This is a genomic window from Ruegeria sp. P10, from assembly GCF_056534925.1.
Genome location: NZ_JBQERJ010000001.1, coordinates 57,672 through 508,161, shown reverse-complemented (window position 1 = coordinate 508,161; position 450,490 = coordinate 57,672). Strand labels below are relative to the sequence as shown.

At 58.2% G+C, this 450,490-nt stretch carries 448 protein-coding genes, 11 tRNA genes and 1 other RNA gene (2 of these 460 only partly in view); 232 read left to right on the top strand and 228 right to left on the bottom strand.

Going from position 1 to position 450,490, the window contains the following annotated elements:
* Nucleotides 1-398: the 3' portion of a GNAT family N-acetyltransferase gene (locus ACR0FB_RS02545; protein ID WP_171631937.1), read on the top strand. The gene continues 142 nt to the left of window position 1, outside the view; 398 of the gene's 540 nt are visible here — the last part of the coding sequence; its start codon lies off the left edge, out of view; the stop codon is at nt 396-398.
* A gap of 140 nt (nt 399-538) precedes the next feature.
* Complete coding sequence (locus ACR0FB_RS02540) at nt 539-703, top strand: hypothetical protein (RefSeq protein WP_171631940.1); 165 nt, start codon at nt 539-541, stop codon at nt 701-703.
* Here the strand turns inward: ACR0FB_RS02540 and ACR0FB_RS02535 are convergent.
* The 3 genes from ACR0FB_RS02535 to mazG are packed head-to-tail and all read right to left on the bottom strand — an operon-like array spanning nt 700 to nt 3,008.
* Nucleotides 700-1,149 (bottom strand): GNAT family N-acetyltransferase, encoded by a 450-nt coding sequence (locus ACR0FB_RS02535; protein ID WP_480619578.1) that lies wholly within the window; start codon nt 1,147-1,149, stop codon nt 700-702. The two genes, ACR0FB_RS02540 and ACR0FB_RS02535, sit on opposite strands and share 4 nt — an antisense overlap.
* Nucleotides 1,146-2,087 carry a nucleoside hydrolase gene (locus ACR0FB_RS02530; protein ID WP_480619576.1) on the bottom strand — a complete coding sequence of 314 codons (942 nt, stop codon included), beginning with the start codon at nt 2,085-2,087 and terminating at the stop codon, nt 1,146-1,148. Before ACR0FB_RS02530 ends, ACR0FB_RS02535 begins: the two co-directional genes overlap by 4 nt.
* A 54-nt stretch (nt 2,088-2,141) precedes the next feature.
* Nucleotides 2,142-3,008 (bottom strand): nucleoside triphosphate pyrophosphohydrolase, encoded by an 867-nt coding sequence (gene mazG, locus ACR0FB_RS02525; protein ID WP_480619574.1) that lies wholly within the window; start codon nt 3,006-3,008, stop codon nt 2,142-2,144.
* A gap of 66 nt (nt 3,009-3,074) precedes the next feature.
* Here mazG and ACR0FB_RS02520 point away from each other — a divergent pair, with 66 nt between their 5' ends.
* The 5 genes from ACR0FB_RS02520 to ACR0FB_RS02500 all read left to right on the top strand — a co-directional run bounded on the left by ACR0FB_RS02520 (nt 3,075) and on the right by ACR0FB_RS02500 (nt 7,216).
* Nucleotides 3,075-4,238 (top strand): M20 aminoacylase family protein, encoded by a 1,164-nt coding sequence (locus ACR0FB_RS02520; protein ID WP_171631950.1) that lies wholly within the window; start codon nt 3,075-3,077, stop codon nt 4,236-4,238.
* 12 nt (nt 4,239-4,250) lie between these two features.
* Entirely contained in the window at nt 4,251-5,213 is a 963-nt protein-coding gene (speB, locus tag ACR0FB_RS02515) for an agmatinase (RefSeq protein WP_171723130.1), read from the top strand.
* Nucleotides 5,210-5,767, top strand: a complete 558-nt coding sequence (locus tag ACR0FB_RS02510; protein ID WP_480619572.1) for a hypothetical protein — start codon at nt 5,210-5,212, stop codon at nt 5,765-5,767. The genes speB (ACR0FB_RS02515) and ACR0FB_RS02510 overlap by 4 nt, the downstream gene beginning before the upstream one ends.
* Nucleotides 5,768-5,800: 33 nt before the next feature.
* On the top strand, nt 5,801-6,748 hold the full coding sequence (speB, locus tag ACR0FB_RS02505; protein WP_171631958.1) for an agmatinase: 948 nt from the start codon (nt 5,801-5,803) through the stop codon (nt 6,746-6,748).
* Between the two features lie 75 nt (nt 6,749-6,823).
* Nucleotides 6,824-7,216, top strand: coding sequence for a DUF1499 domain-containing protein (locus ACR0FB_RS02500; protein ID WP_480619570.1), 393 nt, complete (start codon nt 6,824-6,826; stop codon nt 7,214-7,216).
* A gap of 15 nt (nt 7,217-7,231) precedes the next feature.
* Here ACR0FB_RS02500 and ACR0FB_RS02495 read toward each other — a convergent pair whose 3' ends face one another.
* Nucleotides 7,232-7,513, bottom strand: a complete 282-nt coding sequence (locus ACR0FB_RS02495) for a hypothetical protein (RefSeq protein WP_209832879.1) — start codon at nt 7,511-7,513, stop codon at nt 7,232-7,234.
* Between the two features lie 62 nt (nt 7,514-7,575).
* On the opposite strand from ACR0FB_RS02495, the gene prfA reads away from it, so the two are divergent.
* The 3 genes from prfA to ACR0FB_RS02480 all read left to right on the top strand — a co-directional run bounded on the left by prfA (nt 7,576) and on the right by ACR0FB_RS02480 (nt 10,293).
* Nucleotides 7,576-8,631, top strand: coding sequence for a peptide chain release factor 1 (gene prfA / locus ACR0FB_RS02490; RefSeq protein ID WP_171633802.1), 1,056 nt, complete (start codon nt 7,576-7,578; stop codon nt 8,629-8,631).
* Entirely contained in the window at nt 8,628-9,473 is an 846-nt protein-coding gene (gene prmC / locus ACR0FB_RS02485) for a peptide chain release factor N(5)-glutamine methyltransferase (protein ID WP_209832881.1), read from the top strand. The genes prfA and prmC overlap by 4 nt, the downstream gene beginning before the upstream one ends.
* A gap of 241 nt (nt 9,474-9,714) precedes the next feature.
* The gene (locus ACR0FB_RS02480; RefSeq protein ID WP_170344043.1) at nt 9,715-10,293 is read left to right on the top strand and encodes a DUF4167 domain-containing protein; all 579 of its coding nucleotides are present in this window, start codon (nt 9,715-9,717) and stop codon (nt 10,291-10,293) included.
* 54 nt (nt 10,294-10,347) lie between these two features.
* Here the strand turns inward: ACR0FB_RS02480 and rsmA are convergent, their stop codons facing one another.
* The 5 genes from rsmA to lptG form a co-directional block, all read right to left on the bottom strand.
* Nucleotides 10,348-11,190: a 16S rRNA (adenine(1518)-N(6)/adenine(1519)-N(6))-dimethyltransferase RsmA gene (gene rsmA, locus ACR0FB_RS02475; RefSeq protein WP_209832883.1), complete on the bottom strand. Its 843-nt coding sequence runs from the start codon at nt 11,188-11,190 to the stop codon at nt 10,348-10,350.
* Nucleotides 11,191-11,274: 84 nt separating this feature from the next.
* Nucleotides 11,275-12,240 carry a 4-hydroxythreonine-4-phosphate dehydrogenase PdxA gene (pdxA, locus tag ACR0FB_RS02470; RefSeq protein WP_171723135.1) on the bottom strand — a complete coding sequence of 322 codons (966 nt, stop codon included), beginning with the start codon at nt 12,238-12,240 and terminating at the stop codon, nt 11,275-11,277.
* Nucleotides 12,237-13,490 (bottom strand): peptidylprolyl isomerase, encoded by a 1,254-nt coding sequence (locus tag ACR0FB_RS02465; protein WP_171723136.1) that lies wholly within the window; start codon nt 13,488-13,490, stop codon nt 12,237-12,239. Before ACR0FB_RS02465 ends, pdxA begins: the two co-directional genes overlap by 4 nt.
* Complete coding sequence (locus tag ACR0FB_RS02460; RefSeq protein WP_480619567.1) at nt 13,481-15,643, bottom strand: LPS-assembly protein LptD; 2,163 nt, start codon at nt 15,641-15,643, stop codon at nt 13,481-13,483. The genes ACR0FB_RS02465 and ACR0FB_RS02460 overlap by 10 nt, the downstream gene beginning before the upstream one ends.
* Nucleotides 15,643-16,743, bottom strand: coding sequence for an LPS export ABC transporter permease LptG (lptG, locus tag ACR0FB_RS02455; protein WP_171723637.1), 1,101 nt, complete (start codon nt 16,741-16,743; stop codon nt 15,643-15,645). Before lptG ends, ACR0FB_RS02460 begins: the two co-directional genes overlap by 1 nt.
* A 229-nt stretch (nt 16,744-16,972) precedes the next feature.
* Between lptG and ACR0FB_RS02450 the strand changes: the two genes are divergently transcribed.
* From ACR0FB_RS02450 to ACR0FB_RS02440, 3 genes are read left to right on the top strand one after another with little or no spacing between them, the layout of a single operon-like run.
* Nucleotides 16,973-18,439, top strand: coding sequence for a leucyl aminopeptidase (locus tag ACR0FB_RS02450; RefSeq protein ID WP_480619565.1), 1,467 nt, complete (start codon nt 16,973-16,975; stop codon nt 18,437-18,439).
* A 4-nt stretch (nt 18,440-18,443) separates the two neighbouring features.
* Entirely contained in the window at nt 18,444-18,902 is a 459-nt protein-coding gene (locus ACR0FB_RS02445) for a DNA polymerase III subunit chi (RefSeq protein ID WP_480619563.1), read from the top strand.
* Nucleotides 18,903-18,933: 31 nt separating this feature from the next.
* The gene (locus ACR0FB_RS02440) at nt 18,934-19,980 is read left to right on the top strand and encodes an aldo/keto reductase (RefSeq protein WP_210092454.1); all 1,047 of its coding nucleotides are present in this window, start codon (nt 18,934-18,936) and stop codon (nt 19,978-19,980) included.
* Between the two features lie 76 nt (nt 19,981-20,056).
* Here the strand turns inward: ACR0FB_RS02440 and ACR0FB_RS02435 are convergent, their stop codons facing one another.
* Nucleotides 20,057-21,043: a GlxA family transcriptional regulator gene (locus ACR0FB_RS02435; protein ID WP_171723141.1), complete on the bottom strand. Its 987-nt coding sequence runs from the start codon at nt 21,041-21,043 to the stop codon at nt 20,057-20,059.
* Between the two features lie 133 nt (nt 21,044-21,176).
* Here ACR0FB_RS02435 and bcoG point away from each other — a divergent pair, with 133 nt between their 5' ends.
* The 4 genes from bcoG (at nt 21,177) to ACR0FB_RS02415 (ending at nt 24,700) form a co-directional block, all read left to right on the top strand.
* Nucleotides 21,177-22,091, top strand: a complete 915-nt coding sequence (gene bcoG / locus ACR0FB_RS02430) for a 3-dehydrocarnitine:acetyl-CoA trimethylamine transferase BcoG (protein WP_480619561.1) — start codon at nt 21,177-21,179, stop codon at nt 22,089-22,091.
* Between the two features lie 61 nt (nt 22,092-22,152).
* Nucleotides 22,153-22,470: a hypothetical protein gene (locus ACR0FB_RS02425; RefSeq protein WP_171632002.1), complete on the top strand. Its 318-nt coding sequence runs from the start codon at nt 22,153-22,155 to the stop codon at nt 22,468-22,470.
* Nucleotides 22,471-22,478: 8 nt separating this feature from the next.
* A complete protein-coding gene (locus ACR0FB_RS02420) occupies nt 22,479-23,945 on the top strand; it encodes a carnitine 3-dehydrogenase (RefSeq protein WP_480619559.1) in 1,467 nt (488 codons plus the stop codon).
* Nucleotides 23,942-24,700, top strand: coding sequence for an SDR family oxidoreductase (locus tag ACR0FB_RS02415; protein WP_480619557.1), 759 nt, complete (start codon nt 23,942-23,944; stop codon nt 24,698-24,700). The genes ACR0FB_RS02420 and ACR0FB_RS02415 overlap by 4 nt, the downstream gene beginning before the upstream one ends.
* Before the next feature lies 1 nt (nt 24,701).
* Here ACR0FB_RS02415 and ACR0FB_RS02410 read toward each other — a convergent pair whose 3' ends face one another.
* Together ACR0FB_RS02410 and ACR0FB_RS02405 are read right to left on the bottom strand one after the other, a co-directional pair.
* Nucleotides 24,702-24,884 (bottom strand): hypothetical protein, encoded by a 183-nt coding sequence (locus ACR0FB_RS02410; protein WP_117868740.1) that lies wholly within the window; start codon nt 24,882-24,884, stop codon nt 24,702-24,704.
* Nucleotides 24,885-24,963: 79 nt separating this feature from the next.
* Nucleotides 24,964-25,833, bottom strand: coding sequence for a helix-turn-helix domain-containing protein (locus ACR0FB_RS02405; RefSeq protein ID WP_171632011.1), 870 nt, complete (start codon nt 25,831-25,833; stop codon nt 24,964-24,966).
* A 108-nt stretch (nt 25,834-25,941) separates the two neighbouring features.
* Between ACR0FB_RS02405 and ACR0FB_RS02400 the strand changes: the two genes are divergently transcribed.
* From ACR0FB_RS02400 to ACR0FB_RS02390, 3 genes are read left to right on the top strand one after another with little or no spacing between them, the layout of a single operon-like run.
* A complete protein-coding gene (locus ACR0FB_RS02400; RefSeq protein ID WP_171167827.1) occupies nt 25,942-26,145 on the top strand; it encodes a DUF2061 domain-containing protein in 204 nt (67 codons plus the stop codon).
* A complete protein-coding gene (locus ACR0FB_RS02395; RefSeq protein ID WP_480487770.1) occupies nt 26,138-27,040 on the top strand; it encodes a fatty acid desaturase in 903 nt (300 codons plus the stop codon). The genes ACR0FB_RS02400 and ACR0FB_RS02395 overlap by 8 nt, the downstream gene beginning before the upstream one ends.
* Before the next feature lie 21 nt (nt 27,041-27,061).
* Entirely contained in the window at nt 27,062-27,964 is a 903-nt protein-coding gene (locus ACR0FB_RS02390) for an EamA family transporter (RefSeq protein ID WP_480619555.1), read from the top strand.
* On the opposite strand, the gene ACR0FB_RS02385 is transcribed toward ACR0FB_RS02390, so the two are convergent.
* The 4 genes from ACR0FB_RS02385 to ACR0FB_RS02370 all read right to left on the bottom strand — a co-directional run bounded on the left by ACR0FB_RS02385 (nt 27,961) and on the right by ACR0FB_RS02370 (nt 32,816).
* Nucleotides 27,961-29,307 carry a DEAD/DEAH box helicase gene (locus ACR0FB_RS02385; RefSeq protein WP_171632019.1) on the bottom strand — a complete coding sequence of 449 codons (1,347 nt, stop codon included), beginning with the start codon at nt 29,305-29,307 and terminating at the stop codon, nt 27,961-27,963. The two genes, ACR0FB_RS02390 and ACR0FB_RS02385, sit on opposite strands and share 4 nt — an antisense overlap.
* A 185-nt stretch (nt 29,308-29,492) precedes the next feature.
* Nucleotides 29,493-30,422, bottom strand: coding sequence for a glycosyltransferase family 2 protein (locus ACR0FB_RS02380; RefSeq protein ID WP_245223405.1), 930 nt, complete (start codon nt 30,420-30,422; stop codon nt 29,493-29,495).
* Nucleotides 30,419-31,162, bottom strand: a complete 744-nt coding sequence (locus ACR0FB_RS02375) for a hypothetical protein (RefSeq protein WP_480619553.1) — start codon at nt 31,160-31,162, stop codon at nt 30,419-30,421. The genes ACR0FB_RS02380 and ACR0FB_RS02375 overlap by 4 nt, the downstream gene beginning before the upstream one ends.
* Before the next feature lie 49 nt (nt 31,163-31,211).
* On the bottom strand, nt 31,212-32,816 hold the full coding sequence (locus ACR0FB_RS02370) for a peptide chain release factor 3 (protein ID WP_480619551.1): 1,605 nt from the start codon (nt 32,814-32,816) through the stop codon (nt 31,212-31,214).
* Nucleotides 32,817-32,925: 109 nt separating this feature from the next.
* Here ACR0FB_RS02370 and ACR0FB_RS02365 point away from each other — a divergent pair, with 109 nt between their 5' ends.
* The 8 genes from ACR0FB_RS02365 (at nt 32,926) to ACR0FB_RS02330 (ending at nt 40,361) form a co-directional block, all read left to right on the top strand.
* Entirely contained in the window at nt 32,926-33,288 is a 363-nt protein-coding gene (locus ACR0FB_RS02365; protein ID WP_171362741.1) for a nuclear transport factor 2 family protein, read from the top strand.
* 73 nt (nt 33,289-33,361) lie between these two features.
* Nucleotides 33,362-34,141: an SDR family oxidoreductase gene (locus ACR0FB_RS02360; protein ID WP_480619549.1), complete on the top strand. Its 780-nt coding sequence runs from the start codon at nt 33,362-33,364 to the stop codon at nt 34,139-34,141.
* 2 nt (nt 34,142-34,143) lie between these two features.
* Entirely contained in the window at nt 34,144-35,256 is a 1,113-nt protein-coding gene (locus ACR0FB_RS02355) for a hypothetical protein (RefSeq protein ID WP_480619547.1), read from the top strand.
* 106 nt (nt 35,257-35,362) lie between these two features.
* Complete coding sequence (locus ACR0FB_RS02350) at nt 35,363-36,412, top strand: methyltransferase domain-containing protein (RefSeq protein ID WP_480619545.1); 1,050 nt, start codon at nt 35,363-35,365, stop codon at nt 36,410-36,412.
* Nucleotides 36,413-36,492: 80 nt separating this feature from the next.
* Nucleotides 36,493-37,587, top strand: coding sequence for an ABC transporter ATP-binding protein (locus ACR0FB_RS02345; protein ID WP_171115602.1), 1,095 nt, complete (start codon nt 36,493-36,495; stop codon nt 37,585-37,587).
* A gap of 114 nt (nt 37,588-37,701) precedes the next feature.
* A complete protein-coding gene (gene surE / locus ACR0FB_RS02340) occupies nt 37,702-38,484 on the top strand; it encodes a 5'/3'-nucleotidase SurE (protein WP_171632035.1) in 783 nt (260 codons plus the stop codon).
* A complete protein-coding gene (locus ACR0FB_RS02335; RefSeq protein ID WP_480490340.1) occupies nt 38,481-39,131 on the top strand; it encodes a protein-L-isoaspartate(D-aspartate) O-methyltransferase in 651 nt (216 codons plus the stop codon). The genes surE and ACR0FB_RS02335 overlap by 4 nt, the downstream gene beginning before the upstream one ends.
* A 63-nt stretch (nt 39,132-39,194) precedes the next feature.
* Entirely contained in the window at nt 39,195-40,361 is a 1,167-nt protein-coding gene (locus ACR0FB_RS02330; RefSeq protein WP_480619543.1) for a LysM peptidoglycan-binding domain-containing protein, read from the top strand.
* 58 nt (nt 40,362-40,419) lie between these two features.
* Here the strand turns inward: ACR0FB_RS02330 and ACR0FB_RS02325 are convergent, their stop codons facing one another.
* Complete coding sequence (locus ACR0FB_RS02325) at nt 40,420-41,091, bottom strand: helix-turn-helix transcriptional regulator (RefSeq protein ID WP_171228194.1); 672 nt, start codon at nt 41,089-41,091, stop codon at nt 40,420-40,422.
* A gap of 21 nt (nt 41,092-41,112) precedes the next feature.
* Nucleotides 41,113-41,418, bottom strand: coding sequence for a hypothetical protein (locus ACR0FB_RS02320; protein WP_171231525.1), 306 nt, complete (start codon nt 41,416-41,418; stop codon nt 41,113-41,115).
* A 222-nt stretch (nt 41,419-41,640) separates the two neighbouring features.
* On the opposite strand from ACR0FB_RS02320, the gene ACR0FB_RS02315 reads away from it, so the two are divergent.
* The 4 genes from ACR0FB_RS02315 (at nt 41,641) to ACR0FB_RS02300 (ending at nt 44,158) form a co-directional block, all read left to right on the top strand.
* Nucleotides 41,641-41,856: a twin-arginine translocase TatA/TatE family subunit gene (locus ACR0FB_RS02315; protein WP_152458176.1), complete on the top strand. Its 216-nt coding sequence runs from the start codon at nt 41,641-41,643 to the stop codon at nt 41,854-41,856.
* 6 nt (nt 41,857-41,862) lie between these two features.
* Entirely contained in the window at nt 41,863-42,321 is a 459-nt protein-coding gene (gene tatB / locus ACR0FB_RS02310; protein WP_152458175.1) for a Sec-independent protein translocase protein TatB, read from the top strand.
* Nucleotides 42,318-43,199 (top strand): twin-arginine translocase subunit TatC, encoded by an 882-nt coding sequence (gene tatC, locus ACR0FB_RS02305; protein WP_480619541.1) that lies wholly within the window; start codon nt 42,318-42,320, stop codon nt 43,197-43,199. Before tatB ends, tatC begins: the two co-directional genes overlap by 4 nt.
* 116 nt (nt 43,200-43,315) lie before the next feature.
* Nucleotides 43,316-44,158, top strand: a complete 843-nt coding sequence (locus tag ACR0FB_RS02300) for an ATP-binding protein (protein WP_171723150.1) — start codon at nt 43,316-43,318, stop codon at nt 44,156-44,158.
* Between the two features lie 60 nt (nt 44,159-44,218).
* Here ACR0FB_RS02300 and ACR0FB_RS02295 read toward each other — a convergent pair whose 3' ends face one another.
* From ACR0FB_RS02295 to ACR0FB_RS02265, 7 genes are all read right to left on the bottom strand, one after another.
* Nucleotides 44,219-44,863, bottom strand: a complete 645-nt coding sequence (locus ACR0FB_RS02295) for an SDR family NAD(P)-dependent oxidoreductase (RefSeq protein ID WP_480619539.1) — start codon at nt 44,861-44,863, stop codon at nt 44,219-44,221.
* A gap of 42 nt (nt 44,864-44,905) precedes the next feature.
* Nucleotides 44,906-45,154: a hypothetical protein gene (locus ACR0FB_RS02290; protein WP_152458171.1), complete on the bottom strand. Its 249-nt coding sequence runs from the start codon at nt 45,152-45,154 to the stop codon at nt 44,906-44,908.
* A 297-nt stretch (nt 45,155-45,451) separates the two neighbouring features.
* Nucleotides 45,452-46,975 (bottom strand): amidophosphoribosyltransferase, encoded by a 1,524-nt coding sequence (gene purF / locus ACR0FB_RS02285; protein WP_480619538.1) that lies wholly within the window; start codon nt 46,973-46,975, stop codon nt 45,452-45,454.
* 642 nt (nt 46,976-47,617) lie between these two features.
* A complete protein-coding gene (locus ACR0FB_RS02280) occupies nt 47,618-48,211 on the bottom strand; it encodes a CvpA family protein (protein ID WP_480619537.1) in 594 nt (197 codons plus the stop codon).
* A gap of 40 nt (nt 48,212-48,251) precedes the next feature.
* Nucleotides 48,252-49,616, bottom strand: coding sequence for a DNA repair protein RadA (gene radA / locus ACR0FB_RS02275; protein WP_152458168.1), 1,365 nt, complete (start codon nt 49,614-49,616; stop codon nt 48,252-48,254).
* A gap of 121 nt (nt 49,617-49,737) precedes the next feature.
* Nucleotides 49,738-50,520, bottom strand: coding sequence for a DNA repair protein (locus tag ACR0FB_RS02270; protein ID WP_480619535.1), 783 nt, complete (start codon nt 50,518-50,520; stop codon nt 49,738-49,740).
* Nucleotides 50,521-50,670: 150 nt separating this feature from the next.
* Entirely contained in the window at nt 50,671-51,123 is a 453-nt protein-coding gene (locus tag ACR0FB_RS02265) for a paraquat-inducible protein A (RefSeq protein WP_209832921.1), read from the bottom strand.
* Nucleotides 51,124-51,225: 102 nt separating this feature from the next.
* Here ACR0FB_RS02265 and ACR0FB_RS02260 point away from each other — a divergent pair, with 102 nt between their 5' ends.
* Nucleotides 51,226-51,654 (top strand): acyl-CoA thioesterase, encoded by a 429-nt coding sequence (locus tag ACR0FB_RS02260; protein ID WP_152458165.1) that lies wholly within the window; start codon nt 51,226-51,228, stop codon nt 51,652-51,654.
* Here ACR0FB_RS02260 and ACR0FB_RS02255 read toward each other — a convergent pair.
* Genes ACR0FB_RS02255 through alr form a run of 3 tightly spaced genes read right to left on the bottom strand, consistent with a single transcriptional unit; the run spans nt 51,651 to nt 54,207 of the window.
* Nucleotides 51,651-52,397 carry an ABC transporter ATP-binding protein gene (locus tag ACR0FB_RS02255; RefSeq protein WP_171362753.1) on the bottom strand — a complete coding sequence of 249 codons (747 nt, stop codon included), beginning with the start codon at nt 52,395-52,397 and terminating at the stop codon, nt 51,651-51,653. The two genes, ACR0FB_RS02260 and ACR0FB_RS02255, sit on opposite strands and share 4 nt — an antisense overlap.
* The gene (locus ACR0FB_RS02250; protein ID WP_171723157.1) at nt 52,394-53,176 is read right to left on the bottom strand and encodes an MlaE family ABC transporter permease; all 783 of its coding nucleotides are present in this window, start codon (nt 53,174-53,176) and stop codon (nt 52,394-52,396) included. Before ACR0FB_RS02250 ends, ACR0FB_RS02255 begins: the two co-directional genes overlap by 4 nt.
* Nucleotides 53,173-54,207 (bottom strand): alanine racemase, encoded by a 1,035-nt coding sequence (gene alr / locus ACR0FB_RS02245; protein WP_480619532.1) that lies wholly within the window; start codon nt 54,205-54,207, stop codon nt 53,173-53,175. The genes ACR0FB_RS02250 and alr overlap by 4 nt, the downstream gene beginning before the upstream one ends.
* Here alr and ACR0FB_RS02240 point away from each other — a divergent pair.
* Nucleotides 54,206-54,469, top strand: a complete 264-nt coding sequence (locus ACR0FB_RS02240; protein WP_209832927.1) for a hypothetical protein — start codon at nt 54,206-54,208, stop codon at nt 54,467-54,469. The two genes, alr and ACR0FB_RS02240, sit on opposite strands and share 2 nt — an antisense overlap.
* The gene (locus tag ACR0FB_RS02235; RefSeq protein ID WP_480619530.1) at nt 54,448-54,987 is read left to right on the top strand and encodes a GNAT family N-acetyltransferase; all 540 of its coding nucleotides are present in this window, start codon (nt 54,448-54,450) and stop codon (nt 54,985-54,987) included. The genes ACR0FB_RS02240 and ACR0FB_RS02235 overlap by 22 nt, the downstream gene beginning before the upstream one ends.
* A 46-nt stretch (nt 54,988-55,033) precedes the next feature.
* On the opposite strand, the gene ACR0FB_RS02230 is transcribed toward ACR0FB_RS02235, so the two are convergent.
* The 7 genes from ACR0FB_RS02230 to ACR0FB_RS02200 form a co-directional block, all read right to left on the bottom strand.
* Nucleotides 55,034-56,080, bottom strand: a complete 1,047-nt coding sequence (locus ACR0FB_RS02230) for a Hint domain-containing protein (protein ID WP_480619528.1) — start codon at nt 56,078-56,080, stop codon at nt 55,034-55,036.
* A gap of 122 nt (nt 56,081-56,202) precedes the next feature.
* The gene (locus ACR0FB_RS02225) at nt 56,203-57,693 is read right to left on the bottom strand and encodes a replicative DNA helicase (RefSeq protein WP_152458159.1); all 1,491 of its coding nucleotides are present in this window, start codon (nt 57,691-57,693) and stop codon (nt 56,203-56,205) included.
* 225 nt (nt 57,694-57,918) lie between these two features.
* Nucleotides 57,919-58,599 carry an orotate phosphoribosyltransferase gene (locus tag ACR0FB_RS02220; RefSeq protein ID WP_209832930.1) on the bottom strand — a complete coding sequence of 227 codons (681 nt, stop codon included), beginning with the start codon at nt 58,597-58,599 and terminating at the stop codon, nt 57,919-57,921.
* A gap of 142 nt (nt 58,600-58,741) precedes the next feature.
* Entirely contained in the window at nt 58,742-59,923 is a 1,182-nt protein-coding gene (locus ACR0FB_RS02215) for an ammonium transporter (RefSeq protein ID WP_171632079.1), read from the bottom strand.
* Nucleotides 59,924-60,120: 197 nt separating this feature from the next.
* Nucleotides 60,121-60,597, bottom strand: coding sequence for a CinA family protein (locus ACR0FB_RS02210; protein ID WP_171632082.1), 477 nt, complete (start codon nt 60,595-60,597; stop codon nt 60,121-60,123).
* On the bottom strand, nt 60,594-61,091 hold the full coding sequence (locus tag ACR0FB_RS02205; protein WP_480619526.1) for a phosphatidylglycerophosphatase A family protein: 498 nt from the start codon (nt 61,089-61,091) through the stop codon (nt 60,594-60,596). Before ACR0FB_RS02205 ends, ACR0FB_RS02210 begins: the two co-directional genes overlap by 4 nt.
* Nucleotides 61,088-62,218 (bottom strand): bifunctional 2-C-methyl-D-erythritol 4-phosphate cytidylyltransferase/2-C-methyl-D-erythritol 2,4-cyclodiphosphate synthase, encoded by a 1,131-nt coding sequence (locus tag ACR0FB_RS02200; protein ID WP_480619524.1) that lies wholly within the window; start codon nt 62,216-62,218, stop codon nt 61,088-61,090. Before ACR0FB_RS02200 ends, ACR0FB_RS02205 begins: the two co-directional genes overlap by 4 nt.
* Nucleotides 62,219-62,400: 182 nt before the next feature.
* Between ACR0FB_RS02200 and dusB the strand changes: the two genes are divergently transcribed.
* The 5 genes from dusB to ntrX all read left to right on the top strand — a co-directional run bounded on the left by dusB (nt 62,401) and on the right by ntrX (nt 69,630).
* Entirely contained in the window at nt 62,401-63,384 is a 984-nt protein-coding gene (dusB, locus tag ACR0FB_RS02195; protein ID WP_480619522.1) for a tRNA dihydrouridine synthase DusB, read from the top strand.
* The gene (locus tag ACR0FB_RS02190; protein ID WP_152458153.1) at nt 63,381-64,469 is read left to right on the top strand and encodes a two-component system sensor histidine kinase NtrB; all 1,089 of its coding nucleotides are present in this window, start codon (nt 63,381-63,383) and stop codon (nt 64,467-64,469) included. Before dusB ends, ACR0FB_RS02190 begins: the two co-directional genes overlap by 4 nt.
* Nucleotides 64,469-65,836, top strand: coding sequence for a response regulator (locus tag ACR0FB_RS02185; protein WP_480619520.1), 1,368 nt, complete (start codon nt 64,469-64,471; stop codon nt 65,834-65,836). Before ACR0FB_RS02190 ends, ACR0FB_RS02185 begins: the two co-directional genes overlap by 1 nt.
* A gap of 123 nt (nt 65,837-65,959) precedes the next feature.
* Nucleotides 65,960-68,224 (top strand): sensor histidine kinase NtrY-like, encoded by a 2,265-nt coding sequence (locus ACR0FB_RS02180; protein WP_480620001.1) that lies wholly within the window; start codon nt 65,960-65,962, stop codon nt 68,222-68,224.
* On the top strand, nt 68,221-69,630 hold the full coding sequence (gene ntrX, locus ACR0FB_RS02175; protein ID WP_152458151.1) for a nitrogen assimilation response regulator NtrX: 1,410 nt from the start codon (nt 68,221-68,223) through the stop codon (nt 69,628-69,630). Before ACR0FB_RS02180 ends, ntrX begins: the two co-directional genes overlap by 4 nt.
* Nucleotides 69,631-69,648: 18 nt before the next feature.
* Here the strand turns inward: ntrX and ACR0FB_RS02170 are convergent, their stop codons facing one another.
* Nucleotides 69,649-70,128 (bottom strand): hypothetical protein, encoded by a 480-nt coding sequence (locus tag ACR0FB_RS02170; RefSeq protein ID WP_171632096.1) that lies wholly within the window; start codon nt 70,126-70,128, stop codon nt 69,649-69,651.
* 96 nt (nt 70,129-70,224) lie between these two features.
* Here ACR0FB_RS02170 and trkA point away from each other — a divergent pair, with 96 nt between their 5' ends.
* The 5 genes from trkA to ACR0FB_RS02145 all read left to right on the top strand — a co-directional run bounded on the left by trkA (nt 70,225) and on the right by ACR0FB_RS02145 (nt 75,108).
* Nucleotides 70,225-71,601: a Trk system potassium transporter TrkA gene (gene trkA / locus ACR0FB_RS02165; protein WP_152458149.1), complete on the top strand. Its 1,377-nt coding sequence runs from the start codon at nt 70,225-70,227 to the stop codon at nt 71,599-71,601.
* Entirely contained in the window at nt 71,601-73,139 is a 1,539-nt protein-coding gene (locus ACR0FB_RS02160; protein WP_171723168.1) for a TrkH family potassium uptake protein, read from the top strand. The genes trkA and ACR0FB_RS02160 overlap by 1 nt, the downstream gene beginning before the upstream one ends.
* 132 nt (nt 73,140-73,271) lie before the next feature.
* Complete coding sequence (gene hfq / locus ACR0FB_RS02155) at nt 73,272-73,511, top strand: RNA chaperone Hfq (protein WP_005982826.1); 240 nt, start codon at nt 73,272-73,274, stop codon at nt 73,509-73,511.
* On the top strand, nt 73,511-74,788 hold the full coding sequence (gene hflX / locus ACR0FB_RS02150) for a GTPase HflX (RefSeq protein WP_480619519.1): 1,278 nt from the start codon (nt 73,511-73,513) through the stop codon (nt 74,786-74,788). Before hfq ends, hflX begins: the two co-directional genes overlap by 1 nt.
* Nucleotides 74,789-74,802: 14 nt before the next feature.
* Entirely contained in the window at nt 74,803-75,108 is a 306-nt protein-coding gene (locus ACR0FB_RS02145) for a putative quinol monooxygenase (protein WP_480619517.1), read from the top strand.
* A gap of 1 nt (nt 75,109) precedes the next feature.
* Here ACR0FB_RS02145 and ACR0FB_RS02140 read toward each other — a convergent pair whose 3' ends face one another.
* The 4 genes from ACR0FB_RS02140 to hemB all read right to left on the bottom strand — a co-directional run bounded on the left by ACR0FB_RS02140 (nt 75,110) and on the right by hemB (nt 79,962).
* Entirely contained in the window at nt 75,110-75,505 is a 396-nt protein-coding gene (locus tag ACR0FB_RS02140) for a nuclear transport factor 2 family protein (protein ID WP_171632108.1), read from the bottom strand.
* Nucleotides 75,506-75,614: 109 nt separating this feature from the next.
* Complete coding sequence (locus ACR0FB_RS02135) at nt 75,615-78,077, bottom strand: penicillin acylase family protein (RefSeq protein WP_480619515.1); 2,463 nt, start codon at nt 78,075-78,077, stop codon at nt 75,615-75,617.
* Between the two features lie 168 nt (nt 78,078-78,245).
* Nucleotides 78,246-78,821, bottom strand: coding sequence for a lipid-binding SYLF domain-containing protein (locus ACR0FB_RS02130; protein WP_171362765.1), 576 nt, complete (start codon nt 78,819-78,821; stop codon nt 78,246-78,248).
* A 142-nt stretch (nt 78,822-78,963) separates the two neighbouring features.
* Nucleotides 78,964-79,962: a porphobilinogen synthase gene (gene hemB / locus ACR0FB_RS02125; protein WP_171723173.1), complete on the bottom strand. Its 999-nt coding sequence runs from the start codon at nt 79,960-79,962 to the stop codon at nt 78,964-78,966.
* A 120-nt stretch (nt 79,963-80,082) separates the two neighbouring features.
* Here hemB and ACR0FB_RS02120 point away from each other — a divergent pair, with 120 nt between their 5' ends.
* On the top strand, nt 80,083-80,607 hold the full coding sequence (locus ACR0FB_RS02120; protein ID WP_152458141.1) for a component of SufBCD complex: 525 nt from the start codon (nt 80,083-80,085) through the stop codon (nt 80,605-80,607).
* A gap of 21 nt (nt 80,608-80,628) precedes the next feature.
* Nucleotides 80,629-84,087: a transcription-repair coupling factor gene (gene mfd, locus ACR0FB_RS02115; protein WP_480619513.1), complete on the top strand. Its 3,459-nt coding sequence runs from the start codon at nt 80,629-80,631 to the stop codon at nt 84,085-84,087.
* A 141-nt stretch (nt 84,088-84,228) separates the two neighbouring features.
* Here mfd and ACR0FB_RS02110 read toward each other — a convergent pair whose 3' ends face one another.
* From ACR0FB_RS02110 to ACR0FB_RS02095, 4 genes are all read right to left on the bottom strand, one after another.
* Entirely contained in the window at nt 84,229-85,887 is a 1,659-nt protein-coding gene (locus ACR0FB_RS02110; RefSeq protein ID WP_480619511.1) for a tetratricopeptide repeat protein, read from the bottom strand.
* 58 nt (nt 85,888-85,945) lie between these two features.
* Nucleotides 85,946-87,154, bottom strand: coding sequence for a multidrug effflux MFS transporter (locus ACR0FB_RS02105; protein WP_171723176.1), 1,209 nt, complete (start codon nt 87,152-87,154; stop codon nt 85,946-85,948).
* A gap of 76 nt (nt 87,155-87,230) precedes the next feature.
* A complete protein-coding gene (locus ACR0FB_RS02100) occupies nt 87,231-87,890 on the bottom strand; it encodes a DsbA family oxidoreductase (RefSeq protein WP_171632123.1) in 660 nt (219 codons plus the stop codon).
* Nucleotides 87,887-89,404: a class I adenylate-forming enzyme family protein gene (locus tag ACR0FB_RS02095; RefSeq protein WP_480619509.1), complete on the bottom strand. Its 1,518-nt coding sequence runs from the start codon at nt 89,402-89,404 to the stop codon at nt 87,887-87,889. Before ACR0FB_RS02095 ends, ACR0FB_RS02100 begins: the two co-directional genes overlap by 4 nt.
* Nucleotides 89,405-89,468: 64 nt before the next feature.
* Between ACR0FB_RS02095 and ACR0FB_RS02090 the strand changes: the two genes are divergently transcribed.
* Nucleotides 89,469-90,092 carry a helix-turn-helix domain-containing protein gene (locus ACR0FB_RS02090; protein WP_171167898.1) on the top strand — a complete coding sequence of 208 codons (624 nt, stop codon included), beginning with the start codon at nt 89,469-89,471 and terminating at the stop codon, nt 90,090-90,092.
* Here the strand turns inward: ACR0FB_RS02090 and ACR0FB_RS02085 are convergent.
* Entirely contained in the window at nt 90,081-90,320 is a 240-nt protein-coding gene (locus ACR0FB_RS02085; protein ID WP_170344111.1) for a hypothetical protein, read from the bottom strand. The genes ACR0FB_RS02090 and ACR0FB_RS02085 overlap by 12 nt on opposite strands.
* 85 nt (nt 90,321-90,405) lie before the next feature.
* On the opposite strand from ACR0FB_RS02085, the gene ACR0FB_RS02080 reads away from it, so the two are divergent.
* Nucleotides 90,406-90,933 (top strand): hypothetical protein, encoded by a 528-nt coding sequence (locus tag ACR0FB_RS02080; protein ID WP_480619507.1) that lies wholly within the window; start codon nt 90,406-90,408, stop codon nt 90,931-90,933.
* Here ACR0FB_RS02080 and ACR0FB_RS02075 read toward each other — a convergent pair.
* The gene (locus ACR0FB_RS02075) at nt 90,879-92,696 is read right to left on the bottom strand and encodes an extracellular solute-binding protein (RefSeq protein WP_480619505.1); all 1,818 of its coding nucleotides are present in this window, start codon (nt 92,694-92,696) and stop codon (nt 90,879-90,881) included. The two genes, ACR0FB_RS02080 and ACR0FB_RS02075, sit on opposite strands and share 55 nt — an antisense overlap.
* A gap of 297 nt (nt 92,697-92,993) precedes the next feature.
* On the opposite strand from ACR0FB_RS02075, the gene ACR0FB_RS02070 reads away from it, so the two are divergent.
* Nucleotides 92,994-93,767 (top strand): 3-hydroxybutyrate dehydrogenase, encoded by a 774-nt coding sequence (locus ACR0FB_RS02070; RefSeq protein ID WP_480619503.1) that lies wholly within the window; start codon nt 92,994-92,996, stop codon nt 93,765-93,767.
* Nucleotides 93,768-93,831: 64 nt separating this feature from the next.
* Nucleotides 93,832-94,857: a patatin-like phospholipase family protein gene (locus tag ACR0FB_RS02065; RefSeq protein WP_480619501.1), complete on the top strand. Its 1,026-nt coding sequence runs from the start codon at nt 93,832-93,834 to the stop codon at nt 94,855-94,857.
* On the opposite strand, the gene ACR0FB_RS02060 is transcribed toward ACR0FB_RS02065, so the two are convergent.
* The 3 genes from ACR0FB_RS02060 to ACR0FB_RS02050 form a co-directional block, all read right to left on the bottom strand.
* Nucleotides 94,858-95,535, bottom strand: a complete 678-nt coding sequence (locus ACR0FB_RS02060) for a DUF502 domain-containing protein (protein ID WP_152458130.1) — start codon at nt 95,533-95,535, stop codon at nt 94,858-94,860. It abuts the gene before it with no gap.
* Nucleotides 95,536-95,599: 64 nt separating this feature from the next.
* A complete protein-coding gene (locus tag ACR0FB_RS02055) occupies nt 95,600-96,511 on the bottom strand; it encodes a pseudouridine-5'-phosphate glycosidase (RefSeq protein ID WP_171632139.1) in 912 nt (303 codons plus the stop codon).
* The gene (locus ACR0FB_RS02050) at nt 96,508-97,401 is read right to left on the bottom strand and encodes a PfkB family carbohydrate kinase (RefSeq protein ID WP_152458128.1); all 894 of its coding nucleotides are present in this window, start codon (nt 97,399-97,401) and stop codon (nt 96,508-96,510) included. Before ACR0FB_RS02050 ends, ACR0FB_RS02055 begins: the two co-directional genes overlap by 4 nt.
* 171 nt (nt 97,402-97,572) lie before the next feature.
* Between ACR0FB_RS02050 and ACR0FB_RS02045 the strand changes: the two genes are divergently transcribed.
* Entirely contained in the window at nt 97,573-98,715 is a 1,143-nt protein-coding gene (locus ACR0FB_RS02045) for a HupE/UreJ family protein (RefSeq protein WP_480619499.1), read from the top strand.
* Here the strand turns inward: ACR0FB_RS02045 and ACR0FB_RS02040 are convergent.
* Nucleotides 98,712-99,332 carry a thiamine phosphate synthase gene (locus ACR0FB_RS02040; protein WP_480619497.1) on the bottom strand — a complete coding sequence of 207 codons (621 nt, stop codon included), beginning with the start codon at nt 99,330-99,332 and terminating at the stop codon, nt 98,712-98,714. The two genes, ACR0FB_RS02045 and ACR0FB_RS02040, sit on opposite strands and share 4 nt — an antisense overlap.
* A gap of 155 nt (nt 99,333-99,487) precedes the next feature.
* Here ACR0FB_RS02040 and ACR0FB_RS02035 point away from each other — a divergent pair, with 155 nt between their 5' ends.
* The 3 genes from ACR0FB_RS02035 to ACR0FB_RS02025 are packed head-to-tail and all read left to right on the top strand — an operon-like array spanning nt 99,488 to nt 102,910.
* On the top strand, nt 99,488-100,231 hold the full coding sequence (locus tag ACR0FB_RS02035; protein WP_480619495.1) for an RNA methyltransferase: 744 nt from the start codon (nt 99,488-99,490) through the stop codon (nt 100,229-100,231).
* Nucleotides 100,232-100,290: 59 nt separating this feature from the next.
* Complete coding sequence (ctaA, locus tag ACR0FB_RS02030) at nt 100,291-101,439, top strand: heme A synthase (RefSeq protein ID WP_480487703.1); 1,149 nt, start codon at nt 100,291-100,293, stop codon at nt 101,437-101,439.
* A gap of 1 nt (nt 101,440) precedes the next feature.
* Entirely contained in the window at nt 101,441-102,910 is a 1,470-nt protein-coding gene (locus ACR0FB_RS02025; protein WP_480619493.1) for a carboxypeptidase M32, read from the top strand.
* A gap of 321 nt (nt 102,911-103,231) precedes the next feature.
* Here the strand turns inward: ACR0FB_RS02025 and trhA are convergent, their stop codons facing one another.
* On the bottom strand, nt 103,232-103,894 hold the full coding sequence (trhA, locus tag ACR0FB_RS02020; protein ID WP_171632157.1) for a PAQR family membrane homeostasis protein TrhA: 663 nt from the start codon (nt 103,892-103,894) through the stop codon (nt 103,232-103,234).
* A gap of 131 nt (nt 103,895-104,025) precedes the next feature.
* The gene (gene gyrA / locus ACR0FB_RS02015) at nt 104,026-106,752 is read right to left on the bottom strand and encodes a DNA gyrase subunit A (RefSeq protein ID WP_171632161.1); all 2,727 of its coding nucleotides are present in this window, start codon (nt 106,750-106,752) and stop codon (nt 104,026-104,028) included.
* A 193-nt stretch (nt 106,753-106,945) separates the two neighbouring features.
* Here gyrA and ACR0FB_RS02010 point away from each other — a divergent pair, with 193 nt between their 5' ends.
* Nucleotides 106,946-107,215, top strand: coding sequence for an usg protein (locus ACR0FB_RS02010; protein ID WP_152458119.1), 270 nt, complete (start codon nt 106,946-106,948; stop codon nt 107,213-107,215).
* Between the two features lie 99 nt (nt 107,216-107,314).
* Entirely contained in the window at nt 107,315-107,977 is a 663-nt protein-coding gene (locus ACR0FB_RS02005; protein ID WP_171723187.1) for a lipid-binding SYLF domain-containing protein, read from the top strand.
* Here ACR0FB_RS02005 and ACR0FB_RS02000 read toward each other — a convergent pair whose 3' ends face one another.
* Nucleotides 107,978-108,931, bottom strand: a complete 954-nt coding sequence (locus ACR0FB_RS02000; protein WP_480619492.1) for a radical SAM protein — start codon at nt 108,929-108,931, stop codon at nt 107,978-107,980.
* Nucleotides 108,932-109,094: 163 nt separating this feature from the next.
* Between ACR0FB_RS02000 and zwf the strand changes: the two genes are divergently transcribed.
* From zwf to ACR0FB_RS01980, 4 genes are all read left to right on the top strand, one after another.
* Nucleotides 109,095-110,549: a glucose-6-phosphate dehydrogenase gene (gene zwf / locus ACR0FB_RS01995; RefSeq protein WP_480619490.1), complete on the top strand. Its 1,455-nt coding sequence runs from the start codon at nt 109,095-109,097 to the stop codon at nt 110,547-110,549.
* Entirely contained in the window at nt 110,546-111,217 is a 672-nt protein-coding gene (gene pgl / locus ACR0FB_RS01990) for a 6-phosphogluconolactonase (RefSeq protein WP_209832976.1), read from the top strand. The genes zwf and pgl overlap by 4 nt, the downstream gene beginning before the upstream one ends.
* 4 nt (nt 111,218-111,221) lie before the next feature.
* Nucleotides 111,222-112,832 (top strand): glucose-6-phosphate isomerase, encoded by a 1,611-nt coding sequence (pgi, locus tag ACR0FB_RS01985; protein WP_480619488.1) that lies wholly within the window; start codon nt 111,222-111,224, stop codon nt 112,830-112,832.
* A gap of 180 nt (nt 112,833-113,012) precedes the next feature.
* Nucleotides 113,013-114,632 (top strand): long-chain-fatty-acid--CoA ligase, encoded by a 1,620-nt coding sequence (locus ACR0FB_RS01980; protein ID WP_480619486.1) that lies wholly within the window; start codon nt 113,013-113,015, stop codon nt 114,630-114,632.
* A 21-nt stretch (nt 114,633-114,653) separates the two neighbouring features.
* Here the strand turns inward: ACR0FB_RS01980 and ACR0FB_RS01975 are convergent.
* From ACR0FB_RS01975 to ACR0FB_RS01965, 3 genes are all read right to left on the bottom strand, one after another.
* Nucleotides 114,654-114,728 (bottom strand) — tRNA-Asn (locus ACR0FB_RS01975).
* A gap of 127 nt (nt 114,729-114,855) precedes the next feature.
* Nucleotides 114,856-114,930 (bottom strand) — tRNA-Asn (locus ACR0FB_RS01970).
* 76 nt (nt 114,931-115,006) lie between these two features.
* A complete protein-coding gene (locus ACR0FB_RS01965; RefSeq protein ID WP_480619484.1) occupies nt 115,007-115,921 on the bottom strand; it encodes an MBL fold metallo-hydrolase in 915 nt (304 codons plus the stop codon).
* Between the two features lie 44 nt (nt 115,922-115,965).
* Between ACR0FB_RS01965 and ACR0FB_RS01960 the strand changes: the two genes are divergently transcribed.
* On the top strand, nt 115,966-117,285 hold the full coding sequence (locus ACR0FB_RS01960; RefSeq protein WP_480619482.1) for an ATP-binding protein: 1,320 nt from the start codon (nt 115,966-115,968) through the stop codon (nt 117,283-117,285).
* 98 nt (nt 117,286-117,383) lie between these two features.
* A complete protein-coding gene (locus ACR0FB_RS01955) occupies nt 117,384-117,941 on the top strand; it encodes a hypothetical protein (protein WP_171115717.1) in 558 nt (185 codons plus the stop codon).
* Nucleotides 117,942-117,994: 53 nt separating this feature from the next.
* On the opposite strand, the gene ACR0FB_RS01950 is transcribed toward ACR0FB_RS01955, so the two are convergent.
* A tRNA-Ile gene (locus ACR0FB_RS01950) sits at nt 117,995-118,071 on the bottom strand.
* Nucleotides 118,072-118,177: 106 nt separating this feature from the next.
* Between ACR0FB_RS01950 and purM the strand changes: the two genes are divergently transcribed.
* The 3 genes from purM to rnd all read left to right on the top strand — a co-directional run bounded on the left by purM (nt 118,178) and on the right by rnd (nt 121,089).
* Complete coding sequence (purM, locus tag ACR0FB_RS01945; RefSeq protein WP_209832986.1) at nt 118,178-119,224, top strand: phosphoribosylformylglycinamidine cyclo-ligase; 1,047 nt, start codon at nt 118,178-118,180, stop codon at nt 119,222-119,224.
* A complete protein-coding gene (purN, locus tag ACR0FB_RS01940) occupies nt 119,221-119,817 on the top strand; it encodes a phosphoribosylglycinamide formyltransferase (protein WP_171632189.1) in 597 nt (198 codons plus the stop codon). Before purM ends, purN begins: the two co-directional genes overlap by 4 nt.
* Nucleotides 119,818-119,931: 114 nt before the next feature.
* Nucleotides 119,932-121,089, top strand: coding sequence for a ribonuclease D (rnd, locus tag ACR0FB_RS01935; protein WP_171632192.1), 1,158 nt, complete (start codon nt 119,932-119,934; stop codon nt 121,087-121,089).
* Nucleotides 121,090-121,095: 6 nt separating this feature from the next.
* Here the strand turns inward: rnd and ACR0FB_RS01930 are convergent, their stop codons facing one another.
* A complete protein-coding gene (locus ACR0FB_RS01930; RefSeq protein ID WP_209832992.1) occupies nt 121,096-121,626 on the bottom strand; it encodes a hypothetical protein in 531 nt (176 codons plus the stop codon).
* 139 nt (nt 121,627-121,765) lie between these two features.
* On the opposite strand from ACR0FB_RS01930, the gene ACR0FB_RS01925 reads away from it, so the two are divergent.
* Nucleotides 121,766-122,176, top strand: a complete 411-nt coding sequence (locus ACR0FB_RS01925) for a SufE family protein (protein ID WP_117868838.1) — start codon at nt 121,766-121,768, stop codon at nt 122,174-122,176.
* A gap of 2 nt (nt 122,177-122,178) precedes the next feature.
* Here ACR0FB_RS01925 and ACR0FB_RS01920 read toward each other — a convergent pair whose 3' ends face one another.
* The 3 genes from ACR0FB_RS01920 to ACR0FB_RS01910 form a co-directional block, all read right to left on the bottom strand.
* The gene (locus ACR0FB_RS01920) at nt 122,179-122,838 is read right to left on the bottom strand and encodes a DUF1638 domain-containing protein (protein WP_480490271.1); all 660 of its coding nucleotides are present in this window, start codon (nt 122,836-122,838) and stop codon (nt 122,179-122,181) included.
* 76 nt (nt 122,839-122,914) lie between these two features.
* Nucleotides 122,915-123,952 carry a Hint domain-containing protein gene (locus ACR0FB_RS01915; RefSeq protein ID WP_480619480.1) on the bottom strand — a complete coding sequence of 346 codons (1,038 nt, stop codon included), beginning with the start codon at nt 123,950-123,952 and terminating at the stop codon, nt 122,915-122,917.
* A gap of 146 nt (nt 123,953-124,098) precedes the next feature.
* The gene (locus ACR0FB_RS01910; protein ID WP_171632198.1) at nt 124,099-124,797 is read right to left on the bottom strand and encodes a corrinoid protein; all 699 of its coding nucleotides are present in this window, start codon (nt 124,795-124,797) and stop codon (nt 124,099-124,101) included.
* 270 nt (nt 124,798-125,067) lie between these two features.
* Between ACR0FB_RS01910 and ACR0FB_RS01905 the strand changes: the two genes are divergently transcribed.
* On the top strand, nt 125,068-126,135 hold the full coding sequence (locus tag ACR0FB_RS01905; RefSeq protein ID WP_480619478.1) for a PA0069 family radical SAM protein: 1,068 nt from the start codon (nt 125,068-125,070) through the stop codon (nt 126,133-126,135).
* A 137-nt stretch (nt 126,136-126,272) separates the two neighbouring features.
* Here ACR0FB_RS01905 and gltA read toward each other — a convergent pair whose 3' ends face one another.
* A complete protein-coding gene (gltA, locus tag ACR0FB_RS01900) occupies nt 126,273-127,568 on the bottom strand; it encodes a citrate synthase (RefSeq protein WP_171632203.1) in 1,296 nt (431 codons plus the stop codon).
* Nucleotides 127,569-127,689: 121 nt separating this feature from the next.
* Complete coding sequence (gene gltX, locus ACR0FB_RS01895; protein WP_480619476.1) at nt 127,690-129,090, bottom strand: glutamate--tRNA ligase; 1,401 nt, start codon at nt 129,088-129,090, stop codon at nt 127,690-127,692.
* Nucleotides 129,091-129,168: 78 nt separating this feature from the next.
* Between gltX and ACR0FB_RS01890 the strand changes: the two genes are divergently transcribed.
* Nucleotides 129,169-131,217: a ComEC/Rec2 family competence protein gene (locus tag ACR0FB_RS01890; RefSeq protein WP_480619474.1), complete on the top strand. Its 2,049-nt coding sequence runs from the start codon at nt 129,169-129,171 to the stop codon at nt 131,215-131,217.
* Here the strand turns inward: ACR0FB_RS01890 and lexA are convergent.
* The 6 genes from lexA to ACR0FB_RS01860 all read right to left on the bottom strand — a co-directional run bounded on the left by lexA (nt 131,211) and on the right by ACR0FB_RS01860 (nt 136,036).
* Nucleotides 131,211-131,909, bottom strand: a complete 699-nt coding sequence (gene lexA / locus ACR0FB_RS01885; RefSeq protein ID WP_171632210.1) for a transcriptional repressor LexA — start codon at nt 131,907-131,909, stop codon at nt 131,211-131,213. The genes ACR0FB_RS01890 and lexA overlap by 7 nt on opposite strands.
* Nucleotides 131,910-131,987: 78 nt before the next feature.
* On the bottom strand, nt 131,988-133,160 hold the full coding sequence (locus ACR0FB_RS01880) for a molybdopterin molybdotransferase MoeA (protein WP_480619472.1): 1,173 nt from the start codon (nt 133,158-133,160) through the stop codon (nt 131,988-131,990).
* On the bottom strand, nt 133,157-133,630 hold the full coding sequence (gene moaC / locus ACR0FB_RS01875) for a cyclic pyranopterin monophosphate synthase MoaC (RefSeq protein ID WP_171328258.1): 474 nt from the start codon (nt 133,628-133,630) through the stop codon (nt 133,157-133,159). Before moaC ends, ACR0FB_RS01880 begins: the two co-directional genes overlap by 4 nt.
* Nucleotides 133,630-134,442, bottom strand: a complete 813-nt coding sequence (trpC, locus tag ACR0FB_RS01870) for an indole-3-glycerol phosphate synthase TrpC (protein ID WP_171632216.1) — start codon at nt 134,440-134,442, stop codon at nt 133,630-133,632. Before trpC ends, moaC begins: the two co-directional genes overlap by 1 nt.
* Complete coding sequence (gene trpD, locus ACR0FB_RS01865; RefSeq protein WP_171632218.1) at nt 134,439-135,458, bottom strand: anthranilate phosphoribosyltransferase; 1,020 nt, start codon at nt 135,456-135,458, stop codon at nt 134,439-134,441. The genes trpC and trpD overlap by 4 nt, the downstream gene beginning before the upstream one ends.
* Complete coding sequence (locus ACR0FB_RS01860) at nt 135,455-136,036, bottom strand: anthranilate synthase component II (protein WP_171632221.1); 582 nt, start codon at nt 136,034-136,036, stop codon at nt 135,455-135,457. The genes trpD and ACR0FB_RS01860 overlap by 4 nt, the downstream gene beginning before the upstream one ends.
* 198 nt (nt 136,037-136,234) lie before the next feature.
* Between ACR0FB_RS01860 and ACR0FB_RS01855 the strand changes: the two genes are divergently transcribed.
* On the top strand, nt 136,235-137,668 hold the full coding sequence (locus tag ACR0FB_RS01855; protein ID WP_480619470.1) for a divergent polysaccharide deacetylase family protein: 1,434 nt from the start codon (nt 136,235-136,237) through the stop codon (nt 137,666-137,668).
* Nucleotides 137,669-137,723: 55 nt separating this feature from the next.
* On the opposite strand, the gene trpE is transcribed toward ACR0FB_RS01855, so the two are convergent.
* The 5 genes from trpE to fabI form a co-directional block, all read right to left on the bottom strand.
* Complete coding sequence (trpE, locus tag ACR0FB_RS01850; RefSeq protein WP_210092403.1) at nt 137,724-139,235, bottom strand: anthranilate synthase component I; 1,512 nt, start codon at nt 139,233-139,235, stop codon at nt 137,724-137,726.
* Between the two features lie 11 nt (nt 139,236-139,246).
* The gene (locus ACR0FB_RS01845; protein ID WP_480619468.1) at nt 139,247-141,088 is read right to left on the bottom strand and encodes a peptidylprolyl isomerase; all 1,842 of its coding nucleotides are present in this window, start codon (nt 141,086-141,088) and stop codon (nt 139,247-139,249) included.
* An 80-nt stretch (nt 141,089-141,168) separates the two neighbouring features.
* Entirely contained in the window at nt 141,169-142,344 is a 1,176-nt protein-coding gene (locus ACR0FB_RS01840) for an aminotransferase (protein WP_480619467.1), read from the bottom strand.
* A 21-nt stretch (nt 142,345-142,365) separates the two neighbouring features.
* Entirely contained in the window at nt 142,366-142,875 is a 510-nt protein-coding gene (gene gpt / locus ACR0FB_RS01835; RefSeq protein ID WP_152458089.1) for a xanthine phosphoribosyltransferase, read from the bottom strand.
* 4 nt (nt 142,876-142,879) lie between these two features.
* Nucleotides 142,880-143,686 (bottom strand): enoyl-ACP reductase FabI, encoded by an 807-nt coding sequence (gene fabI / locus ACR0FB_RS01830; RefSeq protein ID WP_171228263.1) that lies wholly within the window; start codon nt 143,684-143,686, stop codon nt 142,880-142,882.
* 135 nt (nt 143,687-143,821) lie between these two features.
* On the opposite strand from fabI, the gene pdxH reads away from it, so the two are divergent.
* From pdxH to ACR0FB_RS01810, 4 genes are all read left to right on the top strand, one after another.
* Nucleotides 143,822-144,427: a pyridoxamine 5'-phosphate oxidase gene (gene pdxH, locus ACR0FB_RS01825; protein ID WP_480619999.1), complete on the top strand. Its 606-nt coding sequence runs from the start codon at nt 143,822-143,824 to the stop codon at nt 144,425-144,427.
* A 142-nt stretch (nt 144,428-144,569) separates the two neighbouring features.
* On the top strand, nt 144,570-145,076 hold the full coding sequence (locus ACR0FB_RS01820) for a cold-shock protein (protein ID WP_216598188.1): 507 nt from the start codon (nt 144,570-144,572) through the stop codon (nt 145,074-145,076).
* Between the two features lie 5 nt (nt 145,077-145,081).
* Nucleotides 145,082-145,549 (top strand): DUF192 domain-containing protein, encoded by a 468-nt coding sequence (locus tag ACR0FB_RS01815; protein WP_171632240.1) that lies wholly within the window; start codon nt 145,082-145,084, stop codon nt 145,547-145,549.
* Nucleotides 145,550-145,592: 43 nt separating this feature from the next.
* A tRNA-Pro gene (locus ACR0FB_RS01810) sits at nt 145,593-145,669 on the top strand.
* 11 nt (nt 145,670-145,680) lie between these two features.
* On the opposite strand, the gene ACR0FB_RS01805 is transcribed toward ACR0FB_RS01810, so the two are convergent.
* The gene (locus ACR0FB_RS01805) at nt 145,681-146,115 is read right to left on the bottom strand and encodes a hypothetical protein (RefSeq protein WP_209833022.1); all 435 of its coding nucleotides are present in this window, start codon (nt 146,113-146,115) and stop codon (nt 145,681-145,683) included.
* Nucleotides 146,116-146,657: 542 nt separating this feature from the next.
* Here ACR0FB_RS01805 and ACR0FB_RS01800 point away from each other — a divergent pair.
* Nucleotides 146,658-150,278, top strand: a complete 3,621-nt coding sequence (locus ACR0FB_RS01800) for a vitamin B12-dependent ribonucleotide reductase (RefSeq protein WP_480619464.1) — start codon at nt 146,658-146,660, stop codon at nt 150,276-150,278.
* A 542-nt stretch (nt 150,279-150,820) separates the two neighbouring features.
* A complete protein-coding gene (locus ACR0FB_RS01795; RefSeq protein ID WP_117868858.1) occupies nt 150,821-151,066 on the top strand; it encodes an EF-hand domain-containing protein in 246 nt (81 codons plus the stop codon).
* A gap of 45 nt (nt 151,067-151,111) precedes the next feature.
* Here ACR0FB_RS01795 and ACR0FB_RS01790 read toward each other — a convergent pair whose 3' ends face one another.
* Nucleotides 151,112-152,656, bottom strand: coding sequence for a trimethylamine methyltransferase family protein (locus tag ACR0FB_RS01790; RefSeq protein WP_209833026.1), 1,545 nt, complete (start codon nt 152,654-152,656; stop codon nt 151,112-151,114).
* 401 nt (nt 152,657-153,057) lie between these two features.
* Between ACR0FB_RS01790 and ACR0FB_RS01785 the strand changes: the two genes are divergently transcribed.
* A complete protein-coding gene (locus ACR0FB_RS01785) occupies nt 153,058-153,588 on the top strand; it encodes an outer membrane protein (protein WP_245217972.1) in 531 nt (176 codons plus the stop codon).
* A gap of 8 nt (nt 153,589-153,596) precedes the next feature.
* Here the strand turns inward: ACR0FB_RS01785 and ACR0FB_RS01780 are convergent, their stop codons facing one another.
* Both ACR0FB_RS01780 and ACR0FB_RS01775 read right to left on the bottom strand, forming a co-directional pair.
* Nucleotides 153,597-154,784, bottom strand: coding sequence for a pyridoxal phosphate-dependent aminotransferase (locus ACR0FB_RS01780; protein ID WP_480619462.1), 1,188 nt, complete (start codon nt 154,782-154,784; stop codon nt 153,597-153,599).
* A 56-nt stretch (nt 154,785-154,840) separates the two neighbouring features.
* The gene (locus tag ACR0FB_RS01775) at nt 154,841-155,185 is read right to left on the bottom strand and encodes an MmcQ/YjbR family DNA-binding protein (RefSeq protein ID WP_480619460.1); all 345 of its coding nucleotides are present in this window, start codon (nt 155,183-155,185) and stop codon (nt 154,841-154,843) included.
* A 218-nt stretch (nt 155,186-155,403) separates the two neighbouring features.
* Between ACR0FB_RS01775 and cysS the strand changes: the two genes are divergently transcribed.
* Genes cysS through ACR0FB_RS01760 form a run of 3 tightly spaced genes read left to right on the top strand, consistent with a single transcriptional unit; the run spans nt 155,404 to nt 159,214 of the window.
* Complete coding sequence (gene cysS, locus ACR0FB_RS01770; protein ID WP_480619458.1) at nt 155,404-156,801, top strand: cysteine--tRNA ligase; 1,398 nt, start codon at nt 155,404-155,406, stop codon at nt 156,799-156,801.
* On the top strand, nt 156,801-158,435 hold the full coding sequence (gene cimA / locus ACR0FB_RS01765; protein WP_480619456.1) for a citramalate synthase: 1,635 nt from the start codon (nt 156,801-156,803) through the stop codon (nt 158,433-158,435). The genes cysS and cimA overlap by 1 nt, the downstream gene beginning before the upstream one ends.
* On the top strand, nt 158,432-159,214 hold the full coding sequence (locus tag ACR0FB_RS01760; RefSeq protein WP_480619454.1) for a squalene/phytoene synthase family protein: 783 nt from the start codon (nt 158,432-158,434) through the stop codon (nt 159,212-159,214). Before cimA ends, ACR0FB_RS01760 begins: the two co-directional genes overlap by 4 nt.
* Here the strand turns inward: ACR0FB_RS01760 and ACR0FB_RS01755 are convergent, their stop codons facing one another.
* Nucleotides 159,215-160,441 carry an MFS transporter gene (locus ACR0FB_RS01755; protein WP_171632265.1) on the bottom strand — a complete coding sequence of 409 codons (1,227 nt, stop codon included), beginning with the start codon at nt 160,439-160,441 and terminating at the stop codon, nt 159,215-159,217.
* A gap of 97 nt (nt 160,442-160,538) precedes the next feature.
* Between ACR0FB_RS01755 and ACR0FB_RS01750 the strand changes: the two genes are divergently transcribed.
* Both ACR0FB_RS01750 and ACR0FB_RS01745 read left to right on the top strand, forming a co-directional pair.
* Complete coding sequence (locus ACR0FB_RS01750; protein WP_480619453.1) at nt 160,539-161,171, top strand: DNA-3-methyladenine glycosylase family protein; 633 nt, start codon at nt 160,539-160,541, stop codon at nt 161,169-161,171.
* Complete coding sequence (locus tag ACR0FB_RS01745; protein ID WP_152458076.1) at nt 161,168-161,833, top strand: alpha/beta hydrolase; 666 nt, start codon at nt 161,168-161,170, stop codon at nt 161,831-161,833. Before ACR0FB_RS01750 ends, ACR0FB_RS01745 begins: the two co-directional genes overlap by 4 nt.
* A 45-nt stretch (nt 161,834-161,878) precedes the next feature.
* On the opposite strand, the gene ACR0FB_RS01740 is transcribed toward ACR0FB_RS01745, so the two are convergent.
* Together ACR0FB_RS01740 and ACR0FB_RS01735 are read right to left on the bottom strand one after the other, a co-directional pair.
* Nucleotides 161,879-162,304: a VOC family protein gene (locus ACR0FB_RS01740; protein WP_171632270.1), complete on the bottom strand. Its 426-nt coding sequence runs from the start codon at nt 162,302-162,304 to the stop codon at nt 161,879-161,881.
* A gap of 32 nt (nt 162,305-162,336) precedes the next feature.
* Complete coding sequence (locus ACR0FB_RS01735; protein ID WP_171632272.1) at nt 162,337-162,942, bottom strand: rRNA large subunit pseudouridine synthase E; 606 nt, start codon at nt 162,940-162,942, stop codon at nt 162,337-162,339.
* A 213-nt stretch (nt 162,943-163,155) separates the two neighbouring features.
* Here ACR0FB_RS01735 and ACR0FB_RS01730 point away from each other — a divergent pair, with 213 nt between their 5' ends.
* Nucleotides 163,156-163,743 carry an HNH endonuclease gene (locus tag ACR0FB_RS01730; RefSeq protein WP_152458073.1) on the top strand — a complete coding sequence of 196 codons (588 nt, stop codon included), beginning with the start codon at nt 163,156-163,158 and terminating at the stop codon, nt 163,741-163,743.
* Here the strand turns inward: ACR0FB_RS01730 and ACR0FB_RS01725 are convergent.
* Nucleotides 163,740-164,210: a disulfide bond formation protein B gene (locus ACR0FB_RS01725; protein WP_171723218.1), complete on the bottom strand. Its 471-nt coding sequence runs from the start codon at nt 164,208-164,210 to the stop codon at nt 163,740-163,742. The genes ACR0FB_RS01730 and ACR0FB_RS01725 overlap by 4 nt on opposite strands.
* On the bottom strand, nt 164,207-164,785 hold the full coding sequence (locus tag ACR0FB_RS01720) for a YqaA family protein (protein ID WP_152458071.1): 579 nt from the start codon (nt 164,783-164,785) through the stop codon (nt 164,207-164,209). The genes ACR0FB_RS01725 and ACR0FB_RS01720 overlap by 4 nt, the downstream gene beginning before the upstream one ends.
* 147 nt (nt 164,786-164,932) lie before the next feature.
* On the opposite strand from ACR0FB_RS01720, the gene ACR0FB_RS01715 reads away from it, so the two are divergent.
* The 4 genes from ACR0FB_RS01715 (at nt 164,933) to ACR0FB_RS01700 (ending at nt 169,715) form a co-directional block, all read left to right on the top strand.
* A tRNA-Leu gene (locus tag ACR0FB_RS01715) sits at nt 164,933-165,018 on the top strand.
* Between the two features lie 591 nt (nt 165,019-165,609).
* Entirely contained in the window at nt 165,610-166,578 is a 969-nt protein-coding gene (locus ACR0FB_RS01710) for a TAXI family TRAP transporter solute-binding subunit (RefSeq protein ID WP_152458069.1), read from the top strand.
* A gap of 99 nt (nt 166,579-166,677) precedes the next feature.
* Nucleotides 166,678-169,287 carry a TRAP transporter permease gene (locus ACR0FB_RS01705; RefSeq protein ID WP_480619450.1) on the top strand — a complete coding sequence of 870 codons (2,610 nt, stop codon included), beginning with the start codon at nt 166,678-166,680 and terminating at the stop codon, nt 169,285-169,287.
* Entirely contained in the window at nt 169,284-169,715 is a 432-nt protein-coding gene (locus ACR0FB_RS01700; protein WP_171632280.1) for a universal stress protein, read from the top strand. Before ACR0FB_RS01705 ends, ACR0FB_RS01700 begins: the two co-directional genes overlap by 4 nt.
* Nucleotides 169,716-169,793: 78 nt before the next feature.
* Here the strand turns inward: ACR0FB_RS01700 and ACR0FB_RS01695 are convergent, their stop codons facing one another.
* Genes ACR0FB_RS01695 through ACR0FB_RS01685 form a run of 3 tightly spaced genes read right to left on the bottom strand, consistent with a single transcriptional unit; the run spans nt 169,794 to nt 173,882 of the window.
* A complete protein-coding gene (locus tag ACR0FB_RS01695; RefSeq protein WP_480619448.1) occupies nt 169,794-170,834 on the bottom strand; it encodes a lipocalin-like domain-containing protein in 1,041 nt (346 codons plus the stop codon).
* Entirely contained in the window at nt 170,824-173,238 is a 2,415-nt protein-coding gene (locus tag ACR0FB_RS01690; protein WP_480619446.1) for an ABC transporter permease, read from the bottom strand. The genes ACR0FB_RS01695 and ACR0FB_RS01690 overlap by 11 nt, the downstream gene beginning before the upstream one ends.
* Entirely contained in the window at nt 173,235-173,882 is a 648-nt protein-coding gene (locus ACR0FB_RS01685; RefSeq protein ID WP_209833037.1) for an ABC transporter ATP-binding protein, read from the bottom strand. The genes ACR0FB_RS01690 and ACR0FB_RS01685 overlap by 4 nt, the downstream gene beginning before the upstream one ends.
* A gap of 173 nt (nt 173,883-174,055) precedes the next feature.
* Here ACR0FB_RS01685 and ACR0FB_RS01680 point away from each other — a divergent pair, with 173 nt between their 5' ends.
* Nucleotides 174,056-174,490: a potassium channel family protein gene (locus tag ACR0FB_RS01680; RefSeq protein WP_171723222.1), complete on the top strand. Its 435-nt coding sequence runs from the start codon at nt 174,056-174,058 to the stop codon at nt 174,488-174,490.
* On the opposite strand, the gene cls is transcribed toward ACR0FB_RS01680, so the two are convergent.
* The 3 genes from cls to ACR0FB_RS01665 form a co-directional block, all read right to left on the bottom strand.
* Nucleotides 174,487-175,899: a cardiolipin synthase gene (gene cls, locus ACR0FB_RS01675; RefSeq protein WP_480619444.1), complete on the bottom strand. Its 1,413-nt coding sequence runs from the start codon at nt 175,897-175,899 to the stop codon at nt 174,487-174,489. The two genes, ACR0FB_RS01680 and cls, sit on opposite strands and share 4 nt — an antisense overlap.
* A gap of 23 nt (nt 175,900-175,922) precedes the next feature.
* Entirely contained in the window at nt 175,923-176,897 is a 975-nt protein-coding gene (locus tag ACR0FB_RS01670) for an HAD family hydrolase (RefSeq protein ID WP_480619442.1), read from the bottom strand.
* A 74-nt stretch (nt 176,898-176,971) separates the two neighbouring features.
* Nucleotides 176,972-178,582, bottom strand: a complete 1,611-nt coding sequence (locus tag ACR0FB_RS01665; RefSeq protein WP_245217974.1) for an arylsulfatase — start codon at nt 178,580-178,582, stop codon at nt 176,972-176,974.
* 197 nt (nt 178,583-178,779) lie between these two features.
* Here ACR0FB_RS01665 and ACR0FB_RS01660 point away from each other — a divergent pair, with 197 nt between their 5' ends.
* The gene (locus tag ACR0FB_RS01660; RefSeq protein WP_171632296.1) at nt 178,780-179,460 is read left to right on the top strand and encodes a Crp/Fnr family transcriptional regulator; all 681 of its coding nucleotides are present in this window, start codon (nt 178,780-178,782) and stop codon (nt 179,458-179,460) included.
* Between the two features lie 3 nt (nt 179,461-179,463).
* Here ACR0FB_RS01660 and ACR0FB_RS01655 read toward each other — a convergent pair whose 3' ends face one another.
* The 8 genes from ACR0FB_RS01655 to ACR0FB_RS01620 form a co-directional block, all read right to left on the bottom strand.
* Nucleotides 179,464-180,693 (bottom strand): hypothetical protein, encoded by a 1,230-nt coding sequence (locus ACR0FB_RS01655; protein ID WP_480619440.1) that lies wholly within the window; start codon nt 180,691-180,693, stop codon nt 179,464-179,466.
* Nucleotides 180,690-182,093, bottom strand: a complete 1,404-nt coding sequence (locus ACR0FB_RS01650) for a VWA domain-containing protein (RefSeq protein WP_480619438.1) — start codon at nt 182,091-182,093, stop codon at nt 180,690-180,692. The genes ACR0FB_RS01655 and ACR0FB_RS01650 overlap by 4 nt, the downstream gene beginning before the upstream one ends.
* Nucleotides 182,094-182,188: 95 nt before the next feature.
* Complete coding sequence (locus ACR0FB_RS01645) at nt 182,189-183,172, bottom strand: VWA domain-containing protein (RefSeq protein ID WP_480619436.1); 984 nt, start codon at nt 183,170-183,172, stop codon at nt 182,189-182,191.
* Nucleotides 183,172-183,645 (bottom strand): DUF4381 domain-containing protein, encoded by a 474-nt coding sequence (locus ACR0FB_RS01640; protein ID WP_480619434.1) that lies wholly within the window; start codon nt 183,643-183,645, stop codon nt 183,172-183,174. Before ACR0FB_RS01640 ends, ACR0FB_RS01645 begins: the two co-directional genes overlap by 1 nt.
* Nucleotides 183,642-184,589 (bottom strand): DUF58 domain-containing protein, encoded by a 948-nt coding sequence (locus tag ACR0FB_RS01635; protein WP_480619432.1) that lies wholly within the window; start codon nt 184,587-184,589, stop codon nt 183,642-183,644. The genes ACR0FB_RS01640 and ACR0FB_RS01635 overlap by 4 nt, the downstream gene beginning before the upstream one ends.
* 17 nt (nt 184,590-184,606) lie before the next feature.
* Nucleotides 184,607-185,584 carry an AAA family ATPase gene (locus ACR0FB_RS01630; protein WP_480619430.1) on the bottom strand — a complete coding sequence of 326 codons (978 nt, stop codon included), beginning with the start codon at nt 185,582-185,584 and terminating at the stop codon, nt 184,607-184,609.
* Nucleotides 185,585-185,700: 116 nt separating this feature from the next.
* Nucleotides 185,701-186,813: an acetoin utilization protein AcuC gene (locus ACR0FB_RS01625; protein ID WP_210092385.1), complete on the bottom strand. Its 1,113-nt coding sequence runs from the start codon at nt 186,811-186,813 to the stop codon at nt 185,701-185,703.
* 3 nt (nt 186,814-186,816) lie between these two features.
* A complete protein-coding gene (locus ACR0FB_RS01620; RefSeq protein WP_480619428.1) occupies nt 186,817-187,902 on the bottom strand; it encodes an AI-2E family transporter in 1,086 nt (361 codons plus the stop codon).
* A gap of 159 nt (nt 187,903-188,061) precedes the next feature.
* On the opposite strand from ACR0FB_RS01620, the gene ACR0FB_RS01615 reads away from it, so the two are divergent.
* The 3 genes from ACR0FB_RS01615 to ACR0FB_RS01605 all read left to right on the top strand — a co-directional run bounded on the left by ACR0FB_RS01615 (nt 188,062) and on the right by ACR0FB_RS01605 (nt 191,105).
* On the top strand, nt 188,062-188,928 hold the full coding sequence (locus ACR0FB_RS01615) for a YihY/virulence factor BrkB family protein (RefSeq protein WP_171723234.1): 867 nt from the start codon (nt 188,062-188,064) through the stop codon (nt 188,926-188,928).
* Entirely contained in the window at nt 188,925-190,826 is a 1,902-nt protein-coding gene (locus ACR0FB_RS01610; protein ID WP_480619426.1) for a cytochrome c3 family protein, read from the top strand. The genes ACR0FB_RS01615 and ACR0FB_RS01610 overlap by 4 nt, the downstream gene beginning before the upstream one ends.
* A gap of 87 nt (nt 190,827-190,913) precedes the next feature.
* Nucleotides 190,914-191,105, top strand: coding sequence for a hypothetical protein (locus ACR0FB_RS01605; protein ID WP_171723236.1), 192 nt, complete (start codon nt 190,914-190,916; stop codon nt 191,103-191,105).
* Here ACR0FB_RS01605 and ACR0FB_RS01600 read toward each other — a convergent pair.
* Nucleotides 191,102-191,824, bottom strand: coding sequence for an RlmE family RNA methyltransferase (locus ACR0FB_RS01600; RefSeq protein WP_171632325.1), 723 nt, complete (start codon nt 191,822-191,824; stop codon nt 191,102-191,104). The genes ACR0FB_RS01605 and ACR0FB_RS01600 overlap by 4 nt on opposite strands.
* Nucleotides 191,824-192,936, bottom strand: a complete 1,113-nt coding sequence (locus tag ACR0FB_RS01595; RefSeq protein ID WP_171115826.1) for a Ppx/GppA phosphatase family protein — start codon at nt 192,934-192,936, stop codon at nt 191,824-191,826. The genes ACR0FB_RS01600 and ACR0FB_RS01595 overlap by 1 nt, the downstream gene beginning before the upstream one ends.
* Before the next feature lie 180 nt (nt 192,937-193,116).
* Between ACR0FB_RS01595 and ACR0FB_RS01590 the strand changes: the two genes are divergently transcribed.
* The 6 genes from ACR0FB_RS01590 to ACR0FB_RS01565 all read left to right on the top strand — a co-directional run bounded on the left by ACR0FB_RS01590 (nt 193,117) and on the right by ACR0FB_RS01565 (nt 198,669).
* On the top strand, nt 193,117-195,003 hold the full coding sequence (locus tag ACR0FB_RS01590) for a PhoX family protein (RefSeq protein WP_210092382.1): 1,887 nt from the start codon (nt 193,117-193,119) through the stop codon (nt 195,001-195,003).
* 248 nt (nt 195,004-195,251) lie between these two features.
* Entirely contained in the window at nt 195,252-195,548 is a 297-nt protein-coding gene (locus ACR0FB_RS01585; protein WP_171632330.1) for a virulence factor, read from the top strand.
* 25 nt (nt 195,549-195,573) lie between these two features.
* On the top strand, nt 195,574-196,500 hold the full coding sequence (locus ACR0FB_RS01580; protein WP_171328330.1) for a methylenetetrahydrofolate reductase: 927 nt from the start codon (nt 195,574-195,576) through the stop codon (nt 196,498-196,500).
* A gap of 9 nt (nt 196,501-196,509) precedes the next feature.
* Nucleotides 196,510-197,571, top strand: coding sequence for a methyltetrahydrofolate cobalamin methyltransferase (locus ACR0FB_RS01575; protein WP_171632332.1), 1,062 nt, complete (start codon nt 196,510-196,512; stop codon nt 197,569-197,571).
* Between the two features lie 126 nt (nt 197,572-197,697).
* Nucleotides 197,698-198,525: a polyphosphate kinase 2 family protein gene (locus ACR0FB_RS01570; RefSeq protein ID WP_480619424.1), complete on the top strand. Its 828-nt coding sequence runs from the start codon at nt 197,698-197,700 to the stop codon at nt 198,523-198,525.
* Between the two features lie 70 nt (nt 198,526-198,595).
* Nucleotides 198,596-198,669 (top strand) — tRNA-Gly (locus ACR0FB_RS01565).
* Between the two features lie 124 nt (nt 198,670-198,793).
* On the opposite strand, the gene ACR0FB_RS01560 is transcribed toward ACR0FB_RS01565, so the two are convergent.
* A complete protein-coding gene (locus tag ACR0FB_RS01560; RefSeq protein ID WP_171632337.1) occupies nt 198,794-199,816 on the bottom strand; it encodes a LacI family DNA-binding transcriptional regulator in 1,023 nt (340 codons plus the stop codon).
* A gap of 134 nt (nt 199,817-199,950) precedes the next feature.
* Between ACR0FB_RS01560 and ACR0FB_RS01555 the strand changes: the two genes are divergently transcribed.
* From ACR0FB_RS01555 to ACR0FB_RS01505, 11 genes are all read left to right on the top strand, one after another.
* The gene (locus ACR0FB_RS01555; RefSeq protein WP_171115836.1) at nt 199,951-200,136 is read left to right on the top strand and encodes a hypothetical protein; all 186 of its coding nucleotides are present in this window, start codon (nt 199,951-199,953) and stop codon (nt 200,134-200,136) included.
* Between the two features lie 23 nt (nt 200,137-200,159).
* Complete coding sequence (locus tag ACR0FB_RS01550; protein ID WP_171632341.1) at nt 200,160-201,305, top strand: TRAP transporter substrate-binding protein; 1,146 nt, start codon at nt 200,160-200,162, stop codon at nt 201,303-201,305.
* Nucleotides 201,306-201,416: 111 nt separating this feature from the next.
* Nucleotides 201,417-201,929 (top strand): TRAP transporter small permease, encoded by a 513-nt coding sequence (locus ACR0FB_RS01545; RefSeq protein ID WP_171115839.1) that lies wholly within the window; start codon nt 201,417-201,419, stop codon nt 201,927-201,929.
* Between the two features lie 11 nt (nt 201,930-201,940).
* Nucleotides 201,941-203,269, top strand: a complete 1,329-nt coding sequence (locus tag ACR0FB_RS01540) for a TRAP transporter large permease (RefSeq protein WP_152458037.1) — start codon at nt 201,941-201,943, stop codon at nt 203,267-203,269.
* A 12-nt stretch (nt 203,270-203,281) separates the two neighbouring features.
* Nucleotides 203,282-204,589 (top strand): histidinol dehydrogenase, encoded by a 1,308-nt coding sequence (gene hisD / locus ACR0FB_RS01535; protein ID WP_171632344.1) that lies wholly within the window; start codon nt 203,282-203,284, stop codon nt 204,587-204,589.
* Nucleotides 204,582-205,343, top strand: coding sequence for an SDR family NAD(P)-dependent oxidoreductase (locus ACR0FB_RS01530; protein ID WP_171723241.1), 762 nt, complete (start codon nt 204,582-204,584; stop codon nt 205,341-205,343). The genes hisD and ACR0FB_RS01530 overlap by 8 nt, the downstream gene beginning before the upstream one ends.
* The gene (locus ACR0FB_RS01525) at nt 205,340-206,320 is read left to right on the top strand and encodes a zinc-dependent alcohol dehydrogenase (RefSeq protein ID WP_209833072.1); all 981 of its coding nucleotides are present in this window, start codon (nt 205,340-205,342) and stop codon (nt 206,318-206,320) included. Before ACR0FB_RS01530 ends, ACR0FB_RS01525 begins: the two co-directional genes overlap by 4 nt.
* A gap of 23 nt (nt 206,321-206,343) precedes the next feature.
* On the top strand, nt 206,344-206,754 hold the full coding sequence (locus ACR0FB_RS01520; RefSeq protein WP_171632352.1) for a universal stress protein: 411 nt from the start codon (nt 206,344-206,346) through the stop codon (nt 206,752-206,754).
* 49 nt (nt 206,755-206,803) lie between these two features.
* Nucleotides 206,804-207,310, top strand: coding sequence for a sulfopyruvate decarboxylase subunit alpha (comD, locus tag ACR0FB_RS01515; RefSeq protein WP_171632355.1), 507 nt, complete (start codon nt 206,804-206,806; stop codon nt 207,308-207,310).
* Nucleotides 207,307-207,861: a sulfopyruvate decarboxylase subunit beta gene (gene comE, locus ACR0FB_RS01510; RefSeq protein WP_171228302.1), complete on the top strand. Its 555-nt coding sequence runs from the start codon at nt 207,307-207,309 to the stop codon at nt 207,859-207,861. The genes comD and comE overlap by 4 nt, the downstream gene beginning before the upstream one ends.
* Nucleotides 207,861-208,967 (top strand): alpha-hydroxy acid oxidase, encoded by a 1,107-nt coding sequence (locus ACR0FB_RS01505; RefSeq protein WP_480619422.1) that lies wholly within the window; start codon nt 207,861-207,863, stop codon nt 208,965-208,967. The genes comE and ACR0FB_RS01505 overlap by 1 nt, the downstream gene beginning before the upstream one ends.
* Before the next feature lie 52 nt (nt 208,968-209,019).
* Here the strand turns inward: ACR0FB_RS01505 and ACR0FB_RS01500 are convergent, their stop codons facing one another.
* Nucleotides 209,020-211,065, bottom strand: coding sequence for an ASKHA domain-containing protein (locus ACR0FB_RS01500; protein ID WP_480619420.1), 2,046 nt, complete (start codon nt 211,063-211,065; stop codon nt 209,020-209,022).
* 216 nt (nt 211,066-211,281) lie between these two features.
* Here ACR0FB_RS01500 and guaB point away from each other — a divergent pair, with 216 nt between their 5' ends.
* The 3 genes from guaB to ACR0FB_RS01485 all read left to right on the top strand — a co-directional run bounded on the left by guaB (nt 211,282) and on the right by ACR0FB_RS01485 (nt 216,381).
* Complete coding sequence (gene guaB, locus ACR0FB_RS01495) at nt 211,282-212,730, top strand: IMP dehydrogenase (RefSeq protein ID WP_171632362.1); 1,449 nt, start codon at nt 211,282-211,284, stop codon at nt 212,728-212,730.
* A 92-nt stretch (nt 212,731-212,822) separates the two neighbouring features.
* Nucleotides 212,823-213,980 (top strand): RsmB/NOP family class I SAM-dependent RNA methyltransferase, encoded by a 1,158-nt coding sequence (locus ACR0FB_RS01490; RefSeq protein ID WP_480619418.1) that lies wholly within the window; start codon nt 212,823-212,825, stop codon nt 213,978-213,980.
* A 109-nt stretch (nt 213,981-214,089) separates the two neighbouring features.
* Nucleotides 214,090-216,381: an ATP-binding protein gene (locus ACR0FB_RS01485; protein ID WP_480619416.1), complete on the top strand. Its 2,292-nt coding sequence runs from the start codon at nt 214,090-214,092 to the stop codon at nt 216,379-216,381.
* Between the two features lie 5 nt (nt 216,382-216,386).
* On the opposite strand, the gene ACR0FB_RS01480 is transcribed toward ACR0FB_RS01485, so the two are convergent.
* A complete protein-coding gene (locus ACR0FB_RS01480; RefSeq protein ID WP_480619414.1) occupies nt 216,387-216,980 on the bottom strand; it encodes a gamma-glutamyl kinase in 594 nt (197 codons plus the stop codon).
* A 192-nt stretch (nt 216,981-217,172) separates the two neighbouring features.
* On the opposite strand from ACR0FB_RS01480, the gene recA reads away from it, so the two are divergent.
* From recA to ACR0FB_RS01460, 4 genes are all read left to right on the top strand, one after another.
* Complete coding sequence (recA, locus tag ACR0FB_RS01475; RefSeq protein ID WP_171632372.1) at nt 217,173-218,240, top strand: recombinase RecA; 1,068 nt, start codon at nt 217,173-217,175, stop codon at nt 218,238-218,240.
* A 176-nt stretch (nt 218,241-218,416) separates the two neighbouring features.
* Complete coding sequence (gene alaS / locus ACR0FB_RS01470; RefSeq protein WP_480619412.1) at nt 218,417-221,089, top strand: alanine--tRNA ligase; 2,673 nt, start codon at nt 218,417-218,419, stop codon at nt 221,087-221,089.
* Between the two features lies 1 nt (nt 221,090).
* On the top strand, nt 221,091-221,378 hold the full coding sequence (locus tag ACR0FB_RS01465) for a DUF1330 domain-containing protein (RefSeq protein ID WP_152458023.1): 288 nt from the start codon (nt 221,091-221,093) through the stop codon (nt 221,376-221,378).
* Nucleotides 221,379-221,749: 371 nt separating this feature from the next.
* Nucleotides 221,750-222,373, top strand: a complete 624-nt coding sequence (locus tag ACR0FB_RS01460; RefSeq protein WP_209833089.1) for a transglutaminase-like cysteine peptidase — start codon at nt 221,750-221,752, stop codon at nt 222,371-222,373.
* Nucleotides 222,374-222,447: 74 nt separating this feature from the next.
* Here the strand turns inward: ACR0FB_RS01460 and ACR0FB_RS01455 are convergent, their stop codons facing one another.
* The 6 genes from ACR0FB_RS01455 to ACR0FB_RS01430 form a co-directional block, all read right to left on the bottom strand.
* Nucleotides 222,448-222,819 carry a hypothetical protein gene (locus ACR0FB_RS01455; RefSeq protein WP_480619410.1) on the bottom strand — a complete coding sequence of 124 codons (372 nt, stop codon included), beginning with the start codon at nt 222,817-222,819 and terminating at the stop codon, nt 222,448-222,450.
* A 463-nt stretch (nt 222,820-223,282) separates the two neighbouring features.
* Nucleotides 223,283-225,100 carry a translational GTPase TypA gene (gene typA, locus ACR0FB_RS01450; RefSeq protein ID WP_480619409.1) on the bottom strand — a complete coding sequence of 606 codons (1,818 nt, stop codon included), beginning with the start codon at nt 225,098-225,100 and terminating at the stop codon, nt 223,283-223,285.
* 76 nt (nt 225,101-225,176) lie between these two features.
* Nucleotides 225,177-225,512, bottom strand: coding sequence for a DMT family transporter (locus tag ACR0FB_RS01445; protein WP_171632384.1), 336 nt, complete (start codon nt 225,510-225,512; stop codon nt 225,177-225,179).
* 376 nt (nt 225,513-225,888) lie between these two features.
* Nucleotides 225,889-227,052, bottom strand: a complete 1,164-nt coding sequence (locus ACR0FB_RS01440) for an HD domain-containing protein (protein ID WP_171723252.1) — start codon at nt 227,050-227,052, stop codon at nt 225,889-225,891.
* A complete protein-coding gene (locus ACR0FB_RS01435; RefSeq protein WP_152458018.1) occupies nt 227,049-227,294 on the bottom strand; it encodes a hypothetical protein in 246 nt (81 codons plus the stop codon). Before ACR0FB_RS01435 ends, ACR0FB_RS01440 begins: the two co-directional genes overlap by 4 nt.
* Nucleotides 227,294-227,947, bottom strand: a complete 654-nt coding sequence (locus tag ACR0FB_RS01430; protein ID WP_152458017.1) for an alpha/beta hydrolase — start codon at nt 227,945-227,947, stop codon at nt 227,294-227,296. The genes ACR0FB_RS01435 and ACR0FB_RS01430 overlap by 1 nt, the downstream gene beginning before the upstream one ends.
* A gap of 181 nt (nt 227,948-228,128) precedes the next feature.
* Between ACR0FB_RS01430 and iscR the strand changes: the two genes are divergently transcribed.
* The 11 genes from iscR (at nt 228,129) to ACR0FB_RS01375 (ending at nt 236,744) form a co-directional block, all read left to right on the top strand.
* A complete protein-coding gene (gene iscR, locus ACR0FB_RS01425; RefSeq protein ID WP_152458016.1) occupies nt 228,129-228,587 on the top strand; it encodes a Fe-S cluster assembly transcriptional regulator IscR in 459 nt (152 codons plus the stop codon).
* 50 nt (nt 228,588-228,637) lie between these two features.
* The gene (locus ACR0FB_RS01420) at nt 228,638-229,681 is read left to right on the top strand and encodes a cysteine desulfurase family protein (protein ID WP_480619407.1); all 1,044 of its coding nucleotides are present in this window, start codon (nt 228,638-228,640) and stop codon (nt 229,679-229,681) included.
* Between the two features lie 18 nt (nt 229,682-229,699).
* Nucleotides 229,700-231,220: a Fe-S cluster assembly protein SufB gene (sufB, locus tag ACR0FB_RS01415; protein WP_480619405.1), complete on the top strand. Its 1,521-nt coding sequence runs from the start codon at nt 229,700-229,702 to the stop codon at nt 231,218-231,220.
* On the top strand, nt 231,220-231,423 hold the full coding sequence (locus ACR0FB_RS01410) for a hypothetical protein (RefSeq protein WP_171362846.1): 204 nt from the start codon (nt 231,220-231,222) through the stop codon (nt 231,421-231,423). The genes sufB and ACR0FB_RS01410 overlap by 1 nt, the downstream gene beginning before the upstream one ends.
* Nucleotides 231,424-231,472: 49 nt before the next feature.
* The gene (sufC, locus tag ACR0FB_RS01405) at nt 231,473-232,228 is read left to right on the top strand and encodes a Fe-S cluster assembly ATPase SufC (RefSeq protein ID WP_152458012.1); all 756 of its coding nucleotides are present in this window, start codon (nt 231,473-231,475) and stop codon (nt 232,226-232,228) included.
* Nucleotides 232,228-233,508, top strand: a complete 1,281-nt coding sequence (locus ACR0FB_RS01400; RefSeq protein ID WP_171723256.1) for a SufB/SufD family protein — start codon at nt 232,228-232,230, stop codon at nt 233,506-233,508. The genes sufC and ACR0FB_RS01400 overlap by 1 nt, the downstream gene beginning before the upstream one ends.
* Nucleotides 233,508-233,993 carry a YIP1 family protein gene (locus tag ACR0FB_RS01395; protein ID WP_171723257.1) on the top strand — a complete coding sequence of 162 codons (486 nt, stop codon included), beginning with the start codon at nt 233,508-233,510 and terminating at the stop codon, nt 233,991-233,993. Before ACR0FB_RS01400 ends, ACR0FB_RS01395 begins: the two co-directional genes overlap by 1 nt.
* Nucleotides 233,990-234,556 carry a YIP1 family protein gene (locus tag ACR0FB_RS01390; protein ID WP_171632402.1) on the top strand — a complete coding sequence of 189 codons (567 nt, stop codon included), beginning with the start codon at nt 233,990-233,992 and terminating at the stop codon, nt 234,554-234,556. The genes ACR0FB_RS01395 and ACR0FB_RS01390 overlap by 4 nt, the downstream gene beginning before the upstream one ends.
* A gap of 12 nt (nt 234,557-234,568) precedes the next feature.
* Nucleotides 234,569-235,789, top strand: coding sequence for a cysteine desulfurase (locus ACR0FB_RS01385; protein WP_152458008.1), 1,221 nt, complete (start codon nt 234,569-234,571; stop codon nt 235,787-235,789).
* Nucleotides 235,790-235,866: 77 nt separating this feature from the next.
* Nucleotides 235,867-235,943: transfer RNA gene (locus tag ACR0FB_RS01380), tRNA-Arg, on the top strand.
* Between the two features lie 468 nt (nt 235,944-236,411).
* On the top strand, nt 236,412-236,744 hold the full coding sequence (locus tag ACR0FB_RS01375; RefSeq protein WP_480619402.1) for a hypothetical protein: 333 nt from the start codon (nt 236,412-236,414) through the stop codon (nt 236,742-236,744).
* Nucleotides 236,745-236,799: 55 nt separating this feature from the next.
* On the opposite strand, the gene mepK is transcribed toward ACR0FB_RS01375, so the two are convergent.
* Nucleotides 236,800-237,369, bottom strand: coding sequence for a peptidoglycan L,D-endopeptidase MepK (gene mepK, locus ACR0FB_RS01370; RefSeq protein ID WP_171632409.1), 570 nt, complete (start codon nt 237,367-237,369; stop codon nt 236,800-236,802).
* A 417-nt stretch (nt 237,370-237,786) separates the two neighbouring features.
* Between mepK and ACR0FB_RS01365 the strand changes: the two genes are divergently transcribed.
* The 4 genes from ACR0FB_RS01365 to ACR0FB_RS01350 are packed head-to-tail and all read left to right on the top strand — an operon-like array spanning nt 237,787 to nt 241,962.
* Entirely contained in the window at nt 237,787-239,328 is a 1,542-nt protein-coding gene (locus tag ACR0FB_RS01365) for a L,D-transpeptidase family protein (RefSeq protein WP_480619400.1), read from the top strand.
* A 34-nt stretch (nt 239,329-239,362) separates the two neighbouring features.
* On the top strand, nt 239,363-240,454 hold the full coding sequence (gene lpxD, locus ACR0FB_RS01360; protein ID WP_171632414.1) for a UDP-3-O-(3-hydroxymyristoyl)glucosamine N-acyltransferase: 1,092 nt from the start codon (nt 239,363-239,365) through the stop codon (nt 240,452-240,454).
* A 32-nt stretch (nt 240,455-240,486) separates the two neighbouring features.
* Entirely contained in the window at nt 240,487-240,744 is a 258-nt protein-coding gene (locus ACR0FB_RS01355) for an acyl carrier protein (RefSeq protein ID WP_171723262.1), read from the top strand.
* 9 nt (nt 240,745-240,753) lie between these two features.
* The gene (locus ACR0FB_RS01350; protein ID WP_480490193.1) at nt 240,754-241,962 is read left to right on the top strand and encodes a beta-ketoacyl-[acyl-carrier-protein] synthase family protein; all 1,209 of its coding nucleotides are present in this window, start codon (nt 240,754-240,756) and stop codon (nt 241,960-241,962) included.
* Nucleotides 241,963-242,018: 56 nt separating this feature from the next.
* Here the strand turns inward: ACR0FB_RS01350 and ACR0FB_RS01345 are convergent, their stop codons facing one another.
* Nucleotides 242,019-242,627 carry an invasion associated locus B family protein gene (locus ACR0FB_RS01345; protein ID WP_480619399.1) on the bottom strand — a complete coding sequence of 203 codons (609 nt, stop codon included), beginning with the start codon at nt 242,625-242,627 and terminating at the stop codon, nt 242,019-242,021.
* A gap of 448 nt (nt 242,628-243,075) precedes the next feature.
* Here ACR0FB_RS01345 and ACR0FB_RS01340 point away from each other — a divergent pair, with 448 nt between their 5' ends.
* Entirely contained in the window at nt 243,076-244,623 is a 1,548-nt protein-coding gene (locus tag ACR0FB_RS01340) for a helicase HerA-like domain-containing protein (RefSeq protein WP_480619398.1), read from the top strand.
* 32 nt (nt 244,624-244,655) lie between these two features.
* On the opposite strand, the gene ACR0FB_RS01335 is transcribed toward ACR0FB_RS01340, so the two are convergent.
* The 8 genes from ACR0FB_RS01335 to ACR0FB_RS01300 all read right to left on the bottom strand — a co-directional run bounded on the left by ACR0FB_RS01335 (nt 244,656) and on the right by ACR0FB_RS01300 (nt 251,578).
* The gene (locus ACR0FB_RS01335; RefSeq protein ID WP_171115893.1) at nt 244,656-244,910 is read right to left on the bottom strand and encodes a hypothetical protein; all 255 of its coding nucleotides are present in this window, start codon (nt 244,908-244,910) and stop codon (nt 244,656-244,658) included.
* 181 nt (nt 244,911-245,091) lie between these two features.
* Entirely contained in the window at nt 245,092-246,405 is a 1,314-nt protein-coding gene (locus tag ACR0FB_RS01330; protein WP_480619396.1) for a branched-chain amino acid ABC transporter permease, read from the bottom strand.
* The gene (locus ACR0FB_RS01325) at nt 246,402-247,412 is read right to left on the bottom strand and encodes a branched-chain amino acid ABC transporter permease (RefSeq protein ID WP_480490187.1); all 1,011 of its coding nucleotides are present in this window, start codon (nt 247,410-247,412) and stop codon (nt 246,402-246,404) included. The genes ACR0FB_RS01330 and ACR0FB_RS01325 overlap by 4 nt, the downstream gene beginning before the upstream one ends.
* A 208-nt stretch (nt 247,413-247,620) precedes the next feature.
* Nucleotides 247,621-247,950 (bottom strand): hypothetical protein, encoded by a 330-nt coding sequence (locus tag ACR0FB_RS01320; protein ID WP_170344260.1) that lies wholly within the window; start codon nt 247,948-247,950, stop codon nt 247,621-247,623.
* 277 nt (nt 247,951-248,227) lie between these two features.
* Nucleotides 248,228-248,650, bottom strand: a complete 423-nt coding sequence (locus tag ACR0FB_RS01315; RefSeq protein ID WP_480619394.1) for a hypothetical protein — start codon at nt 248,648-248,650, stop codon at nt 248,228-248,230.
* A 5-nt stretch (nt 248,651-248,655) separates the two neighbouring features.
* Nucleotides 248,656-249,486, bottom strand: coding sequence for an ABC transporter ATP-binding protein (locus ACR0FB_RS01310; protein WP_170344264.1), 831 nt, complete (start codon nt 249,484-249,486; stop codon nt 248,656-248,658).
* Nucleotides 249,483-250,271: an ABC transporter ATP-binding protein gene (locus ACR0FB_RS01305; RefSeq protein WP_152457994.1), complete on the bottom strand. Its 789-nt coding sequence runs from the start codon at nt 250,269-250,271 to the stop codon at nt 249,483-249,485. The genes ACR0FB_RS01310 and ACR0FB_RS01305 overlap by 4 nt, the downstream gene beginning before the upstream one ends.
* Nucleotides 250,272-250,396: 125 nt before the next feature.
* A complete protein-coding gene (locus tag ACR0FB_RS01300; protein WP_152457993.1) occupies nt 250,397-251,578 on the bottom strand; it encodes an ABC transporter substrate-binding protein in 1,182 nt (393 codons plus the stop codon).
* Between the two features lie 153 nt (nt 251,579-251,731).
* Here ACR0FB_RS01300 and ACR0FB_RS01295 point away from each other — a divergent pair, with 153 nt between their 5' ends.
* Together ACR0FB_RS01295 and ACR0FB_RS01290 are read left to right on the top strand one after the other, a co-directional pair.
* The gene (locus ACR0FB_RS01295) at nt 251,732-252,829 is read left to right on the top strand and encodes a PQQ-dependent sugar dehydrogenase (protein WP_171632449.1); all 1,098 of its coding nucleotides are present in this window, start codon (nt 251,732-251,734) and stop codon (nt 252,827-252,829) included.
* A gap of 96 nt (nt 252,830-252,925) precedes the next feature.
* Entirely contained in the window at nt 252,926-253,453 is a 528-nt protein-coding gene (locus ACR0FB_RS01290) for a GNAT family N-acetyltransferase (protein ID WP_171632451.1), read from the top strand.
* A 9-nt stretch (nt 253,454-253,462) separates the two neighbouring features.
* Here ACR0FB_RS01290 and ACR0FB_RS01285 read toward each other — a convergent pair whose 3' ends face one another.
* Complete coding sequence (locus tag ACR0FB_RS01285; protein ID WP_171632453.1) at nt 253,463-254,467, bottom strand: GlxA family transcriptional regulator; 1,005 nt, start codon at nt 254,465-254,467, stop codon at nt 253,463-253,465.
* A 169-nt stretch (nt 254,468-254,636) separates the two neighbouring features.
* On the opposite strand from ACR0FB_RS01285, the gene ACR0FB_RS01280 reads away from it, so the two are divergent.
* A complete protein-coding gene (locus ACR0FB_RS01280) occupies nt 254,637-256,007 on the top strand; it encodes a class II 3-deoxy-7-phosphoheptulonate synthase (RefSeq protein WP_171115908.1) in 1,371 nt (456 codons plus the stop codon).
* Nucleotides 256,008-256,075: 68 nt separating this feature from the next.
* Here ACR0FB_RS01280 and ACR0FB_RS01275 read toward each other — a convergent pair whose 3' ends face one another.
* Nucleotides 256,076-256,750: a PAS domain-containing protein gene (locus tag ACR0FB_RS01275; protein WP_480619393.1), complete on the bottom strand. Its 675-nt coding sequence runs from the start codon at nt 256,748-256,750 to the stop codon at nt 256,076-256,078.
* Between the two features lie 244 nt (nt 256,751-256,994).
* Between ACR0FB_RS01275 and ACR0FB_RS01270 the strand changes: the two genes are divergently transcribed.
* From ACR0FB_RS01270 to ACR0FB_RS01220, 11 genes are all read left to right on the top strand, one after another.
* Nucleotides 256,995-257,885 (top strand): YicC/YloC family endoribonuclease, encoded by an 891-nt coding sequence (locus tag ACR0FB_RS01270; RefSeq protein WP_480619391.1) that lies wholly within the window; start codon nt 256,995-256,997, stop codon nt 257,883-257,885.
* A gap of 17 nt (nt 257,886-257,902) precedes the next feature.
* The gene (gene gmk / locus ACR0FB_RS01265) at nt 257,903-258,544 is read left to right on the top strand and encodes a guanylate kinase (RefSeq protein ID WP_171328399.1); all 642 of its coding nucleotides are present in this window, start codon (nt 257,903-257,905) and stop codon (nt 258,542-258,544) included.
* Nucleotides 258,541-259,065, top strand: a complete 525-nt coding sequence (locus tag ACR0FB_RS01260; RefSeq protein WP_171632463.1) for a gamma carbonic anhydrase family protein — start codon at nt 258,541-258,543, stop codon at nt 259,063-259,065. The genes gmk and ACR0FB_RS01260 overlap by 4 nt, the downstream gene beginning before the upstream one ends.
* Nucleotides 259,066-259,092: 27 nt before the next feature.
* Complete coding sequence (locus tag ACR0FB_RS01255; protein ID WP_480619389.1) at nt 259,093-260,133, top strand: sensor histidine kinase; 1,041 nt, start codon at nt 259,093-259,095, stop codon at nt 260,131-260,133.
* A gap of 193 nt (nt 260,134-260,326) precedes the next feature.
* Entirely contained in the window at nt 260,327-261,367 is a 1,041-nt protein-coding gene (locus ACR0FB_RS01250; RefSeq protein ID WP_171632468.1) for a substrate-binding domain-containing protein, read from the top strand.
* A 92-nt stretch (nt 261,368-261,459) separates the two neighbouring features.
* Nucleotides 261,460-262,932, top strand: a complete 1,473-nt coding sequence (pstC, locus tag ACR0FB_RS01245) for a phosphate ABC transporter permease subunit PstC (RefSeq protein ID WP_480619387.1) — start codon at nt 261,460-261,462, stop codon at nt 262,930-262,932.
* On the top strand, nt 262,929-264,260 hold the full coding sequence (gene pstA, locus ACR0FB_RS01240; RefSeq protein ID WP_480619385.1) for a phosphate ABC transporter permease PstA: 1,332 nt from the start codon (nt 262,929-262,931) through the stop codon (nt 264,258-264,260). Before pstC ends, pstA begins: the two co-directional genes overlap by 4 nt.
* Before the next feature lie 12 nt (nt 264,261-264,272).
* Nucleotides 264,273-265,070 (top strand): phosphate ABC transporter ATP-binding protein PstB, encoded by a 798-nt coding sequence (pstB, locus tag ACR0FB_RS01235; protein WP_152457980.1) that lies wholly within the window; start codon nt 264,273-264,275, stop codon nt 265,068-265,070.
* Nucleotides 265,071-265,086: 16 nt separating this feature from the next.
* A complete protein-coding gene (gene phoU / locus ACR0FB_RS01230; protein ID WP_171632476.1) occupies nt 265,087-265,788 on the top strand; it encodes a phosphate signaling complex protein PhoU in 702 nt (233 codons plus the stop codon).
* 12 nt (nt 265,789-265,800) lie between these two features.
* Complete coding sequence (phoB, locus tag ACR0FB_RS01225; protein WP_152457978.1) at nt 265,801-266,490, top strand: phosphate regulon transcriptional regulator PhoB; 690 nt, start codon at nt 265,801-265,803, stop codon at nt 266,488-266,490.
* Nucleotides 266,491-266,676: 186 nt separating this feature from the next.
* A complete protein-coding gene (locus tag ACR0FB_RS01220) occupies nt 266,677-267,444 on the top strand; it encodes an SDR family oxidoreductase (protein ID WP_480487558.1) in 768 nt (255 codons plus the stop codon).
* Here ACR0FB_RS01220 and ACR0FB_RS01215 read toward each other — a convergent pair.
* Nucleotides 267,420-268,310 (bottom strand): acyl-CoA thioesterase, encoded by an 891-nt coding sequence (locus ACR0FB_RS01215; protein WP_171632482.1) that lies wholly within the window; start codon nt 268,308-268,310, stop codon nt 267,420-267,422. The two genes, ACR0FB_RS01220 and ACR0FB_RS01215, sit on opposite strands and share 25 nt — an antisense overlap.
* A gap of 51 nt (nt 268,311-268,361) precedes the next feature.
* Entirely contained in the window at nt 268,362-269,594 is a 1,233-nt protein-coding gene (locus ACR0FB_RS01210) for a serine hydrolase domain-containing protein (RefSeq protein WP_480608860.1), read from the bottom strand.
* Between the two features lie 197 nt (nt 269,595-269,791).
* On the opposite strand from ACR0FB_RS01210, the gene ACR0FB_RS01205 reads away from it, so the two are divergent.
* Entirely contained in the window at nt 269,792-270,421 is a 630-nt protein-coding gene (locus tag ACR0FB_RS01205; protein ID WP_171632488.1) for a 2-hydroxychromene-2-carboxylate isomerase, read from the top strand.
* 28 nt (nt 270,422-270,449) lie between these two features.
* On the opposite strand, the gene ACR0FB_RS01200 is transcribed toward ACR0FB_RS01205, so the two are convergent.
* Entirely contained in the window at nt 270,450-271,268 is an 819-nt protein-coding gene (locus ACR0FB_RS01200; protein ID WP_171632490.1) for an SDR family NAD(P)-dependent oxidoreductase, read from the bottom strand.
* A gap of 456 nt (nt 271,269-271,724) precedes the next feature.
* Here ACR0FB_RS01200 and aroQ point away from each other — a divergent pair, with 456 nt between their 5' ends.
* Both aroQ and ACR0FB_RS01190 read left to right on the top strand, forming a co-directional pair.
* Nucleotides 271,725-272,174, top strand: coding sequence for a type II 3-dehydroquinate dehydratase (aroQ, locus tag ACR0FB_RS01195; RefSeq protein ID WP_171632493.1), 450 nt, complete (start codon nt 271,725-271,727; stop codon nt 272,172-272,174).
* The gene (locus ACR0FB_RS01190) at nt 272,171-272,926 is read left to right on the top strand and encodes an autoinducer binding domain-containing protein (protein WP_171632496.1); all 756 of its coding nucleotides are present in this window, start codon (nt 272,171-272,173) and stop codon (nt 272,924-272,926) included. The genes aroQ and ACR0FB_RS01190 overlap by 4 nt, the downstream gene beginning before the upstream one ends.
* A 366-nt stretch (nt 272,927-273,292) precedes the next feature.
* Here the strand turns inward: ACR0FB_RS01190 and tsf are convergent, their stop codons facing one another.
* The 5 genes from tsf to ACR0FB_RS01165 form a co-directional block, all read right to left on the bottom strand.
* Entirely contained in the window at nt 273,293-274,168 is an 876-nt protein-coding gene (tsf, locus tag ACR0FB_RS01185) for a translation elongation factor Ts (RefSeq protein ID WP_171723283.1), read from the bottom strand.
* A 77-nt stretch (nt 274,169-274,245) separates the two neighbouring features.
* Complete coding sequence (rpsB, locus tag ACR0FB_RS01180) at nt 274,246-275,049, bottom strand: 30S ribosomal protein S2 (RefSeq protein ID WP_171723284.1); 804 nt, start codon at nt 275,047-275,049, stop codon at nt 274,246-274,248.
* A 166-nt stretch (nt 275,050-275,215) separates the two neighbouring features.
* Entirely contained in the window at nt 275,216-276,070 is an 855-nt protein-coding gene (gene olsA / locus ACR0FB_RS01175) for a lyso-ornithine lipid O-acyltransferase (protein WP_480619382.1), read from the bottom strand.
* Entirely contained in the window at nt 276,057-276,812 is a 756-nt protein-coding gene (olsB, locus tag ACR0FB_RS01170) for an L-ornithine N(alpha)-acyltransferase (protein WP_171632503.1), read from the bottom strand. Before olsB ends, olsA begins: the two co-directional genes overlap by 14 nt.
* A gap of 108 nt (nt 276,813-276,920) precedes the next feature.
* Complete coding sequence (locus ACR0FB_RS01165) at nt 276,921-277,103, bottom strand: DUF3553 domain-containing protein (protein WP_050602459.1); 183 nt, start codon at nt 277,101-277,103, stop codon at nt 276,921-276,923.
* Nucleotides 277,104-277,146: 43 nt separating this feature from the next.
* On the opposite strand from ACR0FB_RS01165, the gene ACR0FB_RS01160 reads away from it, so the two are divergent.
* Nucleotides 277,147-277,743, top strand: a complete 597-nt coding sequence (locus ACR0FB_RS01160) for a histidine phosphotransferase family protein (RefSeq protein WP_480487550.1) — start codon at nt 277,147-277,149, stop codon at nt 277,741-277,743.
* Here the strand turns inward: ACR0FB_RS01160 and ACR0FB_RS01155 are convergent.
* From ACR0FB_RS01155 to ACR0FB_RS01115, 9 genes are all read right to left on the bottom strand, one after another.
* Entirely contained in the window at nt 277,740-279,002 is a 1,263-nt protein-coding gene (locus ACR0FB_RS01155; protein WP_480619380.1) for a glutamate-5-semialdehyde dehydrogenase, read from the bottom strand. The two genes, ACR0FB_RS01160 and ACR0FB_RS01155, sit on opposite strands and share 4 nt — an antisense overlap.
* Before the next feature lie 32 nt (nt 279,003-279,034).
* The gene (proB, locus tag ACR0FB_RS01150; RefSeq protein WP_171632507.1) at nt 279,035-280,141 is read right to left on the bottom strand and encodes a glutamate 5-kinase; all 1,107 of its coding nucleotides are present in this window, start codon (nt 280,139-280,141) and stop codon (nt 279,035-279,037) included.
* Nucleotides 280,129-281,163 (bottom strand): GTPase ObgE, encoded by a 1,035-nt coding sequence (gene obgE, locus ACR0FB_RS01145; RefSeq protein ID WP_480619378.1) that lies wholly within the window; start codon nt 281,161-281,163, stop codon nt 280,129-280,131. The genes proB and obgE overlap by 13 nt, the downstream gene beginning before the upstream one ends.
* A gap of 38 nt (nt 281,164-281,201) precedes the next feature.
* Entirely contained in the window at nt 281,202-281,738 is a 537-nt protein-coding gene (locus ACR0FB_RS01140) for a GNAT family N-acetyltransferase (RefSeq protein ID WP_152457964.1), read from the bottom strand.
* Nucleotides 281,735-282,343: a LysE family translocator gene (locus ACR0FB_RS01135; RefSeq protein WP_480487545.1), complete on the bottom strand. Its 609-nt coding sequence runs from the start codon at nt 282,341-282,343 to the stop codon at nt 281,735-281,737. Before ACR0FB_RS01135 ends, ACR0FB_RS01140 begins: the two co-directional genes overlap by 4 nt.
* Nucleotides 282,344-282,438: 95 nt before the next feature.
* A complete protein-coding gene (gene rpmA, locus ACR0FB_RS01130; protein ID WP_058271644.1) occupies nt 282,439-282,708 on the bottom strand; it encodes a 50S ribosomal protein L27 in 270 nt (89 codons plus the stop codon).
* 11 nt (nt 282,709-282,719) lie between these two features.
* Nucleotides 282,720-283,331 (bottom strand): 50S ribosomal protein L21, encoded by a 612-nt coding sequence (locus ACR0FB_RS01125; protein WP_171632514.1) that lies wholly within the window; start codon nt 283,329-283,331, stop codon nt 282,720-282,722.
* Between the two features lie 219 nt (nt 283,332-283,550).
* On the bottom strand, nt 283,551-284,351 hold the full coding sequence (locus ACR0FB_RS01120) for a DUF2059 domain-containing protein (RefSeq protein ID WP_171723293.1): 801 nt from the start codon (nt 284,349-284,351) through the stop codon (nt 283,551-283,553).
* Nucleotides 284,351-285,193, bottom strand: a complete 843-nt coding sequence (locus tag ACR0FB_RS01115) for a DUF2059 domain-containing protein (RefSeq protein ID WP_480619375.1) — start codon at nt 285,191-285,193, stop codon at nt 284,351-284,353. The genes ACR0FB_RS01120 and ACR0FB_RS01115 overlap by 1 nt, the downstream gene beginning before the upstream one ends.
* 123 nt (nt 285,194-285,316) lie before the next feature.
* On the opposite strand from ACR0FB_RS01115, the gene ACR0FB_RS01110 reads away from it, so the two are divergent.
* The 9 genes from ACR0FB_RS01110 (at nt 285,317) to ACR0FB_RS01070 (ending at nt 294,114) form a co-directional block, all read left to right on the top strand.
* A tRNA-Ser gene (locus ACR0FB_RS01110) sits at nt 285,317-285,406 on the top strand.
* A gap of 259 nt (nt 285,407-285,665) precedes the next feature.
* Nucleotides 285,666-286,223 (top strand): hypothetical protein, encoded by a 558-nt coding sequence (locus ACR0FB_RS01105; protein WP_480619373.1) that lies wholly within the window; start codon nt 285,666-285,668, stop codon nt 286,221-286,223.
* A gap of 201 nt (nt 286,224-286,424) precedes the next feature.
* Nucleotides 286,425-287,453 (top strand): alcohol dehydrogenase catalytic domain-containing protein, encoded by a 1,029-nt coding sequence (locus tag ACR0FB_RS01100; RefSeq protein WP_480490161.1) that lies wholly within the window; start codon nt 286,425-286,427, stop codon nt 287,451-287,453.
* A 75-nt stretch (nt 287,454-287,528) separates the two neighbouring features.
* Nucleotides 287,529-288,404 (top strand): branched-chain amino acid ABC transporter permease, encoded by an 876-nt coding sequence (locus ACR0FB_RS01095; protein WP_171168199.1) that lies wholly within the window; start codon nt 287,529-287,531, stop codon nt 288,402-288,404.
* A 3-nt stretch (nt 288,405-288,407) separates the two neighbouring features.
* Entirely contained in the window at nt 288,408-289,505 is a 1,098-nt protein-coding gene (locus ACR0FB_RS01090; protein ID WP_480619371.1) for a branched-chain amino acid ABC transporter permease, read from the top strand.
* Nucleotides 289,502-290,266 (top strand): ABC transporter ATP-binding protein, encoded by a 765-nt coding sequence (locus tag ACR0FB_RS01085; protein WP_171632529.1) that lies wholly within the window; start codon nt 289,502-289,504, stop codon nt 290,264-290,266. Before ACR0FB_RS01090 ends, ACR0FB_RS01085 begins: the two co-directional genes overlap by 4 nt.
* Nucleotides 290,263-291,036, top strand: a complete 774-nt coding sequence (locus tag ACR0FB_RS01080; RefSeq protein WP_171723298.1) for an ABC transporter ATP-binding protein — start codon at nt 290,263-290,265, stop codon at nt 291,034-291,036. The genes ACR0FB_RS01085 and ACR0FB_RS01080 overlap by 4 nt, the downstream gene beginning before the upstream one ends.
* Nucleotides 291,037-291,041: 5 nt before the next feature.
* Nucleotides 291,042-292,928, top strand: a complete 1,887-nt coding sequence (locus ACR0FB_RS01075) for an AMP-dependent synthetase/ligase (RefSeq protein WP_480490156.1) — start codon at nt 291,042-291,044, stop codon at nt 292,926-292,928.
* A gap of 25 nt (nt 292,929-292,953) precedes the next feature.
* Nucleotides 292,954-294,114, top strand: a complete 1,161-nt coding sequence (locus ACR0FB_RS01070) for an ABC transporter substrate-binding protein (protein WP_480619368.1) — start codon at nt 292,954-292,956, stop codon at nt 294,112-294,114.
* 70 nt (nt 294,115-294,184) lie between these two features.
* On the opposite strand, the gene rpsI is transcribed toward ACR0FB_RS01070, so the two are convergent.
* Nucleotides 294,185-294,670, bottom strand: coding sequence for a 30S ribosomal protein S9 (rpsI, locus tag ACR0FB_RS01065; RefSeq protein WP_152457951.1), 486 nt, complete (start codon nt 294,668-294,670; stop codon nt 294,185-294,187).
* Nucleotides 294,671-294,676: 6 nt separating this feature from the next.
* Nucleotides 294,677-295,135, bottom strand: a complete 459-nt coding sequence (gene rplM / locus ACR0FB_RS01060) for a 50S ribosomal protein L13 (RefSeq protein WP_152457950.1) — start codon at nt 295,133-295,135, stop codon at nt 294,677-294,679.
* Nucleotides 295,136-295,378: 243 nt separating this feature from the next.
* Between rplM and ACR0FB_RS01055 the strand changes: the two genes are divergently transcribed.
* Nucleotides 295,379-295,744 (top strand): nuclear transport factor 2 family protein, encoded by a 366-nt coding sequence (locus tag ACR0FB_RS01055; protein WP_171632540.1) that lies wholly within the window; start codon nt 295,379-295,381, stop codon nt 295,742-295,744.
* Nucleotides 295,745-295,747: 3 nt separating this feature from the next.
* On the opposite strand, the gene ACR0FB_RS01050 is transcribed toward ACR0FB_RS01055, so the two are convergent.
* Entirely contained in the window at nt 295,748-297,151 is a 1,404-nt protein-coding gene (locus tag ACR0FB_RS01050; RefSeq protein ID WP_171723301.1) for an aminotransferase-like domain-containing protein, read from the bottom strand.
* Between the two features lie 99 nt (nt 297,152-297,250).
* Here ACR0FB_RS01050 and ACR0FB_RS01045 point away from each other — a divergent pair, with 99 nt between their 5' ends.
* On the top strand, nt 297,251-297,478 hold the full coding sequence (locus tag ACR0FB_RS01045; RefSeq protein WP_171632546.1) for a DUF1127 domain-containing protein: 228 nt from the start codon (nt 297,251-297,253) through the stop codon (nt 297,476-297,478).
* Between the two features lie 61 nt (nt 297,479-297,539).
* On the opposite strand, the gene ACR0FB_RS01040 is transcribed toward ACR0FB_RS01045, so the two are convergent.
* Entirely contained in the window at nt 297,540-297,983 is a 444-nt protein-coding gene (locus tag ACR0FB_RS01040; RefSeq protein ID WP_480619366.1) for a PaaI family thioesterase, read from the bottom strand.
* Between the two features lie 58 nt (nt 297,984-298,041).
* Between ACR0FB_RS01040 and ACR0FB_RS01035 the strand changes: the two genes are divergently transcribed.
* The 4 genes from ACR0FB_RS01035 to gluQRS all read left to right on the top strand — a co-directional run bounded on the left by ACR0FB_RS01035 (nt 298,042) and on the right by gluQRS (nt 301,951).
* Nucleotides 298,042-298,827 carry an enoyl-CoA hydratase gene (locus ACR0FB_RS01035; RefSeq protein ID WP_480619364.1) on the top strand — a complete coding sequence of 262 codons (786 nt, stop codon included), beginning with the start codon at nt 298,042-298,044 and terminating at the stop codon, nt 298,825-298,827.
* Nucleotides 298,828-299,080: 253 nt separating this feature from the next.
* Nucleotides 299,081-300,421 carry a methylenetetrahydrofolate--tRNA-(uracil(54)-C(5))-methyltransferase (FADH(2)-oxidizing) TrmFO gene (gene trmFO, locus ACR0FB_RS01030; protein ID WP_480619362.1) on the top strand — a complete coding sequence of 447 codons (1,341 nt, stop codon included), beginning with the start codon at nt 299,081-299,083 and terminating at the stop codon, nt 300,419-300,421.
* Nucleotides 300,422-300,458: 37 nt separating this feature from the next.
* Nucleotides 300,459-301,073 (top strand): class I SAM-dependent DNA methyltransferase, encoded by a 615-nt coding sequence (locus ACR0FB_RS01025; protein WP_480619360.1) that lies wholly within the window; start codon nt 300,459-300,461, stop codon nt 301,071-301,073.
* Entirely contained in the window at nt 301,070-301,951 is an 882-nt protein-coding gene (gluQRS, locus tag ACR0FB_RS01020; protein WP_171723306.1) for a tRNA glutamyl-Q(34) synthetase GluQRS, read from the top strand. The genes ACR0FB_RS01025 and gluQRS overlap by 4 nt, the downstream gene beginning before the upstream one ends.
* A gap of 10 nt (nt 301,952-301,961) precedes the next feature.
* On the opposite strand, the gene hisI is transcribed toward gluQRS, so the two are convergent.
* Nucleotides 301,962-302,351, bottom strand: coding sequence for a phosphoribosyl-AMP cyclohydrolase (hisI, locus tag ACR0FB_RS01015; protein ID WP_480619358.1), 390 nt, complete (start codon nt 302,349-302,351; stop codon nt 301,962-301,964).
* Between the two features lie 48 nt (nt 302,352-302,399).
* Between hisI and ACR0FB_RS01010 the strand changes: the two genes are divergently transcribed.
* Complete coding sequence (locus ACR0FB_RS01010; RefSeq protein ID WP_171723307.1) at nt 302,400-302,852, top strand: iron-sulfur cluster assembly scaffold protein; 453 nt, start codon at nt 302,400-302,402, stop codon at nt 302,850-302,852.
* A 59-nt stretch (nt 302,853-302,911) separates the two neighbouring features.
* Nucleotides 302,912-303,550 carry a MarC family protein gene (locus ACR0FB_RS01005; protein WP_171632566.1) on the top strand — a complete coding sequence of 213 codons (639 nt, stop codon included), beginning with the start codon at nt 302,912-302,914 and terminating at the stop codon, nt 303,548-303,550.
* Between the two features lie 183 nt (nt 303,551-303,733).
* Here ACR0FB_RS01005 and ACR0FB_RS01000 read toward each other — a convergent pair whose 3' ends face one another.
* From ACR0FB_RS01000 to sciP, 5 genes are all read right to left on the bottom strand, one after another.
* On the bottom strand, nt 303,734-303,856 hold the full coding sequence (locus ACR0FB_RS01000) for a hypothetical protein (protein ID WP_480619356.1): 123 nt from the start codon (nt 303,854-303,856) through the stop codon (nt 303,734-303,736).
* A 112-nt stretch (nt 303,857-303,968) separates the two neighbouring features.
* Nucleotides 303,969-306,059 carry an ATP-dependent DNA helicase RecG gene (recG, locus tag ACR0FB_RS00995; RefSeq protein WP_480619354.1) on the bottom strand — a complete coding sequence of 697 codons (2,091 nt, stop codon included), beginning with the start codon at nt 306,057-306,059 and terminating at the stop codon, nt 303,969-303,971.
* Nucleotides 306,056-308,308: an NAD-dependent DNA ligase LigA gene (gene ligA / locus ACR0FB_RS00990; protein ID WP_480619352.1), complete on the bottom strand. Its 2,253-nt coding sequence runs from the start codon at nt 308,306-308,308 to the stop codon at nt 306,056-306,058. The genes recG and ligA overlap by 4 nt, the downstream gene beginning before the upstream one ends.
* A gap of 123 nt (nt 308,309-308,431) precedes the next feature.
* A complete protein-coding gene (gene ctrA, locus ACR0FB_RS00985) occupies nt 308,432-309,148 on the bottom strand; it encodes a response regulator transcription factor CtrA (RefSeq protein WP_152457936.1) in 717 nt (238 codons plus the stop codon).
* A gap of 86 nt (nt 309,149-309,234) precedes the next feature.
* Entirely contained in the window at nt 309,235-309,528 is a 294-nt protein-coding gene (gene sciP / locus ACR0FB_RS00980) for a CtrA inhibitor SciP (protein ID WP_171632574.1), read from the bottom strand.
* 128 nt (nt 309,529-309,656) lie between these two features.
* Between sciP and mnmA the strand changes: the two genes are divergently transcribed.
* Complete coding sequence (gene mnmA, locus ACR0FB_RS00975) at nt 309,657-310,802, top strand: tRNA 2-thiouridine(34) synthase MnmA (RefSeq protein WP_171632577.1); 1,146 nt, start codon at nt 309,657-309,659, stop codon at nt 310,800-310,802.
* Here mnmA and ACR0FB_RS00970 read toward each other — a convergent pair.
* The 19 genes from ACR0FB_RS00970 to ACR0FB_RS00880 form a co-directional block, all read right to left on the bottom strand.
* Nucleotides 310,799-311,344, bottom strand: coding sequence for a carboxymuconolactone decarboxylase family protein (locus ACR0FB_RS00970; RefSeq protein ID WP_480487513.1), 546 nt, complete (start codon nt 311,342-311,344; stop codon nt 310,799-310,801). The two genes, mnmA and ACR0FB_RS00970, sit on opposite strands and share 4 nt — an antisense overlap.
* A gap of 100 nt (nt 311,345-311,444) precedes the next feature.
* Entirely contained in the window at nt 311,445-312,020 is a 576-nt protein-coding gene (locus tag ACR0FB_RS00965; RefSeq protein ID WP_210092338.1) for a hypothetical protein, read from the bottom strand.
* Nucleotides 312,013-313,179 (bottom strand): lipid-A-disaccharide synthase, encoded by a 1,167-nt coding sequence (lpxB, locus tag ACR0FB_RS00960; RefSeq protein WP_480619349.1) that lies wholly within the window; start codon nt 313,177-313,179, stop codon nt 312,013-312,015. The genes ACR0FB_RS00965 and lpxB overlap by 8 nt, the downstream gene beginning before the upstream one ends.
* On the bottom strand, nt 313,179-313,973 hold the full coding sequence (locus tag ACR0FB_RS00955; protein ID WP_480487509.1) for an LpxI family protein: 795 nt from the start codon (nt 313,971-313,973) through the stop codon (nt 313,179-313,181). The genes lpxB and ACR0FB_RS00955 overlap by 1 nt, the downstream gene beginning before the upstream one ends.
* Nucleotides 313,974-313,977: 4 nt before the next feature.
* Nucleotides 313,978-314,763 carry an acyl-ACP--UDP-N-acetylglucosamine O-acyltransferase gene (gene lpxA / locus ACR0FB_RS00950; protein WP_171168239.1) on the bottom strand — a complete coding sequence of 262 codons (786 nt, stop codon included), beginning with the start codon at nt 314,761-314,763 and terminating at the stop codon, nt 313,978-313,980.
* On the bottom strand, nt 314,760-315,233 hold the full coding sequence (gene fabZ / locus ACR0FB_RS00945; RefSeq protein WP_152457928.1) for a 3-hydroxyacyl-ACP dehydratase FabZ: 474 nt from the start codon (nt 315,231-315,233) through the stop codon (nt 314,760-314,762). The genes lpxA and fabZ overlap by 4 nt, the downstream gene beginning before the upstream one ends.
* 73 nt (nt 315,234-315,306) lie before the next feature.
* Nucleotides 315,307-315,828 carry an OmpH/Skp family outer membrane protein gene (locus tag ACR0FB_RS00940; RefSeq protein ID WP_171632589.1) on the bottom strand — a complete coding sequence of 174 codons (522 nt, stop codon included), beginning with the start codon at nt 315,826-315,828 and terminating at the stop codon, nt 315,307-315,309.
* A gap of 63 nt (nt 315,829-315,891) precedes the next feature.
* Complete coding sequence (gene bamA, locus ACR0FB_RS00935; protein ID WP_480619347.1) at nt 315,892-318,252, bottom strand: outer membrane protein assembly factor BamA; 2,361 nt, start codon at nt 318,250-318,252, stop codon at nt 315,892-315,894.
* Nucleotides 318,253-318,379: 127 nt separating this feature from the next.
* Nucleotides 318,380-318,508, bottom strand: a complete 129-nt coding sequence (locus ACR0FB_RS00930) for a hypothetical protein (RefSeq protein WP_480619345.1) — start codon at nt 318,506-318,508, stop codon at nt 318,380-318,382.
* A gap of 78 nt (nt 318,509-318,586) precedes the next feature.
* Complete coding sequence (gene rseP, locus ACR0FB_RS00925) at nt 318,587-319,939, bottom strand: RIP metalloprotease RseP (RefSeq protein ID WP_171632595.1); 1,353 nt, start codon at nt 319,937-319,939, stop codon at nt 318,587-318,589.
* 4 nt (nt 319,940-319,943) lie between these two features.
* Nucleotides 319,944-321,116, bottom strand: a complete 1,173-nt coding sequence (dxr, locus tag ACR0FB_RS00920) for a 1-deoxy-D-xylulose-5-phosphate reductoisomerase (RefSeq protein ID WP_480619343.1) — start codon at nt 321,114-321,116, stop codon at nt 319,944-319,946.
* Nucleotides 321,116-321,898 (bottom strand): phosphatidate cytidylyltransferase, encoded by a 783-nt coding sequence (locus ACR0FB_RS00915; RefSeq protein ID WP_480619341.1) that lies wholly within the window; start codon nt 321,896-321,898, stop codon nt 321,116-321,118. Before ACR0FB_RS00915 ends, dxr begins: the two co-directional genes overlap by 1 nt.
* Complete coding sequence (locus tag ACR0FB_RS00910) at nt 321,895-322,626, bottom strand: isoprenyl transferase (RefSeq protein ID WP_171116012.1); 732 nt, start codon at nt 322,624-322,626, stop codon at nt 321,895-321,897. The genes ACR0FB_RS00915 and ACR0FB_RS00910 overlap by 4 nt, the downstream gene beginning before the upstream one ends.
* A 9-nt stretch (nt 322,627-322,635) precedes the next feature.
* Nucleotides 322,636-323,199, bottom strand: coding sequence for a ribosome recycling factor (gene frr, locus ACR0FB_RS00905; protein ID WP_171632603.1), 564 nt, complete (start codon nt 323,197-323,199; stop codon nt 322,636-322,638).
* Nucleotides 323,200-323,381: 182 nt separating this feature from the next.
* Nucleotides 323,382-324,377 (bottom strand): acryloyl-CoA reductase, encoded by a 996-nt coding sequence (acuI, locus tag ACR0FB_RS00900; RefSeq protein ID WP_152457920.1) that lies wholly within the window; start codon nt 324,375-324,377, stop codon nt 323,382-323,384.
* Nucleotides 324,378-324,466: 89 nt separating this feature from the next.
* Nucleotides 324,467-325,570 (bottom strand): dimethylsulfoniopropionate demethylase, encoded by a 1,104-nt coding sequence (locus ACR0FB_RS00895; RefSeq protein ID WP_480619338.1) that lies wholly within the window; start codon nt 325,568-325,570, stop codon nt 324,467-324,469.
* Nucleotides 325,571-326,101 carry a DinB family protein gene (locus ACR0FB_RS00890; protein ID WP_480619336.1) on the bottom strand — a complete coding sequence of 177 codons (531 nt, stop codon included), beginning with the start codon at nt 326,099-326,101 and terminating at the stop codon, nt 325,571-325,573. It lies immediately after the preceding gene.
* Nucleotides 326,098-326,802 (bottom strand): DUF1326 domain-containing protein, encoded by a 705-nt coding sequence (locus tag ACR0FB_RS00885; RefSeq protein WP_152457918.1) that lies wholly within the window; start codon nt 326,800-326,802, stop codon nt 326,098-326,100. Before ACR0FB_RS00885 ends, ACR0FB_RS00890 begins: the two co-directional genes overlap by 4 nt.
* A gap of 4 nt (nt 326,803-326,806) precedes the next feature.
* Nucleotides 326,807-327,571 (bottom strand): DUF2182 domain-containing protein, encoded by a 765-nt coding sequence (locus ACR0FB_RS00880; RefSeq protein WP_480619997.1) that lies wholly within the window; start codon nt 327,569-327,571, stop codon nt 326,807-326,809.
* Between the two features lie 115 nt (nt 327,572-327,686).
* Between ACR0FB_RS00880 and ACR0FB_RS00875 the strand changes: the two genes are divergently transcribed.
* The 10 genes from ACR0FB_RS00875 to ACR0FB_RS00830 all read left to right on the top strand — a co-directional run bounded on the left by ACR0FB_RS00875 (nt 327,687) and on the right by ACR0FB_RS00830 (nt 335,336).
* Nucleotides 327,687-328,418 (top strand): FadR/GntR family transcriptional regulator, encoded by a 732-nt coding sequence (locus ACR0FB_RS00875; protein ID WP_171723319.1) that lies wholly within the window; start codon nt 327,687-327,689, stop codon nt 328,416-328,418.
* Nucleotides 328,419-328,535: 117 nt separating this feature from the next.
* Nucleotides 328,536-329,936, top strand: coding sequence for a selenium-binding protein SBP56-related protein (locus ACR0FB_RS00870; protein ID WP_152457916.1), 1,401 nt, complete (start codon nt 328,536-328,538; stop codon nt 329,934-329,936).
* 13 nt (nt 329,937-329,949) lie between these two features.
* Nucleotides 329,950-330,603, top strand: a complete 654-nt coding sequence (locus ACR0FB_RS00865; protein ID WP_480619334.1) for a hypothetical protein — start codon at nt 329,950-329,952, stop codon at nt 330,601-330,603.
* Nucleotides 330,604-330,662: 59 nt separating this feature from the next.
* Nucleotides 330,663-331,313, top strand: coding sequence for a TenA family protein (locus ACR0FB_RS00860; RefSeq protein ID WP_480619332.1), 651 nt, complete (start codon nt 330,663-330,665; stop codon nt 331,311-331,313).
* Between the two features lie 17 nt (nt 331,314-331,330).
* Nucleotides 331,331-331,693 carry a DUF4345 family protein gene (locus ACR0FB_RS00855; RefSeq protein ID WP_152457913.1) on the top strand — a complete coding sequence of 121 codons (363 nt, stop codon included), beginning with the start codon at nt 331,331-331,333 and terminating at the stop codon, nt 331,691-331,693.
* A gap of 36 nt (nt 331,694-331,729) precedes the next feature.
* Nucleotides 331,730-332,077, top strand: a transfer-messenger RNA (tmRNA) gene (ssrA, locus tag ACR0FB_RS00850).
* A gap of 101 nt (nt 332,078-332,178) precedes the next feature.
* Nucleotides 332,179-332,610: an ester cyclase gene (locus ACR0FB_RS00845; protein ID WP_480619330.1), complete on the top strand. Its 432-nt coding sequence runs from the start codon at nt 332,179-332,181 to the stop codon at nt 332,608-332,610.
* Nucleotides 332,611-332,735: 125 nt separating this feature from the next.
* Nucleotides 332,736-333,551 (top strand): chromate resistance protein ChrB domain-containing protein, encoded by an 816-nt coding sequence (locus ACR0FB_RS00840; RefSeq protein ID WP_480619328.1) that lies wholly within the window; start codon nt 332,736-332,738, stop codon nt 333,549-333,551.
* Complete coding sequence (chrA, locus tag ACR0FB_RS00835; RefSeq protein ID WP_171632627.1) at nt 333,548-334,801, top strand: chromate efflux transporter; 1,254 nt, start codon at nt 333,548-333,550, stop codon at nt 334,799-334,801. The genes ACR0FB_RS00840 and chrA overlap by 4 nt, the downstream gene beginning before the upstream one ends.
* Before the next feature lie 76 nt (nt 334,802-334,877).
* Nucleotides 334,878-335,336, top strand: coding sequence for an SspB family protein (locus ACR0FB_RS00830; protein WP_171632630.1), 459 nt, complete (start codon nt 334,878-334,880; stop codon nt 335,334-335,336).
* Nucleotides 335,337-335,363: 27 nt separating this feature from the next.
* Here ACR0FB_RS00830 and ACR0FB_RS00825 read toward each other — a convergent pair whose 3' ends face one another.
* On the bottom strand, nt 335,364-335,927 hold the full coding sequence (locus ACR0FB_RS00825) for a hypothetical protein (protein ID WP_171632634.1): 564 nt from the start codon (nt 335,925-335,927) through the stop codon (nt 335,364-335,366).
* Nucleotides 335,928-336,132: 205 nt separating this feature from the next.
* Between ACR0FB_RS00825 and fumC the strand changes: the two genes are divergently transcribed.
* Genes fumC through ACR0FB_RS00805 form a run of 4 tightly spaced genes read left to right on the top strand, consistent with a single transcriptional unit; the run spans nt 336,133 to nt 338,582 of the window.
* Entirely contained in the window at nt 336,133-337,527 is a 1,395-nt protein-coding gene (gene fumC, locus ACR0FB_RS00820; protein ID WP_480619325.1) for a class II fumarate hydratase, read from the top strand.
* Nucleotides 337,527-337,703: a DUF4169 family protein gene (locus ACR0FB_RS00815; protein ID WP_480619324.1), complete on the top strand. Its 177-nt coding sequence runs from the start codon at nt 337,527-337,529 to the stop codon at nt 337,701-337,703. The genes fumC and ACR0FB_RS00815 overlap by 1 nt, the downstream gene beginning before the upstream one ends.
* Nucleotides 337,700-337,921: a ribbon-helix-helix domain-containing protein gene (locus ACR0FB_RS00810; RefSeq protein WP_152457905.1), complete on the top strand. Its 222-nt coding sequence runs from the start codon at nt 337,700-337,702 to the stop codon at nt 337,919-337,921. The genes ACR0FB_RS00815 and ACR0FB_RS00810 overlap by 4 nt, the downstream gene beginning before the upstream one ends.
* Nucleotides 337,922-337,979: 58 nt before the next feature.
* Nucleotides 337,980-338,582: a DNA-3-methyladenine glycosylase I gene (locus tag ACR0FB_RS00805; RefSeq protein ID WP_480619322.1), complete on the top strand. Its 603-nt coding sequence runs from the start codon at nt 337,980-337,982 to the stop codon at nt 338,580-338,582.
* A gap of 4 nt (nt 338,583-338,586) precedes the next feature.
* Here the strand turns inward: ACR0FB_RS00805 and ACR0FB_RS00800 are convergent, their stop codons facing one another.
* The 4 genes from ACR0FB_RS00800 to ACR0FB_RS00785 all read right to left on the bottom strand — a co-directional run bounded on the left by ACR0FB_RS00800 (nt 338,587) and on the right by ACR0FB_RS00785 (nt 342,911).
* The gene (locus ACR0FB_RS00800; RefSeq protein ID WP_480619320.1) at nt 338,587-339,468 is read right to left on the bottom strand and encodes a fructose bisphosphate aldolase; all 882 of its coding nucleotides are present in this window, start codon (nt 339,466-339,468) and stop codon (nt 338,587-338,589) included.
* Nucleotides 339,469-339,541: 73 nt separating this feature from the next.
* A complete protein-coding gene (locus ACR0FB_RS00795) occupies nt 339,542-340,891 on the bottom strand; it encodes a cytochrome P450 (protein ID WP_480619996.1) in 1,350 nt (449 codons plus the stop codon).
* Nucleotides 340,892-340,893: 2 nt separating this feature from the next.
* Nucleotides 340,894-342,096 (bottom strand): hypothetical protein, encoded by a 1,203-nt coding sequence (locus tag ACR0FB_RS00790; protein WP_480619318.1) that lies wholly within the window; start codon nt 342,094-342,096, stop codon nt 340,894-340,896.
* A gap of 62 nt (nt 342,097-342,158) precedes the next feature.
* A complete protein-coding gene (locus tag ACR0FB_RS00785) occupies nt 342,159-342,911 on the bottom strand; it encodes a cytochrome c biogenesis CcdA family protein (RefSeq protein ID WP_171723327.1) in 753 nt (250 codons plus the stop codon).
* Between the two features lie 106 nt (nt 342,912-343,017).
* Between ACR0FB_RS00785 and ACR0FB_RS00780 the strand changes: the two genes are divergently transcribed.
* Nucleotides 343,018-343,251 carry a sulfurtransferase TusA family protein gene (locus ACR0FB_RS00780; RefSeq protein WP_171632649.1) on the top strand — a complete coding sequence of 78 codons (234 nt, stop codon included), beginning with the start codon at nt 343,018-343,020 and terminating at the stop codon, nt 343,249-343,251.
* A gap of 48 nt (nt 343,252-343,299) precedes the next feature.
* Here ACR0FB_RS00780 and ACR0FB_RS00775 read toward each other — a convergent pair whose 3' ends face one another.
* From ACR0FB_RS00775 to purC, 8 genes are all read right to left on the bottom strand, one after another.
* Nucleotides 343,300-346,170, bottom strand: a complete 2,871-nt coding sequence (locus ACR0FB_RS00775) for an Rne/Rng family ribonuclease (RefSeq protein ID WP_480619316.1) — start codon at nt 346,168-346,170, stop codon at nt 343,300-343,302.
* Between the two features lie 508 nt (nt 346,171-346,678).
* Nucleotides 346,679-348,013 (bottom strand): sigma-54-dependent transcriptional regulator, encoded by a 1,335-nt coding sequence (locus ACR0FB_RS00770; RefSeq protein WP_050603452.1) that lies wholly within the window; start codon nt 348,011-348,013, stop codon nt 346,679-346,681.
* A gap of 12 nt (nt 348,014-348,025) precedes the next feature.
* Nucleotides 348,026-349,708 (bottom strand): sensor histidine kinase, encoded by a 1,683-nt coding sequence (locus ACR0FB_RS00765; RefSeq protein ID WP_480619994.1) that lies wholly within the window; start codon nt 349,706-349,708, stop codon nt 348,026-348,028.
* A gap of 132 nt (nt 349,709-349,840) precedes the next feature.
* Nucleotides 349,841-350,509: a phosphoribosylformylglycinamidine synthase subunit PurQ gene (purQ, locus tag ACR0FB_RS00760; RefSeq protein ID WP_152457897.1), complete on the bottom strand. Its 669-nt coding sequence runs from the start codon at nt 350,507-350,509 to the stop codon at nt 349,841-349,843.
* An 11-nt stretch (nt 350,510-350,520) separates the two neighbouring features.
* Entirely contained in the window at nt 350,521-351,564 is a 1,044-nt protein-coding gene (locus ACR0FB_RS00755) for a zinc-dependent alcohol dehydrogenase family protein (RefSeq protein ID WP_480619314.1), read from the bottom strand.
* A gap of 4 nt (nt 351,565-351,568) precedes the next feature.
* Nucleotides 351,569-351,799: a phosphoribosylformylglycinamidine synthase subunit PurS gene (purS, locus tag ACR0FB_RS00750; RefSeq protein ID WP_480619312.1), complete on the bottom strand. Its 231-nt coding sequence runs from the start codon at nt 351,797-351,799 to the stop codon at nt 351,569-351,571.
* Between the two features lie 115 nt (nt 351,800-351,914).
* Nucleotides 351,915-352,580: a MarC family protein gene (locus tag ACR0FB_RS00745; protein ID WP_210092316.1), complete on the bottom strand. Its 666-nt coding sequence runs from the start codon at nt 352,578-352,580 to the stop codon at nt 351,915-351,917.
* Nucleotides 352,581-352,719: 139 nt separating this feature from the next.
* Nucleotides 352,720-353,475 carry a phosphoribosylaminoimidazolesuccinocarboxamide synthase gene (gene purC / locus ACR0FB_RS00740; RefSeq protein WP_209833217.1) on the bottom strand — a complete coding sequence of 252 codons (756 nt, stop codon included), beginning with the start codon at nt 353,473-353,475 and terminating at the stop codon, nt 352,720-352,722.
* 187 nt (nt 353,476-353,662) lie between these two features.
* On the opposite strand from purC, the gene ACR0FB_RS00735 reads away from it, so the two are divergent.
* Together ACR0FB_RS00735 and bmt are read left to right on the top strand one after the other, a co-directional pair.
* On the top strand, nt 353,663-353,980 hold the full coding sequence (locus ACR0FB_RS00735; protein ID WP_171632670.1) for a DUF1476 domain-containing protein: 318 nt from the start codon (nt 353,663-353,665) through the stop codon (nt 353,978-353,980).
* Between the two features lie 121 nt (nt 353,981-354,101).
* A complete protein-coding gene (gene bmt, locus ACR0FB_RS00730; RefSeq protein WP_171632672.1) occupies nt 354,102-355,115 on the top strand; it encodes a betaine--homocysteine S-methyltransferase in 1,014 nt (337 codons plus the stop codon).
* An 11-nt stretch (nt 355,116-355,126) separates the two neighbouring features.
* Here bmt and ACR0FB_RS00725 read toward each other — a convergent pair whose 3' ends face one another.
* The 10 genes from ACR0FB_RS00725 to ACR0FB_RS00680 all read right to left on the bottom strand — a co-directional run bounded on the left by ACR0FB_RS00725 (nt 355,127) and on the right by ACR0FB_RS00680 (nt 366,541).
* Nucleotides 355,127-355,903, bottom strand: coding sequence for an enoyl-CoA hydratase-related protein (locus tag ACR0FB_RS00725; RefSeq protein ID WP_480487472.1), 777 nt, complete (start codon nt 355,901-355,903; stop codon nt 355,127-355,129).
* A 75-nt stretch (nt 355,904-355,978) separates the two neighbouring features.
* Nucleotides 355,979-356,434, bottom strand: a complete 456-nt coding sequence (locus ACR0FB_RS00720) for a cytochrome c-type biogenesis protein (RefSeq protein ID WP_480490111.1) — start codon at nt 356,432-356,434, stop codon at nt 355,979-355,981.
* Nucleotides 356,431-358,395, bottom strand: coding sequence for a heme lyase CcmF/NrfE family subunit (locus tag ACR0FB_RS00715; protein ID WP_171116071.1), 1,965 nt, complete (start codon nt 358,393-358,395; stop codon nt 356,431-356,433). Before ACR0FB_RS00715 ends, ACR0FB_RS00720 begins: the two co-directional genes overlap by 4 nt.
* A 75-nt stretch (nt 358,396-358,470) precedes the next feature.
* A complete protein-coding gene (locus ACR0FB_RS00710) occupies nt 358,471-359,049 on the bottom strand; it encodes a holin family protein (RefSeq protein WP_171632686.1) in 579 nt (192 codons plus the stop codon).
* Nucleotides 359,040-359,651 carry a holin-associated N-acetylmuramidase gene (locus tag ACR0FB_RS00705; RefSeq protein ID WP_209833223.1) on the bottom strand — a complete coding sequence of 204 codons (612 nt, stop codon included), beginning with the start codon at nt 359,649-359,651 and terminating at the stop codon, nt 359,040-359,042. The genes ACR0FB_RS00710 and ACR0FB_RS00705 overlap by 10 nt, the downstream gene beginning before the upstream one ends.
* Nucleotides 359,652-359,769: 118 nt before the next feature.
* Nucleotides 359,770-360,216 (bottom strand): cytochrome c maturation protein CcmE, encoded by a 447-nt coding sequence (gene ccmE, locus ACR0FB_RS00700; protein ID WP_171116077.1) that lies wholly within the window; start codon nt 360,214-360,216, stop codon nt 359,770-359,772.
* A 7-nt stretch (nt 360,217-360,223) separates the two neighbouring features.
* Entirely contained in the window at nt 360,224-361,252 is a 1,029-nt protein-coding gene (argC, locus tag ACR0FB_RS00695; RefSeq protein WP_480619309.1) for an N-acetyl-gamma-glutamyl-phosphate reductase, read from the bottom strand.
* Nucleotides 361,253-361,346: 94 nt separating this feature from the next.
* Complete coding sequence (locus ACR0FB_RS00690) at nt 361,347-362,156, bottom strand: glutamate racemase (RefSeq protein ID WP_171632695.1); 810 nt, start codon at nt 362,154-362,156, stop codon at nt 361,347-361,349.
* Nucleotides 362,157-362,164: 8 nt separating this feature from the next.
* The gene (locus ACR0FB_RS00685) at nt 362,165-363,043 is read right to left on the bottom strand and encodes a lysophospholipid acyltransferase family protein (protein WP_171632698.1); all 879 of its coding nucleotides are present in this window, start codon (nt 363,041-363,043) and stop codon (nt 362,165-362,167) included.
* A 78-nt stretch (nt 363,044-363,121) separates the two neighbouring features.
* Entirely contained in the window at nt 363,122-366,541 is a 3,420-nt protein-coding gene (locus ACR0FB_RS00680; protein ID WP_480619306.1) for an indolepyruvate ferredoxin oxidoreductase family protein, read from the bottom strand.
* 169 nt (nt 366,542-366,710) lie between these two features.
* Here ACR0FB_RS00680 and ACR0FB_RS00675 point away from each other — a divergent pair, with 169 nt between their 5' ends.
* From ACR0FB_RS00675 to grxD, 5 genes are all read left to right on the top strand, one after another.
* Nucleotides 366,711-367,619: a LysR family transcriptional regulator gene (locus ACR0FB_RS00675; RefSeq protein ID WP_171116088.1), complete on the top strand. Its 909-nt coding sequence runs from the start codon at nt 366,711-366,713 to the stop codon at nt 367,617-367,619.
* 269 nt (nt 367,620-367,888) lie between these two features.
* Nucleotides 367,889-370,135, top strand: coding sequence for a mechanosensitive ion channel domain-containing protein (locus ACR0FB_RS00670; RefSeq protein WP_480619304.1), 2,247 nt, complete (start codon nt 367,889-367,891; stop codon nt 370,133-370,135).
* A gap of 180 nt (nt 370,136-370,315) precedes the next feature.
* Complete coding sequence (purL, locus tag ACR0FB_RS00665) at nt 370,316-372,475, top strand: phosphoribosylformylglycinamidine synthase subunit PurL (protein ID WP_171632705.1); 2,160 nt, start codon at nt 370,316-370,318, stop codon at nt 372,473-372,475.
* A gap of 135 nt (nt 372,476-372,610) precedes the next feature.
* The gene (locus tag ACR0FB_RS00660; RefSeq protein ID WP_152457878.1) at nt 372,611-372,847 is read left to right on the top strand and encodes a BolA/IbaG family iron-sulfur metabolism protein; all 237 of its coding nucleotides are present in this window, start codon (nt 372,611-372,613) and stop codon (nt 372,845-372,847) included.
* A 66-nt stretch (nt 372,848-372,913) separates the two neighbouring features.
* Nucleotides 372,914-373,276, top strand: coding sequence for a Grx4 family monothiol glutaredoxin (gene grxD, locus ACR0FB_RS00655; protein ID WP_171632707.1), 363 nt, complete (start codon nt 372,914-372,916; stop codon nt 373,274-373,276).
* Between the two features lie 6 nt (nt 373,277-373,282).
* Here grxD and ACR0FB_RS00650 read toward each other — a convergent pair whose 3' ends face one another.
* Genes ACR0FB_RS00650 through ACR0FB_RS00640 form a run of 3 tightly spaced genes read right to left on the bottom strand, consistent with a single transcriptional unit; the run spans nt 373,283 to nt 374,876 of the window.
* Nucleotides 373,283-373,630, bottom strand: coding sequence for an MliC family protein (locus ACR0FB_RS00650; RefSeq protein WP_480619301.1), 348 nt, complete (start codon nt 373,628-373,630; stop codon nt 373,283-373,285).
* Nucleotides 373,627-374,022, bottom strand: a complete 396-nt coding sequence (locus ACR0FB_RS00645) for a cell division protein ZapA (protein WP_480619299.1) — start codon at nt 374,020-374,022, stop codon at nt 373,627-373,629. Before ACR0FB_RS00645 ends, ACR0FB_RS00650 begins: the two co-directional genes overlap by 4 nt.
* Nucleotides 374,022-374,876, bottom strand: coding sequence for a hypothetical protein (locus tag ACR0FB_RS00640; protein WP_480619297.1), 855 nt, complete (start codon nt 374,874-374,876; stop codon nt 374,022-374,024). The genes ACR0FB_RS00645 and ACR0FB_RS00640 overlap by 1 nt, the downstream gene beginning before the upstream one ends.
* A 236-nt stretch (nt 374,877-375,112) precedes the next feature.
* Between ACR0FB_RS00640 and tkt the strand changes: the two genes are divergently transcribed.
* Nucleotides 375,113-377,137, top strand: coding sequence for a transketolase (gene tkt / locus ACR0FB_RS00635; RefSeq protein ID WP_171723343.1), 2,025 nt, complete (start codon nt 375,113-375,115; stop codon nt 377,135-377,137).
* A gap of 56 nt (nt 377,138-377,193) precedes the next feature.
* Here the strand turns inward: tkt and ACR0FB_RS00630 are convergent, their stop codons facing one another.
* Entirely contained in the window at nt 377,194-378,153 is a 960-nt protein-coding gene (locus ACR0FB_RS00630) for a DUF808 domain-containing protein (RefSeq protein WP_209833237.1), read from the bottom strand.
* 181 nt (nt 378,154-378,334) lie between these two features.
* Between ACR0FB_RS00630 and gap (ACR0FB_RS00625) the strand changes: the two genes are divergently transcribed.
* The 3 genes from gap (ACR0FB_RS00625) (at nt 378,335) to gap (ACR0FB_RS00615) (ending at nt 380,639) form a co-directional block, all read left to right on the top strand.
* On the top strand, nt 378,335-379,336 hold the full coding sequence (gap, locus tag ACR0FB_RS00625) for a type I glyceraldehyde-3-phosphate dehydrogenase (RefSeq protein WP_152457871.1): 1,002 nt from the start codon (nt 378,335-378,337) through the stop codon (nt 379,334-379,336).
* 72 nt (nt 379,337-379,408) lie between these two features.
* Nucleotides 379,409-379,552: a hypothetical protein gene (locus ACR0FB_RS00620; RefSeq protein WP_480619295.1), complete on the top strand. Its 144-nt coding sequence runs from the start codon at nt 379,409-379,411 to the stop codon at nt 379,550-379,552.
* 82 nt (nt 379,553-379,634) lie between these two features.
* Nucleotides 379,635-380,639 (top strand): type I glyceraldehyde-3-phosphate dehydrogenase, encoded by a 1,005-nt coding sequence (gene gap, locus ACR0FB_RS00615; RefSeq protein ID WP_480619293.1) that lies wholly within the window; start codon nt 379,635-379,637, stop codon nt 380,637-380,639.
* Here gap (ACR0FB_RS00615) and coaD read toward each other — a convergent pair.
* The 3 genes from coaD to ACR0FB_RS00600 all read right to left on the bottom strand — a co-directional run bounded on the left by coaD (nt 380,631) and on the right by ACR0FB_RS00600 (nt 382,608).
* On the bottom strand, nt 380,631-381,122 hold the full coding sequence (coaD, locus tag ACR0FB_RS00610) for a pantetheine-phosphate adenylyltransferase (RefSeq protein WP_152457869.1): 492 nt from the start codon (nt 381,120-381,122) through the stop codon (nt 380,631-380,633). The genes gap (ACR0FB_RS00615) and coaD overlap by 9 nt on opposite strands.
* Before the next feature lie 85 nt (nt 381,123-381,207).
* Nucleotides 381,208-381,645, bottom strand: a complete 438-nt coding sequence (locus tag ACR0FB_RS00605; RefSeq protein WP_171632726.1) for a CBS domain-containing protein — start codon at nt 381,643-381,645, stop codon at nt 381,208-381,210.
* Nucleotides 381,646-381,705: 60 nt separating this feature from the next.
* The gene (locus tag ACR0FB_RS00600; protein WP_152457867.1) at nt 381,706-382,608 is read right to left on the bottom strand and encodes a LysR family transcriptional regulator; all 903 of its coding nucleotides are present in this window, start codon (nt 382,606-382,608) and stop codon (nt 381,706-381,708) included.
* 104 nt (nt 382,609-382,712) lie between these two features.
* On the opposite strand from ACR0FB_RS00600, the gene ACR0FB_RS00595 reads away from it, so the two are divergent.
* The gene (locus ACR0FB_RS00595; protein ID WP_480619291.1) at nt 382,713-384,212 is read left to right on the top strand and encodes a CoA-acylating methylmalonate-semialdehyde dehydrogenase; all 1,500 of its coding nucleotides are present in this window, start codon (nt 382,713-382,715) and stop codon (nt 384,210-384,212) included.
* A 189-nt stretch (nt 384,213-384,401) separates the two neighbouring features.
* Nucleotides 384,402-385,001 carry a L,D-transpeptidase gene (locus ACR0FB_RS00590; protein WP_171632735.1) on the top strand — a complete coding sequence of 200 codons (600 nt, stop codon included), beginning with the start codon at nt 384,402-384,404 and terminating at the stop codon, nt 384,999-385,001.
* A 68-nt stretch (nt 385,002-385,069) separates the two neighbouring features.
* Here the strand turns inward: ACR0FB_RS00590 and ACR0FB_RS00585 are convergent, their stop codons facing one another.
* Both ACR0FB_RS00585 and ACR0FB_RS00580 read right to left on the bottom strand, forming a co-directional pair.
* Entirely contained in the window at nt 385,070-385,546 is a 477-nt protein-coding gene (locus ACR0FB_RS00585) for a fasciclin domain-containing protein (RefSeq protein WP_152457864.1), read from the bottom strand.
* A gap of 71 nt (nt 385,547-385,617) precedes the next feature.
* A complete protein-coding gene (locus ACR0FB_RS00580) occupies nt 385,618-386,469 on the bottom strand; it encodes a class I SAM-dependent methyltransferase (protein WP_480619289.1) in 852 nt (283 codons plus the stop codon).
* Nucleotides 386,470-386,606: 137 nt separating this feature from the next.
* On the opposite strand from ACR0FB_RS00580, the gene ACR0FB_RS00575 reads away from it, so the two are divergent.
* The 5 genes from ACR0FB_RS00575 to ACR0FB_RS00555 all read left to right on the top strand — a co-directional run bounded on the left by ACR0FB_RS00575 (nt 386,607) and on the right by ACR0FB_RS00555 (nt 391,333).
* Entirely contained in the window at nt 386,607-387,722 is a 1,116-nt protein-coding gene (locus tag ACR0FB_RS00575; protein ID WP_480619287.1) for a carboxylate-amine ligase, read from the top strand.
* 112 nt (nt 387,723-387,834) lie between these two features.
* A complete protein-coding gene (locus ACR0FB_RS00570; RefSeq protein WP_171632745.1) occupies nt 387,835-388,977 on the top strand; it encodes an acyl-CoA dehydrogenase family protein in 1,143 nt (380 codons plus the stop codon).
* Nucleotides 388,978-388,984: 7 nt separating this feature from the next.
* Nucleotides 388,985-390,025: an enoyl-CoA hydratase/isomerase family protein gene (locus ACR0FB_RS00565; RefSeq protein WP_209833244.1), complete on the top strand. Its 1,041-nt coding sequence runs from the start codon at nt 388,985-388,987 to the stop codon at nt 390,023-390,025.
* A gap of 3 nt (nt 390,026-390,028) precedes the next feature.
* Entirely contained in the window at nt 390,029-390,901 is an 873-nt protein-coding gene (mmsB, locus tag ACR0FB_RS00560; RefSeq protein WP_480619285.1) for a 3-hydroxyisobutyrate dehydrogenase, read from the top strand.
* A gap of 108 nt (nt 390,902-391,009) precedes the next feature.
* Complete coding sequence (locus ACR0FB_RS00555; RefSeq protein ID WP_171632755.1) at nt 391,010-391,333, top strand: hypothetical protein; 324 nt, start codon at nt 391,010-391,012, stop codon at nt 391,331-391,333.
* A 16-nt stretch (nt 391,334-391,349) separates the two neighbouring features.
* Here the strand turns inward: ACR0FB_RS00555 and uvrA are convergent, their stop codons facing one another.
* From uvrA to ACR0FB_RS00540, 3 genes are all read right to left on the bottom strand, one after another.
* Nucleotides 391,350-394,208 carry an excinuclease ABC subunit UvrA gene (uvrA, locus tag ACR0FB_RS00550; RefSeq protein WP_480619283.1) on the bottom strand — a complete coding sequence of 953 codons (2,859 nt, stop codon included), beginning with the start codon at nt 394,206-394,208 and terminating at the stop codon, nt 391,350-391,352.
* A 177-nt stretch (nt 394,209-394,385) separates the two neighbouring features.
* A tRNA-Asp gene (locus ACR0FB_RS00545) sits at nt 394,386-394,462 on the bottom strand.
* 44 nt (nt 394,463-394,506) lie between these two features.
* Nucleotides 394,507-394,583, bottom strand: a tRNA-Asp gene (locus ACR0FB_RS00540).
* 180 nt (nt 394,584-394,763) lie between these two features.
* On the opposite strand from ACR0FB_RS00540, the gene ACR0FB_RS00535 reads away from it, so the two are divergent.
* Both ACR0FB_RS00535 and ACR0FB_RS00530 read left to right on the top strand, forming a co-directional pair.
* A tRNA-Val gene (locus tag ACR0FB_RS00535) sits at nt 394,764-394,838 on the top strand.
* A 112-nt stretch (nt 394,839-394,950) separates the two neighbouring features.
* A complete protein-coding gene (locus ACR0FB_RS00530) occupies nt 394,951-396,537 on the top strand; it encodes an APC family permease (protein WP_480619281.1) in 1,587 nt (528 codons plus the stop codon).
* Between the two features lie 45 nt (nt 396,538-396,582).
* Here the strand turns inward: ACR0FB_RS00530 and lon are convergent, their stop codons facing one another.
* From lon to ACR0FB_RS00510, 4 genes are all read right to left on the bottom strand, one after another.
* The gene (lon, locus tag ACR0FB_RS00525; protein ID WP_171723349.1) at nt 396,583-398,991 is read right to left on the bottom strand and encodes an endopeptidase La; all 2,409 of its coding nucleotides are present in this window, start codon (nt 398,989-398,991) and stop codon (nt 396,583-396,585) included.
* Nucleotides 398,992-399,214: 223 nt separating this feature from the next.
* Nucleotides 399,215-399,409, bottom strand: a complete 195-nt coding sequence (locus ACR0FB_RS00520) for a DUF6636 domain-containing protein (RefSeq protein WP_480619279.1) — start codon at nt 399,407-399,409, stop codon at nt 399,215-399,217.
* A 307-nt stretch (nt 399,410-399,716) separates the two neighbouring features.
* On the bottom strand, nt 399,717-400,847 hold the full coding sequence (gene tgt, locus ACR0FB_RS00515) for a tRNA guanosine(34) transglycosylase Tgt (RefSeq protein WP_480490085.1): 1,131 nt from the start codon (nt 400,845-400,847) through the stop codon (nt 399,717-399,719).
* A gap of 63 nt (nt 400,848-400,910) precedes the next feature.
* Nucleotides 400,911-401,822 carry a nucleoside hydrolase gene (locus ACR0FB_RS00510; protein ID WP_480619277.1) on the bottom strand — a complete coding sequence of 304 codons (912 nt, stop codon included), beginning with the start codon at nt 401,820-401,822 and terminating at the stop codon, nt 400,911-400,913.
* 174 nt (nt 401,823-401,996) lie between these two features.
* Between ACR0FB_RS00510 and ACR0FB_RS00505 the strand changes: the two genes are divergently transcribed.
* The 3 genes from ACR0FB_RS00505 to ACR0FB_RS00495 all read left to right on the top strand — a co-directional run bounded on the left by ACR0FB_RS00505 (nt 401,997) and on the right by ACR0FB_RS00495 (nt 403,622).
* Nucleotides 401,997-402,887, top strand: a complete 891-nt coding sequence (locus ACR0FB_RS00505) for an SPFH domain-containing protein (RefSeq protein ID WP_171723352.1) — start codon at nt 401,997-401,999, stop codon at nt 402,885-402,887.
* A complete protein-coding gene (locus tag ACR0FB_RS00500; protein WP_171168340.1) occupies nt 402,887-403,165 on the top strand; it encodes an NfeD family protein in 279 nt (92 codons plus the stop codon). Before ACR0FB_RS00505 ends, ACR0FB_RS00500 begins: the two co-directional genes overlap by 1 nt.
* Nucleotides 403,166-403,259: 94 nt before the next feature.
* On the top strand, nt 403,260-403,622 hold the full coding sequence (locus ACR0FB_RS00495; RefSeq protein WP_152457849.1) for an SUF system Fe-S cluster assembly protein: 363 nt from the start codon (nt 403,260-403,262) through the stop codon (nt 403,620-403,622).
* Between the two features lie 218 nt (nt 403,623-403,840).
* Here ACR0FB_RS00495 and ACR0FB_RS00490 read toward each other — a convergent pair whose 3' ends face one another.
* Nucleotides 403,841-404,110, bottom strand: coding sequence for a hypothetical protein (locus ACR0FB_RS00490; protein WP_245217979.1), 270 nt, complete (start codon nt 404,108-404,110; stop codon nt 403,841-403,843).
* 289 nt (nt 404,111-404,399) lie between these two features.
* Here ACR0FB_RS00490 and ACR0FB_RS00485 point away from each other — a divergent pair, with 289 nt between their 5' ends.
* Together ACR0FB_RS00485 and tpiA are read left to right on the top strand one after the other, a co-directional pair.
* Complete coding sequence (locus ACR0FB_RS00485) at nt 404,400-404,765, top strand: HesB/IscA family protein (protein ID WP_171632773.1); 366 nt, start codon at nt 404,400-404,402, stop codon at nt 404,763-404,765.
* Between the two features lie 148 nt (nt 404,766-404,913).
* Nucleotides 404,914-405,663 carry a triose-phosphate isomerase gene (tpiA, locus tag ACR0FB_RS00480; RefSeq protein WP_480619275.1) on the top strand — a complete coding sequence of 250 codons (750 nt, stop codon included), beginning with the start codon at nt 404,914-404,916 and terminating at the stop codon, nt 405,661-405,663.
* A gap of 503 nt (nt 405,664-406,166) precedes the next feature.
* Here the strand turns inward: tpiA and ACR0FB_RS00475 are convergent.
* The 6 genes from ACR0FB_RS00475 to ACR0FB_RS00450 all read right to left on the bottom strand — a co-directional run bounded on the left by ACR0FB_RS00475 (nt 406,167) and on the right by ACR0FB_RS00450 (nt 413,171).
* The gene (locus tag ACR0FB_RS00475; protein WP_480490082.1) at nt 406,167-406,478 is read right to left on the bottom strand and encodes a DMT family transporter; all 312 of its coding nucleotides are present in this window, start codon (nt 406,476-406,478) and stop codon (nt 406,167-406,169) included.
* 154 nt (nt 406,479-406,632) lie between these two features.
* Complete coding sequence (locus ACR0FB_RS00470) at nt 406,633-408,009, bottom strand: TRAP transporter large permease (protein WP_171632781.1); 1,377 nt, start codon at nt 408,007-408,009, stop codon at nt 406,633-406,635.
* Nucleotides 408,009-408,686: a TRAP transporter small permease gene (locus tag ACR0FB_RS00465; protein ID WP_152457843.1), complete on the bottom strand. Its 678-nt coding sequence runs from the start codon at nt 408,684-408,686 to the stop codon at nt 408,009-408,011. The genes ACR0FB_RS00470 and ACR0FB_RS00465 overlap by 1 nt, the downstream gene beginning before the upstream one ends.
* Nucleotides 408,687-408,799: 113 nt before the next feature.
* A complete protein-coding gene (locus ACR0FB_RS00460) occupies nt 408,800-409,801 on the bottom strand; it encodes a DctP family TRAP transporter solute-binding subunit (protein ID WP_171632783.1) in 1,002 nt (333 codons plus the stop codon).
* A 362-nt stretch (nt 409,802-410,163) separates the two neighbouring features.
* Nucleotides 410,164-411,393 carry a sigma-54-dependent transcriptional regulator gene (locus ACR0FB_RS00455; protein ID WP_171723357.1) on the bottom strand — a complete coding sequence of 410 codons (1,230 nt, stop codon included), beginning with the start codon at nt 411,391-411,393 and terminating at the stop codon, nt 410,164-410,166.
* Nucleotides 411,390-413,171: a sensor histidine kinase gene (locus ACR0FB_RS00450; protein WP_480619272.1), complete on the bottom strand. Its 1,782-nt coding sequence runs from the start codon at nt 413,169-413,171 to the stop codon at nt 411,390-411,392. The genes ACR0FB_RS00455 and ACR0FB_RS00450 overlap by 4 nt, the downstream gene beginning before the upstream one ends.
* Here ACR0FB_RS00450 and ACR0FB_RS00445 point away from each other — a divergent pair.
* Nucleotides 413,170-414,351 carry a cytochrome P450 gene (locus ACR0FB_RS00445; RefSeq protein ID WP_480619270.1) on the top strand — a complete coding sequence of 394 codons (1,182 nt, stop codon included), beginning with the start codon at nt 413,170-413,172 and terminating at the stop codon, nt 414,349-414,351. The genes ACR0FB_RS00450 and ACR0FB_RS00445 overlap by 2 nt on opposite strands.
* 128 nt (nt 414,352-414,479) lie before the next feature.
* On the opposite strand, the gene ACR0FB_RS00440 is transcribed toward ACR0FB_RS00445, so the two are convergent.
* Nucleotides 414,480-414,962 carry an Lrp/AsnC family transcriptional regulator gene (locus ACR0FB_RS00440; protein WP_117869097.1) on the bottom strand — a complete coding sequence of 161 codons (483 nt, stop codon included), beginning with the start codon at nt 414,960-414,962 and terminating at the stop codon, nt 414,480-414,482.
* A gap of 144 nt (nt 414,963-415,106) precedes the next feature.
* Between ACR0FB_RS00440 and cobA the strand changes: the two genes are divergently transcribed.
* The 7 genes from cobA (at nt 415,107) to infC (ending at nt 420,732) form a co-directional block, all read left to right on the top strand.
* Nucleotides 415,107-415,883 (top strand): uroporphyrinogen-III C-methyltransferase, encoded by a 777-nt coding sequence (cobA, locus tag ACR0FB_RS00435; RefSeq protein ID WP_171632792.1) that lies wholly within the window; start codon nt 415,107-415,109, stop codon nt 415,881-415,883.
* On the top strand, nt 415,883-416,197 hold the full coding sequence (locus ACR0FB_RS00430; protein WP_480619268.1) for a DUF2849 domain-containing protein: 315 nt from the start codon (nt 415,883-415,885) through the stop codon (nt 416,195-416,197). The genes cobA and ACR0FB_RS00430 overlap by 1 nt, the downstream gene beginning before the upstream one ends.
* Before the next feature lie 65 nt (nt 416,198-416,262).
* Complete coding sequence (locus tag ACR0FB_RS00425) at nt 416,263-417,927, top strand: nitrite/sulfite reductase (protein WP_209833262.1); 1,665 nt, start codon at nt 416,263-416,265, stop codon at nt 417,925-417,927.
* On the top strand, nt 417,917-418,678 hold the full coding sequence (locus tag ACR0FB_RS00420; RefSeq protein WP_480619266.1) for a phosphoadenylyl-sulfate reductase: 762 nt from the start codon (nt 417,917-417,919) through the stop codon (nt 418,676-418,678). The genes ACR0FB_RS00425 and ACR0FB_RS00420 overlap by 11 nt, the downstream gene beginning before the upstream one ends.
* Nucleotides 418,675-419,082: a DUF934 domain-containing protein gene (locus tag ACR0FB_RS00415; RefSeq protein ID WP_171116164.1), complete on the top strand. Its 408-nt coding sequence runs from the start codon at nt 418,675-418,677 to the stop codon at nt 419,080-419,082. The genes ACR0FB_RS00420 and ACR0FB_RS00415 overlap by 4 nt, the downstream gene beginning before the upstream one ends.
* A 109-nt stretch (nt 419,083-419,191) precedes the next feature.
* Nucleotides 419,192-420,025, top strand: a complete 834-nt coding sequence (locus tag ACR0FB_RS00410; RefSeq protein WP_152457833.1) for a ferredoxin--NADP reductase — start codon at nt 419,192-419,194, stop codon at nt 420,023-420,025.
* Nucleotides 420,026-420,141: 116 nt separating this feature from the next.
* Nucleotides 420,142-420,732, top strand: coding sequence for a translation initiation factor IF-3 (gene infC, locus ACR0FB_RS00405; RefSeq protein ID WP_480488138.1), 591 nt, complete (start codon nt 420,142-420,144; stop codon nt 420,730-420,732).
* Nucleotides 420,733-420,789: 57 nt separating this feature from the next.
* On the opposite strand, the gene ACR0FB_RS00400 is transcribed toward infC, so the two are convergent.
* Genes ACR0FB_RS00400 through ACR0FB_RS00390 form a run of 3 tightly spaced genes read right to left on the bottom strand, consistent with a single transcriptional unit; the run spans nt 420,790 to nt 423,344 of the window.
* Nucleotides 420,790-421,203, bottom strand: coding sequence for a hypothetical protein (locus ACR0FB_RS00400; RefSeq protein ID WP_171723362.1), 414 nt, complete (start codon nt 421,201-421,203; stop codon nt 420,790-420,792).
* Nucleotides 421,204-421,257: 54 nt separating this feature from the next.
* Nucleotides 421,258-422,574, bottom strand: coding sequence for an aspartate aminotransferase family protein (locus ACR0FB_RS00395; RefSeq protein ID WP_480619264.1), 1,317 nt, complete (start codon nt 422,572-422,574; stop codon nt 421,258-421,260).
* Entirely contained in the window at nt 422,571-423,344 is a 774-nt protein-coding gene (locus ACR0FB_RS00390; RefSeq protein ID WP_480619262.1) for a beta-keto acid cleavage family enzyme, read from the bottom strand. Before ACR0FB_RS00390 ends, ACR0FB_RS00395 begins: the two co-directional genes overlap by 4 nt.
* Nucleotides 423,345-423,432: 88 nt before the next feature.
* Between ACR0FB_RS00390 and ACR0FB_RS00385 the strand changes: the two genes are divergently transcribed.
* Nucleotides 423,433-424,332 carry a MurR/RpiR family transcriptional regulator gene (locus tag ACR0FB_RS00385; RefSeq protein ID WP_209833266.1) on the top strand — a complete coding sequence of 300 codons (900 nt, stop codon included), beginning with the start codon at nt 423,433-423,435 and terminating at the stop codon, nt 424,330-424,332.
* A 65-nt stretch (nt 424,333-424,397) separates the two neighbouring features.
* Here the strand turns inward: ACR0FB_RS00385 and ACR0FB_RS00380 are convergent, their stop codons facing one another.
* Together ACR0FB_RS00380 and ACR0FB_RS00375 are read right to left on the bottom strand one after the other, a co-directional pair.
* Complete coding sequence (locus tag ACR0FB_RS00380) at nt 424,398-425,399, bottom strand: molybdopterin-binding protein (protein WP_480619261.1); 1,002 nt, start codon at nt 425,397-425,399, stop codon at nt 424,398-424,400.
* Nucleotides 425,396-426,364, bottom strand: coding sequence for an XdhC family protein (locus tag ACR0FB_RS00375; protein ID WP_480619260.1), 969 nt, complete (start codon nt 426,362-426,364; stop codon nt 425,396-425,398). The genes ACR0FB_RS00380 and ACR0FB_RS00375 overlap by 4 nt, the downstream gene beginning before the upstream one ends.
* A gap of 228 nt (nt 426,365-426,592) precedes the next feature.
* Between ACR0FB_RS00375 and ACR0FB_RS00370 the strand changes: the two genes are divergently transcribed.
* Entirely contained in the window at nt 426,593-427,093 is a 501-nt protein-coding gene (locus tag ACR0FB_RS00370; protein ID WP_171632817.1) for a hypothetical protein, read from the top strand.
* A gap of 4 nt (nt 427,094-427,097) precedes the next feature.
* Here the strand turns inward: ACR0FB_RS00370 and ACR0FB_RS00365 are convergent, their stop codons facing one another.
* Together ACR0FB_RS00365 and ACR0FB_RS00360 are read right to left on the bottom strand one after the other, a co-directional pair.
* On the bottom strand, nt 427,098-428,357 hold the full coding sequence (locus ACR0FB_RS00365; protein WP_480619259.1) for a vWA domain-containing protein: 1,260 nt from the start codon (nt 428,355-428,357) through the stop codon (nt 427,098-427,100).
* 6 nt (nt 428,358-428,363) lie between these two features.
* On the bottom strand, nt 428,364-429,272 hold the full coding sequence (locus tag ACR0FB_RS00360; protein WP_171632821.1) for an AAA family ATPase: 909 nt from the start codon (nt 429,270-429,272) through the stop codon (nt 428,364-428,366).
* A 162-nt stretch (nt 429,273-429,434) separates the two neighbouring features.
* Here ACR0FB_RS00360 and pyrC point away from each other — a divergent pair, with 162 nt between their 5' ends.
* The gene (gene pyrC / locus ACR0FB_RS00355) at nt 429,435-430,472 is read left to right on the top strand and encodes a dihydroorotase (protein ID WP_480619258.1); all 1,038 of its coding nucleotides are present in this window, start codon (nt 429,435-429,437) and stop codon (nt 430,470-430,472) included.
* Here pyrC and ACR0FB_RS00350 read toward each other — a convergent pair.
* Complete coding sequence (locus ACR0FB_RS00350) at nt 430,469-431,761, bottom strand: MmgE/PrpD family protein (protein ID WP_480619256.1); 1,293 nt, start codon at nt 431,759-431,761, stop codon at nt 430,469-430,471. The genes pyrC and ACR0FB_RS00350 overlap by 4 nt on opposite strands.
* A gap of 37 nt (nt 431,762-431,798) precedes the next feature.
* Nucleotides 431,799-432,245 carry a type II toxin-antitoxin system RatA family toxin gene (locus ACR0FB_RS00345; protein ID WP_480619992.1) on the bottom strand — a complete coding sequence of 149 codons (447 nt, stop codon included), beginning with the start codon at nt 432,243-432,245 and terminating at the stop codon, nt 431,799-431,801.
* A 72-nt stretch (nt 432,246-432,317) separates the two neighbouring features.
* Here ACR0FB_RS00345 and hpt point away from each other — a divergent pair, with 72 nt between their 5' ends.
* Both hpt and ACR0FB_RS00335 read left to right on the top strand, forming a co-directional pair.
* Entirely contained in the window at nt 432,318-432,860 is a 543-nt protein-coding gene (hpt, locus tag ACR0FB_RS00340; protein ID WP_171632829.1) for a hypoxanthine phosphoribosyltransferase, read from the top strand.
* A gap of 120 nt (nt 432,861-432,980) precedes the next feature.
* Nucleotides 432,981-433,337, top strand: coding sequence for a hypothetical protein (locus ACR0FB_RS00335; protein ID WP_171632832.1), 357 nt, complete (start codon nt 432,981-432,983; stop codon nt 433,335-433,337).
* Nucleotides 433,338-433,348: 11 nt separating this feature from the next.
* Here ACR0FB_RS00335 and ACR0FB_RS00330 read toward each other — a convergent pair whose 3' ends face one another.
* Nucleotides 433,349-434,500: an amidohydrolase gene (locus ACR0FB_RS00330; RefSeq protein ID WP_480619254.1), complete on the bottom strand. Its 1,152-nt coding sequence runs from the start codon at nt 434,498-434,500 to the stop codon at nt 433,349-433,351.
* On the bottom strand, nt 434,497-435,447 hold the full coding sequence (gene lipA, locus ACR0FB_RS00325; RefSeq protein WP_152457817.1) for a lipoyl synthase: 951 nt from the start codon (nt 435,445-435,447) through the stop codon (nt 434,497-434,499). The genes ACR0FB_RS00330 and lipA overlap by 4 nt, the downstream gene beginning before the upstream one ends.
* 263 nt (nt 435,448-435,710) lie before the next feature.
* Between lipA and ACR0FB_RS00320 the strand changes: the two genes are divergently transcribed.
* Nucleotides 435,711-436,259, top strand: a complete 549-nt coding sequence (locus ACR0FB_RS00320; protein WP_171168387.1) for a peroxiredoxin — start codon at nt 435,711-435,713, stop codon at nt 436,257-436,259.
* Between the two features lie 48 nt (nt 436,260-436,307).
* On the opposite strand, the gene ACR0FB_RS00315 is transcribed toward ACR0FB_RS00320, so the two are convergent.
* Complete coding sequence (locus ACR0FB_RS00315) at nt 436,308-437,387, bottom strand: DUF6456 domain-containing protein (protein ID WP_210092281.1); 1,080 nt, start codon at nt 437,385-437,387, stop codon at nt 436,308-436,310.
* Between the two features lie 241 nt (nt 437,388-437,628).
* Between ACR0FB_RS00315 and ACR0FB_RS00310 the strand changes: the two genes are divergently transcribed.
* Nucleotides 437,629-437,928, top strand: coding sequence for a DUF6477 family protein (locus ACR0FB_RS00310; RefSeq protein ID WP_210092280.1), 300 nt, complete (start codon nt 437,629-437,631; stop codon nt 437,926-437,928).
* On the opposite strand, the gene ACR0FB_RS00305 is transcribed toward ACR0FB_RS00310, so the two are convergent.
* Both ACR0FB_RS00305 and ACR0FB_RS00300 read right to left on the bottom strand, forming a co-directional pair.
* Nucleotides 437,929-439,473 (bottom strand): trimethylamine methyltransferase family protein, encoded by a 1,545-nt coding sequence (locus tag ACR0FB_RS00305; RefSeq protein WP_171632846.1) that lies wholly within the window; start codon nt 439,471-439,473, stop codon nt 437,929-437,931.
* Nucleotides 439,474-439,596: 123 nt separating this feature from the next.
* The gene (locus ACR0FB_RS00300; protein WP_209833274.1) at nt 439,597-440,046 is read right to left on the bottom strand and encodes a GNAT family N-acetyltransferase; all 450 of its coding nucleotides are present in this window, start codon (nt 440,044-440,046) and stop codon (nt 439,597-439,599) included.
* A 93-nt stretch (nt 440,047-440,139) separates the two neighbouring features.
* On the opposite strand from ACR0FB_RS00300, the gene guaA reads away from it, so the two are divergent.
* From guaA to ACR0FB_RS00255, 9 genes are all read left to right on the top strand, one after another.
* Nucleotides 440,140-441,699, top strand: a complete 1,560-nt coding sequence (gene guaA / locus ACR0FB_RS00295) for a glutamine-hydrolyzing GMP synthase (RefSeq protein WP_171723377.1) — start codon at nt 440,140-440,142, stop codon at nt 441,697-441,699.
* Nucleotides 441,700-441,902: 203 nt separating this feature from the next.
* Entirely contained in the window at nt 441,903-442,808 is a 906-nt protein-coding gene (locus ACR0FB_RS00290) for a DMT family transporter (RefSeq protein ID WP_480619251.1), read from the top strand.
* A 129-nt stretch (nt 442,809-442,937) separates the two neighbouring features.
* A complete protein-coding gene (locus tag ACR0FB_RS00285) occupies nt 442,938-444,098 on the top strand; it encodes an OmpP1/FadL family transporter (RefSeq protein WP_152457810.1) in 1,161 nt (386 codons plus the stop codon).
* A gap of 101 nt (nt 444,099-444,199) precedes the next feature.
* Nucleotides 444,200-445,096 (top strand): DMT family transporter, encoded by an 897-nt coding sequence (locus ACR0FB_RS00280; protein WP_480619249.1) that lies wholly within the window; start codon nt 444,200-444,202, stop codon nt 445,094-445,096.
* 48 nt (nt 445,097-445,144) lie between these two features.
* Entirely contained in the window at nt 445,145-446,017 is an 873-nt protein-coding gene (locus ACR0FB_RS00275) for an ATPase (protein ID WP_171613846.1), read from the top strand.
* 36 nt (nt 446,018-446,053) lie between these two features.
* A complete protein-coding gene (gene metA / locus ACR0FB_RS00270; protein ID WP_171632856.1) occupies nt 446,054-446,971 on the top strand; it encodes a homoserine O-acetyltransferase MetA in 918 nt (305 codons plus the stop codon).
* Nucleotides 446,961-447,914: an alpha/beta fold hydrolase gene (locus ACR0FB_RS00265; protein WP_209833276.1), complete on the top strand. Its 954-nt coding sequence runs from the start codon at nt 446,961-446,963 to the stop codon at nt 447,912-447,914. Before metA ends, ACR0FB_RS00265 begins: the two co-directional genes overlap by 11 nt.
* A 49-nt stretch (nt 447,915-447,963) precedes the next feature.
* Nucleotides 447,964-448,833 (top strand): polyphosphate kinase 2, encoded by an 870-nt coding sequence (gene ppk2 / locus ACR0FB_RS00260; protein WP_171632860.1) that lies wholly within the window; start codon nt 447,964-447,966, stop codon nt 448,831-448,833.
* Nucleotides 448,834-448,946: 113 nt separating this feature from the next.
* The gene (locus ACR0FB_RS00255; protein WP_152457804.1) at nt 448,947-449,561 is read left to right on the top strand and encodes a TetR/AcrR family transcriptional regulator; all 615 of its coding nucleotides are present in this window, start codon (nt 448,947-448,949) and stop codon (nt 449,559-449,561) included.
* 5 nt (nt 449,562-449,566) lie between these two features.
* On the opposite strand, the gene ACR0FB_RS00250 is transcribed toward ACR0FB_RS00255, so the two are convergent.
* Nucleotides 449,567-450,490, bottom strand: the 3' portion of a protein-coding gene (locus ACR0FB_RS00250) for an adenylate/guanylate cyclase domain-containing protein (protein WP_171632863.1). Its footprint extends 135 nt past the window's final position; 924 of the gene's 1,059 nt are visible here — the last part of the coding sequence; its start codon lies off the right edge, out of view; its stop codon occupies nt 449,567-449,569.

Genomic DNA, 450,490 nt, shown 5'->3' with positions numbered 1-450,490 from the left:
CCCGTGTAATGGACAACATTGACGCGGAACACGCACCGCCGAACGGTGGGATCAAACTGGCATTGCTGCATGGGGAACCGGTCGGCTGCGGCATGTTTCACACCTACGAGCCCGGTGTGGCTGAAATCAAACGCGTATTTGTAACCGACGCAGCAAGGGGGACCGGCGCAGGCTGTGCCATCATGCTTTCGCTGATCGAAATGTGCCGAGATCTTGGGTTCGACTATATTCGAATGGACACCGGCAAACCCCTGGAAGTGGCGACTCGGTTATACCTGTCTTTGGGCTTTCACCTGCGCGACGCCTATTACGAAACTCCTGAAATCGCACGCGATCACCTGCTTTTTTTCGAGATGCCGCTTTTTGAAGAAGACATTGGCGTGCCAGAAAAAAGATAAAATTCTCAGGGGCATGGTCGTCTTAGACGTGGAAATTTGATAATATTTAAGTGGCTTAATTATTCTTATGTGTGAACTTGTTACTTATCGCGTTCACTCCAAATGCCGTAGTCTTTCTTCATTGCAGAAAGGAGACCACGATGTCTGTATCCAAATTCCTTCTGATAATCGTCACAGCGTCCATCACAGTATTGTCCGCCTGCGCGGGTCCGGGAACGTATCCGATAACCGGAGAAGAAGTTTCGTCGAATGACCCGGTACAGGACATGAACCCGGCCAATATCTTCCGCGGCGAGTCTCGTTAAAGCGACTTGCTCATCAGCATATATCTGTCGCGAGGTTTGAACCCGGTACGCAGATAGATTTTCTGTGCGGCCTCGTTGTGCCGGTCGACTTCCAGATGAAGGGCAGTCAGCCCCGCTTCGGACAAAGCTTTGGGCAGCGCCAGTAGAACTTCGGTTGCGATGCCGCGGCCGCGAACAGCGGGCCGGATATAGATTTCGTCCACGAAACCGTCCATGCCGCCGAATTCGACGGACCAGCCGAAGGTCAGGATGATGTAGCCCAACGGCGCGCGTCCGGGGCCGATCAGATAGACACAGCCATGGGGAATACCCTCGAGCAGGGGTGTCAGAGCGTTTCGGGTCTGGTCCGGGTCTTGCGTCAATCCGGCTTCGGTATGGAAGGCGGTGACCAGTGCCATCAGACGATCCAGGTCCTTGGGGCGCGCCAGGCGCAGGGCGGCGCTCATAATCTGGCCAGCCTTTCCGTCAAAAGATTGAAGAAGCCGTCGGCGTCGATTTCCCCCATGAACAGCGCATTGGGCGCGCGGTCGGTTACGCCCCACCAATCGGCGACCGTCATGCCCATTGTCAGCTCGGACTGGGTTTCAATCTCGACATTCACATGACGGCCCGAAAACAGCTCGGGCCGGATCAGATAGGCGGTCACGCAAGGGTCGTGCAAAGGCGCACCTGCGCTGCCGTATTTTTCCTTGTCGAACCTTTCGAAGAAATCGGTCATCTCGGCGACGGCGATTCCGACTTTGTTTCCCAGCGCACGGAACGCATCATTGCGGGGTTTGGTGACCAGCGCCTTGTGCGTGACATCCAGCGACATGACCACGATAGGACTGCCGGATTTGAAAACGATATCAGCAGCTTCTGGATCGACGTGAATGTTGAACTCAGCTGTCGGGGTGATGTTGCCGACCTCGAAATACGCTCCGCCCATCAGAACGATTTCCTGTACCCGGTCCACAATGTCCGGAGCCTTGCTGAACGCGGTCGCGATATTTGTCAGTGGCCCCAGCGGGCAAAGGGTTACCGTGCCCGGTTCTTCAGCGCGCAGGGTGTCGATGATGAAATCCACCGCATGCCCTTTGGTCAGCGGCATCTGCGGATCGGGCAGGTCCGGGCCATCCAGACCTGTCTTGCCATGCACATGCTCGGCCGTGACCAGCGGGCGGTTCAACGGTCTGTCGCAGCCCGCATAAACAGGTATATCGGTCCGGCCCGCCAGTTCGCACACGATCCGAGCGTTCTTGGCGGTCAATTCCAGGGGCACGTTGCCTGCGACCGCCGTGATGCCAAGAACCTCGATATCCTCCGGGCTGGCCAGCGCCAGCAGGATGGCGACGGCATCGTCCTGTCCGGGATCGGTGTCGATGATGATCTTGCGAGGGGGCATGGGCGTCTCCGGTGGTCGTGAAGGTGGGACACTCGCAAGTGTCGGGTGCCTTGTCTACCCGTTTCTGGGTGCGGCCATGGCTTCAACCGGCGGGAGTTTGCCGTTGGCGCGATGCTCTTCGGTTTTGACCTCGTCCCACAGCGCATCCATCTCGGCCAGATCGCTTTGCGAGGGGGTCTTTCCCCGTTCGGCCAGCCGGGTCTCGACCTGTTCAAAGCGACGGGTGAACTTGGCATTGGTGCGGCGCAACGCGGCCTCGGGTTCGATGCCAAGATGACGACCCAGATTGACCATCACGAACAGCAGATCCCCAAACTCATCCTCAAGCGCATCCGCGTCCATCTTGTCACGCGCCTCTTCCAGTTCGGTGGCTTCTTCGGTGATCTTGGCCAGAACGTGGCTGGCGTCGGGCCAGTCGAACCCTACGCGCGCGGCCCGTTTTTGCAGCTTATGCGCCCGCAGCAGGGCTGGCAGGTTGGCGGCCACCCCGTCCAACGCGCCTTTCTGTTCCTTGCCCGCACGTTCGGCGGCCTTGATGGCTTCCCAGTCCTTGGTCTGCTGTTCGGCGGATTTATCGCGGGATTCGTCACCGAAGACATGCGGATGCCGGGCCACCATCTTGTCGGACATGGTGCGAACCACGTCCTGAAAGGTGAAATATCCCGCTTCTTCCGCCATTTGAGCGTGAAATACGGATTGGAACAGCAGATCGCCCAGCTCTCCCTTCAGCTCGTCCCAGGCCTCACGCTCGATGGCGTCGGCGACCTCATAGGCCTCTTCGATCGTATAGGGCGCGATGGTGGCGAAATCCTGTTCGATATCCCACGGGCAGCCGGTTTGCGGATCACGCAGGCGGCGCATGATTTCCAGCAGGCGTTCGATCCCTGCGTCACTGTCATGGATCAGAGGATTATCGGCCATTGCGAACCCTTTCATTCCGGTGTCAGATGCATCCATCCCGCAGTCCCGATCAGGAGTCCACCCCAGATGCCCGTCGTCAACCGAATTGCCGATTTCTCTGCCGATATGACCAGATGGCGCCAATATCTGCACACGATACCCGAGTTGGAGTTCGAGTGCTTTGAGACTGCCGCGTTTGTGGCCGAGCGTCTGCGTGAATTCGGGGTTGATGAATTGCATGAAGGGATCGCAAAAACCGGGATGGTCGCGATCATCAACGGGCAGGGCGACGGCCCGACCATTGGCCTGCGCGCCGATATGGATGCATTGCCGATCACCGAAGAAACAGGCGTCGACTATGCATCGAAGAATCCTGGAAAGATGCATGCCTGCGGGCATGACGGGCACACCACAATGCTGCTGGGCGCGGCGCGGTATCTGGCCGAGACGCGAAATTTCCGCGGCCGTGTGGCCCTGATCTTTCAACCGGCCGAGGAAGAAGGTGGCGGTGCGGGTGTCATGGTCGAAGAAGGCATCATGGAGCGGTTCGATATCTCTGAGGTCTATGGAATACACAACGATCCGGGAAACCCGGAAGGTACGTTCCATACAACGCCGGGGCCGATCATGGCGGCGGTCGATACGTTCGATATTCATATCCAAGGCGTCGGCGGCCATGGCGCCATGCCGCATCAGACCCGCGACCCGGTCATGGCGGCCTGCGGCATTGCACAGGCGATCCAGACCATCGTCAGCCGCAACCACTATGCAGTGGAAGACCTGGTTGTTTCGGTCACTCAGATCCACGCCGGAACGGTGAACAACGTGATCCCGGACACCGCCTATCTGAACGGCACGGTTCGTACATTCGATCCTTCGGTGCAGAAAATGGTGATGGACCGGATGGAGCAGATCGTTCAGGGGCAGGCCGCGTCTTACGGTGTCGAGGCACGGCTTGAATATCAGGTGGGATACCCGGCGACGATCAACGATGCTGAAAAGGCAGCCTTTGCCGCGGCCGTCGCGCGCGAAGTGTCGGGGGCTGAACGGGTGATCGACACAATGGGGCGCGACATGGGGGCCGAGGATTTTTCGTACATGCTTCAGTCGCGACCAGGGGCTTATCTGTTCCTTGGGCAGGGTGATGGTGCCGGGCTGCATCATCCGAAATACAACTTCAATGATGATATCGCGCCGGTGGGGGCATCGTTCTTCGCACGGATCGTGGAAAAGGCGCAGCCGTTGGGCTGATGGGGGAGCGAAATGGCACTGGAAGACGCAAAAAACCAGGTGGACGAGGCATTCACCAACCCGGATCTCAAAGGCCTGTCCTATGAAAACACCTTTGGCGGGGCGACCTCGTTTCTGCGGCGGCTGTATACCAAGAACCTGACCGGCGTCGACATCGCCGTGACCGGCGTGCCGTTTGATCAGGCGGTGACCAACCGCCCGGGCACCCGCCTTGGCCCGCGTGCAATCCGCGAGGCCAGCGCGCTGCAATCGCCCGATGCACCTTATGGCTGGCCCTTCGATGCGCTCAGCGAGCTGGCTATCATCGACTACGGCGATATGGCCTATGACTATGCCAACATTCCCGCCTTTCCCGACACGCTGACCGACCATATCCGCACCATTCTGACGGCGGATGTGGCCTCGGTCGCGCTGGGGGGCGACCACTATATCAGCTTTCCGATCCTCAAGGCCTATGCCGAGAAATACGGGCCGATGTCGCTGTTGCAGTTCGACGCCCATACCGACACCTGGGCCGATGACGACATGAGCCGGGTGGACCACGGCACCATGTTCTACAAGGCGGTGAAGTCGGGGATCGTGGATCCGAAACGTTCGGTTCAGGTGGGGATCCGCACCACCAACGAGGACACGCTGGGCGTCAACATCATCGACGCGCGCGAGGTCTACGAATCTGGCCCCGCCGCCGTGGCGCAGAAGATCAAGGGCATTCTGGGCGACAGCCCGGTCTACCTAAGCTTTGATATCGACGGTCTGGACCCGGCCTTTGCACCGGGTACGGGGACACCGGTCTGGGGTGGTTTGAGTTCCATTCAGGCGCAGATCATCCTGCGCGACATTGCGGGGATCAACATCAAGGGCGGCGACGTGGTCGAAGTGTCTCCGCCGTTCGATACATCCGGCGCGACGGCGATTGCGGGGGCGCATGTGGCGACGCAGATCGTCTGCCTGTTGGGGTGGAATAAACTCGCATGACTAAACGAAAAGCTCTGATCTGGGCGTGCATTGTTCTCCTTGGGTTGCCGCTCGGGTATTTTGCGCGTGATCGCCTGCATCAGCCAACTGCTCGCGAGCATTCAGCAATGACTTTGTTTGAGACATACTGCGTACCATTTGCCGACGGTCAGGTCGTTGCTCCAGAAAAACGTCTAGTGCGCCTCGAGCGGGCTGACGGGCTGGCTTGGGTTGATCCCGAAACAGTAATGATGCTTCGATATAGTGATAGAAGGTGCTCTGTTTCTGATGCCTTGCGACCGATGAACGCAAGCGAACACCACGCACTGGACACAGGTGTCATCGGGTTGATCGAAAGAGAATTGCCTGCACTGAGGCCCGACAACAATCACGGATTGGACACTTGGGACGCGTTTCTCGTATGGGAAAGCCATCCCCGAGGGGATGATAGGCGCTGGGGTGCGACGTACACCCGTTTTTCATCGGACGCAGATTTTGAGACGTCATTAAGTGTTTCTTATCCAATTAATGATGATGTTTCGGAAAATTTGCGCGAACTTCGAAACAGTTCGTAAAGCAAAATACTCTGGGGCTTGTCGAGAAAGAAAATGACACAATTCAACCAACCCATCAGCGGTAATGATCTGGCGCGGTTTTCGGGGCCGAATACGTTTATGCGCCTGTCCCAGGCAGCCTCGCTGGCGGGGCTGGATGTGGCGGTTTTGGGGATTCCGATGGATATCGGCACCTCGTGGCGATCGGGCACCCGGTTCGGACCCAAACAGATCCGCAGCGAAAGCGCGATGATAAGGCCCTACAACATGGCTACCTCGGCGGCTCCGTTCGACAGCTTGCAAATCGCCGACATCGGGGATCTGGCGATCAACACCTTCTCGCTTGCGGACAGCCTGAGGATCATCAGGGAAAGCTATGACGCGATCCTCGCAAAGAACGTGACCCCGGTGGCGATGGGGGGCGATCATTCGATCACCCTGCCGATCCTGCGGGCCATTGCGGCAAAGTATGGGCCGGTGGCTCTGGTGCATGTGGATGCCCATGCGGATGTGAATGACGAGATGTTCGGCGAGAAAGAGACCCACGGAACCGTCTTCCGCCGCGCCTATGAAGAGGGGCTGATTGTCCCCGACAAGACCTTTCAGATCGGCATTCGCGGATCGGGCTATGCGGCTTCGGATTTCACCGAAGCCAGGGATTGGGGCTTCCGCCAGTTCCCGGCCTGGGAGTTGTGGCAGCAGAACCTGACGCAGATCGGCTCTCAGATCCGCAAGATCATCGGGGATCATCCGGTCTATGTCACCTATGACATCGACAGCCTGGACCCGGCCTTTGCACCGGGCACGGGTACACCAGAGATTGCCGGGCTGACCACGCCGCAGGCGCTGCAACTGATCCACGCGTTGCAGGGTGTGAATGTGGTGGGGTGTGATCTGGTCGAGGTTTCACCTCCGTATGACCCATCCGGCAACACGGCCCTGACGGCAGCCAACCTGATCTACGAGATGCTGTGTATCCTGCCGGGTGTGACGTCGCGGTAAACCGGCCCGGAACGGCTTGCCCCGGCGCCTGATCCGCATAGGGTTTCTGCAAGAGGGCAAAGCGGGATGAAAAAGATGGTTTTGTGGGCAGTGATCGCGCTGGTGCTTGGGCTGGTCGCTTACGTCCGGTTGGCCCCGTCAGCTCTGGCGCAATGGCATATTGCACCGGTTGCAGAGGTTGATCAGGACTTGCCGGGTGGCGTTCTGCGCGTTGTTGCAACCGGCCCGGAAGGGTTGGAGAACCTCGATCGGATCGCCCGCGCCACGCCGCGCACCTCGGTTTTGGCAGGTTCGGTCGATGAGGGCATGATCACCTATGTCACCCGCACGATATGGATTGGTTTCCCCGACTATACCACTGTTCAGCAGGACGGCGACACGCTGCGCATCCATGGCCGTTTGCGGTTCGGTCGCAGGGATTTCGGTGTGAACAAGGCACGGGTTGATGGGTGGTTAGAGCAGATGTAACTGTTCTACCGGCGCTCAGGACGCCTCATCCTGTTCAAAGTGATCAACAGGATCGCTCTGCAACCCGGATGACAAACATCCTTCCTGCACCTCGCGCCACATGGGCACGTTCAGGGACATCTGGCATTGTGCCGTGAACATGCGGCCGTCGACTTGCAGGCAGATCATCTCACCCAGTTCGATGCGGGACCCGGACGTGTCGGTGCAATAGCAATCGCGGGTCTTGCCGTCAGGGCCGACGTAATCGGCGTAAACCGGCGTGGACGTCAGCAAAAGGGCAAGCAAAAACCGTTTCATGACAGCAAGCTTAGCACGACGTGGCCCTTGACCAAAGCCCCCGGATGATAGACACCGCCGGGATGATCCCCGAAGAACGTCTTGAACAGATCACCCAGCGTTTCCAATACCTCGAAGCAGCCATGGCGGATGGCGCATCGGGCGGCGATATTGCGGCGTTGGCCAAGGAATATTCCGACCTCAAACCCGTGGTCGATCAGATCATGGCCTGGCGCCAGCTGGTGGCAGACCTGGCTGAGGCCGAGGCGATGCTGGCCGACCCGGATATGAAGGAGTTGGCCGAAGAGGAAATTCCGGACCTGCAATCGCGCATCCCCGAGGCGGAACACGCGCTGCAACTGGCGCTGCTGCCGAAGGATGCGGCGGATGCGCGTCCGGCGATGCTGGAAATTCGCCCGGGTACCGGCGGGGACGAGGCCGCTTTGTTCGCGGGCGATCTGTTGCGTATGTATCAACGCTATGCCGAGGCCCGCGGGTGGCAGTTCGAGATCATCGAAGAACAGGCTTCTGATCTGGGCGGGATCAAAGAGGTGGTGGCCCATATCAAGGGCGACAACGTCTTTGCCCGGCTGAAATACGAATCCGGCGTGCACCGTGTGCAGCGCGTGCCCGAAACCGAAAGCGGCGGGCGCATCCACACCTCGGCGGCGACGGTGGCGGTACTGCCCGAGGCCGAGGATGTCGACATCCAGGTAGACGCCAATGACATCCGTATCGACACGATGCGCAGTTCCGGCGCGGGCGGGCAGCACGTGAACACCACTGACTCGGCGGTGCGGATCACCCATATTCCGACGGGCTTGGTGGTCACAAGTTCCGAGAAGTCCCAGCATCGCAACCGCGAGATCGCCATGCAGGTGCTGAAAACGCGGCTTTATGACCTCGAGCGGCAGCGGATCGACAGCGAACGTTCCGCCGACCGGGCCAGCCAGGTGGGGTCAGGGGATCGTTCGGAACGCATTCGCACCTATAATTTCCCACAGGGGCGGATGACGGATCACCGGATCAACCTGACGCTCTATAAACTGGATCAGGTGATGCAGGGGGATCTGGACGAAGTGATTGACGCTCTGACGGCGGATGATCAGGCCCGGTTGTTGGCCGAGATGGCGCAATGACGGGCCTGCAAACAGCAGCGCAGGCCATGGTGGCCGCAACCGCGCGCTTGAGGGCCGCGGGCGTGGATGACCCGGCGCGGGATGCGCGCCTGTTGTTGGCCCATGCCGCACGGATAGAGGCCAGCCGAGTGACGCTGATTGCCCCGGAAGAGTTGCAGCCCGAGATCGCTGAACGCTATGACCAGTTGGTTTCTTTGCGTGCCATTCGGGTGCCGGTGTCTCATCTGCTGGGCGAACGCGAGTTCTATGGGCGCAGGTTTCGTGTCAGCTCCGATGTTCTGGATCCACGCCCCGAGACTGAAACCCTGATCGAGGCCGCGCTGAGCGAACCCTTCGACCATGTTTTGGACCTCGGGGTCGGGTCTGGCTGTATTCTGGTTACACTGCTTGCGGAACGAACCAGCGCTTCGGGTCTTGGGGTCGACCTGAGTGAAGCCGCCTGTCTTCAGGCCAGCGCCAATGCCGTGCTCCACCAGGTGCAGGGACGAGCCGAGATTGCGCAGTCAAACTGGTTTGAAGGCATTGAAGGCCGGTTTGACCTGATTGTTTCCAACCCGCCGTATATTTCCGTAACCGAAATGGAGGACCTTTCGCCCGAAGTGCGGGAGCACGAGCCGCGCATGGCGCTGACCGATGAAGGGGACGGGCTGGGCGCGTATCGGCAGATTGCGGCCTCGGCCCCGGATTTTCTGTTGCCAGGCGGGCGATTACTTGTGGAAATTGGCCCGAAACAGGCAAATCTGGTGTCTGCCTTGTTTGATGCGGCGGGTTTGGCGGATATTCGCGTAATCCCCGATCTGGACGGGCGTGACCGGGTTGTCGGCGCAAAGATGCCGGGTTGAAACTGGTGTCTGAGGCCAAAAAACGCTGCCCCGAGTAAAAAAGCGTGTGAAAATTCGAGATTCCTCTTGTCTGCACGGTCAGGACATGTTTACTCAGGATTAGTCGGCGAGGTTGACGCTGTTGCAGCGCACCCCTGACGCCAAGCCCAAAAAAGTCGACATCCCGTCACGGCAAACGCCTCAGAGCAGTGCAAAACACGGGTTGAGCGACAGCGCATTGATAAGGCTGACGTAAAGTAAAATGAGATCTTCCAAATCCCGCTCGCGGGCCAAGAACAACCGCAATCGTCCTTCCGGCGGTAACGTCGTAAACCGGGTATTTGACAGCTCGGGCCCTGAAGGCAAGGTGCGTGGCACGCCGCAGCAAATCATTGATAAGTACAATCAGCTGGCGCGTGACGCTCAACTGTCAAACGACCGCGTTGCGGCGGAAAACTTCCAACAGCACGCAGAACATTATCTGCGCATGCTGAGTGAGGCGCAGCGCGAGATTGAAGCGCGCCGCGAAGAGCAGGAGCGCCAGAACCGCGAACGCCAGGCCGAGCGTGACCGTGAGCGCGCCGAGCGCCAAGAACGTGAAGCGGCCCGGCAGGCCGATCCTGCCGAAGCCCCGCAGCCGGACGTAATGGATTTCGCCGCACCGGACGCTGCTCCGGAAAGCGGTCTGGTCGAGACACCGGAAAGCAAGGGGGCCGAAGCCCCGGCGCCGGAAAAGAAGGAAAAGCCTGCGCGCAAACCGCGGGCACGCAAACCCAAACCGGCGCCAGCGGCTGAAGATGCGCCCAAAACGGATGGCGACGCACCGGAAGCGGCTGAATAAAGCCGGCATCAGAAACCGCAAAGCCCCGAGGTCAAGCCTCGGGGCTTTTTTTGATCAGGGTGTCTGGATTTCGCGCGCCAAGGCACAGAACGCTTCAAGCGGAACCTGCTCGGCCCGTTCAGTGGGCTGGATACCTGCGGCCTGCAAGCGATCCTCGATATCCGGGGCAACGCCTTTGAGCGAGGCCCGCAGCATTTTGCGGCGTTGATTGAAGGCGGAGGCCACCACACGCGACAGGGTCGCGGCGTCAGCAGGATAGCGCGGTTCGGGCAGGGCGGTCAGGTGGACCACCGCGCTGGAGACTTTGGGCGGAGGGGTGAAGGCGCCGGGGGGAAGGGACATGGCGATGCGCGCCTCGGCCCGCCATTGGGCAAGGATGGCGAGGCGGCCATACGCCTTGCTACCGGGCTGGGCCACGATGCGTTCGGCCACTTCGCGTTGGAACATCAGCGTCAGGCTCTGCCAGAAGGGGGGCCATTCAGGGGGTGTCAGCCAGCGCACAAGCAGTTCGGTGCCGACGTTGTATGGAAGGTTGGCTGCGATGCGGATTGGCGGGGTCAGATGTTCCAGCGGGTTGATCTCGAGCGCGTCACCATTGATGACCTCCAGCCTTCCGGGATAGGCGGCGGCGATATCGTTCAGGGCGGCAATGCAGCGGGTATCTTTTTCCACCGCCACGACCTTGCGTGCGCCTTCGGACAGGAGCCCTCGGGTGAGGCCGCCAGGACCGGGGCCGATTTCCAGTACGTCGCAGTCTGCAAGATCGCCAGCCTGACGGGCGATTTTGGCGGTCAGGTTGAGATCCAGCAGGAAGTTCTGACCCAGGGATTTGCGCGCCGAGAGTTGATGTGTGGCGATGACCTCGCGCAGAGGGGGGAGATTGTCGATTGCACTCATGATCCGATTACCGTGACGCAGGCCGCAGGGGCAGCGCCAGAAGTTTTTTGCCTCTGGCGGGGATATTTTCAGCCAGATGAAGGATCAAGAGCCTTGCGCCATGCGTTGGGCAAGCTTCAGAGCTTCGATCAGGCTGGTTGGATTGGCGATGCCTTTCCCGGCGATATCCAGTGCAGTGCCGTGATCTGGCGACGTGCGGATGAAGGGCAGGCCAAGGGTGACGTTCACACCCCGGTCGAAATCCAGTGTCTTGATCGGGATCAGGGCCTGATCATGATACATTGCGATCGCCGCGTCATAGCGGGCGCGGGCAGCGGCATGGAACAGTGTATCCGCAGGGTGCGGGCCCGTCAGGGTCGCATCTTCCGGGTTCAGATCGGCCAGCATTGGGGCGATCCAGTCAAGCTCCTCGCGGCCCATTTTACCGCCTTCGCCGGCATGGGGGTTCAGGCCGGTTATGGCGATGCGGGGGTGTTGTATGCCGAACTGGTCGCGCAGACCGCGCGTGGTGATTTCGATCGTCTCGCGCAGCAGGTCCGGCGTCAGCGCGGCGGGAACCTGCGCCAGGGGAATGTGGATTGTCGCCGGGACAACCCGCAACTGGTCGCTGGCCAGCATCATGACAACCCGGCGGGTGCCCGACAGCGCGGCCAGAAACTCGGTATGGCCGGGATAGGTAAACCCGGCCCCGTCGATCAGGGCCTTCTTGTGAATGGGCGCGGTGCACAGAGCGGCCGCTGCCCCCTCTTTCACAAAGTCGACGCCGGTTTCGATGGCATCGATCACCGATGGGGCATTGGCCGGGTCTGGCTGACCGGGCATGTTCGCAGCAGGAAAGTTCAGTTGCAGCACGGGCAAGGCCTGATCACAGACTGCAACGGCATCCGAAGGGGTTTGGATTTTCACAACGGGGGTGCCAGCAGGCAGGTGGCTGGCATCGCCGATAAAGAAAAACGGGCAGGTTTGGCGCAGCTCTGCCCATGCTTTGGCCGCGATTTCAGGGCCGATCCCGGCCGGTTCACCGCAGCTGAGCGCAATCGGGCGTGTCATTCCTGAACAATGGTGGCGTCAGCCCGCAGCTGCTCTACCAGGCTGGCCGCAAAGGCCTGTAGCCGCTGTTGCGCCAGTGCATTCGCGACATCCGCCCGCGAGGTGTTTTCGCCCAGGTTGCGGGTGCGGTTGCACAGCATCAGGAACACCAGCGTCTGCCCGTTGTTGCGGGTCAGGTTTGTTGACACTTCGAAGCGATCCAGCTTGGCCAGTTCCACGGCGAAATCGCGTGGTACTTCTGACGGGCTGGCTTCGATACGGTCCAGGACTTCGACGGGTTGATCCTTGGCGATTCCGTACAAGTCGTCGCAGGTGTCGATCTCTTCCCTTAGGGCAGCAGCCTGTGCCAGAGCCTCGGCGCTGCGGCCGCCCGGCAGGTAATAGGCCGCATAGTCAAGTTTGGAGATAGCCGGCGCAGCGGTCGCCACCTCGCGCAATCCGCGCAATTGAAACAGGGCGACGGCGTTTGGCAGGCTGATGGGATCGGTGATCTCACCGTTCTGGAGCCCAAGAATAACCGGTTGCAAGGCAGGAGGCAGGTTGGAGATATTCAGCCAGTCCAGACGTCCGCCTTCGTTGCGGGTGGCCGCTCCGGAATATTGCGCCGCTGCGGCTGAAAACGCTTCGATAGTTTCAAGTCGCGAAATCTCTTCCGCCAGCAACTCGGTCTGTGCAACGGTTTGCGGGTTCACCGGGATGATGATCTCGGACAGCAGGACCTGAAGACCGCCGCCACCGGTTTGTCCCAGCGCGCGATCAATCTCGTCTTCGGTCGGTCGGGCCTGCGACAGGTAGCGCGAGCTGATATAGTCGCGCCAGGCCAGCTGATCTGCAACATAATCACGGACAGTTTCCGGGTCGACGCCTGCCTCACCCAAAAGTTGCAGGAACTGTTCGGTGGACAATTGCCCGCGCGAGGCGAACTCGTCGATCCCCAGTTGTACGGCTTCCGGGGCAGCTTGCACGCCTGCTTCGCGCATGGCCTGCTTGCGCAATTTTTCTTCGATCAGGGCTTCCCTGACGTCAGCCTCATTGCCGCCGGGCAAACCCAAAACATTCAGGAATTGCAGGCGTTGTTCCAGCTCGTACCAGGTGACGATGTCCTGATTCACGCGGATCGCTGGCGAGAACAGGCTTTGGGCGCTGACCTGCGGCGCCGATAAAGCGAGGAAAACGGCGGCCAGTGCCGGCGTGACCGGTTTGTGCCAACCGGAACGGAGAAACCTGGAGAAACCTGATATCAACTGCATTTTCTCTTGTATGTGTTACCACCGCCTTCAAGGGCGTATCCTGTCAGCGATAGGGTAAAGCCGAATTCTGTCGAAGGCTCAATAGTGGATGTTGAAGTAAAGCGTCTGCTTACGGACATGTTAACCTGAACACATTCATTCTGGTATGTTACACCAAGCCCAAGCCGGATTGGCTCTGACTGGTTCAGATCATAGCGTGCCTCGGCATTTGTAAGCCAGTTCTGGTCGACCTGATAGCGGCCCAGAAGCCAGATTTCCGAAATTTCTTCCGCAATGTTTTCCGCCGGATCCGGTTCCTGCCAGATATAGCTTCCGGACAGGCCGGCAAATTCAGAAGCCCAGGCCCCGCGCAATTCAGCTTTGACGAAACTGAAATCGCTGTCGATCAGACCGCGCCCGCCAAGCGACCAACCGTTGGCCGTGGTGACTTGTCCCGCCACCAGCAAGTCGGACGTGGTGCCCTGCAACCCGGATGTCAGGGTGAAATTCGGGTCGGCATCCGCCCGAAACACCTGACCCACCGTTACGAGCGCCTGCTGTCCGTCCGCACCATAGCGCGCCCAGTTCAGGCCGATGACCCCTGTGGCACCGTCTTCGCGCTGATCTTCGGCAGGGAAACGAGACAGGGCCAGCAGGTTTCCCTGATCGAATTCCTGAAACGTGCTTTCATCATCTGGCGCATCAGTGTCCGAGACATGGGTCCATCCCAACTGCGCGATCGGTTCCAGAAGCTGAACCGCGCCGGTTTTTTCGCGACGGGTCATCGGATAGCGAAGCGTCAACGCCGCGCGCGGGGTCGAGCGGGTCACATTGCTGGGAAAATTGCTGTCATGGCGAATATTGAACGTATCCACCGATGCGCCCAGCGTCGCGTCCGCGCGCAGCCCCGATGCAAATGTCCAGCTTCGCAACCATTCGGCATCAACAGTTGCCCTTGCTATGTCACGGCCAACGATATCGGCGTCGCTGGTGCGTTCATGTGCGTGGCCGATAAAAGCCAGCCGAACCTCGCCGCCAAGCGCGCCCGGAAAGAATTGCTTTTCATAGTTCAGGTCGAAGACGCGGGATGGGATTTCGTCCTGATTTTCACTTTCACGCAGAGTTTTGTAATGGATCAGGCTTGTTTTAAATGCGGTGTCTCGTTTGATCCGTTCCAGCGCTATCTCGCTGCGCAAACGGTCCAGATCCGGCAGCCCGTAGTCAACCAGATAGGCGTCGTCCGAGGTGGTTTGCAGATCGAATGTCAGCCGGAAATCATTCTTCAGGTTGAACCAACCGCCGGCGAACAGATAACCGCGATCCTGATCGGGCTGGACATCATCTCGGGTATAGGCCCCTTCAAGCTGAATGCGCCCATTCACGAACGCCTGGCGATACCGATATCCCAGCGTCGTGGTCTTGGCCGACAGATACGGCGTCAAGGTCAGATCCTTGTGGTCCCCCAGCTTGAAGAAATAGGGAACCTGTACCCCCGTTCCCAGTTGCGAGGTGCTGCGGATCGATGGCACCAGAAAGCCGGTTGCGCGCTCTAATGTCGGATCCGGCAAGCGCAGATAGGGGAAATAGAATACCGGATAATCAAGCACTCGAAGCTGCGCGCCCTCAAAGTACAATTGCCGTTCCAACTGGTCATGGGTGACCTTGCGGGCCCGAATCTGCCAAAGCGGTGGCTTACCGTTGGTGCAGACATGGCAGGAAGTGGCCGAGACCTTGCTGAACTGCGTATAGCGACCCGCGGCCCGTTTCGCCTGAACCGAGGCAATCTGGATCTGCTGATCGAAAACCATTCGGGCACCGATCAACAGACCGTTCTGGATGCCGCTGTCCAGCTGTCCGGAATCGGCCAGAAGGGTCGACTGCCCCCCCTGATCAATGCGAATGGGCCCCTCCAGTGTCAGCTCACCCGTTTCCCGGTCATAGGTGACACGTTGGGCCGACAGCTTGGTATCGCCCTGAAAGGCTTCGACATTGCCTTCGGCCACCAGTTTTCTGTCGGGTGTGATAAAGACCTTGTCGGCAACCAGAAGGGCGGGTTCGGCCTGTGACTGCGCAGCTTGCGGGTCAGGCTCAGCCGAGGTGGTTTGCGCCGCCAGAACCGTCGGTGCCGACAAAGCGATTGCGCTGGTCAGCAGTAGGGAAATCATGTTCCGCATCAGCCGTCCTCCGCGTGAAGAAGCAGGCCAAGGGACAGCAGGATGGCGGCGAAGGGCGGCGCCCAGGCCGCGATATAGATGGGCAATTGTCCGTTTTCCCCGAGGATTTGCGCAAAATTGCGGACGAAATAGATGGCAAAGCCAAGTAGTACGGCCGTCAGAACGGCGATTCCGGTACCGCCGAACCGAACGTGACGCATGGTGAACGCAGCCCCGATCAGCACCATCGAAACCAGAAAGAACGGCCTGGCCAGTTGCACCTGCAACCAGACTTCATATTGCTTGGTCGAAAACCCGGCTTCGCGCAGATCCTTGATCAGTTGCGGCAGGTCAAAAACCGACACTGAATCCTGTTGCCCCAGCGTGTCCAGAATCCGCTGCCGCGTCAGCGAGGTTGGCAACTCCAGCCGTTCATGTTCCACCGAGCTGGTTTCGGGGTTCTGCCCATTCTGCAAATTCCAGATCTTGGCCCGGGACAAGACCCAGTTTTCGTCTTCCAGCACGGCCCTGTCGGCGACGATCTGCTGGGTGGGTTTGCCGTCGCGCGCGAAGGTGATGATGGTCACGCCGTCCAGGCCAAGAGCATCCCCGTTCGAGGTGCCCCGGGCGTGGATGACAGCCTGACCGTTTTCCGCCGACTGACGCAGCCAAAGGCCTTCGCTGCTGATCGAAAGCGCTGAACTGCCGTTGTTGCGATAGGAATCAGACAGGCGTTGGAATTCCTGGGATGTGGCCGCCGCGATGGGGTTCAGCAATGCCACTGCAAGCGCACCGATGATCAGGGCCAGAGCCGCTGGCGCGACCAGTGCGCGGATACCCGAGCGACCCGTGGCGCGGGTCACCACGAGTTCAGAGGTCCGTGCCAGCCCGACGAACAAGGCAATGGTGGACAGAATGACCAGCAGGGGCAGCATTTCACTGATGGCCGCCGGTGTGTTCAGAAGCGTCAGGTGCAGCAATTGGCCGAAGGACAGGTCGACTTGGTCAAATCGGCGGATCTGTTCGATCAGATCGATGAGAATCATTAAGGTCAGAAAAATACCGCCGATGACCAGAAAGCTTTGTAGAAAGCGGCGGGCGAAATAGCGGTCGAGGATCACAAGACTGCCCCCGCCAAGCCTTTTGCGCCGGAAAACGGGCCGAAATCGCGCATGCATGTCTTCCTGCGCGACGGCGTATGCCTGCCCTCTCGTGTCACGTCTTTCTCCCCCGAGCCTGCCGGTTATTTTTGCGGGACCTTACTGCAATTGAAACGCGGGGAAAACTGCTATCTGGTCAAGTCGGGCGGCGCGGGCTAGGTCTTGGGGAACAGAATTCGAGGAGTTTGCAATGAGCAGTCTGATACCGGTCCGCTTTCAGGAGTTTGACTTGGATGCGATGGCGCAGGCCGAAGGGCGGGTGGCCATCATCATTTCGTCGGACGGAAAAATGAACCCTGCGGCGCGCCGGGCCAATCGCCTGACGAAAGGCGCTGTGGCGCGGCTTGTCGAAAGTGAGAAATTCGGAAAGTCCAAGACCGGCGATGTTATCTCGATGGCCTGGCCGGCTGGGATGGCGGCCGAAGCGCTGGACGTCGTGGTGCTGCCGCGCCGCCCGGAAGCCGATGAGGCCCGCAAGGCTGGTGCCGCGTTGGTCAAATCAGCGGGTGGCAAGGACATGCTGGTGATGATCGGCAATCAGGCGCAGACCGAAAACCTGGCCCTTGGCATGGTGCTGCGCAGTTATGATTTCAACGCGCACAAAACCAAGGACAGCGAAGGCAGCGGTTCGATTACGATAGGACATTCGAAACCCAAGGAAGCCGAAGCAGAGTTTGCACCGCTATACGCGATTGCCGACGGTGTGCGGATGACGCGTGATCTGACCAACGAACCTGCAAATGTTCTGACGACCACGGAATTTGCCGATCGTCTTGTCGAGATGCAGGAGCTGGGCCTGGAAGTCGAAGTTCTGGAAGAGGACAAGCTGGCTGAACTGGGCATGCGCACTTTGTTGAGCGTCGGGCAGGGCTCTGCCAGCCCGTCCAAAGTCGTCGTGATGCATTGGAATGGTGGCGACAAGGACGATGCGCCCTTGGCTTTGGTGGGCAAGGGCGTGGTTTTCGACACAGGTGGCATTTCGCTGAAACCGGCCGGTGGCATGGAAGACATGACCATGGACATGGGCGGCGCGGGCGTTGTCGCGGGCACGATGCGTGCGCTGGCCAAGCGCAAGGCCAAGGCCAATGTGGTGGGCCTTGTCGGGCTGGTCGAGAACATGCCTTCGGGCAATGCCACCCGTCCGGGCGATGTGGTCAAGTCGATGAAAGGCGACACGGTCGAGATCATCAACACCGATGCCGAAGGCCGTTTGGTTCTGTGCGACGTGATGTGGTACGCGCAGGAGCGGTTCAATCCGGTGGGCATGATCGATCTGGCCACCCTGACCGGAGCGATCATCATCGGGCTGGGTCATGAGAATGCAGGTGTGTTTTCCAACAATGACACATTCTGTGACGCCTTCCTGAAATCGGCCCGGGCCGAGGATGAAGGCGCGTGGCGGATGCCGTTGGGCGATGCCTATGACAAGCTGCTCAAATCGCGCATCGCCGACATGAAAAACGTCGGTGGCCGTCCGGCGGGCTCGATCACGGCGGCGCAGTTTCTGCAACGTTTCGTGAAAGAGGATACACCCTGGATCCATCTGGATATCGCGGGTGTGGCCTCGGTGGCGTCCGAGACATCCTATGCGCCCAAAGGTGCTACGGGCTGGGGTGTGCGCGCGCTGAGCCGGTTCGTGCAGGACAATTTCGAGTAAGCGAATGGGTGCTGTCTATTTCTACCATCTGACCCGCAAGCCGCTGGAGCACACCTTGCCTGTGCTGCTGGACAAGGCGCGACAGGCCGGGTGGAAGATTGCCGTGCGGGGCACCGAACCCGCACGGATGGACTGGCTGGATGAAAAGCTGTGGCTGGGCCCCGAGGACGGGTTCCTGCCGCATGGTCGCGAAGGCGGCCCGCATGACGCCGAGCAGCCGATCCTTCTGACCTCCAGCGCCGAGGCCCCCAACGGCGCGGTGTGTGTCATGGCGGTGGACGGCGCGCCGGTCGAACCCGAAGAAGTGTCGGCTCTGGAGCGGGTTTGCATTCTGTTCGACGGCAATGACGACATGGCCGTGCAGCACGCGCGCGGGCAGTGGAAGGCGCTGACCGGCGCCGGATGCGCCGCGCAATACTGGTCGGAGGAGTCCGGGCGGTGGGAAAAGAAGGCCGAAGCCTGACGGGCTGTGCCATTTATCAGGAGATTTGAGGATGCAGATGAAGCCTCTGGGCCGCACCGGGATTGTCGTGAGCGATCTTTGCCTCGGGACGATGACGTTCGGGACGCAGACCTCGGAATCGGATGCGCACCGGCAGATGGACATGGCGCTGGACGCGGGGATCAACTTTGTGGATGCCGCCGAGATGTATCCGGTGAATCCTGTCGCCAAAGAGACAATTGGTCGTACCGAAGAAATTCTTGGAAACTGGAACGCCGCAAATTCGTCGCGCCGGGCGGATTTCGTATTGGCGACCAAGCATTCGGGTGAGGGGTTGTCATATGTTCGCGACGGTGCGCCGATCACGGCCAAGACCATTCCTGAGGCCATCGAAGGGTCTTTGCGGCGTTTGCAGACGGATTACATCGATCTCTACCAGTTCCACTGGCCCAATCGCGGCAGCTATATGTTCCGTCAAAACTGGGATTATGCGCCTTCGGGCCACAATACTGCGGACGTTCTGGAAAATATGCAGGAGTGTCTGGGGGCCTTGCAGGTTCAGGTGGACAAAGGCAACATCTGCGCTTTTGGTCTGTCGAATGAAAGCGCATGGGGTACGGCGCAGTGGCTGAGACTGGCCGAACAGACGGGCACACCGCGAGCGGCGTCCGTGCAGAATGAGTATTCGTTGCTGTGCCGTCTGTTCGATACCGACATGGCCGAGCTGAGCGTACATGAAGATGTCGGCCTGATGGCGTTTTCACCCCTGGGCACCGGGCTGCTGACCGGGAAATATCAGGGCGGGGCCGTGCCGGACGGCTCTCGTATGTCGCTTTCGCCTCAATTGGGCGGGCGCAAGTCTGACCGGGTTTTTGATGCGGTCGCGGCCTATATGGATGTTGCCGCGCGACATGGCCTGAATCCGACCCATATGGCGCTGGCCTGGTGCCGCTCGCGACCATTCATGATGTCGGCGATTTTTGGCGCGACCACGGTCGCGCAGCTTGAACACGTATTGGCCGGTGCGGATTTGACGTTGTCAAACGAGGTGCTGGCCGAGTTGGACGCTGTCCACAAGGCGCACCCGATGCCGTACTGAGGCGAGGGGGCTCTGCCCCCGGCACGCTGCGCGTGCCTCCCCCGGGATATTTCTGGCCAGATGAAGTTGGATCCGGTCAGTGGTGGGTGGGGTGCGCGCGCTCTTGCCTGAGGTCGCGTGCCGATTGACCGTGGGCGGTGCGGAAAGCGCGGGCAAAGCTGGATTGCGAGGAAAAACCGGTGGCCAGCGCGACATCCATCAGTGGAAGGTCGGTGTCGGTGACCAGACGGCGGGCCTCGGCCAGGCGCAGTTGCAGATAGTGATCCTGCGGCGTGGTGTTCAGGCGAAGGCGGAACTGTTGTTGCAGGGTGCGCGGGCTGGTGCCCAGCTGGTCAGCGATATGGGCCAGTGGCAGGGGGTCATCCAGGGATGCCTGCATCAGCGAATTCGCCTTTGACGTCAGCGCGGTGTGGCGGTGTGGTACGCCGGTGCGGCTTTGCGGTGTGCCCGGGTCCGGCGCGCCATCATAGAGGAACAGGCCCGAGACACGGGATGCGAAACCCGCGCCATGACGGGCGGCGATGATGTGCAGCATCATCTCGACAGCGGGAATCGCGCCGCCAGAGGTCAGGCGACCGTCCGAGACAGTAAAGCGGTCGGGGCGCACGTCGACGTCGGGGAAGCGGGAAGCGAAATTTTGCAGGTCTTCCCAGTGGGTCGTCGCAGGGTGACCGTCCAGCAGCCCTGCCTCGGCCAGCAGCCAGGGGCCGCCGTCAATCCCGGCCATCGTCGCCCCGGTACCGGCAATGCGGCGCAGCCCGGCCAGCAGGCTGGGAGTGGCGTGGCGGGCCAGTTGGAAGCCCGCGACGACAATCATAAGGTCGCAGCCTTGCAGGCGAGAGAGCGGGATGCCGGGCACTTGCAGGGCGCTTGTCAGCATCGCGGGTTCGGCTGTGGCGGTCACATAATCCCAGTCAAAGGCGGGCCGGTCCGCCAGACGGTTGGCAGCGCGCATCGGATCGACCGCCGAGGCGAAGCTGAGCGTGTTGCATTCATCCAGCACCAGAACGGCGGTTTTCAGGGCCCGATGTTCGGGTTGCAGTATGTTTTTTGCGGATTGCATCAAGTTCGATTCGCATTCTGCCAAGTGGTTTTCCCAAAGCTGCGCCAGAGTCGGGGCAGAACGCAAATCGGAATCCGGGGAGAAGCCTGGGGAAAACCCAAGGCAAAACCGGGTATAACTTGGGGAAAACGCCATGCCTCTGGAAATGAACCGCGAAGTCTTCATCACCTGCGCCGTGACCGGCTCGGGCGGGACACAGGATCGCAGCCCTCATGTGCCACGTTCACCGAAGCAAATTGCCGACAGTGCGATTGCCGCCGCGAAGGCAGGTGCGGCCGTGGTGCACTGCCATGTGCGCGACCCCGAAACAGGCGCCCCGTCGCGCGATCTGGCGCTGTATCGTGAGGTGACCGATCGGATTCGGGATGCCGAGGTGGACGCAGTGCTGAACCTTACGGCTGGCATGGGCGGAGACATGGTGTTCGGCGGCATCGAAAACCCGCTGCCACTGGCCCAGGCAGGAACAGATCTGGTTGGCGCGACCGAGCGTGTGGCGCATGTGGCCGAATGTCTGCCCGAAATCTGCACGCTGGATTGCGGCACGATGAACTTTGCCGAGGCGGATTACGTCATGACCAACACGCCCGGCGCGTTGCGGGCTATGGGGCAGACGATGACCGATTTGGGCGTGAAACCCGAGATAGAGGCCTTTGACACCGGCCATCTGTGGTTTGCCAAGCAACTGGTTAAAGAGGGAATTCTGGAACCCAACGCCCTGGTTCAACTGTGCATGGGCGTGCCGTGGGGCGCGCCGGATGATCTGAACACCTTCATGGCGATGGTAAACAACGTGCCCGATGACTGGATCTTCAGCGCGTTCTCGCTGGGGCGGCATCAGATGGCCTATGTGGCGGCCTCGGTGCTGGCGGGCGGCAATGTGCGCGTGGGGCTCGAGGACAACCTGTGGCTGGACAAGGGTGTGCTGGCCGAAAACTGGCAACTGGTCGAACGCGCAGGCACCATCATCGAGAACATGGGCGCGCGGGTGATCGGGCCGCAGGAAGTGCGTGAGAAGCTGGGGCTGGTCAAACGGGCGCCCAAAGGTTGACCTGTTTGCGTCCCTTGCCATGACCGGTAAGTGCAGGGGTGCCAGCAAAAGGAAGTGAGCAATGCGATCGGTGCTTGTAATCTGCGCGACGGTTCTGGCCGTATGTCTGCCCCGGGTCGGGGTGGCACAGACCGCGGAAGACCCTTTGGCCCGCAAGAACTGCGAAGCCAAAGGGGGAAGCTATGAGATGGGCGGGCGGATACGGCAGTTTATCTGCTTTGAACCTTTGCCCGACGCTGGAAGCTCCTGTGAAAAAGCCTCTGACTGCGCAGGGTTCTGCCTGTCGGACACCAAACAATGCAGCGCGGTGACACCGCAATTCGGATGCATTCCGCATCTGGATGAGGCGGGGCGCGCGCAGGTAATCTGTATCGATTAGAGGACAGCATGACAAAGACGGCAGCAATTATCGGGGGCGGTGTCATCGGCGGCGGATGGGCCGCACGGTTCCTGCTCAATGGCTGGGACGTTCGGGTGTTCGACCCGGACCCTGAAGCAGAACGCAAAATAGGCGAAGTGCTGGACAATGCGCGGCGATCCCTGCCGGGGCTGAGTGACGTTCCATTACCGGCCGAGGGCGCGCTGAGCTTTCATGGCGACATGGCCGACGCCGTACAGGGCGCGACGTGGATCCAGGAAAGCGTGCCAGAGCGGCTGGACTTGAAGCTGAAGGTTTACAAGGGCTTGCAAGAGGACTGTGATCCAGATGCGATCATCGGGTCATCGACCAGCGGGTTCAAACCATCCGAGCTTCAGGACGGTGCTTTGCGGCCCGAACAGATCGTCGTGACGCACCCGTTCAACCCAGTCTATCTGCTGCCGCTGATCGAGCTGGTGCCGACCGACAAAAACCCACCGGAGATGATTGAACGGGCCAGGGAATTGCTGACCTCGGTTGGTTTCTTTCCGCTGCATGTCAAGAAAGAGATCGACGCGCATATCGCCGACCGCTTTCTGGAAGCCGTCTGGCGCGAGGCGCTCTGGCTGGTCAAGGATGGCATTGCCACCACCGAAGAAATCGACGAGGCGATCCGAATGGGCTTTGGCATCCGCTGGGCACAGATGGGATTGTTCGAAACCTACCGCGTGGCCGGAGGTGAAGCGGGAATGCGGCACTTCATGGCTCAGTTCGGGCCAGCCTTGAAATGGCCCTGGACCAAACTGATGGACGTGCCGGAATTCACCGATGAACTGGTCGACCTGATCGCCGATCAGTCAGACGCGCAATCCGGAATGCATTCAATCCGGGAACTGGAACGCATTCGCGACAACAATCTTGTTGGCATGATGCGGGCCCTCAAGGCGCAGAATTATGGTGCGGGGGCGGTGCTGAACCAGCATGATGCGCTGTTGAAACCGGGTGCCCTGCCGTCGCTGGATCAGGCGGATCTGAGCCAGCCGATCCTGACCCTGTCCCGCGCCGTTCCATTGGACTGGACGGATTACAACGGCCACATGAACGAAGCCAAGTATCTGGAAGCCTTTGCGGCCGCCACGGACCGTTTCATGGAGATCATCGGTTGCGATATGGAGTATATCGCGTCGGGTGGCAGCTATTTCACTGCCGAGAACCACATCCGTTACATCGACGAGGTCCATGCAGGGGCGAAGATCGACGTGCGCACGCAGATGCTGTTGGGGCAGGGCAAGAAGCTGCATGTCTTTCACAGCATGTATGAAGGCGACAAGCTGTTGGCCACGGGCGAGAGCTTTCTGCTGCACGTCAGCCTTGAAACCCGCCGTCCCAGCCCGCCGTCGCCCAGGATCGAAGCCGCGATGGCGCGGATTGCCGAGGCACAGGCCGGTTTGCCTTACCCTGAAGGGGCGGGTGCAGCCATTCGGAAGCCATCGTGACCCGGCGCGTATTGGTAACAGCCGGGGCATCGGGTGTCGGTCGAGCCTTGGCCGCGGCGTTTGACGCCGCCGGTTATGATGTCTGGGTGACGGATATTGACCAGTCAGCCCTGGATATCTTGCCCGACCATTGGGTGGCGCAAAGGGCTAATGTGACAAATGAGGCCGACATGAGCGCGGTGTTTCAGGCTGTCGGGGCCGCAGGCGGGCTGGATGTTCTGTGCGCAAATGCCGGAATCGCCGGGCCGACCAGCGCGATCGAGGATATCGATCTGGATGCATGGCGCGCCTGCGTCGCGGTCAATCTGGACGGGGCCTTTTTGGCCGCCAAGCACGCAGCCCCTATGATGAAGTCGGCGCGGGCGGGCAGCATCATTCTGACCTCTTCGACCGCCGGTCAGTACGGCTATCCGTTCCGAGCGCCTTATGCCTCGGCCAAATGGGCGGTCATAGGGTTGATGAAAACGCTGGCGATGGAACTTGGGCCGCTGGGCATTCGCGCAAACGCCATATGCCCGGGTGCCGTGGAGGGCCCGCGCATGGAAGGTGTCTTGGCCCGAGAGGCAGCCGCCAAAGGCATGACCCGCGATGAGGTCTATCAGGGCTATGCCTCGGGCACCTCTATGGGGCGCTTCGTGGAAGCGCAGGATATCGCCAATATGGCCGTCTTTCTGGCTTCGGACGCAGCGCGGCTGGTGTCTGGGCAGGTGATTGCGGTGGATGGGCACACGGTCAATCCCGACCCAAAACTGTAGGTCAGCCCTGATTTGGTCCTCGGATCTGGCGGATGGTCTGACGGACCGCCTGCCAATCCTGCGCCTCTTTCTGGTTTCCGGCGGCTTCGCATTCACGCATTTTCTGCGCGGCTTCCGCCTCGGCCCGGTCTCCGTGCGCGGCATACAGCGCGCGCGCGTATTGAGCGGTTTGAATTGCGTCCATTCCTGTGGTCCTCCGTTTGTGATCGGAATGCCCGTTGGTTCGCGCCAAGGGACGATAGCACAGGTTTTGCGCCGCTGCATCAATTCTTGCCGGATACAGCCGTTCTGAGTTGTCGCAAGTGGTCCGGGAAATCGCGGGCGGCCACATCGGCCTCGCGCACTAGTGTGTCGAAGTGCCGTGAAAACGTCTCGATCCGGTCCCGGTCTCGGAACGCCATATAGTGACTGCCTGCATAAAAAACGCACAGCAGCGGCCCGAAAATCGTTACAGGGGCTGAATAAAGCCGTTTGGCATCGAACAGATAGACACGCATTCGGGGATAAAGCTGTTCACACAGCTCCAGCAGATGATCGATCTGCTCCTGGCGAATTTCCGGGCAAAGGCCATGGTAATACCCCGTGCCGCTTGCAAAGCTTTCAATCTCGAACAATGGCATTGCAATTTCGTAATCAGACTGCGCACTGCGCATCCAGGCCAACCTGTCTTCGGACGCACCGATGGCCTGATCCGCCGTGCGCCCCAAATGGGGGGCATATTCCCACTCCAGCACCGCGCGCGTCTTGAGCATGTCGGGCAGGGTGGCCGGAACATAGCGGATCTTGTACCCGGCGGCTTCTTTGTGCCAGTCGAAAATCCGCTCATCGACCAGGGCGCGGGGCGCTTCGGTAATGGACAGGGAACTGGCCAGAATCTCTGCCGCGCTTTCCGGCCTGTCGGACAGGCCCAGCAACCAGTCGGCCGAAACGCCCAGTGCCGCGGCGCAGCCACCCACAACATGCGCATTGGGAAGACGCGCGCCATGATCGGTCAACAACTGAGATACGGTTGATCGGTCCACGCCGATATGGCGCGCAAGCGCGCTTTGGCTGACGTGACGGTCCTCCATCGCGCGGGCAAGGCGTAGGCGGAATTGAGCGGCGCGGTCGCGTTTGTCGATATTTTCCTGCATAAGATGAAAAATATCACAAGTGATGAGTTTTGTTAATCATATACAGAATTTTCAGCACGCGCACTGAACGGTAACCCCTTTGTAAAAGCAAAAAGAATGGGGTTCGAAATGGAAACGCGGCGAAGATCTGTCGTGAAAGCAATCGTGTGGAATGTCATGGGGCTGGCGACCATGACGCTGGTGGGCCTGATCGCCACAGGCTCGGCCGCCGTCGGCGGGGCATTGGCGCTGGTGAATACCGCCATCGGCCTGACGCTTTACATTGTCTATGAAAGAATTTGGGCCGGAGTTTCGTGGGGGCGCAATGGCTGAGCCCTCGACACCCAAGTCGCCCGAATGGGGTACATTTGCCCTGATCGTCGGCTGCTATGCCGCATGGCTGGTCGGGCTGTTCTGGTTGGCGGATGTTTCGCTGTGGTTGACGGCGCTGGTTTTGGGCTTTGTTGCCGCCCTGCATTCGTCTTTGACACACGAAGCCCTGCATGGGCACCCGTTCCGAGCCAAATGGCTGAATGAGGCGCTGATGGCGCTGCCGCTGACCTTGGCCATTCCGTATAACCGTTTTCGCGATCTGCATTTGGCGCATCATCAGGATGCCACTTTGACCGACCCGTATGACGACCCCGAATCCAACTATCTGGATCCCAAGGTTTGGGCGGACCTGCCGCGCGGCGTGCAGGCTGTGCTGGCCCTGAACAACACGCTTCTGGGGCGGATGGTTCTGGGTCCGGCCATTGGGCAGGTGCTGTTTCTGCGCGACGAATGGCGGGGGCTGCGGCGCGGCGACAGGGCGATCCTGCTGGCCTGGACTTTGCACATCCCCGGCGCGGTTGCGGTGCTGTGGATCGTTGCACAATCGGCCATGCCGATCTGGGCCTATCTGATTTCGGCCTATATCGGGCTGGCGTTGCTGAAGATCCGCACGTTTCTGGAACACCGCGCGCACGAGAAGTCCCGCGCGCGGACCGTTATTATCGAAGACAGCGGGCCGTTGGCGTTTCTGTTTCTGAACAACAACCTGCATGTTGTACATCATATGAATCCCGCCGCGCCATGGTATCGGCTGCCGTCGTTGTATCGGGATGGCAAAGACAGGTATCTGGCCTGCAATGAGGCGTATGTTTACCGCTCTTATGCACAGATCTTCCGGCAGTACCTTCTACGCGCCAAGGACCCGGTGCCGCATCCGCTCTGGCCAAAGTCTTGATTTGACGACACAACAGGTGACATGAGTCTCTGGATCCCTGTCACCATCGCCGCCGCCAGTTTTCAGACTGTGCGGTTCATGCTGCAAAAATCCTTGAGCAGAGTGAAACTGTCCGCCGCCGGCGCGACCTTTGCGCGATTTGCGTATTCCATGCCGCTGGCCGTTGCTGGGCTGTTTGTGGCGATGCTGACAACGGGCGCCAGCTTGCCTCTGATTGGCGGAGTGTTCTGGCTGTACGCTGTCATCGGAGGCACGGCGCAAATCCTGGCGACGATCTGTGTTGTGGCGTTGTTCAAACAACGAAACTTTGCGGTCGGGATCACCTTCAAGAAAACCGAAGTCATTCAGACCGCGATCGTCGGATTTCTGGTTTTGGGGGACAGCGTTTCCAGCGGCGCGCTGGTTGCGATCTTGTTGGGGTTGATGGCGGTGCTTTTGCTGTCGAAAACCCCCGGAGGAGGCGGCGCCTGGTGGCGGCATCTGACCAACCGCGCGTCCCAATTGGGGCTTGGATCAGGGGTTTTGTTTGCGTTCTCCGCCGTCAGCTATCGCGGGGCCTCGTTGCAATTGGGTGATGTCGACGCCTGGTTCCGGGCATTGATCACCCTGGCCGCCGTCGTGACGTTTCAGTTCGTCAGCATGGGCCTGTGGCTGTTGTGGCGCGACCGGGCCGAACTGCGCGCGGTGTGGCAGACCCGATCCACCGGCGTGTTTGTCGGCCTGACCAGTCTGGGCGGTTCGTTTTGTTGGTTCTGGGCCTTCACCCTGCAAAACGCAGCCTATGTCAAAGCGCTGGGGCAGGTAGAGCTGATCTTCAGCCTGATGGCCTCGATCCTGTTTTTCCGCGAGACGATCACCCGGCGAGAAATCGCCGGGATGTTGCTGTTGGGTGTCTCGATACTGGCCATGGTGCTGGCGATTTAGCCGGCACGACGCTCGTCAAAGCTCAGGGCAATAAAGCTGGGCAGGTGATCGCCCATACCCACCACGGCCCGGCCATTGTCTTCCTTGCGCCCACGGCCACGCCCTTTGGGCTCTCGCTCTTTCCGGGTGTCTTTCCTGGCTTCGGAGTCCCGGGCTTTTTTCTCGGGCTTCGGCTTTTCTGGCTTGGGCTCTTCCTTGACCGGATTGTCGATGCGCGGGATGTCCTTCTGGATCAGCTTTTCGATCGCAGCCAGGGCTTTTTCATCGCGGACCGAGCAGATCGTGATGGCCTTGCCTTCGCGCCCGGCGCGACCGGTGCGGCCGATACGGTGCACGTAATCTTCGGGGTGGCCGGGGACGTCGAAATTGAACACGTGGCTGACGGCTGGAACATCCAGACCGCGCGCAGCGACGTCGGACGCAACCAGCAGACGCAATGATCCGTCGCGGAACCCGTCCAGCGTCTTCATCCGCTGCGATTGGTCCAGATCGCCATGGATCGCCGCAGCGTCATAGCCGTATTTCTTCAGCGATTTCGCGCAGATATCAACATCTGTCTTGCGGTTGCAGAAGATGATTGCATTGGTGCACTTTTCGCCCTCTGCGTCGATCAAGGCGCGCAGCACGTTGCGTTTCTGGCTTGCTTCACGGTCCCGACGGCCGCCTTTGAACATGACAACGCCCTGTTCGATCGTCTCGGATGCGGTCGCTTGCCGGGCGACTTCAACCCGGGCAGGGGCGGACAGGAAAGTATCCGTGATGCGCTCGATCTCGGAAGCCATGGTCGCCGAGAAGAACAATGTCTGCCGCGTGAACGGCGTCAGCGAGAAGATGCGTTCGATATCAGGAATAAAGCCCATATCCAGCATCCGGTCGGCTTCGTCCACCACCATGATCTGAACACCGGTCAGCAGCAGCTTGCCACGTTCGAAATGGTCCAGCAGGCGGCCCGGAGTTGCGATCAGAACGTCGACGCCGCGGTCGATCAGCGCCTCTTGCTCTTTGAAGCTGACACCGCCGATCAACAACGCCTTGGTCAGTTTCAGGTGCTTTGTATAGGTGTCGAAATTCTCGGCCACCTGAGCAGCCAGTTCCCGCGTCGGACACAGGACCAGCGAGCGCGGCATGCGCGCGCGGGCGCGGCCACGGGCCAGCAGGGTGATCATCGGCAGTGTGAAGCTGGCGGTCTTGCCAGTGCCGGTCTGGGCAATCCCCAAGACATCACGGCCTTCCAGAGCGGGCGGAATCGCGCCTTCCTGGATCGGAGTGGGGGATTCGTATCCGGCCTCTTCAATGGCTTTGAGGACCTTCGGGTTCAGGTTCAGTTCGTTGAATTTTGTCATGTATGTCCGGTTTTTGCGGACACTTGACCAGGCCCGCGCGTCAAAGATGTGCCGGGCCCGGATGGCCATGCGCGTAATGCGACATTTCGGCTTGTACGCGGACATAACAAAAACGTTGATCGGGGTCAAATGAAGAGAATTTCACCTGTCCCTGCCTGTTGTCTGCGGTGAATTTCAGCAACAATTCAGCAGCTTCCGGGAAAGTGTTTCTGTAGTTTTTCGTCCAGGTTCAAAGGGCGGTGGCGCAGCAGGCCGTGGCGTTCCAGGTTGGCGCGCACCTCTGCGTCCGCGCCGCTCATTTCATTGTAGAACGCGCGCAGCCCGTCCATGCCCTGTTCGGCCTCGATCCAGTTGAGCAGTTCATTCTTGTTCAGCCCGCCCTGTTCGCGCGGAACATTCGGAGCCATGCCGGCCTGATACGAGCCACGATCCATACGGAACTGGTAATGTGCTATCCAGTGGTTCCAGTCCGGCGCATGACGATGGCACAGATCGATCTGGGCAAGCTCGAATTTGCAGGGCAGCAGCACCTTGTTCTGAAACAGGTTGTGGATGCGGATGCTTAGGTTTTTCAAGCCGGTGCGCACGAACAGCTTTCCCTGAACGTGACTCAGGAAACCGCCCATGACGAAGGCGCCGTAATTCGGGTAAATGGTCTCGACCAGCGCTTCGCGGTTCGGGCCACGCGGGATATGAGCTTTGTACAGGTCATCGCCCCCGGCCAAGGCCTCCAACGGGCGGACACGCACCGCGGGAACCGTGTCTGGAACATCGCGCAGAACATCAGAAATGGGGGCCGCCGGCCAAAGAAACTCATCCACATCGATATGTGTCAACCAATCCAGCCGGGTGTTTCGATAGGCAAAAGTGGCGTGAACCGACTGGCGCACCTGATGCTTTTCCGGTCGTGCGCGTCCGCGTTTTTCCCAAAAGGCGTCATCACAGTTACGGACCCGGACCTTGGGATGCATTCTCAGAGCCCTGAACGTGCGGCGGTTGGGTTCGTCCATGTAGATATACATGAAATCCGCCCCCAGTTCGAGGTGATGGGCCACGAACCGAAGGACGTCTTCGGTTGGTCCCCGGACCATGGACACAATGCCCCAGGTGGTCATTTGTGCGGTGCGCGGGCGTCGCGCATGCGTTTCAGGCGTCGAAAAATTCCACCTGGGTCCTTGTTCAATTGGATCATCAGGTGATCCACCAGCGGCGCAATCGTGGGATCATTCATCGCCTTGGTCCAGATCGGAGCGATGAGATTGACGTCAAGCCCGCCTTTTTCAAAGGAAAAGCCTTTCATCTGATAGGGCAGCGGGACGTGGTTCCTGTCCTTGAACTGAAACGGCGTTTCCGGGGCCAGCCCCGAGAAGAGCCGCTCGAACTCATACAGCTTCATCATGCTGAAGAACACGCGCAAGGCATGTCCGACCTCGCGCTGTGTCGGCGTTTGACCGTGATCCGCAAAAGTCTGAACAGACGACACCAGCCAACGCAGGTCGAGGGCGGAAAGAAGATGGTCGGATTGTTCGTCCCACAACCGGCAGAACAGCGCAGGGGCCTGACGCGGAAAGGAGCGTTTTCTGAGGTTCGAGATCAGCTGGGCGTTCAGGAAGGCAAGCTCTGACTTTCCGACGAATTCCCGCGCGATCTGAACGCGTTTGCGATCCCAGTTGGTGCTGCGCCCGGGCGGCAATTCGGTGGCGGTGTTGGGCACGGTGAGCTTGGCCAGTCCTTCCAGATTGACGTCAAGCTCGGGCAGGGTCAGGGTGCCGAACTGAAACGGGCTGCGCCGGTTCTCATAGCTGTCCAGCATGTCGGGCAGGCCACCGGAATAGGTCAGTTTGTCGTCACTCATGCGCGCAGGATTGCACAGCCAAACCTGCCTGTGCAATCAGACAGTTGCCTCAGGTCATCATCTCTTTTGTCGCGGTCAGGTTCAGCGCGGGATAGTCACGGACCACCCGATCGATATCCCATTGCAGGCGGGTCAGATAGACGACGTCGCCGTCATGATCATGCGCGATGTGCTGCTTGTTGGCGTTGACGAACTTTTCGACCTCGGCCTTGTCACCACTTACCCAGCGGGCCGAGGTGAACTGCGATGCTTCGAACCGTACCGGCAGGCCATATTCCATCTCGATCCGGCTGGCGAGCACTTCGAACTGCAACGCGCCCACGACCCCCACTATAAAGCCCGAGCCGATCGAAGGCTTGAACACCTTGGCCGCACCTTCCTCGGCGAATTGCATCAGGGCTTTTTCCAGATGCTTGGCTTTCATCGGGTCGCCCGCGCGGACGCCTTGCAGAAGCTCCGGCGCGAACGACGGAATGCCGGTCACCCGCAGCGCTTCGCCTTCGGTCAGCGTGTCACCGATGCGCAGCTGCCCGTGGTTGGGAATGCCGATGATGTCACCGGCCCAGGCCTCTTCCGCCAACTCGCGGTCAGAGGCCAGGAACAATACGGGGTTCGAGATCGCCATCGGTTTCTTGCTGCGCACATGGGTCAGCTTCATGCCGCGCTTGAAGTGGCCGCTGGCCATGCGGACAAAGGCCACCCGGTCGCGGTGCTTGGGGTCCATGTTGGCCTGAACCTTGAAGACAAAGCCTGCAACTTTCTTTTCATCTGGGGAAATCTGGCGGGGTTCAGCGGATTGAACCTGTGGCTGCGGGCCATAGGCGCCGATGCCTTCCATCAGTTCCTTGACGCCGAACGAGTTGATGGCGGAGCCGAACCAGATCGGGGTCATGTGGCCTTCCAGAACCGCCTGCGGGTCAAGCGCAGGCAGCAATTCGCGCGCCATCTCGACCTCTTCCAGCAGTTTGTCCAGCAGATGCTCGGGGACGTGTTCGGCCAGTTTGGGGTCGTCCAGCCCGTTGATCTCGATGCTTTCGGCCACCTTGTTGCGGTCGGCGCGGTCCATCAGTTCCAGCCGGTCGCGCAGCATGTCATAGCAGCCGATGAAGTCGCGCCCCACGCCGATGGGCCAGGCGGCGGGCGTGACGTCGATGGCCAACATTTCCTGAATTTCGTCGATGATCTCGAACGTGTCGCGGCTTTCGCGGTCCATCTTGTTACAGAAGGTCAGGATCGGCAGATCGCGCAGGCGGCAGACCTCGAACAGTTTCTGCGTCTGGCTTTCCACACCTTTCGCGCCGTCGATCACCATGACGGCCGCGTCCACGGCTGTCAGCGTGCGATAGGTGTCTTCCGAGAAATCGCTGTGGCCGGGTGTATCCACCAGGTTGAACCGGAAGTTCCCATAGTCGAACGACATCGCTGAGGCCGAGACCGAGATGCCGCGATCCTTTTCCATCTGCATGAAGTCCGACCGGGTCCGCCGCGCCTCGCCCTTGGCACGCACCTGACCGGCCATCTGAATCGCGCCCCCGTACAGCAGGAACTTTTCCGTCAGCGTAGTCTTTCCCGCATCAGGGTGCGAGATGATGGCGAATGTCCGGCGCCGGGCGATCTCGGGCGGCAGGGTGGGTTGGTTCGAGGTATCAAGCATGAGCGCGCGTATATGCGGGGAATCCTGCCGAAGCAAGACAAAGGGTCTGGTACGAATCATGGGTCTGTGGCAAAAAGAACATATAGTGAACAAATGATGGAGTGGATCAATGAATTTGAAAGAGATTGCCGATGAACTCGTGGCTGGTTGCCGGGAAGACCGGGCCAAAGAAAACCTGTCCAAGCTGTATGCGCCGGATGCGGTGTCGGTCGAAGGGCAGGATTTTCAGGGAATGGGTCGGGAAACCAAAGGAATCGACGCCATCCGTGGCAAGCATGAGTGGTGGGAAAGCGCGCATGAAGTGTCTGGTGCGTCTGTCAGCGATCCGCTTCCTCATGGCGACGACCGTTTTGCCGTGATTTTCGAAGTGCAGGGCACCGTGAAGGAAACCGGCGAAGCGTTCGATATGCGCGAAGTGGGTGTTTATCACGTCGCCGACGGCAAGATCATCCGGGAAGAGTTCTTCTATTGATCGACGATCCGTTTCTGGTCTTCCCTGTCTGGCCGGTGCTAGACATGCGGCGATGACTGACAGGGAGGATCCGATGGATCTGGGAATTCAAGGAAAACGCGCGCTGGTCTGTGCCAGCAGCAAAGGATTGGGTCTTGGCTGCGCCGAGGCGCTTGCCGCGGCTGGCGTGAGTCTGGTGATGAACGCACGCGGCCCCGAGGTGTTGGAGGCTGAAGCCGCACGCCTGCGGTCAGAGCACGGCGTCGAGGTGCAGACCGTGGCCTGCGACGTGACCACGCCCGACGGTCAGGCGCAGGTGATCGAGGCCGCGCAGGGCGTTGATATACTTGTGACAAATGCCGGCGGACCGCCGCCCGGATCGTGGTCGGACTGGGAGCGTGATGATTTCATCAAGGCGCTGGATGCCAACATGTTGACGCCGATTGCATTTATGAAGGCCCTGCTTCCCGGAATGATGGAAAAGGGTTGGGGCCGGGTGGTGAATATCACCTCGCAATCCGTGCGTGCGCCAATTGCGGTTCTGGGCCTGTCAAACGCGGCGCGTACAGGTCTGACGGGCTATGTGGCCGGAACCTCGCGTCAGGTGGCGCTACACGGGGTGACCATCAACAACCTGCTTCCGGGCATCCATGCCACGGACCGAGCGGATTCTCTGGACAGCGGTGTGGCGGCGCAACAGGGTATTTCAATTGACGAAGCGCGTTCCAACCGAGCGGCGACGATCCCGGTCAGGCGCTATGGTTCGCGGCAGGAGTTTGGTGCGACCTGCGCGTTTCTGTGTTCGCAACATGCGGGCTTCATCGTTGGCCAGAATATCCTGCTGGACGGCGGTGCGACCAACCTGACGATGTGATCATGGCGCAGGGGTTTTCGTTGAAAGATCAGTTGTTCAACGCTGAGAAAGTCCGCTTTCTCAGCGACTTGTTCTTGGATGCTGAACCGGGCTTCGACGCCTCTGCGTTTCAGGCACAGGTCATGTCGCGCCTGCCTGAACTGGAACTGAAACAGCGTATGAGCTGGATCGCGACATGCCTGCAACAGGCCGTGCCGGGCGACTTGCCGACAGTCGCCCCGGTGATTTTACGGTCTTTGCCGCCTCCGCTGGACCCTGCCAGATCGGATGATGATTTTGGCGATTTCATTTTCGCGCCGCTGGGTGAATGGGTCGCGGCCATCGGGCTGGATCACGTCGATCTGTCTCTGGATGTGTTGGAGGAGCTGACGCAGCGGTTTTCGATGGAATGGGCCATTCGGCCTTTCCTGAACCATGCCCCAGACAGGGTGCTTGGGCGGATGCAGGACTGGTGTACCCACGGCAGCTATCACGTGCGCCGATTGGTCAGCGAGGGAACGCGGCCCCGTCTGCCATGGGGGCAGGGCATTGATCTGGGTCTGACGGACCCGTTGCCGCTGTTGGACAGGTTGCACGGCGATCCAACCCGGTATGTGACGCGGTCGGTGGCCAACCATTTGAATGATATCACCAAGAAAGACCCGAGCCTGGTGCTGGGGCGTCTGGACAAGTGGCGCACCGAGGCGCGACAGACCGCGGCAGAGCTGGAGTGGATGACCTCTCATACGCTGCGCGGATTGGTCAAGGCCGGGCACCCTGAGGCGATGAAGATGCTGGGATATGACCCTGATGCGGATATCGCCGTGACAATTGATCTGAGTTCCGAGGCCCGTATCGGCGAAGCGCTGGAGTTTTCCGTTGATCTGACCGGGGCAGGGAAACAACCGGTTCTGGTGGATTATATTATCTATTTTCAGCGCCCTGCGGGAAAAACATCACCCAAGGTGTACAAGCTGAAACAGGCGGCTTTGAACAACGGCAGGCTCACGTTGGCCAAGCGTCACAGGCTGAAGGGTGATGCGTCTACCTTCAGGCTGATCCCCGGCGCGCATCGGCTTGAGGTTCAGGTGAACGGCGTAGTCCGTGCCGGTGTGGACTTTGAGTTGCTGGAGTAGTTGGGTGCAGGAAAACTCACGCTTTCGTCAGAACGACCGTGGCCGGATTGCGAATGCAAGGCCACTGCACTAGCTGCGTACAGGCTAGCATGACGGGGAAGCTGCGATGAAACACGATTCGGTACGGAATTATTATGGTGAAGTCCTGCAAAGCAGTGCGGACTTACAGACCAACGCCTGTTGCACGCCTGACGACATGCCGGATCATCTCAAGCGGATTTTGTCCAGGATTCATGACGATGTGCTGACCCGATATTACGGGTGCGGTCTGATCGCGCCTCTGGATCTCGAGGGCATGTCGATCCTCGATCTTGGCTGTGGGGCGGGGCGCGACGTCTATGCGCTGTCTGCCATGGTTGGTGAAAAGGGCCGGGTCGTCGGTGTGGACATGACGCCCGAACAACTGGACGTTGCCCGCGCGCATCAGGACTATCACGTCCAAGCCTTTGGGCACGCCAAAAGCAATGTGGAATTCCATCACGGCTATATCGAGACGCTGGAGGAACTGGATCTGGAACCCGGATCGTTCGACATCATCGTCTCGAACTGCGTCATCAACCTGGCGACCGACAAGGATGCCGTGCTGCGCGGCGCGCATCGGTTGCTGAAAGAAGGCGGCGAGATGTATTTCTCGGACGTCTATGCCGACCGCCGTGTCCCGCACGCGATGGCCGCGGATGAGGTTCTGTATGGCGAATGTCTGTCGGGTGCATTGTACTGGAATGACTTTCTGTCGATGGCGCGCAAGGCAGGTTTCGGTGATCCGCGCCGGGTGACGCACCGCCCGCTGACCATCGAGAATCCTGCGCTGGAGGATCGTGTTGCCCCGCTCAGATTCCTGTCGGCGACCTACCGTCTGTTCAAGCTGCCGGAGCTGGAACCGGCCTGCGAGGATTACGGCCAGGCGGTGGTCTACAAAGGCACCGTTCCCAACGCGCCGCATGCGTTTGTTCTGGACGATCACCATGTCATCGAAGCCGGCAAGGTCTTTCCGGTCTGCGGCAATACCTGGATGATGCTGCGGGACACGCGGTTTGCCCGCCATTTCGACTTTATCGGCGATTTTTCCACCCATTTCGGCATTTTCGAAGGCTGCGGCGGCGAAAGCCCGTTCGAGGCAACAGGCGAAACCGCATCATCCGGCGGTTGCTGCTGATCTCTTGCACCTGAAGGGCGGGGTTGCTATCCCCGCCCAAGCCCGATGGATTTGATCGGGAAAGGCAATGGGGTCCATCGGTGACAGGTAACGCAACTCCTCCGCGTCTGGAAATTCGCAACATTGTTCGCCGGTTCGAAGGGCGGGTCGTTGTGGATGACGTGTCTTTGACGGTGCAGGCCGGCAAGGTGACCTGTTTGCTGGGGCCGTCAGGTTGCGGGAAATCCACCACCCTGCGCATGATTGCCGGGGTCGAGATGCAGGACTCGGGCGAGATTTACGTCGATGGCAAACTGATCTGCGACACCGTGTTTCGGGTACCCCCGGAACGGCGCGAGATCGGGTTGATGTTTCAGGACTTTGCGCTGTTTCCTCATCTGAGCGTGGCCAACAACGTGGCCTTTGGCCTGAAAGGCAGCAAGGACGAAAAACGAGCCCGGGTCGAAGAGCTTTTGCGCAAAGTGGACCTGATGCGGTTCATCGACGGGTTCCCACATCAGCTGTCTGGCGGCGAGCAACAACGTGTGGCCCTGGCCCGCGCTTTGGCGCCACGGCCCCGGATCATGCTGATGGACGAGCCCTTTTCGGGCCTCGACAACCGTCTGCGCGACGGTATTCGGGATGAGACGCTGTCCATTCTCAAGGAAGAGGATGCGGCCGTTCTGCTGGTCACGCATGAACCGGAAGAGGCGATGCGGATGGCGGATGAGATCGCGCTGATGCGGCGCGGCAAGATCGTCCAGCAGGGCGCGCCATACAATGTCTATACCCGGCCGGCGGACAAGGCTGCCGTGGCCTTTTTCAGTGATGTCAACGTGTTGCGGGCGCAGGTGAACGGAGCGCTGGCAGACACGCCGTTCGGCCAGTTTCTGGCACCGGGTATTCCGGATGGAACGGATGTCGAGATCGTATTTCGCCCCCAGCATGTCAAACTGGATTTCGACCGTAACGGCAAGGGCCCGCTGCCGACCGCAACTGATGGCGTTGCCGCGCGGGGCGTGGTCGAGCGCGCGCGTTTTCTGGGAAACGAAAGCCTGGTCGAGTTTCGCATGGACTACGACGGCTCGATCCTCAGGGCGACGGTCCCCAATGTCTTTGTGCCCAATCCGGGCCGTGTCATGTGGCTGACCATTCGTCGCGACAAATGTTTCGTTTTCCCCGAGGCGCAGAGTTAACCTCGCGATTTCCGTGCAAGTGGTGCGCGAAAGCCTCAGATTGCAGGGTCGCGTCGCTTGCCGCATTGCGGGGCTGGGTCTATCAAGGGCCAAACGCGGGGGTAAATCGGGCACATGCGTATTCTTCTGACCAATGATGACGGGATCAACGCTCCGGGCTTGATCACGCTGGAAGCGATCGCTGCCGAACTGGCAGGTCCGGATGGTGAGGTCTGGGTGGTCGCGCCCGCCTTTGAACAATCGGGTGTTGGGCATTGCATCAGCTATACCCATCCCACGATGATCGCCAAGTTGGGCGAACGGCGTTATGCGGCGGAAGGGTCGCCTGCGGATTGTGTGTTGGCGGGGCTGCATGACGTGATGTCAGACTGCCCGCCGGATCTGGTCCTGTCCGGCGTGAACCGGGGCAACAACTCGGCCGAGAACACGCTTTATTCGGGCACTATCGGCGGCGCGATGGAAGCGGCGCTGCAGGGGGTTCCTGCGATTGCTCTGTCACAGTATTTCGGCCCGCAAAATCTGGGGCTGGACGACCCGTTCGAGGCTGCCGCGCGGTTCGGGGCCGATCTGGTCCGGCGTATTCTGGATGCAACCCCGGTCGAGCAGGGCGATTACCGCCTGTTTTACAACGTGAACTTCCCCCCTGTTCCGGCAGATGAAGTGCGCGGTACGCGCGTTGCCGCGCAGGGGTTCCGGCGCGACACGCATTTTACGGTCGAGCCGCACAGCTCGCCCTCGGGGCGGCGGTTCCTGTGGATCAAGGGTGGCTATCAGCATAACCCGACTGCGCCGGGAACGGATGCTGCGGTCAATCTGGAAGGCTATATCTCGGTTACACCGATGCGCGCCGACTTGACCGCATATGACATGCTGGAGGCATTGAAGGCGGTCGAATGAGCGGACTGGACCCGGAAATCGTGATGCAGTTCCTGTTTGCCCTGCGCAAACGGGGGGTCACGGATGCGCGCGTTCTGGAGGCAATGGAACAGGTTGACCGGGGCCGCTTTGTCACCGGCCTGTTCGCAGATCGCGCTTACGAGGACATGCCATTGCCGATCTCCTGCGGTCAGACGATCAGTCAGCCGTCGGTCGTTGGTCTCATGACGCAGGCGCTGGACGTTCGGCCGCGCGATACCGTGCTCGAGATCGGAACCGGGTCAGGTTACCAGGCCGCAATCCTGTCGAAACTGGCGCGCAGGGTCTATACGGTCGAACGCCATCGGCGGCTGGTCAGCGAGACAGGGAAGCTTTTTGCCGATCTGGGGCTTACGAATATCACGGCCATGTTGTCGGATGGATCCTTTGGCTTGCCGGAACAGGCTCCGTTTGATCGGATCATCGTGACGGCCGCAGCCGAAGACCCTCCGGGACCGCTCTTGGCGCAGCTGAAAATCGGGGGTATTATGGTATTACCCGTGGGTCAGTCGGACACGGTGCAGCAGTTGATCAAAGTAACGCGCACCGAGGCCGGCCTGGACTATGAAGAATTGACGTCGGTCCGTTTCGTGCCCCTGCTTGAGGGGCTTGGCAAGGACGAGGCGTAACAGGCTTGATAAATTTGGTCGCCGGAACCCCGGACAACAGGGGCGGGCGTTGAGGACAGTATTATGAGTGCAGTATCCAAATCAGCTATGCGTCGCTGCGCGACCGGAGTGGCCGCTCTGGCCATTCTGGCCGGGTGTGAGGGGCCACTGGATTACGACCTGCGCGGTCAGGTCGGCGGATTTTCGACCACTGATGCAGTGCAGTCGGCAACAACGTCGCGCCCGTCGCCCGACAGCCGGGGGGTGATAACCTATCCGAACTACCAGGTTGTCGTGGCCCGACGCGGCGACACGGTGCGCGATGTTGCCGCGCGTGTCGGCCTGCCCGAGGGTGAGCTGTCGCGGTTCAACGGCCTTCAGACAACCGATACCCTGCGAGAGGGCGAAGTTCTGGCCTTGCCGCGTTCGGTAGGTGCAGGCAGTGGCGTAGATATCGCATCAGTTGCCGGAGCCGCCATTGATCAGGCCCCTGAAACGGGGGGTGTCCGGACGACGACGCTGGAGCCCGCCAAGCCAGCCCCGGCGCCCGTCGCAAGCGGGCCGGAACCTGTCCGCCACAAGGTCAAGCGCGGCGAAACGGCGTACACAATTTCGCGCCTCTATCAGGTTCCGGTGGAATCGCTGGCGGAATGGAACGGCCTGGGGTCCGACTTCACCGTGCGTGAAGGTCAGTTTCTGTTGATCCCGGTCAAGAACCAATCCGCGCCACGTCAAAGCGCTGCTGCAACGGCACCGGTTGCGGCCACCGAGGTAACGGAGCCGGGGCAGGGGTCGCCGACGCCGACGCCTCCAAGTGCCACGCAGCCCTTGCCCGACGAAAAGGTCGCGCCGCGCGCTGAAGCCCCTGATGTGACGGCCGAAGCCCCGACAAACACGCGATCTACGGCCCTGTCCCTGCCGGTCAGCGGCACCATCATCCGCGGCTATAAAAAGGGCAAGAACGAAGGTATCGACATCGCTGCGGCCCCCGGCACAGCCGTCACCGCGGCTGAGGCCGGAACCGTAGCGGCGATTACCGCGGACGCGGATCAGGTTCCGATCATCGTGGTCAAACACAAAAACGATCTGCTGACGGTCTATGCCAATGTTGATGGCATCACCGTCAAGAAAGGGGATCGTGTACGCCGTGGACAAAAGCTGGCGCAGTTGAGGGGCGGAGACGATGCCTATGTGCATTTCGAGGTGCGCAAAGGGTTTGAATCGGTGGATCCAGATCCCTACCTGAAATGATACATCGCTCGTTTCGGGCTGTGCCTCTGCCCGAAACACTTCTGAATACGGCTGCCTGTCAGGCGTTTGGGTGGTAGTCGCTCAGGCGTTTTCCTGGCTCGTCTGCGAAGATCTCTGGCAGCGGCGAGACGGATTCGATCAGGTCGATACGGAAGACACGGAAACCGTTTCGCAATTCGCACCATGCGGTAAGTGTCCAGACCCGTCCCCAGTATTCCATATGCAAGGGACGGATTGTGCGTTCAGTCAGAACGCCGTCAATGCGGCGGTAGGACAGCCGAAGCTTTTGGCGTGATTTGATGGCCGCGCGGATCGGAGCCATATGTGCAAGCCCGCGGGCTGCATCTGCAAAAGGGTAGACCGCGAATTTCCAGCTATCGGCTTCGGCCACAACCTGTGTGGGCAGGACTGCATCGATCTTGTCTGCCAGAGAGTTCGCGGCGGCTTTCAGGTCTGGATCTGCGGCTTCGGCCACGATCGCCATGCCGAGGTTCAGGGCCTCAAGCTCGGCCGGGGTCAGATTCAGCGGCGGCAGGGTGATCTGCTCGCGCACCATGTAACCCACACCCCGCTCTCCTTCGACAGGAACACCCGAGGCGACCAGCGTGTCCATGTCGCGATAGATGGTACGGACCGACACCTCGAGCCGGTCCGCGATGTCCTGCGCGCGGTGCAGTTTTCCGTCGCGCAGGATCTGGATGATATCGAACAGGCGGTCAGTTCGGCGCATGACACGCCGTCCGGACCGCGCCTAGGCAGTCATGTTCCATAAAACAGCCTCATGGCGCATCTGAACGCTTTCAGGGTTGATGGCCGCCATCATGCCTGCTGCACATTCCTGTTGCGGGAACTGTGCCGCAGCGTCCTGCGCGGCCTTCATGTCCGTCCAGACGACATAGTCGGTCCAGCGACCGTCTGCGCCTTGGCTGAGCTGTCGATGGGCAAAGCCAGGTGCGCTGCGAACAAAGGCTTCGGATGCCTTGCTGAGCTTTACAAACTCTTCAGGGGTGGTGCCGTTGGCAAGAGTGAAGGTGACGATTTCAGCAACATGGGTCATGTGAGTCTCCGTTGACCAGGTTTCGATGCCATCGTTCTAGCCACTTCCAACTGACATAAACCTGTCAGTTGGAAAATGCGAGCCCATAGTTTTTTGCAGATGAGGTCAATTTTCGCCCTCAATCTGTGCCGGATCCCTTTTGGGACAGGGCCTGGGGGCGTAAACACGGACCCAGTTCATATTCCCGGCGCACAAGGGCGCCGATGAAAAAGGAGAAATGAGATGCTGAACAATATTGGCCTTCCCGGTCTTCTGCTGATCGCCGTTGTGGTTCTGGTTCTGTTTGGTCGCGGCAAGATCAGCTCGCTGATGGGCGAAGTCGGCAAAGGCATCACCGCGTTCAAGAAGGGCGTGAAGGACGGTTCGGAAGAACTGGAACAGGACGCGTCGGAACTGGCCAAGGACGTGACGCCTGAAACCGAGAAAGACAAGGCGTAAGCGCAGATGTTTGATCTGGGCTGGACCGAACTTCTGGTCATCGGCATTGTCGCCCTGATCGTTGTCGGGCCGAAGGACCTGCCGGTTTTGTTCCGCAATGTCGGGCGGTTTGTCGGCAAGGCCCGTGGCATGGCACGCGAATTCAGCAGCGCCATGAACGAGGCCGCCGATCAGGCCGGTGTGAACGAGATCAAGAAAGGTCTCAACGCCGCCGCGAATCCGGTTGGTTCGGCCATGGACGGCGTGAAACAAGCCGCGCAGGATATGGCAAAAAGCATGGATCCCACCAAGTTCGATCCTGACAGCGAAACCGGTAAACTGGCAGCCGAGCGAGCCGAACAGGCCAAGAAAATTCAGGCCTCAACGGCCCGCGCTGCCGCCGAGCGCAAGGCCAAGGAAGCTGCCGAGGCACTGGCCAAGGCCGAAGAAGCCGAAGCGGCGCTGAAGACTGAAGGCGAAACATGACCAAGACCGACGAGATCGAAGATACCTCGGCCCCATTGATCGAGCACCTGGCCGAGCTGCGTGCGCGGTTGATCCACTGCGTCGTGGCTTTTCTGGTCGGGATGATCATCTGCTTTACGGTGGCCACGCCGATCTTCAATTTTCTGACCAACCCTTTGTGTGAGGTCCTGACCGAGCGCGGACAGGATTGCGGCCTGATCTTCATCTCGCCGCAGGAAGGGTTCTTTGTCGCGATCAAGGTTTCGCTTTTGGGGGGCTTCATTCTGGCGTTTCCCTATATCGGGATGCAGATGTGGCGCTTTGTGGCTCCGGGCCTCTACAAGTCAGAGAAGAATGCGTTTCTGCCCTTCATGCTGGCTTCGCCCTTCATGTTCCTTCTGGGCGCCAGCTTTGCTTTCTATGTCGTCACGCCCCTGGCCTATGACTTCTTCCTTGGGTTCCAGCAATTCGGCGCTGAAGGCGAGGCCGTGGCCGATGGCGCGACGGCCGCGCCGCTGAGCGTGGTGTTTCAGGGTTCGGCACAGGAATACCTGAACCTGACGATCAAGTTCATCGTGGCCTTTGGGCTGTGCTTCCAATTGCCGGTTCTTCTGACCCTCATGGGCAAGGCAGGTCTGGTCAGCGCCGAGGGTCTGGGGGCCGTGCGCAAATATGCGGTGGTCGGCATTCTGGTGCTGGCGGCGATCGTGACGCCTCCTGACGTGATCACGCAGATTATCCTTTTTGTGGTGGTTTATGGCCTTTATGAGATTTCGATCTTCCTGGTGGCCCGGGTTGAAAGGAAGCGGGAAGAGCAGTTGCGGGCTGAAGGTTACTACGACGATGAAGAAGCCGAAGCGGACGAAGATCTGATGCGGGAATTCGAAGACGACAAGTAACCTGCTGAAACAACAGCCGAGGCGCGCCCCGTTCGGGCGCGCCTTTTTCGTTCGCGGGCCTTGTTGCGCCAATCAGAACATGCTTTGAACCGATCCGTATCTGACCGGAGAAGCCGATGGACGACCAAGCCCTGAACCGTATTGCTGCCGCGTTGGAGCGCATGGCGCCGGCGCCTTTGGCCACACCGGATTTCAATGCGGCCCCGGCCTTTGTCTGGCATGTGGAACCGGAACGCCTGGAACCGGTCGAACAGATCAATCGCGTCGATCTGGATCTGCTGGTCGGCATAAATCGGTCGCGCGACACGTTACTTGACAACACCCGCCGCTTCGCGGCCGGCTACAAGGCAAACAATGCACTGTTGTGGGGCGCGCGCGGGATGGGCAAATCCAGCCTCGTAAAGGCCGTCCACGGCACGCTGAGCGCAGATCATCCTGACCTGAAGCTTGTGGAACTACAGCGCGAGGATATGGCCTCGGTCGCGCGTCTGCTGAACCACCTGCGCGCGGCGCCTTATCGGTTCATCCTGTTTTGCGACGACCTTTCGTTCAGTCACGATGACCAGCATTACAAATCGCTCAAGGCCGTTCTGGATGGCGGTATCGAAGGTCGCCCGGAAAACGTGGTGTTCTACGCGACCTCGAACCGCCGTCACCTGATGCCGCGGGACATGATTGAAAATGAACGTTCCAGCGCCATCAACCCGTCAGAGGCGGTCGAGGAAAAGGTATCACTGTCCGACCGCTTCGGTCTGTGGCTGGGATTCCACCCCTGCGATCAGGACGAATATCTTGCCATGATCGACCGCTATTGTGCCGCCTATGGCGTTTCGGTCGATGCCGAAATCCTGCGCGCCGAAGCAATTGAATGGCAGGCCACGCGCGGATCGCGTTCAGGCCGTGTCGCGTGGCAGTTCTTCGTCGATCTGGCCGGGCGGAACGGCGTTCATATCGCCTGATTCCAGCTTCATCTGGCTAAAAATATCCCCGCCGGAGGCATGGCCCGTCAGGGCCATTTCCTAAAGCAGCGCCAGGATCCGCGCAGCTTCATCTGCGGTGCTCGTCAGTGCATCGCGATCTTCGCCCGGGTGGAACCGGGCACGCACGGCGGTCGGCATCGGTGCTGGTTCCGCGATCGAAACGCGCGGACCGGTGCGTTCGGTCTCGGCCGCCCAACTGCGGGCCAGCGCCATTTGCGCGGCCTTGGTGGCACCATAGATGCCATAGAACTTGTGACCGGCTTTCGGGTCATCGAAAAACACCGCGTGGCCGTTTTCACCCAGCAGCGGCGCGACATATGGGATCAGGACCGAGGTTGCGTTTGCATTCGTGTTGACTGCCTTGGTCCATTCCTTGGGGTCAACGAAATGTACCGGTGTCAGCGCCGAAGTGTGAATGGCCGTATGCAGCCACAAATCCACCTTGCCCCAACGGTCATGGATCCCGCGACACAGGGTTGCCATCGCGTTCGGATCAGTGATGTCCATCGGTGCCAGCGTGGCAGAGCCACCCTTGGCCTTGATGCGATCGTCCAGTTCTTCCAGCCCGCCAGTGGTCCGGGCGACGGCGACAATGTGGTATTCGGGCGCCAGCGCTTCGGCCAGGGCAGCGCCCAGCCCGCGCGAGGCCCCGGTTATCAGGGCGATTTTGGTCGTATCGGTCATGCCTGCGGTTTGAACCCCCGCGCGCGGGGCGTCAAGATGTGATCAGCCGCCGGGGATGGCGATACGCCGGGTCTGGCCGCTTTGTCGCAGCATTATGCCATGCTCATCAATCGCGATAACTGTGCCCGAGGCAACGCGGCTTCCGGGTTTTACTTCTTTCACGCGGCCTGATGACAGGCGCATCAGGGCGCGCATATCCGCTTTCGGCCCGAATACGCCCAGAACCGAGACGGAATTCTTCTTCAGCGCGCCCCGCTGTGTGGCCGCGCTTTGGACTTTGGCGTTTGACATGATCCGCGGACCGGGCTGTGGCCCGGACCCCTTTTTGAGTGAGTGGTCGCGGCCAGATAGCAAAACGCTCAAGCGAACAAAAGCGCTGCACGGACAGGTGTCATCACGATTTGGCGCCCTTGAAAAAAGCCCTTGTGATTGCGTGGAATTCGCCGACTGGTTGTGGCAGATTTCCACTCATTCACATCCCATGACAGCAATCAGGCGGTCGACAGCTATCGGTTGGCCGGGATGTTCCGCCGTTTTGATTCGCTTTTCAGAACGGAAAACTGACTGTGTCAGTCCCGTTTCGTCCGCTCAGCCCGAGACCAGTTTCGCCGCGTTCCAAGACTCGCCCGGAACCTGCATGTCGGCGCGCTTCTGGCTGACACGGCTGCTGTTCTCCAGATTGTCCAGATAACCTTCGCTGACGCTGCCCGTGATGTACTTGCCGTCAAAACAGGAACAGTCGAAGGCTTCGATCTCGGGATTGCCCTCCTTGGCGGCCCAGATCAGATCTTCCAGGTGCTGATAGAACAGGGCGTCGGCACCCAGTTCTTCGCGGATCTCTTCGATTTCCTTGCCGTTCGCGATCAGTTCGGCCTTGGTTGGCATGTCTATACCGTAGACATTGGGGTATTTCACCGGCGGCGAGGCGCTGGCGACATAGACCTTCTTGGCCCCGGCATCGCGGCACATCTGAACGATCTTCTTGATGGTGTTGCCCCGTACGATGGAATCGTCGATCAGCAGAACACTATGGCCGTCGAATTCCAGCGGCACGGCATTCAGCTTGCGGCGAACGGATTTCTGCCGTTCCGCCTGACCCGGCATGATGAACGTACGCCCGACATAGCGGTTTTTCACCAGCCCTTCGCGATAGGGGATGCCGGTGATCTTTGCGGCTTCCAGGGCCACGGGGCGGGCGCTGTCGGGCACCGGGATGATCCGATCGATTTCCAGCCCCGAGTCCTGAATCTGTTTCGCCAGCGTCTGGCCCATGCGCATCTGCGTCTTGTAAACCGAAACACCGTCCAGCAAAGAATCCGGGCGCGCCAGGTAGACATACTCGAATATGCAGGGTGTCAGCTTGCCTTCGACCGCCTGAAACTCGTGCATATTGCCGTCCAGATCGATCAGGATCGCCTCACCCGGGCGAAGATCACGCAGCTTTTCAAAGCCGTTGATGCCAAAGGCCACGTCTTCCGAGGCAAAGGCGTAATCATCACCGTCTCCGTCCACTTCGCGTTTGGCGACCGAAAGTGGGCGAATACCAAACGGATCGCGGAAGGCCAACATACCGACACCCGCGACCAGACAGATCACGGAATAGGCGCCCTGAACGCGTTCCATCGTCATCTTCACACCGGCAAACAGATTGCGGATGGGTTCGCCGTTGCCATTCACCTTGATCGCGTCCGCCACTTTGTCGGCCAGCACGTTCAGAAGGATTTCAGAGTCTGACGTGGTGCGCAGGTGACGGCTGTATTTGCCGGTAACCTTTTCGCGCTGTTCGGCGGTGTTGGTGATGTTGCCGTTGTGAACCAGATAGATGCCGTAAGGGGCGTTCACGAAAAAGGGCTGCGCCTCGGCCGCGCTGAGGGACCCCGCCGTCGGATAGCGCACATGCCCCATGCCCACACGACCCAACAGGGTTTCTGCATCCTGGGCGTTGAACACATCCTTTACCAGACCGTTGGCCTTCTTTTCCCGGAAGAATTCGCCGTTGTAGGTCACGATCCCTGAGGCATCCTGACCCCGGTGCTGCAACATCAGCAGCCCGTCATAGATTTCGGCAAACACATCATGTGTCCGGCTTGCGATTCCCAAAATCCCACACATTTAAGGGGCTCCAACTTCTATGACGATTTGACCTGAGGGTTGACCGCCGTTCGGCATCGGATCCTCTGCAAGGCGCGTGCGGTCGGTTTGGTGGCAGGCGACAAAGACGCCAATAGGGCGACCATCACAACGACCAGCGCGCATTCGAACAGAAAGAACAAGATCGGTGGCTCCGATTCCGTGGCGGGTTGGCCTCCACATAATGCCTAATAGCGTGGCTGTCATCAAAGGATCACACTCACCTATTGCCGCAGGTCGGGATTTCGCGGATCGGGGCAGGGTCAGGAAGAAGATGACATGTGCAATCAAATGTGCTGTCATGCCAATTAATATGTGCAAAACAGGATGGGTGAAGCACGCAAAGGGCCGGAATGTGGCAACATAAACCTCAAAAGAAGCAGGACCGGATCAAACAACGGTGCCACAGGTGCCGGGGAATGGGCCGGGCGCCCTGTCAGATCTGCAACGGGGCGGGCGAAGTTGTCAAAAGCCGGGATATTCTTGGCAAACCGATCTCCAGCCGATGCGACGGGTGTTTTGGGCTGAAAACGATCCGCTGCACGGTCTGTGGCGGGGAAGGGTATGTTTGAATCGAAAAAGCCCGGACAGTGCCGGGCTTTCATTACGCAATGCACCCCATGATTACCCGTCAGTTGGTGCTGTGGTTTCAAGTTGTTCGTTTCCTGCCGTGCAGCTGGCGACCAGTTCTTCGTATTGTGCAGTCACCCAACCCAGAGCGGCTTCGGGGTTTTGCTCTTCAATCTGGCTGCTGAACTGCTCGAACACTTTGGCCGAGCGGCTTTCGTCCACGATTGTATAGGACTGGCCGGTCATGACCGTATCATAGACAAAGAAGGCGATTGCAACCAGCAGAATGCCGCGCGCGATGCCGAAGAACAGCCCCAGCGCCTGATCCAGACCGCCCAATGCCGAGCGCTGCACCAGCGATGAAAACAGCGGTGTGAAGATACTGACCACAATCAAAGCCACGGCAAAGACGGCTGCAAAGCCGGTGATCACCGACAGTTCACAACTGTCGCGCAGGAAATCTCCGACCACAGGGATTTCTTTGACCAGCGGCACAGCCTGTGGGGCAAAGATGAATGCCAGAACGGCCGCCGCGACCCAGCCTGCAATGGCCAGAACTTCGCGCATGAAGCCACGTGAGTAGGCCAGCAAGCCCGACAGCACGATGATCAGGGCGACGACCCCGTCAATTATAGTAAAACCTTCCATGGCCCTCGCCTGTTCTTTTTCTGCCCCTCGGGGCGCGACTTTAACCTGCTCCGAAGGTTTCGCCAACAAACCCCACCAAATCAGAGGGTCGGGTGAGTGTCAGACCTGCCACAGTGCCGGTTTTGCCACCAGCCGGAGCAATTGCCGCCGTGAAACCAAGTTTTTGCGCTTCTTTCAACCTGTTTTCGGTCTGTGGGGCCGGTCTAAGTGCTCCGGACAGCGAGATTTCTCCGAATACGACCGTGTCGGCGGGCAATGCTGTGTCTTCTCGGGCACTGAGAAGGGCGGCAGCCACAGCCAGATCGGCGGCGGGTTCGCTCACTTTCAAACCTCCGGCAACGTTGAGATAGACGTCGAGCCCGGCAAAGGGTATGCCGCAGCGGGCCTCGAGCACCGCAAGGATCATTGCCAACCGCCCGCTGTCCCACCCAACAACGGTGCGGCGGGGCTGTGAGTGGGGCGAGGGTGCGACCAGAGCCTGCAATTCGACCAGCACGGGTCGGGTGCCTTCAATGCCCGCAAAAACAGCAGAGCCGGGGCTTGGCCTGCCACGTTCGGACAGGAACAGGGCCGAGGGGTTGGTCACTTGCGCCAGACCCTTGCCGGTCATTTCGAACACGCCGATTTCGTCCGCTGGCCCAAAGCGGTTCTTAACCGCGCGCAGGATGCGGAACTGATGGCCGCGCTCGCCCTCGAAATATAGGACGGTATCAACCATGTGTTCGACCACGCGAGGGCCCGCGATCTGGCCTTCCTTGGTGACGTGGCCAACCATGATGATCGAAACACCGTGCCGTTTCGCAAACGTGGTCAGTTCATGGGCCGCGGCCCGGACTTGTGATACGGAACCGGGTGCGCTGTCGACATTGTCTGCCCACATCGTCTGAATCGAATCGATGATGGCCAGGCCTGGTTTTTCGGCTTCCAACGTCGTGAGGATGTCGCGCAGGTTGGTTTCGGCGGCAAGTTGAACGGGGGCGTCCTCAAGCCCAAGACGGCGGGCGCGCATACGCACCTGTGCGCTGGCTTCTTCGCCCGAGACATAGATGGTTTTCACGCCCGCACGCGCGAAACGCGCTGCGGCTTGCAGCAGCAGGGTCGATTTCCCGATGCCGGGGTCTCCTCCCACCAACAGGGCGGAGGCCGGGACCAGCCCGCCGCCCAGAACACGGTCCAACTCCTCGACCCCGCAGAGGGTGCGGGGCGGCGGTGTTTCCTCGGTGGACAAATCCGTGAGTGCGATGGACTGGCCGCGTTTGCCGCCGAGGGATTTTCTGGCCGGGCCAGTCGATATGGGCGCGTCCTGAACGATGGTGTTCCATTCGCCGCAACCGTCGCAGCGTCCGGACCATCGTGTATGCGTCGCACCGCAGGCCGAGCAGGAGAAGGATGTCGTCTTTGCCATGACGCACTTGGTGCCCGAGCTTGGGCGGTTCTTCAAGCCCTTGCGGGCGTTCCTCACCGCCGATGGCGCGCTGCGGCCTCAGGCCCGGTTGGGCCATCGTCCGCAGCGGGCGCTGACGCGCCTATTCCGCCGGTCGAAGGGGCGACATTGCAACCACGCTGGACGCCTTTGAGGCGCCCTTGTTGCGCGGTGTGTGCAGTTGGGTCGACAATTCGGGCAGAAGCTCGAACAGTTCATCCCGCAAGCGGGTAAGTTGCGACCTGGCGATCGTCTCTTCCATTTCCACATCCCGCGTCCATTGGCGCAATTCGTTCTGGATGACCTGCGCCTCTTCCAGCCGCTGTTGAAACAGTTCGATCTCTTCCTGTCGCTGTTGCAGGAACATCCGCGCGCGTTCGACCTGCGCATCGCCATAGGTCCGGGCCAGTTCCTGACTGATCTGGCTCATCTGCGCGGCCAGTTCCAGAATCTCGGGCTCGAGTGATTGCAGGTCGGGGTGCTGGCGCAGAAACCCCATGCGTTCCTTGACGGCGTCAAACTCGGACGACATCATGAACAGCCCGCCGCGATCGGCGGCATGTGCCATTTGATACGCGTCCGCGATGTCATGCATATTGAGCGCAAATTTGCGGTGGTTGTTTTCCAGCGCCATCATTCGGGCATTTGCCGGCAGGTAAAACGCCAGCATGAGAATCAGCGCTGTCAGGCCAATCTGGATGAACATGCCGGCATCCTTTGCCGGTGCCTCGCCAAATCCGGCCTGCATCGAGAGCCAGGGCAATACGCCCAAAGCGGATAACAATGTGGCTGAAACGGCCAACAAGGCCGCCAAACAGATCAGGAAAAAAGTCAGTCTTAAAAAGGCATTCTGAAATTGCAATGTGATACTGTGGAGGGCGGCCATGATCGTCGTACTCCTTCTTCAAACCGGTACACACCGGGCCGAAGCGGAAGGTAATCAAACGATTGCGTACGATCCGCTGCGGACCCGAAAACTACAAAACACTGCTGCTCGAAATATAAGGATGATACTTAGATTTGTGTTTTCAATCAATTAGGTCTGAGCTTTTCGTGAAGTGGATGTCATCTCTGTAATATGACCCAGTGCGATCGAAGCCAAAATGCAGGCCGTGAACAGGTAGAGACCCCATGCCGTCTCAATGGTGGCGTATGAGATGCCCTTGGCCAAAGTGATGTAAAGCGCGATCAGGAAGATGTCGGCCATGGCCAGTTTGCCAAGGATATTGAGCGCAGGTTGGACGCGGGCATCCAGCAGGTTCCATTGGATCAACGCGGTGCCGATGGTTTTTATGTAAGGGGCGAACAGGGCGAATATGGTGACGATCAGCGCAAGGAAGACGTCGGATTTCCACAAGGATTGCAGCCCGGTGATGACACTGATTTCGCTGAGGCCGAAGATCGGCAGGAACCCCGCACGCATTAGCGGGGCGAACCATGCGATGGGGTAGAGGATCAGGAGGGAGAGGGTGGCGAGGCGGAGGGGCATGACTGGGCGTCTAGGTAAGATTTCGAAATTTGCGGCGATGATTTGATATGGTTACCTTAAACCAGCACTCGCCACTGAGTTATTTTTAGACGGGGAGGAATGATGTCGGGTTTTGTGGCCTTCAAGTCAATTGTCGATCCATCGGACTGTGATTTTCTGGGGCATATGAACGTGTCCAAGTATTTTGCGGCATGTTCGGATTCCGTTTTTGCGTTGCAGGCAGAGTTGGGGCTGACGTCCGAAGACATGCGGTCAGGAAGAAAGCTATCCTTTGCGGTGGTCCATGCAGAAAGCAATTTCCTTGCGGAATTGAGTGCTGGCGAGGCGATCCAAATGGAAAGCGAAATCCTGAAAGTAGGAACGAAGTCCATGACTTTCAGCCACAAATTAGTTCGAGTGATGGACGGTGAAACGACATTTTCGACGGTTTTTAAATGCGTCTTGCTCAACCTGCAGACAAGGCGCGCCGAAGCTATTCCTCAGGACGTTATCGAACGCTCGGCAAAGTGGCTGGCAAAGAGCGAAGATTAACGCACCGCCTCAATCGGCCCCTCTGCGCTCCCGCTGATGAACTGCTCTACATAAGGATCACCCGATGCATCCATCTGCCCAACGGGGCCGGTCCACTGGATTACGCCTCCGTGCAGCATGGCGACGTTGTCGGCAATCGCGCGGACGGAACTCATGTCGTGGGTGATGGTCATCGCGGTGGCACCCATCTCGGTCACGATTTCGCGGATCAGATCGTTGATGACGCCGGACATGATCGGGTCGAGGCCGGTGGTGGGTTCGTCGAAAAAGATGATTTCGGGCTCGGCGGCGATGGCGCGGGCAAGGCCCACGCGTTTTTGCATGCCGCCTGACAGTTCCGCCGGAAAGCGGTCGGCCACGTCGGATTTCAGACCTACGCGGCGCAGTTTGTCGATGGCGATTTCGCGGGCTTCCTCGGTTGGACGTTTCAGAGAACCACGCAGCAGGCGGAAGGCGACGTTCTGCCAGACGGTCAGTGAATCAAACAGCGCCGCGCCCTGAAACAGCATACCGAACCGGGCCAGAAAGGCATCACGGTCGCCCTTGCTGGCGTCTTTGCCGTCCACATAGATCATGCCGCTGTCGGGCTTGATCAGGCCCAGAATGCATTTCAGGGCGACCGATTTGCCGGTGCCCGAACCGCCGATGATGACCATCGAGGTGCCCTTGGGGATCTCAAGGTTCATGCCTTGCAGCACGTGGTTGTCGCCAAAGGCCTTGTGTACGTTCTCCATCCGGATCATAGCGAGAAGAATACCCCTGTGAGAACGAAGTTTGCGGCCAGGATCAGCACAGCCGCGGCCTCGACGGAGCCTTTGGTTGCGCGGCCGACGCCTTGTGCGCCACGGCCGGAATTCATGCCGTAGTAACAGCCCATAATCGCCGCGATCAGGCCAAAGGCCGCGCCTTTGACTAGCGACGAGACGATGTCGCGGGTTTCAAGGAAATCGACCGTGTTTTTCAGATAGGCGGCCGGGTTGAAGCCCAGATTTTGCGTGGCGACGGTGTAGCCGCCGGCAATTCCGATGATGTCACCCACTGCCACCAAAGCCGGCACAGTGATCAGGGCGGCCAGAACGCGCGGGGCGGTGAGATATTTCATCGGGTGGGTCGACAGCGTGACCAGCGCGTCGATCTGTTCGGTCACTTTCATCGTGGCGATTTCGGCCGCGATGGATGAGGTCACGCGCGCAGCAATCATCAGGCCGACCAGAACCGGGCCAAGCTCTCGCACCATGCCGATGGCGACGATCTGGGGCACCACGGCTTCGGCGTTGAAACGCGCGCCGCCGGCGTAGATCTGCAACGCCAGCGCACCGCCGGTGAAAATCGCGGTCAGGCCGACGACCGGCAGAGACAGCCAGCCGATGTTCAGCAGGGCCATGCCAAATTCGCGCGGATAGAAGGGGGGGCGCAGAATGTGCGAGATCGCATCAAGCGCGAACAGTGCCACCCGGCCAAAGGCCGCAAGCAGGCTCAGAACCGTGCGGCCCAGACCTTCGAGCGCGGTGAGAGGGTTCATTCCACATAGCCCCGCGAGTAGCGATTGCCCATTGATGTGAGGATCTCATAGCCAATTGTCCCGGCAGCTTCAGCCAGATCATCGACGGTCTGATGGCCATTCAGGATACGCAGGCGTTCCGGGTCTTTGGGCAGGTCCGTGACATCCACCGTGATCAGGTCCATCGAGATACGGCCAACAACCGGGCAGGGCTGATTGCCGGCGAAGGTGTCTATGCCGCCGCCGATGGCGCGATGCAGACCGTCTGCATACCCCGCCGCGACTGTGGCAATACGAGAGGGTCGGCGCGCAACCCAGCTGTTGCCGTAACCAACAGTTTCGCCCACGGCCACCTTGCGCACCTGGATGACAGGCAGATCGACCGTGACAACGGGTTTGGCATCCGCAAAGGGCAGGCCGCCATACAGGCCGATGCCCGGGCGGCAGAAATCGAAATGGAACTCGGGCCCCAAAAGCAAACCGCCGGTCGCAGCCAGAGAACGCGGCGCGGCCATACCGTCGGTCATCTCGCGGAAGGTTTTCAGCTGCTGCCGGCTCATCGGGTGGTCTGGCTCGTCCGAGCAGGCCAGATGAGACATGACAACGGCTGGGTTCAGGGCCTCGGCCCTTGGGCGCAGTTCGGCCCAGTCGGCGGGTTCCAGCCCCAGCCGGTTCATGCCGCTGTCCAGCTGAATGCCAAAGGGATGGTCGGGCAGGGCCTCCATATGGCGCTGATACTGCTCGCCCGAATTGATCAGCGGCGTCAGATCATTGGCGCGCAGAAGGTCTGTGTCGCCCTCCATATGGCCGGAAAAGACAAAGATCATCGGGCCGGGGCCAACCGCATTGCGGACAGCGGCGCCTTCTTCTGCGGCCGCCACAAAAAACTTGCGAACGCCTTCCTCGGCCAGCGTATCGCTGACGGGCCCGGCACCCAGCCCATAGGCATCGGCCTTGACCACGGCGCCGGTTTCGACCCCGGTTTTCGCGTCGAGCGCCCGCCAATTCCTGGCGAGCGCCTGAAGATTGATCGTCAAACGTGCAGTACTCATGGCACTGTTCATGACATTGCGCCGCTTAAGGTCAAGAGGGAATGGCGCATTTACCTGTCGGTTTATGTTGGTGTTTGGTCTGTTGTTACGGAAAACACCAAAAAACCAGAAGAAATGGCAGCATTCCGCCATGGTTGCAGGTTTTTGGGATTGTCTTCACGTCAAGGTTAAAGCGATCCTGAGAGCCGGATCGTTCGGTTCCGGTAAAGACCGGGCGCAACGTCAACTCATGAGGGAGCCATGGATTTTTCTACCGGTTTGACCCGGGACCCGTCAGAGATCATCCGTCTTTTTGCCGACGTTTTTTCCGCATCGGAAGGGCCAGAGGAAGGGGCGGCAATAGGTGCATTCGTACGTGAATTGCTCAACACCACGCCGCCTGAAGATATCCTTGTGTGCACGGCTCAACAGGATCACGAGCTGCTTGGCTGTGCCATCTTTTCCCGGATGACGTTTTCGCAGGATACGCGCAATGTGTTCATCCTGTCGCCGATGGCCGTGCGAACGGGCAGGCAAAAAACAGGTATTGGACAGGCGCTGATTACCTATGGTCTGGATCGCTTGCGGGCGGCAGGTGTGGACGTGGCACTGACCTATGGCGACCCGGCCTATTATTGCAAAACGGGTTTTGTGCAGATCACCGAGGATACTGCTCAGCCACCGCTGAAACTCAGCCATCCGCACGGCTGGTTGGGACAGGCGCTAGACGGTTTTGACCTGAAACCGCTGAAAGGCCCGTCGGGATGCGTTTCCGCGCTGAACAATCCATTGCTGTGGTAGGCGGGATCGGTTTATTCGCTTTGGTCGATGGCCTTGGTTCCACAGCCTAGAACAGGGCCTGATCTATGATCGCCTTGCTGTTCCAGACATGTCGGGCCACCAGCTTTTTCTGTCGCCTGCCGCTGGGGATATAAAAGGCAGGGTCCATATCCTTATTGCAGTCGAGACCCGGAAAAATCTGCAACAGCTCTTGCAACGCTTCGGGCGGAAGGGATTTGAGGGCTTCCGGGCCGGTGAGCAGGCTTTCACTTGGCGCGCCTTCGGCAAGAAGAACCACGTGACGGTCACAGACAACGTGATGATAAACCACCTGCGTCGCATCGTAATCCACGTAAACGCCCGGCAGGTCTGTTAGTCGGATGGCCGAGACCAAAACGTCTCTTGTGTCGAACATGCGCTGCGCGATGTCCGATCGGACCAGCATTCTGTGCTGTCGCGAAACCGTCAGGTCTCGGCGGGGCAGGCCGTGCCCCAGGGCGCCGGCCGTAATGCGGACTGGGCGCAGTTCGGGTGATTTCAACAGATCGGCCTGGCGCAGGGACCGGGATAGAACAAGCCGAACGGTTGCCGAGCTGCGTTCGGTCGTCATCACCTTGTCACCGGGGCGGATATCCTGAACGCTGATTTCGCCACGGTCCGTCAGGATCAGGGTGTCCGAAACGAAACAGGGGGCGCCGGGGCTGGGATTGGGATCCTCAACAAAGTTGACCCCGTCCTTCGATGACAGAGACGCGGTATCGTCCGTGCCGTTGCTGCCGATCTGGGTCGAAGTCTGGCCACTGGCCGGCCCCTGTGTCGCAGTTACCAGCGAGTCGAAGGATACAAAGCTGAGAACCGAACCATTGTCCGAAAGAGAAACCGCCCCAAACCGGTTGATGCGCGCCGAAATCACGTAATAGTCGAACCCGCCCACGGTGGTCATCGTTCCGTTGTCGACATCCGTCGAACTGCGCACCGAGCCATTGGGGTTGTAAACATCGACCTGCAAGCCGGTAACGTCGGTTCCGGTCGGAACCCGGATTTCAATGAAATCTCCGTCCGGAGCAAAGTTCGGGCCGTTGCGATATCTTATTTCCGATATGATCGCGGGCAAATCAGTGGGTCTCCGGGCGGGTTTGGCGCGTTGGGTTGAACGTCACCGTCACGTTAACACCGGGCAGGAAAAACACCAAAGGACTTGGCGTTCAATATCTGGGGCAGGTGTTCTGCCCGCGATCAATAACCCTCGATTTCACCACCCTGTTGCCAAGGCTTGACCAGATTGCCAAAGCGGGTGAATTGGGCCTCGAACGACAACTCGACCGTGCCGATTGGGCCATGACGTTGCTTGCCGACGATGACCTCGGCCTTGCCGTGCAGACGTTCCATCGCCTGCTTCCACTCTTCCATCTTTTCCAGTTCGTGATCACCGGGCTTTTCGCGCTCTTTGTAGTATTCCTCGCGGAACACAAACATCACAACGTCGGCGTCCTGCTCGATCGAGCCGGATTCACGTAGGTCGGACAGCTGCGGGCGCTTGTCGTCGCGGTTTTCCACCTGGCGCGACAGCTGTGAAAGAGCAATGACCGGGATGTTCAGTTCCTTGGCGATAGCTTTCATGCCCATCGAAATCTCGGCGATTTCGTTCACCCGGTTGTCGGCCATGCCGCGGCACAGCTGTAGATAGTCGATGACCAGCAAGTCCAGCCCGTGGGTCCGTTTCAACCGTCGTGCACGGGCGGCAAGTTGCGAGATCGGCAAGGCAGGAGTGTCGTCAATAAACAGGGGACAGGCCTCAAGCTCTTTGGCCGCATCCACAAATCGACGGAACTCGGCCTCGGTCATGTCGCCCTGACGGATTTTGTGGCTGGAAATCTCCGAGGCTTCCGCCAGAACCCGGCCCGCAAGCTGTTCCGCGCTCATTTCGAGTGAGAAGAAGCCTACAACACCGCCATCGATCGCGCCTTCGCTGCCGTCGGGCTTTGTGCCACGCTTGTAGGCCTTGGCAACGTTGAAGGCGATGTTGGTCGCCAGCGAGGTTTTACCCATGGATGGACGGCCGGCCAGAATGATCAGGTCGGACGGGTGCAACCCACCCAATTGCTTGTCCAGATCGGCCAGACCGGTGGAAATCCCGGCCATGCCGCCGCCGCGCTGGTAGGCCTCGTTGGTGACGTTGACGGCTTCGGTGACGGCCTTGAGGAAGGACTGAAAGCCTTGCTCGGTCTGGCCCTGCTCGGACAGCTGATAAAGCTGCTGCTCGGCCTCGACGATCTGTTCTTTCGGCTCGCTCGAAACATCGACCCGCGCCGCCTTGTCCGAGATGTCGCGACCCAGCCGGATCAGCTCGCGCCGGATGGCAAGGTCATAGATCATCTGGGCATAGTCGTGCACCGCGAATGCGCTGATCGAAGCGCCCGCCAGTTTGACCAGATAAGCGGGACCGCCCAGTTCTTTCAGGCCCTCATCCTCGGCCATGAATGATTTGAGCGTCACGGGCGAGGCAAGCGCGTTCTTTGCAATACGGGCCGAGGCCACCTCGTAAATCCGGGCATGGACCGGATCATAGAAATGTTCAGCCCCGATGATCGAGGCGACCCGGTCGTACAGGTCGTTATTGGTCAGAATCGCGCCCAGCAATTGCTGCTCGGCCTCGATGGAATGCGGCATGGTTTCGGCATTCTGAATCTGTGCCGCTGCCTGCTCGATACTGCTGATCTCGTTCATTTTATCCCCGCTGCCCGTTCCGAGGTTCTACACGCGAAACGTCACCGCAAGCTATCTGGAAATACCTGTGGCTAACTTGGGGTAAAGCCTAGGGATAACTTTCCAGACCGCTTGGATGCCTGCATATGCATCGCTTATTATGTAGGAATTGTCGGAAAAGTCACCATATATCGTGGCGAACTGCCCGATTCTTCCGGGTTTATCCCCAATCCTTCCACAAGAGGTTTACGCTGGTTTATTGGCCTCTTGCCATCCGCGCGGGTCGTTCAGGAAAGCTTCGACAGCCTCAAGTGTTTCCTGATCAAAGGCTTTCTGTGCCTTGGCCTCGGCCAGAACATCCCACCACGTGCAGAGCGAGTGCAGCTTGACGCCATGATCACCCAGCGTTTTCTCGGTCTCGGGGAAGATGCCGTAGTAGAAGATGACGGCGGTGTGCCCGCAGGTAGCACCGGTTTCGCGGATCGCATCGACAAAGGACAGTTTCGAGCCACCATCAGTGGTCAGGTCTTCAACCAGCAACACACGCTCGCCTTCGCTCATCGCCCCCTCGATTCGGGCGTTGCGGCCATAGCCCTTGGGTTTCTTGCGCACGTAGGTCATGGGCAGAGCCATACGCTCGGCGACCATGGCGGCAAAGGGGATGCCTGCCGTTTCCCCGCCTGCGATGTTGTCGAATGCCTCAAAGCCAGCATCACGCATCACCGTGACGGTCAGGAAATCCATAAGTGTCGAGCGGATACGCGGATACGAGATCAGTTTGCGGCAGTCGATATAGGTCGGGCTAGGCAACCCGCTGGCCAGCGTGAACGGTTCCCGCGAGTTGAAATGCACGGCCTTGATCTCCAGCAGCATCCGTGCAGTCAGGCGGGCGATTTCGGTGCTGTCGGGAAAAGAACTGGGGATCATGGCGCAAACCTCGGGGCTGAAAACACGTTGCGGGCTGATAGCCCGACCCTTGGGCTGGAGTCGAGAGGGATTGGGCAAAAGAAAAGCGGACCCCCAAGAGGTCCGCTTTTGCCCTTACGGGCGATGGGCAGCCAAGGTGGGCTTAACTGCTCATGTCATAGGCCCGCTCGCCATGTACCGAGAGGTCGAGGCCATTTGTCTCGGTCTCGGCGTCTACGCGAAGTGGCGTGATCTGTGCAACCAGTTTGACCAACACAAACGTGACAACTGCCGTAAAGGCACCCACGACAATCAGCCCGCCCAACTGAGCGGTCCAGGTTCCAAGGCCAAAAAGGGCGATCATGAGCGTGCCAAAGATACCGCCGACACCATGCACGGCGAAGACATCCAGCGTGTCGTCGATATTCAGTTTGTTACGCACGACGCTGACGGCTTCCTGACACAGAACACCGGCCACCGCGCCAATGATCAGGGCCTGAACCGGACCGACGAAACCCGATGCAGGCGTGATCGAGGCCAGACCCGCGATTGTGCCGGTGACCAGACCGACCATCGAGGCCTTGCCAAAGCGGATACGCTCCCACAGGGCCCAGCTTAGCGATGCCGTAGCCGCGGACAGGTGCGTGACGGTCAGGGCCATCGCCGCTCCGCCATCGGCGGCCAGTTGCGAACCACCGTTGAAACCGAACCAGCCGACCCACAGCATTGCTGCGCCGACCATGACGTAACCGGGGTTGTGCGGCGGAGTGGTGCGGTTGCGACGCGGCCCGAGGATGACCGCGACAATCAGCGCTGCCAGACCAGCGGTTTCATGCACCACGATGCCACCCGCAAAGTCGCGAACGCCGATCTCGCCCAGAATGCCGCCATCAGCCAGCATCCCGCCGCCCCAGATCCAGTGCACCACGGGCGCATAGCACAGCAGCATCCACAGCGCCGAAAAGGTCAGGACAAAGCCAAAGCCCACACGTTCGACATAAGCGCCAACGATCAACGCAGGGGTTATGATGGCAAAGGTCATCTGGAAAGCAAAGAACAGGATCTCGGGCAGGGTTCCGGCAAGGCTGTCAACATCGACGCCGTTGAGGAAGGCCTTGCCCAAACCACCCCAAAGCCCGCTTTCACCGGGTCCGAACGCGATGGAATACCCTGCGACCAGCCACAGGACGCTCATCAAACAGGCAATGGCAAAGCAATGCATGAAAACGCTGAGTACATTTCGGGCACGCACGAGCCCGCCATAGAACAGGGCGAGGCCCGGCACTGTCATGAAAAGGACCAACGCGGTTGCAACGATGATCCAGGCTGTATCGGCTCCGTTCATGGGCCATTCTCCCTTCCGAATGAGTGCGCGGATCCGTGGAAACTGGGCGCGGATCGGCGCTGCGTGAGCGGTGTGGGCTGTTTCAAGCCACCGTCGGTTGGAGAAAAAAGAGGCATGGCAAAAAAAAGCGCCTGTTTTGGCGGCCTTTTTTCAACTGACTTTAAAAGCAGCGGTTCTATTGGTCAGGTGCTGAAAGATTAGGCACCTGCGGAAAGGGCCGTATACAGCAGGGCCAAGGCGTGGTCACGCGCCGCGCGACGCACGGCATCGCGACCGGGTGCGCCGAATTCGACGGTTTCCACATGCGTCGGCCGCCCCTCGGCGGCCAACCCGAAACACACACGCCCTTCAGGTTTGAATTCGGACCCGCCCGGCCCGGCAATACCGGTGATCGCGACGGCAAGTTGCGCCAGTGAATTGCGCAGCGCACCTTCTGCCATTTCGCGGGCCACCTGTTCGGAAACCGCACCGTGCGCGTTCAGCGTTTCGGCCTGAACGCCCAGCATGTCCTGTTTGGCCTCGTTGGTGTAGGTGACGAAACCCCGATCCACGACGGCAGAGCTGCCGGGAATATCGGTCAGGGCCGCAGCGACCATGCCGCCGGTGCAGCTTTCGGCGGTGGCGATCATCACGCCCTGCGCCTTGGCGCGGTCCAGCAGGTCTGTCACGTTCATAGCCCCAGAACTCCGTGTGCGATACCTGCCAGAACCATCACTCCGATGGCTGCAAATATACCTGCAATCACGTCATCCAGCATCACGCCCATCGGATCGCCACGCCGATCGGCCCAGCCGACAGGGCCGGGTTTGGTGATGTCGAACAGACGAAAAAGGATGAACCCGGCAACCCAGCCGGGCCAGAGCGCGGTAATGTCGATTCCATGCGCCCAGGACGGATAGGAAATTGCCCAAAGCGCGATGAACTGGCCTGCGACCTCATCAATGACGATTTCGGATGGGTCGTGGTCATCCTGACCTTCGGTCATCACGCGTGTGGCCCAGAGGCCGCCGACAAAAACCGCAACCGATGCAAGGGCCAGCAACGGGAAACCACCCAGCATGTGCAATACCCAGGCCATCGGCAGGGCCACCAGCGATCCCCAGGTGCCCGGGGCAGGGCGCAAATAGCCAACGCCGCCGACAGTCCCGATCATCTGTGCCGCGTTCATGCTTTCACCAGACATGCCGTGGCGAGCGAGGCGATGCCTTCGCTGCGGCCGGTGAAGCCCAGACGCTCGGACGTTGTCGCCTTGACTGAAACCTGATCTGCACGCAGACCCATGATTTCAGACATCCTTTCTCGCATGGCCACTGCGTGCGGGCCAATCTTTGGATATTCGCAGACCAGCGTGCAATCGACATTCGAGATGCGGTATCCCATCTGCCCTGCCAGCTCGACCGCGTGGCGCAGGAAAATCTCGCTGGCGGCGCCTTTCCATTGCGGGTCCGAAGGCGGGAAATGCTGCCCGATATCGCCCTGTGCCAGAGCGCCATAGATCGCATCGGTGACCGCGTGCATTCCGACATCGGCATCCGAATGGCCTTGCAGTCCGCGGTCATGCGGCACTTTCACACCGCAAAGGATCACATGATCCCCATCGCCAAAACGGTGCACATCGTACCCGTTGCCCAGCCTTACATCCATTTCCGTTCCCATTATGCGTTCCGCCCGGGCAAAATCCTCGGGTCGGGTGATCTTCAGATTGTCCGCGTCGCCCGGTACGATGCAGACATCAAGGCCGGCGGCGCGGGCCACTTCGACATCATCCGCAGCTTCGCCCGGATGGGCGGCGTGGGCGGCGATGATCGCGTCATAGTGAAACCCCTGCGGAGTTTGCGCGGCGAACAGTTTGCTGCGATCCTGCGTGCCGGTCACGGCCTGTTCATGCCCAACCCACAGCGCATCCGTCACCGCCAGCCCGGGCGCCGCCGCCGGACATGTTTCCAGGGCATTCAGAACGTCGGTGATGATGCGGGGTGTGACGCAAGGCCTTGCAACGTCATGGATCAAAACGCGCTGTACGTTCCGGCCAGCCAGTGCAGCCAATCCATTGCGCACCGATCCCGCGCGATCCGTTCCGCCCGAAGCCAGGATCAGGTCGGTTTCACGGAATTCTTCCCATGCGACGCTGTCTTCGTCGGACAACACCAGAACAATGTGATCCACCTGTCCGCGAAAGCGCTCGATCGTCCAATCGGCCACCCGCCGGCCCGCAAGGCTGCGCCATTGTTTTGGCACGCCACCCCCGGCGCGCGACCCGCGACCGGCGGCAACTATGATGGCAGCGGTTGTCATATGTGCGCGCTCTCCTCGTGATGGGCATTGTTTAGGCGGCGGTGAATGCAGAGGCAATCACCCATGGTCATGAGATTAATAATTAGGCAAATGATGATTTTGCGGGCTTGCTGCATGCCGATTTGTTGTTCATATGCGCAGAAAACGATATCAAATCCACAACTGCCCAAGGATTAAGCACGTTGACACTGCACCTTGCCGACAAAGAAATAACACCGCCTGTTTTGCTGGCCCCCATGGCCGGAATCACCGACCGCCCGTTTCGCGATCTGGTGATGCGTTTCGGTGCGGGTATGGTCGTCAGTGAAATGGTCGCCAGTCAAGAGATGGTGCAGGCCAAGCCCGGTGTGCGGGAACGGGCGGAACTGTCCGCGGATGTGGAAAACACCGCCGTGCAACTGGCCGGGCGTGAGGCCCATTGGATGGCCGAGGCGGCCCGTCAGGTGGCCGACCGTGGCGCGCGGGTGATCGACATCAACATGGGGTGCCCCGCCAAGAAGGTAACAAACGGTTATTCCGGCTCGGCCCTTCTGAAAACACCGGATCACGCGCTGGCACTGATCGAGGCCGTGGTGGGAGCGGTCGATCTGCCGGTGACGCTGAAAACCCGGCTGGGATGGGACGACACTCTGTTGAACGCGCCCGACGTGGCACGCCGCGCTCAGGACGCGGGTATTCAGATGGTCACGATCCATGGCCGCACACGCTGTCAGTTCTACAAGGGTCACGCCGATTGGCGGGCAATCCGGGCGGTGAAAGAGGCCGTATCGATCCCGGTCATCGCGAACGGAGATATCGTGAACACTGACGCCGCCCGATCCGCGTTGCGCCAATCCGGCGCGGATGGGGTGATGGTCGGTCGTGGCGCCCAGGGCAAGCCTTGGGTGTTGGCGCAAATCTGTCACGACCTGTACGGGGCCGAGGCGCCCGAGATTCCGACCGGCCATGATCTGGTTGATTTGGTTTGCGCGCATTATCAAGCGATGCTGGATTTCTACGGCGCCGATCTGGGTTTGCGTGTCGCCCGAAAGCATCTGGGATGGTACATGGACGAAGCCGCAACGCCCGCGCCCTTGCGTCGGGCTGTGCTGACGTCACGTGATCCCGCGGAAGTTCTGCGCCTGTTGGCGGATGCACTCAGCGACACGGACGAGGTGGCGGCATGAATTCCGATGCCAGCATCTGGAACTCGCTGCCGGTTCCGGCGTTCATTATTGATGAACAGGATCGGATATCCGATGTGAATGCTGCGGGTGAGGGGTTTCTGAATGCGTCGCGCAAATCGGTGATCGGCCATCCGGTGTGGGATCAGATCGCCGTGGACGCGCCGTTGGAAGAGGCGTTCGAGCGCGCCCGCTGGCAGGGCACGCCATTGTTCGTGAATGATGTGGATGTGGGGTCGGGTAGCCGAGCGCCGCTGCAATGCGCGTTGCAGATTGCGCCTTTGGTCGGGCATCCGGGCTCCATGATCATGATCATCTCGCCTCGTGAACTGGCAGGTCGGATGACGCGGGGGAATACGGTCAAATCCGCGGCACAATCCGCCATCGGCATGGCGGAAATGCTGGCGCACGAGATCAAGAACCCGCTGGCCGGGATCACTGGTGCGGCGCAGTTGCTCAGCATGAATATACCGCCGCAAGATCTTGAACTAACGGATCTTATTGTTGCCGAAAGCCGCCGGATCGTGAAGTTGCTGGAACAGGTCGAGCAATTCGGGAACCTTCAGAAACCTGACTTCAAGCCAGTCAACATCCACGATGTGCTGGATCGCGCAAGACGGTCGGCATTGTTGGGATTTGGCGCTGACATGACGATCGTCGAAGACTATGACCCGTCGCTGCCGCTGGCTTACGGAGACCCGGATCAGATCCTGCAGGTGATCCTGAACCTGCTCAGGAATGCGTCCGAAGCGGCAGGACCGCAGGGCGGAACGATCCGCCTGCGGACCTATTTCGAACATTCCTTCCGGTTGCGTCGCAGTGACGGGTCAGGGCATTCGCTGCCCTTGCAGATTGAGATCATCGATGATGGTCCGGGCCTGCCAGAAGACATCCGCGGCGATATTTTTGATCCCTTCGTATCCGGCAAGGAAAACGGCACCGGCCTGGGGCTGGCGCTGGTCAGCAAGATAATCTCGGACCATGACGGCTGGATTTCGGCCGAATCCGTGCCCGGGCGAACGGTATTCAAACTGTCGCTGCGCCGCGCGCCGCGAGACGCAATCGAGGACAAGAAGGAGAGCACCTGATGGATGGCACCGTACTGGTCGCGGACGACGATCGCACGATCCGCACTGTTCTGACACAGGCCCTGACGCGTGCCGGGTGCAAGGTGCATGCGACCTCGTCGCTGACCACGTTGATGCGTTGGGTCAGCGAGGGAAAAGGGGACGTGGTGATTTCGGACGTGGTCATGCCCGATGGAAACGGGCTTGAGATGCTGCCGAAGATTGCCGAAGACCGCCCCGGTTTGCCGGTGATCGTGATCTCCGCACAAAACACCATCATGACGGCGATTCAGGCGACAGAGGCGGATGCCTATGACTATCTGCCAAAACCCTTCGACCTGCCGGACCTGATGAAACGGACGGCGCGGGCGCTGGATCAGAAACAACGTGCCCAGCCAGTGCCTGCCGAAGGCACAAGCGAGCGCCCCGAAGAACTGCCTCTGGTCGGGCGTACACCGGTGATGCAGGCCCTGTACCGGTTGGTCGCGCGGGTAATGAACACGGATCTCTCGGTCATGATCTCCGGCGAAAGCGGCACGGGCAAGTCATTGATTGCGCGGGCCATTCACGATTTCTCCGACCGTCGAACCTTGCCCTTTGTCACTGTCACCGCTGCCGAATTGCGCGATCTGGAGGGCCCGGCGCGCGTGATGGCGCGGGTTCGCGGCGGCACATTGTTGATAGACGAAATCGCAGATATCGAGGATGAGCTTCAGGCGCGTATCGTCCGCATGATGGATACTCCGGGCGATCACGTTCCCCGTTTCATGGCCACCAGCCAATCAGACCTGACCGAAGGGATGGAGAACGGGCGCATCCGTCAGGACCTTTATTATCGTTTGTGCGGGGCGACGATCCACGTTCCATCACTGCGTGAAAGGGTGGATGACATTCCGCTGCTGGCCGAGCACTTTCTGGCTCGGGAAGAGCGGGAAAACGGCACCAAACGCTGGCTCAGCCCCGAGGCGGTGGAACTGGTGCGGCGCTATTCCTGGCCCGGGAACGTGCGGCAACTGGAAAATGCCGTGCGCCGGTTGGGTCTGACCAGCCGGGCCGATGAAATCACCAAAGCCGAAGTGGAAATGGTGCTGGGCAGCCAGCCAGAGGCGGAACCGGTCCTGAGCGGCGGCGAACGCGAAAAGCTTTCGACCTCGGTCGAGCGGCATCTGCGGAGATATTTTGACCTGCACGGCAACATTTTGCCGCCCCCGGGCCTGTATCAGCGCATTTTACGGGAAGTTGAGGCCCCGCTGATCGAAATCGCGCTGGATGCAACTGGCGGAAATCAGGCGAAATGTGCCGATTTGCTGGGAATCAACCGAAATACGTTGCGAAAAAAGATTACGGATCTCGATATTCAGGTGACACGTCGACGCAAACTGATGTAATATCGCCACACAAACCGTGGCATCCCGGCATCTGTTGGGAAAAGATCACGATATATGGCGGTAAGCCGCGCAAGCGGCACATCAGGATGAGGGCAGACAGTGGCAACCCGAGCACAGAGCGGGATGATCCCATCGATCAGTCGATGGCGTAAATCACGGAAACTGCGCAACTTTGGCACGTTTGGCCTGGTTCTCATGGGGCCTGTTCTGGCGCTGGCCACTTATCTTGTCATCGGTCCTTTCGATCTTGGCGCGACGGCACCGACTTTGCGGCTGATTCTGTTGGCCGATCTCGTATACGTTCTGGTTGTTGCTGCACTTGTGCTTGGGCAGGTTGGCAGCTTGATTGCCGCACGTCGGGCCAAGTCGGCGGGTTCGCGCCTGCATTTGCGCCTGATCGGGGCGTTTACTCTGCTGGCGCTGGTTCCAACCGTGACCGTGGCGATTTTTGCCGGATTGACCGTCAATATCGGCCTTGAGGGCTGGTTTTCCGACCGCGTGCGTCAGGTCGTGGGATCTTCGCTGACCGCGGCAGAAGCGTATGAACAGGAACACCGTCGGGGGTTGACGCAAGACGCGTCTGTTCTTGCGCGATATCTGGATAATGCGCGATCGCTGGACTTCTATATCTCGGACGCTGAACTGCGCGAAGTTTTGGCGCAGGGGCAGGCTCAGATTCAACGGGGGCTGCGCGAAGCCTATGTCATCGACGGTGGTGGCGAAATCAAATCGCGCGGGGACCGGTCCTACTTGTTCAACTACGAAGCCCCAACCCCCGAGCAGATTGCAGAAGCCACGGACAAGGGCCTGCTGATCATCGCCGACTGGCCCAACAATGAGTTCCGGGCGCTGGTCCCTCTGAAGGCTTATCTGGATCGCTATCTCTATGTCAGCCGCGAGGTGGATGGGCAGTTGTTGACGCTGCTGGACGATACCAAGGAAACGGCACAGTTCTATCAGCAACTGGAAAGCGAACGGGGCAGGGTGCTGTTCGAGTTCGGCCTGTTGTATCTGGGCTTTGCGTTGATCCTGATCCTTGCGGCTATGTCCCTGGGCATGTGGTTTGCCGAGCGGTTGTCGCGTCCCGTGGGGCGGTTGACCACCGCGGCGCAGCGGGTTGGGGCCGGTGATCTGAGCGTCCAGGTGATTGAAGAGGCCAGCGACGACGAAATCGCGATGCTGGGCCGGTATTTCAACCAGATGACCCGGCAGTTGAAAGGACAGCGCGATACGCTGTTGGAGAACACGCGGCAAATTGAAAGCCGGCGCCGTCTGTTCGATTCGGTGCTCAGTTCGGTCACTTCGGGTGTCGTTGGAGTGGACCCGGAAGGATGCATTACATTCGTGAACCGTTCGGCCGAGCGGTTGCTGGATTGGACCGGGGGCGAGCAGCATCTGGCCATCGGCATTGCGGTGCCGGAATTTCTGCCCCTGTTTGAAAGTCTGAAGGACAGCGGGCAAGAGGCCGTTCAGGGTGAAATCAAAGTGACCCGCAAGGGACGGCTTGAGAACCTGTTGGTCCGCATGGCCATCCGTCGCGGAGAAGATGGCGGCCTGGAAGGTTATGTGGTTGCCTTCGATGACGTCACCGATCTGGTCAGCGCCCAACGGATGGCGGCCTGGGGTGACGTGGCCCGCCGCATCGCGCATGAGATCAAGAACCCTCTGACCCCGATCCAGCTGAGCGCGGAACGGATCAAGCGCAAGTTCTCGCGCAAACTGGACGAGGAAGACAGCAGCAGCCTGGATTCGATGACGAACGTGATTGTGCGTCAGACCAACGATCTGCGTCGCATCGTGGATGAATTCTCGAAATTTGCACGGATGCCTGAACCTGAACGCAGGGAAGAAAACCTTGTTGATCTGGTGCACGAGGCTGTGCTGCTGCAACAGGCCGGGCAGCCGGATGTGCAGATTGATGCCGATCTGCCGCAACAGCCCATCATGGCCGATGTGGATGCAACCATGCTGAACCAGGCGCTTACCAACCTCATCAAGAATGCCGGGGAAGCCATTGCAACCCTTAAGGAAAAAGGGGCGCTCGACAACCTTCAGCCCCAGATCAAAGTGGCGGTCACCAGTGATGATGCGGGTACGGTCATAACCATTGCAGACAACGGGATCGGCCTGCCCGAGGATCGGGCACGGCTGTTTGAGCCCTATGTAACGACACGTGACGAAGGGACCGGGCTGGGCCTGCCCATCGTCAAGAAGATCATTGAAGAGCATGGCGGCGCGCTGACCCTCGAGGATGCGCCCGTATTTGACGGACAGGACCATTTTGGCGCGATGGCCGTGATCCGATTGCCGGGGGTTACTGGGTCCCAAGCGGCAGCGCCACAGAAGCAGGCAATTAGAACCAACAAACTGAAAGCAGGCCAAAGATGAGTGACATTCTGATCGTAGATGATGAGCGCGATATTCGCGAGCTGGTGTCCGACATTCTGGAGGACGAAGGCTATTCAACCCGGCTGGCGGCCAACTCGGACGAGTGCATGGCGTCGATCAACTCTGAACCGCCGGGGTTGTTGATCCTGGATATCTGGCTGAAAGACAGCCGAATGGATGGCATCGATATCCTGAAAGCGGTGAAACGCGACAACCCGGATGTGCCGGTGGTGATCATTTCCGGCCACGGCAACATTGAAATTGCCGTCGCCGCAATCAAGCAGGGCGCCTATGATTTTATCGAAAAGCCGTTCAACATAGACCAGTTGATGGTGGTGATCCGCCGCGCGATGGAGACCTCTCGCCTGCGTCGCGAGAATGCGTCTCTAAAGCGGAAAGAAGTCAACAATTCCGACATGATCGGCAAATCCGCCGCGTTCCGCGCCATGCAGGGGCAGTTGGACAAGGTGACCAAGTCGAATGGCCGCGTGATGCTCAGCGGCCCAGCTGGGTCCGGCAAAGAGATCGCAGCACGGTATATCCATGCCCACTCCAATCGCGCCAACGCGCCATTTGTCACGGTAAACTGCGCCGGGATCGAACCCGAACGTGTGGAAGAGGTGCTGTTTGGCCGGGAATCGGCGGAACGCGGCGTGGAATCGGGTTTGCTGGAAGAGGCGCATGGAGGCGTGGTCTATTTTGACGAAGTCGCCGACATGCCCCTTGGGACACAGTCAAAAATCCTGCGGGTGCTGGTGGATCAGCAGTTCCAGCGTGTCGGTGGCAGTGACAAGGTGCGCGTGGACCTTCGCGTGATCTCGTCAACAAGCAAGGATCTTGACGAAGAAATCGCGGCTGAACGGTTCCGGGAAGAGCTGTACCACCGTCTGAACGTCGTCCCGATTGCCGTGCCGTCACTGGAAGATCGGCGCGAAGATATCCCGGTTCTGGCGCAGCACTTTATTGAGATGTGCAACGAAACCCAGGGTTTGCCGATCAGGGAATTGTCGGAAGAGGCTGTTGCCCTGTTGCAGACGATGACATGGCCCGGCAACGTGCGCCAGCTCAAAAACCTGATCGAGCGGGTTCTGATCCTTGGCGATGGCTCCGGCCCGATTGAGGCGCGTGAGTTGCCCAACGAAGAAGAAAAGGCAGAAGATTCAGGTCGTGTCGTGTTGTCTGGCGCACTGGCCACCTTGCCGTTGCGCGAAGCCCGCGAGGCGTTCGAGCGAGAGTATCTGCTGACACAGATTAACCGGTTTGGCGGCAATATCAGCCGTACGGCCAGCTTTGTGGGCATGGAACGCAGCGCCCTGCATCGGAAATTGAAATCGCTGGGCGTAGTGACTTCGAACAAATCCGGCGCGCGCGTGGCGCAAATCGATGAACCCGAACCGGCAGAATAATCTGCCGGTCGCACGGCCTCAGCCGGCCTGACCGGGCGTTATGATCTGAAATGAGCCGTCATCGAATTTCACAAAGCACGACGCGCTGTTGAGCGGTGGCAAAGTGGTTGTTCGCGTTGCGGGCACGCGTGATTTCACGTTCTGTTTGCACGGCGGCAGGCTTACGGGTCGAAACCCTTTCTGTGCCATGCATTGCGCTTCGACCGTGTTGCGCAGGCCCTGATTCACATCCACGGTATAAACACGGCCGGGCTGCCACCAGCCGGGTGATTGATAGCAACGACCCCTGCCATCGCAATATGTGCGCCCCGGCCAATAGGTTGGCGGGCTTTGGCGGATCTGATTGGCTACCGGCACTTCCTTGACCGCCTTCAGCTGGCACTGAGTGGTCTCTTTTTGCAGGCGCGATACGGTTTCACCTTCGCGGTAGTACAGCGAAAGTGGTCCGCAAGAAGACAGCACCATCAAAGGTAACAGCATAGGAAACAGCGTTTTCATATGCTTATCATGCCGCAGCCGGGCTGCGATGACAATTCAATTGACCGCTCTGGGGGCATCTGTCATTCAATCCTTTCAGGCAGAAGGGCCAGAAGCATGAAGGTCATTATTTGCGGTGCGGGTCAGGTCGGCTGGCAGATCGCGCGGCATCTTTCGGGCGAGCTGAACGATGTTACCGTCGTGGACAACAATCCCGACCTTGTAAGGCGGGCGACTGAAACGCTTGATGTGCAGGGGATCGCCGGGTTTGCAAGTTATCCGGACGTGCTGGAACGGGCAGGGGCCCGTGACGCTGACATGATCATTGCCGCCACCCATTCGGATGAGGTGAACATGGTCACCTGCCAGATGGCGCACTCGGTCTTTTCGATCCAGCGCAAGATCGCGCGCCTGCGGTCGAAATCCTATCTCGAGGCGATCCACTCGGATCTGTACCGTCGTGATCATCTGCCGATTGATGTGGTGATTAGCCCCGAACGGGAAGTTGCCGCCGCCGCAATGCGCCGCCTGTCTGCCCCATCCGCCTTTGACACCGAGATTTTCATGGACGGCAAGGCGCAGCTGCTTGGAGTGCGGGTGGAAGAGGATTGCCCGATCGTCAATACACCGTTGCGGCAGCTGACGGATCTGTTCTCGACCCTCAGTTCCATCGTGGTTGGGGTGCGGCGCGAAGGCACGCTGTTCGCTCCCGAATCCGAGGATCAGCTGTTCGTGGGCGATGAATGCTATGTCTTCACCAACGTCAAGGACGTGGATCGCACCATGGAGGTGTTCGGCAAGGCGCAGAAGCGGCAGGATCGCGTGGTGATCGTGGGCGGCGGAAATGTCGGGCTGGAAGTGGCCAGAACGCTGGAAGAACGCGAAAGCCGCGTGCGGGCCAAGATCATCGAGCGCGACCGCCATTGCGCTGAACTCGCCGCCGAAGCTCTGGAACGGACGATCGTGCTGCATGGCGACGGGCTGGATGCCGGGTTGCTGAGCGAGGCGGGGATCGAACGGGCCGATGCGATGCTGGCAGTTACGGATGACGACCGTACGAACATGCTGGCTGCGGTGCGTGCCAAGGCCGAAGGGTGCGCTCTGGCGATTGCATTGATCAACGACCCCAGCATGGTGGCCCTGATGGGGCCTTTGGGGATCGATGCTTATATCAATCCGCGGGCCACGACCGTCAGCTCGATCCTGCGGCACATCCGGCATGGACGGGTGCGTCAGGTCTATTCAATCGGGGACGCCGAGGCCGAAGTGATCGAGGCCGAGGTTCTGTCGACCTCGCCTATGGCCGGGCAACGTCTGCGCGATATCGACTTCCCCGAGGGGGTGCTTGTGGGCGCGGTCCGCAAGGGAGACGAGGTTCTGCGACCGACAGGCAGCCTGCGGATCGATGAAAAAGATGTGGTCGCAATCTTTGCCATGGCCAAGGACGTGCCAGAGGTTGAACGACTGATGCAGGTTTCAATCGATTTCTTCTGATGGCGCATGCAGGGACACAACAGGTTGGATTGTTGCGGCGGTTGCCGTTGTTCCTGCTGATCTGGGGCATTGCATCCCTGACCATGTGGATTCCGGCGATCTATGCGTTGGCTCTGGACGATCACGACACGTCACGATCCTTTCTGTATTCCGGGATTCTCGGCTTGTTTCTGGTAGCCACCATCGCGATGGCGTCCTCCAACCGCATACCCCGGCGCGGCACGTTGGGGCAACTGGCGGTGATGCTGGCCTGTTTCACGCTGCTGCCCATATTTCTTGCGATCCCATTTCACGACGCGCTTGGTACGACCACCTTTCTGAACGCCTATTTCGATATGGTCAGCTCTCTTACGACCACGGGGGCGGACCTGTTTCCGGATCCGGCCCGCCTGACGGCCCCGTTGCATTTGTGGCGCGCCATGGTCGGTTGGATGGGCGGCCTGCTGATGTGGATCGCCGCTGCGGCTATCCTTGCGCCGCTGTCGCTTGGCGGGTTCGAGGTCACTGCCAAAGGCCAGCCGGGGCGCCCGGTGTCAGGGGTGGCGCAGAGCGAACGCGTGGACCCGCGTGGCCGTCTGATCCGTGTCGCCAGGACCCTGACGCCAGTCTATGTCGGGCTGACGACCGTGATCTGGGTTCTTCTGTTGATCGCCGGTGAAGTCGGTCTGACGGCGGTGTGCCATGCGATGGCAGTGATGGCCACGTCCGGCATCTCCCCGGTCGGGGGCATGGAAGGGGCGCAGGCCGGGTTTACGGGCGAAGCCATCCTGTTTCTGTTCCTGTTCTTTGCTCTCTCGCGTCTGACTTTTTCGAAGGATACCGCGACAACAGGCTATTCCCGTCTGGATACGGACCCCGAGTTTCGTATTGGTCTGATGATTGTCCTGGGCGTCGCAATCCTGTTGTTCTTCCGGGTTGTTGCGGGCGTGACGGAAATCGGTGGTCAAATGGAACCATTGCAGGCCTTGCAGGTCATCTGGGGGATGCTGTTCACCGTTCTGGCTTTCCTGACGACGGCCGGATTCGAAAGCGCGAACTGGAACGACGCACAGCAACTGTCGGGTTTGGGAACGCCCGGTTTGCTTTTGATGGGGCTGGCATTGATCGGCGGCGGGGTCGCGACGACAGCCGGAGGGGTCAAGCTGTTGCGGGTCTTCGCGCTGTATCTGAATGGCGCACGAGAGATCGACCGCCTGATCTATCCCTCATCCGTCAGCGGTGCAGGGGGGGGCAATCGCCGCATTCAAAGCGATGGTGCGTTCATCGCCTGGATCTTTCTGATGCTCTTTGCGCTGACCCTTGCGGTCTTCAACCTTCTGCTTGCGGCGATGGGGTCCGGATTCGAACAGGCCATGGTGCTCAGCGTGGCCACGCTCAGCACGACGGGGCCGTTGATCGAGTTGGCCACCGACGTACCAATTCGCCTGATCGATCTTTCTGCCAGCGCCAAGCTGACGCTGTGCGCGGCCATGGTCATCGGGCGTCTGGAAACGCTGGCGATCATCGCCCTGATCACCCCGTCGCTTTGGCGGGATTGAGCCGGGCACATCGTGCGGCGGCTAACGCCTGATTTTTCATCTGGAATATCTGTGCGTAGCACTCCATACTCTGCCGGAGGGAGCGCGTTGGTCCGCAGCGCGTAGCAAGAACAATGGCGAGATTATAAAAATATGGCTTCGGACAGACAGAATCTTCAGGATGCCTTCCTGAACAATGTACGGAAAGCTAAGGTTCCGGTCACGATTTTCCTGATCAACGGTGTGAAATTGCAGGGTGTCATCACCTGGTTCGACAATTTCTGCGTATTGTTGCGCCGCGACGGACAGTCGCAGCTGGTCTACAAACACGCGATTTCGACCATCATGCCGTCACAGCCGATTAACCTGTATGAGGGCGAAGACGCCTCTTGATGGAACATGAGCGGGCGCGCACCCGGGCCTGGGTGCTGCATCCCGAAATCAAATCAGACGAACAGCGCCGTGTCCCCGAACCGGCGCTGGAAGAGGCGGTGGCACTGGCTGCCGCTTTGCCCGATCTGGACGTGATCGGGTCAGAAGTCGTGCGACTTCAACGCGCGCAGGCCGGGTATTTGTTCGGCAGCGGCAAGATTGAAGAACTTGGTGCGCGTTTTCGCGACAACGAGGTTGAGCTGGTTCTGATCGACGGGCCGGTGACCCCGGTGCAGCAGCGCAATCTGGAAAAGGCTTGGAAGGTCAAGATCCTCGATCGGACCGGGTTGATCCTTGAGATTTTCAGCGATCGCGCCCGCACGCGGGAAGGGGTGTTGCAGGTCGAGATGGCCGCGCTCAGCTATCAGCGGACGCGGCTGGTACGGGCGTGGACTCACCTTGAACGTCAGCGCGGTGGTTTGGGATTTGTCGGCGGACCCGGCGAAACCCAGATCGAAGCCGACCGCCGCGCCATTGACGAGCAACTGGTGCGCTTGCGGCGGCAGTTGCAGAAGGTGGTCAAGACCCGGACACTGCACCGGGCCGCCCGGGCCAAGGTGCCTTATCCAATCGTCGCACTCGTCGGGTATACGAACGCAGGGAAATCGACGCTGTTCAATCACCTGACCGGGGCCGAAGTGATGGCCAAGGACATGCTGTTCGCCACACTGGATCCGACCATGCGCCGCGTACAGTTGCCCGACGGCCCCGAAGTGATCCTGTCGGACACGGTGGGCTTTATCTCGAACCTCCCGACCGAGCTTGTGGCGGCTTTCCGGGCGACGCTGGAAGAAGTCCTGGGGGCCGACCTGATCGTCCATGTGCGTGATATCAGCCACGAGGAAACCGAGGCGCAGGCGCAGGATGTCGAGGCGATCCTGACCTCGCTGGGCGTCGACGAAGAGAGGCCCCGGCTTGAGGTCTGGAACAAGATAGATCTGCTGAGCGCTGATGAACGCGAGGCGACATTAGCGCGGGCGGACCGAGATCCTGAGATATTTGCGATTTCGGCTGTAACCGGGGAAGGCATCGCACCTTTGCTGTCCGAGATCGCGATGCATCTGCAAGGTGCACGGCGTGAGGCGGTGTTGGATCTGTCTTTCTCGGACGGGGACAAGCGGGCCTGGTTGTTCCGGCAGGATGTGGTGCGCACAGAAGAACAGACCGATGACGGTTTCCGCATCACGGTATTGTGGACCGATAAACAGGCGGCTCAGTTCGAGGCGCTGAAGAATTAGCGATGGGGCCGGATATGTCCGACAAGCCGGACCAAAGAGTGTTCCTGACCGGCCATATCGATGTGCCTGTGGACCGGCTGGAAGAGGTGCGCGCGGCGTTGCCGGACCATGTGAAACTGACCCGTGCGGAACAGGGCTGCGTATCCTTTGACGTGATCGAGGATCAGACCTGTCCGGGTCGGTTCAACGTGTCAGAAGTATTTGCAGATCAGCAGGCTTTCGATGCACATCAGGCCCGGACACGGGCGTCTGACTGGTCGCGGGTCACTCAGGGGATACCGCGGGACTACAGGATAGAACGCGCATCCAGTGGACGTTGAGTCAGGCCCCGTCAATCTGCCGTTGATGGTCATCGGCGTCGAACCAGCCCGATGATGATTGTACAAGGTAATCTGACGTCAGTTCCCACTCTTCCCAGCCGCGCGCTATGACGTGATTGCCGGTTACGGAATGGTGCCCTTCGCGGGTCCAGACAAATATGGCATGAGATCCGGCCCATCGCATCATGTCGCAACGCAGCTCGAGATCCGGAAAATCCGCGTAAAAACTCCGGGCCATGTCGGCGATCGCCACGCGCCCCTCGATCGGGTCGCCCCGGTTGATGGTGACCTGCCCGTTTGACGCGAAGAAGCCGGCAACCGCGTCGGGGTCACCCGAGCTCCAGGCTATTGCGTAGTCTCGCGCGAGGTTATTCAGAGTATCCCGAATGCTGGCCATACTCGCCCCCTTTTGGTCCCACATGATCGGTGCCGTTATGTTAGGCGAATAAAGCTGTCGGTGCCACGATGCCCCCGCGCACAGGGCGGGGACTTGCCGAATAGGCGGATTATCGCGGGATCAGATTGGTAACCCCGACAGCCGCAGCGCGGGCCAGATCAAGATCCAGTGACATGGGTATGTATTCGCCACGCCGCCACAGCTGCGCCTGATCGTCATAGTAACGCGACAGGAAATGACCCGATTGCCCGGTCGCCGTAATGAAGACCGAGCTGTTGGGGTCGGCAAAGTCATAAACCCCGCGATACCCGGCGCCGTGCACATTCTGGAACGGATCAGGCCCTTCGCCCGATGTTCGGCCACGCAGCAATGTGTTGTCGCCGCCGCTGGTCGATTGGCGAATGTTCACAAAAAAACGCAATATAGGGACAGAGCCCAGCACGGGGTGATCATGCGTTGCCTGATGCGCGTCGCCCCAACGCAGGGATTCAAGTGCGCTGCCATATCGTTCAGAGATCCAGATCAGCGCGTCGTCCAGCGCAAGCCGTGCCATCTCGGTGCATGTCTCGACCGGTGCGCTTTGGATCACGTCGCACCAGACACCCGCGCCGTCAATGTCGCGGTAGACCCGTTCGATGAACAGCGGTTCGACATGTTTGTATTCACTGGCCAAAGGCCCAAGCTCGTCCGAGATCAGCCGGATTTGCAGCGCACGCAGCCAGGCCGCATAGATCAACGGCTCGGGCAGGTGTTCGTTCATCTCACCGTTCCAGTCCGCCAGCAGCGACAGCGCGATCTGGCGTTGGCGTTCCGGCGTTCCTTCGGGGGCCGAAGCCCCGGTGAACCACAGATCGGCACCGATCAGCGGCAGCAGAGACCGTGCGGTAAAGCTGACCGTGTCCAGCTGTGCCTCGATAAAGCTGTCGCGGGTATGCACCTCGCGCGATTGCATCAGGCGCTCCCAGCGATGCACGCGCTGCGTATCGCCCCATTCATACGAAACGTGATCCGGGAACGGGCGGTCTATGATCTTGTTGTTCGTGTTGCCCAGAACACCGCCGACGGGGGCCACGAATTCGGGGTTGTCGGCATAGGGCAGGCGGCCTTGCCAGCGATTGGTCTCGATCCAGCCGGGCGAGGGGATACGTCCCCGGCTTTGGTTTTGCGGATCACGCCGAGGCATGGCGCCGATCAGCTTCATCCCGATGGTCGTCTTGTCGACCAGCGACAGGTTTTGAGAAGGCGCGGTGAACTGCTCACCGACCGCGATGGCCTGCTCCACGTTGTCGGCGTTCATCAGCGCCATGGACGCCGACATCGACGTGTCCCGCGGGCTGAGCGCCGTCCAGGACAGCGACGCCACATGGCCCGGCGGTGTGATCGTTTCCAGCTTGTAATCCGTGCCCGGCAGCACTGGCCCATTGTCTGTCCAGCGCAGGGTCAGCGTAACCGGAGCTTCCCCCTTGATCTCGATGATCGAAGGGCGGGTCTGGAATTCCTTGAAGCCGGTCGGGGTCAGGTATTCCTCGGGGTTGCCAGGATTCAGTTGCTCGATATGTACGTCCTGATCGTCAAGATACGAGGATGTAAGCCCCCATCCCAGCCGGTCGCTGCGTCCGGTCATGATGGCGGGCACACCGGGGATCGAGGCCCCGATGACACCGCCTTTTTCCAATCCGAGATGTGCCAGGTACCAAATCCCGGGCGCAGTGAAACCCAAATGAGGGTCGTTGGCCAACAGGGTTCCGCCACTTGCAGAACGTGACGGCGCGGCGGTCCAGGCGTTTGAAGCTCCGGCCAGACCACGTTTGGGAAGGGGCGAAAGAGGTGTGTCGGGAATGTCCGTTCCCGCCGCATACCTCGGAAGATTTGGGAACAGGGTGGCATATTCCGGCAACGCCGCGATCCCGGGCCCGGGAACGTCGGGCAGGATATCGGCCAGACGTTCGGGGTTGTTCAGCATCAGGGACGTGCGCGCACGCAGAACTTCATCGGTCAGGTGGCCTGACAGTTGCAGCGCCATCAGCTTGATCATCGCGATACTGTCACCCGGTTGCCAGGGTGAGACCGGGGCGTTGAACAGGAACATCTCGGGTGCGCCGCGACCCAGCGCCTCTTCGTTGATCTCGGTCAGGCGGGCATTGACCCCGGCGGAATAGGCACGCAAGGCGGCCTTGGTATAATCGTCCTGCACCTCGACCGAGCGGTGGGCCAGCCCGTAAAGGTCCAACCTGCGCAGCAGCTTGTCGATGTGAAGCGTGCGCGGGCCAAAGACCTCGGACAGTCGGCCTTGCGCGGTACGGCGCATGACGGTCATCTGCCACAGTCGGTCCTGAGCATGGGCATATCCCAATCCAAAGAACACATCGGGATCGGTCTGACCCAGAATATGCGGCACGTTGGCGGTGTCGCGTACGATTTCAACCGGGGCGGTCAGACCGTCGACCTCAAGCGTTTGGTCATAGTCCGGCAGGGATTGGCTGGCCAGAAAATAGACAAGGCCCATGGCGGCGAGGATCAGGATGATCAGACCCGACGCGATGCGCACCAGCCAGCGGAAAACAAGACCCATTACTGCCCCAGATTCTTATTCAGATGAAGGTTGGACAAAGACTAGAGGATGGTGGGTCTGACCGAAAGAGGAACGCGGCAAGAACCTGCGTGGAAAGGGTTAAAACGAATGCCCCGCCGCAGTTTTACGCTGCGACGGGGCCGTTTGAGGGGGAAGTGGTAATCCGGGTTAGGGAATGATGCGGGTGTATTTCGTACCTTCGACGGTCGCGCCGAATTTAAGACCGGCCTGGCCAAAGACCACCGCCAGCACCGGTGAACGCAGTGTTGTCGTGTCCGTGGACAAGGAATTCCCGGTTGCGTCAACCACATATCCAATATCGGCGCCGGCTGTCCATCCGCTGGAACGGCGGAAATCGTTCAGCGCATCTTCGGTCATGAAGAACAGGATATGCGCATATTGCTGCGCACCGATTTGCAGACCTGCGGTTCCGGAAATTGCAGAATAGTAATCGACCGTGGCGCCGTTGATGCGCAGCGCGCCTTGGCCGTAGGCACCGCCAAAGAAGATCAATCCGGCGTCGGTGATCAGGGGCATAACCAACATGCCGTTGGCTTTGTTCGCGATTTCCACGGTGTTGGGGTACCGGCTGTACATTTCGGTCAGCGTGGCATCGACGCGGGCATCGATCGTGGCCGAGTTTGAGTTGCCGACGCCGTTGCCACAGGCAGCGGTCAGGGACAGGCCTGCCATGCCCAAGGCAAAGCCGCGACGGTTCAGTCGGGGGGAGTTGGAACTGCTCATGGTTTTTTTCTCTGTAACTGTGCCTGATGTGTCGGGTGATCCCGATCTTGCCGGCAAGGATACGCCGATTAGGGCGTTGTGTCACGGGAAAGCTGCCCGCTCAAGGGGGCTTGTCGGCGAAAAGTTGCGACTCTTCGGGGTTTTAGCCCTGCAGGATCCGGGCAACCTGAGGCGAGAAATAGGTCAGAATACCGTCGCACCCGGCGCGCTTGAAGGCCAGCAGGCTTTCCAGCATCGCCTTTTCTCCGTCGATCCAGCCATTCTGGGCGGCCGCCTGGATCATCGCGTATTCCCCCGATACCTGATAGGCATAGGTGGGCGCACCAAAGCAGTCTTTCACACGACGGCAGATATCCAGATAGGGCATTCCGGGTTTGATCATCACCATGTCCGCGCCTTCGGTCAGATCGCGTTCGATCAGGCGCAGGGCTTCGTTCGAGTTGGCCGGGTCCATCTGATAGGTTTTCTTGTCGCCGGTCAGCGCGCCCGAGGCGCCGACGGCGTCGCGGAAGGGGCCGTAAAAAGCGCTGGCGTATTTCGCGGCATAGCTGAGGATCATCACGTTGTGATGCCCGGCGCCTTCCAATGCGCGGCGCATTTCCCCGATCCGGCCGTCCATCATATCCGACGGTCCGATGATGTCGGCACCGGCATCGGCCTGGGCAAGGGTCATCTTGACCAACGCTTCGATGGTCTGATCATTCACGATCTCGCCGTCGACGACATAACCGTCATGACCATTGATATTGTACGGGTCCAGCGCCACGTCCGTCATCACCGCGATGTCGGGGGCTGCCGCCTTGATCGCCCGGATGGCCCGGTTCGACAGGTTGTCGGGGTTCCAGGCTTCGGCGCAGTCTTCGGTCTTGAGCGCGGAATCCGTGTAGGGAAAGATGCATATCGCCGGGATTCCAAGCGCTTGCGCTTCGACGGCCGCTTTTGCAATCAGATCCACCGACCGGCGAACCACGCCCGGCATCGAGGGAACGGGTTCTTCAACCCCTTCGCCGTCGCGGACGAAAACGGGCCAGATCAGGTCGTCCGTGGTCAAGACATTCTCGCGCACAAGTCCGCGGATTGCCCGGGATTGACGGGCACGCCGAAAGCGGGTCATGGGATAGGGGGCAACGGTCGGTTTCATGGCGCGTTCTCCTTGAACATTCGTGCATTGGGTGGCATGAATTCACAAAGGTCTCAAGGGTATCAATGGACGCGGCAGCGTGGCCGAACCTCCCTGAGTGGTTTGAATAAAGGGTTGGGTTTGGACTGGTACTCTTCGATCTTTGAAGTCATCGACATGCGCAGCTTTTCGAATCTCTGGTTCTGGATCGTGCTGGCGGTTGTCTGGTCTTCGGCGAGTCACTGGGTAATGGGCATTCCCTACGATCTGGTGGTACGTGCCCGACGCATTGGCGGGCAGGTCGAGATCGACCTTCTGGACATCGTTCGCATACACACCAACCGGATCCTGTTGATCGTCGACATGTCAGGCACCATCCTGTTGGCATTCGGGTGTTTTCTGTTCACCGGGCTGGCCACGCTTGGATTCTATTACGGTGTCGAGTTCGCGCAGGCCGTGTTCCTTCTTCTGTTTCCACTGACGCTTGTTCTGGTGGTGAACATCGTGCACGCGCGACGATTGCGGCGGCAGGAACTGACGCTCGAGTCTGTTTCGAAAACCATTGCGCGCTGCCGGCTCTATACCCAGATCATAGGCATGATCTCGATACTGGTCACTTCGTTCTGGGGCATGTATCAGAACATCTCGATTGGCGTTCTGGGATAGCAAAATCTGAAAGGCGAGGCGATGAAGGCTCCGAACCACGTGACAGTTGGCGGCGCCCCCGAAGGGTTTGACGCGCAGCTTGTGCTGAACGAAATCGCCCGCAGCAACGGGCCGGTGGCCCATGTCGCACGTGACGACAAGCGGATGGAGGCGATGCGCGCGGCACTGGCCTTCTTTGCCCCCGACATGCCGGTCTTCGTGTTTCCGGGCTGGGATTGTCTGCCCTATGACCGGGTGTCACCCAACGCCGACATTTCAGCGGCCCGCGTTGCCACGCTGGCGGCTCTGGTTCACCAGATGCCGCAGAAATTCGTGTTGTTGACGACATTGAATGCGGCAACCCAACGCGTCCCGGCGCGAGACGTGCTGCGCGAGGCGGCGTTTACCGCCCGTGTCGATCAGCGCATTGATGAGGCCGCGCTGCGTAACTTCCTGGTGCGCATGGGCTTCACGCAAAGCCCCACCGTGATGGAGCCGGGTGATTATGCAATTCGCGGCGGTATCATCGACATCTTCCCGCCGGGTGAATCGGGCCCCGTCCGTCTGGACCTGTTCGGAGACGTACTGGACGGCGCGCGCCGTTTTGATCCCGTGTCTCAGCGCACGACCGAAAAACTGGACATGGTTGAACTTGCGCCGGTGTCCGAGGTCATTCTGGATGATGCGGCCATCACGCGGTTCCGCCAGAACTATCGCATCGAATTCGGCGCCGCGGGCACGGATGATCCGCTATACGAAGCGGTAAGCGCCGGTCGCAAGCATCAGGGTATCGAACATTGGCTGCCCTTCTTCCACGAGAAGCTTGAAATACTGTTTGATTATCTGCCGGATGCCACGATCACCGTCGATGATCAGGTTACACCGGCCAGATTGGCCCGATGGGAGACGATTGCCGATCAATACGAAACCCGGCGTCTGGCGCTGGAAAACCGATCCCGCATGGATACGGTCTATAAACCCACACCTCCGGGGTTGCTGTATCTGGATGATGCCGCGTGGGAGGCGGCTGTCGCGGATCGGCGTGTCATGCAGTTCAGCCCCTTGCCGCAGGCCTCGGGTCCCGGTGTCATCGATGCGGGCGGGCGGATCGGGCGCAATTTTGCTCCGGAACGTCAGCAGGAAAGCATCAGCCTGTTCGGTGCTTTGGCCAGCCACATCAGCGCCAAGCTTGACAAAGGTCCGGTGCTGATCGCGTCCTATTCAGAAGGTGCGCGCGAACGTCTGACCGGCCTGATCGAGGATGAAGGTCTGGCAGAGGCGATTCCCATTGCCAATGGAACGCGCATCGGAAAGCGCGGCTTGCACCTTGCCGTCTGGGCGTTGGAGCACGGGTTCGAAACTCCTGATCTAACGGTGATCGCTGAACAGGACGTACTGGGCGACCGCTTGATCCGGCAACCCAAGAAGCGCCGCAAGGCCGAGAATTTCCTGACCGAGACCCAGTCGCTCAGCCCCGGCGATCTGGTGGTGCATGTGGATCACGGCATTGGTCGTTATATGGGGATGGAGGTCGTCACGGCCGCCGGTGCCGCCCATGAATGCCTGCTGCTGGAATATGCCGAGCAGGCAAAGCTGTACCTACCGGTCGAAAACATCGAACTGCTGTCGAAATACGGCCATGACGAAGGGCTTTTGGATCGACTCGGCGGTGGCGCTTGGCAGGCCAAGAAAGCCAAGCTGAAAGAGCGCATTCGCGAGATGGCGGACAAGCTGATCCGCATCGCGGCGGAACGTGCGCTGCGTAAAGCCCCCGTGATGGATCCACCGCCGCACGCGTGGGAGGAATTCAGCGCGCGTTTCCCCTATCAGGAAACCGATGATCAGTTGCGCGCCATCGCCGAGGTGATGGAGGATATGCACTCGGGCGCGCCGATGGACAGGCTGATCTGCGGTGACGTCGGCTTTGGCAAGACCGAGGTGGCGATGCGCGCCGCCTTTGTCGCCGCCATGTCCGGCGTGCAGGTTGCGGTGGTGGCACCGACAACACTGCTTGCCCGACAGCATGCCGCAAGCTTCAGGGAACGGTTTCGCGGCTTCCCTCTGGAAGTGCGGCAATTGTCGCGTTTCGTCTCGGCCAAAGAGGCGCAGCAGACACGTGACGGGCTGGCCAAGGGCACGGTCGATATCGTGATCGGGACCCATGCGCTGTTGGCCAAGAACATACGGTTTCACAATCTGGGTCTGCTGGTCATCGACGAAGAACAGCATTTCGGTGTTGGACACAAGGAACGGCTGAAGCAACTACGCAGTGACATCCATGTTCTTACCCTGACCGCAACCCCGATTCCGCGAACCTTGCAATTGTCACTGACAGGGGTGCGCGATCTGTCGATCATCGGCACACCGCCCATCGACCGTCTGGCGATCAGAACCTATGTCAGCGAATTCGACGCGGTCACGATCCGAGAGGCGCTGCTGCGCGAACACTATCGCGGCGGGCAGAGTTTCTACGTGGTTCCGCGCATCTCGGACCTGCCCGAGATCGAGGAGTTCCTGAAAAGCCAGCTGCCCGAACTGACCTGTGTGGTTGCACACGGCCAGATGGCGGCAGGTGAACTCGATGACCGAATGAACGCGTTTTATGACGGAAAGTATGATGTGCTGTTGGCCACAACTATTGTGGAAAGTGGTTTGGACATTCCAACGGCGAACACGATGGTCGTGCACCGCGCCGATATGTTCGGTCTTGCGCAGCTTTATCAGATCCGGGGCCGGGTGGGCCGGTCCAAAACCCGCGCCTATGCCTATCTGACCACCAAGCCACGACAGAAACTGACCGCCACTGCCGAGAAACGCCTGCGGGTTCTGGGCTCGCTGGACACGCTGGGTGCCGGGTTTACTTTGGCCAGTCAGGACCTCGACATTCGGGGCGCTGGCAATCTGCTGGGCGAAGAACAGTCTGGCCAGATGCGCGATGTGGGCTATGAGCTTTATCAATCCATGCTGGAAGAAGCGATTGCCAAGATCAAGGCCGGCGAGATGGAGGGCCTGTCAGATGCCGACGACCAATGGGCCCCACAGATCAATCTGGGCGTGCCGGTTCTGATACCCGATGATTACGTACCCGATCTGGATGTTCGTCTCGGCCTCTACCGCCGCTTGTCGTCGCTGTCGACCAAGGTCGAGCTGGAAGGTTTTGCCGCGGAATTGATCGACCGTTTTGGCAAATTGCCGAAAGAGGTGAATACTCTGATGCTGGTCGTGCGCATCAAGGCCATGTGCAAACGGGCAGGCATCGCCAAGCTGGACGGAGGCCCGAAAGGCGCGACGATCCAGTTCCACAATGACAAGTTCGCATCCCCTCAGGGATTGGTCGAATTCATTCAGAACCAGCGCGGCATGACCAAGGTCAAGGATAACAAGATCGTCGTGCGCCGGGATTGGAAGAAAGACAGCGACAAGATCAAAGGGGCCTTTGCGATTGCCCGCGACCTTGCTGAAAAAGTGGTCGCGGAAAAGAAAAAGACCAAGGCTGGCTGATGGGCAAGATGGGGCTCTGCCCCCGCTGCGCGCGCCGCGCATCTCCCCCGGGATATTTGCGGCCAGATGAAGTCACGGATCCCAGCTTCATCTGGCTGAAAATATCCCCGCCGGAGGCATCGCGCGGCAGCGCGATCCCGCCTATACTCGCATTGCAGCCTGCGCGCAGAAGCAAGACGCTGCAACCGCCCGATCAGCACGGGCCAGAGCCAGATCCAGGCGTTGTTTGACCTGTCGCATTTCAACATCTTCCCCGCGGGCTTTGAGACAATCGTACAGTCCCTTCAGGCTCCAGACGTTGTCGGGATGGATCGAAGCGCGGCTGAGCGAGCCGCCAAGGCCAAGATCTTCGCGATAGACGGCTTCTGCTTCTGCCGCATGACCTTGTTCGAACAGCAATGCGCCAAGCGCGTGGCGGGTGGGCTGCATCCAGCCCCAGGGTTCGTCATAGGGCAGGGTGTCGTCCAGTTCGACCGAGCGGCGCAGATGGGCAAAGGCGATTTCGAAATTGCCTTTTCGGTACTCGATCTCACCGCGCAGCATCTCCCCCGCGATTTCCAGCAGGTCGATCACACGATTGTTGTGCAACCTGCGTGTTTCCGGAACGCATTCCCTAGCTGCCAGAAACAGGTTCTCTTCCGCTTCGGCATGGACAACATCACCCGTTGCGGCATGCGCGATGGCGCGGGCGTAGTGGGTCGTGGCCGTCAGGGTCCGGTAGAGATCCGGATCGGAGGGCAGCTCCAGCGTCTTGGCCTCTTCCCAGCGGCCAAAGCGGATCAGGATGTGCGGCCCCATGGACATGTAGCTTTCGAAGTAATCCGCCATTGGGGGACTTTCGATGCGCAGCATCTCCTCTGGCGTTGTATCCCACAAACCCTGATTGGCGCGTAGGGCAGGTTCGATCTGACCCAGAAACAGCGCGCCGTAGATGGCGAAGTGATAATTGTGTTGACGGTAGCCGGTGTAGATATTGAACGCGCCTTCGCGTTCGTAATACTTCAGATCCGCATTCGAGGCTTTTTCGTTCCACTGCACCACATTGTGATAATGGCCGCACAGCACGTCAATATGTGTCGGCATATGCACCAGGTGCCCCGCATCGGGCACCAATGTGCGCAGGACATCACCGGCTTTCAGAGCTTTTTCCGGCGTGGGCGACATCTCCATCAGGTGAACATAAAGATGCAGCAGGCCGGGATGTGACATGGCGGCCGGATCGTTGGCCATGGCCCATTCCAACGCCTCTTGCGCTTCAAGCGTTGCAGCGCCTTGTGCCGGTTGGCCGGTTTTCAGGTCCCACATTTTCCAGGGTGTCAGGTTCAAAAGCGCCTCGACGTAGATCGCGCGCAGGTCCGCATGATCGCGGTGCGCAGCGAAGGCTGCGCGCATCGCTTCGGCAAAATCGTGATCCCACCGATGCATGTCCTCTGCCGGATCTCGTTGCGGATAGCGCGCAGGGAGGGCTCGGATCAGAGCTTGCTCGACAGGCGTACAGCCGTCTGCCAATCGAAGGGCGTTTTGCATGGCATCATAAGCCAGCGCCAGCGCCTTGCGGCGTCCCCGCTCGTCCTGCAAGTCCCATGGCAGGTTGTAATTCGGCCCCGCCGCGTAGGCGACGCCCCAATATGCCATGGCGCATTGGGGGTCGTGTTCAGCTGCGCGCTGGAAACAAACCACGGCTTCTTCGTGATTGTACCCATAGGTCCAGTTCAGGCCGCGGTCGAACCACAGCTGAGCCTCGGGAACGGAGGTCGTTACCGGACAGGAATAGCTGCCCAGATCATAATATTCACGCATCAGAAGCCCTCCGCTTGGTTCACGTCGAGGGTAGCGTGTTTCTGACGAGTCGCACAGATCAGGCTGGCAGACGTTCTTCAACGCGGCCCATATGCAGCATAAGCCCGAAGGCCAGAATGCACATGCTCAGGATACCAAAGGTCAAAGGCGTGATCGAACCGTCGAACAACAGCCCGATCGGGGCGGCGATGGCAGCGGCCAGCACCGTCGAAATCGATCCGATGACCGAGGCTGCCATTCCGGCAATATGCCCCATCGGCTCCATCGCGATGGCGTTCAGGTTGCCCAGCGTCACGCCGGCCATGAAAAACACCATGGTTTGCCAGAACACGAACAATGCGAACGAGGCGTCTGGCGAAAGATGCGCGGCGTTCAGGGTCATGACAAAGGTGGTAATCAGGATTTGCCCCCCCAGCGCCCATGTCACCATCCGGCGCATGCCCACACGCACCACTAGTGCCGCGTTCAGCAAACTGGCCGACCCGGACATCAGCGCCACGAACCCGAACCAGAACGGAAAGCTTTCGGCGCGGTCATGGATAACGTCATAAACGGGCTGAACCATTGTCAGCATGGTGAACAGCACCCCCATGCACAGGGTCTGAACCATGATCGAAAGGCGCACGGTCGGATGCGAGAACATTTCCTTCGTGGCCGAGAACATCAACGGAATGCGAAAGGGGCGACGGTTTTCCCGGGCCAGAGATTCCGGCAACCGAACGCCCATCCAGGAAATGATGATCAAAGCAAACAGAATGAAAGACACAAAGATCCCGCGCCATCCGAACAAAGCGATTACTCCGGCGCCCAGCATCGGTGCCGCCGCGGGTATCAACGTGAAAATCATCATCGCGATTGAGATGATCCGCGCCATTTCGCGGCCTGAATACAAGTCGCGGATGATCGCCATGGCCACCACGCGCGGACCTGCGGCGCCCAGGCCTTGAACCACACGTGCAATCAAGACCAGTTCCAGTGAAGAACTGGCCCATGCGACTGCAGACGCCGCAATGTACAAAGCCGCGCCGCCGTAAATGACCGGCTTGCGTCCCAGCGCATCCGAAAGCGGGCCGGTGAAAAACGTGCCGATCCCCATGCCCAACACAAATGACGTCAGGATCAGTTGGGCACGGTTAACGTCATCGGGGCTGAGCTGCGCGCCGATCTCGGGCAACGCAGGCAGCATCGAATCGATCGAAAAGGCTATGGTGGCGAACATCATTGCAATCAGTGCAATGAATTCCGCCTTCGACATGCGATTGGCCATGAAGACCTCCTAACCCGTTCGCGCTATCACGGCGGGTCGGCATAGGCCAGACTGGAAATTTGCACAGACCTCTGTGCTATTCTGCAGGGGAAGCCTCAAGTTGAGACATGATTTCAGCGATCACTTTCTCCCACATTTCAGGAGGTTGGGCGCCGGGAACCGCATGTTGATTGGCGACAATGAAGGTCGGGACCGAGCTCACACCCATTTTGCGGGAATGAGCATCGCGATTGCGGATATCCTCGCGGTCGGCGTCTGATTTCAGCAGCTTCATGACCACGGCGGCGTCCATTCCGGCGCTGTCCGCGATATCGGCCAAGACTTCGTGGTCGCCGATGTCGCGACCCTGCACGAAATAGGCGTCAAACAGCGCATCGACGACGGCATTCTGCTTGCCTTCGATGCCAGCCCAATGGATCAGGCGATGCGCATCCAGCGTGTTGGGGGTACGTTTCATGGCCTCGAAGTTGATGTTCAGACCGGCCTTTTCGGCGTGTTCCACCACCGGCGCATAGGCGCGAACCGCGCCGTCCTTGCCGCCGAACTTGCGCTCGAGATACTCGCGCCGATCCATTCCCGCATCCGTCATGTCAGGATTCAACTGGAACGGATGCCATTCAATGACAAAGGGGTGGTCGGGTACGTTGGCCAGTGCCTTGTCCAGTTGAGTCTTGCCGATATAGCACCACGGGCAGATCGGATCGGACAGGATGTCGAGCTTGACGGTCTGGGTCATTTTGTTGGTGCCTCGAAATAGGCCGGCAGCGCCCGGCGCAGGAGTTTGCCGTTTCCGCCGGTCGGCAGGGCGGGCAGATGGATGAAGGCGCGTGGTTGTTTGTAACGCGCCAGGTTGGCTTCGACATAGGTGCGCAAGGCCGCATCGTCCAGCTTTTCCGGGCCCGTATAGAAGGCCGCTATCACAAATGTGTCCGGTTTGACCTCGACCGCGGCGGCGCCGACCTGAGTGATGCCCGGAAAGCGGGACAGGGCGGCTTCGACCTCGACCGGGGACACGCGATAGCCACCCGCGTTCATCATATCGTCGTCGCGGCCCAGATAGCTGATCTGACCATCCACGGCCATGACGCCCTGGTCGCCGGTCAGAAACCACTCTCCCTGCATCCGCGTTTCAACCTCATCGGGTGCGTTGAGATAGGTCAGCATCAAACCGGGGTCAGAGCGGTGAATGGCGATGGTGCCTTCTTGGCCCTTTGGCACCGGACCGTCCGGACCAAGGATCGCCACACGACGCCCGGGTTGCGGTTGTCCTAATGCGTCGCTGCGCGCGGGGTGATCCGGGCTGGAGGAAATGAAGGTAGAGCATTCGGACATGCCATAGGCTTCGAACAACTCGGTGCCGGTGGCCTTTCGCCATTGTTCGTGCAGCGCGCGCGACAGTTTCTCACCCGCGCACAAGCCGTGGCGCAGGTCAGGCAGCTCCACCCGATCGCACCCTTGCACCATCTTGCGAAAGACCCCGGGGGCCGCTGCAAAGATCGTTGCGCCATGCTGGCGCAGCAGGGCAGGCAGGGCCGTGATTTCCGTGCCGGGCGCGGGGATCAGGGCAGTTGCGCCCATGGTCCATGGATCCATCAGGCCGGTGCCCAGCGTATAGGTCCAGTTGAATGCTCCGGCGTGACACAGCCGGTCGGTCTCGCGCAGACCATACCAGCCATCGACCATCATCTGCCGCGCCCAGATTGCTCGGTGGGCATGGGCCACGGCACGAGGCTTGCCCGAGGTTCCAGAGGTATAGACGACATAGGCCATACGTTCCGGATCGCCCATGTCAAATTCTGCCGGGGGCAGGTTTCGCATGGCTTCCAACGCGTCCAGCCCGATCTGTTTGGAATGCGAGGCGCAGGCGACGCCCGGATCACGCAGAATCACCGCCGGAGAAAGCTCGTCGATCATCTTGGCGGTTTCGGGTTCCGTCAGTTGTGACGATGTCGGCACCGGTACGATGCCCACGGCAATTGCCCCCAGATAGGCAATCGGGAAATCCACCGTGTTTCCCAGCCGCATCAGCGCGATATCACCAGGTTTCAACCCGGCCCGCAGCAACCCCATGCCTGTGCCCAGCACAGCCGCTTTCAGATCGCGATAGGTCCAGTCTTGCGCGCCGTTCGGGCGCAATATCGACAAAGCCACTTTATCCGGCGCGTGATCGGCGCGGCCCAGAACATGGGCCGCCAGATTGAATGGCGTGGGGCAGGGTGCGGGCGACCCCTGATCGAAGATTGACAACATGGCCTCTGGCTATCGCGCCGCCTGCCGCGTTGCAAGCATGGCTGGCCGGGCCTATAGAAGGGTCATGAGCACTCAAGATCCCAAATCTCTGATCCGAATTGCCCGCGATTCTGGCGACCATACCGAAGTCGAACCCTTGGACCTTGGCGCCCGTGTGCGAGAGCTGCGCAAAGCGCGGGAATGGACATTGGAACAGGCCGCCAGTCAGGCCGGATTGGCACGCTCGACCCTCAGCAAGATTGAAAACGGGCAGATGTCGCCGACTTACGACGCGCTCAAGAAGCTTGCGACCGGGCTGGAGATTTCTGTTCCGCAACTGTTTACGCCGCCCCAGCGCGATCAGGTGATCGGACGCATGGCGATCACCCGTGTGGGCGACGGCACGGCTCATGCCACCACCACCTATGAGCATGAGCTGCTGGCCGAAACCCTGACCAAGAAACAGATGCTGCCCTATCGTGCGCGGGTCCGCGCAAGATCAATGGATGAATTTGACGGCTGGGTGCGCCATGACGGCGAAGAATTCATGTATGTGCTGACCGGTGTCGTCAAGCTTTACACCGAGTTTTACGAGCCGGTTGAGATGCGCAGAGGGGACAGCGCGTATTACGACGGCAGCATGGGCCACAACGTGATTTCCGTCAGTGACGAAGACGCGACGATCCTTTGGGTTACATCACTTGCCTAAAGCGGTTCTGCTGAATTCCCGGTTCAGCCCTTCGGTGAACAGGAAATCTTCGACCTCTTCATGCGCCTCATTCATCGTAAGTTGGTGACGTTCGGCCAAATAGGCTTCAAACCCTTTTCGATCCTTCAACACGCGCATCATGTCCTTGTCACGCAGGTTCGGAAAACGCCGCTTTGCGCGTTCGCATGCCGCATTCCAGTCGTTTGTAAGATCGGTCCAGTTCATCATCAATGAGCTTCCCTTAGCAACGATTAGGACTGCTCTCCCCCACACCAGAGTACGGACAGGGTGCCGCCACGTAAGACATGACAAAATGTCGCAGCGCTGGACCGCGCTTTTTTCAGGGGGATTTGTGCCCGCTGCGAAGTTTCCGCAACGGGCCGACGGGCCTACATTTGGTGTGAGTGGTGGCGGGCCCGGTTGTTCTGTAATCCGCAGCGCCATATTGTCCCGGCAGGCAGAGAGGCGGGGTCATCGCCAGCTCGCTATTAAGCCTAAATGCCCAATTTATATGCATATTTTCCAGAAAAGTAAAATTGTCTGTGGGTGTTTCTTTCCGGATCGCTTGCATGTGACGATGCTGGACGCTGATTACGATGCTTCCAATGCGGCCAAACGATATCTTGTGTGGGATGATAATGTGCTGAAATTTGCCGATTGGTGGAAATTTCCCGAGCGCTGTTTGTATGAAATTGCTGGCACTTTGAGCTTCCGTCTTTCGGAAACTTCAGTTGGAAAGACCAGCCGGATTCACATGTACAACGGCTGGTCTTGGGTTTGCGCCTTTTACTGGGCGTCGTACCACCAGATTTCGGGCATGTATTGCGGACCGTCGCCATAGATGGGCAGAGTTTCCGGGTGCTTCAGCTCTTTGACATGCGCGATGCGCCCGATGTCAAAGCTCCAGATCGGGATGACATAGCGGCCTGCGGTCAGTACCCGGTCCAGCGCGCGGGTGGCCGCGGTAAAGTCATCGCGGGTTTTTGAGGCCAGCATGGCATCGATAATGGCATCAACTGCGGGCGAAGATACGCCCATCAGGTTACGAGTGCCGGGGGCATCAGCAGTTTCGCTGCCCCAATAAAGACGCTGCTCATTGCCAGGAGACAGGGAAAGCGCCCGGCGGAACGTCGTGACGTCAAAGTCCAGCTCAGACGTGCGCCCGACATATTGGGCATTGTCGACCTGTTCCGTCGTGACCCCGATGCCGAGACGTTCCAGCGCGCGGGAATAGATCTCGACCACGGTTGCCATCTCGCTGTCACCCTGTTGCAGCAGGAAAGTCATCTGAAAGGCATCACCATTTGCATTGCGCAGCACGCCTTCCTGAACGGTCCAGCCTGCCTCGGCCAATAGTCCCGCGGCCTTGCGGAGGTTTGCCCGGTTCCGGGCCGATCCGTCGCCTTTCGGCAGTTCATACCCTTCCAGCGTGCCGGGCAACAGGATGTCAGCATAAGGAAGCAACAGATCTTTTACCCGCCCCTGGGCCGGGCCGGGCTGCATGGCAAGGTCGGACCCCGAGAAATAAGACGCGATCCTTGGTTGCGCACCACCGGTTACCGTGTCGTTGATGAATTCGAAGTTGAACGCAAGCGTCAGCGCTTCGCGCACGCGCCAGTCGTCGAACGGAGCCTTCCTTGTGTTCATCACGAACCCGGTCATTCCCGAAGGTTTTCCATGCGGAATTTCGGTCTTGATGACATCGCCGCGCTGCACGGCGGGAAAGTTGTATTGCGTGTCCCATTTGTCGGCGTTGAATTCACGCACGGCTGAAAGCTCTCCGGCTTTGAACGCTTCGAACAAGACGCTGCCGTCGCCGTAGAATTCGATCCGCAGCTCATCAAGGTTCATGGTGCCGCGGCGAAACGGGATGTCGTACCCCCAATAGTCCGGATTGCGTCGCAGATTCACAAAGCGTCCCGCTTCGTAGCTTTCAATCACGTAGGGGCCGGTTCCAATCGGCACATCATGCAGTTGTGCATCCGCGAAATTCTTGCCCTCCCATTGCGCTTTTTTCAGGATCGGGCGCATCCCGGCCAGCAGCGCAAGCTCTCGGTCGGGTTCATTGAACGTGATACGCACCGAACGCGGGCCGGTTTGTTCGATACTGTCGATCTTGCCCCATAGACCGCGATAGCGCAGATGCCCCTGCGTGCCCAACGTTTCGTAAGACCAGATAACATCATCGATCGTGACCGGACTACCGTCGGAAAACCGCGCCTCCTCCCGCAGGGTGAATTCGACCCAGGACCGGGCTGGATCGGTCTCAACTGATTCGGCTAACAGCCCATAAAGTGTGAAAGGTTCGTCCCATGACCGCCCCATCAGGCTTTCATGGGTCCAGAAAGGCAATTGCCAAGGCGAGGTGCCTTTTTGCAAAAACGGGTTCAGGCTGTTAAAGCCGCCAGTGTTTCCGAACACGGCGTTGCCGCCTTTGGGCGCATCCGGGTTGGCGTATGGGAGGGACACAAAATCCGGTGGTAGGGCCGGGTCCCCATACATAGCTATGCCATGAGACGATTCTGCATGGGCGACAGAGATCACGAAAATGGTGGCGATTCCTGCCACAAGTGATCGAAACGGACGGAGAAAATCCGGGCTCATTTTGGAAACAATCCTGCTCTGGCCTTATTTTGTTGGTATTCACCGTAGTGATGATTTTTCTTATTATCAAACTTTTAGCTTGGACCAAGGCGCAGAATTGCTTATAAAGGTTGCACTGCTCGATAGGTTTCTTGCCTGTATGAAACCTGCCTCAATAACTTAACGCCCGCTTCGTGCGGGCGTTTTTTTTGCCTGTGGAAGTCTCAGACCGGTATTCCAATCCCACATGTTTCCCCGTTTTCTTTGCAGGTGCAGCATGGCATGGTGCGCCTGATCAACGCTTGAGGGAGAATGGACATGAGCCTGTCCGGCAAAACGGCAATCATCACGGGATCAAATTCGGGCATTGGCCTGGGCGTCGCACGCGAGCTGGCCAAGGCCGGTGCCGATGTGGTTCTGAATTCCTTTACCGATCGCGATGAAGATCACGCGCTTGCCGCGCAGATTGCGAAAGAGACCGGAACCAATGCGCGCTACATCAAGGCCGACATGTCCAAGGGCGAGGAATGCCGATCCTTGATCGAACAGGCGGGGTCTTGTGACATTCTGGTGAACAATGCCGGGATTCAGCATGTCTCACCGATTGACAAATTCCCGGTTGATAAATGGGATGCGATTATCGCAATCAACATGAACTCGGCCTTTCACACCACGGCGGCCGCGTTGCCGATGATGCGCAAGGCAGGTTGGGGACGTGTGGTGAACATCGCCTCGGCCCACGGTCTGACGGCATCCCCTTTCAAGGCGGCATATGTTGCGGCCAAGCACGGCGTGGTGGGAATGACCAAGACCGTAGCGCTGGAAACTGCGCAGGAACCGATCACCTGCAATGCCATCTGCCCGGGATATGTGCTGACGCCGCTGGTCGAGTCCCAGATTCCCGACACGATGAAAGAATACAACATGAGCCGTGAGGACGTTGTGAAGAACGTTCTTTTGGAACGGCAACCGTCCAAGGAATTCGCCACGGTCGAACAACTGGGTGGAACGGCTATCTTCCTGTGTTCGGACGCGGCCGCTCAGATCACCGGAACCACAATTTCCGTCGATGGTGGCTGGACCGCGCTTTGAGGTTTTGCGGGGGCGCTGCCCCCACACCCCCAGAGTATTTTGGAAATGATGAAGGGGTTGCGGCATGAAGCGGATCAATCTGGCTTTGCAGGGGGGTGGGGCGCATGGGGCGTTCACCTGGGGTGTGCTCGACCGGCTGCTGGACGAGGACGACATCGTGGTCGCTGCCATTACCGGAACTTCCGCAGGGGCGCTGAACGGTGCGGCCTACAAATCTGGTATGGTTCATTCCGGGCGCGACGGCGCGCGGGCGAGCCTGGACGGGTTGTGGAAGCGCATGGGCGCTATTGGCGACATGCGCTTTGCCAACTGGTTTCGCGGCCTTGAACCGGCGGCCATTGCGCAGGCGATGGAATATTCGGTGCCGTTTTCGATTGGGGATGCCTGGTCGCGGATGGTGTCGCCCTATGCGTACGGGCCGTTCTACAGCAACCCTTTGAAGCCGGTGGTGGACAGGTTCAATTTTGACGAGGTGTGCGCAGATGAAGGCCCGCGACTGTTTGTGTGTGCCACCTGCGTACGCAGCGGCAAGATCCGCGTCTTTACCGGCGACGAAATCAGCACCGACGCCATCCTGGCCTCGGCCTGTTTGCCGACCCTGTTCAAGGCGGTTGAGATTTTCGACCCGAAGACAAACCGGACCGAAGCCTATTGGGACGGAGGGTATACCGGCAATCCGGCGCTCTATCCGCTGTTCAACGATGATTTGCCGGATGACGTGGTGATCGTGAACATCAATCCGCTGGAGCGTGACGAAGTTCCGATCACGCCGCAGCAAATCCAGAACCGGATCAACGAGATCAGCTTCAACTCATCCCTGTTTCGCGAGTTGCGGGCGATCAGCTTTGTCCAGCGGTTGTTGAAAGAAGGCAAGCTGACAGCCGGAGAGATGAGCCGCGTTCTGGTTCACATGATTGCAGATAACGACTTGATGAACAGCCTGTCTGTTGCCACCAAAACCGTGCCCAATCCGGTCATTCTGCACAAGCTGAAACAGGCCGGACGGAACGCCGCAGACGGTTTTCTTGCCAACCACAAGAAGGATTTGGGCCAGACCAGCACAATTGATCTGCCTGCGATGTTCAGCTGATCACTCGGGCGGCTGTGTCGGATCTTTTCCATTCGGATAGACAAGCCCCGCCGAAATCACCAGTTTGGCGGCGTCTTCGATGCTCATGTCCAGCAGGATCACGTCTTCTGCGGGGAAGAACAACAGAAACCCCGATGTCGGGTTGGGTGTCGTGGGTACGAACACGCTCAGCAGTTCGCCACCGGTTTCGGCGCGTTGGCTGACCTCACCCTTGGCGCTGGTCGAGACAAAGCCGATGGCCCAGATCCCGCGACGCGGGTACTGGATCAGGCAGGCTTTTTCGAAAGAACGCTCGGTCTGGGCAAACACCGTTTCCGAAATTTGCTTGATCCCGGAATAGACAGAGCGCACGACGGGCATCCGGTCAACAACGCTTTCGGCGAAGTGGATCAGGGAACGGCCCAGAATGCCCTTGGCGATCCAGCCGACCAGAACGGTGAAGATCAGGAAGATCACCACGCCCACGCCGCGCAGGTTGATGCCCACGTATTGTTCGGGCTGGAATTGTTGGGGCACCAGCGGCAGAACCGCACTGTCTATCCAGCCGACCACCGACCAGATCAGCCAGACCGTCAACCAGACAGGCGCAATGACCACGATGCCCGTCAGAAAGGACGCGCGCAGCCGTGAAAGCATGCCCGGGCGGCGGTGAGGCTCTTCGTCGAAGGGTGTATTCATTGCGGTTCCGAATGGTTTCCGGATTTAGGTAGTCAATCCACGGCCTTGGTACAATAGGTTAACGTCACCTCTGTTTGACGAGCGCTTGCGCGATCTTGGCCGCCAAACGCGCATTGTTTCGAACAAGGGCGATGTTGGCGACCAATGACCGGCCTTCGGTCTTTTCAAAGATACGTTGCAGCAGATAGGGGGTCACGGCTTTGCCGGTGATGCGATGGGCATCTGCATCTGACTGGGCTTCGGCGATGATGGGGGCCAATTCCTCGGCCGGGATTTGATCGGCGGCTGGAATCGGGTTCGCCACCAACTGCCCGCCGGGCAGACCCAGCGCGCGGCGGGTCGTGTGGGCTTTGGCGATGGCATCGGCACTGTCCATGCGCAGGGGCGCGTTAAAGGGCGACTTTGCTGACCAGAACGCAGGAAACTCGTCCTGGCCATGTGAGATCACAGGCACGCCCAGCGTTTCCAGAACCTCAAGCGTTTTGGCGAGGTCCAGGATGGCTTTCGCCCCGGCTGCGACGACGGTCACGGGCGTATGGCCAAGCTCGTGCAGATCGGCAGAGATGTCGAAGGTGGTCTCGGCCCCCTGATGCACGCCGCCGATACCGCCGGTGGCAAAAACCTCGATCCCGGCATAATGCGCGGCGATCATCGTGGCGGCAACGGTGGTGGCCCCGGTGCCACCGGTCGAGATGCATGCCGCCATGTCCGCGCGCGAAATCTTGGCAACGCCTTGGGCCTGACCCAGCCATTGCAGCTGATCCTGCTCCAGCCCGACATGCAATTTGCCTTCGATCACGGCCATGGTTGCAGGAACCGCACCCGCATCGCGGATGTCCTGTTCGACCTGAGCCGCGACTTCGATGTTCTGCGGATAGGGCATCCCATGGGTGATGATGGTGCTTTCCAGCGCAACGATGGGCAGGCCCGCGTCCTTGGCGGCGCGAACCTCGGCAGAGTATTTGATGTCGATCACAGTGGGGTTTCTCCGGAAACGTAGGTTGCAGCGGCGTGCAGGGCGCGGGTCAGGGCCTCGTCACTGGATGCACCGCCGGATTCTGAGGCGATATGGGCCGCCATGAAAGTATCCCCGGCACCGGTCACGCGGGTGACCAGAACGGCAGGGGGTGTTTGCGTCAGGATTTCTGTCGAGCTGCCGATGGTTGCCGAATTGCCGCCGTCGGTGACCAGCACCCGCAGCGCGCCGCGATCCAGAAGGCCTTTGGCCGCGGATTCGGAATCGGTGAATTCACGCTGGCACAGGATACCGGCCTCTTCGAGGTTTACATAGAGCGTGGCGCGAGCATGTTTCAGGAACGGCAGCAGACGTTCGGCCTTGCCCGGCGATGCCGGGGCCACGCGCAGATCCGCACGCGCAAAAGCAGGGCTTTGGGCAATTTCTTCCAGCAGGTCCAGTGTCAGGTTGCCATCCAGTGCGATCGGGCCCTCAAATGGGGCGTTCTCATAACCCAGAGGTCCGTGCATCAAAGGGTGCAGTATCTTTGCGCCCGCGGCCTCCAGCGAATGCGCGTCGGCAATCGCCGCGATCAACCCGTTCGCACCTTCGACGGCCATATAGCGGTCAGTCGGCAAATCCTGCGACCGATAGATGTGATCCGTCACCATGCCGAGGCGCGAACAGGCATGGACAAGCTCGTCGCCTTCCGGATCGCGGCCAATGGCGGTCAGCAGGGTGGGTGTCATGCCGAAACGTACCAGTGTCATGGCAATGTTCATCGCAACGCCACCTGGCAGGCGGGTGATCCGGCCCGGCACGTCCGAGCCCTGTCGCATGGCGCTGGCCGATCGGCCGATCACGTCCCACAGGACCGAGCCGATGCACAGGATATTGGTGTTCTGAGTCATACGGGACGTCATGCCGCAGCGGTGTTGCCCGTGCAAGCCGGAACGTCATCGCAACAAGAGATTCCCGACCGGCCTGGGCCGATATGGCCTTTGGGCTTGCGATCCGTGGCCTTCGCGGGAACAATCAAAAGCAATGATTGGTGATTTGATTTTCCTGTTGGAGCGTTTCGTATGAATGGCCCCGTCTTCCGTGCCATCCTCCGAGCCCTCAATACCTGCGCCCTGAGTATTATCCTTCTTCTGACTTTGCATCCGGGACCCGTAAAAGCGCAAACTGCCCCGTCGACGGTCATTGATTTCTGGGTCAAGGATGACACTCTGTTTCTCGAGGTGAAACTGAACGCCGAGGCCATGCTGGTCGGTGCCGATCCGACACAACCCGACGCTTATTCCGGCAATTCAAAGTACAGATCTCTGCGGCGCATGGTGTCGTCGGAACTGGAACCCCAGATCAGAAATTTCGTTCAGGTCTGGAAGCAAAGCCTTGTGGTCGAAGCGCCTGATCGCCTGGACCTGTCTTATGAAGGTGTGCGTATACCGGTGGTGGGCGACACGGAAAAAGTGCGTGTTTCCAGGTTGTTGTTGACTGCACGTTTGCCGGATCACGCATCGAATCTGCGCCTGACCTGGCCGCAGTACAGCGGGTCAGTCGTTCTTCGTCAGCAAAACGTGATAGCCCCGTATACAGGGTTTCTGACTGCCGGAGAAATCAGCCCACTGATCCCGTTGCAGGGTGGGGCATCGCTGACGACCGAGCAGACACTGCAGACGTATTTCGCAAAGGGGATCAGCCGATTTGTTCAAAGCCCCCTCAAGCCATCCATCCTTGTTCTGACACTCGTGATGCTGACGCTGAGCCTGCGGCCTGTGATGTCTCAGGTGGCGTTTTTGGCAGCAGGGGTTTTTGTCGGGCTCGGGTTGGGCATGTACGGCGTGCTGGACGTACCAGAAAACATGCAGGATCAGGCCTTGGTGGCTGCGATCATCATTCTGGCGCTATGGAACCTGGTGGCCCGGCACTTGCAGGTCTGGCGCCTGTTGGCCGTGCTTGCCGCAGGCTGTGTTTACGGATTGGCACTGGCTTCGGATTTGACAAAGATCGGGGTGCCGCCCGATCATCTGGCCCCGGCTGTTTTGGGGTTTGGTGTCGGGAATCTAGTTCCTGTCGTCTTTGTGGCTGTTCTGGCCTTTGCCTGCGCGCTTTTGCTTGCAGGCGGGTCACACAGAAAACGAGGCCGGATTTCGGTTCTGACCTCGATGCTGATCGCCGGGATCGGCGTGTATTGGATGGCTGAACCCTGGTTGCTGGCTTAAGATATTGCCGCCAGCAGCTTGTTCAGCGCACCCAGCGGGTCGTCATCGCCCCAGATCTCGTCCCCGATGCCGAAGAAATCGGTGCAGGGGGCCAGATCGCCGATCAATTCGGGCGTCAGGCCGCCTTCGGCCACGACCGGGACTTCGATCATCTCGGACCACCATTTGAACAGATCTTTTTCGGCGCGGGTTCCGTCGCCCAACGTGGCGGTGCCAACGGGGCCGAAGGCCACATAATCTGCGCCGTGTTCGCCCGCCGTCATGCCGTCATGGCTGGACGCGCCGCAAAAGCTTCCGACGATCGCATCCGGACCCAGCTCCTTGCGCGCGGCGCGGACCGAACGTGCGCCGTCATCCAGATGCACCCCATCCAGCCCCAGACGTTGCGCCAGCAGCACGTGGTTTGAAATAACGATGGCCACGTCACGGGCGTGGGCCACTTCGCGGCAGGCATCAGCGGCACGGGCGATGGTGTCTTCGTCGTTGCCAGCCAGCGCCAGGCGGATGCAGGCGATCTCGGCCCCGTCCAGAACCGATGCCAGTTTGGCCGGAAACGTGCTCAGCTCGATGGTCGGAGGCGTTATCAGGTAAATCTGCGGCTGCTCGGGGGTGTCCATGGGCGCGTCCTTCGGCTTTTGGTCTTTGGCGCGGTTTAGCGGATTGCGGCGGGGAAGCAAACTTTTATGGCCGAGACCACGCAATTTCCAGCCCCAGCGCCTTGCCCTGCAAGAGCCTGCCGATTACAGCAGGCCAAGTTTTTACAAGGTGAACCATGCCCAGCGACAAATCCCAGCCTTCCTTCGTGCTTGTTCGCCCGCAGATGGGTGAGAATATCGGTGCCGCCGCCCGGGCGATGTGGAACTTTGGACTGGACCGGATGCGCATCGTGGCGCCCCGCGACGGCTGGCCAAACCCCAAGGCGGTGGCCATGTCCAGCGGTGCCGGCCGGTTGCTGGACGAAGCGCAGCTGTTTGACGATCTGGCCGGATCGCTGGCCGACAGCACTTTTGTCTTCGCCACCACTGCACGGCAACGCGGGCTGACAAAACCCGTCTACAGCCCCGAGCGCGCCATGCAGATCGCCGCTGAAAAGGTCGCGGCGGGCGAAAAGGTTGCGGTTCTGTTCGGCCCCGAACGCGCGGGGTTGGAGAACGAAGACATCGCCAAGGCAAATGCAATCATCTCGGTGCCCGTGAACCCGGAATACGCGTCGCTGAACCTGGGCCAATGCGTCTTGCTGACCGCTTATGAGTGGATGCGCCAGACCGGCGACGTGGCGCATGAATCCACCGATTTGGGCAAGGGGGACTGGGCCACGGGGATTGAAGTTGAGAAACTGGTGGAACACTACGAGGACCGGCTGGAAGAGGCCGGGTTCTTCTATCCCCCTGAAAAGGCCGAGGGCATGAAAACCAACCTGCGCAACCTGTGGTCGCGGATGCGGATGACGCGGGCCGACGTGCAGATGCTGCATGGGATCATGCGGCAGATGGTCCGCTGGAAAGACAAAGGCTGAGGCTGGACCTATCTTCCACCAAGCCCTAGCTTGCGACGAAATCAGGACATGAGGACAGCATGAGCGGTAAGCGCAGCATCTTCGAAGAGGTCTCGGACACCGAAAAACAACAGGCCGTTCAACCCGGTATGATCGACCGGGGGCGTGGCGGTGCGCGTAAGGCAATCCGTGCCTGGCTGATGATCCTGTTCGCTTTGGTCGTGGTGATGATCGCTGTCGGCGGTCTGACGCGGCTGACTGACAGCGGGCTGTCGATCACTGAATGGCGTCCGATTACAGGGGCGATCCCGCCGATGTCCGAGGCCGACTGGCAGGCCGAGTTCGACAAGTACAAGCAGATTGACCAGTGGCGCATTCAGAACCAGTGGATGCAGTTGAGCGACTTCAAAACCATCTATTGGTGGGAATGGGGGCATCGCCAACTGGGCCGCGTGATCGGGCTGGTCTGGGCCACCGGTTTCCTGGGCTTCCTCGTGACCCGCAAGATACCCACGGGTTGGACCGGCAAGCTGCTGATCCCCGGCCTTCTGGGCGGTGTGCAGGGGGCTGTCGGCTGGTGGATGGTCGCCTCGGGTGTGACGCAGGGCGAGGGGATGACCGCCGTCGCCAGCTATCGCCTGGCCACCCATCTGGGACTGGCATTCGTCATTCTCGGGTTCCTCGCCTGGTATATATTCGAGCTTGGCCGGGAAGAACGTGACCTGATGCAGGCGCGTCGCATGAAGGAAGCGAAACTGTTCTCGTTGTCCACCGGCCTGATGCATTTCGCCTTTTTGCAAATACTTATTGGCGCGCTTGTCGCCGGGATCGACGCTGGTCGGTCTTATACCGACTGGCCGCTGATCGGCGGGCAGCTGTTGCCGCCGGATGCCACCGCGTTGGAGCCGATGTGGCGCAATTTCTTCGAAAGCCCGGGGCTTGTGCAGTTCATTCACCGCTGCGCAGGTTACCTGTTGTTCATCTTTGCGATTGTCGTATGGCGCCGCGGCGGCGCCAGCGCGCATCCTCAGACGCGCTTCGCCTTCAACGCGGCTTTCGCAGCCCTGTCGGTGCAAGTTGTCGTCGGTATCGTGACCGTCGTCTACGGAGCGCCGTGGCAGATCGCCATCTTCCACCAGTTCATGGCCGTTGTCGTCTGGACCCTGATCCTGCGCGCGCGGTTCCTGACTGCATATCCAATCGCAACATCTGTACGCGGAGTAAATTAACATGACCGCTTTCGACGAACTGATGGCTTTTCAGCGTGAAACCTCGGCATTGGGCCAGATTGCCGGACGATTGGGTTGGGATCAGGAAACCGTCATGCCGCGCGGGGCCGCGCCTCAACGCGCCGAGGAAATGGCAGCGATCGAGGCCGTCCTGCACGCGCGCCGATCGGATCCGCGCGTGGCAGAGTGGCTGGATCAGGCCGCGCCACAGGATGAAGTCGGAAAGGCGCAGCTTCGGGAAATCCGGCGCGCCTATGATCGGGCGGTCAAGGTGCCCGCTGATCTGGCCACGGCGATTGCCCGGACCACGTCCGCCGCACAGGGAACATGGGCACAGGCGCGCGCGGATGAAGATGTCTCGGCCTTCGTTCCCGTGCTGGAAGAGGTCGTATCGCTGAAGCGTCAGGAAGGCGAGGCGCTGGCACAGGGCGGAGACGTCTATGACGCCATGGTCGAGGATTATGAACCCTATACGACCGGCGCTCAGATCGCGGCCATTTTTGATGAAATGCGCCCACGTCTTGTGGCCTTGCGTGCGGCCGTTCTGGAACGCCCGGAACCTGCCGCGCTGACCGGAAGCTTTGACGAGCTGACCCAGATGCGGCTTACGCAAAAACTGGCGGTCGCCTTCGGCTATGACCTCAATAACGGCCGAGTCGACAAGGCGGTTCACCCGTTCAGCTCGGGTTCGGGCCTGGATGTGCGCATCACCACGCGAACCAGCGAAACGGACCCGTTCAACTGCTTTTATTCCACCATTCACGAGGTCGGCCACGCGGCTTACGAACAGGGGATCGACCGCGACTACCTGCTGACGCCGCTGGGGCGCGGCGTGTCCATGGGTGTGCATGAAAGCCAAAGCCGGATCTATGAAAACCAGCTTGGCCGTTCGCGTGCGTTTACGGGATGGTTGTTCGATCAGATGAAAGACGCATTCGGCGATTTCGGAATTGCCGATGCAGATGCTTTCTACGCTACCGTCAACCGGGTTCATAACGGTTATATCCGGACCGAAGCCGATGAAGTGCAATACAATCTGCACATCATGCTTCGCTTCGATCTTGAGCGAGCTCTGATGGCCGGGGACTTGCAGGTCAGCGAGCTGGAAGCGGCGTGGAATGACCGGTTCAAGGCCGACTTCGGTTATGCGGTCGACAAACCGTCGAACGGCTGTTTGCAGGATGTGCATTGGTCGGTTGGACTGTTCGGTTATTTCCCGACCTATTCGCTGGGCAATGTCTATGCAGGATGTCTGTATCAGGCACTGCGCGGCGCAGTTCCTGAACTGGATGCCCAACTGGCAGACGGCGACACATCTGGCGCAACTGCTTGGCTGCGCGAACACGTCCAGCAGCACGGCGGGCTTTATGCCCCGCGCGAGATTATCCGACGGGCGAGTGGAGTAGAGCCGGGACCCGAACCTTTGCTGGACTATCTGGAACAGAAGTTCAGCGGATTGTACGGGCTGTGACAGCATGAATCGGTAGCCGATTGGTAAGGTTTCTCGCCATTTGCGTTGCAACATTGGCTTTGGCTTGACCATTTCGGTGATCGGTTATGAGGCCGGGCATGGCGTTCCAAGTGGCTGGAGCGATCTGATGCTTGACTGGTTTGAGACGGTGAATGCCTTGGAATAGGGGCTTCCAACACAAAACTGGACTGGTGAAGACGGAGAGATGGTCGCGGGACATGCCGCGCAATTTGTCTTCGGCTTCACGCGGAACCCTTTATTGGGCGACGCCAACTCTCGTTTTGCGCAAGCTTTTTCCCTGACAAACACGAACAGGTTATCCTAAACGACCTGAACCAGTTCGATTCGGGCCGCGACGGCTGCAAAGAACAAAACGCTGCCGACCAACACAAATACGTGCCAGATCGTATTGTGGAACGGCAGCCAGTCCAGCAGGTAGAAGGCGACCCCGGCCGTGTACACGAGCCCTCCGGCAATCATCAGCGTGACGATTGTGGGGGACAGGTCTGCCAACATGGATTGCCCGGCCCAGACCACCGCCCAACCCATCAATAGGTATAACGCAAGCCCGAACCAGCGGAACCGGTTTGGGTCTAACATCTTGAGAACTGACCCAAGCGTTGCCGAGGACCACAACCCGAGCAACAGCCCGGGGGACTGAGCACCGGACAACAGTAAAAACGGCGTATACGTCCCCGCGATCTTGACGTAGATGCCGGAATGATCGAGCCGTTGCAGAAACCCGCGCCATTCCTTGCTTTCGATCATGTTGTACAACGCAGAAAACGTCAGCATGAGTATCAACGTCACCCCGTAAATCGAGGCACCCAGTACCGCAGATTGATCATACCGGTAATTGATGGTCATCGTGATCAGCAGGGGAACCGCAATCAACGCACTCGAGACACCGAGCACATGGACCACCCCGTCGCTGATACGTTCTGTGCGGCTGTAAGCTGGTCGGATATGTGCAAATGACCACATATGAAAAAGCTAGGCGTCAGAATGGCTTCGGGCAAGCGGATCATCCCGAGAGCTATCGATATCGTGATCCAGAATGACAAAACGCCCGCAGAGCGAGCGTTTTGTTTCATATCCGTAATTAAGCGTGAGGATTATTCTTCGGTTTCCTCATCACCCTGATCGGCGATCCGGGCGACGCTGACGACCTCTTCGCCCTTGCCGGTGTTGAACACTTTGACCCCGCCGGCGCTGCGCGAGCGGAAAGAGATGCCGTCGACCGGAACCCGGATCGACTGTCCCTTAGAGGTGGCCAGCATGATCTGATCGTCGATTTCGACCGGGAACGAGGCCACCAGCGGGCCGCCCCGCATCGCCTTGTCCATCGCCATCACGCCCATGCCACCACGGCCGCGCACCGGATAGTCATGCGACGAGCTGAGCTTGCCGGACCCCTTGGCCGTGATGGTCAGGATCAGGTTCTCGGCCGCCGACATCTCGGCATAGCGTTCCTGCGGCAGGATGCTGTCGGCATTGCCGCCATCCTCGTCGGCGTCGGTGTCGTCGGTCACGCCGGCCATCAGGCGGCGCATTTTCAGATAGGCGGCGCGCTCGTCGGGGGTGGCCTCGAAATGACGGATCACCGACATCGAGACCACGCGGTCGCCCGCGTTCAGTCGGATGCCCCGCACGCCGGTCGATTTGCGCCCCTTGAACACCCGCACGTCTGTTGTGGAGAAACGGATCGCCCGGCCGGAATTGGTGACCAGCATCACATCGTCATCGTCCGAGCAGATGCGCGCGTTGACCAGTTCCACGCCCTCGGGCAGGTCCATCGCGATCTTGCCGTTGCGCTTGACGTTAGTGAAGTCGCTCAGCGCGTTGCGACGCACGTCTCCGGCGCTGGTGGCGAAGACGATCTGAAGGTTTTCCCATTCTTCATCCGGCACATCGACCGGCATGATCGCCGCAATGGAAACGCCAGTGGGAATCGGCAGGATGTTGACGATCGCCTTACCCTTGCCGGTGCGCCCCGACTGGGGCAGGCGCCAGGTCTTGAGCTTGTAGACCATCCCGTCGGTGGTGAAGAACAGAAGCTGGGTGTGCGTATTGGCCACGAAGAGGGTGGTGACCACGTCCTCTTCCTTGGTCTGCATGCCCGACAGCCCCTTGCCACCCCGCTTTTGCGCGCGGAAATCGGCCAGCGGCGTGCGCTTGATATAGCCGCCCGAAGTCACGGTCACGACCATGTCTTCGCGCTCGATCAGGTCCTCGTCTTCCATGTCGCCCGACCAGTCGACGATCTCGGTGCGGCGCGGTACCGCGAATTGTTCGCGGACGCTGCGCAGTTCATCAGCGATGATGCCCATTATGCGTTCGCGCGAGGACAGGATATCCAGGTATTCCTTGATCTTTGCGGCCAGGTCTTCCAGCTCGTCCGTGACCTCTTTGACGCCCAGTTGCGTCAGGCGTTGCAGGCGCAGGTCAAGGATGGCGCGGGCCTGAACCTCGGTCAGGTTATAGGTCCCGTCGTCGTTCATCTTGGACAGCGGATCGTCGATCAGGCGCAGATAGTCCGCGATGTCGGCGGCCGGCCAGCGCCGGGTCATCAGCTTTTCGCGTGCCTCGGCCGCGTCGGCCGAAGACCGGATCGTGGCCACGACCTCGTCAACGTTCGATACCGCCACGGCCAGACCGCACAGGATATGGCTGCGTTCCCGCGCCTTGCGCAGGTCAAAGGCGGTGCGGCGGGCAACGACATCTTCGCGGAAATCGATGAAGCTGGTCAGGAAACGGCGCAGAGTCAGCTGCTCGGGGCGGCCGCCGTTCAGCGCCAGCATGTTGCAGCCGAACGAGGTTTGCATAGGCGTGAACCGGTACAGCTGGTTCAGCACCACCTCGGGCGTTGCGTCGCGTTTCAGCTCGACCACCACCCGTACGCCGTTGCGGTCGGATTCGTCCTGAACATGGCTGACGCCTTCGATGCGCTTTTCGCGCACGGCTTCGGCGATCTTCTCGATCATCGAAGCCTTGTTCACCTGATAGGGGATCTCATCCACGATGATGGCATAGCGATCCTTGCGCAGCTCTTCAACGCGGGTCTTGGCGCGGATGATTACGCTGCCGCGGCCTTCCAGATAGGCCTTGCGCGCGCCGGATCGGCCCAGCATCACGCCGCCGGTCGGGAAATCGGGGCCGGGAACGTATTCGATCAGTTGCTCGGACGTCAGGTCCGGGTCGTCGATCAGGGCCAGCGTCGCGTTAACCACTTCGCCCAGGTTGTGCGGCGGGATGTTGGTGGCCATGCCCACGGCGATACCGCCGGCGCCGTTGACCAGCATGTTGGGGAAACGGGCGGGAAGGACAGTCGGTTCCTTGTCCTTGCCGTCGTAGTTGTCCTGGAAATCGACCGTCTCTTTCTCGATATCCGCCAGCAGGGCTGCGGCGGGCTTGTCCATCCGCACTTCGGTGTAACGCATGGCCGCCGGATTGTCGCCGTCCATCGAGCCGAAGTTGCCTTGACCATCCAGCAGCGGCAGCGACATCGAGAAATCCTGCGCCATCCGCACCAGCGCATCATAGATCGCGCTGTCACCGTGGGGGTGATACTTACCCATCACGTCACCCACCGGACGGGCCGATTTGCGATAGGCCTTGTCATGGGTATTTCCGGTCTCGTGCATCGCATAGAGGATGCGCCGATGCACCGGTTTCAAACCGTCGCGCAGATCGGGGATCGCGCGGCTGACGATGACCGACATCGCATAGTCCAGATAGGACGTGCGCATCTCGGATTCGATCGAGACCGTCGGGCCGTCATAGACAGGGCGCTCGGGCGGGGTTTCATCCATGTTTTCGGGGATTTCTGGCGTATCGCTCACGTAAACTGCCCGTATTTTGTGCTGGGTCTATATCTTGTGGATGCACCTTATCAGACCCGGCACATAAGGTGCAAGCAAGCAGCGCTCCCCAAGGTTCGAATCCTCGGTAACACCCAAGTAACATATTGTTATCTAAGTATTAGGGGGTTTTCGTGCTAGCCTGAGAATACCGTGCAACAAACCGGAGGTCTGCATGAAGACAAGTGAAACCGAATTGATGCTCAAGGGCTATGGCCTGACAACGGCCGAATTTTTCTATCACATGCCCGATTACGTCCACGTCCTGAATACCTTCATCTGGCAGGAATATGACCTTGCGCCGGATCATCCGAAACTCTTCGAATTCATCGAGTTTTGGCAACGAGAAATAGAAGGGCCGCTGCATTCCGTGAAATTCACGCACCGCAAGATGATCGCACCGGGCGAGTGGCGCAACATGGTTGGTGAGTTTCGCGTGAACTGAGTGATCGGCCAGGTCCGCGTGTGCGTCGGAATTCCTGTTCTCATTTGAGGCAAGTCGCGTATGGTGACTGCCAATCTAATGGCGTCACAGGAAAAAACAATGATCAGAGCCGTTCTCTTTGTTGCAGCGCTTTGCATGAGCAGCCCCGTTTTTGCCGAGGGTGTTCTGGACAAGATCAAGAAAGGTGCCGAGAGCGTCGGGAAGACGATCGACAAAGGTGCCGAAGCGGTTGACGATACGATCACGTCCACTTCGGAGCTGCTGTCCAACGAGGCAACACCTGAAGAAACGCGCGCAAAGCTTGACGCGATGGCAGGTGAGATTTTGGATCAGCTTCTGGCGGAAAACCCCGATGCGCGGCCACTTTATGACGTCAGTGCCGGGTATGCGGTGTTCGACTCCCGTAAGGTTACGGTATTCCCTGTGTCGGCGGGCTATGGCCGGGGCGTGGCGGTGTCGAAAGACACCGGGCAACACACATATATGAACATGGGAACGGGCGGCGTTGGCGGCGCCATCGGCATCGGTGGTTTCGAGACCAAATTCGTAATCCTGTTCGAAACCCCTGCTGATCTGGATAAGTTTATAAACCAGGGCTATGACGCGACCGCAGAAACGGGGGCCATGTATGGCGAGGATAAAACGGGCGAAACCCTGCGTTTCACTGATGGACGCTCGTTTTTTGTTCTCAACAAAAAGGGCTGGCGCGTATCGGCCGGCGCGTCCGGCACCAAGTTCTGGAAATCGCCCGAGCTGAATTGATCAGCCAGAACAGCTGGCCCCGCCCAAAACGCAGAATTTGGCGCAATGAGGGTGGTTCAGATGCACGTCCGCCTCGGCCTGGGCCAGGGTATGGCCCATCTCGAACTCGGGCTCATAGGGCAGCAGGGTGCAGGCCAGGACAGCAGGTTTTTCGGCCCCTTTGCGCTTGACCACCATACGGGCGCTGGCGCACATGACGTCGTTGGGGGATTTGTCAAGAATTCCCCAGCATGCGGTGGTGATTTCTGGAACCTCGACAGTTTCGTCCATTTCGGGAAACAGAACGGTCTGAGCCGGGTTCTGCGGGTCAATGTCAAATCCGTGCCTGGCAAAGAACCTGGCATAGCCCGCACGGCTTTCCGCGTCTGACTCCCCCCAGACCGTACGCCCGGCGATGGCCATGTTGAAACCGTGGTCGCGCAACCATTCCATACCGGCCAGGGTTTTGTCGAAACTGCCGTCACCGCGTTCTTCGTCATGCAGGGCCGGGCGGAAGTGATCGACCGAAACGCGCAGAGTCAACATGTGGTTGAATTCCTTTTGCAATCCCAGCAACCCGTCGCGCATTTTGCGGCGCATCATCGGCGCCATTGCGTTGGTCAGAATCAGAACCTTGTACCCTCGTTCCAGCGCGGCGCGTGTCATGTCGATCATGTCCGGGTTCATGAACGGCTCACCGCCCGTGAACCCGATCTCGTGCACGGGCCAGTTACGAGCTTCGATCTGATCAAGGTAGTTCCGGACCTCGTCAGCGGTGATGTAAACCAAAGCGTCATTGGTCGGGCTGCTGGCGATATAGCAGTTCACGCATTCGATATTGCACAAAGTGCCCGTATTGAACCAAAGGGTCTCGGGCCGTGTCAGGGAAACCTTTGCGCGGGTCTGGCCGTCAGCTGTCACCGATTTGTTTTGAAACTTGCCGATATTGGCGAGCTGTGGGGCGTTGTCTTTCATTCCCGCATCCGGTTCTTAAAGGTCATCAATCCGATCTAGCCCTTTGTCACGGATTTGGTAAGGGTGACGCAGCGGTTCTGACAGAGTTTTGAACAGAGTGATTTATTGCCGTATGGTTGCGCTAACATTGGACATGCCGGAAGGGGCGGGGTAAGGACAATTCATGGTTTCACGCGTCATACCTGTTGATCCCTTTGATCTGATCATTTTCGGCGGCACCGGCGATCTGGCGCAGCGCAAGATTCTGCCCGCGCTTTACCGTCGGTTTTGCGCCGGGCAATGGTATGAGGATGCCAGGATTATCGCAGCAGCGCGTGCGGGCCATTCCGCAGAAGATTTCCGGCAGATGGTCGCAGAATCGCTGCACCGGCATGCTGCGGTCCGCGCTTCGGAGTCCCAGAGAGTGTCCCGTTTTCTACAGCGGGTCGATTATGTCCCGCTGGATGCAGTATCAGCCGAAGGATGGGACCTGCTGGGTGAAAAACTGTTGCCTAACCGCGTGCGCGCGTTCTATTTCTCGGTCGGCCCAAGCCTGTTCGGCCCTTTGGCCGAGCGGGTCCGGGCCTATGATCTGGCGACCGAAGATACGCGCATCGTGGTGGAAAAACCGTTCGGGCATGATCTGGGCAGCGCGCGAGAGCTGAATGCCACACTGGCTGCGCATTTTGATGAAAGCCAGATCTACCGAATCGATCATTACCTGGGCAAGGAAACCGTCCAGAACCTGATGGCCGTACGGTTTGGCAATATGCTGTTCGAACCGCTGTGGAACAGCCAGTATGTCGACCATATCCAGATCACCGTTGCCGAAACCGTCGGTATCGATGGGCGCGAAGAATACTATGAACGCGCCGGCGCGATGCGGGACATGGTGCAAAATCACCTGATGCAGCTGCTGTGCCTGATTGCGATGGAACCCCCGGCAAAGTTCGATCCGGACGCGGTGCGAGATGAAAAGCTCAAGGTGATCCGGGCGCTTGATCCGGTGGAGCCGCATCACATCGTGCGCGGCCAGTTTTCGGCAGGGCCGGACGGGGCGGGATACCGCGAATGTGTCGGCAACCCACGCTCGACCACTGAAAGCTATGTGGCGCTGAAGGCGCATGTCAGCAATTGGCGATGGGCAGGCACGCCGTTTTATCTGCGTACGGGCAAACGGCTGGTGGCGCGTTCGTCGATTATCAATGTGATGTTCAAGGACGCGCCGCATTCGATTTTCGGGGAAGAGGCCGGGCGTCACGCCAATGCGCTATCGATCCGGTTGCAACCCAACGAGGGGATCACGCTGAAAGTGACGATCAAGGAACCGGGGCCAGGCGGGATGCGGCTGATCGACGTGCCATTGGACATGAGTTTCGCCGAAGCGCTGGGGCCCGAGAATCAAGACCCGCCAGATGCTTACGAGCGCCTCGTCATGGACGTGATACGGGGCAACCAAACGCTGTTCATGCGTGGGGACGAGGTCGAGGCCGCATGGGCCTGGACCGATCCGATCATCGCCGGATGGCTGGCGCGCGGGGACGTGCCCAAACCTTATGACAGTGGCAGCACAGGGCCGGGCGACGCCGAGCTGCTGATGAAACGGGATGGTCGCCGCTGGCAGGGAATAAAGCCATGAACATTCAAGAATATGCCGACCGAGAAATGCTGGCCATCGATGTGGCAAACGCGTTGGCGGGTGAGCTTGAGACCGCTTTGTTGCACAATGACACGGTTGCATTGGCCGTCCCCGGCGGGACGACACCGGGGCCGGTTTTTGACAGCCTGTGTGCTGCCGATCTCGAGTGGGACCGTGTGCGGGTTCTGCCTACGGACGAACGCTGCGTGCCGGCTGATCACGAACGTTCGAACGAACGCCTGATCCGGGAAAGACTGCTGACCAACCGGGCATCCGTGGCACAGTATATCCCACTTTATGTTCCGGGCGCAGAGCCTGAATCGGCTTTGCCGGAAGTTGAATCGCTGATCGCGCCGGTGCTGCCTTTGTCGGTTCTTGTCCTTGGGATGGGGGAAGACATGCACACGGCTTCGTTGTTCCCCGGAATGGATGGGCTGGACAAGGCCCTCGACAGCCAGGCGCCGACCTTGATCGTCGCCCGGACCGATGTGCAGCCAGAGCCCCGGATTTCTTTGACGGCCCCTGTGCTGGACGGGGCTTTGTCGAAACATCTGATCATCTACGGGCAGGCAAAACGAGACGTATTGGACAAGGCCATGTCGATGCCACCGGAAGAGGCACCGATCGCCGCGGTCCTCAGCGGCATGACGGTTCATTGGGCGGAGTGAGGCAATGCAGTTGGATGCTTTAAAGGCGCTTGCAGCGGCTGACCGCCGTATCGTCGACCTGTTTGCAAAGGATGCAACCCGGGCCGCGGCGTTTTCAGCCTCGACCGGGGATTTGCTGTTCGATTATTCAAAAACGCAGATTGATGAAGACGTGCGCGCTGCGCTGCTGCAATTGTGTGAAGATGCCGGGCTTGCGACGCGGCGCGACGCCATGTTTACCGGGAAGAAGATCAACGAAACCGAAGGGCGCGCGGTGCTGCACACGGCGTTGCGCAATCTGGACGGTGGCCCGGTCGAAGTGGATGGTCAGGACGTCATGCCCGGGGTTCTGGACACGCTGCAACGAATGCGGGTCTTTGCCGAAGAAGTCCGCGGTGGTGCGATTGCCGGGGCAGGGGGCAGCTTTACCGATGTGGTCAATATCGGCATCGGTGGGTCGGATCTTGGCCCGGTCATGGCCACTCATGCGCTGGCTCCGTATCATGACGGGCCGCGCCTGCATTATGTCTCGAACGTGGATGGGGCCCACATCGCGGATACGTTGCGCCCATTGGATCCTGCACGGACGCTTGTGATTGTCGCGTCCAAGACATTCACCACGATCGAAACGATGACCAATGCGCGCACGGCCCGCGCCTGGATGTCCGAGGGCGGAGGTGATCCGTCCCGCCAGTTCGCCGCCGTATCCAGCGCGCTGGACAAGACGCAGGCTTTCGGCATCCCCGAGGCGCATGTATTTGGTTTCGCTGATTGGGTGGGTGGGCGTTATTCGGTCTGGGGGCCGGTCGGATTGCCGGTCATGATTGCCGTCGGTTCAAATGCATTTGATGCGTTTCTGCGAGGCGGGCAGGCGATGGATCTGCATTTCCGCTCGGCGGATTGGGTGGAAAACATGCCTGTGATGCTGGCGCTGGTCGGCATCTGGCACCGTCAGGTTCTGGGTTGCACCAGCCGCGCTGTGCTGCCCTATGATCAGCGGCTGCTGCGCCTGCCGGCCTATCTCCAGCAGTTGGAAATGGAATCGAATGGCAAATCTGTCGCGATGGACGGATCTGCGGTGGCTGCCCCTTCCGGGCCGGTGGTCTGGGGAGAGCCGGGCACCAACGGCCAGCATGCGTTCTATCAGCTGATCCATCAGGGGACGGATGTCATTCCCTGCGAATTCATGGTCGCCGCCGAAGGGCACGAACCCGAGTTGACCCACCATCACCGCCTGCTTTTGGCCAACTGTCTGGCCCAGTCAGAGGCTTTGATGCGTGGCCGGTCTTTGGATGAAGCCCGTGAACGCATGGCGGAAAAAGGCCTTGATGGCGACGAACTTGACCGGCAGGCGCGACACCGCGTGTTCCCGGGCAACCGCCCTTCCACGACGCTGATCCATCCGAAGCTTACACCGTTCGTTCTGGGGCAGATTATCGCGCTGTACGAGCATCGTGTGTTCGTTGAAGGTGTTCTGCTGGGCATCAATTCCTTTGATCAGTGGGGTGTGGAATTGGGCAAAGAACTTGCCAACTCGCTCGGACCTGTCGTGGATGGTGTTGCCAGTGCTGACGGTAAAGACGGATCAACCGCCGCATTGGTCGCCTACGCGCTGAAACACCGAAACCAAGAGTGAAAAAATGCCGCCCACGACCGTGTTGGGCTGCATTCTTTTATTGTCAGACAATTAAATGATTGGCAGGGTTCCTCCGTAGGAAACGACTGTATTGACGCATCGGGTCACGCCCCAAGCCGTCAATGCCAGATGGACAAGGCAGAGGCCATCCAAGGTCTCGCCAAGGACGGGAGGATGTCCATGCTAGGACAGATGATGACGCAGCCCTTGCTGGTTTCGTCGCTGATCGATCACGCAGACCGCTATCACGGCCAGACCGAGATTGTTTCGGTTGAAACGGATGGAACGGTCACTGAAACCAACTGGTCCGAGATTGCGGTGAATGCCCGACGGATGGCGTCGGCCTTGACGAATCTGGGGCTGGAACCGCAGGACAGGATCGGGACACTGGCCTGGAACAATCGGCGGCATCTTGAGATCTATTTTGCCACGTCGGGCGCGGGCTATGTCTGTCACACGGTCAATCCCCGCCTGTTCCCCGAGCAGCTGACCTTTATCATCAACCATGCTCAGGACAGGGTTCTGTTCTTTGATGCGACGTTCATTCCGCTGGTCGCCGCGCTGCATGACGCTTTGTCCGAGGTTCAGCATTTTGTTGTGATGGGGCCTCGCAATGAAGAGGCTGCGGCTCAGGTTCCTGATCTGAAGTTCTATGACGAGTTGCTGGAGACCGGGGATGCAGGTTTCCAATGGCCCGACCTGGATGAAAAGACGGCCTGCGGTCTGTGCTATACGTCGGGAACCACGGGCAATCCAAAGGGCGTGTTGTATTCTCATCGGTCAACACTGCTGCACAGCTTTGCATCGAACACACGGGATGTGATCGGGTATTCAGCGATGGATGTTGTTATGCCGGTTGTGCCGATGTTCCACGTCAACGCCTGGGGATCGCCCTACGCCTGCGCCATGTCGGGATCGCGGCTTGTGTTGCCCGGGCCGGATTTGCACGGCGAGGCACTGGTCAATCTGATCGACACCTATGGCGTGACTTTGGCCATGGGTGTGCCGACCATCTGGCAGGGCTTGTTGGCCCATGCCGCAGCATGCGGAACCGAACTCAAAAGCCTTGAACGTACGGTTATCGGCGGCGCCGCGTGCCCTCCGTCGATGATCGAAACCTTCCGCGAAACCTATGGCGTTGACACGGTCCACGCCTGGGGCATGAGCGAGATGAGCCCGCTGGGCACGACGAATTATCCATTGGCCAAACACCTGAAGCTGCCACCGGAAGACCAGCACAAGATCCGCCTGAGCCAGGGAAGACCACCCTTTGGGGTTGAGTTGAAAATCGTGGACGAAGATGGGAATGATCTGCCGCATGACGGCGAAACCCAGGGCGATTTGATGGTGCGGGGTCACTGGGTTCTGGACAGCTACTTCCAGTTGCAGGATCAGGATCTGTTGCAGGATGGCTGGTTCGCCACCGGAGATGTGGCCACTTTGGACCCGGATGGCTACATGACCATTCGCGACAGATCCAAGGACATCATCAAATCCGGTGGGGAATGGATCAGTTCGGTCGAGCTTGAGAACATCGCCGTGGCCCACCCCCAGCTTGCGACGGCCGCCGTGGTCGGTGTTCCGCATCCGAAATGGGATGAACGCCCCTTGCTGGTTGCTGTCAAAGCCGATGGTGAAAATCCCGGCGAAGAGGATTTGCTTGCCTTTTTCGAAGGCAAAATCGCCAAGTGGCAGATCCCGGACAAGGTTGTCTTTGTCGACGCATTGCCGCTGAGCGCGACCGGAAAGGTATTGAAACGCAAGCTTCGGGCCGAGTTCGGCGACGCCCTGACAGGGTAGGTCTGCTGCGTTTTGGGGAATTGGCTCCGGCGGTAGGGATCGAACCTACGACCAATTGATTAACAGTCAACTGCTCTACCGCTGAGCTACGCCGGAACGGTTCGCGCCGTATAGCAATCCGGTTTCCAGACGTCCAGAGGGTGCGTGTGTTTTTCGACGAAAAAAACCGGCATAAATCGATGTGTTTTCTGACGCCAATGCAGGTCTGAACGAAGGGGGATTTTGGCTCCGGCGGTAGGGATCGAACCTACGACCAATTGATTAACAGTCAACTGCTCTACCGCTGAGCTACGCCGGAACTGAGGCGCATATAGCAACCCCGATTCCGGACGTCCAGTGGTTAAGTACGAGAACCTTCAAAAAATTTTACTGTTCTAGCGAAGCCGCCGAAAAACAGATGAAACTGAAAGTGGGCCAATGGGCGTCACTCTGTTTTTTCCAGTCAGATCAACGAGATGAGCGAAAACGTTGCGCTCGGCTGCGGGCAGCAATGCCGCTGGCGTATCCGTATAGATGCGCCCAGCCAGATCCCGCGCTGTCCCGTCTTCTTTTTCCAATGCGCTCAGAATCTGCGCCTCGCGGGTCTGGCGATGTGCAATCAGCCAGTCCAAACGTTGGGCAGGGCTGGTAATCGGTGCGCCATGGCCGGCGTGGAAAACCGACCAGTCGCGCGCGCGCAGCCGATGGCAGGCAGCCATGAAGTCGGTCAGATCACCATCCGGAGGGGACACCAACGAGCTGGCCCACCCCATGACATGATCCGCCGTAAAACAGATGTTCTGCCAGGCCAGAGCAATGTGATTGCCCAGATGGCCCGGTGTGTGAATGACCTCAAGCTGCCACCCGTCGCCATTGATGGTCTCACTATCCGCCACTTCGACATCAGGGCGAAACGCGGTGTCGATGCCTTCGCCGCCGCCGGTCAGCCCCTGCGCGGCAAGATCGGTCATGACGGCGCTGCGCCCCGCCTCGGGCCCGCCATAAGCATAAATCGTCGCCCCTGTGCGCGCCGCCAGCGGAGCCGCCAGGGGTGAATGGTCCACATGCGTATGTGTGACAATGATATGGCTGATCCTTTGACCCGGCGCCAAGGAATCCAGAATTGCGCCCAGATGTGCCTCGCTTGCGGGGCCTGGATCGATGACGGCAATGTCGCGTTCACCCAGCAGATACGTGTTGGTGCCACGATAGGTCATCGGAGAGGGATTCGGGGCCAGAATACGCCGCAAACCCGGATGCAGTTCCTCTGGCTGGCCGACGGGCGGATCGAAATCATCTGGTGCCTGCATTCTGTGCTCTTTCTCTTGTCCGGTCAGCCCGTTAGGTTTAGCGCATGTCTTCGCACTGGCTCAAACCTTATATGCCTCGCAGTCTTTACGCCCGGGCAGCGCTGATCCTGGTTTTACCTGTGATCGTGCTGTTGCTGGTCGTGGGAATCGCGTTCCTTCAAAAGCATCTTGAGGATGTCACCGGCCAGATGACACGCGCGGCATCCCGCGAGGTGATGCTGATTTCGACAATGATCGAGGACGCGGAAACGCAACAACAGGCGCTGGCGTCGATTCGTCCCGATTTGCAGGCCCTTGAGATGAAGGCCAGGTTTCTGGGCGTCAACGAACAGCCTGAGATTGGCGCGCGGCGATGGTACGATTTCATCGCCCCGCAGGTCGAATCCGAACTGTATGCCAGGTTGCCCAATCTTGCCGCCGTGGCGTTACCCAGCAGCAAAGAGGCGCGGGTTTATCTGAATACGCATCTGGGAGTGCTGCAATTGACGTTCGATCGGCGCAGGTTGTCGCCCGCGGCCCCGCATCAATTGATCGTCACCATGGTGTTCTTTGCGGTCATCATGACGACGATCTCGTTTCTTTACATGCGGAATCAATTGCGTCCCATTACGCGCCTCGCTGATGCAGCGCAGGCCTTCGGGCGGGGACGAATCGTTCCGTATTCACCCGGTGGAGCCATCGAGGTTCGTGCGGCGGGAAATGCGTTTCTGGATATGCGGTCCCGTATCGAACGCCAGATCGAGCAACGGACGTTGATGCTGTCGGGTGTCAGCCACGATCTGCGCACCCCGTTGACGCGCCTGAAGCTTGGACTGTCGATGTTGCCGGAAGAAGAGGCCGCACCGTTGCAAAAGGATGTCACGGAAATGCAGTCCTTGCTGGATGCGTTTCTGGACTTTTCGCGTGGGGCTGCCGAGGGATCGGCGGAAGAGGTCCAACCGGATGAATTTCTCCGCCAGATCGTGGATGATGCAAAACGGGCTGGTCATCAGGCAGAGCTGATCGCGGTCGAGGGGCAGGGGACGGTCATGATACGCCCCTTGGCTGTACGCCGGGCGGTGGAAAACCTGATTGGAAATGCCATGCGCTATGGCAGCCGGGCCGAGCTCAGCCTGTTTCTGAACGCGAAATCGATGCGCATCCGTGTTGAGGATGACGGCCCCGGTATACCTGCGGACCAACGTACAGAGGCGGTAAAGCCTTTCACGCGGCTCGACCCGGCTCGCAATCAGAATCAGGGCAGTGGCGTTGGCCTTGGTCTTGCGATTGTGGCGGATGTCGCGCGCGCGCATGGTGGAGCTTTGCGCTTGTCGAAAAGCGAACGTCTCGGAGGGCTCTGCGCGGACATAATAATCGGGCGATAGACCCCCTGTTATGTCTGCGCTTGGGGTTCAATTTTGTTAATTTGTCTGGCCATGGCATCCTGTCCCCATAGTTTTTTGCTTTTTTGGGGGCGCATAGGATGGTTATCGCAGGATTCGTGAAATTGGCCGAAAAGGGGTTTGTCGGGTGCGCGACACTTGCGGCCTTGCTGCCTCTTTGGCAGTGGTATGACGAAACCGATGAAAGGCGGGTGGAACGTTTGACCGGTTTTATCGGGGCAGGCGATACATGTCTGAAATGGTTGCGGTCCGACCTGATCGAATCGTTGGCATCCGAGTTGTGGCATGCGTCGCAGCAGGACGTGGTGGATGGCGACGAGGATCTTGCACCACTTCCGGTTCAGGTGCGTGCCAATATGGCGATATTTTGCGCTGAAATGCTGGACTATTTGCAGAATGACTTCGGCAAGTTCGACGAGCCTCTCGCCTATGATTATTACATGATGATCATGGATGCGTCGTTCTGGGTCGATCCTGATGAATTCGAGACCTATTTGGAGGCGGTGCATCAAGATCCGAGCCTGTCCGGCAGTCACGAGGATTACAGCTTTGGTGGGCGCGACGGCTATTCCTATGAATGGCAAGTAACCCAAGAGGAGCTCGACGCCTATTTTGGGTTCGAAGATTCGGACGGATGAGCCAGCGCATCAACGTCCAGACGGCAACAACCCACCTGGATGTCTCGGCGAAATGGTAGGCCCGGAGGGACTCGAACCCCCAACCAAAGCGTTATGAGCGCTCTGCTCTAACCAATTGAGCTACAGGCCCGCCTAGGCGCTTGGGTATCACGGTGAACGGCCGCGTCAAGCCTGACCGTTGCAACAAACGCCACAATCGACTAACCCGCCCGCAAAGCTTTCTTGAGGGACCGGACATGACAGCGGGTAAAAACGGAATCACCTATGCCGATGCAGGTGTGGATATCGACGCGGGCAACGCCCTGGTCGATCGGATCAAACCCGCCGCCAAGCGGACCAACCGCCCCGGTGTGATGAGCGGCCTGGGTGGATTTGGCGCGCTATTCGATCTGAAGGCTGCCGGGTACCAGGACCCGATTCTGGTCGGTGCGACGGATGGCGTGGGCACCAAGCTGCGGATTGCGATTGATACCGGCGTCGTGGACGGGGTCGGCGTCGATCTGGTGGCCATGTGCGTGAATGACCTGATCTGTCAGGGGGCCGAGCCGCTGTTCTTCCTCGATTATTTCGCGACCGGCAGGCTGGATACCGATACGGCGGCGCGGATCATCGAAGGGATTGCCGAAGGATGTGCGCAGTCTGGCTGTGCCCTGATCGGTGGTGAAACCGCCGAGATGCCGGGAATGTATCCCGATGGCGATTTTGATCTGGCCGGGTTTGCGGTCGGTGCGATGGAACGCGGCGCAGATCTACCTGCGGGCGTTCAAGCCGGTGACGTCCTTTTGGGTCTGGCCTCGAACGGGGTGCATTCCAACGGTTATTCGCTTGTGCGCAAGCTGGTCGAACTGTCCGGTCTGGGCTGGGATTCGCCGTCGCCCTTTGGAGAGGGCAATCTGGGTGAGGCACTTCTGACGCCCACACGCCTTTACGTAAAACCGGCTTTGGCTGCGGTTCGCGCAGGTGGTGTGCATGCGCTGGCGCATATCACCGGCGGCGGGTTGACCGAAAATCTTCCGCGCGTGCTGCCCCAAGGGCTTGGGGCCCGGATCGATCTGGGTAGCTGGCAACTGCCCCCTGTCTTCGGCTGGATGGCGAAGACCGGCAGTATCGTTGAGGCGGAAATGCTCAAGACTTTCAATTGCGGCATCGGCCTTATTGTCGTGTGCGCCGCAGACAAGGCGGATGAGCTGTCAGCCCTGCTGGCCGATGCCGGTGAAACCGTCGCTCGGATCGGTGCCGTCACGGAAACGCCCGGCGTTGCCTATTCGGGCAAACTGCTGTGAGCCAGAAGCGCGTCGCGATCCTGATCTCCGGGGGCGGGTCGAACATGGTGTCGCTTGTTGACAGCATGACCAAAGATCATCCGGCGCGGCCCTGTTTGGTGTTGTCCAATGATGCGCAGGCAGGCGGGCTGAAAAAAGCTGCGGACCGTGGCATTCCGACCGCAGTGGTTGATCATCGCCCTTTCAAGGGGGACCGCAGCGCCTTTGAAGCCGAGCTTTTGAAGCCCCTGCAAGAGGCGCACCCCGACATTGTCTGTCTGGCCGGCTTTATGCGGGTTCTGACAGCGGATTTCGTGTCTCGGTTTCAAGGCCGGATGCTGAATATCCACCCTTCATTATTGCCAAAATACAAAGGGTTACACACCCATGCCCGCGCGATTCAAGCCAGAGATTCCGAACACGGCTGCTCGGTGCATGAGGTGACGGCGGCACTGGATGATGGCCCGATTCTGGGTCAGGCACGGGTCCCGATCAAAGCCGATGATACACCGGAATCGCTGGCTGCGCGGGTGCTGGTGTGGGAGCATAAACTCTACCCCGAAGTGCTGCGGCGCTTTGCAGAAGGCAACAGGTCGCCCGTCCTGTTGCCGTGAAGGCTCTGTGGGTGATTTACACCCGTGTAATAATCGGCCTATGGTCGTCGACGACGCTCGGGACGAGGACAAAAACGGGCAGGCACAAAAACAAGAGCGATACTAATACGGCGCATGAAAACCCTGACGACGACGCAAGAGCTGGCCGATTTCTGCAAGGCCGCCGAAGGCTATCCCTATATCACGGTCGACACCGAATTTCTGCGTGAGCGGACGTACTACTCCAAGCTGTGTCTGGTGCAATTGGCTGTCCCGTCCGAGGATGAAGACAGCGCGGTTCTGGTCGATCCGCTTGGCGATGGCTTGTCGCTTGACCCGCTTTACGATCTTTTCCGGAATGAAAGCGTGGTCAAGGTGTTCCATGCCGCCCGCCAGGATCTTGAGATCTTCTGGGTCGAAGCCGGTGTGTTCCCCAAACCGCTGTTCGACACACAGGTCGCAGCGATGGTGTGTGGCTTTGGCGAACAGGTTGGCTATGAAACTCTGGTTCGGAAAATCTGCAAGCAGGGCGTCGACAAGACCTCTCGGTTCACCGACTGGTCCCGGCGCCCGCTGACCGATGCTCAGAAAAACTATGCTCTTGCGGATGTGACCCATTTGCGCGGGATCTACGAGCGTCTGGCCGCAGAACTTGAAAAGACGCAGCGCAGCCACTGGGTTGCCGAAGAATTGCGGACGCTGACACAGCCTGCCACATATGACATCCGCCCCGAAGACGCATGGAAGCGGGTGAAAACGCGCACGAACTCGGCCAAGTTTCTGGCTGTGGTTCGTGAATTGGCGCAGTTTCGCGAATCCTATGCGCAGGAAAACAACGTGCCCCGGAACCGCGTATTCAAAGACGACGCGCTGATCGAGCTGGCATCGACCAAACCCAAAACACATTCGGATTTGGGCGGATCCCGCCTGTTGCTGCGCGAAGCCCGCAAAGGGGCGGTCGCCGAAGGTATTCTGGCAGCGGTCAAGCGCGGCGTGAATTGCCCGCCCGACAAATTGCCCAAGGTCGACACTTCGCGCGACAAGCTCAAGGTCAATCCGGCGCTGGCTGACCTGCTAAGGGTTCTGCTGAAGTCCAAAACCGAAAGTTCAGGTGTGGCGGCGAAATTGATCGCCACAAGCTCGGACCTGGATCAGATTGCAGCCGGCGAGCGGGATGTTCCAGCCTTGTCGGGATGGCGGTTCGAAGTCTTTGGCGAGGATGCTCTCAAGCTGTGCGAGGGAAAGATTGCCCTGGCGGCCAAAGGGCAGTCGGTCAAGGTCGTGTCCCTGTAACGGCGCTTACCGGCGCCGTGATTCCAGTGCGTTCTGTTGTCCGACCACGCGGACCAGCCGAATACCTTCCAGTTCCTGTTTCGAGATATTGATGGCGTCCGATACCATCCGAGTACGTTCCGACCCTTGCGGCGTCTCATAGCTAGGGTAGTTCACACGGAACACAAATTCCAAAGTTCCGTTCTTCTGGTTTTCTTCCTTTTCAACAGGAACCAGACGCGCGTTGAATGCCCCCTGCCGGACAGCCGTGCCAGACGCATAGATGATCGCGCCAGAGGGGGTCGGGTCAATGCGCAATTCGTCGATCTGACCAATTGGAATGCTGGTGTCTTCAGCATCGGGGCGGGAAAACAGGCCGGTTCCTCCGCCTTGCTTCGGAACCAATGCGTCGGCGGCATTTGGGTCGGGCGGTGTTTCGGCTTCGACAGATCTGCTGGATCCGAACCAGTTTGACGGGTTCACCCGAGAGTCACGCCAGCTGCTGCATGCAGTCAGGGTCAGCGTGGCGATGATGAGAACGGACAGAGATTTTTGCATGGACCCACAGACTTTCACACGAGTTCAGGCAATGGGTTAGCGCAATTTCTTCGCGTTGAAAAGCCACCGCGGGGGCTGGACAGTGGCGGGTCACCGGCTTAGGTCACAATTGTGAATGCAAACAAAGGACCACCGCATCATGGCCACGCCCGCCTTTGAAGAGATTGTCGAGGATTTCGAGTTTCTCGAGGATTGGGAAGACCGGTATCGCCATGTCATCGAGCAGGGCAAGGCGATGGAGCCGTTGGACGACGCATTCAAGGTTCCGGCGACAAAAGTCCATGGATGCGCCAGCCAGGTCTGGCTGCATCCGATGATTGAATCCGGCGTCTTCAAGTTCGATGGTGACAGCGATGCACTGATCGTGCGCGGCCTGATCGCTGTTCTTCGGTCCTTGTACAACGGTTTGCCCGTGGCCGAAGTTCCCAAAGTCGATGCGGGGGCTGAACTGGCACGCCTTGGGCTGAACGACCACCTGTCCGCTCAGCGCTCGAACGGCCTGCGGTCGATGATCGAACGCATCCGGCAGGTCGCACAGGAAAACGCCTGATCTCATCTTGGGCGGTTTGCCCAGTCCGACAGCGTGTTTTCCAGATCGCCGTAACCGGTGAACCGGCGTTCGAATTCAAGCCCCATCCGGTCTGCGCATTCGCGCGCGCGTTCCGTCAGCTCTGGGCTGTCGATCTGGGCCTGATAGACAAGTTTGGTGTAATTGCCGAAATACATGTCACGCAGTTCCGGGTGGCGGTCCAGGCCCAGTGGTTTCCAGACAAAGGCGTCGAATTGCCGGGCCAGGAAATCTGTCAGATAGAACGCGGTTGTTTCGTCTTCTCCGCGGTCCTGAAAAGCCTGATTTCCTTCGAAGAAGGAATAGCAATGGGGCCCCTTCACCATTTCGACCCCAAGCTTTTCGCAGGCGGCCTGAAGCAGGCCCCCGGTGCCGCAATCGGCGTAAACGATGTAGATCTTGTCATAATTGCGCTGATGCTTGGCCACGGCGTCTTCCACAGCCTGGGTGATCCGTTCTGGGTGAACGTGCAGGATCGCAGGCAGGCAGGTCAAAGCCATGTGATCCCAGCCATTCCGTGTTTTGATGTCCAGTATTTCGCGCGCAAGAGCGCCGCAGGCAATCAACAGGATGCTTCCCTTGCCCGTATCCTCATAGCCCTTCGTGGTCAGGGCTGCATCATCTGGCAGGGATTCGTTTGACATCGCTTGGCATCCTCCGGGGCTGCTGCATAGGAGGATGATTGAGGCCGTTGGGCAAGCCCCGATCCGACATCTCATGTCAGGCCGCCGACGCATGCGCTTCGAACGCGGTCAGCAGCGGCCGGGCCAGCGGGCCGTACGCGGCAACACCGTTCAGCGACAGTTCCGGAAACAGCGACAGGATTTCTTGCCGTGCGGCAGACCCGAGACTGTCCCAGATATGCGCGCCGGGATGAAAGCTCTCGCTCAGGCAATCTTCGGACCAGAGCAGCTCATGCCGGTCGAACAGCAAGTGGATGTAGGTCACCAGCCCTCCGGGCCGCAGTATGATGTCGGACCCGTTCACGAGATGTTTGGCAGGCGCCAGGGCTTCGCAATGTCCGGTGTACAGCTCGAGACGCCAATCCCCAATCAGTATGCGGTGCTGTTGCGACACCAGAAGGTCGCGCGTGTTTCCGATGGCGCCTGCTTTGAAGAGAATTGGCGTATGCGGACCCGTTGCCTTGACGGTTCGCCGCCCCATCCAACGCAGGGGTTGCAGCCCATGATCATAGGTTTCAATCCGGTCACCGACGGACAGGGTTTCAATCGGTCGCACGCCTTGCTCGGTGCGGATCATCGTTCCGGGGGTAAAGCAGGGCACCAGATCCCAATCTTCACGGCGGGATGTCAGGCCTGAATACCGGTTTCCGGCAAGGCTGTTGAGCGTGATCGAGCGGACAGGGCCAGCCTCCAAGGCGGACTGGTCCGAATTGTCCGAGAATTCCGGCATCAGATAGGTGTTGCCATCCACATCCTGCGCCAAAACTGCGGAAATCCTGGCAGTTGATCCGTCAAAATAGATGATCGTGGCGTTGTAGACCGAAGTGCCATCGAATGTCTGAGGCGGTCCGCCATTGATCGAAAGCCGATCATTGGCCGACATGTTGTTCATGTTGTAGTACGAACCCGGATTGCCGACCGGGCTCCAGGTGACGCTGTTATGAGCCAGCGGATCGTCGGACCCGCCAAAGGTTTTTCCCACAAGCACCGAAGCGTTTTCAGCTGTGTTGTTGCCTTCGAAACTGTCGATATCGGCAAGTTTGCCGAGCGAGATGGCTGTGAACGTAGTCGGCACGAGACCCCCTGGGGATGTGGATGCCTCGTTCTTTTAGACCTGCTTTGGTTTAGAATTGGATAATCCGGATTTTCCGGTGACAAAGCGCTTCGGAATCGAAAAGGCCGCCCGGATCGGACGGCCTTTCAATCAGTATTATTCGGGTCTTAGCCAGCCAGTTGATTGTGCTTGCGGCCCACGAATTCCTTGGCGGTTTCCACTGCAACAGCTGCGTCACGGCAATAGGCATCCGCGCCGATGGCTTTGCCGAACTCTTCATTCAGGGGCGCGCCGCCGACCAGAACGATGTAATCGTCGCGGACGCCCTGTTCGACCATCGTGTCGATGACCACTTTCATGTAAGGCATCGTAGTGGTCAGCAGGGCCGACATACCCAGAATGTCGGGTTGTTCGTTTTCCAGCGCTTCCAGGTAGTTTTCGACCGGGTTGTTGATGCCCAGATCGACAACTTCGAAGCCAGCGCCTTCCATCATCATCGAAACAAGGTTCTTGCCGATGTCGTGGATGTCGCCCTTCACGGTGCCGATGACCATCTTGCCGACGCGCGGTGCACCGGTTTCGGCCAACAGCGGCTTGAGAATGGACATGCCGCCCTTCATGGCGTTTGCGGCCAGCAGAACCTCGGGGACAAACAGGATGCCGTCGCGGAAGTCATGGCCCACGATGGTCATACCGCCAACCAGAGCCTTGGTCAGGATGTCATAAGGTGTCCATCCGCGTTCCAGCAGGATATTGGTGGCTTCTTCGATCTCTTCCTTCAGGCCGTCATAGAGATCGTCGAACATCTGCTCGACCAGTTCGTCGTCATTCAATTCGGACAGGACGATGTCTTCTTCGTCGGACATGGGGTATTCCCTGTGCTGGGCGGGCCATCGGCCCGTGGTGGCATTTTTTCCGTTTTGGCCAAAACGTCGCATCGTGACTGTGACGATTGCGACGTCGGTCGTTTCGGGACCGACCTATAGGGCAAAAAATGGGGGGGCTCGATAGAAAAGTCTGCAAGATCATCCTGCGGAGATTTCATCTCGCTTCAATCCATCTGTGATTTGGCGGGGCTTGCGCCAAATTGGCGACAAGCCTATGTTTGCGTTAGAACAAAAAGAGAACAAAATGACATGAGTATCGCGCGGACGATCAAGGCAAGAGGAACAACGACGAACGAAGCTGGTCGGTTTGAATGCTTTGCCACCACGGCCACCGAAGACGGGTGGGACATTGAGGAAGAATTGCCGCCGCTGCGTACCGAGACACGCGAAGAGGTTGCGCGCAGCGCTATTACTTACAACCGATCCCCCGACTTGCCCTTCGATCGGTCGATCAACCCGTACCGGGGATGTGAACATGGTTGCGTTTACTGTTTTGCGCGGCCCAGCCACGCGTATCTTGGGCTATCGGCAGGATTGGATTTCGAAACCCGCCTGATCGCTCGACCCAACATGGGGCGTGTTCTGCGCAAGGAATTGTCCGCCAGATCCTACAAAGTCGCGCCGATTGCAATTGGTACGAATACAGACCCGTATCAGCCGATTGAGAAAAAGCACATGATTACAAGGTCATGCCTTGAGGTTTTGAGTGAGTTCAACCACCCGGTCGCGATCGTCACCAAGGGTACTTTGATAGAGCGGGATCTGGAGTTGCTTGCCGACATGGCAGGCCGGGGACTGGTGCGGGTTGGTATTTCGCTGACCACGTTGGATGCGGAATTGTCCCGCCGAATGGAACCACGGGCGCCGTCGCCCATTCGTCGGTTGCGCGTGATCCGAACGCTGACGGAAGCGGGCGTTCCGGTGCGTGTCATGACGTCACCCATCGTGCCGGGGCTGACGGATCATGAACTGGAAAGCCTTCTGGAGGCCGGGAAAGAGGCTGGAGCGGATGCCGCAAGCTGGATCATGTTGCGCCTGCCGCGCGAAGTATCGCAGCTTTGGCAGGGCTGGCTAGCCGATCATGAGCCATCGCGGTCGGAAAAGGTCATGTCCAAACTGCGGGAAATGCATGGGGGTCGGGACTACGATCCGCGTTGGGGACACAGAATGCGGGGCGAGGGTGAGTATGCCGGGATTATCGCTCAAAGGTTCTTGAAGACCTGCAAACGTCTGGGGCTGTCCATAAAATCGGCCCCGTTGCGTTGCGATTTGTTTGCGGTCCCGCCGCAGCCCGGGGATCAGCTGAGCCTGTTCTGAGGTCATGCGCCCCGGCTTGTTCGGTGCTGTCTTGCGCGGGAAAACACCGGGTCTTCGCGCTCTCATTGCTTCAGCCCAAACAAAAAAAGACCCCGGCAGTGCCGGGGCCTTCGAAACAGATTGCCGTAAGGCGCGTATCAGCGATTTTCGATATCCACGTAATCGCGCAGCGTTTCGCCCAGGTACAGCTGACGCGGGCGGCCGATCTTGTTTTGCGGATCGGCGATCATCTCTTTCCACTGGCTTACCCAACCAACAGTGCGTGACAGGGCGAAGATCGGCGTGAACATCGAGGTCGGGAAACCCATCGCTTCGAGGATGATGCCCGAATAGAAGTCGACATTCGGGAACAGCTTCTTTTCGGCGAAATACGGGTCTTCCAGCGCTTCGCGTTCCAGTTCCTTGGCGACCTGCAGTTTTGGGTTGTTTTCAATGCCCAGCAGATCCAGAACCTCGTCTGCCGATTGCTTCATCACTTTGGCGCGCGGGTCGAAGTTCTTGTAGACGCGGTGGCCAAAGCCCATCAGGCGGAACGGATCGTCTTTGTCCTTGGCCCGGGCGATGTATTCGGGAATGCGATCGACGGTGCCGATCTCTTCCAGCATTTCCAGGCAGGCTTGGTTTGCGCCACCGTGGGCAGGGCCCCAGAGGCAAGCAACACCGGCTGCGATACAGGCAAACGGGTTCGCACCTGAAGATGAGGCCAGACGCACGGTAGATGTCGAGGCGTTTTGCTCATGATCCGCGTGCAGGGTCAAAATCCGGTCCATCGCTCGGCTAAGGATCGGGTTGACCTCATATTCCTCGGCAGGAACGCTGAAACACATGCGCAGGAAGTTCGACGCATAGTCCAGATCGTTGCGCGGATACACGAAAGGCTGACCGGTGTGGTACTTATAGGCCCATGCAGCAATAGTCGGCATCTTGGCGATCAGACGATGCGATGCGATTTCACGCTGCTGCGGGTCCGAGATATCCGTTGAATCGTGATAGAAGGCCGACATCGCGCCGACAACGCCGACCATAATGGCCATTGGGTGCGCGTCGCGGCGGAAACCGCGATAGAAATACTGCATCTGCTCGTGCAGCATGGTGTGGCGTGTGATCGTGGTCTCGAATTTCTCAAGATCCTTTGCCGCCGGCAGTTCTCCGTACAGCAGAAGATAGCAGACTTCGAGGAAATGCGATTTCTCGGCCAGTTGGTCGATCGGATAGCCGCGGTGCAGCAGTTCGCCTTTTTCGCCGTCGATATAGGTGATGGTGCTGTCGCAGCTTGCGGTCGAAGTGAACCCAGGATCGTAGGTGAAGACGCCGGCCTGACCATAAAGCTTGCGGATATCAATGACATCCGGACCAGCAGTCGGAGAATGAACAGGCAACTCATACTCTTTGCCGTGAACGGTCAGAGTGGCTGTTTTGTTGCTATCAGTCATGGTTGTCCCTTCTTCATTCATGCGCACGCCAGAGATACCTCCGGTGATACGGGCAATGACTGCGCGTGGACGCGCAGTCCGGGTGTTAGCGGAGCAGCGTTACCCGTTTATGAAGCTTGGGTTATTTCGCTGCTTCAGAAAGCCGCGCCAGGGTTTCTTCCCGTCCCAGCACAAGCATCATGTCAAAAACCGAAGGCGTAACGGCCCGACCTGCCAGGGCGGCCCTCAGCGGACCGGCCAGCTTGCCGAACTTGAGCTCCTTTGACTCGGCAAAGGAATTCAGTGCCTCCTCCAGTTCGTTCCGCGACCAGCTAGCATTTTGCAGATGCGGCGTCAATTCCGTCAGTATACCATCGGATACAGTTGCCAATGCCTTTGCTGCCTTTTCATCCGGAACGATAGGGCGGCTTGTCAATGCAAAATGAGCCTTTTCAAGCAGTTCCGGGAAGGTGCGCGCCCGGTCCTTGAGGCAATACATCGCACGTTCCAGATCACTGGATTGTGTTTCAGTAAGGGGCGTAAGGTCTGCTGCGGCCAGATACGCCTCGATCTCTTGCCGCAGCGCAGCATCGTCCGAGATTGCGATATGCTGTCCACACAGGTTTTCAAGCTTCTTCAGATCAAACCGCGCAGGGCTTTTGCCGATCCCGTCCAGATCGAACCATTCCTTTGCCTGCGCGTCCGTGAAAAACTCATCGTCGCCATGACTCCAGCCTAGCCGGGCCAGGTAATTGCGCATCCCGGCTGCGGGATAGCCCATGGCCTGATATTCCTGCGCTCCAAGAGCACCATGGCGCTTGGACAGCTTCTTGCCGTCCGGCCCGTGAATCAGCGGGATATGCGCCCAGACCGGAACGTCCCAGCCCATGGCTTCGTAGATCATCATTTGCCGCGCGGCGTTGTTGAGGTGATCGTCGCCGCGGATGACATGGGTGACACCCATGTCGTGATCGTCGACAACGACTGCCAGCATGTAGACGGGTGTTCCGTCCGAGCGCAGAAGAATCATGTCGTCCAACTGGTCATTGCGGATGCTCACATCGCCCTGAACCTGATCGTGGATCACGGTCACCCCGTCCTGAGGCGCCTTGATGCGTATGGCAAAAGGTGCATCCGGATGCGTCGCAGGATCGGCATCTCGCCATGGGCTGCGGAACAGAGTTGATTTCCCTTCGCTGCGCGCCTGGTCCCGGAAAGCCGCGATTTCTTCCTGGGTCGAGAAACACTTGTAGGCCTTGCCCTCGGCCAGCAACTGATGCGCGACCTCGGCGTGACGGGCGGCCCCTTCGAACTGGCTGATCACGTCACCGTCGTGATCAAGGCCAAGCCAGGCCATGCCCTGAAGGATCGCGGCGGTCGCCTCGCGTGTCGAACGTTCGCGATCGGTGTCTTCGATCCGCAGCAGGAATTTGCCGCCCCGACCACGCGCATACAGCCAATTGAACAATGCAGTGCGCGCGCCGCCTATATGCAGGAAACCGGTGGGCGAGGGGGCAAAACGAGTGACGACCTGTTCAGTCATGGTGGGGATTAACCTTTTGGTAACCGTATCTGGCATAGTTTGAAGCCTGTCTAACGAGCCCGAAGGACGGGGGCAACCATGCGTGTTCTTGCACGGGTCGAGGCCGCGCTGCTGCGCCAGACAGGCTACCTTTTCCCTTGGGCGCCGGTTTTGCTGGCGACGGGGATTGGTCTTTATTTCGGCGTCCGCGTCGAGCCGGATTGGTCAGTTTATGCCGGTCTTGTCTGTCTTGGAATCGCTCTTGTCGCCTTGCGCCGCCGGCTGCCACCGGGGGTGGGAACTTTGGCAATCGGGGGGGCGCTGATCGCTGCCGGTTTCATTCTGGCAGGCGTTCGCGCCCATATGGTGGCAGAACCGGTACTGTCGTGGCGATATTATGGCCCTGTCGAGGGGAGGGTCGTCGCCATGGATCGGTCTGCCTCGGATGCGTTGCGGTTGACGCTTGATCAGGTACGCATAGGGGATGTACCTCAAGAGCGCAGGCCGCAGCGCATCCGTCTTTCCGTTCATGTTTCAACGGGCGCAATCGCACCGGGGCAGCGTATTATGACCACAGGTCATCTTTCGCCGCCGCAGGGCCCGGTCGAGCCCGGAGGTTTCGACTTTCGCCGTCATGCCTGGTTTCAACGATTGGGCGCGGTCGGCTATACCCGCGTCCCGATCATGACCATCGCACCAGCGACCGAGGGGATCGACGGCATTCGGATCACTGCGATCCGCATGGCCATTTCGCAGCGGGTCAGGCAGATCCTGCCCGGTGAAATCGGTGGATTTGCCGCCGCCGTCACCACCGGAGATCGCAGCGGGATGGGGCAGGAGACGCTATCATCCTTGCGGGCGTCCAATCTGGCGCACCTGCTGGCCATTTCCGGGCTTCATATGGGGCTTCTGACAGGCTTCGTATTCGTGGCGTGTCGGTTGGGGCTGTCGTTGTGCCCCCCTGTTGCGTTGCGACTTCCGGTTCGGAAGGTGGCTACTGTTCTCGCGCTTTGTGCCGCAACCCTTTATCTGTTGTTGTCCGGCGGCAACGTTGCAACCGAACGGGCCTTTGTCATGGTCAGCGTCATGCTGGGGGCCGTGTTGATCGACCGACGCGCGATTTCGCTGCGTGCGGTTGCTGTTGCCGCCGTAATCGTGCTGGTTCTTCGGCCCGAGTCGCTGCTGAGCCCCGGATTTCAAATGTCTTTCGCCGCAACCACAGCGTTGGTTGCCGTCTTCGGAGCGTTGCGAGAGATGCGCCCGATGCCCGGCCCAAACTGGTTGAAGCCCGTCGTCGGCGTGGTGATGTCATCGGCAATTGCAGGCCTTGCAACAGCCCCCATAGGTGCCGCGCATTTCAATACGATGTCCCATTTCGGTCTGCTTGCCAACCTGCTTTCCGTTCCTGTTATGGGCCTTTTTGTCGTGCCCTCCGCCGTCGTAGCGGCGCTTCTGGCCCCGTTTGGACTGGAGGCAATTGCCCTGACCGTCATGGGGTGGGCGTTGCATTGGATCCTTACGGTTTCGGACTGGGTGTCGCACCTTGATGGCGCGCAGGGTTTTGTGGTCAGCCCGCCTTGGTACATCCTGCCCTTGGTCGCACTCGGCGCCTTGTGGATGGCCTTGTGGCAGGGACAAGCACGGTGGGCCGGAGCAGTGCCTGTTGTCCTGGCATTTCTGCTTTGGAACTCGGGGCACAGACCGGATGTCCTGATTGCTGAAAACGGCGGATTGGTAGGGGTCATGACCGACAAGGGGCGGGCCCTCAGCAAAAGCAAAGGCAGCGGGTTTGTCGCCGGTGTTTGGCTTGAAAATGACGGAGATGGCGTTGATCAGATCGAGGCGGCGCTCAGATGGCCGGACAGCGACATCGTGCAACGATACCCGTTGAATGACTTTGAGATCATCCATATCACCGGAAAACGGGCGGCGCGGGTGTTTGATGAATGTCAGGAAAACCAGATCATCATCTCGGCCGTTGCGCTTGCCCTGCAAGGTTCGTGCGGGGTGTTCGATCCGGAACGGTTGTACGAAACCGGCAGCCTGTCGGTTTCGAACGGAAAGTTGACCTCGAGCGCGGACATGACAGGTCATCGGCTTTGGTCCCCGAAACCTGCCGGGGACCGTCATTCCAATCAGGCTCAATAGGTGCGGATCAGTCCGACCAACCGGCCCTGAACCTTGACCTTTTCTTCGGGCAGGACGCGCGTTTCATAAGCCGGGTTTGCAGCCTCAAGCGCGATTGCGTTGCCACGGCGGAAGTACCGCTTGAGGGTCGCTTCCTGATCCTCGACCAAGGCAACCACGATGTCGCCGTTATCCGCGGTCGAGGTTTCCCGGATGACGACCACATCACCGTCATTGATGCCAGCGTCGATCATCGAGTCGCCGCGAACTTCCAATGCATAGTGCTGACCCTGTCCCGAAACCATGGGGCCGGGGACGGCCACGTGATGCGATACATGGCTGATTGCTTCGATGGGAACACCGGCTGCGATCCGGCCCATGACCGGCAGCTCGAGCGCGTCCACCGATACAGGCTCCATATTCGCAGGGCGGGGGCCCTTGGGCCGGTCGCCTTCGATCACACGTGGCGTAAAGCCGGCCGTCGGCTCGCCGCCAAGGCTTTCGGGCAATTTCACGATCTCAATGGCCCGAGCGCGATGGGCAAGGCGGCGGATAAACCCGCGTTCCTCCAGTGCGGTGATCAACCGGTGAATGCCGGATTTCGACCGCAGGTCGAGAGCAGCCTTCATTTCATCAAAACTGGGCGGAACACCATCCGCCTGCACGCGTTTGTGGATGAATTCCAGCAAATCCAATTGCTTCTTGGTCAGCATCGCTCACACCTCGTCGCTCATGCGTTTTCTTTTGTTCTACGCATGTTCACGTTTTGTGTCAACGAATTTGAGGTTACATCAGATTGGCAGATATTCGACCATTTCCCCGATGTCGCGCGCCGGATCGTGTGGGGCGCGGACCAAAAGCGCGTTGGACTGAGCCAATACGCTGAGCAGGGAACTGTCCTGATCTGCGCAAGCTTCGATACCGGCATCCGTCACCACGGCGCGCATATAATGCTCGCGCGGGCCATTCTCGGGCAAATGACCACTCAGCCGGGCCGTGAGGAAGGGCGGCAGCACCTGTTCAAGCCCCAGCATCCGGCGCACCATCGGGGCCAGAAACAGATAGCCGCAGACCATGGCACTGACCGGATTGCCCGGCAACCCGACCATCGCCGCGTTGCCGATACGACCGGCCATCAGAGGTTTTCCGGGGCGCATTCGGATCTTGTAGAAGGATTGCTTCATCCCCAACCCCTGCGAGACGTCCGACACGAGGTCATAATCGCCAACCGACGCTCCGCCGATCGTCACGACCAGATCCGCCCCCTGCGCAAGGCCAAAGGCCGTTTCAAGCGACGAAACAGTATCCCGCGCGATCGGAAGCACGCGCACCACAGCCCCCAATCCTTCGAGCATTGCCTTCAGGCCAAATGTGTTCGATGCAATGATCTGATCCGGGCCGGGTTCTTCCCCGGGCATGACCAACTCATCACCAGTCGAGATGAGGGCGATCACGGGTTTGCGCGACACAGGGACGCGAGGGATGTTCATCGCGGCCATCAAGGCCACATCTTCAGCGCGGATCAATCGCGGGGCCGATATGGACATGCCAGCCTTGAAATCCACGCCAGCGGGTCGGATGTTCGTTTTGGCGCCGGGTGTGTCCGTGATCGTCAGAAGATCACCGCGGCGGTCCGTATCCTCTTGAATCACAACGAAATCCGCGCCCTCGGGCACAGGGGCGCCGGTATAGATGCGAACGGCCTGTCCGGGGCCTACAGCGCCCTCAAAACGACGCCCGGCCGCTGACTCGCCCACGACTTTGAACATGGCGTGCAGTTCGACCTCGTCAGATTTGACTGCATAGCCATCCATGGAAGAGGCGGCAAAAGGCGGCTGATCCCGCGTGGCCGTGACATCCCGCGAAAGCACGCGCCCTGCGGACTGGGCCAGTGGTACCAATTCGGCCGGCAAAGGCCCCACGAGATCGAACAACAGGGCGCGCGCCTCTTCGACAGTAATCATTTCGCCTCGTAACGCCCTGATTTACCGCCATCTTTAAGCAGAACGCGAATGCCGCCTATCTCCATCGCCTTATCGACGGCCTTGGTCATGTCGTATACGGTCAAGGCGGCCGTCGATACGGCGGTCAGCGCTTCCATCTCTACCCCGGTCTGGCCCGAGGTCTTGACGGTGGCCTGGATCCGAACACCCGGCAGGTCCGGGTCAAGAGTCAGCTCGACGGCCACTTTGGTCACCGGCAAAGGATGACACAGCGGAATAAGGTCCGGCGTTTTCTTTGCGCCCATGATGCCAGCCAAGCGGGCAATGCCCAGAACATCGCCTTTCTTGGCGCGACCTTCGGAAATGATTTCAAAAGTTTCCGGCGCCATCCTGATGTGACCTTCGGCAATGGCGACGCGATCTGTCACCTCCTTGTCCGAGACATCGACCATATGTGCCTGACCTTGGGCATCGAAATGGGTCAGTGGCATCACATCACTCCGGGGATCAGCGGGTTTGACAGGATATGGCGCGTTGCCGCTTCCACATCGTCCTGGCGCATCAGGCTTTCTCCGATCAAGAAGCAGCGGGCCCCATAGCGTGCAATGTCCTTCAGGTCGTCTGGTGTACCCAGACCGCTTTCGCACACGATGGTGCGATCGGCGGGCACCAGCTTGGACAGGCGGCGCGTCGTGTCGAGCGTTGTCTCGAAGGTCTTCAGATTGCGGTTGTTGATACCGATCAGCGGACTTTTCAGCTGTGCCGCGCGTTCAAGCTCTGCCTCGTCGTGTACTTCGATCAGAACATCCATATCCCAATCGAATGCAGTGTCTTCCAGTTCAGCCGCCTGATCATCGCTGACCGAGGCCATGATGATCAGAATGCAATCCGCCCCCAGGGCGCGTGCTTCGACCACCTGATACGGGTCGTACATGAAATCCTTGCGCAAGGCGGGCAGGGATGTCGCCTCGCGCGCCTGCGTCAGATACTCTTTTTGACCCTGAAAACTGGGGGTGTCGGTCAGGACGGACAAACATGTCGCGCCACCATCTTCATAAGCCTTTGCAAGAACCGGCGGGTCGAAATCCGGCCGGATCAGTCCTTTGGACGGGCTGGCTTTCTTGACCTCTGCGATCAGGCCATAGCCTTGCCGCGAGGCGTGTTGCAGCGCATTGGCAAAGCCACGAGGTTCCGAGGCGGACCGGGCCTCACTTTCCAGTGTTTCCAGGGATTTCTGCGCTTTGTCCGCCGCGACTTCTTCCAGTTTGTAGGCTTTGATTCTATCCAGAACGGTGTCGGTCATGCGGCTTCCTGTGTCTTGGCGGCCAAGGCCGTAATTTTAATTTTGGCATTGCCACTGTCAATGCTTTCAGCAGCCATGGCCACGCCTTCGCGCAGATCTTTTGCCGCTTCGGCGACGACCAGAGCGGCGGCCGAATTCAGCAGCACCGCGTCACGATACGCAGACGGGGCACCTTCCAGCAAAGCCCGGAACGCAACGGCGTTTTCCTCGGGCGAGCCACCGATGATGTCCTCGAACGGATGCACCGGAAGACCTGCGTCTTCGGGGTGCAGTTCGACCTCTTTCACAATCCCGTCTTCCAGAGCGGCGACCCAGCTGATGCCGGTGATCGTAAGCTCGTCGGTCCCGTCCGAACCATGCACCAGCCAGGCCCGGTCCGAGCCCAGCAGGCCAAGCGTTTCGGCCATCGGGTGGATCAGGTCGCGGCTGAAGGCGCCGGTCAATTGCCGTTTGACGCCGGCAGGGTTGGTCAGGGGGCCAAGAATATTGAAGATCGTGCGCGTTCCCAATTCTTGCCGGGACGGCATCACATGGGCGATGGCAGGGTGGTGCATTGGCGCCATCATGAAGCCGATTCCAACGTCTTTCAGCGCATTTTCAACAACTTGCGGGCCGACCATTACGTTGATACCCATCTGGCCCAATGCGTCCGCCGCGCCGGATTTGGAGCTCAGGTTGCGATTGCCGTGTTTCGCGACCGTGACTCCGGCACCGGCCACGACAAAAGCGGTCGCGGTCGAGATGTTCAGGGTGCCTTTGCCGTCGCCGCCGGTGCCGACGATATCCATCGCCCCCTCGGGTGCGTTCACGGCATTGCATTTCGAACGCATCACGGCGGCTGCCGCGGCGTATTCATCGACCGTCTCACCGCGTGTCCGCATGGCCATCAGCAATCCGCCGATCTGGCTGGGCGTGGCTTCGCCATCGAACAGTATGGCAAAGGCTTTTTCAGCCTCGGCACGTGTCAAAGGACGATCGGCAGCGGCTCCGATCAGCGGTTTCAGCGCGTCGCTCATGCCGGGACTTTCAGTTCTTGCAGGAAGTTTTTGAGAAGGGCGTGACCGTGCTCGGATGCGATGGATTCCGGATGGAACTGCACACCGTGGATCGGCAATTCCTTGTGCTGCAATCCCATGATCGTGCCGTCGTCCAGCTGGGCCGTGATCTCCAGGCAATCGGGCAGGGTCTCGCGCTCGACCACCAGCGAATGGTAGCGCGTTGCCTCAAAGGGTGAGGGCAGCCCGGCAAACAACCCCTTGCCGGTGTGCTTCACCGTGCCCATCTTGCCATGAACGATCTCGTGGCACCGAACCACCTTGCCGCCAAACACCTGGCCTATGGTCTGATGGCCCAGGCAAACCCCCATTAGCGGCGTTTTGGTTTCTGCGGCGGCTTCCGTCAGTGCCAGGCAAATCCCCGCCTGATCCGGGTCGCAGGGGCCGGGGCTCAGCAGTATGCCGGCGGGGTTCATGGCCATCGCTTCCTGCACGTCCAGCGCATCATTTCGGCGAATGACCATTTCGGCACCAAGTTCGCCTAAATAATGTACCAAATTGTAGGTAAACGAGTCGTAGTTGTCGATCAGCAGCAGCATTTGGGCACTTATCTTCGCTTGGGCATTTCGGGCTGGCGATGCAGCCCCGGGCCACGGTATAATGTCCGCACATACATGCTCAGGCTTGAGCGGCAGCGTCAAGAGGACATCCCGTTTCTGGCGCGTTCAATTGGCCGAGCGCCACACCAGATGGCGCAGAGCTGAACGAGGCAGAGGAAAGAGGCGAAAGGCAGGAAAATGGGCGGATTTTTCGGAGGAATGGTCGCGGGCGCGATCGTTGTTTTGATCTTGGGTGCGGTTGTGTCACTCAAGACGCCGATGGTGAATACCCCGGTTGTTGCAACCGAAGCACCGGCGCCGACGATTTCTGAGACTCCCGAGGCTCCGGCTGAAGTGGCAGACGCCGGTTCTGACGCCGATCTGGTGGAACTTGCCCCGCGTGCGCCAGAAGCCGCCGATGACGCAGGCGAGGATCTGGCCGATCTGTCGGGGCTGGAAACGTCAATCGATTCCCAGCCGGTTGTCGGCGCGGCAACGGACGCGCTGAACCAACCGGAAGCGGCAGGTGCAAATGAAGTGTCATTCGTGATCGAAGCGCCCGCCGCCCTGCCAGAGCCAAGTCAGGTTCCCGCGATTCAGCCAGACGATGCGCTGCCTGCCGTCATTGATGAAACACCGGCCCCGCCAACAGAGCCCGAGAACACCGAGGTGGCCGCGCTTGCGCCCGAGCCAGACCCTCTGCCACGGGCGGTTCCAGAACCGGAGCCAGAGTCGACAGAAGCCGAAGAACAGAACCCCTTTGAAAACAGCCCGATTGCCGTGGAGGGGGATGAAGACACCATGCCTCGGGAACTGCCGCGCATCGCTGCGCTGCCCCAGATCGGGGGTGAGCTGAAAGCAAGTGCCAGCTCGATCATCGGAAAACGCGTCGTTCCGCTGACAGAACGGGATGATGAGCCCGTAGTGGAACAGGCCTCGGCTGAACCGGCGAAATCGGCCAAGCCGATCGAGCGTTTTGCGGCAAAGTTCGAAAACCCCGAATCCAAGCCGCTGATGTCCATCATTCTGATCGATGACGAGGGTGCATTCGGGTCCGAGGCTTTGCAGGACTTTCCCTATCCGATCAGCTTTGCCGTGAACCCATCGGATCCTGACGCGGCAGAAAAGATGGCCCGTCACCGCAACGCCGGGTTCGAGGTGCTGGCCCTGGCGGATCTGCCCGAGGCGGCAAGCGCGCAGGACGCCGAGGTGTCGCTGTCGGTGTGGCTGGATACCCTGCCGGAAACGGTTGGTATTCTGGAAGGCGTGAACAGCGGGATTCAGGGCAATCGCAAACTGGCTGATCAGGTTGCTGCGATTGCTGCGGGAACCGGCCGGGGGCTGATTACGCAGGACAATGGGCTCAACACCGTGCAGAAACTGGCGGCGCGAAACGGAATTCCGTCCAGTGTCGTTTTCCGCGATATCGACGGCGCACGGCAGGATCCCAAAATCATGCGCAGATTCCTGGATCAGGCCGCGTTCCGTGCGGGGCAGGAAGGGACAGTGGTCATGCTAGGGCGCGTGCGTCCCGAGACGATTTCAGCCCTGTTGCTGTGGGGGCTGGAAGATCGGGGCAACCGCGTGGCAATGGCTCCGATCTCGGCTGTCATGATGAAACAGGTGCAGTGACCCGCACAGACAGCAACGAAAAGAGGCGGTGATCATCTGATCGGCCGCCCCTTTTTTAGCCGTTTCCGTTGCCGGTGAACCGGGCGGCGTCAGCTGCCGCGCGCCGTATGGCGTTGGATTTATGAACAGTTTCCATGAACTCGGCTTCGGGGTCGCTGTCGTAAACAACACCACCCCCAGCTTGGATATAGAGTTTCTGATCTTTCACGATGGCGGTGCGCAGGGCAATACACATGTCCATGTCTCCGCCCGCGCTGAAATAGCCGACGCCGCCGCCGTAAACGCCGCGTTTTTCAGGCTCCAGCTCGTCGATGATCTCCATCGCGCGCACTTTGGGCGCGCCCGAAACCGTACCTGCCGGCATACCGGCAAAAAAGGCATCCAAAGCGTCTTTGTCTTCGGCCAATTCGCCTACAACGTTTGATACGATATGCATCACGTGGCTGTAGCGTTCGATGATGAACTCTTCTGTCGGACGCACGGTTCCGATCTTTGACACACGACCGGTATCGTTGCGACCCAGATCCAGCAGCATCAGATGCTCGGCCAGTTCTTTCTTGTCGGCCAGCAGATCCAGCTCGTTCGCCTTGTCTTCTTCGGGCGTCGCGCCACGTGGGCGCGTGCCTGCGATGGGGCGAATGGTGACTTCATTGCCAAACACACGCACCAGGATTTCGGGGCTTGCGCCCACCACCTGAAAACCGCCGAAGTTGAAGTAGAACATGAAGGGTGACGGGTTGGTGCGCCGCAAGGATCGGTAGAGAGCAAAAGGCGGCAGCGGAAAATCCTGCGTCCAGCGCTGTGCCGGGACAACCTGAAAGATGTCACCCGCGCGGATGTATTCCTTGGCCTTTTCAACCGCCTCCATATAGCCGGACTTGGTAAAGTTCGACACCGGCGCGGCGACCTCGCGCGCGTCGCCCAGATCGCGGGTTTCCGCGGGCATGGCACGTTCCAGGTCGCGGACCGCATCCATCACACGCTCAGCCGCCTGCGCATAGGCCGCCTTGGCCGATTGACCGTCGCTGGCCCAGGCGGGTGAAACCACCGTCACCTCTCCCTTGACCCCATCCAGCACTGCGATGACAGACGGGCGCAGCATGATCGCATCGGGCAAACCCAGCGGATCAGGGTTCACATCCGGAAGGTGTTCCACCAGCCGAACCATGTCATAACCCAGATACCCGAACAGCCCGGCAGCGGCCTGTGGCAGGTCATCGGGCAATTCCATGCGGCTCTCGGCAAGAAGCGCACGCAGGTTGTCCATCGGGTTGCCATCTTGGGGCGAGAACGCCTCGGCATCGAACCGAGCCGAGCGATTCAGTTCCGAGGTTTCCCCGTGACAGCGCCAGACCAGATCAGGTTTCATGCCAATGATCGAATAGCGGCCACGAACCTCTCCGCCTGTAACCGATTCCAGCATGAACGCATCTTTCTGCGCGCCCGTCAGCTTGAGCATCAGTGACACAGGTGTGTCCAGATCGGCGGCCAGACGCGTATATACAGCCTGGTTTTCGCCCGCATCATAGGCGCGCGCGAAGGTTTCGAAATCGGGTGTCAGGGCCATATCGGTCTCGTTTAAAAGCTCGCCTGCACGGCGTTCAGCGCCTGTTGATCCACCACGGGGCGCGCCCGGGTCTGGGCGTCACGTACGTAGGCGTTAAAGATATTCTGTGCCAAAGCCTGATCCATCTGCGAGCTCAGGGCATCACGCAACTGACGCAGTTCATCCGTATCCGCCGGCGGCAGGGTTTCATCCAGACGCACTATCCAAGCCGCACCATTGCCCTCAACAACGCGCATCTCGCCCGGTTCCATCGCGAAAACTTCGTTCATGAAACTGGCCGGAACATCATCCAGAAACGCTGTGCGGGTCAGGGCGTTTTCGACGCGGAAGGGCAGGCCGGTCGCTGCGAAATCACCGTCAGGTGTCAGTTGGTTCAGAATGGCATCCGCCTTTTCGCGTAAGGCTTTGTTGATCTCGGCCTGTTGCCAGGCCTCGGCGACACGGTCGCGCGCGCTCTCCAGCGGTTCCGGGCGACGCGGCAGAACCTCGTCCAGGCGCAGGGCAAAAATTGACCCATCTTCCAGGAATGCGATTTCAGGGAAATCTCCTTCCTGCACGGCTTCTGCGGCCGCTCGGAACCCGTCATAGGCCGCAACACCTTCGTCGCTGTCACGAGTCCAGTCGATCTGACCCAGTTCCATTTCGGTTTCTTCCGCCAGTTCTTCCAGCGTGGCACCGCCTGCCAGCATGTCGTTGATATCTTCGGATTGCGCTTCGATCAGACGGCGGGCGCGTTCAGTCGCCAACTCTTCGCGAAGTGCCGGCTCGGCCTCTTCAAATGGAACAGTGTTCGCAGCCAGTGATCCGTTGACGCGGAACAGGGCCGGACCAAACACCGAAGGCAACGGGCCCACGACAGTGTCAAGCTCGGCCGCAAAAACGGCGTCCGCAGCTTCGCCCAGATCCTCACGCGTCACGTCGCCCAGATCGATGTCATTCAGTTCCAGATCGCGATCCCGAACCAACTGTTCGAACGTTGTGCCGCCAACCTCAAGCTGCGCCAAAGCGTCCTTGGCGGCCTGTTCGCTTGGGAAGTTCAGACGTTCGACCAAACGGCGTTCAGGCTGGTTGTATTCGTCGTTTCGTTCTTCATAAAGCTTGCGCAGAGCGTCTTCGTCGATTTCGACCGTATCCACAAACATTGCTGGCGACAGAATCGCGTAAGTCAGCTGCTTGGTGCGGGGCAGCATGAACTGGTCCCCATTGTCATCATAGAATGCCTGGATCTGTGCGTCCGTTGGATCGGCCACAGGTGTATCCAGCGCTTCCGTTCCAACAGTTGCAACAGCAAAGCTGCGCCGCGCGCCGATATAATCGATCATCGTGTCCGTCAGCGTTGCCGGCATTTTCACGCCGCCCATGATTGCGCCCTGTACGATGGTTCGGGCGGATTCCTTGCGCAGATCGGATTCGAATTCGGAGTCGGTCATGCCGACCTGTTCCAGCTGAAAGCGATAGGATTCACGGTCAAAAGTTCCGTTGACACCCTGAAATGCCGGGATCGAGATGATCTCTTGCTGAAGGTTCTCATCGCCGATGGAAATCCCAAGCTGACCGACCTCGTTGTCCAGCGCCGCCAAAGCGGTCAGGCGGGCAAGGGCGTTTCGGTCCAGACCCAGATCGCGGGCTTGCGACATCTGCAAAGGTTGCCCGGATTGTGCCTCCACCGCTCGAATCTCGCGCTGCAATTCGCGCACGTAGTCATCGACCGAGATGCTTTCGTCGCCGACTGTCGCAACTGTGCGGATCGTCCCGCTGAGGTTGACCGCGCCAAATCCCGCAAGGCCCAGCATCAGCAGGCCCATCAGAATCCAGACAAAGGTTTTCGAAAGACTTTTAGCGCCTGCGGCCATGATGCCCTCTTGTTTTTTCGGCAGAGTTCTGCCCTGTCGGTTGCGGCCCTGAATACGACGCACACCGCCGAGGGGCAAGCTTAGAAGGACAGGGCCTGCAACCGGTCGAACAATTGGCCCAGCCCGGCCCGATCCAGATTGGCAAAAGCAATGCGCACCTGCCGTTTTCCAGCCGGGTCATGATCCGGCATGAACATGGTTCCGGGCAACAGCAGCACGCCAGCTTCGCTGACCAGACGGCGCGCGAGCTCGTCTGAGGGCATATCAAACGGATGTTCGAGATAGGCAAAATAGGCGCCAAGTCCCAAAAGCCGCCACCCCCGTGCTTCAAGCGCCGGCATCCCTTCTGCAATGGCTGCGCGGCGGTCAAGAATTTCGTCACGCTCGCCGGCCAGCCATTGCGACAGGTTTTTCATACCCCACAACGCTGCGAACTGGCCGATCTGTCCCGGGCAAATGGCGACCGTATCCAGAAATTTCTCGACCTCGGCCAACAACGCCGGGTTTGTTGCGATGGCACCCACCCTGTGGCCCGTCAGACGATAAGCCTTGGAGAAAGAGTAAAGGTGGACAAGCGTTTCGTCCCACCCGGGTTGCTGAAACAGATCATGCGGGGGGCCGCTGCGGCTGTCGAAATCGCGATAGGTTTCATCGACGATCAGGCGGATCCCGGTTTTACGGGCCAGGTTGAAAAAGGCCTTGACCAATTCGGTAGGGTATTCGACGCCGCCCGGATTGTTGGGCGTGACCAGCGCAATGGCGCGTGTCTTGTCGGTAATCAATCCGCGCGCACGCTCTGGATCGGGCAAAAGATCCTCCCCGGTCGGCAGGTCCACGGCCTGTACTCCGGCCATGTCCAGCCACATTTTGTGGTTGAAATACCAGGGGGTTGGCAGAATGACCTCATCCGCTTCGCCGGTAATCGCCGATATCACGGCCGAAAACGCCTGATTGCAGCCCGAGGTGATGGCGATCCGAGGTGCATCTACCTGCGCCGCATAGTGAGAACTGATCTGCGCCGCCAGTTCGGCGCGCAGATCGTCATTGCCCAATACCGGGCCGTAAAGATGTGCGCTGTCTTCGCGAACGGCGAAGTCGGCCATAGCCTGCCGCAAGGCCAGCGGCGGCGGATCGACCGGGGCCGCCTGGCTTACGTTGATCAACGGGCGGTCGGATGGGAAGGCAACGCCCTCGACCCATCGGCGCGCCTCCATCACCGGAGGGGCGAATGTTGCGGCGGTGCGGCTGAGCGTCATGAGCGGTCTACTGTTCAGAAATCAATCGGTGCCGCGATACGGCTCGACATATTGAAGGGCCATATCCCATGGGAAGAAGATCCATGTGTCCTGGCTGACTTCGGTGATGAAGGTATCCACCATCGGGCGGCCCTTGGGTTTGGCGTAAACCGTCGCGAAATGCGCGTTTGGGTACATGTCCCGAACCAGTTCCAACGTCTTTCCGCTGTCGACCAGGTCGTCGATGATCAGAATACCGGTTCCGTCACCCATCAGGTCGGCGTCCGGAGATTTCAACACCTCTGCTTCACCCTGTTCCTGGTGGTGGTATGAACGCACGCTGATCGTATCGACCGTACGGATGTCCAGTTCTCGGCTGACGATCATCGCAGGCGCCATGCCGCCGCGCGTGATCGCGACAACACCCCGCCAGTTGCCATCATCGGGACCTTGCCCGTCAAGACGCCAGGCCAGTGCACGCGAATCGCGATGAATCTGGTCCCAGCTGATGTGAAAGCCTTTTTCGTGGGGCAGGCGGTCCTTGGCGCTCATGTTCTTAACCTTTTTCAACGTCCGGGGCGTCAACGGCCTTCATGCCGACAATGTGATACCCCGAATCCACATGCAGATTCTCACCGGTTACGCCGCTGGACAGATCCGACAACAGGTACAGCGCCGAGTTGCCGACGTCATCGATCGTCACGTTGCGGCGCAGGGGCGAGTTATATTCGTTCCACTTCATGATATAGCGGAAATCGCCGATGCCGCTGGCGGCCAGCGTCTTGATCGGGCCGGCCGAGATCGAGTTCACGCGGATGCCATCCTTGCCCAGATCCTCGGCCAGGTATTTGACCGACGCCTCCAGCGCGGCCTTGGCGACGCCCATGACATTATAATGCGGCATGACCTGCTCGGCGCCGTAATAGGTCAGGGTCACAGCGCTGCCGCCTTCTGACATCATCTTTTCGGCACGCTGCATCACGGCTGTGAAGGAATATACCGACACATCCATCGTCAGTTTGAAATTCGCGCGGCTGGTGTCGACATAGCGACCGCGCAGCTCGTTCTTGTCGGAAAAGCCGATGGCGTGGACGACGAAGTCCAGCTTGCCCCATTTCTCTTCCAGCGCTGCAAACAGCGCGTCGATGGACGCTTCGTCACTGACGTCGCAGGGCAGAACGATTTCGCTGCCCAATTGCGCCGCCAGCGGGTCGACGCGCTTTTTCAAAGCCTCGCCCTGATAGGAAAAGGCCAGCTCGGCCCCGGCGTTCGACAAGGCGCGGGCGATTCCCCATGCGATTGATTTGTCATTGGCCAGTCCCATGATGAGGCCGCGCTTGCCGGCCATCAACTGATTTGACATGTTCGGTTCTCCGCCTGTCTTCGCGTTATGTTGAGTTGGTTTATGCCATTGGTTGCGTTGCATCAAGGCCGTGCGCTCTTGCCCGCAGCGGGTTCTCGCCTTAGGTTCGTCGTTAGTACTTTCCAGGGGATGGAAATGACCGAGCGTGATGGCATCTTTGCTGGCTCCGATCCGTTTGAAATAGCGGCCCGGTGGCTTGCCGAGGCTGAAGAAACCGAATTGAACGACCCGAATGCGATTGCGCTTGCAACCGTTGATCCAGATGGCATGCCAAATGCTCGCATGGTGTTGCTCAAGGAAATCGAAGCGGACTCGTTTGTTTTTTATACGAACTACGAAAGCGCCAAGGCCAAGGAACTGGATGCAGCCGGAAAAGCTGCATTTGTGATGCATTGGAAATCTTTGCGGCGTCAGCTTCGTGTTCGTGGTATAATACGTCGTGAAAATGGGCCCCAGGCTGATGAATATTATGCATCAAGGTCATTGAAAAGCCGCCTGGGCGCGTGGGCTTCAAAGCAGTCGCAACCGCTTTCAAGCCGGGCAGCTTTGATGGCAGAGGTCGCGAAAGTGACGGCGAAACTTGGGCCAAATCCACCGCGTCCGCCGTATTGGGGCGGGTACAGATTGACGCCCACCGAGATTGAGTTCTGGGCCGATGGTGCATTCCGCTTGCATGACCGGTTCAGATGGCAACGAATTGAGCCGGGATCGGCATGGCATGTTGAAAGGTTGAATCCATGACGTTCACGTGTCGTGAAATGCAACAGGCAGAAAACAAACAATCTTTTCAGCTTGAATTTGTCTGCCATTCCCCTAAACAACAAACCCTTAACGAACTGCTGAAATTCGCGATGGGAAAACCGTGCCAGAAGACCTGAACAACATGTACCGCGTCCGTGGACACGTAAAATGGTTCGACCCCGCCAAGGGGTTTGGCTTTGTTGTGTCCGAAGAGGGCGGCCCGGATATTCTGTTGCATGTGAATGTTCTGCGCAACTACGGCCAGAGCTCGGTTGCGGATGGCGCCAGCATTGAAATCATGACTCACCGCACGGACCGAGGGGTTCAGGCGGTCGAGGTCGTTGCGATTGATCCGCCGGCGCGGACCGACTCGATGATGCTAGCTGATTTTGCCGAGTTGGATCCGGAGGTCATTGCAAAAGCGCCGCTGGAAGCCGCGCGGGTGAAATGGTTCGACAAGGGCAAAGGTTTCGGATTCGCCAATGTGTTTGGGCGCAACGAAGACGTATTCCTTCATATCGAGGTGCTGCGCCGCTCGGGGCTTGCCGATCTGCAACCTGGTGAAGCGCTGGCCATGAGGGTGATCGACGGCAAGCGGGGTCGGATGGCCGCGCAGGTTCTGGCCTGGGAAGCGGCTTTGGATAGCTGAACCGAATGAAACGGCTTCGGATACTCTTGACCATTTTCGTAACTTTGTGGACAGGAGTTGCCGCTGCCGCATGCAGATCGGACCGTGTCACGCTCAGAAATGACAGTGCGACGGTGCAATTTAACGTGGAAGTCGCCGTTACTCCGCAAGAGCGATCCCGCGGTTTGATGTTTCGCGAATCGTTGCCGGCTCGATCCGGTATGCTGTTCGTCTTTGATCCGCCGCAGCCCGTTGCGTTCTGGATGAAGAACACCCTGATCCCGCTCGATATGGTATTTCTGGATCGCACCGGTTTGGTGACGCGTGTGCATGAAGAGGCGATTCCGGGTGATCTTACGCCGATTGAAGGGGGCGATTCCGTATTTGCGGTGCTGGAAATCAATGCAGGATTGTCCGCGCGCTACTCTATCGGGCCCGGGACACAGATGAAGCACGAAATTTTTTCGCAAGGACCTGCAATTTGGCCCTGTTAGGGCTTTTCAAATCAGATCGGCGTCGTTAGGAAGGCGCACGGTCCGGGGCGTGGCGCAGTCTGGTAGCGCACCTGTTTTGGGTACAGGGGGTCGTAGGTTCGAATCCTGCCGCCCCGACCACTTCCATCAAGCTAATTCGGCGAGCCACCCATTGTCTGGTAGAGCTCGCTGATGGCTTGGTTCAGAACCTTGCTTTCAACCGGAACTTCAACTGCCGCACCGGATTTTTGCGGGACGCGGAAGAAAACACGCGCGTCCACGCGATACCCTGCGTTTGTTTTTGTTGACGTAAGGCGCATGACGCTTTGCGGCAGCTCCTGCGGATGGCCGTCATAGTTCAGAATCAGATAAGCTGTCGCCTTGGGGGGCAGGAACTCGCTGCATTCAAAGATTTGATTCCCGGTTTTCCTGAAAGACTCGCCAGGGCCCGAGCAGCTGGTTTCAAACGTGTCGAACAGTCGTTGAGGGAAGGAGTCGAACTGTGCGCTGCGTGACGGGATGGGCACATCCTGTGGTGCGCAGGCCACGATGCAGGCTGTGGCCGGGATAAAATGAAACAACTTCATTCGCTTGAGCTCCCTCGCTCGTGGGTAGACCGTTCGGCACATGGCGCGGGACAGTCCGCCCGGACAGCATTGATTCCGTTTCAGCGTAACCAGCATGTCGTTAGTTGATCAAATGCAGATAACTATGCTGGTAAAAACGGGAATTCATTTTGAGAGTTCAAAATATCGGCGGAAATACGCCGTGGATGAAGTTGTGGAGGAATCGCGACCTGCACGCAGAAGGCTTCACGCAACCATCAGGTCAACAAAAAAGATTTGGAAAATGACCGAAAAAGGGCGTTGACCTTCTATGGGAACATACGTCAAATTGTATGGGCCAACGAGATTGCCACAATATCTGGTGTATAATCCGGAAAAGGCAGCGGGCGAGGGTCGGAAAAGCACAATCGTTTTACGTGCGGTCGCATTTGCGGCTTTGCGCTGTTTCAGACAGCGAACAGTACCTTTTTGCGCGCGTCTCAGGGCGTTGTGGGCGACACCCTGCAACACAAGATTTGGTGTCGGGAATCGGAAATTGAGCTGTATTAACCAGGGCTGCGGACATGAAGATTGAAAGAAAATTCACCAAACCGGATCAGGACGCCTATGCGGAACTGAATTTTGTGTCTGCAACATCTGAAATCCGAAATCCGGACGGTACAATCGTTTTTCGTCTGGATGACATCGAAGTCCCCTCGAGCTGGTCGCAGGTCGCAAGTGATGTGATTGCGCAGAAATACTTCCGCAAGGCGGGGGTGCCCACCAAGCTTAAGAAAGTGAAAGAAAAAGACGTTCCTGAATTCCTGTGGCGATCGGTTCCCGCGGACGGCGCAGAGTTCGAAGGAGAAACATCCTCCAAGCAAGTGTTCGACCGTCTGGCCGGTGCCTGGGCCTATTGGGGCTGGAAGGGCGGCTATTTCTCGACCGAGGAAGACGCGCGCGCCTATTTCGACGAGATGCGATATATGCTGGCAACCCAGCGCGCGGCGCCGAATTCGCCGCAGTGGTTCAACACGGGCCTGCACTGGGCGTATGGAATCGATGGCCCGGCGCAGGGGCACCACTATGTCGATTACAAGACCGGCAAGCTGACCAAGTCGAAATCGGCCTATGAGCATCCTCAGCCGCACGCGTGCTTCATCCAGTCAGTCGATGATGATCTGGTGAATGAAGGCGGCATCATGGATCTGTGGGTGCGCGAGGCGCGCCTGTTCAAATACGGGAGCGGAACAGGCACCAACTTCAGCCATCTGCGGGCCGAAGGCGAGGCACTGTCGGGTGGTGGCAAATCCTCGGGCCTTATGGGCTTTCTCAAGATCGGCGACCGCGCCGCTGGCGCGATCAAATCAGGCGGGACAACCCGTCGGGCAGCAAAGATGGTGATCGTCGATGCAGATCACCCGGACATCGAGCAATTCATCGAATGGAAGGTGATTGAAGAACAGAAGGTGGCCTCGATCGTTGCCGGATCGAAGATGCACGAGAAGATGCTGAACGGCATTTTCGAGGCCATCCGGTCTTGGGATGGATCTGCCGATGACGCCTATGATCCGAACAAGAACGACGCGCTGAAAAAGGCGGTTCGTGAAGCGAAAAAGGTCGCAATCCCGGAAACTTACATCAAGCGTGTCTTGGATTATGCCAAGCAGGGCCACGACAGCATCGAGTTCCCAACCTACGACACAGACTGGGATTCGGAAGCTTACAGCTCGGTTTCGGGTCAGAACTCGAACAACTCCATCCGTGTGACCAACGCGTTCTTGACCGCCGTTGAAAAAGACGCCGATTGGGAGTTGATCAACCGCACCGATGGTAAGGTTGCCCGCACCGTCAAGGCGCGTGATCTTTGGGAAAAGGTCGGCCACGCCGCGTGGGCTTGCGCCGATCCGGGCATCCAGTTCCACGATACCGTCAATGAATGGCACACATGCCCCGAAGATGGTGAGATCCGCGGCTCGAACCCGTGCTCGGAATACATGTTCCTGGATGACACGGCCTGTAACCTGGCCTCGATGAACCTGCTGACCTTCCTGAAGGATGGTGAGTTCCAGGCGGCGGACTACATGCATGCCTCACGCCTGTGGACACTGACGCTGGAAATCTCGGTGACAATGGCGCAGTTCCCGTCGAAGGAAATCGCGCAACTGTCCTATGACTTTCGCACGCTGGGTCTGGGTTATGCCAATATCGGCGGTCTGCTGATGAACATGGGCTATAGCTACGACTCGGACGAAGGCCGGGCGATCTGCGGTGCGCTGACCGCGATCATGACCGGCGTGGCCTATGCGACATCGGCTGAAATTGCCGGAGAGCTTGGCCCGTTCAAAGGCTATGAGCGCAACGCCGAGCATATGCTGCGTGTCATCCGCAACCACCGCCGCGCGGCGCAGGGTGTGACGGAAGGCTACGAGAAACTGGCCGTCAAACCGGTGCCGCTGGATCACGGCAACTGCCCGGACAAGCGCCTGGTCGATCTGGCCATGTCCGCCTGGGACGAGGCGCTGAGCCTTGGTGAGAAGAACGGTTATCGCAACGCGCAAGCCACCGTGATCGCGCCCACCGGCACCATCGGTCTGGTGATGGATTGCGACACCACCGGGATCGAGCCTGATTTTGCGCTGGTGAAGTTCAAGAAGCTGGCCGGTGGCGGGTATTTCAAGATCATCAACCGCTCGGTGCCATCGGCGCTGGAAAAGCTGGGCTATTCCTCGTCGCAGATCGAAGAGATCGTATCCTACGCAGTTGGTCACGGCACCATCGGCAATGCGCCGGGGATCAACCACACCTCGCTGACCGGTCATGGCTTTGGCCCGAATGAACTGGCCAAGGTGGACGCCGCGCTGGAAAGCGCGTTCGACATCCGGTTTGTCTTCAACCAGTGGACACTGGGCGAGGATTTCTGCACCGGTGTTCTGGGCATCCCGGCGACCAAGCTGAATGATCCGACCTTCGATCTGCTGCGCCATCTGGGCTTTACCAGGGCGGATATCGACGCGGCCAACGACCATGTCTGCGGAACCATGACGCTGGAAGGTGCGCCGCATCTGAAGGAAGAGCATTATTCGATCTTCGACTGCGCCAACCCGTGCGGGAAAAAAGGCAAGCGTTTCCTTGGAGTTGAAAGCCATATCACCATGATGGCGGCGGCACAGAGCTTCATCTCGGGTGCGATCTCGAAGACGATTAACATGCCGAATGACGCGACCATCGAGGATTGCCAGAAAGCCTATGAACTCAGCTGGTCGCTGGGTGTGAAGGCCAACGCGCTCTATCGTGACGGTTCGAAACTGTCTCAACCGCTGGCGGCAGCACTGGTCGAGGATGACGATGAGGCGGCAGAGGTGCTGGAGAGCGGCTCGGCGCAGGAAAAGGCTGTCGTTCTGGCCGAAAAGGTGGTCGAGAAGGTTGTGGTCAAAGAGGTCATCCGCAGCCATCGTGAGAAACTGCCGCATCGCCGCAAGGGCTATACCCAGAAGGCAATCGTTGGTGGCCACAAGGTCTATCTGCGCACCGGTGAGTTCGAAGACGGCCAGCTGGGCGAGATTTTCATCGACATGCACAAGGAAGGCGCTGGCTTCCGTGCGATGATGAACAACTTTGCCATCGCCGTGTCGGTCGGTCTGCAATACGGCGTGCCGCTGGAAGAATTCGTGGACGCCTTCACCTTCACCAAGTTCGAACCCGCGGGGATGGTGCAGGGCAACGACTCGATCAAGAACGCAACGTCGATCCTGGATTACATCTTCCGCGAACTGGCCGTGTCCTATCTGGACCGCACCGATCTGGCCCACGTGAAACCCGAAGGCGCAACCTTTGACGATTTGGGTCGGGGCGAGGACGAGGGTGTCTCGAATGTATCGGAAATCAGCGATACAGCCGCGTCCAAGTCGTTGGAAGTGCTGAAACAAATCAGCTCCACCGGCTATCTGCGCAAGCGCTTGCCGCAAGATCTGGCTGTGTTCAACGCGGGTCAGGTCGAGGTGAACGGTATGGCTGAACCAGCGGCTTCCTTCGAAGCACCGGCAGCCGAAACGGCGGTGGCCACCGGAATGGACGCCCGCACAAAGGCCAAGATGCAGGGGTACGAGGGCGATCCCTGCGGCGAATGCGGAAACTACACGCTGGTGCGCAACGGCACCTGCATGAAATGCAACACCTGTGGCGCGACAAGCGGGTGTAGCTGAGTTTAGCGCCCCGGCAACCCGGGGTGCAGGGGTCGGATGGCTGCCACAGGTACCGACCCCGACGAATACGGAGCAAGGCACTGAGACTTACCGTTGATGCCTTGGTCCACTCGGCCGACATGCCCGTGTTGGCCGGAAACAGGGTGGGGCGGAATATTTGCTCCCTCCCACTCTTTCACGGAACGGGTGCGCTCGTTCCATGCGACGTCCAGGCCGCAGGCAAAAAAAACACCGGGCGGTCAACGAAATGAGCCTGGATGGCGAAACTGACAGGGGGCTTCGGCCCCCTTTCTTTTTTGCGACTGGTTGCTCGGATAAGCGCGGTCTTGCCGGATCGGACCATGCCTGTCGGGCAAGTTCTGCCGAAACGGGTCTGGCAAGGTTTTGCCCGGCGGTGTGTCGCAACACCGACTCGGGCAAACACGCAAAGATTGGCGCGATTTCCCGGAAATCACGTAAAACGGGTGACGCCTGCGGCTGTTCCGGTGTTTCTGGGGCCTGTCCGGACGAAGACATAATCAACTTATCCAGGAGGCACGAAAATGAAACCGCAGTACTTGATTGGGATTTCCATTGCTGCACTGACCTTGCCGGGAGTGCTCTCGGCGCAGTCCTCAACCGACGCCAATGGCGATGGCGTTCTGACCATCGAAGAAATTCAGGCCGTGTTGCCCGACGTTGACGCCGATACATTTTCGGCGATGGACGCAAATGGCGACGGGGCGCTGGATGCTGATGAAGTGGCCGTTGCACAAGAGGCAGGTTTGCTTCCACCCAGCAACGGGTAGACAAGAAAGGGCGGCCCGACACTCATCGGGCCGCTTTTTCAGATGCTATAACGGCAAGTGAATGTTGAATTTTTCCCGAATCTCAGCATCCAGAAGCGGGTCGAACCGGGCCGCCGACGGGGTGGACAGGATCTCATTCTTTCGGGCCACTGCCTTTTCAACCAGATCCGGCTTGCCAAGCTCCACCCATTCCTTGGGGGAAGAGCGGTCACCAAAGGTCGGATAGACATAGTCGGCCTGCATCCGGCTGAGGGTCGCATCGGTGCCCAGATAATGACCGGGGCCGCCCATGCATACGGATGCGATCTGATCCAACGCCAGGGTTTCATCGGTCACTTCGATCCCGCGCACACAGCGCTGCGCCTGACCGATCAGGTCGTCGCTGAGGATGAGACTTTCAAAGCAGAATCCCAGCAGCGAGGCGTGCATGCCAGCGGCTTCATATACCATGTTCAGACCGGACAGCCCGGCCATCACGTTCGAGCACATCTGTTCCCACCCGGCCTGCATGTCGGGCAGCTTCGAATCTGATGCGCCTGCTGCCGCGCCCCCCGGCAAGTCGTAGAAACGGTGCATCTGGGCGCAGCCTGCCGTCAGCAGGGCTTGTTCGCCGGAACCGATGGACATTGCGCCGGTCCGTAGATCAAGACCAAAGGGCCAGGTGCCGAAAACTGCGGGCGCGCCGGGACTTACGGCGTTTACATAAACCAATCCCGCAAGGCATTCCGCCGTGGCCTGGGCGATTGCTCCGGCGATGGTTGATGGCGCGGTGGCGCCGGCCATTCCGGCTGACAGCAACAGAACCGGCATTCCGGCCTTGATGCATTCCTCCATCACTTCGCAGCTTTCAGTGGCGAATTTCATCGGTGGGACGACGAAGCAGTTCGAGTTCGACACAAATGGTCGCTCGCGATATTTATCTTCGCCGCCCGCGATCATATAGATCATCTCCATCGCAGGGGCGACGTGGCTGGGTTCCGTGAAGGATGTGCCGACGTGTTTGAATGTTCCTGAACAGCTGGCGTAGATCGTGTTCAGGTCCATTTCCAGGTTGTCCGTGATGTCGCGACAGACCATGGGGCGCTGAACAAAGTGAATATTGTCAAGCTGTTGGCAGATACGTGCGGCATCGTGCAAATCCTGAACGGTTGAATCGCGATACTCGCGACCATGCACGTCGACCATTGAAACGGCTGCACCAGCCGTGCCGTAATGTACTTTTGTACCTGTCAGGTCCAGATCGGTTTTCCCGTCACGGCTGTACAAAGTGACATTGCGGTTCGCCTTTGCGATCGTGTCTTCGACAAGCGCACGGGGAAAGCGGACGCGGCCATCGTCGCCCAATGCGCAGCCTGCACCAACCAGATAGTCGATCCCGCTTTGCGGCGCGTCCGCCAGACCAATTGTTTCCAATGCGGTCAGGGCGGCCTCGTGGATACGTTCGATCTGTGCTTGGGTCAGGACATTCAGGACACCGCCTTCCATACCGGGGCGCACGGGGCGCAGATGTTCAGGCAATGCGGTTGCACGGGCAGCGCGACGCGCAGCGCGACCGCCGCTGCGCGATGTGTTGCGGGATTGGTCGTTCATTTCTATTTCCGATCTGTGAGAGATGTTTGGGGAACTGGCAAATGGCCGCTTACGGCCGTCCTCTCGCTGCACGTCCCCGGTCCGCACCAATGGTGCGGCTGATCAGGCTGATTTTCCAGTCGTGGTCAGTCATTCCGCCTCTCAACGTTTGGCGCAACAATTCCAAAACACGGCGACGCAATCTGTTCTGTTTGCGACCTCAACGGAATTTACTTCAGCAAATATCTGCCCAACAAACCTCTGACGGAATTCTGAGGCAGATTTTCTCCCTCGAGGACAGAAATCTGTTATACTGCATTCACTTACTCTTGAGCTTTGCGTGCAAGGAATTGAACTCTGACAAAAGCGATCCCAGTTGAATTGTAAGTTAACACATGATCTGAAGCCCGAGTGAAATCGCGTTGAAACAGACTTTTGAACTTTTTTCTGTCCTGATTGTCGTGGCTCTGACGGCCAACGCCAGCCCGGTTTTGGCAGAGGATTGGACAGGGGGGTACGTTGGGCTCAGCTTTGGGTATGGCGATGCGGATGGACCGGGTGGATCAAGCGGGGACGACACCGCCTTTGGTGCGCATGTAGGCTATGATCGGGATTTCGGGGCTTTCGTTCTGGGCGGTGAACTTGAATACAACCGCCTTTCCCTGAACCTCAGCCAGTCTCAGGGCAGTCTGGACAGCATGACCCGATTGAAACTGCGTGGCGGGTACGATTTCGGCAGCGCGCTGGGGTATGTCGTCGTTGGCGCGGCACGGGCCGAAACATCCGTCGACAGCGATACCGCCGCTGTTTACGGGATAGGCATCGCTTATCCGATTGGCGACAATTTTGTCATAAGTGGCGAGGCGTTGCGGCAAGATTTCGATGATGTTACCCGATCCACCGGTGGTTTGGATTCCAACGTCTTCAACCTGCGCACAACGTTCCGTTTCTGACAACGGGCTTATTCAGCTGCGTGCTTCCTCGCAAGTTGCGACGCGAGTTCGCACAGCGTTTTCAGCGCATCCGCAAAACGTTCATCCGCCACGGTCATGGCCACCCGTATGTGCCCGGCAGCGGCCTTGCCGAAGCTTTCGCCGGGCATGACGGCAATCTTGTGTGCGTCCAGCAGCGCGTTGGCAAACGCGTCCCCCGACATCCCGGTCGCGCGGATATCCAGCATCAGATACATGGCGCCCTGCGCGGGGACGAGGCCGACGATGTTTTGCGAGGCTAGAATATCCATGGCCAAGGATCGGCGGCGGCGGAACGGAGCGGCGATTTTTTCTTCAAGTTCAACACCCGCGGTCAGCGCAAAACTCGACGCGTCCTGCACGAACCCGGGAACGCCGTAGGTGGTGTGGGTCGCCAGATTGATCAGATGGGCGATGACCTCCTCGGGGCCGACGACCCATCCACACCGAGACCCCGTCATGGCGTGGGACTTGGACATGGATCCAACCACAAGCGTTCGCTCTGCCATGTCGGGCAGCGCACGCGGAGAAAGATGTTCACCGTCCCAGACCTGCGTGTCGTATACCTCATCCGAGATCAGCCAAAGATCGCGTCGCTTGCACACGTCAGCGACCGCCTCGAGCGATTGACGGGAATAGACCACGCCGGTCGGATTGTTCGGCGTGTTGATCAACAGCGAAACCGCGCTTTCAGCAGCGGCATCGATCCGCTCGGCCTGGGGCTGGAAAGCGTCGTCAGCGGCGGTTTGAACTGCGCGGGCGACGGCGCCAACACCCCGAATCGTGCCGGGGTAGGTGGCGTAGTACGGGTCGAGATACAATCCGACATCACCGGGATCGCAAACGGCCATATGTGCCGCGAACAGGGCGGCTTGCCCGCCGGGGGTGATCAGAACATTGTTCCGAGAGGTCGGAACGCCAGTGCGGGTCTGAACCCGCGCGGCGACCGTGTCGCGCAGCAGGTCCGTGCCGGGTACCATCGCGTAACCTGTATGGCCGTTGCGGGTCGACAGCTCCATCGCCCGAAGAATCGAAGGGTCGGTTCGGGTGTCATGTTCACCGATCGTCAATTCGGTTACGGCTTGTCCTTCGCTCAACATCCGGCGGGCGCGATAGAACACGTCCCAGCCATCGCTGCCGCCGCCGGTGATCTGCGTGATGCGTTCAGACAATCTCATGAAATCGCCTCTGGTTGCTTTGCGCTGAATGGGGCAGAGCAGTGGCCGTTTGTCAATCAGCTTCGCGGCGCCAGCGTTGCCTGAAGCTTTTTTGTCAGCGATGGGCGCACGAGGTCATAGGAGGCCGTCAAACGATGGCGCAGCTCCTCGGTCTCGGCATCAAACGGCAGGCGGACCCAGCTGCGGTGAAAATAGGGGGCTTTCACCGCGATACCGGCATCAATCAGCATCTGAGCCGTTTCCACGTCGGGCGTTTTGACGGAAACACCGTCATTTGCAATTCCGATACAGGCAAACATCTTGCCGCCAACTTTCCACGCGTCATGACCGCCGCCCCATGGGTCTGACAGTTCTGCACCGGGAAATTCCTTGCAGATGGAATTGATGACGTCTCGGTCCATGACGGGCACTCTGCCGGACCGGGTGATCAAACTCAACGCTTGGCTTGGCGGGAATCCCGTGCTAACCGAGGGGCATGAACCCGGTGACCTGCATCATTATCTGCTGCATTACCTGCTGATTTATCAAGCGGGCCGGTTTCTTTCGTTTTCATCCCTGAGACAAGTTGCTAAGCCCGCGCCAACGCGCAAGCCTTTGCTGTTTTCTAGGAGCCCGACCGATGACGACGATCAAGCTGCACAACACGCGGACGCGGACGAAGGAAGATTTCGTACCGATCGACCCTGACAACGTGCGGATGTATGTCTGTGGTCCGACGGTCTATGACCGCGCCCATCTGGGCAATGCCCGCCCGGTGGTCGTGTTCGACGTTCTTTATCGTCTGTTGCGCCACGTCTATGGCGCAGAGCACGTGACCTATGTGCGCAATTTCACCGACGTGGACGACAAGATCAACGCCACCGCGCTGGCCCGCAAACAGGCGGGCGCGGAAGGCACGCTGGAGCAATTGGTGCAGCAACGGTCGGATGAAACCATCGGCTGGTACCTGCATGATATGGGCGCTTTGGGCACGTTGGAGCCGAACGAGATGCCGCGTGCGACCCAGTTCATCGCACAGATGATTGCGATGATCGAAGACCTGATCGCCAAGGGCCATGCCTATGCCGCCGAAGGTCATGTTCTGTTTGCGGTGGATAGCTGGAAAGAAAGCTATGGCAAGCTATCGGGGCGCTCGGTGGATGACATGATCGCCGGCGCGCGGGTCGAGGTGGCGCCCTACAAGAAGAACCCGATGGATTTCGTTCTGTGGAAACCCTCGACCGATGAACTGCCGGGCTGGGACAGCCCATGGGGGCGGGGACGTCCGGGCTGGCACATCGAATGCTCGGCCATGAGCTATGAGTTGCTGGGTGAGAGTTTTGATATCCATGGTGGCGGCAACGACCTGATGTTCCCGCACCACGAGAATGAGATTGCCCAGAGCTGCTGCGCGCACCCGGAAGGTGAGTTCGCTCGATACTGGTTGCACAATGAGATGCTGCAGGTCGAAGGTAAGAAAATGTCCAAATCTCTGGGCAATTTCTTCACAGTGCACGATCTGTTGGAGCAAGGCGTGCCGGGTGAAGTGATCCGGTTTGTCTTTTTGCAGACGCATTACCGCAAGCCGATGGATTGGACTGAAAAAAAGGCCCGTGAAGCGGAGCGAACCTTGCGCAAATTCTACGCGCAGGCCGCGCAAGGGGTTGGTTATGGCGAGCCGCATCCTCAAGTCGTTAACTTTTTGGCCGATGACCTGAACACAGCCGGTGCCATCGCCGAACTCCACCAGTTATCCATCGCTGACGATGTCGTGGGGTTGCGGCATTCGCTGCAATTTTTGGGATTGTTGGGCAACGATGTCCCGTCGTGGGCTCAGACGCCGCAGGTCGATCTGTCGGCCCATGCAGATCGCTTGGCAAAGGCGCGCGTATCTGCAATGGAAAACAAGGATTTCTCGGAGGTCGATCGCCTCAAGGCGGCGTATGTTGCGGCGGGGCTTGAGGTGCGAATGAGCAAGGAAGGTGTTGAACTGGTGCCGGGCGCCGGTTTTGATGCTGCCAAGCTGGAGGAGGTCTGATGACCAAAGAACGCCTCTACCTCTACGACACGACCCTGCGTGACGGGCAGCAGACGCAGGGCGTGCAGTTTTCAACCGCTGAAAAAGTGCAGATCGCACAGGCGCTGGACGCATTGGGGGTGGATTACATCGAAGGCGGTTGGCCCGGTGCCAACCCCACCGACAGCGCGTTTTTCGAGGCGGCGCCAAAGACCGCGGCCCGGTTGACGGCCTTTGGCATGACCAAGCGGGCAGGGCGCTCGGCCGAGAATGACGATGTGCTGGCTGCGGTGATGAATGCGGGTACGCAGGCCGTTTGTCTGGTTGGCAAGTCACATGATTATCACGTGACCCATGCGCTTGGCATTTCGCTTGAAGAGAACACGGAAAACGTTCGTGCTTCGGTCGCGCATATCGTGGCGCAAGGGCGCGAGGCGTTGTTCGATGCCGAACATTTCTTTGACGGGTACAAGGACAACCCTGAATACGCGACACAAGTTTGCCGGGCCGCGCTGGAGGCGGGCGCGCGATGGGTTGTGCTGTGTGACACCAACGGCGGCGGGTTGCCGTCCGAGGTCGGGCGGATCGTGTCCGAAGTGATCGCGGCCGGCCTGCCGGGTGAACGGTTGGGTATTCACACCCATAACGATACCGAGAACGCAGTGGCCTGTTCTCTGGCGGCGGTCGAAGCAGGTGCGCGGCAAATTCAGGGAACGCTGAATGGTCTGGGGGAACGCTGCGGCAACGCAAACCTGACGGCGCTGATCCCGACATTGCTGCTGAAAGAACCCTACGCCTCGCAGTTCGAAACCGGCGTCAGCCTTGATGCGCTGGCCAGGCTGACCCGCATCAGCCGCATGTTGGACGATGTCCTGAACCGCGTTCCCAGCAAGCAGGCGGCGTATGTGGGCGCGTCGGCTTTTGCGCATAAGGCGGGGTTGCACGCCAGCGCGATCCTGAAGGACCCGTCGACTTACGAACATGTGGACCCTGCGAGCATAGGCAATGAACGTATCATTCCGATGTCGAACCAGGCGGGTCAGTCGAACCTGCGCAAACGCCTGACCGAGGCGGGGCTGAGCGTCAAAGCCGGTGATCCCGCATTGGGCCGCATCCTTGAGCGGATCAAGGATCGTGAAGCGGTTGGGTATTCCTACGACACCGCGCAGGCCAGTTTCGAACTGTTGGCGCGGGATGAACTGGGGCAACTGCCTGAGTTCTTCGAGGTCAAACGCTACAAGGTCACTGTTGAGCGTCGGAAGAACAAATACAACAAGATGGTCAGCCTGTCCGAGGCTGTCGTCGTGGTCAAAGTGGACGGTGAAAAGAAACTGTCGGTCAGCGAGTCCATGGACGACTCCGGAAACGACAGGGGGCCTGTGAACGCGCTGGCCAAGGCGCTGGCGAAGGATTTGGGACAATACTCGCAGGTTTTGTCAGACATGCGCCTTGTCGATTTCAAGGTCCGTATCACCCAGGGCGGGACCGAAGCGGTGACCCGCGTCATCATCGACAGCGAAGACGGTCAGGGGCGGCGTTGGTCGACGGTGGGTGTTAGTGCGAACATAGTTGATGCGTCCTTTGAGGCGCTGCTGGATGCGATCCAGTGGAAACTGGTCCGTGATTGCGATCCGCAAAAGGCAGCGGCCGAGTGAGCGGGACCTTCGACGATGATGTCAAAGCCTGCGCCGCGCTGGTACAGCGTGCGGATCCTGATCGGTTCCGCGCGACGATGGCTGCTCCGGTCGCGGCCCGCGTGGTTTTGTTTCCGATCTATGCGTTGAATGTCGAAGTCGCCCGCGCGCCATGGGTGACGCAAGAGGCCATGATTGCCGAAATGCGGCTGCAATGGTGGCGCGACGCGTTGCAGGAGATTGCAGAAGGGGCCGCGGTGCGGCGGCACGAGGTGGTGACGCCTTTGTCGCGGGTCCTGTCGTCGCATCTGGCAGGCGTTCTGGATGAATTTGTTGCCGTAAGACGTTGGGATATATACCGGGATCCGTTCGAGGATCAGGAACATTTTGACGCCTATATCAACCACAGTTCCGGATCTCTTTTCGTCGCCTCGGCGCAGGCGCTGGGTGCGGCGGATGAAAGCGTGTTGCGCGATTTCGGGTACGGAGTCGGTGTGGCAAATTGGTTCCGCGCCATTCCCGAACTGGAAAAGCGGGGTCGCGTACCTTTGCTTAATGGGTCGACGGGTGGCGTTCAGCAACTGGCCCAATCCGCTTTGGACCGATTGCGCAAGGCGCGATCAAACCGGGCCGACATCGCACCTGAGGCGCGTCCCGCGCTGTATGCAGGTTGGTTGGCGGAACGGGTGCTTAAGCAGGCCATCGCCCAACCCAAGCGGGTGGCGGCTGGAGCGCTGGAACCAGGCGAAATGCGTCAGCGACTGTCCCTGATGTGGACCGTCGGCAGCGGGCGCTGGTGATCAGACCCTTTCGGGGTCGGCCGGGCGCAAAACCAGCCACAGCAATGCGCCACCTGCCAGTGTCAGCAAGGGGATCATGGCAAGGTTGACGGCGTTCCACCCCTCGATCGCGGATCCGCCCGAGCAGTTCATCAACCCGCCCGAGGCCAGCGATGCCAATGTCACACCGCCAAACACCAGCAGGTCGTTGAGGCCCTGCATCCGCCCGCGTTCATGCGGTTCATGCGACGCGGCCAGCATCGTGGTCGCGCCGATGAATCCGAAATTCCAACCAATGCCCAGAAGAACAAGAGCGACAAAAAAGTTACCCAATTCAACGCCTTGCAGCGCAACCACCCCTGATGCAGCAAGTATGGCCAAACCCAGAGCGACGATCTTCTCAACGCCAAACCGGGCAATCAGGTGCCCGGTGAAGAAGCTGGGGACATACATTGCCAGCACGTGACTGGTCACGATATCCGCTGCGTCATTGGCGGAAAATCCACATCCGACAACGGCAAGCGGCGTCGAGGTCATCACCAGATTCATCAACGCATAAGACACCATGGCACAGATGATCGCGACGGCGATGCGGGGTGTTTTCAACAACTCGATCCGTGACCGCCCCTTGGGTTCATCGGCCGCAGGTTTCGCAGGCGTCGGAATGTCGAGAAAGAAGAACAGCGCCGAGCCCAGAACGTTGATCCCGATTACGGCCATATATGTTCCCAAAAAAGGGATGACGTAAGCTTCAGACGTAAGTTTCACGATCTGAGGCCCGATGATGGCGGCCGCCAGCCCACCGGCCATCACGTATGAAATCGCTTTTGGGCGGTAGTCGTTTGACGCGGTGTCTGCTGCCGCAAAGCGATAGAACCCGTGTGCGCTCATGTAGATGCCGGTCAGCAGGCTGCCGACAAGAAAAATGGGGAACGAGCCCAGAAACAGGCCATAGGCCCCGATCAGCCCGCCCAGTGCACCGGCGGTTGCCCCGACAAGGAACCCCACGCGACGGCCCCATTTTTGCATGATGGCCGAGATCGGCGTGGCTGCCAGCATCGATCCCAGAACGATCAGGGATATCGGCAGCGTCGCCAGGCAAGGGTTCGAGGCCAGCGATTGACCTGCAAGCCCGCCAACGATGAACATCATCGGCATCTGCGCACCCAGGATGGCTTGGGCAGCCACCAGCACGGCCACATTGCGTTTGGCCTGCCGGTCGTCCGGAAGGGTTGAAATCATGGTCATGGGCGAATGGTTATCGGCTAAGTGTTTGCGGCACAAGCGGGTTGCATCTGCGTCACATGCGCCTAACCTGCCCGAAATAACAGAGCAGGGAGGCCGCATGCCCGCAGGCCGCATCATCGAAACATCGGACTGTGTGGCGGAAGGGGCCGAATGGCTGACCCAAACCTGTCCGCGGATGGCGTATGCGATGGATCAGACCGGCCCCTTGCCGCTGCGCCGCCGCCCCGATGGGTTTGCGCAATTATTGAGTGCAATCGTCAGTCAGCAAGTCAGCGTGGCTTCGGCCAATGCGATCTGGAAACGGCTTCAGGATGCCCGCTTGACCGGTCCGCGCAAGATCCTGTGGGCAACGGATGACGATCTGCGGGCAGTTGGGTTGAGCCGACAGAAGATCCGTTATGCACGCGCTCTGGCCGAGGCACGTATCGACTATAAGGCACTGCGCGATGCAACTGACGCAGATGTCGTCGCTACTTTGACGCAAGTTCCGGGTATCGGTGTCTGGACAGCCGAAATCTATGCGATGTTCTCACTGGGTCGCGCAGATGTCATCGCACCCGGTGATCTCGCCCTGCAAGAGGCGGCGCGCATCCTCTATGACTTGCCTGAACGTCCAACGGACAAGGAATTGCGCAAAATGGCCGAGGCCTGGTCGCCCTGGCGTTCGGTTGCGGCACGGGTGCTGTGGGCCTATTACCGGGTTGCAAAACAAAGAGAAGGGATCAGATGACACGGGTTTTGAATGCGCTCCGGAAAGAGCCTGTTTCGGGCGACACGCGCTCGGTCGTGGTGTTCGTGCATGGCTATGGCGCAAACGGTGCCGATCTGCTGGGATTGGCCGATCCGCTGGGTGAACACCTGCCTGACACGTTGTTCGTGGCCCCCGACGCGCCCGAGCAGATCCCCGGAATGCCCAACGGGTATCAGTGGTTTCCGATTCCGTGGATCGATGGATCTTCCGAAGAAGAAGCCCGCCGGGGCATGGAAATGGCTGTCGAGGACTTCAACGCCTTTCTGGACGCGCTGATGGTGGACGAAGATGTTCTGCCCGAACAGGTTGTGTTGTTTGGCTTCAGCCAGGGCACCATGATGAGCTTGCACGTTGCGCCGCGGCGGGAAGATCCCGTGGCCGGGATCGTAGCCTTTTCAGGCCGTTTGCTGGAACCCGATTTGCTGGTGGATGAAACCGTCAGCCGGATGCCTGTCTTGCTGGTGCATGGCGACGCTGACGACGTTGTTCCGCCTCAATCCCTGCCGGAAGCGGCCGAAGCCTTGCAAGCTGCGGGTTTCAAAGAGGTCTATGCCCATGTCATGAAAGGCACCGGGCACGGTATCGCCCCGGATGGGCTGAGCGTTGCGCTGGCTTTCATGCGCGACAAGCTGAGCCTTTAGTGTTTAGAATCTGATCTGCGGAGCGCCCATGCGTTCCGCACCGGATCAAGTCCAAAGATGCGCTTCGGCGAACTCGACCGAGTTTCCGGCCGGGTCGCGCACATACAGGGATCGCACGCCGCCGGGCCAGTCAAACTCGGCATCTACTGGAATATTCCAATCCAGAAGGTGTTTGCGCATCACTGCGATTTCCTCTCGTGACAGCACAAGACACACATGTCCGGGGCCGCGCGCGCCGTGGGGCGGAACCGGCATGCCGGGGTCGAGCGGCGGTTGTTCGGTCTGGTCGGGATTGAAAATCAGCAGGACCGATCCGCCGATGCGATAGAAAACATGGCGGTCAGCGACGCGTTGGATGCGTTCGAGCCCAAGAACTTCGCCGTAAAACTGTTCTGCCGCGTCCAGATCATCAACATAGAGCGCGGCTTCCAGAATGGCCGAAGGGGCCGGGATGTCAGGCGTTTTCTTCATGACCCCAGTTTAGCAGATCGGGGCAGGGTCTGTCACCGGCGCGGGCGACGGTCGCGCTTGCGTTGGGGGGCCGCGCTCAGTGTCGGCATTGGCAGACTGTCCCAGTGCCCGGGCTCAAGATCATCCAGGGTCCAGTCTCCGATGCGGTACCGGATCAGGCGCAGCGTCGGCAGGCCCACGGCAGCAGTCATCCGACGCACCTGTCGATTTTTGCCCTCACGTATGGTCAGTTCAAGCCAGCTGTCCGGTACCGTCTTGCGTTCACGGATCGGCGGGGTGCGCGGCCAAAGCATTTCGGGCTCGTCGATCTGGCGGGCCTTGGCAGGGCGGGTCAGACCATCCTTCAATTCGACCCCGTTGCGGAGCGTTTTCAGGGCCGCCTCGTCGGGGGTGCCTTCAACTTGAACCCAATAGGTTTTGGCCATCTTGTGCTTTGGGTCAGAGATCTGGGATTGCAACTTTCCATGATCTGTCAGCAGCATCAAACCTTCGCTGTCACGGTCCAGCCTGCCCGCCGGATAGACGCCGGGAAGATCGATGAAATCGGACAGCGTGCTGCGTGGGCCGTCCGTATTGGCGCGGTCCGTGAACTGCGGCAGAACATCATAAGGTTTGTTGAAGCGAATGAACCAGGACATGACCTGCGCATAGCCTGAAGGTCACCCCCGGTGCAAGCTGTGGATAACTGTCACGTGCCTGTTACGGATTCGCGTTACCCCGTCTGCGACATATTGTGGAAAATCAGGGCTTGTCAGAGTTTTAACACGATATATAGTTATAAAAAGACCGGGGCGGGTGCTCCCCGCTCTGGTGTCACAAACGGGCAGCTGAGAGCGAGGAGCGATTCTGTGATGGACGGAGACTTCAGAACCGAATTTGTAAGGGAGCCGGGTGCGCTCAAACAACACCCGGCCCTGGTTTTGAACGCCGATTATCGCCCCTTGTCCTATTACCCGCTGTCACTGTGGCCCTGGCAAGAAGCGATCAAGGCGGCCTGGCTGGATCGGGTCGATATCGTGGCTGAATATGACGAGGTCGTCCGCAGCCCGAGCACCGAGATCCGAATACCCTCGGTCGTTGTTTTGAAAGACTATGTAAAACCCAGAAAGCGCGTGGCCTTCACGCGCTTTAATTTATTTTTGCGGGATGAATTCCGCTGCCAGTACTGTGGCAGCCGGGACAACCTGACCTTCGATCATGTGGTGCCTCGGGCCGCCGGTGGTGTGACCAGTTGGCAGAACGTGGTGGCCGCGTGCAGCCCGTGCAATCTGCGCAAGGGGTCAAAGTCGCTGCGCCAGGCTCGGATGACCTTGCGCAAGCCGCCACGTCAGCCCGATGCCGAAGCGTTGCGCAATATCGGACGGAAATTCCCACCGAACCACCTGCATGAAAGCTGGATCGATTTCCTGTACTGGGATGCAGAGCTGGACGAGTTCTAAGCCGCGCGGGATTTCCATGCGGCCAGCCAGATCAGCACCAGCATGGCAGAAGCAATGGCGTTCCAGCCAGCCATCGAGATACCGAACATCTCCCAGGGGATATCATCGCATCGCACCAAAGGCGCGGACATGATTTGATCGAACAGATCGTCAGCGGACAGACCGCTGATGCTGCCGGATGTGCAGCTGCTTGGGCCTTCCCACCAGCCTTGTTCAACGCCGGCGTGAAATACGCCCACCGCCGAAGTCGTCGCGGCCGCCGCGGCGCCCAGCAAGGGAAGAAAGGTCAGCCTTGGCAATGCCAGCGCCACGGCGCCAATCGCGATTGCCACCGCATGAGGATAGCGCTGCCAGATGCACATCTTGCACGGCGCAAGCCCGCCGAGATGCTGAAAGCCAAAAGCGGCCAGAAGAAGCGCCAGTGATCCAAGACTTGCCACTGCGACAAGTTGCGAACGTCTCGTCATAAGTATTTCACCACCAGGAATCCGCCAAACAGGAGGATGATGAACAAAGTGAACATTAGCCCCAGGCGCTTTTCGATGAAGTCGCGGATCGGCTCACCGAATCCCCAGAGCAGGCCTGCCACCAGAAAGAACCTCAACGCGCGGGCCAGAATCGAGGTCGCGATAAAGGTTCCAAGCGGCATGCCGGTCCAGCCGGACATAATGGTGATGACCTTGTAGGGGAAGGGGGTCACACCAGCGGCCAGAACGGCCCAGAACCCGAAGTCGTTGAACCGGGTATTGAATTCTTCCATGGCATGGGCTTTCCCCATGGATTCCAGAATGGGCTGCCCGATGCTTTCATAGAAAAACGCACCAATCGCATAGCCCAGCATGCCCCCCAGAACCGATGCCACCAGTGCCACGGTTGCGATCAGCCATGCCCGGGACGGGCGGGCCAGAATCATCGGAATCATCAGCACATCTGGGGGAATCGGGAAGAACGAACTTTCGATGAAAGCCACGATGGCCAGCGCCCACAGCGCGTGAGGGTGTTCGGCCAGACGAATGGTCCAGTCATAAAGCGATCGTAACATAAAGCACTCAAATCCCGTTTTCGGTCTGAAACCCAGCCAAACCATGCGCCCGATGGACCGTCAACAGCCGAGGGCGAAACAAATGGAATATTGGATGGTTTTTGCCTCTGGACCTTCGCTTGGATGGGCGCTAATCCAGTGTTCGTGGCCCAAGTGGCGGAATGGTAGACGCAGGGGATTCAAAATCCCCCGCCTTCACGGGCGTGAGAGTTCGAGTCTCTCCTTGGGCACCACAGTTCCGACAAACTCAGAACAACGTCCGTCCCAAGGGCGGGGCGCCGTTATCAAGGTGATGATCCGCAAACTTGATCTGCATCTCTTGTTTGTGGTCCTCCGTAACGAGCCACCAGTGCCACAACGTTCTTGGCCTGCATTAGCAGACAGGTGATCAGGTCCCCGCAAGGATGGATCGTGAACCGAGTTGGTATTGAAGTGCCTTTGTCAGATTCGTCGAAACGTACAACCGTGACTTGCCCTGCCTCCTTATCCGAAACGCGGTTCGCTCTGTTTCGCGGTGATTAGCGCCGGGAATGAGGTCTCGTTTTGGATTTGGAGTGACCGCATGAACCCGGACGGCTCGCTGTGAACTGATGGGGAAAGTTCGGGATTTATGCTCATATATGCGAATTGGCGCAGGTCTGACCGGCGCCGGCCTTGACATTGCGAGTATCTGAATGAAACCTCGAAAGGGTTGGGAGAAATTGGGAAATTCAAAGATTTGGAGCCGTTGCGATGCGGGCCGGTTTGTATTATCGGCACGCTTCCCTGAGCAGGTGATCAAACTTGATTTCCAACTGCCAGACAAAAAAAGTGGGAGTTAACAGATGAAAAACAGCAGCAAACTGAGCGTCGGCGCCTTCGTCACCGCAGCCCTTCTGGCTCCGGCGGCCTATGCCGAAGAGTTCATTACGATCGGTACCGGTGGTGTCACCGGCGTTTACTATCCGACCGGCGGCGCGATCTGTCGTCTGGTCAACAAAGGCCGGAAAGAGCACGGCGTGCGCTGCTCGGTCGAATCGACCGGTGGTTCAGTTTACAACATCAACACCATCCGCGAAGGCGAGCTGGAGTTTGGTGTGGCCCAGTCCGACTGGCAGTACCACGCCTATAACGGCACCTCAAAATTCGAAGAAGCCGGCCCGTTCGAAGGTCTGCGCGCCGTGTTCTCGGTGCACCCCGAACCCTTCACCGTGGTGGCTCGCGCCGATTCCGGCATCACCAACTTTGAAGACCTGAAGGGCAAGCGCGTCAACATCGGCAACCCCGGTTCCGGTCAGCGCGGCACCATGGAAGTCCTGCTGGGCGAAATGGGCTGGACCACAGACGATTTCGAACTGGCGACCGAGCTGAAAGCGGCTGAACAGTCGGCGGCCCTGTGCGACAACCAGATCGACGCAATGGTTTACACTGTTGGCCACCCCTCGGGTTCGATTCAGGAAGCCACCACCGCATGTGACTCGGTTCTGGTGAACGTCAGCGGTGAGGCCGTGGACAAGCTGGTCAACGAAAACTCGTTCTACCGCAAGGCAACCATTCCCGGTGGCATGTACCGTGGGTCTGACGAAGACACCTCGACCTTTGGTGTGGGCGCGACCTTCGTGACCTCGGCCGATGTATCGGAAGATGCGGTTTACGCGGTCGTCAGCTCGGTCTTTGAAAACTTCGATGACTTCAAAAAGCTGCACCCGGCGTTTGCGAACCTGAAGCCCGAAGAGATGATTGCGGATGGCCTGTCGGCTCCGCTGCATCCGGGTGCCGAGAAGTACTACAAAGAAAAAGGCTGGATTCAGTAAACCAGACCTGACGCAGGGTGCCCAAGGGCGCCCTGCACAAAACCCGTGTGAAACGGGATTTCAGAAGGCCGAACAATGGCCGCGACGGGGAGACATTTGATGAATTCCGACACTCAATCCAATCGTCCGCTTTCCGAAGAAGAGCTTCAGGATCTGGTTGCATCTTCTGACGCAGGAGGGCGAAATCCGGTCGGGAACGTGGGCGTTTTCCTGGCGGTCGTGGCCGCGATCTGGTCGATATTTCAAGTTGTTCTGGCTTCGCCCTTGGCGAATTATGTCTTGCCCGGAAGCGTCGTGAACAATGCACGGCAATTCCATCTGGCTTTTGCTTTGTTTCTGGCCTTTGCGGCCTATCCGGCGCTCAAATCCAGCCCCCGGAACTATATTCCGGTTCAGGATTGGATCATGGGATTGGTGGGCGCGTTCGTCGCGCTGTACGGCTATTTCTTCTATGACAAGATCGTCAATGCGGGCGGTTTGGCCGACGACACTGACAAATGGGTTGCGTTGCTTGGCCTGGTGCTGTTGTTCGAGGCCGCGCGCCGTGCGCTTGGCCCTGCCATGGCAATTATCGCGACCATATTTTTGGCCTATGTCTTCTTCGGTGCCTCGGAATGGGTGCCCGAAGTTATCCGCTGGAAGGGCGCGAGCCTGAAAAAGGCGATGAGCCACATGTGGATCACGTCCGAGGGCGTGTTTGGTATCGCATTGGGTGTTTCCACGAAATTCGTCTTCCTGTTCGTGCTGTTTGGCGCATTGCTGGATAAAGCCGGGGCAGGGAACTACTTTATCAAGATGGCCTTTGGGGCCCTGGGCCACCTGCGTGGTGGTCCGGCCAAGGCAGCGGTTGTGGGCTCGGCTGCGACCGGCCTGATCTCGGGCTCGTCGATTGCCAATGTTGTTACCACCGGTACCTTCACCATCCCGCTGATGAAGCGCGTCGGGTTCAGCAGTGAACAAGCGGGCTCGGTCGAGGTTGCCAGCTCGGTCAACGGGCAGATCATGCCGCCGGTGATGGGGGCCGCTGCATTCCTGATGGTGGAATATGTGGGCATCTCTTATGTCGAGGTGATCACCCATGCCTTCCTGCCGGCTGCGATTTCCTACATCGCACTGGTTTACATCGTGCACCTTGAGGCCGTGAAGCGGAACATGCCCACGCTGGGCGACCGCGATGTGCATCTGGCGCGGACCGTAGTTGGGATGCTGGGCTTTTTCCTGGTGTTTGCAGGTCTTTGCTATGGCTCACAATTCCCGGTGGATGCCGTGACAAGCTGGGTGCCGTCGGCCGCTGGGATCGTGCTCAGCCTAATTATCTGCGCGGTCTATGTCGCACTGCTTTATCTGGCGGCGCAGGTGCCTGACCTGGAACCCGACGACCCTAACGCCAAAGAGGTTACGCTTCCGGTCATCGCCGATATCTACAAAGCTGGCCTGCATTACCTGCTGCCGATCATCGTGCTGGTCTATTTCCTGATGATCGAACAGAAATCACCGGGCCTGTCCGCCTTCTGGGCCACATCGTTGCTGTTTGTCATCCTGCTGACGCAGAAGCCGCTGAAAGCGATGTTCCGCGGGCAGAGCAACCTGTACAACACTTTCATCGATGGTGTTGCCGACCTGTGGCAAGGTCTGATCGACGGGGCACGCAACATGATCGGTATCGCGCTTGCCACGGCAACCGCGGGCGTGATCGTGGGAACCGTCACGTTGACGGGGGTTGGTCAGGTTATGGCCGATCTGGTCGAGTTCCTGTCGGGTGGCAATCTGATCCTGATGCTGGTCATGGTCGGGCTGCTCAGCCTGATCTTGGGCATGGGTCTGCCGACAACCGCGAACTATATCGTTGTCAGCTCTTTGATGGCCGGTGTGGTTGTTGAGTTGGGCGCCCAAAGCGGGCTGATCGTTCCATTGATCGCTGTCCACCTGTTCGTGTTCTATTTCGGGATCATGGCCGACGTGACACCTCCGGTCGGGCTGGCCAGTTTTGCCGCCGCGGCCGTGTCGGGCGGTGATGCGATCAAAACCGGTTTCACGGCCTTCTTCTACAGCCTGCGCACCGTGGCGCTGCCCTTCGTGTTCATTTTCAACACCGATCTTCTGCTGATCGATGTGACATGGGTCGAAGGGATCATAGTGGCGATTTTCGCGACGATAGCGATCCTTGTCTTCACGGCAGGCACCATGGGGTACTTCCTGACCCACAGCCGCATCTACGAAAGTATCGCGCTGATCGCCGTGGCCTTCGCCCTGTTCAGGCCGGATTTCTTCATGGATCGCATCGCGCCTCCATACACTTCGGTCGAGCCTGCGGCGTTTGTCGAAACCATCGGCCAGACTCCACCGGGAACCGAGGTTCGCATGGTGATCAGCGGGCCGGATTTTGATACCGGCAAGATGGTGGACACCACGGTTGTCGTGCCAGTCGGATCCGAAGAAGGCGGTGAAGCGCGCGTCGATGCCATGGGGCTGCTGTTGCTCGAAGAGGATGGCCTTGTCAAACTTGACGAGCCGATGTTTGGATCACCGGTTGCCGAAGATCTGGCCAACTTTGACTATTATGGTGACGAGGCCGTGCGTCTGAGCTCGGCCAGCCTGCCGTCCAGCCAGCCTCCGAAGCAACTGGTCTATTTCCCGGCGCTGATCCTGCTGGGTCTGATCGCTTTTCTGCAACGCGGCCGTGCCGCCAGACAAGAGGTGCTCGCATGACACGTTCCGTTCTGTGTGCCGTTGATATCAGCAATGGCGAGATTGATGCACCGGTTCTGAAAAAAGCAGCCGCGCTGGCGGATATGGAAGGGGCGCAACTTGACGTGGTGACAGTGCTGCCCGATTTCGGGGAAAGCTGGGTTTCGGGGTTTTTCGAATCCGGTTTTCACGACAAGGCGTTGGAGGAAGCGCAGGCCAAACTGACGGCGCTGTGCGTATCGGCCCTGGGGGCCGAGCGCAACGAAACCATCCGCCATGTGGTTGCGACAGGAACAGCTTATCAGGAGATTTTGAAGACGGCCGAAAGTGCCGGCTCTGATTTAATCGTAATCGGAGCCCACAAGCCGGATTTCAAGGATTACCTGCTGGGCCCGAATGCGGCACGCGTGGTGCGACATTCCAACGTCTCGGTTTACGTGGTGCGCTGACGCGAAAAGCAGATGCCGTGCACAGAGGTGCCGGAGCCCCGACGGTCGCCTGCCGCCGTTCGGGCTCCCGCAGCCAGGTCAGTAGCCCGTCATCTCGAGATACCCAACGCCCTCGTGGCTGCCGGTGACCGTGACCGGACCTTCCCAATATTCAAAACGTGTCCCCATCCAGGCGTCCGGTGTCAGGGCGGATACCTTGACGTCGATGCCTCGGTCCGCAAGCACGACGCGCCATTGCGTCGGGATGTCGCGCCCTGCCACCTGATCGGTCGCAAGCGGCTCAAGCCTGACGGATCCGTCGGGGATGGCATCGGTGCTGCCGTCTGAATTGATCCATGTAGCCGAAGTGAAATCGCCGCGACCACCGCGCAGTCGAAAGGCCATCAGCTTGTCCCCGTCCTCGAAGCTGAGCGAAAACCAATCCCAGCCGGTTTGATCCTCGGCCAGGGGTTGCGAAGACCATTCCCGGTCCAGCCAGCCCTGACCGGTGACGCGCATATCGCCATCCGGCAGGTGCAGTACGCCTTCGACTGAATAAAAGGGTTGCGAATAGTAATAGCTGGCTTGCCCGTCGGCGGATTTGACAGAATAGCCCGCTTGGCCATGAAACACCAACGGGCCTTGTGCGCTCAGCGCAAGATCGTACCCGAAATCAGCCCCGTTCGCGGTCAAGGTCAGGGTATCCATATCCGGTCCGGCCATGCGCCATTCGTCGATCCAAGCCTCGAACGGTTGCACCGCAACACCTGCCTGCCCAATCCCCCCACGCGACAGGCGTTCGGCAAAATAGTGGGTGTCAGGCGTGGTGACAGCCGCATGGCCCATCCAGATCTGCGGGCTGTGCCATCCATCTGTTTCAAACGGTTTCAGGGCCGACCGGAAAAGGGTCCATTGGATGCCATAGTCACGCCCGTCCTCGCCTTTGAGGTTGGCCGTCAGATACCACCATTCGATCCGATAGGCGGGATGAGGCCCGTGGTCTTTGGGAAAGTCGAATTCAAAGCCCGCCTGCGGAACCTCGAACCCTTCCGCCGACCCTCCAAGACCTGCAAAGCCCTGCGCCCAAAGAGGCGATGGGCACAAAAACACGAGAACGGCCAAAAGGGTTTTAACGTTCATTGGCGAACACCTTCAGCAAATCGGCAGGGGGCAGACGCAACATGCGCAGCGCGGGCAGGGCCGCTGCAACCAGGGCGGCCAGCAGGGTCAACAGGAACAGCCACAACCAATCCCAGGGAAACACGAACATCGGCAACCGCCAGCCAAAGGCTTGCACATTGATCACCGCCAACAGAACCCAGGCGAGAATCAGACCAAGCGGCAACGCCAGGCTCGCGGTCAGAGCCGCGAGCAGCACGCTGCGCAAAAGCTCCAGCCGCGCCAGTTGCGCCCGGTTCAGTCCTAGCGCCCATACCGGAGCAATCTGAGGCAAGCGCTGGGTCCACAGGGTCAGCAGGCTGGTGAGTATGGCAAATCCCGCCACACCGAGGGTTAGAACATTGAGCGCCGATGTCACGACAAAGGTCTTTTCGAAGATTGCCAATGATTGCGCCTTCATGGCGGCCTGCTGGACCACGGCCTGACGCGGCAGGGCAAACCGCTCGCGCAATGTCTGCGCCATTTCAGTCGCCTGTTCGGGGTTCAAACGGACGCCAAACCGTCGGGTTTCGGCCCCTGGTGCGATCCGGTCAAGTTGGCTCATCGACACTATGGCTTGCCCGGTTGGGTTTCCATAATCCGAATAAACCCCAGCGATGGTCAGCGTGTGAGCCGGGGACAGTGTCAGCGTATCTCCGGGCCATAGGTTCGCGCGCCGTGCCAGTTGTTCGTTGATCAGAACCGCGTCTCCGGCCATCACGTCGTCCCATACGGTCGAGTTTGCCGATATCAAGGGCCAGTGTTGCCGATAGACCGGATCGTCAATGACCCCGTACAGAAACAGGGGGCCCGTTTCGTGCGACAGTTCCATGTTGCGAATTGGAAGGATGGCGTCGACCTGTGGCCGCAGCCAATCCGTGATCTCGCGACCCTGTTCTTCGTCACGGACGGTCAGATACAGCTCTGAGGTCAGGCGCTGGTCGAGCCAGCCGACAAAGGTCAGCCGGAAACTTGAAACCATTGTACCCACACCGATATTTGCCGCAAGCGCAAGCAACAGGGCCATCAGGGCAAGCGACAGCCCGGGCAATTGTGCCCGCATGTCGGCCCAGACCCACTGCGCGACGGCGCCACGGGACCTGTTGCCAAAGACCGAAAGCGCAAAGGTCAGAAGCGCCGGCAACAAAAGCGCGGCACCCGTCAGCAATCCGGCCAACAGCACGAAACCGGCAACCAGCCCACCGATGCCGAGATAGGCGATGACACCGCCGAGGATCAGGGACAAGCCGAGCAAACCTGTCACACGACGTGTGCCGGCATTGCCCTGCCAGGCTTGCACACCGGGCCCCGCCAGCAGGGGCATACGAGACAATCGCCACAGCGCATGGCCACTGGCAAACAAGGTGCCGCAGACAGCCATCGCCATCCCGGCAAACACCCAATGGGGGTGCAATGTCAGCTGTCCGGTCACGGGCGCACCATACAGGCCGCGAAGGGTTGCCGCGACATCGGGCAACAACGCTCCAGCCAGAAAGAACCCAAGAAGCAGCCCCAAGGTTCCACCGATCAGGGCCAGCCCCGTCAGTTCGGTCAGGATCAGGAAGACCAGCCGCCGCATCGAAACGCCCAGCGCACGCAGGGTGCGGATCATGCCTCGGCGTTGGGCAAAAGCCAGCCCGACGGTGCCGTTCACGATGAACAGGCCAACGGCAAAGGACAGCAGGCCAAAAGCCGACAGGTTCAGGTGAAAACTGTCAGTCAACCGAGCAGTATCGACTTGCGAGGATGGGCTGGCGCGCTCCAGTTCGGGCGCGATTTCGGCCAAAGGTGGCCGATCACGCGGCTGATCCGGCAACACAATGAGTCGCGAGATGAAATCGGTTTGGTTCAGCAGGGCTTCGGCTGTGCCGATATCCGTCAGAATAACGTCCGGTGGCAGCGCCGTGGTGAACGAAACCGGCGGAAGGTTGTTCTGGTCGCGCAACAGCGGCGCCAGCTCTGCCGCGACCAGAAGCCGCCCCGGAGCGGTCAGCATGTCTGCCGGCTCAGTCGGCGCGGTGCTTTGGTCGGCTTCGGTGACGGCAGGCAGGGCCGGGTAGGCGACCATGTCCACACCCATCAGGCGCAATGTGCGGCCCCGGATTCGATAGGGGCCCTCCAGAACGGCCGCCACCTGCCAGCCAGCACGACGCAGATCTACGTAACGAGAAACCGGAATCAGACCGAAAGGATCGCGCAGCTCGTCGAACTGCCCAAGGGCAAGCTGCGCGTTGGCCCGGGCATAGCTGGCGCGCGCTTCGGCATTGATGGCCTGAACCGCGGACCAGAGACCGGTGGCCAACGCGATGCCTGTCAAAAGCGTCGCCAGTTGCAACCAGTGCACCCGCCAGTGTGACATCAAAGCCTGAATGACGGCGCGTGTCATTGGATACAACCACCGCAGAGCTGGACGGTTCGATCCAGTCGGGCTGCAATCTGTTGGGAATGCGTGACCAACAGAAGCGCTGCGCCGGTATCAGCCACCAAGGCCAACATCAGATCCAGAACCCTTGCGCTGGCGGTTTCATCCAGATTGCCCGTGGGCTCATCCGCCAGCAGCAGTTTCGGACGCGCTGCCATGGCACGACCAATCGCCACCCGCTGCTGTTGCCCGCCGGACAGGTTTTCGGGATATCGGTCCAAAAGATCGGACAGGCCCAAGCGTTCGGTCAGATGCGCGGTCCACCCGGCATCCTCGGCGCCGGCAAGGCGGGCGTGAAAAGAAAGGTTCTGCGCAACGGTCAGCGAAGGGATCAGATTGAACTGCTGAAACACCAACGAAAGCTGACTGCGCCGCAATTCGGCCCGCCCGGCATCGTCCAGATGGGACAGAGGGGTTCGGTTCAAGATGATTTCACCGCTGTCGAAACAGTCAAGCGCTGCGGCAAGGTTCAGCAGAGTGCTTTTGCCACTGCCGCTTTCGCCGGTCAGGGCCAGTGTCTGCCCTTCATCCAGTGTCAGCGACACGTCGCGCAGAACCGGGCGCCCGCCGGGATAGGTTTTCTGAACACGGTCGATGGTCAACAGCATGGTCTGGCCTTTTTTCTTCCAAGGATGTGCGACGGAATTCCAAACTGTCCAGTGCGGACCCGCACTCGGTTCCATTCGCCGCAGGCGTTCTTCACGATCGCCGGGGTTGTGCCCTGCACCTCAACGGGTCATTCTGCCCGGACGGTACACTGTCGTAAATCGGGATGAAAAACATGACGTTGCTGCATCAGATCGTTTGGGGCAGTACATTTCTGGCGCTCTGCTTCTTGGTCGAGATTCTTTTGTTAACCTGGTGTACCGTCACGATCATCAAGTGGGATGAAAAATGGTCGGCCAAGGGGGTGTTCTTTGGTACGGCAGCACCGATCGCGGTATCTTTGGCCTTTATTGTCGCGACGCACACGATTCAGGTCTGGATTTGGGCCATCGTCTGGGTGTTGCTTGAGGTTCTGCCGGATTGGAACTCGGCCATCTATTTCTCACTGGTGACGTTCACGACCCTGGGATACGGCGATATCGTTTTGGGCGAAGGGTTGCGAATTTTTGGGTCTTTTGCCGCGGTTGCTGGTCTTCTGGCCTTTGGTCTGTCGACCGCTTACCTGGTGGCGATGATGACGCGCGTTTTTCAAGAAAAGTTCTTTTCCTAAAGGATAGGCGCAAACAACCGCGCCAACGGGGCGCCAAACCGGACATGGGCAGGTTGCTGGGCCAGACTGCGCGTCAACTCATAGCTTGCCTCGAAATCCGCGCGCAGCATGTGATCAACTGCCAAGGCTGCTCGGGCATCAAAAAACAGGGCCATCGCTTCGAAGTTCAGCCGGAAGGACCGGTTGTCCAGATTGGTCGTGCCGACCGCAGCCAGCGTGTCGTCAACCACGAAAACCTTCTGGTGCATGAAACCGTCCGTATATCGGAACACGCGTACGCCGCAGTCGCGGATTTCGTCGAAATAGGCAAAAGCAGCCAGCCATGGCAGCCGATGGTCTATGATATCGGGCACAAGGATGCGCACGTCCACACCGCGCATCGCTGCATGTTGCAATGCGGTCATGACGTCGATGTCGGGCACAAAATAGGGCGAGGCAATCCACAATCTTTCTTTCGCCTCGGCGATGGCCGAAAAGAACATCATGGCGCCGGTTTCGGTTTCATCTCCGGGTCCGGTGGCCACCAATAGGGCATTCATGTCCTGCTCGGCCTCGCTGCCTGCCCAGTCGAGGTCGTCAATCAGGTCTTCATCGCGGGCCCAGTGCCAGTCTTCAGTGAAGATGAGCTGCAATTGCCGGACGATGTGGCCGGTCATCTTGATATGCGTGTCGCGCCAATGGCCGAAATGCGGGTCTTCTCCCAGATATTCAACGCCCACGTTGTGACCGCCGATAAAACCTGTTTCACCGTCGATGACGACGGTTTTGCGATGGTTCCGGTAATTCAGCTGAAACCTGAAATTTGGCCCGCGTTGCTCGCGCGGGTCGGCGACGTCGATACCCGCATCGCGCATCGTGTCCAGATAGGTGTTTTCCAATCCATAGCTGCCGACGGCATCGGTCATGAAACGGACATGCACCCCACGTTTCGCAGCCTCGATCAGCTTGGTCTGAAGTTTTCGGCCCAAGGCATCGTCTCTGACGATATAGAACTGGATCAGGATATAGTTCCTGGCCTCGTCTATCGACTGGAAAATGGCGTCAAACGTTGCCTGACCATCGATCAGAAGCTGAGCGCCATTGCCACTGGATACCGGAAGATGAGCCAGAAATTCGAATGGTCGTGGATTGATCGACATCGTTGTCGGATCAGGCCTGGAATAGTCGGCAAAGGTCTTGATGCCTTCGACGACCCGTTCGCTTTGTTGGCGCGAGATGCGATAGCCGCGAAACCTGTGATGCCCCAGAAACAGGTACATCGGAACCGCAAAGATTGGCGCCGATACCAAAAAGACCACCCAGCCAACGGCTCCTTGCGGTGTGCGCGCGGTTTGTGCCGCGCGCACCGAAAACACAACTGCGGTTGCGTACAACGCAAAAACAAAGATGGATACAAGCAAAGTCCACATGGGCGGTAAGTCTTTCGGGTCGTTCAGTTTCCTCCAGTGTAGACCCGCGACCAGTCTTTCGCCATATCGACGATGATCCAGCCTTTGTCCGGCCCCTGATCCAGACCGTCAACCAACCGCCCAATCGGACTTTCCCGATCATAGGCCCACTCACGTTCGGCATCCGTATGGTGGAGCAGAACACCCAGCCGTGGTCTGCTACCCGAGGTTGTCCAATTCAGCATGGCGAAATCGCCGTCTGAGTTTCCTCCGGCCAGAATGGGGCGTTTGCCGATCGTGCGTTCGATGTTGATGGGTTTGCCTTCCTTGTCGTCGATGAAGGCAATCCCGGGGGCCTTGATGACAGTCGGAACGCCATCGACGTCTTCGAATGTCGAGTTTCCATAGGTGCCCAGAACCTGTTCCGGCGGAATGCCATAGGCCTGTTCCGCGAAGACCCGCATGAAATGAACACCGCCGCCCGAGACGATATAGGTCTTGAACCCTTCGTCCCGAAGATAGCGCAACAGTTCGACCATGGGCTGATAGGTCATCTGGTCATAGGGCAATCCGGTGTCCGGGTGTCGGGCCTTGGCCAGCCATTGCGCAACTTCGGCCTGAAACGCCTCGACGCTGGTTCCGGAATGCGAGGCGTTAACAACTTCGATCAACGCATCGTGGCCGCCTTGAAGAACCGTTGCTAAATCACCTTCGGCAGCGGCTTTCAAAGCGGGTGTGGACAAGATCGAAGGATCTTGTTCAGCCAGTTCAGAAAGTCGATCCATGGCAAAGATAAACTGGAAATAAACCGGCTGTTCGGCCCAGAGTGTGCCGTCATTGTCAAATACCGCGATCCGATCTGAAGGTGTCACATAGTCAGGTCCTTCTGCGTCAGTAACACTGGACACGAATTCAAGGATCGCCTCTTTTGCCGCTGTGGCGTTCCAACTGGGCAGCGGATCAGCGAGCAGGGATATGGGAACACAGGTCAGAAAAGCACCTAAAAGAACGTGTTTCATGAAGCTCTCGATAACTGTTGTGTTGAAAAAAGGCCGCCCTGCGCAGGGCGGCCTACAGCGTGGGGCCGCCGGGCCTAGTTGTTGGTCGGCGTTGTCAGCTTCTCCATGACCTGATCCAGGTTGAAGCTGGCTGCTTTCTGACGTGGCGGGAACTCCTCGAACGTGCTGAGGAAATTGCCAACGTATTGCTGGGCGGGCACAAGGAAATAGGCCCGGTCCAACAGCCAATCGTAATAGGTGTTGGACGTGCGGTACGCGCGTTCATACGGATCGCGGCGCAGGTTGATGATCAGCGGGATGCGCAGTTCGGTCCATGGCTCGATCCAGGCACGCAACGTGGCCCAGGCTTTCTGCTCCAGGAAGATGAGCTTCCAGTCTTCGAAGCGCAGCGCCGTGAGGTCACCATCATCCGAGAAATAGAAGATTTCTTTCCGGGGGCTTGCCGCAGTTTCACCAGTCAGCAGCGGCAGAATGTTGTAACCATCAAGGTGCACCTTGTAGTCGCGACCCATGCCCGATGAGCTGTAGCCGGCCTTCAGCTTTTCCTTGATGTCCGGATCGCCGGCCACGGCGAGGTAAGTGGGCAGCCAGTCCATGTGATGAACGATCTCGTTGGTGACTGATCCGGCCTCGATCTTGCCCGGCCAGCGCACCATCGACGGAACGCGCCAGCCACCCTCCCAGTTGGTATTCTTCTCGCCCCAGAACGGCGTGGCAGCCGCATCCGGCCAGGTGTTCATGTGGGGACCGTTGTCAGTGGAATAGTGGACGATCGTGTTGTCAGCGATGCCAAGCTCGTCCAGCAGATCCAGCAGCTGCCCAACATGCATGTCGTGTTCGATCATACCGGCGGTGTATTCATCAGCGACCCGCCCCGACAACTCATTGGCCTTGGCGCGCATCTCGTCTTTTACGTGGGTGCGGAAGTGCATGCGGGTACCGTTCCACCAGACATAGAAGGGTTGACCTTGCTCATGCGCCCGCTTGATGAAGTCGATGGCCGCGGCCACAGTTTCGTCATCCACGGTTTCCATACGCTTGCGGGTCAACGGTCCGGTGTCTTCGATCGTGCCATCGGATTTGGATTTGATGACGCCGCGCGGGCCATAGGCCTCGCGGAAGGTGCGCCCATCCGCCAGAACGCGATCACCCGGATAGTCTTCGTTTTCCGGTTCTTCCTCGGCATTCAGGTGGTAAAGATTGCCAAAAAACTCATCAAATCCGTGATTTGTCGGAAGATGCTCATCCTTGTCACCAAGGTGGTTTTTGCCGAATTGACCGGTCACATAGCCGTGGTCTTTGAGAAGTCCCGGGATAGTTGGGTCTTCAACCTGCATTCCAAGATCTGCCCCGGGCAGGCCGACTTTGGACAGACCGGTGCGGAACACGGATTGCCCCATGATGTATGACGAACGGCCGGCGGTACAGGATTGTTCACCGTAGTAATCGGTAAAGATCATGCCTTCTTTGGCAACCCTGTCGATATTGGGTGTCTGATATCCCATTAGACCCATGGTATAGGCCGAGATGTTGGATTGACCGATATCGTCGCCCCATATCACAAGAATATTGGGCTTTTGATCCTGCGCCCAGGCGGGCACGGCAAGGGCGACAGTTACGGTCGCCACTGCGAACCGGCGCAGTGTTCTACGCCAATTATCTGCAATCATTCGTGGAGAAGACATGAAGTGCTCCTGATCAGTCGAGCCTTAATGACTCGGAAAATTGAAATTTAGTTGAAGCCGCTAGCTTATACTTGAAGCTGCAAGCAAGTTTTTGATTGCCCGAATAAAAACAATTTCTTGTTCGGGCAGTGAACACAGCTATTTTACGCGATGAAACGCATCGAAAACTTATCATATGATCACTTTGAAAGATACAAATGTTTGATTCTGATGACGATATGCGGATTTTGGCCAAGACCGACTGGTTTGGCACGCGCGATTCAAAGTTTCAGAGCGATCTTATGACATGCGCAATTCAAAGAACCTTCGATTCCGGAGAAACCCTGTACCACCACGGCGACCGCGCCAACGGTATTCATGCGGTGCTCGCAGGCGCGCTTCAGATCACGGCACCTGCCGATGATGGACAGGAATTCGTATTGCATCAGGATGGATCAGGATTCTGGATCGGGGATCTTGCGCTGTTTGCCGAAGCCAAACGACTGGTCAGCGTCGTGGCAACGCAAAAGACCCGCACCTTGTTTTTTCCCGGCTCGCGGGTAGAACGCATGATTCAGACAAACCCGGAATACATCCGTGATTTCTATGCATTGACGCATGAAAACATGAAGACTGCACTGCGCATCATGGCCAATCTTGCGGTTACGGGGTCTGAAAAGCGCCTTGTGCTGCGTCTGTTGCACCTTGACGAAGGCGCTTTGAGTTCGGACGGATGGATTATTGTGTCTCAGGAAGAACTTGCTGAAATGGTTGCGGTATCTCAGCCGACGTTGCACCGACATCTGCATCATCTGGCAGATCTGGGCCTTGTGGAATTGGGGTATGGCCGGCTACGGTTGATCGACCGGCGCAAGCTGATCAGCAACTGTCAAAGTTGAAGTCTAAGGGTTGAGCGGGGGTAAAGACTCGCTCTTTCTTTCTGTTGCGCTTTTCAGTGCGCCGAGGTGTTGCATGGCCGCTTGCCAGTCTTCCGGGCTGTTGCCAGCCGTCGCTGAATACCGCGCCGCACCGATATTCATTAGACTGCTTTCAAGATCCAAAGAACGCTCGGGGTACGCGCTGCGTGATTTCCAAAGATCCAATGCCTGATAAACCGCGGGCAAATCCCGTGATTTTAAAGCGGATCGCAAGGCATCGACGGCATATTTCTCCGATGCCAGATACCTGCGGCGCCGTTCCGTTTTCCAGGTTGCATAGCGCGGGCGCAGAAACCTTCCCAAAGTCCACAATGCGAATACAACAATGACAAGGTAAAGAACTGATTTGATGATGGTTTGCGCGTCAGGCGGCTGCCGCCTTGGGGGGGCTAGTGTAAGCTTGGTCGAGGGAAGTGATGCCGTTTCGATCTGACCGGTGTCCAGATTGAACCAGTCGATGGAAACGGCCGTCAATTGTGTTTCGCCCCCGTCTTGGGCGATGTACACGGTTTCTTCGACCCGTTGCCCGGACAGGATGCCCCGGTCTTCTGTTTCCGAAAAGCGGGGTTCCTTGGGATAGGCGCGCAGCTGTTGGCTTTGATCCTGCGGCGTCAGCGCCGGGATCGTCAGGGCCGTGGTGCCAGAGATCTGCGCGCTTATCTCGCGCGTGATGGAATCACCGGCCTGCATATCGGTCGGACCGTCCAGCTTCTGATCAAGAGAGAAACCACTTGCGATGATCAGCGGGTCAAGACCTTGAGCGCCCTCGGGGATCTCTGCGTTCAGCTGTATGGAAGGAAGCTGAACCGAAACCTGAACCGGGTCATTGGACTGCAGGTCGGCAAATGTCACGACAACCTCTTGCGCATCATACGCGACCGGCCCTGATGTCAGCGGATACAGTCGATAACTGCGCTGTACACCGGACCACGTTTCTCCGTGTACCGTTTCGCTTACCGGACCAGAAGCTCGCTCTGGCAGGCGAACCAGGATATTTTGTTGCTCCAATGATGGAAATACAGGCGGCTGCGGCATGAAGGTCGGAACCAGAACCTTGATGCGGACGATGGCGGGCTGGCCGACGATGACGGCCTCGTTCGGGACGTCCACTGATACCCGAGGTTGATAGGCTGAGTTTTTCTGTGCGGACACTGACAACGGCATCAACAGGATGAAGACAGCTAGGTATCTCATTCAGTTTGCTCCTGTATTTCCAAAAGGAAACGGTTTCTCAGAAAATCCTGCATGTCGGTGTCGATCATACTGATCCACTGGTCGGCGGACAGTGACTGTGGCCCGTCCTTGGGGGCTTGAACCGTGGTGTCGCTGCCGCGTGCTGCATCGTTGTCAAACACGGTATCATCTGCACCGATGCCAGCCTCTTCCCCTGTGTCAGACTGTTCACGCGTCGTTTCGACATAATCCAGGATGGCCTTGGACAGGTCGAGATTTTGCTGGGCTTCGGGCCAGTCGGGGCGACGTTCCAAGGCGGTCTCGAACGCTGATACGGCTGGGCGATACTCGCGGTTTTTTATGCGGGCCATACCTTCGGCAAACGCAGCTTCCGGCGTGTCCAGCGTGGAAAACACGGACGACGCCTTTTCGTATTGACCATCCCTGAGATAGGCATATCCCTTGTGATATGGGTCTTCGAACATCTCGGCCGCGTCGCCAAATCGTTTTTGGTTCATCGCGATCTGGCCTTGTTGGTCGGGGGTGAAAAACCAGTCTCGCCATCCTTCTGCCCGCGCGCCGGATGAAGGCAACGCAATCAAAACCAGAACCGCCCAACGAATTACCCAGCCCTTGCGGAACCACAGCAGAGACAACACCGCAGCAGGCCAGGCCAGGATCCAGCCCTTGTCCTGCCAGTCCAGACGATCATCGTCATCCAGGGCGGCAGTATAGGCCGATTGAATGCGGCGCATCAGTTGATTGATGTCCCGATCGTCGTCCGAAAACGCGACCGCTGAGGCGTTGGGGATGTTGTCCAGCTGCGCGATACGACCACCATCCGGCAGCATGGTGAGAACGAAAATATCAGAAGAAGAGGAGCTTAGCCCCGTTACCTGAGATGGATCAAGATCGTCCAATACAAACAGCACCGCCCCAGGGCTGTCGCTGTCTTCCAGAATGGACTGAGCCAACGCAAGCGCATCGGCTGCCGCATCGCCATCCTTCGGCATCACCGCGGGGGTCAACCCCTCAAGCAACGGACGAAGTATGTTCGCATCTTCGGTCAAGGGCGCAACTCGGTGCGGCGTTCCTGCATAGGCGATCAAAGCGGTACGTGCGCCGGCACGTTCGGTGATCAGGTCGGAAATCTTGAACCGTGCCCGATCCAGCCGCGATGGCGCAAGATCCGAGCTTTCCATGCTGTTGGTGACTTTGAGAGCGATCACCAACGGGGCCGTGTCTGCGATCAACGGGTTGGGCGCGCGCGACCATGTCGGGCCCGAGGCCGCCAAAGTGACAAGCGCCGCAATGATCAGCGCAACGTCAATGGGCTGGATGCGCCTGTTTTCTTCCTTGCCCAGCAGCAAGGCCTCTGCAAGGTGCGGGGCGATCCCTGATGGCAGTTTGGTGTCTGCCATCGGTCTGGGCCTGATCCGCCACCACAACACAAGGATGGGGATGAGAAGCAGCAGGTAATAGCCTCGGATAAAATGAAAATCAGCCAGATCCATCGTCAGACGGCCCCCTGGTGTCGCTGTGAGAAATGGAACCAGGTCATGCTGACCATGATGACGATCAGCGCGATGAGTAACGGAATATGGGCAAGGCTTTGCTTGGGGCGATAGCTTTGCGTTTCCACCATTCTGGGGTTCTGAGAGTCAATGCGTGCGTAAGTTTGTTCAAGGGCCGTTGCATCGTCGGCAAAGAAATATTCTCCGCCCGTGCGATCGGCTATGTCCTTCAGTGCCTGAAGGTCGACACGGTCTTCGCCCGTGGCATTCGGGTCTCCGACACCAATCGTATAGACAACCACGTTCTTTTCCGCAGCAATGGCCGAGGCATTGACGGGTGTCATGCGACTGGACGTATCGGCACCATCGCTGAGGACAATCATCAGGCGCTGGTCAACCTCGCTGGATTCAAAGGTTCGAATGCCAAGCCCGATCGCATCGCCCAAAGCCGTGTTCGGACCCGCCATGCCAACTTGAGTTTGATCCAGGAACCCATTCAAACTGTTCAGATCTTCCGTGAAGGGCGCTTGAATGAACGCGCGTGTTCCAAAGATGATCAGCGCTATCCTGTCACCATCTCTTTCAGAGATGAACTGCCTGAGAACCTCTTTGACCGCCTCCAACCGTTGTATCGGGGCACCTGATCCGGTCCGGAAGTCGCGCTGATCCATCGAGCCAGAGATATCCAGCGCCAAAACCACATCGCGGGCAGATTTTTCCATCACGACGGGATCGCCCAGACGTTCCGGACGCGCCAGCGCCAGAACCAGAAGTATCCAGATCAAGGCGGCGCTGGCTGTTTGCAGCCGGGCCCGGGTTCGGATCATTGACCCGGACTGCGGCTCGACGCCAGCCGCCTGGGCCACGCGGCGAAAAAACGGAATGCGAATGGACACGGCTGTTTCCCGCCAGGGCGGAGCAATGGCGTACACCAGCAGCGGCAGCGGCAAAAGCAGAAACACCCAAGGCGCAGAGAAGGAAAACATCAGGTTCCCCGATACCGTTTATGGGACTTGACCCAATGCCTAGCAAGCTGGGTCAAGGCGCGGTTTGGCGGCAGGTCCTTGTACGGCGCGTCGATCAGCGTTTGCCCAATGTCTGATAAAAAGGACTTGTCATCAGAGGTTTGCGAAAGGAAATTTAACCAGTCATCTCCGTGAATCCCTGCAACCTGCCTGCGCGGATATGCGACCAAAGCGGTGCGGCGAAGGATTTCGGCAACTTTTGCCGACGTGATATCCGGGTCTGCCAGCTCGGCCAGCGCATGGCGGCGATACGCGTTCGCCAGCCTTCGCCGGATGAAAAAAACACTGACCAGTACGGCAAGGCCAAGCAGTATGACGGCCAGCGCCAACCACCCCCATGTCTGCGGAAACATCGAAACAAGCGTGGGTTCCGGTGCCGGCTCGAGCATATTCAGCAGATCAACCAGAGATTTCCCTGTCGTGTCGATGCTCATTTCTGCCCCCTGCGATGTCCGAACAGATACAGCAACTGATCCAGGGCAGGTTCCGCGGTCGTCAATGGAACAACCGGAAAGCCGTATCGACGGGACCATGTGTGCAGGTGGTCCAACCTGTCTTCCATGGATTTGCGAATTTTGCCGGACAATTCGGGGTCGGCGCTGTCGATTTCGATCTGGTCGCGCCCGTCCGAGACCGTGAGTTTCAGATCGGGCGCCAGCTCCTTGGCTGTCTTGTCAGCGATATTGAACACGATCAGATCGTTTGAGACCGCAACGCGGCGCAGCAGGGATTCCGATTTCTCGTCAAGCCCGTCGCAGTCGGAAAACAGGCAAACCAGCCCGTTGGTTTGGGTCATACGCGCGGCTTCCGACAACATGTCATTCAAAGTTACGATGGGTTGCGGGTTCAAGGCAGCATGCAAGGCCGAATTGGCAGCCCCGATGGAAGACAGAAACCGCATGAGCGCCGCCGCGCGGCGCTGCGGCCTGTGTTCAGCAACGCTTGTGTCGTTGAATACCAGACCACCGACACGATCGCCCTGACCAAGAACGCGATGCGCGGTGATTGCGGCAGCTTCGGCGGCGATGACCGATTTCATGTAGACTTCGGTTCCGAAAAACATCGAAACGCGCTGATCGACCAGCAACAGGGCAGGGCGGTCTCGTTCCTCGGTATAGACCCTAACATGGGGCTCACCGGTTCGCGCCGTGACTTTCCAGTCAATTGTGCGGATATCGTCGCCCGGTTGGTAGTTGCGCAATTCCTCGAAATTCAGGCCGCGTCCGCGCAGGCGCGATGCGTGTCTGCCATTCAGGATCGACCCGGCAGGCTGACGTGGCAAAAAGCTCAGGGCACGGGAATGCAGTTCCAGACGCAACAGGTGATCCGCACTGACGTGAATGCGGGGATCATCGGGATATGCTGTGGATCGCTGCACCCGGCCAACCCTAAAAGTCAGGGCAGCGCGACGAGACGCAGGATGTCCGCGATCACGTCATCTGCCGTTTTGGCGTTTCCCTGCGCCTCGAAGCTCAGCGTGATGCGGTGACGGAAAACGTCATGTGCAATGGCTCGAATATCCGCAGGGTCCACATAGTCACGCTGGTTCATCCACGCATGCGCCCGACCGCATTTGTCCAGTGCCAATGAGGCACGCGGGCTGGCGCCGATTTCGATCCAGCTGGCCAGTTCTTCGCTGAGCGCCGCAGGCGTCCGGGTCGCCTGAACCAGATCGGCCATATAACGATCCATTGCATCCGAAACATGGATCTGCCCGATTTCCGAACGCGCTGCAAAAACGGCATCTTGCGGGATTGTCGGTGGTGGCTCGCTTGACGCGCCTTTCCCGGCGGCGATCTCTTCGCCCCGCACCAGCCGGATCACTTCAACCTCGTCCTCGACCGGTGGATAGGTGATCTGAACATGCATCAGGAACCGGTCCATCTGCGCTTCGGGCAGGGGATAGGTGCCTTCTTGTTCAATAGGGTTCTGGGTTGCCATCACGATGAACAGCGGTTCCATTTTGTGGGTGGTCCCGGAAACCGTGACCTGCCGTTCTTCCATCGCCTCCAACAATGCGGCCTGAACCTTGGCCGGTGCCCTGTTGATTTCGTCAGCGAGTACGATATTGGCAAAGATCGGCCCGGGTTCGAACCGAAAGGTGCCGCCTTCGTCAGTTTGTTGAAATACTTCGGTTCCCGTCACGTCTGAAGGCAGCAGATCGGGCGTGAACTGGATCCTGCTGAAGTCTGCATCCAGATTGCGCGCCATCGCCTTGACTGCACGTGTTTTGGCCAATCCGGGCAGACCTTCGATCAGAAGGTTTCCGTTGGCCAGCATGCCGATCAGCAGTCGGTCGATGACCTCGGTTTGCCCGATGATGGACTGGCCCATGCGGGCCTTGAGATCAAGCATCTGATTAAGTGCATTCATGGGTAGTGGTCCAATCGGTGCCAAGCTGGAAGAAACGAATTGATAGCGGAACAGGGGGTAAGCCGGTCAGGAATATCCCGAAATATCGGAATGCTAACAGGCTTTTGCGGACCGATCTACCGTGAATGCCTGGCGGTGAGGTGGCGCAAATCGTTCCTCAGTTCCTGTCGTATGGGCCCGGTGTTGGGCGCGTCGCGCAAACTGTCCAGCCAGTGGGGGTGAGGCGCCTGTCCTGCGGCCCTGCTCCAGGTCAGATCCCGCAGGATTTTCTGTGCACCGACGTCAAGTGTGTCAGGAATTTCGAAATCACTCAGGGTGGCCCAGACGCCGCTCCACAAGCGCCCTACGGACCAGGGATTGTATCCGCCGCCACCCAGAACCAGAAAACGAGGCGAAAGAGGCTTCAGCGCCGCCACCGTTCGCCAATGCGCGTTGTTGGACAGGGTCAAACGCGAAAGCGGGTCCTCGGCCACGGCGTCGGCCCCGCATTGCAGGACAATCGCCTGCGGTTTGAACGCTTCGGTCGCAGGTAGGATCAAGTGATCCAGAATGGCGGCGAATTCGTCGTCGTTCAGATGTCGTGGAACCGGCAGGTTGAAGGCCGCGCCACCGGCGTCTTCCTCAAGTTGACCCGTGAACGGCCATCGACGCGTTTCATGGACCGAGATCATACGCACTCTGTCCGACCCGTGAAACGCAAGTTCAACCCCGTCGCAATGATGGGCGTCGATGTCGACATAGACCACGCGATCCAGGCCAGCGCTCAAAAGGGTCTGTATCGCCAGAACCGGATCGTTCAGATAACAAAACCCGTTCGCCCGGTCCGCAAGGCCATGGTGGGTGCCGCCCGCAGGGTTGAAAACGATCCCTCCATCCCGGATCAGTTCGGCGGCCAGCATGGACCCACCGGCGGCGGTTGCCGGCCGCCGGTACATCTCGGCGAAGACCGGGTTCGACAGAGTCCCCAAACCGTATTTATCCCGTATTTCGTCCGTGACGTGCTGGTCCGCTTCGGCCTTTTGCAGGGCGGCGATATAGTCCGGCGTATGAAACCTTTCCAATACACTTGGCTTTGCGCAGGGGCTGACGCGGTAGTTCTCGGGGGTCAACCATCCCAGTTCGCGACACAGATCGATGACGGTTGACACCCGTGGTATGGCCAGCGGGTGTTTTGAACCGTAGGTCGAGTTGCGGTAGATATCCGATCCGATGAACAGGGGGCGTTTCATGACCTAGCTTGCTGCGGCCTGACTGTTGTCCTCGCCCAACCTGCCATCCAGTGACATCAGTATGGCGACGGGCCGAAGGGCCGGGATGTGGCTGAACACGATCAGGATGCATACGGTCAGAGGTACGCTCAGAAACGAACCGATCAGTCCCCAGACCGTTGTCCAGAAGGTCAGGGCCAGAATGACAAGAAAGGTCGACATGTTCAGGGATCGGCCAAGCATGGCCGGATCAAGGAAATTGCCGATCAGGAATTGGATCGTACCACATCCCAGCACGATCACCAGGAAGGGGATGATCGTTTCGAATTGAACAAGCGCGATCATGGCCGGAAAAAGCACCGCTATGATCGAACCGATCGAGGGGATGAAGTTCAGGGCAAAGGTCAATACGGCCCAGGTTTCCGCGTATTCCAGACCAAGCGAGCGGAAAACCGTATAGCTGATCGTTGCCGTTATCAGGCTGATCAGGGTTTTGACGCCGACATAGCGCTGCAAGCTGACCGAAATCGCATCGAGCATGGCGGAAAACTCTGCTGCGGCGACGGGGTTTCCGGCGGCCAGTTGGATCTTTTTCCGAAAGGCCAGTCGTTCGGCCATCAGAAAGGCGACATAAAGGCTGATCAGGAAGAACTGGTTCAACAATGAGGTGGCACTGCCCAGCAACACGCGTGCGACATAGGACATGTCGATACTGACCAGATTGTCACGAATGAAGGTGGTCACGTCGTTGCCGACCAGCCCCGTTACACGCTCGACCGCACCGTCAAACTGGTTTTCATAGGTGCTGATGGATCGTGCAAACTGTGTCGCCTGACTGCCCAGCACGTACATGATCATGAACAAACCGGCCAGAACGACAGTCACACCGGCAATATTGGCCAGCCAGACCGGAGCGCGGGTCAGGGCGACGACGCGATCGCTCAGCGCGATGATCAATACATTGACCAACAGCGCCATGGCCAGCGGGATCAGGAAGTTCGCACCGGCATAGAGACCCAGCACGATCAGGGTCGCGATGATGCATGTATCCCGGACAACGGACAATCGAAGCTTGGGTCTAACCGTGATGTCTTTTTGATCCGGGGTCATTCGGTATCCTGTATCTGGCCCATTTCCCGTCCTGCGCCGCCCAATCCTGCACGCGAGGTCTTGTTTATGCAATGCGTTCAGGCGTTTGTTGGCCCTCATTAGCCAAATAGATTATCACGATGGGTTCTGTGTTCTATTTCGGCAGGTTAGGGTTGCAGCATGACAACTGCAGCGAATCCCTTGTTTGGCCGACCTGTTCAGGCGCTTTGGCTGTCGATCCGCCGGTTCAGCAGAAAGAACGGTTTTGTCATGAGCAGCCATGTGGCCATGTCGCTGATGATGGCGCTGTTTCCCTTTGTGCTGTTCACCGTGGCGCTGGCAGGGGCGTTGTCTCAAGGCTATGTCACAGATGAGTTGATCGACCTGATTTTCGGAGCGTGGCCCAAGGACGTCGCAGATCCGATCGTGGCCGAACTGCGGGCCGTTCTGGCCGGATCCGGCTCGGGTGTCATCACCTTAGGGGGGCTGCTGGCGATTTACTTTGCCTCCAACGGCGTGGCTGCCGTACGTGCAGCCATGAATCAGGCCTACCACGACGAAGACAGTTGGCCGTTCTGGAAAACCCGGCTGCTCTGTCTGGTGCTGGTCATTCTGGGCGGGTCGGCCATTCTGATCATTGCCGCGGTCGAGGTGGTTTTGCCGGTCTATACGAAACTGGTGGCTGAACACACGGAGGTTGCCGTGGCCAACTGGTTTTCCGTGGATCGCCTGCGCTGGACGTTCACCGTGGCGGTTCCTGCGGGTACCGTTCTTCTGGCGCATCTCGTGCTACCGACCCGCAGGCACAGCTTGACGCAAATCCTGCCCGGCGTCTTGTTGACTTTGGTCTTGTGGGCTGCCGGTGGGTGGGCGTTTTCAATTTATATCAGCCAGTTCGCCACCTACAGCGCCACCTATGCTGGATTGGCGGGGGCCATGGCGGCATTGATTTTCCTGTATCTCTATTCGGCGATCCTGATCTTGGGGGCCGAATACAACGGTGCATTGATTGACCTGCAAAAAGCCGCCGAAGGAGATACGGCATGAGATTTGCCCTGATACTGGCCTGCCTTGCAATTGCTGGTGAAGTTCAGGCGCAGACGCCAGAGTATGTGGGCTCAGACCAGTGTACCGATTGTCATCAACAAGAAGCCGAAGCCTGGGCCGCGTCACACCATGCGCTGGCCTGGACAGACCCTACTGACGGCGCTGTTGTGGCGGATTTCGATGGTACCCGGTTCGATCATGACGGGATGTCCGTCCAGTTCAAAAATGAGGCTGGCAGCTTCACCGCTAGTGTAACGGAGAAAGACGGTGCAACGACGGAATATGACGTGCATTCCGTCGTTGGAATCGAACCCTTGCAGCAGTACCTTTTCGAAACCGAACCGGGCCGGTTGCAAAGTTTCGACGTGGTTTGGGACATAGAGCAAAAGCGCTGGTATCACCTGTACCCTGATCAGGACCTGCCGCCTGATGACGGGTTACATTGGACCGGCCCTTACAAGAACTGGAACGCGCGCTGCGCCGAATGTCATGCCACGGGTTTTGAGAAGAACTACGACCCTCAAACCAGAAGCTACACGTCTCAGCAGGTCGAAATCGGGGTCGGGTGCGAGGCCTGCCATGGGCCGGGGTCCGCACATCTCGATTGGGTCCGGGAACGGGGTTCTTCAGATGGCCTGGCCAATGCCGGCTTTCTGTTGAGTTGGGGCAAGGGGCGGACCGAAGAAGAAATACAGCAATGCGCCGGATGCCACTCCCGGCGCGAGGCGTATGGCAACGGAAACCCGGTTCCGGGAACCCCGTATCATGATGCCTATAATCTGGCCGTGCTGCGCCCCGGTTCCTATCATCCCGACGGACAAATTCTGGATGAGGTTTACGTCTACGGCTCGTTCCTGCAATCCCGGATGTATGCACAGGGCGTCGGATGCATGAACTGCCACGAACCGCACAGCGCAGAATTGAAAGCCGAAGGAAACGGGGTTTGCACACAGTGCCATTCGCCTGCCGGAAATCCGGAATTCGCAACCCTTTCCGCAAAGGACTATGACACGTCTGCGCATCACAATCACCCGGAAGACAGCGAAGGCGCCCAGTGCAAAAGCTGCCACATGATCGAGCGAACCTACATGGGTGTCGACGGTCGACGCGATCACAGTTTTCGCATACCGCGACCGGATCTTGGGCTGGGCGTTGATGCCTGCACGGACTGCCATCAAGACCAGGATCAGGCCTGGGCCGCAAGCCAGATAGAGGGCTGGTTTCCGGGATCGCCAAATCGACGCCCGCATTATGGGACAGTTTTCAAAGCCGCGGCCGAAGGGCAGCTCGACACGCCCGAAGGTTTGCTTGCCGTCGCAATGGATGCGTCGCAGCCCGGGATCGTCAGAGCGACCGCCGCGTATCTGTTGCAACCGTTTGGGTCGCCACAGATCGCCGCTGACACAGCGCCGCTTTTGCAGGACGTTGACCCGCTGATACGAGCAAATGCAGCGGCGCTGCAACGTCAGGCCAGCCCGGCAGATCAGGTGCGCAGGCTCGAGCCGTTGCTGTCTGATCCTCTGCGAAACGTGCGCATCGCTGCCGCCAAAGAGTTCCTGAGCATACCGCCGCAGGGCTTGACGGCCGAGCAGCGGACCAGGCTTGGGCAGGGCATGTCGGAATGGCAGCAGGTCATTTCGAACAGGCTGGACGCCCCGGAAACCCATCTCGTTCTGGGGGGCATGGCATTGACGCTTCGCAACGCGCAAGCGGCGGAACAGGCGTTTAGAGAGGTCGTGACGCTGGACCCGCAGAGGGCAGAGGCGTGGCCGATGTTAGTGCAACTGGCGCAGATCAATCGTGGCCCGGAAGCTGCGCGCACAGTGCTGCAAGAGGCGCTGGACAGGTTGCCGGATGATCCGAACCTGCTGCAATTGTCGCAACAGTTTGGGCGCTGACCCGGCACATCCGTGCCCGAATTCTTTCATTTTGACGGCAGAATTCCTTGTTACAGCCAAGAACAAAGTGCTGATCCGAGGTGAGCCATGTCCAACGATGCAACAATGCGGAAGATGCCGGGTTCAAGTTCGGTGTCACTAGCCCAGCGCATCGAAGACCTGCGCAACCGGGAACCATCATACGTTACGCACGGAGATACGCTGATGTTGCAGGGAATGGCTGTCACGTCCTTGCGTGAACAGCGTCTGAGCGGAAATCTTATCCGGCTAGATGATTAAGAGCCGCCTCGAAACCCGGTTGCCACAACGAATTTTTCCGAACTGTCCGAGCGAGACGCCGGCGGTTTGACATGGGCGACTTTCTGGAATTTCTGCTTGAGCAACTTTTGCAGATCGCCCTCAGCCCCCCCAGCCAGAACCTTGGCAACAAAAGTGCCGCCTTCTTCCAGAACGTCAAAGGCGAAATAGGCGGCAGTTTCGCACAGCGCCATGATGCGCAGGTGATCGGTCTGCTTGTGCCCCGAAGATGCCGCCGCCATATCCGACATCACGACGTCTGCCTTGCCGCCCAGCCAGTCTTTGACCTTCTGGTCGGCGTCATCCTCCATGAAATCCAGAACGTGGATTTCGGCCCCGGCGATTGGTTCGACCTCTTGCAGGTCGATGCCCAGCACGGTTCCGATCCGTTTGCCTGACTTTTCGCCCAGCGCGTTCACGCGTTTGACCGCAACCTGACACCAACCGCCGGGCGCACAGCCCAGATCCACAACCCGCGCCCCAGGCACGAGAAAGCGGAATTTGTCGTCCAGTTCCAAAATCTTGTAAGCTGCGCGCCCCCGATAGCCTTCGGACTGCGCACGCTTGACATAGGGATCGTTCAGTTGCCGCTCGAGCCAGCGCGTCGAGCTGAGCTTGCGCCCGCGCGCCGTCTTGACCTTGACCTTCAGGTCGCGCTGCCCGCGGCCCGAGTTGTTTTTTCCACTTGGTGTCTTCGCCATTAGAACGGTCCGTCTTCCAATACACCGTCCGCGCTCATCTGTGCGTAAAGCAGACCTTCGCGCAGCCCCCGGTCCGCCACCGAAAGGCGGTCAGTGGGCCAGCAACGGAGCAATGCCTGCAATATGGCCGAGCCGGACATGATCAGGGCTTGCCGGTCTTCACCAATGCGAGGGTCCCGGCGCCGCCCATGAGGGCCGAGTTCTAAATACCCGCGTATGACTTTGTCAATCTGATCGCTGGTCATGCGCAGCCCGTCCACTTTGGTCCGGTCATAGCGCTTGAGGCCCAGATGCGATGCCGCGACAGTAGTGACCGTGCCACTGGTGCCGACGATCTGAAACCCTTCGCGCGCCTGTTCGTCCTTGTAGGGGGCAAAGTCGGCAAGGTTTTCCTCGAAAAACCAACTCATCAACGCAAATCGGGCCGCGTCATCCTCGACATCATTAAACTGGTCCCGCAGTGTGGCGACGCCCAGCGGCACACTGATCCAGTCAACGACCTTGGCCGCGGGAAAAGGGCTGTCGACAGTGTGAAACCCGTGATGCAGCCGCATGATGGCCGCAGGCCGGTCGCGGCGTGGAACGGACGAGATGTCGATCCAGACCAATTCGGTCGAGCCGCCTCCGATATCGACGACCAGCAACTGCTCGGTCTTGGTCGAAACCAGTGGGGCACAGGAAATCACCGCCAGACGGGCTTCTTCCTCGGGCTGTATGATCTCGAGCGTCAGGCCGGTTTCGCGCTTCACCTGTCGGATGAATTCGCGCGAGTTCTTGGCGCGGCGGCACGCCTCGGTCGCGATCAGACGCATCCGTTTGACCTTGTTGCGTTTCAGCTTTTGCTGACAGATTCGCAATGCCTGAACGGTACGCGACATCGACGCCCGCGACAGTCGTCCGGTGCGTTCCAGACCCGCGCCCAACTGCACGGATTTGGAGAAACTGTCGACCACATGGAACCCACTTCCCTTGGGCTGGGCTATCAACATGCGGCAACTATTTGTCCCCAGATCCAGTGCCGCATAAAGAGCATCCGGATCGGGTCTTGCCGGCGCGGGGCTTTCGACCGCTTTCGGGAACGCGCCCGCACCCTTGGGACGCTTGGGCGCCATCTTTACGCCCTCCGATTTTCGAGTTACCCCGACCCTAGGCGGGGGATTGCTGACGTGCAAGTGATTTCAATTTTGAAACTAACGCGCGTGTCACATGCCGTTCACAAAATGATGCGATCTCCATGGGCGAACCCACGTTCGGGTTTATCTATTAGCTCTCAGCCAGATACGGAGACCGCAATGAAAGATGAGCGCATCCTTTCCTTCGACGAATTCGATGAAGTTGTAAATCCGCGCCCAGAAGAATGTGAATTTGATCGCGTTGTCGAACGCGCATTGTCCCGTCGCGGTTTTCTGGGCGGCGTTTTGGCGATGGGTAGTTTCACAGCTGTTGGTGGTTCGCTGATTCCTTCAGGGGCTCACGCGGTTTCGAACCGTTTCGCGTTTGAGGCGATTCCAGTGTCGACCGCGGACGAGGTCATTGTTCCCGCTGGTTACAAGGCCGAGGTCATGGTGCGCTGGGGCGATCCGCTTTGGTCGGACGCGCCTGAGTTTGATCACGCGACCCGGGGCACAGCTGCCAGCCAGGAACGCGCCTTTGGTGACAATACCGATGGTCAGGACATTTTCTTGCATGACGGTCACGTTCTGCTGGTTGTAAACAACGAATATACCAATCGTGACATCCTGTGGGGCAACAATCCGGACGCCAAGCCAGCATCCGATGACGACATCGCAAAGGGCATGATGGCGCATGGTGTCACGATCGTGGAAATCGCGAACACCGATGGCAAGTGGGGCATCGTTAAGGACAGCCCCTATAACCGCCGCGTTACACCGCAGACCGAAATGTCCATTACGGGTCCGGCCGCCGGTCATGACTTGATGAAAACGGCCGCCGATCCGTCCGGCACGACGTGCAAGGGAACATGGAACAATTGCGGAAATGGCGTGACACCGTGGGGCACGTATCTGGCTTGTGAAGAAAACTTCAACGGCTACTTCTCGGCCGAAGACGAAAATCACGAGGTCAATGCTGATCTGAAACGTTATGGCGTATCGTCAAAAGACTGGGGTTACGGTTGGGCCAAGATTGATGACCGGTTCGACGTCTCGAAAAACCCAAACGAACCGAACCGTGCTGGTTTTGTGGTTGAGATCGATCCGACTGATCCAACCTCGACTCCGCGAAAACTGACCGCTCTGGGACGCTTCAAGCACGAAAACGCCGAAGTCATAGTGAACAATGACGGTCGCGTGGTCGTTTACATGGGCGATGATGAACGCGGCGAGTTTCTTTACCGCTTTGTCTCGGAAGGTGTTTATGCCGCTGGTGTGGACACAAACGCGCTGTTGGAACAAGGCACACTTTCGGTTGCCAAGTTCAACGACGATGGAACCGGTGAGTGGCTTGATCTGACGCCGGAAAGCACTGGCATGGCCTCGCAGGCCGAGATCAGCATCCACACCCGTCAGGCTGGTTCGGCGGTTGGAGCAACCACCATGGATCGTCCCGAGTGGGTTGCGGCTAATCCAAACGCGCCCGAGGTTTACTGTTGCTTGACTAACAACAAGAACCGTGGCGTTAAGCCGAATGCAGGGGGAGACGATACCTCGGCCAACGGCCCGAACCCGCGTGACAAGAACCACTACGGTCAGATCGTTCGCTGGCGCCCGGATGGCGGCGATCATGCTGCGGCTGGCTTTGGCTGGGATCTGTACGTGCTTGCAGGCAATCCCACCGTCCACCAAGACGCCTATGCCGGATCCGAGAACGTGAACGCCGACAATATGTTCAACTCACCCGACGGATTGAAGTTCGACAGCAACGGCTTGCTGTGGATTCAGACCGATGGCAATTATGGCAACGAAGGTGACTTCGCCGGGCAGGGCAACAACCAGATGCTGGCAGGCGACCCTGTCACCGGCGAAATCCGTCGTTTTCTGGTTGGCCCCAACGAATGCGAGGTCACCGGTCTCAGCTGGTCACCGGACCGTCGTACGATGTTTGTCGGTATTCAGCACCCGGGCGAAGACGGCAACAGCCACTGGCCTGAAGGCGGGGACTCGGTGCCGCGCTCGGCCATTATCGCCATTACGCGCGAAGATGGCGGTTTGGTCGGCTAAGGCCATTTGCTCCATCAATTCTTGCCTCGGACGGTTTTTACCGTCCGGGGTTTTTCTTTTTCATGCAGCGCTTTCATAGAGACGATGAGAATTTTGATATGCGCGTTTTGCCAGAAACTGGGTAAAAGCCACGTACACCGCAGTGGGCACAAAACGTCGCTTGGAAAGCGTCGTGTGTCGAAAATCGACCGACCCAAGCCTACATTGAAGTTTAGAACCGGCCCATCGGGTTAGGAGGAATCACAGCAATGCCTGACGTCACCATCGTGTATTGGCGCGACATTCCCGCTCAGGTCATCGTCGGCAAAGGCCGTCGGGGCGCAAAGCGGCAGTTGGAAGAACGGTTTGAACAAGCCATCGACCGTGCGGCCATGAAGGTGAACGCCAAGGACAGTGATGCCTATCTGGCCGAATGGCGCAAAGCCGAACCTTTCGCGATTGAAGGCGATCCTGCCGAGATTGCCGAAGCCGAGGCTGTGCGTCTGGAAACGGAATACGATCAGGACCGCGTCAAAGCGCTGATCGCAAATGACGGTTGGGCATGAGCCCCAGACTTTATGGGAGGCCGAAATGGCTTTGCTGAACTTCAAGAAACGTGATGCGGTCGAAAGCGGCCCAGTAAATCCGACCGTCGAAGCCTTTTTGCAAGGCTATTCGATCGAGGTCATGCCGCGTACCGCCGAAAAGGTCGACGATTTCCGCGCGCTGCTGCCCGAGGGTACACGCGTTTATATCGCCCATATCGAGGGCACGCCCATCGAAGACATGGTCAAGACGGCCAAGCGAATTGCGGCGGAAGGTTACCCTGTCATGCCGCATTTTCCGGCACGCATCATCAAGGATGCGGCGACGTTGGAGAACTGGATCGCCATGTATCAGGGCGAAGCAGGCGTTGAACAGGCGCTGTTGCTGGCGGGCGGTGTCGCCAACCCGCACGGCGAGTTCGACAGCTCGATGCAGCTGCTGGAAACCGGTCTGTTTGACAAGGCGGGCTTCAAGCGCCTGCACGTGGCGGGTCACCCCGAAGGCAACAAGGACATCGACCCGGACGGTTCGACCAAGAACGTCGATGACGCGTTGCGCTGGAAGCAGAAGTTCAACGAGACCACGGATGCCGAAATGGCGCTGGCAACACAGTTCGCCTTTGACGCCAAGCCGATCATCGCCTGGGCCGACAGCCTGAAAGAAGCGGGCATCGATCTGCCGATCCATATCGGAATCGCGGGTCCGGCCAAGTTGCAAACCCTGATCAAATTCGCCATCGCGTGTGGCGTTGGGCCGTCTCTGAAGGTTCTGCAAAAGCGCGCCATGGATGTCTCCAAGCTGTTGCTGCCCTATGAGCCGACCGATGTCGTGACCGAACTGGCCAACCACAAGGCGGCCAACCCGGATTTCAACATCACGAACGTGCACTTCTTCCCGCTGGGCGGGATCAAGACCAACGCCAACTGGGCGATCAATAACGGCGGCGCTTCGGCAAAGCCTGTAAACTCCTAAGGAACGGACATGACCCGAACAGTCGTAGAATCAAAAACAAAAACAGCCGTCCTGGGCTTTGATGAACCGTTCTGCGTGATCGGTGAGCGGATCAACCCGACCGGCCGCAAGAAACTGGCCGCCGAGCTGGAAGCGGGCGACTTTTCGACCGTTGAGAAAGACGCCATTGCTCAGGTAGCGGCTGGCGCGACCGTTCTGGATATCAATGCGGGCGTTGTCTACAACTCGAACCCCAACCCGAACGAGACCGAACCACCGCTGATGCGCAAGATCGTCGAGCTGGTGCAGGGTCTGGTTGACGTGCCGCTGTGTATCGACTCGTCGGTTCCGGGCGCGCTGGAAGCCGGTCTTGAGGCGGCTGAAGGTCGTCCGCTGCTGAATTCGGTCACCGGTGAAGAAGAACGTCTGGAACTGGTTCTGCCGCTGGTCAAAAAGTACAACGTACCGGTTGTGGCGATCTCGAACGATGACACGGGTATTTCGGAAGACCCCGATGTGCGCTTTGACGTCGCCAAGAAGATCGTCGAACGCGCTGCCGATTTCGGCATCCCCGCACATGACATCGTGGTTGACCCGCTGGTCATGCCCATCGGTGCGATGGCGACCGCCGGTCAGCAAGTATTCGCGCTGGTCCGTCGTCTGCGCGAAGAACTGGGCGTGAACACCACCTGCGGAGCGTCCAACATCTCGTTCGGTCTGCCGAACCGTCACGGCATCAACAACGCGTTCCTGCCGATGGCGATGGGTGCGGGCATGACCTCGGCAATCATGAACCCGGTGGCTCTGCCGGTGACGCAGGCAAAAATCGCCGAGAAAAAAGAGGCCGTTGCCGCGGCGGGCATCATCCTGCCCGAAGGCATGGATGACGAGGCGTTCGTGCAGATGTTCGGCCTGGGCTCCACCAAGCCGCGCGCCGGCAAAGAGATGGAGGCCATCCGCGCCGCCAACCTGCTGACCAACAACGACCCGCATGGCGGCGAGTGGATCCGGTTCAACAAAGCCCCTGACGAAGCGGGTGCCGCAGGACCCGTAGGTGGACGTCGCGGTGGTGGCCGTCGGCGCCGCGCCTGATCTGAACGACACAGACTGCAAAGGCCGGGCTCAGCGCCCGGCCTTTTGCATTTGACCCTGATCAATGTCGAATTTGCAGAAGGTTTCAGAATACCCTGATCCAGGATGCATTGATCAGGTGGCAGCATGAGCAAACATCACCCCCCAAAACTCTCGGATGCGAATCTGACCAGGAAACTGAACAAAAAGGTCTACTTCGATCAGCTGATCAAGTTGCAGACACGATTGGCGAGAATTCAGCAAGCTTATCTGTTTCACGGGCTCAAGGGCGTGTTGGTTTTCGAAGGGTGGGACGCTGCCGGAAAAGGGGGGACCATTCGCCGGATTAGTCAGGCCCTGGACCCGCGCAGCTTCAAGGTTTGGCCGATCGGTGCGCCCCGGAACTACTATCTCAACCGGCATTATCTGTTGCGTTTCTGGGAACGCCTGCCGCCTTCGGGTGCGATTTCCGCTTTCGACCGCAGCTGGTATGGCCGAGTTTTGGTTGAGCGGATCGAAAAGCTGACCCCGGAAACACGCTGGCGGGCCGCGTATCAGGAAATCAATGATTTCGAACGAATGCTGGTCGATGACGGGACTCGAATCGTGAAACTGTTCTTCCACATTTCACAGGAAGAGCAGATGCGCCGATTTACCGAACGGCTGACCAACCCGATGAAACGCTGGAAGCTGACTTATGAAGATTTCAGAAACCGCGAAAAATGGGATGTCGCAGAGGTGGCCGTGGATGAAATGCTGGCACGGACGTCTACGGAAGTTGCCCCTTGGCACGTGATCCCGTCCAACAACAAGAAATATGCCAGGATTACGGCCATGAAGGCTATTGTCGAGGCGTTTTCGGAAGGGGTTGATCTGAACCCCCAGCATCTGGATCGCCGTACTTTGGAAGCAGCGGGCAAGACCTTGGCCGTCGACCAGTCCCTGATTGACAGCCTGCGGGCCCGAACCGAGTAAGAACCCGAAAAAGGTTGGTTACGATCCGGGTTGAACGTCTGGATGTTCTGGTGTTATTTCATCTGACAAGGCGGGTATGATGTAATGGTAGCCTGTCAGCTTCCCAAGCTGAACGCGCGGGTTCGATTCCCGCTACCCGCTCCAGTTCGGACTGTAAGGCTTTGTTAATTAATCAAAAAGGTGACGTTGCGTGGCTTAGCCACCGCCTTTACGGATCTAGCTGGCACGTGTTTCCACGGATCTGCTCAACGGGCTTGCAAAGCCGGTTCTAGCTGTTGAGGCCAAGCAAGGACTCTCTGCCAACGATGTGCGTCGGCAGTTCAACAGATTTTCCCGGTGCGTTGGATTCGATCATCTGAATCAGCGCCTGAGCAGCCTTGCGTCCCATGTCACGATGAGGAACATGGACAGTTGTCAGCGCAGGGGCGACAATGCGCGCTAGCTCGATATCATCAAATCCGGTGATCGATACATCTTCGGGCACCCGAAGTCCCATCTGCTGAGCTTGCCGTACCGCACCGACGGCCAGAACGTCGTTGCCGCACAACACCGCGGTCGGCGGGTTGTCATTCGACATGAGACGCTTGAACGCATCGGCGCCGTTTTCAATCTCGTACGAGGTTTCGATCACGGCCAGTTCATCCTGCGACAGTCCATGTCGGGACATCGCGTCTTTTATCCCCTGGATCCTAAGACGCGCACGGTCGTTGCCCTTGCTGATGCCTGAAATCGTTGCCAGGCGTGTGTGGCCCAATTCGATGATCTTGCTTGTCAAAGCCTCCATCGCCCGCCTGTTGTCAAACCCGACGGACGGTATTGGTTCGTCTGGCAGGAAAGACCACGCTACAAGGGCCGGCACTTTTCGCTTTTCGAGATAGTCGTAGATTTGCACGTCCCGGTCATGCCCGATCAGCAACAGCCCGTCCACGCCCCGTGCAACCAGCGTTCGGATCTGATCTTCTTCTGCGGCCGGCTGGTAGGCCGAGCTGGAGACCAGCAAGGTGTAGCCCTGTTTGTGGATCTCCTCTTGGAACGCCTGCAACCCCCTTGCGAAGATTGCATTTTCCATCGTCGGAATTATCGCACCTATCGTGAAAGAACGCCGTGCAGCCATCACTCGGGCCGCAAAGTTCGGCGTGTAGCCAAGGGTGTCTACGGCAGACAGAACACGTTTCCGCGTAGCCTCGACCACCTGTTGCGGGGTGTTCAGGCACCGTGACACGGTGGCAGTTGAAACGCCTGCTGCCTTGGCAACGTCATCCAGCGTCGGTGCGGACCGATGTTTTGACATTCTCGAACTCTCAATTCCGGTTCGCCTAAGTTAGTCGCATTTTTCCAGGGATGAAAGCGTTTATGTAAGCGCTTGCATTTGAGATGTAAGCGCTTACAAAGGTATCTGAGCCGATTCTGAAGGGAGTCCCGGAAATGTATCTCGCTGCATCAGTCATCGTTTTTGCGATCTATTTCGCAAATGTCGCTTTGGGTGCTTTTGCGAGCAGCGCGTTTCTTGGCGACGTTGGAGAGATGTTGGTTCTGTTCGCGGCTTCGATCCTGTTCGTTGTCGCAATTCTGAAAAAGGAAGCTGACCGGGACGCACAAGACGGCAGCTGAACTTTTGCTTGGGAGGGCAATTGATGAAAACCGACAAGACCGAACTGGCATCGGCCGAGCGCCGCAATTTTCTGAAACTGAGCGCCAGTGGCGCATTCACAGCCGCATTGGTCGCTGGGGCAGGGGGCGTTTTGTGGTCTTCCGAGGCCGCCGCGCAGACCGCGAAGGAAGAGAGCGAGCGTGAAAAGGCCGCAGATCACGTGATGACGGTGGCCACGGCTTATGTGCTTGGCGCGTCGCGCAGCTATCCGATCATGCAGCTGGACCTAAAGGAAAACATTCAGAACGCCACCAACGGCAAGGTCTATGTCAAACTGGCCCCCGGCGGTCAGCTTGGTGCAGGCGGCGCGCTGGTGCAGAAAGTGCAGGGCGGTACCATCCAGGCCGCGCAGCATTCGCTGTCGAATTTCGCGCCGTTCGCGTCGACAGTCGACCTGATCAACATGCCGTACCTGTGTGGCTCGAACCAGCGTTTCACCAACCTCGTCCATTCGGACACATGGAAAAGTGAGGTTCACCCCAAGGTCGAAGCGGCAGGGTTCAAGGCTCTGTTCTATGTTAACATCGACCCGCGGGTGGTTGCGGTTCGTCAGGGCGGCAATGCCGTGCTCACACCCGGTGATATGAGCGGGATCAAGTTCCGCGTGCCGGGATCGAAGATGCTGCAACAATACTACCGGATGGTCGGCGCCAACCCGACACCCGTTGCCTGGGGCGAGACCCCCTCGGCCATCAAGCAGGGCGTTGCGGATGCGCTCGATCCTTCGGTTGGCGCGCTCTATGTCTTTGGGTTCAAGGACATACTCAGCCATGTGACCTTCACACAGGCGGTGCCGGACAGCCAAGTTTATTCCTGCAACCTGGAATGGTTCAACTCGATGCCGGCAGATGTGCAGGAAGGCATCATGTGGGGGTCGGAAATGACCAGCCATCAGAACCTGTCCAAGGTTCCGTCGGCCCGCGCCTATGCCATGGCCGAGTTGAACAAGGCCGGGGTGCAGTTCCACTCGCTCAGTGACGACCAACTGGCGGAATGGCAGGATGCCGGCGGGTATCAGAACGCCGATTGGGATCCGTTCAAGACAGAACTGGCCGGATCGATGGAAAACTTCGAAAAGCTGGTCGAAGCCGCGGGTACTCAGGGCAAATACTACGTCCACGACGCCTAAGGCCCAAGCCGTGGGCGCCAGACAGGCGTCCACGAACTTTACTTTCAGTCAGCCCGGCAACAACCCGCCACGTCAGGCGCGGGTCAGGCTGTCCCTGCGCCGGAGGATCAGATGACCATTCTTCAAAACATAGACCGAAACGCAGAGCGCTGGTTGCTGCTGGTGTTCTACGTGATGCTGGTGATTACCATGGCCATCGAAGTGCTGCGGCGCGAGATTTTTGCTTATTCGTCGATCTGGGGCGAGGAAATCGTTCGGTATTCCTTCATCTATCTGGCCTGGATCGGTGCCGCGGCTGCGGTGAAAGAGCGGGCGCATATCCGGATCGATGTGATCATGCATTACATCGGACCACGCCCCAAGGCGGTGCTGTATATTTTCGGCGATCTCGTGATGTTCGGCGTGGCGATCATCGCGCTCTACTGGTCGTATGAGGCGGTTCATGTCTCGGCCAAGTTCGGCTCGGTCACGGATGGTCTTCGGGTCTCGAAAGTCTGGTTCCTTATGGCGGTGCCCGCCGGATTCGCCCTGATGATATGGCGGCTGATCCAATCTTTCCTGCGTGACGTGAAATCGCTTCGGGACGGCACCCCCGTCTTCGAAGGCGACAAGCTGTTTGACTGAGGAGAACACGAATGCTTTGGAATTCCCTCAATCAAACCGTTGAACTGGGCTGGGATTTTTACCTGCCGGTGATCCTGTTCGTAGGCCTGATCGCCTTGGCCGTGCCCGTTTGGGCCGCCATTGGCACAGCGGCGATCGTGATGCTGATCATGTCCGGTGATCTGCCCCTCAGCCTGGTCGGAGAAAGCCTGTTCACAGGTATCGACGCATTTGCCCTGACCGCTGTTCCGTTGTTCATTCTGACCGGAGACGTTCTGGTGCGGACCGGTCTGTCGCGCAAATTCCTGGACGTGGCCGAGGCGCTGACATGCTTTGCCAAGGGCGGGTTCGGGTCGGCCACGGTTCTGGTCTGCGGCATGTTTGCTGCGATTTCAGGGTCGGATGCTGCCGGGGCGGCTGCGGTGGGTCGCATGACCATCAACCGGCTGGTGGAAAGCGGATATCCGCGCCCCTATGCCTGTGCTCTGGTTGCGGCTGGTGCCTGTACCGGCATCCTGATCCCGCCTTCGATCGCCTATATCATCATCGGCCTCGTGCTGGGTATTTCCGCCTCGACCCTGTTCCTTGCAGCCTTGATCCCGGGTCTGGCCATCCTGGTGTCGATCCTGATCACCAACATCATCATGAACCGTCTTTATGCCTATGAGGGTGGCGGCATGATGACCATGGGGGAATGGCTGGCCAATCTGGGCAAGGCGCTGAAATCGGGCTGGTACGCGTTCATTGTGCCGGGGATCATCTTCTACGGCATCTTCTCAGGTCGCCTGACCCCGACTGAAGCCGGCGCAACGGCCGTTGTCGTCACCATAATCATGGGTTTTATCCTGCGCACCCTGACGCTGGCAGATTTTCCATCGATGCTGGTCAGTTCGGCCAAGGTGAACGGAGTCATCCTGCCGATCATCGCCTTCTCGGCACCTTTGGCCGAAGCACTTGCGATCATGGGTGTCCCGCAGGGGTTCGTGGCCTCGGTCACGTCGCTGACCGATGATCCCTATCTGTTGATCTTGCTGATGATCGGCATCCTGATCGCAGCAGGCTGCGTGATGGAGACAACGCCGAACATCGTGATCCTGGCACCAATCCTGAAACCGCTGGCCGACAATATCGGCATGAACGAGATTCAGTTCTGCATCATGATGATCACCGCGTTGGGTGTGGGCTTTATCACGCCGCCGCTGGGACTGAACCTGTTCGTCGTATCTGGCATTACCGGTGAGTCCATTCTGAAGATTGCCGCCCGGGCCGTTCCTTTCGTACTGACCATGCTTATCGTAGTGATCCTGATCGCCTACGTACCTGCTGTGTCGACCACCCTGCTTCCTGAAATCTACCAATAGGACCTGCTGAACATGCCTCGTGAATATTTGAAAAAGGCGACTCTCACCGCTCAATCGCATGCCTCTGAGGTGCACGATACGGTCAAGACCATCCTTGCCGACATCGAGGCGGGTGGCGACGACAAAGCACTGGAATATGCCCTCAAGTTCGACAAGTACGAAGGAAATGTCCTGATGACGCAGGACGAGATTGATGCGGCCATCGTGCAGGTGCCGGAAAAACTGAAGGCCGATATACGCTTTGCCCACGACAACGTCCGTCGCTTTGCCGAGACGCAGAAGGCCACCGTGTCGGACGTACAGATGGAGATCGTTCCCGGTTTTGTTGCGGGGCAAAAGGCGATCCCGGTGGATGCAGCAGGATGCTATGTTCCCGGTGGGCGCTACAGCCATATCGCCAGCGCGATCATGACAGTGACAACGGCCAAGGTCGCCGGGTGCCGCCATATCACGGCCTGTTCTCCGCCCCGTCCGGGCGAGGGCGTGGCGCCAGCAATTGTCTATGCCGCGCATATTTGCGGAGCCGACAGCATTCTGGCCATGGGCGGTGTGCAGGGCGTGGCCGCCATGACCTATGGTTTGTTCGGTTTGCCGCGCGCCAATATCCTTGTGGGGCCGGGAAACCAGTTCGTGGCCGAGGCCAAACGCATCCTGTACGGCAAGGTTGGTATCGACATGATTGCGGGTCCGACCGACAGCCTGATCCTTGCCGACAGTTCCGCGGACGCCCACGTGGTGGCAACCGATCTGGTCAGTCAGGCCGAGCACGGGTACAATTCGCCCGTCTGGCTGGTGACGGATGATCGCGACCTTGCGCAGAAAGTCATGGAGCTGGTTCCGGTTTTGATCGATGATCTGCCAGAGCTGAACCGGGAAAACGCCTCGGCCGCGTGGCGCGACTATGCCGAAGTCATTGTCTGTTCCGACCGCGAAGAGATGGCCGCCTGTTCCGATGAATATGCGCCCGAGCACCTGACGGTTCAGGCCGAGGATCTGGATTGGTGGCTGGATCGCTTGACCTGCTATGGTTCGCTGTTCCTGGGTGAGGAAACCACCGTGTCCTACGGGGACAAGGCAACCGGAACGAACCATGTTCTGCCGACTTCGGGTGCGGCCAGTTACACCGGCGGTTTGAGTGTTCACAAATACATGAAGATCGTCACATGGCAGCGGGCTACACGTGAAGGATCGAAGTCGATCGCAGAAGCTACCGCACGGATTTCCCGACTGGAAGGTATGGAAGGTCACGCTCGCGCAGCGGATGTGCGTCTGGCCAAGTATTTCCCGGATGAACAGTTCGATCTGACCGCTGATGGATGACCCGCGCACATTGTTTGACCTGACGGGCCGGGTGGCCTGTATCACCGGCGCCAGTTCGGGGCTGGGGCGGCAGGTGGCGCGGACACTTGCCGCGGCCGGCGCGCGTGTTGTCGGCGTGGCGCGGCGCGGCGACGCTTTGGCGCAGATGCAGGCTGAAATCGGCGAACACGCAGAAGCCGTTGTTGCTGATGTCGCGGATCGAGCCGGAATCGGCGGGCTGGTGCAGGTGATCAATTCCAAGTTCGGCGCACCGGATATTTTGGTGCACGCGGCCGGGGTCAACACGCGTGAGCCCGCCGACGAGGTGACACCTGATGGCTGGGATGCCACGCTTGCCCTAAACCTCAGCGCGCCGTTTTTCCTCAGCCAGGCGATGGTGCCCGAAATGAAGAAAAAGGGGTGGGGGCGCATCGTCAATTTCGCCTCGCTGCAAACGACGCGGGCCTTTCCGGGCGGCATTGCCTATGGGGCCACCAAGGCCGGGATCGCGCAATTGACCCGTGCCATGGCCGAAGCCTGGTCGCCATTTGGCATTACCGCCAACGCAATCGGTCCGGGGTTCTTTCCGACCGAGCTGACCCAGGCCGTGTTTGACGACCCCCAGCGCGCGGAACGCAACGCCGCTCAAACCTGCATAGGGCGCAATGGGCGGATGCAGGATATCGACGGGCCGATCCTGTTTTTGTGCTCGAACGCGTCCGGCTATGTCACGGGGCAGGTTCTTATGGTTGATGGAGGGTTCACAGCCAAATGAAGGCACTGGTTTACCAAGGAGTGGAACAGATGGTGTTCGGTGATGTGCCGGATGCCGAGGCCGGTCCGTCCGAGCATTTGATCCGGATCGAAGCGGTCGGCATCTGCGGCTCGGACATGCACGCCTATCTGGGCCATGATGCCCGCCGTCCGGCTCCGCTGATCCTGGGGCACGAGGCGGCCGGTGTGATTGTTGACGGGATACGTGCCGGTGATCGTGTCACGATCAATCCGCTGGTAAGCTGCGGGCAATGCGCAGCCTGCCTTGCCGGCCGGGAAAACCTGTGCCCGGATCGCCAGATCATCTCGATGCCTCCGCGCGAAGGGGCGTTTGCTCAATACGTTACAATGCCTGCCAGCAACCTTGTTGAAGTACCTGAGGATGTTTCGTTTGCCAAAGCCGCGCTGGCGGAACCGCTTGCCGTCAGCTGGCATACGGTCCGGTTGGGGATCGAGGCTCTGCATCCTGCAATGGACCGTCGCGCACTGGTGATCGGCGGCGGGGCCATCGGCCTTGCGGCGGCATTGGTCTTGCGGGCAATGGGCGTTGACGATGTGACCATCGCGGAACCAAACCAGCTGCGTCGCAACTACCTGGCGAAAATCGAAAGCTTTGCGCTGGTGGAGTCAGCCAAAGGGACTTACCCGTTGGTCATAGATGCCGTGGGTTACGCTGCGACGCGGTCGGTTGCCTCGGCCAAGGCCGAACCGGGCGGCGTGATCGCGCATGTGGGTTTGGGTGAGGATACCGGTGGTCTGGATGTTCGCCGGATGACCTTGCAGGAAATCACATTCATAGGGACTTACACATACACCGCCAAAGACTTTCGTCAGACGGCTCAGGCGATCTTTGACGGGCGGCTGGGGGCTCTGGACTGGATAGAAGAACGCGCCCTTGCCGACGGAGCGCAAGCGTTTTGCGATATCCGGTCTGGCGCCGTGGCCGCACCGAAGATTATCCTGAGACCCTGGGGATAGAACTGACAGAACTGGAGACCTTCATGTACACGAAAATACTGGTCCCGTTAGCTTTGGATCACGGCATATCGCAACACACGCTGGAAATCGCACGGGCCTTGTCAGGAGAGGGCGCAGAAATAATTGCGCTGCATGTCTACGAGATGCCTCAGGGATCGGTCAGCGCCTATCTGGACAAATCGGTTGTCGCCGAAGGGTTCGAACGGGCCCGTTTGCAACTGTTGCAAAAAGTCGAAGGGCTTGAAGGGGTGAGGGCCGAAATCGTCAAAGGCCATACCGCGCGGTCAATCATCGACTATGCCAGCAGCAAGAATGTCGACTGTATCGTAATCGGCTCGCACAAGCCGGACCTGAGCGACTACTTCCTGGGATCGACCGCTTCGCGCGTCGTCCGCCATGCCCCCTGTGCCGTACACGTGCACCGAAGGGCCTGAATTCCTCAATCGCGCGTCTAGCGCCCCAAACAGGACCAAAAGCTGGATCATGAACATAGACAAAAAGATCACCGACGATCTGCTGGCCAACGATATCTCGTTTGTCACCACTGTCCCGTGCAAGCAATTGGCAGGTGTCATCGCGGAAATCGACGAGCGCGAAGGCATCTATCACATCCCGTCCAACAAGGAAGACGAAGGGATGGGCCTGTGTGCAGGGGCGTGGATGGGCGGCAAGCGGCCCGCGATCATCATGCAGAACACAGCCATTGGCGTGACGATCAATACGCTGGCGACGCTGATCCAGTATTACCGGATGCCGCTGCCGATGCTGATATCGTACCGGGGGGAACTGCGCGAACCGATTGCCTGCCAGGTTGAAATGGCGGTTCACACCAAGGCGCTGCTGGCTCAGCTGAACATCCCCACCTACCACTTCCACCATCAGGCCGATGTCGAAGAGCTCGACGCGATCCTGAAATATACCTTCATGTGCAACAAGCCGGTCGCCATCCTGACCGACGCCAATTTCTGGGGAGGCTATGGCGACCAATGATCCGTTCTGAAATCCTGAAGGAAATCGCCCCGATCCTGCGTGATCAACTGGTTGTCTGCAACATCGGCATCCCCAGCCAGGAACTGCATGCCATCGACGACCAGCCAACCAACTTCTACATGCTTGGCACCATGGGGCTTGCGTCCTCGATCGGTCTGGGGTTGGCGCTGTCACAGCCGAAGCCGGTGATCGTCATCGACGGCGACGGCTCGATCCTGACCAATCTTGGCACCCTGCCAACGATCGCCAACAACGTGGCGGACAATTACATCCTGCTGATCGTGGACAATGGCTCGTACGGCTCGACCGGCGATCAGCCGACCTATGCGGGGCAGAAAACCTCGCTTGCGAAAATGGCCGAGGCCGCCGGGTGTGAGCGCGTGATCGAATGTGCCGCCGAAGACACCGGGCGCGTACTGCAAGAGGCGCTGGATGCCAAACAGATGACCATCATCGTCAGCAAATGCGAAAGCGGCAATGCCAAGATGCCGCCGATCACGATGGATCCGGTGGTCATCCGCGACCGCTTCATGAAGGCCGTTCAGGCCTGATGGGCGCAAGCGCCATCCACAGCGCCGAGGACGCCCGCCGCCTGGCGCGGCGGCGTCTTCCGTGGATGGTGTTCGACTATATTGATGGTGCAGCCGGGGCCGAGATGGGTGCCGGTCGCAATCGGTCCGCTTTGGATGCAATGACTTTGCGCCCGCGTATCCTGCGCGACGTCAGTGAAAGATCTCTGGCAAGTTCGCTGTTCGACCGGCCCGCGAAACGCCCGTTTGGTATCGCGCCGATGGGTATGTGCAATTTGTCTGCACCGGGGGCCGACTTGATGCTGGCCCGCATCGCGGCACGCCACGAGGTGCCGCTTGGGGTTTCGACTGTGGCCTCGACCGCGATGGAGGATCTGATCGTCGAAGCGGAAGGCCATGCCTGGTTCCAGCTGTATTTCAGCGGCGATGGCAGCGGCACGTTCAAGCTGGTCGATCGCGCCAAGGCAGCGGGGTACGAGACACTGGTGCTGACCGTGGATGTGCCCGAGGTTGGCCGACGCCCGCGCGAGTTGCGTCATGGGTTCAAGATGCCTTTCAAAATGGGGCCAAAGCAGGTGATGGATTTTGCCCTGCACCCCCGGTGGTCCTTGCCGGTCCTGCTGAAAGGCAAGCCGGAAATGGCGAATTTCCGGATGGATGGCTACGACTTCGACCGCACCGAAAGCCGCGCCAAGGCCACGTGGGAGACATTGGCCCGTCTGCGCGACCAGTGGACCGGAAATCTGGTGGTCAAAGGCGTATTGGATGCAGACGACGCGCAAAGGCTCAAGTCAGCGGGCGTGGACGCCATTCAGGTCTCAAGCCATGGTGCGCGCCAGTTGGAAAGTGCGCCCGCGCCAATCACGGTTCTGCCCGAGATACGCAAGGCCGTCGGTCCGGATTTTCCGCTTTTCTACGACAGCGGGCTGCGTTCTGGTGAAGACGTCCTCAAGGCACTTGCGAACGGGGCGGACTTTGCCTTTTTCGGCCGTATCCTTCAGTTTGCAATTGCGGCCGAAGGCGAAGCGGGTCTGGCGCAGCTATGGTCGGTACTCAGCGAAGAAATCAGCATCGCCATGGCCCAGCTGGGCGTCACGTCGCTGGACGAGGTCAGACGCAACGCCTGATGTGGGTGACGGCAATGACCCGAGGTTTCCCACGGGTCATAGAACTGTCGGTTTAACCGCGGCGCCTGCGACGCCGTCCGCCACCTGCTTCGGTTTCGCCGCCGGTGTTGAAGCTTGGGTTGGGCAGTGTGACAACCCGGGCCAGTTCCGGAAACGGATCCGTCTTGTGCGGGATCGCATTGGCGGCCACGAAATGATCCTGAAACTTCGGCTCAATGGCGGTTTCGATCTTGGTGATCTCGCGCACGACGCGCTCGATCTCGGCGCGCGATCCGATATTACACAGCGCGATACGTGCGCCGGTGCCGGCGGCGTTGCCCGCGCTCGAGACTTTTTCCAGCGGCGCATCGGGAATCATTCCCAGCACCATGGCGTGTTTGGTCGAGATATGCGCGCCGAACGCACCGGCCAGAACCACGCGATCCACCTTTTCGACCTTCATTTCGTCCATCAGCAGGCGTGCACCTGCGTACAATGCGGATTTCGCAAGCTGGATGGCACGGATGTCACCCTGCGTGACCGTGATGCGGGGGCCGCCTTCGGCGCTGGCATCGTGGATCAGATAGGCGTGTGTGCGACCTTCGGGCACGCAGCGGGCAGTGCCGGTCTGTTCCGCCGATCCGATCAGGCCGCCTTCGTCCAGCAGGCCTGCGATACGCATCTCGGCCACTGCTTCGATGATACCGGATCCGCAGATGCCTGTGATCCCGGTCGTGGCGATTTCCTGATCAAAGCCCTCTTCGTCGGACCATTTTTCAGACCCGATGACGCGGAACCGGGGTTCCTTGGTGACAGGGTCGATCTCAATTCTCTCGATCGCCCCGGGTGCGGCGCGCTGGCCTGAACTGATCTGAGCGCCTTCGAAAGCAGGCCCGGTGGGCGAGGAGCAGGCGAGCACGCGGCTGGTATTGCCAAGCAGGATTTCGGCGTTGGTGCCCACGTCGACGATCAGAACCAGATCCTGCGACTTTCCGGGTTCTTCAGACAGGGCCACCGCCGCGCAGTCCGCGCCCACATGGCCTGCGATACAGGGCAGGATATAGACCTGCGCGCGTGGGTTCATGGTTGTCAGTTCCATGTCGCGGGCGGGCAGGGACATGCTTTCCGACGTTGCCAACGCAAACGGGGCCTGACCCAGTTCCACCGGGTCCAGCCCCAGCAGCAAGTGATGCATGACCGGGTTGCAGACGAACACAGTTTCCACGATCAGAGAGGCATCGATACCTGCCTCTTCGGCAATCGACGTGGCCAGGTCATTGATTGCCTCGCGCACTGCCTTGGTCATCTCCTGATCGCCGCCGGGGTTCATCATGGAATACGAAACACGGCTCATCAGGTCTTCGCCGAACCGGATCTGGGGATTCATGAGGCCGGAGGATGCCTTGACCTCGCCGGTTTCCAGATCGGTCAGATGCGCGGCGATGGTGGTCGATCCGAGGTCGATGGCCAGACCATACAGCCCGCCTTCATGCAGGCCGGGCCAGATTTCGACGATACGCGCCACGCTGTCCTTGTGACCCTTGTGGACCGCCACGGTGACTTCCCATTTACCCTTGCGCAGAACCGGTTGAAGTTTGGACATCAGCGTCAGGTCCGCCGTGACGGCTTCGATGTCCCACTGTTCGCGCAACGCGCGCTCGAGCCGTTCCAGATCGCCGGTGGGCGAATGCATGTCGGGTTCTTCCACCACAACGAAGTAAAGGCGCGTGGCCGGGTCCATCGTGATAGCACGCGCGGCGGCTGCCTTGCGCACGACCTGCCGGTGCACCTGGCTTTCCGGCGGTACGTCGATCACCACGTCGCCCTGAACCGAGGCCTGACAGCCCAGACGGCGGCCCGGTTTCAGACCACGTTTGTCCTCATAACGTTGTTCGACGGCGTTCCATTCGCTTAACGCATCCTCTGACACCGTGACGCCGTGCTTGGGAAATTCGCCATAGCTGGGTGTGATCTGGCACTTTGAACAGATGCCGCGGCCCCCGCAGACCGAATCCAGATCCACCCCCAATTGACGGGCTGCCGTCAGAATTGGGGTGCCGACGGGGAAGTGCCCGCGTTTGCCGGAAGGGGTAAAGACGACAAGAGGGTCGGTGGTCATCAGTGACATACCTTTTAATATTCGCGCGTATGCCGGGCAAGATATGGGTTTGCGCGAAAAGGGAAAGACCATCTGCGGCACGATCTGCACAACGAGCGTCGTTTTCTTCCACTGCAACGACAACCAGAGCCAAAGAGTTGCCCCCAAGGGCTTTTCCTTTGGTTCAATCCATGTAATAGGGTCACCGCCAAACGGGCTTTTGCATGGGGTATTCAGATGCAGATTCGTGAGGCACTTACCTTTGACGACGTTCTCCTGGTTCCGGGCGCATCTTCCGTGCTGCCGGCAACCGCGGATACGACCACGCGTGTGACGCGCGAAATCACCATGAACATCCCATTGCTGAGTTCGGCCATGGACACCGTGACCGAGGCGCGCATGGCCATTGCCATGGCTCAGGCGGGCGGCATCGGTGTGGTACACAAGAACCTTTCGGTGGAAGAACAGGCCCGCGAAGTCCGCCGGGTCAAGCGGTTTGAATCCGGTATTGTCTATAACCCGGTGACATTGCGGGTGGATCAGACATTGGCGGACGCCAACGCGCTGGTACAGCGCTACAACTTCACCGGTTTTCCGGTCGTCGACGAGCAGGGCCGCGTGGTGGGTATTCTGACCAACCGCGACATGCGCTTTGCGAACTCGGACGATACGCCGGTACACGCGATGATGACTTCGGAAAACCTGGCGATGCTACAGGAACCGGCCGATCTGGAAGAAGCCAAAAGCCTGATGCGGGCGCGCCGTATCGAAAAGCTGCTGGTCGTGGATGGTGGCGGCAAGCTGACCGGTCTACTGACGCTTAAGGATACAGAGCAGGCCGTTTTGAACCCAACCGCCTGCAAGGACCGCCTGGGTCGCCTGCGGGTCGCTGCGGCGACGTCAGTCGGGGATGCCGGGTTCGAACGATCCGAGCAATTGGTGGATTCGGGTGTCGACATCATCGTCGTCGATACAGCGCATGGTCATTCTCAGGGCGTGCTGGACGCTGTAAAGCGGGTCAAGACCCTGTCGAACGAGGTTCAGATCATTGCCGGGAACGTTGCAACAGGAGAAGCGACCAAAGCCCTGATCGATGCTGGTGCCGACGCGATCAAGGTGGGCATCGGCCCGGGATCGATCTGTACCACACGGATGGTGGCGGGGGTTGGCGTCCCGCAGTTGACCGCGATCAGCGATTGTGCGGCGGCAGCGGGCGACGTTCCGGTCATCGCGGATGGTGGCATCAAGTTCTCGGGTGACTTTGCAAAGGCGATCGCGGCCGGGGCGTCCTGCGCCATGGTCGGGTCGATGATTGCGGGCACCGACGAAAGCCCGGGCGAGGTGATCCTGTATCAGGGCCGTTCGTTCAAATCCTATCGCGGGATGGGCAGCCTGGGTGCAATGGCGCGCGGTTCAGCCGACCGCTATTTCCAGAAAGATGCAGCCAATGACAAACTGGTGCCCGAAGGCATCGAAGGGCAGGTGCCCTACAAAGGCTCGGCCAGTGCCGTGATCCACCAGCTGGTTGGCGGCTTGCGTGCGGCGATGGGGTATACCGGCTGCGCCACTATCGAAGAGATGCGCAAGAACTGCAATTTCGTGAAAATTACAGGCGCTGGTCTGAAGGAAAGCCACGTCCACGATGTTCAGATCACCCGCGAAAGCCCGAACTACCGGGTCATGTAAGCCATCCAGCAAGACACATGGCACCCGTATACGGGTGCCTATTTGCCACTTGGATCGGCCAGCCGGGCCCATTTCCGCCGAGGTATTCCACAATGACACCCGCCGCCCGTGTTCAGGCCTCGATCGAAATTCTGGATGATATTCTGGCTGGCGCGCCGGTCGAAAAAGCACTCACCGGCTGGGCTCGGCGCAGTCGCTTCGCCGGATCGAAGGATCGGGCAGCCATTCGCGATCACGTATTCGACGCGCTGCGACGCAAGCGCTCGTATGCGGCGTTGGGAGGGTCCGACACCGGGCGCGGTTTGATGATCGGTGCGACCCGTGCGTCAGGCGGGGATCTGGCCGAGTTGTTCACCAGCGACCGTCACGCTCCGATGCCGGTTCAGGAAACGGAAGCGGCGCGGGATTTCGCGTCCGAGGCCGAGAGATATGACATTCCGGAGTGGCTGTGGCCTCGGTTCGTTGACTCTCTGAAGGATGCCATGGTTCCTTGCGCGATGTCTTTGCAGAACCGGGCACCCGTTCATCTGCGGGTCAACTTGGGAAGAACCGATCTGGGCGAGGCCATCGACGCCTTGAAGTCCGAGGGTATTGTCGCCCATCCGGTTCAGGTATGCCAAACCGCCCTTGAAGTGACAGAGGGGGCCCGGCGCATTGCCCAAAGCCAGGCCTATGCCCGGGGCCTGGTCGAACTTCAGGACGCTGCAAGCCAGGCGGTTGTGGCCGCGCTGGATCTGCGGCCGGGAATGCGCGTTCTGGATTATTGCGCGGGTGGTGGCGGCAAGGCGCTGGCGCTTGCAGCGCACGAGGGCGTCGAAGTGTACGCCCATGATGTGAATTCCGGCCGCATGAAAGATATTCCGACGCGGGCGGAACGAGCAGGCGCAAAGATAACCATCCTCAACACCGATGACCTTTCAGGTGTTGATCCGTTTGATGTTGTTTTAGTTGATGCGCCGTGCTCTGGCAGCGGATCGTGGCGAAGGGCGCCGGCCGGGAAATGGGCCTTGACCGAGGATCGCTTGCTGGACCTCACCACCATTCAGGCCCGTATTTTATCCGACATTGCGCCTTTGGTGCATCCGGGCGGCCTGTTGGCTTACGCAACCTGTTCGGTTCTGAACGATGAAAACGGCGCGATCATAGACGATTTTCTGGATCACTTTTCCCAGTGGCGGGAAACCTTCCGGAAAACGTGGCACGTTACACACGAATCTGACGGGTTCTTTACGTCGCACTTGACGCGCTGAGCTTTTGGCAAATAACAACCTTGGGTAGATTGCTGCTTTCCGAACGTCGTTAAGCGGGAATTAACCAATTTTGGCCGTTATAGCCGATAACTTTGCGCCCGAGCCGTTTATGTCTGACACAGTAGAATTTTTCAGCGACCCATCTCTTGTCCACACGCCCTTGGCATCTCGTCTATGGTCGTTGGTGGCGGTGGCATTACTGATCAGCATTGCCCCCATGGTCGGGTTGTTGCCACCGGATTGGACCATGGGCATGATGGTCGCGGGAACTTCGCTTTTGATTGTGGCACTATGCGTCGTGATCAAAGGCCAGGTCGACGTCAGACATGCGCAACAAACCACTGCCGTCATGGCCGCGTTTGCAGAACAGGACGAGTCACCTTTCCTGATCGCAAATGCCTATGGCGACATTCTGGCATCCAACGCACCAGCGCGGGAACAATTCGGCGCGGCGAAAGGAGCCAGCCTTGAAAACTGCCTCGGTTCGACGTTCTCGACGCCTCAGGTGATTTTGTTGAGGTTGCAATCTCAGGCCCGATCATTCGGTCGGGCCCGCGAAGACTGCGTGATCAGGGGAAACACAAGCAGTGTAACCGTGTTTCAATTGGCTCCCGACATTTTTTGCTGGCGGTTTCAACAGTCAGAACAGGAAAGCTGGCAGTCTCTCAACCTGCCGGTCCTGACCATCGGATGCGGGGATGATGTGGTGTGCCCGAATCCGGCGGCGAAAAAGTTGCTTGGGCTGCGTCCCGGTCGGATTCGCGACGTCTTCGGTGATGCTGACCCCCGGGTCGGAGCCTCAAACATTATCAAGTCACAGGACGGAATGATACCGGTCGCTGTGACGGAGCTTTCCCGATCCAGCAAGGAACGAAGCCTTGGTTTGGTGCCGCTCATTGAAACTCCGGCGCCCGGGGCCAGCACGTCTTTTGCAGATCTTCCGGTTCCGGTTCTCACCCTGTCTCCGGCGGGGGCCATTCTGAATGCCAACAGGCTGGCGAATAAGTTGCTTGGAAATGAAAGCCTGGAAGGCACGAACATAGCCGACATCATGCGGGGTATGGGGCACCCCATTCTGGATTGGCTGGCGCGGACGGCCGCGCAAGAAGATGCGCAACGATCCGAGTTTCTTCAGTTGACCCGAAAAGACAAGGAAGTCTTCGTACAGGTCACGCTGAGCCGTGTCGTTGTCGATGGCAAGATCTGTCTGATCGCGGTTCTGAATGATGCGACCGAGTTGAAGACTCTGGAGGCTCAATTCGTCCAAGGGCAGAAAATGCAAGCTGTGGGTCAATTGGCCGGCGGGGTCGCACATGATTTCAACAACCTGCTGACGGCCATTTCCGGGCATTGCGACCTGCTGTTGTTGCGTCACGATCAGAATGACCCGGATTATGGGGATCTGGTTCAGATCAATCAGAACGCCAACCGGGCCGCTGCGCTAGTCAGCCAGCTTCTGGCATTCTCGCGCAAACAGACTCTCAGGCCCGAAGTTCTGGATTTGCGCGACACGATCTCGGATCTCATTCACTTGTTGAACCGGTTGGTGGGCGAAAAAGTTCTGCTGACCCTCAGTCATGATCCGGTGTTAAAGCCGGTTCGGGCGGACAAACGGCAGTTGGAACAGGTGTTGATGAACCTTGTCGTAAACGCGCGCGATGCCATGCCAGACGGGGGCGAGATCCGTATCGAGACCGAGGTATTGAACCTGTCGCAACCGCTCAGCAGGGACAGGGCGACCGTCCAGCCCGGCGAATACGTTACGGTCAGGGTCATGGACAGCGGTGTGGGAATACCTGCCGACAAACTGCAAAAGGTTTTCGAGCCGTTCTATACGACAAAGCGTACGGGTGAGGGCACAGGGCTTGGGCTTTCAACAGCGTATGGCATCGTCAAGCAGACGGGCGGTTTCATCTTTGTCGACAGCACGGTGGGTCGAGGCACCGAGTTCACCGTTTTTCTACCGGTTTGCGCCACGGTGGCAGAGGCTGAACAGGACATTCCGGCCCAGCCCGAAACCCAAAGCGCCCGGCAAGGAGAGGGCGTCGTGCTTTTGGTTGAAGACGAAGCGCCGGTCCGCGCCTTCGCAACCCGGGCCCTGCGTCTCAAGGGCTATACCGTGCTGGAGGCGGATTCGGCCGAGGAAGCTCTGCGGCTTCTGGAGGATCCATCTTTGAACGTCGACGTATTCGTAACGGATGTGGTCATGCCCGGCATGGATGGTCCGACCTGGGTGCGTAAAGCTCGGGAATCACGCCCGGATGCCCGCGTGGTCTTCGTATCCGGTTACACGGAAGGTGCCTTTGGCGATTCAGAACCCGAGATCGCCAACTCGACCTTCCTGCCCAAGCCGTTTTCCCTCACCCAGTTGACCGAGGCGGTTTTCCAACAGCTGAACTGAGCACCCTACAAGGCTGCATCGTGGAGCGCGAATTCCTCTACGTGTCTTTTGCGAAATTTCTGCCGTGTTTCGGGCGTCAGCGTCAGATCACCCGGTGGTGATACATTCTCTCGTGGCAGGTCGATCTGCATATTCAGTCGCGCTTGCAGGAAGTCGAGAATTTTGTCCTTGTTTTCGTATTTGAAAATATGCGTGGCGCCGCGACCATTGCTGCGGGTGCGGAAAAACTGGCTTTGGCTACCAACATCGGCAAAATCCGGACGCGGGTTTGTCATATAGGCCTGCACAAACGTGTCGAAACTCATGTCTCGGGTCGAATGGACGTGACCGATCAGGTCGGCGCGGCTGCGAAATCGATACCAGCTGCCCAGCCAGTCAACGGGTTCGCGAACAACTGCCAGGATCTCCATCTCGGTATCGTACATTTTCCGAAAAATGTTCTGGAAGAACCGATCATACCTGCGCACCGGAGCATGTTTGAGCTCGGGAGGATGAGTGACGACGATATCAGCGCGATCCCGCAACGCTGTGTGATAAGCCGTGCTGCCGGTTTTCGGAACGGCAAGGAAGGCAAGGCGTTCCTCATAGAAAACAAGCATTTAATTGCTCCAATTGTCATCCGGCTATGCGCGCAGATTGTCGTAAAGGACTTCTTAATACAATTGCTGAAGACTAAATCCCGTAAGTTTTTATTGAAATGTTCTTCTTTTGGTCCCATAAGGAACAAGAGGCGAACAAAGCAGCGATTGCCGCCCGATCAAGGGTGTGACAAAAGGGAAGGCGACAGGACAATGGCGGATCTTCTGACAATGAGCGACAAGAAAAACGCAGATAAGCAAAAGGCGCTCGACAGCGCGCTGGCCCAAATCGAACGGCAGTTCGGCAAAGGCTCTATCATGAAGCTTGGCGAAGGCGCCAAACAGGACATCGATGCAAGTTCGACAGGCTCGCTCGGGTTGGATATTGCGTTGGGAATTGGTGGTCTGCCAATGGGGCGGATTGTTGAGATTTACGGCCCGGAAAGCTCGGGGAAGACGACGCTGACGCTGCATTGCATTGCGGAACAGCAGAAACGCGGCGGCGTCTGCGCCTTTGTTGACGCCGAGCACGCGCTGGACCCGCAATATGCGCGAAAGCTTGGTGTTGATCTGGACGAGCTTCTGATCTCGCAGCCCGATACCGGAGAGCAGGCGCTGGAGATCACCGATACGCTGGTGCGCTCGGGCGCGGTCAACATGGTCGTGGTCGATTCGGTTGCGGCGCTGACGCCGAAATCCGAACTGGAAGGCGACATGGGTGACAGCAATGTTGGCGTTCAGGCCCGTCTGATGAGCCAGGCGATGCGGAAACTGACGGGTTCGATCAGCCGCTCGAACTGCATGGTGATCTTCATCAACCAGATCAGGATGAAAATCGGCGTGATGTTCGGCAGCCCCGAAACCACCACCGGCGGTAATGCACTGAAATTCTACAGCTCGGTTCGTCTGGATATCCGCCGCATCGGCGCGATCAAGGACCGGGACGAAGTTGTCGGCAACCAGACGCGCGTCAAGGTCGTCAAGAACAAGGTTGCACCCCCCTTCAAGCAGGTGGAATTCGACATCATGTATGGTGAAGGCATCAGCAAGATGGGCGAATTGCTGGATCTGGGTGTCAAAGCCGGTGTGGTCGAAAAGTCAGGGTCATGGTTCAGCTATGGCGACGAACGGATCGGGCAGGGGCGTGAGAACGCCAAACAATATCTGCGCGACAACAGTCGCATTGCCTTTGAGATCGAAGACAAGATTCGGGCGGCTCACGGGCTGGAGTTCGACATGCCTCCGGGCGCAGCCGAGGATGATGACATCCTTGAAGCCTGACGGTCGCTGACGGGGTGCGATACGTTCCCGGTCCGAGGTGTTGTGTTGAAAATACTATGAACAAGGCGGTCCCCCGGGTCGCCTTGTTTCGTTCGGACACGCCTCTGCTGTGGACACTCGTTTGACAGGGGGATAAACCTGCGGGGACCAAGTTTTTTGTGCGCCGAGAGAGCCCTATGCCAACCCTGAACGACATCCGATCGACCTTTCTGAATTACTTTGAAAAACAGGGGCATGAGGTCGTGGCGTCCAGCCCGCTGGTGCCGCGCAACGACCCGACGCTGATGTTCGTCAATTCGGGCATGGTGCAGTTCAAGAACCTGTTCACAGGATTGGAAACACGTGACTACAAGCGCGCCACCACGGCGCAGAAATGTGTGCGTGCCGGCGGCAAGCACAACGATCTCGACAATGTGGGTTACACAGCGCGCCACCATACATTCTTCGAGATGTTGGGGAACTTCTCGTTTGGTGATTACTTCAAACACGAAGCTATCCCATTCGCGTGGGAGCTGATCACCAGGGAATTTGGGATCGACAAGAACCGCCTGCTGACAACGGTCTATCATACTGATGACGAGGCGTTTGAAATCTGGAAAAAGGTCGGTGTTCCCGAAGACCGGATCATCCGCATCGCCACCAGCGACAATTTCTGGCAGATGGGCCCGACCGGCCCCTGCGGCCCGTGTACCGAGATCTTTTATGACCACGGAGACCACATCTGGGGCGGTCCTCCGGGCTCTGCCGAGGAAGACGGCGATCGGTTCATTGAGATCTGGAACGTGGTCTTCATGCAAAACGAGCAGTTCGAAGACGGCTCGATGGTCGAGCTCGACATGCAGTCGATCGATACGGGCATGGGTCTCGAGCGGATCGGTGCATTGTTGCAGGGCAGCCATGACAACTATGATACCGATCTGTTCAAGGCACTGATCGAGGCATCAGCCGATGCAACTGGCGTGGATCCTTACGGGCATCAGAACGTGCACCACCGCGTGATCGCGGACCACCTGCGTTCGACTTCGTTCCTGATTGCTGATGGCGTGATGCCCAGCAATGATGGCCGCGGCTATGTTCTTCGCCGCATCATGCGTCGTGCCATGCGTCATGCGCATCTGTTGGGCGCCAAGGATCCGGTCATGCACCGTCTTGTCCCGTCCCTCGTTCAACAGATGGGCGGTCACTATGCCGAGTTGACCCAGGCACAGCCATTGATCGAAGAGACCTTGTTGCTTGAAGAAACGCGTTTCAAGCAGACGCTGGACCGGGGGTTGAGGCTGCTGGACGATGAGGTGTCCGGCCTTTCCGAGGGGGCGCCTTTGTCTGGTGAGGCGGCATTCAAACTGTATGACACCTACGGTTTCCCACTGGACCTGACACAGGATGCGCTGCGCGAAAAAGGCCGGACAGTTGACACCGAAGGCTTTGAAACGGCGATGGCCGAACAAAAGGCCAAGGCGCGGGCTGCCTGGGCCGGGTCAGGTGAAGCCGCGGATCAGGCGGTATGGTTCGATGTTCTGGACAGCGCCGGGGCGACCGACTTCCTTGGCTATGACACCGAGAAAGCCGAAGCTCAGGTTGTGGCACTGGTTGTTGACGGTGCTTTGGTTGACAAGATCGAAGCGGGCGACAGCGGCTGGGTCGTGGTGAACCAGACGCCGTTCTATGGCGAGGCTGGTGGCCAGGTGGGCGATACTGGCGAGATGCGTCGCCTTGAAGATCGCGATCACCTCAGCCGAGTGGAAGACACCAGAAAATTCGCTGATGGGAAGGTCTATGCGCATAAGGTGACGGTCGTCAGCGGTGCCGTTTCAAAAGGCGATGCTGTCGAGCTCGAAGTCGATCATGCGCGCCGGACCGCAATCCGGGCCAACCACTCGGCCACGCACTTGCTGCATGAAGCGCTGCGGGACACGCTGGGGGACCATGTGGCGCAGCGCGGCTCGCTGAATGCGGCGGATCGTCTGCGGTTCGACTTCAGCCATTCCAAAGCGCTGAGCCTGGAGGAAATCCGGAAGATCGAGCGTGAGGTGAACGATTTCATCCGCCAGAACTCGGCTGTCGAGACACGGGTCATGACACCGGATGACGCGCGCAAACTGGGCGCGCAGGCACTGTTCGGCGAGAAATACGGTGACGAGGTGCGTGTTGTTTCGATGGGCAAGGCACCTACGGGCAAGGGCCATGATGGCGAAACCTGGTCGATCGAACTGTGTGGCGGTACTCATGTGCGTCAGACGGGTGATATCGGCACCTTTGTCATCCTGGGTGACGGCGCAAGCAGTGCCGGAGTGCGCCGCATCGAAGCACTGACCGGGGATGAAGCGTTCCGTTACCTTTCGGCACAGGATCATCGTCTTGCGCAGGTGGCTTCGGAACTGAAGGCGCAGCCGGATGATGTGGTGGCCCGCGTGAAAAGCCTGCTGGAGGAACGCAAATCATTGCAGAACGAAGTGGCTCAACTGCGTCGAGATCTGGCGATGGCCGGCGGGAGCGGGCAGGGCGGCGGTGCCGAAGCGCGTGATGTGAACGGTGTGAAGTTCATAGCGCAGGCCCTCAGCGGGGTGTCCGGCAAGGATCTTCCGGCATTGATCGACGAACATAAGGCGCGTCTTGGGTCGGGGGCGGTTTTGCTCATCGCGGATACCGGCGGCAAGGCCGCGGTTGCGGCTGGCGTCACCGAAGACCTGACAAGAACCGTTTCGGCGGTCGATCTGGTCAAGGCCGCAGTAGTGGAATTGGGCGGCAAGGGCGGCGGCGGCCGCCCGGACATGGCCCAGGGCGGTGGACGGGATGCGTCGAATGCGGATTCGGCGATCAAGGCTGCAGAACAGGTTTTGGGAGGGTAAGATGGCTGCACTTTGGATTGCACACGTGACGGTGACCGATGCCGAGGCGTATGGAAAATATGCCGAATTGGCCGGGCCAGCCATTGCCAAGCACGGGGGCACTTTCATCGCCCGTGCGGCGCGTTACGTTCAGTTGGAAGGCAAGGAACGGCCACGCAACGTTGTTGCCCGTTTCCCGTCGCTAGAAGCAGCCGTCGAATGCTACAACTCGGATGACTATCAAGAAGCATTGAGTCATGCGCGCGACGCCAGTGAACGTGAATTGGTTGTGGTTGAAATCACGGAGTGAACGACTGCGTTCACGACGTGTAGCGCGGTTTGCCCGGTAAAGGGGCAGCCAATAGGCAATCATTGGCTTATACCACCACTCGGCCAAGGGAAATCAGCCCGTCAACAGAGGGCTGAGTTTATTTTATAATTATTTCAATCGCTTATCAGGCCACGCTGTCGCGTATTTGCGCGATCGACACCCGAATTGTGGCCGCGCCACCCAAATTCTTGCGCAAAAAGGTCAGATTGACGGACGAATTTCCGCCCTTTTTCCCCTTCAACTTTTTAGGTGATTGCCTGGGCGGGGTTGTTCGCGGATAGTTTCACGAATCGGAATGCGACCCTGTTTGACGTGCAATCGTGCGAAGAACATCGGATTGGGGTACAGGCATGAAACACTTCACAAATCTGGCCAAGCGGTTTGGTGCAAGACTTCTGCCGGTTTCAGTACGGGCCTTCAGCATCAGTTTTTTGGGCGTCTGCACCCTAGCCGTGGCCCCCGTCGCACATGCGTCCGGTAACGGATTTATCCCAAGTGTCGCGGCCTCTCCGCCACCGTCAGGGGCGGCCAATCTGTGCGCTGAGTACAAATGGGCCTGTGCCAAAAAACGCTCCGTATCCCTGTCCAGCCAGCAAGAACTGAAGGTTGTCGAACAGGTAAATCGGCGCGTGAACAGATCGACGCGAGAAGTCACCGATCAATCCCAGTACAAGATGACCGAGCGTTGGGCGCTTCCGACAGCCAGGGGTGGCGATTGCGAAGACTTCGCGCTGTTGAAGAAAAGAGATTTGATCCATGCCGGCGTCGATCCAAGTAAACTGTTGATCGCTACGGTTCTGGACACGCGTCGGGTGCCTCATGCGGTGCTGGTGTATCGCTCTTCCAAGGGTGATTTGGTTTTGGACAACCTCACAAACCGTATCAAACCCTGGACGGCAACGCGGTACCTGTTTCTTCGCATGCAAGACCCGAATCGGCCCGGACGTTGGGTTGGTGTGTACGGCCATAGCTGACGAAACCTGGAAATCTTTTTGAGAAACTGAATACCGGTGCAATCGTATCTTGCACCGGTAATATTGCTTCCCAATTAAAACGTTTCGCCGCCGCCTTCGTTTTCGCCGCCGCCTTCGTTTTCGCCGCCACCTTCGTTTTCGCCGCCGCCTTCGTTTTCGCCACCACCTTCGTTTTCACCGCCAGTGCCGCCACCTTCACCGCCAGTGCCACCACCGCCGTCTCCAGCGCCAGTGGTGCCAGCTCCACCGCCTGAACCGCCGCCGCCACCGAAAGCCGGGCTGCTGTCGACAGTCTCATCAGACGGCCCATCTCCGGACCGCTGATCACTTGCGCCGATCGATGCCGTTGGAAAATCAGAAAGCAAGTCTGCAAGTGGTGTGCATTCAGCTCCGACGCGCGCCAGAATTTGATCGAAATCGTGCCGGCGCTGAATGTATCGGATCATGCCCGATGTTACAGCGTCGCACTCACATAATACCTGTGCGGATGCTGCGGATTGTCTGGCTGTTTGAACGGTACATGTACCTGCTGCGAAAGCTTCGCCCGCGGGCGAAAACAAAAATGTCGTAGCAACAAAAAACAGCGGGATATTGCGGGACCGGATACCCATTTGGAACTCCTCGAAACTCGATACTTTACTACGTGTTCATATGAACCATCGGAGCGAAGGTGTTTATGAACGACGTCACACAACTGGCACATTTTCACCTTAAACGGGTCTCAATCACAATATGTGGATCGAGGGAGCAGGGGAAAATTCATGCAACCTAAAGAAGAAACATCCCTGTTTTCAGAAGAAAACCGGGCGTATTGCCCGGTTGTCCGTTTTTCATCTATTGTCCGTTTGGACGCAAAATTGCCACACTTGGGCAATTGTTTCCGATTGCGGCAGCGGTCTGCCAGGTAAATCAGGCCGACTTGGCCATCCGCTTGCGCTCGTGCGGGTCAAGAAAACGCTTGCGCAAGCGCACCGCGTTCGGGGTGACTTCGACCAGTTCATCGTCGTCAATATAGGCAATTGCCTCTTCCAGCGAGAACTGAACATGTGGCGTCAGACGAACCGCGTCGTCCGAGCCACTGGCGCGTACGTTTGTCAGTTTCTTGCCCTTCAGCGGGTTCACTTCCAGATCATTGTCACGAGAATGCTCGCCAATCACCATACCTTGATAGACATCCGTTTGAGGACCAACAAACATCCGGCCACGCTCCTCGAGGTTCCACAGAGCATAAGCGACGGCCTGACCGTTCTCCATCGAGATCAGAACCCCAGCCCGGCGGCCCGGGATCGGGCCTTTGTGCGGCGCCCAGTCATGGAACACGCGGTTCAGAACGCCTGTGCCGCGGGTATCGGTCAGGAATTCGCCGTGATAACCGATCAGGCCACGGGACGGTACATGCGCGATGATGCGGGTCTTGCCTGCACCTGCCGGGCGCATCTCGACCAACTCACCTTTGCGGGCCCCAGTGATCTTTTCGATCACGGCGCCCGAGTATTCATCGTCTACGTCAATGGTGACTTCCTCGATCGGTTCCAGCCGCTGGCCGTTTTCCTCGCGGAACAGAACCTGCGGGCGCGAGATGCTGAGCTCGAACCCTTCGCGACGCATGTTCTCGATCAAAACGCCCATCTGCAATTCGCCACGGCCGGCGACCTCGAAAGCCTCGCCGCCGGGTGTGTCGGTGACGCGAATCGCGACATTCGATTCGGCTTCTTTCATCAGACGATCACGGATGACGCGTGACTGAACTTTCTTGCCGTCACGACCGGCCAACGGTGAATCGTTGATACCGAAAGTTACGGTGATCGTCGGCGGGTCGATGGGCTGTGCAGGCAGGGCTTCTTCGACCTGCGGAGCAACCAGAGAATCCGCCACGGTGGCTTTGCTCATGCCGGCGATGGTGACGATGTCACCGGCTTCGGCCACATCGATAGGTTGCTGAGCCAGCCCGCGGAATGCCAATATTTTTGAGGCGCGAAAGTTTTCGATCAACGATCCGTCACGGCTCAGGGCTTTCAGGCTGTCGCCAGCTTTCAATGTGCCGCTTTCCACACGACCCGTCAGAATGCGGCCGATGAATGGATCGCTGCCCAAAGTGGTAGCCAGCATCCGGAACGGCTCACCCTTATGCGCGATCTGTTTCGGGGCAGGAACGTGATCGACGATCAGATCAAACAGTGCGCTCAGGTCCTTGCGCGGGCCGTCCAGCTCCAAATCCGCCCAGCCTGAACGGCCCGAGGCATACATGGCCGGGAAATCCAACTGATCATCATCGGCGCCGAGGTTGGCAAACAGGTCAAAGCATTCGTCCAATGCGCGATCAGGCTCCGCATCCGGCTTGTCGACCTTGTTCAGAACCACGATCGGGCGCAGGCCCAGCGCCAAGGCTTTCGACGTCACGAACTTGGTCTGCGGCATCGGGCCTTCGGCCGCGTCAACCAGCAGGACAACGCCATCGACCATGCTGAGGATACGCTCGACTTCACCACCGAAATCGGCGTGGCCCGGCGTGTCGACGATGTTGATGCGCGTGTCTTTCCATTCGACCGAAGTTGCCTTGGCCAGAATGGTGATGCCGCGCTCGCGCTCCAGATCGTTGCTGTCCATGGCGCGTTCCGCCACGGCCTGGTTTTCCCGGAACGCGCCGGATTGTTTGAGCAGCTCATCCACCAGGGTCGTCTTGCCGTGGTCCACGTGAGCGATGATTGCGATATTGCGCAGGTCCATGAGAGGTCAGCCTTTGAACGGGAAGTTGCCGCGCGCATAGCGCGGCGCGACAAAATATACCAGCCCTAACCGTGGATCAGTGACCGGCAGTCTTGGAAAAGAGGTGAATGATCAGGATTCCGGACAAGATCAACGTCAATCCCAGGATTGCAGGCCAATCCAGCCTTTGGCCGAACACGATGAACCCAATCACGGCGATCAGAAAGATGCCCAGACCGGACCAGATTGCATAAACGATACCGACAGGCATGTATTTCAGTGTCAGCGCCATGAGATAAAATGCGACTCCGTACCCCACGACCACAAGGACGGACGGCCAGAACCGCGTGAATTGCTGACTGGCCTGCAAGGCCGTGGTGCCGATGGTTTCCGCAACAACAGCCAGCATCAGATACAGATACGCTTGGGGCATTTTGATCCTCGAAACAGGAAAGATACCCCGCGTTGAGCATGAAACCGAAGGAGTGGGCAAGGCAATTTTGGATCTGAAGATGGAAGAAAACCACCTGAGGTCAGGTATACCTGACTATTCAGAGAATCGAATTAGTGTAATCTTCTCAGCGTATTTTAGGATTTGTTTTTGAGTATTGAGTTATGACGACATTTTCGAAATCCGTAATATTTGCTGCGGGTCTGATAGTGGTGATTGGGTGGCTTGCTGACGGGGGGTCCGTCGAAGTTGAAGCAGCCAACATGGTTCAACAGTTTGATGGTAGTAGTGTTTTTTAAATACCACGTAGAGCTTAGCAGGGAAAAAGGAGCCGTCGGGCTCCTTTTTTCTTTTCTGTCTAGGGGTGTACAACCTCGACGCTTTGGAAGTGTGCAGCCAGTTGCGGTTGCAGCCAATCCCACAGCCGAGGGGAACCTGCTGCAATCGCAGGCTGAACGCGCGCCTCAAGCTGGGCATATGTAACCTTGTAATCGACCCACGACCCGCCGCCGGTTTCCAGATTGGCGACAGGTGTCTGAAACCGATCAACGGCTTTGGCGAACCTGGCGTCCGGGCTGTCTGCCGCTTCAAATTCCTGCCACAGGGCAGTGAAAGTGTTGCATAGGGTGTCGGGCAGCAGTCCGAACAAGCGCTTGGCCGCCGCTTGTTCCTTGGCTGCTTGCGCTGCGTGATCGACCTGCCCGTGGATCGGATTGTCGCCGGCGTCGATTTCGACGATATCGTGCAGCAACAGCATCTGAAGGACCCGATCAACACTGATCCCGGGGGGCGCATTTTCAGCCAGGACCCAGGCGTAGAGCATGATGTGCCACGAGTGTTCTGCCGAGTTTTCGAAACGATCACCCGCCATCAGCCGCGAGGCACGAAGAACGGACTTCAGCTGATCAGCTTCGGTCAGAAACGCCAGCCGTTGCGTAAACGCGTTGGCCTGCGTATTTGCACCAGCCAGCAGGTTTGCGGCGTGCTCGTAGGCCAATGGAAAAACCTGTTCCAGATAGGCGGCGCGACCGCCTTCGAGATTTGAACGCGCTATGTCCACGTGATCCGGATCGGGGTTCGGGGCACACAGAACCTGAAACAGTGGCTGACAACGATCCAGAACCTTGGCAAATCGGGCGTCGGCGGTCTGATCCTCTTCAAATTCACGCCAGACAGCGTGAAACGTATCGGCCTGATCCTTTGGCAACAGCCCAAACAGATCTTTGGCTGCAGCTTGCTCGGCCTTGGCAACCGAGGTCCAATCGGTCTCAAGGTGAATTGGGTGGTCGCCGACAACGATTTCAACCAGGTCATGCAGCAATAGCATACGTATGACCCGATCAATCGAGACATCCGGCCCTGCCAACGGGGCCATGACCAGGGCCCACAAGGCCAGATGCCAGCTGTGCTCTGCCGAATTTTCGGGTCTGGACTGGTCAAGCAGGACATTTGCCCGCTCGACCATTTTCAGTTCGTCGGCCCGTTTCAGAAACGCGATTTGCGCCGACATACGGTCGGTCATTGCTTTTCGATCGCCTTCTGCTTTGCGCGATGCGCAGACAAGCGTTTGATCACGAACTGCCTGGCTTTCCGCTCAGCCAACCGAACACGAATTTCCGTCAGAAACGCCTCTTCCAGAGACTGAGAAGCGGCCCCGAGCACTTCACCAACTTCGACAAAGAACCTGTCTTCGCCTGTCTCATCCATAACCTTCATCGTATCTTCGGCCAGTTTGGCGGCAAGAGATGTGATGGTGTCGGACATCAGCGGGTGTTCTCGGTCAGGCGGCGTTTCACATAGTCGCTGACATTGGTGATCAGCGTGTCCATATGACGATCCTGAAAGAAGTGATCTGCACCTTCCACTTCGGTGTGCGTGATGGTGATTCCCTTCTGCTCGTGCAGCTTGTTCACCAGCGAGGTCGTGTCAGCCGGTGGCGCCACCCTGTCAGCCGTGCCGTTGATGATCAGGCCGGAAGACGGGCAGGGGGCAAGGAACGAAAAGTCATACATGTTTGCAGGGGGCGATACACTGATGAACCCCGTGATTTCAGGGCGGCGCATCAGCAGTTGCATACCGATCCACGCACCGAACGAGAAACCTGCGACCCAGCAGTGTTTCGAATTGTTGTTCATCGATTGCAGGTAATCCAGCGCCGACGCCGCATCGCTCAGCTCGCCCACGCCCTGATCATACTCGCCTTGGCTGCGACCGACACCGCGGAAGTTAAAGCGCAACACGGTGAAGCCCATGTTGTAGAAGGCATAGTGCAGGTTGTAGACCACCTTGTTGTTCATGGTCCCGCCGAACTGAGGGTGCGGGTGAAGCACGATGGCGATCGGTGCGTCTTTTTCCTTTTGCGGGTGGTAGCGGCCTTCCAGGCGGCCTTCGGGTCCGGGAAAAATCACCTCGGGCATGTGTGCTTTGGTCCTGTCTTTTTCGTGCCGATGCCCGGATATACTTGACGATAATCGTCGGGCACCTTAGAACGGTTCTAATTACATTGCTTGGCGCATACCAGCGCTGTCAGTCGGAGATACGCACTGGCAACGTCGGCGTCAATGATTTCGCGCAAATCCTGCTGAAAGGGGACATGGAATGAAGCTGTCGACCAAAGGGCGTTACGCAATGGTCGCCCTGGCGGATATTGCGCTCCAGCCGACGGAACGACTGGTGACGCTTGGAGAAATCTCCGAGAGGCAGGACATTTCGTTACCATATCTCGAGCAGCTCTTCGTCAAACTGCGCCGGGCGGACTTGGTGTCTTCCGTGCGGGGGCCCGGCGGCGGGTATCGACTGGCACGCCCGGCCTCCGAAATTCGTGTCGTCGAAATTCTGGCCGCCGTGGACGAAACCGTTGATGCGCTGCAAAAAGGGGCAGGCGCGTCCGGGGCCTCGTCCGGCAGCCGCGCTCAATCATTGACCAATCGGCTTTGGGAAAGTCTCAGCGCGCATGTCTATGTGTTCCTGCATCAAACCCGTTTGTCAGATGTGATCAAGAACGACCTCGCCCCGTGCCCGGCCGTGCCGAGCCTGTTCTCTGTTGTAGATGAATGATCTGAACGGGCGGGATATGAAATGAAGTCTGCCGGCAAAAAGATGTATCCATGAAACGTGTTTATCTGGATCACAATGCAACAACGCCGCTGCGCCCCGAAGCGAGGGACGCGATGATTGCGGCGATGGATGTCTGCGGCAATCCCTCGTCGGTTCATGCGGAAGGTCGGGCCGCCAAAGCTTTGATCGAGCGCGCTCGGGCCCAAATTGCATCGGCCTTTGGGGCGGATGGGGCGGATATCGTCTTTACATCTGGGTCAACCGAAGGTGCGGCGCTGGCATTGTCGGGGCGCCAATTGCACGGCGCGGCGATTGAACATGACGCGGTAAGATCTTGGATTAGTGAGGATCTTACGGTTTCCGAGGCCGGAGACGTGCAGGTAATCGCGCCTGAAATGTCGACATTGCAACTGGCAAACTCAGAGACGGGGATTGTTCAAACACTGCCGTCCGGCCTGGCCGTGACAGACGCCACACAGGCTTTTGGAAAGCTGCCCGTCGCGTTCAACTGGATGAATGCCCAGATGGCCCTGGTCTCGGCGCATAAACTGGGCGGTCCAAAGGGTGTCGGTGCCGTTGTGATGCAACGCGGAACCGATCTGGCGGCACAGATCAAGGGGGGCGGCCAGGAAATGGGCCGCAGGTCAGGAACCGAAAATGTCATTGGTATCGCGGGGTTCGGCGCCGCAGCTGAAGCTGCGATGCGGGATCTGGCCAATGGCGTTTGGGAGCAGGTCGAGGAATTTAGAAATATTCTAGAAAACGCTCTTGAGGCTGCTGTAAAATCACCTATTTTTGTCGGGAAAGAGCGGCAACGCCTGCCGAACACCCTGTGTTTTGCCGCCCCCGGCTGGAAAGGTGAGACCCAGGTCATGCAGATGGATCTGTCGGGTTTTGCGGTCAGTGCGGGCTCTGCCTGTTCAAGCGGCAAGGTTCGTGCCAGCGCGGTGCTCACCGCAATGGGATACGACGAGGTGACAGCCAGCAGCGCAATCCGCGTATCGCTGGGACCTCGGACAACGGAAGAAGATGTGCTGCGTTTCGCCGAAACGTGGCTTGAGAAAGAGAAAAAGCATCGCGCGCGCGCCGCGTGATCTGACGGAGGGCAAGTTATGGCCGCTTTGGACCAGACCCAGGTGAAAGAGGGTGTCGATCAGGAAACCGTGGATGCGGTGCGCGAGGTCGGAACCTATAAATACGGCTGGGACACGGACATCGAAATGGAGTACGCGCCGAAAGGTGTGAACTCGGACATCGTTCGTCTGATCTCGGAAAAGAATGAAGAACCGGAATGGATGACCGAGTGGCGTCTGGCCGCGTTTGAACGCTGGACCAAGATGGAAGAACCGAAATGGGCCATGGTCACTTATCCAAAGATCGATTTTCAGGACCAGTATTACTATGCGCGTCCGAAATCGATGGAAGAGAAACCCAAGTCGTTGGACGATGTCGACCCCAAGCTGCTGGCCACATACGAAAAGCTTGGTATCCCTTTGAAAGAACAGATGATTCTGGCTGGCGTCGAAGGTGCTGAGGATGCTCCGGCCGAGGGGCGCAAGGTTGCTGTGGACGCGGTGTTTGACTCGGTGTCCGTCGGTACGACCTTTCAGGCCGAACTGAAAAAGGCCGGTGTGATTTTCTGTTCGATTTCCGAAGCGATCAAGGAACATCCTGAGCTGGTCAAGAAGTATCTGGGCACTGTGGTTCCGGTGTCGGACAACTTTTATGCGACTTTGAACTCGGCCGTGTTTTCGGATGGGTCCTTCGTCTACATTCCGCCCGGTGTCCGCTGCCCGATGGAGCTGAGCACCTATTTCCGTATCAACGCCGAAAACACCGGCCAGTTCGAGCGCACGCTGATCATCGCCGACAAAGGTTCGTACGTGTCCTATCTGGAAGGCTGCACCGCGCCCCAGCGCGACACCGCGCAGCTGCACGCGGCCGTGGTCGAGATCATTGTCGAAGAAGACGCCGAAGTGAAATACTCGACCGTTCAGAACTGGTTCCCGGGCGATGAGAACGGCAAGGGCGGCATCTACAACTTCGTGACCAAGCGCGCCGATTGCCGGGGCGACCGGTCCAAGGTGATGTGGACGCAGGTCGAAACCGGCTCGGCCGTGACGTGGAAATACCCGTCCTGCATCCTGCGCGGCAACGAAAGCCAGGGTGAGTTCTATTCGATCGCGATTGCCAACAACTATCAGCAGGCCGATACCGGCACCAAGATGGTTCATCTGGGCAAGAACACCAAGTCTCGCATCGTGTCCAAGGGCATCAGTGCGGGCAAGGCGCAGAACACCTATCGCGGTCTGGTCTCGATGCATCCGAAGGCCAAGGACAGCCGCAACTACACCCAGTGTGACAGCTTGCTGATCGGCGACAAATGCGGCGCGCATACGGTTCCGTATATCGAGGTCAAAAACAACTCATCTCGTGTCGAGCATGAGGCGACGACGTCCAAGGTGGATGACGATCAGCTGTTCTATTGCCGTCAGCGCGGCATGGATGAAGAAGAGGCCGTGGCTTTGGTGGTCAACGGGTTCTGCAAGGACGTTCTGCAAGCACTGCCGATGGAGTTCGCCATGGAAGCGCAGCAACTGGTGGCAATCTCGCTGGAAGGGTCGGTCGGCTGATGACGCGGGCGTCACGAAGCGGCATCCGGAAAGAAGACGTGTTGACCTGGCTGGGTTACGCGTTCCCGGTTCTTGGCGGTCTGCTGGGTATGGCTTACGTCAACATCAACCACATGGAATTCATCAACCCGGTTTGGGCGGTTGGCGGAGGGGCGATCCTGGGTTGGATCGTCGCGCGTCTGATCCGCAAGTTGCTGGGATAAGAAGGTTTCGGGGCCACGGTGCCCCCTGCGATACGCAAAAGGATAAAAAATGCTGGAAATCAAGAATCTGCACGTGAAGCTTGAAGAAGAAGACAAGCAGATCCTAAAGGGTGTGGACCTGACGGTTGAAGCCGGCAAGGTACACGCGATCATGGGGCCGAACGGGTCAGGCAAGTCAACACTCAGCTACGTGCTGTCGGGCCGCGACGGGTACGAAGTGACCGAGGGCTCTGCCACGCTGGATGGCGAGGATCTGCTGGAGATGGAACCGGAAGAGCGCGCCGCTGCCGGCGTGTTTCTGGCTTTCCAGTACCCGGTCGAAATTCCGGGGGTGGGCAACATGACCTTCCTGCGCACCGCCGTGAATGCACAGCGCAAGGCGCGGGGTGAGGACGAGCTGTCCGCCGCTGATTTCCTCAAGGAAGTGCGTGCCAAGGCCAAGACGCTGAAGATCGACGCGGATATGCTCAAGCGTCCGGTCAATGTGGGCTTCTCGGGCGGTGAGAAAAAGCGCAATGAAATCCTGCAAATGGCCATGCTGGAACCCAAGATGTGCATCATGGACGAAACCGACTCGGGTCTGGATGTGGATGCGATGAAGCTGGTCGCCGAAGGTGTGAATGCGCTGCGCGATGAAGGTCGCGGGTTCTTGGTCATCACCCATTACCAGCGCCTGCTGGATCACATCAAGCCCGACGTCGTGCACATCATGGCCGATGGCCGCATTGTCAAAACCGGAGGCCCAGATCTGGCGCTCGAGGTTGAAAACAACGGTTATGCCGACATTCTTGCCGAGGTAAACTGATGGCCTTGCCCGAAGTCAAACAAACCGCGACCGAGGCCCGGCTGTCTGCCTTGACCATGCCCGACGCGGGATGCACCCGCGCCGCGCGCGAAGACGCGCTGGCCCGTGTTCTGGAAACTGGTCTGCCCGGACGGCGTGACGAATATTGGAAATACACTCAACCGGACACTCTGGTCTCGCCAGACGCGCCTCCGGCTGCGGTTTTTGCCGATGATGAGCCGTTGATGTTCAGCGGACTCGACCGGCTGAACATCGTCTTCGTGGACGGTGAATTCAGCGCCGAAGAGTCGGACGACCTGACGCTGGAAGGCGTGACCATCGACCGGCTCGAGGATATCTGCTGCAAGGACATTCATTGGGCGAAAGACCTGTATGGCGTGCTTGAGACGCGCGGTCAGTCTCCGGTCCAGCGTCCGCTGGCGGCGCTGAACACGGCTTTTGCGTCGGATGGTGTGGCCATCCATGTCACCGGCAAACCGTCCAAACCGATCAACCTGGTCTATCGTCATGCATCGCCGACCTCGGATGCGATCCTGCACCACGTCATTCGCGTGGAAAGCGGGGCCGAGGCCACCATTCTGGAAACCGGCCCGGCTGCGTCACGCTTCAACAAATGCATGGAGATCGACATCGCCGACAAGGGCACGCTGCACCATGTGCGCGCCCAGGGCAGGGACCATGAACGCCGGGCCGCGACCCATATGTTTACCCGTCTGGGCACGGAGTCTGTCTATAAATCCTTCACTTTGACAGTGAATGGCGTGCTGACCCGCAATGAGCAGGTCGTCGAGCTGACAGGCGATGACGCGGTGGCCCATGTGGCCGGGGCCTGTGTTGGCGATGGAGACTTCCATCATGACGACACGGTTTTCATCACCCATGATGCGGTAAACTGCGAAAGCCGTCAGGTGTTCAAGAAAGTGCTGCGCAACGGGGCGACCGGCGTGTTTCAGGGCAAGATCCTTGTGAAGGAAGGCGCACAGAAAACCGACGGTTACCAGATCAGCCAATCGTTGCTGCTGGATGATGACAGCCAGTTCCTCGCCAAGCCCGAGCTTGAGATCTATGCCGATGACGTGGCGTGTTCGCATGGCTCGACCTCGGGTGCGATCGACGAAACCGCGCTGTTCTATCTGCGGTCCCGTGGCGTGCCGGTCAAGGACGCAACCAATATGCTGACTTTGGCCTTTCTTGCCGAAGCGGTGGATGAGATCGAAGACAGCGCCTTGGCGGAAGAGATCGTAAGCCGTCTGGAAGGGTGGCTAGCGCGTCGTAGCTGATGGCCGTCTCGTCTGACATATTGGCCACATACCGGGGGCCGGGGCGCGTGGTGCGCCGGCTTCTTGAAATGGGTCAGCGGGAAGACAGGGCACTGGTGTTTGTCATGGCGTTTTGCGTTGTGGCCTTTGTCGCGCAAATGCCCAGCCTTGCCCGCAAAGCGCATCTTGAAGGCGTCGAGCTGAACATGCTTCTGGGCGGTGCTTTGCTGGGGTCGGTGTTCATACTGCCGTTGTTTTTCTACACGCTGGCGCTGATTTCCTATTGGGCGGCGCGGATGGCGGGCGGGCAGGGCACTGCTTATGGCGCACGACTTGCCCTGTTCTGGGCGTTGTTGGCATCCGCCCCCCTGGTCTTGTTGAATGGTCTGGTCGCCGGGTTCATAGGGCCCGGGCCTGCTTTGACAATTGTGGGCATCGCCTGGGTTGCTGTTTTTGTCTGGTTCTGGTTATCCGGTCTGAGACAAGTACAAAGGTCCGCTGCATGACTATCAATTCCCTCGGCGCTCTGGCGGTTCTGACGATCAGAAGCCCCGACCAAGCCGCCCGCCAGTTGTTGTCCTTGAAACCGGGGCGGGAAGGGTTGTGGTTGGCCTTTGCGCTGGCAGTGGTTTTGAACTGTCTCGTCCAGTTGGGAATCGATTTGTCGGTCCCCGTGCCGCAAGGTCAGATCGCACCGCCTCCCGAAAGTATCCCCGTTGTTTTGCTGCGATCCGCCGGAGCAATGCTGCTGAGCATCCTTGCGTTCTTCGTCGTCGGAAAAGCAATAGGCGGCAAAGCAAGCTTTGACGATCTGATGGTCCTGACAGTGTGGTTGCAGTTCCTGCAAATCGTCGCCCTTGTCATGACCCTTGTTCTAAGCCTGACGATGCCGTTTCTGATGATGATAATGCTGTTCGCGACGGCGATCCTGAGCCTTTACATCACGCTTCATTTCCTGAACGAAGCGCATCAATTCGGATCCCTTTGGAAGTCCTTCGCCGTAATTCTGTTGTCAGCCCTGATTGCGGTTCCCTTCGTCCTGTATTTAACACCGGCCGCGCCTGTCTAGGAAAACCGTATCATGTATGATGTGCAGAAAATTCGCTCTGACTTTCCGATCCTGTCACGTCAGGTGAATGGCAAGCCGTTGACCTATCTGGACAACGGTGCGTCGGCTCAAAAGCCTCAGGTCGTCATCGATGCGGTGACTCGTGCCTATTCCGAAGAGTATTCGAATGTTCACCGTGGATTGCACTATCTGTCCAATCTGTCGACCGAGAAATACGAAGCTGTTCGGGGGATCATCGCCCGTTTCCTGGGGGCATCGAACGAGGATGAGATCGTTCTGAATTCAGGAACGACCGAAGGGATCAATCTTGTTGCCTATGGCTGGGCCATGCCGCGCCTGGAAGCCGGGGATGAGATCGTCCTGAGCGTCATGGAGCATCACGCCAACATCGTGCCCTGGCATTTCCTGAGGGAACGGCAGGGCGTTGTTCTGAAGTGGGTGGATGTGGACGCTGACGGGGGGCTGGATCCGCAGGCGGTAATCGATGCGATCGGCCCGAAAACCAAACTTGTGGCCGTGACGCAATGTTCCAATGTTCTGGGTACCGTCGTGGATGTCAAAGCCATCACCGAAGGTGCACATGCCAGGGGCGTCCCGGTGCTGGTTGATGGCAGTCAGGGCGCGGTGCATATGCCGGTGAACGTGCAGGACATCGGTTGCGACTTTTACGCCATCACCGGCCACAAGCTGTATGGCCCGTCGGGGTCGGGTGCGATCTACATCAAGTCCGAACGCATGGCCGAGATGCGCCCCTTTGTCGGTGGCGGTGACATGATCAAAGAGGTCAGCAAGGATCAGGTGATCTACAACGACCCGCCGATGAAGTTCGAGGCCGGAACACCCGGCATTGTCCAAACCATCGGCCTGGGCGTTGCGCTGGAATACATGATGGATTTGGGAATGGACAACATTGCCGCCCATGAATCCGGCCTGCGGGACTATGCCATGCAGCGCCTGAATGGTCTCAACTGGCTTCAGGTTCAGGGCACGCGGCCAGACAAGGCAGCCATCTTCAGCTTTACGCTGGACGGGGCCGGCCATGCCCATGATGTATCTACGATTCTGGACAAAAAAGGGGTTGCCGTCCGCGCCGGGCATCACTGTGCGGGCCCGCTTATGGATCACCTGGGCGTCACGGCGACCTGCCGTGCCAGCTTTGGTCTCTACAACACGACGGATGAGGTCGACACACTGATCGAAGCGCTTGAATTGGCGCATGATCTTTTCGCCTGATTTTGGTTTCAAAGAGGGTGCAACAATCACGATTTTCAGTTGCACCCGGATTGGAACAAGGTTAGCTAACGGCCAAGGCACCTGTAGCTCAGCTGGATAGAGCGCTGCCCTCCGAAGGCAGAGGCCAGAGGTTCGAATCCTCTCAGGTGCGCCACCATCGCTATATTTCTAAGGTTTATTGGGCAAAGCAGGAACTTCTGCACCAAATTGAGAGAAGTTCCCGGGCCGCATAGCTATCGCTAATGAAGGACAAGGGTCTTGCGCTGCTCCGGGGATATGCCGCAGCATAGCGTTATTCAACATCTGCCCCGGTCAAGCGCTTCTTTAGTTTTCGCGTTTTCGGTTTCCAGCGCCCGAAGCATCTTGGCTTCCAACAGTTCCAACCCGCATCTGCTGTTGAAACTATGAAAGGTGCCCTGGCTGATCCCCTCTCGGGATATTTTCCATGCGAATACCCTTTCGGGCCATGGATAGTGTCTGCACGCCTCCGTTTTTCGCCTGCTTGCCACCACGCAAACAATCCTGACAATCATTTTGAGGCTTAACCCCTCAAGCAGTGGTCTTTTTGATGTACACTTTCCGAACGAGGCTGGCGCGCGTCAGCTCAAATGGAGGAAGGAATGTGAAAGTCATCTCTTCAAATAAGAAGCTGATAATCGTTGTCGTGATTGTAGCACTATTGGGTAGCGCGATTACCGGGGTTTCAGCTTCAAGCGTTTTAGGATGGATCTTGGTCGCCGTAATTCTGGCGTTTATCCTTGGAAAGCTGACCGATGATGAAGAACCCGAAAGCGATGATGATTCAGAAAGCGACAATGCTTCCGGTTCCAGTGTTCCCGCTGACGTCGGCGATGAAAAGTCTCGTGAGACCAACAATTCCACTGCGGCGACAGCATCCAGCAATGACACCGGAGGCGGTGATGCCGGCGGCGGAGGGGGAGACGCGGGGATGTAACTGGCCGCCCCCGTCAAACCCCTGTCATATAAGCCGAGATCGCGAAGTCGCTGTCTTAGCCGCGCCAGGTGCGGACGACACCGCAGTCCATATGCACGAAATTGGACCCGTTATATTGACCGACACCGCCGGCCCGGCATGACATAGCAGCCTTAGCCATCTGCGAGACGGAGCGGGAAGACAGGCGCAGGTCTGCCGCTTGTCCCTTCATATGAAGCGACTTCCGGGCAACGCCGCGAGAGCGGGCGCGGAGCATGGCGTTGGTCTGGGGGGAGCGATAGCCCGACAGCAACATGTAAGGTTCGTTGACATCCAGAAGGTTGTGTGATGCCGCCATGATATCAATCGTGCGTAAATCGATGGATTTTACGTGATCCGTGCGCCAATCGCGCATGAAATGGTTCACTTCTTTGACTGCGTCCTTGATATACTTACCATCGACCCAATAAATCATGTCCAACCGTTCGCCCGTGCGACCGGAATACATGCGAATGCGACGGATATCGCCGCCGCCGCGCAAAAAGCCTGCTGCTTTGGAGTAGGTGGGTGCTGCTGCGACTGCTGTTGCTGCAAACGCACCCAATAGGGCACGTCGGGTCAAGCCCGAGGAACTGCTCTTGGTCATTTTGGTTCGTCCCGTACTGTTCCTGCCTGCGCACGATGTTACGCGCGCTGTCTTAATTTTTTCCCATCCCAGATGCGGAATTTATGACACAATCGGATTCGACGGCCAAGAAGTGTTTCATAGGCACCTTTTTAAGGGGGAATTTTCGGCAGATTTTTGCGCAAATGTCACAGCCGAGCACAGAATATTTGCAGGTGTGGGCTGCACATCACCGGGCCGATGCAAACGCGCATCAGACGCCAACAGAAGCAATTCGGTAAGGAATTTGTGAATAGACAAGTCTGCGCAGCCAAACTCATAGTTGTTCGACGCACATATCACCAACCAAGCCATTGATTCCAAGGCCATCCAATGCTTTCTGTATTCCGAACCTGTACCAGTATCCTGCTTGCCGGCTGTTTTGCGGCCACTGCGAGTATGGCAAACACCACTTCTGAACCTGCGCACAACACGGCGTTTCAGATGGCCGTTGCAGAACATACCCCACGGGAATCGCAGATCGCAGAGTTTTACCGGACAACCGGGTTTTCGCCGATTTGGGTGGGTGAATCCGATGAGCATATGCAACGCCGGGCCGCATTGATCCAGGCACTGTCACATGCGCATCTGCACGGTCTGCCAAGGGCCGATGCGACAGTTTCATCCTTGATGCAGAAAATGCAGGATGCACGCTCGACACGCGATCTTGGCGCCGTTGAAGCGGAACTGAGCCGGGTTTTTGTGGATTTTGCCGACGCATTGTACTCGGGTTTTATTCGGCCCGGAAACATCGACGACGGGCTTGTTCGGTCGGTGGATCGTCGCAGCGCGGCCGAGCATCTGAACGCCCTGAACACACATGGCGCCGCGTATCTTGCGCAATTGGCTCCTCAAACCCGTCAGTACCGGGCTCTGATGAAACAGAAGCTGGCGCTTCAGGATTTGGTAGATCAAGGCGGTTGGGGGGCGACAGTTCCGGAAACTAAGTTGGAATTCGGGGATACCGGGCCCAATGTCGTGAAGCTTCGCAATCGGCTGGTGTTAATGGGCTACATGAAACCATCGGCCAGCCCGTCGTTCGACGCCGCGTTGCTGGAAGGGGTCAGGGCCTTTCAAATCGCGCATGGGTTGGAACCCGATGGCGTTGCAGGCAAGGGCACGATTGCCGAGTTGAATCGCCCCGCCGTGGACCGGCTCAAGGCTGTTTATGTCGCTTTGGAACGGGAGCGCTGGCTGCCTCGGGAACGCGGCGCACGTCATATCCTTGTCAACCAGACAGATTTTTCGGCAAAGATCGTGGATGACGGGCAAGTCACCTTTGAAACCCGTGCGGTGATCGGCAAGAACACGCATGATCGCCGCAGCCCAGAGTTCTCGGATGTTATGGAACATATGGTGATAAACCCCAGCTGGTATGTTCCGCGCTCGATCATCACCAAGGAATACCTGCCGAAGCTGAAAGCGAACCCCAACGCGGTCGGTCATATTCAGATCACGGACAGCAGGGGGCGGCAGGTCAATCGCGGGGCGGTTGATTTCAATCAGTTCACCGCGCGAAGCTTTCCTTTTGCGATGCGCCAGCCGCCCAGCAAAAGCAATGCTTTGGGGCTGGTCAAGTTCATGTTCCCCAACAAGTACAATATCTATCTGCATGATACGCCTCAGAAAAACCTGTTCGCGCGCGAGGTGCGGGCGTTCTCGCACGGCTGCATCCGGCTGGCGCAGCCTTTCGAATTTGCATATGCGTTGCTGGCCAAACAGGAAGAGGACCCCAAGGCATTCTTTCATCGTGTTCTGAGCACGGGAAAGGAAACCAAGGTCAATTTGGAACAAACAGTTCCGGTTCATCTGATCTATCGAACGGCATATGTCGGGCCAAAAGGCGAGGTGCAGTATCGCCGTGATGTCTATGGCCGGGACGGCAAGATTTGGGAGGCCCTGCAAAAGGCAGGGGTGGCCCTGCCGGACGTTCAGAGTTAAGCACAGGGCAAATCCTGCCAAAAGGAAGCCCGAGATGCAGTTTACCATTCAACAAATCGCCGACGCTTTGGGTGCTGAATGCCAAGGCGACGGTGGCCTGACGATCGTGCGGGCGGCCGAACCGGGCGATGCTGACCCAACCGATCTGGCCATGGCCATGTCTCCGAAATACGCCGAAGCGCTTTCGAAAGGGCGCGCGCGCGCCGCCGTTCTGTGGGAGGGCGCGGATTGGCAGGACATGGGGTTGCGCGCGGCCATATTCGTGAAGCGTCCGCGCATGGCGATGGCGGGGATCACCTCAATGCTGGATCGCGGGCAAGGGATTGAACCGGGCATTCATCCTTCCGCAGTGATCGATCCAACGGCCGAAATTGGACCAGATGTGGCGATAGGACCTCTGACTGTTGTTGGTGCTCGGGCGCGAATAGGTTCGGGCTCGGTCATCGGAGCACACTGCGTGGTGGGAATGGACGCCATTCTTGGCGAACAGGCCCTGTTGCGTGAAATGGTCAGCATTGGCGCGCGCGCACAAATCGGGGATCGGTTCATCGCGCAGCCCGGTGCAAGGATTGGTAGTGACGGGTTCAGTTTCGTGACCCCCGAGGTTTCTGGCGCTGAGAACGCACGCAAAACGTTGGGCGATCAGGGCGACGCCAAGGCCCAAAGTTGGCTCCGTATCCATTCTTTGGGCGCGGTTGAGATCGGTGATGATGTCGAGGTTGGCGCCAATTGCACTGTCGATAATGGAACAATTCGCAACACGCGGATCGGTGATGGCACCAAGCTGGATAATCTTGTCCATGTCGGGCACAACACCCGCGTCGGGCGGGATTGTCTGCTGTGCGGTCAGACAGGTGTCTCCGGCTCGGTCGAGATCGGCAACAACGTCGTTCTGGGTGGTCAGACCGGAGTGGTCGACAATATTTTCATAGGAGACGGCGTTATTTCGGGTGGGGGCACGAAGATTCTGTCAAATGTGCCCGCCGGGCGCGTGATCATGGGGTATCCGGGCATCAAAATGGAGACCCACACCGATGTCTACAAGGCGCAGCGCCGACTGCCCCGAATGGCACGCGACGTTGAGGCATTGAAAAAGGCTGTTTTCAAACAGACCCCAAGCGATTAAATCATCGTCAAACTGAAAATCAGGGGATCGACATGAGCATCAGCGACCGCGTCATCGCAATCATTGCAGAGCAGGCCGTGCTGGAGCCATCGGATGTGACGCCCGAAAGCACGCTGGAAGATCTGGGAATCGACAGCCTTGGTCTGGTGGAAAGCATATTCGCCATCGAGGAAGAGTTCGACATTTCAATTCCGTTCAACGCCAATGAGCCCGAGGCCAACGATTTTGACATATCCAATGTCGCTGCGATCATTTCCGGGATCGAAAAGCTCGTGTCGGAAAAGGTCTGACTGACGCTCATGAAACGTGTTGTCATTACCGGCGCAGGTACGATCAATTCACTGGGCCATTCGGTTCCTGACACGCTGGAAGCCATGCGCGAAGGCCGTTGCGGCATCTCGGAACTGGAATTTCGGGACGTTGATCGGTTGGCCATCAAGATCGGCGGGCAGGTTCGCGGCTTTGAGGCTGAAGGTCGGTTCAACCGTCAGCAGATGTCGCTGTATGACCGGTTCACTCAGTTCACTCTGACCGCCGCCAAAGAGGCCATCGATCAGTCCGGCATCGAGTTTCACGGAGAGTTGGCCGCAAAATCAGGTGTTGTTCTGGGGACCGCCGGCGGTGGCGTATCGACTTGGGATGACAATTATCGCTCGGTTTATGAGGACGGAAAGAATCGGGTACACCCGTTTGTTGTTCCCAAACTCATGAACAATGCGGCGGCCAGCCATGTTTCCATGGAACACAACCTCAAAGGCCCCAGCTTCACCGTGTCGACTGCCTGTGCGTCCTCGAACCATGCCATGTCGCAGGCCTTTCAGATGGTCCGAAGCGGCATGGCCCCGGTCATGATCACAGGCGGGTCCGAATCCATGTTGTGCTTTGGAGGCGTCAAGGCCTGGGAAGGGTTGCGCGTCATGTCCAAGGATGCGTGCCGACCGTTCAGCGCCAATCGCAACGGAATGGTACAGGGCGAAGGGGCCGGGGTCTTTGTTTTCGAGGAATACGAACACGCCCGCGCCCGTGGCGCCGTGATCATGTGCGAAGTCGTTGGTTTTGCCATGTCATCGGATGCGGCCGATATCGTGATGCCCAGCAAGCAAGGGGCTTCACGGGCCATGTCAGGTGCCTTGGCTGATGCCAGATTGAATGCAAGCGATGTGGGTTATATCAACGCGCATGGCACCGGGACGGCTGCGAATGACAAAACCGAATGTGCCGCCGTGGCGGATGTTTTCGGGCCCCATGCTGACGACCTGATGATATCGTCGACCAAATCCATGCATGGTCACCTGATTGGTGGAACCGGTGCGGTGGAACTGTTGGCATGTATCATGGCGCTGCGGGACGGTGTGATCGCACCCACCATCGGATACGAGGAACCCGATCCGGAATGCGCGCTTGATGTTGTGCCGAACGAAGCTCGGGAAGCCAAAGTTGACGTCGCGCTCAGCAATGCGTTTGCCTTTGGCGGGCTGAATGCGGTTTTGGCGCTGAAGCGGGTTTAGCGAACAACGTACGAAACAAGGCCGCCGCATTCAGAGCGGCCTTTGTCTGCGATCTGTCAGTTTTGCAGGACTTCCAGCTGATCGTAGCCACTGGTAAATCCAGCCAGCGACATTTCGATTTGCAAAAGTTGGCTCGGGGCCAGAATTGACACCAGCGAGATTGTTGCCTCACTGCCCGCTTTCATGGCGTCTATATCGCCTTGCGTAAAGCCCAATTGCGCGACGCAGCCTACCGGGTTGCAGTGATGATAGTTGTATCTTTTACCCGGTGCGCCGTCTATGGACACAGCAATTTGTGCTTGCAGCATGGTCTCCAGCGGCACAGTCAACCTAGCTCCGGCAACGGCCTCTGCTCCTTCGGGAAGCTTGTTGATCGAGATTTCCGCAATCGGCTGGCCCTCGGCGCCGGAAAGAACTTGACGCAGCAGGCAAGGATCTTCGCCGTCTTCGGTCCGTAGACAGGTTATATTCCAAGCACCGCTTGTTTCTTTGACGTATTGCTCGCCGATACGTGGGCCAGTCTCTCCCAGATCCAGTTCTTGCGCGGCTTCGGTTTGGGCGGGCTCGGCCTGCTGCGGGCTTTCGTCGTTGGCCTCTTGGGCATAGACTGCGCTGCTAAGAAAGGCGACGGCCACTGTATTTGCGGTTAGAAGTTGCTTGATCATGAATGCCTCGACTTGATGCTTGAGCTTTTTGCTTCGTTTAACACTCTTCTGATCTGGTGTCAGGCACTAACAGAACGGCTGGTCTGAACGTGAACGGATTCTTGCCAGAACACCAGAAACCAACTGCCCTGAGACAGAAAAAGAGAGCTGCATAAGCCAGCTCTCTTTTCCAAAAGGTTCTCCCCGTCGGACTGGCCGACTTATTTATGCGCAAACCCTACGAGAGGGTCGCAGACGGGTCAACAGCTATCCTCAAATTTTAATACTGCGGTCAGAGCTTTGAAACCATTTTTGAACCTGCAAAAAAGCCGTGCCCGAAGGCACGGCCAGTCGACAGGGAGGAAGTCTGCCCCACGTGAAGGAAACAAACGCGGGGCAAATTGACTATCGCAGTCAAAGGTTAACTTTGTATGCTGGTCACGGATCGGTGAAACATAAGGCAATGTTAATGGGCAAGAATATATTTTTGGGTGGCGGAGGCGAAGGCTATGGCCAGCCGCAGGAACTGGCACTGAAATATGCCAACCGCCATGGGCTGATTGCCGGCGCCACTGGGACCGGTAAGACCGTAACGTTGCAAATCCTCGCGGAAGGGTTTTCCCAAGCCGGAGTTCCGGTGTTTCTGTCCGATGTCAAAGGTGATCTGTCGGGCCTGGCTTTGCCCGGAAGCGACGCGCAAAAACTGCATCAGGCATTTATGGATCGTACCAAACGCATAGGGTTCGACGATTTTGCTTATTCCGCCTGCCCCGTTACGTTCTGGGATCTTTTTGGTGAACAGGGCCATCCAGTGCGGACGACGGTCACTGAAATGGGCCCGTTGCTGCTGTCCCGGTTGATGGAATTGAGCGAAGCGCAGGAAGGTATCCTGAACATCGCGTTCCGCGTGGCCGATGAAGAGGGAATGCCTCTTCTGGATCTCAAAGACCTTCAGGCGCTGCTGGTCTGGATCGGCGAGAACCGGGCCCAGCTTTCATTGCGATATGGCAATGTATCGACATCTTCGATCGGTGCGATCCAGCGGCGATTGCTGGTATTGGAAAACCAGGGTGGAACAAAACTGTTTGGCGAACCCGCGCTGGATCTGTCCGATCTGATGCGCACCGATGAAAACGGGCAGGGGATGGTGAACATCCTTGCTTCGGACAAACTGATGGCAGCGCCACGGCTTTATGCGACATTCCTGCTGTGGCTGCTGAGCGAATTGTTTGAGGAGCTTCCCGAAGTCGGTGATCCTGACAAACCCAAGCTGGTGTTCTTCTTCGACGAGGCGCATCTGTTGTTTGACGGCGCTCCGAAAGTGTTGGTGGACAAGGTTGAACAGGTTGCGCGCCTGATCCGGTCCAAAGGGGTGGGTGTCTATTTCATCACCCAGAATCCCGCCGATATTCCCGAGGATATTCTGGGGCAGTTGGGCAATCGCGTTCAACACGCTTTGCGGGCCTTCACGGCGCGTGACCGAAAGAACCTGCGTCTGGCGGCGGAAACCTATCGCGAAAACCCCGCCTTTGACACCGAAGCCGCAATTCGCGAGGTGGGCGTTGGTGAGGCTGTCACGTCGATGCTGCAGAAAAAAGGTGTTCCCGGAATTGTCGAGCGCACATTGATTCGTCCGCCGGGTTCCCAGTTGGGGCCCATTTCTGATGCGCAGCGGAGGGCCATTCTCGATGCCTCGCCGATGGCGTCTAAATATGACGATAGTATTGATCGAAAATCGGCCTTTGAAATCCTCCAGGCTCGGGCCGAGGCGGCCGCCAAGGCCGCTGAACAGGCAGAGGCCGATGAAGTTCTAGAGGCACAATCACCGATGGAACGAGAGTATTCTTCGGCTCGCAGATATTCGGGAAGCCGGGTCGGCAGATCCTCGTCCCGGGTGCAACGGCGGAAAGACACGTTTGCATCGGCGATGACCGACGCAGTTATCAAAGAACTGAAAGGAACGACCGGACGCCGAATCGTTCGTGGTATTCTGGGTGGATTGTTCCGCAACAGATGACGGAACGGCGCCCATCACGGGCGCCGCAATGTTTACTTCAGACGACGCTGGCCTTCCTGACGGCAGTAGGCGTCAGCCTCCGGCACGGACATTTTCGAAGCCGGGAAGTCAATCGCCCGGTCCCAGGTCACCCGGTCGTGACGATATAGCTGACAGGTTACGACACCTTTGGGCGTTTGAACTTTGACGGGAGTTGTTTCAAGTTCTTCCGGAGTGGGAATGCAGGCGGTTGTTACAATGGCAACAACCGGAAATAGAAGCAGTGTCTTGAACCGTGGTGCTTTCATTTTTGACTCTTTTCAAAACGTGTAAATGATCGTTACAGATCGGCGTAGACGGATGTGAGTGCCGGCGACATACCGCAAAAAGAAATCACTGCGGTGTGTCCGTTTATTCAAAAAATCGTTAAGAATCAAGAAACCGCGCCGGATAAGAGGCGCGGTTTCGCATATTGAAGGTGGAAGCGATCTATTTCTCTGGGATCAGCCCTCTTGGGCTGAATCTGAGAACAATCAACAGGATCAGACCCATCGTGAACAGACGCATATGTGCGGCGCTGTCCAACAGGTGGACTTTCAATGCACTTCCGTCCGGCAAGCCGGCGGTAATGACATTCATCAGCCACAAGCCGATCGGTTCAACCTGAACCCACAGGAACCAGATGAGGAATGCGCCCAGAACGGCCCCGAAGTTGTTGCCCGAACCACCCACGATCACCATCACCCAGACCAGAAAGGTAAAGCGCAGCGGTTGATACGCGCTTGGCGTCAACTGGCCGTCCAGCGTTGTCATCATCGCACCCGCGATACCGCAAACAGCCGAACCCAGTACGAATATTTGCAGATGACGACGGGTGACATCCTTGCCCATGGCCTCAGCCGCCACTTCATTGTCACGGATTGCGCGCATCATCCGGCCCCACGGGCTCTTCAGCGCCATCTGAGCCATCCAGAGTAGAACCAGAAGCACAATCAGGAACAGCAGCGAATAACCGAGTTTGACCGAAAGGGTGGATGCGGTGACGGGGTCCAACCCCAACCATTCGGCCCGCGCCAGAAAGGCCGGGTCGTTCTGCAAATCCACTTCGTAGCCCACAACAGGGGACGGGCGTGGGATGCCGTAGACATTCTTGACGCCCCGGGCCAGCCAGTCTTCGTTTTTCATGACCGCGACAATGATTTCGGCGATACCCAATGTGGCAATCGCCAGATAATCCGAGCGAAGGCCCAGCGCCGTTTTACCGATCAGCCACGCAGCACCCGCCGCCAGCAAACCACCGGCCGGCCAGGCCAGCAGAACCGGCAGATTCAAACCGCCAATATTGCCGGCAATCGCCGGGTCGATGGCCTCGACCGCCGCAATGCTGGGATCGAACACCGCGCGATAGACAAAAAAGCCCACGACAAGAACGGCGATGATCGTCAGGGTTTGCGCACGGCCTTTCGGCAGTTTCGTTGCCACCAGAACGGCGGCAACCACTGTCGCGGCACCCAGCAGCAAAGACAGAACGATGCCATAACCTCCGGCAGCCCAGGCACCGGGCGTGGGCGGCGTTGAAACCAGTACGACGGCCAGACCGCCCAGTGCGACAAAGCCCATCACGCCCACATTGAACAGACCGGCAAATCCCCATTGCAGGTTTACACCGATCGCCATGATGGCGGAAATCAGCCCCATATTCAGGATCAGGATCGCGGTGTTCCAGCTTTGCGTGAAACCGGTCAACAGGATCAGGCCGCCGACCATTGCGAAGAGCAGCGTGTTTTTGACAGAGTCGGTCATACGGCCTTTCCCTTGAAAAGTCCCGTGGGCTTGAACAGAAGCACGATCAGCAGGATGACAAAGCTGACCGCGAATTTGTAATCGGTCGAAAGAAGTTGCACCAAACCTGACGGCGCCAGACTTTCGGGCGACACATAGGTCAGCACCTTCTTCCAGGCGTATGTTATCGTCACTTCGGAAAACGCGATGATAAACCCGCCTGCGATGGCGCCCAGAGGATTGCCCAAACCACCCACGATGGCCGAGGCAAAGATCGGCAGCAGAAGCTGGAAATAGACGAAGGGTTTGAAGCTTTTGTCCAGCCCGTAAAGTACGCCAGCAGTTGTGGCCAGCGCCGCAACGATGATCCATGTGATCATCACCACACGTTCCGGGTTGATGCCTGACAGCAGCGCCAGATCCTCGTTGTCCGAATAGGCCCGCATCGACTTGCCTGTGCGCGTCTTGTTCAGAAACCAAAACAGCAGCGCCACGGCAACAACGGCCACGATCACCGTGATACCTTGCGACGTCTTGATGGCCAGACCCTCGCGCAGACCGGTCATCGCCTTGAAGTCGCGCGCCGAAACAATGAACCGAGCCCCATCCGAGAACCTTTGGTCATCTGGCCCGATGATAAACCGGACAAGGCCGTTCATGATGAACATCACGCCCATGGAAACGATCACCAGAATAACGGGCTTCGCCTTTTGGTCACGGTAGAATTTGTAGACCAGCCTGTCGGTGATCAGCACCAGCACGATACAGCCCAGTATGGCAAAGGGCAGGGCGAGCAGGGCGGTTGGCAGCGGTCCAAAGCTGATCCCGGCGGCCTGCAACCCCCATGTGACCAGCACGGCGATCATCGCGCCAAAGGCCATTGTGTCGCCATGGGCAAAGTTCGAAAATCGCAGAATGCCGTAGATCAGGGTCACGCCAAGCGCGCCCAACGCCAGTTGACTGCCATAAGCGACCGCAGGCACCAACACAAAATTCGCAAGCGCAACAAGCGCGTTGAGTAGATCCATTATTTATTCTCACTGTCCGGGTGCGGTCTTATGACATGACGGTCCGCGCAGGCACAATGTTTCCTGCGCTGTTTTGCGTCATATTTTTCTGCTGGTTGTGAAAAAAATCCACGAGAAAACCGGAAGCAGGCAAGACTATCCAATTTTGGCCTGGCTCAGTCACGCACCGGCCAATTCCGGTGAGTGACTGAGATGGTAAGAAGCGGGATCAGGCGTCCGTCTCGGTGCAGGTGCCGTGATCGGTTCCCGCGTGGGGACCCTTGACCGAGAGGTCAAAGGACATGTCGTCATAATGCACGACAAAGGTCATGACATCTTCGCCTTCAATATGGACAAACGTCATGTTGCCAACGCCTTTGAACACCATCGCGTCGCCTGAAACATTCGCAGTTTCGATATTGCCCTTGTCTCCTTCCGGTGCCCGGTTGAGGCGCACTTCGCTGCCGTCACGATCCGACACACAGACAAAGTGACGTTCTTCCGCAGTTGCGGCGGTCGCGCACAAGGTGGCAATGGCCACACACATCCATTTTTTCATTTTTGGGTCCTGAACAGAGTTTTTATTCAGAAGGTTCGCTTGATTTCACGGAGCTAACTTTGGTTGACCGGGAAACCGTTTCCTTCACAAAGCCCGGCGCTAAACGCACAATGTGACCGGATTGCAGCTGAGGCGTGGAAATCTTGGGATGGTTGTCGAAGTTAAAGACGGCCAGATACCGAGATCAACGAGCGTTTCCTTCTAAACTCGCGACTTCAGTCGATTGCGGAAACAAGAAGGAAGTTGGAGGGCGTAATAATTGCTTTGAGAAAGCCCACTAGTTCTGTTGCTCGCCTTGGCAAAAACCCTCAACGGCCACTACTATCAAACTTTCGCGCCCAACAATCGTCTCGCTGAGGATTGCAGTTTCAAGGTCGTAGTCGGGCTTATCAGCGTGGACGATACCTTGGTAAATATCGAGTCTCGGGCTTCCGATGCCCACACCATAAGCAAATACTGACAATATTGGGTCATGCGATATCCGAATATGTGTCCAATCACTGGTAGGGTAATCAGAACCATTTTCCTGCCAAACAATCCTGTCATCGAGCGCCGATAGGATGACCGTTCGTTGATTCTCGAACTCGCAACGGACGATCACGCCATTTTTAGACTGCTTAGCTTGCGGTGCTAGGCTCTGAGCAAACGCGATGCTGCCTAACAGACATGAACAGAAAACGGCGAGTAGGCTAGTTTTCATAGGCCTCACCCCCCCAAGAAGCTCTTCCGAACCTCTGGATCGGCCAGTAGTTCCTTGCCCGTTCCGCTATAGGCATTCCGCCCCTGAACCAGAACGTATCCCTTGTCGGCAATCTCCAAGGCCTGGCGGGCGTTCTGTTCCACCATCAGGATCGGCAGGCCGGTGCGGGACACTTCGATGATCCGGTCGAACAGTTCATCCATCACGATCGGCGAAACGCCTGCCGTGGGTTCGTCGAGCATCAGCACCTTGGGCTGGGTCATCAGCGCGCGGCCAACTGCGACCTGTTGGCGTTGTCCGCCCGACAACTCTCCGGCGGCCTGATTGCGCTTGTCGCGGAGAATCGGGAAGAGGTCATAGACCTGCTCCATCGTCTGACTGATGTCGTCGCGGCGGATGAAGGCACCCATTTCCAAGTTCTCTTCCACCGTCATCGAGGTAAAGATGTTCTGTGTCTGTGGCACGAAACCCATGCCACGCATGACCCGGTCTTGCGGGCTGAGATTGGTGATATCCTCGCCATCCAGACGCACGGACCCTGAACGGACATCCAGCATCCCGAACACAGCTTTCATCGCCGTCGACTTGCCCGCACCGTTGGGGCCGACGATGACTGCGATTTCACCCTTGTCCACGGCGATGGTGCAATCATGCAGAATGTCCGGCCCTTTGCCGTAACCACCCGTCATGGTGTCGCCGATCAGAAACGGGCCGCCTTCGACCTTATGCGTCGCACCACTTTTGCGATGGGCCGGGGTCATGGTGCCGACACCATGCGGATTGGTGATCGAGGCGTCCTTGTTGCCCTTGTCATCCTGATAGGGGTTGTCGCTCACGCGCCTGCCTCCAGTTTGTCTTTGTTCTTCAGGCCGGTGCCCAGATAGGCTTCGATCACGTGCTCGTTCGCCTTGATCTCGTCCAAGGTACCCTCGGCCAGTACCTTGCCTTCGGCCATGCAGATGACCGGATCACAGATCTTGCCGATGAAATCCATGTCGTGCTCGATGACGACGAAGGTGTATCCACGCTCCTTGTTCAGACGCAGGATCGTGTCGGCAATGGTCATCAACAGGGTGCGGTTCACACCCGCGCCGACCTCGTCCAGAAACACGATCTTGGCGTCCACCATCATCGTGCGGCCCAGCTCCAGCAGCTTTTTCTGACCACCCGAGACCTGGCCCGCCTTGTGGTCAGCCAGATGTTCAATCGTCAGAAACTCCAGCACCTCATCGGCCTTGGCCTTCAGCGCGCGTTCTTCATCAGCAATGCGTTTGCGGCCAAACCACGTGTTCCACAGCGACTCACCTGATTGCGCGCCAGGCACCATCATCAGGTTTTCACGGCAGGTCATCGACGGGAATTCATGTGCAATCTGAAACGTGCGCAACAGCCCCTTGTGGAACAGCTCATGAGGGGGCAGACCGGTGATATCCTCGCCGTCCATCACCACCTTGCCGCTGGTCGGCGGCAAAACACCTGCGATCACATTGAACAGAGTGGTTTTTCCTGCCCCGTTGGGCCCGATCAGGCCGGTGATCGACCCTTTCTGGATTTCCAGCGATGCCCCGTCCACCGCATGAAATCCGCCGAAATGCTTGTGCACGTCCTCGACGACGATCATCTTTTCCCCTTGCCGCCTGTTCGGCGCTGTTGTCTCGACCCCGTTTGCCGGGTGCGGTCTTTTTTCATTGAAACAGCCCGGACACAAGGCCCGGGCTGCTTGCATTCATAGCTTTTGGCGATCAATCAACGGAAGTTGACGGTCTTGTTTTCACCGTCGGTCACTTCGATCTCACGATAGGACCCCGCGCTTTCGCCGGGGCCGATCAGCTCGACACCGGACGCACCGACATAGTCGATGTCCTGACCGTTTGCCAGCAATTCCAGACCCTTGGCCAGTTCGCCGGGATAGATCTTTTCGCCCGGAGCGTTGGCGACGTCCATGATCTTGCCGCCATAGTCGGCCGGATTGGTCGATCCGGCAGCCTGCATGGCCAGCATGAACAGAGCAGCAGCGTCATAGGATTCGGGCGAATAGGGCGACGAACCGTCGAACCCTGCGGCTTCGGCCATGGCGAAATACTTCTCGGCGCCTTCACCGCCCGAACCGGCGATCTGACCGAACGAACCGTTCAGGTCGGGGCCGACATTGGCCGGCAGCGAGTCACCGATCATGCCGCCGGGCAGGCCAAAGGTGTCAAACGCACCGCTGTCCAGCGCCGACTGGATGATGCCCAGACCGCCCTGATCCAGATAGCCCGCAACAACCAGAATGTCGCCACCGGCCGAGGCCAGAGCACCAACTTCGGCCGAATAGTCGGCCTTGCCATCCTCATGCGCTGCAACGATGGTCACTTCACCACCTGCTGCCTCGAAAGAGGTTTGGATCGCGTCCGCCAGACCCTTGCCGTAGTCGTTGTTGGTATAGGTCAGAGCGATCGAGTTGATGCCGCGATCCTTCAGGATATCCGCCATCACCTGGCCTTCGCGCGCATCTGAAGGCGCGGTCCGGAAGAACAGGCCGTTGTCTTCCATGGTCGACAGGCCCGGCGAGGTCGCCGAGGGCGAGATCATGACCATGCCATTCGGAATCGCGACATTCTGAAGGATCGCGCCGGTCACGCCCGAGCAATCGCCGCCGATGATGCCGGCAACACCGTCGGCAATCATGCGTTCGCCGTTCGAAGTGGCCAGACCGTTATCAATGCAGCCGGTGTCGGCGCGCGATGCGGTCACTTTGGATCCATCCAGCAGTTTTCCGGATTCGGTGACTTCCGCCATCGCCAATTCAGCGCCCGAACCCATTGCGGGTGCCAGCGATTCAATTGGGCCGGTGAATCCGAACAAAACACCAAGCGTAATGTCTTCGGCCAGCGCAGGTCCGGCCAGCAAAGCGGATGCTGCAGTTGCTGTAAGCAGCTTTTTCATATGGTTACTCCCTATTGTGAACGTATTCGTTCTGGCCACGAACCTAGGCAAGCTGCCCGGAAAAGAAAAGTCCTAACGCAATCGTGTTTTTATCGATCGGAAATCTATCTGTTTTGTTAGGGTTTGCCTAAGATTGTCCGGAGAAGTGTCAACATGCTCAGAGCTGCCGCGATTCTGTTCTTCACTATTTACAGTGAAAGCGCCTTGGCACAGGCGTTGTCGACCTCGGTCGGGAAAATTGAACTCACCGAAATGGCAGGTGGGCTGGATACGCCCTGGGCCGTCGGCATCTTGCCTGACGGCAGTTTTCTTGTCACCGAACGCGACGGAAACCTGTTGTATGTTCAGGGCGGAGAGGCGAATGCCATATCCGGCGTTCCCAAAGTCGCAGCTTCGGGGCAGGGCGGATTGCTGGACGTTACGATCCCGCGCGATTTCAATCAAAGCCGCGAGGTCTTTCTGACCTTTTCAAAACCGCAAAAGGGTGGCGCGGGCACGGCTGTCGCGGTGGCGCGCCTGTCCGAGAACGGCACGCGCCTGACGAATCTGCGGGTCATTTTCGAGGCTTCCCCCGGCGGATCAGGCGGGCGGCATTTCGGCTCACGCGTTGTAGAAGCCAATGACAGCACTCTTTTTGTAACCATCGGAGATCGAGGGGATGCGCCACAGGCGCAGGATCGCTCGAACGCCATGGGTTCCGTAATCCGTATCAACCGCGACGGCTCGGTGCCTTCAGACAATCCTTTCATCGGGCAGGCAGATATCCGACCTGAAATTTGGACCTATGGGCACCGCAACCCACAGGGGGCCGATTTGGATACGCGCGGCCGATTTTGGGTGTCGGAACACGGTGCGCGCGGCGGTGACGAGGTGAACCTTGTCAAACCCGGCGCCAATTACGGCTGGCCGGTTATCTCTTACGGCACACATTATTCCGGAGAGAAGATCGGCGAGGGCACCAGCAAGCCCGGTATGGAACAGCCGCGCCTGTACTGGGACCCGTCGATCGCGCCGTCGGGGTTGATGGTCTATTCCGGCGACATGTTTCCAGAATGGCGGGGCGACATTTTCGTGGGCTCGCTGAAATTCGACTATATCGCGCGGCTGTCCGAAGATCCGCTGCGCGAGGTCGAGCAGATCAAGGGCCCCGAGACCGAACGGGTCCGTGACATCGTGCAGGCCCCGGATGGGGCGATCTGGTTCATTTCAGTCGGGCAGGGCGCGGTTTACAGGATGTCTGTCAAACAGTGACATACGAAGCATGCCAGCAGACTTTTCAATTCCATTTGCGCGTTTCCATCGTCGCAGTCACTCTGTCCAACAGGTTACACGGTTAAGGGGATATTAATGAGTGATTTCGACATTGAATTGTGCACAAGTATCCCGCCAAGAACCGAGCTGAATATGATTTTGGAGCAATATTATGCTCTTATCGCTCTAAGAATGCAGGGTATGGGGTTCGAATTGGATCCTTCCGCGCCGCAAAGCGCACTGGAGGAATTCTGGGCGAACACGGATGACTACATGCCTCCGAACGGATGCCTGATCGTCGCAAGAAACCACGGTGGCAAAATCGTGGGGTGTGGAATGATGAAACGGTTTGATCAGTCTACCGGCGAGTTGAAACGTGTATTTGTAACCGAAGACGCTCGGGGCACCGGAGTGGGGCGCGCATTGATTCAAGCACGAGAACAAGCCGCCAGAGCTATGGGGCTGAAGCGGTTGATCGCAGATACACTCACCCCAAATGTGGAAATGAGATCTTTGTATCCCAAGCTCGGGTTTGTGGAACTGGACACTCCGATCGAGACAACAACCTACAAAGATCAGCCCATGCTCCGACCGTACTTGCACTATTTCGTCAAAGAGCTTTGACGCTGGACCTTAGACTGACAGTCTTCCACTTTGCGCACCACGTTCGCGATAGGGCGTGGTGTTGTAATGCGCCCGGTAGCATTTTGAAAAATGGCTGGGCGAGGCGAAACCACAGGCCAGCGCCACGTTGATGACGCTCATATCGGTCTGCATCAGCAGGTTGCGGGCTTTGTGCAGGCGCAGTTCCATGTAATAGCGCTTGGGGGAACGGCTGAGATACCGGCGGAACAGACGCTCCAGCTGGCGGGTTGACATACCCACTTCCTTGGCAAGGATCGAGGGCGAGATCGGTTCTTCGATGTTCTTTTCCATCATCAGTATAACCTGGCTCAACTTCGGATGCCGCACACCGATTCGGGTCGGAGTTGACAAACGCTGCGTGTCCTGGTCGGTTCGAATCGAGGAATAGATCATCTGATCCGCCACCGCGTTGGCCAGATCCTCGCCATAGTCATCTGCAATCAGTTTGAGCATAAGGTCAATCGACGAGGTGCCGCCCGCAGTCGTCATGCGACTTCCATCGATCTGAAAGACGGCTTTGGTCAGTTTGACCTCGTCGAACTCTTCGATGAAACTGTCAGAGTTCTCCCAATGGATCGTTGCCTTCTTATTGTCCATCAACCCGGCCTTTGCCAGAGTATAGGCCGCAGTGCAGAGGCCACCGATCCGCAATCCCCTTCGCGCTTCACGCCGCAGCCAGTTCAGCACGCGCTTGGTGGTGGCCGCCTGAACGTCCACGCCACCGCAAATCAGAACAACGTCATCTCGCTGCAACTCCACCAGATCACTGTCAAGACTGAACTCGGTCCCGGCCGAGCAGGTTACCGTTTCTCCGCCTTCTCCTATCAGCTTCCAGGTGTAAAGCTGTCTGTTCGCCATGCGGTTGGCGATGCGCAGACTGTCAAGCGCCGAAGCAAAAGACAGAAGCGAGAATTTGTCCAAAAGGACAAACACGAAATTCCGGGGTGGGGCCGCAGTGTCTTCCACCGTGACAACTTGGCGTTGCTCTTGCATGGCGAGATGTCCTTGCTTCGCTGCTGGACGTGTGATTATCCAGCCGCAGATTTGACAGCCACCATGATCAAAGCTTGTTTGCGTCGTCAAGAGGCGCAAATGGGATATGGTCACTCTTCATTGCATTTTGTATAGAGACCACCTGAAAACTTCAGCGGAGATCAAAGCTATGACCGAATGGCAAAAATCGAACTGGCGCAACAAGCCCCGGGTTCAGATGCCAGATTATACCGACGCGGCCGCGCTGGCCAAGGTCGAGGCTCAGCTTTCAAAGTATCCCCCGCTGGTCTTTGCAGGCGAGGCGCGGCGTCTCAAACAGCATCTGGGTGCCGCCGGGCGCGGCGAGGCCTTCCTTCTGCAAGGTGGGGATTGCGCTGAAAGCTTTGAACAATTCAGCGCTGATGCGATCCGTGACACCTTCAAGGTGATGCTGCAAATGGCGATGGTTTTGACTTATGGCGCCAAGGTGCCAGTGGTCAAAGTCGGTCGTATGGCCGGGCAATTCGCCAAACCACGCAGTGCCCCGACCGAAGTCGTGAATGGTGTGGAACTGCCAAGCTACCGCGGCGACATCATCAACGAATTGGCCTTCACGCCCGAAGCCCGGATTCCGAATCCCAACAAGATGTTGCAGGCCTACACGCAGGCGGCGGCGACACTGAACCTGCTGCGGGCGTTCTCAACCGGCGGCTTCGCGGATATGAGCCGCGTGCATGCCTGGACTTTGGGTTTCGCGGATGAACAGGACGTTCAGAAATATTCCGAGGTTGCCGATCGTATTCAGGACACCATCGACTTCATGGAAGCCGCTGGAATCACTGCGGAAACAACCCATGAATTCTCGACCGTCGAATTCTACACCAGCCACGAAGGGCTGTTGCTGGAATACGAAGAGGCACTGACGCGACTGGATTCCACCTCGGGCAACTGGCTGGCTGGCTCCGGTCACATGATCTGGATCGGCGACCGCACCCGTCAGCCCGACGGCGCGCATGTCGAGTTCTGCCGCGGGGTGCTGAACCCGATCGGTCTGAAATGCGGCCCGACCACTACGGCCGAGGACCTCAAGGTTCTGATGTCAAAGCTGAACCCGGACAACGAAGAGGGGCGGCTGACCCTGATCGCGCGCTTCGGCGCGGGCAAGGCGGGCGAGCATCTGCCGCGTCTGATCAAGGCGGTCAAGGAAGAGGGTGCCAAGGTCACCTGGGTCTGCGACCCGATGCACGGTAACACGATCAAATCGGCCACGGGCTATAAAACCCGCCCGTTTGATTCTGTTCTGCGCGAGGTGCGTGACTTTTTCGGAGTGCATCAGGCCGAGGGAACCATCCCCGGCGGTGTGCATTTCGAAATGACCGGGCTGGATGTGACCGAATGCACCGGCGGTGTACGTGCCGTGACCGAAGAAGACCTGTCGGATCGCTACCACACCGCCTGCGATCCGCGCTTGAACGCATCGCAGTCGCTGGAACTTGCGTTTCTGGTGGCGGAAGAGCTGACCAACCTGCGTCGCAATGGCTCGAAACGCGCGGTAAGCTGAGCGCATCCGAAACACTGACAACAGCGGGCCATCGGCCCGCTGTTTCTGATCACGGCAATTGGCGGGTCTCAATCGTCGCGAGACACCACCAGATGTAGATGGCCGGCAGAGCGTTTGAATTCGCGTTGTTCCTCAGCAAAACCTTCCACAGGGCGGCGCAGTGTGGGCGCGGGTACCTGAATTTCAGAAACCGGTTTGATCCGCGTATCGGTCAGTGAAAACCGGCGCGGTGTCTTGCCGATTGCGCCATCGGCGATCATGACCCCCAAAATACGGCTGACATCCCCAAGGTCACTTTTCAGCGGCAGAAGGATCATCCGGGCCTGCATCCGGGTACGTCCCAACACCCCGTCCGAGTTCAGACTCAATTCGGCAACAGCAGGGGACGCAAATACCTGTTCCAGTACATCCTTGGTCTGTGCGCGGGCATCGGGTTGAAAGAACGCGGTCAACGGCATTCCCCGCACTTCCATACCTGCAAGCGCGTTCAGATGGCTGCCTGCCAGACGAAAACGGGCCAGGCCGGGTGCGATGCGTTCCAGGATGAAAGTATATTCAAGAACATTCTCAAGACCGCGCGGGTCGATTTGAGACCGCATCGGCACGCTGTCGCCGCTCAACAATGCGGTCCAATACGCCTCGGCCTGGCGGATCGGCGATAGGCTGCGCCCACTGTCAAAGCGATCCATTGCGACGATCTTTCCAAATTCTGACCCGGAACCTATCCCGAAAAAGGTTTTCATTTTCATCACCCTACCGTCAATTGGCCGCCTTTTTCATAAAATGCAACACAATGGAAGCATCTACGGCCCGCAAACCATTGCTAAGGGTATTTTGACTCGGGTTAATTCAATTTTGGAGCAATTCTTTAACGAATGGTTAACTTGCGCCAAACAAATGCGTCTTCAGCAAACTCTTGCTCTGCACCAGTCAATGGCATTAGGTGCGCACATGCTCGAAACAGCTGGGGAACAGGAAAGGGCCATCATGATCAGATCCATGACCGGGTTTGCCTCGGGGAAGGGAACTTTTGGCCCGCACAGCTGGTCGTGGGAACTTCGCAGCGTAAACGGTAAGGGGCTGGACATGCGTCTGCGTGTGCCCGATTGGTTGACCGGTCTCGAAGTCGCGTTGCGGGCGTCCCTGTCCAAATCCCTGAGCCGGGGAAACGTGACCCTGTCGATGCGCTTGAACCGCGAGGATTCTGCCCCGGAACCGGCCTTGAACGAAACCGCGATGGCTGCGGCCCTGACCGCTCTTGAGCGAACGGAAGCGCTGGCAGCTGCGCGCGGCATCACGCTTGCGCCGTCGCGTGCGTCAGATCTTTTGGCGCTCAAGGGGATGATGGACGCAGGAACCGAGGCCGACGATCCGGCTCCGCTTGTTGCTCATCTGACGTCCGAATTCAAAGATCTTCTGGCGGCGTTCATAGATATGCGCAAAACCGAAGGGGCAGCTTTGGCCGCGGTCTTGAACACGCAACTGGATCAGGTCGCGGAGCTGACGGCGCAGGCCGCAGAGATTGCCGAGCAACGCAAAGACAAGATGACCGAGGGGCTGCGCGAGAATCTCGCGCGGGTGCTGGAGAATGCGCAGGGCGCGGATCCCGATCGTGTCGCGCAAGAGCTGGCGATGATCGCGGTCAAGGCGGATATCACCGAAGAAATCGATCGCCTGACCGCGCATGTAGGGGCCGCTCGTGAGTTGTTGGCACAGGAAGGAGCCGTGGGCCGCAAGCTGGATTTCCTGATGCAAGAGTTCAATCGCGAAGCCAACACGCTGTGTTCCAAGGCGCAAAGCTCGGACCTGACATCGGTCGGGCTGGAACTGAAAGCGGTGATCGATCAGATGCGCGAGCAAGTGCAGAATGTGGAATAAGAATGGGAACGACTGACATGGCGGACCGCCGAGGCCTACTAATCATCCTGTCTTCTCCGTCCGGAGCGGGCAAATCGACCCTGGCCAGACGGCTGATGGCCTGGGATACGGATCTGGAATTCTCGATCTCGGCGACGACCCGTGCCCCGCGCCCCGGGGAAGAGCATGGGCGCGAGTATTTCTTCCTGTCCGAGGACGAGTTCAAACAGCAGGTCGCTGATGGGCAGATGCTGGAACACGCCCATGTATTCGGAAACTTCTATGGTTCGCCTGCCGAGCCGGTCAAAAATTCGATCAATGCCGGTAAGGACGTATTGTTCGACGTCGATTGGCAGGGCGAAGTGCAGATCCGGAATTCGGATCTGGGCAAACACGCGTTATCGATTTTCATTCTGCCGCCGTCCATCCCCGAGCTGCGCCGCCGGCTGGAAACGCGCGGGCAGGACAGTGATGACGTCATCGCCCGTCGGATGCTCAAAAGCTGGGATGAAATCAGTCACTGGGGCTATTACGACTACGTCCTGATCAACGATGACCTCAAGGCAACCGAAGAAAAGCTGAAAACCATCGTCAGCGCGGAACGGATGCGCCGCATTCAGCAACCCAGGTTGCAACAGCACGTCCGCAAGTTGCAGAGAGAATTCGAGGGACTGTCATGACAGTTTACGCTTTGGGCGAGCACGCTCCGCACATTCACGACGACACCTGGGTCGCGCCGGATGCCAATCTGATTGGGAAGGTTGTGCTGGAGCAGGGAGCCTCGGTCTGGTTCGGCTGCACGATTCGCGCGGATCACGAAGAAATCCGGATCGGCGAGGGCAGCAACGTTCAGGAAAACTGCGTGATGCATATCGACGCCGGTTTTCCCCTGATGATTGGTCGAAACTGCACCATCGGCCACAAGGTGATGCTGCATGGCTGCACCATAGGCGAAAACACGTTGGTCGGAATGGGCGCAATCGTCCTGAACGGGGCAAAGATCGGCCGGAACTGTCTGATCGGAGCAGGGGCCCTGATCACGGAGGGCAAGGAAATCCCCGACAATTCGCTTGTCATGGGATCGCCGGGCAAGGTCGTACGCCAGCTTGATGAGGCTGCGGCGCAAAGGATCACGTTCAGTGCGCTGCACTATCAGGAGAACATGCGCAAATTCCGCGATACCCTGAAACCTGCGCTTTGACGCGAAGGAATGAGTGGGTTTTGACGCATGACCGAAGACGTTCTTAAGGAGATTGTTCTTGCGATCCCGTTGCCGGCGCTGATGGTGGATCAGACCGAACGGATCATTGCCGCGAACACAGATGCAACGTCCCTTCTGGGCCAGAACATTGTTGGACGTCATTTTGCGACCATATTGCGACAGCCACAGGTTCTGGACGCGATCGAGCAAAGCCTGACAAGCAGAAGCGCAAAGAAAGCACGTCATCTGTCCAATGACGGTGCGCAGGACACAACATACGCAGTTGAATGCAGATACATGAACGGGGTCGCTTCGGAAGGGGCCGTTATGGTCACGTTTCAGGATACCACCCATCTGGAACACGCCAGCCAGATGCGGCGGGATTTTGTGGCCAATGTCAGTCATGAATTGCGCACACCGTTGACCGCTTTGATGGGGTTTATCGAAACCTTGCGCGGTCCGGCCCGGGATGACCCCGCCGCGCGTGACCGGTTCCTCAAGATCATGGCCGATGAGGCCAACCGGATGAACCGTCTGGTCGGGGATCTGTTGTCGTTGAACCGGGTCGAAAGCGAAGAACGTGTTCGACCCAGACAACAGCTGGAACTTACCGGTCTTCTTCAATCCACGATAAACTCGCTGCGGCCCCTTGCCGAAGACGCCGGTGTGGTTTTGTCGCTGGACGTGAAAAACGGCCCGCTTTCAGCCACCGGTGACGGCGACCAGTTGCGACAGGTTTTCACCAATCTTATCGAGAACGGGATCAAGTATGGTGCCAGTGGCGGTAGTGTTACGGTACGTGTCCTGCCGGTGGACAGGGATCCGGCGATGCGCGGCCCGGCGGTTCGAATCCAGTTCATAGACGAAGGCCCCGGCATAGATGCCGTTCACCTGCCGCGCCTGACAGAGCGATTCTATCGCGCCGACAGCCACAGGTCGCGGCAGCTGGGCGGAACCGGGCTTGGCCTTGCGATCGTGAAGCATATCGTCAATCGCCATCGTGGAAGACTTCGTGTCGAAAGCGAATTGGGAAAAGGCTCTGTTTTTACGGTTATTTTGCCCCGTTGAAACAGCTTGGAATGCAAGTCTGCTTTTGATCTGACCCCGTGGGGCATTGGCGTTTTATTGGAAAAAACGCAAAAAAACCCCTGCTGTCATAAAACCGTTACGCATGTGTCACAAAAGGCTTACGCACGCGCCATAGGGGTCCCCGCAGGATCATCATGGTGGTGATCAAGCACATCTTTTCAGGGAGACTGAAATGTCCTTTGTAAAACTGTCGGCATCTGCGCTGGCTATCGCTGCCGTCTCGGCGACCACTGCTGCGGCGCGTGACAATGTTCAGATCGCCGGTTCGTCGACCGTTCTGCCTTATGCCTCGATCGTAGCCGAACTGTTCGGTGAAAACACAGACTTTCCAACTCCGGTTGTTGAATCCGGCGGTTCGTCGGCTGGTCTGAAGCGGTTCTGCGAAGGCGTTGGCGAAAACACCATCGACGTTGCAAACGCATCCCGCGCGATCCGTGAAAAAGAGATCAAAGCCTGTGCCGAAAACGGTGTGACCGACATCATGGAAGTCCGCATCGGTTATGACGGCATCGTATTCGCAAGCCAGCAGACCGGGCCTGCCTTTACCGCGTTCGAACCGTCCGACATTTTCAACGCTCTGGGTGCAAAAGTTCTGAAAGACGGCCAGATCGTTGACAACCCGTACAACACCTGGGCCGAGTTCAACCCGGAACTGCCCGATGTTGAAATCGCAGGCTTCATCCCGGGCACCAAGCACGGCACCCGCGAAGTATTCGAAGAAAAAGTTCTGCTGATCGGCTGTGAAGAAACCGGCGCCATGGAAGCCATGATCGCGGGCGGTATGAGCGAGGACGACGCTGAAGACGCCTGTCTTGCGGTTCGCACCGACGGCAAATCGGTCGATATCGACGGTGACTACACCGAAACCCTGGCGCGTATCGACACCAACCCCAACGGTATCGGCGTGTTTGGTCTGGCGTTCTACGAGAACAACACCGACAAGTTGAAGGTTGCCACCATGTCGGGTGTCGCACCGTCGACCGAAACCATCTCGACCGGCGAATATCCGGTTTCTCGCCCGCTGTTCTTCTACGTGAAGAAAGCTCATATCGGCGTGATCCCGGGCCTGAAGGAATACGCGCAGTTCTTCACCCATGACGAAATCGCCGGTCCGTCGGGCCCGCTTGCCAACTATGGCCTGGTCGCCGATCCCGAACTGGCAAAAACTCAGGACGCGATCTCCAACGAAGTCACCATGGGTTCGGGCAGCTGAGCCTGACGTCAGTTTAACGCAAATAGGGGCGACGGATCAGTCGCCCCTTCACTGTCTTTTTACTACACGCAATCGAAGGCAATGGGGGTGTTATGCCGATACTTTGGCTCTTTCTGATCGTTTCGGCGATCGCGGCTGTCGGCTATCTGTTGGGACGCAAACGCGCGCTGCAAAACGCTGGTGGTGACAGTCGGAATCTGCATTCCCTGCCATCATTTTACGGTGCAAACGTTGCGCTGAAGACGCTTGTGCCGGCCTTCGGCCTCTTGATCGTGTGGCTGTTGGCGCAGCCTTTCTTTCTCAATGCGCAGGTGTCGGGCATGATATCCGACTCCGTGATAAAGGAAGGTTCCTCTCGCAGCCTGGTGATGGCCGAAGTACGCCGCACCGCCGCCGGGCTGGACAATGCGGTTGCGCAAGGAAACCTGACCGAGAACGCCGCCAGTGATGCCGATGCGAATGTCGCCGAGATCACCCAGCTTTTGAAGGACGCGGGGCAGGTGGTGACCTCGGACATCACTCAACCGGTATTGCGCGCTGCGCAGAGCTATCGCGCCATGAGCTCGACCGGGTATGCGATCATGTCCATTGCCGTTGTCGCGGTTGCCTTGATCGGTGCCGTAGCGGGCTGGTTGCAAATCAACGCCGAATACCGTGCGCGCAACGTTGTGGAACAGGGGGTTCGTGTCCTGCTTATGGCGGCCGCGTCGGTTGCCATTCTAACAACGGTGGGCATTGTCCTGTCTCTTGTGTTCAACACCTGGGAGTTCTTCAAACTATACCCGGCGTCAGATTTCTTTTTCGGCATGACCTGGGCGCCCAGCTTTTCGGGCCGCGGCGGGTTGTCCGAACTTGGTATCTTGCCGCTGCTGTGGGGGACGCTCTACATCTCTGTCGTGGCGTTGCTGGTTGCAGTGCCGATCGGGTTGTTTGCCGCGATCTATCTCAGCGAATACGCTTCGCCCCGCTTGCGCTCTGTCGCCAAGCCGCTGCTTGAGGTGCTGGCCGGGATTCCGACCATCGTTTACGGTCTCTTCGCTTTGTTGACCGTTGGTCCGCTGCTGTTGGATGTTTTTGGTGAAAATGGCCTGGGCTGGATGAAAGCCGGCACCGCCGTCATGACTGCGGGTCTGGTGATGGGGATCATGTTGATCCCGTTTGTCTCATCGCTGTCTGACGACATCATCAACGCCGTGCCGCAGGCAATGCGCGATGGTTCCTACGGTCTTGGCGCCACGCAATCGGAAACCATCCGTCAGGTCGTTCTGCCCGCCGCGTTGCCCGGTATCGTCGGCGCGATCCTTCTGGCGGCATCGCGCGCCATCGGCGAGACCATGATCGTGGTTCTCGGGGCAGGGGCCGCGGCCCGCCTCAGCCTGAACCCGTTCGAAGCCATGACAACCGTGACAGCCAAGATCGTCAGCCAGTTGACGGGGGACGCCGACTTTGCCTCGCCCGAGGCGCTGGTCGCCTTCGCACTTGGCATGACCCTTTTCATTCTAACCTTGGGGCTCAACGTGTGTGCCCTGTATATCGTGCGCAAGTATCGGGAGCAGTACGAATGACCGACACCAGTATGCAAAGCCCCCAATCCGGTCGCCATATGATCTCGCTTACGGCTCCGGATGAACGTACGACGAAACGTGCCAAAGCCGAGAAACGGTTCCGCGCTTATGGCATCGCCGCAATCGCAACCGGTCTGTTCTTTCTGGTTGTTCTGTTCGCTTCGATCCTGTCGCAGGGGATTCCGGCCTTCCAACGCACGGTCGTCAGCATTGAATTCACACTGACCGAACCGCAGCGGGACGAGGCCGAAGGGGCCCTGTTCAAGACAAAAGTCTATTCCGACTTGTTCGTCGCCCAGTTGAACAGTGAACTTGCTGAACGCGGAATCAGCGTTGATTTTGATGAGGCCGCGATCGAGCGTCTTTTGGGTAAAGTCGGCGGAACGATCCGGACCTTCTATACCGAAAACCCTGACAAGCTGGGCCAGCCGGTTCAATTCGATCTGGCAGCATCCAGCCGGGTGGACGGATACTTCAAAGGCCGCGTATCCCGCGACACGATACAAGACAGCCGGTTTCTGCAAAAAAGCGATCTGGATCTGGTCGATGCGCTGGAACAGGCCGGCATCATCAAGCAGGCATTCAACTGGCCCTTCATCACCGGAGCGGACGCAGGCGTGGACAACCCCGGCGGCGCAGGCATCGGTGTCTCGGTTGTGGGATCATTCTTCATGATGCTGGTCGTTCTGTGTCTGTCTCTGCCGATTGGCGTTGCAGCTTCGATCTATCTCGAAGAATTTGCGCCGCAGAACAAGCTGACTGACCTGATCGAAGTGAACATTTCGAACCTGGCCGCGGTTCCGTCCATCGTCTTCGGCATTCTGGGCCTGGCCGTTTTCATTCAGTTCATGCACCTGCCGCAATCGGCACCGCTGGTCGGCGGTCTGGTTCTGACCCTGATGACGCTTCCAACGATCATCATCTCGACCCGTGCGTCTTTGAAGGCCGTGCCTCCGTCGATCCGCGATGCGGCGTTGGGGGTAGGGGCGTCGAAAATGCAGGCAGTGTTTCACCACGTGCTGCCACTGGCTGCGCCAGGCATTCTGACAGGTACCATCATCGGTCTGGCGCAAGCCTTGGGCGAAACCGCACCTCTTTTGCTGATCGGCATGGTGGGGTTTGTCGCACGCGGATATCCCGAAGGCTTTCTGGCAGGCTTTACCGAGCCGAATTCAGCCATGCCCGCCCAGATCTATACATGGGCCGCACGTGCTGACGCGGGCTTTTACGAGAAGGCGTGGGGTGGGATCATCATACTTTTGATGTTCCTGCTGACCATGAATATCATCGCAATCATCTTGCGCCGCCGCTTTGAACGCCGCTGGTAAATGGGGGCTTGAATGAACGACATGACACGAGTGGAGAGAACCGTGGACTCCAAAGACATCAAGATCAACGCCAAGAACGTACAGGTTTTCTACGGTGAAACCCACGCCATCAAAGACGTGAGCGTTGAGATCGAAGACAAGACCGTCACGGCCTTCATAGGGCCATCTGGTTGTGGCAAGTCCACCTTCCTGCGCTGCCTGAACCGGATGAACGATACCATCGATATCTGCCGCGTCGAAGGCGACATCCTGCTGGATGGTGAAGACATCTATGACAAGCGTGTCGATCCGGTCCAGTTGCGCGCCAAGGTCGGGATGGTGTTCCAAAAACCCAACCCGTTCCCGAAATCGATCTATGACAACGTGGCCTATGGCCCGCGCATTCACGGCATGGCCCGCAACAAGGCGGAACTGGATGAAATCGTGGAAAAATCCTTGCGCCGCGGCGCGATCTGGGATGAGGTCAAGGATCGTCTGGATGCACCTGGAACCGGCCTGTCCGGCGGCCAGCAGCAGCGTTTGTGCATCGCCCGGGCCGTCGCCACCGAACCCGAAGTTCTGTTGATGGACGAGCCGTGTTCGGCCCTTGATCCGATTGCGACCGCACAGGTCGAAGAGTTGATCGACGAACTGAGGTCGCGGTTTTCCGTTGTGATCGTCACCCACTCGATGCAGCAGGCGGCACGGGTCAGTCAGAAAACGGCCTTTTTCCACTTGGGCAATCTGGTTGAATTCGGTGAAACCGGGCAGATTTTTACCAATCCGATAGATCCGCGCACGGAAAGCTACATTACCGGCCGCATCGGCTAAGCACAGGTATCTGACAATGAGCGAACAACATATTGCAACTGCTTTTGATCGCGACCTCGAGGCGATCCAAGCGCATATCATGAAGATGGGCGGGCTGGTCGAGGCCGCCATCATAGGCGCGGCCCGCTCGCTGGAAACCCGCGATGAAGAGTTGGCGCAAGAGGTGCGAAAAGGCGACAAAGCCATCGACGCGCTTGAAGAACTGATCAACGAAGAAACGGCCAGGTTGATTGCGCTGCGTGCACCCACCGCCGGTGACTTGCGGCTGATCCTGTCGGTTCTGAAGGTATCCGGCAACCTTGAGCGTATTGGCGACTATGCCAAGAATATCGCCAAACGAACCACGGTTCTGGTCAATGCCAGCGAGATCAACGGAAGCGCTGCGGCCCTGCGCCGTATGGCACGCGAGGTCGAACGGATGCTGCGTGATGCACTGGATGCCTATATCCAGCGCGATGCGGAACTGGCCACAGACGTCATCAACCGTGATGAAGAGGTTGACCAGATGTATAACGGGCTGTTCCGGGAGTTTCTGACGTTCATGGCCGAAGACCCACGCAATATCTCGGCCTGCATGCACCTGCATTTTATTGCCAAGAACATCGAACGCATGGGCGATCACGTAACCTCGATCGCCGAACAGGTCGTGTATCTGGTCACCGGCGACCGCCCGGCCGAAGCCCGGCCCAAGGCTGACAACACGTCGCAAACCGTGTAGGAGACGAGTGAGATGTCCGCAGATCAACCTACCGTTCTGGTTGTAGAGGATGAAATGGCCCAGCGTGAAGTCTTGGCCTACAACCTTGAAGCTGAAGGGTTTCGGGTTTCAAAGGCTGGCAACGGCGAAGAAGCCATGCTGTTGGTAGACGAAGACTGTCCGGACATCATTGTTCTGGACTGGATGATGCCCAATCTGAGCGGTATCGAGGTCTGCCGACGCCTGAAAAGCCGCCCGGACACGCGTTCAATCCCGATTATCATGTTGTCGGCCCGGACCGAGGAAGTCGACAAAGTTCGCGGTCTTGAAACCGGCGCGGATGATTACGTGGTCAAGCCATATTCCGTGGTCGAGCTGATGGCGCGCGTTCGCACGCAATTGCGCCGCGTCCGTCCTTCGACCGTTGGTTTGCGCCTGGAATTCGATGACATCATTCTTGACTCCGAGACGCACAAGGTTAGCCGGGACAACAAACCCCTAAAACTTGGGCCGACCGAGTTCCGGCTTCTCAGCACATTCATGGAAAAGCCGGGCAGGGTCTGGAGCCGCGAGCAATTGCTGGACCGGGTTTGGGGTCGCGACATCTATGTCGATACGCGAACCGTTGATGTGCATATCGGGCGATTGCGCAAAGCTCTGACGCAATATGGCGGGACCGACCCAGTACGAACCGTCCGCGGCGCTGGATACGCCCTGGGGTAACCACATCCTGCGCGCATGACGCCAAAATCGTTTGATTTTTTGCAGAACTCGTATTTGTGGGTGGCGCCCCCGTGGCGGTAACTGATATTCGCATAATCGGTATTATGGTAATTAGTAGTTCCTTGTAACTTGGCCGCAAAGTGAACACTCTGCCCAGAACACGCAAAACTAGTTTTGGAACGCGCCATGGAGCTCAGAGATAAAACTGTCATCGTGACCGGTGCCGCAGATGGCATTGGCCGGGGTTTGGCGGAACGTTTTGCTCAGGAAGGTGCGCGCGTCATCTGTTCGGATATTGACGAGGCCGGAGCCCGTGAAGTCGCAACCCAAACTGGCGGCGTTGCCTTCACATGTGACGTTTCGGATGAGGAACAGATCAAAGCGTTGATTGATTCCACCGAAGATACTGTTGGCCCAATTGATCTGTTCTGTGCAAATGCCGGAATCCTGACACTTGGCGGTCTGGATGTTCCCAATGATCAATGGGAAAAAATTTGGAAAATCAACGTGATGTCCCACGTGTGGACCGCGCGCCATTTGGTGCCTCGTATGATCGGTCGCGGCGGCGGATATATTCTGACGACGGCCTCTGCGGCGGGTTTGCTGAACCAACCCGGTGCGGCGCCATACGGTGTCACGAAACACGCGGCGGTCGGATTTGCCGAGTGGCTGTCGCTGACATATGGCGCCAAAGGTCTGCGGGTTTCGGTTCTTTGTCCTCAGGCGGTTCGGTCGAAAATGACTGAAGGACATGAGGTTTCAGTAGCATCGATCGACGGAATGCTGGAACCCGAAGACGTCGCTGAAACCTGCTTACAAGCCATCCGGGAAGAACGATTTCTGGTTCTTCCGCATCCGCAGGTGTTGGATTACCTGCAACTCAAAGCGGCCGACTACGATCGCTGGCTGGGCGGAATGCGAAAGTTGAATCAACACTTTACGCCGGATACTTGACGTTTTCTCTGAACCTTCCTCATAAGACCTTCCTGAGCTACCGACGCGACCAGGGTTCCGTCTTCTGAATAGATCGATCCGCGATTAAAGCTGCGTCCCTGCCCCGTCCACGGAGAATCCATCACATACAGATGCCAGTTTTGAAATTTCACAGGTGCATGAAACCACAAAGCATGGTCCAGACTGGCGCCGTTGAACTCTCCGGAAAACCAGCTTAGCCCGTGCGGTCGCAAACCTGACGACATCAGGTTCATATCAGACGCATAGGCCAAAAGCAGGTGTTGAGTTTTTGCGTCCGCAGACGCGGCAGCCGCCATGCGAAACCAGGTTTTGTTGCGGTCATCCGACACTTCGGGGTTGAACGGATCCAGATGGTCCACCTCGCGGACTTCGATCGGGCGTTCACGCAGAAGCTCACCGCGAAAACCTTCGGGCACGCGATCCACATATGCGTGTCGAAGCTCGGATCGCGATGGGTACGTCTGCGGAGGATTCACGGTTGGCATCGGATGCTGATGATCCCAACCTTCATCCTGAACGTGAAAGGAAGCTGACATGTTCAGGATCTGCTTTCCATTTTGAATGGCGACAACGCGACGGGTTGTGAACGACCCGCCGTCACGCGCCCTATCCACCTGATAAATAACAGGTTTATCTGGATCCCCGGGGCGGATAAAATAGGCGTGCAGGGAATGGCACAACCGGTCTTCCACGGTTTTGTATGCTGCGGCAAGGGCCTGCGCGATGACCTGACCGCCGAAAATTCGGGTCGGTGTTTCTCCACCCGATCCTGTGCCGCGGAAAAGATCGACTTCAAGCCGTTCGATATCCAGAAGGTCCAATAAGATGCGTTCCGCTTCGGTCATTGTCTGCTCATGGGCTAATTGATCGAAACCCGGGTATCAGCCTAAGCAATATCATTCAATCATGGCGGCGTGCACCAAGGCCTTGAGTTCAGCCCGGGATGGATAGGAACTGGACGGCGACAATTGCGTGAAGAACACAGCCGTCAGATCGTTCTGCCAGTCGATCCAGAAATAGGTCGAGGCCATGCCACCCCAGCTGAAATCACCGACGGACCCTGGCACGCGCACCCGACCCGGGTTGAGGACAATCGACCCTGCAAGGCCAAATCCCATGCCTTCCATGGGCTGTTCCGCAAAGCTCTTTGGTCCCATCGAAGCGATATCACCCGGCAAGTGGTTGCGCATAATGAAGTCCACCGTTTTCGGGCCAAACAGTTGATGCCCGTTGCCGGACCCGCGATTGCGAAGCATGTCAACGAACTTGACATAGTCATCGATTGTGGAAACCAGCCCACCGCCGCCCGAGAACGTTGTCGCATTCGCGAATGGAGAGGTTTCGTGGGCATCCACCAGCCGCAAGGTATCGCCTCCTTGATCCGCGGAATTCAACGCCATCGCGTCGCCAGCCAGCGGCGTATAAAGCGAGGCGAACCGGTCCCCTGCCCCGGCCGGCACGGAAAACCCGGTTTCGCGCATCTCGAGGGGCGCCAGGATTTCCTGCCGGAAGAATTGTTCCAGGGTCTGTCCCGAGACGACCTCGACAACGCGCCCAAGCACATCGGTTCCAACCGAATATTCCCACCGTGTTCCGGGCTGGAAAGCCAACGGTAACTCTGCCAGTTCACGTACGCGATCTTTCAGAAGGCCCTGATTTGGCTTGAAAATAAGGTCCTTTTCATCCATCGCCTCCGGTAGTATCCCGGGATTGAACGGATAGCTGAAACCGCCAGTATGGGTCAGCAACTGATGAAGGGTCGGGCTTGCCGCGTCCTCGGTTTGATCCAGCTTGTCCGCGCCGGGTACCAGAGCCTGCATCTGTTTGAACTCGGGAAGGAAATCCGACAGCGGCGCGTCGAGGTGAAACAGCCCACGTTCCGCCAGCATCATCAAGGCAACAGACGTGACGGGTTTGGTCATCGAGTAGATGCGTACCAGCGCGTCGCGTTGGAACGGCAAGTCCTGTTCAAGATTTCGCAGGCCGCTGGAGTGGAAAAAGACCTCATCCCCCTTGTGCTTCAGCAAAAAGGACGAGCCCGCGTATTTGCGCTGCTCAACATAGCGGTCCATCCAGATGCGAATCCGGTTCAGGCGCGTTTCATCGAACATGACTTGTTTTCGAAGCATTTTTGAGTTCCACCAGAAGTTGACTAATATCGTGTACGCGTAGGGCCTGAAACAACCGCATAACCCGGGCTGAAATGAATGGTTATACCAGCAGAGCCAAGAGGCACGCTTTAAATCCAAGTGATACAGTGAAACCGATACAGATTCGCTTGTAAATTGTTGGACGGCGACGTGCCGTATTGGCCGGGAGGAATAGCATGACGCAAAGCTTAGATTTCGTTTACGATTTTTGCAGCCCAAATGCCTTTCTGGCCCACAAGATGCTGCCAGAGCTGGCCGCGCGGCATAATGCCAAGATCACGTATTACCCCGTCCTTCTGCCTGTTGTTTTCAAGGCAACGCATAACCAAAGCCCGTTTCAGGCGTTTTCCGAAAACCGCCAGAAAACCGCCTATCTTACCCACGACTTGCATCGGTTCGCGCGGCGTCGCGGGCTGAGCTTTCACATGAGCCCGCATTTTCCGATCAATACGAAATTTGCGATGCGCGGCGCCCGGTTCGCCAGCGGTAAATCATGGGAAATTAAGTACATAAACGCCATATTTGATGCCATATGGGTGCATGGGCAAAAGGCGGATGAGCTGGCCGTTCTGATTGACATTCTACACGAAAACGAACTGCCGGTTCGCAAGTTGCGCGAGGCCATGACAAGCCCTGAAATCAAACAGGACCTGAAGGATCAGACCAAATCGTTCGTGCGCCGCGGCGTTTTTGGCGTTCCCAGCCTGTTTTACGGCTCTGAAATGTTCTTTGGCAAGAACAGCTTGCCGAACCTGGAAATTGAGCTGTCGAAAAACAAGAAACGAAACAAATCCAACACGTTGTGAGCAGGAGCGGCTTTGACCGCAGCGCGACTCAGAAGGCTTCGGCGAAGATATTGCCCGATGTTACAACGTTGATCCCACCAGAAACCGGGACAATCGAACCGGTTACATAACTGCCCCCGCGTCCGCACAGAAACAGCACGCACCCCGCTATATCTTCATCACAGCCGACGCGCCCAAGCGGCACTGACTTGCCGACCTTTTCACGCTTGTCCTCATCCGCCGTAGCAAAGGCTGTCATCCGCGATACGAACGGCCCCGGAGCCAGCGCGTTGACCGTTACGTGGTAGGGCGACAGTTCCTTGGCCATTATTTTTGTCAGATGCAGTACCGCAGCCTTGGAGGCTGAATAGCTATAGGCGCCATCCCCCATGGGAACCTCTCCCATCACGGACCCGACGTTCACGACCCTGGCCGGATCGTCTGCGGTTCCGGATTGCATCAACATCGGCAGCAGCCTCTGGGTAAGCTCGAATACCCCGGCCACGTTGACCGACATCACCTTGTCCCACGCGTCATACGGAAACTGGCCCATGGGTGCTCCCCAGGTCACGCCAGAATTATTCATAAGAATATCAAGTCTTTCCGTCCGGTCCTGAATGTCCGAAACCAGTTTAGCTATACTTGCCTCGCTGCCGATGTCTCCGGCAAACCCTTCGGCACTTCCCGGTGCCTCCAGTGCATTCAGATCGGCGGCGGCCGCGACACACGCGTCCCCGTTCCGAGAAGCGATCAACACGCGCGCGCCGGCCCTGACCAACGCCTCTGAGGCCATCCGACCGATACCCGTGGCGCCTCCGGTGACCAATGCGGTTTTGCCGGGCAGCGAGAAAAGGGTATCGGGGGTCATTGTCGTGTTCCTCTGCTAAATCTGATTTCGGTTGCATTCCGACCAGATTCAAAACCTTGTCGTCTTTACAGCAATTAGCCGTCCGCTGCGTTGGCGCGAAACCGGGTTGCACCAAAATTCCACATGACAATCTTCAATCGCATCAGACACGGTTTGCAAGGATTACTCAGCGTCGCAAAGGGCCGGCCGATAAGCCTGGGTAGTTTCAATGTTCGGATACTGAAACCGACGACAATGCGCCCGAAAACCTGTTTTCCCGCTAACGAAAAGCGGATGTAGATGTGCGGCCCAAGTCCAAACGGACGCGCGGCGTCGTCATGTCGAAGGACTGAACTTGGTTTACTCTTCCATCTCAAGGTCTGTTTTCAGGGCAACTGTCTGTATTCAATCCACCAAAGTCAGGTAGACAACCCGGCCTTTTCGCGTCTATGAACCAAGTATGGGGATCGTGAAAACATGCATAACGTTTTGGTATTGAATGGCCCAAACCTCAATCTGCTTGGCACACGGCAGCCCGAGGTTTACGGCAGCACGACACTACATATGATCGAGGACCGTTGCGTTCAGCATGGCGCCTCCATTGGGCTGGACGTCACCCACCTGCAATCCAATCACGAAGGTGTGCTGCTTGACGCCATTCACGCGGCCCGCGGTGTACAAAGCGGGCTGATACTGAACGCAGGCGCGTTCACGCATACGTCGATTGCCCTCATGGATGCGATTGCATCGGTGGAACTGCCGGTTGTCGAAGTGCATCTTTCCAACATTCATGCCCGGGAAGCCTTTCGGCACAGGTCCTACATAGCCCCTGTCGCACTGGGTCAGATCTGTGGCTTCGGTGCCCACAGCTATATTCTCGCGCTGGACGCGCTCGCGGCCCATCTGAAGGCGGGCAGCGCGACATGAAGCTCAAGGAATATCTTCGCTTTGTCAGCTACGCCAAAACCCTGGAAGACCTGTGGGATGCACATTGCCGGCAAATGGCCGAGTTCGGATTTACCCGCCTGATCTATGGGTACACGCAATTCCGGACGGCCACGTCCTTGGGTGACCCGGAAGATTTCGTAATCCTGACGAACCACAAACGGGCTTATGTGGACGGGTTCATCAAGGATGGTCTGTATTTTCACGCTCCGATGTTGAAGTGGGCCTTGGACAACGAAGGCGCCGCCAGCTGGAAAATGTTGCAGGACATGAGCTCGGGCGGAACGATGACCGCGAAGGAGCGCGAAGTTTTCGAGTTCAACAAATCCATGGGCGTGGTTTCCGGCTATACCGTAAGCTTCAACTCGGTTTCCATGCGCTCGAAGGGGGCGATTTCCCTGTCGGCCAATGATGGGCTGAGCCAGGAAGATGTGGATGCGGTCTGGGAAGAGCACGGCGACGACATTCTGCTTATGAACAATGTCGCCCACCTGAAAATCCTGACATTGCCGTTTCTTCCGCCGAACCGGGCACTTACCAAACGCCAACGCGAAGCTTTGCAGTGGGTTGGTGACGGGAAAACCACTCAGGATATCGCGCTGTTGATGGGACTGACATCTGCAACGGTAGAGAAGCACCTGCGACTCGCGCGTGAGGCGCTTTCGGTCGAAACGACGGCACAAGCGGTTCTCAAGGCGTCACTGCACAACCAGATGTTCATTATGGAAGCATAACCGCAATATTTTGACGCTATCCCGCGTCAGTTTACCCTAGGTAAGGAAATCACTACTTTTCAAACTAATCGTAAAAGTTGCAAAGTGAGAGTGTTCCGTGAGTGGTGGCTTTAGCCAGGGAACATTGGATTGGATCTTTGCAATAACAAAGCTCTCCGATCACTCTGACAAGGGGGCGCTTATTTGTCCGCGTACCGGTGTCGGAATTTTGGGGGGCCTCGACCATCCCCATCATGCGGGGCCCTCCAATCCTTCTATACTTATGGAAGTATGCTTTTTGCCGGTGGCAGAAAAAAAGGGTTACGCAGTGCGTAACCCTTTAGATTTGTTGGGAAAGGCCGTTGCCGGTACTTTCCCTGTAACGTTTTAGCCTTGCGCGGCTTTGGCGACTTCAGCGGCGAAATCTTCTTTTTCAACCACGATACCTTCGCCAACTTCCAGACGGATGAAGCCGGTGATGGTTGCGCCGGCTTCCTTGGCCGCTGCTTCGACGGTCAGGTCAGGGTTCACGACAAACTGCTGGTTCAGCAGAGTCGATTCCGCGACGAACTTCTTCATACGGCCTTCGATCATCTTTTCGATCACTTGCTCCGGCTTGCCGGATTCGCGGGCGATGTCCATCTGGACCTGCTTTTCTTTTTCGACAATTGCCGGGTCCATGTCTGCTTCGGACAGGGCCGCCGGGTTCACAGCGGCGATGTGCATTGCAACCTGCTTGCCGATCGCTTCGTCGCCACCGGTCAGGGCAACCAGAACGCCGATTTTGCCCATGCCGTTGGTGGCTGCGTTGTGGACGTAGGACACAACAGTGTCGCCCGACAGTTTGGCCATGCGGCGTACCGACATGTTCTCGCCGATGGTGGCGATCTTGTCGGTCAGGGTGTCGGCAACGGATTTGCCACCCAGATCAGCAGCCAGCAGCGCGTCAACATCTGCAACGCCTTCTGCGGCAAATGCGATCTTGCCAACCATTTCCTGGAACTCGGCGTTTTTCGCAACGAAGTCGGTTTCCGAGTTCACTTCGACAGCAACACCGTTGCCACCGTTGACGTGGACTGCAACCAGACCTTCTGCTGCGGTACGGCCCGATTTCTTGGCCGCTTTGGCCAGACCTTTGGTGCGCAGCCAGTCAACGGCTTCGTCCATGTTGCCGCCGGTTTCGGTCAGCGCTTTTTTTGCGTCCATCATGCCTGCGCCGGTCGAGTCGCGCAGTTCTTTAACCATTGCTGCTGTGATTGCCATCTTTAGGCTCTCCTCAATTCAAACGGAATTGGGGCAGGTCATACCCTGCCCCATATGTCATTTACGTGACGGGCAGCTTACGCTTCGGCTTTGGCTTCCGGTGCGGCTTCTGCTTCGGCGGGCGCTTCTTCTGCAACGACTTCTTCAACCGGTGCTTCTTCGAATGCGCCAAGGTCAACGCCTGCCGCACCCATCTGAGCGGTCATGCCGTCCAGAGCGGCACGTGCGGCCAGATCACAGTACAGCGCGATGGCGCGGGCTGCGTCATCGTTGCCGGGGATGATGTAGTCAACGCCGTCGGGCGAGCAGTTGGTGTCAACCACAGCCACAACCGGGATACCCAGCTTGTTGGCTTCGGCGATGGCCAGTGCTTCTTTCTTGACGTCGATAACGAACAGCAGGTCAGGAACGCCGCCCATCTCGCGGATACCGCCCAGCGAAGCCTGCAGCTTGGCCTGGTCACGCTCCATGCCCAGACGCTCTTTCTTGGTCAGGCCTTCGGCGCCCGATTCCATCGCTTCGTCGATCTGGTTCAGACGGTTGATCGACTGGGAAACGGTTTTCCAGTTGGTCAGCGTGCCGCCCAGCCAGCGGTGGTTCATGTAGTACTGAGCCGACTTTTCAGCCGCTTCCGCGATCGGGCCAGCAGCCTGACGCTTGGTGCCAACGAACAGAACGCGGCCGCCTTTGGCAACGGTGTCACGAACGGCCTGCAGCGCCTGGTCCAGCATCGGAACGGTCTGGGTCAGGTCCATGATGTGGATGCCATTGCGCGAGCCGTAGATGAACGGGCCCATGCGGGGATTCCAACGCTGTGTCTGGTGACCGAAGTGTACGCCAGCTTCCAGCAGCTGACGCATGGTGAACTCGGGAAGAGCCATGCTATGTTTTCCTTTTCCGGTTTACGCCTCGGCGGGGGTGAAAGAAGCGAATGCTCCAACCGGCGGGCCAGATAGGGATGTCTCCCCTACAAGGCCCAAACCCCGCCTGCGGGTTTGAATGGCGCGCGTATACGGCAGGTTTGAAGGCAGCGCAAGGGTCAAACCCTTATTTTTCAAGCCGCGCCAATGCATGCGCGTGGCGCACTGCTGCCGCGCAATGGGCCGCCAGTTCCTTGCGGTTGGCGAAATCCCTGACCCGGGCGGGTGCGTGATAGATCAGTTCGACGGACCCCTGCCTGCGCGCGCCCAATGTCTTGAGCAGATGGGGCGCGAAATCCATATCACCCCACCAGCCATAGAACCGGTCAGGCTGACCTTTCGGCGCGTGAAACACCACCGAGACCGGTTGAACATACATAAAATCCCGCAGCTCGTCTGCGAAGAAAGCGGCAAAAAGCGTTGTTTTAAATGGCAAAACACGCAATCCGTCGGTCGAGGTGCCCTCTGGGAAAAACAACAGCTTATGTCCGGCCTTCAGGCGTTCTTCGAAGATCGCCGTCTGCTCGCGGGCCTTTTTACGATCCCTCTCGATGAATACGGTCCCGGTGGCCCGTGCCAACCATCCGATACCCGGCCAGTTCGCTACTTCTGCCTTGGACACGAAGTAGACCCTTTTGCGGGCGTTCAGGGCAAAGATATCCAGCCAGGATGTGTGATTGGCGACAACGGCACCGTGTTCCTTCATCAACGCGCCCGAGCAACGAAATCCGATTCCTAGGATTCGGAACGCGTTTCGGCACACGAACTGGCTGATGAACGGTGTGACGGGACGACGAACACCACAAAGTGGCAACTCGATCAGTCGAATGGCCAATAGAACAATCAGCCCACCGAACACAAGGATGGCCAAGGGCAAGCCCCTCAGGATCACCAGAATCCAACCGACAAAACCCAGTTCGATCGGATCCGGCGCATCCTCACTGTTCCAAAGCGGATCATTCACCGGATCAAGCTCCGCCATAGATGCGCTTCTGCCGCTCGTTCATACGGCTCGTATCCAGGATCAGGCACACATCGGTGGTGTTGAAGGAATGATCGATGAACGCCCCCTCACCCACAAACCCGCCAAGCCTCAGATAGGCTTTGATCAGGGCTGGAACCTGCACCATGGCACGGCGACGATCCAGCGCGTCCGGTGCGACAATATCCATGGTCTGAAACACGCTCGGCTGGGCGCGCACCCGCAGGTCTGGCGGCGCCAGATGATTGTGATGCAGCATCGACAGCGGCTGGGCCAGTTCCTGAACATCCGTGCCGTGAAAGCTGGCGACGCCGAACAGAACTTCGATCTGGCGTTCGGCCACATAGCGAGAGAGACCATTCCAGAGATGATACATGGCCGTACCGCCCCGGTAGTCCCTGTGCAGGCACGACCGGCCCAGTTCCAGCAACTTGCGGCCACTTTGCTTGAGAATGCTCAGATCGTATTCGTCTTCGGAATAAAACTGCCCCAACTCAGCGGCGCGATCCCCCGGTAACAGCCTGTAAACGCCGACAACTTCTCCGGTCGCATCATCACGGGCCAGCATGTGATCGAAATAGGGATCAAACCGGTCCCGTTCCAGCCCGGCCACATGATCGACCAGCGCCCCTCCTCCGCCGAGTTCGCGCACAAATACGTCATAACGCAACCGCTGCGCTGCGCGCAGTTCGTCCTGGGTTTCCGCCAGTTTGATCGTGAACGAGGGGCCAGCGTCCGGCATGTCAGACTTATCAATCCTGTTTTATCAACGCGGCTGATACCTCAGTTCTTCGGGGGAAGGCAACAAGTGGGAATCTGGTCTTTTCCGTTAACTCTTCTTAAACCAGTTTCACGGATCAAAGACCGGCATCAGGGCGATGCGTGTTCCGTCGATTACCACTTTCCCCTGCTCGCGAAAGTTTACGGTGATCTTGCCTGCGATGTTGGACTGAACCTGTCCGACACCCCATTCGGGGAAATCCGGGTGGCGAACAAACATGCCCGGTGCAAGAATAGCATTCATGTCTGTCATTTGGGGCTTCCGGTTCCTGCGGCAGATACCGCAGGAGGTATGCATGGGCAACACGAACGTCAACCTGGCTGAATTGATCGGCTCACGGATCTGCCACGATCTGATCAGCCCGATCGGGGCGATCACCAACGGGCTGGAGCTGTTGGACATGGTTGGTGCTGTCCAGGGCCCCGAGATGGAGTTGATCTCGGGCAGCGTCGGCAGTGCGGGCGCGCGTATCCGGTTTTTTCGGGTTGCCTTCGGATCAGCAGGAGAACAGCCGCTGGGCCGCGCCGAAGTGGCCGAACTGCTCAAGGACATCGAACGCACCGGACGGGTGCGGGTAAACTGGTTTATGACCGAGCCCATGCCGCGCAACCAAATCAAGCTGGCGTTCCTTGCGCTCATGTGCTGCGAAAGTGCCATGCCGATGGGCGGAGAGGTTGAGATCGAGAACCAAGGCGCCAATTGGACAGTGACCGGAACTGCCGACAAGTTGAACGTAGACAATACCTTATGGAAACACGTTGCAACCGGCCGGTTCCCCAACAAGATTACCCCCGCACAGGTCCAGTTCGCTCTGCTGCCGGAAACGGCAAACGCGATGGGTCGGCGCGTTTCCGTGGAAACCGCTGCGACCCGCCTTGTGCTGCGTTTTTAATCCCGAATCGTTCCGTTCCCGCGCACCAGATATTTGAAACTGGTCAACTGGGCGGCCCCCACCGGGCCGCGGGCATGCATTTTGCCCGTGGCGATACCGATCTCGGCGCCCATCCCGAATTCACCACCATCGGCGAACTGAGTCGAAGCGTTGTGCATCAGAATCGCGCTATCCAAGCGCTCAAAGAAACGGGCCGCGGCCCTGTCATCCTCGGTCATGATACAGTCGGTATGGTTCGACCCGTAATGTTGGATATGCGCGATGGCGGCGTCGATATCGACGACGGGCTTGGCCGCGATCACGCTGTCCAGAAACTCTTTTCCCCAATCCTCCGCCGTCGCGGGAATTGTACCCTCGACCGCAAGTGCGCCTTCGGCGTGTACCTCGACCCCTGCTTTCAGCAGCGCGGCGATCACGTCACGCCCCAGCGTTTCGGCGATGTCCTGATGGATCAGCAGGCATTCGGCAGCGCCGCAAATCCCGGTACGGCGCGTCTTGGCATTCAACACCACGTCCAGCGTTTTCTGCGGATCAGCGGCCTTGTCGACATAGATGTGCACGATGCCTTCAAGATGGGCAAAAACAGGCACACGGGCCTCACGCTGGACCAGCCCGACCAACCCCTTGCCGCCGCGCGGAACGATGACGTCGACATAGTCGGTCATGATCAGCAATTCCTGAACCGCCGCACGGTCACGCGTCGGCACCAGTTGAATCGCATCTTCCGGCAGATCGGCGGCCTTCAGCCCCTCGACCAGGCAGGCATGAATAGCAGTCGAAGAATGAAAGCTCTCGGAGCCGCCGCGCAGAATGACGGCATTTCCGGATTTCAGACACAGCGCACCTGCGTCGGCCGTGACATTGGGGCGGCTTTCATAGATCACGCCGATCACACCCAACGGGGTGCGTACGCGTTGGATTTTCAATCCGGTCGGGCGGTCCCATTCGGCCAGCACTTCGCCCACCGGATCGGTCTGTTCAGCCACCGCGCGCAGACCATCGACTATGCCCTGAACACGCGCCTCATCCAGAATCAGCCGATCCATCATCGCCGGGCTCAGACCTTTTTCTCGGCCGAACTCCAGATCCTTCCGGTTGGCTTCGATGATCTGCGCCCGATTGGCCCAAACCGCGTCGGCCGCTGCAATCAGGGCGGCATGTTTGCGTTCTGGGCTCGCAAAAGCCAGATCGCGCGATGCCGCTTTGGCACGTTTCCCAAGATCAGCCATCAGAGCGGGAATGCTGTCGAAATCTTTCATGTCGCGTGCCTTTCAGGTCGTCTTTTCAGTATTTACAGGGCCAGATCATCCCGGTGAATCAAGGCCGCACGGCCGGGATATCCAAGGGTCGCCTCGATCTCGGACGACTTGCGCCCCTTGATCGCGTCAGCCTCCTGCGCGGTGTAACGGCTGATCCCCTGCGCCAGCCGGCGGGCTTTGGGGTCAAGGATCGCGACAGGGTCGCCGCGCCCGAAATCGCCGGTCACTTCGACAATACCCGCGGGCAACAGGCTTTTGCCATTTGCCAGGGCGTTGGCAGCCCCTTCATCGATGGTGATTTCGCCACGCGGTTTCATGGCTGAAATCCAACGCTTGCGCGCAGCGTGCGGATCCAGCGTTGCGGTAAACCACGTACAGTTTGCGCCATTTTCCAGCGTTTTCAGAGGGTTCAGAACCGACCCTTCCGTGATCGCCATCGCACATCCGCCCGCGGTGGCCATCTTGGCGGCCAGCAGCTTTGTCTTCATTCCGCCCTTTGACAAGCCAGAGCCCGCATCGCCCGCCATGGCTTCGATCTCGGGCGTGATCTTGTCGATTGTTTCGAAACGCGTGGCCGAGGCGTCCTCGTTGGGGTTGCCCGAATAGAAACCATCGACATCCGACAGCAGGATCAACTGGTCCGCCCCCACGGTCACCGCGATTTGCGCGGCCAGACGATCATTGTCGCCATACCGGATCTCATCCGTTGCCACGGTATCGTTTTCGTTGACGATCGGCACGACACCCAAACCCAGCAGAGTTTCCAGGGTCGCGCGTGAATTCAGATAGCGGCGGCGATCCTCGCTGTCCTCCAATGTCACCAAAACCTGCGCCGTGGTGATCCCATGAGGCGTCAACGCCTCTTCATATGCGCGCGCCAGACGAATTTGCCCGACGGCAGCGGCGGCTTGCGACTTTTCCAAAGGCAATGTCGCCATGGACAGCCCCAAAACGCCGCGGCCCAGTGCAATCGACCCGGACGAGACGAGGATTACATCTATCCCCTGCCCCTTGAGCCATGCGACATCCTGCGCCAACGAAAACAACCATTCCTTACGCAACAGGCCGGTTTCGCGATCAACAAGCAAAGCCGACCCGATTTTGACAACCAATCGGCGGGCTGAAGTCAGGGTTGCCAAGGCTGCGTCTCCTCAGCGGGTTTCTGACGAACACGATTGTCATCGATCTGGCCGCGCAACGCACGCAAAACCTCGGTTACACCTTGATGAGCAACACCGGACATCATCATCACAGGGCCGCCAACGGCCTCTTCAAGCTCGGCTTTGGCCAAATCACGTTCTTCGTCATCCAGTGCATCGACCTTGTTCAGGACGGTGATCCGGGGTTTCTGGGCCAGTTCGCCACCATAGGCCTCAAGCTCGTGGATAATTGTGCGGTAATCATCGGCAACCGTTTCCGAGGTACCATCGACAAGATGCAGCAGCACGGCGCAGCGCTCAACATGACCAAGAAAGCGGTCGCCTATCCCGCGTCCTTCATGCGCGCCTTCGATCAGGCCGGGGATGTCAGCCACCACGAATTCCACGTTGTCGACCCCCACGACACCCAGATTTGGGTGCAGCGTGGTAAACGGATAATCCGCGATCTTGGGCCGCGCGTTTGACGTGGATGCAAGAAAGGTCGATTTGCCTGCATTCGGCATGCCCAGCAGGCCCACATCGGCGATCAGCTTCAGACGCAGCCAGATCGTGCGGTCAATGCCCGCCTGCCCCGGATTTGCACGCCGGGGGGCCTGGTTGGTGGCCGATTTGAAGTGCAGATTGCCGAAACCGCCGTTGCCCCCTTTCGCCAGTAGAACGCGCTGTCCCACCTCGGTCAGATCGCAGATGACGGTTTCTTCATCCTCATCCAGGATCTCGGTGCCGACAGGTACACGCAGGACAATGTCATCGCCATCCTTGCCGGTACGTTGCTGCCCCCTGCCCGGCTGGCCGTTCTTGGCAAAGAAATGCTGCTGATACCGGAAGTCGATCAGGGTGTTCAGCCCGTCCACGACCTCGGCCCAGACAGAACCGCCCTTACCGCCGTCCCCGCCATCAGGGCCGCCGTATTCGATGTATTTTTCGCGTCGGAAGCTGACGCAGCCGCTACCGCCGGCCCCGGACCGGATGTAGACCTTTGCAAGATCGAGAAATTTCATGGTCTGTCCCCTACTGCAAAGGCCCCATCGGCCACAAGTCAGAGTTTTTTACTGTATGTCCAGGTGGGCACATTCGCATCACGCGCCACCGAATAGCTTTCTGCATCGCCAAGATACTGGAACCCGCAATGAGTCAGGACCCGGGCCGACGCCGGATTGTCTTGAAACACGCTGGCAAACATCGTCGCGTTTTTCAGCGGGTTGGCATTTACCAGTGCTTCGACAGCCATCGACGCAATGCCAGTGTTCCAGTAGATCGGCGCCACCCAATAGCCGACTTCGGACTGGTTCCGATCCAGCCGCTTCAGCGTGATCAGACCAATCAGTTCCGGACCGCCGTCCTTGGTGGCATCCATGACCCAGACGTCCTCATCCCGGTCCTCGGCCATCGAGCGCGTCACAAAGGCCTCGGTCGAGCCGGGGGCCAAAGGATGTGCGATACTCGTCGTCATGCGTGCCACACGCTCATCGCCGGCATAGTGCTCGATCAGCCCCATATCCGACCGACGCAGAGGGCGCAGATCGAACCGCTCGGTTTCTATGACCGGCTGATTTATTATTGTTTCAAGTTTCATGAGTGTGTTCCTCCTCCGAACAACACGAAAAGTACGGACGCAACCGTAAGGCCTGCCAACGTCCACATCAGATATTTTTCAACGGGTCGTCCTTCAACCGCATGGGCAATTCTATCGCCCGCAAAAGTCCAGATCGGATGAAGGATCACCTGGCAAAACAACAAACACAGAGCAATCGTAAACGTCGCTTCGAAACTGGGGGCGCCCGCAGCCACGAACCCGGTGAACCCGGCAATGATCATGGCCCAGGCCTTGGGGTTGAGCGGATGAACAATCAGTCCGGCCAGAAAGCCGGGGGCGTTCCCTTCAGCCTGTTGTCGCGACAAGCGCGTGTTGGCGATCTTCCACGCCAGCCAAAAAATATAGGCCGCTGACGCGTATTTAAGCACCGTAAACACCGCGGGTGCCAGATCCGCGAGATGCAGCAATCCAATGCCGACCGGCCAAATGATCAACTGCTTCCCAAGGATAACACCCCCGACAAAAGGCAACGCGGCGCGAAATCCAAAACGCGCACCAGTACCCAGCAGGACCATGTTGGCCGGTCCCGGCGTGCCGACCTGGCTGGCGGCAAAGATCAGGAAACTGGTGATTGCGACTGTCATCGGTTTGTTTGATCACGTCTGCGTTAAAACGAAAAAGGGACCGGCACTTTGTGCCGGTCCCCCATGAATTTTTCTTAAACCTTCTGGGTTTCGGCTTACTCTGCGGCCTCCGCCACTGGCAGGACCGAAATAAAGGTGCGGTTTTTCAGTCCCTTGTGGAACTTCACGGCGCCATCCACAGTTGCAAAGATGGTGTGATCTTTGCCCATGCCTACGCCTTCGCCCGGCCAAAACTTGGTGCCGCGCTGACGCACGATGATGTTGCCTGAAATGGCGGCCTGGCCACCATACAGTTTGACGCCAAGGCGGCGACCCGCTGAGTCGCGACCGTTACGGGAGGAACCGCCAGCTTTTTTATGTGCCATTCTCTCTCTCCTTAGCCTTTGGCCAGCTCTTTGGCCTGCTCAACCCATTCGGGTTTCACTTTGACCGTTTCGATAGCAGCAATCTGCTCGTCCGACAAGGCGGCCAGAGCGGCAAAGCTCTCGATACCGGCTTCAACCAGCTTTTTGGCAGCGGCAGGGCCGACACCGTTCAGCTTGGTCAGATCGTCAGCGGCAGCAGCGGCGGGTGCCTCTGCTTTGGCTGCAGCTTTCTTGGCAGGCTTAGCAGCAGGTGCCGCTTCGCCAGCCGGAGCCGAACCGGTTGCAGCCTTGATGCCCGACTTGTCAGCGCCCGACGACAGGATGTCGGTGATCTTGACCAGAGTCAGCTTCTGACGGTGGCCAACGGTACGCTTCGAGCTGTGCTTACGACGGCGCTTGACGAACTTGATGACCTTGTCACCTTTGATCTGTTCGATCACTTCGGCCTGTACGCCTGCGCCTTCAACGAAAGGTGCGCCAACAACCGGAGCGTCACCGCCCAGCATCAGAACATCGTTGAATTGAACTTTTTCACCTGCGTCGGCAGCCAGCTTTTCAACGCGGAGGATATCACCCGCCTGAACCTTGTACTGCTTGCCGCCAGTCTTGAGGACCGCAAACATGCGTCTTTCCTTTGTCTAACCGCGTTCTGTGGTCCCCTTCCGGGAGTTTTCGGCCCCAAGACACTTGAAAGCCACCTCGAACAGCGCGCCCTTTTCGGGCTGTGTGAATGACCATCAGGACATCCCAAGGGTCAAATAATAACGATACCCGGCACGGAAAACCGGCCGGGATGCGCGCTTATCCATAGATCGCCGGGAAAAGTCAACACCAAAGCGTCGTCAGAGATCAGACGCCCTGAGTGTCTGTGCGACCGTCCGCCCCAATCGGAAAGAGATATCGTTGAACATCCGGTCAAAGCCGTCAAACAGCGCCTCATTCAGGGCGCGCCCGGTTTCGGTTCTGGAAAACGCAATATTCTCGCGCATCTGGGCCTCGTCCAAGGGCCGATAGGCCATCAGAAGAAAAGAATAAAGCCACGCCTCGGTTTCTGCTGCGCGGCTTTCTTTCTGTGAAAGAAGTTCGGCCAGCAATTCCTGATCGTCGCCTTGCGCATCGACATCAAGACCCTGAAAGAAGCTGAAGTCGGAACTCAGCGCCCCATGAACGTTCTTTTCGACAAGGTCATTCGCCTGGATGTACTCATCGACCAACTCGAAACGGGTCGAGTCGCGCTCAACGGACTCGTAAGCTTCGCGGGCCATGTCCTCGATGGCCTGGTCCGACATCGCCTGCCGGGCCGAGTTTTCCAGCGACACGATCGTCTGACCAAGATCGCTTTCGAAAAACAGGATCGCCTGATCAAGCTGGGCAACGGACAGACCCGCCTCAAAGGCATCCGTCAGGAATTCCTGCATCCAGACCGGGTCGTAAATATCTTTGACCTGCGCTTCAAAATAGGCGCCGCCGGTATTGTCCAACAGCGTTTCGTCAAGTTCCTCGCGGTGACCCTGACCTTCCTGTACGAGAATTTCCATCACATGCGACAAGTGCATGGCCTGCGCCAGCCGGTCGACCTTTTGATCGGCCAGCAATTGAGCGCCCCACAGAACAAACGCAATCGCCAGAAAAACGCGGTGCATCAAATATCCTGCGCGGGATGCAGTTCGGCCATTCGGGCCGCAAGTACTTCGAACCGCATGGCCATGATTTCGTATTGGATCGCGTTCAGCAGTTCATACACTTCCTGCATCAGGGGTTGTTCCAGCGCCTCGACATACGAGTCGACATCCGCATCGGAAAAGTCCTGATAGGTATAGGCTGCCCCCGCAAGGCTGGACAGTTGCAGCGATTGGCGCATACCGGCTTCGTTCCGCTTCATCAGCGCACGCAATTCATCCGCATCCAGTTGCAGGTCAATGACACCTGATGCGCTGGCTGCCAGAAGAAAACGCACCTGAATTTCTTGCAGGGCCCGCACTGCGGTACCGGTCGAATCGATCGCCTTGTTCATACGCTTGAAACTTTCGACCCGCTGCGATCCGCCCTTGATCAGGTCTGCGATGATTTTTTGGCCTTCCAGCTGCTTAGCTTCATCGTCCTCAAGCATATGCGAGACGTTCTCGGCCTCTACCAGGCGCTGCCCCAGATCCGACGCATAAAAGTCAACCGCGTGTGTCAGGGCCTCATCACTCAGGGTTTGTTCGAGGATGGAAACCGCGGTCTCATGCATGGCGCCGACGTCAAAGACTTCGTCTGCCAGACGCGTCCAATCCGATCCGAATCCATCCGGATCAATCCCCAGCATCTGGGGGGCAGACCTCGAGCTTAGCGCGATGCTTTCCAGGGCAACGTCAAACCCGGTCGTGGTCAGAAAGGCCTCTATCCGATCGCGGCTGGCGGCGGAAAGTTCCATGGGGATCAGAACAAGCGCAAAGAGCGGGGCCAGAAACCAAAAGGCGGAGCGGCGTACAAACTGTATCATAGATATCAGACTAGGAGTTTTGCGCTGGCAGGCAACGGAAAATCCCGGGTTTCTTCAATTCCCGAATTTTCTGCTTGCACCCCTGCCCGTTCCTCACTAAATCCCCCCCTCACAGACCCCCGCGGAGAGGTGCCGGAGTGGTCGAACGGGGCGGTCTCGAAAACCGTTGTGGGTGCAAGCCCACCCAGGGTTCGAATCCCTGTCTCTCCGCCACTATCCCAATGCTGGCTCAATGCTGCCTTTGGCCCTCAGGAAGCGCCCGAAAATTGGTTACGCCTGCGGGCCATTCCCGGCGGATCGCTGCCAAAACCGGTCGCCTCATCTTTGTGCAGGCGTGTTCTTGCCGCGTTTCAAAGGACAATGAGCATAGCCCGGCTTATACTCTATTCTGCTGAGAATTATCGGGAATTCCCCTTTGTACCTGAGTTATTTTTAGCGCATCCCGGCGACACAATTTCCAAAGGAGACACACATGTCGCGTACTCTTATTCTTGCCATCGTCATAGCCGCAATTGGCGCTGGCGGATACTATTACCTCAATCAACCCGAACCCACACCCGCTGAGCGTTTGGAAACTGCGGCAGAAGAAGCCGCCGAAGCGGTGACCAACGCAGCTTCATCTGTACAGGACGCTGCCTCTGACGCTGTCGATGCCGCGACCGAACAAGTCGCCGAAGCAGCTTCGTCGCTGACGGACCAAGCGACAGAAGCCGCGTCATCGGTTGCAGATCAGGCAAGCGAAGCAGCGTCATCGGTGGCGGATCAGGCCTCTGATGCGGCTCAGGAGGCCAGCGATCAGGTGGCCGCGCTGGCCGGTCAAGGGCAGGAGTTGCTGAACTCATGGATTCAGGAAGGCAAGCTGGACCCGACCAACTTCGACTATGATGGCATTATGACATCCATTCAGGACAGCACTCTGGCCACCGATCTGAAAGATCAGGCGATCAAGATTGTGAACGATATCAAGGATTCGCCTGAAACGATTGTTCAGAAAATTCAGGAACTAACCAACCTGCTGACCCAACAGTAAAGTGTTGAAGGCCGATCCACGGGTCGGCCTTTGCCCCTGGGCGCATCTGCGCTGCCCCTACGTTACGGTGTCGTTGAATTGACCTCCTGCGCGGCTTTTGATTGGCTGTGCCTGACAAAATGCCCGCGCCCTGCCCGACTGGTCTGAAGGCTTTTCGGACAAGGCGCGCGCTTTGATTCAGCCAAATTCGAGGATCAACCGATGACCGACCTGCCCCAGACTATGTTCGCCGCAATCCTTAAGCATGACGGGTATTCCGGTACGGCCACCGGACCGGCCATTGAAACCGCCGCCGACTGGTTGGAAGAAGCCGAAGTTCCCACGCCTGAACCCGGCCCGGGCCAGGTGCTGATCCGTTTGCGCGCGGCTTCGGTCAATCCGTCAGATCTGCATTTCATCAAGGGTGAATACGGGCAGCCGAGGGTAAAGGGATCCCCCGCCGGATTTGAAGGATGCGGAGACGTCGTGTCCGCCGGCAAGGGCGCCGAGGCCTTGCAAGGGCAACGCGTCGCGTTCGTCGCCGCCGGATCGGGGGCCTGGGCGGAATATGTCGTCACACAGATGCAGATGTGCATCCCTCTGCGACCTGATATCTCGGACGATGACGGGGCCGCCCAGATCGTCAATCCAATGACGGCGATGGCTATGGTGGATATGGCCAAGGCCGACGGCGATGCCTTTGTGGTATCAGCCGCGACCAGCCAGTTGGGCAAGCTGATGTGCAGCCTTGGTCGGGATCTGGGTTTGAAGCCGATCGCTTTGGTACGCCGGGCCGAGACGGCAGGGATGTTGAAAGACCTTGGCGCGGCCGAAGTGCTTGTGACAACCGACGAAGACATTGTCGCAAAGTTTGCGGATCTGAGCGCGCAGCTGAAACCGCGCGTTTTTCTGGATGCCGTGACGGACCAATTGTCCGAACAATTGTTCTGCGCCATGCCCAACCGGGCGCGCTGGATCAGTTATGGCAAGCTGTCTACCGAGGCGCCGACACTGACTCAGACAGGGCAGTTGATTTTCATGGGAAAGCGGATCGAAGGGTTCTGGCTGACAAGCTGGATGATGTCGACCCCGCCCGCCGATCAGATGCGAGTTGTGGCCGAAGTTCAGGCCCGGTTTGCCGACGGGCGCTGGAAAACGGATGTTTCTGAACACCTTACACTCAGAAATCTTGTGCCAAACCTGGCTGATGCGCTGAAAAAGAGTGACGGCAAGGTGATAATAACGCCATAGTAGAACAAACCCGCGTCACCGGAGGATGCGCGCGGGCGGAACGCGACACCGGCAAACCGGTCGAGGGAGGACAGTTTGGATAACGCGCAGCTGCTGATCAGCGGACTGGCAAACGGGTGTGTCTATGGCCTGATCGCGCTTGGCTTTGTTCTGATCTACAAGGCGACCGAAGCGGTGAACTTCGCACAGGGCGATTTCATGATGCTGGGGGCCTTTGTCACCATCGGCCTGACCAACACCGAATATATGGGCCTGCCGTTCTGGCTGGCCCTGCCGATCTCGCTGGGGATCATGGGGGCATTGGGATATCTTCTGGATCGCCTGATCATCCGTCGCCTGTTTGGCGAAAGTCAGACCGCCGTCGTTATCCTGACCATCGCCCTGGGCTTTGTGATCCGTTTCGTGGCCGGATTGATCTGGGGGCACGAACCGCAAACGCTGCAAAACCCGCTTGCGGGGAAAGAGCTGCGCTTTGGCGGCCTTGTACTGGGGCTGGAGGATGTCGCCGTGATCGTCGTCACCATCCTGCTGACATGGGGCCTTTACGTCTTTTTCAACCGTTCCAAACTCGGGCTGGCGATGCAGGGGGCGTCGCAAAACCAGCTGGCGGCGTATTACATGGGCGTGCCTGTCAAGCGGGTTCAGGGGTTCATCTGGGCGCTGGCCGGGATCGTTGCGGGGATTGCAGGAATTCTGTTCGCCGCCAAGGGCGCCGTGGATCCGACAACGGGATTGCTGGGAATCAAGGCATTTGCCGCCGCCGTCATCGGCGGGTTCGGAAGCCTGCCCGGGGCGCTGGCCGGTGGTCTTGTCGTCGGGGTGATCGAGCCCTTCGCCAGCCGCTATATAGCGGCGGGTTACAGCCAGATCGCGCCATACGCCCTGCTGCTGGCCGTGCTGATCTTTCGCCCCAACGGGTTGTTCAGTCAGGTTCGGGTCAAAAAGGTCTGAGCCATGCGGATCGTCTTCAAAACCAACTACATGCAGGATATCCGCCCGTGGAAAGACCGCTATCAGCTTGTCCTGTATCTGATCCTTCTGACGGTTGTTGCCGCAGCCCCCTGGTGGCTGGACGAGTTCTATCTGGGTGAACTGACCAACGTCCTGATCTGGGCCATTGCCGGGTTGGGCCTGATGATCCTGACCGGACATACAGGGCAAGTCAGTCTGGGCCACGCGGCCTTTCTGGCCTTTGGCTGCTATGCCAACGTCGCCCTGATAGAAGCCGGGGTGCCCTTTCTGGTTGCTTTCCCGCTGGCGGGCATTCTGACCGGGATAGCGGGCGTGACGGTCGCGATCCCTGCCCTGCGCCTGCATGGCATCTATCTGGCCATCTTCACCATGGCGCTTTCTATCCTGATGGACGACATCATCGTTCTGTCCGAACCCATCACCGGCGGTGTTGCGGGCAAGTACGTCGGCGGGGTCGAAATCTTCGGCCATCTGGTAGACCGCTGGGGAACGCCCGATCAGTTTTTCTGGCTGGTCCTGACCGTCGCCGTTCTGGTCACACTGGGATATATCAACCTGCTGCGCGCGCCTTTGGGGCGCAGCTTCATCGCGGTGCGCGACTCTGAGGTTTCGGCCCAGGCGATGGGCATCGACATCGCGCGGACAAAGATGATCTCTTTCGCGTTGTCCTGCGCGGTGACGGGCTGGGCCGGGGCGCTGATGGGATGGTTCGCCGGAGCGTTTAACAACGAAACCTTCAGTGTTCTGATCTCGATCCAACTGCTTATGATGATCGTCATCGGCGGGCTGGGGTCGATCCACGGCGCGTTTCTGGGCGCGATCGTGATCGGGTTCCTGCCGCAGTTTCTGTCGATCTCAAAAGAATATGCCGACGCCCTGTTCGGCGGCAATACAGTCGCCATTCCGGGGTTGGAGTTCGGCATCTTCGGCATGATCCTGATCGCTTTCATCCTGTTCGAACCCATGGGCATCTATGGCCGCTGGCTGAAGATCCGCACCTGGTTCGAGCTGTTCCCCTTCTATCGAAAAGACATGTTCAAACGGCAGAAATCCTATCTCAAGACGGAGCGTCTGAGATGAGCTTGCTGGAGTTCGAAAATGTCACCCTCAAGTTCGGCGGCCTGACGGCGGTGGATAACCTGTCATTCGACGTTCGGGAAGGTGAAGTCTTTGCCATCGTCGGCCCAAACGGTGCGGGCAAGTCCACTGTATTCAACCTGATTTCCCGGTTCTACGATCCCGTTGACGGGGCGATCCGGTATGACGGTCATGATCTGCTTCGGGTCAAACCGTCCGGTGTCGCCGCCTATGGCGTCGCACGGACATTTCAGAACATCGAGTTGTTCGAACACGCAACCGTCCTGCAAAACCTGCTGGTCGGACGCCACCGCCACCGCAGGACAAACCTGATTTCCGAGATTCTTTTCACCCCGTCGGCAAAGCGACAGGAACTGGAAAACCGCGAGAAAGTGGAACGGATCATCGACTTTCTCGACCTGCAAGCCTATCGCGACAAGATGATATCGGGGCTGCCCTACGGCGTGCGCAAAGTGGTCGAAGTTGCACGGGCTTTGGCAACTGACCCAAAACTCTTGCTGCTGGATGAGCCGGCCTCGGGGTTGTCCGTGGAAGAAACAACGGACATGCGTTGGTGGATCGATGATATCCGACGGCAGATGGGCATCACCGTTTTGATGGTAGAACATGACATGGGCCTGGTCTCGGGCGTGTCAGACCGGGTTCTGGCCATGGCAGACGGCGCAAAACTGGCGCTTGGGACCCCGGCCGAAGTTCAATCGCACCCGGCAGTGATCGAAGCCTATCTTGGGAAAGCTTCATGAGCGCGCCAATCCTGAAAATCCGCAATGTCGAAAGCTTTTATGGCCCGATCATGGCCATTCGCGGTGTTTCACTGGACGTTCACGAAGGTACGATTGTCTCGATCCTTGGCGCAAACGGTGCCGGCAAGACGACGTTGATGAAAACCGTCTCGGGGGTGATGGACCCGGAAAAAGGCACGGTCACCTTTGATGGAGACGACATTCAGGGGGCCGAGCCGCATACCGTCGTCCAGCGCGGGATCGTGCATGTACCCGAAGGGCGCGAGGTGTTTCCTCTGCTCACCGTCGATGAAAACCTGAGCCTCGGCGCGTATACCCGAACGGACAAAGTGCAGATCGACCAGGATCGCGAGCTTGTTTTCAGTTACTTTCCCGTTCTCAAAGATCGTCGCACGCAAGAGGCCGGTACCCTTTCGGGCGGGCAGCAACAGATGCTGGCAATCGGACGGGGGCTGATGGCCCGTCCCCGCATCATGCTGCTGGATGAGCCGTCACTGGGTCTGTCACCGCTTTTGGTGCAGGAAATATTCGCCATTCTGAAACGTCTGAACGAAGAACAGCATATGACGATGCTTCTGGTCGAACAGAACGCCAATGCGGCGTTGCGGCTGGCGCATCATGGATACGTGATGGAGGTAGGCCGCATCGTCATGGACGGTGCTGCGGATACGTTGCTGAAATCCGAAGACATCCAGAACTTCTATCTTGGCGTGCAGGAAGAAGGCGCACGCGAAAGCCGCCGTTGGAAACGCAAGAAGACGTGGAGGTAAGCAAGATGGATGCCACGCCCCTCGCCTCGCAGGTCAAGATCAACGGCGTTGAACTGAATGCAACCCCCGGACAACGCCCGTTGCGCGTGGATGGGTGCACCACCATCAGCATGCTGTTTCAACACCGTTGCGCGGAACTGGGGGATCGTACAGCCCATCGCGAAAAGGATTTGGGCATCTGGAAGTCATATTCCTGGGCCGACTACTGGCAGCGCGCCAAGTGGATCGGGCTTGCCCTGCGCAAGCTGGGCCTGGAACGCGGTGACGTTGTTTCGATCCTGTCCGAGGACCGCAAGGAATGGATGTGGTTCGATATGGGCATTCAGTGCGTCGGGGGCATTTCTTCTGGCGTCTACACCACGGATTCGGCCAATCAACTGCAATATCTGGTCAACGACAGTGGCAGCAAGTTCCTCATCGTCGAGGACGAAGAGCATCTGGACAAATTTCTGGAAGTCGAAAATCAAGTTCCGGATCTGATCAAGGTGATCATTCTGGAAGACGAAGGCTTGCACGACCTGACCCATCCGCGCTGCATGATGATCGACGATCTTTACGCTTTGGGCCAGCAGGCCGAACAGGAAGATCCGGGACGGTTCGAAGCCGAAATCGCATTGGCCAAACCTCAGGACACAGCATTGCTGGTTTACACATCCGGCACCACGGGCCAGCCCAAGGGTGCGATGTTGAGCCATGAAAACATCCTGGCCGGCATTGAGGCCGGTGCCTGGTCATTGCCGACGCAGGCCAGTGACGAACAACTGTGTTTCCTGCCCCTCTGCCATATCCTGGAACGCGACGTATCTGTCTATTTCCCGCTGGCCGCCCGCTGCACGGTGAATTTCGCGGAAAGCCCCGAGACGGTCTTTGCAAATCTGCAAGAGGTCTCGCCTTCGACCTTCACGGCGGTGCCGAGAGTCTGGGAAAAGATCTATGCGCATGTGCAAATCCTGGCGCAGGATGCAACGCCGTTGGGTCGAATGGCATACGGTCTTGCCCTGAAGGCCGGCGCACGGCGGGCCGATTATGTGAGTTCGGGAAAACCCGTTCCCGCCGCCATCGCGGCCCGGTTCTGGTTTTGGGATCAGTTGGTTCTGAAAAATCTGCGCCGGATGCTCGGTTTGGACAAACTGCGCCGGGGTGGCACGGGTGCTGCGCCTATCTCGGCGGATTTGTTGAAATGGTACTGGGCCATCGGCGTCCCGATCATCGAGGGCTTCGGCATGACCGAAACGTCCGGCCTTGCAACACTCAACACCGTGGAAAGCAACAAGATCGGAACCATCGGCAAGGTCGTCCCGGGGTGCGATATCCGCATCTCGGACGAGGGTGAAATTCAGCTCAAGGGAATGAACATCTTTCAGGGCTATTGGCGCAACAACGCAAAGACAGCGGAAAGCTTTACCGCCGATGGCTGGCTGCGCACCGGCGATATGGGGCGTATCGACAAGGACGGGTACGTTACCATCACCGGCAGGTTGAAAGACATCATCATCACCGCCGGTGGCAAGAACATCACCCCGGCCGAAATCGAAAGCCGGCTGAAGTTCAGCCATTACATCTCGGACGCGGTGATCATCGGCGACCGGCGCAAATACCTCACGGCGCTGATCATGATCGATCAGGAAAATGTCGAGAAATATGCGCAGGACCAGAAAATCCCTTTTTCGAACTTTACCTCGCTTTGCGCCGCGGCCGAAGTCAAGGAGTTGATCGGCGCCGAAGTGGCCGCAGTGAACAAGGAATTCGCACGGGTCGAGCAGATCAAGGATTTTCGCCTGATCGACGTTCTGCTGACCGCCGAGGATGACGAGCTTACCGCCACGATGAAGCTGAAACGCGGCCTGGTCGAAAAGAAACACGGACATCTGATTGAAGACATGTACACTTAGCCAAAGAGTTTTCGGGAGGAGAAAGATGAAGAAGTCATTCAAATGGCTGGCCGCCGCCACGGCGTTGACCGCCTCGGCAAGCATCGGTTGGGCTCAGACGCAGGGCGTGACGGATGATGAGATTGTCATCGGATCGGTCAACGACCTGAGCGGCATCTTTGCCGCGGTGGGTGTCCCGGCGACCAAAGGTGCGAATGTGGTATTCGACCGGGTGAACGAAGCCGGTGGCATACACGGGCGCAAAATCCGCTATGTGGTCGAGGACAACGGATACCAGATGCCGCGTGCGATGCAGGGCTACAACAAACTGCTGAACCGCGACAAGGTGTTCGCCATGCTGCAATCGCTTGGCACGCCGATGAACATGGCTGGGTTCAAGCTGTTGGATCCCAAGGGAATTCCCAACGTGGCACCTCTGACCGCTGCGCGTCAGATGTTGCAAGAGCCGATGCGAAACAAGTTCACGTCTTTCTCGACCTACTATGATCAGGCGCGTGTCGGTGTGAAATACCTGGCCGGAGAATTTGGATCAAAGACGGTCTGCACCATGTATCTGCCAACAGATTTTGGCGAGGAAATTCTTGAAGGCAGCAAGGCCGGTGCCGAAGAAGCCGGGATCGCTTTTGGATCTGAAACAACCCACAAACCGGATGAGACGGATTTTGTCGGGTCGCTCAGCAAGCTCAAGGAAGAAGGCTGCGATATCGTCACCATGGCGCTTGGCGTGCGTCAGGCGATCACCGTAGTAGGCACGGCCAAGAAGATGGGCCTGACGGACATGAAGTTCCTTGGGACTTCGGCCAGTTTCCTGACAGTCGTAGCACAGGTTCCCGGCGGAGTGGCTGACGGGTTCTATGCAGCAGCCTCGTGGCAGGATCTTTGGGCGCGTGCGGATCAACCTGCCCCGGCGGCATTTATCGAAGAATACAAGGCCGCGACCGGCGAAGATCCGGTTGGATTTGCCATGTTGGGCTATTCCGCTGCCGAAATGATGGTCAAAGCGCTTGAAGCCGCGGGCCCTGACCTGACCCATGACAGCTTTATCGAAGCGATGGAGTCACTGGACTATCAGGACGATCTGGTCGGCAATCACATCACCTATGGTCCTGACGACCATCAGGGCGCGGATACCGTGTTCGTCAATGTCGTTGAAAACGGTGCGTGGAAGCTCGTCTACGAAGAATAAAATTTCCCGCAACACAATGCAAAAGGGCTCGCAATTGCGAGCCCTTTCTTTGTTGGGTTTTCCTGGCGAATTAACGCTTGGAGAACTGGAACGAACGGCGGGCTTTGCGCTTACCGAATTTCTTACGTTCCACAACGCGGCTGTCGCGGGTCAGGAAGCCAGCAGCTTTCAGAGCGCCGCGCAGGTTGGGATCGTACAGTTGCAGCGCTTTCGAGATGCCATGCTTGACCGCACCGGCCTGACCGGTCAGGCCACCACCTTTGACAGTGGCGACAACGTCGAACTCGCCTTCGACACCAGCAACCTGAAACGGCTGGCGCAGGATCAGTTGCAGAACGGGGCGTGCAAAATAGACGTCTTGGTCTTTGCCGTTCACGGTGACCTTGCCGGAACCCGGCTTGATCCAAACGCGGGCAACAGCGTCTTTACGCTTGCCGGTGGCGTACGAACGGCCCAGCTCGTCACGTACGGGTTCACGCACGATGACTTCTTCGGCCACGGTTTCAACGCCTGCGACGGCGCTCAGCTCTTCGAGAGTATTGATCTGATCAGCCATCGGTCATTAGCTCCGGGTGTTTTTCTTGTTCATGGACTTGACGTCCAGAACTTCGGGCGCTTGCGCCTCGTGGGGATGCTCGGCACCGGCATAAACGCGCAGGTTGGTCATCTGCTTGCGCGACAGGCGGTTGCCCGGCAGCATGCGCTTGACCGCCTGGGTCACGACGCGCTCGGGGTGTGCGCCCTCAAGGATCTGCTGTTTGGTGCGCGACTTGATGCCGCCCGGGTGGCCAGTGTGCCAGTAGAAGTTTTCTTCGCGCTTCTTGCCGGTCATCTGGATCTTGTCAGCGTTGATCACGATGACGTTGTCGCCCATGTCCATGTTCGGGGTGAACGACGCTTTGTGCTTGCCACGCAGACGCATGGCGACGATCGACGCAAGACGGCCCAGAACAACGCCCTCGGCGTCGATCAGGATCCATTTCTTGTCGATGTCTGCAGGTGTTGCAGAAAAGGTTTTCATGGCAGGATAGTCCTGTTTGATGTGAAAGACCGCCCCAAGCGAGGCGGCCCGAATTCGATGGATGCGTATCTAGACACCCATGACCGCCACGTCAAGCGACCAAACGCCATTTAAAACGTTTTAAAACAATGGCTTGTTAAATAGGTATTATTTTACCCCACGCTTTTAGCACCGAGATCGCCCCAATTTCGACACTCTGATACACTCGGTTGGAATTGTTCATGCCCAACAACGGAGGGTCGAATGCAGGAATTGATGCGCACGATTGAAAACTATGGCGCGGCCTGGCAGGAAAAGTCGGCCGAAAAACGGCTTGCGCTTCTGACCCAGTGCTTTGTGGAAAACGGTCGGTACGTGGATCCGACAGCCGATGTTTCAGGCCGTGAGCGGTTGAGTACACATATCGGCGAAGTCCTTTTGAATTCGAATGGGCGTGTCGAAATCACCAGCAGCCCTGTGTCGCACCATGATGTCGTCCACTTCACTTGGCATATGGTGGCCCCGAACGGCGCAATCATGGTGGCCGGGCATGATTTCATTCGATTGGACGAGGACGGAAAAATTGCCCATCTGGCCGGATTCTTTGGCGACCCGCCGCCGCTGAGTTGAATGCTAGACGCTGATCTGTTCAGGCGGATTGTCCAGCAAAGCGCGCAACCTCAGCATTGCGTCCTCGAACCGTTCCAACGAAACGTGACCATTCATTGCGATGCGCACTGCGTTTGGAGCGCGCCCGTCGCGCAGGGCAAACTCATCCGCTGATCTGAGCTGAATGCCTTCCCGCTCTGCCGCGCGGCTGAACGCGGCAGACCGCCACCCCGATGGCAGGTTCAGCCAGACAAAAGGCACATCCGGTGCCCAGTTCAGATCGAACCCACCCAGCGCGTTGACGGTGATCCGAACATAATCGCCCATCCGTTTGCGCACATCCTGTGCAATTTGGCGGGTACGCGGATCCGACAGCAGCAGCCGGGTCAGTTCGGCCAAGGGTTGAGCCAGGCCAAAATACCCATATTCGGCGGATCGGCGCAGATCGACGCTGCGATCCTTTGGGGCAATGGCAAAGCCAACGCGCAAAGCGGGTGTGAGTATCTTTGAAATGGACGACACGTGCCAGCCCCGCTCGGGGGCAAGCGCGCGGTAACTGGGTTCACGCGCCTCTCCCATGCGATAGCAATCGTCTTCCACGATCTGAAGGTCGAAGCGCCGGGCGACGTCCACGATCTCTTTCCTGCGTTCCAGCGGCGTGTGGATGCCGGTGGGGTTCTGAACTTCTGGCGAGACGCAAACGGCCTGAGCATTGGTTTGCCGCAAGACATGCTCCATCGACACCGGATCGATGCCCCATTTGTCCATCTTGACGCCAATGACTTCGGCGCGCATCAACTCTCCGGCCCGACGAAACCCGGCGTAAGAGAGGTCTTCAACCAACACGATTGGTTTGGGTCCGCGCAGGATGGTCTGGAACACCAGACACAATCCGTTCTGCCCGCCATGGGTCAAGACTATGTCGTCATGGGTCAGCGGGCCCAGCGGCAAATCCGACAGCCAATCCACGACCGATTGCCTCATGGGTATATACGCGTCCCGCGTGGGGTAATTCAGAAACAGGCCGGGATCAGCTTGCGAAACTTTTTGCAGGCATTCCCGGATAAGCGCGACCTGCCCCGCATCCGGCAAACGCGGGCTGAACAGGCTGACATTGGCGTTGTACTTGTCTTCCCTCAGATGCAGTTGCCTGGCCCAGACATCATCCAGAATCGGTGATTTCGGCGGGGCCACAAATGTACCACGCCCAACCTCGGCGTGGAGCAAGCCCTCGTCGGTCAGGATCGTATAGGCACGTGCGACTGTACCAGGTGTGATTTGCAGGCGATACGCCAGCTCACGAACCGGCGGAAGCTTGGCGCCAACATCTAATTTCCTGTCACCAATAGCTTTTCTTATTGCGTCAGCAACCAATGTGTATTTCGGACCCTTGGATTTTGGCAGAGCGTCCGGCCAAATTGTATCCATTACAATTCTTCCTTTGCCTTTGACACAATTTCGAATGTATCAAATTTATGTACCAAGCAATACTGTTTTGTGTCAATACAATTTGAAAGGAATTCCGAGATGACACGCACAATGCACACCCCCGCCCTTCTGCTGCTGAACGACAGCCCACGGCTGCCTCTGCTCGCGGCTCTGGCCGTGCGGTTTGCGGCGGCGGTCACTCAATGGGAACGCCGTCGCCGCAGTCGCGTCAATCTGAGCTATCTGGATGACCGTCTGCTTCAGGACGTCGGGCTGACCCGCCATCAGGCTGGCTGGGAAACAAAGCGCTTTTTCTGGCAGCCCTGACTGATCCCCAGTCCCAATTATTGGGACCTCTTCCTGGGCCGGGGCCTGTCCCCGGCCTTTTTTATCCGAAATTCGCGGCAGCGGACCCTGCTGGTGGAAGGGAATAGGTCATCGTTGCCCGTGCAACCGGAAGATCACTGCCTTCCGAGTATAAAAGCACATCCCCAACGGCCAGTGTTTTTCCCAGCTTCAACAAACGACAGGCCGCAATCATATCGGCGCCGCCTTCCGGCTTGCGCAGGAAATCAAAAGAACTGTTGGTGGTAACAGCCAGTGACTGGCGCCCTTTCCGTGCCAAAACCATCGCATAGACACTGACATCGGCAAGCCCGAACATCGACGGGCCGGAAACCGTGCCCCCGGGGCGCAGATGTTGATTCTGAACCACTAGGCGCATGGTGATCGTATCTTCGGTCAAATCTTCAACGACGAAATCCTTGTGCACCTGCGGGAACACCTGTTTCAGGTATTGTGACAGTTCGTCCCGGTTCATTGCCAAAGCCATACTTCCCCTCCTGCTCTTGCCGACCTAGAGTTGGCCCAACTTGGGAATGGAGGGCAAGATGGCAATTCTGGAACGTTACGACACGGGCGCGGTGGCACGGCTGACACTGAACGCCCCGGACCGGCTGAACGCATTAAGTGATGAGATGCTGGCTGCACTGCAAGCCGAACTTGATACACTGCGCGACGACAGCTCGATCCGGGCCGTGGTCCTGAAAGGGGCAGGAAAGGCGTTTTGCGCCGGGCACGACCTGAAGCAGATGACGGCCGGACGCCAATCCGAAGATGGTGGCAAGGCCTACTTTCAAGATCTCTTTTCCCGTTGCGCCCGGATGATGATGTCGATCCAGTCCCTGCCGCAACCCGTTATCGCGCAAGTCCATGGCATTGCGACCGCCGCCGGATGTCAACTGGTTGCAACCTGCGATATGGCGGTGGCCGCAGAAGGAACGCGGTTTGGCGTCAACGGGGTCAATATCGGCCTGTTCTGTTCCACGCCGATGGTTGCTCTCAGCCGCAACATCCCCAGAAAGCAGGCATTTGAAATGCTGACCACCGGCGAATTCATTTCAGCAGAGCGCGCCGCCGAATTGGGGCTGGTAAATCGCGTCGTTCCTGAAGCGCTGCTGGAACAAGAAGCCAACGGGCTTGCGGAACTGGTCGCATCCAAGCTTGGCATGGCCGTGAAGATCGGCAAGGAAGCGTTCTATCAACAGCTGCAAATGCCTTTGGATCAGGCTTATGCCTATACCGGAGACGCAATGGCGCAGAATATGTTGTACCGCGATACAGAAGAAGGCATTTCCGCCTTTATTGAAAAGCGCCCCCCGAATTGGACCCAATGACGCAATTGTTTTGAACATTTTTTGCCACTGTCTTCATTTTTGCACTTTTCAAAAGGGCAACTCTGTGGCAAAGCTGGGTCGAGGCCAAGGCCTCAAGACACTTTTGGGTCGCCGTGGGCGGAAGGTCCCTCCAGCTGGTCTCTCTCACCAGCGCTGACATTCCCGCAGCGGCGACCCCAAGACCCCTCCAGCAAATCAGTCAGATACAATACGGCAGTTGCGCCTGTGTGTGCGGTGCCCTATGTGGCTGCACATGACACAAGTTTTGCATATCGTCGGCGGTGGAATGGCAGGGTCCGAAGCGGCCTGGCAAGCCGCTGAAATGGGCGTTGACGTGATCATTCATGAAATGCGCCCCACCGTTGGCACCTTCGCACATCAGACAGGAAACCTGGCGGAAATGGTGTGTTCAAACTCGTTCCGATCGGATGATGATGAACAGAATGCCGTCGGTCTGCTGCACTGGGAAATGCGAGCAGCCAATGGGCTGATCATGACAACCGCCGACGCACACAGGCTTCCTGCCGGCGGGGCTCTGGCCGTGGATCGCGACCCGTTTGCCGAAACGGTCACCGCAAAACTCCGCGCCCACCCACGCGTGAGCATCACCGATCAGGAAGTCACCTCGCTGCCTGATGACGGCCATTGGATATTTGCGACCGGCCCGTTGACCTCACCCGCATTGGGGGAAGCCATCCGGGCGGAAACGGGATCGGACGCGCTGGCCTTCTTCGATGCAATCGCGCCCATTGTCTATGCCGACAGCATCGACATGAGCAGAGCGTGGATGCAATCCCGATATGACAAAGGCGAAACCGAGGAAGAACGCACGGCTTACCTGAACTGCCCGATGGGCCGTGATCAGTACGAGGCTTTCATCGACGCCCTTCTGGCAGCGGAAAAAACCGAGTTTCACGAAGGTGAGACCGCAGGCTATTTTGATGGCTGCCTTCCCATTGAAGTCATGGCCGAACGCGGGCGTGAGACACTGCGCCATGGTCCGATGAAGCCTGTTGGGCTGACAAACCCTCATGCGCCTGACGTCAAACCCCATGCCGTGGTTCAGTTACGGCGCGATAACGCGTTGGGCACATTGTTCAACATCGTGGGGTTTCAGACCAAGATGAAATACAGCGCCCAGACCGACGTGTTCCGCATGATCCCCGGCCTGGAAAACGCCAGCTTTGCCCGGCTGGGCGGCATCCACCGCAACACGTTCATCAACTCTCCTACCCTGCTCGATGCACAGATGCGCTTGAAATCCAAGCCCAACATCCGCTTTGCCGGGCAGATTACGGGTGTCGAAGGCTATGTTGAAAGCGCCGCGATGGGATTGCTTGCCGGTCGCATGGCCGCCTCGGAAATACAGGGGCGTGACTTGCCCGAAGTGCCCAAAGACAGTGCAATGGGTGCGTTGATCCATCACATTACCGGCGGGGCCGAAGCCAAGACGTTTCAGCCGATGAACGTAAACTTTGGCCTGTTCCGCCCCGTGGACGGCCTGAAAGGCGGGCGGCGCGGCCGGAAAGACCGGTACAAGGCCTATACCGATCGTGCCAAGACAGAATGGCAAACCTGGTTGGATCAATGCTGACTGGACGCGCGGCGTGATCTCGGCCTAGCATGACGGGATGAGCGACAAGTTCCTGGACAACACCTACAAACTCGACACGCCTGAAGACACTGAAACGCATTATCAGAACTGGGCCGCGACCTACGAAAAAGAGGTCGCGGAACAAGGATATGCAACCCCGGGACGGGTGGCCGCGGCTTTGTGGCAATTCCACCCTCACCCCCAAACGCCGATTCTGGACTTCGGCTGCGGAACGGGGCTTTCCGGTCTCGCCATGCGGGCGGCGGGATTTGAGGTCATCGATGGTATCGACCCCACCCCCAAAATGCTGGAAGAGGCAGCGGCCAAGAGTGTTTACAGAACCCTGACCGGGTTTGACATCACCAAACCGGCTCCGCTCAGGCGCGGTGCGTATTCGGTGATCACCGCCATCGGTGTCATCGGTCAGGGCGCGGCCCCGCCCGAGACATTCGACCAGTTGATGCACGCCTTGCCCAAAGGTGGGTTGCTGGCGTATTCCCTGAACGACCATGCGCTGTCAGATCACAAATTCACCTGCCGACTGACGGATTGGGTCGACATGGGTGCCGCACGTTTGCTATTTCGTGAACACGGGCCGCACTTACCCGGCATCAACCTTAACTCTGACGTGTATGTATTAGAAAAAGCGTGACTTTCGTAACGCGTTTCGCGCCATCCCCGACTGGCCCGCTTCACCTTGGGCACGCGTATTCTGCGATGATCGCCAGCGACATGGCCAGATCCGAACACGGTCGGTTCTTGCTTCGCATCGAAGATATCGATCGGTCCCGCTCGCGTCCGCATTGGGAGGATCAGATCTATGATGATCTCAATTGGTTGGGGCTGACATGGCCGGAACCGGTGCTGCGTCAATCAGATCGGCTGAGTATCTATGATCGCGCGTTGGAGCGGTTGTGGATGAAGGGTCTTCTGTATCCCTGCCTGTGCAATCGCAAAGATATTTCCGCCGCCGCAAGCGCCCCGCAGGAAGGCGCGCCATTGCTTGGTCCTGACGGAATTATCTATCCCGGAACGTGTCGAAAAATTAACCAGGGCATAGACTTAAGTCAAAACCCTCACCCAAGGGACAAAGTTTTGCGACTGGATATTGCCAAGGCCTGTCAAACAATCCACGATCCGGCCAGACTCCAATTCTTGGAACTGGGCTCCGGCCCAGGTGGCGAAACAGGAACAATTTCTTTTACCCCGGATGAGATGGAAACCAGTGTCGGCGATATCGTTCTGGCTCGCCGCGACATGGGCACGTCCTACCATTTGTCCGTCGTTCTTGACGACGCGGCCCAGGGGATCACCCATGTGGTCCGAGGTCAGGATCTGTTCGAAGCCACCCGCATCCATGTGCTGCTTCAGGTGCTGTTGGATTTGCCGACGCCTGCGTATTACCACCACGATCTGATCCGCGACAATGCCGGCAAACGACTGGCGAAACGTGACGATGCGCGTGCCATCGCGAAATTCCGGGCCGATGGTGCCAGCCCGGCAGACATCCGGCAAATAGTGGGGCTTTGATCTGTCTCGGTTACGCCATCGGGGCCATCAGTTCGGTCTCGGCCCCGTCCCGCACCGCAGTATAAAAGCACGTCCGGCGGTTGGTGTGACAGGCAGCACCGGTTTGACGCACCAGAACCAACAGGCAATCGCGGTCACAGTCGATGCGGAAATCCACCAGTTCCTGCACATGGCCCGAGGTTTCACCCTTGATCCAGAAAGACTGACGCGAGCGCGACCAATAGGTCACCCTGCCCGTTTCCAGTGTCTTTTCAACGGCCTGTGCGTTCATCCATGCCATCATCAGAACTTCGCCCGACACCTCATCCTGCGCAATTGCCGGAATCAGTCCCGCCTGGTTATATTTCAGAGTCGATGGATCAAACGCGACGGGGTGAGACATGACAAAAACCTTTTGCATCCGTTGGGCTGGCCACTATGTATGAGGAACACACGACGAGGGAAAGCCATGAGCGGCGAGAACGACCTGATCAAGCTGTATTCCGGACGCATTCTGGCGTTGGCGGCGGACATCCCGCATCTGGATCGGCTGGAAAACCCGGATGCAACGGTCAAGAAACGCTCGCCTCTTTGCGGCTCTACCGTGACGGTTGATCTGAAGGTTCAGGATGGACGTGTCAGCGCCTTCGGGCAGGACGTCAAAGCCTGCGCGCTGGGACAGGCCTCTGCTTCGGTGGTTGGCGACGCGATCATTGGTGCCACGCGCGCGCAGGTCGAAGCAGCGCGCGATCAGCTTGCGGCCATGTTAAAAAAGGATGGCCCCGCCCCGGATGCGCCGTTTGACGGTCTTGAGGTCTTGATGCCGGCGCGGGACTACAAGAACCGCCACGCTTCAATCCTGCTGGTGCTGGATGCCGCCGTCGAAGCCATGGCGCAGGCCGAGCAGGCAGATTGCGCCTGATCATAGCTATTTGATGTAAACCCGTTTACCTTCCGCTTAAATTTAAGGAGGGATGGGTTTTGGAAAATCTACTCGAGCATTTTGTCACTCTTTGGGTCGTGATTGACCCGATTGGAACTATTCCCGTTTTTATTGCCGTCACTGCGGGGCTAGAGGCCGCCGCCCGTCGCAAAACAGCGCTGTTGGCGTCATTGATAAGCGCCGGTGTCCTTTTGTTCTTTCTCGTGTTTGGGCAATTGCTGATCGAGGCGCTGGATATAGGACTGAATTCATTTCAGGTCGCAGGCGGCATCATCCTGTTTCTGTTCGCTCTGACTATGATCTTTGGTGAAAGCAAACAAGACATAGAACAGCGTCAGGCCGAAGAGGATCAGGAAGATAAGTATCACAAGCAGAATCCCGCGATATTTCCTCTTGCTGTTCCATCTCTGGCCTCGCCCGGCGCGATGCTTGCAGTGGTGATCCTGACGGACAACCATCGATACAGTGCAGCCGATCAGGGGATTACCGCATTGGTCATGCTGTCGGTTTTGGTAGTCGCCTTTGTTCTCATGCTTCTGGCCGAACCGATCATCCGCCTGATTGGCCATTCAGGAGCAGCGATCATCAGCCGTATCATGGGGATGATCCTGGCCTCGGTCGCGGTCAATTCGGTTCTGTCCGCATTGCTTGAGATTTTCAAAACCGGCCAGTTGTAAAAAAACCGCCGCACCTTCCGGGCGAAAGGGCGGCGGCAGGCATTGCGTGTCTCGCGTGGGGTCCGGATTACCGCACGGGGCCGAGGCAAGGCCCCTCAAGGGGTTTGGGACAGGCAGGTCACCCTTGACTGAAATGGGGATGACAGCGCGGTTTTTTCGGCACGAGATCGCAGGCAGAAAGGTTCAGAAGCCAACCGGCAGGTGCAAGGCGACCATCAGGATCACGACCAGAGACATCACGCCCACGGCATCCTGCAGGATCGTCGATTGCGAGCGGTTGAATACGGTCTTGATCTGGGTCAGCATAGGGTCACCTCCGGTCAGAGCTTTAATCCTTTGTTGACCTTTTGTTCTCATATTTACCCGAGTCGGTAAAGAACTTTTTGAGAACATTTGTGAACTTTCTGGAACTTTTTGCCTAACCCACTGAAATCAAACGGATCGCCTGATCCTGCTTCATCAGCCACAAAAGTACGCGCGCCGCGCGCCCCCGGTCCGAGGTCAGCTTGGAATCCGCATTCAGCAATGCCCGGGCATCGGATTGGGCCACGGCCATCAATCCGGCCTGACGCTCCAGATCCGCAATGCGGAACTTTGGCAGACCGGACTGCGCAGTTCCGATCAGATCCCCGGCACCGCGCATCTCAAGATCGGTTTCCGAGATACGGAACCCGTCTTCGGTTTCACGCAGAACCTCCAGCCTTTTGCGCCCCCCTTCGCTGAGCGGCGGCTGATACAGAAGCAAACACGTCGATTCCGCATCACCCCGGCCCACGCGGCCGCGCAATTGATGCAGTTGGGCCAGACCAAAGATTTCGGCCCGTTCGATGACCATGATCGTGGCATTGGGCACATTGACCCCCACTTCAATGACGGTCGTGGCCACAAGAACCTTGGAGTCCCCGTTCTGGAATGCGGACATTGCCGCGTCTTTTTCCGATGGCGGCATTTGCCCGTGAACCAGCCCGACCACACCTTCGCCCAATATGGCACGCAAGCGTTTGAACCGTTCTTCAGCTGCCGTCAGGTCTGAAACTTCTGATTCATCGACCAAGGGGCAGACCCAATAACATTGCCGCCCCTCATCAATCGCCCGACGCAGATGCGACACGACCTCGTCCATGCGCTGCGTACTGACAATCGCTGTCTTGATCGGTTTGCGCCCCGGCGGTTTTTCGTCCAGCACCGACACATCCATATCGCCATATTGCGCCAGTGCCAGACTGCGTGGAATCGGGGTGGCGGTCATCACCAATACATCCGAGCCCTGCCCTTTTTCTGACAACTCCATCCTCTGGCGCACGCCAAACCGGTGCTGTTCATCAACTATGGCCAAGCGTAGCGCTTTGAATTCCACATCACTCTGAAACACGGCATGGGTGCCGACCAGAATTTGGATATTGCCATTTTTCAAAGCCTCAAGCTTGGCGCGCCGCTCTGCGCCCTTGTCACGCCCGGTGAGCAGCTCCAGCACCACTCCGGCCTCTTCCGCCAACGGGCGCAACCCTTCCAGGTGCTGGCGGGCGAGTATCTCGGTCGGGGCCATCATCACACCCTGCCCTTTGGCCTCGACTGCAATCAGAAGGGCCATGAAGGCCACCAATGTCTTGCCGGCCCCCACGTCACCCTGCAACAATCGGTTCATGCGGGAATCAGATGCCATATCGACCGCGATTTCCTCGATTGCGCGGCTTTGAGCGCTGGTCGGACGATAAGGAAGACTGGCCAACACCCTGGATTGCAACGCGCCTGTCCCTACGCTGACGACACCACGGGATTTCCGCTCTCGCTGACGCGCCAGAGCAAGCGTCATCTGATGCGCGAACAGCTCGTCATAGGCCAGACGCTGACGCGCGGGCGCAAATGGTGAGACATCATCAGCCCCCTGAGGATTGTGGCCGGCACGAATTGCCGAAATCCAATCCGGCCAGTTTTGCTGTGCCATCTGCGCCGGGTCGATCCATTCCGCCAGCTCTGGCGCCCGCGCCAATGCGCTGCGGGTAGCCTTGAAAGCCGTCTTTTGAGTCAGCCCCTGATTCAGATGGTATACCGGTTCGAATTCCGGAATTTCACTGGATTGCTCGACCGGCAACATATGATCCGGATGCACCATCTGAGCCATACCATCGAACAGCTCTAGCTTGCCCGAGATCACGCGGCGTGCGCCCTGAGGCAGCACTTTCTTCAGATAGTCCCCGCGCGCGTGAAAGAAAACCAGCTGAAAATCGGCCTGGCTGTCTTCGACATGCACCCGATACGCGCCCCCCTTGTTTCGAGGCGGCCTGTGCGGGCCGACCGTTACTTCGACCGTCAACGTCGCAGGCAGATCGACACCCTGAATCGTCTCTCGTCGACGTCGGTCGACGACCGCGTAAGGCAGGCCGAACAGAACGTCGCGTGGGCTCTCAACGCCGGCCTGTTGCAGGACCTGAGCGGTCTTGGGGCCGACGCCATCGAGTGTTTCAAGCCCCGCAAACAGCGGGAACAGCTGTTCCGGCCTCCCGCTCATGCGCCTTCGATCAGCTGCAACCAGCCATCCTCATCCAGAGTTTCGATACCCAGCTCTGCGGCTTTCCTGGCTTTCGAACCCGCACCGGGCCCGGCGACCAGAATGTCGGTTTTCTTGCTGACGGAACCAGAAACCTTCGCACCCAACGCCTCGGCCCGTGCCTTTGCCTCGGCTCGAGTCATCTTTTCCAGAGTACCGGTGAACACAACCGTCTTGCCAGCCACCGGGCTGTCTGAGGCAGGCGCATCAGGTGCGACGATTGTCAGTTCCTTGCGCAACGTATCGAACGCGCGCCTCTCTTCCACGTTCGAAAACGCATCGGACAGGGACAGACCCAGCGTTGCGCCGATCCCGTCTATTCCGATCAATTCAGCCCAGGCGGCATTGGCATCGGGCGGAACACGCGCCGCGGTTATGGCCGCATCCCGCACTTCCTTGACACGTGCCCGACGACCTTCTGCCAGCGCGGCCGCCCGTTCGGCATCCTCGGCCTCATCCGCTTGCCGCTGAGCCAAAGCCGCAGGGCGGGCAGTGTCCAGGGCTTGCGTCATGGTCTCCCAATCGCGGTAAAACAGCGCCAGATCGCGCGCTCCGACCTCGCCGACATGTCGAATACCCAAAGCGAACAACAGGCGCGCAAACGGAATGGTCCGTTTTTCGTCGATCGCGGCAAACAGATTTCTGGCCGAGGTTTCTCCCCACCCATCCCGGTTTTTCAGCCGTGCCAGATTGGTCCTGTCACGCTGCTCCAGTGTAAAGATATCCGCCGGAGTCTTTATCGGAAGGATCGGATCATCATAGAACATCTCGATCTGTTTTGCACCAAGGCCTTCTATGTCAAACGCCTTGCGTGAGACGAAATGTTTCAGTTTTTCAACGGCCTGCGCGGGGCAAATCAAGCCACCGGTGCAGCGGCGGACCGCATCACCTTCTTCACGGATCGCCTCGCTTTGACATTCCGGACAGCGTGTCGGAAAGATAAACGGCTGCGAACCGGCCGGGCGCTTGGACAGATCAACATCTGACAGTTTCGGAATCACATCCCCGGCGCGGTATACCTGAACCCAGTCACCGACACGAATATCCTTGCCATCGCGGATCGTGCCGCCCTTGGCATCGCGTCCCGCGATATAGTCTTCGTTGTGCAATGTGGCGTTGGACACAACAACACCGCCCACCGTCACCGGATGCAACCGTGCAACCGGGCTAAGCGCGCCTGTACGACCGACCTGAATGTCGATCGCCTCCAGCCTCGTCCAGGCCAGTTCGGCCGGGAACTTGTGTGCGATCGCCCATCGCGGCGTGGTTGAGCGGAACCCCAAACGCGCCTGAAGCGACAGATCATTCACCTTGTAGACAACCCCGTCGATGTCATAGCCCAAGGTGGAACGTTGCGCCTCGATATCCTGGTAATGCTCCAGCATCTCTTGCGTCGTTTTGCACAGGCGGGTCAGGGGGTTCGTCGAAAATCCAAGTGATTTCAACCGCTCGACCGCCCCTATCTGCGAGTCGGACAATGGCTCTGAAACCTCTCCCCAGGCGTAAGCAAAGAAACGCAACGGGCGCGAGCGCGTGATTTCCGGATCCAGTTGCCGCAAAGACCCCGCCGCCGCGTTTCTTGGATTGGCAAAGGGTTTGCCGCCGCGCTCTGCCTGCCGCGCGTTCAACGCCTCGAAATCCGCGTGAGACATGTAAACCTCACCCCTGACTTCCAGAACCTCTGGCGCGTTTTTCAGGTGCTGCGGGATATCGGAAACCGTGCGGGCATTGGCCGTTACGCTTTCACCGATTTCGCCATCTCCGCGCGTGGCAGCCTGAACAAGCTGTCCGTTTTCATACCGCAATGACAGCGACAGGCCATCTATCTTGGGTTCGGCGGTGTAGGCCAGACTTTCACCAGCCCCAAGGCCCAGGTATTTCCGGATCGACCTGTCGAAATCGGCCACGTCGTCATCATCGAAAGCGTTGCCCAGCGACATCATGCGCACGGCGTGCGTGACTTTCGAAAAACCATCGGCAGGCTTTGCACCCACTTGATCCGTCGGGCTGTCGGTACGCTTGAGATGAGGGAAACGCGCTTCTATCTCGGCATTGCGCCGTTTGAGAGCGTCATAGTCGGCATCCGACATGTCAGGCGCATCAGCCGTGTGATACAGCGTGTTTGCCTTCGACAATAGTTCGGCCAGACGTGCAAGCTCGGCACGCGCCTCATCTTCCGTCAGCTCGGATATGGAAATTAAGTTGCTCATGGCCTCGCCCTGTCACGCGTACTTGGACCTCAGTGATAGGGCGAGGCCATGGCCAGGTCCAGACGTGCTGAGCCGTGAGTGCAAAGTGCCACCCTGGACCACCGGCGGCACTGGTGGTTCAATTCAAAGCCCGACTGCCATCCGTGTTTCGTCCAGCGTGTTGCTTTGCGGGTCTCGCAGCACATAGCCACGGCCCCAGACGGTTTCGATATAGTTCTCTCCACCGGTCGCATTGCTGAGCTTTTTGCGCAGTTTGCAGATGAACACATCGATAATTTTCAGCTCAGGTTCATCCATGCCGCCATACAGGTGGTTCAGAAACATTTCCTTGGTCAGAGTCGTCCCCTTGCGCAGGCTGAGCAACTCGAGCATCTGGTATTCCTTGCCGGTCAAATGAACCGTCTTGCCATCCACTTCCACGGTTTTTGCATCAAGGTTCACCGCAATTCGCCCTGTATGAATGATCGATTGCGAATGCCCTTTGGAACGGCGGATGATGGCATGTATGCGTGCCACCAGTTCTTCGCGATGGAAAGGCTTGGTCAGATAATCATCGGCGCCAAAGCCGAATCCCTTGATCTTGCTTTCGGTATCATCGGCACCGGACAAAATCAGAATCGGTGTTTCCACCCTGGCGATCCGCAACTGGCGCAGAACCTCATGCCCGTTCATGTCCGGCAGGTTCAAATCCAGCAAGATCAGGTCGTAATCATAGAGTTTTGCCAGATCGATTCCTTCTTCGCCAAGATCCGTCGCATAGACGTTCAGGTTCGCATGCGTCAGCATCAGTTCGATGCTTTTGGACGTGGTCGGATCATCCTCGACAAGAAGTATGCGCATTTTTCACTGCTCCAATTCGGGCCAATAATTCCAATTAAAATTAAACCTGACCAAGAATGGTTAATCTGACGTTACCGTTGAATCATTTATTCACGCTCTCCTTTAGGTTGTCGATACTTTTTTAACGCCGTCGCCTTCAACGCCTCAACGCCGTGTTCCGCGATCAAAGAAACCCAACCGTTGAATTCTTCGTCGCTCAGGCCGTATTTCTTTTTTGCGTCAGACAGGCTGATCAACCCGTAAAGCACGCCACGCACGACAAGAATCTTGCGTGACGCCACCCATCGCCTTGTGTTCGCGGGCGGCAAATCCGCATGCGTCAAAATGGATCCATCCGGCAGAGCAACAGACCTTGGCCCTTCAACTTTGTGCAAATACATCGCTTTACCCTTCTTGCTGCACCAAAGCTGCCCTCAGCCTACTTAAAGTCGCGTGAAACCGCCCCTTGAGAGTGTGTAGAATTTTCCTATATTCTGCCGGTCTTTCTTAACCCGGACTGGAATCTGCAATGGCCCTCGACACCGAGACCCCGCTGAACTCGCTTGGCTTTGCCAAACCACCCTCGGAAACGCGGGTCGTTGTGGCGATGTCGGGGGGCGTCGACAGTTCCGTTGTCGCGGCCTATCTGGCCGATCAGGGCTATGATGTGGTCGGTGTGACTTTGCAGCTTTATGACCACGGCGCGGCATTGGCCAAGAAAGGCGCCTGTTGCGCTGGAATTGATATTCATGATGCGCGACGCGTGGCGGAAGAGCGGGGATTTCCACATTACGTTCTGGATTACGAGAACATCTTCAAGGATGCCGTGATCGACGAGTTTGCCGACAGCTATCTGGCAGGCGCGACGCCGGTTCCCTGCATCCGCTGCAACGAGCGGGTGAAATTCAAGGACCTTCTGGAAACCGCCAAGGATCTCGAGGCAGACTGCATGGCCACCGGCCATTACATTCAGCGCAAGATGGGCGCCAACGGACCGGAACTGCACAGCGCCGAAGACGCCAATCGCGATCAGTCCTATTTCCTGTTCTCGACCACGCCAGAGCAATTGAACTTTCTGCGCTTCCCGCTGGGCCACTTGCCGTCGAAAGACGCAACCCGTGAGATGGCGGCGCAGTATGGGCTGTCGGTGGCGGACAAGCCCGACAGCCAGGATATCTGCTTCGTGCCCGACGGCAACTATGCCAGCGTCATCGAAAAACTGCGCCCCGGAGCCGCGGAACCCGGCGAGATCGTTCACGCCGATGGCCGCGTACTGGCGCAACACAACGGTGTGATTCACTATACGATCGGCCAACGTCGCGGTCTTGGCATCGGCGGCCTCAGCGAGCCGCTTTATGTCGTCAAACTGGACGTCGACAAAAAGCAGGTCGTTGTCGGCCCGAAAGAGATGCTGGCAACGCGAGTCGTTCCGGTGCGCGAGATCAATTGGCTGGGCGATGACCCCTTCTCGTCACGCGATGAATGGCATCTTTCCGTCAAAGTCCGCTCGACCCGCCCGCCGCGCGAGGCAATCATTCGGCCGCTGTCGGACACTACGGCCGAGGTCGAACTGCTGACCCCCGAGGAAGGCATCTCGCCAGGGCAGGCCTGCGTGTTTTACGCAAACGAAGGCAGCCGCGTGTTCGGCGGTGGCTGGATCTGGCGTGGGTATTAGGCTGAAACCGGCTCGACCTCGGGTTCGATCTGAATCTGCAATGCATCGTTGAACCGATTGAACGCACCGCACAAGGCGATGCGCCAGGTCAGCTCGACGATCTGAGCATCGGTGAACCATTCCCTCAGATCCGCCACTTCGGCATCCTTCATACGGCCCGACCGGATCGTCACGGCTTCGGCATAGCGCACGACCGCCTTGTCACAGGCATCCAGTTCCGGATGATCCTCGACGTCCGGCAGACGCGCCGCCCCTTCGGGGCTCAGCCCCGCGACGGTCAGCAGCGGTGTGTGATGCGAGACGCAATAATCGCAGGCATTCAGTTTTGAAACCGTCACCATCGCCAGCTCCAACGCACGGCGCGGCAAGTTCTCTTGCTCTCGCAGGGTTGTCAGCATACCCGTGACATGGTTCAGAACCGGAGGGCAATACGCTGCGACGCGGGCCCAGTTGTCAAACGGGCCATAGGCACCCAATGCAGCGTAGGACGCGCGCGCGTCGGCGGTCATTTCCTGATCCGACAAAGGGGGGATGCGGGTCATGTTGAAAACTCCTTTTCTGGGTCACGATACCTTGGACCTGCGCCCCAGCAACAGACCTTTGCAGGTCACATATGCGAGACAACGCGCTCTCTTTGCCGGGTCACACCATATCGGTGGGAGAGTTGAAGAGAATATAGAGCCCGACGCAGACCATGATATAGGGCGCAATCCGATCCAGCCGGGCAACGCGCGGACCAAGGCTTTTGGCGTGGGGCGCCCCCCATGCCGCAACAACAACCAGCAAGGCGGCCGCGCTGGCGGCACCGATCAACGCAACAACCCGATAGGACGGCGCAGAGTCCGCAAGCAGAGGGGTCATTACCGCAAAACTGTCTATCGAGAGGCTCAGGAAAAGCGTCACCACCGAAGTCACCGCCCCTTTTGACTCCGCACCTTCGGTGTCCGCGTCGCGAAACTGATGCCAGATTCCGCGCAAGCCAAACACCAGCGGGACAAGGCCAAGATAGCCGATCCAAAACGGAAGGCCACTCTGGTTCAGGCCCACGGCCACGGTCATGGCCAGGGAAAGTACGATCGTCTGAGCGACGGCAAAACCCACGATCGCGCGGCGCTGTTCCATCACCAGGATCAAGCCCAACAAGACAGCCAGATTGTCCAGATTGGTAGAGATCATCGCGATCCCCGCAGAGACTGCAAACAGCGCGTGATCAAGCATTGCGTGACTGCATTCTGTTCAAAACCGCCCGCGCTGCGCGCAAGCCGGGTGCTTCGCCCCCACGCCCCAACCTGTCCATGGTCAGGTTCATGGCATGCTGTTGCGCATCGGGTGCGTCGGCGACCTTTCGCAAGGCTTCGGCGATTTTCTGAGGCTGACAATCATCCAGCAGGCATTCCGGCACGGCGCGTGTTTCCGAAACCAGATTGACCAGTGTAACGGTGTCCAGCTTGACCATCCGTTCCGCCATTTTCTGCGTCAGCCAGTTCAGCTTGTACGCAATGACCATCGGCGTATTCTGCGCTGCAAGTTCCAGCGAAACCGTTCCCGAAGCAGCAAGGGCAAGATCTGCGGCGCCAAAGGCCGCTCGTTTGTCGGCCATGGCTTGTTCCGCACCCACCTGGCGGGGATCCAGCACCACGGGCGCGCCAGGCCATTCTGGTACCAGTTCATTTATCAGATCTGTTGTCGCACCTACGGTCGGGATCACCACGCGGTAATTCGGGTGGTCATCGAAAAACAACCGCAACGCGCCGCCGAAAGACTCTGCCAGACGTTCAATCTCACCCCGCCGCGACCCGGGCAAGGCCAGCAGGATCGGCGCATTACCCAGATCAAAGCGGTGGCGAAAGGCGGCGATCTCATCTGGTGTGGCAGTCGGTTCGCCAACCACAGGATGGCCGACAAAGTCGCATTCCATCCCTGCCCGCTCCATGTACGGAGGTTCAAAAGGAAGAAGAGCCAGCACATGGTCGATGACCTTTGCCATCTTGTCTGCACGCCCGGGGCGCCAGGCCCAGACGCTAGGGGCAACATAATGCACGGTTCGGATGTTGCTGTTGGCTTTTACGATTTTGGCGACGCGCAAGCTGAAATCCGGGCTGTCTATGGTGATTAGAACATCCGGTTTCGTGTCCAGCACCGCCTGTGCCGTCTCGGATATCCGCCGTTTCAGGTGAAAAAACTTCGGCAGCACTTCGACAAGCCCCATGACAGACAGCTCGGACATCGGGAACCGGCTGCGCAGGCCCTGCGCTTGCATCAGCTGGCCTCCCACACCGTCGAATTCAATCTCGGGCACCAGGGTTTTCAACCCCTCCATCAGCGCGCCGCCCAACCGGTCGCCCGAAGGTTCACCGGCGACCAGAAAGACACGCATCAGACTGCCCGCTCGCGGATATAGAGAAACAGACCCAGACGGTTGCATTCAGCGATGACGCGTTCTTTTTCCAGAACGAGCACACCGCCTTTTTCCAAAACGATCCCGGACAAACCTGCCGCAACCGTGTCGGTAACAGTTTCCGGCCCGATGGCGGGCAAATCGGCGCGCCGATCCTGATCGGGTTTGGGGCCTTTGAACAGAATGCCCCCGCCAGCGTCGGGGCGTTGGGTCAGGGATTGCAGCATCCACGCGGTGCCGAACACCCCCTCGATGGCCAGCGCCTGCCCTTTGGACACGGCACAGGCCTGCCCGGTATCCGCCGCCCCCATTGCCCGAAGAATCCCGGCGGCGCGGTCAGCGTCGGCCATGTCGGCATCCGAGGGCTGGGCCTCGGTCAGACATCCCACAGGCGGCAACAAACCGGGCGCGATCTCATGCGCGGCCCTGAGGGTGAGACCGGCACCCTCAAGAATTCCGATCACCGCGCGCAAAGCTCCGTCATCCCCGGACAGGATGGCCTTTTGGATGATCGGAACCAATGGCAGCGTCGCGGCGTCGATGCGCGATGGGTCGATTGGCGGGCGCCGAACAGCGCCGGCCAGACAGATATCGGTCACGCCCCGCGCCTTCAGGTCAGCGATGAAACTGCCCAATTGTTCCAGAGGAAACACGACATCTGCACTCAGGCTGTCAGGCAGAAACCCCTCCATCGCGCAGATCAGAGGGCGTTCTGTCAACTGCGCAACAACTTCGGTCGGCAGCGCCCCGGTTCCCGCAATCAACGCAAGCATGACCCTATTTCCTCGGGGTCAGGAAGGATCGGTCACTGTGGCCGGTGACGAAATCCACGATCTGCTGCACATAGTCGCTTTCGTTGCCTTCACCGATCCGGCTGGCGCGATCCATAAAGGTGCCTTCGCCGTCGGACAATTCCTTGAATGCCGCGCGCAGCGCCGAGATATCTTCTCGCGATACACCCTTGCGCTTGAGACCGACGAGGTTCAGGCCATCCAGCTCACCCCGCGACGCCTGTACCAGGCCGTAAGGAATAACATCTTTCGGCACCATGGTCAGCGCGCCAATAATGGCCCCGCGTCCAACGCGCACCCATTGATGCAGCCCTGAAATGCCACCGACGATCACGTCGTCTTCGACGATGCAATGCCCCGCCGCGCCGGCATGGTTCACCATGATCACACGGTTGCCGATCTGAACGTCATGGGCCACGTGAACACCCGCCATCAACAGGCAGTCGTCACCGATCCGCGTGACCCCTCCGCCACCTTCGGTCCCGGTATTGATTGTTACATGCTCGCGAATGCGGTTGCGTTTGCCAATCTCAAGCCGGGTGTTTTCGCCACTGAATTTCAGATCCTGAGGGATCTCACCAATCACCGAGAAATTGAACACGACGGTATCGTCGCCGATCGAGGTGTCGCCCGTCACGACCACATGCGATTTCAACTCGACCCGATCGCCCAGTTTCACCTGTGGGCCCACGTGGCAGAAGGGACCGATGATACAATCCTGTCCAATCTGCGCACCGTCTTCAATAATTGCGCTGGGATGGACTCCGTTCATGTTGTCTTTTCCATATCCCAGTCGACATAAGCCGAGAATTCCGCCTCGGCGGCAACTTCGCCTTCGACAGTTGCACGGCCGCTGAATTTGAACAGCTTTCCGCCTTTTTTCCCACGCACTGTTTCCACATGCATTTCCAGCACATCACCGGGCACCACCTTGCGGCGGAATTTGCACTTGTCGATGCTCATGAAGTAAATCAACAGCTCGGTGTCGATGACGTCCATTCCCACACCCAGCATCACACCGGCGGTCTGCGCCATTGCCTCGACAATGGTTACACCCGGCATGATCGGCGTACCGGGGAAATGTCCCTGAAAATGCGGTTCGTTCATGGTGACATTCTTGATTCCGCGCGCCGACTGATAGCCCGAGATATCTACCACCTTATCGACCAGCAAAAACGGATAGCGGTGCGGCAGGATCCTCTGGATCAGCTGAATGTCTGCGCTTTTGGTTTCTGTGCTCATGATGCAGATATCCCGTTTTGGATGTTTCTTTTTTTGCGTGGTTAGCAATACAGCACTGCAAGGGCAAGCGAACCTATTCGCCCTGACCCTGTTGCAAATCGCTTCCATCACCAATCGCGGCGTTTATTCGGATGATTGCGGCTTCGGTGATGTCGGACGTGCTGACGACGACATTAGATCGCTCGATCATCACGCTGGCCCCAATTTCGCGCAACAGATCGACAAGCACCGGGCGCACAATCTCGGAAAAGGTCTGCTGGGCTTCTTCGCTGCGACGGGCCAGTACGTCCAGCTTTGCCCTTTGCCCCTCGCGATGGGACTGAACCTTGAGATCAAACGCCTCGGCCAGGGGGCGGAACTCGTCGGCCGACATGGTGGCGCGCTGCTCGGTAAGTTCCTTTTCTTCGCGGCTCAGTTCCGCGACAATCCGTTGGTTTTCTTCGGACAGTAAGGCGCTTTCCTTTTCAATTTCACGCAAAACGCGCTGTCCGAAAGCGGACTTGGCAAACAGCTCTTCACTGGACAGGGTGACCACACTGGCTTGAGGCACACCAAGCTGCTGAGCATTTGCCAAAGACGCCAGGACCATCGCCATAAATGCACACAGGGCCCAAAGCGGGCCCCGTGTTCTGCCAAGCAATCTGTTCAGCATCGCGGATCAGAACCGGGCCTGGATCGTAAAGTCAAAGTTCTGCTCCTTGTCGAAAGATTCTTTCTTGAGAGGCTGCGAAAAGTTGAACTGCAACGGCCCGAACGGAGTTTCCCAGAGCACCGAAATACCGATCACGTGCCGGATCGATCCGTTTGCACCGACAATGGTTGCACCTGCCGTATTGACGTTGTCGATGTTGTAGAGGTTGCCGACATCATAGAACAGGCCGCCACGCAGACCCAGCTCCTCGGGCAGACCCAGCGGGAAATCGGTTTCGAAACGGGCAACCCAGTAGTAGTTGCCCCCGATCGCGTCATCCTGACCGTTGGACAGGTCACGCGGTCCGATACCCGCAGGTTCGAAACCCCGAAAGGTATTGGGCCCCAGCACAAACCGGTCAACAGTACGGCTGAAATCGTTTCCGCGCCAGTGCAGCGCGCCCAGCTCCATCGTGGCCCGAAGCACCACCTCTTCGTTCCATACCCGGGTTTGCGCGATACCACGCGCCGTGGTCTTGAAGTACTTGTTGTCCCCGCCAAGTCCAGCGGCATCAACGCCAACCTCGAACAGAACGCCGGTATTGGGGTCCAGACCGCCGATACGGCTGTCATAAATGTAGGACAGTCCCAAAGAACTGGACGTCCGTTTGCCCTGCGCAATTTCAGAAGCAATCACCGCGCCGTTAACTTCGTTGTCCTGCTGCGTCATCTCGCTGCGGTCCCAGCCATAGCGGAGCCGCAGAGCCGACAATTCACCGATCGCATAGGTCAGCTGCGGTGCAAAGAAAAGACTGCTTGTGTCGTAACTTGCAAACCCGGAATTGGTGGCAGACAGCCCCAGACCAAGGTCAAAGCGCAGCTTGCGACCCAGAAGGTAAGGCTCTGTGAAGCTGAGCGTATATTGTTCCGAGTCCTGCGCGGTCGAGATCGACACACCAAGGTTCTGGCCACGACCCAGGAAGTTGGATTCGTTCAGGGCAACGGCAATCCCGAAGCCGTCCGTAACCGAATAGCTGCCTCCGAGGCTCAGCGAGCCGGTAGGTTGTTCTTCAACGTCTACATCCAGAATGACCTGGCTGGGCGACGATCCCTCGCGCGGCTCGACTTCCGCGACGGCGAAAAAGCCCAGGGCATTGATGCGCTCGGCGGCCTGACGGATTTCGCGGGGATTGAACGGGTCACCTTCGACGGTATCGAACTGACGGCGGATCACCCGGTCCAAGGTGGTTGTGTTACCTTCAATATCAATCCGCTCGACAAAGATCCGAGGACCTTTTGTCAGAACAAATTCGATATCCAAAGTCAGATCGCGGTCATTGCGTGTAACACGTGGTTCCACGCGAAGGAAATCCACACCTTGCTTCAGGCCCAGCCGTTCCTGTCGCGTAATCGAATTTTCAACCAGCGTCGGCGTATATGTCACGCCGGGCTTGATCTTCAGCGCGTCCTGATAAGGGGCCGGATCCACGCCCGGAATCTCACTGACGGTCGTGATCTTACCAAATGAGAATTTCTGGCCCTCGGTTACATTCATCACCAGGAAAAACGCATCCCGTTCACTGGTAAACTCGACATTGGCGCTGTTCACGCGGAAGTCGACATAGCCTCGTGACAGGTAGAAATCCCGGATGACCTGCTTGTCGAACTCGATACGATCGCCGATGAAGGTGTCGTTCCGGAAGAACGTCCGCAGGAAGGTTGCCTGCTTGGTTTCCAGAACGCGGCGCAAACGACGGTCCGAAAAGGCACGGTTGCCAACAAAACTGACACGTTCCACTTCAATGGTCGTGCCCTCTGCCACTTCAAAAACCAGATCAACTCGGTTGTCGCTACGGCGGATAATCCGAGGGATCACGGTCGCGGCAACTCGACCTTGGGCCGAATACACTTCAGCAATCATGTCGGCGTCAGACTCGGCCAACTGCGGGGTAAAGACGCGGCGCGGCTGAGATTCGATAACGTCCAGCAACACGTCGTCTTTGACACGGGCGTTACCCTCGATGCTGATCTGATTGATCGTTGGATATTCCTGAACCGTGATGACCAGCGTAGACCCCCGCGGCGTCAGCTCGACTGTTTCAAATACACCACTGTCAAGCAAACGCTGATAGGCATCATTGAGCTGGCCCGCAGTTACAGTCTGGCCAGGTTCGATTCCCGTTCGGGCGATGATCGTACCGGTTTCAATCCGGCGATTGCCCTCAACATCAAACAAATTGATCGTATAGTTTTGCGCCTGTGCTGCATGCGGAAAAGTCATTAAGCTTGCAGCAACAAAAAGGAAAAGAACCGCTAGCGCCTGCCACAAAATCTTGTTTGTTGGCATTTGCTGCCCGCAGGATGTGCCCGCCCCTCGCCTGTCAGTCATTTTATGCTCTACCCAGAATTTAAGACTTTAATGCTGAGTAACGGGATTGAATGAGCTTGTCAAAAGGCGAAATAGAAGCAGCCGCGAAGACTGCCATTCAAATTGACGACGTTAATTTCAGTAAGAATCACATGGCCGCCAGATAGGCGGCACCTGCCATAGCCGACGCCGTAACTGCAAAGCTCAGCAGAACATCCCAATTCAGCACGAACAGGAAGCTAAAGCTCTGATACGATTTTTTCAGCGTTTTGGTCATGGTTTTTCCCTCAGACGCAAAAATCATAACGTCAGAATGAGGCAATTTTGCGGCCCAATCTTGCGCCACGCGCCACAATTAGCAGAACAAATCGTTGCTCACTGAAAACAGCATGAGGGTGAGAATTAAGGTGATCCCTACACCCATGAGCACCCGCAAGGCCCCATCACTGGGTGGTTTCCCTGCAATGGCTTCATAGGCGTAGAACACAAGGTGCCCGCCATCCAATGCCGGGATCGGAAACAGGTTCAGCAATCCGACCGCCGTCGACAGAACCGCGATGAAGAAAATGAAGTTCTGCGCCCCCTGGCTGGCCATTGCCCCCGAGGTTTCGGCAATCCCGATCGGCCCCGAGATGTTACAGGTGCTGATTGCCCCCGTCACCATGTGCCACATACCAGACAGCGACCCTTCGATAATGCGGCCCGTCTGTCTGACACCGCCGGTCAGTGAATCCAGAATACCGGCCGGTTCAGTTGCTGGCTCCAGCATCATGCCCCCGATGATCCCAATCCGCCAATGGGTGACGAAACCGCCATCCGGCTGAGGTTCATCCGTGCGTCGGGGGGCCAATGCGAATTCCAGCTCGGACCCATCCCGCCAGACGTCCAACAGCAGAACCCGGCCGTCGGACCCTTCGACAAAATCCTTCAGCTGCTCGAAGGCAAAGATCGGCTCTCCGTTCACCGCCGTGATGACATCGCCTTGTTTCAGTTGAATATCCATCGCCGCGCTGCGTGGGGCCACTTGGCGGATCAGGGGTGGAAACATCCATGGTGCTTGTACATCCAGCGTTTCACCGTCCCGGATCACCGTGTAATCCAGAACCGGTTCCACAGGCAGCGCATCGATAAAGTCCTGCCAGGCCCCCTCTTCATCATAGTCAGGTGTCGGTGTGCCGGCGATTGCGGTGATCACATCACCTTCTCTCAGTTCCTGCACAGTGCCTGGCAAGGGTTGCAACGTTCCGACCGTCAGCGGCTCCTTCGATACGCCCTGTGACCAGAAAATCAGGCCAAACACCAGAATGGACATGACGAAGTTGAAGACAGGTCCGGCCGCGACCGTTGCGGCCCGTGCCCACAAAGGGGCACCATGCATGGTGCGGCGCAGCTCTTCCGGGCTTTGGGTAGCGATGCCTTCCATCGCCTTTTCATCCTTGCCCGATGCTGCATTGGCATCGCCCAGGAACTTTACGTACCCCCCAAACGGCAGCAACGCGATCTGCCATCTTGTCCCCCGTTTGTCGACACGGCTCCAGAGAACCGGGCCAAACCCGATCGAGAACACTTCGGCATGGATACCGGACCAACGCCCCACAATGTAGTGGCCGTATTCGTGCACCGCGACGATGACCGACAATGCGATGACAAACGCGACAATCGTCCAGAGAAGATTGCCAAATTGCGGGATTAGGGAAAGTACGTCCAAAATTCTATCCTGCTCGTTCCACCACAGCGTCATCGACCCACTGACGTGCCAGATGGTCTGTTTGCTGTACGTTATCAAGGGTCATCGGGGCATCAATAAGGCTGTCTGACGCGTCGAACCTGTCGAGAACCGCGGCGACGGCATCAGCCATATCCAGAAATCCGGTCCGGCGCGCGATGAAATGATCCAGCGCACGTTCCTTCGCGGCGTTTAAAACAGCACCCGCCAGGCCGCCACGCGCCATCACGTCCCGGGCCAGTTTCAATGCGGGATAACGTGCCAGATCCGGAGCGTTGAAATGCAACTGCCCCAGCTTGGCCAAGTCAAGGCGCTGTATCGGCAATTCCCGTCTTTCGGGCCAATGCAGCGCGTAACCGATGGCGTGGCGCATATCGGGTGCCCCCATATGGGCCATCACCGCACCATCACGATACCCGACCAGGGCGTGTACTATGGATTCCGGATGCACCAGCACTTCGATCTGATCCGGTTTGACACCAAAATATTCTTTTGTTTCAATGACTTCCAACGCTTTGTTGAACATGGATGCGCTGTCGATGGTGATACGCTGCCCCATATCCCAATTCGGATGGCAGGAGGCTTGTTCCACCGTCGCGTTCACCAGTTCACTCAGGGGCCAATCACGAAACGCCCCGCCACTGGCGGTGATGATCACACGCTCGACTGTTTCGATGTCTTCACCGACCAAAGCCTGAAACACCGCCGAATGTTCGCTGTCGACCGGCAGCAATCGCGCACCATGCCGTTTGGCCGTTTCCAGAACCAACGATCCTGCGCAGACCAATGTCTCTTTGTTGGCCAGCGCGAGGGTCGTGCCCTGTTTCAACGCCTCGATGCCCGGCGCCAACCCGGCCGAGCCGACAATGGCCGACATGATCCAATCCGCCGGACGTGCCGCAGCCTCGACGATGGCACGCGGGCCCGCAGCCGCCTCGACGCCACTGCCGGCCAAAGCGGAACGCAGGTCATCAAGCCGGTCTTCATGAGCGGTGACGGCAATATCGGCACCGAGCCGACGCGCGTCATCCGCAAGTCTTTGAATATTGGCGCCACCGGTCAAGGCCACGACGTCATACTCGGACGGTGCACGCGAAATCAGATCAATCGTATTCTGCCCGATCGACCCGGTGGCTCCAATAACAGATACCTTTCGCATTACATTTCACCCGGCGAATAGATCAGCCCCGCGATCAGAACGAACAGCGCGGCCCCCATCATGCCATCAAACCGATCCAGAAAGCCGCCATGGCCCGGTATCAGGTTCGAACTGTCTTTGACACCGAACTTGCGTTTGACCGCACTTTCAGCGATATCACCGGCTTGGCTTGCCATTGAAGCCAAAACGGAAACAACGACAAAAGCGAATCCAAAGCCGGCCAGGCTTGCAAAAACCGCGCCGACACATGCCGCGGCGGCCCACCCTCCGGCGGTTCCCGACCACGTCTTCTTCGGGCTGACCTTGGGCCAGAATTTCGGGCCACCAACCGCCTTGCCCACGAAATAGCCCGCGACATCAGTGGCGACCACGACAGCAATCAGCCAAACCATCCAGCCAAAACCGGAATTTTCGCGGATCGAAATGAAACCCAGCCCGGCCCCGACGATCCAGACCACGAACATCCCGAACAGAACCTTCGAACGACTGATCTGCCCCACTCCCACAAGCGCAGGCGCAAGCACGACCGGCAAAGTGTAAATCGTCGGCAGATGATAGCTGAGAACCACGGTGATGCTTGTCAGAATCCCCAATTGAACAGCCACGCCGCGGGCTTGCGGGTCGATCATCCGAACCAATTCCCACGTCATCAGACCACAGGCTGCGGCGATGAAGGTTTCGAACCACCACCCGCCAAGCCAGACTTCGATTGATCCGATCACGACAAGAACAGCAGCAGAAAGAACCCGTGTTGTCAGGTCAGACCATCGGCCGTCTCTCATGCCAGAACCGCTCCGAACCGCCGATCTCTGGTGCCGTAATTCTGGCACAGACGGGCCAGTTCAGCAGCAGTGAAGTCCGGCCAGAGGGTGTCGATGAATTCATATTCCGAGTAAGCCGATTGCCAAAGAAGAAAGTTTGAAATCCGCGCTTCACCGCTGGTTCGGATAACAAGGTCGGGATCAGGAAGAACACGCGTATCCAGATACTTAGGAAGAGTTTCTTCATCCACCTCTTCGGGTTTCAGCCGCCCTTCAGCCACATCCCGTGCCAGACGCTTGGTGGCGCGTGCGACCTCGTCGCGACCACCGTAATTCAGCGCGACGGTCAAATGAACCAGATCGTTGTTCTTGGTTTCTTCTTCCAGCGAGTCCATCAACTCGATCAACTTGGAATCCAGCCGGACCCGATCTCCGATGAACCGAACGCGGATGCCATTATCCGCAAGTGTCCGGGTTTCCTTGATGATATAGCGGCGGAACAGGTTCATCAGGCCGGCCACCTCGACCTGGGTCCGCTTCCAGTTTTCGGTCGAAAAAGCGAACACCGTCAGATACTTGATCCCCAAACCAGGGCAGGCCTCGACAACCTCGCGCACGCGCCGCGCGCCGGCATGGTGGCCGAACAGCCGGGGACGGCCGCGTGCCTGCGCCCAACGACCATTGCCATCCATGATGATAGCCACATGGCGCGGGCCGGACTCCAGCTCGGTTTGCGGGTCTTTTGGCATCAGTTCGGCTCAGACCTGCATGATTTCGGCTTGCTTGGTTTCGAGCGCAGCATCCACGGCCTTGATCATCTCATCCGTCATGTCCTGAACTTCGCTTTCCCAAAGCTTCTGGTCATCTTCCGACATGCCGTCCGCCTTGGCCTTCTTGATCTGATCCATGCCATCGCGACGCACGTTGCGGATCGCAATGCGCGCGTTTTCCGCGTACTGACCGGCGACCTTGCTCAGCTCGCGGCGGCGTTCTTCGTTCAACTCGGGAATCGGCAGCATTATGATGGTTCCGTTCAATTGCGGATTGATACCAAGGCCGCTTTCGCGGATGGCCTTTTCCACCTTACCCACCAGTGACTTGTCCCAGACGTTAACAGTGACCATACGCGGTTCGGGCACGTTCACGGTGCCCACCTGGTTGATCGGTGTCATCGAGCCGTAAGCGTCAACCATGACAGGTTCCAGCATCGAGGCCGAAGCACGCCCTGTTCGCAATGATGCAAATTCGGTTTTCAGATTGGCCATTGCGCCATCCATGCGGCGCTGCAGATCATTGGTGTCCAGTTCGAAGTCGTCAGACATTCTGCTCACTCCCCGTCTTCAGGTACTCTTTGGATGGGTCTTACGCCATCGCAATTGGGATGTATAGCAATCATGATCGGGAATTGTATCAATGGCCAGAGGTGTTGCGACCAATTTGGACAAACATCGTTTTCCGGAACCTGGCCGAGTTTCTTCGGCCAGGTTGCTTTCATGGGTCAGCCTCAGGCGTTCACATCCACCACGACGCGGCCCTTGACCTGACCTTTCAGAATGTCGGCGCCCAGTTGCGGCAGATCGGACAGACCGGCCGGTTGAACCATCGCCTCAAGCTTGTCCATCGGCAGATCCGTGGCGATCCGTTTCCATGCGCGCACCCTGTTGTCATAGGGCTGCATCACGCTGTCGATGCCCAAAAGGTTCACGCCGCGCAGCAGGAACGGAATCACCGTCGCAGGCAAAGCAGCCCCCCCTGCCAAACCTACCGCAGCAACAGAGCATCCGTATTTCATCTGGCCCAGAACGCGTGCCAGCATGGCGCCGCCCACAGCGTCAACGCAGCCCGCCCATGTTTCGCTTTCCAGAGGGCGTTTTGTGGTCTCGTTCAGGTCGTCGCGCGGCACGATGGTCGTCGCTCCAAGTGATTTCAGATAGTCACCGGTTTCGGGCCGTCCGGTGACCGCGGCGACCTCATAGCCCAAATTGCCAAGAATGGCCGTGGCCACCGACCCGACGCCGCCCGCGGCCCCGGTTACCAATACCGGTCCACGATCCGGGGTCAGCCCATGATCCTCCAGCGCCATGACAGCCAGCATCGCAGTAAACCCGGCAGTGCCCACTGCCATTGCCTGACGCGTTGTCAGCCCATCGGGCAGCGGTACCAGCCAATCGGCCCGCGCGTTGGCTTTTTGCGAATAGCCGCCCCAATGTGCCTCACCAACGCGCCATCCGGTCAGAACAACCTTGTCTCCGGGTTTGTAGCGGTCATCCGATGAGGCCTCGACCGTGCCGGCGTAGTCAATGCCGGGGACATGCGGATAGGCCCGCACCAGCCCGCCCCCTTTCGGAGACAGGCACAGGCCGTCCTTGTAGTTCACCGTAGAATATTCGACCGCAACCGTGACATCACCATGCGGTAGATCATCCACCGACAATTGTTTGATCGAGCCGGTGGCAAGTCCGCTCTCTTCATCCTTGTCCATCACAAGTGCATTGAACATCTGTCATTCCTTTCGTGTTCAGCGACCAGCCCATGTCGTCAGCTGGTTCAAAATATCCCGAGGTCGACGCGGCAGCGTCCTTGATTCTGCTAGATCCAGAAATGCGATTGCACGGTCGCGCGGCGCATCCCGGCCGGTGTTTCCACTTCCAGTTCCGTCCCGGCATCCCAATGGCTCAGGCGCACCATACCGATCGCCACATTGGTTTCAAAATCCGGAGACCAGGCCGCTGATGTCACCTGCCCCACGCGCTTGCCGCTTGCAAACAGGTCCCAGGGACGATCGCAGCCCGGTACAGGCTCACCGGCTATGGCGATTGGCCGGATTTGCTGCACCGGCCCTTCCTTGGCGACACGCAACAGAGCATCCCGACCGATACAGCCAATCGCGGTATGCGTGTTGCAGAACTTTCCCAGACCGCATTCATGCGGGGTATTGTCGTCGGTCATGTCGTTCCCATAGGACAACAGCCCGCCCTCAATGCGTTCGATCAGGTTCGGGCAGCCCGCGCGCACGTGCAGGTCTTCGCCGGCGGCAAACAGGGCGTTCCACAAAGGCATGCCGATATCGCCACCTTCAACGTATATCTCGAAACCACCCTGTTTCGAATAACCGGATCGCGCGACGGCCAGATCGCGCCCCTCGAACTCGAACATGTCAAATTTAAAGAAACGGATGTCGCGCACTCGGTCCCCGAAGACACGCGCCATCAGCTCGTCCGCCCTTGGGCCCTGAACGGCAAGCGGCGACACGTCCGGTTCATCCACCAGCACATCCAGACGGTACCCAACGGCGATACCCTTGACCCACAGCAACAGATCACTGTCGGCAATCGAGATCCACCATCGGTCTTCGGACAACTTCACCGCCACCGGGTCGTTCAGCATGCCGCCGGTTTCGTCAACGATCGGCACATAGAAACATTGCCCCGGCAGCATACCGCGCAGATCACGCGGGGTCAGCATCTGCATCAGACGCGCAGCATCAGGGCCACGCAATTCAACCTGCCGCTCGCACGACACATCCCAGACCTGCACATGGGTCTTAAGATGCCGGTAATCGGCTTCAACACTTTCAAAAACCGTCGGCAACAACATACGGTTGTAGACCGTATAGCCCTTGACCCCGGCAGCTTCGACTCCTTCAGAGAACGGAGTGCGCCGCAAGCGGCGTGAGGCGGAAATCTGAGGCATTCATACCTCCTGCGGCATAAAGACGATATCACTGACAGGCGCTTCCGAGCCCGTCTCGGTCAGCATTTTGTGCACTTGCCCCCTGTGATGGGTCTGATGATTGAAGAAATGGATCACGCACAGCGCGTAAGGCATTGTGACATCAGCCTCTTTTGCGGCGGAATACCACGTGAACGAGCCGGTCAGCGGATCATCCCCCAGCCCTTCTGCCCAGTTCAGGATACGCGCATCGATCTTTTCGCGTAACGCCAACCAGCTTTGCAGGTCCGGGCACAGGTATACGCTTTCATGGATACCCCCGCCCGCCTTGTGAATATTGCCATCTGGCCCGTCGCGCTTTTCGAAACGCGACATCCACATCCAGTCACCCCACAGCAGATGGTTCACCGTGCCCATAATCGAGCCAAAGAATGCTCCGCGTTCAAGGGTCAGTTCCTTCGGTGTCAGAGATTGCAAAAACTCTGCCAACTGATTGTTCTGCCAGCGATTGTAACGCGCCATTTCCTGCGCATACCCGCCCGTGACCATCATTTGGGCCCGTGCCAGTCGATCGGGCAGATTTCAGCGGACTTGCCGCCAAAGTCCCAGACCCGGCCATAGTCTCGCACCTTCGATTTGGTGCCACGCGCCACGATGATGTCAGGTCCCATCCAGTATTTGGAATTTGAGACCATCACCGGATGCTCCGGGTCCTTGCCCGCAAGCATCTCGATCTCTCCCTGTATCTTGCGACCAATCGCGATCCGACGTTTGTTTCCGTCGCGCTCGATCTGGACCGGCGCCCGTTCCGCACCGATGATCTCGCTGACCAGCATGGTAAACAGACCCGTCGTGCCGCCCGCCTGACCGCTGAAGATTTGCAACAATCCGTTGTAAGCCTTGCCGCTTGCGCGCTCGTCGACATAAGCGGCGACTTTCCACTGGCCTTCCCCCATCCGGCCCGGAATATCGACCAGCAAGCCGACATTCAGACCCGACAGATCCTCGCCTTCATAGTGGCCTTCATCAACGATGATGCCCATCCAAGCATGGCAGTGACCTTCCGTAGGGGGATGTGCGCCCAGCGACACCACGCAGGGGCAAAACACGTCACATGAACAGTTCAGGATCAGTTCACCCTTGATGGCCCATTCCGTCGGACTCATCTCTCGCCGCTTGGGATTGGGCATGCGGCTGTCGATACGCTGACTGACGGGCAGCCGATCGGCATCTGGTTTTCTGTTTTTAGCCATTGGCTTATCCTCCGTAGCTAATTGGACACACGAGCAGGACGAGACCGCCCGCAATCAACACAAACCCCATTGGACGGGTCACGGCGTGCCCGATCTGAGGAAGTTTCTCCAAAACCATGAACAGGGTCGCGAGCCCCATCCACAACAGGCTCATGACACCGCCTACAAAGCCGAGTGCCATAAAGCCCCAGCAACAGCCGACGCAAAAGGCGCCAAGACCCAGGCCCATGCGCACGCCACCTGCAAAACCGGTTCTCCAATGTCCCAGGAAATAGGTCATCGGGGCATGGCAGACAGCGTGGCACACCTCTTTGGCGCGGGAAAACTGAAAGGCGCCCACGGCAATCATCAAGCCGCCCGCGACCCATCCGGATTTGGCAATTCCCAGCATATCGACAACACCGCCAAACAGCAGAACCAACTGAATTCCTGCGATCACGGCCGCAAACCCGACCCAGACGATGGAATACCCGGCCAGAACCCCCAGCCAGCCGGCGCGGCTGCCATTTGCGCTGCGGATCAGGTCATCGTAACTGCGCAGGGTCGGGATCAGGGTCGGCAGCATCATGGCCGCCATCATGATCGCCCACATTGAAAACAGCGGCCCGAACTCGGCCATGGGCATGTACATGTCCATGCGCGGATCCATCGCGGCCATCGCCTGCCCCATCGGCCCCGGACGGCCGATCAGATCAAGGCCCATGTCCCGGCTCATCGAGAACATGACCCACCACGCCCACAAGATCAGAACATAAAAGCCCAGCCACATTCCGCTGCGCAGCCACGTACGACTCACTTCGGCCTCCCGACTCAACTCCCTTGCTTTTCAAATGTCAGACTTTTAAATGTCAGACAAATAAAAATTTGCCCAAGGCCGTCTGAAGATGAAAACCGCGCCCCGGAAAACCGCAGACCTGTCTGCCCAGATCGCCCAGGCTATTCGGGATGCGATCGTATCGGGTGAACTGATCGTGGACGCGCGCCTGCCGTCCGAAGCCGAGCTGTCGGATCAGTTCCAGGTCTCTCGCCCGACCGTGCGTGAGGCATTGAAACGGCTGGCCGCGCAATCCTTGATCCGCACACAACGCGGCGCTTCCGGCGGGGCGTTCGTGAATCGCCTGAGCTTTGAGGATGCCTATTCTCAGCAAGTCACGACTTCGACATTGCTGCTGTCGATGAATGCGGTCAGCTTCGATACCGCATGCGAGGCGCGATATGCCCTAGAAAGGGCCTGTGCGCCTTTGTCAGCGCAGCGGCGCACGGCAGATCACCTGGCGACCATGCGGGCAGAAATATTCCGCCAGTCCCAACCGGGCCTGACGGACGAGGCATTTTGCGCCTCGGACGTGACTTTCCATCGCGCTCTGGTGGATGGGGCTGGCAACCCGGTCCTGTCCTATCAGCTGGCGGGCGCCGTGGAAGCGATGCAACCGCTGATGAACATGATCACATTCACGGCGCGATCCCGCGAAGAGATCATCGGACTGCACAGCAGAATAGTGGACGCGCTTGAGGCAAAAGACGCAGACACCGTAGACTCCGCACTTGTTGATCTGGAACATTACACACGACGGCTGGCCCATGACGTGGCCGAAAGCAAACGTAAACCGACCTGAGGGCCGCATTCGAAACAAGATCAGAACAAGGGGCAAAAAAGCGGGCAGATTTTCATCCGGCGCCAAGATCGGAACTTTCAATATGAATTGAAGTTCAATGACTTACGGGAGGACGTTATGAACCAAAGACCGGACCCTAGTTTTTATCCATCCGCGAAACTGGCGATGGAGGGCCCCGCCGAGACGCTTGCATTCACGCTGATGCTCAGCCCTGACTTTTCTCAACCCGACGGGCTGGCGGTTGTGAATGTCGATCCAAGCTCGGACGATTTCGGAAAGATCGTGCATCAGGTGATCATGCCCGAAAAGGGCGACGAGTTTCACCATTTTGGCTGGAACGCCTGTTCTTCTTCCCTGTCGCCGCTGAGCGGTCATGCGTTTCTGGAGCGGCGCTATCTGATCATCCCGGGCATCCGGTCCAGCCGGATTTATGTCATTGACGTGAAGAACCCGCTTGAGGCCAAGATTCACAAGATCATCGAACCCGAAGAAGTCTTTGCAAAGACAGGGTATTCCCGTCCGCACACGATCCATTGCGGGCCCGAGGGCATCTATGTCAGCACCCTTGGTGGCGGCGGCCCCGACGGCACAGATGGCCCTCCGGGCATATTCATCATGGATTGCGAGACCTTCGATATCATCGGGCGCTATGAGATCGAGCGCGGCGTGCAGGACAAGCATTATGATTTCTGGTGGAACCTGCCGCGTGACTACATGGTCAGTTCCGAATGGGGCCTGCCGCCGCAATTCGAAAACGGGCTGGTGGCCGAGGATCTGTTGTCCAACAAGTACGGCCACCGGATCCATTTCTGGAACCTTCGGAACCGGACGAATATTCAGACCATCGATCTGGGCGAAAACCATCAGATGGCCCTGGAAATCCGCCCCGCGCATGATCCCGTAAAACAATACGGGTTCTGCGGCGTTGTCGTCGATACGACCAACCTGCAAGGGGCGATCTTCACCTGGTGGCGCAATGATGACGGCACGTTCGAAGCCAAGAAGACCATAACAATCGATCCGCAACCCGCTGATCCTGATGATCTTCCTGACCTTCTGAAGGGCTTCTCTGCCGTTCCGCCGCTGGTCACTGATATCGACCTAAGCCTGGACGACAAGTACCTCTATGTCGCGTGCTGGGGAACCGGCGAGATGCATCAATACGATGTATCCGACCCGATGAACCCAACCCTGGCAGGCAAGGTCGAGATCGGCGGAATCGTCAAAAAGACAAAGCATCCAAATGGTCAAACCTTTGGCTATGGTCCACAGATGGTCGAAATCAGCCGCGACGGCAAACGCGTCTATTGGACCAATTCGCTTTATTCCACGTGGGACGATCAGTTCTACCCCGAGGAAGGTGGTGCGGCCATGGTCAAGGCTGATGTCGGCGAGAATGGTGGTCTGACATTGGATCCGAAGTTCTGGGTAGAGTTTCCCAAGGGCTATCGCAGCCACCAGATACGGTTGGAGGGCGGAGACTGTTCAACCGACAGCTTCTGCTATCCGTCGGTCTGAGTTGGAATTATTGATGTCATCAACGGCTGGCCTGTGGCTGGCCGTTGTTCTGAGCGGAGCCTATCACGGCCTGAACCCCGGCATGGGCTGGCCGCTGGCGGTGTCTTCGGCTTTGATGGAACAACGCCAATCCGCGCTTTGGGGTGCACTCGCGGCTTTGGCTGGCGGGCATTTCGTGGCCATGCTTGGCGTACTTCTTCCTTTTGCCCTGATGGCCGTACTGGTCGATAATCAGAATGAAATCCGCATCGGCGCGGCTCTGGTCGTGATTGGCATGGGCCTGTACATCGCGATAACCCGCCGTCATCCCCGCTTTCTTTCGCGGATCCCGCCAAGCAGGCTCGCGCTGTGGTCTTTTCTTGTGGCGCTTGCCCACGGGGCTGCCCTGATGCTGGTTCCAATCTATCTGGGCCTGTGTGCCGTGGATGAACTGGACGCGGGCCATCAAGCGATTTCTCAGATCATGACCACGAACACCCTTTTGGTTCTGGGCGTCGCCGCGCTGCATACGGCCGCCATGGTTCTGGGTGGCGGGTTTTTGGCCTTTGCGGTCTATCGTTGGCTTGGTCTGCAATTCCTGTCGCGCAGTTGGTTCAACCTGGAGCTCATCTGGGCCCTGAGCCTCATTCTGGTCGGTGGTCTGGGTCTTTGGTCCGCCCTCGGCTGACCTTGTACTTTGTTTTGAAACGCGCTTTGTCTGCATCGAAACAAAACTGGAGCTTCCGAATGCACGACCAAACCCGCCCAACCGAAGTGCTGCGTCAGGGCAAAATCGACGACTGGACGGCCGCCACAACCCATGCTTTCACCCGCGAGTTGTCTGACGGCACCCTGCCCGAGAACAAGATGCGCTGGTATCTGCAACAGGATTATCAGTTCGTCGACGGTTTCGTGCGTCTTTTGGCCAGCGCCATCGCGCATGCGCCGACCCTTGCTGACAGCGTACCGGCCGCGCAGTTTCTGGCGGTGATCACAGGCCCCGAGAACACCTATTTCCTGCGCGCGATGGACGCTTTGGGCACTGAGCCCAGCACCGAGCCCGCGCCTGCCACGCGGGCGTTTCAAGATCTGATGGCCGAAGCCGCAGCCTCTGGCCGTTATCAGAACATGCTGGCGGTACTCGTCGTGGCGGAATGGGTTTATCTGAGCTGGGCCAGCCCAGAAAACCCGCCCAAAGACGGCTTGCCGTTCTGGTTTGCAGAATGGATCACGCTACATGCGGGCGAAGGGTTCGAAAGCGTCGTGGAGTATCTGCGCAGTCAGTTGGATAACGTCTGGCCGACGCTGGATGCGGCCGAACAGGCCGAGGTCACGCGACTGTTCCATCGCGCTGTCGAACTGGAACGTGATTTCTTTGACGCCGCCTACGCGGCCTGAACCATAAGGGGGCCGGAATGGTCGCAACTCTGAACGTCATCGCGGCATTGCTGACCATCGGGTTCGGCGCATTCGGGTTTCTGGCGCCGGCCCACACCGCGTCGGCCCTGGATCTGGCCCCGACCAACAGCACGATGGGGTTGTCCGAGATGCGCGCCTCGGTCGGTGGTTTGTTTGTTGTGACGGGGATCGCCGTTATCTGGCTGAACAACCCAATGGCCTATGTCATGCTGGGCATTGTCTATTCCGGTGCGGCGCTGGGCCGGTTTGTGTCAGTCGCGCTGGACAATCCCCCCTTGGCCAAGGCGTTGATCTTTGGGGGAATCGAACTGGTTCTGGCCGTCTGGCTCATCGCTGCAAACTTCAACAAAGCCACCTAACAGATTGGAAATGTTAAATACGGCTGAGTTCATTCTGAGTTTGCATCCACCCATCACCTCACTTATATAAGAATCGTCCTTCGGGACTATGGACATAAACGCGCTCGTAATAAGCGGATCGGACCCGGGGGCGGTACCCGGCGGCTCCACCAACCATCCTTCGTTTGGGGATTTTGGGGCCGAAACAGGATCGACGAACGTCTAAAGGGGTTAGCTTTGTCTCGGCTGTCTGCCACCGTTACCGGCGAAAACAGTACAATTGCAAACGACAATCGTGCTCCGGTTGCAGTTGCTGCGTAAGCAGTAGCAAGACCGAAACTTAAGCCCTTGCGCCTAGCCGCGTAAGGCGGGGTTCGCAGGTACCTGGCAACAGAAACCTGCATTAATCCCCCACATGTCTGATTTTGTTCACCCGTCCCTTGGCAGATTCAGAGTTTATTCATTCCTTTTTGCCATCTTGCCAGCACTTGGACAGGAGAACTGGGATGACGAATTCAGAGAAACTCAGAAAGTGGTACTCCGAAGTTTGGGAAAATGGAAACACCGAAGCAATTGATCAGTTCTTTGCACCCGAAACGATGGCCGAGGGGCTGATTCCGGAAATGCAGGTCGGTGCGGACGATTTTCGAGATCTGGTCATGGCGTTCCGCCATATTCTGGGGGACATCAAGGTCGAATTGCCCAAGATCATAGAAAACGGCGACTGGGTTTCTGCCATTCTGCATGTTCGTACTTTTCGGGCTGACAATGGCGCGCCACTGGAAGTCACGGGCCAGGTCATGGCGCGGTTCAAGGCCGAAAAGATGGTTGAAGCCTACAACCATTTTGACTTCATCTCGTTTTTTGAAGAGCTGGGCCAGTTTCCATCGGACACCCTGCCCGTATGCATGACCGGGCAACGCCTGGACTGGGCGTGAACCCAAAGCAATCTTGACCCCCATGACCCTTGCGCGCTAGCAAGTGCCATGGGGTAAGATTGCGAACGCCCCGTGAGGCGACAGCCCAAGTTTCGCATGTATCCGCGGTCACAAGGAAACATGCCATGGCATCGCCCAACTCTATTTCTCCCAAACAACTCCTGCGTCTGATTGGTACTCCGAATGCGCCCGTTCTATTCGACGTCTGCCTGAATGACGATTTTGAAGAAGATCCCTATCTGATCCCCGCATCAATCCGGCACCCGGCCACGGATCTTCAGGGGCTTTTGTGCAAGATCTCGGGCCGTTCGGTCGTGATTATCTGTCAAAAAGGCAAAAAGCTGAGCCAGGGCGTTGTCTCCTGGTTGCGCAGCGAAGGGCATCAAGCCGAATATCTGGAAGGTGGAATGCATGCCTGGCGCGACATGGTCGATGCTCCACGTGTGCCCGCAACACGCATTCCTGATCGAATTGGTGGCCATACGCTGTGGGTCACACGTCACCAACCCAAGATCGACAGAATCGCATGTCCCTGGCTGATACGCAGGTTTGTTGATCCCGACGCCAAGTTCCTGTTTGTGGCACCCGGCGAAGTCGAAAGCGTTGCGACTGTTTTCGGGGCGTCACCTTTTGATATCGAGAACACGTTCTGGAGCCACCGAGGCGACAATTGCACGTTTGACACCATGTTGGATGAATTCGAGCTTCACTCCCCTGCGCTGGACCGGTTGGCGACGGTCATCCGGGCAGCGGACACGAACCGGCACGCGCTTGCACCCGAAGCGGCGGGATTGTTGGCGGTGTCTGTCGGGCTTTCAAGGCAGTACCGCGATGACCATGAAAACCTGAAAGCCGGGATGAAGCTTTACGACGCGATGTATCGCTGGGCGCGCGATGGGTTTGACGAAAGCCATGACTGGCCCACCGGGCGAACGTCATGACACCGACACTGGCCGAGATTTTCAAGGTCTTTGGCAGGATCGGTCTGCTGTCTTTCGGCGGTCCTGCGGCTCAGATTTCCTTGATGCATCAGGAATTGGTCGAACGCCGACCCTGGCTGGATGAACAGACTTACCTGCGCGCCCTGTCTCTGTGCATGTTGCTGCCGGGCCCCGAGGCGATGCAGCTGGCAACCTATGCGGGGTGGCGCCTGCGCGGCGTTGCCGGCGGGCTGATTGCCGGCAGCTTGTTCGTGTTGCCCGGCGCGTTGGTGATTGCGGTTCTGGTCGCGCTCTATTCAGTATTTGGCGATGTTCCCTTAGTGCAGTCGGCCTTCACGGGCATCAAGGCAACCGTCATCGTCATCGTTTTGCAGGCGCTCCGCAATCTTTCGCGCAAGGCATTGAATGATCGCGAGCATCGAACAATCGCAATCCTGTCCTTCCTGGCCATTTTTCTGCTGAACCTTCCTTTTCCGGCGATCATATTCGTTGCCGCAGCTTGGGGGTACGTGACCTTCAAAGGACCCGTAGAAACTCCCACGCGAGAAGGAACACCACATCTGGCGCGGTCTCTGCGAACGATTGCTGTCTGGTTGCCCCTTTGGTTGGGCCCGCTCGTTACTCTGAGCGTCACAGGCCATCAACTGCTGAGCGATCTGGGGTGGTTTTTTGCCCGACTCGCCGTTGTGACGTTTGGCGGCGCATATGCCGTATTGGCCTATATGACCCAAACGGTTGTCGACCAGTACCACTGGATCAGCACGGATCAGATGATTGATGGGCTGGGTCTGGCGGAAACGACTCCGGGGCCGCTCATACTTGTCACACAGTTTGTCGCCATGCTGACCGGGCAACTGACCGGCGGGTTCACGCTGGCGCTTGCAGCCGGTGCGGTTGCATTGTGGGCGACGTTCGTTCCGTGCTTTCTTTGGATTTTTCTTGCGGCCCCATATCTTGACCGTCTGGCTGCGCGTCCTCGCCTGTCCGCGGCCCTTCATGGAATCACCGCGGCCGTCGTCGGAGTGATTCTCAACCTTTCCGTGTGGTTCGCCCTGAATGTTCTTTTCGAATCGGTGTCTGAAAAATCATGGGGTCCTCTGGCAATCCCCATGCCGCAGATTTCCGCGTTGAATTTTACCGCATTCGGTCTAACTATCCTTGCTGGGGCCTTGATTTTTCGACTGAAATTAGGGATGGGAACCGTGCTTGCCCTGATGTCGATTGCCGGCCTGGCTGCACACAATATCTGATCAATCCGGTCGTACCCGCCCTTTCGTTTCCGAACAAAACCCCTATGCTGAGCATAACCACTTTTGAGGATCACACATGTCGCAAGGCATCGACTATGGAAACCTGATGCACACCGCCATGCGCGGCTTGATCAAAACAGTGCTGAAGGACGTTTCTGAAACCGGTTTACCCGGGGCGCATCACTTTTTCATCACGTTCGACACACGTGAAGATGGTGTGGAAATCGCCGACTGGCTGCGTGAACGCTATCCCGAAGAAATGACCATCGTCATGCAGCACTGGTTCGAGAACCTCGAAGTCGGTGACCTCGGCTTTGGCATCACTTTGAACTTTGGCGATGCCCCAGAACCGCTGTACGTCCCTTATTCCGCAATCAAGACTTTCGTGGACCCATCCGTGGAATTCGGCCTTCGCTTCGAAAGCCCGGAAGACGAAATCGAAGAAGATCAAATCATCGAAGACGACATCGAAGTCGAAGACGAAGAAATACATCACGATGCGGATATCGTGTCGCTGGACAGCTTTCGGAAGTGAACCTTCAAACCCCGCCCGGCGCGGGGTTTATCGTTTCATTAGGAAAGTCTCGACCGATCGTGATTTTTGACCATCTATGAATCGTGAAAACGCGAGGTTCAGCCCACCTTGTGCAAGCGTGCGGTCGAATTGCTGCAACTCATATCCTCCGTCCTCGTCAATGAACAAAGAAAACACGGTCAGTGTTTCGCCGACGATGCGGCCCCATACAAATGGCTCGCCCTTCATCGGGTCCAACGGGACTTCGTGACCAAAGACATTGCGTTTCATCGCCGCCGAAAACACATCCGGTCGATCCGACGGAACAAAATCAATCGAGAACTTCTGTTCCTTTACGCGTCCATCCAACTTGTATGTCGTCGTCCGCCAACTGACGTTGAAACCGTTCTTGGTCTCGAAGATGGAAACGCTCATGTCGCGGGGCGTTGTCGTGCCATCCGCGTCCACAACTTCGGCTGAACCGATATAATCTCCTGTGAACGGTGTAATGTCTGCCGCGCGGGCCGCTGCGCTCAGAACCGACAGCCACAAAGCGCAAACTGCAAGTATCGCGACTGCTTTTCCAAGCGTAAGGCGATGGAAATCTGGCATTTTGTCCTCCATGGCGTCTATTGCTCCATTGTAGCCCAGCGGTATCGGCAAACAATGCACATTCCCCGCCTATGACGATTAAAGTGACGCACCCCGCGCCTATACCTTTGACGCCCTTAAGTTTAAGGTGCGCGCAACTGGCCGATTGCGTCACGGCGTGGCTGCGGCTAAACGGCATACAACTGCATACCAGACGGAGTGACCGATGTCTCAAACCCGCACAGAATCCGACAGCTTTGGCCCGCTCGAGGTTCCTGCCGACAAGTATTGGGGCGCACAGACGCAGCGCTCGATCATGAATTTTCCCATCGGCTGGGAAAAACAGCCGGTCGCCATCGTGCGCGCGCTGGGCGTGATCAAGAAAGCCTGCGCCATGGAAAACAAGGCAACGGGCAAGCTGGACGCAAAGATAGCAGATGCGATCATTCAGGCCGCAGGCGAGGTGATCGAGGGCAAGTTCGACGACAACTTTCCGTTGGTCGTGTGGCAGACGGGTTCGGGCACACAGTCGAACATGAATGCGAACGAGGTCATCGCCAACCGAGCCATCGAGATTCTGGGCGGCAAGATCGGTTCCAAAGACCCGGTACACCCGAATGACCACTGCAACATGGGACAATCGTCGAACGATACTTTCCCAACCGCCATGCATATCGCAACAGCGATGAGCGTACGCGACGTCCTGCTTCCCGGCCTTGAAAAACTGGCGTCCGGGCTCGAGCAGAAGGCCGGGGAGTTCAAGGACATCATCAAGATCGGCCGAACCCATACGCAGGATGCGACACCGCTGACCTTGGGTCAGGAGTTCAGTGGCTATGCCCACCAGATTCGTCAGGGAATCGCACGCGTACATGCGGCGATGCCGGGGATTTATGAACTGGCCCAGGGCGGCACGGCCGTTGGCACCGGCCTGAACACCCAGCACGGCTGGGACAAAGCGGTCGCAGGGCATATGGCCCAGATCACTGACCTGCCCTTCGTGACGGCGCCGAACAAGTTCGAAGCGCTGGCCGCGCATGATGCCATGGTCTTCCTTTCGGGCGCTTTGGCGACGATTGCCGGCAGCTGCTACAAGATCGCAAACGACATTCGTTTCCTGGGCTCCGGGCCTCGTTCCGGCCTGGGTGAGCTGATTCTGCCGGAAAATGAGCCCGGCTCGTCGATCATGCCCGGCAAGGTAAACCCGACGCAGGCCGAAGCGCTGACGCAGGTCGCCGCGCATGTGATGGGCAACAACGCGGCGATGAGTTTTGCCGGGTCGCAAGGGCATTTCGAATTGAACGTCTACAATCCGATGATGTCCTACAACCTGCTGCAATCGATCCAGCTGTTGGGGGATGCCACCGACAGCTTTACCGAGCGGATGCTAATGGGCATCAAAGCGAACGAGCCGCGCATCGACAAGCTGATGAAGGAATCGCTGATGCTGGTCACGGCGCTTGCCCCTACCATCGGTTATGACAATGCGACCACCGTTGCGAAAACCGCCCACAAGAACGGTACCACGCTCAAGGAAGAAGCCATCGCGCTGGGCTTTGTGGACGAAGCGACCTTTGACGCTGTCGTCCGCCCCGAACAGATGATCGGCCCAAAAGACTGATGGGCAAGCCGGTCACTCTGAACCGGTATCGAAAGGAAAAAGCGCGGGCCGAAAGAAAGGCCCGCGCTGACCGGAACGCCGTCGCATTTGGGCGTACAAAAGCTGAAAAAGAAGTCGTGAAGCTTCAACAGAAAAAACAAAAGCGCGACCTCGACAATCATGAGCTGGACGAATGAGCGGCCGTCCTGTCAAACGCTCTCTGACCCTGAAAGGACACCGAACTTCGGTATCACTCGAGGATGAATTCTGGCGTGCTTTTCGCGAGATCGCTCAGGAACAAGGTAAGCCAATCAATGTCTTGGCGGCTGAAATTGATGTGGCCCGCGACCCGGAAACGGGTCTTGCATCGGCCATACGCGTCTTTGTGCTGAACTGGTTCCGCAACCCTGATTGAGACTTGTCACGCCCTCTACTCGACGTGTAACGTGAGCTGGAACAAAAAGGGTACAACCATGAGCGACACCATTACCGGGCCGGATGGGCAGCAAAGATGCGCATGGTGTCAGGCCGCGCCCGAATTCTTTGAATATCACGACAATGAATGGGGTTACCCTGTCGACGATGACCAACGGTTGTTTGAAAAACTGTGCCTCGAAAGCTTTCAGTCAGGTCTCAGCTGGCGGACAATCCTGAACAAGCGCGAAAACTTCAGGAAAGCCTTCTGCGGATTTGATTTCAACAAGATGGCCGTGTTTTCTGATGCCGATGTGGAACGCCTGCTACAGGACGCCGGGATCATCCGTCATCGCGGCAAAATTGAAGCGGTGATCAACAATGCGCGTTGCGCGCAGGACCTTGTGGCCGCCGAAGGATCTCTGGCGGCTTATGTCTGGCGTTATGAGGCTGAAACACCCCCGCCCCCGCAAACAGCATCCACATCACCCGAATCCGTGGCCATGTCGAAAGATCTCAAGAAACGGGGATGGAAGTTTGTTGGCCCTACAACCGTGTTTGCGTTCATGCAGGCCATGGGGCTGGTCAATGATCATGCCGAGGGCTGCATCGTCAGAAAAAAAGCGGCACAGATGCGCCGCTCTTTCATCAAACCTGCCTGACGGATCAGACCGAGGCTTTGTAAATCTTGTCGATGTTGCCACCCAGAGCCGCGTTGAATTCGGCATCTGACTGCTGCTTCGACAGACCTTCGGTCAAAGCCCGCGAGAAGGATGCGATCATCTTGCCGTTTCGGCTCAACAGGTCGCAGGCTTCTTCCGTCGAATAACCGCCGGACAGGGCCACAACGCGCAAGACCCGCGGGTGGTCAGCCAGCGCATCATACAGGTTTGCCTGTGTCGGGATCGTCAGCTTCAGCATCACTTCCTGGCCTTCGGCCAGTTGATCGAGGTTTTTGAGAATTTCAGCCTTCAGAATGTCTTCCGCCTCGGCCTTGGTTTCCGAATGGATGTTCACTTCGGGTTCCACGATCGGAACCATACCGGCATCGGTGACTTCGCGGGCGACGTCGAACTGTTGGGCAACCACCGCCGCGATGCCATCGGCATTCGCTTCGTGAATGACCGAGCGTTCCTTGGTGCCGAACACACCATCGGCCTTGGCCAGGGTCTCGGCCAGACCGGGGATCGGTTTCATCATCTGAACGCCATTTGCCTGTTCTTCCAAGCCTTTGTCGATCTTCAGGAAAGGCACGATACCTTTGACCGACCACAGATAATCGGCAACCTTGCAGCCTTCGATCTCTTCGCCCAGGGTACGTTCGAACAGGATTGCGCCAATCACTTTGTCCTTTGTGAAATCGTCGGCCAGAATGATGCGGGCACGCATCTTCTGGATTTCACCGAACATCTCTTCCTCCGAGCTGTAGTCGGATGCCTCGACACCATAAAGCGCAAGCGCTTTCGGGGTTGATCCGCCGCTTTGATCCAGTGCCGCGATAAAGCCCGTGCCGTTGATCATCTGCGCGCGCTGTTCTGCTTTGGACATATTGTTTTCCCGTTCAATGATGATTCCGATGTTCTTCCCCGCATACAACAGGGCGTGAACCGATGGTAGGTTGTTAGCGCTCAAACAGGCGTAACCATATACCATCTTTGGATCGAACCGTCAGGTGAGCGACCGGAACGGGTGTTTTTCCCGGGATTGTTTCGAACCGGTAGCGGCGCAAGAGCATTGACAGGATCAGCGGCCCTTCGACCATTGCAAACCCTGCCCCGGTGCACACTCGGGGGCCTGCTGAGAACGGGATGTAAGCGTCGCGCTGGCACCGCTTGCCGTTTTCCGTGCCCCAACGGCTGGGATCAAAACCGTCCGGATCGTCCCACAAACGCGCCTGACGGTGCAAATGCCACGGGCTGATCACGATCTGCGCGCCAACCGGAACATCCCGGTTACGGAACCGTTCGGGGCACGTGGTCTCGCGGACCATCATGGGCACCGGAGGATAAAGGCGCAGCGCTTCACGGAACACATCCCGGCTGATCCGAAGTTTTGAAACAGAGGCAAATGAAGGATCATCCAGAACGGCGGCCTCCTCTGCAACCTTCTGCTGCCATTCCGGGTAAAGGGCCATCAGGTACAGCGTCCAGGCCAAGGCTGACGCGCTGGTTTCATGCCCGGCAAGAAAAAAGATCGCCACCTGATCAACCATTTCCTCGGGGTCGAAGAATTGCCCGGTTTCGGGATCAGCCGTCGTCATGATCTTGGTCGCAAGATCATCAGGTGCCGTTCCGTCCTTGATGGCCTTTGCGCGTGTTCTGGTCAGTTCGGCAATCAGCGCCCTGATATCCCGCGCGTTTTGTTTGGTCGCCCCGGAATGAAACCGGGGCAGCCACTTTGGCAAGGGAACAAAAGCCGCCAGATTCAGCAAAGGTTGCGCGCGTTGATAGGTCCGGAACTTTTCGAACACCTGGCTGGCGATAGCGTTGCCGATTGGAACGGAAAACAGGGTGCGAAATATCACATCCGCTGCCGCATGGCTTGTCTGCTCTTCGAATTCGAGCTCCCCTCCGACATGAGGCCGCAGCCGTTTCACACACGCCTCGGCGGCGGCCAGCATGGCCGGGAATGTATCCTTCAGACGCCCGCCTTCGAACGCCGGATCGATAATCCGCCGCTGTCGTTTCCAGACCTCGCCATTGGTCAGAAACACCGAATTGCCAAGCAACGGGCGCAGGCCTTCGCCGATCCTGCCGGACTTGGGGAAATCGTCAGCCCGTTTCTTGAGGACCGTTTGAACCAGTTCCGGTTGATTGATCAGAAACGACCGGAAGAACGGGGTTTTGAATTCTGCCATCCATGCTCGATACAGCCGGGCTGGCTGGGCCGACAGCAGGTCATGTCTGAACAGTTTCACATAGCGCAGCAACGAAACTTTCTCGGGGCGCGGGTCTGGCTTGGGCGGGGTCATGGTCATGGGTGTACCGAGGTGAACTTGGAGACAGGCGTCTCGATGCGGCTGCGCGAAGCCTCACGATCCGCAAACCTTTGCCCCAACGTCAACGGGCCAGCCGTTATCCGGAAATAATCATAACTTTCCGGCTTGTCGAAGGCGCAAAGATACTGAAAATGAAGGCGAAAAAACCGCCATCGCAAAGCCTTCCAGCGTTCCGGAGACAAGGTTTGCGAAAAAGCCGCTGACAGGACCAGCGGCCAGCGTTTATCAGCATCGGCCACCCCTGTGACCGCAACCGGATCGCAAAGCGCAAAGGCGCAGCCATCACCGGGGGCCGAGACATCGATCCAGCTGAGCTCGGACCGTGTGGACAGGAAATGCAGATCGGACCGCAAATCGTGTGCCTGGGGCAGAAACGAGACCATGGGAACCACCTGTCCCAGACTGAGAAACGACAGCACCGCGCCCTGCTCGTGCACTTTCGTTTTTCGGATCAGCTCGGCCAGAACAGACACCCCCAGATGCGCGCCCGAGCTGTGGCCAACGACCAGCACTTCATCCACATCGGAATTCAGCGCCTCTTGGATCGCTTCACTAAACGAAGACAACCTGTCCCGCAGCTCGACCGGCATTTGCCCGCTCAACTGCGCTGAATAGGCGTAATCATGCATAAGGTAATACGCAAACAACCGGTTATCGACCTTGCGAAACCACAGCAGCAACGCGACGGCGATGGCCGCTCCGGGGAATATCCCCCACCAACTTGCCATGGCTATGCACGCCCATGCCAACGCAAGCGCGATCAGCAGCTGAGACACCAACATCGCCACAGGATACAACGCGGCGATCACCGGGCCCTTGCGCAATCGCATCAGACGCCACAACGTACCGGTTGACATGTAAATCCACGCCGTGCGGGCCAATTGCCAATAGGTCGCCGGGATCGAGGCCGACATGCTGTCGCGCACGATGTCGGACCAGACCAGAACCTCGAATTCCGTATCAACATTCAGGCCATCTTGTTCCGAGGTCACACGCCACCCAAAACGCCCGTCCGTGGCCTTTGGGGATATGGCGATCTCGTACCCCGAGATCCGGGCCTGATTCTGCGATTCACTGCGATACAGCTCGCGATATCGCCGGGGCGGCATCGGATCATAGCCGGGTATATAGAACACCCGACGTCTGCGCACCTGCGGCTGATTTGTGTGACTGCTCATGCCCTTACCTTCTGATGCGCAGGTTAACGCAGGCTTGCAGCCAAGGTAAGAGGGTCAGTTGATCACCCGAAATTTGCCAGCGCCGGAAAAGTCTCCAGCAACCACCAGCTGAAACGGGTGAAAAGCCCGGTTATCAGCATGATGCCCACAAACAGCAACAGCCCGCCCATGATCTTTTCGATCGTGCCCATATACGGTTTGATCCGGTTCATCACGGTCATGGAGCGATTCAGGAACATGGCTGCCAACAAGAACGGAATACCCAAACCCGCAGCGTAGACCCCCAGCAGAAACGTGCCACGCGCGACCGACGCTTCGTTCGCCGCCAGTGACAGGATCGCACCCAGTTGAGGACCAATGCAGGGGGTCCAGCCAAATGCGAAAGCCAGGCCAAGGATGTAAGCGCCAAAGACCGACCCACCGGAATCACCGGTTTCAATCCGTGCTTCGCGATCCAGAAAAGGAATCCGGAAAACATTCAGAAAGTGAAGGCCAAAGACGATGACAACGGCACCGGATAGCTTGGCGAACAGAACCTGATTTTGCAGCACAAACGCGCCAAAGGCCGATGCGGTAAAGCCAAGCAGCAGAAACACGGTCGACAGGCCCATGACAAAGAACAGCGCCGACAGGGTCGCCTTGCGCCGCGCACGGGCCTCGTCCTGCATCTCATGTATGGTAACGCCGCTCATATACGCCAGATAAGGCGGTACGATTGGCAATACGCAAGGCGACAGAAAGCTGATCAGGCCACCCAGAAGCGCGACCAACATGGCGGGCAGCAGTCCCGCGTCTATGATTTCGATTCCGAACATGTTTCTGCACATATGTGATGAAGAGCAATCCGTCACGGGGCCAAACAGTCACATCCTCGTGCTCGGAATCTGGACAATATTACAACTTCGCCCTATCCCGAAAATCATGTCAGAGATTACAGATACCCTGGACGCTTTGGGCCTGTTGTGCCCCTTGCCCGTCCTGAAAGCCCGCAAACGATTGAAATCCATGCCCGAGGGTGCCGTTCTGCGGGTGCTGGCCGATGATCCTGCGGCCATCGTGGATGTTCCGCATTTTTGTGCTGAGGCCGGGCATACACTGCTTTCCCAGAACACTGACGGCGCACATCAGATCTATCTGATCAAAAAATCCGGCTGACCTTCGTTGCAGGTCAAAAAAGGCGGGCCGATCAGCCCGCCTTTCTCGTTAACTTCCCAGCGACCACCAACCGCGACGTTTGGGTTTGGCGGGTACAGGTTCAGGCTCTTCCGCCACGCTTTCAAGCACCGGCTCGGGCGTTGTTTCCGCTGGCCCGTCTTCGGCAGGATCGTCGGTTTCTGAAACGTCAGCGGCTTCTACAGCTTCCTCAGAAGGCTTTTCACCCTCATCCGCTTCTTCAACCGCTTGTGCCGCATCCACACCGTTTGCAGGTTGCTCTTCCGACGGCGGAGCGTCAGCCTGTGCTTCGGCTGGTTCAGCGGCCACCTCAACTTGTTCCGCTACGACCTCTGCGCTTTCGCCCGCGATGCTCTCGCCGGTTTCCTCGGCTGCCGGCTCTTCCGTCACGGCGTCCGCCGTCGTGGCGGATGGCTCTTCAGGCTGATCCGCAACTTCTTCGGCCACCGCATCTTTCTTGCGACGGCGCGGAGCGCGTTTGCGCTTGGGCTTTGCCGGTTTTTCTTCCTCCGAAGCCTCAGCTTCAGCCGGCTCAGCACTTTCGACGTCAGGCGTATCGCTCTCTGCGTCTTCTTGTGCTGGCGCGTCACCCTCTTCTGCGGTCTGCTCCGGCGTATCCCCATTGCCCGCGCCTTTCTTGCGACGACGACGACGGCGCTTGCGCTTGGGCTTTGCCTCTTCTTCGGTCTGAGCGATTTCCTCTTCGGTCTCTTCCGCGTCCGATGAATCGACAAGATCCATCAGCGACGCATCGACAGAAACAACAGGCGCCGTGGCCTCGGGAACAATCCGGCTGGCCGTCTTGAATTTCTCCATCGAGAAGTCCGGGCTGACCAAATGGATATCCCCTTCGATCCTCACCGAAAGCCCATACCGGGCCTCGATCTGGGCAATATGCTCGCGCTTCTGGTTCATCAGGAAGTTCGCGATACTGACCGGGCAGCGCACCAGAACCTCGCGCGAGCGGCGGCGGGTGCCTTCCTCTTCGATCTGACGCAGGATCGACAGCGCCATGTTGTCGTCCGAACGGATCAGGCCGGTGCCGTGGCATGCCGGGCATGGCTGTGTGGTCGCCTCGATCATACCGGGGCGCAGACGCTGACGGCTCATCTCCAGCAGACCAAAACCCGAAATACGACCAACCTGAATGCGGGCGCGGTCGGTTTTCAACTTGTCTTTCAGACGCTTTTCGACAGCAGCGTTGTTCTTGCGCTCGTCCATATCGATGAAATCGATGACAATCAGACCTGCGAGGTCGCGCAGGCGCAACTGACGTGCAACCTCTTCCGCAGCTTCAAGGTTGGTCTTGAGTGCGGTTTCCTCGATCGAGCCTTCCTTGGTCGCCCGGCCCGAGTTCACGTCGATCGCCACCAGCGCTTCCGTCACGCCGATCACGATATAGCCACCGGATTTCAGCTGTACGGTGGGATTGAACATCCCGGCCAGATAGCTTTCCACCTGATAGCGCGCGAACAGAGGCAGCGCATCTTCGTACCGTTTCACGTTCTTGGCGTGCGACGGCATGATCATCTTCATGAAGTCCTTGGCGATGCGGTACCCGCCCTCACCTTCGACCAAGACTTCGTCGATATCACGGTTGTAAAGATCTCGGATCGACCGTTTGATCAGATCACCTTCTTCATAGATCTTTGCCGGCGCGATGGATTCCAGTGTCAGCGCCCGGATCTGCTCCCACAAACGCTGGAGGTATTCATAGTCGCGCTTGATCTCGGATTTGGTTCGCTTGGCTCCGGCGGTTCGAATGATCAAACCCGCCCCGGTTGGCACATCGATATCCGTTGCGATCTCTTTCAGCTTTTTCCGGTCCGCCGCGTTGGTAATCTTGCGGCTGATGCCACCACCACGTGCGGTATTGGGCATCAGAACGCAATACCGTCCTGCCAGCGAAAGATAGGTCGTAAGCGCAGCACCCTTGTTTCCGCGCTCTTCCTTGACAACCTGCACCAGCAGAACCTGACGTACTTTGATGACTTCCTGTATTTTGTAACGACGCGGGCGCGGTTTGCGCGGCGGACGAATGTCTTCGCTGTCATCATCGTCAGCAACCGATTCAATCGATGCGTCTTTTGATGCAGCGTCTGTACCTTTGGTTTCGTCAACGTCCTCATCAGGGTCTTGTTCATCATCCGCAGCTTCGACAGGTTCTTCTGCTTGCTCGGGCTCGGATTGGGCTTCATCGCCTTCCGATAAAACGTCTTCAACGGCCTCCACCGCCTCTTCGGCCTGATCCTCCGCGTCGTCGTCCGAGACCTCGACAGCCTGTTCAGTTGCTTCCTCGGCAACGTCGTCCAGCGCAGCCTCACCCGAAGCGGTTTCGGTTGCTCCTTCAGTGGCCGCCGCGTCATCGTCAACCGGCTCCTCTACCGGAGTTTCAGCGACGACTTCCATCGGCGACGTTCCTTCCGGAACATCAACATCTGCTTCTTCACCCTCGTCCAGATCGATGGTTTCCATGCCGGTTGGTTCGGTCGAAACCTCCATCGTTTCAACCGGATCATCCGATTTCACGTCAGCAGCCTTCGCACGAGACCGGGTCCGCCGCTTCTTGGATTTGGCCTCCTCAGCCTCATCGCGCGCCTTCATAGCCTCGGCATAGGCGCGCTCTTCCTCCATCAGCGCCTCACGGTCAGCGACAGGGATCTGGTAATAATCCGGGTGAATTTCAGAGAATGCCAGGAAACCATGCCGGTTCCCGCCATAATCCACAAAGGCCGCCTGAAGCGACGGCTCAACCCGCGTTACTTTTGCAAGATAGATGTTGCCGGCAAGCTGGCGTTTGTTTTCGGATTCAAAATCGAACTCCTCGACCTTGTTTCCGTCAACCACCACGACGCGGGTTTCCTCCGCGTGGGTGGCATCGATAAGCATTTTCTTAGCCATTTGTCCTTGGTGCACCGCGCCAAACGCGTTGTCCTGACCTGTCCAGGCGGACAGGCGCTTTTGGGGAGGTGTCTTGTCAGGGCGATATCAGACGGCGCGCGGCAGGGTCTGGCGCTGTGGCCCCCTGCCCGTTCTCTCAATCGTTGCGCGCGCGTCATCGCGGTTCTTCTCCGACAGGCGCGTCTGAACGCAGCCTGCCCATTTATTCCTTTCGCCCAGTGATCCCGGGCTCAGGTACTCCACTGCCCGTTGATGGGCATAATCGGTCTGCTGAACCGCGAGGTCTTGACCCTCACCAACGGATCAGCAGCGAAACTCAAAGATTCGGGACTTGCAGGCGTCAAATTCGCCCGGCCCGTTCCGACACAATAAAAGCAACCCTGTGGAAAAGACAATGGGCAAACTGCATTCTGCGCCCAAACCAGCGGTGACGCCCCCTTCATCTGGCCAAAAATATCCCGGGGGAGGCGCCACAGGCGACGGGGGCAGAGCCCCCAAATCGCATCGCTTACAGATAGTCCGAACGCTGAAGGCCGTATTTGGCCATCTTCTCGTTCAGCGTCCGGCGAGGAAGGCAAAGCTCGTCCATGACTGACGCGATAGAGCCTTTGTGCCTGCGCATCGTATTATCAATCAGCATTCGTTCGAACGCTTCGACATATTCCTTCAGCGGCTTGCCCTCGGTGGTCATCACCGGCTGCATCTCTTCGTGATCGGACATCAACAGAGACGCGATGGTGCCCGAGCCACGGCGCGATTGCAGCACCGCCCGTTCGGCAATGTTGATCAACTGGCGCACATTGCCGGGCCAAGGGGCCTGCAACAATTGCGCAGCCTCCTGCGCGCTCACCTGGGGTGCATCGCAACCGTATTCTTCGGCAAACTGCTCGCTGAGACGGGTGAACAGGGTCAGGATATCTTCGCCCCGCTGCCGCAACGGCGGCATGGTGATGCGCAGCGCCGCCAAGCGATAAAACAGGTCCGGGCGCAGCACGTCTTCCGACGTCTTCCCCGCCTCCTGCAAGTTCGAGATGGCAACAATCCGGGTCTCTGCGGGTGTGCCCTGCTCGTTCATCACGCTCAGCAGTTTGGCCTGCAACGTATCGCTCAACGCTTCCACATCTTCCAGAACCAGCGTGCCGCCACGCGCCTCTTCGATGGCGGGCAGTTGCGCATCTTCGGGCATCATCGGGCCAAACAGGCGCTTGGCCAGTGCATCCTCTTCAAGCGCGGCGCAGGACACCAGAACAAACTTCTTGCCAGCACGGCTGCCAACGGCATGAAGCGCGTGAGCCACAAGGGTTTTCCCGGTACCGGTTTCACCGTCGATCAACACATGGCCGTCAGCCTGGCCGAGATCCAGAATATCCTCACGCAGCCGCTCCATGACCGGGCTGGCGCCGATCAGCTTGTTCATGATCTGGGTGCCGCCGGACAGCTCGCGCCGCAAGGCGCGGTTGTCCAGAGTCAGACGGCGCGCATTGCTGGCGCGTTTGGCCAGTTCGGACATCCGATCGGGGTTGAACGGTTTTTCAAGGAAGTCGAACGCGCCAACGCGCATCGCTTCAACCGCCATCGGCACATCACCGTGGCCGGTGATCATGATCACCGGTAAGGTGCTGTCGGCCCCCATCAGCTTTTTCAGAAGCTGAATACCATCCATTCCCGGCATCTTGATGTCCGAGATCACGATCCCCGGATAATCCGGCCCCAGAACCTTGAGCGCGTCCTCGGCGCTGGCAAAGGTTTCCGTGTCATACCCGGACAAAGCAAGCCATTGGCTGATCGATTGGCGCATGTCCTGTTCGTCATCCACAATGGCGATTTTCATGGCCTGTGCCATAGTCATTCCTCGTTATTCCGCGGCCTCAAGGCCGTCGCTTCCCAGTGCTGGCAACTGCATTTCAAACACCGCGCCGCCGTATTGGCCGTTGCGCGCAGTCAGCCGTCCCCCATGGTCGTTCACGATCCCCGACGAGATGGCAAGCCCCAGGCCCACCCCGTCTCCGGGCTGTTTGGTGGTATAAAACGGCTCGAACAGGTTCTCGATATCCTCGATCCCATGCCCGTTGTCGCGTACCGTCAGGACAGCCGTGTCACCCGCCGCCAGGATGATTTCCACATCCGGCTCTGCCACTGATTTGGTGGCGTCCAGCGCATTGCGCAAGAGGTTGACCATAACCTGCTCGATCCGCATCCGGTCCCCCATCACCACCACCGGTTCTTCCGGCAGGATCTGGGTGATCTTCACATAGCGCTGACGCAACTGCGGTTCCATCATCGACAAGGCCGAGGCCAGCGCTTCGCCAAGATTTACAGGTGAAAACGCATCTGCCCCCTTGCGCGCGTAAGATTTTAGCTGCCGCGTAATCGCCCCCATCCGCTCGATCAGACCATCGATGCGACCGAAACTTGCCAACGCTTCTTCCGGCCGGTTTCGACGCAACAGCAGACGGGCGCCGGCCAAATAGGTTTTCATTGCAGCCAGAGGTTGATTCAGCTCGTGACTGACCGCCGCTGACATTTCACCCAGAGCTGCAAGTTTCGAGCTTTGGGCAAGGGTCTGTTCGGCCAAATCCAACGTCTTTTCAACCCGTTCGCGTTCAGCGATTTCCCGCTGTAGCCTGGCGTTCAATGCGCGAAGCTCTGCCGACTCGCGCTGAAACAGGGTCATGCGCAGCGTCGCCCTTCGGCTCAGCGCGTAGAACGCCAGCGCCAGAAGAATCGCAAAGCCCATGATCTCGAGCGCCAGAACGCTGTTCACTTTCTCGCGGATCGAGGCATAGGTCGTGAAAGATGTCATTTGCCAGCCGCGGAACGGGATGCGCGTCTCCAGACGCATCACGGCCTCGCCTTGCAGGTAGGCGTCAGGTGGCAAAGCGGTCCAATCGGTGGTCGCGCGAATGGCCCGCTGGATCGCCCCTTGCGGCGGTTGACGCAGCAGGGCCGCCCCCTCATCCAGACCCCGCCAGCGCGGTTCGGTGGACAGAATGATGGTTCCGGTGCTGTCAGTGACCATCACCGCATCCGAAATACCGGCCCATGCCTGTTCAAACTTTTGCAGATCAACTTCGACAACGATCACGCCCAGTATTTCCGCACTGTTTTCAAGTCGGCGCGAATAGACAAAGCTGTATCCGCCGGATTCCTTGGGAATAACGGAAAAGATCGTCGCATTTGACCGGATCGCGTCCACAAAATACGGAATATTCCTGTGCGCCTCGCCCAGCCTGTTCCGATCCGTCGCCGCAACCGTTCGCCCGTCACCATCCAACAGCATCAACGACGCCGCACCGATTTCCTCAACGAACGAAATCAAACGCTGCGTCGATAACGAATAGTCTCTGGATTGCAGCGCCGAAATCAGTGTCGGGTCCCGCGCCAGCAACTGGGGCACGATCGAGTTGCGGCGCAGTTCGCTCAGCAAATTGCCCGAATATAGCGCAAGGCGCAGCTCGGCCCGGTTGCGGGTGGATTCGGTGAACCTGTCGGTCAACAAGCGGTTGGTGATCCAAACCGTTGCGATTGTTGCCACCATCAATACAATAACAGCCAGCCGCAGCCGCCACCCCAACGGGGCGCCGCGAAACGGTTTCAGCAGCTTTGACCAGCCTGATCGCACGTCCGAGTTCATGATCAGACGTTACGCGCGGGCGCGCGTGACCTCAAGTCACGCCGCTTCAAACACACCTGACAATGCGCGGAACAGCGCCGCCCCGTCGGTGCCGCCATGCCCTTGATCGGCCGCACGCTCGGGATGCGGCATCATACCCAGAACACGACGGTTTTCGGAAAGGATCCCCGCGATATCACCGACTGAGCCGTTGGGGTTCTCGGTATAGGTGAATGCGATCCTGTCCTGATCTCTCAACGCCGCCAGCGTTGCGTCATCCGCGAAATAGTTGCCGTCGTGATGCGCGATCGGAATACCGATCACATCGCCTGCGTTATAGCCACCGGTAAACACGCTGTCGCTGGTTTCGACTTTCAGGCCCACAGTCTTGCAGATGTATTTCAGCCCGGCATTGCGCAGCAGCGCCCCCGGCAGGATACCTGTTTCCGTCAGAACCTGAAATCCGTTGCAGATCCCGACCGCATAACCGCCGCGTTCAGTGTGGTTGACCACGGCCTTGCAGATCGGCGACTGCGCAGCGATTGCACCGCACCGCAGATAGTCACCGTAAGAAAACCCGCCCGGAACGCCCACGATATCAATACCGTCCGGCAGCGCCGCATCTTTGTGCCAGACCATGTCGACCTGAAAACCAGCCTGCTCAAAGGCGACCGCGAGGTCTCGGTCACAGTTTGATCCGGGGAAAACGATTACGGCTGCGCGCATGGCGGGCCCTCCTACGAGACAAAATCGGTGACGACCGCAACGCCCGGAGGGGTTGGGTGGTCAAAGGCGGCAAGCTCGGCGCTCACCTGGTTGAGAGATATTTTTCGCGTAACCAACGGGCTCAGGTCAATTCCACCGCCCGCGATCAGCGACAACAAAGACGGATAGCGCCAGCTTGGCATTCCGCGTGTGCCAAAGACGGAAAGCTGGTCAGAGTAAAGCACATCCATCGGCAACGCCATCTGGGTGTGATCTCCGGCAGGCATCCCGATCTGCACCATGCGCCCCATTTTGCGCAGGGAACGCATCGCGGAAACGGTCGTAGCTTCGACGCCAAGCGCCTCGATCGCGACATGGGCACCGCCACCGGTGATTTCCTTCACCACCTTAGGCGCATCGCAGGTTGCCGCATTGACCACCGCGTCAGCGCCCAGAGTCTGGGCATAGTTCAGTTTGTCATCCGTGATGTCGACAATTACCACACGTGCGCCAAGCGCCTTGCCCAGCAGCAAAGTGGAAATCCCGACACCGCCGCCGCCGAAGACGGCAATCCATTCACCGCCCTGAACCTGTGCCCGACCGACCAATGCCTGCCACGCTGTCGTCACGCGGCAACCCAACGCGGCCGCGATGTCCGGCGCGATGCTGTCCGGCAAGGATGTCAGGTTCGCGTCGGCATGGGCCACCGCGACATATTCTGCAAAAGCGCCGTCACAGGTGAACCCCGGCACAACCTGATCCGCGCAGATCGTCTGATGACCCTGCGCACAATCCGAACACCGGCCACAGGCCAGAATGAAAGGCGCAATCACCCGATCCCCGACACGCCACCGGGTGACGCGCGCGCCGACGGAAACCACCTCGCCGCAATATTCATGACCGGGGGTCATGGGCAGGATGACATCCGGGTCCGAACCAGACCACGCGTGCCAGTCAGACCGGCACACGCCGCAGGCCAGCACCCGCACGACCACGCCGTCTTCCGCAGGTGCGGGATCCGGGATCGTCGTTACCTCAAGCGGCTGACGGTAGGTGATCAGACGCGCGGCCCGCATTCCGTCAGACCAGTTCGATCTCGTAGCGTTCGATAACAGTGTTGGCCAAAAGCTTTTCGCACATCTCGGTCACATCTGCTTCGGTCGCCCCGTCGGCCAGTTCAAGGTCGATCACCTTGCCCTGCCGCACACCTTTGACCTGATCAAAGCCCATTGCGCCCAATGCGTGCCGAACCGCTTCGCCCTGCGGGTCCAGCACCCCGTTCTTGAGCATCACATGAACCCGTGCTTTCATTTTGGCAACTCCACCTGCGGGCCGCAATCCGGGACCCATTTCGTTGCGCGGGGGATAGCGCGCCAAATGGCTTTCGACAACCCTGTTTGCAAAGCAGTTTGCCGCAGCAATCCAACTATTCGCCTTCTTTGACCAATCCCGGATAATGCGCGTCAATCGCATGGAACGTGCCAGTCAGAACCATCTCGACCGCGACGGCGACCAGCAGGATGGCCATGATCCGGGTCAGGACGTTGATCATTGTCTCACCCAACAGACGCGAGATCTGATCTGCGAACAACAATCCCAGCCCCACGATCGCGCAGGCAATCAGGATCGCCGAACCCAGCGTCACGATTTCGGCGCCGTTCGACAGTTGGTGCGAAAAAACGATCGTGATGGCAATCGTGCCCGGCCCGATGGTCAAAGGTATCGCCAGCGGTACGACGGCAAAATTCAGTTTCCGCTCGTGCCCGTCGTCCATCGCGGCCTGATCGCCCGGCGGCCGGTCCTCGGCCTTCAACATCGACATCCCGATTCCGAAGATGATGATCCCTCCGGCTATCCGGAAAGCCGGCACATCAATGCCAAAAACCCCAAGCACCTCTTCCCCGATCACAACAGCGGTCAGCGCAATGACGGTAACCGAGATCATGACAACAACCGCAACATGCCGCCGTTCTTCCGCGGTGCAGTTTTTCGTCATGCTCAGAAAAATCGGGATGTTGTAAAGCGGATTGAAGATTGCAAGCACGGCGGCCAGAAACTTCAGAAATACTGTCTGATCAAACAGTTCCGCCATTTGACACCCATCCTGAACCTTTTGTGCCTGCCCGAGGCAAACATGCTGGGGAAACGGGAAACTGTCAATTTCAACCGCGAACGAAAAAACGCCGCAAACACGGTTGCGGCGCTTTGGCAAACTTGTGGTCCGGCTGTTCCTAGTTGATCAGCGTCGGCTTGGTGACATTGTTGTTGGGCAGGACACCCAAACGGCGTGCAACTTCGGAATAGGCGTCGGTCAAACTGCCCAAATCACGGCGGAACACGTCCTTGTCCAGTTTCTGGCCGGTTTCGATATCCCACAGGCGGCAGCTGTCGGGGCTGATCTCGTCAGCTACGATCAGTCGCTGATAATCGCCTTCAAACACGCGGCCGATCTCGATCTTGAAGTCGACCAGACGAATGCCCACCGCCAGCATCACACCGCTCATGAAATCGTTCACGCGCAAGGCAAGGCTGAGGATATCGTCCATGTCCTGCTGGCTGGCCCAGCCAAACGCGGCGATATGTTCTTCGGTGACCAGCGGATCACCCAGCGAATCGTCCTTGTAGCAATACTCGACAATCGGGCGCGGCAGTTGCGTGCCCTCTGCAATGCCCAAGCGCTTGGACATCGATCCGGCGGCATAGTTGCGCACGATCACTTCCAGCGGAACGATTTCGCAGTTGCGAACCAGCTGTTCACGCATGTTCAGGCGGCGAATGAAGTGGTTCGGAATGCCGATCTGGGTCAGGCCGGTCATGAAGAATTCCGACAGGCGGTTGTTGAGCACACCCTTGCCGTCGATCACGTCCTTCTTTTCCGCGTTGAAGGCGGTGGCGTCATCCTTGAAATACTGGACGATCGTGCCCGGTTCGGGGCCTTCGTACAGAATCTTGGCCTTGCCTTCGTAGATTTTCTTGCGACGCGCCATAAGCGACCTTTCCACTCTGCACAGAGGGATTGAGTCCCCTCACGTTGGCGTCCTCATAGTCCAAGCACCCATTTCCCGCAAGTTCATGTACCCGAGAGGCTTTGACGCAGCGCAAATCCCTTGCGCATGGGACGTCGTATAGTCATATCATCAGGAAAGAAGACATAACCCAAGAGGTCCTTGCCCTATGACGACGTTCGACGAACGCGAAAACGCCTTTGAAGCCAAGTTTGCCCATGATGAAGAGATGCAGTTCAAGGCACAAGCCCGCTGCAACAAGCTTTTGGGTCTGTGGGCTGCTGAAAAACTGGGTAAATCCGGTGCCGACGCCGAAGAATATGCAAAGACGGTCGTGATTTCCGACTTCGAGGAAGCCGGGCACGAAGATGTCGTTCGCAAGGTTTCGGGTGACCTGGGCAACCTGTCCTCGGTCGAGGAAATCCGCGCAAAAATGGCCGAGCTTCTGCCGGAAGCCAAGGCACAGGTTCTGAGCGAGACCAACTGAGCCCAGGGCGTCCGACTCATGATCTTCATGAGTTTTATGAATTTGATTTGACGCCTTGGTCATGAGACACGGGGCGTCTCTTTTTTTAACGGCGTTTTGCGCCTTTTTCTGGAACAACCCTATGACAAACGCGCTGAGCAAGCTTCTGGAATCCAATGACGCCATTCTGGCCGATGGTGCCACGGGAACGAATCTGTTCAACATGGGCCTGCAATCTGGTGACGCTCCCGAACTCTGGAACGTGGATGCCCCGGACAAGATCCGGGCTCTGTATCAGGGGTCGGTTGATGCAGGCAGCGATCTGTTCCTGACCAACACGTTCGGCGGCACAGCGGCACGGCTGAAACTGCATGACGCGCACAACCGCGTGGGCGAGCTTAACCGCATCGGCGCCGAGCTGGGGCGCGAAATCGCCGACAAGGCGGGACGACCTGTCGTCGTTGCAGGATCGGTCGGCCCGACTGGTGAAATCATGGAACCGGTCGGCAGCCTGTCGCACGCGGAAGCCGTGGAAATGTTCCACGAACAGGCGGAAGCGCTGAAAGAAGGTGGGGTGGATGTTCTGTGGGTGGAAACCATCAGCGCCCCGGAAGAGTTTCGCGCCGCCGCCGAAGCCTTTGCCCTGGCCGACATGCCCTGGTGCGGCACAATGAGCTTTGACACGGCCGGACGCACGATGATGGGTGTCACCTCGGCCGATCTGGCACAACTGGTCGAAACCCTGCCGAATCCTCCCATCGCTTTCGGTGCGAATTGCGGCACCGGCGCATCCGACATTCTGCGCACCGTACTGGGATTTGCCGCGCAAGGGACTGAACGCCCGCTGATTTCGAAGGGCAATGCAGGCATTCCGAAATATGTGGATGGTCACATCCATTATGACGGCACGCCCGAACTGATGGGGCAGTATGCCGCCATGGCGCGGGATGCCGGCGCGACCATCATTGGCGGGTGCTGCGGAACCATGCCCGACCACCTGCGCAAGATGCGTGAGGCGCTGGATACCACACCTCGTGGCGAACGCCCGACACTCGATCAGATCACTGATACGCTGGGTCCGTTCACATCCGCCTCGGACGGGACGGACGATGATGCGGCACCGGATCGCCGCACACGCCGCCGCCGCCGCGCATGATGCCAGCCTGATCAGCGCCCTTCGAATTTCGGAGGGCGTTTTTCCATGAAGGCCACAACACCTTCGGCAAAGTCCCGCGAACGGCCACATTCGCCTTGCAGGTGCGCCTCGGTCGCAAGCTGCTGTTGCAGGGTGTTTTCATACGTTCCGCGAATGGCTTGCTTGATTGCGCCATAGGCGGCCGTGGGGCCTTTTGCCAGATACTCTGCCCTCTTGCGCCAATGATCGGCGAAGGCGTCATCCGGCACGGCTTCCCAGATCATGCCCCATTCATCCGCCTGCTTTGCGGTGATCTTGTCGGCAAACAAGGCCGCGCCCATTGCTTTGGCCAACCCCATCTGACGGGGCATGAACCATGTTCCCCCGGCATCGGGAAGCAGACCGATACGGGCAAATGCCTGCAGGAAATAGGCGCTTTCGCTGGCAATCACCACATCTGCACAAAGGGCAAGGTTCGCGCCTGCCCCGGCCGCCGGTCCGTTCACCGCGGCAATCGTGGGCACCGGGCAATTGTGGATCGTCTCCAGCATCGGTTCATATTCATCGCGCAGCGACCGTTCCAGATCGATCTTGCCGGTCGAAGAGGCATCGCCCAGATCCTGCCCGGAACAAAACGCAGGGCCCGAACCGGTGATGACGACACAGCGCGCCTTGACCGCTGCATCTTTCATCGCGTGCGTAATCTCTGCCCGCATCTGGGTGGTCAGCGCGTTCATCTTGTCCGGCCTGTTCAGCGTCAGAACTGCCAGACCATCTGCAATCTCCAGAGCAACCGTTTCGTAATTCATGAAAACCCTCCCGTCGCGCCATGTGTTTTTGCACACTTACTGGCCCGGACGGGACGGGAAAAGCAGAACCACGCGTCAGTCTTCAAGAATTTGACGCAGACGTTCTTTTTCGTCCTCACTCAACGCGGCAGAGTCCACTGACGCACGGGCCTTGGACCGGGTACGGAGAAAGTTCAACCCAACCGCTGCAGCGATCAACAGCATGATTGGCCCGGCCAGCCACAAAAACAGGTTCGAGCCGCTGGCAGTCGGTTTCAGAAGTACGTATTCGCCATACCGATCAACGATAAACGCGATCGCCTGTTCGTCCGTATCCCCAGCCACCAACCGTTCCCGCAACAACACGCGCAGATCACGCGCCAAATCCGCGTTGCTTTCGTCGATGCTCTCATTGCGGCACACAAGGCAACGCAGTCCGGCGCTGAGATCCCGCGCACGCTGTTCCAGAACCGGATCATCCAGAACCTCGTCAGGCTGCACCGCAAAGACAGGGGTTGCGAACATCATCACAATCAGAACAAGGCGTTTCATTCCGCAGGTACTCCGCCGACCGGGGTTTTTCTTGCGCCTGCGGCCACGCGGAAGCGCCTGTCACACAGGCTCAGGACACCGCCAAGCGCCATCAGGATACAGCCGCCCCAGATCCAGTTTGCCAGCGGCTTGATATAGGTTCGCATCACCCAGCCACCATCTGCCTGTTGATCGCCGATCACGACGTAAAGGTCCCCGAGGAAACGATAATCGATCGCCGCTTCGGTCGTGGGCATCCGCGCAACGGGGTAGTCCCGTTTTTCCGGGTGCAATGTCCCGATCGGACGGCCATTCTTTTCAACCAGAACATCCGCCGTAGTCGAAAAATAGTTCGGCCCCTCGACCCGACGGACATCTTGCAGCGTCAGCGTGAACTGTCCCACTTCGAAAGGTTGGTTGGGTTGGGCGACACGAATATCCTCGTCCTCCCACGCAGTCAGGCCTGCAATGGCAAAGATGGTAACACCCAGCCCGGTATGAGCAACGGCTTTACCCCAATCCGCCCCAGGCAGACGGAACAAGCGTTTCAGGCTGCCATTGCGCCCCGTACGGCTCCACAGATCAACGATGGCGCCAAATGTAATCCACGCCCCAAGGAACAGACCCACCGGCCCCAAAGCGCTGCGGCCGGTCTGCATCGCCCAAACCAACAGGGCAATCGCCAAGGCGAGACCAAAGGCATAGCGCAGCGACCAGGCCGTTTTTCCAATCCGCCCGCGTTTCCACGGCAACATGGCCCCGATGGGAAGGATCAATCCCAGCAAAACCATGAATGGGGAGAATGCAGCGTTGAAAAACGGCGCTCCGACCGAGAGTTTGCGATCAAACATCATCTCGGCCACCATCGGCCACATGGTACCGACAAAGACCACGAAACAACTGACCGCCAGCAGGACGTTGTTTACGATTAGCGCGCTTTCGCGGCTGACCATGCCGAAAACACCCTTGGCCTCCATCGCCTGCGCCCGCGCGGCAAACAAAGTCAGCGCCCCGCCGATGAAAACCACCAGAATGAACAGGATGAACACCCCGCGTTCCGGGTCATTGGCAAAGGCGTGAACCGAGGTCAGCAGCCCCGAACGAACGATGAATGTTCCGATCAGCGAAAACCCAAAGGCAATGATTGCCAGCAGGATGGTCCAGCTTTTCAGCGCCTCGCGCTTTTCAACAACAATTGCCGAATGCAGCAGCGCTGCCGCCAGGAGCCACGGCATGAAAGAAGCGTTCTCAACCGGATCCCAGAACCAGAAGCCGCCCCAGCCCAGCTCGTAATAGGCCCACCAGGACCCCAGCGCGATGCCGATTGTCAAAAACACCCAGGCGGCCAGCGTCCATGGGCGAACCCAGCGGCCCCATGCCGCATCGATACGCCCTTCGATCAGCGCCGCGATGGCAAAACTGAACGCCATGCTCAGCCCCACATAGCCGAGATACAGAAACGGCGGATGGAAGGCCAAACCGGGATCCTGCAACAACGGGTTCAAATCCCGCCCGTCAAACGGCGCGATTGCCAGCCGGTCAAACGGGTTCGAGGTAAACAGTATGAAAGCAAAAAATGCCACGGCAATGGCAGATTGAACCGCAAGCACACGCGCCTTCAGGCTTGGGGGCAACCCGCCCCCAAAGAACGCCGCCATCGCTCCGAACAGCGTGACAATCAGCACCCAAAGCAACATCGATCCTTCGTGGTTTCCCCACGTCCCGCTGATCTTGTAGATCATCGGCTTGGCCGAATGACTGTTTTCGACCACGATCCGCAGCGAAAAGTCCGACACGATGAATGCCCAGATCAGCGCACCGAAGGAAAATGCAGTCAGCAGAAACTGGACGATGGCAGCAGGCTCGGCAAAAGCCATCCAGCCGGTCCAGTTTTTTGACGCACCGATCAGAGGCACCACGCTTTGCACGATGGCGACGAAAAAGGCGAGGATGAGGGCGAAGTGGCCAAGCTCTGTAATCATGCCCCGGAATATACTGCGAGGCCGAACCGGGGGCCATTAACTTTCGCACGATCCGGGGGCACATAGTGTCGCGGGTCAAAGCCCCCGAAGCTTGCGCCAATCGGTCAATGCTGGATTCGCATCAGGACGCGAGGCGTTCTGTATCAGGTTGCCATCAGGGCCGGGGTCGGCGACGCCCGGGCTGTCGCTGCGCATGGCCCGTACTGTTTCTATGTTCCCCATGACCGTCGGCAACCGCTGCATGGCTGCGCCTATATCCCGCTGAAAATCCTGCATTTTGCTCTGATGGCGCGCGCCAAAATAGAAAGACACAATCACGCCCAGCAACCACCAAAGAGGTTCCGGCACCAGCGCAATGCCCTGCATGCGTTCAGCGAACCACAGCGGATCCACCATTGCGGCAACAAACAATCCCAGCGTTCCTAGTGCCAACGCCGGTCGCGGCAACCGATTCACGCCATCCATGACGCGGTCGAACAGGCCTTTTTGAGGAACCACGAACTCTCGGCCGAACTGCGTCATTGCCTGACTTTGCAACTCTGTCGCGCGCTCGGCACGGGACTCGGCGTTTTCCCGGTATATTTCAACCGTCTCACGCACAGCGTTGCGACCGCCCCCAAACAGCAGCGCCAATACCCCCGAGATCAACCCCATGCCGCAACCCTTTCCTTGAATTCACTTTCCGTAAGACGATAGCGTGGCGACAGAAACTCTTCGGCCCGTTTGATCCAGCCTCCTTTGCCACCGGATCGGGTGCGCGCGTATTTTCTGGATGCCGGGCGTTTGTCGGCCAGCCGAAAGTAATAGTTCCGCCGCGCCACACCATACGCATCGCGCAACGCGTTGGGGTCTGGTTGGGCCGCGTCTTCGCACGCCTGTGCCGTTTGCGCGCCGATCACGCCATCTGCCACGACGTCAAACCCCATATCACGCAAAAGCCGTTGCAGGATTATTACTGCTTGCGCACCGGCATTGACGTACATGTCAAAAACAGGGGCATGCAGAACATCTGGCAACAGCACGATGCGTGGCTTTTCAAAGTAGTGCTGAACAAAGATGTCGACCGCCTCGCGCTGAGTAAGCGCCCGGACATCCGCCACGTCAACCAGCCCATCCCCGGTCAGATCCAGTCCAAGCCGGCGCATCGTATGGATGGTGACACCGAATTTGGTTGCCCCGCCCGGATCGTCCGGGTCATTCACGTACCCGCCTTCCCGACGCACAATTTCATTGGCAATCTGCCGAACCGTTTGCATAGCGCCCTCATTTCGTTGAATGGCGCTGACGATCCCGAAAAAGAATTAACAAGCCTGAACGACCGAGGGCGCTGCCCGCATCCCGCGCGCAACGCCCTCAACACAAATGTGGGTCAGGTCAGCTTTCTTCAGCCTCTTTGTACACGCCCTGCTCTTTCAACGCGTCCACGACTTCCTTCGGCATATAGGTTTCGTCATGTTTGGCAAGAATTTCCGTGGCTTCGAACACGCCGTTCACGTAACGTCCGGTGCCGACCATGCCCTGATTTTCCGAAAACAAATCAGGCAGAACCCCGGTGAAAGAAACCTTGACGCTTTCGCCGCCGTCGGTGACGACAAAATGTACGGTTTCGCCCTGCCCACGGATGATCGAACCTTCTTCGACCAGGCCGCCAATCCGAAAGACCTCGGTCGGCTTGGGTGGTTCGGCAATCACCTGGCTTGGCGAGCGGAAAAAGTTGATCCCGTCGCGCATGGCATAGCCAATCAACGCCGTCGATGCCACCAAGGCAACGACAGCTACCAGAATGACTTGTACTCGGCGACGTTTCTTGAGCGTTTTCATACCGTCCTCACGGGAATAACGGTGCCATCATCAGGCCCCGGGTTTCAATCTCACCTAACATCAGATTGGCGTTCTGCAAGGCTTGGCCACTGCTACCTTTTGTCAGGTTATCCAGCGCCGCGATCACGATCGCACGCCGTTCGATCCGATCTGCCACAACTCCGATATGACAGAAGTTGGACCCGCGCACATGGTGGGTCGATGGTGTTTCGCCCATCGGCAGCATCTGAATGAAAGGCTCATCCGCATAAGCCTTTGCAAGCGTTTCATAGATGCTCAGCGGGTCACCTTTTACGTAGGTCGTGGCCAGAATGCCCCGGTTTGCAGGGATCAGGTGCGGAGTGAACTGCACATGAACCGCACGACCGGCCAGCTTGGAAAACTCCTGATCGAACTCGCCCAGATGCCTGTGGGTGCCGCCGACGGCATAGGCGTTGGTGCCCTCGCTCAGTTCGGCGTGCAGCAGGTTTTCCTTCAGCGACCGCCCTGCCCCGGAGACAGCACATTTCAAATCCAGCACGATATCGTCCAGATCAATCACCCCGGCAGAAACAAGCGGCCGCAGAACGTATTGACCGGTTGCCGCGTTGCACCCCGTACCCGCCACCAGCCGTGCGCCCCGGATTTCGTCGCGATAGAACTCGGTCAGGCCATAAACGGCCTCTTCCTGCTGCTCGAGCGCGGAATGCGGGTTTCCGTACCACTTTTCATATTCATCCGGGTCAGTCAGCCGGAAGTCAGCAGACAGATCGATGATCTTCAGATCCTTGGGCAGTGCACTGATCACTTCCTGGCTGGTCTTGTGCGGAAGGGCACAAAAACACAGATCGATCTGGGAAAAATCGATCTCGGAAATCTTGCACAAGTCCGGCAGATCCATGTGGCGCAGATGCGGGAAAACCTGCGCCATGGTCATCCCCGCCTTGCGTTCGGCGGCCAGCGCGGCGATTTCCATGTTAGGGTGTTCGGCGATCAGCCGCACTAGTTCCGCACCGGTATAACCCGAAGCGCCCAGAATTGCGATTTTATGGGTCATGTCAGACCTCTTCTCAACGTGTGTCACATGTTACGACCGCCGATGCGACGGCCTTGAAATAATGAAAGCAGAGCGGCCGCGTCCTTGACCGAAGTCAGGCAGCCTCGAATGTGATTTGTCGTCGGAGGAACTGTGTCGCCCGATCGCTCACCACATTGGGTTTCCCTGTCGTCAGGAACCCTCCCGGGCCACTACCCAGCATGTTGGGGTGGCGATGCAGATAATCCGCAAGGCTTTCCGCGACCAACTCCCCCTGGCTATAGACCTGCACGTCAGGTCCCAATGCCGCCTGAAACACGTCAGCCATTAGCGGGTAATGCGTACAGCCCAGAATGGCCGCCTGCGGTTCAGGCATCTTGCGCTTGAGGGCTTCCACATGGCTGCGCACCAGCGCCTCGGCCAGGATCATGTCACCGTCTTCAATGGCATCCACGACTCCACCACATGCCTGCGCCTCGACATCCACGCCAATTGCCCGGAACGCCAGCTCGCGCTGAAAGGCCCGGCTGGATACAGTGGCGGGCGTGGCGAACAAGGCGACATGCTTGACCGCCACTTCGCGTGGTGGGGAATTGTCGCCCCATTGCCGTTCGGTCAGGGCTTCGATCAAGGGAACAAAGACACCAAGCACACGTTTGCCTTCAGGCACGCCCTCTTCCTGCATCCGGCGCAGCGCCGCCGCGCTGGCGGTGTTGCAGGCCAGAATCACCAAGTTGCAGCCGCGATCCCAAAGGTCCTGCACGGCCTTTCGGGTCAGCTGATAGATGTCCTCGGCATCGCGCACACCGTATGGGGCATGCGCGCTGTCCGCGTAATACAGGAAATCAACGTCAGACAGTCGTGTCTGCGCGGCGCTCAGGACGGTAAGACCGCCCAATCCGGAATCAAAGATACCTACTGCCATTAGCCCCTTCAGGCGCGATGCCGTTCCTCAAATTCATAGCCATAGTCATAAGACTTCAGCGGTGTCGGAGACAGCTCATACGTCGCTTTGCGCAGGAAATCCATCATCTTGCGCGTATCCTTGCCCAGCGGATCCAGAATGTCGCGCCCGATAGGTGTGCCAATCACCACTTTGACCGGAGTATCGACACGTTTTTTGAATTCCTTGATCAGCAACCCCATGCGCAGGGTGTTGTGCATATGGCTAGCAATCTGAAACAGACGTGACGTGTGCCCGTCGAAGAACACCGGAACGACAGTGGCGTTGGATTTCGCCACCATTCGGGCCGTGAAACCGCGCCAACCCGGATCCATAGGATGGGCAAACGGATTAACGCCGGTGCTGACCGTACCCCCGGGGAAAATCCCGATCGCGCCGCCATCGCCAAGGTAATTCAATGCAGTCTTTCGCGTATCCAGGTTCAGTTTCACCGCTTCTTTCGTTTCATCAAACGAAACAGGCAAAACGATACGGTTCAGGTCTTCGGCCTTGCGGAAAACGCGATTTGCGAGAATTCGGAAATCACCACGGGTCTGAGACAATATATGCCCCATCATCAGCCCATCCAGAATTCCATATGGATGGTTTGCAATCAGGATAAGCGGACCTTCCTTGGGGATATTCGCCAGCGCGCCACCAACGACATCCAAGGTCAATCCATAGCGATCGACCATGACCGACCAAAAATCCCGACCCTTTGCGACTTCTTTTTCGTATCCGTCCGCCCGTTTAATCAGACGCAACCGTCCCGTGGTGTTCTCCATCAGCCTGATGACCAACCGCCCCCCCTTGGTTTCGGCGGAATGCGCATACGAGATCTCACGAACGACATGACGACGAGAAGACATGAAGGGCTCCGTTTTGCTGCCCGCAAAATAAGTACAAGCAACAGGTTTGACCAGCTATCGTGACACCCTTGTGACGAATTACTCTGCCGCAGCTTGCAATTCAGGCCCACCGCTGCGGATGACGGCCAGCAGCTCTTCTCGCCGTTTCGCAGCCTTGGCCTCATTTTCCCGCAGTACCGGCCCAAATCCGCGGATATCCAGCGGCAAACGAGCCAGGGCAGCAATCGCATCACGGGTGTCCTGCGACACCAAGGGCAGTACCTCGCGCATGTCCTTTTCATACTGTCGGATCAGGGCGCGCTCCATCTTGCGTTCGGATGAATATCCAAAAATGTCCAGTGGTGTGCCGCGCAATGCCTTGAGTTTGGTCAACAGCTTCAATGCAGTCAGGATGGATTCGCTGAACGTGCGCTTTTTCGGCCTGCCATTGCTACCCGATCCGCCGAATATCGGCGGGGCAAGGTGAAAGGTCATCTTGAAGTCACCATCAAACTCGGCCGCCGCTTTTTCCCGACTGGTCAGCAGAAGACGTGCAACCTCGTATTCGTCCTTGTATGACAACAGCTTGTGATACCCTTTCGCCACCGCTTCGCGCACATATGCGTCCTCGACACTGTCCACCAGCTTGCGGTACCGCCTGGCAAGCCGGGCGCTTTGATATTCCGTCAGGTGCTGCGCGCGAAACGCGATGATCTGGTCCTGTGTCTTGGGCATCTCGGCCACGGTCGGCGCAAGGATGGATTGCACGTCTTCCGGGTGCAGAACCGCCCAACGTCCGATATCAAACGCACGCTTGTTGCGTTCGACCGCCGTGCCGTTCAATTCGATGGCCTCAAAGATCGCCTGATGGCTGACCGGCAACAGCCCGCGCTGCCAGGTCGCGCCAAAGATCATCATGTTGGAATAGATTGAATCCCCCATCACCGCGCGCGCCAGTTCGGTCGCATCAAACAGCGAGACATCTTCTTTCAGCCGCGCTTGCAGGGCCAGTTCCAGCTGATCCGCCGGAATGCGGAACTCGGTATCACGCGTGAAGTCGCCCGTCACCGTTTCATGGCTGTTCACGACGGCCCCCGTACGTCCGGTGCGCGTCAGGCCCAACGTCTTTGCGCCGGCCGAGACCACCAGATCGCCACCGATCAGCGCGTGGGCCTCGCCAGTGGCGACGCGAATCGCGCTGATGTCCTCGGGGCGGTTGGCCAATCTACAGTGGATGTGGACTGCGCCGCCTTTTTGCGCCAGCCCCGCCATTTCCATCATGCCCGCGCCTTTTCCGTCGATCTGCGCCGCCTGCGCAAGGATGGCGCCAATGGTGACGACACCCGTACCGCCGACGCCGGTAATCACGACGTTGTGCGTGCCGGTGATCTTCGGCAGATCTGGTGTTGGCAAATCTGGCAGATCAATTTCGGTCGTCGCCTCTTTGCGAATTTTCGCGCCCTCAAGCGTCACGAATGACGGGCAGAAACCGTTCAAGCACGAGTAATCCTTGTTGCAGCTCGATTGATCAATGGCCCGCTTGCGGCCCAGCTCGGTCTGTTTGGGAACGATCGACACGCAGTTTGACTGTACACCGCAATCGCCGCAGCCTTCGCAGACATCGGTGTTGATGAACACACGCTTGTCGGGATCGGGGAATGTGCCGCGCTTGCGGCGGCGGCGCTTTTCGGCAGCGCAGGTTTGTACGTAGACGATGACCGATACGCCCTCGATCTCGCGAAACTTCTCCTGCACCTGCATGAGATCGGCACGCTCGTATGTCTGAACGCTGGCGGGTAGAGCCTTGAAGTTGACGTCCTCTTTTTCATCGTAAACCACGGCTACCTCTCGGACACCCATTGCCTTGACCTCGGCAACGATCCGTTCGGCGGTCAGGTCGCCTTCATTGTCCTGCCCGCCGGTCATGGCAACCGCGTCGTTGAACAATATCTTGAAGGTGATGTTCGTTCCTGCGGACAATGCAGCCCGGATCGCCTGAACGCCCGAATGGTTGTACGTGCCATCGCCAAGGTTCTGGAACACGTGCTTGGTCGTCGAAAACGGAGCCTCGCCGATCCAGTTGGCGCCTTCCCCTCCCATCTGAGTGAAACCGGTCGTCTCTCGATCCATCCATTGAACCATGTAGTGACAGCCAATACCGGCATAGGCGCGGCTGCCTTCCGGTACCCTTGTCGAGCTGTTATGCGGGCAGCCGGAACAGAAATACGGAAGCCGCGTGGCTATTTCCTGTGCGTTGTCGGCCCGGCGCGCTTCTGACAAAGACGCCAGCCCGGCCCGGATACCATCGGTCTCGCGCCCCTCTTCAATCAGGATCTCGCCCAGCTTTTCAGCGATCATGATCGGGTCAAGCGCACCGCGCGTCGGGAACAGTTCTTCGCGGTGCAGTGTCCCGGCACCGCCTTTGTACCAGCCATAGACCCGGCGTCCGCGCCGGTCGTCAAAGATGGCCTCTTTGACCTGAACCTCGATCAGCTTGCGCTTTTCCTCGACGATCACGATCAGGTCCAGCCCCTCGGCCCAATCGTGGAATCCGACCATATCCAGCGGGAAAGTCTGCCCCACCTTGTATGTGGTAATCCCCAGACGCTCGGCCTCGGCTTCGTTGATATTCAGAAGCGAAAGCGCATGTGTCAGGTCCAGCCAGTTCTTGCCCGCCGCGACAAAACCGATCTTGGCGCCGGGTTTGCCCCACATCCGCCTGTCCAGCTTGTTGGCGTGTGAAAACGTTTCGGCCGCGAACCTTTTGTAATCGATGACACGCGTTTCCTGCAGATGCGGCGTGTCGCCCAACCGGATGTTCAACCCACCTTCCGGCATGTCGAATTCTGGGATGACCATTTGCATCCGGTCCGGACTTCCATCCACGACCGAGGTAACTTCGATCGTGTCCTTCATCGTCTTCAGGCCCACCCAGACCCCCGCAAAACGGCTGAGTGCAAATCCGTAAATTCCATAATCAAGGATTTCCTGAACGCCAGCGGGGCTGACGATCGGCATGTACATGTCGACCAGCGACCATTCCGACTGATGCAGCACCGTCGAGCTTTCGCCGGTATGGTCATCGCCCATCGCCATGAGCACGCCGCCATGTTTGGCTGTCCCTGCCATGTTTGCGTGGCGCATGACGTCACCGGACCGGTCAACGCCGGGCCCCTTGCCATACCAAAGCCCGAAGACCCCATCGAATTTGCCGTCGCCGCGCAGGCCCGCCTGCTGGCTGCCCCAAAGCGCGGTGGCCGCCAGGTCTTCGTTCAAACCGAATTGAAACGTGATATCGCTTTCGGCCAGTGGCTTTTGGGCCCGCATCATTTGCTGATCCACTGCCCCCAAAGGCGACCCGCGGTATCCGGTGACCAATCCCGCGGTGTTAAGGCCCGCTTGCCGGTCTCTGGCCTTTTGCATCAGCATCAAGCGCACAAGCGCCTGCGTTCCATTCAGAAGAACCGGGTTTTTCTCAAGATCGAACCGGTCGTTCAGCGTTATCTGTGGCTGGCTCATCAGACGTCTCCCCTCGTCAGATCAGTGTGCTATACTTGGATTTATTTTAGGTCATAATTTCTGACCTGTATAGAATTTATCCACTGATATGTAACGATTTCGTCCATTGAATGTAGAACTTGTCACCTATTTCATATAGGGCTTCTGAAAGATAACGAAAGTTGCGGTAATGGATTGGGACAAGCTTAGAATATTTCATGCGGTGGCCGATGCGGGCAGCCTTACGCACGCCGGAGACAAGCTGAACCTGTCTCAATCCGCCGTAAGCCGACAGATCCGCGCATTGGAAGAGTCTCTGGATGCCACTCTGTTCCACCGTCACGCGCGGGGGCTGATTCTCACCGAACAGGGCGAGTTGTTGTTTGACGCCACATCTGCCATGTCGAAACGGCTGGATGCCGCAGCCGCGCGTATTCGGGACAGCGAGGAAGAAGTCTTCGGTGTTTTGCGGGTCACGACGACCTTCGGCTTTGGTACACTCTGGCTGGCACCGCGCTTGCCGAAACTGTATGAGCAATACCCTGACCTGAACATCGACCTGATGCTTGAAGAACGCGTTCTGGATCTTCCGATGCGCGAAGCGGACGTCGCCATCCGCATGAAAGAGCCAAGCCAGGCCGACCTGGTGCGCAAGCGCCTTATGACCGTTCAGATGATGTTGTATGCAACCCAGGATTATATCGAAAACCACGGCGGCATGTTGCAGTCCCTGGAAGAGATCAAGGACCACCGTCTGATTTGTCAGACCCCTGCGGCGCCGCAGGTTGGCGCCAGTGCCGCCATGGTGCGCCACCTGATGACCTATAATCCCGGCTCTTTGCTGACTGTGAACAACTATTTTGGCGTGCTTCAAGGCGTTTTGCACAATCTGGGCATCGGTGTTCTGCCCGATTACGTCACACAGGATTTTCCGCACCTCGTGCCCATCCTGTCAGACATAGAAACCGCAGATGTTCCGGTTTATCTGGCTTACCCGGAAGAATTACGGCATTCAAAACGCGTTGGAGCGTTTCGCGATTTCGTGCAGGACGAAATCATCGCACAGCGTAAACAACTGAAACAGATGGGAAAACTGTAGCTATGCGTAAATAGCATAACGGACATGAAGTGTTCACAGGGTTAATTGTCTTGAACGTTCACTAACTGACCCCTAAATGAGCACTCGAAGGCGGTGATGCTGAAACGCTCATCATCTTCATACCTCCCTGTTGGACTACGGCCGAGCTTATAGCTCGGCCTTTTTTTTGGCTGGACCCTGCATTAAGTCAGCGAAAGCTCTGGGAAAAATACACGCATAGGCATATGATCCTCAAAAAACGATACAATTTCGTGTTTGAGGGAAAATACATGTTCCACCCACTCCGTCTGGCTTTGGCGCTCGTCTCCGCGTTATTCATGGCAGTGCCACTATATGCACAGGACTCCGGTTCAACTTCTACAGTGACCATCCCGGAAGACCTGACACCCGAGCAGGTCGACGATCTTGTTGCTCGCATGTCCGATGATCAGGTTCGCGCAATTCTGTTGGAACGCCTTGATGCCGTGGCGGAAAAACAAGCCGCCGAAAAAGCAAACGTAGAAGACCCGTTGACCGAGATAAGCGAGATCTGGGCTGAAATGGTCGCGTCCTGGACACATGTCCTGACCACGCTTCCCAACATAGTGACGGCGCAGATTACCGCGTTCAGCAATTTTAGCGATACGTTCGGATCGACCGGTGTCTTTACACTTATAGGGCTTGTCCTCTCTGTGCTTGTTGTCGGGTTCATTGCGGAAAAGCTGTTCATTTTCCTGACCCGACGCTGGCATGAAGCAACCGAAGCCGCGGACGAGGCCGACCTTTGGGGCGCCGTCAGATACCTGTTTCGCCGGTTCTGCCGCGAAATCGCCGGGCTGATCATTTTCTATGTAGTGATCCGCGCGGTGGGCCGCGGTCTTCTGACGACGGAACAGATCACCTATGCTGCACCGTTTGTATTCTATCTCATCTGGGTGCCGCGATTGGGTGCAGCAGCGTCCCGGTTTGTTCTGGCGCCGGAGAAGCCGCAATTTCGGTTGGTCAATATCGACGACCACTGGGCAAAGTACCTGCACCGTAACCTGATCGGTCTGTTGATCCTGATCGGGTTCACGCTGTTCGTCGTTCGGTTCAACGCACTCAATGGCGTCACGGGTGACGATACCCGCATTGGCTTCTGGCTGAACGCGGCAATTCACGTCTATATCGCCGCAATCGCCTGGACCGCGCGTGAAGGTCTGTCGCAGATGATGCTGGGGACAGACCCGGATCACACGAAATTCGATGAAGAAGTTGCACATTATTACCCCTATTTTGCCATCGGCGTTTCGGTGGCAATCTGGCTGCTGGTCGAGTTCCTGGTCGCGCAGCGTGATCCGGCAACATTGAGATTGCTGACCAGCGGCGCGCATTTCACGACGATGTTCTGGTTGTTGATTGCACCTGCGCTGGATACGCTGATCCGCGGTCTTGTGCGGCATTTGCAACCGCCAATGTCGGGCGAAGGCCCTCTTGCTGAACGCGCCTACCGTTCCGCGAAACGCAGCTACATCCGGATTGGTCGCGTTATCGCCGGCTTGGTCGTAGTTTTCATGATTGCACGCGTATGGCATCTTGACCTGCGCAATGTCGCTTCGGCCGGTGTCGGTGCCGAAGTCGGCGGTGCCGTGATCGAATTCCTGCTAATCATCGCCGTTGGCTATATCCTGAACGAGGTCGTCTCGCTCTGGATCAACCGCCGATTGGCCAAGGAACAGACTGCGGCCGAGGCGCTGGACGAAGAAGCAGGCGGTGAAGGCGGCGGTGCCGGCGGCTCTCGTCTGGCGACGGTTCTGCCCCTGATGCGGATCACGGCCCAGATTACGATTGCCGTGATTTTTGGCCTGCTGGCGCTGGGCGCATTGGGCATCAATATCACACCGCTTTTGGCCGGTGCCGGTGTTCTGGGTCTGGCGATCGGTTTTGGTGCGCAGAAGCTGGTTGCTGATATCGTGGGCGGGGTTTTCTTCCTGATCGACGATGCCTTCCGCGTCGGAGAATATGTCGACGTCGGCGGCACGATGGGCACTGTCGAGAAAATCTCGGTTCGCTCGATGCAGTTGCGTCACCATCGCGGCCCTGTACACACGATACCCTACGGTGAGATTCAGAAGCTGACAAATTTCAGCCGCGACTGGGTGATCATGAAGCTGAAATTCACCGTGCCGTTCGACACGGATCCCAACAAGGTCAAGAAGATCTTCAAGAAGATCGGTGCTGAGATGATGGAGGACGAGACCCACAAGGATGGCTTCCTGCAACCGTTCAAATCGCAAGGTGTGTTCGATTTTGACGATGTCGGCATGATCATCCGCGGCAAGTTCATGGCCAAGCCCGGCAAGCAGTTCACACTGCGCAAGGAGATCTTCAACCGGGTCAAGGCGGCCTTCAAGGAAAACGGCATCGACTTTGCCCGTCGCGAAGTGCGCGTTGCGATTCCGGGGCTGGACGACAATGAAAACCTAACCCCGGAACAGAAGACGGCTGTTGGTGCCGCAGCCGCAGCGCAGCTCAACAAGGATCAGGGATCGGCGTAAGCTTCGCGGTTCACGCCAGCTGCATGCACCCATTTTGGGACGCATTCATCCGGAACCGGCAGTGATGCCGGTTCCGTTTTTCTTTGAAAGACGCAACCTGCGCCGTCTTGACCCTTTCCACACGCGCGCGCTTGCCCTAAAAGGCGCGCAATCTCGGCCCACTTGGACACAGGACAGAAGATGCAAGAGCCCGCCATCACACCCGATCTGATTGCCGCACATGGGCTCAAGCCCGAGGAATATGACATGATCCTCGAGATCATCGGGCGTGAACCTACTTTCACCGAGCTCGGCATTTTCTCGGCCATGTGGAACGAGCACTGTTCCTACAAATCTTCGAAGAAATGGCTGCGCACCCTGCCCACCTCTGGGCCCCAGGTGATCTGCGGACCCGGTGAAAACGCAGGCGTGGTAGACATTGGCGACGGTCAGGCCGTGGTCTTCAAGATGGAAAGCCACAACCACCCGTCTTACATCGAACCCTATCAGGGTGCGGCGACCGGCGTGGGGGGCATCCTGCGCGACGTCTTTACCATGGGCGCGCGTCCCATTGCGTCAATGAACGCATTGTCCTTTGGCGAACCCGGCCATCACAAGACCCGTCAACTGGTCAACGGCGTGGTCGAGGGCATCGGTGGCTATGGCAACTGCTTCGGTGTGCCTTGCGTCGGTGGCGAAGTGCGCTTCCACCCCGCATACAATGGCAACTGCCTTGTGAACGCCTTTGCCGCTGGTCTGGCCGACAGCGACAAGATTTTCTACTCGGCCGCGTCGGGCGTGGGTATGCCCGTCGTCTATCTGGGCGCAAAAACCGGTCGTGATGGTGTGGGGGGCGCGACCATGGCATCCGCCGAATTCGACGACACGATCGAAGAAAAACGCCCCACCGTTCAGGTCGGCGACCCCTTCACCGAAAAACGCCTGATGGAGGCGACGCTGGAACTGATGCAGACCGGTGCCGTGATCTCGATCCAGGACATGGGCGCAGCGGGCCTGACCTGCTCGGCCGTTGAAATGGGTGACAAGGGTGGCCTTGGCGTACGTCTTGATCTGGAAAACGTTCCTCAGCGCGAAGAAAACATGACAGCCTATGAAATGATGCTGTCCGAATCTCAGGAGCGTATGCTGATGGTCCTCAAGCCCGAGCTTGAGGCCGAGGCCCGCGCCGTGTTCGAAAAATGGGATCTCGATTTCGCGATCGTTGGCGAAACCATTGCCGAAGACCGCTTTCTGATCATGCATAACGGTGAAGTCAAAGCCGATCTGGTTCTGTCCAAACTGTCTTCCACCGCGCCGGAATACGACCGCCCATGGGAGCCTACGCCACAGGCAGAGGAACTGGCCGAAGTGCCCCAGATCGACCCGATTGACGGGCTGCGCGCCCTGCTCGCTTCGCCCAACTACGCAGGCAAACAGTGGGTCTATGAACAATACGACACCATGGTGATGGCGGATTCCGTCCGCACGCCGGGTCTGGGTGCGGGCATGGTCCGCGTCCACGGGACCGACAAGGTGCTTGCCTTCACATCCGACGTGACCCCGCGCTATGTGCGCGCAAACCCTATTGAGGGCGGCAAACAAGCCGTGGCCGAAGCCTATCGCAACCTGACCGCCGTCGGAGCCAAGCCGCTGGCCACAACCGACAACCTGAACTTCGGCAACCCCGAAAAGCCCGAGATCATGGGCCAGTTTGTCGGTGCCATACAGGGCATTGGCGCCGCAGTCGGCGCCTTGGATATGCCGATCGTGTCGGGTAACGTCTCGCTGTACAATGAGACTGACGGACAGGCCATTCTGCCGACCCCCACCATTGGCGCAGTCGGCCTGTTGCAGCACTCGGACGAGATCATCGGCAACGAGGTGCGCGAAGGCCACGTTGCGCTTGTGATCGGTGAAACCAAGGGGCATCTGGGTCAATCCGCCCTTCTGGCCGAGGTGTTCAACCGCGAAGACGGCGACGCCCCGCATGTCGATCTGGATGCCGAAAAGCGCAACGGTGATTTCATCCGCGCCAACCGCGAGATGATCAAGGCCTGCACCGACGTCAGCGATGGCGGCATCGCTCTGGCTGCCTTCGAACTGGCAGAAGCCGCAGGCGTTGGCGTATGTCTTGACGACGCCCCGACTGAATTCCTGTTCGGTGAAGATCAGGCCCGCTATCTTGTTGCCTGCAATTTCGATCAGGCCGAGGCATTGATGATTGCGGCCGGTCAGGCCGGCGTTCCACTGAATGCGGTTGGTCGTTTCACCGGCGATACGGTGAAGATCGGCAGCTCGGAAGCCTCGCTTGATGAACTTGCCGCGATTTACCGCAACAGCTTTGCCGAGGCTGTCGCCTAACAACGCAACGCGAATGCCAATCGAAACCCGCGCTGTGATCCGGTGCGGGTTTGGTTGTTTTTGCATGTGCCAGTGCTCTTGCACGCCCGGTTCATGCGCTCTACATCTTGGGAAAGACCTTCTGGAGTTATCTACATGCCGATGAGCGCCCACGAAATCGAACACCTGCTGCGCGAAGCCTTTCCCGACGCCGAGATTCAGGTCGGCGGAAATGACGGTGTTCATATGTCTGCCATGGTGGTGGATGAAAGCTTTCGCGGCAAAAACCGGGTTCAGCAACAGCGCGCTGTTTACGCAGCTCTGAAGGGCAAGATGGACGGCCCGGACGGAGAATTGCACGCGCTGGCGCTCACCACCAAAGTGCCGGAATAAGCTTCTCGGCTTCTTTCGAGGCGAACATATGACTCTCCCGTTGGAGAAACGAACAGGAAACGCAAAATGACCGACGTAAAAACCCAGATCGACGAAACCGTCAAAGCCAATGACGTGGTGCTGTACATGAAAGGCACCAAGGAAATGCCGCAATGCGGGTTTTCCTCACGCGTGGCTGGCGTGCTGAACTACATGGGCGTTGAATACACCGACGTAAACGTGCTGGCCGACGAGGAAGTGCGTCAGGGGATCAAGGATTATTCCGACTGGCCGACCGTGCCGCAGCTGTATGTCAAAGGCGAATTCGTAGGCGGTTGCGACATCATCACCGAGATGACCCTTTCGGGTGAGCTGGACACGCTTTTTGATGAAAACGGTGTCGGCTACAACAAGGAAGCAGCCGACAAAATCCGCGAAGCAAACGCGTAATCCTGCTTACCGGCTGGAACAATTCTGATAAATAGCCTGCTCATTGGCGGCGCCTGCCGCCAAATAGCTGATTGACGCGTTCCAACCTTTTGAGCGCAGGATATAGGTTCCTTCGGCTCCGAGAGATTCATAGCGGATGCCCGATCCGCTTTCGACCTGGCGCATCGCGACCAGAGTGTTGTCCACCATCGTCGCCGCCGCGCCTGAACCGTCGGGTGCGTTGAAATAGGTCACCGGCAACGGCACGCCGTTCTCGCAGGTAAAGGTGACAGCCAGAATGTCGATTTCGGCGAGTGCAGATGTTGCTGGGAAAACAAGCAAAGCACCGCAGAAGAAATTGCGCAGATAGGTCATTGTGCCTTCTTCTCCTCGACGACGGAAGCCAGCGCTTCCGCACGTGCTGCCAGTTCGGCCAGCGTATCCGTGACGGATGGCGGCACCACCGCGACTTCAACACGTTCGGGTTCCGGCGCGGGCGCATTTCGCAGCGATTGAAGCTCGGCCTCGGCCTCGGCCAGCCTGGCCTCCAGCAACTTGACCTTGTCTTCCGTCGCCGCCGTCTTGTCAGCCAGCAGCAGACCGGCCATCAGCAACATTCGCGCTTCGGGCATCCGCCCAATCTGATCGGACAGAACCTGCGCTTCGTCATCCAGCATTTTGGCGGCCGCCTGCAGAAAGGGTTCTTCCCCGTCCCGGCAGGACACGTCAAAACCCCGCCCGCCAATATGAATGGTTACCTCGGGCATTACTCTACCTCACCTTCTACAAGTTTTGCCTGCGACAGCAGAGGTTCCAACCGTGCCAACACGGCCTGCGCTTCGGCGGCGTCCGAAGCCTGCGCCGCACGCGTCGCCTCAAGCTCGGCAACGGTGGCGCGGTTCAGCAATTCAGCATCCGTCAGCCCTTCTGCGGCCGCGGAACGCAACTCTTCTACGGAATTCCGCAACTGCTCGTTCGCCTTGCGCATACGTTGCAGATCGTCATCCAGCCGGGACATCGCAGCGCCATGGCTGGCCCGTTCGGCCCGCAGCATCTCAAGCTCGGCGCTCAGATCATCGACCCGTACCGTATCTTCAAGTTGTGCCTTGAGGCGGCTGTTTTCCGCCTCGACTTCTTTTGCCTGAGCAAGCAATTCACGCAATTGCTCAAGCTCGGCTTTCACCGCCGAAGGATCTTCGATGCCGTCAAGTTCGGCGCGCAGTCTTTCGTTCTCGGCCTTCAACGCGTCCAGTTCGGCATTGTTGTCCAAGGCCGCCTTGGCCTCGGCCAGCTCGGCGCGGGCCGCTTCGACAGACGCGATTTTCGCCCGGGCTTCTTCCAGCTCTGTTCGCAGCGCATCCGCGTCGGCGGCACCCGCTGGTTCCGTGCGCAGCTCCTCCAGATCGGCACGCAGCGCGTCCACTTGTTTTTCGTGCTGCTCTTTCAGGGTCTTCAGTCGTTCCTGAAGCTGCGCATTGGCAACTCTTTCGTCTTCAAGTTCGGCCTGAAGCCTCTCACTTACTTCAGCATTCCGGGACGCACCGCCCAACCCTTCGACGCCCGCACTGATACGATCCATCGCAGCAATAATGCGGTGCTGTAGTTCCTCTAACTGGCTCATGCCCCTGTCACCTCTTTATCAAGGTTCATTCTGTCGCGAAGTGATCCGAATCAAAACCGAATCCCGCTTGCCGACAGTCTAACGGAATGCGACAGAAAATACCCACTGTTTGGTTTCAATCACTTGGGCCTCGCTCTTCACCTATCGGGCGTTGCCAAAGCCCGGTTCCGCTTGCACTTTGGGTGCTGAATGGTATTGAGCGCGCAATCTGCTTTTTATCCAAAGGAACAACGCCCGTGGACCTGACTGCGCTGCGCAAAGCCAACCCCGAACACTGGGACAAAGCTGCGGCCATCCGCACCCTGACCCTTGACGCCGTCGCCGCCGCAAATTCCGGCCATTCCGGCATGCCGATGGGCATGGCCGATGTTGCGACCGTTCTGTTCGAAAAGCACCTGAAATTCGACGCCTCGGCCCCGAACTGGCCGGACCGCGATCGGTTCATCCTGTCGGCTGGTCACGGTTCGATGCTGGTCTATTCACTTCTCTATCTCACCGGTCATGCCGACGTGACGCTGGAAGAGATCAAGAATTTCCGCCAGTTGGGCGCCAAGACCGCGGGCCACCCTGAAAACTTTCTGATCGATGGTGTTGAAACCACGACCGGCCCGCTTGGTCAGGGTATCTCGAATGCCGTGGGTTTCGCCATGGCCGAGGAAATCCAGCGCGCGCATTACGGCAAGAAGGTCGTGGATCACTATACTTACGTGATCGCGGGCGACGGCTGTCTGATGGAAGGCGTCAGTCAGGAAGCGATCACTTTGGCCGGCCGCCATGAGCTGAGCAAACTGATCGTCTTCTGGGACAACAACAACATCACCATCGACGGCACTGTCGATATCGCTGATCGCACCGATCAGGTCCGCCGGTTTGCGGCTTCTGGCTGGCACGTGATTGAAATCGACGGCCATGACCCCAAGGCCATCGATGCGGCCATTGTTCAGGCGAAAAAGTCCAAAAAACCAACCATGATCGCCTGTGAAACCCATATCGCTCTGGGTCATGCTGCGCAGGACACCTCGAAAGGTCATGGGGCACTGACGGATCAGGATCAGCTGAAAGCCGCGAAAGAGGCCTATGGTTGGCCCCACGACACATTCGAAGTTCCAGCCAACGTCAAATCCGCATGGGAAGCCATTGGTGCACGCGGCGCAGACGAACGTGGGGCTTGGGAAGAACGTTTTGCCCAGCTTTCCGAGAGGAAACAGGCCGAATTCAAACGCGCCTATGCATTTGAGGCCCCCAAGCGGCTGGCTGGCGCCATTCGTGCGTTCAAAAAGCAGATGTCTGAAGAGCAGCCGAAACTGGCCACCCGCGCCTCGTCCGAAAAAGTTCTGAACGTCGTGAACCCGATCATGACCGAGACTGTTGGCGGCTCGGCTGACCTGACCGGATCGAACAACACAAAATCGGCTGATATGGGCGTGTTCCTGCCGGAAAACCGCAAGGGTCGTTACATCCATTACGGTATCCGTGAACACGGCATGGCTGCTGCGATGAACGGCATGGCGCTGCATGGCGGTATCCGCCCCTATGGCGGCACCTTCATGGCCTTCACCGACTATGCCCGCCCGTCCATGCGTCTGGCGGCGCTGATGAAAATCCCGTCGGTCTTTGTGATGACCCATGACTCGATCGGTCTGGGCGAGGATGGCCCGACCCACCAGCCGGTGGAACATCTGGCCATCTCGCGCGCGACGCCGAACACTTATGTGTTCCGTCCCGCCGATACGATCGAAACCGCCGAAGCCTGGGAACTGGCGCTGACCTTCAAGGACAGCCCCTCGGTCCTGTCGCTGACCCGCCAGGGCGTGCCGACCGTGCGCAAGGATCACAAGACCAAGAACCTGACCGCACAAGGCGCCTATGTTCTGGCCGAGGCCGAGGGCAAGCGTCAGGCGATCCTGATTGCAACAGGTTCCGAGGTTTCGCTGGCCATGGAAGCCAAAGCGATGCTCGAAGCCGAAGGCATCGGCACCCGCGTCGTCTCGATGCCCTGCATGGAGCTGTTCGCCGAGCAGGACGAAGCCTATCGCAAGCGGGTACTGCCTGCCGGTCCGGTCCGCGTCGGCATCGAGGCCGCCGTGCGCGCCGGTGGCTGGGATCGCTGGCTGCTGGGCGAGCGTGGCCGCGAAGCCAAGGCAGGCTTCATCGGCATGTCCAGCTTTGGCGCCTCGGCCCCTGCCGGTGAGCTGTACAAGCATTTCGGCATTACGGCCGAAGCAACTGTGGCCAAGGTCAAGGAATTGTTGGGACTGTAAGACAGTCCCTTCTGATCGAGCAAAGGGCGGCTTTGGCCGCTCTTTTCATTTTGGTTTCAATGCGTTTCGGATTTGCTGAACAGGGGCATGATTATCTTGGTTGCCACCGGGATCAAAACCAATCCCCAAGCCAAACCAAATACGCCATCCATCGTGGCCTTGGATACCCACTCAACCGCACCAACCCATTGATCAGACACGGAATGTCCAATGGCATAGGCCCAATCATGGATATGATGGCCCAGCCAGCCAAAACCCAGAACCTCCATCCCGTGGATGACGATCGAGCCCCCCACCCACAGCATCGCGGCAGTTCCGACAATGGACAGTGTTTTCATCACCCCGGGCATTGCCTTGACCAACCCTCGGCCCAGACCGCGACCGATAGGTGTTGGCGCGTTCTGCGCCAGAAAAAGCCCCACATCATCCATTTTCACGATCAACGCGACGGATCCATAGACGGCCACCGTCACGCCGATCCCGACAACAGCCAGCGTCGCGGCCTGCATCCACAGGTTCGGCGCTTCGATCGCCGCCAGTGCAATGGTCATGATCTCGGCAGACAGAATGAAATCAGTCTTGATGGCGCCCTTGACCTTTTGCTCCTCCAAGTGGCCCGGATCGCGGTTTTTCATGTCGTCCTCAATCACATGGCTGCCATGAGGAAACAGAACATGAAAAATCTTCTCGGCCCCTTCAAAACATAAATATGACCCGCCAAGCATCAACAAGGGCGTGATCAGCCACGGCGCAAAATTGGCCAGCAACAAGGCGACGGGCAGCAAGAGTATGATCTTGTTGAAGATCGACCCGCGCGCAATGCGCCAGATGATCGGCAACTCGCGCGCCGGGGCGAAACCCTGCACATATTTCGGCGTCACCGCTGCGTCATCGATGATCACACCGGCGGTTTTGGCCCCCGCTTTGCCTGCCGCCGCAACCACATCGTCCACTGATGCCGCCGCAACCTTGGCAATGCCCGCCACATCATCCAACAGGGCCAAAAGACCACTCATCGCGTTTCCCTTCAATCTGCTGTCGCCAACCGGACCCTACCTGATCCAACGGCTAGCGCAAGCGTTAGCGCAACCGGCGCAGGTTTGCGCTAACACCTTAAAAATATGCCGCTTTTGCCCTTTTGAGATTCCCTTTTCGCCGTTATATGGCCCTCAAAGCAAGCGCATCTGGAGACGTCTTATGACCATCAAGGTCGGTATCAATGGTTTTGGCCGTATTGGCCGCTGCACCCTGTCGCACATCGCCGCGTCCGGGCGCAACGACATCGAAGTGATCAAAGTCAACGCAACTGGCCCGTTGGAAACCTCGGCGCATCTGCTGAAATATGACAGTGTTCACGGGCGTTTTCCGCGCGACGTCACCATTGACGGCAATACCATGGATCTGGGTCGCGGCCCGATGCAGATGTTCTCGACCTACGACATGACCGAGTTGGACTGGGAAGGCTGTGACGTCGTCCTCGAATGCACCGGTAAGTTCAACGACGGCCTGAAGGCCAAAACGCATCTGGAACGTGGCGCCGGCAAGGTACTGCTGTCGGCTCCGGGCAAGAACGTGGACAAGACCATCGTTTTCGGCGTCAATCACAACACGCTGGCCGCCAATGACAACATGGTTTCGAACGGTTCGTGCACGACCAACTGCCTCGCCCCGCTGGCCAAGGTGCTGGACGAGGGCGTCGGTATCGAACACGGTATCATGACGACCATCCACGCCTACACAGGCGACCAGCCGACACTGGACCGTCGCCACAGCGACCTCTACCGCGCCCGCGCTGCTGCAATGTCGATGATCCCGACCTCGACCGGCGCCGCCAAGGCGCTGGGTGAAGTTCTGCCGAACCTGAAAGGCCGCCTGGACGGTTCCGCCATTCGCGTCCCAACCCCGAATGTTTCGGCGGTGGACCTGACGTTCCGTGCCTCACGCGACACAAGCACGGCGGAAATCAACGCGATCGTCGAAGAGGCCGCCAAAGGCCCGATGCAGCGCGTTCTGGGATATGAGCCCGCTCCGCTGGTGTCGACCGACTTCAACCACACCGAGGAAAGCTCGATCTTTGCACCGGATCAGACCCGCGTCGTCGATGACCGCATGGTCCGCGTTCTGGCCTGGTATGACAATGAATGGGGCTTCTCGGTTCGTATGGCCGACGTAGCTGTTGCGATGGGCCGCCTTAACTGACCCTTCGGACTTCGCTTGTACCTTGATGCCCGCTCAGGTTATCTGAGCGGGCATTTTACGTTCGGGACAGCCATGACCAACCAAATCGCTATCTGGCTCGGCCTTCTTCTTCTCGGCGTTATCATGTTGGATATAGCGCTGTACGGCACCGAACATCTGCTTTTCCTCGGAAAGAATCTTTACGACTTTCTGGACTGGCTCGCTTTCTGGCGCTGACAGAGGTTTTCCTTGACATTTCGCTTGATCTGTCATTGTTAGCGCTAACTCACCTTACTGAGACATTTGGACGGAGCAGACCATGACCTTGAAACTGGCGATCAACGGATTTGGACGGATCGGGCGCGGGGTTCTGCGCGCGGTGATGGAAAGCGGACGTACAGACGTTGAGATCGTCGCGATCAACGATCTTGGAAAACCCGAAATGAACGCGCACCTGTTTGAATTTGACAGCGTTCACGGCCGCTATCCCAACCCGGTTTCGCTCAGCGATGCAGGTCTGGACGTGGGTCGTGGTCCAATTCGGCTGAGTAGCGAGCGCAACCCCGAGGATCTGCCCTGGTCGGATATTGACGTCGTTCTGGAATGTACGGGTGTGTTTCGTACGCGCGAGGCGGCGGAACGTCACTTCAAGAACGGATCCCGGAAAGTTCTGATCTCTGCCCCGGCCCGAGGTGACGGCGGTGTGAAAACCATCGTCTTTGGCGTCAACGATGGCGAACTGACCGCCGATGATCTGGTGGTGTCAAACGCATCCTGCACCACCAACTGCCTGTCTCCTGTTGCTGCCGCTCTGGATGCCGGCCTTGGTATCAAGCACGGCAACATGACCACTGTTCACGCTTACACTGCCAGCCAGCCTGTGCATGATACAGTGGGAAAAGATCCCTACCTGTCCCGAGCGGCAGCGCTGTCGATGATCCCTACGACAACCGGTGCGGCCGCTGCCGTGGGCCTGGTGCTGCCGCAACTCAAAGGAAAACTGACCGGTCAGGCCATCCGCGTTCCAACCCCGAATGTCTCGGTCGTCGATCTTGTGGCCGAGGTTTCACGCTCCACGACCGAAGAAGAGGTCAACCAACTGTTCGTCGATGCGGCTGCCAAAATCCCCGGCGTTCTTGCCGCGGAAAGCCGTCCTCTGGTTTCCATCGACTTCAATCACGACCCGCACAGCTCGACCGTGTCACTGGCTGAAACCAAGGTTACTGATGGCACGCTGGTTCGTGTGCTGGCGTGGTATGACAATGAATGGGGCTTTTCGAACCGGATGCTTGATACGGCGGCCGCAATGGGTGCCCTAGCCTAACCTTTTTTTCAGCGCATCATTGACACGGGGCGTGACGAATTTCGACACGTCCCCGTTCAACCGGGCGATTTCCTTCACCAGCTTGGACGCGATCGCCTGATGGCGCGCTTCGGCCATCAGGAACACGGTCTCGATCGAATCGTCCAGAGCCCGGTTCATGCCGACCATCTGAAACTCGTATTCGAAATCGGCAACCGCACGCAGGCCGCGCACGATGATTTGTGCGCCTACATCCCGCGCACAATCAATCAGCAGGTTTTCGAAGGGGTGCGCGATGATTTCGGTTCCGGTCTGCTCGGACAGCCGGGCGCATTCCGCTTCGATCATGGCCACGCGCTCTTCCAGCGAGAACAGAGGGCCCTTGTCCCGGTTGATGGCCACACCGATAACCAGTTTGTCCACCAAAGCTGCCGCCCGACGGATGATATCAATGTGCCCCATGGTGATGGGATCAAAGGTTCCAGGATACAATCCAACCCGCATCGCGCCCTCCTGCGCAACAAAATTTCTGCGCAAGCAAACATAACTTTGCTGCAGGTGCAAGTGATTGCTTGGGCAACCCCTGTCGTCAGTGCCCCATTATCATGCCTTCAAGGGCATCTTTTTCCATCGCAAGTTCGGAAAGCTGAGCCTTCACCACATCACCCAAAGTGACAATGCCTACGAGTTTTCCGTCTTCAACCACCGGCATGTGGCGAAAACGCCCCTCTGTCATACGGGACATGATGTCTTCCACGGTGGTCTGGCGCGTCGCCGTGACGAGGTTCTGGGTCATATAAGACTTAACCGGTTGGTTCAGACAACCACTGCCGCTGGCCGCCAATTCCCGGACGATGTCACGTTCTGACAGGATGCCGACCGCGGTATTGCCACCATCGTCGGAAACAACGACCGTACCGATGCGCTTGTCCGCAAGAATCTTCGAGGCCTCTGAGACTGTCGCCGTTGACGCCACGGTCACGACACCATCTGTCGCTTTGGACTTCAGGATGGCCTGAACTAGCATGAAGAATACCTCCGGAATAATAACACTTATTCCAAAGCGTTGCGCGATTGCCGCGACCTGTCAAGCGTCGGGGCCTGCTTCCAAACGAAGCACTTCATCGCGAATACCGCGTGTCAAGGCATCCGCAAAGCGGTTCAACCGCTCGTTGCGCTGGTCACCCTGATGCCTGACCAGATAGAAGCTGCGCGTCAAACTCACTTGATCCGTCAGGATTTTCCGAAGCCCCGGGTGGAATGGCAACGTGAAATCATGCGCCACGCAAACCCCTGTTCCCAGGCAGACCTGCCGCAGTTGAACCGATACCGAATTCGATGCAAGAGCGACACGGTCAACGCCAATGTCATTCAGGTAGTCAAGTTCCCGGTCAAAGATCATATCAGGGATATAGCCGATCAACCTGTGGCCCTTCAGGTCAGCTATGCTCCGGATCGGATCATGTCGCTTCAGATACTCTTCGGTCGCGACCATGTGCAGCTTGTAGTCGCTGATTTTCTTCACCAGCAGCTGACCGGCGGTCGGCGCACTGACCGTAACCGCCATATCCGCCTCGCGACGGGACAGGTTGATCACACGCGGAAGCGCCAGGATCTGAATGTCCAGATCAGGGTTTGCGTCGCTGATTTTGGCACACACCTGCGGCAGCAGATAGTTGGCACTGCCGTCCGGCGCGCCAATCCGGATTTGCCCGCTCAGGGTTTTCGTTGGTCCTGTTACCGCCCCGGCCGCCGCGCGCATCGCTTCTTCTGCGTGCAGCCCGTGTTCCAACAGCCGCTGTCCCGCCGGGGTCAGAACATAGCCTTGCTGCGACTTGGTGAACAATGTGGAATCCAGCGTCGCCTCCAGGCGCGCAATGCGCCGACCAACGGTGGCCGGGTCGATCTTCAGGATACGACCAGCGGATGACAGGCTTTCCTCGCGCGCGACAGCCAAGAATATCCGCATATCATCCCAGTTTGGGGTCATTTTGATCCCTTTTGCATTTTTGCAAAACTCTTTTGAGACATTGCCTCTGTTCGCGGGATTTCTGCAAGCCTATTCTGCGCGCAAATCTATCGGAGGAGCTATTGATGCAAAACCTGACCCATTTCCTGAACGGCGAAATGGTCGCCGGAACGTCCGGTCGTTTCGACGACGTCTACAACCCGGCAACGGGTGAAGTTCAATACAAGTGCCCGATGGCCAGTGCAGCGGAAACCACCGCCGCGATCGAGGCCGCCGCTGCGGCCCAGCCCGCATGGGGCGCAACCAACCCGCAAAAGCGCGCGCGCGTCATGATGGCCATGGTCGGCCTGATGAACCGCGACATGGACAAACTGGCCGATGCGCTGAGTCGTGAGCACGGCAAAACCATCCCCGACGCCAAGGGTGATTTGCAGCGTGGTCTGGAAGTGATCGAATACTGCATTGGCGCGCCGCAGATGCTGAAGGGTGAGTTTACCGACAGCGCGGGCCCCGGCATTGACATGTATTCAATGCGCCAGCCTCTGGGCGTTGTCGGCTCGATCATGCCATTCAACTTTCCGGCCATGATGCCGCTCTGGCATGTTGGCCCTGCGCTGGCCTGCGGTAACGCCGTTGTTCTGAAACCGTCCGAACGCGACCCGTCCGTGCCCCTGATGCTGGCTGAACTGTTCGTCGAAGCCGGCCTGCCCAAAGGCGTTTTCCAGGTCGTAAACGGCGACAAGGAAGCTGTCGACACCATCCTCGACAGCGAGATTATTCAGGGCGTCAGCTTTGTGGGTTCAACCCCGATCGCACAGTATATCTACAGCCGCGCAACCGCGAATGGGAAACGAGCACAGTGCTTCGGCGGTGCCAAGAACCATATGATCGTCATGCCCGACGCCGATCTGGATCAGGCCGCGGACGCGCTGGTTGGCGCTGGTTTCGGTGCGGCCGGCGAACGCTGCATGGCAATCTCTGTCGCGGTTCCCGTTGGGGAAGAAACCGCAGACAAGCTGATCGAAAAGCTGATCCCGCGCGTCGAAAAGCTAAAAGTGGGCCCCTACACCGCTGGTGACGATGTCGACATGGGCCCTGTAGTAACAGCGGCCGCGAAACAGCGCATTCTGGGCCTGATCAATTCAGGCGTCGAACAGGGTGCGAAACTGGTTGTCGACAACCGCGACTTCAGCCTGCAAGGCTATGAGGACGGTTTCTTTGTCGGCCCGCACCTGTTCGACAACGTGACGCCCGAGATGGACATCTACAAACAGGAAATCTTTGGCCCGGTTCTGTCCACCGTGCGCGCGGGTTCTTACGAAGAGGCCCTTAAACTGGCGATGGATCACGAATACGGAAACGGCACCGCGATCTTTACCCGCGATGGTGATACCGCACGTGACTTTGCCAGCCGTGTAAACATCGGAATGGTCGGCATCAATGTTCCGATCCCGGTTCCGCTGGCCTATCACACCTTCGGCGGTTGGAAGAAATCCATGTTCGGCGATCTGAACCAGCACGGCCCGGACAGCTTCAAGTTCTACACCCGCACCAAAACCGTGACCGCACGCTGGCCGTCTGGCATCAAGGAAGGTGGCGAGTTTAACTTCAAAGCAATGGACTGATCCTACAGTTTCATGACGCTTGAAGCCCGGCCCGTTCAACGGCCGGGCTTTTTGCATCTTTCCGCCGAAAAACCTGCTTTCGTCCAATCGGTCACAGGAAATTCAAATGGTTCACTCTGGAAAAATCCAACCAACACCCATATTTTGGCGTGAACATTGTACTGAGCAGTGAACTTATCGGAGGCAACCTTGTCCCAATCTCGTATAACCCGTCGCTCTGCCTTGCTGGGCGTGGCCTCTTTGGTGGCAACACCTGCCCTTGTTCGGGCACAAAGCACGGATGCTTTCCCTGAAACGGAAGACGCGATCAGTACGCAATTGCCGGTCCGACGCAATATATCGTCCTTCTCGCAACAGAGTTGGCAGGACCATTTCGATGAATTGGGCGTTGGATGCCTGCTGGCCGACATCACCAGCCGCGCCGTCCATTACTGGGGGCCTGACGGCACCTACAAACTGTACCCAAGTTCCGTGCCCATGAGCGAAGAGCTTACCAAACGCGGGTACACGAAAGTTGTGCGTAAAACCGAATTCCCAAGCTGGACACCTACGGCATCAATGCGCGAACGTGACCCTTCGCTGCCACTTCGGATGGAAGGTGGCGATCCCGGCAACCCACTGGGAACCCGCGCCATGTATCTGGGTTGGCCTGCCTATCTTGTCCATGGCACGCACGACACGCGCAAGATCGGTCGTCAGAGCTCGTCAGGTTGCATTGGCCTGTACAACCAGCATGTCGAAGAGCTGTATCCGCTGGTAAAAGTTGGCACACAGGTTCGACTGGTCTGATCCACCCTCTCTGAAACGCAAAAGCCCCGGTCGGTCGCCGGGGCTTTCTTGTCTTCGGAAGACGGCATTTATTCCGGCAGGATTACCGCGTCGACGACGTGGATGACGCCATTGCTGGCTTCAATGTCGGCCTGAACGACCTTGGCGTCGTTCACTTTCACGCCGTTTTTGGCGTTTACGCTCAGCCGGTCGCCCTGAACAGTCAGAACCTTGGCGCGTTTGCCGGCGATATCTCCAGACATAACCTTGGCCGGTACCACGTGATAGGTCAGAATCGCGACCAGTTGATCCTTGTTTTCTGGTTTCAAAAGCGTCTCGACAGTGCCTTCAGGAAGCGCAGCAAAGGCTTCGTCTGTGGGTGCAAATACCGTGAACGGACCATCCCCTTTCAGGGTGTCAACCAAGCCTGCAGCCTGAACGGCGGCCACCAGAGTATTGAACGACCCGGCGGCAACGGCGGTGTCGACGATATCAGCGGCCTGAGCTTTGAGCGGCATAGCAAAAGCAAGTGCGGCGGCTGCGCCCATGAATGTACGACGGAACATAGCTGTCTTCTCCTCTCCAGCGTGTTATGGAAAGGTTTACGGACCTTTTGCCGCAATGGATCACTTTGGTTTCAGTTTTCTTTGAGCTGCACCCAGATGCTTTGCGCCCGCCCCTCGGCCAGGAACGGCAAGGCAACAACGGCATCAGGCCGATCCTGTTGCAGGTAATACCCCGGCCAAAGCATTGAATACGCGCCAGATTGCAGCAAGCTGTGCAATACGTACTGCTCTCCCCAGCCTGGGCAATCATAGAAGAAGCGCTTGGGATATTCGTAGGGCAAAAAAACATCGTGAACGTGGATCACCACCCCGGGATTCAGAGACGGTATAATGCGGCAGAACAGATGTGCGACATCGTTGCTCATCCGCACAACATGGCTGGAGTCGATGAACAGAATGTCTCCAGCCTCCAGCTCTGCGAATAGCGCCGGGTCAGTTTCTTCAAGACGTTTTTGTTCGAACCGGTCGACCACATGGGCAATATCGGCGCGAGGGTACGGATCAATCGCGGTAATGGTGGTATCCAGATTGCCATCGATGATTGCCTGACGGGACACACGGGTGGAATTACCGCATCCGACCTCTATCACGCGTTTGGGCTGAAAACGGCGGATCATCAGATACAATGCATCCGCATCCGGGCTGTCATAGTAACCATTGCCGGTACGATAACCGGTCTGGTTGCGTGCGGGATCTTTCAGCGCCTCCAGGGCAGCTTTGTGACGCTCGTATTCCGCCACAAGTTGAGAGATGTCGAACCCCTCCATCCCTGGCGACAAAGCATAAGCGGGGCGCGTCAACCCACCCGCCGCTTCGAAGGCTTCCAGCCGCGCCCGTTCATCCTGTTCCGTAACTATGTCGACCAGTTTCACCCCCAATTCTTCAAGGGCGGCATTGATCTTCGGGAATTTTCTGGGTTTCAAGGCGCTGGCTCCGCGATCTGTGATGCAATGTTCCTTACCGTTGCGAACCGTTTCTCTGCAAGGGCAAGCCTGTCAAACCCTTGGCAAAACGTAAATTTCCGTATTCACTGATGGAACGGACAACTGTGAGGGGCCCCATGCAGCAGGAATTTACACTCGGGATCGAAGAAGAATACCTGTTGGTGGATCGTGACAGCCTGCAATTGTCCGAAGCCCCCGAAGCGCTGATGGCGGCCTGCCAAAGCGATTTCGAAGGTCAGGTCAGCCCCGAGTTCCTGCAATGTCAAATCGAGGTTGGAACCAGACCACACGCCACGGTCGCTTCGGCGCGCGAAGACCTGAAGCGGCTGCGGTCATGCGTTTCGAAACGGGCCGCCGAATACAACCTGTCCCCTATCGCCGTCTCGTGCCACCCGTTCGCCAACTGGAAGGATCAACACCACACCCGGAAAGAACGGTATGACGCGCTGCAACATGCATTGGGCGGCGTTGCCCGGCGGATGCTGATCTGCGGGATGCATGTACATGTCGGGGTCGAGGACCCTGCCCTGCGTGCCGATCTAATGCCGCAACTGTCATACTTTCTTCCTCATCTTCTGGCGTTGTCCACGTCTTCGCCCTATTGGAACGGCGAGGATACCGGCCTGTCTTCATACCGGCTGACGGTGTTCGACAACCTGCCCCGCACCGGGCTGCCGCCCGTGTTCGCCAGCTGGAGCGAGTATGAACGGAACACAGGCATTCTGGTCGAGCTTGGGGTCATCGAAGACACCACAAAGATCTGGTGGGATCTGCGCCCCTCACATCGTTTCCCAACTTTGGAAACGCGGATCATGGATGTTCAACCCCGTCTGGAGCACACTTTGTCGTTGGCGGCACTGGTTCAGGCATTGACCCGGATGCTGTGCCGTCTGAAAGACCGCAACCTGCGCTGGCGGCAATATGATCGTTTCCTGATCGGTGAAAACCGCTGGCGCGCACAGCGCTACGGAGTGGGTGAAGGGCTGATCGATTTCGGCGACCGGTCAGTCAAACCCATGTCTGAACTGATCGGCGACCTCATGGGGTTGTTGGCAGAAGACACCGAAGCACTTGGCACGATGACCGAGCTTGCACAGCTCAGGCAGATTGCTGAAAACGGCACTTCCGCCACGCGCCAACGCCGTATTCATGCCGAGGCATCAGCGCGCGGTGATGATCCCGGCCAAGCCGTCGTGCGCCACCTGATCGAGGAATTTCACGCCGATCTCTGAACGTTTCCGGCTTGCGACCCGTTTCAACCGACTCATTGTTGCGCCTGCAAAATTTCTGTAAGAATTCAGAAATAAACAACCGTTCAATTCATTGCCGACGGGAGGGAGCGTCATGGATTTCGCACTCAGCGAGGAGCAAACAGCCATATTCGACATGGCGCACGCGTTCGGGCAGGAAAACATCGCCCCCTTTGCGCGCCAGTGGGAGGCGGACGGAACCATTCCCAAAACCTTGTGGCCCCAGATAGGCGAGCTTGGTTTCGGCGCGCTTTACGTATCCGAGGAAAGCGGAGGGTCAAATCTGACCCGCCTGGATGCCACGCTGGTTTTCGAGGCGCTGTCGATGGCCTGCCCCTCAGTCGCCGCCTTCCTGTCGATCCACAACATGTGCGCCAAGATGTTGGACAATTTCGCGGATGATGACCTAAAGGCGCGCATCATGCCGGATGTTCTGAGCCTGAATACGGTTCTGAGCTATTGCCTGACCGAGCCCGGTTCCGGCTCTGACGCGGCGGCCTTGAAAACCCGCGCCGAACGCACCAACGAAGGATATACGTTGAACGGTACCAAGGCGTTCATCTCGGGCGGTGGCTATTCGGATGCCTATGTTTGCATGGTACGCACCGGTCAGGACGGGCCCAAGGGGATCTCGACCGTCTATGTCGAGGACGGCACGCCGGGGCTCAGCTTTGGGGCGCTGGAACAGAAAATGGGCTGGAAAAGCCAACCCACTGCGCAGGTTCAATTCGACGACTGCAAAATTCCCGCTGGCAACCTCGTGGGCACCGAAGGCGACGGCTTCAAATACGCGATGATGGGCCTCGATGGCGGACGTCTCAATATCGCGGCCTGTTCTCTTGGGGCTGCTCAGGCCGGGCTGGATATGACCCTGCAATACATGTCCGAGCGCAAGGCGTTCGGCCAATCCATCGATCAGTTCCAGGCCCTTCAGTTCCGTCTGGCGGATATGGAGATCGAATTACAGGCGGCACGCACCTTCCTGCGTCAGGCGGCGTGGAAACTGGACAACGGCGCGCCCGATGCCACGAAATTCTGTGCGATGGCGAAGAAATTCGTAACCGAAACCGGGTCGAAGGTGGTGGATCAGTGCCTGCAACTGCATGGCGGGTACGGATATCTTGCGGATTACGGCATCGAAAAGCTTGTGCGCGATCTTCGCGTGCATCAGATTTTGGAAGGCACGAACGAGATTATGCGCGTGATCGTCGCGCGTCAAATGCTCGCCAATCGCTGAGGCCCCGATGTCAGACATTGAAATCCGCACCACAGGCCGTGCCGGTCGTATCACCCTCACCCGTCCCCAAGCGCTGAACGCGTTGAGCTATGACATGTGCATGGCCATCGACACGGCGATGCGCAACTGGCGGGAAGACGATGCCGTTGACCTGATCGTTCTGGACGCCGAGGGGGAAAAAGCCTTTTGTGCAGGGGGCGACATCGCCGAACTTTATGAAACGGGCACCAAAGAAGATTATGCGTATGGTCAGAAGTTCTGGCGGGACGAATATCGTCTGAATGCCCTGATCTTCGAATATCCCAAACCAGTCATCAGTTTTCTTCAGGGGTTTACCATGGGCGGGGGTGTCGGCATCGGCTGCCATGGCAGCCACCGTGTCGTCGGAGAAAGCTCCAGGATTGCCATGCCCGAATGCTCGATTGGCTTGATTCCGGATGTCGGCGGGTCACTGATGCTGGCCCTCGCACCGGGGCGGCTGGGTGAATTCCTTGGGACTACGGGCTTCAGGATGGGGCCTGCGGACGCGATCTTTGCGGGGTTTGCCGACCATTTCATCCCGCAATCGCAATGGTCTGATCTGATCGAAATTCTGGAAGCGTCTGGAAATGCGAAACTGGTGGCCGAACATGCCGAAACACCACCCAATGGTGAATTGGCAGGGGTGCTGACGGAAATCGACAAACATTTTTCCGGTGAAACTCTGGGCGACATCCTGATCAGCCTGCGCAATGACGATCAGGAATTTGCAGACAAAACTCTGGAAAAAATAATGAAAAACGCGCCGCTTTCCGTGGCCTGCACGATCGAGATGCTGCACCGTCTGCGTGGCCCCTCTCTGACCATGCGGCGCGCGTTGGAGATGGAATACCGCTTTACCCACCGGGCGATGGAACATGGTGATTTTCTGGAAGGTATCCGCGCGCAGATCATAGACAAAGACCGCAACCCGAACTGGCAGTTTTCCGATACGGACGTCCCCCTGGTGGCCGTCTCGAAAATGTTGCAGCCATTGGGTGCGGACACCCTGACATTCGAGGAGGACTGAGAGATGCAGATCGGGTTCATAGGGCTGGGAAACATGGGGGCGCCCATGGCGGCCAACCTGGTAAAGGCTGGCCATCAGGTTCTCGGATTCGACACGGCCGGTGTTGCCGTTGACGGGGTGACTCAAGCCGATACCGCGATAGAAGCCGTCGCCTCTGCCGATGCAGTCATAACCATGCTGCCGAATGGCGCCATCCTGCGGGCCGTTGCAGATCAGATCATTCCCGCCATGGCGAAGGGTGCCGTGCTGATCGATTGCTCGACAGTTGACGTGGACAGTGCACGCGCAGTCGCGGAACAGGCCAGCGGCGTCGGTCTGATGTTCGTGGACGCACCGGTTTCGGGGGGTGTCGGCGGCGCGGCAGGTGGCACCCTGACATTCATGGCCGGCGGGTCAGACGACGCATTTGCAAAGGCGGCTCCTCTGTTCGACATCATGGGGCAGAAAGCGGTTCACTGTGGCGAAGCCGGAGCCGGCCAAGCCGCCAAGATCTGCAACAACATGATCCTCGGAGTGACCATGATCGCCACGTGCGAGGCCTTTGCCCTGGCCGACAAACTGGGTCTGGACCGCCAAAAGATGTTCGATGTGGTAAGCACCTCATCCGGATACAGCTGGACAATGAACGCCTATTGCCCTGCCCCGGGCGTTGGCCCGCAAAGCCCAGCCGACAATGACTATACTCCTGGATTTGCAGCCGAGTTGATGCTGAAGGACCTGCGCCTCAGCCAACAGGCCGCAACCAGTGCGGATGCGGATACACCGATGGGACAGGCCGCGACTGCTCTTTACGAGCAATTCGTCGAGACCGAAGACGGCAAGGGACGCGATTTCAGTGCCATGTTGCCACGGTTCGAAAAACGCGGACGTGAATAAGACAACTGGCGGCATCTTGCCCAACGATTTGACAGATATTGGGCAAGTGACCATCTAGGCAGTCATGAACAAATGGCCCCGGCTGGCCAAATCGCAAAGGAAGGCGACATGACGAGATTCTTGGTGACGACGGCAACTCTGGCGGCTTTGGCCCTTTCCCCGGTTGCCGCGGCGGCAAAGAACAAGGCCGGGCATTGCCCTCCGGGTCTGGCCAAGAAATCCGTTCCCTGTGTGCCGCCTGGTCAGGCTAAGAAAATCTACCGAGATGGAGACTTCATTACCAACGACTACCGTTGGATCAATGACCCCTATCGCTATGGGTTGAACCGAAACTATTCATATGTCCGTGCAGGTGATTACGTGTACCGGGTCGACCCCGAGACACGCAAAGTCCTGAACCTGATCGGCGCGATCGCAGATATTCTGAACTGAGGCCGCGTCTGGGCAGTTATTCTGCCGCGACGCGCGCGCCTTTCAGCATCGGCTTCAGGTATCGCCCGGTGTGGCTGCGTTCAACATCGACTATGTCTTCCGGTGTTCCGGTGGCGACGATTTCGCCACCGCCATCACCACCTTCAGGTCCAATGTCGATGATATGATCCGCGGTTTTGACCACATCCAGATTATGTTCGATCACCACGACGGTATTGCCCTGGTCGACCAATTCATGCAGCACTTCCAACAGCTTGCGTACATCTTCGAAATGCAGACCCGTGGTCGGCTCGTCCAGAATATAGAGCGTCCGCCCGGTTGATCGTTTCGACAGTTCCTTGGACAGTTTCACGCGCTGCGCCTCACCACCCGACAGCGTGGTCGCCTGTTGACCCACCTTGATATAGCCAAGACCAACGCGGGCCAGCGCATCCATCTTGTCTCGGATCGAGGGCACGGCCTTGAAGAACTCCTGCGCATCTTCCACCGTCATATCAAGCACATCCGCAATGGACTTGCCCTTGAACTTGATCTCGAGCGTCTCGCGATTGTACCGCGCGCCCTTGCAGGTTTCGCAGGTGACATAGACGTCGGGAAGGAAGTGCATCTCGATCTTGATGACGCCGTCCCCCTGACAGGCCTCACAGCGGCCGCCCTTCACGTTGAAGCTGAAACGGCCCGGCTTGTATCCCCGCGCTTTCGCCTCGGGCAGCCCGGCGAACCAGTCGCGGATCGGGGTGAAGGCCCCGGTATAGGTTGCCGGATTCGATCGCGGAGTCCGCCCGATCGGGCGCTGGTCGATATCGATGACCTTGTCCAGATGCTCCAAACCCTTGATGGTCTCACACGGCGCAGGCGTTTGACGCGCGCCATTCAGGCGCATCGAGGCGGTCTTGAACAACGTCTCAATCGTCAGGGTCGACTTACCGCCACCAGATACCCCCGTGACACAAACGAACTTGCCCAAGGGAAACTCGGCCGTCACGTCTTTGAGGTTGTTACCCGAAGCCTTTACGACCGTTACCTTTTTCTTGTTCCCCTTGCGCCGCTCGGCGGGCACTGGAATCTCGCGTACGCCCGACAGATACTGCCCCGTGATCGAGGCCGCGTCCGCAGCGATCTGCTCGGGCGTGCCGTGGCTGACCACCTGCCCGCCATGCACACCCGCACCGGGGCCAATGTCGAACACATAATCGGCTTCGCGGATGGCTTCCTCGTCATGTTCGACAACAATCACGGTGTTGCCCTGATCACGCAGATTCTTGAGCGTACCAAGCAACCGGTCATTGTCACGCTGGTGCAAGCCGATCGAGGGCTCGTCCAATACGTAAAGCACCCCGGTCAGGCCTGATCCGATCTGGCTTGCCAGACGAATGCGCTGACTTTCGCCGCCTGACAGGGTTCCACTTGAACGAGACAGCGTAAGGTATTCCAAACCAACATTATTCAGGAATCCCAGCCGCTCGCGGATTTCCTTCAGAATGGCCCGGGCGATCTCATTCTTCTGAGCGCTCAGATGGTTCGGAGCATCCTCGATCCAGGCAAGCGCTTCGCGGATGGACATTTGCACCACCTGACCGACATGCAGTCCCGCGATCTTCACGGCCAAGGCTTCGGCGCGCAGACGATACCCTTCGCAGGTGCCGCACGGGCGGTTGTTTTGGTACCGTTCGAATTCCTCGCGTATCCACGCGCTATCCGTTTCGCGATAACGCCGTTCCATATTCGGAATCACGCCTTCGAAGCTGCGTGTCACCTGGTACACGCGTCCGCCCTCGTCATAGCGGAACTGGATCTCCTCATCGCCCGAGCCCCGCAGGAACACCTGCTGCACTTTGCTGGGCAGGTCTTTCCAGGGCGTGTTCTTGTCAAACTCATAATGACGCGCGATGGCCTCGATGGTCTGAAGGAAATACGGCGACTTGCCTTTCCTCCACGGCGCCAGGGCCCCGTCATACAATTTCAGCGTCTGATCCGGCACCACGAGACGCTCGTCAAAGAACAGCTCGACCCCCAAGCCGTCACAATCCGGGCAGGCTCCGAATGGCGCATTGAACGAAAACAGGCGCGGTTCAATCTCGGGGATAGTGAAACCACTGACCGGGCAGGCAAAATTCTCGCTGAAGGTAATTCGTTCCGGCTCTCCTTCTCGTGGGGCGGTTTCCAGAATCGCGATTCCGTCCGCCAGATCCAGAGCGGTGCGCAGGCTATCGGCCAAACGCGTTTCCATGCCTTCACGAACAACCAGGCGGTCAACCACAACGTCGATATCGTGACGGAACTTCTTGTCCAATGTCGGGGGCTGATCCAGCTCGTGGAACTCACCATCCACCTTCACGCGCTGGAACCCCTGCTTGCGCAGTTCCAGAAATTCCTTCCGGTACTCACCTTTGCGGTCGCGCACGATCGGAGCCAGCAGATACCCCCGCGTGCCCTCCTCCATCGCCATGATGCGGTCGACCATGTCCTGCACCTGTTGCGCCTCGATCGGCTGGCCGGTGGCCGGGCTGTACGGCGTGCCTGCGCGGGCAAAGAGCAGACGCAGATAGTCATAGATCTCGGTGACGGTCCCCACAGTCGAACGCGGGTTCTTCGAGGTCGTTTTCTGTTCAATGGAGATCGCCGGAGACAGTCCACTGATATGGTCAACATCAGGCTTTTCCATCATGTCGAGAAACTGCCGCGCATAGGCGGACAGGCTTTCGACATAACGGCGCTGACCTTCGGCATAAATCGTGTCGAACGCCAGCGACGACTTCCCCGAACCGGACAGCCCGGTGATCACCACCAACTGATCCCGAGGGATATCGACATCGATGCCTTTGAGGTTATGCTCGCGCGCGCCGCGCACCTCTACATTCTTCAGCTCAGCCATTTCCGGCCCCCAACAAACAAGTGGTTTAGAGATAGGCGAGCTTGCCCGAGTCTCCAACAGAAAAGTTAGAACATTTAGTGAACGTACAGGTTTTCGCCGACCAAATCAAACGATGGGCATGGAATCGAACAGCTCAATGCCTGGCTATCTGGCGAACTTATGATTTCAAGGGGAAAATGGCGCGGTTGACGGGGCTCGAACCCGCGACCCCCGGCGTGACAGGCCGGTACTCTAACCAACTGAGCTACAACCGCGCATCTATTTCATGGCCTTTGTCCTGGACCAAGGTAGGCAGCGATGGCGCGGTTGACGGGGCTCGAACCCGCGACCCCCGGCGTGACAGGCCGGTACTCTAACCAACTGAGCTACAACCGCCCGCTGCATGTTCATTGCTGAACGTTTGGGTGTATTATGGCCACGGTCGGGCAGCGTCAAGCGGCGTTTTGCAGTTTTTTGTCAGAATCCAATTTTTTGTTTGCCCGCTGTTTTTTGCCCGCGCGAATTGTTCAATTTCCCTTGCAGTGCACTCCCGCGGAAGATATGACCGCATGTCATGGGTGATTAGCTCAGTGGTAGAGCGCTTCGTTCACATCGAAGATGTCAGGAGTTCAAATCTCTTATCACCCACCACTCCCTTTCCGGATTTTCGCTTGGAGCCAGTGGGCTTGCCACGTCGCGCGTTCCACGGCTATCGTGTCCTATTTGGCCTGACAACAGGCCACACGCAAACGCTGAGGTCACCATGACGGGGTTGAAGCGCGACATTGGCCTTCCGGGACTGACCTTCATTTCAGTCGGAGGAATCATCGGTTCGGGCTGGTTATTCGGCCCCCTTCTGGCCGTTCAGCATGCAGGGCCCGCAGCTACGATCTCGTGGATTATCGGCGCGGTTGCCATGTTCATTTTGGCCATCACCTTCGCAGAGATTTCCGCCATGCTGCCCATTCCCGGAGGGATCGCGCGCGTGCCTCAGTTTTCGCATGGCAACATCGTTTCGATGGCCATGGGATGGACTGCCTGGATCGGCTACAACACCACAGCGCCCATCGAAGTCGAGGCCATGTTGAAGTACCTGGCGCCGTATGCGCCTTGGCTGCATACGGCCGAGACAGGTGATTTAACCGGGGCGGGTATTTTCGTCGCGCTGGTTTTCATGCTGCTGTTCGTCGCGGTGAATGCGCTTGGGGTCAAGTTCTTCACGCGCGTCAATGCTGCGCTGACCTGGGCCAAGATCGCCATACCAGTTGTCCTGTCCGTTCTGCTTGTCGCAAGCCGGTTCAACACCGAGAACTTCACACAGCCCGATGGTTTTGCGCCCTACGGCGCGCAGGGTATCATGGCCGCCGTTTCCACCGGGGGCGTTATTTTTTCATTCATCGGCTTTCGCCATGTAGTTGATATGGCTGGCGAAGTTCGAAATCCAAAATTTGCAATTCCGGCCGCATTGGTGTTGTCGATAGTTCTGTGCGCCGTCATCTACCTTGGCTTGCAAGTGGCCTTCATCGGTGCGCTGGACCCATCCATGCTGTCCAAAGGATGGGCACAGTTGAGCTTTGGGGGTGAAGGACCACTGGACGCCATCATCATGTCCGTTGGGCTGGTCTGGTTTCTGAGCCTGCTGAATGTCGGATCCGTGATAGGCCCTTTTGGAAACGGGCTGGTCGCAACCGGGTCGAACGCCCGTATCGCCCTCGCCCTTTCAAAAAACGGGTTCCTGCCCAGACGGTTGCAGGTTTTATCGTCTTTCGGGGTTCCACTGTGGGCGCTGGGGCTGAACTTTGTGATCGGAACGGTTTTCCTGCTGACAGTACCCTTTACCACCGTCATTGCCTTGAACGGTGCGGCCATCGTCTTGTCATTTGCCGTCGGGCCCATCGCCGTGGTTTGCCTGAGAAACCTTATGCCAGATCATCCCAGATCGATCCGAATACCGGCCGTGCGTCTTGTCGCGCTGTCCGCTTTCGCCATCGCCACGTTGATCGTCTATTGGAGCGGATGGGACACGGTCTGGCGGCTTGGTATTGCGCTGATTGTCGGGAAAATTCTGTTGCTGATCCGGTTCCGGGGACGTTTGGATGAAATGGACGTTACCGAGGCCCTGTGGCTTGTGCCTTATTTCTCAGGCCTTGGGCTGATCTCATTCCTTGGGCAATTCGGAGCCGGATCGTTGAAACAGATCCCGTTTGGGTGGGACCTTCTGCTTTGTATCCTGTTTTCGTCGATCATTTTTGTTCTTGCCGTCCGCTCGGCGCTGCCATCGAAAAAATTCAATGAATACATAGCCGAAGAAGAAATACTTGATGCAAAGCAACCCGTCATTGGATTGTAAAAAAGGCAGGGCGTTCGCCCCGCCTTTTTCATTCTCTCAATCTGCTTAGTGCGCAGTGGCCGATGGCCCGGTCGTTTCAGACGAGGCTGCGGCGGCCGCGGCGGCCTCCTCGGCGGCTTCGTCCCACTCAATCGGTTCCGGTGTACGAACCAGAGAGTGCTCAAGAACCTCCGAGACGTGCTTGACCGGGATGATTTCCAGCCCTTCCTTCACATTGTCCGGGATATCCGCCAGGTCCTTTTCGTTTTCCTCTGGGATCAGGACCGTCTTGATACCACCGCGCAACGCAGCCAGCAGTTTCTCTTTCAAGCCACCGATCGGCATTGCGTTCCCGCGCAACGAAACCTCGCCCGTCATGGCGATATCCTTGCGTACGGGAATGCCCGTCAGAACCGATACGATCGATGTCACCATCGCCAGACCCGCTGACGGGCCATCCTTGGGCGTTGCACCATCGGGCACGTGCACATGGATGTCGATCTTGTCGAACTGAGGCGGCTTCACTCCGATCTTGGGAGAAATCGACCGCACATATGACGATGCCGCATCGATGGATTCTTTCATCACATCGCCCAACTTGCCTGTCGTCTTCATCCGACCTTTGCCGGGCAGTTTCAACGCCTCGATATGCAACAGATCGCCCCCGACCGAGGTCCAGGCCAGACCGGTCACGACACCAATCTGGTCGTCCTGCTCGGCCAGACCATAGCGGAACTTGGGCACACCCAGGAACTCATCCAGATTATCCGGCGTCACCGTCACAGTGTCCGCCTCTTTCTTGATGATCTTGGTCAGCGACTTCCGCGCAACCTTGGCGATTTCACGTTCAAGGTTCCGCACACCGGCCTCGCGGGTATAGGTGCGGATTATCTTTTGAAGCGCCTCATCGGTCAGTTCGAATTCCTTGGCTTTAAGACCATGGTTTTTGACCTGCTTGGCGATCAGGTGCTGTTTGGCGATCTCGCGCTTTTCATCCTCGGTATAGCCGGCTAGTGGGATGATCTCCATCCGGTCCAGCAAAGGCCCGGGCATGTTGTAGCTGTTGGACGTGGTCAGGAACATCACGTTCGACAGGTCATATTCGACCTCCAAGTAGTGGTCCATGAACGTGTTGTTCTGTTCCGGGTCCAACACTTCCAACATCGCCGAGGCCGGGTCACCACGGAAGTCCTGCCCCATCTTGTCAATTTCATCGAGAAGGATGAGCGGGTTGGTGGTTTTCGCCTTTTTCAGCGCCTGAATGATCTTGCCGGGCATCGAACCGATATAGGTCCGGCGGTGGCCGCGGATCTCGGATTCGTCGCGCACCCCACCCAAGCTAATGCGAATGAACTCGCGCCCCGTGGCTTTGGCGACCGATTTACCTAAACTGGTCTTGCCCACACCCGGAGGGCCGACAAGGCACAGGATCGGGCCTTTCAGCTTTTTCGAACGCTGCTGAACCGCCAGATATTCGACGATCCGCTCTTTGACCTTTTCAAGGCCATAGTGATCGGCGTCCAGAATATCCTGCGCACGACCCAGATCCTTTTTGACGCGGGATTTGGTACCCCACGGCAAAGACAGAATCCAGTCTAGATAATTGCGCACCACGGTTGCTTCGGCTGACATGGGCGACATGTTCTTGAGCTTCTTCAGCTCGCCTTCCGCCTTCTCGCGCGCTTCCTTCGACAGCTTGGTCTCGGCGATCTTGGCTTCCAGTTCGGCGATCTCGTTCGCGCCGTCCTCGCCATCGCCAAGCTCTTTCTGAATGGCCTTCATCTGCTCATTCAGATAATACTCGCGCTGGGTCTTCTCCATCTGGGATTTGACGCGGGTCTTGATCTTTTTCTCGACCTGCAGAACCGACATTTCGCCCTGCATCAGGCCATAAACTTTTTCAAGCCGCTCGCTGACGCTGAGTGTTTCCAGCAGGTCCTGCTTTTGTTCGACCTCGATGCCCAGATGGCCCGACACAAGGTCGGCCAGCTTTGCCGGCTCGGTGGTTTCACCCACGGCCGTCAGCGCTTCTTCGGGGATGTTCTTGCGCACCTTGGCATAGCGCTCGAACTCGTCCGCAACGGTGCGCAACAGGGCTTCGGTCGTGGTGACGTCACCCGGGATTTCGGTCAGATATTCCGCCCGTGCTTCGAAAAACAATTCGTTTTCAAGAAACTCGGTGATCTGCACGCGCGCCTGCCCTTCGACAAGCACTTTGACGGTGCCGTCGGGCAGTTTCAGCAGCTGCAACACATTGGCCAGAACACCGGATCGGTAGATACCGTCCTCATCCGGGTCGTCTACGCCGGGATCGATCTGGCTGGACAGCAGAATTTGTTTGTCATCCTGCATCACCTCTTCCAGCGCGCGTACCGATTTGTCTCGGCCCACGAAAAGCGGCACGATCATATGCGGGAACACCACGATATCGCGCAGCGGCAGGACGGGGTATGAGGAATTCAGAGGCTCTTGCATGCTCTATCCTTATCGTTGGCAAGACGGCGCTTGTCCCTCATCGAGGCAACATCCGGCCATCTCCTGTCTTGGACGATAAAGGTGGGGCCTCATCGCCCTTTTTCAACCTTACCGCCATGTATCGTGTCGCAGCATGAACCGAGGTTTTCGGGACTGCAAGATGTCCCGGGAACATATCCACCAAAATTAGTGCGACATGCATATGCAATGCGCATATTCACTATCAGAACACCTGCTGCACCGCCCGGGACAGAAAAAAACCGCGGCCACCGAGGTTGCGGCATTCCAGACCTTTCGTGGAAGAGGCGCAGGTAAATCCTCCGAACCGACCGGTGACACCGTATTCCGCACGGTCAAATCCGTCCCGGTTCCGTTTCAGCGGCTGGCACAGCATTTCCACGGGACCGGTGTCGAACATCTGAAAATCATGCCCCCCAGTCAGATTGACAGTTCGCGGGGCGCGGCAACGCCGGAGGGCCGTATCTTTTTATGATCGTGCACCGAGTGTCCGAGGACTCGGCGCCTTCGCCCACCGAGCACTGAGTGTTTTCGGATGGGGTTTCAAAGGTCCAGACATCTGCAATTGCAGGGCTTGTACAAAAAAATGACTGCGCCGAGGAAAAGGCGGAACATCAACAGTTCTCCGGGTCACATACAAAAACAACTTTGAATAAAGTTGTTTCAGAATACCGGAAGACCCCGCAATTGTCACCTGAACGGACAGGTTACAGGGGCTCGATATCGCCCTGCGCGCGTTGCGCGTGGAACGCGGCCTGCCACGCCTCAAATGAGCCTTCAGCGATCGCGTCCCGCATGCCCTGCATGATTTCCTGAAAGTAATGAAGGTTGTGCCAAGTCAGTAACATGCCCGAGATCATCTCGTTGGCGCGAAACACATGGTGCAGGTAAGCACGTGAATAGTTCGAACAGGCCGGGCAAGAACAGTTTTCATCCAGCGGGCGTGGATCGTCCGCATGACGCGAGTTCTTGATGTTCACGACGCCATGGCGCGTGAACACCTGACCGGTACGGCCCGAACGCGAGGGCAGAACGCAATCCATCATGTCGATCCCACGCGCCACTGCTCCGACTATGTCATCCGGTTTGCCAACGCCCATCAGGTAACGTGGCTTGTCCTTGGGCAGGAAATCAGGCGCATAATCCAGACAGTCGAACATGGCCTCTTGCCCCTCGCCCACTGCCAGACCGCCAACGGCGTAGCCTTCGAAACCAATCTTCTTCAACGCTTCGGCGCTTTCTTCCCGCAGGTCCCGCTCGAGACCACCCTGCATGATTCCGAACAGAGCATGCCCCGGACGATCCCCAAAGGCGTCACGGGACCTGTCGGCCCAACGCATCGACAAACGCATGGATTCGGCGATCCGGTCGCGATTTGCAGGCAATGCAGGGCACTCGTCGAAGCACATCACGATGTCGGACCCCAGAAGGCGCTGAATTTCCATTGATCTTTCTGGCGTCAGCTCGTGCTTCGATCCATCAATATGGGATTTGAAGGTCACACCCTTTTCGGTCAGCTTGCGCAAACCGGCCAGCGACATGACCTGAAACCCCCCCGAGTCCGTCAGGATCGGCCGGTCCCAGTTCATGAACTTGTGCAACCCGCCCAAACGATCAATCCGCTCGGCCGTGGGGCGCAGCATCAGGTGATAGGTGTTGCCCAGCAGGATGTCGGCCCCGGTGGCCCGGACGCTTTCCGGCATCATCGCCTTGACCGTCGCGGCGGTACCAACTGGCATGAAGGCAGGTGTCCGCACCTCGCCACGCGGAGTGTTGATCACACCAGTGCGCGCCTTGCCGTCTGTGGCCTTGAGCTTGAAAGAGAATTGCTGGGTCATGTTATCGCCTCGGATCGCCGAACCGGGCAGGATTTGCCCGATCCGATCGGTCTTTGCAACCCGTCAGGGCAAGGATGCAACGCGGTCAGTAAACAGACGCACGACCCCCGCTCCATCCACATCACGACAAACACCAACTGCGGGACGATCCCGGTCAGGTTGCGTCGCACCTATCCGGTCGCCTTCCGTCACTACACGCAGCCCGGTTTCGACCACGTCGAACATGGCCCCGTGCGAACAGGCGATCACAGCGGTTGAATCATGCAGACCGCACCCTTCCAATCCTCCGATTTCTTTATAGAATTTCAGATAAAACCGAGAGATATCACGCAGAAAAGATCCCATGCCGGGCGATTTCCGAGCCAGCGCCTCGAAATCCGCGGTCTCGTAAAGTGTTTTCAGGGTAACGTCCAAACCAACCAGCACGGTCTCGGGCGGTGCGGAAAAGACCGCATCCGCGGCAACCGCATCGTGATAAATGTTGGCTTCTGCATGGTCGGTAACGTTGCCCTTGCAGTAGACGGCACCGCCCATGATCACCAACCGGCCGAGATTTCCGGCAAATTCCGGGTCCAATCGCATGGCGTTGGCAATGTTGGTCAGCGGTCCGACCGCACACACGACCAATTCGTTTTTGTGCTTCCGGGCCATCTCGGCCAGAAACTCTGCGGCAGGAAGATCATGATTCCGTCCGATCTCGGGTATCTCGGTCAGATCGCCAAACCCTTCGGGACCATGGACATGGTCCGATGGGACGTGCATGTCAGCCCCCAACGGGAAAGGCGCGCCTTCCGCCACTGGAAGGTCCAGGCCCAGCTTGTCCAGCAGGAAACGGGCATTGCGGCTGGACTGATGAACATGCGTATTGCCGAACACCGTGGTCAGGCCGATCAGGTCAAATTCAGGCGCAGCAGCGGCATAGGCAATCGCCATGGCATCATCGATGCCGGGGTCTGTATCGATTATCAGTTTCATTCCCGCCCGATACCGCAAACAAGCCGGGATGCAAAGCAGTCACAACAGTTCGGTTCAATGCTGAATTCCCGTAGTGAGGCGTTTGCATCCGCCAGCTTTCCCTCCATACCAGAGTTGAAATCGAGCGACTCAACCATATATGTATACCATAGTACACAATAAAAAGAGGACAGAATGACCGAAGATCAGATCATCGGACTGCTTTCGTCAAACATTATTTACCTGCTCGCCGCCGTGCTGGTGGTCATCGTTATTTTCAAGGGCATCAAGATCGTTCCGCAATCCGAAAAATACGTGGTTGAACGGTTTGGACGCCTGCATTCGGTGCTTGGCCCCGGCATCAATTTCATTGTTCCGTTACTGGACGTTGCACGCCACAAGATCTCGATCCTTGAACGCCAGTTGCCGAACGCGACCCAAGACGCGATCACCAAGGACAACGTGCTGGTGCAAATCGACACCTCTGTCTTCTACCGAATTCTCGAACCGGAAAAGACGGTCTATCGTATCCGCGACGTTGATGGAGCGATTGCAACCACGGTTGCCGGTATCGTTCGTGCCGAGATCGGCAAGATGGATCTGGACGAAGTGCAGTCGAACCGTGCACAGTTGATCACACGCATTCAGGAAAGCGTCGAAACAGCAGTGGATGATTGGGGAATCGAAGTGACCCGGGCCGAGATTCTGGATGTGAATCTGGATCAGGCCACCCGCGATGCCATGCTGCAACAGCTAAACGCAGAACGCGCCCGCCGTGCGCAGGTGACCGAAGCCGAAGGCAAAAAACGCGCCGTCGAATTGCACGCCGATGCCGAGCTGTACGCAGCGGAACAAACCGCCAAAGCGCGGCGCATTCAGGCCGAGGCCGAGGCATACGCGACAGGCGTCGTCGCCAAGGCCATTCAGGACAATGGCATCGAGGCTGCGCAGTATCAGGTTGCGTTGAAACAGGTTGAAGCCCTTAATGCACTGGGCAACGGTTCCGGCAAGCAGACCATAGTTGTGCCCGCCAATGCTCTCGAAGCCTTTGGTGACGCGTTCAAAATGCTCAAAGGAGGTAGATGATGGCTGATCCCTTTTGGCTGACTTGGTGGATCTGGCTGGCCGCCGCGCTGGCTCTGGGGATCCTGGAAATCGTTTTGCCCGGATTCATCTTTCTGGGCTTTGCGATCGGGGCCGCGATCACCGGTCTCATCCTTGTCATCCCCGGTCTGACACTGTCATTGCATGTGATCGCGCTGATCTTCGCAGTTCTTTCGTTGATCGCATGGCTAGTCCTGCGCCGGCTTTTTGCCTTGCCGCATGGTCAGGTCAAAACCTTCACGCATGACATCAATGACTAAGACACAGTGACGCTCACCCGAGCGTCACGCCCCTACTGGACGCTGTTGCAGGTATTCCCTATATAATCACTCAGGCAACTGACCCGAGGCAAAGATGACCCACCCGAGCGAACAGTTTGAAGGCACCCCGCTGATTGCGCCGTCAACGATTGAACACCCGCTGTACGAGGCAGTCGTCGAAGCGTGCCGCACGGTTTACGATCCGGAAATTCCGGTCAACATCTATGACCTGGGCCTGATCTATACGATCGACATTTCTCCGGACAACGCCGTGAAGGTCATCATGACCCTGACGGCACCCGGGTGTCCGGTCGCGGGCGACATGCCTGGCTGGATTGTCGAGGCGATTGAACCTGTTGCGGGCGTCAAGGAAGTCGATGTCGAACTGACCTGGGAACCGCCCTGGGGCATGGAAATGATGTCGGATGAGGCGCGCCTGGAATTGGGCTTTATGTAGCCATCAGGCACTTGCCCTTCCAACCGTCACGAAAACTTGGCATTTTCGTCACCTTATCGTGCAGTCCCCGTCACACTCCAGACGGATATCATCTTAAGGTGGCCGTCGCGTATGCGGTGCCGTGGGCTGGGCACGCCATGACCGCCCCCCGCTTCCCAGCTCAAGAATATGGGCCGTTCTTGCCCGAGAACGGTCCTTTTTTGTTCCGACAACGACGATCAATTCAGATTGCAGGTTTCCTTGATCTCTGCCGTTCTGGCATCCAGTTGCTTGACGTAGTCACCTGACAGCATTTGCAGCCTTTTTTGCTCGGTTCCCGTGACCAGCCCCAACAGAGCCCCGGCAGGTGTTATGGCGGCAATGCTTTCCAGTTGTTTGTCTTCCGCATGTTTCTTTTCCGATGCAATCGCGCGCAGATCCCCTTCCGCCGTTGCACAATTCACCGGGTGCCGTTCGGATCCCGTGGCCGCCCAAGCTTCGTCGGACATCGCGCACACGCTTACGGAAAAAAGTGCGGCCGCAAGTAAAGCTACTTTAACTTTCGACCCTAAATAATTCATATTTCTACCACTTCATGTCATGCCATCTATTCGGACGGGGTTCCAAAACGTCATAAGACCGATGCTAACCCCGCCTCCCGTATCAAAGCAAGTTTGCAGAGCGGCGACGCAGAAACACTAAGCTTTCCAGCGAATTCAATTTCTTTACACGACATTGCCTTGAGCAAAAGAGCCTTGGCCCCTAGATTGGGTGTAACGCGCGACAACGGAGATTTACATGTTCGGCATCCCCGGCAAACAGGCTGTGACAATGACGCCCAAAGCCGCAGAACAGATTACCCGCCTGATGAAATCAGGCGGTCACGCTGGTTTGCGCATCGGCGTCAAAAAAGGCGGCTGTGCAGGCATGGAATATACCATGGAGTATGTTGATCACGCAGATCCTCATGACGAAGTGGTCGAACAGGATGGCGCGCGCATCATGATTGCGCCCATGGCCCAGATGTTCCTGTTCGGAACCGAAATCGATTACGAAGTGTCGTTGTTGGAATCCGGCTTTAAGTTCAAGAACCCGAACGTCGTCGACGCCTGCGGCTGTGGAGAATCGATCAAATTCGACGAAAGCATCGGCCAACAAGGCTAAGCCCGCCTCATCCCTTTTCATTTGAACGTCGCATGCGGGCCGATCTTCGATGTTTGCGCCCGGGATCAGCATGCGAGCAGAATTGTAAGATGGTCCTTACAATGCTATCCGCATGCTAAAATCATCGGATGATCAGGGAGATACCGAAATGCGGCAGAAGCTGGCGGCTGGAAACTGGAAAATGAATGGGACCGGCGCTGAGTTGACCGAGTTGAAGGCGCTGTCTCAGATCCACTCGGCGGCCTCGGTGGATATCCTGATTTGCCCGCCGGCAACATTGCTCAGCCGCGCATCAATTGCCGTTCAGGGCACCGCCATCTCTGTCGGTGGTCAGGACTGTCATGCGGCAAAATCAGGCGCGCATACCGGAGATATCAGTGCGGATATGCTGGTGGATGCCGGTGCAACTTCGGTCATCCTGGGCCATTCCGAGCGCCGCGTGGACCACGGTGAACATGACGAAGATGTGCGGGCCAAGGCGCGCGCAGCGATGGATGCAGGTTTGAAGGCGATCATTTGCGTCGGTGAAAGCCTTGAGCAGCGCGAAGCGGCCAATACGCTGGACATCATCGGCGGCCAGATGTCCGGGTCGATCCCGGATCAGTCGACCGGCGAGAACCTGATCGTCGCATATGAACCGATCTGGGCAATTGGCACCGGCAAAGTTCCCACCCTGGAAGAAATCGGGGACGTTCACGACTTCATGCGCGCCCGGCTGGAGCGCCGCTTTGGCGAAGGCGTGGGCCGTTCCGTCCGCCTGCTTTATGGCGGCTCGGTGAAACCCGGCAACGCGGCAGATATATTTTCAGTTTCCAACGTCGATGGCGCACTTGTGGGCGGGGCCAGCCTGAAAGCGTCTGAATTCTCGGGAATCATTCAAGCGCTGGAAGGCGCCTAATTCCAGACTTCGTCCCGCAGTTTCTTCGGCTCAAGGATCGGTTTTTTCAATAGATCGTCGCTTCAACGCGATGCGGTCGGGGTTGTTCACTACAACAGGCCCCTCCCCTTTGATCGCAAAAATCCTGCCTTGCGCGCGAAATTCCGTGAGTTGACGAAGAGACGCGGGGTTCCGAACTGAGCGATGGGAAGCGAACAAATTGCACTGGGCAATGGCGAGGTATGCGGGAACAGGTTTTCTGACGCCCCGCCTTGCGCAGGGCTTCCATCTGTTCCAGCACGGTCGGGTTGCCGCCCTGTACAGGCTGATTGCGACCTTGTGAGACAACTCCGCCATCCCGCGCCAGAACCGATCCGATGCGACATCCGCCGTCGTCAAGTCCGGCCTTCGCCTTTTCAGGAGCCACGCAAAATGCGTCTGTCAGAGCCGGTCAAAATTCCGAGCTCCGCTTCGAGTGTGTGCTGTAAACTGCCGAAGTACTTTGGCTTGGCAAGTCAAGCACATCAGGCCAGCTTCATCACCACAAGGCCTGTCACGATCAGAACCGCAGCTGCGATCCGCGCAGGTGCCAGGGCTTCGCCAAGAAACAGAATACCGACACTGAACGCCCCCACCGCACCGATCCCAGTCCAGATCGTGTATGCGGTGCCCAACGGTAAGTCGCGCATTGCAAGCGCCAGCAGACCAAATGAGCCCAACATCGAAACGCCCATCACGGCCGTCGGCCACAATCGGGTAAAACCGGCCGACTGCTTCATGGCAACCGCCCAGACAATTTCCAAAAGGCCAGCAAACAGAAGAAAGATCCAGGGCATAAGACAACCTCATATCCGTACGGGTCGTCCCGAATGATGTCCCAGAAAGCAGAGGTCGTCCTCTGTGCCTCAGATAAGAACCCATCGCGTGGTTTCAAGACACGAAAAAGCCGGGCAGTTGACACCACCCGGCTTTGTTCAGTTTTCAGACAGTCTAGTTGGTTATTATTTCCGGCCCCATGAACGTGTTGGGCAGGAAGGTCGATATCCACGGAATATACGTCACCATGATCAGGAAGACGAACAGCACCGCAAGGAAGGGCAGCGCCGCCTTCACAACGCTCATCATCGGCATACCCGCAACACCCGAAGTCACGAACAGGTTCAGACCGACCGGAGGCGTGATCATCCCGATCTCCATGTTGACCACCATGATGATACCCAGATGGATCGGGTCAATGCCCAGCTCGATAGCGATCGGGAACACAAGGGGCGCCACGATAACCAACAGGCCTGACGGTTCCATGAACTGACCGCCGATCAGCAGGATCACGTTCACCACGATCAGGAAAGCGACAGGGCCAAGGCCGGCCGACAACATCGCTTCGGCGATATGCTGCGGCACCTGCTCGTCGGTCAGAACATGCTTGAGTATCAGCGCGTTGGCGATCACGAACAGCAGCGTGACCGTCAGCTTGCCTGCCTCGAACAGCGTATGCTTGGTGTCCGGGTGAAAGAACGCCGTGATCAGCGCATAGGGTTTTTTCAGCAGCGGCAGGTTCTGTGTGCCTTCTTCCGTGCTCAGCGGGCCCATGTCCTTGTACACAAAGCTGGCAATGAAGAACGCGTAGACTGCGGCAACTGCGGCGGCTTCGGTCGGGGTGAAGATGCCACCATAGATACCACCCAGAATGATGACGATCAGGAAAAGACCCCAACCGGCCTCGCGGGCCGAGGTAAAGACCTCTCCCCAGCCTTTCCATTCCCCCTTGGGCAGGTTCTTGACCTTGGCCATGACATAGATGGTGATCATCAGCATCAAACCGGCCATCAGACCGGGAATAACCCCCGCAAGGAACATGCGCCCAACCGAGACTTCAACAGCGGCGGCATATACGACCATGACGATGGATGGAGGGATCAGAATACCCAGTGTCCCCGCGTTGCAGATCACACCGGCGGCAAATTCCTTGGAATAACCCACCTGACGCATCCCCGCGATGACGATCGAGCCGATGGCGACCACGGTCGCCGGGGACGACCCGGACAGGGCTGCGAACAGCATACAGGCAAAGACGCCCGCAATCGCCAGACCGCCGGGCAAATGCCCGACACAGGCGATCGAGAACCGGATGATCCGTCGTGCGACACCACCTGTAGTCATGAAGGACGACGCCAGGATGAAGAACGGGATCGCCAGCAGGGTAAAATGCCCTTCAAAAGCCTCGAACAGCGTACCCGCGACAGACGCGAGTGAACTGTCTGAGTAGATCAGCAGAAACAGGGTCGAGCTGAGGCCAAGCGCAACTGCAATCGGCACACCGATCAGCAGCAGGCCGACGACCATCGAGAAAAGAAGTACGACGTCCATCAGTTATGCTCTCCTTGCTGAGCGCGGACTTCTTCGATCTCGTCCTCGACTTCGTGGCTGGCGACAAGGCGATCCGTTTCGCCACGCCATATCTGAACGGCAACCTGGGCGAACCGGATCACCAGCAGCAGCATCGATACCGGCAGCACCAGATAAGGCACCACTTTGGGAAGCTTCTCGTACCCTTCGCCATAGTTGATCAGGTCTTCCAGAAACCGCAGCGGAGCGACCATCGGGATATCGTCCACCTCATAGAAACTCTGGCTGCGGGCGTCGAAGTTGAACCCGGTCGGGAACCAGCGTCCGGATGTCGGCGGCAGATCCGCGAAAACCGCCCAATAGTCATAGGCGCCCTTCAGCAACAGCAGTGAAAACACCAGACAGCACCCCACGGCGATGAGCGCCAGAATGCGACGCGGCGCCGGGGCCAGCATGTTCAGGATCGCATCAACACCCAGATGAGAGTGTTTCTTGACCGCATAAGAGGCGCCAAGCAGCACCAGCCAGCCAAAAGTGAACACCGTCAGTTCAAGCGCCCACAGGATATTGGAATTGAAAACAAACCGCGCGATCACGTTGGCAAATGTCACGACCGTCATCAGGCCCAACAGACACGCGATCAGGGTTTCTTCGATATGGTCGACCAGCCCGCCTTGGCCGGAATTCGCACCAGACATCTTTCTGTCCCCGCATTTTTTGTGATGAGAGAGTGTTGGGCGGGCTTGTTCAGCCCGCCCGGCCAGCGCGTCGAATACTCCCCAGTCCCCGGACGCGCGGCCTTTGGCCAGATTCAGAAGCCGGCGTTGATGGCCTGAGCCGCGTCGATCTTGTCCTGACCCACGTCACCTGCGAACTGGTCCCAAACGGGTTTCATCGCATCAACCCAGGCCTGACGCTGTTCCGGGGTCAACTCGCGGATGACTCCGCCTGCTTCAACGATCGAAGCTTTGGCTGCTTCGTTCACGGCAAAGGCTTCTTTGTTCCTTGTTTCCGTGACTTCAGCCAGAATGGTCAGGAACTGATCACGCACGTCCGGATCCAGGCTGTCCAGCCAGTCCACAGAGGTCACGACCAGATAGTCGATGATGCCATGGTTCGTCTCGGTGATGCCGTCCTGCACTTCGAAGAACTTCTTGCCATAGATGTTCGACCAGGTGTTTTCCTGACCATCCACAACCCCCTGTTGCAGCGCGCCGTAAACTTCCGAGAACGCCATTTTCTGCGGGCTGCCACCAATAGCCTCCATCTGTGCCACCAGAACGTCCGAAGACTGCACGCGGAACTTCAGACCGTTTGCATCCGACGGATCGACCAGCGGCTTGTTGGCCGACATCTGCTTCATGCCGTTGTGCCAGAAGGCCAGCCCCTGAAGGCCACGGCGCTGCATGCTGTCCTTCATCGCCTGACCATCAGCCGAAGCCTGGAATGCATCCACAGCGTCGATGTTCTTGAACATGAACGGCAGGTCAAACAGGCGGAACTGCTTGGTGAACTTCTCGAACTTCGACAGTGACGGCGCGGCAAGCTGAACGTCGCCCTGCAACATCGCCTCCAGCACCTTGTCGTCGTTGTACAGTGTCGAGTTCGGATAGACCTCCACGCACATCACGCCGTTCATCTCATCATTGACGCGCTGTTCCAGCAGCGATGCGGCGATGCCCTTGGGGTGTTTGTCAGTGTTGGTCACATGCGCGAACTTGACGACGATTTCACCATCGTCACAGGCTGCCATCCCTGCGGTGGCTGTGACTGTCAGCGCCAGAGCGGTCGCTGCCGTTGTCAGGAATTTCATCTGTCTTTTCCTCCCAGACTTCCTTGAAATTGTCCTTCGACACCAATTCGGTATCAGATGCAGCGAAGTGAAACGAATCGGCACGATCCACTCAACGATTTGTTTTCTGTCCCTCGATTTTCTATTTAGTGATTTTCTTTCAGAAGGTTATAAAGCGCTTTGCAATGGATATTGGACCCATTCGAAACCCCGAGTGCGAGATTCCGCACAGCAATCTTCCAGTTTGTGCGAAAATCCGCACACGCCGCGAATCAAAACCCCCGAATCAACTGACGCGAAACCGCAGCCCGCGACAGCGGGCTGCCCGGCCCAACAGCTTTAGACGCATGTTAATGCGGAAAAAGGTGGCGGGAGCCCGGCCGTTACCGTCGGTAATCCTCGGCCCGAATCTGGTACCGTGCCAGCTTGTCGTAAAATGTCTTGCGCGGCAGTTTCAATGCCTTCGCCGCATCTGATGCCTTGCCGTTGTGACGACCCAGCGCCGCGATGAGCAGCGACCGCTCCACCCGCGCCATCTGTTCGCTAAGGCCCAGGTCTGTTGCCTGCGCGACTTCTTCCGGCATTCCCAGCACGAAGCGCATCGCGGCAGACATCAGGGATCGCGCATTCCCCGGCCAGTCGCTGGCCATAAGCGACGCCAGATGCTCGGACGAGATTTCCGGCGCCACGATCCCCGCCTGTTCCGCGGCCTGTGCAACGTAATGGCGGAAGATCACCGGAATGTCGTCGGGGCGTTCTGCCAGCGATGGAATACGAACCCGCATGACATCCAGCCTGTAAAACAGGTCTGCATTGAACCGGCCTTCAGAACTCAGCGCCGACAGATCAGCGGTCGTTCCCGCAATGATACGCCCGCCCGGTCCATGCTCGATGATCTCCAACGCCGCAAATTGCGTGGCATGGGGCATGGCCGAGACTTCGTCCAGAAACAATGACCCACCTGCCGCATCTTCACAGCTCTTGGCCAAGTCGTCGGGGCTGAGGCTGGAGGCCGTGCGTTTGACAAATGGTCCCTGCCCTGCTGGCGACATCAGATGCACGACCTCGGCGACCTTCGAGATGCCGCTGCCCGGCGGTCCCGTCACAAGAACCTCGGCGCCTGTTGGCGCAACGGTCCGAACCCGTTCGCGCAGGGCCTCGGCCTGCGGCGACAGTCCGAACAGCAAACGCGCGGCGGGGTCTCCTCGTTCCAGCTCGGATTTTGCCGCTCTTTGCTCCAATATCTGCGAACGGGCTGCAAACGCGCGTTCAAGCACCTCGAGAAGGTCGGACGCGGCGCACGGCTTTTCCAGAAAATCGAACGCGCCCTTTCCCATGGCATCGACGGCCATGGGAATATCGCCCTCACCCGTCAGAAGAACCACGGGAAGATCCGGATCGACCTCTCGGGCATAAGACAAAAGATGGAACCCGTCCCGCCCCGGCATGCGGATATCCGAGATGATGACACCGGGAAACTCGCGGCTGATGTGATCCTTGGCCGCCACAAAGGATCCGGCGGTCGTTGGCTGATAGTCCGCCAATTCCAGAGTTTGAGACAAGGCCTCGCGTACGGCGGCATCATCATCGACCAACAAAACCCTGCGCATCACGCGGCCTCTTCCTTGTCGCAGGGTTCCAGTTCGACGGTAAACATGGCCCCATCCGCCGTGTTCGCGCCCCTTATGTCCCCACCAAAGCTTTGAACCAGCCCGTAGGAAATGGAAAGCCCCAGCCCCAAACCTTCTGACGATCCAACGCTTTTCGTGGAATAGAAGGGCTCGAACATCCGGTCGGGGTCTTCAATGCCCGGGCCAGTATCCTGCAAGGAAACGTTCAATCGTGCACCTTTTCGCAGCGTTATCGTTATAATCCGTTTTGGTCGTCCCAGCATTGCATCCGCCGCATTGTTGATCAGATTCACGAACACCTGCACCAAACGTACTTCACCCCCCCAAACATACACAGCCCCATTCGGGGGGGTCCAGTTCAGGGTTACATTGTCGTCTCGCAGGCGGGCCTCGGTCAGTTCAACAGCAGTGTTGAGAACCTGAATCAGGTCAACCCGTCCCATCGGTTCGCTTTCGTTGCGGGCAAAGGCGCGAAGGTTCTTGATGATCCGCGCCATCCGCGCCGCCATTTCCGAGATCCGGCCCAGATTCTCGGCAGCCATTTCAGGTTTTCCCCGCGTCATGAACGCTGAACCGTTATCCGCAAATTGCCGTATGGCCATAAGCGGCTGGTTCAGTTCATGGCTGATGCCCGCCGACATTTGCCCCAAAGCGCTGAGCTTTCCGGCCTGCACCAGGTCTGCCTGGGCCCGCCGCAGCGCCGCCTCGGCTTCTTCCCGTTCCGCCACTTCCTTGCGCAAACTGGCATTTGCCACTGTCAGGTCATGGGTGCGTTTGGCCACACGGCTTTCCAGAACGGCATTCGCTTCGGCCAACGCCCGCCGCCGCTCCATGGCTAGAAAGAGCATGGCCCCAAAGGCCAGACAGATCGCTGCGACGGCCGCCGCCTGAAGCCTGGCAAGCTGAAGGGCCGGCGCCACGTCCACCAGCACCTCGGCAGTCATGTCGATCACCGGCAAATCAAGGGTAAGATGCAGCGCATCGCGCGGCAGGTAACGCCCCCAGTTCAAGTGCCACAACTCGTGCCTGCCGACCTGTTTCGAAGAAAAATCAACGGTCGCACCATCTGGCGGCGTCAATCCCGCCTCACCGTCCGCCCGGCGCCAGAACAGCAGGTCGGATCTGTTGGAAATGAAAACGACACCATCGGAATCGACAAAGAAAACCGCCTCGGTACTGCCGCGCCACGTTTGTTCAACGTCCTGAACATCAGCAACGACCATCAACGCGCCTTCAATCTGGCCAGACGGGCCAAAAGTGGGGGCGGCATAGGAATAGATCCGGTCTTCGCCCGAAGTTACAACCTCATGCGCACTGCCCAAGGCGCCCTGCATCGCACGGCGGAAAGCCGGATGATGGGCCATGTTGCGCTGGGACACAGGCTGCGCCGATACCAGCACCTGCCCCTTCGTATCCAGATACATCATGTTTACAGCGGCCGTTTTGTCAGCGACGTCCAGCAGCGTTGCCCGGGCTTGGCGAATACCGGCCTGCGTATCCAGTTCATGCAAAACGGGATGAGTTGCCATCAGCACGGCAAGTTCCTGATACACTTGCATCTGCGTGCTCAGCCGGTCAGCCGCCAGCTCAAGATCTGCCTCTGCCTTCTCGCTCAGCTGAGACAGGGCCTGTCGATATCCATAAGACCAGACAAACCCCGACAATAACCCAACGGCGAGCAAGAAACCGGAAATGAACCAAACCCTGTGCATAGACAGGGTCTTGCATTCAACGCGCCGCATGGCAAGTGTGCGGCGCATGAAGTCTTTTTCGCAATCACCGACAGACCCGGGTTTCGTCCAAAACCCCTACCCGTTCTACGACAAGGCGCGAGGCTCGGGCGATCTGTTCTATTGGCAGGACTATGGTATGGTCGCCGCGGTTTCATACCGCGCGGTTCGCGCCCTGTTTCGGGACCGCCGATTTGGCCGCGAGGTACCGCCCGAATTGGCAGAGCAAGGTCCCGCCCATCTGGCGCCCTGGCTGGCCATCGAGGCCCATTCACTGCTTGAGGCAGAACCACCAAGGCACACACGCCTTCGGTCATTGGTGATGCGCGCCTTCACGTCACGGGCGATTTCTGCGCTGCAACCTTCCATCGAAGATCTGTGCCACAGCCTGATCAAAGACTTCCCCGGGAACACGTTCGACCTGTTGGAAACCTATTGCACTCAGGTTCCGGTGGTCACGATCTGCCGGCTTCTGGGCGTCCCCGAAGCCATGGCGCCCGATCTGTTACAATGGTCTCACGATATGGTTGCCATGTATCAGGCCAATTGCACGCAGGACACCGAAGACACGGCCGCCAAATCATCTAAGGAATTCACCGAATTCCTGAAGGAATACATAGAGCTGCGGCGCAATGATCCCGGCGACGATCTGATAACCCGGTTGATAAGCGCCGAGGAAGAAGGCCAGAAACTGTCACTGGACGAGCTGGTTGCTACCTGCATCTTGCTGCTCAACGCAGGCCATGAGGCTACCGTGCACTCACTGGGGAACGGGGTGAAAACCCTGTTGCAGACCCACACCGCCCCTGACGCCCTGGCACCGGATGGACTCGACGGAACCATCGAAGAAATCCTGCGCTATGACCCGCCTCTGCACATGTTCACACGTTACGCGTATGAGGACGTGGATCTGTTCGGCCATTCATTCAAACGTGGCGATCAAGTGGCACTGTTGCTTGGCGCGGCCAACCGCGACCCCGCTGTCTGGGCTGAACCGAACACGTTTCAGCCGAACCGTCCGATTGAAGTCAACACAAGCTTTGGGGGCGGAATTCATTTTTGTGTCGGGGCACCTCTGGCGCGTCTGGAAATGCGCATTGCTTTGCCGATCCTGTTCGAAAGCTGTCCAAACCTGCAACTGACTGCGCCGCCGCTTTATTCGGACAGCTATCACTTTCACGGGCTGAATCAGCTGCTGGTCAGACCTTAGCAATCACCTTCCGCATACCTACACGATCCCTCTGGCGATTTTGCTTCCGGCCGGATGAAAACACCCATCAGCTCATCTGGCTCTAAGCCCATTGAAAGACACGGGCGGAGGAGCCGCGGTCGAGTGTTCTAAGCCCCCTCTGCCAACGCATTCAGCGGCAGCATCGTTGTGGACTTGATCTCTTCCATGGACAACAACGCCGTGACGTTGTGCACGCGCACCTCCGAGATGAGCGACTGATAGAATTGATCATAGGCACGCGCGTTTTTAACCCGGACTTTCAGGATATAGTCGATATCACCCGCCAACCGGTGCGCCTCTTGCACTTCGGGGTGATCCTTCAATGCTTTCAGGAATTTACGTTGCCAGTCCGCCTCATGTTCCGAGGTGCGGATCAAAACAAAAAAGGTGGCTTCGAACCCAAGTGCCTCGGCATCCAGCAGCACCGTTTGCTGGCCGATGATTCCCGCCCCCTTGAGCTTCCGAATGCGATTCCAGACAGGCGTCTTTGAACTGCCGACCCGAGCCGCAATTTCGTCCAATGATTGGCCTGCGTCCCGTTGCAGCTCGGCCAGAATTTTTCGATCCGTGTCATCTATCCGCACCGACATTCCAATTTTCCTTCTGTTTCGACACCTATGTTCCGGTTTTTCCGAAAATCGGAACATTTGTCCTTATTTTAGCGGTGATATGGCGCTTTGGTGGGAATATTTCCTATATTGAGGGTCAAGTCAAACAATGTCCGAGACGATCCGATGCAGGATTTTCACACAACCAGTCCCAAAGGTCATGTCGACTTTGTCGGCGCCGGACCCGGTGACCCCGAATTGCTGACGCTCAAGGCGTTGGCCGCATTCGAGCGCGCGGATGTGGTGCTGCATGATCGCCTGATCAGCAAGCCTGTGCTGGACATTGCCGCCCAGAACGCCGCTTTGGTCGATGTCGGCAAGGCCGGGTTCGGCCCCTCGTGGAAGCAAAGCGATATCGACGCGCTTCTGGTTGAACACGCCCTGAATGGCAACCGTGTGGTGCGCCTGAAATCGGGGGATCCCACGGTTTTTGGTCGTCTGGACGAAGAAATCGAGGCCGTCGATGCGGCCGGTATTTCCTGGCAGATCATTCCCGGCATCACGGCGGCCTCTGCCGCAGTGGCAAGCATCGGTCAAAGCCTGACCCGCCGCGGACGCAACTCATCGGTGCGTTTTTTGACCGGGCACGACATGCAGGGTTTTGCGGATCACGATTGGAACGCTTTGGCCAAGCCGGGTTCCGTGGCGGCAATCTACATGGGCAAGAAGTCCGCTCGGTTCATTCAGGGTCGCCTGATCATGCACGGCGCCGATCGCGCCACGCCCATTACCCTGGTCGAAAATGCCTCGCGTCCCGACCAACGGATTTTGGCCACCACTTTGGACCAGTTGCCCACCGATCTGGCCGCCGCCGAAATGGATGGACCGGCCCTGACCTTCTATGGCCTTGCCCCGCGCGAAGCGGCGCAGGCTGTAACCGAATTCAACAAGGAGCTTGCCTGATGGCCCGCGCTTTTACCCCCAAAGTCGTCACTGCAAATGACTTGCTCGAAGGTGACGTAATTTATCTGACCGAAGATGACCGCTGGTCCCGTGACCTGAGCGAGGCAGAACTGATCACCGACGAGGCGCATGCGCAGGTTCGCCTGCTGGATGCCGCGCGTCAGGCAGACAAAATTGTGGGCGCCTATCTGGCCGATGCCGTTGCTGGCGAAAACGGCCCCGAGCCCACCCATTTCCGGGAAGACTTCCGCCGCACTGGTCCGTCCAACTATGCCCACGGCAAACAGGAAGCTTCCCCGCAGCCCCGGGCCTGACCTCTGGCCCTTCTCTCTCCCCTTCAAGGCCCCAGGTTCGGGGCTGCAACCAAGGACAGCTAGACATGTATCGCTACTCCGAGTTTGACAAAGATTTTCTGGCAGAGCGTAACGCGCAGTTCCGCGCTCAGGTCGAGCGCCGCATCGACGGTTCGCTGACAGAAGATGAATTCAAGCCGCTGCGCCTGATGAACGGCCTGTATCTGCAACTGCATGCCTACATGCTGCGGGTCGCCATTCCCTACGGCACGCTGAACAGCGCACAAATGCGCCAATTGGCCCTGCTGGCTGAAAAGTGGGACAAGGGGTATGGCCATTTCACCACCCGTCAGAACATCCAGTACAACTGGCCGAAACTGAAAGATGTGCCAGACATGCTGGACGCGCTGGCCGAGGTGGGCATGCACGCCATCCAGACCTCGGGCAACACCATCCGCAACGTGACGGCCGACCATTTCGCCGGTGCCGCCGCGGATGAGGTCGCCGACCCGCGCCCCTATGCCGAACTGCTGCGCCAGTGGTCGACCGACCACCCGGAATTCCAGTTCATGCCGCGCAAGTTCAAGATCGCCATCACCGGTTCGGAAAACGACCGCGCCGTGATCAAAGCGCATGACATCGGCCTGCAACTGGTCGAACGTGACGGCGTTCTGGGTGCGCGCGTCATCGTCGGTGGCGGCCTGGGCCGTACGCCCATGATCGGCAAGGAACTGTCCGAATTCGTCGCATTCGATGATCTGCTGGCCTATCTGGAAGCCACCGTGTCGGTCTGGAACCAGATCGGTCGCCGCGACAACAAGTACAAGGCGCGCATCAAGATCACCGTGCATGAACACGGCATCGACGCCATCCGCGCCAAGGTGAATGAACGTTTCTTGCAGGTTCGCCCACAGTTCAAGGGCGCCGACATGGCGCTGCTGGATGAGATCAAAGGCCATTTTGCGCCTCCGGGCTTCCGCGAAGGTTCGGTTGCGTCGTTTGAAAGCGCCTATTCCAACGATCCGGTTTTCCGGTCGTGGGTCGATACCAACATCGCGCCCCACAAGAACGCGGACCACGCGATCGTTACGATCTCGATCAAGAAACACGGTCAGACGCCGGGTGATGCGACCGCCGAGCAGATGCGCGTGATGGCCGATCTGGCCGAAGAATTCGCCTATGATGAGCTGCGTATCAGCCACGAGCAGAACGTGATCCTGCCGCATGTTCACAAATCGGACCTGCCCGCGATCCACGCAAAGCTGAAGGAACACGAACTGGCCACCGCCAATATCGGGCTGATCAGCGATATCATCGCCTGCCCCGGCATGGATTACTGCGCGCTGGCGACGGCGCGCTCGATCCCGGTTGCTCAGGAAATTGCGACCCGCTTTGAAGATTTGAAGCTGGAGCATGACATCGGGCACCTAAAGATCAAGATCTCGGGCTGCATCAACGCCTGCGGCCACCACCATGTGGGCCATATCGGCATCCTGGGCCTGGATCGTGCAGGCGTCGAAAACTACCAGATCACACTGGGTGGCGACGCCACCGAGACGGCCGCGATCGGCGACCGCACCGGTCCTGGTTTTGCCTATGATGAGATAGTGCCGGCCGTGGAACGCATCGTCGACACCTACCTGGATCTGCGCGAGAATGCTGAAGAAACCTTTCTGATGACTTATCGCCGCGTCGGCATGGAGCCGTTCAAGGCCGCCCTCTACCCCGAGGCTCGGGCGAATGCCGCTTGATCTGATTCAAACGGAACTGGGCAAAGACCGCAGCGACCTGACCGAGAAGGTCAGCGCATTGAATGCCCGGTTCCGTCACCACAGCGCCCATGACGTGATGCATGGCGCCCTTGAAGAGATCGATGCGCTTGCTCTGGTCTCAAGCTTTGGCGCGGAATCGGTGGTGCTGCTGCACATGGCTGCGGTGATCGATAAGATGACGCCGGTGTTGTTCGTGGATACCCAATTGCTGTTCACCGAAACGCTGGAGTACCAGCAGGAAGTCAGCGAGCGCCTGGGGCTCAGGAACATCCGGATCATCCGGGCGGATGACGAAGAACTGCAACGCGAAGACCCCTATGGCGCGCTGCGCCTGCAGGATACGGATGCGTGCTGCAACCTGCGCAAGACCTTTCCCTTGCAGCAAGCCCTGACCGGGTATTGCGGTTGGATTACCGGCAGGAAACGGTTTCAGTCCGGCACGCGCGCCGCGCTCGAGTTTTTCGAGGTCGAAGACGGCACGGGCCGGATCAAGGTCAATCCGCTGGCCCATTGGGCGCCGGACGATGTGCGCGCCTATATGGAAGAAAACAACCTGCCCCGGCATCCGCTGGTGGCCAAGGGATACCCTTCGATCGGCTGTGCGCCCTGCACTTCGCCGGTGAAGGAAGGCGAAGACCCCCGCGCCGGCCGCTGGCGCAATCAGAACAAGGAAGAATGCGGCATTCATTTTGTCGATGGCAAGATGGTGCGCATCGGAGAAAAAACATGAACGTAATCGTAACAGATGAGGGCTTTTCGCCCGATGACTGGACCGACGGCTTTGTCACTCTGGATGATGCCGCGAATGACGTGGTTGCGCTGGACGTCAGCTCGGACACGGACCCGGATGAGCTTTTTGACCGTTTAGGCAGTGCCAAGCTGGTCCGGGTGGATTTTCCATCCTTTGCCGACGGTCGCGGCTTTACCATCGCCCGCACCCTGCGCCTTAAGGGCTATACAGGACGTTTGCGCGCCAAGGGTCATGTTCTGGCAGACCAGTACGCCATGGCGCGTCGCTGCGGCTTTGACGAAGTTGAGATTGACGGAGACCTGGCAGATCGCCAGCCCGAAGATCAGTGGCTTTCCCGGGCCAACTGGAAAGAGAACAATTATCAGGCGCGTTTGCGCGGTTAAAAGCCGCCCATCGCCGGCTTGAAACACAAAGGGGGCAATCTGTCCCCTTTTCCTGACTTGGATCAAAGATTAAACGGAGATGTCGGTTTAGCAGACCGGCAGGTAAACGATGACAGAGATGAAGCCCGTGAGCGAAGCAACTGCCGTGAAGGCGCCGGTCCTGCCGGACGCGCAAACTGTAACCGAGGTCAAGCATTGGACCGACAGCCTGTTCTCTTTCAAGGTGACGCGCCCCGCCACGCTGCGTTTCCGCTCGGGCGAGTTCGTGATGATCGGTCTGCTGGGCGACAATGGCAAGCCATTGCTGCGCGCCTATTCAATCGCTTCGCCGTCGTGGGACGATGAGCTGGAGTTCTATTCGATCAAGGTTCAGAACGGCCCGTTGACGTCGAAGCTTCAGCACATCAAGCCCGGCGACCAGATCATCCTGCGCCCCAAGCCGGTTGGCACGTTGGTGCATGACGCCCTTCTGCCCGGCAAGCGTTTGTGGTTTTTTGCCACCGGCACCGGTTTTGCCCCGTTTGCTTCGTTGTTGCGTGAACCGCAAACATATGAAGATTATGACGAGGTGATCATCACCCATACCTGCCGCGAAGTGGCCGAGTTGGAATACGGCCGCCAATTGATCGACAGCATCCGTCAGGATGAAATGCTGGCCGAACTTATAGGCGAAGGCTTTGCAGACAAGATCCGCTATTACCCGACAACCACGCGCGAAGAGAGCCCCAAGATGGGTCGGATCACCGACCTGCTGAAGGATGGCACCGTGTTCAGCGATCTGGGCATTGAAGGCGGGATCAAACCCGAAACCGATCGCGCCATGGTCTGCGGGTCGCTGGCTTTCAACCTGGACATCAAGGAAATCCTTGAAGGTTTTGGTCTGCGCGAAGGCGCGAATTCCGAACCCAAAGAGTTTGTGATCGAAAAAGCCTTTGTCGGCTAAAGGCACCTTGCGTTCGGAGCTTTGCAGCCCCGAACGCAAAATTCAGCGGACAAAACACTGTTTTTTCGCAACTGCCGGTGTTTATGCCGCTTGAAGTGTGGCCCGGCCCGGTTTAAATTCCGGGCTCGAAATTCTGCAATTATCAAAGGAATGAACCCATAGCTCGCAGACCTCACAACGCGCCGCCACAACGAGACACCGGCCCGCGCGTCAATGATAAGATCCGTGCCCCCGAAATTCGCCTGATTGGCGCCGAAGGTGAAAATGTCGGGGTGGTTCATCCCGCCAAAGCCATGCAGATGGCCGCTGAGGCCGGTCTTGATCTGGTCGAAATTTCGCCCAATGCGAACCCACCGGTCTGCAAGATCATGGATTTCGGCAAATTCAAATATGAAACGCAAAAACGCGAAGCCGAAGCCCGCAAGAAGCAAAAGATCATCGAGGTAAAAGAGGTCAAATTCCGACCCAACACCGACACGCATGACTATGACGTCAAAATGAAGAACGTCTTCAAGTTTCTGGAAAAAGGCGACAAGGTCAAAGTTACCCTGCGTTTTCGCGGTCGCGAAATGGCACACCAGAACCTTGGCCGCGAATTGCTGCAGCGTGTCGCCGAGGACGTCAAGGACTTGGGCAAGATCGAAAACATGCCCAAGATGGAAGGCCGTCAGATGATCATGATGATCGGCCCGCTGCCGCAGAAATAATCCGGTCCAAAGATCGAAACGGTCCAAGCCCCTTCTCTTTTGAAGGGGCTTTTTCGTTCAGGGCGATCGCCTGCTGCGCAGCCAACGGGCCGCGTCCCGGAAATCGAACACCAGCGAGGTGATATCGACGATCAGAAGCACCCGGAGAAAGCAAACAAAGGCTGGGCTCAGGGGGTCTTCGGAAAACAGCAGAAGCGTCACGATGATGACCAACGGCACCCAGCACAGAATGTGTGGCAACGCCATCGCGCCGCTCATCCCGCGTGCACCCAACATGATCGGCACGTTCAGCGCCATGCCCGAAATTGCAAGCAATGCAATCAGGTGCCCCTTTGGCTGATCCAGAAATGCCAGCGGAAGCAGGTTTACCGGTACCAAAATGAACGCTACCCAGACCTGAACCCACACAGGGAGCGTTCGGAAACTGCGCCAGATATCCAGCACCATGGACGTCGCCTTTTCCAGATCCATTGCCCACGACACATAGCAAACGTGTCGCAGGCAAACAGGGTGCTCACGGTATTGTCAGAGAACGGCTGAAAAAGAGCGTTCCAGTTTGCTGACAAGTTCGCCTATCTGCTCGTCATCTATGATGAAAGGCGGCGCGAGAAGTATATGGTCTCCGTTCCGGCCATCCCGGGTGCCCGCCATGGGATAACAGATCAGGCCTTCGGCCAGCGCCGCCTTCTTTATCTTTCCGGCAATGCCCAACGATGGATCAAAGGGGGTCTTCGTCTCGCGATCCGCTACCAATTCCACACCCCGGAACAGGCCCCGGCCACGCAAATCGCCCACGTTCGGGTGCTGTCCAAACGCGGCTTCCAGTGCGGAATGCACTTTGCTGCCCATGCGTCCGGCGCGCGCCGGTAAATCACCCTCTATCAGTTCACGGACCACCGCAAGAGCCGCAGCCGTGGCGACGGGATGGCCGATATAGGTATGCCCATGTTGGAAAAACCCTGACCCATCGCGAATTGCGCCATAGATTTTACCGGTGCACAGCATCGCCCCGATTGGTTGATATCCTGCGCCCAACCCTTTGGCGATGCACAGAATATCCGGTGCAACACCGTCGTGATCGCAGGCGAACAGATGACCGGTGCGCCCCATGCCGCACATCACCTCATCCAGAATCAGCAACACGCCATATTGGTCGCAGATTTCCCGGATGCGTTTGAAATACCCCTCAACCGCCGGAACCGCGCCAAGTGTAGCACCAACAACCGGCTCGGCCATGAAGGCCATAACCGTTTCGGGACCAAGGCGCAGAATTTCCGCCTCCAGCTCATTGGCGACGCGCTGACCATAGTCAAAGCTGCTCTCACCCTCGGGCTTTTCGGCATATTCATAGCAGGTCGAGATATGGGTCATTTCGATCAGCATCGGCGCGAATTGGGCCCGTCTCCAGGCATTTCCCCCGGCAGACAAGGCCCCCAGAGTGTTGCCATGATAGCTTTGCTTGCGCGCGATCACGTGGCGGCGCTCGGGCTGCCCTATTTCCAGAAAATACTGGCGCGCCAATTTGATGGCCGCTTCGGTCGCCTCGGACCCACCCGATACGAAATACACCCGGTCCAGATCCCCCGGCGCGTGCTGGATCAGAAGATCGGCCAATGCCTCGGCCGGTTCCGAAGTCATGAACCCGGTATGGGCGAATGCGATCTGTTCCACCTGCTGTTGCACGGCCCGGATCACTGCCGCGTTGGAATGCCCCAGACAGGACACGGCCGCATCGCCGCAATCCAGATATCGCTTGCCGTCGGCATCAATTAGGTATGCGCCGTCGCCACCCGCCGCGACGGGAAGTTCAGATTTGGTGTGGCGTGGGAAAACATGACTCATGTTCCGGTCCTTCCAAGTGTTTCTACCAAAGCCGCGACCGAGGCCGCGTTGTCCGTCCAGAGCGTGCCATCCGGTGCCGTCAGGCTGTTTTCGAATCCAACACGCAAGTCACCGCCGCGCCGCGCGGTTTCGACAAGACAATCATGTTCCTGCGTCCCAAAGGCGCACACCATCCATTTGGCCGGGCTGGATGGAAACGCATCCAGATCCGCTGGCACGGATTGCTGATTCTGACTGTAGCGTCCCAACACAAGCAATCGGTCTGTTTGGTCCGGCTGGACGATACCTTTTGACTGCCAGTCTTCCAGCAGCTTCACATCTTCCAAGTCGTAGAGAATATGCTGAACCCGCGTGCCCTGAGCCGCACATAGCGCATAGACCCGAGGCGCAAGATCAAGGGCCCGCGCGATTTCCCGGACTGAGATAGAGGCCCATTCAGGCTGAACCAGTTGCAGGCATTCAAACTGCGACTGGACATCGAACACGCCCGCTGCCTCGGTGGTGATCTGAACATCCATGCCCGTCACTTCCCTTTTCAGTTCCGCGATTGTTTCGCGATACAATCCGGCATCCAGCGTGTGATGTCCGTCGGCATCCCGTACATGCAGGTGTATGCCATTTGCACCAGCCTCGTGGCAGCCCCGCGCCGTTGCGACGATCTGATCCGTCGTGACTGGCAAAGCAGGGTGATCCGCGCGGCCCCGCCGGGCCCCGTTCGGAGCAACCAGTATATATGGTTTCCCGGTGGTTTTCACTGTGCTCTTGGTCATTGCGCCCTCGTGATCGTCTGTCCTCAGCTAATGAGCCCAAGCTTCGTTTTCAATTTACCAACTAGAAAACATATGTTTTGTTTTCCGCATGACCCGCACTCTAACTGCCATCGTTACGCAATTGCGCCGCGAGATCGATGAAATGCCTGCGCAAATGCAGGTCGCTGTAAAGTATATCATCGATCATCCCGGCGAATTCGCGTTGAATTCGATCCGCACCACCACCGATCGCATCGGCATCAGCTCGAACGTTCTGATCCGGCTGGCGCAACGCATGGGGTATGACAGCTTTGACGCTTTTCGGCGCCCATTTCGAAACGCTCTGACAACCGATGGTGAGGACAGGTTTGGGCAGGATTGGCTGGAACACCTAAAGGAACAAGGGCAGTTTGGTGCGGCGCAGGCACGATTTGCGCAGAACGAAATAAATGTCGTGGCCAGATCGCTGCGCCTCATGGCCCCCCATTTGACGGAACAGGCCGTCGCACACATCAGGTCGGCGCGCCGCTGCTATGTGACGGCCACACGATCCAGCCATGCGCTGGCCTATTATTTTCACTACGCCGCACGCATGGCCCATCCCGGGCTTCAGCTGGTGCCCCGCCACATGGGTTCGGCCATCGACGATCTGGTCGAAGCCACCGCCGAGGATTGTCTGTTTGCAATCACGGTTCACCCCTATTCAGCCGACACGATTCAGGCGATGCGGTGTGCTCGGGACCGGTCGATGCGCATCGTCCTGTTGTCGGATAGCGAGGTCATCGCCCCGGGGGTTGAACCGGATGTCGTCCTGCCTGTCAGCACGCGAACCTTGCACCCGTTTTCGAGTTTTTCGGGGGCAATGGCTGTACTTGAATGCCTGCTGGGCCATTTGTTTGCCGCCGGCGGAGAGACCGCCAGAGAAAGAGTGGATGCCTATCAGAAAGCGCGGGAAGATACCGGTGCGTATTGGCGACCCGGCGTATTGCCAAAGCTCAGAAAACCATAAGCCGGTTCGGTCAAAGCCTCTGGGGTCAACCTCAGAATTCAGCCCCGCTCAGGATCAGTGGCGGATCATTCTTTTCGTTTGGCGCGCGGCTGCGGCCTGGTCGGGATTTCTTTCAGCAATCCTCCGACACCCATTCCGGCAATATCCGATCCGGTCGTTTCGACCCCGCAGGCAACCCGTGACAGAACCCAATCCGCCCCGTTCAACGCTGGAGATCGTGCACATCCGGGCAACCCGATCACCGGTCGATCCTGCATCGCACCCAGAAAAAGTAGGTTTCCCGGATCAACCGGCATTCCGAACCGATCCACCCGCCCGCCGGCAAGCCGAACAGCAGACGGGGCAACATCGTCCGGATCCGAAGTCGCGGATCCGGTCAGGATCAAGAGCAGATCACCGGTCGTTCTGGAAACCGCCTTGGCCAGCGCATCCACGCGATGCGGCACGATCTGAACATCACACAAATCCAGACCCAGGGCTTCGGTCCGTCCGCGAATGGCGGCGATCCCCTTGTCGTTGGGCGGGCCGCCGGGGATATCCGTGACGATCAAACCTGCCGTCTTGTGAACGGGTCTTGCCAGACGCACGGCCCCTTGCGCCAAATTGGCGGCCCGCCGAACATCAGCCTCTGGCACGGCATATGAGATAACCTTGATGGTGGCGACCATGCCCTTCGGGCCCATCTGCTGGTATTGCGGAACCGTCGCAACCGTGATCATCGGGTTGACCTGATTGAACATTTCCAGCGCATCCACATCCAGAACCGCCACGCCCGGCCCGTCCGCCAACAGGTTGACCCGGCCGGTGAACGCGTCTGTCACGCGCAGATTGGCCGACGCCGCATCTGGCGCAAGAGCTGCGGCCAAACGACGTGCGGCCTCGTCTTCGTGACAATCGCCGGGTTCGAGGCGCGCAACGATCACTTCGCGGATGTCCGCCTGCGTCAACTGTGCCACATGCTCTGCGCGCAGTGACAGCCCCTTGCGCAGCTTTTGACCGTCAGCCGTCACCGAATGGGCCAGAATGGCGCCTTTTGCTTCAGAGACGGGTACCGGACCAAACCTCATGCCTTGCCTCGCAGAACGGCCGTCATCTGCGCCAGAATTGCAATGGCAATCTCGGATGGACCGGCAGCCCCGATATCCAACCCGATTGGCCCATGAATCCTCGAGATTTGCTCATCACTGAAACCGGCCGCTTTCATACGCTCGACGCGTTTGGCGTGGGTACGTGTTGATCCCAAAGCACCAATGTAAAACACGCCCGCATCCAGTGCAGCTTGCAATGCCGGATCATCCAGCTTTGGATCATGCGTCAGCAGGACAATTGCGGTGCGCGCGTCCAACCCGAGTATTGCAACGGCCTCATCCGGCCAATCCGTAAGGATCGTTTCGGCCGGAAAACGGGCGCTGGATGCAAACGCGTCGCGCGGGTCTATTATGGCCGGATCATACCCGGCAATTCGCGCCATCGGCACCAGTGCCTGCGCGATATGCACCGCACCAACAACGATCAATCGCAGCGGCGGGTTGTGAACGGCCACAAAGGTCTGACCATCTTCTTCAAAACCAGACCGATCCATGCGCAGCCGTTCCGCATAGGCGTTACGACGCAAGGCTCTGTGCCCGGTATCGATATTGACTTCGTAAGCGATGGGTTCACGCGCTGCGCGGGCTGCAACCAGTTCCGCAAGCATCGGTTCGGGCAGAACCTTTCCAACGGGTTCGACAAGAACGCGAATGGTCCCGCCACAGGCCAGCCCGACCGCAAAGGCATCTTCGTCGCTCACTCCGAATTCCAGCAAGCGGGCTTCGCCTTCGTCAATGACCTCTAGCGCCTCGACGATCACCGCGCCTTCGACACAGCCGCCCGACACAGAACCCTCGATCCGGCCATCGCCGCCGATCACCAGCTGGGAACCCACCCGGCGTGGCGCGCTGCCCCAGGTTTCGACAACCGTGGCAAGCGCGGCGCCGCTGCCATTGCGGTGCCACTTCAATGCCGTTTCCGGGCTGTTGTCGAATCGTTCCATCAGGACCTCCAGACGTCGTCTGTCTCCAACATAGGCAGGATTGGCGGGATGAAAAGCGCAACGCCCCTGTCAAAACGTCTATGTTGAACCCTGCAAGCCGATGCTAAAGCCTGAACAATATTCAATAAATCATAGTATTGATTGTTACGGGCCCGGGTTTTAGCTTGTGCGGGCAGCGGGCCAGTTGCCCAAGCTGCATACCAAACACATTTTTTCGGAGACAAGCAGTTGAAACATTATCTTGCACTGGGCGCAGTGGTTGGCCTTTTGGCTTCGACCGCAGCGTGGGCTGACACATTCGAACGTTATGGAGAGGTCGAGGGCTGGAAAGTCTTCATCGACAACGAAAAGAAATCCTGCCTGATCGAGGCCGTGGACGATGCGGAAAACGTCGTTCAGATGGGCCTGACCGAAGATCGCGGCGTGGGGTATGTGGGGGTGTTCACCAAAGCCGATACCGACATCAAACGTGGCGAAACCCAAGAAGTGGCTATCCTGATTGGGGACAACATCTATCTGGGTGAAGCCACAGGTATGAAAGGCAACATCACCAAGGGCTATTCCGGTGGTTACATTCTGTCTGACAACCCGCAATTCGCGGATGATCTGGCCAAGAAGAAGGTCATGATCGTGTTCCCCGAGACATCCTATGCATTTACCGTCGATCTGACCGGCACCTACAAGGCCATGGAAATGGCCCGGAAGTGCAACGAAGAACAGTTGTCGTAACGGTCTAATCGGAAAGAGCGGCCATCAGCCGTGCTTTCTGCCCCTGGTCGTCGGGTTGTGAAATCACGGCGGCCAGGTCCTCGAGCGAGGCAATCGAGTGCCCTGCCCTGAAACTGTCGACATGGGGCAGCATGGCCGCCACACCCTGTGCCTTGGGGGCAAACCCGTCCCAGCGCAGCAGAGGGTTCAGCCAGATCAGGCGTTTGGAGGACAGGTGCAGCCGCTCGATCTCTTTCTCGAGGCTCTCCGGGTCACCCCGTTCCAAACCGTCGGTGATCAAAAGAACAACCGCACCTTGCCCCATGACACGTCTTGACCAGTCTCTGTTGAACTGATGCAGACAGTCGCCGATGCGCGTGCCCCCTTCCCAGTCCTGCGCCTCGGCCCCGGCAGCTGCAAGAGCTGCGTCAACGTCCCGCTGACGTAAGTGGCGGGTTATGTTGGTCAGGCGCGTGCCGAACGTGAAGGCATGAACCTTGGCCCAACCTGCCCCCTTGGCGTTCGAGACCGTGTGCAGGAAATGCAGGATGACACGGCTGTATTGGCTCATCGAACCCGAGATATCGCAAAGCGCAACAAGATTTGGCCATCGCGGTTTGGGTTGCAGCCGGGCGATATCACGCAATTCGCCCCCTTGCCGCATGGCTGCGCGCAAGGTGCGGGCACGGTCGATACGGTGCCCCAGATGACTGGCCTGTCCGCGGCGCGACTCAATGGGTTTGACCGGCAGGGTCATCCGCGCCAATACGCGTTTGGCTTGCGCGATTTCAGCGGTGCTCATCTGTTCGAAGTCCAGATTGCGAAGACGCTCTTCTGACGATGCCGTTTGCGTGGCGTCAACCTCGATTTCGGTTTCGCCCTCGTCTTGCGCAACCTGCTGGGGCGCGTCACGTTCGACACCCTCCAGCAGGGCCTCGGCTGCACGCTTTTCACCGGCATCCGCCTTGCGTTCCTCTTGCACGCCCCGAATGGCAGGAAGCATCATGGCCATCATGTGTTCCATGTATCGCGGGTCGCGCCAGTACATTCGGAAGACCTGCGCAAACACCGTGCGATGTTCGGGGCGGTTCACGAAACAGGCGTGCAGCGTCCAGTAGAAATCCCGTTTCTGAGTGAAACCCGCGGCTTGTACCGCGCGAATTGCATCGATCACCCGCCCCGGACCAATCGGCAGCCCCGCCTTCCGCAACGCGCGGGCAAAATGGGTGATGTTCTGCGCCAGCTTCGGGTTGTCGGGAATCTCCAGCGGGATCTGCTCGGCCATAGCGCGTCAGGCCGGCTCAAGGGTCGCTTTGGCCTCATCCAGAATGCGCTTGGCCTCGGACCCTTGCAGCTTCTGGATGTCGTCCTGATATTTCAGGATCGCCCCCAGCGTGTCACCGATCACCTCGGGGCTAAGGTTCATCACGTCCAGCGCCAGCAGACATTTGGCCCAGTCAATGGTTTCGGCCACGCCGGGTTTCTTGAACAGATCCTCGGTGCGCAGACGCTGAACGAAAGCCACGACTTCGCGGCTGAGCGCATCGGCGGCCTCGGGCGCGCGCGCGTGCAGAATTTCGATCTCGCGTTCAAAATCGGGATAATCGACCCAGTGATACAGGCAGCGACGCTTGAGGGCATCGTGCACTTCGCGAGTCCGGTTCGACGTGACAATCACAATGGGTGGTTGGGGTGCTGCAACGGTGCCCAGTTCAGGGATCGTGACCTGAAAATCACTCAGAGCTTCCAGCAGAAAGGCTTCGAACGGTTCATCGGTCCGGTCCAGTTCGTCGATCAGAAGAACCGGTGCTCCGTTTTCGTCCGGGCGCATTGCTTGCAGCAAGGGGCGTTCGATCAGGTATTCATCCGAAAACAGTTCCGCCTGCAACGCGCCCCGGTCGGCCCCGCCCGAAGCCTCGGCCGTTCGGATCGCAACCATCTGTGCCGGAAAGTTCCATTCGTAAACGGCCGAGGATGCGTCCAGACCTTCGTAGCACTGCAACCGGATCAAACGGCGGTTCAGACCGGATGCCAGCGCCTTGGCGATTTCCGTTTTGCCAACTCCGGCCTCGCCTTCCAGAAACAACGGGCGTCCAAGCTTCAGCGACAGGAACACAACCGTGGCAAGGGCCCGTCCGCAGACATAGCCCTGACGTCCCAGCATCTGCTGCACGGTATCGATGGAATTTGGCTGCGTCATGGAATTCCTCTCTACTTCGCGGACAAACAGGTCACGCAAGCGCCATTGCGTCAAGGCCCTAGCCCCTGTCAGAGCTACGACGTTCCGGTTGGTTGACAAGTTTTTTCGGCAACTCGTTCCGGGCTGGTTGGTCTTTCGGGGCAGCTATGCTAGCGGAAGGCCATGACTGATACCCTCACGATCCGCCGCCCCGACGATTGGCATCTGCATCTGCGCGATGGCGCCATGTTGCAGGCCGTTCTGCCCGAAACTGCACGTCATTTCGCCCGTGCAATCATAATGCCGAACCTCGTGCCGCCGGTCGTGCGCGGGGATCAGGCCGCCGCTTACCGCGACAGAATCCTGGCCGCCCTGCCCGACGGCATGGTGTTCGAACCACTGATGACCCTGTACCTGACCGAGGATACAGATGCGCAGGACGTCGCCGCCGCCCATGCCAGCGGGCTGATAAAAGCGGTCAAGCTGTACCCGGCAGGGGCCACGACCAATTCGGCCTCGGGCGTGCGTGACTTTGACAAAGTGCGCCCGGTTCTGGAGAAAATGGCCGAGATCGGCCTGCCCATGTGTGTCCATGGCGAAGTGACCGACCCCGAGATCGACATCTTTGACCGCGAGGCCGTGTTCATCGACCGCGTTCTGGACCCGATCCGAAAATCGACGCCGGGTCTGCGCGTGGTGATGGAACATATCACCACGTCCAATGGCGTGGACTATGTTAAAGCCAACGAAAAGGATCTGGGCGCGACGATCACCGCGCACCACCTGATCATCAACCGCAACCATATTCTGGTGGGCGGGATCAAACCGCATTACTATTGCCTTCCGGTCGCCAAGCGCGAGGAACATCGCCTGGCCCTGCTGGTTGCCGCCACCTCGGGCGACACGAGATTCTTCCTGGGCACAGACAGCGCTCCGCACACGGATGCAAACAAGGAAATGGCCTGCGGCTGCGCGGGGTGTTTCACCGCGACGAATACCATGTCTCTGGTGGCTGAGATGTTCGACCGCAAAGGTGCGCTGGACAAGCTCGAGGCGTTCGTCTCGCTCAACGGGCCGGGCTTTTACCGCCTGCCTGTGAACGAAGAGACGATTACCCTGACCAAAGGCGAGCCGGTTGCATACCCGTCAAAGATCGACACCGGCGAAGGGCCTGTCACGGTGTTCGACCCCGGTTTTCCGCTGCACTGGAGCGTGGCTTAACCCGCCATACGTTCGGCCAGATCACGGGCGCGACCACCGGTGCGCAGCATCGACCAGATCGCGTCCGCCTCATCCGATCCGATCAGCTTCGACGCTTTGACGCGCACGCGATCCTCGCGGTCAGACAGCGACATTGGGGTCATCAGGTCATGCGTCGCCTCGCGGCGGACACCGTCGCGACGCAACAAGGCCAGATGCGCCTGCGTTTCCGATAGGTTTTCATCCGCTTCGACCGTGATGCGATCTTGCAGAGACGTAATGCGCGGGTCCGCACAGATCTTGTCGGTGTAGCTGCCCGGCAAAGCCGTATCATACCCCAGCGCCTGCATCGCGATGACCGTCCGGTAAGAGAACTTGGCCCCCAGCCCGGTTGTGGGCGAAAGCTGATTGCACACACTCATCCAACGGGGATGGGTTTTGATTTTAATCTCGGCCACTTCGGGTTCCGCGATGTCCAGCGCGCGCGCCGCTTCCAACGCCGCGTGCAGGCCGTGACAACAGGCGTGGAACTTGTGGCTTACCGTTTCGAACAACCATTCATCGCCCAAACCATCCAGCGCGCTTTGATCCGCTGCACCCTGATGGGTCGCGCCAAATCCATACGTGCCTTCCAGCGCGTCGGCGTTGGGTTGAAATCCACGCTGAACAAGCACAGCCGCCTCGACCCCTGCCGAAGCGGCAAGCCCGGCATTGTAAGGCTTGCCCATTGTTCCGAACTGGGCCTTCAGCCCGGCCGCGCGCGTTGCCGTCAAACCCAATACGGATCGCATCTGAACCTTGTCGAATCCAAGCAACCGCCCCACGGCGACAGCGGCCCCGAATGCACCGGATGTCGCTGTCTGGTGAAACCCGGCCTGATAATGCCCCCTGCCCAGCCACAGGCCGACACGGATTGACGTTTCCATACCGACCAGCGCGGCTTCGAGCAGATCAACCAGAATGCGGTCATCCCACTCGGCCACGGCAAGGGCCGCAGGCAGGATGGCGACTGACGGATGCCCGATATGCGCGAAATGCGTGTCATCGTAATCCAGCGCGTGGGATATGGTTCCATTCACCAAAGCTGCGCCGCGCAATGGGGCCGCGCCCCCTCCGAACAGATGGGCCTGAGCGTTCCCGCCCTCGGCCAGAACCATATCGCGAACTATGCAGGACACCGGCTCGGACGCCCCTGCACGACCAACTGCCATCCAATCCAGAACGGATAGCGACGTGACAATCCGTGCCTGAGCCGTCGTTGAAACCTGGCCCGCCGCGAAGGTGGCCAATGCTGCTGTGAAATCCGTCATGAGCGCAGTCTAGCGTGCGCCCTTGCCGCGTAAAGGCCTAGCCGTAGAGTTCGTTCGCACGCGCCTCGAAGGCGCGGACGATCCGCTGCATGGCTTCGTTGAACACAACGCCGATGATCCCCTGAAGGATGGCGTTCTTGAATTCGAAATCCACATGGAACGAGATGTTGCAGCCCCCATCGGGCGCGTCCTCGAACTGCCAGTCGGATTTCATGTATTTGAAAGGCCCGTCCAGATACTCGGTATCGATCTTCTTCTGATCTGCAAACAGGGTCACCCGGCTGCCGAACCGTTCGCGGAATACCTTGAACGAGATGACCAGATCGGCCTCCATCACCTCGGCCTCACCAACCGCATAGGTCTTGCGGATCCGGGACGCGGCGCACCAGGGCAGAAACTTTGGGTAGTTGCCCACATCCGCAACAAGATCATACATCTGCTGGGCTGTGTATGGCAGGTGGCGGGTTTCCGAATGGATTGGCATGATGTCCGGTATTTGCAGGTGACAATGGCGCGTCATGTCGTATGTTGCGCGCCAAAGATCAAGGGGGCTGCGATGACTAACCGCGCATATGTGATAGATGAGATGATCTCGGCCAAGGCCATCGCGGCGCGGATCGAAGAGTTATGCCGCGAAATCACGGATGAGTTCGGCGATACCGACAAGCTTGTCGTCGTGGGATTGCTGCGCGGCAGTTTCGTCTTCATCGCCGATCTGGTACGGGAACTGGACCTGCCGATCGAAGTGGATTTCCTTGAGGCATCCTCGTATGGCGATTCGATGGAGAGCAGCCGGGAAGTGCGCATTCTCAAAGACTTGCGCGGCGCGATCGAAGGCCGCGACGTGCTGGTGGTCGAAGATATCGTCGACACCGGGCACACGCTGAACCACGTCACCAACCTGCTGCGCAGCCGCAAGCCGAAACGGCTCAAGTCGATTGCCCTGCTCGACAAACCCAGCCGTCGCGAAGTTGAATTCCGGTCAGACTGGATAGGCTTTGAAATTCCGGATGAATTCGTCGTGGGTTACGGGATCGATTACGCTCAGCGCAACCGCAACCTGCCGTTTATCGGCAAAGTCCGGTTCACCAAGGACTAGCTGCACTTTACCCAGGCAATTTGAGTGGCTACCCAGCGCCCCAAATTCAAAAACCCGAATAATAGTAGACAAACTTATTTGCGCGCCCTTACTCTTCCTATCAGAACGGGAGGATTATGTATGAAGCGTGTAGTTGCGACAGCTGCTGTCGTTATGGCGATCGTGGCACTTGCAAGTTCGGGTGCTGCAAAAGACAACAAGGGCAAAGGGCAAGGTGCCAATAAAAGCAAGGTAGAGAAATCCATCAAGTCAAACGGCAAAGCCGTACCGCCCGGTCAAATCAAAAGATACACGCGAGGGCAGAAGCTGCCGGGTGATCTGAGTTTTGACTATATCGACGATCTCGACAAATGGAAGCTCAAGCCTTTGGGGCCCGGCCAGCGCTATATCCGGGTGGATGATGAAATACTCTCGATATCTGATGATACGAAGACGGTTATAGAAGCCGTTGGAATCGTTGGCGATCTGGTCAAATAAGTGGATCGTGACTAGCAGGTTTTGCCAAGCACGACATCAATCGCGCTCAGGAAAATCCCGGTTCCAATCGGAATAAGCGCATCCGGGAAATCGTAATCCGGGTTGTGCAGTTGTGGATGGTCCTGCCCCGCCCCCAACCAGAACATGGCCGCCTGCGCGCCTTTGCCAAATTGGCCAAAGTCTTCGGAAAAACGCTGTGGCCGATCGACCAGCCGGCACGCGACGCCCCGATCGGCACAGGCTTTGGCCAAAACCGAAACGGCTTCACGGTCATTGACGCAGGCTTCGAATACCTCGTCATAGCTGATTTCGAACGCCAGCCCCTCGGCCTTCGCCGTGTTTTTTACCAGAGTTTCCGCCTCGGTCATCAGGCTTGCCATACGCGCGTCCGAAACCGTGCGCAGGGTTACCCACAATTCGGCCCACCCCGGTGCGACACCAACTGTGCGCTCGCCCAGAGTGGCATGGGTAACCGTGGTCAAAGCGTAGGTGTCATCCAAGTCGCCACCCGCCCCCAATCTGGCCAATGCCGGCATCAACGTCGACAAAGCACCTGCCGGTGACACGCCGTCCTGAGGGGCCGCTGCGTGTGAGGTTTTGCCTGTCAGAACGATTTGCATCCCGCGCGAGGCACAGTTCGCGGGACCTTCACACAGTTCCACCGCGCCCAGCTCCAGCCCCGGCAAAGTATGCAGAGACAGCACGATGTCAGGGGAAACCTCAGCGAACTGAGGATCGGCCCGATAAGCAATAGCGCCATGTCCGGTTTCCTCGGCGGGTTGGAAAATCAGAACCACGCGGCCAGATTTCGGGCGCTGTTCTTTCAACGCCTCCGCCACCCCAAGGACCATCACCATGTGGCCATCATGGCCGCACAGATGCCCTTTGCCTGCAATCTGAGACGCGTATTCCAGATCCGAGCGTTCCTGAATTGGCAGCCCATCCAGTTCGCATCGAATTCCAACCGTGGGTCCGGCAGTACCGCTTTCGTAAAGGGCCGCGACACCGTGCCCGCCTATGCCGCACAGAACTCTGTCCGCACCCGCTTGGCGCAAAAGATCCGCAACCCGCGCCGCGGTATGCTTCTCTTGCCCCGAAAGCTCTGGCTGTTGGTGAAACTCGTGGCGCAGGCGGATAAGCTGCGCGATCCGCTCGGGTGTCACGCTTGCTGTAGCTTTGCTTGCCGGGCCGCGCGAAGCCGGGCGAAATCGTCGCCCGCGTGGTACGAAGACCGGGTCAGAGGTGTCGCGGATACCATCAGGAACCCCTTGCCATAGGCCGCCTTTTCGTAAGATGCGAACTCTTCCGGGGTTACGAACCGATCTACTCCGTGATGTTTCGGAGTCGGTTGCAGGTACTGGCCGATGGTCAGGAAATCGATATCCGCCGCGCGCATGTCGTCCATGACCTGGCGCACTTGCTGTTCGTTTTCGCCCAACCCGACCATGATGCCTGATTTGGTGAAGATCGACGGATCAAGTTCTTTCACGCGCTGTAGCAGGCGCAGGGAATGAAAGTACCGCGCCCCCGGGCGCACTTCGGGGTAGAGACCCGGCACAGTTTCCAGATTGTGGTTGAACACATCCGGTTTCGCTTCGACCACGGTCTCAAGGACAGTGTTGTCGCATTTCAGGAAATCCGGTGTCAGGATCTCGATCGTGGTTTTCGGAGAACGATGACGTACCGCGCGGATTGTCTGCGCAAAGTGCTCGGCCCCGCCGTCTTGCAAATCGTCACGGTCCACCGAGGTGATCACCACGTGGTTCAGGCCAAGTTTTTCGACCGCATGGGCCACGCGACCGGGTTCAAATGCGTCAAGATCGTCGGGGCGACCGGTTGCAATGTTGCAGAAGGTGCAGCCGCGCGTACAAATCTCGCCCATGATCATCATGGTGGCATGACCCTGGCTCCAGCATTCTCCTACGTTGGGGCACCCTGCTTCTTCGCAGACCGTCACCAGATTGTTGTCGCGCATGATCCGCCGTGTATCCGCATAGCCCTTGCCACCGGGCGCCTTGACCCTGATCCAATTTGGCTTTTTGGGCTGTGCATTGTCCGGACGATGGGCTTTTTCCGGATGGCGCTCTTCGGGGATCTTCAGATCTCGCACGGTCGTTTTCCTGACTTTGGGTCAACTCTTGTTACTCATAACATAGACAGAAGCGCGGTGTTAGACCAGCGGCGCATAGCCGCTATGCGTTGTACCCTCGCAAGCGCAGAAAGGTATCATGCGCGTATTCGTATTTGCGATTTAATTTCAATATCTAGCAAGACGTTGGCCTTATTCGCAATCGCAGCGTTTACGCGATTGAATGCGGTTTAGAACTGTTTTAATTCATACCAAAATCATATGTGAATCACAGGAGTTTGACTATGAAAACCGGCGCAAAACTGCCCGACGTGACCTTTCACACCCGTGTCCGTGACGATTCCATCGAAGGACCAAACCCGTTCCGTTGGGAAGACAAGACGACAGCTGACTATTTCGCCGGAAAGCGCGTAATCCTGTTCTCATTGCCGGGTGCGTTCACCCCAACCTGTTCGACTTATCAGCTGCCTGGGTTTGAGAACGGCTATGCCGATTTCAAGGCCATGGGGATCGACGAAATTTACTGCATGTCCGTCAACGACAGTTTCGTGATGAACAAATGGGCCCAGGATCAGGACCTGAAGAACGTGAAAGTCATCCCCGACGGATCGGGGGAGTTCACCCGGAAAATGGGCATGTTGGTCGACAAGGACAATCTGGGTTTCGGAATGCGCTCGTGGCGCTATGCGGCCATCGTCAATGATGGCGTTGTCGAGGCGTGGTTCGAAGAGCCCGGCCTGATGGATAATTGCCCGGAGGACCCCTATGGCGTGTCCTCGCCGGAAAACCTGATGAAACACCTGAAGGCGTCAGCAGAACCTGAAATGGCCTAAGCCTCAAATCCAAAGAAAAGGCCCGTATACACCGGGCCTTTTTTCTGTTCAGCCGATCATCCGATCTCGTTCCGCCTGCTCCTGATAATGCCGTTTCAGCCGTTGCAGGGCGATCCGCAGGACAATCTTGCCGGACCGCGCAGACCAACCCATTCGCTTTTCCGCCAGCTCCAACCCTTCCAGATAGCAGCAGCATCGCAACGCAACATCACTCAGACCCGGCCCCAAGTCGGATAAGGCACGTGCAACGCGGTCCTTCGCATCGGAAGCCCCCTTTCCACCATGGCTTTCACTGGCAAAACTGCTTCGACCACCTGTCGTCAGAAAACGATCCCAGTTCTGCGAAACCTGAGGGCCGATCTGTGCCAGCTCAAAATCTTCGCGCAAGCGCTCGCCGGCGCTGACGAGGGAGTCATCCAGAAACGGTTTTCCGTCACGATCCCGTCTGCGCGACAAAGCAATCAGCGGGCTTTCCGCAGCACTGTACCGAATGCGTTTGACCCGCTCGGCGGACCCGCCCGAAGGCTTGCCCTGAAAGCTACTCTGAGCTTCGGCAAAACCAAAGTCAGTCCCGGCACGCGCCTTGTTTTCTGCCTTGGCGATCAGATGGCTTAGCGCCGTTCGTCCCGCTGCGGAAATCCGATATCGCGAAATGCGTCCGGGACTGTCGCAGGTGATCCAGTCTTTCAAAGCCAGGGCCTGCGCGATCCTGCATTCTACGACTGCGGTTCTTGTAGCCCCGGCATTGCCGGTGTCGCGTACGACGACCGCCTTGTCCATTTCCTCGGCCACGGCAAGGACCGAACCCGTCTCGCTCAGGCGGCGCAACACACGCAGTGCCTCATTTTCAAATTCTTCTTCAGCCGCGTTTTCTGACCCGCTTGTCGGGCCGTCGGCGCACTCCGAAACTGAAAAATGCGTCTCTGCGAGCGATTGCAAAGCTGCATCCACCAATGGATCGTCGCGGCGCATTTCGATGCGTCGAATTTGTCTGAGGATAGTTGACGCATGGCACCCGGCTGATCGCGCGATATCGCGGATCGAGCGACCGGTCTCGGTATGAGCAAGGTATCTTTGCGCCCCTTCTGGAACCCATGCCGGAATGGTGAAAGCCATGTTGTTTTCCATAATAATTTGCCCTCGTCGACAAAACAAACTGCCACTTTTCGCCCTCGGAATGTGGGTTAACCAAATCTAACTAGAGGTCCATTCGTTACTCGTTCGTTAACCACACAAGGCAAGAACCAGATTTGATTCAAAAAGATAAACAGTCGTGAAACCATCGTTCGGGGAGACTCTGACCAAGGCAACACCCGCTTAAGTTGTGCAAAAACAGGATCCATCAATTTCCGATAAAGGGACACATAACATGCAGGACCTGATGACAATGATCGCAACCCTCCGCCGCCCACGCATGTTGGCGCGTGCTGCCAGATTCGGGGCGCGGGATTACAATCGGGACAGGCATCTGCAACGCATTCTGGGATACGGATCGCTGCCCGGTTCAGGTCAGGCGCTGCTGCGTTTGCTCGAGATGGAAAGAGAGGTAAATGAACAGCGAAAAGAAGATGATGCCGCCTACTCATTGGTGCGGCATCTGGATCTGCTTATAGCGCTGCTGGGTGAGGCGCAGCTGTATCAGGCCAGCCGCGCCTCGGTTCTTCAATAATCAGGAGAATGCGTCCGGCATGGAGGCCTTTTTCTCGGCGATATAGGCTTCCAGCGCCGCCGCGGTATCCGGGTCCATCTGCGGTTGCTGATAATTGGCCAGCAAATGTTCAACCCGCGCCGTGGCCAGAGCTCGCGTGTCACGCGCGCCCTCTTCCTGCCAGGTTTCATATGGTTTGTAGTCCAGCACTTCGGATTTCCAGAAGGATTCCTTGAAGTTGGCCTGCGTGTGGGCACAGCCGAGATAGTGACCACCCGGCCCTACTTCGCGGATTGCGTCCATGGCCTGCGCGTTTTCGTCATAAGCAACGCCCTTGGCCAGTGAATGCAGCACTCCCAACTGATCCGCATCCATGACGAACTTTTCGAAATCGGCAACCAGACCGCCTTCCAGCCAGCCGCAGGAATGCAGCATAAAGTTCACGCCCGAAAGCAGCCCCATGTTCAGCGAATTCGCTGTTTCGTAGGCCGCCTGCGCATCCGGCAGTTTCGAGCCGCAGAACGACCCGGCCGAGCGGTATGGCAGGTTTAGACGACGCGCCAGCTGGCCTGCACCATATGTGATATGCGCGGCTTCTGGTGTGCCGAAGGTGGGTGCGCCCGAGTTCATATCGATCGACGTCACGAACGCGCCGAAAATCGCGGGGGCACCCGGACGGATGATCTGGCTGTAGGCAACGCCGGCCATCACCTCGGCCAGAACCTGTGTCAAAGTACCAGCCACCGAGACCGGCGCCATCGCTCCACCCACGATGAAGGGCGAAATGATGCAGGCTTGATTGTTGCGCGCATAAACCTCCAACGAGCCCATCATCACATCGTCGAATGTCATCGGCGAGTTGATGTTGGTCAGCGAGGTCATCACGGTGTTTTCCTGCACGAACTCCTTGCCGAACAGGATTTCGCACATTTCAACCGAATCCTGCGCCCGGCTGGGATCGGTTACCGAGCCCATGAAAGGCTTGTCCGACAGGGTCATATGCGCCTTCAGCATGTCCAGATGGCGCTTGTTCACCGGAATGTCGGTCGGTTCGCACACCGTACCGCCCGAGTGGTGCAACCACTTGGACATGTAGGCAAGTTTCACGAACTTGTTGAAATCGTCCATGGTTGCATAGCGGCGCCCACCCTGTGCATCACGCACGAACGGAGGACCGTATACCGGGGCCAGAACCATGTTGCGGCCACCGATTACAACCGATTTTTCGGGGTTGCGGGCGTGCTGGGTAAACTGGCTGGGGGCTGTCTTGATCAGCTCACGCGCCAGACCACGCGGAATGCGCACACGCTCACCGTCGATATCTGCGCCCGCGTCACGCCACCGTTCCAAAGCTGCTGGATTGTCGACAAAGTTGACGCCGATTTCTTCCAACACGGTTTCAGCGTTGTTTTCGATAATCTCAAGCGCCTCTTCGTTGAGGATCTCGAAATTCGGAATGTTGCGTTCGATGTATTTCGCAGTCTCGATACGAACTGCGGTACGCTCGGCACGGCGGGCGGCGCCACCGCCACCTCTCGCCCTGCGCCGGGTGTTTGCCTCTGCCATGAGAAAATCCCGTCTGGTTGGTTAGATTGAGCGTTTTGATACAGGTTTGCCAGAACTCAAGCATAGGGATTGCGGCGCTCTGGGGGAAAAAGCGACATTGCCGCCCCACCGCGAACCAGGCGGTCAGTCAGGATCGGCCGCCAACGCTTTCTCCATGGTAAGGCCGCTACCCACCTGATCCGTCACTTTCCAGCCCATGTGCCGGTACATCGCAATCGTGTCTTTCATCATTTTATGAGTTCGCAACTTCAACTTGGATAGATTCCGCGCCTGTGCTTCTTCTTCGGCAAACTGCATCAATTGCCGCGCAACCCCCTGCCCTTGGGCTTCGGGCGCAACCGCAAGGTTGAACACCATGATTGCGTCGTCAACTTGGTCAAAAACGATGACCCCAACTATACCGCCAGATACCGCAAGCAAGACGCGATGGGTCTTGATGTCATCCGCGATTCCGGCAGTAACGTCAGGCAGATCCTCGATCCGGCTTATTGCATCTTCATAAGCATTTTCCAGACACCGCGTTACCTTATCCGCATCCACCACAGCAGCCGTTCTGAACTCTATCTTCGACATGGCACCTGATCTTTCCGCCGGTTTGACTCAGCTTTTGTACCAAATGACGCCATACCGCTTGCACATGCAAGGCTTGCAACTTATGAGCCGGTTATGACCCAGACATCCCACGACCGCCTTCTGATCATCGACTTCGGCAGCCAGGTTACGCAGCTTATCGCCCGCCGCCTGCGCGAGCTGAATGTCTATTGTGAAATTCACCCTTACCAGAATGTCACGATGGATTTCGTGCGGGAAATGGCGCCGCGCGCCGTGATTTTCTCGGGCGGTCCGGACAGCGTGACGCGCGAGGGCTCGCCCCGCGCCCCGCAAGAGATTTTTGACTATGGCGTTCCGATTCTGGGCATCTGCTATGGCCAGCAGGTGATGATGCATCAGCTTGGCGGCAAGGTCGAAAGCGGCCATGGCACAGCCGAGTTTGGTCGGGCATTTGTTACACCGAAAAGCAAACTGGATATCCTGGATGGCTGGTTCGCGGACGGCGCTGAACAAGTCTGGATGAGCCATGGCGACCATGTCAGTGAAATCGCACCTGGGTTCGAGGTATTCGGAACCTCGCCCAACGCACCTTATGCGATCACGGCCGATCCATCGCGGCACTTCTATGCCGTGCAGTTTCACCCCGAGGTACACCATACGCCAAAGGGCGCGAAACTGTATGAAAACTTCGTAAAGCTGGCCGGGTTCAAGGGCGACTGGACCATGGGTGCCTATCGCGAAGAGATGATCCGCAAGATCCGCGAACAAGTCGGAGACAAAAAGGTCATTTGCGGATTGTCCGGTGGCGTTGACAGCTCGGTTGCCGCGATCCTTATTCACGAAGCAATCGGGGATCAGCTGACTTGCGTCTTCGTCGATCATGGGCTGCTGCGCAAGAACGAGGCCGCGGAAGTTGTTGGCATGTTCCGGGACAACTACAACATTCAGTTGATCCACGCCGATGAATCCGAGCTGTTCCTTGGCGAACTGGAAGGTCAGAGCGACCCCGAGACCAAACGCAAAATCATCGGAAAGCTGTTCATCGACGTGTTCCAGAAACACGCCGATACCATCGACGGCGCCGAATTCCTGGCGCAGGGCACTCTCTATCCCGATGTGATCGAATCGGTGTCGTTCTCGGGCGGGCCTTCCGTAACGATCAAATCCCATCACAACGTGGGCGGCCTGCCGGAAAAGATGGGCTTGAAACTGGTCGAACCGCTGCGCGAATTGTTCAAGGACGAAGTCCGTGCCTTGGGTCGCGAGCTTGGTCTGCCGCAGAGCTTCATCGGGCGTCACCCCTTCCCCGGGCCGGGTCTGGCCATTCGCTGCCCCGGCGAGATCACCCGCGAAAAGCTGGAGATTCTGCGCGAGGCCGACGCGATCTACATCGATCAGATCCGCAAACACGGGCTTTATGATGACATCTGGCAGGCTTTCGTTGCCATCCTTCCCGTCCGCACCGTCGGCGTGATGGGCGACGGGCGCACCTATGACTATGCCTGTGCGCTGCGGGCCGTCACCTCGGTCGATGGGATGACCGCGGATTATTACCCGTTCAGCCATGAGTTCCTTGGCGAAACGGCAACCCGGATCATCAACGAGGTCAAGGGCATCAACCGATGCACATATGACATCACCTCGAAACCGCCCGGAACCATCGAGTGGGAATGATCCGGCAAACCGCAACGGCGTTCGACGCCAAAACGACCCGATCCCGGGAAATCTTGCCAAGCCGTGCCTGAAAATGTCGGGCACGACCTTGAACCTGACGCTTCATAAGCGTTTCAATGATTCAACGAATTCAATCTTTTTGATCGCGTAGCGAAAGCCCCGGTACCGGGGCCGTGACCGCGCGGCCAGGTCGGGGTGCGCACGTGAATCAGACACAAAAAAACACATTCAAAGCCGCCTTGTGGATGACCGGAGCCATCGCGTCCTTCTCCTCGATGGCGGTTGCCGGTCGCGAACTGAGCCTCGTGCACGACACGTTCGAGATCATGATGTACCGAAGCCTCGTGGGGTTTCTTGTTGTCGCCCTCGTACTTACGGCCACAGGCGGTTGGGTTCAGGTTTCCACGCAACGCCTGGGGTTGCACGCCCTGCGAAACACCCTGCATTTCACAGGGCAGAATCTTTGGTTCTATGCGGTCGCTGTTGCGCCTCTGGCGCAGGTATTCGCGCTGGAATTCACACAGCCGCTTTGGGTGATCCTGCTGTCGCCGCTGCTGCTGAACGAACGTCTGACGCCCCTTAAGATAACGGCAGCGCTTATCGGTTTTGCGGGCGTTCTGATTGTCACGCGCCCAGGCAGTGCGCCTTTGAGCCCTGGCCTTGCGACCGCAGCCGCGTCTGCGATTTTCTTCGCATTAACAACGATTACGACAAAAAACCTCACTCGTTTTGCCAGCATCGGGTGCATCGTTTTCTGGCTTACTTCCATGCAGGCGGTGCTTGGGGCCATCGCAGCCGGTTTTGATGGGCAGATTGCCTTGCCCACGGCGCAAACCGTTCCGTTTTTGGTTCTGGTCGGGTTGGCGGGGCTGCTGGCCCATTTCTGCATAACCAACGCATTGGCCATTGCCCCGGCAACAGTTGTGATCCCATTTGATTTTGCGAGGCTTCCCACGATCGCAGTGGTCGGAATGATCCTGTACCACGAACCCATAGACCACTGGGTCCTGATCGGGGCGGCGGTCATCTTTTCCGGTATTTTCCTGAATATTTGGTCTGAAAGCCGTAACAGTTTAGCAACAGTTGAAAACACTCGTCGCAATACGTAACGCACCGTCACCAGTTGACCTTAAAGTAACCAAAAAGAGAGTATCGCTCATCATCATACACGGGACAGGCGTTCATTACACTCAACCAAACGCCAGTGAAGCCCGCCATGGATTGTTAGGGAGGACAGAATGAAAAAAACACTTCTCGCGACCTGCGCTTTGTGCGTTGGAGCGACGGCAGGATATGCAGGCGGCCTAGATCGAAGCGGTCAGGGCATCAACCTGATCTTCGAAGAAGGATCAGCTGTTCAGTTCCGGTTGGGATACACCAATCCCAGCGTAACGGGCACCATGCCTGCTTTGGCCGGACCAAACATCGGGCAACCGGTCGATTCCGGAGAGGTTGCGAACGACTTTTTCACACCGCATCTGGGCTACAAAACGTCACTGACCGAAAAGCTCGATTTCGCGATCATGTATGACCAGCCCTTTGGCGCAGACATTGAATACGCAAACACCTACCCTCTTTCGATCAACCCTATTCCGGGTGGTCGTACTGATGTTTTGAGGGCTACAGCAGACACGGACGCCATTACGGCATTGCTGCGTTACAAATTCGATGGCGGGTTCAGCGCAATCGGCGGTATTCGAGCACAGCGTGTGAAGGCTTCTGTCACCGTCCCGCTTGCAGCAGGGTACCAGGTTGACACCGATGCCGACACTGCATTCGGCTACGTTATCGGGGTTGCATGGGAGAAACCGGAAATCGCAGCACGTGTGTCACTGACATACAACTCCAAGATCAGCCACGATCTATCACAAACAGAATCTCTGAACCCACCACCGTTCCCTCCGATTCCACCCGGGACCGTGGCCACCTTCAACACAAACAGCGAAATTGAGACGCCCCAGTCGATCAACCTGGACTTTCAAACGGGCGTCGCGCCTAAAACGCTGTTGTTTGGTTCTGTTCGTTGGGTCGACTGGCCACAGCTGGTGTACAACCCGCCAAACTACCCGCCGACCAGCAACCTTGTTGACTACGACGATGCGACCTTCACCTATTCGTTGGGCTTGGGGTATCAATTCTCGGAAGAGTTCAGCGGTGCTGTAACACTAGGCTATGAGTCTTCTCAGGGCACTCCTGTATCCAACCTCGGCCCGACTGATGGGTTCTGGAGCATTGGTCTGGGCGGAACATATTCGTTGGAGAATGCCAAAATTTCCGGTGGCGTACGCTACACTGACATCGGTGATGCAACGGCAGATGGCGCCTTTGGGCAAACAGCCACTTTCAGCGGCAACAGCGCCTGGAGTGTTGGGTTTCAGATCACTTACGCTCTGAACTAAATCCAAGGTGTTTTCATCTTAGGCTCCGCTGTTTCAGCGGGGTCTTTTTTATGCGCAGGTTTCGGGTCGTATATCTATCGAATGAATGAAATTGTGCGGCCATGAACACGCAAAAACACCTTTCTCGGCGCGCCTGGGTCGAACTTCTTCTTCTGGCCGTGATCTGGGGCGCATCCTTTGTGGCCATCCGGGTCGCTCTGGATTCCATTCCCGTTATGACATCGGTTTTGCACCGCACGTTCTGGGCGATGCTGGTGCTGTGGCTGGTGGCATGGGGCAAGGGGTTTACGCTGCCCCGTTCTCTGCGCATCTGGGGTGCTTTTCTGATCATGGGATTGCTGAACAATGTCATACCGTTCAGCTTGATGGCATGGGGTCAGCTTTACATCGACTCTGGGCTTACGGCCATTCTGAACGCGACCACGGCCATTTTTGGTGTTCTGGTTGCGGCTGTGTTTTTCAAGGATGAACGTTTGACACAAGCGCGCGTGATCGGTGTCGTCTTGGGCTTTCTCGGTGTCTCGATCACCATCGGACTAAAGACCTTCACGTCTTTCAGCCTGCAAAACACAGCGCAGCTAGCCGTGTTGGCCGGAACGCTCTCGTATGCTTTTGCTGCGGCTTGGGCACGGTATCATCTGTCTGACCTTCACCCCGTCGTCGCGGCCGCTGGCATGTTAACCGGCTCGACCCTGCTGATCCTGCCCCTGGCGCTGATGACGGACGGGGTGCCAACGCTTGCGCTGCCCGCGATCACTTGGGCTGCGATTGGCTATTACGCCATTGTGGCAACAGCAGGGGCATATCTTTTGTACTATCGAGTCCTGGCGATGGCGGGCAGCGGCAACCTGATGCTGGTGACGCTTGTAATCCCTCCTGTCGCCATCGTGCTTGGCGCAATTCTGCGGAACGAAGCGCTGCCTCCGAATGCCTATTTCGGCTTTGTTGTCCTTGCCATGGGTCTTCTGGTATTGAACCGAGCCGGCCGCCGTGATTGACGCCGTGCGCTGCCCGATTTAGCAAAGGCAAAAAAGGGACAGCACAAGATGATCTACAACTCAGCCGAAGACTGGCGCACGGCAAGCCGCAAGAAGGTGCTGTTCTTTGGTATGTCCGGTCTGGGCAAGACATATGTCTCGAACATTCTTCGGGACTCAGGGAACTGGTTTCACTACTCGATCGACTATCGCATCGGCACCCGGTACATGGGCGAATACATAACCGACAATGCAAAGGCCGAGGCGATGAAAGTCCCGTTCTTGCGTGACCTGCTCCTGTCGGATTCCATTTACATCGGTTCGAATATCTCGTTCGCGAATCTGACTCCGGTCGCAGCCTATCTGGGCAAACCGGGCAACCCTGCCCTTGGCGGATTGGAAATGCCGGAATACCGCCGCAGGCAGGAACAGTTTCGGCTGGCCGAAATACACGCCCTGCTGGATACCGAGTATTTCATCGACCGGGCCGAGCGATTGTACAAATACCCCCATTTCATCTGCGACACCGGTGGATCGATCTGCGAATGGGTAGACCCCGAAGATCCGAACGATCGGGTACTGTCCGAGCTTTCGCAACACACCCTGATGATCTGGCTGAAGGGAGATGAGGAACACACGGCAGAGCTTGTACGCCGTTTTGACAAAGCCCCAAAGCCGATGTCCTATCAGGCCGAATTCCTGACCAAGGCGTGGACAGATTATCTGGATCTGCAAGGCTGTTCGGAAGCGGATGTTGATCCCGATGATTTCGTCCGTTGGACCTATGCACAGGCCTTGGCGCACCGCCAGCCGCGTTACGAAGCCATGGCGAACAACTGGGGCGTGACGATTGCCGCCAACGACATCGGAAAAATCCGCGATGCCGCTGATTTCGATGAGTTGATCGAGCACACACTTGAGACCACGCGCAATAACGCCTAACTACCAGTTTTCACTGATCTCTTAGAAGCCTGACATATGCCCATCAAAATCCCATCGGAACTGCCTGCTTTTGACGTCCTGACCAAAGAGGGCGTCATGGTCATGGACGAAGATCAGGCAATGCGTCAGGACATCCGCCCGCTGCGCATCGGATTACTGAACCTGATGCCCAAGAAGATCCAGACCGAAAACCAGTTCGCGCGTCTGATCGGGGCAACCCCGTTGCAAATCGATCTGTCTTTGATCCGCATGACCGAACACCGGACCAAGAACACCGCCGCCGAGCATATGTCCGAATTCTATCGCCCGTTTCAGGAGATCAAGGATCAGAAATTCGACGGCCTGATCATCACCGGTGCCCCGATCGAACATCTGGAATTTCATGATGTCACCTATTGGGACGAAATCAGCGAGATCTTCGACTGGACCCAAACCAACGTGCATTCCACCTTTGGTGTGTGCTGGGGCGGGATGGCGATGATCAACCATTTTCACGGTGTCAAAAAGTACATGCTGGACGCAAAAGCCTTTGGGTGTTTCCGGCATCGCAACCTGGACCCGGCGTCTCCGTTCCTGCGCGGTTTCTCAGATGACTGTGTCATTCCGGTCAGCCGATGGACGGAAATGAAACAGGATGAAATCGATCGCGCACCCGGGCTGAGGACCCTGTTGGGCAGCGACGATGTCGGCCCCTGTCTGGTCGAAGATCCCGGCCATCGCGCGCTGTATATCTTCAATCACTTCGAATACGACAGTGATACGCTGAAACAGGAATATGATCGGGACGTCAGCAACGGCACGCCTATCAACGTGCCGATAAACTATTACCCCGATGATGATCCATCCAAAACGCCGCAGAACCGGTGGCGCAGTCACGCACATCTGCTGTACGGCAACTGGATCAACGAAATCTATCAGACCACGCCTTTCGACATGACAAAAATTGGCCACTAAAGTCCTGATATCCCTTGGCCTGGCCGTTCTGGGCCTTGTCATACTGACAACCTGGCGCAGCGCCCGGAACGAAGCGCTGGCCGAGGCGGCTTTCCCCCCCGAGGGTCGGATTCTGGATGTAGGCGGCATCGCCGTGCACGCCGTGGTCATGGGGGACGGCCCTGATGTCGTTCTGATCCATGGTTCCAGCGGGAACACGCGCGACATGACCTTTGCGCTGGCCCCCATTCTGGCCAGGTCATACCGCGTGATCGTTTTTGACCGACCGGGCCTGGGCTATTCCGAAAGCTTCAATCCGGATGGCGAAACCATCATTGAACAGGCGGATATCCTGCAACGGGCGGCGGCTCAGCTTGGTGCGGAAAAACCCATCGTGGCCGGGCAGAGCTATGGCGGATCGGTCTCGTTGGCCTGGGCCGTGACCCGACCCCAGAATATCTCGGCTCTGGTTCTGATCGCCCCGGCCGCTATCCCATGGGAAACGCCTTTGGATGGGTTCAACCGGCTTGCGTCAACCACGGCGGGCAATCTGCTGGCCTTGCCCTTGATCAGCTCTTTCGTGCCCGAGTGGTACGTCACACAGGTGTTGGACAAAGTTTTTGCACCGCAAACGGCGCCCGAAGGTTATGCGGATCATTTCGGGCCCGGGCTGACGATCCGGCGTGGCTCGATACATGCAAACGCCAAGCAACGCGCCAACCTGCTGGACGAAATTACCCGTCTGCAACCCAGATATGGCGAGATCTCCGTTCCGACGGAAATCATCCACGGAACGGCCGACGACACCGTTGGTCTTGAATGGCATTCTGAACGCCTGATCGAACAGATCCCCGGCGCCGAGTTGATCGAGCTACCGGGTGTCGGCCATATGCCACAGGTGGTCGCGGCGCCCGAGGTGGCCGCCGCGATAGATCGCGCGGCGCAGCGCGCGGGTTTGCGTTAACCCACGCTCTAATCCATAGTTAGATATGGATTTTATCGCGAGGTGACATATGGCCCGGTCAGGAAAAGGCTCTATCGAAAAGTATTTTCTGAAAGACGCGCCCAGATCTGTACGGGAAGAGATTCAAAACGCGAAAAAAGGCGATATTCTGAACCCGACCTACCCGTATTCCGAAAAAATGAAGACCAAGGATTATGAAGAGCAGATGGACCTGCTTCAGATCGAATTGGTCAAAATGCAATCCTGGGTCAAGGAAACCGACCAGCGGGTTGCCATCATTTTCGAAGGCCGCGATGCCGCCGGCAAAGGTGGCACCATCAAACGGTTTCGCGAAAACCTGAACCCGCGCGGCGCGCGCAACGTTGCGCTGGCCAAACCATCAGACGCCGAACGCAGCCAATGGTATTTTCAGCGCTACATCCCGCATCTGCCCGCCGCAGGAGAGATCGTGTTCTTTGATCGCAGCTGGTACAATCGAGGTGTCGTCGAGAATGTCTTTGGCTTCTGCACTCAGGAACAGCGTGAGAGGTTTTTCCGTCAGGTCCTGCCACTTGAAACGGGCCTGGTGAATGACGGCATCCATTTATTCAAGTTCTGGCTCAATGTCGGGCGCGCAGAACAACTGAACCGTTTTCTGGCGCGCGAAAACGATCCTTTGAAGCATTGGAAGCTCAGCGCGATCGACATCGCAGGGCTGAGCAAATGGGACGAATACACGCAGTCGATCTCGGAAACCCTGACCCGGTCGCATTCTGATGCCTGCCCGTGGACGATTGTGCGTTCTGACGACAAGAAACGCGCGCGGCTTGCGGCCATCCGAACGGTTCTGCATGCCTTGGACTATGATGAGAAGGACGAGAAGAGTATCGGCGAGATTGATGCCCGTATCTGCGGTGGCCCGGATATGTGGGAGGCGTAAATTGTCTCCCCGCCCTGCCCCGTCGATGCCTTCACGATCATGTATTGGACGACAATGCGTCGGTGGTCTATGTCCTTGTCTTCCAACACGCAATCAATGCAACTGAGGCCGGGATGACGAAACGCGGTTATCACCACGGAAACCTGAAGCAAGCCCTGATCGAGGCTGCCTTGTCCCTGATCGAAGACAAGGGCCCGACCGGTTTCACGCTGTCCGAGGCGGCCAAAACGGCCGGTGTCACGCCTGCCGCCGTCTACCGTCATTTTCAAGGGCGCGAGGACCTGATTGCCGAAGCCGCACGGCAGGGGTTTGAGATGTTCGCAGACCTGATGCAATACGCCTATGACGAGGGACAGCCTTCAGCCCTTGCCGCTTTTGAAGCAACGGGGCGTGCGTATCTGGCTTTTGCGCGCAAAAATCCCGGGCATTACATCGCCATGTTCGAAAGCGGGATTTCCCTGAACCGGACACCCGAATTGTCCTTGGCCGCCAATCGGGCGAAGGCCGTTCTTGAAAAAGCGGCCGCGGACCTGTCCCAGCATATTCCGCCTGACAAGCGCCCGCCCGCATCGATGTTCAGCGCCCATATCTGGGCGATGAGCCACGGCGTCGTCGAGCTGTACGCCCGAAATACCGGCGCAACTTCGCCTTTTCCTCCCGAAGATTTACTGGAAAGCGGTATCGGCATCTACCTGCGCGGTCTGGGTCTGATCCCTCAGGACGAGTGACGCGGTCAGAACGAACGGCTGCCCTGAGGCATACTCAAGCCCGATGTCACGTTGATAAGATCCATCTCACCCATCCCCTTGATATCAACGCACCCCAGATCCGAGACCTGAAACTCGTCAATCAAGGCATATTTCATCTCTTCCGGGGCCACGATGTTCATGGGGTTGGCAAAGACCTGCAACCGGGACGCGATGTTTACGGCAGGGCCAAACACGTCATAGACATATTTCTGAATGCCAACGACCGATCCAACCGCCGCGCCCATCCCCAATCCGATCCGCGCCTGCCACTTATGCGGATGGCTTTCGTTGCGGCGTTCGAGATAGCGCAGGAACCTTACCGCACAATGCGCCACGGCGGTCGCATGATCCGGTGTTGGATCGGGCATGCCTGACACGGCCAGATAAGCATCACCGATCGTTTTGATCCGCTCACACCCGAATTGTTCCACGATCCGGTCGAAAGCCGTGAAGATGTCGTTCAGTTCACTCAAGGTGACCGTCGGGTCGGTCTTGGCCGCAAAATCCGTGAACCCGACAAAATCCAGCATCACCACCGAAACCTGCTGATACAGCTGCGGTGTGACAACGCCGAACGTCTTGAATTCTTCATACACGGCTCGGGGCATCAGGTTCAGCAACAGGCGTTCCACTCTTTCCTTTTCGCGCTCAAGCTCTCGGGTGTTGCGCTCGACCATGGTGGAATAGCTGTCGATCATGCTTTCCAATTCGCGAATGCGAGTGATGTTCTGACATTCCACAATCAGCACCTGCTCGGACAAGCCATTGGCCAGTGAGACAGCGACTGCAAAGATCAAGGTCCTGCGTTTCGGCTTTATCTGCAATTCGACCGAGTACCGAAGGCCGGACTGCTTTACATCCTCCAGTTCCTTGGGGTCGAGATCCGGCAGAACGTCGCTTAAGGTGCT

Coding starts and splice junctions, on each gene's coding strand:
- ACR0FB_RS02540 (WP_171631940.1), top strand. CDS start 539: ATGTCTGTATCCAAATTCCTTCTGATAATCGTCACAGCGTCCATCACA.
- ACR0FB_RS02535 (WP_480619578.1), bottom strand. CDS start 1,149: ATGAGCGCCGCCCTGCGCCTGGCGCGCCCCAAGGACCTGGATCGTCTG.
- ACR0FB_RS02530 (WP_480619576.1), bottom strand. CDS start 2,087: ATGCCCCCTCGCAAGATCATCATCGACACCGATCCCGGACAGGACGAT.
- mazG (WP_480619574.1), bottom strand. CDS start 3,008: ATGGCCGATAATCCTCTGATCCATGACAGTGACGCAGGGATCGAACGC.
- ACR0FB_RS02520 (WP_171631950.1), top strand. CDS start 3,075: ATGCCCGTCGTCAACCGAATTGCCGATTTCTCTGCCGATATGACCAGA.
- speB (WP_171723130.1), top strand. CDS start 4,251: ATGGCACTGGAAGACGCAAAAAACCAGGTGGACGAGGCATTCACCAAC.
- ACR0FB_RS02510 (WP_480619572.1), top strand. CDS start 5,210: ATGACTAAACGAAAAGCTCTGATCTGGGCGTGCATTGTTCTCCTTGGG.
- speB (WP_171631958.1), top strand. CDS start 5,801: ATGACACAATTCAACCAACCCATCAGCGGTAATGATCTGGCGCGGTTT.
- ACR0FB_RS02500 (WP_480619570.1), top strand. CDS start 6,824: ATGGTTTTGTGGGCAGTGATCGCGCTGGTGCTTGGGCTGGTCGCTTAC.
- ACR0FB_RS02495 (WP_209832879.1), bottom strand. CDS start 7,513: ATGAAACGGTTTTTGCTTGCCCTTTTGCTGACGTCCACGCCGGTTTAC.
- prfA (WP_171633802.1), top strand. CDS start 7,576: ATGATCCCCGAAGAACGTCTTGAACAGATCACCCAGCGTTTCCAATAC.
- prmC (WP_209832881.1), top strand. CDS start 8,628: ATGACGGGCCTGCAAACAGCAGCGCAGGCCATGGTGGCCGCAACCGCG.
- ACR0FB_RS02480 (WP_170344043.1), top strand. CDS start 9,715: ATGAGATCTTCCAAATCCCGCTCGCGGGCCAAGAACAACCGCAATCGT.
- rsmA (WP_209832883.1), bottom strand. CDS start 11,190: ATGAGTGCAATCGACAATCTCCCCCCTCTGCGCGAGGTCATCGCCACA.
- pdxA (WP_171723135.1), bottom strand. CDS start 12,240: ATGACACGCCCGATTGCGCTCAGCTGCGGTGAACCGGCCGGGATCGGC.
- ACR0FB_RS02465 (WP_171723136.1), bottom strand. CDS start 13,490: ATGCAGTTGATATCAGGTTTCTCCAGGTTTCTCCGTTCCGGTTGGCAC.
- ACR0FB_RS02460 (WP_480619567.1), bottom strand. CDS start 15,643: ATGCGGAACATGATTTCCCTACTGCTGACCAGCGCAATCGCTTTGTCG.
- ACR0FB_RS02450 (WP_480619565.1), top strand. CDS start 16,973: ATGAGCAGTCTGATACCGGTCCGCTTTCAGGAGTTTGACTTGGATGCG.
- ACR0FB_RS02445 (WP_480619563.1), top strand. CDS start 18,444: ATGGGTGCTGTCTATTTCTACCATCTGACCCGCAAGCCGCTGGAGCAC.
- ACR0FB_RS02440 (WP_210092454.1), top strand. CDS start 18,934: ATGCAGATGAAGCCTCTGGGCCGCACCGGGATTGTCGTGAGCGATCTT.
- ACR0FB_RS02435 (WP_171723141.1), bottom strand. CDS start 21,043: ATGCAATCCGCAAAAAACATACTGCAACCCGAACATCGGGCCCTGAAA.
- bcoG (WP_480619561.1), top strand. CDS start 21,177: ATGCCTCTGGAAATGAACCGCGAAGTCTTCATCACCTGCGCCGTGACC.
- ACR0FB_RS02425 (WP_171632002.1), top strand. CDS start 22,153: ATGCGATCGGTGCTTGTAATCTGCGCGACGGTTCTGGCCGTATGTCTG.
- ACR0FB_RS02420 (WP_480619559.1), top strand. CDS start 22,479: ATGACAAAGACGGCAGCAATTATCGGGGGCGGTGTCATCGGCGGCGGA.
- ACR0FB_RS02410 (WP_117868740.1), bottom strand. CDS start 24,884: ATGGACGCAATTCAAACCGCTCAATACGCGCGCGCGCTGTATGCCGCG.
- ACR0FB_RS02405 (WP_171632011.1), bottom strand. CDS start 25,833: ATGCAGGAAAATATCGACAAACGCGACCGCGCCGCTCAATTCCGCCTA.
- ACR0FB_RS02400 (WP_171167827.1), top strand. CDS start 25,942: ATGGAAACGCGGCGAAGATCTGTCGTGAAAGCAATCGTGTGGAATGTC.
- ACR0FB_RS02395 (WP_480487770.1), top strand. CDS start 26,138: ATGGCTGAGCCCTCGACACCCAAGTCGCCCGAATGGGGTACATTTGCC.
- ACR0FB_RS02390 (WP_480619555.1), top strand. CDS start 27,062: ATGAGTCTCTGGATCCCTGTCACCATCGCCGCCGCCAGTTTTCAGACT.
- ACR0FB_RS02385 (WP_171632019.1), bottom strand. CDS start 29,307: ATGACAAAATTCAACGAACTGAACCTGAACCCGAAGGTCCTCAAAGCC.
- ACR0FB_RS02380 (WP_245223405.1), bottom strand. CDS start 30,422: ATGACCACCTGGGGCATTGTGTCCATGGTCCGGGGACCAACCGAAGAC.
- ACR0FB_RS02375 (WP_480619553.1), bottom strand. CDS start 31,162: ATGAGTGACGACAAACTGACCTATTCCGGTGGCCTGCCCGACATGCTG.
- ACR0FB_RS02370 (WP_480619551.1), bottom strand. CDS start 32,816: ATGCTTGATACCTCGAACCAACCCACCCTGCCGCCCGAGATCGCCCGG.
- ACR0FB_RS02365 (WP_171362741.1), top strand. CDS start 32,926: ATGAATTTGAAAGAGATTGCCGATGAACTCGTGGCTGGTTGCCGGGAA.
- ACR0FB_RS02360 (WP_480619549.1), top strand. CDS start 33,362: ATGGATCTGGGAATTCAAGGAAAACGCGCGCTGGTCTGTGCCAGCAGC.
- ACR0FB_RS02355 (WP_480619547.1), top strand. CDS start 34,144: ATGGCGCAGGGGTTTTCGTTGAAAGATCAGTTGTTCAACGCTGAGAAA.
- ACR0FB_RS02350 (WP_480619545.1), top strand. CDS start 35,363: ATGAAACACGATTCGGTACGGAATTATTATGGTGAAGTCCTGCAAAGC.
- surE (WP_171632035.1), top strand. CDS start 37,702: ATGCGTATTCTTCTGACCAATGATGACGGGATCAACGCTCCGGGCTTG.
- ACR0FB_RS02335 (WP_480490340.1), top strand. CDS start 38,481: ATGAGCGGACTGGACCCGGAAATCGTGATGCAGTTCCTGTTTGCCCTG.
- ACR0FB_RS02330 (WP_480619543.1), top strand. CDS start 39,195: ATGAGTGCAGTATCCAAATCAGCTATGCGTCGCTGCGCGACCGGAGTG.
- ACR0FB_RS02325 (WP_171228194.1), bottom strand. CDS start 41,091: ATGCGCCGAACTGACCGCCTGTTCGATATCATCCAGATCCTGCGCGAC.
- ACR0FB_RS02320 (WP_171231525.1), bottom strand. CDS start 41,418: ATGACCCATGTTGCTGAAATCGTCACCTTCACTCTTGCCAACGGCACC.
- ACR0FB_RS02315 (WP_152458176.1), top strand. CDS start 41,641: ATGCTGAACAATATTGGCCTTCCCGGTCTTCTGCTGATCGCCGTTGTG.
- tatB (WP_152458175.1), top strand. CDS start 41,863: ATGTTTGATCTGGGCTGGACCGAACTTCTGGTCATCGGCATTGTCGCC.
- tatC (WP_480619541.1), top strand. CDS start 42,318: ATGACCAAGACCGACGAGATCGAAGATACCTCGGCCCCATTGATCGAG.
- ACR0FB_RS02300 (WP_171723150.1), top strand. CDS start 43,316: ATGGACGACCAAGCCCTGAACCGTATTGCTGCCGCGTTGGAGCGCATG.
- ACR0FB_RS02295 (WP_480619539.1), bottom strand. CDS start 44,863: ATGACCGATACGACCAAAATCGCCCTGATAACCGGGGCCTCGCGCGGG.
- ACR0FB_RS02290 (WP_152458171.1), bottom strand. CDS start 45,154: ATGTCAAACGCCAAAGTCCAAAGCGCGGCCACACAGCGGGGCGCGCTG.
- purF (WP_480619538.1), bottom strand. CDS start 46,975: ATGTGTGGGATTTTGGGAATCGCAAGCCGGACACATGATGTGTTTGCC.
- ACR0FB_RS02280 (WP_480619537.1), bottom strand. CDS start 48,211: ATGGAAGGTTTTACTATAATTGACGGGGTCGTCGCCCTGATCATCGTG.
- radA (WP_152458168.1), bottom strand. CDS start 49,616: ATGGCAAAGACGACATCCTTCTCCTGCTCGGCCTGCGGTGCGACGCAT.
- ACR0FB_RS02270 (WP_480619535.1), bottom strand. CDS start 50,520: ATGGCCGCCCTCCACAGTATCACATTGCAATTTCAGAATGCCTTTTTA.
- ACR0FB_RS02265 (WP_209832921.1), bottom strand. CDS start 51,123: ATGCCCCTCCGCCTCGCCACCCTCTCCCTCCTGATCCTCTACCCCATC.
- ACR0FB_RS02260 (WP_152458165.1), top strand. CDS start 51,226: ATGTCGGGTTTTGTGGCCTTCAAGTCAATTGTCGATCCATCGGACTGT.
- ACR0FB_RS02255 (WP_171362753.1), bottom strand. CDS start 52,397: ATGATCCGGATGGAGAACGTACACAAGGCCTTTGGCGACAACCACGTG.
- ACR0FB_RS02250 (WP_171723157.1), bottom strand. CDS start 53,176: ATGAACCCTCTCACCGCGCTCGAAGGTCTGGGCCGCACGGTTCTGAGC.
- ACR0FB_RS02240 (WP_209832927.1), top strand. CDS start 54,206: ATGGCACTGTTCATGACATTGCGCCGCTTAAGGTCAAGAGGGAATGGC.
- alr (WP_480619532.1), bottom strand. CDS start 54,207: ATGAGTACTGCACGTTTGACGATCAATCTTCAGGCGCTCGCCAGGAAT.
- ACR0FB_RS02235 (WP_480619530.1), top strand. CDS start 54,448: ATGGATTTTTCTACCGGTTTGACCCGGGACCCGTCAGAGATCATCCGT.
- ACR0FB_RS02225 (WP_152458159.1), bottom strand. CDS start 57,693: ATGAACGAGATCAGCAGTATCGAGCAGGCAGCGGCACAGATTCAGAAT.
- ACR0FB_RS02220 (WP_209832930.1), bottom strand. CDS start 58,599: ATGATCCCCAGTTCTTTTCCCGACAGCACCGAAATCGCCCGCCTGACT.
- ACR0FB_RS02215 (WP_171632079.1), bottom strand. CDS start 59,923: ATGAACGGAGCCGATACAGCCTGGATCATCGTTGCAACCGCGTTGGTC.
- ACR0FB_RS02210 (WP_171632082.1), bottom strand. CDS start 60,597: ATGAACGTGACAGACCTGCTGGACCGCGCCAAGGCGCAGGGCGTGATG.
- ACR0FB_RS02205 (WP_480619526.1), bottom strand. CDS start 61,091: ATGAACGCGGCACAGATGATCGGGACTGTCGGCGGCGTTGGCTATTTG.
- ACR0FB_RS02200 (WP_480619524.1), bottom strand. CDS start 62,218: ATGACAACCGCTGCCATCATAGTTGCCGCCGGTCGCGGGTCGCGCGCC.
- ACR0FB_RS02190 (WP_152458153.1), top strand. CDS start 63,381: ATGAATTCCGATGCCAGCATCTGGAACTCGCTGCCGGTTCCGGCGTTC.
- ACR0FB_RS02185 (WP_480619520.1), top strand. CDS start 64,469: ATGGATGGCACCGTACTGGTCGCGGACGACGATCGCACGATCCGCACT.
- ACR0FB_RS02180 (WP_480620001.1), top strand. CDS start 65,960: ATGATCCCATCGATCAGTCGATGGCGTAAATCACGGAAACTGCGCAAC.
- ntrX (WP_152458151.1), top strand. CDS start 68,221: ATGAGTGACATTCTGATCGTAGATGATGAGCGCGATATTCGCGAGCTG.
- ACR0FB_RS02170 (WP_171632096.1), bottom strand. CDS start 70,128: ATGAAAACGCTGTTTCCTATGCTGTTACCTTTGATGGTGCTGTCTTCT.
- trkA (WP_152458149.1), top strand. CDS start 70,225: ATGAAGGTCATTATTTGCGGTGCGGGTCAGGTCGGCTGGCAGATCGCG.
- ACR0FB_RS02160 (WP_171723168.1), top strand. CDS start 71,601: ATGGCGCATGCAGGGACACAACAGGTTGGATTGTTGCGGCGGTTGCCG.
- hfq (WP_005982826.1), top strand. CDS start 73,272: ATGGCTTCGGACAGACAGAATCTTCAGGATGCCTTCCTGAACAATGTA.
- hflX (WP_480619519.1), top strand. CDS start 73,511: ATGGAACATGAGCGGGCGCGCACCCGGGCCTGGGTGCTGCATCCCGAA.
- ACR0FB_RS02145 (WP_480619517.1), top strand. CDS start 74,803: ATGTCCGACAAGCCGGACCAAAGAGTGTTCCTGACCGGCCATATCGAT.
- ACR0FB_RS02140 (WP_171632108.1), bottom strand. CDS start 75,505: ATGGCCAGCATTCGGGATACTCTGAATAACCTCGCGCGAGACTACGCA.
- ACR0FB_RS02135 (WP_480619515.1), bottom strand. CDS start 78,077: ATGGGTCTTGTTTTCCGCTGGCTGGTGCGCATCGCGTCGGGTCTGATC.
- ACR0FB_RS02130 (WP_171362765.1), bottom strand. CDS start 78,821: ATGAGCAGTTCCAACTCCCCCCGACTGAACCGTCGCGGCTTTGCCTTG.
- hemB (WP_171723173.1), bottom strand. CDS start 79,962: ATGAAACCGACCGTTGCCCCCTATCCCATGACCCGCTTTCGGCGTGCC.
- mfd (WP_480619513.1), top strand. CDS start 80,629: ATGAAGGCTCCGAACCACGTGACAGTTGGCGGCGCCCCCGAAGGGTTT.
- ACR0FB_RS02110 (WP_480619511.1), bottom strand. CDS start 85,887: ATGCGTGAATATTATGATCTGGGCAGCTATTCCTGTCCGGTAACGACC.
- ACR0FB_RS02105 (WP_171723176.1), bottom strand. CDS start 87,154: ATGGCCAATCGCATGTCGAAGGCGGAATTCATTGCACTGATTGCAATG.
- ACR0FB_RS02100 (WP_171632123.1), bottom strand. CDS start 87,890: ATGACCCAGACCGTCAAGCTCGACATCCTGTCCGATCCGATCTGCCCG.
- ACR0FB_RS02095 (WP_480619509.1), bottom strand. CDS start 89,404: ATGTTGTCAATCTTCGATCAGGGGTCGCCCGCACCCTGCCCCACGCCA.
- ACR0FB_RS02090 (WP_171167898.1), top strand. CDS start 89,469: ATGAGCACTCAAGATCCCAAATCTCTGATCCGAATTGCCCGCGATTCT.
- ACR0FB_RS02085 (WP_170344111.1), bottom strand. CDS start 90,320: ATGATGAACTGGACCGATCTTACAAACGACTGGAATGCGGCATGCGAA.
- ACR0FB_RS02080 (WP_480619507.1), top strand. CDS start 90,406: ATGTCGCAGCGCTGGACCGCGCTTTTTTCAGGGGGATTTGTGCCCGCT.
- ACR0FB_RS02075 (WP_480619505.1), bottom strand. CDS start 92,696: ATGAGCCCGGATTTTCTCCGTCCGTTTCGATCACTTGTGGCAGGAATC.
- ACR0FB_RS02070 (WP_480619503.1), top strand. CDS start 92,994: ATGAGCCTGTCCGGCAAAACGGCAATCATCACGGGATCAAATTCGGGC.
- ACR0FB_RS02065 (WP_480619501.1), top strand. CDS start 93,832: ATGAAGCGGATCAATCTGGCTTTGCAGGGGGGTGGGGCGCATGGGGCG.
- ACR0FB_RS02060 (WP_152458130.1), bottom strand. CDS start 95,535: ATGAATACACCCTTCGACGAAGAGCCTCACCGCCGCCCGGGCATGCTT.
- ACR0FB_RS02050 (WP_152458128.1), bottom strand. CDS start 97,401: ATGACTCAGAACACCAATATCCTGTGCATCGGCTCGGTCCTGTGGGAC.
- ACR0FB_RS02045 (WP_480619499.1), top strand. CDS start 97,573: ATGAATGGCCCCGTCTTCCGTGCCATCCTCCGAGCCCTCAATACCTGC.
- ACR0FB_RS02040 (WP_480619497.1), bottom strand. CDS start 99,332: ATGGACACCCCCGAGCAGCCGCAGATTTACCTGATAACGCCTCCGACC.
- ACR0FB_RS02035 (WP_480619495.1), top strand. CDS start 99,488: ATGCCCAGCGACAAATCCCAGCCTTCCTTCGTGCTTGTTCGCCCGCAG.
- ctaA (WP_480487703.1), top strand. CDS start 100,291: ATGAGCGGTAAGCGCAGCATCTTCGAAGAGGTCTCGGACACCGAAAAA.
- ACR0FB_RS02025 (WP_480619493.1), top strand. CDS start 101,441: ATGACCGCTTTCGACGAACTGATGGCTTTTCAGCGTGAAACCTCGGCA.
- trhA (WP_171632157.1), bottom strand. CDS start 103,894: ATGTGGTCATTTGCACATATCCGACCAGCTTACAGCCGCACAGAACGT.
- ACR0FB_RS02010 (WP_152458119.1), top strand. CDS start 106,946: ATGAAGACAAGTGAAACCGAATTGATGCTCAAGGGCTATGGCCTGACA.
- ACR0FB_RS02005 (WP_171723187.1), top strand. CDS start 107,315: ATGATCAGAGCCGTTCTCTTTGTTGCAGCGCTTTGCATGAGCAGCCCC.
- ACR0FB_RS02000 (WP_480619492.1), bottom strand. CDS start 108,931: ATGAAAGACAACGCCCCACAGCTCGCCAATATCGGCAAGTTTCAAAAC.
- zwf (WP_480619490.1), top strand. CDS start 109,095: ATGGTTTCACGCGTCATACCTGTTGATCCCTTTGATCTGATCATTTTC.
- pgl (WP_209832976.1), top strand. CDS start 110,546: ATGAACATTCAAGAATATGCCGACCGAGAAATGCTGGCCATCGATGTG.
- pgi (WP_480619488.1), top strand. CDS start 111,222: ATGCAGTTGGATGCTTTAAAGGCGCTTGCAGCGGCTGACCGCCGTATC.
- ACR0FB_RS01980 (WP_480619486.1), top strand. CDS start 113,013: ATGCTAGGACAGATGATGACGCAGCCCTTGCTGGTTTCGTCGCTGATC.
- ACR0FB_RS01965 (WP_480619484.1), bottom strand. CDS start 115,921: ATGCAGGCACCAGATGATTTCGATCCGCCCGTCGGCCAGCCAGAGGAA.
- ACR0FB_RS01960 (WP_480619482.1), top strand. CDS start 115,966: ATGTCTTCGCACTGGCTCAAACCTTATATGCCTCGCAGTCTTTACGCC.
- ACR0FB_RS01955 (WP_171115717.1), top strand. CDS start 117,384: ATGGTTATCGCAGGATTCGTGAAATTGGCCGAAAAGGGGTTTGTCGGG.
- purM (WP_209832986.1), top strand. CDS start 118,178: ATGACAGCGGGTAAAAACGGAATCACCTATGCCGATGCAGGTGTGGAT.
- rnd (WP_171632192.1), top strand. CDS start 119,932: ATGAAAACCCTGACGACGACGCAAGAGCTGGCCGATTTCTGCAAGGCC.
- ACR0FB_RS01930 (WP_209832992.1), bottom strand. CDS start 121,626: ATGCAAAAATCTCTGTCCGTTCTCATCATCGCCACGCTGACCCTGACT.
- ACR0FB_RS01925 (WP_117868838.1), top strand. CDS start 121,766: ATGGCCACGCCCGCCTTTGAAGAGATTGTCGAGGATTTCGAGTTTCTC.
- ACR0FB_RS01920 (WP_480490271.1), bottom strand. CDS start 122,838: ATGTCAAACGAATCCCTGCCAGATGATGCAGCCCTGACCACGAAGGGC.
- ACR0FB_RS01910 (WP_171632198.1), bottom strand. CDS start 124,797: ATGTCCGACGAAGAAGACATCGTCCTGTCCGAATTGAATGACGACGAA.
- ACR0FB_RS01905 (WP_480619478.1), top strand. CDS start 125,068: ATGAGTATCGCGCGGACGATCAAGGCAAGAGGAACAACGACGAACGAA.
- gltA (WP_171632203.1), bottom strand. CDS start 127,568: ATGACTGATAGCAACAAAACAGCCACTCTGACCGTTCACGGCAAAGAG.
- gltX (WP_480619476.1), bottom strand. CDS start 129,090: ATGACTGAACAGGTCGTCACTCGTTTTGCCCCCTCGCCCACCGGTTTC.
- ACR0FB_RS01890 (WP_480619474.1), top strand. CDS start 129,169: ATGCGTGTTCTTGCACGGGTCGAGGCCGCGCTGCTGCGCCAGACAGGC.
- lexA (WP_171632210.1), bottom strand. CDS start 131,909: ATGCTGACCAAGAAGCAATTGGATTTGCTGGAATTCATCCACAAACGC.
- ACR0FB_RS01880 (WP_480619472.1), bottom strand. CDS start 133,160: ATGATTACTGTCGAAGAGGCGCGCGCCCTGTTGTTCGATCTCGTGGGG.
- moaC (WP_171328258.1), bottom strand. CDS start 133,630: ATGCCACTGACCCATTTCGATGCCCAAGGTCAGGCACATATGGTCGAT.
- trpC (WP_171632216.1), bottom strand. CDS start 134,442: ATGACCGACACCGTTCTGGATAGAATCAAAGCCTACAAACTGGAAGAA.
- trpD (WP_171632218.1), bottom strand. CDS start 135,458: ATGAGCGACGCGCTGAAACCGCTGATCGGAGCCGCTGCCGATCGTCCT.
- ACR0FB_RS01860 (WP_171632221.1), bottom strand. CDS start 136,036: ATGCTGCTGCTGATCGACAACTACGACTCGTTTACCTACAATTTGGTA.
- ACR0FB_RS01855 (WP_480619470.1), top strand. CDS start 136,235: ATGGGCGGATTTTTCGGAGGAATGGTCGCGGGCGCGATCGTTGTTTTG.
- trpE (WP_210092403.1), bottom strand. CDS start 139,235: ATGGCCCTGACACCCGATTTCGAAACCTTCGCGCGCGCCTATGATGCG.
- ACR0FB_RS01845 (WP_480619468.1), bottom strand. CDS start 141,088: ATGGCCGCAGGCGCTAAAAGTCTTTCGAAAACCTTTGTCTGGATTCTG.
- ACR0FB_RS01840 (WP_480619467.1), bottom strand. CDS start 142,344: ATGACGCTCAGCCGCACCGCCGCAACATTCGCCCCTCCGGTGATGGAG.
- gpt (WP_152458089.1), bottom strand. CDS start 142,875: ATGAGCGCCAAGGACCGCCTGCCCCACGAAAAAGGCTTTCACATCAGC.
- fabI (WP_171228263.1), bottom strand. CDS start 143,686: ATGTCAAATCAGTTGATGGCCGGCAAGCGCGGCCTCATCATGGGACTG.
- pdxH (WP_480619999.1), top strand. CDS start 143,822: ATGACCGAGCGTGATGGCATCTTTGCTGGCTCCGATCCGTTTGAAATA.
- ACR0FB_RS01820 (WP_216598188.1), top strand. CDS start 144,570: ATGTACCGCGTCCGTGGACACGTAAAATGGTTCGACCCCGCCAAGGGG.
- ACR0FB_RS01815 (WP_171632240.1), top strand. CDS start 145,082: ATGAAACGGCTTCGGATACTCTTGACCATTTTCGTAACTTTGTGGACA.
- ACR0FB_RS01805 (WP_209833022.1), bottom strand. CDS start 146,115: ATGAAGTTGTTTCATTTTATCCCGGCCACAGCCTGCATCGTGGCCTGC.
- ACR0FB_RS01800 (WP_480619464.1), top strand. CDS start 146,658: ATGAAGATTGAAAGAAAATTCACCAAACCGGATCAGGACGCCTATGCG.
- ACR0FB_RS01795 (WP_117868858.1), top strand. CDS start 150,821: ATGAAACCGCAGTACTTGATTGGGATTTCCATTGCTGCACTGACCTTG.
- ACR0FB_RS01790 (WP_209833026.1), bottom strand. CDS start 152,656: ATGAACGACCAATCCCGCAACACATCGCGCAGCGGCGGTCGCGCTGCG.
- ACR0FB_RS01780 (WP_480619462.1), bottom strand. CDS start 154,784: ATGAGATTGTCTGAACGCATCACGCAGATCACCGGCGGCGGCAGCGAT.
- ACR0FB_RS01775 (WP_480619460.1), bottom strand. CDS start 155,185: ATGGACCGAGACGTCATCAATTCCATCTGCAAGGAATTTCCCGGTGCA.
- cysS (WP_480619458.1), top strand. CDS start 155,404: ATGACGACGATCAAGCTGCACAACACGCGGACGCGGACGAAGGAAGAT.
- cimA (WP_480619456.1), top strand. CDS start 156,801: ATGACCAAAGAACGCCTCTACCTCTACGACACGACCCTGCGTGACGGG.
- ACR0FB_RS01755 (WP_171632265.1), bottom strand. CDS start 160,441: ATGACCATGATTTCAACCCTTCCGGACGACCGGCAGGCCAAACGCAAT.
- ACR0FB_RS01750 (WP_480619453.1), top strand. CDS start 160,539: ATGCCCGCAGGCCGCATCATCGAAACATCGGACTGTGTGGCGGAAGGG.
- ACR0FB_RS01745 (WP_152458076.1), top strand. CDS start 161,168: ATGACACGGGTTTTGAATGCGCTCCGGAAAGAGCCTGTTTCGGGCGAC.
- ACR0FB_RS01740 (WP_171632270.1), bottom strand. CDS start 162,304: ATGAAGAAAACGCCTGACATCCCGGCCCCTTCGGCCATTCTGGAAGCC.
- ACR0FB_RS01735 (WP_171632272.1), bottom strand. CDS start 162,942: ATGTCCTGGTTCATTCGCTTCAACAAACCTTATGATGTTCTGCCGCAG.
- ACR0FB_RS01730 (WP_152458073.1), top strand. CDS start 163,156: ATGGACGGAGACTTCAGAACCGAATTTGTAAGGGAGCCGGGTGCGCTC.
- ACR0FB_RS01725 (WP_171723218.1), bottom strand. CDS start 164,210: ATGACGAGACGTTCGCAACTTGTCGCAGTGGCAAGTCTTGGATCACTG.
- ACR0FB_RS01720 (WP_152458071.1), bottom strand. CDS start 164,785: ATGTTACGATCGCTTTATGACTGGACCATTCGTCTGGCCGAACACCCT.
- ACR0FB_RS01710 (WP_152458069.1), top strand. CDS start 165,610: ATGAAAAACAGCAGCAAACTGAGCGTCGGCGCCTTCGTCACCGCAGCC.
- ACR0FB_RS01705 (WP_480619450.1), top strand. CDS start 166,678: ATGAATTCCGACACTCAATCCAATCGTCCGCTTTCCGAAGAAGAGCTT.
- ACR0FB_RS01700 (WP_171632280.1), top strand. CDS start 169,284: ATGACACGTTCCGTTCTGTGTGCCGTTGATATCAGCAATGGCGAGATT.
- ACR0FB_RS01695 (WP_480619448.1), bottom strand. CDS start 170,834: ATGAACGTTAAAACCCTTTTGGCCGTTCTCGTGTTTTTGTGCCCATCG.
- ACR0FB_RS01690 (WP_480619446.1), bottom strand. CDS start 173,238: ATGACACGCGCCGTCATTCAGGCTTTGATGTCACACTGGCGGGTGCAC.
- ACR0FB_RS01685 (WP_209833037.1), bottom strand. CDS start 173,882: ATGCTGTTGACCATCGACCGTGTTCAGAAAACCTATCCCGGCGGGCGC.
- ACR0FB_RS01680 (WP_171723222.1), top strand. CDS start 174,056: ATGACGTTGCTGCATCAGATCGTTTGGGGCAGTACATTTCTGGCGCTC.
- cls (WP_480619444.1), bottom strand. CDS start 175,899: ATGTGGACTTTGCTTGTATCCATCTTTGTTTTTGCGTTGTACGCAACC.
- ACR0FB_RS01670 (WP_480619442.1), bottom strand. CDS start 176,897: ATGAAACACGTTCTTTTAGGTGCTTTTCTGACCTGTGTTCCCATATCC.
- ACR0FB_RS01665 (WP_245217974.1), bottom strand. CDS start 178,582: ATGTCTTCTCCACGAATGATTGCAGATAATTGGCGTAGAACACTGCGC.
- ACR0FB_RS01660 (WP_171632296.1), top strand. CDS start 178,780: ATGTTTGATTCTGATGACGATATGCGGATTTTGGCCAAGACCGACTGG.
- ACR0FB_RS01655 (WP_480619440.1), bottom strand. CDS start 180,693: ATGAGATACCTAGCTGTCTTCATCCTGTTGATGCCGTTGTCAGTGTCC.
- ACR0FB_RS01650 (WP_480619438.1), bottom strand. CDS start 182,093: ATGGCAGACACCAAACTGCCATCAGGGATCGCCCCGCACCTTGCAGAG.
- ACR0FB_RS01645 (WP_480619436.1), bottom strand. CDS start 183,172: ATGTTTTCCTTCTCTGCGCCTTGGGTGTTTCTGCTTTTGCCGCTGCCG.
- ACR0FB_RS01640 (WP_480619434.1), bottom strand. CDS start 183,645: ATGAGCATCGACACGACAGGGAAATCTCTGGTTGATCTGCTGAATATG.
- ACR0FB_RS01630 (WP_480619430.1), bottom strand. CDS start 185,584: ATGAATGCACTTAATCAGATGCTTGATCTCAAGGCCCGCATGGGCCAG.
- ACR0FB_RS01625 (WP_210092385.1), bottom strand. CDS start 186,813: ATGAAACGCCCCCTGTTCATCGGATCGGATATCTACCGCAACTCGACC.
- ACR0FB_RS01620 (WP_480619428.1), bottom strand. CDS start 187,902: ATGACCCCGGATCAAAAAGACATCACGGTTAGACCCAAGCTTCGATTG.
- ACR0FB_RS01615 (WP_171723234.1), top strand. CDS start 188,062: ATGACAACTGCAGCGAATCCCTTGTTTGGCCGACCTGTTCAGGCGCTT.
- ACR0FB_RS01610 (WP_480619426.1), top strand. CDS start 188,925: ATGAGATTTGCCCTGATACTGGCCTGCCTTGCAATTGCTGGTGAAGTT.
- ACR0FB_RS01605 (WP_171723236.1), top strand. CDS start 190,914: ATGTCCAACGATGCAACAATGCGGAAGATGCCGGGTTCAAGTTCGGTG.
- ACR0FB_RS01600 (WP_171632325.1), bottom strand. CDS start 191,824: ATGGCGAAGACACCAAGTGGAAAAAACAACTCGGGCCGCGGGCAGCGC.
- ACR0FB_RS01595 (WP_171115826.1), bottom strand. CDS start 192,936: ATGGCGCCCAAGCGTCCCAAGGGTGCGGGCGCGTTCCCGAAAGCGGTC.
- ACR0FB_RS01590 (WP_210092382.1), top strand. CDS start 193,117: ATGAAAGATGAGCGCATCCTTTCCTTCGACGAATTCGATGAAGTTGTA.
- ACR0FB_RS01585 (WP_171632330.1), top strand. CDS start 195,252: ATGCCTGACGTCACCATCGTGTATTGGCGCGACATTCCCGCTCAGGTC.
- ACR0FB_RS01580 (WP_171328330.1), top strand. CDS start 195,574: ATGGCTTTGCTGAACTTCAAGAAACGTGATGCGGTCGAAAGCGGCCCA.
- ACR0FB_RS01575 (WP_171632332.1), top strand. CDS start 196,510: ATGACCCGAACAGTCGTAGAATCAAAAACAAAAACAGCCGTCCTGGGC.
- ACR0FB_RS01570 (WP_480619424.1), top strand. CDS start 197,698: ATGAGCAAACATCACCCCCCAAAACTCTCGGATGCGAATCTGACCAGG.
- ACR0FB_RS01560 (WP_171632337.1), bottom strand. CDS start 199,816: ATGTCAAAACATCGGTCCGCACCGACGCTGGATGACGTTGCCAAGGCA.
- ACR0FB_RS01555 (WP_171115836.1), top strand. CDS start 199,951: ATGTATCTCGCTGCATCAGTCATCGTTTTTGCGATCTATTTCGCAAAT.
- ACR0FB_RS01550 (WP_171632341.1), top strand. CDS start 200,160: ATGAAAACCGACAAGACCGAACTGGCATCGGCCGAGCGCCGCAATTTT.
- ACR0FB_RS01545 (WP_171115839.1), top strand. CDS start 201,417: ATGACCATTCTTCAAAACATAGACCGAAACGCAGAGCGCTGGTTGCTG.
- ACR0FB_RS01540 (WP_152458037.1), top strand. CDS start 201,941: ATGCTTTGGAATTCCCTCAATCAAACCGTTGAACTGGGCTGGGATTTT.
- hisD (WP_171632344.1), top strand. CDS start 203,282: ATGCCTCGTGAATATTTGAAAAAGGCGACTCTCACCGCTCAATCGCAT.
- ACR0FB_RS01530 (WP_171723241.1), top strand. CDS start 204,582: ATGGATGACCCGCGCACATTGTTTGACCTGACGGGCCGGGTGGCCTGT.
- ACR0FB_RS01525 (WP_209833072.1), top strand. CDS start 205,340: ATGAAGGCACTGGTTTACCAAGGAGTGGAACAGATGGTGTTCGGTGAT.
- ACR0FB_RS01520 (WP_171632352.1), top strand. CDS start 206,344: ATGTACACGAAAATACTGGTCCCGTTAGCTTTGGATCACGGCATATCG.
- comD (WP_171632355.1), top strand. CDS start 206,804: ATGAACATAGACAAAAAGATCACCGACGATCTGCTGGCCAACGATATC.
- comE (WP_171228302.1), top strand. CDS start 207,307: ATGATCCGTTCTGAAATCCTGAAGGAAATCGCCCCGATCCTGCGTGAT.
- ACR0FB_RS01505 (WP_480619422.1), top strand. CDS start 207,861: ATGGGCGCAAGCGCCATCCACAGCGCCGAGGACGCCCGCCGCCTGGCG.
- ACR0FB_RS01500 (WP_480619420.1), bottom strand. CDS start 211,065: ATGACCACCGACCCTCTTGTCGTCTTTACCCCTTCCGGCAAACGCGGG.
- guaB (WP_171632362.1), top strand. CDS start 211,282: ATGCAGATTCGTGAGGCACTTACCTTTGACGACGTTCTCCTGGTTCCG.
- ACR0FB_RS01490 (WP_480619418.1), top strand. CDS start 212,823: ATGACACCCGCCGCCCGTGTTCAGGCCTCGATCGAAATTCTGGATGAT.
- ACR0FB_RS01485 (WP_480619416.1), top strand. CDS start 214,090: ATGTCTGACACAGTAGAATTTTTCAGCGACCCATCTCTTGTCCACACG.
- ACR0FB_RS01480 (WP_480619414.1), bottom strand. CDS start 216,980: ATGCTTGTTTTCTATGAGGAACGCCTTGCCTTCCTTGCCGTTCCGAAA.
- recA (WP_171632372.1), top strand. CDS start 217,173: ATGGCGGATCTTCTGACAATGAGCGACAAGAAAAACGCAGATAAGCAA.
- alaS (WP_480619412.1), top strand. CDS start 218,417: ATGCCAACCCTGAACGACATCCGATCGACCTTTCTGAATTACTTTGAA.
- ACR0FB_RS01465 (WP_152458023.1), top strand. CDS start 221,091: ATGGCTGCACTTTGGATTGCACACGTGACGGTGACCGATGCCGAGGCG.
- ACR0FB_RS01460 (WP_209833089.1), top strand. CDS start 221,750: ATGAAACACTTCACAAATCTGGCCAAGCGGTTTGGTGCAAGACTTCTG.
- ACR0FB_RS01455 (WP_480619410.1), bottom strand. CDS start 222,819: ATGATCCGATACATTCAGCGCCGGCACGATTTCGATCAAATTCTGGCG.
- typA (WP_480619409.1), bottom strand. CDS start 225,100: ATGGACCTGCGCAATATCGCAATCATCGCTCACGTGGACCACGGCAAG.
- ACR0FB_RS01445 (WP_171632384.1), bottom strand. CDS start 225,512: ATGCCCCAAGCGTATCTGTATCTGATGCTGGCTGTTGTTGCGGAAACC.
- ACR0FB_RS01440 (WP_171723252.1), bottom strand. CDS start 227,052: ATGACCGACCGTATGTCGGCGCAAATCGCGTTTCTGAAACGGGCCGAC.
- ACR0FB_RS01435 (WP_152458018.1), bottom strand. CDS start 227,294: ATGTCCGACACCATCACATCTCTTGCCGCCAAACTGGCCGAAGATACG.
- ACR0FB_RS01430 (WP_152458017.1), bottom strand. CDS start 227,947: ATGCCCGAGGTGATTTTTCCCGGACCCGAAGGCCGCCTGGAAGGCCGC.
- iscR (WP_152458016.1), top strand. CDS start 228,129: ATGAAGCTGTCGACCAAAGGGCGTTACGCAATGGTCGCCCTGGCGGAT.
- ACR0FB_RS01420 (WP_480619407.1), top strand. CDS start 228,638: ATGAAACGTGTTTATCTGGATCACAATGCAACAACGCCGCTGCGCCCC.
- sufB (WP_480619405.1), top strand. CDS start 229,700: ATGGCCGCTTTGGACCAGACCCAGGTGAAAGAGGGTGTCGATCAGGAA.
- ACR0FB_RS01410 (WP_171362846.1), top strand. CDS start 231,220: ATGACGCGGGCGTCACGAAGCGGCATCCGGAAAGAAGACGTGTTGACC.
- sufC (WP_152458012.1), top strand. CDS start 231,473: ATGCTGGAAATCAAGAATCTGCACGTGAAGCTTGAAGAAGAAGACAAG.
- ACR0FB_RS01400 (WP_171723256.1), top strand. CDS start 232,228: ATGGCCTTGCCCGAAGTCAAACAAACCGCGACCGAGGCCCGGCTGTCT.
- ACR0FB_RS01395 (WP_171723257.1), top strand. CDS start 233,508: ATGGCCGTCTCGTCTGACATATTGGCCACATACCGGGGGCCGGGGCGC.
- ACR0FB_RS01390 (WP_171632402.1), top strand. CDS start 233,990: ATGACTATCAATTCCCTCGGCGCTCTGGCGGTTCTGACGATCAGAAGC.
- ACR0FB_RS01385 (WP_152458008.1), top strand. CDS start 234,569: ATGTATGATGTGCAGAAAATTCGCTCTGACTTTCCGATCCTGTCACGT.
- mepK (WP_171632409.1), bottom strand. CDS start 237,369: ATGACCAAGAGCAGTTCCTCGGGCTTGACCCGACGTGCCCTATTGGGT.
- ACR0FB_RS01365 (WP_480619400.1), top strand. CDS start 237,787: ATGGCAAACACCACTTCTGAACCTGCGCACAACACGGCGTTTCAGATG.
- lpxD (WP_171632414.1), top strand. CDS start 239,363: ATGCAGTTTACCATTCAACAAATCGCCGACGCTTTGGGTGCTGAATGC.
- ACR0FB_RS01355 (WP_171723262.1), top strand. CDS start 240,487: ATGAGCATCAGCGACCGCGTCATCGCAATCATTGCAGAGCAGGCCGTG.
- ACR0FB_RS01350 (WP_480490193.1), top strand. CDS start 240,754: ATGAAACGTGTTGTCATTACCGGCGCAGGTACGATCAATTCACTGGGC.
- ACR0FB_RS01345 (WP_480619399.1), bottom strand. CDS start 242,627: ATGATCAAGCAACTTCTAACCGCAAATACAGTGGCCGTCGCCTTTCTT.
- ACR0FB_RS01340 (WP_480619398.1), top strand. CDS start 243,076: ATGGGCAAGAATATATTTTTGGGTGGCGGAGGCGAAGGCTATGGCCAG.
- ACR0FB_RS01335 (WP_171115893.1), bottom strand. CDS start 244,910: ATGAAAGCACCACGGTTCAAGACACTGCTTCTATTTCCGGTTGTTGCC.
- ACR0FB_RS01330 (WP_480619396.1), bottom strand. CDS start 246,405: ATGACCGACTCTGTCAAAAACACGCTGCTCTTCGCAATGGTCGGCGGC.
- ACR0FB_RS01325 (WP_480490187.1), bottom strand. CDS start 247,412: ATGGATCTACTCAACGCGCTTGTTGCGCTTGCGAATTTTGTGTTGGTG.
- ACR0FB_RS01320 (WP_170344260.1), bottom strand. CDS start 247,950: ATGAAAAAATGGATGTGTGTGGCCATTGCCACCTTGTGCGCGACCGCC.
- ACR0FB_RS01315 (WP_480619394.1), bottom strand. CDS start 248,650: ATGAAAACTAGCCTACTCGCCGTTTTCTGTTCATGTCTGTTAGGCAGC.
- ACR0FB_RS01305 (WP_152457994.1), bottom strand. CDS start 250,271: ATGATCGTCGTCGAGGACGTGCACAAGCATTTCGGCGGATTTCATGCG.
- ACR0FB_RS01300 (WP_152457993.1), bottom strand. CDS start 251,578: ATGAAAAAGCTGCTTACAGCAACTGCAGCATCCGCTTTGCTGGCCGGA.
- ACR0FB_RS01295 (WP_171632449.1), top strand. CDS start 251,732: ATGCTCAGAGCTGCCGCGATTCTGTTCTTCACTATTTACAGTGAAAGC.
- ACR0FB_RS01290 (WP_171632451.1), top strand. CDS start 252,926: ATGAGTGATTTCGACATTGAATTGTGCACAAGTATCCCGCCAAGAACC.
- ACR0FB_RS01285 (WP_171632453.1), bottom strand. CDS start 254,467: ATGCAAGAGCAACGCCAAGTTGTCACGGTGGAAGACACTGCGGCCCCA.
- ACR0FB_RS01280 (WP_171115908.1), top strand. CDS start 254,637: ATGACCGAATGGCAAAAATCGAACTGGCGCAACAAGCCCCGGGTTCAG.
- ACR0FB_RS01275 (WP_480619393.1), bottom strand. CDS start 256,750: ATGAAAACCTTTTTCGGGATAGGTTCCGGGTCAGAATTTGGAAAGATC.
- ACR0FB_RS01270 (WP_480619391.1), top strand. CDS start 256,995: ATGATCAGATCCATGACCGGGTTTGCCTCGGGGAAGGGAACTTTTGGC.
- gmk (WP_171328399.1), top strand. CDS start 257,903: ATGGCGGACCGCCGAGGCCTACTAATCATCCTGTCTTCTCCGTCCGGA.
- ACR0FB_RS01260 (WP_171632463.1), top strand. CDS start 258,541: ATGACAGTTTACGCTTTGGGCGAGCACGCTCCGCACATTCACGACGAC.
- ACR0FB_RS01255 (WP_480619389.1), top strand. CDS start 259,093: ATGACCGAAGACGTTCTTAAGGAGATTGTTCTTGCGATCCCGTTGCCG.
- ACR0FB_RS01250 (WP_171632468.1), top strand. CDS start 260,327: ATGTCCTTTGTAAAACTGTCGGCATCTGCGCTGGCTATCGCTGCCGTC.
- pstC (WP_480619387.1), top strand. CDS start 261,460: ATGCCGATACTTTGGCTCTTTCTGATCGTTTCGGCGATCGCGGCTGTC.
- pstA (WP_480619385.1), top strand. CDS start 262,929: ATGACCGACACCAGTATGCAAAGCCCCCAATCCGGTCGCCATATGATC.
- pstB (WP_152457980.1), top strand. CDS start 264,273: ATGAACGACATGACACGAGTGGAGAGAACCGTGGACTCCAAAGACATC.
- phoU (WP_171632476.1), top strand. CDS start 265,087: ATGAGCGAACAACATATTGCAACTGCTTTTGATCGCGACCTCGAGGCG.
- phoB (WP_152457978.1), top strand. CDS start 265,801: ATGTCCGCAGATCAACCTACCGTTCTGGTTGTAGAGGATGAAATGGCC.
- ACR0FB_RS01220 (WP_480487558.1), top strand. CDS start 266,677: ATGGAGCTCAGAGATAAAACTGTCATCGTGACCGGTGCCGCAGATGGC.
- ACR0FB_RS01215 (WP_171632482.1), bottom strand. CDS start 268,310: ATGACCGAAGCGGAACGCATCTTATTGGACCTTCTGGATATCGAACGG.
- ACR0FB_RS01210 (WP_480608860.1), bottom strand. CDS start 269,594: ATGCTTCGAAAACAAGTCATGTTCGATGAAACGCGCCTGAACCGGATT.
- ACR0FB_RS01205 (WP_171632488.1), top strand. CDS start 269,792: ATGACGCAAAGCTTAGATTTCGTTTACGATTTTTGCAGCCCAAATGCC.
- ACR0FB_RS01200 (WP_171632490.1), bottom strand. CDS start 271,268: ATGACCCCCGATACCCTTTTCTCGCTGCCCGGCAAAACCGCATTGGTC.
- aroQ (WP_171632493.1), top strand. CDS start 271,725: ATGCATAACGTTTTGGTATTGAATGGCCCAAACCTCAATCTGCTTGGC.
- ACR0FB_RS01190 (WP_171632496.1), top strand. CDS start 272,171: ATGAAGCTCAAGGAATATCTTCGCTTTGTCAGCTACGCCAAAACCCTG.
- tsf (WP_171723283.1), bottom strand. CDS start 274,168: ATGGCAATCACAGCAGCAATGGTTAAAGAACTGCGCGACTCGACCGGC.
- rpsB (WP_171723284.1), bottom strand. CDS start 275,049: ATGGCTCTTCCCGAGTTCACCATGCGTCAGCTGCTGGAAGCTGGCGTA.
- olsA (WP_480619382.1), bottom strand. CDS start 276,070: ATGGCGGAGCTTGATCCGGTGAATGATCCGCTTTGGAACAGTGAGGAT.
- olsB (WP_171632503.1), bottom strand. CDS start 276,812: ATGCCGGACGCTGGCCCCTCGTTCACGATCAAACTGGCGGAAACCCAG.
- ACR0FB_RS01165 (WP_050602459.1), bottom strand. CDS start 277,103: ATGACAGACATGAATGCTATTCTTGCACCGGGCATGTTTGTTCGCCAC.
- ACR0FB_RS01160 (WP_480487550.1), top strand. CDS start 277,147: ATGGGCAACACGAACGTCAACCTGGCTGAATTGATCGGCTCACGGATC.
- ACR0FB_RS01155 (WP_480619380.1), bottom strand. CDS start 279,002: ATGAAAGATTTCGACAGCATTCCCGCTCTGATGGCTGATCTTGGGAAA.
- obgE (WP_480619378.1), bottom strand. CDS start 281,163: ATGAAATTTCTCGATCTTGCAAAGGTCTACATCCGGTCCGGGGCCGGC.
- ACR0FB_RS01140 (WP_152457964.1), bottom strand. CDS start 281,738: ATGAAACTTGAAACAATAATAAATCAGCCGGTCATAGAAACCGAGCGG.
- ACR0FB_RS01135 (WP_480487545.1), bottom strand. CDS start 282,343: ATGACAGTCGCAATCACCAGTTTCCTGATCTTTGCCGCCAGCCAGGTC.
- rpmA (WP_058271644.1), bottom strand. CDS start 282,708: ATGGCACATAAAAAAGCTGGCGGTTCCTCCCGTAACGGTCGCGACTCA.
- ACR0FB_RS01125 (WP_171632514.1), bottom strand. CDS start 283,331: ATGTTTGCGGTCCTCAAGACTGGCGGCAAGCAGTACAAGGTTCAGGCG.
- ACR0FB_RS01120 (WP_171723293.1), bottom strand. CDS start 284,351: ATGCACCGCGTTTTTCTGGCGATTGCGTTTGTTCTGTGGGGCGCTCAA.
- ACR0FB_RS01115 (WP_480619375.1), bottom strand. CDS start 285,193: ATGATACAGTTTGTACGCCGCTCCGCCTTTTGGTTTCTGGCCCCGCTC.
- ACR0FB_RS01105 (WP_480619373.1), top strand. CDS start 285,666: ATGTCGCGTACTCTTATTCTTGCCATCGTCATAGCCGCAATTGGCGCT.
- ACR0FB_RS01100 (WP_480490161.1), top strand. CDS start 286,425: ATGACCGACCTGCCCCAGACTATGTTCGCCGCAATCCTTAAGCATGAC.
- ACR0FB_RS01090 (WP_480619371.1), top strand. CDS start 288,408: ATGCGGATCGTCTTCAAAACCAACTACATGCAGGATATCCGCCCGTGG.
- ACR0FB_RS01085 (WP_171632529.1), top strand. CDS start 289,502: ATGAGCTTGCTGGAGTTCGAAAATGTCACCCTCAAGTTCGGCGGCCTG.
- ACR0FB_RS01080 (WP_171723298.1), top strand. CDS start 290,263: ATGAGCGCGCCAATCCTGAAAATCCGCAATGTCGAAAGCTTTTATGGC.
- ACR0FB_RS01075 (WP_480490156.1), top strand. CDS start 291,042: ATGGATGCCACGCCCCTCGCCTCGCAGGTCAAGATCAACGGCGTTGAA.
- ACR0FB_RS01070 (WP_480619368.1), top strand. CDS start 292,954: ATGAAGAAGTCATTCAAATGGCTGGCCGCCGCCACGGCGTTGACCGCC.
- rpsI (WP_152457951.1), bottom strand. CDS start 294,670: ATGGCTGATCAGATCAATACTCTCGAAGAGCTGAGCGCCGTCGCAGGC.
- rplM (WP_152457950.1), bottom strand. CDS start 295,135: ATGAAAACCTTTTCTGCAACACCTGCAGACATCGACAAGAAATGGATC.
- ACR0FB_RS01055 (WP_171632540.1), top strand. CDS start 295,379: ATGCAGGAATTGATGCGCACGATTGAAAACTATGGCGCGGCCTGGCAG.
- ACR0FB_RS01050 (WP_171723301.1), bottom strand. CDS start 297,151: ATGGATACAATTTGGCCGGACGCTCTGCCAAAATCCAAGGGTCCGAAA.
- ACR0FB_RS01045 (WP_171632546.1), top strand. CDS start 297,251: ATGACACGCACAATGCACACCCCCGCCCTTCTGCTGCTGAACGACAGC.
- ACR0FB_RS01040 (WP_480619366.1), bottom strand. CDS start 297,983: ATGGCTTTGGCAATGAACCGGGACGAACTGTCACAATACCTGAAACAG.
- ACR0FB_RS01035 (WP_480619364.1), top strand. CDS start 298,042: ATGGCAATTCTGGAACGTTACGACACGGGCGCGGTGGCACGGCTGACA.
- trmFO (WP_480619362.1), top strand. CDS start 299,081: ATGACACAAGTTTTGCATATCGTCGGCGGTGGAATGGCAGGGTCCGAA.
- ACR0FB_RS01025 (WP_480619360.1), top strand. CDS start 300,459: ATGAGCGACAAGTTCCTGGACAACACCTACAAACTCGACACGCCTGAA.
- hisI (WP_480619358.1), bottom strand. CDS start 302,351: ATGCAAAAGGTTTTTGTCATGTCTCACCCCGTCGCGTTTGATCCATCG.
- ACR0FB_RS01010 (WP_171723307.1), top strand. CDS start 302,400: ATGAGCGGCGAGAACGACCTGATCAAGCTGTATTCCGGACGCATTCTG.
- ACR0FB_RS01000 (WP_480619356.1), bottom strand. CDS start 303,856: ATGCTGACCCAGATCAAGACCGTATTCAACCGCTCGCAATCGACGATC.
- recG (WP_480619354.1), bottom strand. CDS start 306,059: ATGAGCGGGAGGCCGGAACAGCTGTTCCCGCTGTTTGCGGGGCTTGAA.
- ligA (WP_480619352.1), bottom strand. CDS start 308,308: ATGAGCAACTTAATTTCCATATCCGAGCTGACGGAAGATGAGGCGCGT.
- ctrA (WP_152457936.1), bottom strand. CDS start 309,148: ATGCGCATACTTCTTGTCGAGGATGATCCGACCACGTCCAAAAGCATC.
- sciP (WP_171632574.1), bottom strand. CDS start 309,528: ATGTATTTGCACAAAGTTGAAGGGCCAAGGTCTGTTGCTCTGCCGGAT.
- mnmA (WP_171632577.1), top strand. CDS start 309,657: ATGGCCCTCGACACCGAGACCCCGCTGAACTCGCTTGGCTTTGCCAAA.
- ACR0FB_RS00970 (WP_480487513.1), bottom strand. CDS start 311,344: ATGACCCGCATCCCCCCTTTGTCGGATCAGGAAATGACCGCCGACGCG.
- ACR0FB_RS00965 (WP_210092338.1), bottom strand. CDS start 312,020: ATGCTTGATCACGCGCTGTTTGCAGTCTCTGCGGGGATCGCGATGATC.
- lpxB (WP_480619349.1), bottom strand. CDS start 313,179: ATGCGTGTCTTTCTGGTCGCCGGTGAACCTTCGGGCGACCGGTTGGGC.
- ACR0FB_RS00955 (WP_480487509.1), bottom strand. CDS start 313,973: ATGCTTGCGTTGATTGCGGGAACCGGGGCGCTGCCGACCGAAGTTGTT.
- lpxA (WP_171168239.1), bottom strand. CDS start 314,763: ATGAACGGAGTCCATCCCAGCGCAATTATTGAAGACGGTGCGCAGATT.
- fabZ (WP_152457928.1), bottom strand. CDS start 315,233: ATGAGCACAGAAACCAAAAGCGCAGACATTCAGCTGATCCAGAGGATC.
- ACR0FB_RS00940 (WP_171632589.1), bottom strand. CDS start 315,828: ATGGCGATGGTCCTGGCGTCTTTGGCAAATGCTCAGCAGCTTGGTGTG.
- bamA (WP_480619347.1), bottom strand. CDS start 318,252: ATGACTGACAGGCGAGGGGCGGGCACATCCTGCGGGCAGCAAATGCCA.
- ACR0FB_RS00930 (WP_480619345.1), bottom strand. CDS start 318,508: ATGACCAAAACGCTGAAAAAATCGTATCAGAGCTTTAGCTTCCTGTTC.
- dxr (WP_480619343.1), bottom strand. CDS start 321,116: ATGCGAAAGGTATCTGTTATTGGAGCCACCGGGTCGATCGGGCAGAAT.
- ACR0FB_RS00915 (WP_480619341.1), bottom strand. CDS start 321,898: ATGAGAGACGGCCGATGGTCTGACCTGACAACACGGGTTCTTTCTGCT.
- ACR0FB_RS00910 (WP_171116012.1), bottom strand. CDS start 322,626: ATGCCAAAAGACCCGCAAACCGAGCTGGAGTCCGGCCCGCGCCATGTG.
- frr (WP_171632603.1), bottom strand. CDS start 323,199: ATGTCTGACGACTTCGAACTGGACACCAATGATCTGCAGCGCCGCATG.
- acuI (WP_152457920.1), bottom strand. CDS start 324,377: ATGTTCAATGCACTTGTGATGGACAAGGATGAAGAGAGCGGACTTGCC.
- ACR0FB_RS00895 (WP_480619338.1), bottom strand. CDS start 325,570: ATGCCTCAGATTTCCGCCTCACGCCGCTTGCGGCGCACTCCGTTCTCT.
- ACR0FB_RS00890 (WP_480619336.1), bottom strand. CDS start 326,101: ATGATGGTCACGGGCGGGTATGCGCAGGAAATGGCGCGTTACAATCGC.
- ACR0FB_RS00885 (WP_152457918.1), bottom strand. CDS start 326,802: ATGGCTAAAAACAGAAAACCAGATGCCGATCGGCTGCCCGTCAGTCAG.
- ACR0FB_RS00880 (WP_480619997.1), bottom strand. CDS start 327,571: ATGTGGCTGGGCTTTTATGTTCTGATCTTGTGGGCGTGGTGGGTCATG.
- ACR0FB_RS00875 (WP_171723319.1), top strand. CDS start 327,687: ATGAAAACCGCGCCCCGGAAAACCGCAGACCTGTCTGCCCAGATCGCC.
- ACR0FB_RS00870 (WP_152457916.1), top strand. CDS start 328,536: ATGAACCAAAGACCGGACCCTAGTTTTTATCCATCCGCGAAACTGGCG.
- ACR0FB_RS00865 (WP_480619334.1), top strand. CDS start 329,950: ATGTCATCAACGGCTGGCCTGTGGCTGGCCGTTGTTCTGAGCGGAGCC.
- ACR0FB_RS00860 (WP_480619332.1), top strand. CDS start 330,663: ATGCACGACCAAACCCGCCCAACCGAAGTGCTGCGTCAGGGCAAAATC.
- ACR0FB_RS00855 (WP_152457913.1), top strand. CDS start 331,331: ATGGTCGCAACTCTGAACGTCATCGCGGCATTGCTGACCATCGGGTTC.
- ACR0FB_RS00845 (WP_480619330.1), top strand. CDS start 332,179: ATGACGAATTCAGAGAAACTCAGAAAGTGGTACTCCGAAGTTTGGGAA.
- ACR0FB_RS00840 (WP_480619328.1), top strand. CDS start 332,736: ATGGCATCGCCCAACTCTATTTCTCCCAAACAACTCCTGCGTCTGATT.
- chrA (WP_171632627.1), top strand. CDS start 333,548: ATGACACCGACACTGGCCGAGATTTTCAAGGTCTTTGGCAGGATCGGT.
- ACR0FB_RS00830 (WP_171632630.1), top strand. CDS start 334,878: ATGTCGCAAGGCATCGACTATGGAAACCTGATGCACACCGCCATGCGC.
- ACR0FB_RS00825 (WP_171632634.1), bottom strand. CDS start 335,927: ATGCCAGATTTCCATCGCCTTACGCTTGGAAAAGCAGTCGCGATACTT.
- fumC (WP_480619325.1), top strand. CDS start 336,133: ATGTCTCAAACCCGCACAGAATCCGACAGCTTTGGCCCGCTCGAGGTT.
- ACR0FB_RS00815 (WP_480619324.1), top strand. CDS start 337,527: ATGGGCAAGCCGGTCACTCTGAACCGGTATCGAAAGGAAAAAGCGCGG.
- ACR0FB_RS00810 (WP_152457905.1), top strand. CDS start 337,700: ATGAGCGGCCGTCCTGTCAAACGCTCTCTGACCCTGAAAGGACACCGA.
- ACR0FB_RS00805 (WP_480619322.1), top strand. CDS start 337,980: ATGAGCGACACCATTACCGGGCCGGATGGGCAGCAAAGATGCGCATGG.
- ACR0FB_RS00800 (WP_480619320.1), bottom strand. CDS start 339,468: ATGTCCAAAGCAGAACAGCGCGCGCAGATGATCAACGGCACGGGCTTT.
- ACR0FB_RS00795 (WP_480619996.1), bottom strand. CDS start 340,891: ATGACCCCGCCCAAGCCAGACCCGCGCCCCGAGAAAGTTTCGTTGCTG.
- ACR0FB_RS00790 (WP_480619318.1), bottom strand. CDS start 342,096: ATGAGCAGTCACACAAATCAGCCGCAGGTGCGCAGACGTCGGGTGTTC.
- ACR0FB_RS00785 (WP_171723327.1), bottom strand. CDS start 342,911: ATGTTCGGAATCGAAATCATAGACGCGGGACTGCTGCCCGCCATGTTG.
- ACR0FB_RS00780 (WP_171632649.1), top strand. CDS start 343,018: ATGTCAGAGATTACAGATACCCTGGACGCTTTGGGCCTGTTGTGCCCC.
- ACR0FB_RS00775 (WP_480619316.1), bottom strand. CDS start 346,170: ATGGCTAAGAAAATGCTTATCGATGCCACCCACGCGGAGGAAACCCGC.
- ACR0FB_RS00770 (WP_050603452.1), bottom strand. CDS start 348,013: ATGGCACAGGCCATGAAAATCGCCATTGTGGATGACGAACAGGACATG.
- ACR0FB_RS00765 (WP_480619994.1), bottom strand. CDS start 349,708: ATGGTGGCAACAATCGCAACGGTTTGGATCACCAACCGCTTGTTGACC.
- purQ (WP_152457897.1), bottom strand. CDS start 350,509: ATGCGCGCAGCCGTAATCGTTTTCCCCGGATCAAACTGTGACCGAGAC.
- ACR0FB_RS00755 (WP_480619314.1), bottom strand. CDS start 351,564: ATGCGGGCCGCGCGTCTGATCACCTACCGTCAGCCGCTTGAGGTAACG.
- purS (WP_480619312.1), bottom strand. CDS start 351,799: ATGAAAGCACGGGTTCATGTGATGCTCAAGAACGGGGTGCTGGACCCG.
- ACR0FB_RS00745 (WP_210092316.1), bottom strand. CDS start 352,580: ATGGCGGAACTGTTTGATCAGACAGTATTTCTGAAGTTTCTGGCCGCC.
- purC (WP_209833217.1), bottom strand. CDS start 353,475: ATGGCGCGTCGCAAGAAAATCTACGAAGGCAAGGCCAAGATTCTGTAC.
- ACR0FB_RS00735 (WP_171632670.1), top strand. CDS start 353,663: ATGACGACGTTCGACGAACGCGAAAACGCCTTTGAAGCCAAGTTTGCC.
- bmt (WP_171632672.1), top strand. CDS start 354,102: ATGACAAACGCGCTGAGCAAGCTTCTGGAATCCAATGACGCCATTCTG.
- ACR0FB_RS00725 (WP_480487472.1), bottom strand. CDS start 355,903: ATGAATTACGAAACGGTTGCTCTGGAGATTGCAGATGGTCTGGCAGTT.
- ACR0FB_RS00720 (WP_480490111.1), bottom strand. CDS start 356,434: ATGAAACGCCTTGTTCTGATTGTGATGATGTTCGCAACCCCTGTCTTT.
- ACR0FB_RS00715 (WP_171116071.1), bottom strand. CDS start 358,395: ATGATTACAGAGCTTGGCCACTTCGCCCTCATCCTCGCCTTTTTCGTC.
- ACR0FB_RS00710 (WP_171632686.1), bottom strand. CDS start 359,049: ATGGGGTTGATCTCGGGGGTATTGGCGCTGCTGTTTGGGGGCGGTCGC.
- ACR0FB_RS00705 (WP_209833223.1), bottom strand. CDS start 359,651: ATGCAAACGGTTCGGCAGATTGCCAATGAAATTGTGCGTCGGGAAGGC.
- ccmE (WP_171116077.1), bottom strand. CDS start 360,216: ATGAAAACGCTCAAGAAACGTCGCCGAGTACAAGTCATTCTGGTAGCT.
- argC (WP_480619309.1), bottom strand. CDS start 361,252: ATGACCCATAAAATCGCAATTCTGGGCGCTTCGGGTTATACCGGTGCG.
- ACR0FB_RS00690 (WP_171632695.1), bottom strand. CDS start 362,156: ATGGCAGTAGGTATCTTTGATTCCGGATTGGGCGGTCTTACCGTCCTG.
- ACR0FB_RS00685 (WP_171632698.1), bottom strand. CDS start 363,043: ATGTCTTCTCGTCGTCATGTCGTTCGTGAGATCTCGTATGCGCATTCC.
- ACR0FB_RS00680 (WP_480619306.1), bottom strand. CDS start 366,541: ATGAGCCAGCCACAGATAACGCTGAACGACCGGTTCGATCTTGAGAAA.
- ACR0FB_RS00675 (WP_171116088.1), top strand. CDS start 366,711: ATGGATTGGGACAAGCTTAGAATATTTCATGCGGTGGCCGATGCGGGC.
- ACR0FB_RS00670 (WP_480619304.1), top strand. CDS start 367,889: ATGTTCCACCCACTCCGTCTGGCTTTGGCGCTCGTCTCCGCGTTATTC.
- purL (WP_171632705.1), top strand. CDS start 370,316: ATGCAAGAGCCCGCCATCACACCCGATCTGATTGCCGCACATGGGCTC.
- ACR0FB_RS00660 (WP_152457878.1), top strand. CDS start 372,611: ATGCCGATGAGCGCCCACGAAATCGAACACCTGCTGCGCGAAGCCTTT.
- grxD (WP_171632707.1), top strand. CDS start 372,914: ATGACCGACGTAAAAACCCAGATCGACGAAACCGTCAAAGCCAATGAC.
- ACR0FB_RS00650 (WP_480619301.1), bottom strand. CDS start 373,630: ATGACCTATCTGCGCAATTTCTTCTGCGGTGCTTTGCTTGTTTTCCCA.
- ACR0FB_RS00645 (WP_480619299.1), bottom strand. CDS start 374,022: ATGCCCGAGGTAACCATTCATATTGGCGGGCGGGGTTTTGACGTGTCC.
- ACR0FB_RS00640 (WP_480619297.1), bottom strand. CDS start 374,876: ATGAGCCAGTTAGAGGAACTACAGCACCGCATTATTGCTGCGATGGAT.
- ACR0FB_RS00630 (WP_209833237.1), bottom strand. CDS start 378,153: ATGAGTGGTCTTTTGGCCCTGTTGGATGATGTGGCGGGCATTGCCAAG.
- gap (WP_152457871.1), top strand. CDS start 378,335: ATGACCATCAAGGTCGGTATCAATGGTTTTGGCCGTATTGGCCGCTGC.
- ACR0FB_RS00620 (WP_480619295.1), top strand. CDS start 379,409: ATGACCAACCAAATCGCTATCTGGCTCGGCCTTCTTCTTCTCGGCGTT.
- gap (WP_480619293.1), top strand. CDS start 379,635: ATGACCTTGAAACTGGCGATCAACGGATTTGGACGGATCGGGCGCGGG.
- coaD (WP_152457869.1), bottom strand. CDS start 381,122: ATGCGGGTTGGATTGTATCCTGGAACCTTTGATCCCATCACCATGGGG.
- ACR0FB_RS00605 (WP_171632726.1), bottom strand. CDS start 381,645: ATGCTAGTTCAGGCCATCCTGAAGTCCAAAGCGACAGATGGTGTCGTG.
- ACR0FB_RS00600 (WP_152457867.1), bottom strand. CDS start 382,608: ATGACCCCAAACTGGGATGATATGCGGATATTCTTGGCTGTCGCGCGC.
- ACR0FB_RS00595 (WP_480619291.1), top strand. CDS start 382,713: ATGCAAAACCTGACCCATTTCCTGAACGGCGAAATGGTCGCCGGAACG.
- ACR0FB_RS00585 (WP_152457864.1), bottom strand. CDS start 385,546: ATGTTCCGTCGTACATTCATGGGCGCAGCCGCCGCACTTGCTTTTGCT.
- ACR0FB_RS00575 (WP_480619287.1), top strand. CDS start 386,607: ATGCAGCAGGAATTTACACTCGGGATCGAAGAAGAATACCTGTTGGTG.
- ACR0FB_RS00570 (WP_171632745.1), top strand. CDS start 387,835: ATGGATTTCGCACTCAGCGAGGAGCAAACAGCCATATTCGACATGGCG.
- ACR0FB_RS00565 (WP_209833244.1), top strand. CDS start 388,985: ATGTCAGACATTGAAATCCGCACCACAGGCCGTGCCGGTCGTATCACC.
- mmsB (WP_480619285.1), top strand. CDS start 390,029: ATGCAGATCGGGTTCATAGGGCTGGGAAACATGGGGGCGCCCATGGCG.
- ACR0FB_RS00555 (WP_171632755.1), top strand. CDS start 391,010: ATGACGAGATTCTTGGTGACGACGGCAACTCTGGCGGCTTTGGCCCTT.
- uvrA (WP_480619283.1), bottom strand. CDS start 394,208: ATGGCTGAGCTGAAGAATGTAGAGGTGCGCGGCGCGCGCGAGCATAAC.
- ACR0FB_RS00530 (WP_480619281.1), top strand. CDS start 394,951: ATGACGGGGTTGAAGCGCGACATTGGCCTTCCGGGACTGACCTTCATT.
- lon (WP_171723349.1), bottom strand. CDS start 398,991: ATGCAAGAGCCTCTGAATTCCTCATACCCCGTCCTGCCGCTGCGCGAT.
- ACR0FB_RS00520 (WP_480619279.1), bottom strand. CDS start 399,409: ATGTTCGACACCGGTCCCGTGGAAATGCTGTGCCAGCCGCTGAAACGG.
- tgt (WP_480490085.1), bottom strand. CDS start 400,847: ATGACCCAGCAATTCTCTTTCAAGCTCAAGGCCACAGACGGCAAGGCG.
- ACR0FB_RS00510 (WP_480619277.1), bottom strand. CDS start 401,822: ATGAAACTGATAATCGATACAGACCCCGGCATCGATGATGCCATGGCG.
- ACR0FB_RS00505 (WP_171723352.1), top strand. CDS start 401,997: ATGACCGAAGATCAGATCATCGGACTGCTTTCGTCAAACATTATTTAC.
- ACR0FB_RS00500 (WP_171168340.1), top strand. CDS start 402,887: ATGGCTGATCCCTTTTGGCTGACTTGGTGGATCTGGCTGGCCGCCGCG.
- ACR0FB_RS00495 (WP_152457849.1), top strand. CDS start 403,260: ATGACCCACCCGAGCGAACAGTTTGAAGGCACCCCGCTGATTGCGCCG.
- ACR0FB_RS00490 (WP_245217979.1), bottom strand. CDS start 404,110: ATGTCCGACGAAGCTTGGGCGGCCACGGGATCCGAACGGCACCCGGTG.
- ACR0FB_RS00485 (WP_171632773.1), top strand. CDS start 404,400: ATGTTCGGCATCCCCGGCAAACAGGCTGTGACAATGACGCCCAAAGCC.
- tpiA (WP_480619275.1), top strand. CDS start 404,914: ATGCGGCAGAAGCTGGCGGCTGGAAACTGGAAAATGAATGGGACCGGC.
- ACR0FB_RS00475 (WP_480490082.1), bottom strand. CDS start 406,478: ATGCCCTGGATCTTTCTTCTGTTTGCTGGCCTTTTGGAAATTGTCTGG.
- ACR0FB_RS00470 (WP_171632781.1), bottom strand. CDS start 408,009: ATGGACGTCGTACTTCTTTTCTCGATGGTCGTCGGCCTGCTGCTGATC.
- ACR0FB_RS00465 (WP_152457843.1), bottom strand. CDS start 408,686: ATGTCTGGTGCGAATTCCGGCCAAGGCGGGCTGGTCGACCATATCGAA.
- ACR0FB_RS00460 (WP_171632783.1), bottom strand. CDS start 409,801: ATGAAATTCCTGACAACGGCAGCGACCGCTCTGGCGCTGACAGTCACA.
- ACR0FB_RS00445 (WP_480619270.1), top strand. CDS start 413,170: ATGAAGTCTTTTTCGCAATCACCGACAGACCCGGGTTTCGTCCAAAAC.
- ACR0FB_RS00450 (WP_480619272.1), bottom strand. CDS start 413,171: ATGCGCCGCACACTTGCCATGCGGCGCGTTGAATGCAAGACCCTGTCT.
- ACR0FB_RS00440 (WP_117869097.1), bottom strand. CDS start 414,962: ATGTCGGTGCGGATAGATGACACGGATCGAAAAATTCTGGCCGAGCTG.
- cobA (WP_171632792.1), top strand. CDS start 415,107: ATGCAGGATTTTCACACAACCAGTCCCAAAGGTCATGTCGACTTTGTC.
- ACR0FB_RS00430 (WP_480619268.1), top strand. CDS start 415,883: ATGGCCCGCGCTTTTACCCCCAAAGTCGTCACTGCAAATGACTTGCTC.
- ACR0FB_RS00425 (WP_209833262.1), top strand. CDS start 416,263: ATGTATCGCTACTCCGAGTTTGACAAAGATTTTCTGGCAGAGCGTAAC.
- ACR0FB_RS00420 (WP_480619266.1), top strand. CDS start 417,917: ATGCCGCTTGATCTGATTCAAACGGAACTGGGCAAAGACCGCAGCGAC.
- ACR0FB_RS00415 (WP_171116164.1), top strand. CDS start 418,675: ATGAACGTAATCGTAACAGATGAGGGCTTTTCGCCCGATGACTGGACC.
- ACR0FB_RS00410 (WP_152457833.1), top strand. CDS start 419,192: ATGACAGAGATGAAGCCCGTGAGCGAAGCAACTGCCGTGAAGGCGCCG.
- ACR0FB_RS00400 (WP_171723362.1), bottom strand. CDS start 421,203: ATGGATCTGGAAAAGGCGACGTCCATGGTGCTGGATATCTGGCGCAGT.
- ACR0FB_RS00395 (WP_480619264.1), bottom strand. CDS start 422,574: ATGAGTCATGTTTTCCCACGCCACACCAAATCTGAACTTCCCGTCGCG.
- ACR0FB_RS00390 (WP_480619262.1), bottom strand. CDS start 423,344: ATGACCAAGAGCACAGTGAAAACCACCGGGAAACCATATATACTGGTT.
- ACR0FB_RS00385 (WP_209833266.1), top strand. CDS start 423,433: ATGACCCGCACTCTAACTGCCATCGTTACGCAATTGCGCCGCGAGATC.
- ACR0FB_RS00380 (WP_480619261.1), bottom strand. CDS start 425,399: ATGAGGTTTGGTCCGGTACCCGTCTCTGAAGCAAAAGGCGCCATTCTG.
- ACR0FB_RS00375 (WP_480619260.1), bottom strand. CDS start 426,364: ATGGAACGATTCGACAACAGCCCGGAAACGGCATTGAAGTGGCACCGC.
- ACR0FB_RS00365 (WP_480619259.1), bottom strand. CDS start 428,357: ATGGCCGAGCAGATCCCGCTGGAGATTCCCGACAACCCGAAGCTGGCG.
- ACR0FB_RS00360 (WP_171632821.1), bottom strand. CDS start 429,272: ATGACGCAGCCAAATTCCATCGATACCGTGCAGCAGATGCTGGGACGT.
- pyrC (WP_480619258.1), top strand. CDS start 429,435: ATGACTGATACCCTCACGATCCGCCGCCCCGACGATTGGCATCTGCAT.
- ACR0FB_RS00350 (WP_480619256.1), bottom strand. CDS start 431,761: ATGACGGATTTCACAGCAGCATTGGCCACCTTCGCGGCGGGCCAGGTT.
- ACR0FB_RS00345 (WP_480619992.1), bottom strand. CDS start 432,245: ATGCCAATCCATTCGGAAACCCGCCACCTGCCATACACAGCCCAGCAG.
- hpt (WP_171632829.1), top strand. CDS start 432,318: ATGACTAACCGCGCATATGTGATAGATGAGATGATCTCGGCCAAGGCC.
- ACR0FB_RS00335 (WP_171632832.1), top strand. CDS start 432,981: ATGAAGCGTGTAGTTGCGACAGCTGCTGTCGTTATGGCGATCGTGGCA.
- ACR0FB_RS00320 (WP_171168387.1), top strand. CDS start 435,711: ATGAAAACCGGCGCAAAACTGCCCGACGTGACCTTTCACACCCGTGTC.
- ACR0FB_RS00315 (WP_210092281.1), bottom strand. CDS start 437,387: ATGGAAAACAACATGGCTTTCACCATTCCGGCATGGGTTCCAGAAGGG.
- ACR0FB_RS00310 (WP_210092280.1), top strand. CDS start 437,629: ATGCAGGACCTGATGACAATGATCGCAACCCTCCGCCGCCCACGCATG.
- ACR0FB_RS00305 (WP_171632846.1), bottom strand. CDS start 439,473: ATGGCAGAGGCAAACACCCGGCGCAGGGCGAGAGGTGGCGGTGGCGCC.
- ACR0FB_RS00300 (WP_209833274.1), bottom strand. CDS start 440,046: ATGTCGAAGATAGAGTTCAGAACGGCTGCTGTGGTGGATGCGGATAAG.
- guaA (WP_171723377.1), top strand. CDS start 440,140: ATGACCCAGACATCCCACGACCGCCTTCTGATCATCGACTTCGGCAGC.
- ACR0FB_RS00285 (WP_152457810.1), top strand. CDS start 442,938: ATGAAAAAAACACTTCTCGCGACCTGCGCTTTGTGCGTTGGAGCGACG.
- ACR0FB_RS00280 (WP_480619249.1), top strand. CDS start 444,200: ATGAACACGCAAAAACACCTTTCTCGGCGCGCCTGGGTCGAACTTCTT.
- ACR0FB_RS00275 (WP_171613846.1), top strand. CDS start 445,145: ATGATCTACAACTCAGCCGAAGACTGGCGCACGGCAAGCCGCAAGAAG.
- metA (WP_171632856.1), top strand. CDS start 446,054: ATGCCCATCAAAATCCCATCGGAACTGCCTGCTTTTGACGTCCTGACC.
- ppk2 (WP_171632860.1), top strand. CDS start 447,964: ATGGCCCGGTCAGGAAAAGGCTCTATCGAAAAGTATTTTCTGAAAGAC.
- ACR0FB_RS00255 (WP_152457804.1), top strand. CDS start 448,947: ATGACGAAACGCGGTTATCACCACGGAAACCTGAAGCAAGCCCTGATC.